Raw genomic sequence first — 461,373 nt, 5'->3', positions numbered from 1 at the left:
GCGTCACCCTGCACCACCCGCACGGACAGATCTATTGCTACCCCTACGTAACACCGCGCACCCAGCGCGTGATCGCATCCGTCGAACACTACGGTCCGAGCTTGTTCGCCGACATTCTCGCCAGCGAACAGGCCGGCGACCGAGTGATTCTGCGCGGCGAACATTGGACGGCGTTCGTTCCGTTCGCGGCCCGCTGGCCCATCGAAGTGCACATGCTGCCGCACCGCCAGGTGCCCGACTTCGCCGGCACCACCCTCGCCGAACGCGACGAACTTGCCGTGCTCTATCGCCGACTGCTGCGCGGAATCGACGAGATCTACGACACCCCGACGCCCTACATCGCCGCCTGGCACCAGGCTCCCACTGGCACGCATCGTGACGACATCCGTTTGATGCTGCAGGTGACCAGCCCGCGTCGCGCCGCCGACAAACTCAAGTTCCTCGCCGGATCCGAGGCCGCCATGGGTGCCTGGATCGGCGACGTCGCCCCCGAGCAGGCTGCCGCCTCGATTCGGGATGCCGTGGCCCGCGCCGCAGAAAAGGACACCGAATAGCCATGCCCGCCTCTCTCTCCGCAGCCGTTCACGCCGGCTTCGTGCGCACCTTTGCCCACCCGCCGACCGGGCTCTGGTCGGCACCGGGCCGCGTCAACCTGATCGGCGAACACACCGACTACAACGACGGTTTCGTGTTTCCGTTCGCCATCAATCGCAGCACACTGATTGGGCTCAGCCTGCGCGACGACCGTCTGATGCGCGTCGCCAGTTCGTTCTCGGCCGAGGTCGTGGAGATCTCACTCGATGAGGTGCGGCCCGAGAACCTGCATGGCTGGTCGGCCTACCCGCTCGGCGTCGCCTGGGCGCTCGGCCAGTTCGGAGCCGAACTGGGTGAGGTGCGCGGCTTCGAGATCTACATCGACTCCGATGTTCCGATTGGCGCCGGCCTGTCGTCGTCGGCCGCGATCGAATGCGCCGTGGCCGTGGCGCTCAACGACGTCTGGTTGCTCGGCTTTGACCGGCGCGCCCTGGCCAAGGTCGGCCAGCTCGCCGAAAACCGCGCCGTCGGGGCGCCGACCGGCATCATGGATCAGTCGGCATCCTTGCTTGGCCAAGCGGATGCCGGGGTCTTCCTCGACTGCCGCAGCCTCGAATCCGACGTCATCCCCCTCGGCTTCGACAACGCCGGGCTCGAGCTTCTCATCATCGATACGAAGGTGAGCCACGCGCACGCCACCGGCGGTTACGCCGCACGGCGTGCGTCCTGCGAGGCCGGGGCTACTGCGCTCGGCGCCGATTCCCTCCGCGACATCACCATGCACGACCTCCCGCGCGCAGAGTCGCTGCTCGACGACGAAACCTTCCGCCGGGTGCGGCACATTGTGACCGAGAACCAGCGCGTGCTCGACACCGTACGCACGCTGCGCGAACACGGGCCCCAGTCGATCGGCGCTCTGCTCGACGCCTCACACGTTTCGATGCGCGACGACTTCGAAATTTCGGTGGCCGAGCTCGATCTTGCCGTTGAGACCGCTCGCGCCGCGGGTGCAATCGGCGCACGGATGACCGGCGGCGGTTTCGGCGGGGCGGCCATCGCCCTTACTCCGCACGCGCTGATTCCCGTCGTCGAGGCGGCGGTACTCGCCGCGTTCGCTGCCCAAGGATTCACGACACCGGAACTGTTTGTGGTGCGAGCGGCCGACGGAGCGCGTCGGGTGGAGTAGTCGCCCTCGCTCGCCCCGTTTGCGTCGTCCCCTCGCGCGCTATCCCCCCGCGCGCTATCCCCCGCGAGAGTGCAGTTGTTGTTGTTATGAGCGCGTTGAAGCACCGACAACTGCACTCTCGTGGGACGAAGCGGGACGACGCGAGACCAAGCGAGACGCGGCTCGAGTCTGTTAGGGCACGACCGCGGTCGACTCTCCGCCCGTTATGCGTAGGAGTTCGTCGTACGTCGTCGGGAACACCGTGTGCGCGTGACCGGCCGCGGCCCACACCGTTTCGTAGTCGGCCAGCGCCAGATCGACGAGCGTGCGCACAGGGGACGGATGCCCGACCGGGGCGACCCCGCCGATCACCTGGCCCGTGGCTAGCTTCACGACCTCTTTCGACGCCCGACCGATCGTGCCGCCGAGTTGCGCGCCGAGCCACGCGGTGTCGACGCGATGGGCGCCCGAGGTGAGCACCAGAAGGGGCTCACCGTCGAGAGTGAAAATCAACGAATTCGCGATGGCCCCGATCGGAATACCAAGGGCCTCTGCCGCGGCCTGCGCACTGGGCGTTGCGTCATCGAACCAGCGAATCTCAGGGTCAATGCCGAAGGCCAGCAGCGCCTCTCGCACGCGATCCACGGCCGGATGTTCTGTGTTCACCATTCAGAAAGCTTAGGAGTGCTCCCGCGCCTCTGTCAGCCCCAGCCTCCCGGCTCTGTTTCTGTGCCCCAACTCCGCTCACCGTACCCCGGCCGCACAGAGACGCGTGGGTAGGCTAACGACATGACTGTTGACTCTTCCGCCCGACTGATCACCCTACCGAATCTGACCGCCCCGGTCGTCGCCGAGACCGCGTTTGTCGCCGCCGGTGCCGTTCTCGTTGGCCAGGTCAGCCTGGGCGATCAGGCCAGCGTCTGGTACAACGCTGTGGTGCGCGCCGAGGCCGAGCCCATCGTGATTGGCGCCGGCTCCAATCTGCAAGACAACGTGTCATGTCACGTCGACGGCGGGTTTCCGTTGACCCTCGGCCGCAACGTGTCGGTCGGACACGGTGCGGTGCTGCACGGCTGCACCATCGGCGACGATGTGTTGGTCGGGATGTCGGCGACGATCATGAACGGAGCCGTCATCGGTACAGGGTCACTTGTTGCGGCAGGCGCGCTCGTGTTGGAGGGAACCGTCGTTCCCCCCGGCTCGCTTGTTGCCGGGGTGCCCGCGAAGGTGCGCCGCGAGTTGACCGACGACGAGATCGCCGGCATCCGTCACAATGCGACGGCGTATTTGGCGCATTCGGCGTTGCACGCCCACGCCGCTGTCTGATTAGGCCGTGAGCGCGCGCTCGGCCGCCTTCACCACATTGCTCAGCAGCATGGCGCGCGTCATCGGGCCGACCCCGCCCGGGTTTGGCGAGAGGTAGCCCGCAACGGATGCGACGGCCGGGTCGACATCGCCAGTCAGCTTTCCTTTGCCGGTCTCCTCATCCTGCACGCGGGTGATGCCCACGTCGAGCACGGCGGCGCCGGGCTTGATCCAGTCGGGCTTGATCAGGTGTGCGACACCGACCGCGGCCACGACGATGTCGGCCCGGCGCACCTCGGCAGCCAGGTCGACGGTGCGGGAGTGCGTGAGTGTCACCGTGGCATCCAAGCCCTTGCGGGTGAAGAGCAGTCCCAGGGGGCGCCCGACGGTCAGCCCACGCCCGACAACGGTGACATGCTGTCCGCTGATCGGCACGTTGTAGCGCTGCAGCATCTCCACGATGCCGGCCGGGGTGCAGGGCAGCGGAGAGTGTAACTCACCCTCGATACCCAGCACCAGACGGCCCAGGTTCGTCGGGTGCAGGCCGTCGGCATCCTTTGCCGGGTCGATCGCCTCAAGCGCGGCGTGCTCGTCGAGGCCCTTCGGTAGCGGCAGCTGCACGATGTAGCCCGTGACGGCCGGGTTGGCGTTGAGCTCGGCGATCGCGGCCAGCACGTCGGCGTTCGTCGCCGTCGCGGGCAGGTCGACACGGATCGACTCGATGCCCACCTCGGCGCAGTCGCGATGTTTGCCCGCAACGTAGGAGCGGGATCCCGGATCGTCGCCGACCAGAAGGGTACCCAGCCCGGGGGTGATTCCCTGGGCCTTCAGCGCGGTGATGCGTACAGCGAGCTCGTTCTTGACCGCTGTCGCCGTTGCGACGCCGTCGAGGGTGATTGCCGTCATGAGAAGTCCATCCTGTTGATGCCACGAATTCATGGTCGCGTCCGGGGCCCGGCGCCCCGCCTCGCCCGTGAGCGCACAGACCCTCGCGAGAGTGCAGTTGTTGTTGCCTCAGCGAGCGCTAAGCAACAACAACTGCACTCTCGCGGGGGGCGAGGGAAGCGAGGGGGGGGGACGGGACGGGAGGGGAGGGGAGGGCGGGCGGGCGGGGAGGGGAATTACTGGTGCAGACCGGTGTAGAGCGGGAATGCGTCGGTGAGAACCTTGACGCGCGCACGAAGCGCCTGGACGTCGGCACCCGGCTTGAGCGCCTCGGCGATGACGTCAGAGACCTCGGTGAACTCGGCATCGTCAAAGCCACGGGTGGCCAGTGCCGGAGTGCCGATGCGAAGACCCGAGGTGACCATCGGCGGGCGCGGGTCGAACGGAACCGAGTTGCGGTTCACGGTGATGCCCACCTCGTGCAGGGCATCCTCGGCCTGCTGGCCGTTGATCTCTGAGTGACGCAGGTCGGCGAGCACCAGGTGCACGTCGGTGCCACCGGTGAGCACGTCGATGCCGTGCGCCTTCGAGTCGTCGGCGGTCAGACGCGAGGCCAGGATGCTGGCACCGCGCAGGGTGCGCTCCTGGCGGTTCTTGAATTCTTCGGTTCCGGCGAGCTTGAACGCGGTGGCCTTGGCCGCGATCACGTGCATCAAAGGCCCGCCCTGCTGGCCGGGGAATACGTTGGAGTTGAGCTTCTTCGCCAGCTGCATGTCGCGCGACAGAATGAAGCCCGAGCGCGGACCGGCGAGGGTCTTGTGCACGGTGCTCGAGACGACGTCGGCGTAGGGCACCGGCGACGGGTGCAGGCCGGCCGCCACGAGTCCGGCGAAGTGAGCCATGTCGACCCAGAGCTTTGCGCCGACCTCATCGGCGATCGCGCGGAAAGCCGCGAAGTCGAGCTGACGCGGGTAGGCCGACCAACCGGCGATGATGACCTGCGGCTTGTGCTCAAGCGCCTTGTCGCGCACGACATCCATGTCGACGCGGAACGTTTCGGGGTCAACGCCGTAAGCGACCGGGTTGTAGAGCTTGCCCGAGAAATTGAGCTTCATCCCATGGGTGAGGTGCCCGCCGTGTGCGAGTTCAAGACCCAGGATCGTGTCGCCGGGTGTGGCGATCGCCGAGAGCACGGCCGCGTTCGCCGTGGCACCGGAGTGCGGCTGAACGTTGGCGTACTCAGCGCCGAACAGCGCCTTGGCCCGGTCGATGGCGAGCTGCTCGGCCACGTCGACGTATTCGCAGCCGCCGTAGTAGCGGCGTCCCGGGTAGCCCTCGGCGTACTTGTTCGTGAGTACCGAGCCCTGCGACTGCAGCACGGCGCGCGGAACAAAGTTTTCGCTGGCGATCATCTCGAGGTAGTCGCGCTGGCGACCGAGTTCCTGCTCGAGAACGGCGGCAATCTCGGGGTCGACGACCTCGAGGGGCTCGTTGAAAGTGTTCGTTGGTTGCGTGGACACGGAGGTCTCCTTAGACATTCGAAATGGATGTCGTGGCCCAGGCGCGCGGCCACTAACCGTGTCAGTCGCTCCCCGATGGTGACCCATCTTCGTGCTACGCCAGTTGCGACGAGTCGAGCCTATCAGCCACACGACTCCGACCATTCTCACCCGGGCGCCAGCACAGCCAGAGCACGGCACCCTCTCAGCGGCGCCGCGGCCCCATTTCATCGGCGATGAGCAGGTCGGTGCGCAGATGTTGGGTGTCATAGGCGGCCCGGGCCACCAGGTGCGCGGTCATCGGTGCAGTCAGCGCCTGAAAGCCAATTATCGCGACCACCATCGTCAGCGTGCCGACGCTGAAGTTGTTCACCGCAACATCCGCACAAATTGCCATCAATCCGAAGATCTGCGGCTTCGTCGCCGCGTGCAACCGCGTGAGCAGGTCGGGAAAACGCACCAGGCCGATTCCGGCCGAGAAGCAGAGGAGCGCCCCGGCCAGCACCAGAACCGCAGTCGTCACGTCACGCACGATGTCGCTCATGCGCTGTCCTGACGGGGCAGAAAGCGCGCGACGGCCAACGAACCGAGCACCGCGAACAGGGCGAGCACCAGCAACACGGGAAGGGTGTCGGTGTGGTTGTTGAGCGCCATGTCGGCACCCAGCGCACAGATGACCGTCGAGACGAGCACATCTCCGGCGATCACCCGGTCCAGAACCGAGGGCCCGCGCACGATGCGGTAGACGGCGGCGAGCGCAGACATTCCGAACAGCACGGTCACGATGATGGCGACGATTCCCAGGGGTGCGCTCATGATTGCTCTCTCATGGTTGATCTCCTCGTCTCTCCCCGGCTCGCCAGTGCTCTCCGGCTCGTGGCGTCTCCCGGAGTCGTTTCAGATCTTCGCGAGAGCCGAGCGCACGCACGATCCGTCCCTCGGTCGCCAGCACCGAGCGGCGAAACGTCTCGGACTCCTCGGAATCGTGCAGGTTCATCACATGCACATACAGCGTGGAGCTGGGCCGATCGACGTCAATCACGATTGAGCCGGGAACAATCGATGTCGACACGGCCACCCAGGTGAGGATGAGGTCGCTGCGGGTGGAGAGTTCGATCGCCAGAATCGCGTTGCTGGCTCGGTAGTGCGGCGCCAGCGCAAGCGCGGCGACCTCGACCGAGGCGCGCACGATGTCAACGAGCAATCGCCCGATATAGACCAGCAGATACCCGGGGTTCAGCCGACCGCTCATCTGGACGGCCGGCAGATAGAACACCCACGACACGAGGGCGGCGAACACCGCTCCGGTCAGCAGATTCAGCCACGAAAAGCTACCCCAGAGAAGCATCCAGAGCAGCACGAGCCCCAGAAACTGCGGCAGTTGATTGACCGCGTTAGTGAACCGCACCCGGGGCGTACTCATGGCGCTCCAGTGGGCAAGACAGCGTCGATATAGCTGAGCGGATGCTCCACATCGACCGCTGCCCGCCCGGCCAGTTCGAAGAGCGGCCCGGCGAACAGCGTGAGTGCCACCGTTAGGGCAAGCATCGCGGTTGTCGCTCCGGTCATCAGAGGTGACACAGTCTTGGTGAGCACCGTTCCTTCATCATGCGGGTCCTCAACCATCGACTCGGGCGACGAACGCAGCTCGGCCTCTTCACTGCTGCGCCAGAAGGCCATGTTCCAGGCGCGCGCCAGCGCATAGAGCGTGAGCAGACTGGTCGCGGCTCCCCCGGCGATCAACAGGTAGGCCAGCGGGGACCCGGTGGCCACCCCGGCCTGGAACAGTGCCACCTTGCCCAGAAATCCAGAGAACGGAGGAATTCCACCCAAGTTCAAGGCTCCGATAAAGAACAGCACGGCCACGAATGGCGCGGCCTTCAGCAAACCGCCGAGCCTCGACAGTGACGTCGTACCGCCGACACGGTCGATCAGCCCCGCCACCAGGAACAGTGCGGTCTGAACCGAAATATGGTGCACGACGTAGAAGATCGTTGCGGTATACCCCAGCTGGGAGCCCAGCGCAATGCCGAAAAGCATGTATCCGATATGGCTGACCAGGGTGAACGAGAGCAACCGTTTGATGTCAGCTTGCGCGAGCGCTCCCAGGATGCCGACCAGGAGGGTCAGCAGGGCGGCGACCATGAGAACCTCGGTGAGTGCGCTGTCTGGAAACAGCAGGGTCTGGGTGCGGATGATGGCGTAAATGCCCACTTTGGTGAGTAGCCCCGCGAACACCGCTGTGACGGGCGCCGGCGCCGTCGGATACGAGTCAGGCAGCCAAAACGACAGCGGGAAGACCGCCGCCTTCACGCAGAACGCGAGCAGCAGCATCAGGTTGAGAATGAGTGCAACATCGGGCGGTAAGGCGGGGATGCGTTCGGCCAGTAACGCCATGTTCACGGTGCCCGTCGCTCCATAGAGCAGCGCGATGGCGCTGAGGAACAGCAGCGACGAGACCAGGCTCACCACGATGTATGTCACACCCGCTCGAATGCGGGCACCGGTTCCGCCGAGCGTAAGCAGCACGTAGCTGGCCGCCAGCAACATCTCGAACCCGACGTACAGGTTGAACAGGTCGCCGGCGATGAACGCGTCGAACACCCCTGCTGCCAACACCAGGTAGGTGGGGTGGAAAATTGACACCGGCGTCTCTCGGTCGCCGTCGATGATGCCCTGTCCCACGGCAAAGAGCAGCACACCCAGCAGCATGAGCGCCGAGATAAGCAGCATGATGGCCGAGAGCCGATCGACGACGAGCACGATTCCCCAGGGTGCAGACCAGCCGCCGACGTGCACCACAGCGGGCCCCTCACGATCGACGAGCACGAGCAGCACGGCACTGATCACGACGACGGCGCTGAGTGCAACGACACTCACCGCGATCTGCGGGCGGCGACGACGACCGAGCGCCAGGGCCAGGCCGGCCCCGAGCAGCGGGAGCATCACGACAAGAGGAACGAGTGCGTTCATCGACTGGACCCCCGCTCCCACGGATCCGATGTCGTACTGACATCGTCGGTCTCGCTCTCGCTGGCACCAAGCGCGGCTTGAATGGCGTCGTCGTCGTCCGACGACGAACGGAATGCCGCCTCGGTGGACTCGGTGGTCTCGTCGGCGTGCTCATCGGTGACCGTGTCGCCCTCGTCGCCGAGTTTGGCCAGCCACCAGGAACGATAGATCAGGGCCAGCAGCAGCGCCGTGATGCCAAAGTTGATCACAATCGCCGTGAGAATCAGCGCCTGCGGCAGGGGGTCGGCAATCGAGTCGACGGTGGTTCCGTCCGACAGGATCGGCGCGTTGCCAGGACGACCGCTCATGATGAAAAGGAGTAGGTTCGTGGCGTTGCCGACGAGCATGAAGCCGATCAGCACACGGGTGAGGCTCCGCTCCAACATCACATAGACGCCGGCTGCATACAGCACGGCCATCATCACGACCAGGGTCAGTGACGCGCTCATCGGCTCACCTCCCAGGTTTCTCGGCCGGCACCGGATGCCGTGACCTGGTCCGACGCGGCGCCTTCGCCAGGCTCGGTTCCGCCGGGTTCATCACCATCGTTGGCCTGCGCAACCTCGCTCTGTCGGTCGATCTCACTGCCCAGGCTGCGCAGGATGTCGAGCACCAGTCCGAGCACAACGAGGTAGACGCCGATGTCGAAAATGCTCGACGTGCCGAACGAGAGATACCCGAGCACCGGCACCTCCGCACTGAAGTATGCCGATTCGAGTGGGATACCGTCGAAGAACAGTGAGGCGATCGCGGTGCCGACGGCGAGGAAGATGCCGATGCCAAGAACGGTGCCGGGTTCGATCGGCGCGGCCTCGCCCAACTCATAGCGGCCACCGGCCAGGTAGCGGGCCACAAGCGCCAGCCCCGCGAGGAGTCCTCCGGCGAAGCCCCCGCCCGGCGCATTGTGGCCGGCAAAGAGGAGGTAGATCGACACAATGATCGCCGGGTGAAAAAGCAGTCGAACCAGTACTTCGATCAGAATCGAGCGGTTCTGGGCCGACAGCGTGTGCCCGGCCGCCAACCACGACTGCCGGGTCACCTCGGAACCCTCATTCGACACCGTGGGATCGTCGAGCACCCGGCGTCGGTTCACCCGGGTGCGCAGCAGGCGCGACTCTTTCAGTCGGGGCAGCGCTGCGGTACGGCCCGAGACGAAGAGCAGGCTGGCAACCCCGGTCGCGACCACGATGAGCACCGAAATCTCGCCCATGGTGTCCCAGGCCCGAATATCGACGAGCATGACGTTGACGATGTTGAGCCCGTGGCCCTCCTCCACTGACAGCCGGGCGAGTTCGGGCGTGAGGGACGGGGCCTGCCGGGCGCCGAGCGCAATCACGCCGATGGTGCCCATCACGGCCCCGACGCTCAGGCCGATAAGCGCTCGACGTTTTCGATGCAGCGGCCGAGTGTGTTCAGCGATACGCGGCGGCAGACGGCGCAACACCAGCACGAAGACCACGAGAGTGATCGTCTCGACGAGCGCCTGGGTGAGCGCGAGGTCGGGGGCGCCATGGAGAGCGAAGAGAGTCACGAGACCGTACCCAGTGACACCGGCCAACAGCACGGCCGTCATCCGTTGCCCAACGCGGGCGGCCATCACCGCGGCGATACCCATGATCAGTGCGATCACCACTTGAGCCGGGTAGTCCCAGAGCACGATCGCCTCCGGCCAGGAGCGGTTGACGGATGCAGCGAAGCCGAGCCCGAGCACAAAAACCACGAGAATCGTCGAAATGTACTGCGGAAGTCCGCCCTTCTGTACGGCGTGGGTGAGCCGGGCGGCACTCCGGTCGATCCCCCGCACCAGGCTGCCATAGCCGACGCCGGCGTCGACGGCGGGGGGCACGGAGTCCTGCCAGCGTGAGACGGCAGTGCGGAACCAGAACAGCACCAGTCCCCCCGCGAGAACAATCGCCGTGATGCCGAGGGCCGGCTCGAGACCGTGCCAGAGCGCCAGATGGTACTGGCCGCCACCCGGCAGGGTGTCGGCGTAGGAGGCGAGCGCCGGGTCGAGCCATCCGGCCAGCGGCCCGAGTACGACCGTCGCAAGCGCCAGAAGACCCGGGGCGATGAGGATGTCCCAACGGTCGGCGTGCAACGGCGTCTCGGCCACCTTCGACCTGCGGGCAAAGGCCCCCCAGAAGAACCGGGCGCTGTAGGCGACGGTGAGCACCGACCCGAGGCCGGTGCCGATCAGAGCGAACCAGGCCCAGCCGTTTCCGGACTGACCTGCCTCGATGAACGCCGTGAACACGGCCTCCTTGGCGACGAAACCGAACAACGGCGGCAGGCCCGCCATCGAGGCGACCACGACAAGCGTGATGCCCGCCAGCACCGGGGCACGACGGCCGATGCCCGAGAGCTTGCGCCAATCTCGGGTACCGGCTCGATGGTCGATGATGCCGACGACAAGAAACAATGCGGCCTTGTAGAGCGCGTGGGCGAGGAGGAGGGCGACCCCGGCGAGCGCGGCATCTCTCGTGCCAAAGCCGACGACGATCATCAGGAAGCCGAGTTGGCTGACGGTGCCGTAGGCGAGCACGAGCTTGAGATCGTATTGACGCAGTGAGCGCCACGCGCCGACGAGCATGGTCCAGACCCCGAGTGTGACCAGAACGGGCAGCCAGCCCGGGGTGTCGGCGAAGCCCGGGGCGAAGCGGGCGACGAGATAGATTCCGGCCTTCACCATGGCGGCCGCGTGCAGGTAGGCGCTCACCGGGGTAGGTGCGGCCATGGCCGCCGGGAGCCAAAAATGGAACGGGATGAGCGCCGACTTCGACAGGGCCCCGACCAGAATCAGCACAATGGCCCAGTCGGCGACGGTGCTCTGTGCCGGATGGGCCACAATCGCGGAGAGTGACGTGGTTCCAGATTCGCTCGAGATCATCACGACGCCGATGAGCATGACCAGACCACCGAAGGTCGTCACAAGCAGCGCCTGCAGAGCGGCGCCCCGGCTCTCCCGACGCTCGGTGTAATGCCCGATCAGCAGGTACGAGAGGATGCTTGTGACCTCCCAGAGCATGAACATCACGACGATATCGTCTGCGGTGACAAGGCCGTACATGGTGCCCGCGAAACCCAGCAGGCAGGCGGCAAAGCGGCCCAGGCTCGGCTCGTCGTCAGAGAAATAACGCGCGCAATAGAGCAGCACGAGCGCGCCGATCCCCGTCACCACGAGGGCGAGCAGCCAAGCGAGGGTGTCGACCCGGAACGAGAGGCTGATGCCCAGACTTGGCATCCACGGGATGCTCTCGGTGACGGCTCCGCCCGCGGTCACCGTTTCGGTTTGCGTCAGCGTGTAGGCGAAGGCCGCGGCCGGAAGCAGGGCGATCAGATAGAAAACCCGGGTCTTCAACCAGCGGGTGAGAAACGGGGTGAGAAACGAGAGAAGCAGGAAAGCAAGCAGGATTAGTACCATGCGGCCTCCCGGCTGAGTTCAGTCAGAGTGTAAAAGCATTCTACCGGGTGCCTTCGGCCTCGGCCCGAGCCGGAACTCAGTCAGAACTCCGCACTCGGCGCATCCGGGGCATCTTTGCCAGGCCCGATCCCCACGCTCACGGCAACCTCCGGATGGTTCAATTCAAACGCGGGGCGCTCGGAGCGGATGCGGGGAATCGACGTGAAATTGTGACGCGGCGGCGGGCACGACGTCGCCCACTCAAGCGATGAACCGTACCCCCACGGGTCGTTCACCGTGACATTCGGGGCTGTGCGCGCGGTGAGGTAGACGTTGAAGAAGAACGGAACCATCGACAAACCGAGAATCATGGCGCCGATCGAGGAGAGCTCGTTCATCCAGGTGAAGCCGTCTTCGGGCGAATAGGTCGCGTAGCGACGCGGCATACCGTTCACACCGAGCCAGTGCTGAATCAGGAATGTGGTGTGGAAGCCGATGAACAGCATCCAGAAATGCCACTTGCCCAGCCTTTCGTTGAGCATCTTTCCGGTCCATTTGGGCCACCAGAAGTAGAAGCCGCTGAACATGGCGAAGACGACGGTACCGAACACCACGTAGTGGAAGTGTGCCACCACGAAGTACGTGTCAGAGACGTGGAAGTCAAGCGGCGGCGAGGCCAGAATCACGCCGGTCAGACCGCCGAAGGTGAATGTGACCAAAAAACCGACCGCCCAGAGCATTGGCGTTTCAAAGGTCAGCGACCCCCGCCACATGGTGCCGATCCAATTGAAGATCTTCACTCCGGTGGGCACCGCGATGAGCATCGACATCAGCGAGAAGAACGGCAGCAGCACCGAACCGGTGACGAACATGTGGTGGGCCCAGACCGTCATCGACAGTGCGGCGATCGAAATGGTCGCATAGATCAGGGTCTTGTATCCGAAGACCGGTTTGCGACTGAACACCGGAAAGACTTCGGTGACGATACCGAAGAACGGCAACGCAATGATGTACACCTCGGGGTGGCCAAAAAACCAGAACAGGTGCTGCCAGAGAATGGCCCCGCCGGTAGCGGCGTCGTAGATATGCATGTTGAAGATGCGGTCGCCGGCAGCGGCGAGAAGCGCCGCAGCCAAAACCGGGAACGCCATCAGCACCATGATCGAGGTGATCATGACGTTCCAGGTGAAGATCGGCATGCGGAACATGGTCATGCCCGGTGCCCGCATCGTGATGACGGTTGTAATGATGTTCACGCCACCGAGGATCGTGCCGAAGCCGGAGAGTCCGAGACCCACCATCCAGAGATTTCCGCCGGCGCCCGGCGAGAAGGTGGTGCTGGCCAAGGGCTGGTAGGCGAACCAGCCGAAGGATGCCGCACCCTGCGGGGTGAGGAAGCCGGCCACGGCAATCAGGCTACCGAAGTTGAACAACCAGTAGGAGAAGGCGTTCAGCCGAGGGAAGGCCACATCGGGTGCGCCGATCTGCAGTGGCATGAGGGCGTTGGCAAACCCGAAGAACAACGGGGTGGCGAACATCAGAAGCATGATCGTGCCGTGCATGGTGAAGAGTTGGTTGTACTGCTCGGTCGTCTGAACCACCTTGAGGCCCGGCGCGAACAATTGCGCCCGCATCACGAGGGCCATCACGCCGCCGATGCAGAAGTACACGAAGGACGTGATCAGATACAGGTAGCCGATCACCTTGTGGTCGGTGGAGGTGACCCACCGCACCAGAATATTGCCCTTACGCTCAGCGCCCGACGACAATCGTGGCGAGTTGTCGATCGAGGGAGCCGATTGTTGTGTCGTCGTCATTGACTTCTCCGGATGCTCGGGGCGAGGCAGCGCTTGGCGTCACCGTACGCTCGTTGCCGCGTTCGCGAAACCCTGTGCGCACACCCGAATTCTTCGCTCGCCGGTGCGAGCGTGCGCTGTTCTGACCCTTTACACTCAAATATCAGCCCTGAAATGATTACTTTGCACCCGTAACGATCACAATCAATCGTTGAATGTGGTGGTGCGCGTGCACCTGGTGAGGAGCATCCGATGACCACGACCGCACTGCCGCTGGGTCCCGGGCAAGCCGTGCTCGCGATCGACGTGGGTGGAACCGACACCAAAGCGGCGCTGTTTGATTCGACGGGAACCATGCTCGGGCTCAGTCGCACACCGACTCCGCTCTGCGGCACAGGAACGGCCGACGCCGTGCTCCACCGGGTGCGCGAACTCCGGATGCAGTTCGCCACCGACTTTCCCGACGTGCCCCCGCACGCACTCGGGATGCTGGCGCCGGGTCTCGTCGATGATGATCGGGGAATCGGTGTACTCTCAGCCAATCTGCACTGGTCGAATATTCCCTTCACGCAACTCGCCCAGGACCTGCTGCGGCTGCCCACCACGTTCTCGCATGACGTGCGGGCGGCCGGCGAGGCCGAGTTCCGGCTGGGGGCCGGCCGCGGCTACCAGAACCTCGTCGTACTCGTCATCGGCACGGGCATTGCCGGTTCACTCTTCATCGACGGTCACGCCTACTCGGCCGGTGGCTTTGCCGGCGAGATCGGTCACGCCATCGTCGATCCGCTGGGCCCGGTCTGCGTCTGCGGCTCCCGAGGGTGCCTCGAGGCCATCGCGTCGGCCGGTGCCATCGCGCGGCGATACCACGATCGCACGGGAATCAAGCCCGATGGCGCACGCGATGTTCTTCTGCGTTCGCACAGCGGAGACCCGGATGCCGCCGCCGTCTGGAACGAAGCCCTGGATGCCCTCGCCGTGAGCATCGCGCAGCTCGCGGCAATTCTGGCGCCGGAAGCCATCGTCATCGGTGGCGGCCTCGCCCAGGCCGGTGACGCCCTCGTCGTGCCACTGCGTGAGCGCGTGGATGCCCTGCTCAGTTTTCATCGGCGCCCCGTGCTGTTGCCGGCGATGCTCGGTGAAAATGCCGGACTGCTCGGCGCCGCGCTGCGGGCGCGCGACCTGCTCGACGCGAAGCTCATCCGAACGGACGTTCACGCATGATCATCACCGTCACACCGAACCCGGCGCTAGACCTCACCTACACTCTCGACGAGGTACGTCTCGGCGATACCCACCGGGTCGCACCGGCCGCCGTGCGCGCAGGCGGCAAGGGCCTGAACGTCGCACGCGTCGTGCATCAGCAGGGCCAACCGGTTCTCGCGATCACACCCACGGGGGGTCCGTCCGGCCTCGAACTCACCGATGACCTCGTGCAGAGCCGCATTCCCCACCTGATGGTTCCGGTTCAGGCGACAACGCGACGCACCGTCGCCTTCGTTGACACCGGCCACAACCAAACCAGCATTTTCAACGAATTCGGCGAGAACCACACTCCGGCCGAATGGCAGGCGTTGACGGATGCCGTCGCATCCGCCCTGCCCAACGCCCACTGTCTGGTCATCTCCGGCAGCCTACCGAGCGGTGCCGACGCCGCGTTCATTCCCCACCTTGTCGCACTCGCCCATGCGCTCGCCGTTCCGACTGTCGTTGACACCTCGGGCCCGGCGCTGCTGGCCGCAGCAGCCGCCGGCGCCACGGTTCTGAAGCCGAACCGGCAGGAGTTGCAGGAGGCCACTGGCGAGGATGACCCCGTCGCGGCCGCCCACACGCTGGTGACGCTCGGCGCCCACCTGGTGCTCGTCTCGCTCGGCGAGAAGGGAATGCTGGCCGTTTCGGCCGACGATTCCCGCCCGTGGCGCGCGCGCCTCCCCGTCGCCTTGACTGGCAACCCGACGGGGGCCGGCGATGCGGCCGTTGCCGCGGCCGCGGTGCAGCTGGCCACCGCGAGGCAGGCCGATCAGCGCCTCGGGCTCCCGGTCGGGGGCCGTCCGGTCGAGCGCCACCGAATTGATGCCGAAGCCGTGTTGCGCACCGCCACGGCGTGGTCGGCGGCCGCCGTTCTCATGCCGCTCGCCGGCGAAATCTCCGCCGAACACCCGTCGCTGGCTGCCCAGCTGATCGTCGACCGTCTGGCCCCCTCCATGCCGGCCGCAGCCGAAGCATCCGACGCCGCCCCCAGCACCACTCACACCACATTGGAGAACCGATGACGCTCACCCCCACGCGCACCCTCATGCAGGCAGCCGCCGCAGCCGGAACCGGCCTCGGCGCCTTCAACGTCATCCACCTCGAAACCGCCGAGGCCCTCGTCGCCGGCGCCGAGCGCGCGAATCTGCCGGTGATCCTGCAGATCTCCGAGAACTGCGCGCGCTATCACGGAGCCCTGGCCCCGATCGCGTTGGCCACTCTCGAGCTGGCGCGGGCGGCATCCGTGCCCGTTGCCGTTCATCTTGATCACGCCGAAGACGAGCAGCTCGCCATCGAAGCCGTCGATCTCGGTTTCGGCTCGGTCATGTACGACGGCGCACACCTGCCCTACGCCGAAAATGTTGCGGCGACGGTGCGCGTCACCGCCTACGCCCATTCGGCCGGGGTGTTCGTCGAAGCCGAACTCGGCAAGGTCGGCGGGAAGGATGGCGCCCACGCTCCCGGCGTGCGTACCGACCCCGCCGAGGCCGTCTCGTTCGTGACGGCGACCGGGGTCGACGCTCTGGCCGTCGCCGTCGGGTCGTCCCATGCGATGACCGAGCGCGTCGCGGCCGTCGACCTGGAGCTGATCGGTCAGCTCCACGCGGCGCTGCCGGTGCCCCTCGTGCTGCACGGTTCGTCGGGTGTCGCCGACACGCACCTGGTGGCCGCGATCAGGGCCGGCATGACCAAGATCAACGTCTCGACACACCTCAACGGGTTCTTCACCGCGGCCATCCGCGACTACCTGGCCGCACACCCGACCGTTGTCGACTCCCGCAAATATCTGGCAGCCGGACGCGAGGCCGTCGCCGCCGAAGCCGCCCGGTTGCTCACCCTGTTCGCTCTGCTCGACGTCGCGGCGGATCAGCGGTGAACCGCTCGGAGCGCCTCGCCGCGGTTCTTGCAATGATCGCCGAGACCGGTCAGATCGAGGTCGAAGACATCATCAGCACACTTCACGTCTCGGCGGCCACGGCACGCCGTGACCTCGACACGTTGGCCGAGCAGCAGCTGCTCACCCGCACCCGGGGCGGCGCGACGGGGCAATCGGTCGCCTACGATCTGCCTCTGCGCTATAAACGAGAGCAGAACGCGCCACAGAAGCAGCAGATCGCTCTCGCTGCGAGCGCCCTCGTCGAGCGCGGCGCAGTGATCGGGCTGTGTGGCGGAACCACGAGCACGTCGATCGCCTCGGTGCTCTGCGCCCGCGCCGACATCATGGCGGCCTCGCCGAATCCGAATCTCACGGTTGTCACGAACGCCATCAACATCGCGGCCCAGCTGGCGATGCGCCCCCAGATCAAGACCGTCGTCACCGGCGGCGTCGTGCATCCGCGCTCCTACGAACTCGTCGGCCCGTACAGTGATGTGGTGCTCGAAAAGATCACCCTCGACATCGCGTTCATCGGCGTGAACGGCGTCGACCCGCTGGTGGGAGCGACGGTGCATGATGAGCAGGAGGCCGCAGTCAATCTGCTCATGGCCAGCCGCGCGAGCCGCGCCATCGTCGTCGCTGACTCGACCAAGATTGGTGTCACGGCGTTCGCGCGCATTGGCGGACCGACGCTCTTCAGTACCCTGATCACCGATCAGGGCATCACTCCCGAACAACTCGCAGCGTTCAACGACAACGGAACAACGGTGATCATCGCCTCATGAATGCCATCGACACGCTCATTCACTCGGCCCGGCTGGTCTCGGGCGGCCGCACCCTCACCGACGCCTTCGTGGCGTTCTCCGGCGATCGCGTCGCGATGGTCGGCACGGGCAGCGAGACCGACTGGTCGACGCTGCGCACCGCCGAGACCACGGTCATCGACGCCGCCGGCCGCTGGCTCACCCCGGGCTTCATCGATATTCACTGCCACGGCGCAGGCGGCGTCGCCTTCGATGCGGGGGCCGACGCCATCCGCACCGCCCTCGCCGTGCATCACCAGCACGGTTCAACGCGCGTCGTGCTCTCGCTCGTCACGGCCAGCATCGATGATCTCGAGTCGCAGCTGAGCGTGATCGCCGACGAAGCAGACCTGAACCCGCTCATTCTCGGTGCCCATCTCGAGGGCCCCTTCATCGATGACACCTACCGTGGAGCCCACGACCCGACGCTGCTTCGCACCCCGGATGCCGCTCCAATCGCGCGACTGATCCAGGCCGGCCGCGGGCACATCGTGCAGGTGACCCTCGCCCCCGAGCTACCCGGCGCACCGGCGGCCATCCAGGCGCTGACCGAAGCCGGCATCGCCGTGGCCGTCGGCCATAGCTCCACCGACTACGACACCGCACTCGGCGCCTTCGCATCAGGGGCCACGATTCTGACGCATGCCTTCAACGGCATGCGCGGAATCCACCATCGCGCTCCGGGCCCCGTCGCGGCGGCCACCCACACGAGCGCGGTCACCCTTGAGATCATCAACGACGGCGTTCACGTGCATCCCGAAGTCGTTCGCCTCGCTTTTGCCGGGGCGCCCGGGCGCATCGCCCTGATCACCGATGCGATGGCGGCGACGGGCTCGTCCGACGGTTCGTACATGCTCGGCACGCTCGCCGTCACGGTGACGGATGGCGTTGCCCGGCTGAGCGACGGCGGCTCGATCGCGGGCTCGACGCTCACCCTCGATGGGGCATTGCGACGTGCGGTCGTCGAGGTGGGACTCTCAATCGAGGAGGCCGTCACGGCCCTCACCGAGACGCCGGCGCGCGCCATCGGGCGTGCTCACGACCTCGGCAGACTCGATCTCGGCTATGCCGCGGACGCGGTGTTATTGAATGACGACTTCGAGGTCGAGGCGGTCTTCGGAGCCGGCATCCGTTTGTACTAAACCCTCTCGGCCAGCGCGCGTCGACGAATCACGCGGTTACTCACGAGGATGAGCAGCAGTGCGGCGACGAGGATGCCCACGTTGACAATCGGCAAAGCGATAACGCCGGCCGGGCGGACCAGAAGCGCGCCGAGCAGGGCGCCCGAGCCAATGCCCACGTTGAAGCCCGTGGTGTACATCGCGCTGCCCACGTCACGGAACTGCAGCGATGCGGTGTGCAGCAGGGTGGTCTGCAGCAGCGGCGGGATCACACCGAAAGCGATTCCCCAGAGCGCGAAGGCGACGAAGGCCACCACGACGTTCTCAGGAAACATCACCAACACTGTGACGCTCACGATGCAGGCCCCGACTCCCGCGACAAGACCACTCTGCGGGCGAGACCCGAATATCGTGCCCACGAGCACGAGGCTCACCGCCCCGGCAACGCCGAAAACGAACAGGTAGGGGGCGACGCCGGCGGTACCCACGTTCATTTCGTCGGTCAGGAACGGCACGATGTAGGTATAGAACGTGTAGTGGCCGACCATGATCAGTGCGGTGATACTGCAGATCAAAATAACGGGCGAGACCGTGGGGTCGCCGCGCAGCCCGGTCGGCTTCGTGAGCGCGGCACCCGCACCATCGGCTGTCGGACGCACATGGTTGACCCGAGGGAGAAACAGCCAGACCAGAAGCGCGCCCACCAGCATGAGTCCGGCCAAGACGATAAAGGAGAGACGCCAGCCGAGGACCTGGCCGGCCGCGGTCCCGAGTGGCACCCCGAAGACAAAGGCCAGTGTTCCGCCGGCGACCGTGATCGACACGGCCCGGCCGATCTGCGCCTTCGGCACCAGGTAGCTGGCATAGGCGCCGACGACCGCCCAGAACAGGCCGTGCGCCAGCCCGCCGATCACCCGTGAGACGACGGCGAACTCATAGCTCGGAGCAAACGCCGACATCACGTTGCTGAGTGCGAAGGCGAAGAGCACCGCCACGACGAGGCCGTGCCGGGAGAACCGACGGGTCAGGTGTGTCAGCGGCGCGGAACTGATCACGACCGTGAACGCGAACCAGCTGACCAGCAGGCCGATCTGTGATTCGGTCACCCCGAAGTCACTGCTCATTTCGGGAAGCAAACCGGTCGGCAGCATTTCGGAGCTGATCGCCAGAAACACCGTGGACGACAAGATGAGCAGCGCGAGCCACGGGAAGGCAGTCGCGACGGGTGCTGAGGGAAGGGTGGTCTGGGACATGGCGGAAACTCACTCACGACGGCTGTTTTGGCCATCTCGCGCACAGGCGGGCTCAAAACTCCTGCGCGCAGCGTGCGCGCCCGGGGCCGTGCGGACTGGGCACGACCGGGGCAAGCCTAGCCGATGCCCGGTCGGTCGTGGTGCGAGCTCTGGCCGCTAACCTAGTGAGATGAACAGTTCTCTGCCGGCATCCGCTCACAATCACTGGGTGATCACCCTGGTCTGCGCCGACCAGCCCGGAATCGTGCACGCCGTCAGCGGAGCGATCGTCTCGGCGCACGGAAATATCACCGAGAGTCAGCAGTTCTCGAGCGCCGATACCGGCCGATTCTTCATTCGTCTGCAGGTGGAATCACCCACCGATCGCGCCACGCTGCAAGCCGCCTTGGCCCCCGTGATCGCGCGCTACGACATGCATTCCACCATCGATATCGTCGGACGGCCGCTGCGCACTCTGGTGCTCGCCTCGACTGCCGGGCACTGCGTCAACGATCTGCTCTTCCGTCAGCGCGCCGGGCAGCTCGCCGTTGACATCCCCCTCGTTCTCAGTAACCACGGCACCCTGCGCGACCTGGTGGGCTTCTACAGCGTTCCGTTCGAATCCCTGCCCATCACGGATGCCGCGAGCAAGACCGCCTTCGAATCTCGCGTGATCGAGGCCGTCGACGAACACGACATCGAGCTGGTCGTGCTGGCGCGCTACATGCAGATCCTCTCCCCCGAACTCTGCGCTCGCCTCGAAGGCCGGGCCATCAACATCCACCACTCATTCCTGCCCGGTTTCAAGGGTGCAAACCCCTACCGCCAGGCGCATGCCCGCGGGGTGAAGCTCATTGGCGCAACCGCGCACTTCGTCACGAGCGACCTCGACGAAGGCCCGATCATCGAGCAGAACGTCGTGCGCGTTGACCATTCCCGCAGCGCGAACGAACTCGTCGCGATCGGACAGGACGAAGAGAGCCGCACCCTCAGCCAGGCCGTGAAGTGGTTCGCTGAGAATCGAGTGCTGCAGGACGGTGTGCGCACCATCATCTTCAAGTAGTTTCTGCCCCGCGGTGCGCCACAGCGCTGCCCGGTGCGCGACGCGGCGGCGGGTCGGTAAGCTTGACGAGTGACCGACGCACCTGCCCAGACCCAGATCAGCCCCAACGAAATCCTGCGGTTCGTGCTCGAACTCTTCACCTTCGTCAGCCTCGGAATCTGGGGTTTCGCCACGTGGCCACTGCCCTGGCCCGGCGTCTTGATCGGCATCGGCGCACCCGCACTCGCACTCCTGCTCTGGGCACTATTCCGTTCTCCCAAGGCCGTCATCAGAATTGACCCGTTCGGCAAGGCCCTCGTCGAAATCTGTGTCATGGGCTCCGCGGTGTTCGCCTGGTTCGCCCTGGGCCAGCCGATTGTCGCGATCGTCTTCGCGGTTGTCGCCACACTCAGCGGCATCATCGCCGGGCGCAAGGAACTCAGCTAGCTAGGCTCCCGGAAAGGGTTCGCCGTAATTCGAGCCGATTTCGTTCAGCACGCGCAACTGCTCATCGCTGAGCGTGACGACGCTTCCATTGCCGAGCTCTCGCTCCAGTTCGGGCTCACCTGGCGTAAGTGCCGGTGATCCCGGCAGCGGCGGACTGCTCGAGTGCACGGCGTCGACCAGCGACGTGATCTGCTCTGCATAGGCGCCCGGGTGCCGTTCTCCTGGCACGTTGAGGGCGATGAACAGATGTCCGAGATGCTGCGGCTCCGAGGCGTCGCCATAGAGCGCAGAGACGAATGGACTGGTCTTGGCACCCGACAGGGCCAAAATGCCGTCGATCATGAACGCCAGTCCGAAGCCCTTGGGCCCGCCGCTTGGCAGCAGTGCTCCCTCGAGGCCCTGTTGCGGATTCGTCGTGGATTGTCCCTGTGCGTCAACGGCCCAGCCCAGAGGGATGCTCGAACCTTCTTGCGCGGCGACGACGAGTTTTCCATAACTCGCCTCGGTTGTCGCCATGTCAAGTTGTGGCCGAGCCGGTGCGGGAAGCGGAAGCGCAATCGAGAGCGGGTTCGTACCAAGCACCGGCATTCCGCCGAACGGTGCGCACATCACCGCATCGGTGTTGCACGCCGCAATGCCAACGAAGCCGCCCTCGGCCATCATGTCGGTGTAGAAACCCGTCGCCCCAAAATGGTTGGCATCACGCACGAGCACACACCCGATTCCGTACTTCCGCGCGCGTTCCATCGCCTGCTCGACCGCGGCGACGGCTGACGAAGCGCCCGGCCCGTTGTCGGCGGTCATAACCGCCATCGCACCCGAATCCTCGACCAGATGAACGTCAGGGTTCGAGTTGATGCCGCCGGCCTTGATACGCTCCAGGTAGGTCGCCAGACGGATGAATCCGTGGCTGATCACCCCGCGCCGTTCGGCATATGACAGATTTGCCGCAACGATCTGTGCCGCTTCGCCACGCAGTCCGGCGTTGCTCAAAATCGCTGCCGCCCACTGCTCGACGGAGCGGGAGTCTCGCGCGCTCACGCGTACACCGTGCCCGGCAGGCTGCCATCCATAATGTATCCGCCATCGATATCGAGAGTTGTTCCGGTGCAGTAGCTCGAGTCCGGCGAGGCGAAGAAACAGATCCCCGCGGCGATCTCACTCGCATCACCAATACGCCCCATCGGCACACGCTGGGCGATCGCCCTCTGAATTTCTTTGGTGTAAATCGGGGTCGTCATTTCACTCCACGTTGCACCGGGGCGCACACAGTTCACACGGATACCGGCGGATGCCCATTCCGATGCGAACGTGCGGGACATGGCTTCGATGCCGCCCTTGGCCGCGGTATACGCGCTCGCGTTCGGTTCGCTGATCACAGCGTGAATCGACGAGACATTGACGATCGATCCCGGAAGTTTCGCCGCAATCAGCAGTCGAGCGACAGCCTGGGAGAACGTGAAGACGCTGCGCAGGTTGGTCGAGATCACGGCATCGAACAGCTCGAGCGGCGTCTCGGCGGCCGAGGCCAAGCGAAGAACGGAGGCGTTGTTTACGAGTACCTGAGGGGTACCCATCTCGGCGGCGATCTGTGCGATCACTGCGGTTGCCGCGTCGGAGGAACACACATCCGCTCGGTACGCGTTCGCCGTGCATCCGCTCTCACCCAGACTCGCGGCGAGCTCATCGATGCTCTCCTGGTTGATGTCAATGAGCGCCAGTTTGGCACCTTCGTTGGCGAGGCGCGTTGCCGTAGCCCGGCCGATTCCTGCGCCAGCTCCCGTGACAACCGCGGTGATTCCATCAAATCTCATGCTGTGTGCTCCTTCTCTTTCTGGCGCAGAACGACACGACCTCGTGTGTCCAGGCCCTGCGGGATCTGATCGAGCGATGTCAGCTCGGCCGAAAGTGTGAACTCTGCGCTGAGTCTGCCGTGGGGCGCCAGCTCGCGGGCCGTGCCTGCGACAATATGCTCGGCAAGCGCGCGTGAGGGAGAGGCAACATGCGGCTCCACCGCGACGATGTGATGCTGGCCCCACCATGGAAAGTCTCCGACACCCCGACATTCCTGCCAGATCCACAATTCGGGGAACTGCTCGACGGGCCAGCCCATCGAAACGGTGAGCCCTGACGATTCGTTGCGAAGTGTGTACCAGCCTTGGTCCGGCTGCGCATAGAGCAGATCAGTGGTTCCCGCATCGTTGGCGTTCAACGTGAGCGTGCTCACGCCCTCCACCGAGCCGCCGCCCACGACCTCACCGGGAGCGAATGATTGGTTCTCCGAGAACTTATCTGGGTGGGAAACCGCGCACGCGAACGGCGCATAAAGCACGGATGGCTCTGCCGTCACTGCCCTCGAGAAGGCCGGGTGCATCGCCCAGGTGTACGGCAACGCGCGAGCAGAGAGATTGACGATCTCACTGCGGATGCGCAACGTCGGCTCCCCCGGAACGAGTGAGATCGTTCGCTCCATGCGCACCGGATACCGTGTGAGGTCTGTCATGCAGACGAGGCGATCGCTTCCGTATCGGTGCTCTCTTCTCACCGACCAAGCCAACTGGCAGGCCTCGCCATGAAAGGGAAGCGTTACGCCCATCACAACCGAGGAGTCCGCAGTGTTCGGGAAGAGCTCCTGCATGCCACCGCGATAGGTGTCGTAGAACGAATCGGCGAACATCGGAAGTGGCGCCGTGCCGGATCGCGCCGACGTGCGTGGGTCTCGCCAGAGCAGTTCCTCGCCACTTTCCCTGTGCATGAGCGAGACGAGGTCTGCGCCCTGGTTCGGGTCGATTTCGATGCTCAGAAACTCGTTTGTGAGGGTGAAGGAGACATCGTCGTTCTTAGACATGCGCCTCTCCCCCCGATGAAATGACTGAGGGCGTTTCATCCCTCAAGTACTCGTTGACGTAGGTGATGTGCTCGGTCATCGCCTGACGAGCGGCGACCGCATTCCCCTCCATGATCGCGTCGTAAACGGCGCGGTGCTGAGCATCGGAATGATCGATTGCACGCGGCAGCTTTGTACCGAACATCATGCTTCGAGTGATGGGCTCTCGCACCGCGTCAACCAGCACGCTAAAGACTGTGTGGTCGGCCAGCCGGGCGATCTCCCTGTGATAGCCCAGGTCGGCTGCCACGTGAGCGGCCGGGTCGTCGTGAGCGTCGAGGAGTCGTTCCAGCCACTGGGTCAATGCAGCTCCGTCGCCGACTCGTTCTGCGGCGCGCGCGGCAAGTTCCGGTTCAATCAGAATTCGAACGTCACCCAGCTCGGTCAGGGTCACATGCCGCAACTGCAGAAGCAGCTGTAGTGACGCCTTTAACGGGTCGGGCGAGGGCTCAGCCACCATAGTTCCCTTGCCCGGTCGCGCCACGACGAGTCCCTTTTGTCCCAGAATTCCAAGAGCCTCACGCAGCGCGTTGCGACTCACATTCAGCATTGCGGCGAGCTCACGTTCCGACGGCAGGGTGTCGCCGGGCTTCAGGCTGTGATCCAGGATCAGACTTTCGATGCGTGCCACCACAGCATCCGTCGCACGCACGTGGTGCACCTGTTCAAACATTGACATTGACTACTCCAGACGCGTTCGACTGAGGCTCTGGATAGTGCAGGGCAAAACCAGGTACGTCGACTGTCATCCGAGAGACATGCCACCGACCCAGGCTTGCAATGAAGAGGCTCGACATTGATTCTCCACCGAACGCGACATTAGTAGGGGCCGAGATCGCGGTTCCCTTGGGGTCGTCGGCGAAGATCACGAGCTCGCCAGTCGGGTCGAGCCGGTAGAGGCGGTCTGGCCGGTAGCACGCGATGTAGAGGCGACCTGCGGTGTCGAACGCGATGCCGTCTGGAACCGTGCCCGGCATCATCACGACAGTTTCGGGCTCGCCAGCCGAACCGTTGGACTGGATCGGGATCCGCGTCACACCGGGAAGTGTCGACTCGACGACGTAGAGAAATGCACCATCGGGAGAGTGCGCGATTCCGTTCGTGAACGAAGCGGCGCCCTCTGACCACACCTCCACTGCTCCATCAGGGCTACGTCGGTAGATGCAGCCCTGAGATTCGCCCCAGACACCAGAATCCGAGATGTAGAGCTCACCCGTGGCCCCGAATGCCAGAGAGTTTGGCAGTCGCATCGGCCGTTCCGGTGTACCGGTGCACAGCGTCTCGACATCACCGGATGGACTCATCCGCAATACGGCCTTGGCCTTGGTGTCGCAGGCGTAGACGTTACCGTCCCGGTCGAGCGCGATGCCGAGGATGAAGCCGTCGGTCGATCCGACGATCGTTGGACTGCGCGTTTCGACGTCGATTCGATAAATTTGACCTGCCTCTCCACCGGCGTAAACGAAGCCGTCGAGTCCATAGGCTACGCACTCCGGGTGATCGAGATCATCCGCAATGACATCAATCATCGGGTCGCTCCAACCGTGCTGGAATCGAGTGCGCCAACTGTGACGTCAGGCGTGGGGCGTGACGGTGGCGATGGAGGCGTTTTGCCCGTCTTCGGCCGAACGTCACTACTTCGGCTTGCGAACCTGTCGAGCACGACGGCGACGATGAGCGCGCTGCCCTTGGCTACGTACTGCCAGAACGGCTCCACGCCGACCAGGTTCAACCCGTTGCTCAGGAATCCGACGATGAGAGCACCCAGCACAGTTCCGCTGATGCGGCCCGACCCTCCGGCCAGGCTAGTACCACCGAGGATGACGGCGACGATGACATCGAATTCGAAGCCGACCCCGATGTTCGGGTCACCAGTGCCGAGTCGCGAGCTCAGCACGATGGCGCCGACACCTGCGGAGAGTCCTGCCATCAGATAGAGCAGGAATAGGACCCGCCCGACCCGCACACCGGCGAGGCGTGCCGTCTCCTCATTGCCTCCGATTGCATAGACGTGGCGGCCGAACACCGTGCGGTTCAGCAGCCAGCTGAAGAAGATGACCGCGGCGATGGCGATCAGTACCGGCGACGGCAAGCCGAAGAGTGAGGAGGTGCCGATCGTGCTCCATGCGGCCGGCAGCCCGACCAGGATCGCGCTGGGCGTGATCAGATAGGCCAGGCCGCGAGCGATGTTGAGCGTTCCCAAAGTGGCGATGATCGGGGTTACCTTGAGCCCAACGACGATCACACCGTTCAGCGCACCGATTGCAGCTCCGAGCGCCAACGCCGCCAGATAAGAGAGGAGCAGATTAGCTCCGTTCGAGGCCAATGCTGCAGCAAGAACACCACAGGCGGCCAGGGTGCTGCCGACAGAGAGGTCGAGACCGCGCGCGATCATGACGAGTGTCACGGCACATCCGACAGTGATCACTGCGGCGCTGGACCGCGTGACGTTCTGAATGTTCTCGATGGTCAGGAATCTATCGCTCATCAAGGAAAAGACCACGACGAGTGTCGCCAGAATAGCCAGAGTCGCGATTGTGGGATTCTGTCGCTGCTTCACGAGCCAGCGCATGAGCCACCGGGAGTTCACTTTCATATCACTGCCTTCTCGTGCGCCATGGCGAGCGCAACAATTGCTTCTTCGGTAGGTTCGTTGCTGAGCGTCCCGGCGGGTTCACCCTCGCGCATAACCAGGATGCGATTTGAGAGCCCGATGACCTCGAGCAAGTCGGACGAGACGACGATGACGGCGAGCCCCGCCCGAGCCAGTTCGTCGATCAGTCGGTACATCTCGGCCTTAGCACCGACGTCGATGCCCCGGGTTGGTTCGTCGAGCAGAAGAACCTTGGGTTTCATGGCGAGCCAACGTGCCACAACGACTTTCTGCTGGTTTCCGCCAGACAATAGGCCGATGTGCTGGGCGAGTGAGGGCGTCTTGATCCGAAGTTCTTCAACGAACTGTTGCGCCAGCAACGCTGACTTCTTTCTCCATCCACGCCCGCTGGCCCGACCGGCCCAAGTGAGCGTGAGGTTCTCTTCGACGGAGCGGAGCGCGACAATTCCTTCGCTGCGGCGGTCAGCGGGAACCATTGCGATACCGCTATTGATCGCCTGTTGACAGCTCGGCCAGACCCGTTCGGCACCGTCAAGCCTGATGGTGCCGGTCGTGACCTTATCGAGGCCGAAGAGAGCACGCAACACTTCGGTACGGCCAGAACCGACAAGCCCGGCAATGCCCAGGACCTCACCCGATCTGACACTGAGCGAAATGTTTCGCACCTCGCGCGTGCTCACAGACTTCGCCTCAAGGATCATGTTGCCGACCTCACGGTCCTTCGGTGGGAAGATTTGGGTGACGTCACGACCCACCATCGCCCGCACCATAATCGCACTGTCGATGTCGTCGCCTTCCAGAGTGCCAACAATCGTGCCGTCTTTGAAGACAGTGACCCGGTCTGCCACATCGATCACTTCTTGAAGACGGTGGGTCACAAACACCACTGCTTTACCGACAGAGCGCAGCATGCGCATGACATCGAACAACCGCTTCACTTCGTCGCTGTCGAGGGTGGCGGAGGTTTCGTCAAGAAAGATGACTCGCGCCTCGAGGTTCAAGGCACGTGCAATCATGACCGCTTGCTTTTCTGCGGTGGAAAGCGTTCCGACGAGGCGAGCGGGGTCGAGTCCTTCGAACCCAATTTGGTCGAGTAGCTCGGTGGCCCGCTGGTTTGTCACATGCTTTCTGACCTCGGGCCCGCGCCGCAATTCATGTCCGAGCATGATGTTGTCTGCGATGGAGAGCCCGTCGACGACGCTGAGTTCCTGCAGAATGAAGCTCAGACCGGCGTTCATCGCGTCCCCGGGTTTCGAGATAGTGACGGGCCTGCCCTCGACAAGAATCTCTCCGGAGTCGGGAGCGTGAGCTCCCGCCAGGATCTTGATAAGTGTCGACTTGCCCGCGCCGTTCTCGCCAATCCAACAGTGGATCTCCCCAGGCCGCACGCTGACGCTCACGTCAACCAGTGCTTTGACGCCAGGGAACGATTTGGTAATTCCTACTACGTCGAAAGCCGCGGGCATCCGCCCTGACAGAGCGGTACGTTCTGCCAGGGAGGAGCCAGTGACTAATTGGGGTACTGTTCCGTGAGCCATTTGGTGATGCCATCATCTGAAGGGTTGATCGCCGGGTAGCCGACGACAACTTGGGTGTCCGGCTTTGCCTTTCCTTCCACTGCCGCAGAGAGAAGGTTGAATGCCGCGTACGCGAAGTCGCGCGGTGGGTAGCCGGACTCTGCCTTGTACGGCGAAGCCGGGTCCTTCATCGATTCGAGTGCCGGCCGTGAGCCGTCGACTGCGGCCAATACTCCCCAATCTGCGGAGTATTTGTTGGCCGTTTTGAGCGCGGCAACGGTGCCGAGCGACGAGTCATCGTTGATTCCGAAGATGACGTTGATGTCAGGGTTTCCCTGAATCAGGTCGCTTGCGGCGGGGTTCGCCTTGTCGATGACGCCTCCGCCATCCACAGCCTGAACGACCTTGGCCGTCGGGATCTGAGAGAGGAAGCCAGTCAGGAAGCCGTTCTTTCGGTCTTCGACCTGCGGGAGCTTGGGCAAGTCGACAATTCCGATGTTTGCGGCACGGTCAGGGAACTTGGCTGCGAAGTAGGCCCCGGCGTTGCAACCGACGATTTGGCTGCCGGTGTAGTCGTCTGCGAAGACACGCGGCGCTGCGACAACGCGCGGCTGCACGTTGTAGGTGACAACCGGAATTCCCGCATCGATGAACTTCTGCACCTGGGGCACCGACGCGTCGCTGTCCTGCGGGGCGAACGCGACCGCATCAGGCTTGTCGGCGACAATGTCATCGACGAGCTGCTGAACCGTACCGGAATCGAACTTTCCGTCGTAGATCTTGACCTCGAACTTGTACTTCTCGCCCAGGGCCTTCCAATGTTCTGACACGGCCAGAAAGAATGGCTGCCCGAGACCCATCACAGACACTGCAACGCGCTTTCCCGTGAGGGCAGACGTCTCAGGAAGGGTCAGCCAGTCGCCCGGCTCCGATTCGTAACCCGTGAAGCCAGCCACCGTCGTGGGAATGTCGGCGACGGCTGCCGGGTCCTTCGGCGTGCAGACATCCGGGCTGAAAACGCTGGCAGCTGTGACATCAGTGATGGTGCCGGTTTCCGCCGCCGGTTGGGCCGACGGAGTCGAGCAGCCGGCGAGCAAGAAGATTGAACAGGCTGCGGTCGTCGAGGCTGCGAGTCCCATCCGCCGTGTTCGCGATCGCTGTGAAGTGCAGAACATGATCCTCCAATTCGTCGCATCGGAGGTGTTCCCCGACGCTGGGGCGTTTAGACCTGTGGACCGGTGGCCCGGTGGTCCTACCACGAGCAACCTATCTGACCACTAGGCTGACCGTCAAGCACTCCGTGAACTTTCGGCCACGGTCACCCCTGATTGCTGGGCCCGGAGGGGAACACGAGCGGAGGTGCGACCCCGTCCGTCGGTTGTCAGGCCTGAACCGACGAGGCCATAATCAAATTTCCGACCGAGCGCAGAGAGAGACTGATCACAATCAACCACTCGACCGCCCCCTCGCCTCACTTCAGTGAGCGGTCGATCGACCGTCTCGCCCACGCTCACGACGCGTCGCACTATCTGTTGGTCCCGCAGGCCGTTGCGACACCTAGCACCATCGCCGAGATCGCCGAGTTGTATCGACAGAGCCATACGCGCGGCATCCCCCTCACCTTCCGTTCCGGCGGCACCAGCCTGAGCGGACAGGCGGTGACCGAAGGCATCCTTGTCGACACTCGTCACCATTTCCGCTCCCTCGAGGTTCTGGATGCCGGTGCCCGCGTGCGCGTACAGCCCGGCATGACCGTGCGCCAGGTCAACGCGCGACTCGCTCGGTTCGGCCGCAAGCTCGGCCCGGACCCGGCGAGCGAGATTGCCTGCACCATCGGTGGCGTCGTCGCCAACAACTCGAGTGGCATGGCCTGCGGCACCGCGCAGAACAGCTACCAGACCGTCGAATCGATGGTGGTCGTGCTGCCGAGCGGCACCATCATCGACACCGGCGAGACGGATGCCGACGAGCGCCTGCGCCAGCTCGAGCCCGCCCTGTACGCGGGCCTGGCCCGACTGCGAGACCGGGTGCGGTGCAATCCGGCATCCGTCGCGTCGATTCAACGGCAGTTCTCGATGAAGAACACCATGGGCTACGGCGTGAATTCGTTCCTTGACTTCGAACGCCCCCTCGACATTGTGACGCACCTGATGATCGGCAGCGAGGGCACCCTCGGCTTCGTAGCCGAGGTCACGTTTCGCACGGTCCCGCTGCTCGCCCAGGTTGCGACCGGTCTCGCGCTTTTCCCGAGCCTCAATGCGGCCACCGCAGCGCTGCCGGCGCTCGTGGCTGCGGGGCTCGGCACCATCGAGCTGATGGATGCCACATCGCTGCGCGTCGCACAGACTCAGCCGGACAGCACTCCCGAGCTCGCCGCCCTGGCGATCGACGGGCACGCCGCGCTGCTGCTCGAGTATCTCGCCGAGAACGCAGACGACCTCGCCCGGCAACGTGCGGCAGGCGACGCGACGCTCACGGCACTCGATCTCGTCACCCCGCTCAGCCTCACCAGCAACTCCAGCGAACGGGCCAACCTTTGGCACATCCGCAAGGGCCTTTACACGACCGTCGCCGGGGCACGCCCGTCGGGAACCACCGCGCTGCTGGAAGACGTTGTCGTTCCCGTCCCCCGGCTACTTGACACCTGCGAGAGCCTGATCTCACTCTTCGACGCACATAACTATGAGGAAAGCGTGATTTTCGGGCATGCGAAGGATGGCAACATCCATTTCATGCTCAACGAGCATTTCGATGAGTCAGCCTCGCTGGCCCGCTATGAGCGGTTCACCGCCGAGATGGTCGACCTCGTGCTCGGGCAGGGTGGCTCGCTCAAGGCAGAGCATGGCACCGGTCGCATCATGGCTCCGTTCGTGCGCCGCCAGTACGGCGACGAGCTGTACGCGGTGATGAAAGAAATCAAGGCGCTCTTCGACCCGAAAGGTCTGCTGAATCCCGGCGTAGTACTCTCCGATGAGCCGGACTCCTACCTGGCCAATCTCAAACTCGCGCCGACCGTCGAAGAAGAGGTCGACCGCTGTGTCGAATGCGGCTACTGCGAACCGGTCTGTCCCTCGAAAGACATCACGATGACACCTCGGCAACGTATCGTCATTCGGCGCGAGATGAAGACCGCCGAGACCGCGGGTGATACGAAGCTCCTCGCCGAGTTGCGTCGCGATTACGAGTACGACGGCATCAACACCTGTGCCGTCGACGGGATGTGCCAGGTCGCCTGCCCGGTGAACATCAACACGGGCGACCTGGTGCGTCGGCTGCGCGCCGAAAACACGTCAGCACTCGAGCAGACGGCTTGGCTGGGTGCGGCCACGAGTTGGGGCACCATGACGCAGCTCGGCGGTCTCGCACTGACCGTCGCAGACACGATGCCGGCCCCTCTCGTCACTGCGGTGACGAAAGTCGGTCGCGCCCTACTCGGCGCCGACACCGTTCCGCTCTATGACGGCGCGCTACCGGGCGGCGGGGCGAAACGCCGCCCGCGGGCCGCGACAGACCCGGTCGCCGTCTACTTCACCGCCTGCATCGGGACGATGTTCGGTCCAGCTGCGGATGGCGCTGGAGTGGCCGACGCCTTTTTGACGCTGTGTGATCGCGCCGGGGTGAGCGTGATGGTTCCCGACGGCATCGACTCGTTCTGCTGCGGCACTCCCTGGAAGTCCAAGGGCAATACGCGCGGCTACGATCGCATGACCGAGGCGGTGCTCCCCGCGCTCCTGACGGTCAGCCGCGGCGGAGAGCTGCCCATCGTCTGCGATGCGGCATCCTGCACCGAAGGACTCGAGACGATGCAGGCGAATGCGCGGGCGGCAGGTGGCGACTTCGCGGCACTGCGGTTCGTCGATGCTGTGGAATTCGTCGGCGAGTACGTGATCGACCGTCTCACGGTGACCGCGCCGATCGCCTCACTGGCCCTGCACCACACCTGCTCGTCAACTCAGCTCGGTATCAACGACACGATGACGTCGATTGCGAAGCGAATCAGCCCCGACGTGCATGTACCAGTGGAATGGAGTTGCTGCGCCTTCGCGGGCGACCGCGGGTTGCTGCATCCGGAGTTGACCGCGTCGGCAACGGCCCGGGAGGCCGCCGAGGTCACCGAACGCAGCTACGCGGCATATGCCTCGGCAAACCGCACCTGCGAACTCGGGATGAGTCGCGCCACAGGTCAGGAGTACAGCCACGTGCTCGAGCTCGTCGAGCAGGCCACTCGCCCGTAGCGCTGCAGGCTCCCCGACTCGTCTAGTCCGCCGGAGCGGCCGTGGGGCTCAGCGCTGCGCGGGGAACACCACCGGGCATCCGTAGTGCATAGAGCGAGGTCGCGACGAAGAACACCGCACCGAGCGCGAAGGCCGCGGGGAACGACGCCACGTCGAGCAGTACGCCTGCCGCGAGCGGGCCCACAATCGCTCCGACGTCGGAAAACATGGAGAAGACCGCGACGGGGCGCCCGCTGCGCGAACCGGCGGCATCGCCCACCGCTGCGGCCGGCGCCGTGCCCATGAATGCGGATGCAACGCCATAGACGCAGAGCAATCCGGTCAAGATGTAGATATCGGGTGCGAAGGGAACCGCGACGATGATGATGGCAGCCACGGCATAGGAGCCGATGATCGCCTGCTTACGTCCGACAGTGTCGATGAACCGGGCGGCCGGCGCCAGCGCCAGGGTTTGAGCAACAGCAGCGACCGCGAAGGCGATGCCGGTCCATGCGGTCCGGCCGTTCAGCACTTCGACGATCAGTATCGGGATGAGCGCATTGCGCACGCCGAACGAGGTCCAACCCTGCGCGAAGTTCGCCAGGCAGGCGGCTCTGTACCGCGGGTCGGTGAGCACCTGCTGGAACGGAATGGCGGGCGTCGCGGCGTGCGGCAGCGTTGCGCCTCCGCGTTGCGGACGGCGCAGCATCGCCAGGCCGATCACGCCCGCCACAGCCAGCGTGCCGGCGTAGAAGAAGAAGGGAGCGGTCAACGAGATCGTGGCCAGCAGCCCACCGATGGCCGGCCCGGCCATTCCACCGAGCAGGAAGCCGCCCTGGTAGAAGCCGATTGCACGGGCACGCAACGTCGGCGAGGTCGAACCGAGCAGCAATGTCATTGCCGAGACTGTGAACATGGCCGACCCGATTCCGCCGACTCCGCGCAGAATCAGAAGCTGCGGGTAGTTGGCGGCCAGCCCGACCAGTCCGCTCGACACGGCGACAATGCCGATGCCAGCGGCCAACACCAAACGCTCGCCAGCCCAGTCGATCATGCGCCCACAGAACGGACTGGCGACAAGGCGCATGAGAGCGAACGCCGAGAGAACCGCACCGACTTCGAGATAGCCCACGTTGAAGCTGCGCACGAAGACCGGCAGCACCGGCACGACGACGCCGAATCCGACCATCACGAAGAACGAGATGATGCCCAGCACGTAGACATCGCGGGGCAAGCGCTCCCGTGCGTTGGTCGACAGACCATTCGACAACCCCGTCGACCCCTTGTTCTCGCCGGGTCGGCGTGTTGCGGTGCCGGTGCGGCGAAAAATGTTCATCACCCTAGGCTAAACGCTCCGACCAACAGCACATTCCCCACGCGAGTGAGCAGTTGTTGTTGCCTCAGCGAAGCTGAGCCAACAACAACTGCTCACTCGCGGGTTGGCACCGCGGGTTGACCGACAGAGTCCAGACCGACACAGTCCAGACCGACAGAGTCCGGACGGGCAGCGACTCCGGACAGAGCGACTTCTGACAGAGCGGGCTAGATGCCCTGCCAGGTCGGCTTGTGCGCCCAGGCATGCGTGTAGTAGTCGAGGTTCTTCAGCTTGCTCGCGGCAGCGGCGTCAACGATGACCGTGACATGCGGATGCAACTGAATCGCCGAACCGGGCTGGCTGGCTGTCATCGGGCCTTCGACGGCAGCCGCGATGGCCTCGGCCTTCCCCTCGCCGAACGCGAGCAAAACCAGGTGACGGGCTCGCGCAATTGTGCCGAGGCCCTGCGTGATGCAGTGCATCGGAACGTCATCGGGCGAGTCGAAGAAGCGGGCGTTGTCTTCCCGGGTCTTCTCGGTCAGGGTCTTCACGCGGGTCAGCGAACCGAACGAGGAACCCGGTTCGTTGAAGCCGAGGTGGCCCGTGCGTCCGATGCCGAGAATCTGTACGTCGACTCCTCCGGCTTCAAGAATGGCAATCTCATATTCCAGACCCGCCGTCTCGATGGTCTCAAGATCGCCGTTGGGAACGTGAACGTTCTCGGGCGTCAGCCCCAAGGGTTCGACAACCTCGCGGGTGATGACAGCGCGGTAGCTCTCGGCATGTCCGGCGGGCAGACCGACGTACTCGTCGAGGGCAAAGCCGCGCACCCGGCTGACGTCAAGCGGCTTCTCGGCGAACGAGGCCGCTAGGGCCTGGTAGACAGGAATCGGCGTCGAACCGGTGGCGAGACCCAGCACCGCATCCGGAGTGCGTTCGATCAGAGCCCGAATCGACTCTGCAACGAGCCGACCTGCGGCGGCCTCATTCTCGACAACTACAACCTCAGCCATTGGCTTCTCCAAGTCCTGCGGAACCGATCACCGCTGATTGAATCTTACCCGAATCAATCACAAAGGATCAGCGCGCGAGGCGCTCGAGAAGGGCACGTCCGACGAGACGGGAGGCCCCGAAAGTCGCAATGTCGGCGTAAGCACGGTCATCGGCGGGCCAGCCCATGTCGATCACCAGCACCTGACGTCCCTCAGCACGCAGGCGGTCGATGATCTCGCGGGCGAATGGATACCGATGGTTTGCCTTGCCGATGACGACCACCGGCATCCTTGCGGCGAGGACCAGTTCGGTGCTCTCGCCCTCCGTGACTGTGACGGTCGGCTGCGCGTTCCAGAACATGCCGAGCGGCGAGGTCGGGTGTGCTGCGACCTCGGCACAGGGGCCCCAGGGCGCATCCCCGACAGCGATGTTGTTGACCGTTTCGAGTCGAACCACAGAGAACGCCGGATGCGCCGCGGCCAGCCAGGTGTGGGCGTTGATGCTCAGGTCGAATGAGTCGATGACCCGACTTGTGTCAAAGCAGGGCTCGTCGATGAGCTGGGCATATTCCGTAATCGGAATGCTCTCGAAATCCTGTGTCGTTTCAGCCGCGAACTGACGCACACGCTGGGCCGCATCGGCCAAGCGGTCCTTCGAAAGCACACCATCATCAACCGCTGCGCGCACCGCGGCCTCGATGGCGTCCAACTGTTCGGCGGTGTTCTCGGTTCCGATGCAGAGCAAATCGCAGCCGGCGGCCAGCGCCGCCGCGGCCGCAGCCGGAATGCCGCGCTCTCCGCTGGCACCGATCATGTCGAGCGCATCGCTCACAATCACCCCGTCGAAGCCTAGTTCGGCACGGAGGAGGCCGCCCAGAATCTGTCGCGAGAACGTCGTCGGGTTCACGGCGTCAATCTGCGGCAACAGAATGTGGCTCGTCATGATTGTTTTCGAGCCCGCTTCGATGGCCGCACGGAACGGAAGAAGTTCGCGCTCCCGCAGCATCTCGAGAGACACGTCGACGATCGGCAGGGCGAGATGCGAGTCCAGTGCCGTGTCGCCATGACCCGGAAAATGCTTCGGGCTCGCGGCGATCCCCGTGCCTTGAAGTCCGCGCACCCATGCGGCAGAATGCGCCGCGACCCGTTCGGGGTCGGTGCCGAAGCTGCGCACGCCGATGACGGGGTTGTCCGCGTTCGAGTTGATGTCGACATCCGGCGCGAAGGTGAGAGTGCAGCCGGTCTTACGCAGCTCCCAACCGACCATGCGGCCCACCTCTTCGGTGTAGCTCAGATCGTTCAACCGACCGAGAATCGCGTTGCCCGGGTAGGGCGAACCCGAGGAATAGTGAAGGCGGGTGACGTCGCCGCCCTCCTCGTCGATCGCGATGACGGCCAGCGGGTTCGCCTCACGAATTGCGGCTGTCAGTTCGCGTAGCTGTGTGGCTGAGGCGATGTTCTGTCCGAAAATGCAGACCGCACCGAGGCCGTCGCGGAGGCGCTCGGCCAGCCACTCCGGCAACGTCGTGCCGAGGAAGCCCGGCATGAGCGTCGTGACGATCTGGCGATGCACCGTATCGGTCTCTGCTGAATTGTGCGCCAGGGTCAACCCTTGACCGCCCCACTGACCAGCCCGCTGGTCATACGCCCCTGAACGAAGAGGAAGAAGATGATGACAGGAACAGCAACAAGCGTCGATGCGGCCATGACCTGGCCCCAGTCGGTCGCACGGCTGGCACTGGCCTGGATGAATCCGCGCAACCACAACGGCAAGGTCTGACTCGACCCGTCCTGCAAGATCACGAGGGCAACGGTGAACTCGTTCCAGGCCTGCAAAAATGCGTAGACGCCGGATGCCACGAGCCCCGGCGCGAGCAGGGGGAAGGTAATGCGCATGAACGCTTGCGTGCGACTCAATCCGTCGATCATTGCCGCCTCTTCGAGGTCGGCCGGTACGCCGGCGACGAAGCCGCGCAGCATCCAGATTGTGAACGGCACGACCGCCGCGATGTAAATGATGCTCACGCCGACGATCGAGTTGAGCAGATTCAGGCTGCCCATCAACTTGTACTGGGCGATGAAGAGTCCTTCAGCTGGCAGCATCTGGATCAGCAAAACGGCCAGCACGAACGCCTTGCGACCCCGAAAGCGGAAGCGGCTGATCGCCAGCGCCCCGAAGAAGGCGAAAATCAGGCAGAACGTCACGGTGATCAGTGCGATGGCCGTGCTGATTCCGAGCGCCGGCAGAAATGTTCCACCCCGGAAGACCGCCACAAAATTGTCGAATGACCCGCCGAACGGCAGCCAGGTCGGGGTGGTCTTCTGCAACACCACGTTGGGCAGCAACGACGAGTTGAGCATCCAGTACACCGGGAACACCCAGATCACCGAGACGATGACACCCACCACACCGAGCGCGATGCGGCTCGGCTTGAAGCGACGGTTGCCGCTGCGGGTTGATGTCACGCGCGGTGACACAGCAACGGCAGGCGCTTGGATCGGCGCGGCCACCAGCGTGGCCTGCGATTCGGTCAGTTCCGAGGTCATGACTCGTCCTCCTTGAGCATGTTACGCACGTAAGCCCAGCTCAGCGCAACGGTGAGAATCAACACGAAGACCGAGACGGCACTGGCCATGGCGAAGTCGCTCGAGCCCACGCCGAGTTGGTAGATGTAGGTGCCGAGCAGGTTGGTTTCGGATGCGATCGAGCCGGCATCCTGCAGCAGCCTGATCTGGGTGAACACGCGCAGATCCCAAATCACCTGCAACAGCATGATGATGGCCAGCACGGGTTTGATGATGGGCACGATGATGTACCGGAGGCGCTGCGCGGGGGTGGCACCGTCCATCTGGGCGGCTTCGAGAACCTCGGCCCCGACCTGGCTGAGCCCGGCGTAGATCGAGAAGGCCACGAACGGCACGCTCATCCAGACGACGATGATCATGGCGATGAAAAAGAACGAGAGCGGATCTGCCAGCCAGTTGTGGTTCTGAAAGTCGAAGCCGAGGCCGACCAGAACGTTGTTGAGTACGCCGCGGCGCCAGTCGATGAGCCAGTTCCAGACGGTCATCGCTGCAACGACAGGCATGGCCCAGGCCAGAAGCAGCGAGATCTGAATCGTGATGCGTACTCCGGCGTTGACGGCATTCATCAGCAGGGCCAGCAGGGTGCCGACGACCATGGTGACGGCAGCGGTGACCAGGCAGAAGGCAAGCGACCGGGCGACGACAGTCCACATGTAGGGGTCTTGAAAGAGTGTGATGTAGTTCTGGAACCAGACAAATTCGGCGGGCTGGCCGAACTGTTGGGCCAGACCGAACTTCTGCATCGACGTGACGAACTGCCAGATGAGCGGATAGCCCAGGGCGAGCACGAGAATGGCAATCGCGGGCAAGATCAGTAGGTAGGGCGCTGGCTTCCACCGTTTGCGTCGCCGCGCGACGCTGATTGGAGCTTTCCGGTCAAGCACGGAGTCATGCGTGGTCACGGTCTGCCCTCCTTTCATAGTGCGGCCGAATACGGGTGTTTTCGGCAGTGTGGCCGAGCGAGACGAGAGTTTCCGCCTCGCCCGGCCACACGGATGACGAGTGTTACTTGCCGTTCAACATCGGAGTGATCTTCTTGTCGTACTCCGCTGCGAGGGCCGCGAGATCGGTCGAGTCCTTGATCTTGCTGAAGAACTCTTCGAGCACGAGCGAGCCCTCAACGGTGGCCCAGCCCGGAGCTGCGGGGGTCAGCTTCGAGTTCGAGGCGGATTCGATAAGTGCCTTCGCAAATTGGTCGTCGCCGAGCGAGTTGACGTAGTCACTGTTTGCCGGGCCGAGGCCGTTCTTGCCGAGCATGTTCTGGTAGTCCTCGGAGAAGATGATCTTCATGAGCGACTTGGCCAGGGCCGGGTTCTTACTCTTCGCGGAGATACCGATGTTGGACCCACCGGCAAAGACCGGTGCGGGCTTGCCATCGTTGCCAGGCAGCGCAAAGACTCGGTTCTTGGTGTCATCCCAGGTACGCGTGGCCTTGCCTTCAGCGTCGGTGCCGAGCGTGCCGATCGACCAGTGAGCCCAGGTCGGGGCCATGATCGATGCAGCGGCCAGCGAGGTGGAGGAGGTCACAGCGCCGTCGGCATCCTTGATCTCATCGCTGTCGTTGAGGTAGATGTACTGGTTGCTGTCCTTGGCATCGTTCGGTGCGTTGGAGGCGCTCTTGTACAGTTCCTGCAGCTGAGCGAGGCCCTTCTGCGTGTTGTCGGAGGCGAGAGTGGACGTCCACGTGCCGTCCTTCACTGTCGCAAGCTCTCCGCCGTTGGCGAAGATCCAGGAGATGCCGTTGCGCCAGTCCTGGCCGCCCAGGTAGAAGCCGGAAAAGCCCGGGATCGCCAGGGGGTTGGTCTGCGAGATCGTGGCGACGGCTGCGTTGAACTCGTCCAGCGTCTTCGGCTGTTCGACACCGGCCGCGGTCCAGACATCCGAACGAGTGAAGACGGCGCGCGAACCGAAGTAGTACGGCAGCGTGTAATTCGCATCGCCCACCGTGCCGGCGTCGACGAACGACTGCAGCAGCTTCTCGCCGCCGAGCTCGTCGTACATGTCGGTGATGTCGAGGAACGCACCGACGTTGGTGAACGTCGGTGATTGGGTGTTGCCCATCTCGGTGACGTCGGGGGTGTTGTTCGCATCGGGCAGCGAGGTCGTCAGCTTGGTGACGAGGTCTCCCCAGTCCTGCTGCTGAATGTTCAGCTTTGCGCCGGTTTCCTTGTTGAATTCGGACTTCAAGTAGTCGCGCAGCGCGTCGGGGGTGTCACCGCCGGCGAGCCAGAGGGTGATGGTCTTTCCCGAGTTGTCGGCGCCGGCAGCATCGCCGGCCTCCGCGTTCGAGGAGCAGCCGGCGAGCACGAGAGCAGATGCTGTCGCCAAAGCTGCGAGGGAAGCGAGCTTTCTCTTCATGAGAGGTTCCTTTCGTGGATTGCCGATGTGCGCGGGTGCCACATCGATGGAGCGGTGGTGCAGGGGAACGCTGTGATTACGAGACCCCGAGTTGGCCAGAAAGCACCAAGGCGGCCGCGCCGCGCAGAACGATGTCCTGCCCGTGCGTGGTCATCCGAAGAGCGAGATCGCCGTGGAATTCGGCCATTGTTCGGCTTCGGAGTGTCTCGAGGGTCGCCTGTGAGAGCGTGCCGTCGAGAAGTTCTGGGGGGCCGGCGAGCACGATCTCCAGGAGATTGAGTGCGGCCACGATGGGCGCGAGCACGATGCCGAGTCGGCGGCCTGCTTCGGTTCGGATCTGCTCTTTGGCGATTTCGGCTGCCGCCGGAGTCAGATCCCGGTCGGCCTGCGCGAGTGCCGCGGTGAGGCGCGGGACGGCCAGCCAGGCTTCCAGGCAGCCGTGCTTTCCGCAGGCACATTCGGGACCATCATCGGTACCGACCACGACATGGCCGATCTCCCCGGCGGCGAATCGGTCGCCCAGAATCGTTCGGCCGCCCACAAGCAGCCCGGCCCCCACGCCGTTGCCCACGGTGATGAGCAGCAGGTCGCGGTCGGCTCCACCGAAACTGTGCTCGGCAAGCACTGCGGCGTTTGCGTCGTTGACGACGATGACGGGCAGGCCGGATGCGTCGTGCAGGAGTTGCTGCAACGGCACGCCCTGCCAGCCCAGGTTCGGGGCGGTCTGCACGACGCCGTGACGGTCGACGATGCCGGGCGACCCGACTCCAATGCCGAGAATAGGGGCGCCGGCGAGGGCGATGAGTCGGGCCAGCAGTTGCGACACTGCCTCGAGAGCGGCGTCACCGCGAGCACCGGCCCGATCGAGTTCGGCGCGCTGCCGCACGTCGCCGTCGAGACTGAGCACCGCCCCGCGCAGCACAGCGTAGTCAGAGAGGTCGAGCGAGATGATCTCAAAGGCCGACCTGTCGATATCGACAAGCATGGCCGGCTTGCCGGGGCGTGACTCTTCGCGCTGTCCGAGCTCGATCACGACACCTTCGACGATCAGCTCGGCGACAAGGTCAGAAATGGTGACCCGGGTGAGACCGGTCACACGGGCGAGGTCGGCACGGCTCTGTATTCCAGCGCGGTAAAGCGTCTGTAAAACCAGTGCACGGTTGTGGCCGCGGGCGTGCTCGGGAAGCACCTTCGCTCTGGTGCGAAGGGCGCGATCGTCGCCGATCCGCTGAGCTCCCGTAGCCGTCATGTTTGTTAGTAAATCTTACGAACTAACTAAATGCAAGCCAATCCACCGAATATGTCAGGGTTCTTTACTAAGTTGTGACCTCAGGCACGCTGAACCGAAGCACTGTCCGCCGTGACGGAACGCGCGGATCGGGACCCGCCGGCCGGCGTCAGCCAACGGCGACGTCAGGCGTTCCCGCGCGCGTCGGCGCAGGCACCCGCTGAACATGGGCATCCCGGCGCCCGCCGATGGCACGCAACGCGTTCAGGATGGCCGCGAGGTCCACGACCTCCTGCAGCAGGGCCCCGGCCGTCGCCGGGATGAAACCGAACGCTGCGACCAGCATGAGCCCCACGCTCAGCGCAATGCCAAGCCAGATGCTCTGCAGCGCCACGCGCACGGTGTCGTGACCAATCGCCACCGCGCGGGCGGTGCGTGAAATGTCGTCGACGAGAATGACGACATCCGCCGACTCACTGGCGGCCGTTGACCCCTTTGCTCCCATCGCGATTCCGACGTCGGCGACGGCCAGAACCGGAGCGTCGTTGACCCCGTCACCCACCATGATCACGGGGCGCTCGGCGATGCCGCGCACGAGGTCGACCTTGTCGCCGGGCAGGCAATCGGCGTGCACCTCGGTCACGCCGAGCGCATCGGCCACCTGGTCGGCCGTCGTCTGGGCGTCACCAGTGAGAATGAGGTTTCGTTTCACCCCGAGCGCGGCCAAGGCCGCAATCGTGGCCTTCGCGTTGGAGCGCACCGAGTCCCGCGCAATAATGCTGCCAGCGAAACGTCCGTCGATCGCAATGTAGATCGCCAACTCTCCGCCGACGAGTTCGGCGGCGGCCGCCTCCGGCGCATGCGAGGCGATGAACGACAGCTTGCCGACCGCAACCTCGCGGGTGCCGAACCGCGCGAGCACTCCGAAGGTGGCGACTTCGCTGGCCGAGTCGGCGGCCACCAGGTTCAGGCCGGCGTCTCGTGCGGCACGCATCACGGATGCCGCGAGCACGTGCGAGGAATATTGCTCGGCCGATGCGGCGAGCGCCAGAACTTCGTCGGCGCCAAACGGGGGCGCCGGGTTGACCGCGCTGATGGCGGGCGTTCCGGTGGTCAGGGTTCCGGTTTTGTCGAACACGACCGTGCGCGCCCGCGCCAGCGTCTCGAGCACTCCCCCGCCCTTCACGATCACGCCGTTGCGGGCGGCCCGGCTCATTCCACCGAGGAAGGCCACCGGGGCCGCGATCAGCAACGGGCAGGGCGTGGCGAGCACCAGCACCTCGGCGAAGCGCACCGGATTCCCGCTCACCAGCCAGGCCACCCCGGCGATCAGCAGCGAGACGATCGTGAACGGAACCGCGTAGCGATCGGCCAGACGCACCACGGGCGCCTTGCTCGCGGATGCCTCGGTGACGAGCGCCACGATGCGCTGGTACTGGCTGTTCTTTGCCGTAGCCGTGGCCCGCACGGTGACAGCGGCTGAGCCGTTGATGGCCCCGCTCATCACCGCATCGCCGGCCTGCTTGGTCACCGGGATACTCTCGCCCGTCAGCGACGACTCATCGAATGAGGCCTCCGGCGAGACCAGCGCGCCGTCAACGGGCACGATCTCTGCAGGGCGCACGAGCAGCAGATCCCCGATCATGACGGACGTCGCGGCAATGTCTTCGGCGTTGTCGCCGGCATCCGCTAAGCGATGTGCGATCTGCGGTGCGCGCGTGAGGAGGGCGTTGAGTTCGCGCGTGGCCCGGTTGGCCGCGAAGTCCTCGAGCGCCTCACCCCCGGTGAGCATGAGCACGATCAGAATGCTCGCCACATATTCGCCCACGACCACGGTTGCCACGATGGCTGTGATCGCCAGGATATCGATGCCCCAGTTGCCACTGCGCAGGTCTTTGACCATGCCCACCAGCTGTACCGCTGCAATCACGAGCGCGTAACCGCCGAACAGCCAGCCGACCTGCGTCGTCGCACCGGAGGTCCAGAGCACCAGACCGACCACAGCCACGACGAGGGTCGCGGTCACGAATGGGTATCGGCGCAGGAGCGAGGGAACGGATGGCATACCCATATTCTTCTCGCGCGGCATCCGTTCCACCAGCAAGGACAGGCTCCCCTACCCGCAGTTGCGGAGCCGGCCGGGTGGTCGCGGAGCGAGTGTCAGCGAGTGTGTCGAGTGTCTCGACACCCCGCTGAACTCGCCCCGCAGCTGCGTCACCGAATGGTGGGCGCCGCCGAGTGCCCGTGCGGTTTGGGCTTCTTCACGGTCAGCTTCTGAACCGCACTCACCGAGCTGGCAACCGTAGCAGTGCCGGCAAAGCTCGCCTGCACGGTGTAGCTACCCGCGCTCAGTCGAGGCAGGCGCAGCTCGCCCTGACCGCGCCGATCGAGCGTGACGGTAAATGTCGCGGGCCCGCTGCTCGCGCTCGTCACCGTCACCGTGATTGCCTGGCCGGAAACCCGGCCACTTGAGTCGAGTTCGACCCTGACCCTGACCCGATCTGACGTGGTCACTGTGTGACTGCGCAGATCGAGATCGAGCTTCGAGCCATATTTCACCATGACACGCGCAGAGGCTGCGGTCGCCGTTGGAACGCCCGCCTTCTTCGCCGTGACGACAACGCCCAGTGAGTGACCGCGGTCCTTCTTCATCACCGTGTAGTACCGGCCGGTCGAGTGACGAATGTTCACGCCATCGCGCTGCCATTGGTAGCTGAAGCTCAGCCCGGCGGTGTCCCACTCTCCCGGCTGGGCGGTGAGCCGCATGCCGACCTTCGCCGTTCCCGTGATCGACGGGGCGACGGTGTTCAGCGGCGCCTGCGCCGGCCCCGACGCCACACCGACCGCCGTGCTGAGCCCGGTGTCGCCGTAGTGAACGAGACCCAGATAGTCGGTCTCGGGAGCGAGGCCGCTCCATGAGGCCGTGTAACTGATCGGCACGCCCTGCACTGCCGGCAGCGGGTTGGGAGCGACGGCGAATGAGCCGACTCCACCAGTGGCCGGAACTGCGAACGTCGTCATGTCGAACGCGGTCGACCCGCTGAAGACCTCAACCAGCATCAGGTAGAACCCGGCATCCGGTGTGGGCAGGTCGACCCGCTCATCCGCTGAACTCGTCGCCGACTGCCAGCCGGCTACCGGCTGCCCGCCGTCACCATCCAACAGGTAGACCGTGAGGTCGAGATCGGCGGTGTCGTCGACGGAGTTCAGATCGAAGCGGGCAAGCTCGGTGCCCGCCGGCACCTCCACCTGGTAGCTGAACTGATCACCGCTCGCTCCCGATCCACTGTGCGGATCAGCGGGGTCTGCGGCGTTCGGCTGGCGAACGCCCGGAGCGAGCCCGACCGCACCGAGCGGGATGTCCCCGCTCGCCCCCGCCGTCACGCTCACGTCGACCGAGCCGCGGGTTCCCGTTCCGGCCACGGACTGCGGTGCCACCAGGGTGACCGGCTGCACCGCGACCGGGCTGTGCACCCGCGTGCCGTCACCGAACCAGTCGATCGAGCCGGTACTGAAGGCGTCGAGCGCGGCATCCGTTCTGCTGAACGTCACCGCGTAGCTGGCAGACTCACCGGCGGCGCCGAAGCTCAGCGTCGAGGGGACCACGGCGACGTCAATACCGGGCAGCCCGGTGACCTGTGCGCTGAAGTCGCCGGCTCGCGTCGCCGTCACCGTGCGGGTGATCGTCTCGGGCGCCGTCAGCGCGCCGACGGCGATCGAAGCGAGGTTGAGATTGCTCGGGTCGATCGGCGGCACACCGACGTCGTAGCCGATGCCGGCGATGAACGACCACCAGTCATCCGGACCGTTCAGATAGAGCAGGCCTGGTTCGAAGTAGCGAGTCGGATCGACGTGTCCTGCACCCTGCGCAAAGGGATCGGTCACCAACTCTCCGGACCCATCGACGGTGTCATACGCCGTCGTCATCATCGCCGACTTCACCTCTGCGGGAGAGGCGTTCGGCCGCTCCCCGAGGTAAAGCGCGGCAAGCCCGGCAATGTGGGGCGAGGCCATCGACGTTCCCGAGAGGAATTGGAAGGTCGGTGGAGCCCCTTCAGCATTGGCCCCATCGGCGAGGATCGCCACACCCGGTGCGGCAATGTCAGGCTTGAGGATGTCGCTGCCATCGGCCAACACCGGGCCGCGCGAGCTGAACCCGGCGACCTGCGGTGTCGGCGGTTCGTAGCTGGTGCTGTTGCCCGGGGTGAACGTGACTGTCGCGCCCGGCTCCGCCGCGTAGGCGAAGGTCGCATCCCAGTACATCGAGTCGAGGTGCACGGTCGGCACGGAATGATCGTCGGTGTCGATGGAACCCGGCGTCTTGTTGACGAGGAGCATCCCGATGCCGCCGGCCCGTTTGACCTCGGCGGACTTCGCCACCCTGTCGTAGACACCGCGCTGGCAGAACACGATCTTTCCAGCGGTGAGGGTTGGGTCGAGCGAGCCGGGTGCGCACAGCAGTGCGTCGACGGCGGCGGGCGCTGCGAGCAGATCTGCCCGGGCGAGCGGCCCCGTCAGCGGCGGAACTCCCGGCGTGATGTCGACCGTGATCGACGCGCCGGCATAGGCCATCCCGTTGCCGAGTGTGGCCGTCGCCTCATAACTCGGGATGGTGCTGGCCGCGACCGTGGTGATCCAGGGCGACGCGTTGTCAAGCGTCGAGGCGTCCGGGCCGGAGTTACCGGCGGCTGCCGCGACAAAGATGCCAGCACTCGCGGCACCCAGGAATGCGATATCCGTCGGCGATACCGTCGTCGTCGCCGAGCCGCCGCCGATCGAGAAGTTCAGCACGTCAACACCGTCGGCGACCGACTGGTCGATGGCCGCGAGCATGTCCGAGGTCGCGCAGCCGTCGTCGTCGGCACTCGCCGCATCCGGGCCCGACCAGCACACCTTGTATGCGGCGACCTTGGCGGCCGGTGCGACTCCGGAGATGAGACCGAAGTCACGGCCTGCGACGGATGCTGCGACGTCATGGTTACCCACGGCCGTGCTGGCCGTGTGCGAACCATGGCCGTCGCCGTCACGCGGCGAGACATATTCTCCGACGCTGGCGTCGCCGATCTGATCCAGCCCGAAGCCGCTCACGTAGTAGCGTGCGCCGATCAGTTTGGTGTTGCACGCGGCGGCAGTGAACTGCTCGCCCGTGACGCACTCGCCCGTGAAGGTTCCCCCGTCAGACTTGGCGAAGGTGATGGTTGTGCCGTTCAAATACGGGTCGCTTCCCGCCGTGGTGCCCAGCGGTTTTCCGGTGAACGACGGGTTCTCCGGGGCGATCCCGGTGTCGAGCACGCCGACCACGATGCCGTTGCCCGCCGCCTGCGGCCCACCGATACCAGCCCACACTCCGTCGTAGCCGGTCAGGCCGAGGAAGTCCACGGATGGCACTGCAGTCACGTGCTTGAGTTCGTCACGGGTCAGGGCGATGACCCCCTTGAGGGCGGAGAGCTCAACGGCCTGCCTGGTGCTGAGCTCTGCCGCGAACGCGTTGATCGCCAATGTGTAGGAGTAGTCGATGTCGGCCCCCACCTCGGCGGCGACCTGCTCCTGCCTCTCGGTGAGGAAGTCCGAATAACTCTGAGCATTCTTGCTCTGCGCATTTAGCCGCTCGCCAACATCCGGCTGCGTGGGCGCAAACCCGGTGACGCCGCCGTCGTAGGTGGCGACCGCGGCATCGGCCAACTGAACGATGTAACGGCCGGCCTCGAATCCGGTCACGGGCGGGCTGATCACACCGCCCAGCGAGCCGGCCGGAGCGGGAGCCGCGGTGGCAGCTGCTCCACCGAGCACGGTCGCGGCTGCAACCGCGGCAATCGTGAGGAGGGCTGCAACGCTGCGGCCGGTGTGAGTGAAGGATGTTCGCGCTGGGTGCTCGCCTCGTTGCGAACGGGTCCAGGGTTGGTTCAGCACGTGATTGTCCTCTCCGAAGGTGGAGCCAGAGCAACTACCCCCCAGTTGAGGGACAGTGGCACTGAAGTTAGCGGAGAATACCCTCCCCGCGGAAGGGGGTTGGTAATTTTGGCCAGCGAGGCACTGTACGCGTCAGTGCAGACATGCACGCATGCACTCATGCAGCTGTGCCTGCACGCACAAGGCCCCGATCGAAACGATCGGGGCCTTGTCTGCGGGGGCGCGTTACAGCGAGGCGATGGCCTCGGACAGCGTTGCCGACGGACGCATGACCGCGTTGGTCTTGGCCTCGTCGACCTTGTAGTAGCCGCCGATGTCCACGGGAGAGCCTTGGGGGGCGATCAGCTCCGCGACGATCTTCTGCTCATTGTCGCGCAGAGTCACGGCGAGGGGACCGAACGCGGCAGCGAGCTCGGCGTCATCCGTCTGCTTCGCCAGCTCCTCGGCCCAATACCGCGCAAGGAAGTAGTGCGAGCCACGGTTGTCGATGGTGCCCAGGGCGCGGCCGGGCGACTTGTTCTCAAGCAGGAAGGTGCCGGTGGCGCGGTCAAGGGTTGCGCCGAGAACGCGGGCCTTGGCGTTGTCGTTGACGTCGGCGAAGTGCTCGAAGCTCGCGGCCAGTGCGAGGAACTCGCCGAGGCTGTCCCAACGCAGGTAGTTCTCCTCCACCAACTGCTGCACATGCTTCGGAGCTGAGCCGCCGGCGCCCGTCTCGAAGAGTCCGCCTCCGTTGAGCAGGGGGACGACCGACAGCATCTTGGCGCTCGTGCCGAGTTCCAGGATCGGAAACAGGTCGGTGTTGTAGTCGCGCAACACGTTGCCGGTCACCGAGATGGTGTCCTCGCCGCGGCGAATCCGTTCGACCGACAGCGTGGTGGCCTCAGCGGGTGCGAGCACCCGAATGTCGAGGCCGGACGTGTCGTACTCGGGCAGGTACGCGTTGATCTTCGCGATGAGGTTCGCATCGTGCGCGCGGTGCTCGTCAAGCCAGAACACGGTGAGGGTTCCGGTCGCGCGGGCGCGGTTGACAGCGAGTTTCACCCAGTCACGGATCGCAACGTCTTTGGTCTGGCAGGCCCGCCAGATGTCGCCCGCCTGAACCTCGTGCTCAATGAGGGTTTCGCCCGCCGCGTTCACGACGCGGACGGTACCCGCCTCAGCGATCTCGAACGTCTTGTCATGGGAGCCGTATTCCTCGGCCTTCTGCGCCATGAGGCCGACGTTCGGGACGGATCCCATCGTGGTGGGGTCGTAGGCTCCGTGGGCGCGGCAATCCTCGATCACAGCCTGGTAAATTCCGGCGTAGCTGGAGTCCGGGATGACCGCAATGGTGTCGTGCTCGCCGCCGTCGGCGCCCCACATGCGGCCCGAGGTGCGGATCATGGCCGGCATCGACGCATCGACGATGACGTCGCTCGGCACGTGCAGGTTGGTAATGCCCTTGTCCGAGTTGACCATCGCGAGGCGCGGGCCGTCTTTCAGACCTTGCTCGAATGCGGCGCGAATCTCGGCGCCGTTGTCCAACGCGCCCAGTCCGTCGAGGATGCCGCCGAGGCCGTTGTTGGGGTTGAGGCCAGCCTCACTGAGCTCTGCGCCGTACTTCTCGAAGACGGCGGGGAAGAATGCGCGCACCACGTGGCCGAAGATGATCGGGTCGGAGACCTTCATCATCGTGGCCTTCAGGTGCACCGAGAACAGCACGTCCTCGTCCTTGGCGCGTTTGATCGCCTGGGCAAGGAACTCGTGCAGCTTCGCGACGTTCAAGAACGTCGCGTCGACGACCTCGCCCGCCAGTACCTTCACACCGGGGTGCAGGGTGGTCACGCCGCCGGCCGCGTTCACCAACTCGATGCGCAGAACGTCGTCGGCAGCGAGAACGACCGACTTCTCGTTCGCGAAGAAGTCATCGTGGCCCATGGTGGCGACGTTGGTCTTCGAATCGGCGGCCCAGGCCCCCATGCGGTGCGGGTACTTACGGGCGTACTCCTTGACCGAGTGGGGCGCGCGGCGGTCCGAGTTGCCCTCGCGGAGTACCGGGTTCACAGCGGAGCCCTTGAGCTTGTCATAACGAGCGCGGACATCCTTCTCGGCATCCGTCTGCGGGGCGTCGGGGTGATCAGGCAAGTCGTAACCTGCGGCCTGCAGTTCGGCGATTGCGGCCTTCAACTGCGGCACTGACGCGGACACGTTCGGCAGCTTGATGATGTTCGCTTCGGGCCGGGTGGCCAAGGCCCCCAGCTCGGCGAGCGCGTCACCGATCCGTTGCTCGTCGGTCAGGTTCTCGGGAAATGCGGCAATGATGCGGCCAGCGAGGGAGATGTCCCGTGTTTCGATGTCGACGCCCGCAGCCCCCGCGAAGGCGCTGATGATGGGAAAGAACGAGTGAGTGGCCAGCATCGGCGCCTCGTCGGTGTACGTGTAGATGATGGTGGGCATCGTGGGGCAGCTCCTTGGCGTTGCGTGCGACGAACTTGTCTTGATATCAAGATACAGGGCGAGGCTGGAAGGGGGAAAGTGAACGTCGTGCTGCGCGCACTGAGTCCGTTTGGAACGAGACGGATGGCGGCGGCTTCATGACCGTTTACGCCGGTCCGCCGGAAACCCGACTACCCAGTCGATCTGTCGCAGGTTACCCTGTTCTCATGAGTGAGCTGAGACTGGAAGAACTTTCCGCAGATAACATCGTTGCGGCCAATAGCCTGAGCCTGAAGCCCGGCCAGGAGCAATTCATTGCCCCCGTCTCTTACTCGGTTGCGGCATCCACGATCAATCCGGCCACCGCCTGGCAGCGGGTCGTGCTGATGGGCGACCATGTCGTCGGCTTCATCCACGGCAATTTCGACCCTGACGGCGAGAACGAAGAATTTCGCGCCTGCATCTGGCGCATCAACGTCGACGCCGAGGCTCAGGGGCAGGGCGTCGGCAAGTTCGCCGCCCACGCTCTGGCAGAGGAAGCCCGCCGTCGTGGCTTCGAGCGCATCACCGCAATTTGGGAAGCCGGCGAGGATGGACCAGAAGCCTTCTTCCACCGCATCGGCTTCACAGATGTCGACGAGACACAGTACGGCGAAACCATCGGCGCGTTGCAGCTGTAGGCCGGCTTGCCCCGGCGCATGGCTTCAGACGGCTCGTTCGTCACGGATGTTCTCGATCTCGTCTCCGAGATCCCATCCGGTCGAGTGATGACGTACGGCTCGGTCGCTGCGGCCTTCGGCTCACGCGGCGCGCGCCTCGTCGGTCAGATCATGGCTCGCTACGGAGCGGATGTTCCGTGGTGGCGGGTCATTCGCGCCGGCGGGCATCCCCCGGTCGGCCATGAGGAACAGGCGCTCGAGCACTACCGGATCGAGTCGACACCCCTGCTTTCGTCGACCAGCGAAGCCGGTTACCGGATCGATTGGCCGATCGCCCGCTGGAGCCCGGGCGACGCGTGACGGCTGGCTATCGGCGCGCACGAACCGCCGATGGCGAGAACCGCCGAACGCAACACACCGCATCTCGCACCACACCGCCGATCGCACCACACCGCCGATCGAGCGTGTCGAGATCACGCGACCACATCTCGAGACCGGCCCACCTGGTCTCGACAAGCTCGACCAACGGGAGCGCTCGACCAACGGGAGCGCGCGACCCACGGGAGCGCTCGACCCACGGGATGGCGCGACCCACCGAGCGGGTCGACCGTTGCCGCCGTACCGGAGCTACTTCACCGGCACGAAGTTGCACGCCAGATCGATGAGGAGGCGGGTGCCGAACCCCGTTGCGCCCTTCGAGCGCCACAGGTCATCGCTGTCGGACTGCATGGTGCTGGCGATATCGAAATGCACCCATGGGGTCTCGCCCACGAAATCGGCCAGGAACAGCGCCGCGAGCGTCGCTCCGGCGTACTTGCCGCCCATGTTCGACATGTCGGCCACGTCGGAGTTCAACTGGTCGCGGTATCGACGCTCCAGTGGCAGCTGCCAGATCGACTCGTCGGTGGCCTCCGAAGCGCTCATTGCCTGAAGGATCAGCTCCTGGTTGTTCCCGAGCACGGCGGCGGTGCGCTGGCCGAACGCCATCAGCGCCGCGCCGGTGAGCGTTGCGATATCGACGATGGCGTCTGGCGACTCCTCGCCCGCGAGCACGATTCCGTCCGAGAGCACGAGGCGACCCTCGGCATCCGTGTTCTTTACCTCAACGGTCGTGCCGCCACGAATTGTGAGCACATCGCCTAGCTTCATCGCCGAGCCGGACGGCATATTGTCCGTACACATCAGGAACGCGGTGACAGCGTTCGGGCAGTCAAGCGCGCGAAGGGCGATCATGGTTGCCAGAACGGCCCCGGCGCCGGCCATATCCATCTTCATGGCGAGGTGCATGGGGTCTGACGGCTTGAGGCTGATTCCGCCCGAGTCGTACATGATGCCCTTGCCGACGAGTGCGAGGTGCGCTGGAGCAGGAGACGACGCCTCGGCGGGCGTGTACACGATCTTGATCATGCGCGGTTCTTCGATGCTGCCGGCGTTGACCCCCAGCAGCCCGCCCAAGCCCAGCTCAGTGATCTGCTTTTTGTCGAAGATCTCGACTGCAAGGCCAGCGGCAGCACCCAGGCGCGCCGCCACATCCCCGAAGTCGGTCGCGGTGAGATGGCTGGGCGGGGTGTTTGCAAGGTCACGTGCGAGGTTCGCCGACTGCGCCAGAATCTCACCGGTGCGGATGCCAGCGGCCACGTCGGCCACCTGGCCGTCGGGAACGATGAGCTCGAGTGAAGTCAGCGCACTGTGCTTGCTGGTGGGCTTCAGTTCGGCATACCGGTAGCGAGCCAGGAGCACGCCCTCGGTGATCAGCTGTCCGAGACGATCGGGGGCCAGAGCGAACTCCTCGCCCGGGATCAGCCCGATGTCGGGAGCCCGTCGAGCGGCGCGAGCGAAGGCGGCAGCCGCGTCACGCAGCGTCGCCGCATTCTGCTCATCGGCTTTTCCTGCTCCGACAGCGATCAGCTCCGGCCCGCTGGGCTGCGGCAGGATCAGAGTCTGTCCGACAGCGCCGTCGAAGCCGGCCCGCGTGAGAGCGTCACGGTCAACCCCGAGTCCGTTCGGGACGACACCCGTCGTGCCGACGAAGTAGCCGAGGGCTCCGAGAGTCGCCCCCGGCTGCGTTGCAGCGGTCACCGTGGTGCTTCCGGCCGCATCCAGTGACGGCGTGGCGCTGAACGCGGAGGGGATGAGTTTATAGTCGCTGGGAGTCATGATCGGCGTTCCTTAGCCTTCGGTGGTACTTTGCGGTTGCGTGAAGCAGTACTGTCGTTCGCCACCGGTTCTAGGCGTGCGCCGGTGGGGCCGTGGAGGCTCTGACGATGAGTTCGGGGCGCAGAGTCGGCAGAATCCGCGGTTCACGTTTCTCGATCAGGTCGATCACCTGAATCGCCGTGGCGCGTCCCACCTCTTCGAACGGCTGTCGCACCGTCGTCAGAGCAGGCGTGGCATACGCGGCGAGCGCAATATCATCAACGCTGACCACCGAGACGTCATCCGGCACCGTGCGACCGGCTTCATGGAGCGCCCGGATCACGCCGAAGGCCATCTCGTCGCTCGACACGAAGACCGCGGTCACGTCGGGGATTGCCGCGATCGTCCGCCCGGCCCGGTAACCCGACTCGGGCGACCAGTCACCGGGAATGACCGGGGGCGGTGTGATGCCACGTTCCCGAAGCACCGCCTCCCACTCGTCACGGCGCAAACTCGACTCCTGCCAGAACTCGTCGCCCGAGACGTGCCAGACGGTGCGATGGCCAAGATCGAGCAGATGCTCGGTGGCGGCACGAGCGATGGCCCGCTGATCGATGAGCGCGCCGGTGCCGTCGCCATCGGTCTGTCGGTGCCCGACCGTGGGCGTGCGTTCCGTGCGCGTGCCGAGCGCTTCGGAGAGGAACCCGACCGGCGCGAGGATCACGATGCCCTCCGCGCCCTGCCGTTCCAACCGGTCAAAAGCCGCGACGAACGCCGCCGGGCCTGCGTGCTGGGTGACCCCCGCGGATGTCACCGCATACCCTTCATCGGCGGCGACCGCCTCGACACCAAGCACAATCGCACTCGTCGAATACTGGGCCGAGGAGATGGTGATCACGCCGATGGTGCGGCTGCGACCCGACGCGAGCGAAGCCGCGGCCGCGTGCACCCGGTATCCAACGGCCTCCACCGCGGCGAGCACGCGCTGCGCGGTCTCTGGGCGCACATTGGGGTGCCCCGAAACGACGCGGGACACCGTCTGCGTCGACACCCCGGCGGCTCGGGCAACATCAACTTGATTCGGTGCCCGATCTGGGTCAGAACGACGTGGCATGGCCCCAGTGTAGTGAGCGTTCACAGCACTGTCTCGAAAAGACCACACCATGGCATCCATTTTTGAGATAATGTGAACGCAAACATTTTTGCTTTGGGCAGTAATTGCCCCCAAAACAATAGGGAGGCCGCGGATGGCCGCGACCGACACTCACGTCTTAGTCGATTCAGCACCAGCGCTCACATATTGCGACAGCGTCCTTCTGCGTCGGGGGCAGCCGCACCGGATGCTCGCTGGCGCGCTGCACTACTTCCGTGTTCATCCCGATCTGTGGGAAGACCGACTGCGCCGTCTCGCCGCCATGGGGGCCAACACAGTCGACACCTATATTGCCTGGAATTTCCACGAGCAGACCGAGGGGGATCCCCGCTTTGACGGCTGGCGCGATGTCGAACGGTTCATCCGGCTCGCCGGCGAGATCGGCCTGGATGTCTACGTACGACCGAGCCCCTATATCTGCGCCGAATGGTCGAATGGCGGGCTTCCCGCCTGGCTGACCGCGCGCACCCGCGCTCCCCGCACGAGCGAACCGATCTACCGCCAGGCCGTTGAGACCTGGTATGCCGAGTTGCTCCCCCGGCTGGCCGCGCTCCAGGCATCCCACGGCGGCCCGATCGTGGCCGTGCAGATTGAGAATGAGTACGGCTCGTTCGGTTCCGATCAGGCGCACCTCGTGCACCAGCGGGACCTTCTTCGGCAGCACGGCATCGTCGAATTACTGACGACCGCCGACGGCATCACCGCGGAGATGCACGCGCATGGTTCGGTGGAGGGCGCTTTGCCCAGCTTCACCTTTGGAACCGGCGTTGCCGAGGCGGCGCGGCTGCTGCCCGAGGCCACCCCCTTCCTCTGCAGTGAGCTGTGGGGCGGATGGTTCGACCACTGGGGCGAACGCCACCACGTGCGCAGCCGCGAGAGCATGATCAGCACCGTCGACGAGCTTCTGGCCGCGGGCGGATCCGCAAGCATCTACATGGCGCACGGCGGCACCAATTTCGGGCTCTGGAACGGTGCGAACTGGGACGGCGTGCTTCAGCCGACGGTGACGAGTTACGACTCGGACGCCCCCATCGCTGAAGACGGGCGGGTCGGTACGAAATTCGAAGCGCTGCGCGCGGCCTTCGCTCCATTCCACGACGGCCCCCTGCCCGAGCTTCCGCCCGCGCCCCGTTTCCAGAAACCGCAGACCGTGCCGCTCCGCGCCGAAGCCTCGCTTATCGAGGCGGTGAATGCTCTCCCTGCTGGGGAGCCGCGCCCCCATCCCGCGACCTTTGAAGAGCTCGGGATCGCCGAGGGTCTCGTGGCTTATCAGACGAGCGCTGTCGTGCATGGCGAGACGGTTCTGACGGTGCAGGGCCTCCATGACCGCGCCACGGTGTACCTCGGTGACGAACGAGTCGCCATCCTCACACGCGACGGCGAGACCAGTACGGTGCTCCCCCCTGCCGACGGCCCCGTTGTGATCACGATCATCGTCGAGAACCTCGGCCGCATCAACTACGGCTCCAAGCTCGGTGAGCACAAGGGCATTCTGGACGGCGTCCTCCTCGGACGCCGCTACGCCCATGGCTGGACCCACCGGGTCCTGCCGCTTCAGGATCTGCACCCGACCGGTACGCCCGGAGTCGATGGCTACGCCTCTGCCGTCATCGATGTCACGGAGCCGGCCGATGCGTGGCTGGCGTTTCCCGGCGGAGTGAAGGCGCTGGTCTGGGTGAACGACTTCCTGCTCGGTCGGTACTGGAACGTCGGCCCTCAGGTCACTCTCTACGCGCCGTCACCACTCTGGCGCGCGGGGCAGAACGAGGTGCGCGTGCTCGACCTCGAACACCTCGGAACGACGATTGAGGTGCGCGATCAGGCCGAACTCGGCGCCGTCGAAGAGTTCATCGGGTCCTGACCGAGAAGCACGACGTGGGGCCCGCGGCACATGCCGCGGGCCCCACTGTTGTACGGCGTCCCCGTTGCTGCCGGTCAGCCCTTGACCGCTCCCGCTGCCAAGCCCGAACGCAAGAAGCGCTGCAGGCTGAAGAACAAAATGATCAGCGGGATCACGCCGAGAAGTGCCCCCAACATCACTGCGCCCTTGTCGGGCGAAAAATAGCTGATCATGCCGAACAGCCCGAGCGTCACGGGTTTGAGCTCCGGCGTGGAAACCATCAGCAACGGCAACAGGAAGTTGTTCCACGTTGCGACGAAGATGAACAAGAAGATGGTGACCATCGCCGGCGCCAGCAATCGCAAAACAATGGTGAAGAAGATCCGCACCTCACCCGCGCCGTCGATGCGTGCCGCCTCCAGTAACTCAGTGGGCACCGCATCCTGGGCGTAAACAATGCCGAGGAAGACCCCGAACGGGGACACCGCCGAGGGAATGATGATCGCCCACGGCGTGTCGACGAGGCCCAGAGCGTGAAACTCCAGATAGAGCGGCACCGTCAGCAGCGCGACGGGGAGCAGCAATCCGGCCATGATGACGCCGATCGCGACCGTCTTGCCGGGAAAGGCAAACTTGGCGATTGCGTAGCCCGCCATCACCGCAAAGAGTGTGCCGATCATACCGGCGCTCAGGGAATAGAAGATCGAGTTGCCGACCCACTGCCAGAACATTCCTTGCGTCCAGGCCATGAGGCTCTCGTAGTTCGCCGACAGGTTCCACTCGGCGAACCAGAATCCGAACGTCGAGGTGAGGTCGCGATTACTCTTCGTCGAGGCGATCATGAGCCAGAAGACAGGCGCCACGAAGTACAGTGTCGCCACGATGAGCACGGCGATTCCAATCATGCGCCCGACGGGACCCGGCAATGCCGACGTGGGAGGCCGCTCTGCCGCCGATTCTCGTGCCCGACGCTTCGAGGCCGCAATCACAGTACTGATACTCATGCTTTGTCTCCCTTCCGGCGCTGCAGCACGGCGTAAATGGCCGCAAGAAGTCCGGCAATGACCGCCATCAACAGCGAGTATGCCGAAGCCGGGCCGGTGCCCGAGGGTGAGACGGCTCCCATCATCGAGTTGTAGGTCAGCATCATCGGCGTATATTCCTTGCCCATCCAGGGGTTCGCCCCCTCCATGATCATCGGCTCGTTGAACAGCTGGATTGTTCCGATGATCGACAGCAACACGGCAAGCAGCGCAGCTCCGCGCACGAGCGGAATCTTGATCCGCGTCGCGATCTGCCACGCCGAGGCGCCGTCGAGACGAGCCGCTTCGAACAGATCCCTCGGAATTGTCTGCAGCGCGGCCAGGAAGATGAGCATGTTGTACCCGGTGTAGGTCCAGGTGGTCATATTCGCCATAGACAGCAGCACGGTACCCGGCGCCATCAGATTGGTGCCCTCGGGCAGATACTGCATGAAGGGCGAGACTTCGGGGGTGTATAGGTAGAGCCACATCATCGCGGCGATGACGCCGGGGATCGCAAACGGCAGAAAGAACGCGAGACGAAATCCACCCGGGCGACGCACGATGAACGAATCGAGCAGGAGAGCGAGCCCGAGTGCCGCAATGATCATCACCGGAACTTGGAACATTCCGTACAGCATGACCCGTCCCATTCCTGTCCAGAACGGGGCGCTGCCGATCGCGAGCGCGAAGTTGTCGAATCCGACGAAGGTATCGACCAGCCCACCGCCACCATAGAGGCCGTCGCCGCTCGGAAGCTGCGCGAACATCGACGAGTAGATCGAGACGACGATCGGCACGAGAAAGACGATGATGAACAACACGGCGAACGGAGCCATGAACATCCAACCGGTGAGAGCCTGCTGGCGGGCACCGCGCGTACGCTTCACACCGTCTCGCCTCGGAGGGCTGCCGGGCTCGCCCCGGTTCGGTGCGGACGGCGCGTTTTCTTCCGCTCGGTCGGCGGACGCGAGGCGGTCCTCAGTGGAAATGGTCATGCGGTGGTCGTCTCCTTCAACATCGTCTTCGACCTGCGGACCGGCGGATCACACGGTTCGCGTGTGATCCGCCGGACCGGCGTTCAAGCCGCCATGCGCCCTACGGTGCGACCGGAAGACCGAAGTCTTTCAATGTCGCGACGGCGGTCGTCTGTGCCGTCGTGAAAATGTCGGCGACACGTGCGCTGCCGTCAGCCACGCCGGCTGCGGTCTCGTTCATCTTGGTCAGCGAGGCGAAGCCCGGTGCATAGACGAAGTCTGGGTTCAGGTGCGAGGAGGCGGTGGCCAGCTCCGCGAGAACATCCTGACCGCCGAACTGACGCAGCATCTTCTCGCTCGTGGCCGGGGTGCCGTTCGCGGCGACAACCAGCCCCTGTGAGGCGAGGTCATCAATCTGAGTGTTGAACCATCCGGTGAACTCCATCGCCTCGGCCGGGTGCGCGCAGCCCTTCATAACGGCGACGCCGGACCCTCCATCAGGACCGGTCATAGCACCGGCGCCGAAGTCGGGCAGCTGGGCGACACGCCACTGGCCCTCGGCCGGCGTGCCGTCGAGGGAGTCGAGCAGGAAGCCGGCCTCCCACGCTGCGCCGACGTGCCCAATCAGGCTTCCGTTGTCCAGCGCCTGGGTGAATGCCTCACCCCAGCGCTCGGTGACCAGCGTCTGCTTGGTGTCGACCAGATTCTGCCAGAACGCAGAAACCTTCGCACTGCCGGCTCCTTCGGCCTTCACTGTCCAGCCGGCGTCGGTCGCTCCGAACCAGCTGTCGCCAGCCGCAGCAGACTGCGCTGACAGCCAGGAGAGAGCCTCATCCGGAGTGAACGCGGTCACATATTTACCCGTTGCGGCGGCGGTAGCGGCATCGCTGCTCAACTCGTCGATCGTCGTGGGAACCGGAAGGCCAAGCTTCTCGAATTCGGTTGCGTTGTAGTAGTAGACGAGGGGGCCGGTGTCCTGAGGGAGGCCCACGACGGCGTCGCCGACGCTCATCATCGCGTAGGCCCCGCTCGAGAAGTCGGACGAGTACTTCGCGGCCTCATCGGCCACGTCTTCGAGAAGTCCCTTGACGAACATCTGCGGCACCTCGGCGTAGCTGAGCTGTGCGAGGCAGTCGGCTTTTCCGGCCTTGACGTCGGTTTCGAGCTTCAGGATCATGTCCGTCGCTGCCCCGTCGAACTTCGTCGCCTTCACCTGGATGCTGGGGTTCTCCGCGTTCCAGCGCTTGACGATCTCATTCACCGGAGTCATACCTTTGCCGTCCGGCAGACGGTGCAGGTAGCTGATCGTGATGGGGTTGCTGTCGGTGGCGGCATCCGAGCTGGCGGCTGCGTTGCAACCAGCGAGCCCGAAGACCGAAATCGCCGCCACGGCCGCGACAGCGGCGGATCGGACGAAACGAGTGCTGTGTGTCATGTATCGCTCTCCTTTGAGGTGATCCCGGCCCCGCGGTGCACGAGGCAGACCCATCGGACGGCGCGCCGCATTCGCGCGCACTTCGCCAATGTGAATCAGATGAATGTTTGCGTTCACAATACTCTAATGTCGCGTAAATTCAAACGTCGAGCAGAATCTTTGGTTACAAATGTACAGCGCGAACACCTTCATGTTCGGGGCCCTGAGCAACTCTGGATGGGGGCCTGAATCGCGTATTATCGTGAGCCACCCTGCAGAATGGAGAATCCGTGACCGGCATCGTTCCAGCCCCCGCCGCACTCACATTTCTTGAGCACGTGGCCCCGTATCGACTGGCCCCGCCCACGCGCATCGTGGCACCGGGAGAGGCTCACCCAATCGGGCTGCTGCTTGCCACCGAGCTACGCGTGGCCACAGGTTTCGACATCCCTGTGGTGCACGGCGACGCCGGCGCGGCCGATATTTCTTTGGTCCTGAACGACGGCTTCTACGCGGTCGAACAGACGAGTGTCGAGTCCTACACTCTCGAGGTCTCGCACGCCGGCGTGATCATCGAAGCACGCGCCACGGCCGGTCTGTATCGCGGCACAAGATCACTGCGCCAGCTGCTTCCGGCACGGATCGGCGACGACGATCACGGCCGCGCATTTGGCGACGATGACGACCACGGGGGCGCATCCGGTGACGACGACGGCCTCGCATTCGGCGGCTGGGTCGCACCGGCCGTCTCGGTCAGTGACGCGCCGCGCTTCGACTATCGCGGTGCCATGCTCGACGTCGTACGACACTTCTTTCCCGTCGAGGATGTGCTGCGCTTCATCGATGCCCTTGCGCTGCTGAAGATCAACGTGCTGCACCTGCATCTCACCGACGACCAGGGCTGGCGCATTCAGATCGACTCCTGGCCCGAACTGACTGGCATCGGCGCTTCGACGGCAGTCGGCGGCGCGCGCGGCGGCTTCTACTCGAAGAGTGACTACCGCCGGATCGTCGATTACGCCGCCGAACGCTTTCTCACGATCGTCCCGGAGATCGACCTTCCCGGCCACACCAACGCGGCGCTCAGCGCGTATGCCGAACTCAACCATGATGGGGTCGCCCGCTCACCATATGAGGGTGTTGAGGTCGGCTTCTCCTCCCTGAGCGCCGCCCCCGAGCGGGCGGAAGCCACCGACCAATTCCTCGAGGATGTGCTGCGGGAGGTCGCAGAACTGACCCCGGGCCCGTGGTTGCACATCGGCGGCGATGAATCTCTCTCCACGTCGAAGGCCGACTACCGCGCTCTCGTCGAACGCATCACGACCACGGCTGCCTCGATGGGCAAGACCGTCATCGGCTGGCACGAGATCGGCGCGTCACCCTCATTACCCGCCGACACAATCGCCCAGTATTGGAGCTATCTCGAGCCACAGGGCGATGCGGCAAGCCTCACCCGCTCGGTCGTCGAGCAGGGCGGTCAGGTCATCATGTCGCCGGCCGACGTGGCATATCTCGATATCCAGCACGTCGGAAGCCAGCCGACCCCGCACGGATATCCGCTCGGACTCGACTGGGCGAACGGACCCACCTCGCTCGACGACGCGTTGGCTTGGGAGCCGACCGAGATCGTGCCCGGCATCGCCGAAGCGCAGATCCTCGGCGTGGAAGCACCACTGTGGACGGAAACGGCCTGCACCATCTCCGATGTCGAGTTCCTTGCCTTTCCACGGATCGCGGCAATCGCCGAAATTGGCTGGTCCCCGTTGCCCGGCGCCGAGGGACGCGACCGTGACGGGTTCGTGGCGCGCCTCTCGGGGCTGGGTGCCCACTGGGATGCCGCGGGCACTGTGTATTGTGCCGTCGACGGTGTTCCCTGGCACACAGACCTGGCGGCGACGACGTAGCCGTCGCCATCCTGCGCACCGGCGAGCCCCGCACCGCGCGCACACATCCCGCTGATCGAGCCCACACCGTTGATCGACCCCGCACCTTTCCGCTGATCGAGCTCGTCGAGATCCCGTGAGCCAACCTCGAGACCGCACCCCGTCCGTTGATCGAGCCTGTCGAGATCCCGTAAGCCATCCTCGAGACCGGGGGCCGGGGTCTCGACATGCTCGACCGACGGTTCCGTGATCGACGCGTACCCCTTCCGTCGCTCGACCCCCTCCGCTGATCCAGCCCACGCCGTTGATCGAGCCTGTCGAGATCCCGCGAGCCATCCTCGAGACCGTGGACCGTGGTCTCGACAAGCTCGACCCACGGGTCACTGACCGACCTCGCATCCCTTCCGCTGATCCAGCCCACGCCGCTGATCGAGCTCGTCGAGATCCCGTAAGCCACCCTCAAGACCATGGCCGAAGTCTCGACCGGATCAAGTTCTCGATCCCTCCACAGACACGAGTTCGAGAACTTATGCACCGCTACTGAGAAAAGCTCGTAATCATGTTCGTTCTTTGGGAGAATAGAGCTATGTCAATCACCTCCCCACCCCCCGTCTCCGCCCCGGAGCCGACACCCGCCTCGGGTGCGTCGGCACCGACCGCGGCCGCGGTGCTGGCGGCGGTCGAACAGGCCCGCTCGGTTCTGGCGGTGCTCGGAACCGTCAGCCCCGACCGGTTCACCGACGACGACCTCCTCGGTGTGCTCGGTGCGTTCGAAGGCGTGGGCCGGCTCGTCGATGCCGGACGGGTGGCTGTGGCGGCGACGGTCGAGGAACGCTCCGGCCGGTGGCTGGGCCGGGACTCCCTCGCGGCGAAGCGGGGCTGTACCAGTGGCATCGACCTGATCACCCGGGTCACCCGCATTTCCGGCCGGGAAGCGAAACGGCGCAGCGCCCTCGGCCTGCGAATGCAGGACACGCAACACGTCGGAACGATCATCCCCGCACTGTTCCCCACGGTCGGCGCCGCGGTCGCCGACGGCTCACTGGGGGTGGATGCGGCGGAGGTGATCATGTCCGGTCTGGCCGAGATCTCCCCGCGCGTCGCCCCCGATGATCTTGCGGCCGCGGAACGCGCTCTGGTGTCTGCGGCGACGGGCACGATCACGGCCGAGAATGAGGGTGAGCCGGGCGCGGGCTTTGCGTTCTCGGCCGACTCACTGCGGGTGCAGATGTTGCAGTGGCAGGCGGCGCTGGACCCCGACGGGGTGGCACCGAATGAGGTCGAGGTTGAGGCGACGAGCACGATCAGTTTCGGCCGCTTCAAAGACGGAATCTACCCGGTGCGAGGCGGGGTGACTCCTGATCTCTACGGAATCATGAACCTCACCTTCGACGCCTTCATTGCCGCCTGCAAGACTCCCGCGTTTCCCACGGCCGCAGAGCAAGCCCGCGACCAGGCCCGCGACGACCGCTCCGAGCTACACGGACAAGACCTGAACGACGACCACAACCTGAGCGACGAGCACGGCCGCGACTGGCACGACGAGCACGACGAGCGCGAGCGCGACCACGACCACGACCACGACCACGACCGTGACCACGACGACCACGACCACGACCACGACCACGACCACGACGACCACGACCATGACCATGACCACGACGACCACGGTCAGGGTCCAGCCTCAGCCGAGGCTCCTCTTCCCGGGTCGCCCGGGCACGAGTTCGATGACGTCGACACCCGCACCGCCGGTGAGAAGCGGGCCGATATTCTGCGCGGCATGTTCACCCAGCTGGCTCAGGCCGATAACACTCCCAGCATTGGTGGCGCACCGCCGACCGTGGTGGTGCATGTGAACGTGAACGATATTGAAGCCGGTCGCGGTGTCGGCTGGATCGACGGCGTCGACGCCCCCATCTCGCTTCGCACGGTGGACCAGATGATGTGTGCCGGAGGCACCCAAACGGTTCTGTTCGGTCCGAACGGTGAGGTTCTCACGCTGACCGATCCGCAACGACTGTTCAACCGTGCCCAACGCCGGGCGATCCTCGCCCGCGACGGCGGCTGCGGCGTTCCCGGCTGCGATGCCCCCACACAGTGGCTCGAGTTTCATCACGTGATCCCCTGGAGCAAAGGCGGCGTCACCGAAGTCGACAATGGTGTGGCGTTGTGTTGGCGACATCATCACACCATCGAAACCTCCGGCTGGGAGATCCTCATGGTCAACGGCCGCCCCCAAGTCAAAGCCCCGGCCTGGATCGACCCGAGCCGCACCTGGCGCGACGCCAACCGCCACCGCACCGACACCCACCGCCGCGGTTGACTCACACCGCCGCGACTGACTCGCGCCGAGACGGAGCCGTCACGCTTCCTGAGGCGCGGGCGACTGCGCATCCGCTCAGCTAGACCAGCGAGTCCCGCCAGGCCGCATGCAGCTGGGCGAAGCGGCCAGATCCCGAGATGAGCTCATCGGGGGTGCCATCCTCGATGATCGTGCCCTGCTCCATCACGAGAACCCGGTCAGCGATTGCCACCGTCGACAAGCGGTGCGCGATGATCACTGCCGTGCGGTCGGCGAGCAGAGTCTGCAACGCCTCCTGCACCAGACGCTCACTCGGAATATCGAGCGACGACGTCGCCTCATCCAGAATGAGGACAGCCGGGTCGGCGAGGAACGCACGCGCGAACGAAATAAGCTGACGTTGACCGGCCGAGACCCGCCCACCCCGCTTATTCACGTCGGTGTCGTAGCCGTTCGGCAACCCCTCAATGAAATCATGCGCACCGACGGCCGTCGCGGCACGGCGAATCTCGTCTCTCGTCGCCTCCGGCTTACCAATCGCGATGTTCTCGGCAACTGACCCGCTGAACAGGTACGCCTCCTGCGTCACCATGACGATGGCTCGGCGCAAATCCTTCGGGTGCAGATCACGCAGGTCAACGCCGTCGAGTTGCACGCTGCCCTGCGTCGGGTCGTAGAACCGCGAGATCAGCTTGGCCAGTGTCGACTTGCCCGCACCGGTCGAGCCGACCAGAGCGATCGTCTGCCCGGCCGGCAGGTCAAGCGTGAAGTGCGGCAAAATCACGCGATCGGCGGTGTACGCGAACTGCACGTCGTCGAAGCGCACGGCGCCTGTGGCCTTCCAGAGATCGACGGGCTTCACCGGATCCGACACACCCGGTCGTTCCTCGAGGACACCCGAGATCTTTTCGAGGGCTGCCGCAGCCGATTGGTAGGAGTTGTAGAACATCGCCATCTCCTCCATCGGGTCGAAGAATCGACGCGTGTAAAGCAGCGCAGCCAACAGCGCACCGATGGCCAGGTGGCCTTCGACGACACGGAATCCGCCGACCAGCAGCACGATGGCTACCGTGACGTTACCGATCAGAACGAGCCCAGGATCGAAGATTCCGAACAGTTGGATCACCCGCCCGTTGACATCACGGTAGTCCTCAACCAGTGAGCCGAACTCCTTCTCGTTGCGTTTCTCTTTGCGAAACGCCTTCACCGCACGGATACCGGTCATGGTCTCGACAAAGTGCACGATCAGGCGCGCCGAGGCCACCCGCGAGGTACGGAACAACGTCTGCGAGCGCACCTGGAACCAGCGGGTGAGGATTGCGAGTGGAATGAGTGAGGCAAACAACACGAGCCCGCTCAGGCCGTCGAGGCTGAACAGTGCGATGGCGGTAAACACCATGTAAAGCACGCCTTGCAGCAGCTGGTTGATGCCCGAGTCGAGCAACTCGCGAATCGCGTCGAGGTCGCTGGTCTGGCGCGAGATGATGCGTCCGGAGGTATACGACTCGTGAAATTCTAGGCTCAGCTTCTGGGTGTGCAGAAAGATGCGCTTGCGCAGGTCGATCAGAATCGCTTGGCTGATGCGCGCAGACATGACCGTGTACCAGGCGATCAGGAGCGCACCGATCACGCCCGTGACCAGATAGATCCCGCCTGTTGCGGCGAGTGGTATCCAGTTCTGCTTCATCAAGGCGGGCAGGCCGTTGTCGATCCCGAATGCGATCAACGCGGGGCCGGCCACCTGAGCGGCCGTGGAGACGACGACCACGAGCATGGCCAGAGTGACCTTGCCGCGCATCGGATGCAGCAGCGAACCGAGTAGGCGCAGTGAACGCGCACGAATCTGACGGCTTTCTTGTTTGGTGAAGTCGTTGCGTTCTTCACCCTGTACGCCGGTCACACTCATCGTGCATCCTCCTCTCGAATCGATTCTCTTCGTTCTTCGTCTGCCAGGCTGGAAATGACGAAGCTGTAGTGCTCGCTGGTGCGAAGCAGGTCGGAGTGCGTGCCGACAGCGGTGATCCTGCCGTTCTCAAGCAACGCCACCCGGTCGGCCAGCATGACCGTCGAGGGGCGATGGGCCACAATAAGGGCCGTTGTCGAAGCCAGTACGGTGCGCAGCGCCGCCTCGACGAGCGCCTCGGTGTCGACGTCGAGTGCCGACAGCGGATCGTCGAGCACCAGCACGGCTGGCTTGGCCGCAACGGCGCGGGCCAGGGCGAGCCGCTGACGCTGGCCACCCGACAGGCTCATGCCCTCTTCGCCCACTTTGGTATCGACGCCCTCGGGCAGGTCATGGACGAATCCGGCCTGCGCGATGCGCAGTGCCTCTTCGAGCGCCGCATCCGCCTCAGCCGAGGGCTCGGCGAACTCGGCTCGTCCGAGCAGCACATTGTCGCGCACCGATGCCGAGAACAATGTGGCGTCTTCGAAAGCCATCGCGAGGTGTCGCCGCAACTCCTCACGACTGAGGTCCCGCACGTCGACGCCGTCAAGCAATACCCGGCCGCCAGTCACGTCGTAGAGACGGGTGGTCAGCGCGGTCAGGGTGGACTTACCCGAACCGGTCAGGCCCACCAGCGCCATGGTCTCGCCCGGTTCGAGCACCAGGTCGACTCCGTTGAGTAGGTCGTCGAAGCGTTCCGGTGAGTCACCGTAGCGAAAGTGCACGTTCTCGAAGCTCAGGCGTCCCACGGGGGCGGCGATCGAAACCGGTATTTTCGGGTCGGTGATATCGTTCGGCGCATCGAGAATATCGAAGAACCGGTCGGTGGCCGTGCGGGTATCGAAGGTCATCGACAGTAGGAACCCGATTGACTCGACCGGAAAACGCAACACGGTGGCCGTGGCGAAGAACGCGACAAGTTCGCCGACGCTCAGCTGGCCCTGACTGGACAGCCAGACGCCCGCTACCAAGCAGAGTGCGAAGGCAACATCCGGAACCAGCAACAGCCACAGCCAGATACCGGCAATCGCTCGCGCTTTCTCGATCTCGGTGCCCCGCAGGCCTTCTGCCTGCGACGCGAAGTTCTTCATTGCGTGACCGCCGCGACCGAAAGCCTTCAGCACACGGATGCCGTGCACTGACTCTTCGACGGCCGTCGCGAGGTCGCCGGCCTGATCCTGGCTCCGGCGTGCGATCACCGAGTATTTCTCTTCGAAGATATAGCCGTAGATCCAGATCGGAATGGAGCAGACCAGGAAGATGACGCCGAGCAGCCAATTCATCACCACGAGAATGATGAAACCCACAATGATGGTCAGGAAGTTGACCACGAGCAGCACCAGGCCGAATGAGATCCAGCGGCGAATGAGATTGAGGTCGCTCACCGCGCGCGACAACAGCTGGCCGCTCGGCCACCGGTCGTGGAAAGTGACCGGTAAATCTTGCAGCCGGGCGTACAACCCGTTGCGCATGCGGGCCTCGATGTGCGTGCCGGGGTTCAGCACGAACCAGCGCCGCAGCGCGATCATGATGGCTTCTACGACGCCGAGGCCGAGCACGATCCACACCGCTGGCCAGATCTGGCTGGGGTCCTTCTGCGCGAGCGGGCCGTCGACCAACCAGGCGAGCACCTGCGGAATAGCCAGGGCGACCAGGCTGGCAAGCAGCGCCGACACCATGCCGAGATACAGACGCGGCATGGCAGGTTTGGCGTAGGGGTAGAGACGCAGCAGTGTCTGGAAGGTATTCTTCCGCGGCGCAGACGCTTCAGGTTGAGGTGGATGTTCTGGCGTGATGAGTGAGGTCAAGAGTGATTCCTGGATTGGTGATGCGGTTTCACGAAAGGTGCCGCCGGGCCCAGCGAGATTGGTCTCTCGTGCTGCTCTGCCCCGCGCGGACGTGGCACCCGCGGGGCGGTAGACGATCGACGAGGCCGACGTCGAGTGGCACGTCGGTACAGGTGGAGAAGACGGATGCCGGTGCCGGACACGTTCGCGGGGAACGGTCTACTCCGGAGCAACTGCAGCCTCACGGCTGCGCGCGGTGAGTGCTCTGCGGTTAGACCGAGCGGGGCGAAAACGACGAAACCGGCGGGTGGGCGCGGAACGCAATGCCGAAGGCAGCGCCATTGTTCGCACCGGATGCGATCGTAAGCTGGGCTGTCTTCATCATGCTGGCCTCCTGGGCGCGTCTATTCTCGTCTTGGACCGCCCGGTTCAGGCAGCCTTTTAGCCTAGGGCTGCAGCGACTCGAGCGCAAGACCACTACGCACCAAAAAGGCCCATGCCCGCTCGAATGATCACACTCGAACGGGCACAGGCCCATGAAACCCACGAGATCAATGGAAGAAGTGGCGTTCCCCGGTGAAATACATCGTGACACCGGCAGCGGTGGCCGCCGCGATGACTTCCTCATCGCGCACCGAACCGCCGGGTTGCACGACGGCGGTGATACCCGCATCCAGCAGTACCTGTAGACCGTCGGCGAACGGGAAGAACGCGTCGGATGCGGCGACGGATCCGGCGGCACGCTCACCCGCACGGTTCACGGCGAGGTGGCAGGAGTCGACTCGGTTGACCTGCCCCATGCCGACCCCGACGGATGCCCCATCGTGCGCCAGCAAAATGGCGTTTGACTTCACGGCGCGGCAGGCCTTCCACGCGAACTCAAGGTCGGCGCGGGTGGCCTCGTCGGCCTCGTCGCCCGCAACACACTGCCAGGTCGACGAGTCGAACTCGTCAAACGCGTCGGTCTCCTGCACGAGCAGACCACCGGAGATCTGACGCAATTCCATCGAGCTGCGACGGTAGTCCTCCGGCAGTTCGAGCAGGCGGATGTTCTTCTTCGCACTCAGCAGCTCGAACGCGTCTGCCTCGAAACCCGGGGCGACGAGCACCTCGGTGAAGATCTGGCTGACGGCCTCGGCCATAGCGAGGGTGACGATGCGATTGGCCGCGATCACGCCGCCAAACGCCGACACGGGGTCGCAGTCGTGGGCGCGGCGATGAGCGGATGCGATGGCATCCGTCGCCGTCGGAGTGGCAACTGCGATGCCGCACGGGTTAGCGTGCTTGATGATGGCCACGGCCGGCTCGTCGAAGTCGAATGCGGCGCGCACTGCGGCATCCGCGTCGACATAGTTGTTGTACGACATCTCTTTGCCGTGCAGCACGGACGCCTGCGCGATGCCGGCTCCGCCTTCACCGAGGTAAAGAGCGGCGGCCTGGTGCGAGTTTTCGCCGTAACGCAGCACGCTGCCGCGGTGCGTTTCGATCACGAGGGTGTCGGGGAACGCCATCTCGGCTTCGAGGTCGCTGTCGGCAGCGCTTCCCAGGATGGCGTCGAACTGGTCGAGGATCTCGGCGCCCAGCTCGGCGTCGTCGCCGGCCCACTGGTCGTAGACATTCTCGGTGAACCACGCGGACACCGACAGGTCATAGTGGGCGGTGTGCTCGAACGCGAGCGAGGCCAGTTTCTGGCGGGTGCGCAGTGTGGTGCCCCCGGCCTGAATGGAGTCGATGATCTCGTCATAGTCCTCGGGGTCCACCACGATGGCCACGTTGGCGTGGTTCTTCGCGGATGCACGCACGAGGGCCGGTCCGCCGATGTCGATCTGTTCGATCACATCGGCCGGCGCGGCGCCGGATTCGACGGTCTCGACGAACGGGTAGAGGTTGACCACAACGAGTTCGAACGCGGCGATGCCGAGGTCACGCAGCTGGTCTTCGTGCGCCTCGAGACGCAGGTCGGCGAGGATGCCGGCGTGCACGGCGGGGTGCAGGGTCTTGACCCGTCCGTCGAGCGACTCGGGAAAGCCGGTCACGGTGGAGACGTCGGTGACCTCGTGGCCGGCCGCACGAATTGTCGCCGCCGTCGAGCCGGTCGAGACGATTTCGACGCCGGCGGCGGCGAGGGCATTCGCCAACTCGGTCAGCCCTGTTTTGTCGCTGACCGAGATCAGCGCGCGCGTGATCGGGACGACGTCCCTCTCGCGATACAGGCTCTGGGCGTTAGTGTGACCGCTCATGCGTTTGATAGCTCCTTGAGATCGACGTGTCCGTTGGCAATGTCGAGCACTGCCTGCACGAGCAGACGGCGTTCGACGGGTTTGATGCGGTCGTGCAGGGTGGTTTCGGTGTCGCCGGGCAACACCGGAATCCGTTCTTGCGCGATGATCGGTCCGGCATCGACACCGTTGTCGACAACGATCAGGCTGGCACCGGTCTGGGTCGCACCGGCGGCGAGGGCGTCGCGCACCCCGTGCGCTCCGGGAAACTCGGGCAGGTAGGCCGGATGCGTGTTGATCAGGTGCGGCGAGAGTGCCTCGACGACGCGCGACGGCACCAACCGCATCAGCCCGCTGAGCACTACGAGGTCGGGCTGCCACTGCTGGATCTGGGCGAGCAACTCGTCGCCCCAGGCATCCCGATCGGGAAACGACGAGTAGGGCACTGTGAAGGTGGGGATGCCGAATTCTTCGCCGAGCGCGAGCCCATCCGCGTCTCGGTCGGCACCGATGGCCACCACCCGCGCGGGGAATTCGGCGTCTTCAGACGCTTCGAGGAGTGCGCGCAGGTTCGACCCTCCGCCAGAGATGAGGACGACCAGTGACAGCACCCTCTGAGCCTACCGCTTCGAGCATTCGGCCACGATCGTCGGGGTGAGCCTCGCGCCACGCCATCCGTGAATTGCCGCAGATCGTCCCTTCGATGCGCCGTATGGGGCAGTCTGCGGCAACTCGCGCGGTCGGCCTTACGCGCTTCGGTCGGGTCTGCGGATGCCGGCGCACATGCCGAGGCAGGCTGCAATCCCGATTTCAACGGCCGCAAGAACGCCCACCACGAGCGGGTTCGGGCCGACCTCGACGAGACGCCCCGGCCCGAATGAACCGGCCGAAGCCCACATCGCCAGGCCGAGAAGCACTCCCGCGACCACTCCGGTTCCGACGCCGGTGTAGAGGGCCGTCGACAGCGACGGCACGGGCAGCCCGAGGCGGTCTGAGCGTCGGCGCACGAGCCGGGCTGCGAGGAATCCGATGAGCACCGGCATCAGGAGGCCGAGGAATCCGAACGCGAGTGTTCCGTGCGGCAACGCGCCGAAGATCGGCAGCCCGGGAATGACACCGAGCGATGTGCCGAGGGGGGACACCGAGCTGCCCGCGCCGATCGCGAAACCGGGGCCGACGAACCACGAGACAACCCACAGCACCAGGTTCGGAAGAATCGCCAGCTGTGCGAGTGTCAATGTGACGCCGCCCATGATTCCCGCCTGCAACGCCTCGTAGAGCCCGATCACCGTTGCGAAGTTCGCGAACACGAGCACGGTGAGGGTGACGGCGGCGACGCCGATCAACAGGGTTGTTGCCGCGATGCCACCGCGCACGGCCTCTGCGGCCCCCGACCGCCACACCAGGGGCAGTGCACGGTAGCGTTCACGCACGACGTTCGGCACCCCCAGCAACGGACCTGTCGGCAGGCCGCTGCCGGCGCGCGACGACGTATCAGTGGCGCCAACGCCTCGGCCGAACAGTCCCGTCGCGCCGAGGAGGACTCCTGCGGCATAAATCAGTGTCGGCAGCACGATGCCCTGCACGAGCGACGGCGTCACAACGGCGCTGACCGCGGACAACGTGATCAACGTGGCGAAGACCGCGTAGCTCAGCGTGGCCGCCAGTACTCCCACGAGCGGGTGCGGGGTCTCGATCGCACGGATGCCGGTTCGCACGCCCAGCGCCACGGCCAGGACGGTGAACCCAAGTAGCGCGATGGTGAGGCCGAATGGTGCCTCGGCCCCGGGCAAGCCGAGTGGGGCGCTGAGTACGGCGGGGAGCGTGACGCTCAGATCGACTCCATTGCCGAGCAGCCACACATTTGCGGCCGCCTGCCAGAACATGCTCCAGTCGACGGCGAGTTCGAAATGCGTCGCCCAGAGAATCGTCAGCGGGACGAGCGCGATCCCCACGCCGATGGCGACGACGATCAGCGCCTCGAGCGCGGCGAGCAGGGCTGTCGTTGTGCGGTTCATTCGGCTTTCGAGCTTACCTGCAGCTGCGTCATCCGTCGGCTCCCCCGCCGTGAGTGCCGCCGTGAGTCCCGCCGTGAGTGCCGCCGTGAGTCCCGCCGTACGCCCGCCCTCTGCACCGCCGCACACCGCTTCGGTCGACCATTCTGCGCATCCTGTGCCCGGAGGGCAGCGCTGACGGCAGCAGCGCCGGTTAAAATGTGCTCCTACTTTTTCTTACGGTACGGCGCCCTCGCCAAAGCGATGACGGCCGAGAGCCCGAGGACGACACCGACGATCACCCACACGATGAGCGCTGTTTCAAATATTTCTTGCATGGCCTCAGTATCGACCCCGTTCCGGCCGCTGTCATCAGGCAGTTTCGAATGCACGACGTGCACGCAGACGGGCCCACCAGATTGAATCCGATGGGCCCGTGATTAATGCATCGTTACAGTGCGGCGAGAACCTCACGCAGCAGAGTAGCGGTCTCGCTTGGCGTCTTGCCAACCTTGACTCCGGCGGCCTCAAGGGCCTCCTTCTTGCCCTGTGCGGTGCCTGCTCCGTCGGAGACGATGGCCCCGGCGTGGCCCATGGTCTTTCCTTCGGGCGCGGTGAAGCCGGCCACGTAGCCGACGACCGGCTTGGTGACGTGCGCCTTGATGTAGGCAGCGGCGTTCTCTTCGGCGTCGCCACCGATCTCGCCGATCATGACGATGGCGAGGGTTTCGGGGTCGTTCTCAAACGCCTCGAGAGCGTCGATGTGCGTGGTGCCGATGATGGGGTCGCCACCGATGCCGATCGCGGTCGAGAAGCCGAGGTCGCGCAGTTCGTACATCATCTGGTAGGTCAGGGTGCCCGACTTCGAGACGAGTCCGACCGGGCCCTTACCGGTGATGGTCGCCGGCGTGATGCCGACGAGCGCCTCACCGGGCGTGATGATGCCGGGGCAGTTCGGGCCGATGATGCGGGTCTTGTTGCCCTTGGCCTTGTTGTAGGCCCAGAACTCAGCCGAGTCCTGAACCGGAACGCCCTCGGTGATGATGACGAGCAGCGGGATCTCGGCGTCGATGGCCTCGATCACTGCGTCTTTGGTGAATGCCGGCGGAACGAACGCGATGGAGACATCCGCGCCGGTCTTTTCCATCGCCTCGGCGACGGTTCCGTAGACGGGCAGCTCCACGTCGCCGTGCACGACAGTGGTGCCAGCCTTGCGAGCGTTGACGCCACCGACGACCTGGGTACCGGCCTTCAGCATGAGGGCGGTGTGCTTGGTACCCTCACCGCCGGTGATGCCCTGCACGATGACCTTGGAGTCCTTGTTGAGGAAGATTGACATATATTTTTTCCTTGTTCCTTGATCTCGACAGGCTCGATCAGCGGGCGGCGTTGGCGAGTTCGGCGGCCTTGTCGGCACCCTCGTCCATGGTGGCCGCCAGAGTGACAAGCGGGTGGTTCGCCTCGGCGAGGATGCGACGGCCTTCTTCGACGTTGTTGCCGTCGAGGCGCACAACGAGGGGCTTGTTTGCCGCAGCGCCGAGCTCGGCAAGAGCGCCGACGATGCCGTGGGCAACAGCGTCACAGGCGGTGATGCCACCGAAAACGTTGACGAAGACGCTCTTGACCTGTGGGTCGCCGAGGATGACGTCGAGACCGGCGGCCATGACCTCAGCGGATGCTCCGCCGCCGATGTCGAGGAAGTTGGCCGGCTTCACGCCACCGTGATTCTCACCGGCGTACGCAACGACATCCAGTGTCGACATGACGAGGCCTGCGCCGTTTCCGATGACACCCACTTCACCGTCGAGCTTGACGTAGTTGAGGTCGTTCTCTTTGGCCTTGGCCTCGAGCGGGTCTGCAGCAGCAGCGTCTTCGAGAGCGGCGTGCTTCGGGTGACGGAAGCCGGCGTTCTCGTCGAGCGTGACCTTGCCGTCGAGGGCGATGATGTCGCCTTCTTCGGTGAGAACGAGCGGGTTGACCTCGACGAGCGTCGCGTCTTCACCCGTGTAGACGTTGTAGAGCTGCACGAAGACGGGGGCAACCTTCTCGATCAGCTCGGCCGGGAACTTCGCGGCAACCGCGATCTCGCGGGCCTTGTCCAGGTCAATTCCAGCGTTCGGGTCGACTGCCACGCGGGCAAGAGCTTCAGGCTTCTCGACGGCGAGAACCTCGATCTCGACGCCACCTTCGTAGCTGGCGAGCGAGAGGTAGGAGCGGTTGGAGCGGTCGAGCATCACCGAGAAGTAGAACTCCTGCGCGATGCGGGCGCCACCGGCGACCATCACGCGGTTGACGGTGTGACCCTTGATGTCGAGACCGAGAATGGCGCGGCCTGCGGCCTCTGCGTCATCCGGAGTCTTGGCAACTTTGACTCCGCCGGCCTTGCCGCGGCCGCCGACCTTGACCTGGGCCTTCACGACCACAACACCGCCGAGCTTCTCGGCAGCTGCACGCACCTCCTCGGGGGTGTCCGCGATGATGCCCGGAAGAACCGGGACACCATACTCTTCAAACAGGTCTCTGGCCTGGTATTCGTAAAGATCCACGCTGCTGTTCCAATCCGCGTCTGAGCGTTCGTGCATGGTGAGTGGGAGGGCACAGGCCGTCTCGGCGAAAAATAGCTTGACGTCAAGAGACACTGGCCGCAGTAAAACTCTACCTCCTGAGTGAGAGGGCAGGATGTCAATAGGCTGGAGTCATGAGCTCCCATCGATCAGCCACAGCCTCCGTCATCGTCTCTGGCGCACTCGACCTTGTGCTCGTTGTGGCCTTCGTGCTCATCGGACGAGCCAGCCACAACGAAGGCCTGGCCGGCGTCGTGACCACGGCGTGGCCGTTTCTGGTCGCTCTCACGCTCGGCTGGGTCGCACTGCGCGCCTGGCGACACCCGCGCCAGATCCTCGGGACGGGCATCGGCATCTGGCTCATCACTGTCGCGGGCGGGCTGATCCTTCGCCTCGTCGCGGGTCAGGGTGTTCAGCTGAGTTTCGCCATTGTGACGACCCTCGTTCTCGGCGTATTTCTGCTTGGCTGGCGTGCGATCTGGCTGCTTATTCAACGTCGACGACGAGCCTAATTCGTACCTCGGCACCCCGGGCAACGATTCGTCAGTCGGTACTTCGCTGATTCGTCTCGTCGCGCTCAAACTCCGCGTCGCCGCTCGTGGAGATCACGGTGATGGCCTGCGTTGTGATCAGGCTCGAGGCGAGGGCGTGGGCACGCCACTCGTCGTCATGCCGGTCGTTGATGTCGCTCATAAACCCGACGCTACCCCCGGATCAGGTGGAGGTCCAGACGAGTTCAGGGCTCGAATTCGTCGAGTTCTTCGACGATTCGATCGTCGGCATCGATACCGCGTTCCGGTTCACCGACGACGGCTTCTTCCACATCCGGAATCTCATCGACGTCATCGATTTCACGCTCTTCGTCACGTCCCTTTCGAGTGGGATCCGGCGGCTGCGGCCACAGTCCCTCGGGGTCACTTGGCATCGTCGTCGCCTCCGTGGTCTGGAAAGAATCGCTGTTCGCACGCCACGCTACGCTCGTCGCCCTGCCGCAACAAGCGGCATGGTCCAGCGGGTGAGCAGCACGATCAGAATCGCGACGCCGCCGCCGAGAGCGGTCTCGACGACCCGGTCGACCAGCAAGGTTTGCACCGGCACGGGCGAGGCAAGATGCGCAACGGCCAGGGCAAGCGGTGTGATGAAGAGCAGAGCCGCGCCATAGTGTCGGCTGACGAGGATCTCGGCGCCAAACTGGCCGACGGCGATGATCGTGATCAGCACCGCGACGGATGGTCCGGGCAACAGCAGCAGGCCCGTCACGACGACGCCGAGCGCCGTGCCGATGATGCGATGAATCGCCCGCGCCGTCGAATGCGTCGCGCCCGGAGGCGGCATCACCGCCACCACACTGACCACCGCCCAATACGGATGGCCAATGCCCACCAGGATGGCCAGCCCTCCGGCGATCAGTACGCCCACGAGGTTTTGCACGATGGCCAGCCACACCCGGCCGTCACGCACAGCGGCCACTCGCACGCGCGGGTGACGCGGCAGCGGCTTGAACAACCCGGCCGGTGCGTCAGCCGCGGCCTTCCGGATGAACCATCCCGACATGGTGAGCGCGAACGCGAACGCGGTGGCGATCACGGCCACAATCATTCGGGGCAGCACCTCGCTACTGGGCGTCGGCGCTTGGGAACACACCGTGTAGGCGAAAACAAAGAAGATCGCTGTGGCCGGGAACAATCCGAAAACCGCGGAGAGGAGCATGCCTGCAGTGATGACGACCAACAGCCCGACGGCCAGCACTGGCAGCGAGGCACCGGCAGCGGCCATACTCACACCCAGAGCGATGCTCACCAGCAGACCACAGGCGGCGACGCCCACCGTGCGCACCCGGGTGCGGTAGGGCTCGGCACGCCCGTATAGCGCCGTCATCGCGCCGAACGAAGCGCAGGCCGCCCAGTCGATGCGCCCGAGCGCCACGAGCACGATCAACGGCACGGCGGTTGCGAGTGCCGCGCGGGTGGCCACCTCGAAGTCGAGCCGGCGCAGGTTCTTCGCCCACTCCGCCAGCGACTCCGGCCGACTCGGCGGGTGGACGTCACCCGGCGCGGCCGACATTAGATCTTCTCGATCGGCGCAACCTTGATCAGCAGCTTCTTGGCACCCGAGGTGTCGAACTGCACATGCGCGATGCGCTTGGTTCCCTCTCCGGTGACTTGATTCACTCGGCCGTCACCGAAATCGACGTGGCGGATGCGGTCGCCCGCCTCGAGCGTCAAGTCACCGTTGTCGCGAACCTGCGCCGTAATGCGGTTCGCCCATTCGGTCTTCGGCTTGGGTGCCGGCGGCAGCCCGGGTGGGATGTCGGTCCGGTTGCCGCCGCCTCGTGCATTGAAGCCGCCGCCGTAACCGTCACGGCGGGCATTCAGGGCGCGCGGCTGGGTTCCACCGCGGGAGTTCGCCATGCCCGGCGACTGCTTCCACTCGATCAACTCGGCCGGAATTTCTTGCAGGTAGCGGCTCGGCATTGCCACGTTCACGTCGCCGAACTGCGCGCGGGTCATCGCGAGTGAGAGGTAGAGCCGTTTCTTCGCCCTCGTAATTCCCACGTAGAACAGGCGGCGTTCCTCGGCCGGGCCGCCCGGTTCGCCCGCCGACATCTGGTGGGGCAACAAACCTTCTTCGACACCGGTGAGAAACACGGCGTCGTATTCGAGGCCCTTCGCGGTGTGCAGCGTCATGAGCGACACCGTTCCCGACTCGTCGTCGAGATCGTCGGCTGCGGCGACGAGAGACACCTGAGTAAGAAAGTCGACCAATCCCCCGTCGGGGTTCTCACGGTTGAAGTCTTTCGTCTGGGCAATGAACTCTTCGATGTTCTCGGCCCGCGCCTCGTCTTGCGGGTCGCGACTGTTGCGCAGGCCCGTGAGAAGACCGCTCTGTTCGAGAACGAAGGTCAGCACCTCGGAGACGTTGGCCACACCAGCCGGGTTTTCAGGGTCGAGCTTCAACGCGGCCTCATCGAGCAAGCTGGCGAACTGCAGAATCGACCCCGTGACCTTCGGCCCGAGGCCGAGCGCGGTGGCATCGCGCATGGCCTGGCGGTAGGAGATCTCGTTCGCTTCGGCAAAACTGAGAAGGGCGGTCTCGGTGGTGGGGCCGATGCCGCGCTTGGGGGTGTTCAGGATGCGCCGCAACGCCAGTTCATCGGCCGGGTTTGCGACCGCGATCAGGTAGGCCAGGGCGTCTTTGATCTCGGCGCGCTCGTAGAACTTGGTACCGCCGACGACGCGGTAGGGCACTGCCGCCCGCACCAAGATCTCTTCGAGCGCTCGAGTCTGCGCGTTGGTGCGATAGAACACGGCCATGTCGCGGTAGGCCGTACCGGTGGCATGCAGTGCCTCGATCTCGTCGGCGACGAACTGGGCCTCATCATGACCCGAGTAGGCGGTGTAGCCGACGATCTTCTCGCCGGGGCCGTCGGCGCTCCAGAGCTTCTTGTCTTTACGATCGAAGTTGTGACTGATCACGGCGTTCGCGGCCGAGAGGATGTTCTGCGTCGAGCGGTAATTCTGCTCGAGCAGCACCACCTTCGCGCCGGGAAAGTCACGCTCGAACTCACTGATGTTACGAATGTCGGCGCCACGGAAGGCGTAGATGGACTGATCAGAGTCGCCCACCACGGTGAGCGAAGCCCCGGGAATCGCACCCGTCGCATCCTGCAGGTTGCGCACGTGCAGGCCTTGGGCCTCCATGTCTTCGGCGAGCGCCGCGGTGACCGGGCGCGTGAGCTCACGGATGAGGGAGTATTGGGCGTGGTTGGTGTCTTGGTATTCGTCGACCAGAATGTGCCGGAACTGGCGCCGGTAGCGCGCTGCGACGTCGGGGAAAGCCCGAAACAGGTAGACCGTTTCGCCGATCAGGTCGTCGAAGTCGAGGGCACTGGCATCGCGCAGTCGACGCGTGTACTGCCGGAAGATCTCGACGAACATGACCTCTTGCGGGTCGCTCATGTTGGCGTTGCGGGCGTACGAGTCGGCGTCGGCCAGTTCGTTTTTGAGCTTCGAGATCTTGGCCGAGGCGTTGGCGGGTGTGAAGCCCAGGGAGTCCGCGTCGAGCCCCTTGATGATGCGCTTCAGGGTGACCCTGGTGTCTGACGAGTCGTAGATGCTGAAGTTGGCACCCAGGCCGGCCTTCTCTGCCTCACGCCGCAGAATGCGCACACACGAGGAATGGAAGGTCGAGATCCACATACCGTTCGCGCCCTGCCCCAAAAGGGCCTGCACACGCTCACGCATCTCGGCCGCGGCCTTGTTGGTGAAGGTGATCGCAAGAATCTGACTCGGCCACGCCTCGCGGCTGTCGATCAAGCTGGCGACGCGGCGGGTGAGCACGCTGGTCTTACCGGAGCCGGCACCAGCGATGATCAGCAACGCTGGGCCACGGTACTCCACGGCGATGCGCTGTTGCGGATTCAGACCGTCGAGCAGGGAGGCATCGTCGCCGAGAAGCTGTCCGGAGGAATCAAGGATGATGGGCACAGCTGAGGCCTGATTCGTGGGCGGGGAATCGGGGTCGAAGAGTGTCGTCATTTGGTCCCAATTCTAGGCGGTGCCGCTGACACACGGCTCGGAGTCCGCGCACGTGCCGCCCTCGGCACGAATCCAGGCTCAGAGGCCGTCGCGCACCGCGAGCGCCAGGTCGGGGTGATCGGCGAATACCCCGTCGATGCCGGTTCGCATGATCAAGCCGAACTCGCTCTGCCAGGCGCCGAACTCGGCTGCCACCGTGCTTGAGCGAAACGACTTCGCCAGAAACTTGTTCTCGGGCCGCAGCGTCCAACAGTAGATCTCAAGCCCCGCGGCGTGGGCGCTGTCGACGAGTTCGGAGGCACCGATCACTGCTCCCGCGGCATCCGTCTCGACAATCAACGCTTTGTCGACGCTGATCCCGTCGACCTGCCCGGCCAGCCCGTAGAGACCGGCTTCGGTCAGTGTGTCGGCGTAGCTCGCGGCGGCGCTGCCGTGCTGCGCTACCTGGTCATAAGGCTTGCCACTCGCCTCGATGAGGTAGACCCGTTTGCCATAGATGCCGCGGGAATAGACCTGTTTGAGAACGCTTTGTTCGAAGCTCTCAATCACCAGTCGGCCGTCGCCCTCGTTCCAGCCGGCCTCATTCACCTCGGCTGCAAAGAGTTCGTCAAGCGGCAGCCCGATCGATTCAAAGTACGTGGGATGTTTGATCTCGGCGACCATTCCGAGCGGACGTACGGCGTCAACGGCGGCTTCGTCGATGATCTCGAAGAGGTCTCGCAGGCGAATAATCGGATAGTCTCCGTCGAAACTGGCGCTCGATTTGCGAAGACCGGGTAGGCGTTCGCGGGCACGCAACGTCGAGAGTTCGGCCCAGGTGAAGTCTTCCGTGAACCAGCCGGTCAGTTCGGCACCGTCGATGCGCTTCGTCGTGCGCCGCTCCTTGAACTCCGCGTGATCTGCGACGTCAGTCGTGCCCGAGATCTCGTTTTCGTGTCGGATGACAAGCACACCGTCCCGTGTTGCGACGACGTCGGGTTCGACGGCATCCGCGCCCAACGCAAACGCGAGTTCGTAGGCTGCGCGCGTGTGTTCCGGACGATATCCGCACGCGCCACGGTGCCCGATGATGAGCGGATGCGACGGTGCATGCTTGGTCATTCCCCCAGGGTAGTCGTGAGCCTGCCACAATCGGTGCTGTGAGTCTCTGGATCGAACCAACACGCAACTGCGCTCTGCGCTGGGGGCGGTACCTCCCCCGCACTGTTCTCGGCCTCGCTGCCATCGTGCTGGGAGTAGCGATCACGACACTCACCAGCACGTTCAACCTCTGGTTTCTGCTGATCGGTCCGATCCTGCAGGCGATGGGTTGGCTCGTGCTTCCCGGCGCGCTCTGGCGCCGGCTTCTCGTCGTGGTGCCGTGCATGATTTCAGGATTGGTGCCGGTTGCCGGCACCGACTTCATGGGCGCGTTTGCCGTTCTGCTGACGGCATGGCTGTTCGTGCGGCAGCGGCCACCGACGGCGTATCTCACCGTGCTCTTTCCCATCGCCGCCAGCGTGTGGATCAAAGCGGCGATGCACGGCAACGCCGCAACAGCCCCGGCAGTGCTGATCTGCACGGCCGTCGTCGTGGCATCCGCGTGGCTAGCTCGCCGGATCTCGCGCCACCGCGGGCTACGCGCATCGGATGCCGTCTCCGCGGAGGAACGGCATTCGGCGGATCCTCAGCAAACCTGAACGTCCTCTCAGATAGATTGGAGTCTGTGTCGGTTATCGGCACGACTCCGTCCCCCAGTTGAATGAGAGCCTGACACCATGGCAACGTCCAACCCCGCGTTTTCGCGCAACCCGGCGTTCAACGCCCCCGGCGCCTTGGCCACGACCAAGACGCTTTCCGAAGACGACCTGCAGCAGATGTACAACGCCCCGTCGGCGGGCGCGCAGGACACCGACCGGATGACCTACGAAGACACCATCGCGAAGACCGCGCTGTGCTTCGCCGTGCTGGTCGTTGCCGCCGTCGTCGGCTGGATGCTGACCCCGGCCGTGCCCGCACTGCCCATGATCGGCGCCATCGTCGGACTGGTACTCGGCCTGGTCAACACGTTCAAGAAGGAGCCGTCGCCGGGCCTGATCGTTGGTTACGCCGCCGCTGAGGGCCTCTTCGTCGGTGGGATCTCCTTTATCTTCGAGCAGATGTGGGGCGGCGTCGTCGTGCAGGCCGTTCTGGCCACGCTCGTCGTTGTCGGTGTGACCCTGGCGCTGTTCAAGAGTGGCAAGATCCGTGCGTCGAAGAAGGCCACGAAGGTCTTCCTCATCGCCATGGTCGGTTACCTGGTCTTCTCGCTGATCAACGTCGGAATGATGGTCTTCGGCGGCACGTCCGGTGCGTTCGGAATGCGCAGCCAAGACATTCCCGGCACCAGCATTCCATTCGGTGTCGTCATCGGTTTGCTCGCCGTCGTGATGGCCGCGTACTCGCTCGTTTTGGACTTCGACTTCATCCAGCGCGGCGTCACCAACCGCGCCCCGCGCAAGTTCGCGTGGAGCGGTGCCTTCGGCATCATGGTGACCGTCGTCTGGCTTTACGTCGAGCTGCTGCGTCTGTTCGCCATTCTGCGCGACTAACGCTCACCCGATTCACTTAGAAGGGCCGGCTCCGTTGGAGCCGGCCCTTCTGCGTCACGCTCGGAGCGATTCGGGTTCTGCAATCGAAAAGAGCTCGGCCGGAGTCGCCTGCGGGCTTCACAGATAAGGGTGAGCGACGGCAGCGCCGACAGGAGGCGCACGCTGAGCGCGGCGTCTGATCCGCACGATATCGCCCGTGTCGGGTGCACGCGGCACGATGGCTGGAAGGCACGTGTGCCACGACGAACTGGTCGACGCCGTCAATGAGCAACTACCGAAAGCGAAACGTCACTCTGCCTCTGGTCGTACGATCCTGGCCACACCTCTCGTTCCCGCGGCGTCTCTCTTGCTTCCACCGTCGTCGCCGGCCACGGCCTCACCATCTCCGGAACCGACTTCACCCCGGGCTGCCAAGTGCGCTTCGAACTCCACTCCGACCCCGTCGTGCTCGGCACCGCGACCGCCAACGCTGCGGGTTCAGTGAACTTCCAGGCGACCATCCCCGCGAACACCCCGGCCGACAACCTGGTCCAGCGCATCCTGGAGACGCACAACCGCGTCCCTGGAGTTCGGGCAGCCTGCACTGAGCAGAACAGACGCTTTCATCTCTCACGTCTCGCACCCCGTGGGAAGGCGCGAAAAAGGGCCGGGCCCGGTGTGCGAGTGAATCCCACTACTGCACACCGAGCCTGGCCCTGTTGTCGTTGTGACGGCGAAGCAAAAAACTTACTGCCCGCCCGAACGACCTACTCCCATTCGATGGTTCCCGGCGGCTTCGACGTGACGTCGAGCACGACGCGGTTGACCCCGTCGACCTCGTTCGTGATGCGGTTCGAGATCTTCGCGAGCACGTCGTACGGCAGGCGGGTCCAATCGGCGGTCATGGCGTCTTCCGACGAGACCGGGCGCAGCACGATCGGGTGGCCGTAGGTGCGGCCGTCGCCCTGCACGCCCACCGAACGCACGTCGGCGAGCAGCACGACCGGGCACTGCCAGATCTCGCGGTCCAGCCCGGCGGCGGTCAGCTCGGCGCGAGCGATCGCATCCGCCTTGCGCAGCAGGTCGAGACGTTCCTGCGTGACCTCGCCGACGATACGGATGCCGAGTCCGGGGCCAGGGAACGGCTGGCGCTGCACGATGACGTCGGGCAGACCCAGCTCGGAACCGATCGCACGCACCTCATCCTTGAACAGGGTGCGCAGCGGCTCGACGAGCTCGAACTGCAGGTCTTCGGGCAGTCCACCGACGTTGTGGTGGCTCTTGATGTTCGCGGTGCCGCTTCCGCCGCCGGACTCGACGACATCCGGGTAAAGCGTGCCCTGCACGAGGAACCGGATCGGGTCGCCGTCGGTGGCTGCGGCTTCGGCGACGAGGTCGGCCTGAGCCTGCTCGAACGAACGAATGAACTCGCGGCCGATGATCTTGCGCTTGGTCTCAGGGTCGCTGACTCCGGCGAGGGCGTTGATGAACTGCTCACGGGCGTCGATCGTGACCAGGCGCACGCCGGTGGCGGCGACATAGTCTTCTTCAACCTGGCGACGCTCATCCTGACGCAGCAGACCGTGGTCGACGAAGACGCAGACCAGCTGGTCGCCGACGGCCTTGTGCACGATCGCTGCGGCGACGGCGGAGTCGACTCCACCGGACAGACCACAGATGACCTTGCCGGTGCCGACCTGCTCGCGAATGCGGGCGACCTGCTCGGCGATCACGTTGCCGCTGTTCCAGTCGGCGGGGATGCCGGCGGCGCGGTGCAGGAAGTTCTCGAGCACGTGCTGGCCGTGCTCGGAGTGCTTCACCTCGGGGTGCCACTGCACGCCGTAGAGCCTGCGCTCGTCGTTGGCGAACGCGGCGACCGGGGTCGATTCGGTCGAGGCGAGAACGGTGAAGCCCTCCGGCGCCTTCGAGACCGAGTCGCCGTGGCTCATCCACACGGTCTGCTCGGCCGGCTGGCCGGCGAGCAACGCGTTGCTGTCGTCGGTCACGGTGACCGGAGTCGCGCCATACTCACGGGCGCCGGTCTCGGAGACCTCGCCGCCGAGGGCGGTGGCCATCACCTGGAAGCCATAGCAAATACCCAGCACCGGAATGCCGAGATCGAAAATCGCGGCGTCGAAGCTCGGCGCACCCTCGGCGTAGACGCTCGACGGCCCGCCCGATAGCACGAGGCCGATCGGGTTCTTCGCCTGCACCTCCGCCGCGGTGATCGTGTGAGCCACGATCTCCGAGTAGACGGATGCCTCGCGCACGCGCCGTGCGATCAACTGCGCGTACTGCGCGCCGAAGTCGACGACGAGCACAGGACGGGCGATGGTTTGTTCGGTCACGCTCACGCGCGGGCCTCCTGCACGGTTTCGATGGTTGCGGAGCCCTCACGGGCAGCCAGGAAAGCCTTCACCTGCCGGGCGACGCGCACCTCGACGAAGAAGGAAAGTGTGGGCACGACGCCGCCGAGTGCGATGAGCACGAAGCGCCAGAACGGCCAGCGCATCATGCTCCACAGACGGAAGTCGGCGAAAAGGTACAGCACATAGAACCAACCGTGCGCGATCAGGATGCCCGTGCTCAGGTTCACCGCGGTCACGGTGCCGCTCGGAACGAGGGCGAGGAAGCCGAAGGCGCCGCCCAATTCAATCTCATACCCGAAGATGAACTTAAGAATCACTTCCGCGCAGAGCAGCAGCAAGAAAACACCAGTGATGACGGATGCCACCTGGTAGAGCCGGAGTGCACCGGGGATCCTGGGAATATCGGCGGGCTTAGGTGCAAGTGGCATAGGCCAAGTCTACGTGGCTATTTCTGGGTGATCGCCTCGTTCGCGGCGGCCACCGCGGCGAGTTCGGCCAACTCTTCTTCACGCTCGACGGCATCTTTCACCAACCGGAACCAGAGGAATACGGCGAACCCGGCGAAGACGGCCCACTCCAGGGCGTAGAACACGTTGAGCCAGTTGAGTTCGACCTCGTCGACCGGAGCGGGCGCATCGATGACGGCGAGGCCGGGTGCGGCCAGTTCGTCGACGATGAATCCGAAATACACAGGCTGCTCGTTGAAACCAGGCCACAGATTAATGAGTGCAGCGGGGGCGACAGTGGTCATCTCGTGCGGATCGTGGCCGTCGGCGGGCACAACGGGAGCCTCGGCCTCAACGAACCGCCCAGCCAGCTCGATCTGCACTGCCGCGTGGACCTGCAACTCTTTCTCCGCGGCCTGGGCCGCCTTCAGCGTCGGAGCCCAGCCGCGGGCGACAGCGATGCTCGCACCAGCCGAGTCGACGAAGTGACTGACCACCCAGAAACCGCTCTCACCGGCGTTCAGCCGCTTCGCGATGATCTGCTCGTCGCCGGACACGTACGAACCAGTCAGTGTCACCTTGTGGCCGTTCGCCACGGACTGCGGCGGCCCGTCGGGTTGCACAAGGTCAGCCAGGGGCACCGCGGTCTCGGTGGTGCGCTCGACGACGGTGCCCGAGGCGATCGCACGATCGAGCTGCCATTGTCCCAGGAGCGCGAATCCGGCGGCGATGGCCAGGCAGAGCAGAAGCGCGGCAACCCAGCGGGGGCGCACCATCATACGAATCACGAATAGTCCCCTTGGTGCTCGCCCTGATCCGTCTGACGCGGTGGGCGGTTGTCGGTAATGAAGTCGATCATAGGATCAACCGGCTGGGTGTTGGCTCGGTCGGCTGCGGCATCCGTGGCATGCGCAGTGTCGACGACGCGCGTAACCGCACGATCGATGTCGTCACGCGATCCGGCACGCTGCCCGGCCGTCGCGGCCTCGACCAGGGCGATCTCCTCCTCGAGCATCGGGTTGCGCAGCGCCGCGCGGCGGGGCGGAGTGCGTTTCTTGCCGCGCAGGGCGCCGCCGATCCGCTCGGAGTTCGAGGCGAACAGTGGACCGAGCACGGCCATCGTGAGCACATACAGACCGGCGAACGGTTGCAGACGGTGATCGAGGCCGGCGCCGATCGACAGGGTTGCCAGAATCAGCGTGAATTCGCCGCGATTCACGAGGATGCCGGCCGCATTCATGCCCTCGACGATACCCATCTGATTGAGCCTCGCCAGAAGCATGCCCGAGACCAGGTTGAGTACGAATGTCATCACCACGGCGATCACCACGACGAGGATGACGGAACCGAACTCCGCCACGTTGAGAGCCAGCCCGAAGTTCAAGAAGAAGAACGCGGCGAACACATCGCGCAGTGGAACAGCCACTCGCTCGATCTTGGCCCGATACGTGCTCGCGCCGAGAACCACACCGATCAGGAACGCGCCGATCGCATCCGTCACACCGATGATTTCGCCGATACCGGCAAAGAGCACGGCCAGGCCGAAGAACAGAATCGTAAACAGTTCGTCATCTTTCGTGCGCACCAGACGCGAGACGACTTTGCCGCCCCACCGGGCGAGCGAGAACATGACGATGAGAAAGAGGAAGGCGATGCCGAGTTGCAGCACAATCGGCCACACCTCGGTCTTACCGCTCAGCACAACCGAGACGATGGCGAGGTAGATGGCGATAAAGATGTCGCCGACCACCGTCACGCCGAGAATCATGGGCGTCTCTTTGTTGGCGAGGCGGCGCAGCTCGATCAGCAGCTTGGTGATGATCGCGCTCGACGAGGTGCCGGTCATGCCGGCAATGACGAGCGCCTCACGGGTGCCCCAGCCGACCATCATGCCGAAGGCGAAGCCCAGGCCCATGTTGATCAACACATAGGAGCCGCCCGAGATCAGCAACTTGCCGGCGTTGTCGAAGAACTCTTCTTGGTCGAACTCAAGCCCCAGACTGAACAGAAGCAGAATCAGCCCGAAGACGGCGATCAGCTCGATGTCACCCGAGTGGAAATCGAGCGGGAACCATCCCGAATGCGGGCTCGCGAGAAGACCAACGACCATATAAACCGGAATCGATGGCAAGCCGATGAGCTTGGCCAGTCGCCCCAGAACGTAGGCAACGACCAGCAGCAGGCCGAGGGTCAGAAGATCTTCGCCGACCGACATGCGTTAGGTTCCGGGCGGAGCGTCGACGGCTTTCGGCTTCACAGCGCCTGTGCGGAAGAAGGCGAAGGCTTTCGCCACCTTTTCCGGCGAGCCGGCGACCACGAGGGTGTCGCCGGGAAAAACCTTAAAGTCGGCAGCGGGGGCCGGGTTGGCGGATTCGCCGCGCACAACGGCCACCACGGTGAGGCCCGCGATGCCGCGATCGGCCGGGTTCCCCAGCGACTGGCCTGCAATGTGGTCGTCGTAATCGACGGTGAACCAGTCGATCGAGAGTCCGGGAATCTGATCGAGCGCGGTCAGCGACTCGGTGATCTGCGTGCCGCCGAGCAACTCGGCCAGCGTGTGCGCTTCGTCCTCGCTCAGTCTCAGGGAAACCTTGGCCGCATCGGGGCCGCCCTCTTCGTCGGCGAAGGTGATCAGATCGCTGTGGCCAGAGCGGTGCGCGATCACTCCAACCTTGCCGCCATCATCTGTCACGAAGGTGTGCAGCACACCAACACCGGGGAGTTTGACCCGCCGAACATCGACCATTGGTATGACTCCTGGGGGTTGAGGGGACGTCTTTCCAGTCTATCCGAGGCCGACCGGGCGGTTGCCCCGCGCATCCGCTCACCGACCGGGTTTGCCCCACGCACCTCCGCGAGAGGTCGGTCGCACGCCGGGCGAAAGCCTCCACACCGGCACACTCTGACTCTCACGGCACTCGTGCTGGGCGCGTTCTTACTCTCTGTAGCGGCCTGATTCTGGCGGAAATACATGAGTGGCCTGGGCGCAGGTACTTTTCGCTGCGAAAATGAACCCATGACTGGAACACTGCACATCACCGGCGACGACCGCGCCGACGAACTGCTCTCCTCGAACCCACTCGCACTGCTGATCGGCATGCTCCTCGACCAGCAGGTCGCGATGGAGACCGCGTTCGCCGGCCCGCTCAAGATCGCCGACCGCCTGGGCGCGTTCGACGCCGAAACAATCGCGGCCGCACAACCCGACGACGTCACAGAATTGTTTCGAATCTCCCCGGCCGTGCACCGCTACCCGGCGAATATGGCGGGCCGCACCCAGGCGCTTTGCCAGGCGATCGTCGACGACTGGAACGGCGACGCGGCGGCGATCTGGACCCGGGAAGAGCCGAACGGCCCGGAGGTGCTCGCACGGTTGAAGGCGCTGCCCGGCTTTGGTGAGCAGAAGGCGAAGATCTTTCTGGCCTTGCTCGGCAAGCAGTACGGCTTCACCGGTGAGAACTGGCGGCAGGCGGCAGGTAACTACGGCGAAGACGGATGCTTCCGATCGGTCGCCGACATCGTCTCCCCCGATTCGTTGGCGCGCGTGCGCGAAACCAAGAAAGCCGCCAAGGCTGCCGCGAAGGCGAAGCCGTAGGCCGAGTTCCCCACACGAACGAAGAACCGGGCCCATCAGTGCGATGGGCCCGGTCCGGGAATTCACGAGTGCCGTGGGAGGGTGTTAACTCGCGGTCTCGACCCGCCTGCGGCGGCGCACGATCAGGTTGAGCAGACCTGCCCCGACCCCAACGAGCACCAGCAGTCCGGCCAGTTCGAGCAGCGCAGCACCGCGTATCCCAGTGTCGGCCAGCCCCAACGCCGTGAGAATCTGTGTGGCCACGGTGGCGGGGATCACGGTGTGCACCAGCCGGTCGCTGTCGGCCCGCTCGAACCCGGCATTACCGAGGTAGCGCGCCGTGATCTCATGCTCTCCGAGTGTCAAAGAGGCGGTGCGAAACTCTGCCGTCCAGGACGAGACCGCAGCGTGTGCAGAGCCGAGGGTCGCTGCCAGGGCGACCGGGTCGCCGACGGGTTTTCCGTCTGCGAAGAACTGCACGCGTCCGGTCGGCGCGCCCTCTGAGGCGCCGCGGGGAACGACTACTGCAGTGAAGGCGACCTCAGCGCCCACCAGGCTCGTCGCCGGCGCAGCGAGTGAGATCGTTGCGGTCGCCACGCTCACGGCGTGCTCAATCGGTTCTGACTCGGCCGCTTCGAACGAGTCGTCGCCGGCATAGTGAGCGCGCAGAACATGGGCACCCACACCGAGGGCGGATGGCACGGTGAGTGTGGCCTGTGTGCCCGCGGCATTGAGCGTGCTGGTGCCGATGACCGTTCCATCGGCAAAGAACGTCACCGTTCCGCGGGGGGTGCCGCGTCCCGGCGCGACGACGCCGAGTGCCGCAGTGAGGCCGAGGTGCTCACCGAACACGGTGTGCGGTGCCGCGCTGCTGAGCTCGAGCGTGGTGACCGCACGGGTCACGACGAGTGGCTCGCCCTCCCCCGTCGATCCGGAGAACTGCGCGTCGCCGGCGAACTCGGCGACAACGGTGTGCTGACCGACGGCACTCGTGCTGAGCACGACGGATGCGACGCCATCCACCAGCGCGCCGGTGCCGACCTCCACCGAACCGACCAGAAATCGGATGTCTCCGGTCGGAGTTCCAGCACCGGGCTCGACGACCGTCAGGCGTGCGGTCAGGGTGACCGTCTCACCGAACGTGGCCGGGTTCACGTCACTTTCGACGCTGATGACCGTGGCCGCCCGCATGACCTCATGATCAAGTGCCGAGGCCGACGAACCAGAATAGTTTCCGTCGGCCACGAAGGTTGCGACGATGCGGTGCTGGCCGACCGCGAGGCCGTGCACACTGAGAGCGGCAGACCCGTTCGCGGTGGGCACCTCGACGGCGTCGCCTCCGTCGATTGCGAAAGCGACAGATCCGGTCGGCGTTCCTCCGCCGGGTGCCGTCACGGCGACATCCGCCGTGAAGGTCACGTCCTGTCCGCTCACGCTCGAGAACACGTCGCTCGTCAGTGCGACGGTCGTGGCCGCGGCGGTGACCGCGTGCACACATTCCATCGAGCCCGAGCCGACGAACCGAGCGTCACCGTCGAAGACAGCGGTCAGCAGGTGGCTTCCCACTGGGAGTTCCGACAGCGTGGTCGTCGCACTGCCGTCGACGACAGCCTGCGAGTCCACCAGGATGCCTCCCGCATAGAAGTGGACGATCCCCGTCGGTTCGCCGGCGCCGGGCGCGCTCGCGGCGACATCCGCCGTGAAGGTAGCGGCCTGGCCGTAGACCGTCGTCGATGCGTCACTGGTCAGTGTCGTCGTCGTCGGGCACGGGGCGACGAGGTGGTCGAGTGGCTGCGACATGGAACCGACGAAGGTGGTCCCACCGTTGTAGACAGCGGTCACGAGATTGCTGCCGACCTCGAGGTCTGCGCCCGACCACGAGGCTTCACCGTCGGTCAGAGTCCCGATGCCGACGCTGGCCCCGTTGATAAAGAATTCAACGGTGCCGGTCGGCAGGCCGACAGCAGGTGCCGTGGCGCTCACCCCCGCTGTGAAGCTGACCGATTCCCCCCACACCGTCGATACCGCGGTTGCAGTGAGATCGACCGTACTCTGCCCCTTCTCAATCGTGAGATCGGTGGGGAGCGACGCGGATGCTTCGAACTCGGAGCTGCCGACGTAGACGGCGAGCACCCGAAGGCCTGCCGGTGCTGCGGGGGTGAACTCGATCGTTGCCTGCCCGCTCGCATCGAGTTCGGCCTCGCCGATCGGCGTACCACTCTCGGTCTGCAGTCTCACGGTGCCGCTCGGTGCACCCGCGGCCGGTGCGACCGGGCTCACGGTGATCGTGGCGGTGATCGGCTCCCCGAAGACCGCGGTCGTCTGGCTCGCCAACGTCGTTTGGGTGGGACCCTGTGCGATGTCAACGGTGAGCGTCTGCGCTGAGTCATGGAATCGCAGATCATCGGCGGTGAACCGCGCCGTCAGTGTGTATGACCCCACGGCGAAAAGTCGGGCCGGAAATGTCGCGACGCCGTCGATCACGGGGGCTGTCTCGACAAGACCGCCGGATGCCGTGTACAACGCGACCGATCCGGTCGGCGTCTCCGCCGGCAGAGCGGAGGAACTCACCTGAGCGGTGAAGCCGATCGGGTCGCCGACCACGGTCGAGGGCTTCGATGCACTGAACGAGAGCTGAGTATCGAACGACGGCGAGTAGGTGAGAGTGACCCGTCCGCCGCCACCGGCGAGCGCGGAACCAATCACGCCGTCGCCACTCGCGAAGGAATCGCCGCCCCCACCACCACCGCCACCGCTCCCGCCCACACGACCGGCAGTCCCGCCATTACCGCCGTGGCGGTATCCTGCACCACCGCCGCCGGCGCCGCCGCCGGCCGAAGCGCCACCTGCTGAGCCACCCGCACTGCCGGCCCCCGAGCTTTGCCCGCTCGCGTTTCCGCCTGCGCCCTTGCCTGCACAAGTCCCCGTTGCGTTCGCACCGGCGAGGCCAGCGGGACCGCCCTGACCCGCGCTGCAGTTGAGCCAGATTCCGCCGCGTCCGGCCCCGCCACCACCACCGGCAGCGACCAGGATGGCCGTGCCGTCGTTGCGCGTGATGGCGCTGGAGCCACCGCCGCCCGCTCCCGCTCTGGTCAGTGAATTGATCGGGTCGCCTTTGCCGCCTGCACCGCCCGCGGTGTAGCCGGAGCCGCCGGCGCCCGGCGAGTTGCGGCCTCCAACAGCGCCACCGACCGTCGAACCCCACAGGCGCAGCGACTCACCCGGAGTCACGGCGAACGTGCCAGCGACGAGCGCCCCCGCGCCACCGCGGCCGTCGTCCGTCATCGGCCACGTGGTTCCCGGAAAGTTGACCTCCGAGTCGCCGCTTCCGCCTGACGCACCGGTGACCGTCGCCGTGATGCGCGTGACTCCGGCCGGCACCGTCCACACGGTGACGGCGGGGCTCGTGAATGCGATCGTGGTGTCTGCCGCACTCGCCGCGTCAGGGCCGACCAGAACGCCCAGCGCGGTCAGGCCAGTCGTGGTCAGCGCGAGGGCCGCGAGGGCGGCGAAGGCACGCAGGCGAAACCCTGCAGGTGCGTGGTGACCCAGACGGATGTGATCCGGGGCCGGCTGAAGAGGCGTGAGCGCAGCACGAACTGCCATTGGATTCGAGTTCCTTTTCGGTGGGCGTCGGCAGCCGCATGCCCGGGGAAAAGGGCAGATTCTTGGGTACGAAGAAGCGGTCTCGAGTACGAAGACCAGCGGCTGGATGCCCCCGTCCACACTGTGGCTCTTCGGCGGGCACGAGAACTCACGCTACGAGCGCCCTGTCGGCCCAGTAAGGAGAAGCGGAAAAAACCGTTACTTTCTAACGGGTACGCAAACGGGTCAGTTCAGGCGGCTATGCGCCACCGACCATCGAACGCAATTGTCGGCGCGAGACCAGTCCCAGCTTCGACATCACATTGCGCATGTGAAAGTTGATGGTCGTAACCGAGAGAAACAGCGTTTCGGCGATCTCACGGTTGGTGTGGCCGCGCGACGCATGATGGGCGATCTGCCGCTCCCGCTCGGTGAGCGTGTCGAACGGGTCGATGGGTACGGCGTCGTCGGTACCGCCGGCGAGCCTGATCAGCCGCACGGCCCGCTCAAGGTCGGGGGCCGCGCCCAGCTGGGTGAACGTCGCTGCGGCCAGCTGCAGCTGCTCGAGCGCCTCCGCATCCCGGCCAACCGCAAGCAAAAGTCGTCCATAGTCGAAACGAACTCGGGCGAGAGGGAACGGATACGACACGGCAGCCGGCTCACAGAGTGCCCGCTGGTAGAGCTCGTGCGCGGTCTTGTGATGCCCGGCAGCGTCTTCGACGCGAGCGTTCAGCCAGGTGATCGATCCGTGGAACGGTTGCCATTTGCCGGCCGCCAGTGCGCTGATCTCGGCCAGAGCCTGACGCGCCTCACCGACGCGGCCAAGCCCTGCGAGCGCCTCCACTCGGTACGTCAGCCAGCCGCGCGTGGTGGATTCCAGTGCGCGAAGGCTCGGTGCCGAGCAGATTCGGAGCACGTCTTCGGGGTCTCCCAGCGCTCGCGCCAGTTCGGCCTGCGCGATCACGGCCATCGCGGACTCATAGGTCTCGTGCGGGCTCACCCGAGACCGCTCGCCGGCTTCGACAAGCGCGAGAACGGCGGCTTTCTCACCGCGTGAAGCACGCACCAATGACGCCACGGCGTATGTCACCGGGCGAATCGAGAAGGCGGTCTCGTCCCACACGTGACTGAGCGCCGTGTCCGCCGTGGCCAACGAGCCCTCCCAATCACCCAGGAGATACTGCGCGTGCGCACGGATCACCGGCACGTGCCCTGCCGTCCAGGCGTGCGGATACCGTGCGAGCACCGAGCGGGCCGCCAGCATATCGGAAAGGGTTCCGGGGACGTCGCCGGTTTGCATTCGGATGCCCGAGCGCGTCACGAGGGCGTCGACGAGCTCCGGTGATGCCGCGGCCTTCTCGATCAAACCGCTCAGTTCTGCAAAAGCCGCACTCAGCTCGGCGGAGGAGCCGGTGCGGGAGGCGCCCGTGATCGCCCAGCCGAGCAGACGCATGTGCTGGCTATCGGCATTGAACATCCAGCGCAACCGGGGGTCGACAGCCTCGGCATCCGTCGTCCTCACGTCATTCACCCGGCGTCGACCGACGGCCACCTGCTCGAGAATCGGCGCCATGTCCCCGGTCGTCAATTGAAATTGCGGGATCTGCCCGGCGATATAGGCCCGCACGATGCGACCCTCGGCAGAATCGTTCTCCGGAGCCGAGCCGTCGTAGTCCTTTGCTTCGACGAGGGCGCGGTCGAGCCTCCCCGACACCGCGAGCGTCTCGACCCGGACGGCCGCAGCGACCGGCCCGTTCGGAAGTGCCTCAATCTGGGGCAGCAGGTCGAGCACATTCTGATGCCGACGAAAGCGGAGTGCGAGCAGAACCAGATCGAGCAACGCGTCGTCGTACTCGGGCCCCGGCGGAAGGAGATCCAGCACGATCCGCAACGTGCGGATCGCCTCGTCGGCCTCCGCGACGCTCTGCGACGACTGTGCCAGCATTCGCACCGCGGCGAGCAGTGGGCCGTCGGCTTCCGTGGCTGCGCACAAACTGTGCCGCAATCCTGCCCGACCGGGCAGCACGGTCCCCGCCGCCCGGTGGATGTGCCGAGTGAGAGCCGGGTCGAGGCTCTGCTCAATCGAGTGCGTGAGAAGGTCGTGTCGTGGCCGCAGCCAGAGGTCACCTTGCCAGGAATATACCTCGATGAGGCCGGCTTCCCGGGCTGCATCGAGGTCGACTTCACGGCGTAGCGCGGCCGCAACCTGCCGGATCGCGGCCACCGGCACCGGGCTGCGGAGGATGGCGGCGATTTCGGCCAGGTTTTGGGCCGGCCGGGAGGCCGATTCGAGTAACCGAGCAAACGGGTTGCGGGCGGCGGCGACCAGCGGAATAGGCATTTCCCACAGAGACGTCGTCTCGTGCGCTGTCGCTCCGATCACATCCAACGCTGCGGTCAGCAAGGCTGGGGATCCCCCCGTCGCTTCCCTGAGCTGCTGGGCGCTCCGCATCGAAATGCCGCGTCCGAGAGCCCGACCGGCGAAGGTCTGTACGCTCTGGGCCGCCAGGGGCTCAATCGCCAGAGCAAGATGGCGCTCACCAGTGGCCGCCAATTCGGTGAGCAACTGCACAAACGCGTTCTGCCGGGCGCTCGGCCGGGTCGCAACGACCGCCACGAAACGGCCGTCGAGCATCCGGTTTGCTGCAAACCGCAACGCCCGCGCCGACGCCGGATCCAACCACTGCGCATCGTCGACTGTGAGAAGCACGGGAAGGCGCGAGCGGTCGAACTCGTCGAGGAGCCGTCCGCCAATCTGCCGCGGGTGGGCGACGGCATCCACGGGCACGAACGCCGTCCGTTTCGAGCTCACGAATCGAAGGATGCGTTCCACGGCCGCGAACGGCTGATCCGCCTCATAGGGGTCGGCCGTGACGTTCACGATCTTCCAGCGTTTATCCGTCGGCTCGATCGTGCGCAAAAATGTGGTTTTGCCCATGCCGGATAGCCCGGTCACCAGGATGGTGCCGCCCTTCGCCGCGGCGAGCACCTCGCGCGCTTGTCGCACAAGCGAGGTTCGCTCGGGCAGATCGGCGGGCTGACGCAGACTCACAGAAACTCCACGCCGTGCTCAAGAAATAGTCCCTCGGCCCGGTACGCCGATCGCGTGAAGTGCTATCTGTGGGGCTACGGCACGCCCACGAAACTCTTCGTACTCACCAGCATTGCAGGCGGTCGTCACCGAAACGCCGAGAACCCGCTTTTCACCCCTGAACTGGGTGTCTTTCCCGCTGTTAGGACGACGAGACGATGTCGGGAGCCTCCAGCCGTACCCGGTCGGCCGATTCGTCGTCGGGCTGCTCCTGCGAGGCTCGCTCGGCCGCAACCCGCTTCAGGTACACCGCGACCTCGTGTTCTTCGGTGTCGGCGTCCCAGCCGAGGGCCTGAGCCATCAGTCGGGCGGCGACCGGCGCGGCTGACGCACCACGGTCCCAAGCTTCGATCGAGATCCGGGTGCGGCGAGCGAGCACATCGTCGAGGTGCAACGCCCCCTCATGGGTTGCCGCATAGACGATTTCTGCTTCGATGTAGTCGTCGGCACCGGGCAGCGGATGCGCCAGGGCGGGGTTGTCGCGAATGAGGTCAAGCAGTTCGTCGGTGAGAGTGCCATACCGGTTCAGGAGATGCTCGACCCGGGCAGTGTGCAGCCCGAACGCCTTTGCGATCTTGCCGCGCTTGTTCCACGCTGCCTGATACCCCTCCGCGCCGAGCAGCGGGATGTTCTGCGTCGTCGAGGCCGGTATACGCCCGTCGAGCGCGTCGACTGCCGCATCAATGGCATCCTTGGCCATCACACGGTAGGTGGTCCACTTGCCACCGGCGATCACCACGAGACCCGGCACGGAATGCCCGACAAGGTGCTCGCGGGACAACTTCGAGGTTTGGTCCGATTCACCGGCGAGCAGCGGACGCAACCCGGCGTAGACGCCTTCGACGTCTTCGCGGGTCAGCGGCACGCTCAGCACCGAGTTCACATGTTCGAGCAGATAGTCGATGTCGGCAGCAGTGGCGGCCGGATGCGCCTTGTCCAGGTGCCAATCGGTGTCTGTGGTGCCGATCAGCCAGTGCCGACCCCACGGAATCACGAACAGCACACTTTTCTCGGTGCGCAGCAGCAGTCCCATCGCCGACTGGAACCTGTCGCGCGGCACCACCAGGTGAATGCCCTTGGACGCCCGCACCTTGAAGGTGCCGCGTTCCCCCACCATGCGCTGAGTGTCATCGGTCCACACTCCGGTCGCGTTTACGACCTGCTTCGCCCGCACCTCGAACCGTTCGCCGGTTTGCAGGTCGTGGGCGTGGACGCCGACGACCCTCTCCCCCACCTTGATGAAACCTTCGACACGCACCCGGCTCGCCACGTGGGCACCATAGAACGACGCGGTGCGCACGAGTGACGCCACGTAGCGCGCATCGTCGACCTGGGCGTCGTAGTACGTGATGCCGCCGACCAGTGCGCCATCCGCAATGCTCGGCATCAGCTTCTTCACCTGAGACTTCGACAGGTGGCGGTGGTGCGGCACGCCCGGCGGCATGCCGCCACTGTACGAAAAGATGTCGTAGAGCAGCATTCCGGCGCCCACATAGAACCGCTCGGTGACGCGCTTCTTCAGCGGGTACAGAAAACGCACGGGCTTGACCAGATGTGGTGCGATGCGTTGCAACAGCAGACCGCGTTCGATCAACGCCTCACGCACGAGACGAAAGTCGAGCTGTTCCAGATAACGGATTCCGCCGTGCACGAGCTTCGACGAGCGGCTCGACGTGCCGGAAGCCCAGTCACGCGCCTCAAGCAAGCCGACACTCAGCCCGCGTGTGACCGCATCCATCGCGCTGCCGGCACCAACGATGCCGCCACCGACGACCAAGATGTCAAGCTCTTTTTCCTTGAGCCGGGCGAGCGCGGCCTCGCGCTCCTCCGGCCCCAGTTTCGTGGAACGTGTCACAGAGTTGCTCGTGGCCATGTGCGGACTCCCATCCAAACGGCAAGACGCTTAACTCGACGCTAGTTCACCGGGTACGGCGCGACAACCACTTCGACTCGCTGGAATTCCTTCAGGTCGGAATATCCGGTGGTCGCCATCGAGCGGCGCAGCGCACCGACGAGGTTCGCGGTGCCGTCGGCAACGGGTGCCGGTCCGTAGAGAATCTCTTCGAGCGGCGCCACGGTGCCAACCTCGACACGCTTGCCGCGCGGAAGCTGGGAGTGGTGCGCTTCGGCGCCCCAGTGGAATCCGCCACCGGGAGCATCCGTCGACCGAGCCAAGGTCGAGCCCAGCATGACGGCGTCGGCTCCACAGGCGATGGCCTTGACGATGTCGCCCGAGGTGCCGAGACCGCCGTCGGCGATGACGTGCACATAACGGCCGCCGGATTCGTCCATGTAGTCGCGGCGAGCGCCGGCGACATCGGCAACGGCCGTCGCCATCGGCGCGTGGATGCCGAGGGTTGCGCGCGTGGTCGAAGCCGCGCCGCCACCGAAGCCGACCAGCACGCCGGCTGCTCCGGTGCGCATGAGGTGCAGGGCCGCCGTGTAGGTGGCCGCACCCCCGACGATAACGGGCACGTCGAGTTCGTAGATGAACTTTTTCAGGTTCAGCGGCTCTTGGTTCTGCGAGACGTGCTCGGCCGAGACCGTGGTGCCCCGAATGACGAAGAGGTCGACGCCGGCGGCGACAACAGTTTCGTACAATTCCTGGGTGCGCTGCGGCGAGAGTGCTGCGGCAACGGTGACGCCGGCGGCACGGATCTCGGCCAAACGCTCGGAGATCAACTCAGGTTTGATCGGGGCGGAGTAGATCTCCTGCATCCGTGCCGTCGCCTTGTCGGCGGGGAGGGTGCGAATCTCGGCAAGCATCGGCTCGGGGTTCTCGTAGCGGGTCCAGAGGCCCTCGAGGTCGAGCACCCCCACGCCGCCGAGCTGGCCCATCATGATCGCCGTGGTCGGCGAGACGACGGAGTCCATCGGTGCAGCCAGAATCGGGATGTCGAATTGGTAGGCGTCAATCGACCAACTGACCGAGACGTCCTCCGGGTCGCGCGTGCGACGGCTCGGAACGATCGCGATGTCGTCAAAGGCGTAAACGCGACGAGCGCGCTTGGAACGGCCGATTTCAATCTCCATACTCACCTGCCCAGTCTAGGCGGTGCGGTTCGGCCGGGCTTCGTTCTGCCAACCGGCCCTCGACGCGCGGCGTCCCATGGGGCAGCATGGGCAGATGGATGTCATCGCCGATCCCCTTGCTCTGCTGCGCCAACGCACCAGCATGAAATGGCGGACCTATCCCGAGGATGTGCTACCGCTTTTCGTCGCCGAGATGGATTATCCGCTCGCGGCCTCAGTTCGCGCGGCCGTGACTGCGGCGATCGAACGCAACGACACTGGTTATGTGGCACCCGTCAACGATTTTGCTGAGGCACTCGCCGGTTTCACACTGCGCCGCTGGGGCTGGCGAATCGACCCGGAACACGTTTCCACGACGACGGATGTGAGCGTTGCGATCGTCGAATCGCTGCGGCAGCTGATCCGGCCGGGTGACGAAGTGGTGATCAACCCGCCGATCTATCCACCCTTTTTCGACCTCATTCCCGAGGCGGGTGGTCTGGTCCGCGAGGTGCCGCTGGTGCACAGCGAGGTCGGCTGGACTCTTGACCTTGAGGGCCTCGAAGTCGCCTTCGCCGCTGGAGCGCGCGCGTATCTGCTCTGCAACCCGCACAATCCGCTCGGGCATCCGCACAGCGTCGAAGACCTGAGCGCCGTCGCCGAGTTGGCCGCCCGGTACGGCGTCACGGTCATCAGTGATGAGGTACATGGCCCGTTGACGCATAGCGACGGCATCTTCACGCCGTTCTTGTCGGTGTCTGAGGCGGCTCGGGAACACGGAATCTGTGTCACGTCGGCGAGCAAAGCCTGGAATCTGGCCGGGCTGAAATGCGCGGCATTCGTCACGGCGTCGGACCGGATGCACGAGATCGTGGCCGCCCTGCCGCAAGAAGTGAATTGGCGCACCAGCCAGTTTGGCTTGATCGCCGGCAGTGCCGCCTTCAGCGACGGCGACGCATGGCTCGACGGCGCGCTTGCGGCAGTGCAGTCGAACCGTCGGCTGCTCACCGAGTTGCTCGACGCGCAACTGCCGGGGGTCCGCTACGAGCAGCCGACGGCCAGCTATCTGGCCTGGCTGGACTTTCGCGCGCTGGGCTGGGGGACCGACCCCGCCGCGGTGGCGCTCGAGCGAGCGAAGGTTGCGTTGAGCTCAGGTCCCATGTTCGGCAGGCCCGGCACGGGCTTCGCCCGGCTGAACTTCGCCTGCTCTCCGGCGGTGCTCGCCGAGGCGGTCTCGCGCTTGGCTGCGGTCGGCTGAGCCGCCCACCGTCCCCGCGCCCAAAGACCGACTCACCCGATCTCGACACGCTCGATCAACGACACGGGTGCGACCCCACGACACGGGCGCGACCGCGACACGGGCGCGCACCACCCCGCTGGTCGAGCCTGTCGAGACCCCCGCCGGCCGACCCGCCCAACGCACCGCCCCGCCCCGCCCAAAGACCGACTCACCAGATCTCGACACGCTCGATCAACGACACGGGCGCGACCCCACGACACGGGCGCGACCGCGACACGGGCGCGCACCACCCCGCTGGTCGAGCCTGTCGAGACCCCCGCCGGCCGACCCGCCCAACGCACACCGCCCAGAGGCCGACTCAGCAGATCTCGACACGCTCGATCAACGACACGGGCGCGACCCTCGACACGGGCGCGACCTCGACACGGGCGCGCACCACCCCGCTGGTCGAGCCTGTCGAGACCCCCGCCGGCCGACCCGCGCAACGCACACCGCCCAGAGGCCGACTCAGCAGATCTCGACACGCTCGATCAACGACACGGGCGCGACCCCACGACACGGGCGCGACCCAACGACACGGGCGCGACCCACGATACGGGCGCGACCCCACGACACGGGTGCGACCTGCGATCGCGAAGGGGCCGCGCTGATGCGCGGCCCCTTCGGGAAGTACAACCGATCTTGCTTAAGAGCGACGGTAGTTTGGCGCCTCCATGACGATCTGCACGTCGTGCGGGTGCGACTCCTTGAGGCCAGCCGGCGTAATCCGCACGAACTGACCCTTCTGCTTGAGCTCCTCGATGGTGCGTGCGCCCACGTAGAACATCGACTGGCGCAGCCCACCGATCAGCTGGTACGCCACTGCGGCGACGGGACCGCGGTAGGGAACCTGGCCTTCGATGCCTTCGGGGATGAGTTTTTCATCGCTCGGCACATCCGACTGAAAATAGCGGTCCTTCGAGTACGACGTCTTCGAGCCCCGAGTCTGCAGAGCGCCAAGCGAACCCATTCCACGGTAGGCCTTGAACTGCTTGCCACCCACGAAGACAAGCTCTCCGGGACTCTCATCGGTGCCGGCCAGCAGCCCGCCGAGCATCACCGTGTCAGCGCCGGCGACAAGCGCCTTGGCGATGTCGCCCGAATACTGAAGCCCTCCATCGGCGATGACCGGGATGCCGGCTTCACGCGCAGCGAGCGATGCCTGATAGACGGCGGTGATCTGAGGTACGCCCACACCAGCGACGATGCGGGTGGTGCAGATGGAGCCCGGGCCTACACCGACCTTGATGGCATCGGCTCCCGCGTCGATCAGGGCCTGTGCGCCCGAGCGCGTGGCTACGTTACCGCCGATCACGTCGATGCCACGAAAGGCAGGGTCAGCCTTGAGCTTGCGGATGATGTCGAGCACGCCCGCGCTGTCGCCGTTGGCGGTGTCGACGACCAGCACGTCAACGCCGGCCTCCACAAGTCGCGTCGCGCGCTGCCAGGCATCACCAAAGAAGCCGATGGCTGCACCGACACGCAGTCGTCCGGCATCGTCCTTCGTGGCGTTCGGGAACTCCTCCGACTTATCGAAGTCCTTCACGGTGATCAGTCCGGTCAGCTTGCCCGCGTCATCGATGAGCGGCAGCTTCTCGATCTTGTGCGTGGCGAAGATCGCCACGGCGTCCTGCGGCGCCATTCCGACTTTGCCGGTGATCAGCGGCGACGTCGTCATGACCTCGCGCACCGTCGTGGTGTGCTTCTTCGTTTCCGACACGAAGCGCATGTCGCGGTTGGTGATGATTCCCACCAGCACGCCCTTGGCGTCGATGACCGGCAGACCACTGACGCGGAACTGACCGCACAGCGCGTCGACCTCCGCCACCGTGGCATCCGGCGTGGTGGTCACCGGGTTGGTGATCATGCCGGATTCGCTGCGCTTGACGAGGTCGACCTGCTCGGCCTGGTCGTCGATAGACAGGTTGCGATGCAGGATGCCGAGGCCGCCCTCGCGTGCCATGGCGATGGCCATGCGCGTCTCGGTGACGGTATCCATCGCGCTCGAGAGCAGCGGGGTGGCCACGTTGATACGCCGGGTGAGGCGTGACGTGGTCACGGCCTCACTCGGAATGACATCAGTGTGGCCCGGAAGAAGTAGGACGTCGTCGTATGTGAGCCCGGTGAAACCGAACGGATCTGGCTGATCCATGTCACCCCTTTGCAGATGTGGATAGTGAGAAAAGTAGACAGGGAACGATCGTTGGTCCCGATTCCTCAATGTTAAGCGAGATTCCACGTCGCGCATGCCCACAGCCCCATCTGCCTAGCCGACCCCCAGGTACGCCTCCTTAATAGCCGGGTTCGCCAGCAGTTCTTTGCCGGTTCCCTGATGTGTGATCGCTCCGGTTTCCAACACGAAACCGCGGTTCGCGCGGGCCAGCGCCTGGTTGGCGTTCTGTTCGACGAGTAGAACCGTGGTGCCCTGGGCGTTGATTTCAGTGATGATCTTGAAAATCTGCTTGATGAATTGCGGGGCCAAACCCATCGAGGGTTCGTCGAGAAGCAGCAGGCGTGGCGCGCTCATCAGTGCGCGCCCAATCGCGAGCATTTGTTGCTCACCACCCGACATCGTGCCGCCCAACTGGGTCTTCCGTTCGGCCAAACGGGGAAAGAGGTCGAATACTCGATCGAAATCCGCCGCCATGCCCGAGCGGTCGGCGCGACCGAACGCCCCCATGTCGAGGTTCTCCATCACCGTCATTCCGGGAAAGATTCCGCGTCCTTCCGGTGATTGCGAAATTCCTTTCACCACACGGAGGTGTGCTTTGACCTTGGTGATGTCCTCGCCGTCGAAGGTGATGGATCCGTGCGACGGGTTCAGCAGACCGGAGATGGTCTTCATCGTCGTCGATTTGCCCGCGCCGTTGGCCCCAATCAAACTGACGATCTCGCCTTCCTCGACCGTGAACGACATGTCGTGGATCGCCTGGATGCGACCGTAGTGCACGCTGACATCCTTGAGCTCAAGCAACGTCATCTTCAGGCTCCCCCAAGTAGGCGGCGACGACTCGCGGGTCGTTCCGGATGTCGACGGGAATTCCGTCTGCCAGCTTGCGACCGAATTCCAAAACCACGATGCGGTCCGTCACACCCATCACGAGTCTCATGTCGTGTTCGATCAGCAACACCGTGTAACCGTCGGCTCTGATCTGGCGGATAAGCACCATCAGATCTTCCTTCTCAGCGGGGTTGAATCCGGCGGCCGGTTCGTCGAGGCACAGCACCTTGGGGTCGGTCGCCAAAGCCCTGGCGATCTCCAAACGTCGCTGAGAGCCGTAGGGAAGGTGCCGGGAGAGAACTCCGGCCTGGTCGGCAATGCCGACGAATTCCAGCAGCGCCATGCCACGTTCAACCGATGTCTTCTCTTCGCGAGTGTGACGGGGCAAGCGAAGCAGCGCGCCGACGACACTCGTCTTATGCCGCGCATCCAAGCCGACGACAACGTTCTCCAACGCCGTCATCTCGCCGAACAGCCGAATGTTCTGAAACGTTCTCGCCAGACCACGTCGGGTGATGCGGTGCTGCTTGACCCCCTTGAGGGAGACCCCCTCCAGTACGACGTCTCCGCTGGTCGGCTTGTAGACACCGGTCATCGCGTTGAAGCAGGTCGTCTTTCCCGCACCGTTCGGACCGATCAAGCCGAGGATCTCGCCGCGTTTGATGTTGAATGACACGTCGTCAAGTGCGACAAGACCACCGAACTTCACCGTGAGGTTCTTGATCTCCATGATGTTGTCGCCCACCTCGACCGCAATTTCCCGTTCGGGTGCCACCGCCTCAACGACGTCGTTCGAAACGTCGAAAGCGGGAGGCACCGGGGCGTCAGCTGGCACAGCGCTCATGCCGTCGCTCCTTCCTCTGTATCGGATGTGGGGGGAACTTCAGGGGGCGCCGACGTTCTCTTTTTTGCAACCCGATTGTAGGCGTTCCGCCCGTAGGCCAGCAGCCGTTGACGGGCCGGGATGAGCCCCTGGGATCGGAAAATCATGATGACCACGAGCGCGAGGCCGAAGATGAAGTACTTGTACTCGGCAATCGCGATGAAACGCAGCGGGATATACGCAACGATGGCCCCTCCCAGCAGGGCGCCGACCTTATTGCCGGCCCCACCCATGACGACGGCGGCCACAAACAGAATGGAGGTCTGCACATCGAACTTCGCGTTGCTGACGAAGCCGACTTGTCCCGCGAAGAGGGCACCGGAGAGGCCGCCGACGGCAGCGCCGATCGCAAAGGCCCACACCTTGTATTTGAAGGTGGGCACTCCCATGATCTCGGCCGCGTCTTCGTCCTCACGGATGGCGACCCACGAGCGGCCGACCCGGCTTCGCTCCAGGTTCCCGACGAAGATCAGCACGATGATGATGATCGTCAGCGTCAGCCAGTACCACGGCGTCCCACTGGAGTTTGAGAAGATCTGCTGACCATCGGCCGTCACACCCGGCGGCCGGCCGACATTCTGAAAGCCGACCTGCCCCTTCAAAGCCGGGATGATGGTGGCCAGGATTCGCACGATCTCACCAAAGCCCAGGGTCACAATGGCCAGGTAGTCGCCGCGCAGTCGGAGGGTCGGCACGCCGAGGACTACGCCGAAGAACATGGTCACGGCCATCGCAACAGGGATGGTCCAGAGGTACGGGATATGCAGGAACGGAGAATCGGGGCTCGTGAGCATCGCCGCCACGTACGAACCGACGGCGAAGAAGGCCACATAGCCGAGATCGAGAAGTCCGGCGTAACCGATCACCACGTTCAGTCCGACGGCGATCAGCGCAAAGCTGGCCATGCTGAAGCAGGCCAGAGGCCAGTCGGTGCCCGGTTCAGTCGTGAGCAGCGGGATATTCACCACCGGCAGCAGGTACGCCAGCGCGACGACGATGAGAAGCCACAGCCATTGCACTTGCCGAGGCAGCCTGTTCCACCGGTCACGCAGCGGCTGGGTCCAGCCGGCCTTCCGCGTGGTCCGCGATTCCTGGTCGATCGATTCCTTCTGTGATTCGGCGGTCGGCAGGATCTTCGGGCCGTCTGTCATGCTCATGCTTTGCTCCGTCCGAGCGACGTACCAAGAACTCCAGTCGGCTTGATCAGAAGCACAAGCACGAGCACGACAAAGGCGATGACGTCCGTCCACTGCGAGTTACCGAGCAGAATCTGACCGTAATTTCCGATCAGGCCGAGCAGGAAGCCGCCGACAAGAGCGCCGCGCACGTTACCGATGCCACCAAGCACGGCCGCCGCAAACGCCTTGATGCCCAGCACGAAGCCACCGTTGTACTGCACACCGGAGGGGATCTGCATCACGTAGAAAAGGGCGCCGACACCGGCGACGACTCCACCAATCAGGAACGTGATCACGATGATCCGCTGCTTGTTCACGCCCATCAGCGTTGCAACGTCCGGATTCTGTGCCACGGCGCGGATGCCCCGCCCCGTACGGGAGCGGCTGATGAACTGGTCGACCAGGATCATCGTGGCCAGGGCCGCGACAACGATGATGATCTGCTGGCTATTGACGATGGTGCCGAAGACATCGAACACCGGGGTCGGAACGAACATCGTGACAGCCGGCTCAGGGTTGGCGCCGCGCACGATGAAGATCCCACCTTGAATCGCGAAGGATGCGCCGATCGCGGTGATCAAAAAGACGAGCCGGGGCGCATTGCGTCTTCGCAACGGTCGATACGCGACCCGCTCGACCACATAGGCGGTGCCGGCGGCCGCCAGCATCCCCGCGGTTAACGCCAGAAGAAGGTCAAGAATGATCATTCCCAGCGGCAGGGTGGGCGGGTTGGGCCCGAAGCCAAGTGTCACCAGCACCGCCACGACTCCGTAGCAGCCCATGATGAAGACTTCCGAATGGGCGAAGTTGATCAGGTTCAAGACGCCGTAGACGAGGGTATAACCCACCGCCACCAAACCGTAGATCGCACCGAAGGTGAGACCGTCAAAGGTGGCACTCCAGAAATTTTGAATCAATGACGGGATGTCGAACGAGATCCAGCCGTTGTCGAGAACAGGGTGAAGAAGTAGATCGAGCATTCAGGTATCCGCATCGTGAGCGCCTGGGACGTCGTCGTCTCAGGGGAAAAACTTGCGATGGATCAGAAGTGCCGCAGAGCATGGCATTGGCCACGACTCTGCGGCACTCACACGCAAAACGCTATCCGATGACTCCAATCGGAACGATCTTTGCGTTCTGCACCTTGTAGCCGTACACCGCGGGTATTGCGAGCTCACCCGTGGAGTTCCACTTGTAGTGCTTGCTCAGACCATCAGCGTCATAGTTCTTGACCCAGTTCAGCAGGTCTGGACGGGTGGCGTTGCCCTTGCCGATGCCCGAGAGAAGTACCGTTGCCGCGTCATAACCTTCGATGGAGTAGGTTCCGGGCTCCATGCTGAAAGCATCCTTGTACGCCTTCTCAAAGGTCGGAATCAACTCGCCCGGAATGCATGGGCAGGTGAAGTAGGCATTTTCAGATGCGTCACCGGCGAGTTTGATGAACTGGTCATCTTTCACGCCGTCGGGGCCGACGAATGTTCCGGTGTACCCCTTGGCCACCAGCTGCTGATCGAACGGAGCACCCTCGGCGTAGTAACCCGAGTAGTACACCGCATCAGGCTTGGCGTTCAGGATCTTCGAGATCGTTGCCGAGAAGTCCTTCTGGCCGGTGATCACCTTGTCGGTTCCCACGAGGGCAGAACCCAGTGCTTCAGTCGTCGTCGCGCCAAGGCCGATGCCGTAGTCCGAATCATCCTGAACCAGGTAAACCGTTTTGGCTTCCAGCGGGCCGGTCATGAACTTGGCCGCGGCCGGTCCCTGCACAGCATCATTGCCGAGTCCACGGAAAAAGGTCGTCCAGCCGTTCTTCGTCAGATCGGGGTTGGTGGCGGACGGGGTGATGTGCACCAGTCCCGCCTGCTCGAAGATGTTGCCGGTAGCCTTCGACTCGCCCGAGAAGGGGAGGCCGACGACGCCGATGATGTCCGCTTCGTTCACCGCCTGCGTGACGGGGCCGGTTGCCTTGTTCGGGTCACCCTCGGTATCGAACTTCTTGAAAGCGACCTGGCAGCCGGGATTGGCTGCGTTCTGCTGATCGACGGCTAACTGCACACCGTTGAAAATATTGATACCGAGCTGCGCGTTGGCACCGGTTTCGGCGCCGATGTAGGCGAGGGTGAGTCCGCCCGGGCAGGTGGCTTTTCCATCACCCGCTGGAAGCACTGCGTTCGGCGGGGTTTCGATCGACGTGAGGGCGGGCAAATCCACCCGCGCGCTGGAGGGCGTGGAACTCGTCCCGCCTGTCGATGCTTGGTTGACACAACCGGCCAACATCAGGCTGGCTGCTGCTGCTAGGGCAAAGCTGGTAAGGACTTTCTTTCGTAACATCTGATTCTGCCTCTCGACCTGAATACGCTACGGTCCGCGACATTGCGGGCCCTTTTACCTCGACGGTGTGACTGAGCATACAAGCACGAGAGTTTTTCTCAGGTACAAATTTGTCGCCGTTTTGATAACGATCGGCTCACCGGCTCTGCGGCATAGCTCAACGCGGTCCCTGTTCACGGTGTTGTGCATGAATCCCCCGCGGCTCACGAGCGTTCCGACGTCGGGCCGCTCAGATGAGTTCGAGCACCGCTCGACGGTGGCGTCGCGCTCCGACGACACCATCCACCATGAGAATGAGCAGCGCGAGCCAGACGAGTGAGAAGCCTGCCCATCGCTCGGCTGACATCGGCTCATGAAGAATCAAAACGCCGACGAAGAACTGAATTATCGGCCCGAGGTACTGAATGAAGCCCATGTAGATCAGGGGCAGCCGCCGTGATGCAGCGGCGAAGAACAACAGGGGAACGGCGGTCACCACACCGGCGGCCAGGAGCAATGCGGTGTGCCAGCCGCCAGCAGAGCCGATCGTGAGTCCCGCAGTTGCACCGACGATCACGAGTTGCACGATGGCGATCGGCATCAGCCACAGTGTCTCCATGGTGAGCCCGGCGACTGCGTCGACCGTCGTGCCGACCCGCTTTTTGATATATCCGTAGAGCCCGAACGAAAAGGCGAGTATCAGTGCGATCCACGGCACGCTGCCAGCACTGATTGCCAGAACGAGCACTGCGACAAGGCTCACCGCCACCGCAATCCACTGCGTCAGGCGCAGTCGTTCACGGAGGAAGAAGACGCCGAGAAAAACGGTCACAATGGGATTGATGAAGTAGCCGAGCGAAGCCTCGACGACCTGACCGCTGAAGGTCCCGTAGACGTAGGTCTGCCAGTTGATGTAGATGAGCACGCCCGCCACAGCCATGGTGATCGAAATCCGCGGACGCGCCATCAGCCGGAAGAAGGCGGTGAACTTGCGGGTGACGGCGAGCAGCAGCACACAGAACACCAGCGAGAAGACGATGCGCCACGCCACGACCTCAAAGGCGCCTGCCGGGGCGAGCGCGAGGAAGAATAACGGAAGAAAGCCCCAGATTGTGTATGAGGCGAGCGCATAGATCAGACCCGAACGGCTGGTGGCGGTGGCCTTCGAGGCCACTGGCTCTTCAACGGGGATGCGTGATTCGCTGGAAATTGACACGTCTCGATTCTACGTCTGTATACAATATGCACAACTCGAGGTCGGCCGTGGGACAGCAAAAGACCCGGGCGGCAGGAGCCACCCGGGTCTTGTGTGAATGCTGATACTTAGCGAACGACGACAGCCAGGACGTCGCGAGCCGACAGGACGAGCAGGTCGTCACCGCCGAACTTGACCTCGGTTCCGCCGTACTTGGAGTAGATCACCTTGTCGCCAACAGCGATGTCGAGCGGAACGCGGTTGCCGTTGTCGTCGATGCGGCCGGGGCCGACGGCGATAACTTCGCCTTCCTGGGGCTTCTCTTTGGCGGAGTCAGGAATGACAAGACCTGAAGCAGTTGTCTGCTCGGCGTCGACCTGCTTGATGACGATGCGATCCTCGAGCGGCTTGATGGAGACCGACACGGTTGACCTCTTTCTTGTTTCTTGACAAAGATTCGGTTAGCAGACTCACAGCGAGAGTGCTAAGACCGAGTTTAGGGCGATTCTGGCACTCACGCAACGTGAGTGCCAGAGACGCGACACTGCCGAGTCGCAACTTCTCACCGCGAACAACCTGACTCGCTTGGTAAGTTGGCACGATGGATCGCTCTGAGCTCGTCGAGCTGCTGTCGCCCGAGGGGCTGCGTCTTCTCGACTCACTCCCCCCCTACGAACCGGCGTCCGACGTCGTAAAAATGGTCAGTGATCTGCGCAAAGCGGGCCACGCACCCGGCCTGGTCTCTGCCGTACTCAGCCAATCAAAACTGCGGGCGAAAGCGGTGCCCAAGTTCGGCGAGTTCGCCAGCCGCATGCTTTTCACCGAAGCCGGTCTCGAGCAGGCCACCCGGTTGAAGGTCGCCGCACTGCACGCCGGCCGTTTCGCGGCAGCCGGCCTGACGCGCGTCGCCGACCTCGGGTCGGGCATCGGCGGGGATGCTCTGGCACTGGCGGCAATGGACCTGATCGTCACCGCCGTTGACGCCGACGAGGTGACCGCCGCCATCGCGAGCTTCAATCTGGCACCGTTCCCTGCGGCAACCGTGGTGCACAGCGACGCCGAATCGTTCGACCTCTCTGAGTGTGATGCAGCCTGGCTCGACCCCGCCCGGCGCACCAGCGGGCACAGCAACACCTCGCGGCTGAACCCCGAGGACTACTCCCCCTCGCTCAACTTCGTGTTCGACCTCGCGAAGCGACTTCCGATTGGCGTCAAGCTCGGTCCGGGGCATGACCGTGACCAGATCCCGGCCGAGGCAGAGGCCCAATGGATCTCGGTCAATGGGGCCCTGGTGGAGATGGGTCTGTGGTTCGGCGTTCTGGCACGCGACGGCATCCGTCGGGCAGCACTCGTGCTGCGTCCGGAAGGGCCCGCCGAGCTCACCGCGGCTGCCGACAGTGAGGATGCCGCGGTGGTTCCCCTTGGCGAGTATCTTTACGAGCCCGATGGGGCCGTCATCCGAGCCCGGCTGATCGGCGACCTCGCCCGCAGCCTGGACGCCGGGATGCTGAGTGAGGGCATCGCCTACCTGACCGCGGAAACCGTGCAGCACACACCCTTCGCCACGGCTTTCCGTGTTCTCGACGTTCTGCCGTTCGACGAGAAGAAGCTGCGTCTTGCGCTTGCGGAGCGCGGGATCGGCACGCTCGAGATCAAGAAGCGCGGCGTTGACATTGACCCGGCAACGTTGCGCACTCGGCTGAAGCTCAAGGGCACGACCTCGGCGACGCTGATACTCACCCGTGCCGCAGGCCATCGGGTGGCGCTTCTCGTCGAGCGCGTGTGAACCCTCACACGGTGAGTGCGGACATGCCCTTCGAAACGACGGCAATCCACAGACCCGTGAACGCTAGACCGATGAGCCCCGTAGCGACGCCGTACCCCCAACGCGGCCGGGCCAGCGGCTCGCGGTTGCGTGCGAGAAGCCCCAACATCACGGCGATGAATGCCAATGGTCCCCCCCAGACTCCAAACAGTCCAAGCAACAGCCCGAGGGTTCCACACACGAGCGCGGCGATCGAGAAGGCGCGGGGCGCGGGGCGCAACCGAGCGTTTTCTGAGGCGTAGACGTACGGAACCCATTCCGTGGGCGCCGTCACCGTCGAGTCGTACTCGATTTGTCCGGTGATTGGAGCGGGATCGCGCGTGAGATCGAACTGAAAAGATCCATTCGATTCTGTTTGCTCGCCACGCGTATCAGTCATGGCCACCCCTTTGCACAATCCCCGTCTTCACCGTTCGGCAGCCAGCGGTCGGCATCACGTCAGTATATATATCCCGACGAACCGAAGCCTGTGGCCAGAAGTATCACCCACACCAGGATGCTGCCGAGCGCAAGAACTATTCCGACGAAGCCGGTGATGAGACCGGTCAGCCAGAACGCCTTGGCCGACGGCTCTTTCGACTTGCTCAGGAATCCGAGAATGACGGCAGCAGCCGGAATGAAGAGGCCGAGAATGCCCCCGACGATCGGGATGAACCCAACGATCGGAAATCCGATCAGACCGATGATTCCGGCGATCAACGAAATGATTCCCAGAACCGGCTGTTTCACGGCCGGCCCCGGGGCAGAGAAGGAATATGCCGGGACCCCCGGCGGTGGCGCATACTGCGAGGGTGCATACTGCTGCGGCGGTGCTGCCGGAGGCGGCGCACCATATTGCGGTGGCGATCCTGAAGGCGGAGGCGTCATCGCGACGGAAACCGGTGCCGCCAGGTTCGGGACTTCAGGGAAATCCGGAACCTGCGGCACATCGGGGACCTGTGGCACATCGGGCACCTCGGGCACCGGTGGCACATTGGGCGTGTTTGGATCACTCATGAGAGTTCATTCCTTTCACATGCCATTTTTCGACACTAGTACGTGCTGGAGTAGCTCCCCGCGGCGATCATCCCGATGATAAAGAGCGCCCCCACAAGGATCGAGACGGCCAGCGACACATAGCCAATGACGACTCCAGCGATCGCGAGACCGCGCCCGTTCTCGCCGGTGCGCTTGATCTGGCTGAGTGCAATGTGCCCGGTAATGATGGCGACGAGGTTGAAGAAAAACGCAGAGACCAGCGAGATGATCGCGAGCACGTTATACGTCGATCCAGCGGGGGCCGCAGGAACAGGCTGAGCGTAACCCGGCTGCATGGTCGGTGCGGCGCCATAGGCCGGTGCGCCCGGGGCCGGCTGTGCGTTGTAAGCCGGCGGTGCAGCATACGTCGGGGTAGCCGGCTGTGCGCCATACGTCGGGGCAGCCGACGGAGCAGCATCTGCTGGAGCGGCCGACGGCGCCTCAGACGTCGGAGCGTCGGAAATCGGAGGTGTGGTGGGCGGCACAGCGGATGCGGCGTCGTTCGGCAGGGTGGGGTCGGTCATGCGAGGGACTCCTTCTCGTCAGGGCGGCGTCGTGCAGGTGGTCTCGGTTCGACACCACCACGTCTCCCAACGCTACTCCCCCGCACGCCAAACGGCGCAACCCGCCCCGGAACGCGAGTGCGCGTCAGGCCTGAATCTCCGATACCGGGAGGGTGGAATCCGCACCGAATTCCAGGTTCGACGGCGCATGCCCGGCCATGATCAGCTGGGCGCCGAGTGCGGCGATCATCGCCCCGTTATCGGTGCAGAGCGACAGAGGTGGGATGCGTAGGTCAATCCCCGCAGCACTGGTGCGCTCCGCAGCAACCTCGCGGAGCCGCGCATTAGCGATGACACCCCCACCAAGCAGCAGTCGCGGCACGTCGTAGTCCGTGCAGGCCGCAACAGCTTTCGTGAGCAACACATCGACCACGGCCTCCCGGAAGCTCGCCGCGACATCCGCGATGGGAACGTCATCACCGGCATCCTGACGCGCCTCGACCCAGCGCGCCACCGCCGTCTTCAATCCCGAGAATGAGAAGTCGTAGCGGTGCTTGGCCATGTCTTTGGGCAGGCTGAGCCCGCGGGGAAACCGGATGGCCTTCGGGTTTCCCACTGCCGCCACACGGTCGATCTGCGGGCCGCCGGGATACGGCAGGCCGAGCACTCGGGCAACTTTGTCGAACGCTTCCCCCGCGGCATCGTCGATCGTCTCGCCGAGTAGTTCGACGTCGGAGACGAGATCTCGCACCAGCAGAAGCGCCGTGTGCCCGCCGGACACCAGCAGCGCGATCGTCGGGTATTCGAGGGACGTGGCCCCGGCATCCGATTCCGGATTCTGCAGCAGATCGGCGCCGACGTGCCCGACCAGGTGATTGACGGCATAGATGGGCTTGCCGAGCGACACCGCGAGTGCCTTGGCCGCGCCAACACCCACCATCAACGCGCCGGCCAGGCCCGGTCCGTTCGTCACGGCGATGGCGTCGATGTCGTCGAGACGGATGCCGGCCTCGGCCACGGCCGCCTCGATCGACGGGATGATCTCCTCGAGATGGGCGCGGGCGGCGACCTCCGGAACGACGCCGCCGTAGCGGGCATGCTGATCCATCGACGAGGCAATCGTGTTCGAAAGCAGCGTGGTACCACGCACGATTCCGATCCCGGTCTCGTCGCACGACGTCTCGATACCGAGGACGAGCGGGTTGACCCGGTTCATAGGGATTCCTTTGGGTTTACCAGGGGGAGAGCGTCGGCGAGTGCCGCGTGCGGCGGCACGATCGTCAACCGCATCACGACAGCGTCGACGTTATCGGGCTGATAGTAGCCGCGTCGCACGCCGAGTTCGTCGAAGCCGAGGCGTGTGTACAGGCGTTGCGCCGATGGATTGTCGGCACGCACCTCGAGAAAGATCTCGCGAGCGCCCCGTTTGTAGCCTTCGGCGATCAGGGCCTGCATAAGCGTGCGGCCGAGCCCCTTGCCGCGCGCGGATTCGGTGACCCCGATGGTCTGGATATCGCCCTGGTTCGCCCCGCGCGGCGCGAGCAGCCCGGCGTACGCCTCGATGCGTTCGGGTTCGTCGGGCGGAAAAGCGACCAGGTAATAGCAGGCCGGATCGGCGATGTCCCGGGCCATCATGGCCGGCGACCAGGCATCATTCTCGAACAGCGCGGTCTCAAGCACCATGATGGCGTCGACGTCGTCGACGTGGGCGCGGCGCAGCTGCCAGGCCACTAGCTCACTCGCTTCGGGCCGGCCGACAGCGTGACGTCGGGGGAACGCAGGTAAAGCGGCTCATCGGCGGCGAACGCGCGCCCAGCGGCCCAGCTGAGTTCGGCGACCATGCCGAGGTCTCCGGCAGAGACGACGGGCTCGTCGACGCGGAACATTCCGGCATGCGGCCAGTCGGCTTCGAGCAGTTCAGCGGGCTTGGCGAGACCCGGGTCGCCGATGCGCACGGGCAGGCCCACGGCATCCGCCCCGCTGTACGCGGACCAATAGACCTCGCGGCGACGGGCATCGGTGACGACGAGCAACGCACCAGTGTGCCCGGCGCGGTAGCGGCCGTAGGCGATCGCGTCGTGGCTCACGAGGGGAATGAACGGCTTGCCCGCCCCGAGCGCGAAGACGCGGGCCGCGGCGATGCCCACGCGTAGACCGGTGAACGGGCCGGGGCCCATTCCGCCAGCCACGGCCGAGAGCTCGGCAACCGTGACGCTCGCCTCTGCAAGGCATTCGGCGATCAACGTGCCGATCACCTCGGCATGACGCATGGTGTCGGCGACGCCGCGTTCGGCAAGAACTCCGCGCTCGCGGTCGACGACGGCGACACTCGTTCCGGCGGAGGTATCAATGGCAAGAAGCACGGGTTCAGCCTATTCGCTTGGGTGCCGGGCGAGTTCGAACGCGGGCGCGGCTGGCCAGCGGGGGCCGTGAGCCGTGATCGTCACAGTGCGGGGTTCATCGACGTCGTGCACCTCGATGACACCCGCGGATTCCGCTGCCGAGGCATCCGCTGCCGAGGCATCCGCATCGGGGCTGGCCTGCGATGCCCCGAGCGGTCGCACGATCTCAATGTCGAGCCAGGAATCCGTCACACCGTCCAGCATCCCCCTGCCCCACTCGATCACGACGATGGAGTGCACAAAGTCGATGTCGAGGTCGTCGAGTTCGACGGGCGTCGACAGCCGGTACGCGTCGACGTGCACAAGCGGGGGTCCCCCGACGACACTCGGATGAGTGCGGGCGAGCACGAACGTGGGGCTGGTCACAGACCCGCGCACGCCCAGCCCCTCCCCGAGACCTCGAGTCAGAGTGGTCTTTCCGGCGCCGAGCGGGCCGGTCAGCACGATCAGATCGCCGGCACGCAGCTGCTCGGCAAGGCGCATGCCAAAGTCGTGCATCCCGTCGGCATCGGCAATGGTGATCTGCATTGCTAAGCGCCGCCTGTGTAGACCCGGGGCACGCGGTTGCCGATGCGAGTGACGATGTCGTAGTTGACGGTGCTGGCGGCGTCCGCCCAGTCGACCGCGCCGGGCTCGCCCAGCTCTGGATCGCCGAACAGCACGATATCGTCTCCGACCGCGACGGCGGCGTTGCCGACGTTCACGACGAACTGATCCATCGCGATGCGACCAACAACCGGATAGTCCGCCGTGCCGATCCGCACGCTCGCCCGGCCCGAGGCCTGCCGCGGCACACCGTCGGCATAGCCGAGAGGCACCAGGGCGAGAGTCGTCTCTTCTGGGCTGCGCCAGGTGTAGTCGTAGGAGACGCCGGCCCCGGCTGGAACGCGGCGTACGGCGGCGATCTGTCCGCGCAGCGTCATAGCCGGCCTGAGCCCCAGGTCACGCGAACTCGCGTCGTCGAAGGGCGACAGACCGTAGATGCCGATGCCGAGCCGCACCATCGAATGCCTCGTCGCAGCGCAGCGCAGTGCTCCGGCCGTCGATGCCAGATGCGCCAGGGTCGGATTCAAGCCGGCCGCAATTGCCTGGGCAAGCCCCCGCTCGAACAGTGCGTTCGCCCGAGAGTCGTCGTCGGGCGACGTATTTGAGAGGTGGCTCATAATGCCACGCACCCGCACCTGCCCCGAGCGCTCCAGCTCCGCAGCGAGCGCGAACACCGCCGCCCAGTCGGACTCATGCACACCGTTACGGCTGAGACCGGTCTCGAGCTTCAGCTGAATCTGTGCGGTGCGTCCGAGCGCAGCGGCGGACTCGGCGACCTGGTGCAGCTGCGCAGTCGACGACAGCCCGAGGTCGACGTCGGCTGCGATGGCCGCCGTGAAGTCGGCATCCGGGCCGTGCAGCCAGGCCAGTACCGGGGCGCTGATGCCGGCCTGGCGCAATTCCAGCGCCTCGGCGATATCGGCGACGCCCAACCAATCGACGCCCGCAGCCAGGGCTGTGGCAGCCACTCGCACCGCGCCGTGGCCATACGCGTTGGCCTTCACAACCGCCATAGTGTGCGGGGTGCCGATCACATCGCGAAGATGACGGATGTTGGCCGTCACGGCATCGAGGTCGATCACTGCGGCGCGAAATTCGTTCATGCGTTGCCCTCCGCGACGACGAACGCGCAGGCGACCCCGGCATCATGCGTCATCGACAGGTGCAGGCTGGTGATTCCACGGGCTGTAATCGATGCGAGGGCGCCGCCGTGCAGCACGAACTCCGGGTTCCCCTCCGCGTCCGGCACGATCTCCATCTCATGCCAGGTCACGCCCACGCTCCCGCCGAGTGCTTTGATCAGGGCTTCCTTAGCCGCGAAGCGAGCCGCGAGGGAATGCGCCGGAAGATTCCGTTCGCTCTCAGCGAACAGGCGCGGTATCAGGCGCGGAGTGCGTTCGATCTGGCGGGCGAATCGGGCCAGATCGACGATGTCCACGCCGATTCCCTTGATCATCGAGTGCTCCGAGCTGGCTCTACTCGACCGTCACGGACTTCGCGAGGTTGCGGGGCTGATCGACGTCGAGACCCTTCGCGATCGAGAGCTCCATCGCGAAGATCTGCAGCGGAATCACCGCCAGCAGCGGCTCGAAGAGCGGTGCGGCGAGCGGGATGTGAATCACAGTGTCTGCAAAGGGCAGCACGGCGGCGTCACCCAACTCGGCGATCGCGATGATCCGAGCGCCGCGCGCACGAATCTCCTGAATGTTCGAGATGACCTTGGGGTGCAGATGGGCCGAGCCACGCGGACTCGGTACGACGACGAAGACGGGCTGACCCGGCTCGATGAGAGCGATCGGACCGTGCTTGAGCTCGCCGGCGGCGAATCCCTCCGCGTGAATGTAGGCGAGTTCCTTGAGCTTGAGCGCCCCCTCGAGCGCGATCGGGAATCCCACGTGGCGGCCGAGGAACAACACCGCACGGGTGTCGCTCATCCAGGTGGCCAGCTGCTTGATGGCGGGCGCCTCGCCCAGCACGATCTGGATTTTCTCCGGAATCGCCTGCAGTTGCGCCGCCTGCGCCCTCAGTTCAGCCTGAGTCAGGCTGCCACGCACGCGGGCCAGGTGCAGCGCAAAGAGATAGAGAGCTGTGATTTGCGCGACGAACGCCTTCGTTGACGCGACCGCGACCTCGGGGCCGGCGTGCGTGTAGATCACGGCATCCGATTCGCGGGGAATCGTCGCACCCTGCGTGTTGCAGATCGAGATCGCCTTGGTGCCCTCGGCCATGGCGTACTTGACAGCCATCAGGGTGTCCATGGTTTCGCCGGATTGACTGATCGAGACCACGAGCGTGTCAGCGGTGAGAACGGGCTCACGGTAGCGGAACTCGTGACTGAGCTCCACATCGACCGGCACGCGCGCCCACTTCTCGATCGCATATTTGGCTACAGCGCCGGCGTAGGACGCCGTGCCACAGGCCACGATCACGATGCGGCCGACACCGGCCAAAATGTCATCACCGAACGCGGTCAGCTCGGGAACCGTCACGACACCATCGGTGATGCGTCCGCGCAGGGTGTTGGCGACGGCGTCCGGCTGCTCGGAGACTTCCTTGGCCATGAAGCTCGACCAGCCGCCCTTGTCGGATGCGGAGGCGTCCCAGGCGACCTCGAACGCCTCGACCTCGACTGGCTCACCGGCAAAGTCGGTAACGGTCACAGCATCGGCGCTGATCGTGACGATTTGATCCTGACCAATCGCCACGGCGCGTCGGGTGTACTCGACGAATGCGGCAACATCCGAGCCCAAAAAGTTCTCACCGTCGCCCAGCCCGATCACGAGTGGGGAGTTGCGGCGGGCGCCGACGACGACGCCCGGCTGGTCTTGGTGCACAGCGAGCAAGGTGAAGGCACCGTCGAGGCGGCCGACGATGGCGCGGAATGCCTCGCTGAGGTCACCCGTGCGCTGGTATTCACGCCCGAGCAGCACGGCGGCGACCTCGGTGTCGGTCTCGCTTTCAAACGTGAAGCCCTCGGCGAGCAGCTCGTCGCGGAGCGGGGCGAAGTTCTCGATAATGCCGTTGTGAATGAGCGCGAGCTTGCCATTGTCGCCCAGGTGCGGGTGTGCGTTGACGTCGGTGGGGCCGCCATGGGTCGCCCAGCGCGTGTGCCCGATACCCGTGCTGCCGTTGTTGATGGGATGGTTCGCCAGCTCGGCGGTGAGCGCGGCGAGTTTTCCGGATCGCTTAGCAGTGGCTAGGTGACCGTCCGAGTCGATCACGGCAATCCCCGCCGAATCATAGCCGCGGTACTCCAAACGACCGAGGCCGCCCATCAGTACCTCAATGCTCTTGCTCTCTCCGACATATCCCACGATTCCGCACATGGGGTCGATTTTAGTCGGACTAAGCTTGGGGGAATGTCCGAGCAGGGTGCGAGCACAGCAAACCACACTCACGCCACCCCTTTCGTTGAGCTCTCCCGCTCCGACTGGGCGGCTCTGTCGCCGACCACAAAACTGCCGCTCAAAGAAACCGAGTTGGTGCAGCTACGTGGCTTGGGCGAGCCGCTTGACCGCGAAGAGGTGACGGATGTCTACCTTCCGGTGAGCAGACTGCTCAACCTCTATGCGGCCGGGGCTCGCCAACTGCACCGCCAGACCAGTGACTTTCTGGGCGAACGGGCCCAGCGCACGCCGTTCGTGATCGGTGTCGCCGGCTCGGTCGCCGTCGGTAAGTCGACGATCGCCCGGCTGCTGCGCGAGCTGCTCGCTCGCTGGGAAGACACCCCGCGTGTGGAGCTGGTGACCACCGACGGATTTCTGTTCTCGAACGCAGAATTGACCCGGCGTGGACTCATGGAACGCAAGGGGTTTCCCGAGTCGTACGACCGCCGTGCGCTCCTGCGCTTCGTCAGCGCGGTGAAGAGTGGCGCCGCTGAGGTGCGCGCGCCGTTCTATTCCCATCTCAGCTATGACATCGTTCCGGATGCCCAAATCGTGGTGCGTCAGCCCGACATTCTCATTGTCGAGGGTTTGAACGTTCTGCAGCCCCCTCTCCAGGGTCACGGCCTCGCCGTGAGCGATCTGTTCGACTTCACTGTGTACGTCGATGCGCGAACGCCCGATATTGAGCGCTGGTACGAGGAACGCTTTCTCAAACTTCAACGGGGGGCGTTCGCCAACCCGAAATCATATTTTCACCGGTATTCCACGCTCAGCGAATCCGAGGCCCGTGCGAAAGCGATCGATATCTGGACGCGCATCAACGAGCCCAATCTGCTGCAGAACATCCGTCCGACGCGGTCGCGGGCCACGCTTGTGCTGCGCAAGGACTCGAACCACTCGGTGTCGAAGGTCTTGCTGCGGAAGGTCTGAGCAGACGTCGTCGCGTCTCACCTCCCGCGAGATCGGAGTCGTGGTCCTCATCACGCGCTGACAACGAGCACGACTCCGATCTCGCGGGAAGAAGTGCGTGCGTGTTGTCGGTACGGTCTGCCGCGTTAGAGCGCGAGGCGCTCGCGCACGACATCCGCCAGACGGTGCGCCAGACGGTCGGCCGTCGGCTGGTCAGCAGCCTCGACCATCACACGCACCATAGGCTCAGTTCCCGAGGGGCGCAGCAGCACGCGACCGGTGTCGCCCAGTTCCACCTCGGCGGCCACGACCGCCGCAGCAATGGCGGCGTCCGAGTGCAGAGCATGGTGGTCGACACCACGCACGTTCACGAGAATCTGCGGGTAAACGGTCATAACGGATGCCAGCTGCGCGAGCGACTTGCCGGTTCGTGCCATCTCGGCCACCAGATGCAAACCGGTGAGGATTCCGTCGCCCGTCGTGGCGAACTTGGTCATGATGACGTGCCCCGACTGCTCGCCGCCGAGGGAAAGTCCGTCGATGTTCAGCTCTTCGAGCACGTAACGGTCGCCGACTTTGGTCTCGATCATGCGGATGTCGTTGGCCGCCATGGCCTTACGCAGCCCGAGATTGCTCATCACCGTGGCAACGAGCGTGCGGTCCTTCAGCACACCACGTTCGGCCATCGAGACAGCCAGAATAGCCATAATCTGGTCGCCGTCGACGATCTTTCCGTCTTTGTCGACAGCCAAGCAGCGGTCCGCATCGCCGTCATGGGCGATTCCGACATCGGCACCGTGCTCCAGCACGGCCTTCGCCAGGTTGTCGAGGTGCGTCGAACCAACACCGTCGTTGATGTTCATTCCGTCGGGGTCCGCCCCGATCACCGTGACGCGGGCGCCGGCATCGGTGAACACCTGTGGCGAGATACCCGCCGCTGCACCGTGCGCGCAGTCAAGGACGACATGAATGCCGTCAAGGCGGTGCGGCAGGCTGCCGAGCAGGTGCACGACGTAGCGGTCTTCTGCGTCGGCGAAACGGCGGATGCGTCCGACATCGGCCCCGGTCGGGGTGAGCATCTCATCGTCGAGGTGCGCTTCGATGCGGCTTTCAACCTCATCGGGAAGCTTGGTGCCGCCGAAGGCAAAGATCTTGATGCCGTTGTCGGGGGCCGGGTTGTGCGAGGCGGAGATCATCACGCCGAAGTCTGCACCGATATCGGCGATGAGAAACGCGGCAGCGGGAGTCGGAATGACGCCGGCGTCGAGAACATCGACACCCGAACTTGCCAGTCCGGCTGCAACAGCGGCCGAAATAAATTCCCCCGAAATGCGGGGGTCCCGTGCGAGCACGGCCACCGGACGGCGGCCCTGCGCGCGGCGCTCTTCGGCGCGACGCCCCTGGGTGAGAACTACTGCACTTGCCTGAGCGAGGCCCAGGGCCAGGCCAACCGTGAGATCACGGTTGGCCAAGCCCCGAACACCGTCAGTACCAAAAAGTCGAGGCATGAGTGCCTGGAGTCGACCTTCTGATTAACGCTTGGAGAACTGAGGAGCCTTGCGGGCCTTCTTGAGACCAGCCTTCTTGCGCTCCTTGACGCGAGCGTCACGGCTGAGGAAGCCAGCCTTCTTCAGGATGGCGCGGTTGTTCTCTTCGTCAACCTGGTTGAGCGAACGAGCGATGCCGAGACGCAGCGCGCCGGCCTGGCCGGAGGGGCCACCGCCGCTGATGCGGGCAATCACGTCGTAGCTGCCCAGAAGGTCAAGTGCCTTGAACGGGTCGTTGATGAGCTGCTGGTGCAGCTTGTTGGGGAAGTAGTCCGCGAATTCGCGGCCGTTCACGGTGATGATGCCGGAGCCGGGAACGATGCGCACGCGGGCGATGGCCTGCTTGCGACGTCCGACGGCTGCGCCGGGAACGGTGAGGACGGCGCGGGGCGCCTTGGTTACAGCTTCAACGGGAGTCTCTGTCGAGTAGCTCTCCGGAGCCGCGTCAATCTGGTCTGCGATCTTCGCCACGATGGTGTGAATCCTTTTTCTTAGAGTCGAGAAGTCTGGGAGCCGACGCTACTGCGCGACCTGGCCGAGGGTGTACGGCTTGGGCTGCTGCGCAGAGTGCGGGTGCTCCGGGCCTGCGTAGACCTTGAGCTTGGCGAGCTGGGCGCGGCCGAGCGAGTTCTTCGGCAGCATGCCGCGAATTGCCTTCTCAACTGCACGCGTCGGGTGCTTCTCGAGCATCTCGGCGTAGTTCTGTGCCGACAGCCCGCCCGGGTAACCGGAGTGGCGGTAAGCGATCTTCAGCTCGAGCTTCTTGCCGGTCAGGGCAATCTTCTCGGCGTTGACGATGATGACGAAGTCTCCCATGTCCATGTGGGGAGAGAACGTTGCCTTGTGCTTTCCACGAAGGAGAACGGCGGCGTGGCTGGCGAGACGGCCAAGAACGATATCGGTGGCGTCAATGACGACCCAATCGTGCTGGACTTCACTTGCCTTGGGGGTGTAGGTGCGCGTCACTATAGTGCTGCTTTCTTATTCGAACGGAGGTGTTCGTGAATCCCGCTCCGGGTGTGTTCTTGACAAGAACACGGTCGATGGAGGGCTCACGTTCGCATGTCTGGCTGCAACGCACAGACACAAACGTCAATACTACTTCGCGTAGGCCCCTCTGCGCAATTCTGCGTCACCCCGCCCACCACCACGAGCGGATGCGGCTGCTCTATTCCTCGGGGAGCTCGCGTCGCGCTCTCGTCTCAACGGCGCGAATGGCCAACTCGGCATCCTCGGGGTATCCCACCTCGGTGAGGGTGAGCCCGTGGGCCTGCATCACCTTGAACTCGCTCGTGCGTGCGCGCTCGATCCGCAGGTTGACCAGACGGCTCCCCTCCAACTTGCCCTCACCGACCGCCACGCACGCGCCCACCAGGGCACGCACCATGCTGTGGCAGAACGCATCGGCCTTCAGCGAGGCGACCAGCACCCCGTCGGGGTCACGGCGCCAGCGGAAGTCCTGCAGCGTGCGGATCGTGGTCGCACCGGGGCGCGGCTTGCAATAGGTGGCGAAGTCGTGCAGCCCCACGAGGGTGGCGGCCGCGGCATCCATCGCCTCAAGATCGAGTGGGGCCGGATGCCACGTCGTGCGCATGCGCTGCAACGGATCGTGGCCGGCGAGTGTGTCGGCGATTCGATACTCGTAGCGACGCCACAGAGCGGAGAACCGCGCGTCGAACCCGGCCGGCGCGAGCGTCGCGGCCTTGAGCACGATTTCCGGCTGGGTCACCAAGATGCCGCTGACTCGGCGATAGACCTCGACCGGAAGCGGGGGCTTGGGTTTATTTCCGGTACCCCGTCGGGGCTGAATCAGCGCATGCGCCTGCTCGTCGGTGAGGTCAAAGTGGGCGACCTGTCCGCGCGCGTGCACACCGGCATCCGTTCGCCCGGCGACGACCAGGTCGGGAATGGGCTGGTGCCGACGCAGAATTGTCGCCAGCGCCGTCTCGATCTCCCCCTGCACCGTGCGTTCGCCCGGCTGCCGAGCCCAGCCGGCAAAGCTGGTGCCGTCATAGGCAATGTCGAGCCGGATCCTGTGCGTCGGGGCAGACTCAGCGGGCTCGGCGGCCCGAGGAACAGGATCAATCACGCATTCAGTGTATTCGGCGCCACGCACGCCATGCCGCTTTGCGTCCCTGCTCGACGGGGCGGCACCCGGGAAACGTGAGTTATCGTTGAAGACGGCCTCGGCCACTTCCCGCCATGACACAACTTGACTCCCCCGCGCCCAGCTTCTCGGGCACACCTGTCGGCGTTTCCGCGGAGGCCCCCCTACGCACTGCGTCGTCCCGGCTCGCCGGCCTCGACGGCCTTCGCGCGCTCGCGGTCACCGGCGTCCTCCTCTACCACTTCTTCCCGAACGCACTGCCCGGCGGCTTCATCGGTGTCGACGTCTTCTTCGTCATCAGCGGCTTCCTCATCACCGGACTACTCGTTTCTGAACGCGCGCGTTCCGGACGCATCTCGCTGCCGCAGTTCTGGCGCCGTCGGCTGCGCAGGCTGGTCCCTCCACTCATTCCGGTGCTGCTCGTCTGTTCCTCGGCAGCCTGGCTGATCGGCGGCGACCTCCTTGTCACGCTCGGTCGCCAGTTGGTCGGGGCACTCACATTCAGCTACAACTGGGTTTCAATCGCATCAAGCTCCAGCTATTTCAGTGCCGATGAGCCGGAGTTGTTTCGCAACCTGTGGTCGCTCGCCGTCGAAGAACAGTTCTACCTGGTCTGGCCGCTGCTTCTCGTCGCCCTTCTGCTGATCCGGCGACCCCGCATCCGTCTCACCCTTGTGCTGCTGCTCGCTGCGGCATCCGCCGTCTGGATGGGCATTCTGTTCGAGCCGGGCACTGACCCGACCCGGGTCTACTTCGGCTCTGACACGCACAGTTTCGGCCTTGCTATCGGTGCCGCACTCGCGTTGATACTTCAGCGCCCGGCCGACCCCACTGCCGAACTCCCTCGTCTGCGTCCCTGGCTGGGGCTCGGCGCGGTGATCGCCCTGGTCGGTTTGTCGATCTGGATGCCGTCTGAGAGCGCGTTCACCTATCGCGGCGGCCTCGCGATCGTCGCGCTGCTCACGGCTCTCGTGATCTGGGCCAGCGTGCGTCCCGGGCGCTTCGGAACTCGACTCGATAGCGCACCGCTTCGCTACCTGGGAACGCGCTCGTACTCGATCTACCTCTGGCACTGGCCCATACTGGTGCTGCTGCAGCTCGTGTGGCCCACGCACGGTGCAACGGAAGACCTTGCCCGGGTCATTCTGGTCGGCGTTCTGGCAGCCGTTGTCACCCTCCTGGCCGCTGAAGGCTCCTACCGCTGGGTTGAACAGCCGGTACGCCGGTTCGGCTTCCGCGGCGCTTTACGGCAGCTGGCTGCACGTCGGCATCTGTCGCGGGTCGACCGGCAGATCGTCATCGGAAGTCTCCTCGTCGCAGTTCTGTTCTGTGCCGGAACGGGCGCTGCCCTGCTGACCGCGCCGTCACTGACGAGCGCCCAAGCGGCGATCGCGCGCGGGGAAGCCGCGATGAAGGCGGCCGCAGCCAGCGCAGCCGAGGCTGCCCAGAGAGCAGACTCCGTCACCATTCCACTCCGCGCCCACGACGCCACGGTTCTTCCCGCCGGCGAGCGGATGACGGCCGTCGGCGACTCTGTCATGTTGGCATCCGCCCCCGAGTTGCAGGCAGCATTTCCCGGTATCGTGATCGACGCCGCGGTGTCGCGCGGCATGGGTGCGGCCCCCGACATCATCGACAGCCTCAAGCAGGCCGATCAGTTACGCCCGATCGTCGTGGTCGGACTCGGTACGAATGGCCCCATCGATTCGGACGATCTGGAGCGCATCCAGTCCACCATCGGTCCGACGCGCCAACTCATCGTCATCAATGCCTTCGCCGAGCGACACTGGACGCAGGGGGTCAACCAGACCCTCGCCGACTTCTCGGCGCACAGCCCCCGCATTGAACTCGCCGATTGGTCGACCGCGATCGCACCACACACGGATGTGCTCGCCGACGACAACATCCACCCCGGCCCGACCGGTGGTCGCATCTATGCGGACTGCATCGCGGAGGCCCTGCAGCGTCTCGAAAACCTTCCCCCGGCGCAGCAGCCGGGTCCGAATCGCCTCTTACTGCTCCCGTAACTCCAGTTCGCAGTATCACGGCAACGAGCCCTCCCCGACGCCCCGCGCGCCAAGCCAGCCGTAGGCGCCGCTTCGTGGGCTGGGGAGCGGCACCGGGCCTCCATGGGCGCAGCCCATGGAGCGGCGCCTACGGCACCCCCAAGACCAGCTCAGCCCACCCAACAGACAACAGCAAACACAAAAAAAGGGCCCGACCGAAGTCGGGCCCTTCTGCAATGAAACTGGTGTTACTTGGCTTCCTCAGCGTCAGCCTCGGCAACAACCTCGGCCTCGGCCGGAGCAGCGTCGGCTTCAACGGCCTCAGCCTCGGGAGCCTCAACGGGCTCCTCGACGACCTCGGCAGCAGGCTCGGCAACGGCAGCCTTGGCAGCCGTGGCCTTCGCCGACTTGACCTTCGGGGTCACGGGCTCGAGAACGAGCTCGATCTGAACCATCGAGGCGTTGTCGCCCTTACGGAAACCGAGCTTGGTGATGCGGGTGTAGCCGCCCTCACGCTCGGCGACCAGCGGTGCGATCTCGGTGAAGAGCTCGTGCACGACTGACTTGTCGCCGATCGTACGCATCACGCGACGACGTGCGTGCAGGTCGCCCTGCTTTGCAAACGTGATCAGTCGCTCGGCGACGGGACGCAGGCGCTTGGCCTTGGTCTCGGTCGTCTTGATCGACTTGTGCGTGATGAGGGCAGCTGCCAGGTTGGCAAGCATGAGGCGCTCGTGCGCCGGTCCACCGCCGAGGCGGGGTCCCTTAGTGGGTGTAGGCATTTTAGTCTTTCTCTAGTTTCAAAAATAGAAAGGCAGTCGGGCGACAGGCCTTAGACGGTCTCTTCGTCGTAGCCGCTGTAGAAGTGAGCGCCATCGAATCCAGGAACGGAGTCCTTGAGCGACAGTCCCAGCTCGACGAGCTTGTCCTTGACCTCATCCACCGACTTCTGACCGAAGTTGCGAATGTTCATGAGCTGCGTCTCCGACAGGGCGACGAGTTCACTGACGTTGTTGATGCCCTCGCGCTTGAGGCAGTTGTACGAACGTACCGACAGGTCGAGGTCTTCGATCGGAATCGACAGCTCACCCGGCAGCACGGCGTCAACCGGCGCCGGGCCGATTTCGATGCCTTCTGCAGCCGTGTTCAGCTCGCGGGCCAGACCGAACAGCTCGGTCAGGGTGCGACCAGCAGATGCGATGGCGTCGCGAGGCGTGATCGCCGACTTGGTCTCCACGTCAACGACCAGGCGGTCGAAGTCGGTGCGCTCACCGGCACGAGTTGCCTCGACACGGTAGGTCACCTTGAGCACGGGCGAGTAAATGGAGTCGACGGGAATCTGGCCGGCTTCTGCATACTCTGCACGGTTCTGGGTGGCCGACACGTAGCCACGGCCACGCTCGATGGTCAGTTCAAGTTCGAACTTGGCCTTGTCGTTGAGCGTTGCGATAACCAGCTCGGGGTTGTGCACCTCGACACCGGCCGGAGCCGAGATGTCAGCGGCGGTAACCTGGCCCGAACCCTGCTTGCGCAGGTACGCGGTGATCGGTTCGTCGTGCTCGCTCGAGACGACGAGTCCCTTGATGTTCAGGATGATCTCAGTGACATCTTCCTTGACACCCGGAACGGTGCTGAACTCGTGAAGCACGCCATCGATGCGGATGCTGGTGACAGCAGCGCCGGGGATCGACGAGAGCAGAGTGCGGCGAAGCGAGTTACCGAGGGTGTAGCCAAAGCCGGGTTCCAGGGGCTCGATCACGAAACGTGAACGGAACTCCGAGATGTTCTCTTCGGTAAGCGTTGGACGCTGTGCAATAAGCACTATTGATTCCTTTCGGCTAAGTGTCCGCTATATGACACTTCTGTAGCGAGGTTTTAAATTGTTGTCCAAGTGCGCTGTCTCGACCCGACGAAGGCCGAGACAGCGAACTTGTCGTGCTGAACGGGCAGGCTCCGAAGGGCCCGCCCGGTCAGCGAAAGGAATTAAACGCGACGACGCTTCGGCGGGCGGCAACCGTTGTGCGCCTGCGGGGTGACATCGTTGATCGAGCCGACCTCGAGGCCAGCGGCCTGAAGCGAACGGATCGCCGTCTCGCGACCGGAACCCGGTCCCTTGACGAAGACGTCAACCTTTTTCATGCCGTGCTCCTGCGCCTGGCGGGCGGCCGACTCGGCTGCCAGCTGTGCGGCGAACGGGGTCGACTTACGTGAACCCTTGAAGCCAACTCCACCTGACGATGCCCAGCTGATTACCGCACCCGTGGTGTCGGTGATCGAGACGATCGTGTTGTTGAAGGTGCTCTTGATGTGGGCCTGGCCCACAGCAATGTTCTTCTTTTCTTTCTTACGCGGCTTCCGTGCGGCCGACTTGGGTGCTGCCATGAATTTCTCCTGAATCCTAAGAGGGTGCTGCTAGGCCGAGGCCTAGCGCGCCTTCTTCTTGCCGGCTACGGTGCGCTTCGGGCCCTTGCGGGTGCGCGCGTTGGTCTTGGTGCGCTGTCCGCGAACGGGCAGGCCCTTGCGGTGACGAATACCTTCGTAGCTACCGATCTCGACCTTGCGGCGGATGTCAGCGGCGACCTCACGGCGGAGGTCACCCTCAACCTTGAAAGTACCTTCGACGTAGTCGCGCAGTGCGACCAGCTGGTCGTCGGTCAGATCCTTGACGCGGATGTTTCCGTCGATTTCAGTGTCGGCGAGGGTCTTGAGGGCCCTCGTACGGCCAACACCGTAAATGTAAGTGAGTGCAACTTCCACGCGCTTGTCGCGGGGAATGTCAACGCCTGCTAGACGTGCCATTTGGCTTCTCCTGTGAGTGAGTGGAGGTCTGTAGCAAATCCTGTGCACCGGCCTCCAACCGATGGTGTCTCCCGAAGGATCCCGGACTTGCTAGTTCTGTATTCAGTTGTAGGTGCGGATCCGATCAGACGACACACCGGTCACCCGGTGATCGAGGAGGTCGAAACCTAGCCCTGGCGCTGCTTGTGACGCGGGTTCTCGCAGATGACCATCACGTTGCCGTTGCGGCGGATGACCTTGCATTTGTCGCAGATCTTCTTAACGCTGGGGTTGACCTTCATGGTGATTCCTTATAAATCGCTGTCTTCGTACCCGCAGAATGCCGCGGGCCGTTACTTACAGCAGCCGATTGTACGAGCGAGCTCTACTTGTAGCGGTAGACGATCCGGCCGCGGGTCAGATCGTATGGGCTCAGCTCAACGATCACGCGGTCCTCGGGGAGGATGCGGATGTAGTGCTGACGCATCTTGCCCGAAATGTGGGCAAGGACTTTGTGGCCGTTGGTCAACTCAACGCGAAACATCGCATTGGGAAGAGCTTCGACTACTGCGCCTTCGATTTCGATGACACCGTCTTTTTTCGCCATTTACTCACTGTCGCTCAATATATTGGTTGCTGGTCATGCGTGGATGTGGCGAAAAGCGCAGACCGCGAGGGGCAAAGCAAGACACCAAGGATCAATCTTATGCTATGGATGCCGCTTAAGCCAACCCGGAGCCGAGACACACAGCCGCCGTCAGAAGGTGGATGCTGCGGCCGCGGTTGCCGCGCGCGCCGAAGCAGCCCCGTCTGCGGCCAACGCAATGGCAGCCAACTGTCTCGCTTGCTCGAGGGAGTAACCGGCCAAGCTGGAACGCACGTCGGCGAGGGCCGACGCCGACATCGACAGGCTCGTTGCCCCGAGCCCCACCAGCACGACGGCGAGAAGTGGGTCCGCTGCGGCCTCCCCGCAGACGCCAATGGGCTTTCCGAGTGCGGCGCCAGCCGCGCCGGTCGCCCCAACAAGCCGCAAGACAGCCGGATGCCACGGATCCTGATAGGAGGCAACCGAGCCCAGCATCCGATCGGCAGCCAAAGTGTATTGCGTGAGGTCGTTAGTACCGATCGAGGCGAAGTCCGCACAGGCCAGCACCCGGTCGGCCAAGAGCGCGACCGCCGGAATCTCGACCATGATGCCCGCGGTCTTCAGCCCGAGCGAGTGAGCGAGATCGACGAAGTATCGGGTCTCTTCGACCGTCGCCACCATGGGCGCCATGACCCACAGATCGGCGTCAGTCGCCGCATCCGCGTTGGCGAGCGCTGTGAGCTGATCCCGCAGGATCCCCTCAGCCGCGCGCAGGGAGCGCAAGCCACGCATTCCGAGCGCCGGATTCTCTTCGTCAGCGTCGTTGAGAAAGGCGAGCGGCTTGTCGGCGCCGGCGTCGAGCGCCCGCACGACGACCTTCTTGCCCGCAAACTCACGCAGCATCCGTTCGTACTCAACCTGCTGGGCGCCCACGGATGGCGCACTCGTCGCGTCAAGAAAAAGGAACTCGGTGCGAAATAGTCCAACGCCTTCCGCGCCGAGTGCAGCTGCCTTCGCCGCACCATCCGCATTGCCCAGATTGGCGAGAAGCGGGATATGGGTGCCATCGGAAAGCAGCCCGGGGCCGACTGGGGCGGCTGCGCGTGCAGCGCGTTCCGCGATCCGCGTCAGCGCGGCTGACTTCGCCTCGTCGGACGGCGTGGTGACGACGACGCTGCGTGCGGCATCGAGAATCACCTCATCGCCGTCGACCAATGACGTCGCGCCGGCCGCACCGACGATGGCGACGAGCGATTTCTCGCGCGCAAGAATCGCCGTGTGCGACGTCGGTCCCCCGCTGCTGGTGATGAGACCGAGCACCAGGTCGAGGTTGAGCAGTACGGTGTCGGCAGGCGCCAAATCACGCGCGACGAGGATGAAAGGTTCGCGCGATTCCGGAACGCCGGAGGGTGCTGCGCCGGCCAGATGTGCGATGACGCGCTGGGACAGATCATCGAGATCTGCTGCTCGTTCTGCCATGTAACCGCCGAGCCCGTGCAGCGTGTCGCGGAATGCGGCGAATGCCTCGAACGTGGCGCGCTCCGCAGTCTTCCCCCGGGAAAGTCTCGCGGTGATGTCCGCAACCAGCGCGGGATCCTCGGCCATCATGGCTTGCGCTTCGAGCACGTCCTGCGCCGCGCCGCCTGCGGCTTGGCCCCGCACCCCAAGCTCAGCGGCAACCGCACTCAGGGCTTGTGCGGCCCGCACCGATTCTTCCGCGGGCTGACGCAGACTCAGCCGGTCGGCGGGTTCCGGTTGCGGGTCAGGCATCCTCAGGATGCGTCCGACGGCCACACCCTGGCCAATCCCGATCCCCTGAATTTCCATCACGGTTCCTTTGTGAGTTGAACGCCCCTGCCCGCTGTCACCCTAGCGCGAAGCGTCGGAACGACCAGTGCGCCCTGTCCCCCGATTCGGTCAATAGCGCACTCTCAGGAATGACCTTTGACAGGACATCCGTGCGGCTCGTTAAGGAATCGGTACCGGAGTCACGCCGAGCGGCGCGAGCGCTGCCGCCCCGCCGTCAACGGCGGTCAGTACCCAAATTCCGTCCTTATGCACGGCGATGCTGTGCTCCCAGTGCGCGGCTGGAGCACCGTCAACGGTGGCAACGGTCCAGTCGTCGTCTCGCGTAAAGGTGTCGATCGATCCGGCCACCACCATCGGCTCAATTGCGACGACCAAACCTGGCTTCACATCGGGCCCCTTCGGGCGCACGCGGTAGTTGAACACAGGCGGGTCCTCATGCATCGAGCGACCAATACCGTGACCCACATAGTCGGTCAAAATTCCGTAGTCGCCCTGCGACTCCACATAGTCTTCAATCGCCTCGCCCACCTCGTTGAGGTGACGCGCGCGTGCCAGCCGTGCGATTCCGACCCAGAGGGACTGCTCGGTCACGTCCGAGAGCTTCTGTCGTTGCGCAACGATCGCCGCTCTCGCCGGATCTGTATCGGGAACCACCATGCTGAATGCGGCATCGCCGTTCCAACCGTCGATGATCGCACCGCTATCAATTGAAACCAGGTCGCCCGGCTCGAGTACACGCGAGTTCGGGATGCCGTGCACCACGTCATCATTCACCGACGCGCACACCGTGTGCCGGTACCCGGGCTCCAGCTTGAAGTTGGAGGCCCCGCCGCGCGCAATGATCGCGGCTTCGGCCGCCGCATCCACCTCGAGGGTGGTCACACCCGCACGGATCATCGCGCGAGCAGCATCGAGTGATGCAGCGGTCGCAAGACCGGGTGCCACCATCAAACGCAGCTGCGCCGGAGTCTTGTAGATCGACTTGCGAAGCATCGACATCAGTACCCTACTTCGTTCAGGCTGCCACGGTGATACCGTGCGCAGCCAGTGCGGCGCGAACCCGTTCGCTGACCTCGTCGACTGTTCCGAGACCGTCGACTGGGGCGACGAGCCCCCGGGCCTGATAGGCCGCAATCAGCGGTTCAGTCTGCTCCAGGTACACGTCTTGACGGTGACGAATCACGTCTTCCGTGTCATCCGCACGGCCCTGTTCGGCCGCACGCTTCAGCAGTCGTGCAACTACCTCGTCTTTGTCAGCAACCAGCTGCACGACGGCGTCGAGCTGTTTGCCGGCTTCACCGAGGATACGGTCAAGCTCGACGACCTGATCAGCCGTGCGCGGGTAGCCATCGAGCAGAAAGCCCTCGCGGGCATCGTCCTGCTGCAGGCGGTCCGCCACGATGGCGTTGGTCAGCGAGTCGGGAACGTATCCTCCGCCCGCGACGAGTTCCTGCACCTGCAGGCCAAGCGGTGTTCCAGCCTTGATATTGGCCCGGAAGATGTCGCCGGTCGAGATCGCCGGGATTCCGAGTGCGGCAGCAAGAATCTCGGCCTGAGTGCCTTTGCCGGCCCCGGGAGGGCCGACGATCAAAAGTCGGCTCATCGCAGAAGCCCTTCGTAGTGGCGCTGCTGCAGTTGCGAGTCAATCTGCTTGACCGTCTCGAGACCGACTCCGACGATGATCAGGATGCTGGCGCCACCGAACGGGAAGTTCTGGTCGGCACCGAGAATCGAGAACGCAACGAGCGGAATCAACGCGATCAGGCCGAGATAGAGCGAACCAGGGAGCGTGACGCGAGTCAGCACATAGTCCAGGTACTCAGCAGTCGGGCGTCCGGCACGGATGCCGGGGATGAATCCGCCGTACTTCTTCATGTTGTCTGCGACCTCTTCAGGGTTGAAGGTGATCGCGACATAGAAGTACGTGAAGCCGATAATGAGCAGGAAGTAGAACGCCATGTACAGCGGCTGGTCACCACCGGTCAGGTTGTTGGTGACCCAGACAACCCAGGCTGCGGGCTCCTTGCCGGCGGCCGGCTGGTTGAACTGCGCGATCAGTGCCGGCAGATAGAGAAGTGAGGAGGCGAAGATCACGGGAATCACGCCGGCCATATTGACCTTGATCGGAATGTAGGTGTTGTTGCCCCCGTAGGTGCGTCGCCCGACCATGCGCTTCGCATATTGAACAGGGATGCGCCGCTGTGACTGCTCGACGAAGACGACGGCAACGACGATCAGAATACCGATCACGAGGACGATGGCCAGAACGTCCCAGCCCTTCTGCGTACCAATGGCTCCGAGAGAGTTCGGGAAACGGGCGGCAATCGACGTGAAAATCAAGAGGGACATGCCGTTACCGATACCACGTTCGGTGATGAGCTCACCCATCCACATGATGACGCCGGTACCGGCGGTCATGGTGATCACCATCAGCATGATGGCGTACCAGGCGTCGTTGGTGATCAGCTGGGTGCACTCGGTGCTGCCGGAGGACCCGAACAGGGCACCGCTGCGGGCCACCGTGATCAGAGTCGTCGACTGCAGAATGCCAAGGGCGATCGTGAGGTAACGCGTGTACTGGGTCAGCGTGCTCTGACCAGACGCACCCTCTTTGTAGAGAGTGTCGAAGTGAGGGATGACCACACGCAGCAACTGGACGATGATCGATGCCGTGATGTACGGCATGATGCCCAGTGCGAAAACGGAGAGCTGCAGCAGTGCGCCACCGCTGAACAGGTTCACCAGCTCGTAGAGGCCACTGGTCCCCTGGTTGGCCGCGAGGCACTTCTGAACGTTACCGAAGTCCACGAATGGGGCAGGAATGAACGAGCCCAGACGGAACAGAGCAACGATACCCAGGGAAAAACCGATCTTGCGACGAAGATCGGGTGTGCGGAAGATCCGCGCAATGGCGCTAAACAAAAAAGGCCTCCAGATATTAAACGTAGGTCGAGCTTACCGGGGCCACGCCACCGAAATATTCGATAGGTGCCCCCGAGAAGCTCGACCAGCGTCTACGGACTTACTTGACTGAGCCACCTGCGGCGACGATCTTCTGCTCTGCTGAGCCGGAGACCTTGTCGACTGCAACGTTCAGCTTAACCGCAATGTCCCCGTTGCCGAGAACCTTGACCTTTTCGTTGTTACGAACGGCACCCTTTGCCACCAGGTCGGCAACGGTCACGTCGCCACCCTTCGGGTAGAGCTCGGCGAGCTTCTCCAGGTTGACAACCTGGTACTCAACGCGGAACGGGTTCTTGAACCCGCGCAGCTTCGGGGTGCGCATGTGCAGCGGCATCTGCCCACCCTCGAAGCCGATACGAACGGTGTAGCGGGCCTTGGTGCCCTTGGTGCCACGACCCGCGGTTTTACCCTTGGATCCTTCACCACGGCCAACGCGCTGCTTCGGCTTCTTCGAACCGGGAGCGGGGCGAAGGTGGTGCACCTTCAGCACGTGCTCGCGCTTCTCGGGAGCCTCGGCGACAGCAGCCTTCTTCGGGGCAGCGGCAGCCTTGGCAGCCGGAGCCTTCTTGGCGGCCGGAGCCTTCTTCTCTGCGGCGGGCTTGGTTGCCGTCTTCGCGACGGCTTCCTTCTCGTCAGCCATTAGTCAATCTCCTCGACCTTCACCAGGTGAGCAACCGTCTTGACGTAGCCACGGTTCTGCGAGTTGTCCTCGCGGATCGTGACGGCGCCAATGCGACGCAGACCCAGGCTGCGAAGCGTGTCGCGCTGGTTCTGCTTCTCACTAATTTTGGACTTGATCTGCGTAATCTTCAGCTGGGCCATTAGGCACCTGCCTTTGCTGTCGCGGCGGCTGCTGCTGCATCCGCGTCGGCACGCAGGAAGCGGGCCGGAGCCACGTCTTCATAGGGGAGGCCACGACGAGCTGCGACGGCGCGCGGCTCCTCGAGCTGGTGAAGAGCCTCGACCGTTGCGTGAACGATGTTGATGGTGTTCGACGAACCGAGCGACTTGCTCAGCACGTCGTGGATGCCTGCACACTCGAGTACGGCGCGAACCGGACCACCGGCGATAACACCGGTACCGGCAGCGGCCGGACGAAGCAGCACAACGCCGGCTGCAGCCTCACCCTGGACGGGGTGCGGGATGGTCAGGCCGATGCGCGGAACGCGGAAGAAGTTCTTCTTCGCTTCCTCGACACCCTTGGAGATAGCGGTCGGGACCTCGCGGGCCTTACCGTATCCGACGCCGACCAGGCCGTTGCCATCGCCGACGACGACGAGAGCGGTGAAGCTGAAGCGACGACCACCCTTGACGACCTTCGACACGCGGTTGATGGTGACAACGCGCTCCAGGAACTGGCTCTTCTCCGCGTCGCGGCTTCCGCGATCACGGTTCGGGTTGCGCTCACGACCGCCGCGGCGAGCCTCACGAGGCTCGTTCTGCGGGGGTGCGGTTGACGCAGCAGTCTCGACGGGTGCCTCTGCAGCCACCTCTTGCTCCTTGCTTGCTGTGTTAGCGGTTTCAGTGCTCACAGGTCCAACCCACCCTCTCGCGCGCCTTCGGCGACAGCAGCGACGCGACCCGCGTACTTGCTTCCACCGCGGTCGAATACGACCGCTTCAATTCCAGCAGCCTTTGCACGCTCGGCGACAAGTTCGCCGACCTTGCGGGCCTTGGCGGTCTTGTCACCATCGAAGGTGCGCAGACCGGTTTCGAGCGTGGACGCCGACACAAGGGTGAAACCCTTGCTGTCGTCGATGACCTGCACGAATACGTGACGGGCCGAGCGGTTGACGATCAGGCGCGGACGAACCGCGGTGCCCTCGATCTTCTTGCGCAGACGTGTGTGCCTACGACCGCGGGCAGCTGACTTGCTCTTACCTCTAGTTCCGAGACCCATGGTTACTTACCACTCTTTCCGGCCTTGCGGCGAACAATCTCGCCGGCGTAACGCACACCCTTGCCCTTGTAGGGCTCTGGCTTGCGAATCTTACGGATGTTGGCGGCTACTTCACCGACGGCCTGCTTGTCGATACCAGCGACCGTGAGCTTGGTGTTGCCATCAACGGTCAGGCTGATGCCTGCGGGCGGGTCGACGGTAACCGGGTGCGAGAAGCCGAGAGCGAACTCAACGGAGCTGCCCTTCTGCGTGACGCGGTAACCGGTACCAACGATTTCGAGGCCCTTGGTGTAGCCCTGGGTCACACCAATGATCTGGTTGTGGATCAGGGTACGGGTCAGGCCGTGAAGCGAACGCGATGAGCGCTCGTCGTCCGGACGGGTGACCAGAACCTGGGCATCCTCAATCTTGACCTCGATGGGCTTGGCGACGGTGAGCGTGAGCTCGCCCTTCGGGCCCTTGACGGAGACGAGCTGGCCGTCAGCCGATACGGTGACCCCGGCAGGGATCTCGATGGGCATTCTTCCAATACGTGACATTGTCGGCTACCACACGTAGGCGAGAACTTCTCCGCCTACGCCCTTCTTCTCTGCCTGGCGGTCGGTAAGCAGACCGCTGGAGGTGGACAGGATGGCAACGCCGAGGCCGCCGAGAACCGTGGGGATCTCGGTCGACTTTGCGTACACGCGCAGACCGGGCTTGGAAACCCGCTTGATGCCGACGATAGAACGTTCGCGGTTGGGACCGAACTTCAGGTTCAACGTGAGGGTCTGGCCGACCGTTGCGTCCTTGACGTCCCAGGCGGAGATGTATCCCTGAGCCTTGAGGATCTCAGCGATGTTCGCTTTGAGCTTGCTGTGCGGCATAGACACGGTGTCGTGGTACGCCGAGTTAGCGTTGCGCAGTCTGGTCAGCATGTCTGCGACCGGATCTGTCATTGTCATTATGTGGTGCCTTTCTCGCTTGGTTTCGTGCAGCCGTTACACGGCTGACGACCTTCGCGGTGGAGGGGCCGGACGGTTGTCCGGCCCCCGGGGGTGAAACTAGATCAAGCAGGGTAAAGCTAAGCAAAGCTACGTAAGCTTACTTGCTTTATTGACTACTTGTTGCCCGCGTTATCGGCGGCCTTGAACGGGAAGCCCAGTGCCTTGAGGAGCGCACGGCCGGCTTCGTCGTTCTTGGCGGTCGTCACAACGGTGATGTCCATTCCGCGAAGACGGTCGATGCGGTCCTGGTCGATCTCGTGGAACATAACCTGCTCGGTCAGACCGAAGGTGTAGTTTCCGCTTCCGTCGAACTGCTTGTCCGAGAGGCCGCGGAAGTCACGGATACGCGGAAGAGCAAGGCTCAGCAGGCGGTCGAGGAACTCCCACATGCGGTCGCCGCGCAGTGTGACGTGCGCGCCGATCGGCTGACCCTCACGCAGTTTGAACTGCGCGATGGACTTGCGGGCCTTGGTGACCTGCGGCTTCTGACCGGTGATCTTCACGAGGTCGGCAACGGCGCCATCAATGATCTTGCCGTCGCGTGCTGCCTCGCCGACACCCATGTTCACGACGATCTTGGTGAGCGTCGGGATCTGGTGCGGGTTGGTGAAGCCGAGTGCCTTGCCGAGTTCGGCAGCAATCTCTGCCTGGTACTTCGCCTTGAGGCGAGGCTGGATGGCCGCGGCGGGCGCGGTTCCAGCTGCATCCACTGCAGTGTCAGTCATTAGAGGTCCTTACCTGACTTCTTGGCGTAACGGATGCGGACCGTCTTGGAGACGCCGTCCTTCGTTACCTCTTCAATACGCACGCCAACCTTGGTCGGCTTCTTGGTCTCCGGGTCGACAATCGCAACGTTGGACACGTGGATCGGGGCTTCGAAGGTCTCGATGCCACCGGTCTTGGTGCCGCGCTGGGTCTGGCCGACGCGAACGTGCTTGGTCACGAAGTTGATGCCCTCGACGAGAACACGGTTCTTCTCAACCTGCACTTCGAGCACGCGCCCCTGCTTGCCACGGTCTCCGCCGCGAGCCTGGGTGCGGCCGGTGATGACCTGAACGAGGTCACCCTTCTTGATTCTGGCCATGACTTAGATAACCTCCGGTGCCAACGAGATGATCTTCATGAACTTCTTGTCGCGAAGCTCGCGACCGACCGGTCCGAAGATGCGGGTACCGCGGGGGTCACCGTCGTTCTTCAAAATCACTGCGGCGTTCTCATCGAACTTGATGTACGAACCGTCTGGACGACGGGTCTGCTTTTTGACGCGAACGATGACAGCCTTGACGACGTCACCCTTCTTGACGTTGCCGCCCGGGATAGCGTCCTTGACCGTGGCGACGATGATGTCACCGATACCGGCGTAGCGACGGCCTGAGCCACCGAGAACGCGGATGGTCAACAGTTCCTTGGCACCCGTGTTGTCGGCAACCTTGAGTCGTGATTCTTGCTGAAGCACTTTCTAACTCCTTCTTTCAAGCAAGCGCGAGGCTTACTTGGCCTTCTCGAGAATCTCGACCAGGCGCCAGCGCTTGGAGGCGCTGAGCGGACGGGTCTCACTGATCAGGACCAGGTCACCGATGCCGGCGGAGTTCGCCTCATCGTGAGCCTTCAGCTTGGACGTACGGCGGATAACCTTGCCGTACAACGGGTGCTTCACGCGGTCTTCAACCTCGACAACGATGGTCTTGTCCATCTTGTCGCTGGTCACGTATCCACGCAGCGTCTTGCGGTAACCGCGAACCAGAGCCTCAGCCTCGGCAGCGACGACCTTCTCGTCAGACTTCGCCATGACTAGGCCTCCTTCGTCTCGACGGCCTCGGCTGCGGCATCCTCAGTGGGAGCCTCAGCCTTGGCCTTCTTGGTCTTCTTCTCAGCCTTGGCCGGAGCCGAGGCCGGAGCAGCGACAGGCGTGGCACGAATGCCCAGCTCGCGCTCACGAATGATCGTGTAGATGCGAGCGATGTCGCGCTTGACCGCACGCAGGCGGCCGTGGCTCTCGAGCTGACCGGTGGCCGACTGGAAGCGCAGGTTGAACAGCTCTTCCTTGGCCTTCTTCAGCTCTTCGAGCAGTCGCTCATTTTCAAATGTGTCGAGCTCGTCAGTTGCGAGCTCCTTGGATCCGAGCGCCATTATGCGTCGCCCTCCTCGCGCTTGATGATGCGTGCCTTGAGAGGCAGCTTGTGAATTGCACGGGTGAGTGCTTCGCGGGCCAGCGTCTCAGAGACACCGGACACCTCGAACAGGACGCGACCCGGCTTGACGTTGGCGACCCACCACTCGACAGAACCCTTACCGGAACCCATGCGGGTTTCGGCCGGCTTCTTGGTGAGCGGACGGTCTGGGTAGATGTTGATCCACACCTTTCCGCCACGCTTGATGTGACGCGTCATGGCGATACGAGCGGACTCGATCTGACGGTTGGTCACGTAAGCGGGCGTCAGGGCCTGGATGCCGTACTCACCGAACGAAACAGTGGTACCACCGGTTGCGTGGCCGCTACGGCCCGGGTGGTGCTGCTTGCGGTGCTTTACCTTGCGTGGAATCAACATGGTTATGCCTCAACTCCTGCTGCAACCGGCGCCTGCTCGGCGCGAGGCGCACGGCGGGGACGGTCGTCACGACGCTCGGGGCGCGACGACTTTGCGTTCGCCTGCTCGCGAGCGAGTTCCTTGTTGGTGATGTCGCCCTTGTAGATCCAGACCTTCACGCCGATACGGCCGAAGGTGGTCTTGGCTTCATAGAAGCCGTAGTCGATGTTCGCGCGCAGGGTGTGCAGCGGCACACGGCCTTCGCGGTAGAACTCCGAACGGCTCATCTCAGCGCCGCCGAGACGGCCGGAGACCTGGATGCGAACACCCTTGGCGCCGGCACGCTGGGCGCCCTGCAGACCCTTACGCATCGCGCGGCGGAAAGCCACACGAGCGGAGAGCTGCTCGGCAATGCCCTGAGCGACAAGCTGAGCGTCAGCCTCGGGGTTCTTGACCTCGAGGATGTTCAGCTGGATCTGCTTCTTCGTGAGCTTCTCGAGGTCGGCACGGATGCGCTCGGCCTCGGCGCCACGGCGACCGATCACAATGCCCGGGCGGGCAGTGTGAATGTCAACGCGGACGCGGTCACGGGTGCGCTCGATCTCGATGCGCGAAACTCCCGCGCGGTCGAGGCTCGTGCTCAGCAGGCGACGGATCTGAACGTCTTCAGCGACGAAATCGCTGTAACGCTGACCCGGCTTCGTGCTGTCAGAGAACCAACGCGACACGTGGTCGGTCGTGATTCCCAGACGGAAGCCATAGGGGTTTACTTTCTGACCCATTACTTCGTACCCTCCTCAGGAGTGGCGAGCACAACCGTGATGTGGCTCGTGCGCTTCAAAATCTGGAATGCGCGGCCCTGTGCACGCGGCTGGAAACGCTTGAGGGTCGTGCCCTCATCAACGAATGCGCTGCTCACGTACAGGTCCTGCTCGTCCAGAAAGGTGTTCGAGGCATCTGCCTTGACTCGGGCGTTGGCCATGGCCGAAGCCACCAGCTTGTAGACCGGGTCGCTCGCACCCTGCGGGGCGAACTTCAGGATTGCCAGGGCCTCGATAGCCTGCTTGCCGCGAATCAAGTTGACGACGCGACGAGCCTTCTGGGGGGTAACGCGGATGTGACGCACACGTGCGATCGACTCCACCATTTCTTCTCCTCCTTTCGCCACCGCGTTAGCGGCGACGGCCCTTCTTGTCGTCCTTCACGTGTCCACGGAAAGTACGAGTCGGCGCGAATTCACCGAGCTTGTGTCCCACCATGGTTTCGGTGACGAACACCGGGATGTGCTTGCGACCGTCGTGCACGGCGATGGTGTGTCCCAGCATGGCGGGGATGATCATCGACCGGCGTGACCAGGTCTTGATTACGTTCTTGTTGTTGGCTTCGTTCGCCGTGACAACCTTGCGGAGCAGGTGGTCATCAACGAAGGGGCCCTTCTTGAGACTGCGTGGCATCGTCTACTCCTACTTACGCTTCTTGCCGACGGTACGGCGACGAACAATGAGCTTGTCGCTTTCCTTGTTGATGTGGCGGGTGCGCCCTTCCTTCTGGCCCCAAGGGGAGACAGGGTGACGTCCACCGGAAGTCTTACCTTCACCACCACCGTGCGGGTGGTCGACCGGGTTCATGGCGACACCACGTACGGTCGGGCGAACGCCCTTCCAACGCATACGGCCGGCCTTTCCCCAGTTGATGTTGGACTGCTCGGCGTTGCCGACCTCACCAATGGTTGCGCGGCAGCGAGCGTCGACGTTACGGATTTCTCCGGACGGCAGACGAAGCTGGGCGTAGGGGCCATCCTTGGCCACGAGGCGAACCGACGCACCGGCGGAGCGGGCCATCTTGGCGCCACCACCCGGACGCAGCTCGATCATGTGAATGACCGTACCGGTGGGGATGTTCTTCAACGGCAGGTTGTTACCGGGCTTGATGTCAGCACCGGGTCCCGACTCGACGATGTCGCCCTGGTTCAGCTTGTTCGGAGCAACGATGTAGCGCTTGGTGCCATCAACGAAGTGCAGCAGCGCGATGCGTGCCGTACGGTTCGGGTCGTACTCGATGTGAGCGACCTTGGCGTTGATGCCATCTTTGTCGTTGCGCTTGAAGTCGATCACACGGTACTGGCGCTTGTGGCCACCACCGATGTGACGAGTCGTGATGCGACCCTGGTTGTTACGACCACCGGTCTTGGACAGGGGACGAAGCAGCGACTTTTCCGGGGTCGAGCGGGTGATCTCTGCGAAGTCCGCAACAGATGAACCACGGCGACCCGGGGTCGTGGGCTTGTACTTACGAATAGCCATTTGTTATTCCTCTAATCCGAGCCGCGTTAGCCGACGGCCGTGAAGATGTCGATGGAACCAGACTTCAGCGTGACGATGGCACGCTTGGTGTCCTTGCGCTTGCCCATACCGAACTTGGTACGGCGAGTCTTCCCAACACGGTTGAGCGTGTTGATCGACGCGACCTCGACCTTGAAGATCTTCTCAATAGCGAGCTTGATCTCGGTCTTGTTCGAGCGCGGGTCCACGATGAAGGTGTACTTGCCCTGATCAATCAGGCCGTAGCTCTTCTCAGAGACGACCGGAGCGATGATGACGTCGCGGGGGTCCTTGTTGATAGCGGTAGCCATTATGCGGACACCTCTTCCTTCTTGGTCTTCGCCGACACGAACGCGTCAAACGCGCCCTTGGTGAAGACGATGTCGTCACTGACGAGCACGTCGTAGGCGTTCAGCTGGTCCCACGCAAGAACGTGGACGGTCGGAACGTTACGGATGCTACGCAGGGTGAGCTCGTCGGAGCGCTCGAGAACGACCAGCACGTGCTTGCTCGAGGCGATGCTGTTCAGCAGCGACAGGGCAACCTTGGTGTTGGGGGTCTCGCCCGTGAAGAGTGCCTCAACCACGTGAACGCGTCCACCGCGAGCGCGGTCGGACAGCGAGCCACGAAGAGCTGCGGCGATCATCTTCTTGGGGGTGCGCTGATCGTAGCTGCGCGGGGTCGGTCCGTGGACGATGCCACCACCGGTCATCTGAGGGGCGCGGATCGAGCCCTGACGAGCGCGACCGGTTCCCTTCTGCTTGAACGGCTTGCGACCGGCGCCGGAAACTTCGCCGCGGCCCTTGGTCTTGTGCGTACCCTGACGTGCGGCAGCGAGCTGCGCGACAACGACCTGGTGAATCAGCGGGATGTTGGTCTGAACGTCGAAGAGGTCTGCGGGCAGCTCAACGGAGCCAGCCTTCTTGCCCTTCGCGTCGACGATGTCGAGTGCAGTAGCCATGAACTACGCCCCCTTCACTGCGTTGCGAACGAATACGAGACGGCCCTTGGCGCCGGGAACGGCACCCTTGACCAGCAGGAGGCCCTTTTCGGCATCAACCGAGTGAACCTTGAGGTTCAGCACAGTGACGCGCTCGCCACCCATTCGACCAGCCATGCGCATGCCCTTGAAGACACGGCTCGGGGTCGAGGAAGCACCGATGGAACCGGGCTTACGGTGGTTGCGGTGTGAACCGTGCGAAGCGGAGACACCCTTGAAGTTGTGACGCTTCATGACACCGGCGAAGCCCTTACCCTTGCTCGTGCCCATGACGTCAACCTTGGTACCGGCTTCGAAAACACCGTCAACGGTGAGTTCCTGGCCCAGGGCGTAGTCAGCGGCATCCGCGGTGCGGAGTTCGGTGAGGTGACGGCGCGGCGTGACGCCGGCCTTGTCGAAGTGACCTGCGGCGGGCTTGTTCACCTTGCGCGGGTCAATGGCGCCAGAAGCGATCTGAACGGCGTTGTAGCCGTCGACCGCGGTGCTGCGAATCTGGGTGACGACGTTCGGCGCGATTTCGATGACGGTCACGGGAACAAGCTTGTTGTTCTCGTCCCACACCTGGGTCATGCCGAGCTTCTTGCCGAGCAGGCCCTTGGTGGTCTTAGTATCTGCGTGAGACATTCCGGCCCCCTTAGAGCTTGATCTCGATGTTGACGTCGGCCGGAAGGTCGAGACGCATAAGCGAGTCGACAGCCTTCGGCGTCGGGTCAATGATGTCGATCAGACGCTTGTGGGTGCGCATTTCAAAGTGCTCCCGGCTGTCCTTGTACTTGTGAGGCGAACGGATGACACACACCACGTTCTTCTCGGTCGGAAGCGGCACGGGGCCGACGACGGTTGCACCCGCACGGGTGACGGTGTCGACGATCTTGCGCGCCGAGGTGTCAATGACCTCGTGGTCATATGACTTAAGTCGAATGCGGATCTTTTGTCCCGCCATGTCGAACTCTCTCTCTGTCAAGGCGTCTTACCTCTCCTGGATTTGCCGGGAGCGGCATTGGACGCCGTCGTAGCACTACTGCTGTGGCACCACTGTTCTTCTGTCAATTTCGACTCGCGCAGAAAAACCATGCGAGCCGACACCAACTCTCAGCAGACATGGATAAACCACGCCGAGATGAGTGTTGGTTTTAGCTTCGTTCTGCTCCCCGCGGCCTAGCCCAGACTCCGTAAAGAGCGGCTATGCACTGCCTGGCAGTGATCTCGATGCTGCGCGAGGCGCTGCAGTCGAAAGTGTTGAACTAGAAGAGTCTGCCACAGAAATGGGTGCATTTGCAACCCGGGCGTGTCGCGCCGCCCGCCCCCGCGTCCATGACCGCGCACGCAGAAGTGGGGCCGCATTCGAGGGGTGTGAAAAAGAATATTGAAACATTTTTGGAAAGTCGCGTAATAGAACCCCCACCTTCACGTCTCTCCCTATGAAGGTGCTCACCACAGAGGAGCAACCACGAGTAAGAAGGAGATCATCATGGGACGCCGTTCGAAAGCAGAAGAGGCCAAGAACAAGGCTTTCAAGGCGTTGACCGCAGCGATCGTTGAAGAGGTATACGAGAAGCTCCCGTCGGTGATGACGGTTCGCGAACTTCAGATGACTGTCGGCACGAGCGCGAGCTATCTGCGAGCCTCCCTGGTCTCCGGACGAATCACGGGCATGCAGCGCGGATCTCGCTGGGAACTGCCGAAAGAAGCGAACGAAGACTTCATCAAGCGGGGACTCCTGAAGCGCATGAAGCAGCGCGCCGTGGCCCCGGTCGCACCTGCCGTTCCCGATGCGCGCGAATCCGCGCCGATCTATTCCTTCCCCACGACGCAATCGCCTTCGTCCTCCTCGACACCGCAATCCGGCCAGTTCAACAGCCACATGCTGTGCGCCGGTTGTGGAGCAGCTGCACTCGAAGCCTGACCCACCAGGTCGTCATGCCCGCACCTCTGCCCCGCAGACGCCGCCGGACACTTCACACCGGGTGAACTGCTCTAGTTGGGCCGAGCCGGTTGCGCCGGCATGAGCTCCGACAGCGTGCGTGCCCGCCGCCTCGGGGAGGACTATGACGCCACGATCGGGGCTCATGGTCCGTCCGATGAAGCCGACGAGCGCTACCTCGCCATCGATGAAGAGATCCTGCTGGATCTCGATGACCTCGATGCGACAGAGTTGAGCCGCCTTATGGCCGTCGTACGCGCATCCATCGAGCGCAGCTGCACGATTGAACCGAGCGTGGCCGGCGGCATCGCGTTGACCAAGACGGTGAACGGCGTGCCGCTGTAGCGAGCCGTCCCGGGTACAAAAAAGGGCCGGACCCGAAGGCCCGACCCTTTTCTCAGAGCGTTATTACTTGATGATCTTCGTCACCGTGCCGGCGCCGACGGTGCGGCCACCCTCACGGATTGCGTAGCCGAGGCCCTCTTCCATGGCGATCGGCTGGATCAGCACGACGGTCATGTCGGTGGTGTCGCCAGGCATAACCATCTCGGTGCCCTCGGGCAACGTGATGACGCCGGTGACGTCGGTGGTACGGAAGTAGAACTGCGGACGGTAGTTCGCGTAGAACGGGTTGTGACGGCCGCCTTCTTCCTTCGAGAGGATGTAGGCAGTGCCCTCGAAGTCGGTGTGCGGCGTAACCGAACCCGGCTTGACGACAACCTGGCCGCGCTCAACATCTTCACGCTTGATACCGCGAAGCAGCAGACCACAGTTCTCGCCGGCCCACGCCTCGTCGAGCTGCTTGTGGAACATCTCGATACCCGTGACCGTGGTCTTCTGCGTCGGGCGGATGCCGACGATCTCGACCTCGGAGTTGATGCCCAGGGTGCCACGCTCGGCGCGGCCCGTGACGACGGTTCCACGACCGGTGATCGTGAAGACGTCCTCGATCGGCATCAAGAACGGCTTGTCCTTGTCGCGGATGGGATCGGGGATGTGCTCGTCGGCAGCTTCCATCAGGTCGAGGATGGACTGGGTCCACTTCTCGTCGCCTTCGAGAGCCTTGAGGCCCGAAACACGAACGACGGGAGCGTTGTCGCCGTCGAAGCCCTGGCTGGAGAGGAGTTCGCGAACCTCGAGCTCAACGAGCTCAAGGATCTCTTCGTCATCGACCATGTCGGACTTGTTCAGCGCGACCATCAGGTACGGCACGCCGACCTGCTTGGCGAGCAGAACGTGCTCACGGGTCTGAGCCATCGGGCCGTCGGTAGCGGCAACCACGAGGATTGCGCCGTCCATCTGAGCAGCACCGGTGATCATGTTCTTGATGTAGTCAGCGTGGCCCGGGGCGTCTACGTGTGCGTAGTGGCGCTTCGGGGTCTCGTACTCGACGTGCGAGATGTTGATCGTGATACCACGCTGGCGCTCTTCGGGAGCGGAGTCGATCGTTGCGAAGTCGCGCTGAACGTTGGTGGCGGACGGGAACTTGTCGGCCAGGACCTTCGAGATCGCTGCAGTCAGCGTGGTCTTTCCGTGGTCAACGTGACCGATCGTTCCGATGTTTACGTGCGGCTTGTTCCGCTCGAACTTGGCCTTGGCCACTGTGGGTCCTCCTCAGGACTCGGATGATCCGCCGCTCGCCATGGCGAGCGGCGAATCCGCTGGATTTGTATTTATGTTACTCGGGCCAGGCGGCCTAAGCGATTTGGGCCAGAAGGCCCGTGGGGCTATTCGCCCTTGTTCTTTTGGATGATCTCGTCGGCAACAGCCTTCGGGACCTCCGCGTAGCTCTCGAATGTCATCGAGTACACGGCGCGTCCTGAAGTCTTGGACCTCAGGTCGCCGATGTAACCGAACATCTCCGACAGCGGAACGTGGGCGCGAATAACCTTCACACCGCTTGCGTCCTCCATGTCCTGGATCTGGCCACGGCGTGAGTTGAGGTCACCGATCACGTCACCCATGTATTCCATGGGGGTACGCACCTCGACGGCCATCAACGGTTCGAGCAGAACCGGGTGTGCTTTCCTGACGGCTTCCTTGAAACCCATCGATCCAGCAATCTTGAACGCCATCTCCGAAGAGTCGACGTCGTGGGCGGCACCGTCAAGCAAAATTGCCTTGACGCCGACCATGGGGTAACCCGCCAGCACACCGACGTGGAGGGCATCCTGGATGCCCGCGTCGACCGACGGGATGTACTCGCGGGGCACGCGGCCACCGGAGACCTTGTTCTCGAACTCGTAGCTCTTCTCGGGAGTGATCGCGAGAGGCTCGATTGCGATCTGAATCTTTGCGAACTGACCCGAACCACCGGTCTGCTTCTTGTGGGTGTAGTCGTGACGCTCGACGGCCTTCTTGATCGTCTCGCGGTACGCAACCTGGGGCTTGCCCACGTTTGCTTCCACGTTGAACTCACGCTTCATGCGGTCGACAAGGATGTCAAGGTGAAGCTCACCCATACCCTTGATGACCGTCTGACCGGTTTCCTGGTTCTGCTCGGTACGGAAGGTCGGGTCTTCTTCAGCGAGCTTCTGGATCGCGAGACCCAGCTTCTCCTGGTCGGCCTTCGTCTTCGGCTCGATGGCCACTTCGATGACGGGCTCAGGGAACGTCATCGATTCGAGGACGACCTGCTGGGCCGGGTCACACAGGGTGTCACCGGTGGTGGTGTCTTTCAAACCGATCACGGCGAAGATGTGGCCAGCGGTCACGAAATCGACGGGGTTTTCCTTGTTGGCGTGCATCTGGAAGATCTTCCCGATGCGCTCCTTCTTGCCCTTGGTCGAGTTGATGATCTGGGCACCGCTGTCGATGCGGCCCGAGTACACGCGAATGTAGGTCAGACGGCCGAAGAACGGGTGCACGGCAACCTTGAACGCGAGAGCAGCGAACGGCTCGTCGGCCTTCGGGTGCAGCATGACGACCTTCTCTTCGTCGCGAGCGTCGTGCGCCTCGATGGCGGGAACGTCAAGCGGCGTGGGGAGGTAGTCGACGACTGCATCCAGCATCGGCTGAACGCCGCGGTTTTTGAATGCAGAACCACAGAGAACCGGGTAGATCTGGCTGGCGACGGTCAGCTTGCGAATGGCGCCCTTGATCTCGGCGACAGTGAGTTCTTCGCCACCGAAGTACTTCTCCATGAGGGCGTCATCGGTCTCGGCAACGGTCTCGAGCAGCAGCTTGCGGTATTCCGCGGCCTTCTCGACGAGGTCGGCCGGGATCTCTTCGATGGCGTACTTGGCGCCCATCTCGACGTCACCCTTGGAGTCTCCACGCCAGGTCAGCGCGCGCATCTGAACGAGGTCGACAACGCCCTCGAACTCAGACTCTGCACCGATCGGCAGCTGGATGACCAGCGGCTTGGCGCCGAGGCGGTTGATGATGGTGTCGACGGTGAAGTAGAAGTCGGCGCCCAGCTTGTCCATCTTGTTGACGAAGCAGATGCGGGGAACGTCGTACTTGTCGGCCTGGCGCCAGACGGTCTCGGACTGGGGCTCAACGCCCTCCTTGCCGTCGAACACTGCAACGGCACCATCGAGAACGCGGAGCGAACGCTCCACCTCGACGGTGAAGTCAACGTGGCCGGGGGTGTCGATGATGTTGATCTGGTTGTTGTCCCAGAAACACGTGGTGGCAGCAGAGGTGATCGTGATGCCACGTTCCTGCTCCTGTGCCATCCAGTCCATCGTTGAGGCGCCATCGTGCGTCTCACCGATCTTGTGATTCACACCCGTGTAGAACAGGATGCGCTCAGTTGTGGTGGTCTTGCCGGCATCAATGTGGGCCATGATGCCGATGTTGCGGACCTTGCTCAGGTCGGTGAGCACGTCAAGTGCCACGGGTGTCCTCCGGAAGTTTTGGTAAGGCGGGGATCGAACAGGCAAGAAGAGCGTAACCGGCGGATGCTGAGCATCCGCCGACTACGCTCCGGCTCACTACCAGCGGTAGTGAGCGAAGGCCTTGTTCGCTTCGGCCATCTTGTGAGTGTCTTCACGACGCTTCACCGCGGCACCGAGGCCGTTGGACGCGTCGAGGATCTCGTTGGTGAGACGCTCGGTCATGGTCTTCTCGCGACGCGCTTTGGCGTAGCTGGTCAACCAGCGCAGCGCCAGGGTGTTGGCGCGGTGCGGCTTGACCTCAACCGGAACCTGGTAGGTGGAACCACCGACGCGGCGCGAACGCACCTCAAGGGTGGGACGCACGTTGTCGAGTGCCTTCTTCAGCGTGACAACTGCATCAGCACCGTTCTTGCTGGAAACGCCCTCGAGTGCGTCGTAAACGATGCGCTCGGCAAGACCCTTCTTGCCGTCGAGGAGGATCTTGTTGACGAGCTGGCTGACGATGGGAGCACCGTATACCGGGTCAGCGACAACGGGACGCTTGGGAGCTGGGCCTTTACGAGGCATTACTTCTTCTCCATCTTCGCGCCGTAGCGGCTGCGAGCCTGCTTGCGGTTCTTGACGGCCTGGGTGTCCAGTGCGCCGCGAACGATCTTGTAACGCACACCGGGAAGGTCCTTCACGCGACCGCCGCGGACGAGCACCATGGAGTGCTCCTGCAGGTTGTGTCCCTCACCGGGGATGTAGGCGGTGACCTCGGTACCGTTGGACAGCTTGACGCGGGCGACCTTACGGAGAGCCGAGTTCGGCTTCTTCGGGGTGGTGGTGTACACACGGGTGCATACGCCGCGCTGCTGCGGGTTGGCCTTCAGGGCGGGAGCCTTGGTCTTGGTGACCTTGGGGCTGCGGCCCTTCCTGACCAACTGCTGAATGGTTGGCACTAATTACTCCTTGTTTTTGCTGCACGGTGACAGCTCATTGATGGTTAGCATTCGAGAATGTTTTTTCAAACACCTGTTGCCAGGTCACTCGAGTTCATCTGGACCTTCCAGCCCTAACGGAACGGGTTCTGTGATTTGTGGAAGGTATGCCGTGGGGGCTGCTCGGAGAGCAAACCCTGCATATATGCGTTAACGGAGCTTGGGCGCCTCACTGCTACATGAGCAGCATGAGGGCACGGATCAAGCGCACGACAAATCGCACACCGGAAAATACTATCCCGAGCGTGCCCTACCGGTCAAGGTCGAGGTACCACTGGAGGATGGCAGTTTGCTGTGGATCCGGGCGTGCCCCCGCTGGTCAGTCCTGTCGCCCAATCCCCGGTCCCGCTGGTCGAGCCTGTCGACCCCAGTCCCCGATCCCCCGTCCCGCTGGTCGAGCCCAGTCCCCGGTCCCGCTGGTCGAGCCTGTCGAGACCCCGCGAGGCAACCTCGAGCCGCTGCTCGCCTGTGACGCGCCGTTATCGCCGAACCGGACTCGCCTGCCCGGCGAGCTGGTGCGCATCCAGTGCGAAGAGGTCGCGGGTACCCGCGATTGCTGCCCCCAGGAGGCCCGTGCACTGCGGCAACACCTGCTCGGCCCAGAACCGAGCCAACACCAGCTGGCTGTCCGCCAATGCGGTGTCGCCCGTTGCCGGAGCCGCCACCGCAGCCCGTGCCAGCAGCCACCCGCCGGTGCACAGTCCCCACATCCGCAGGTACGGCGTCGAGCCCGCGAGCACCGCGTTCGGGTCGGTCTGACCGGTGCGAAGCATCCACTCGGTGGCTTGCTCGAGGGCGTCGAACTGCCGACCGAGCTCCTCGCGGATCGTGTCGAACTCGGGACCAGCGCCGGCCAATTCCGCACTGATTTCGCGCATCGTTGCGAGGAGTTCCCGCACCGACGCTCCCCCGCGCACGCCGAGCTTTCGACCCACGAGGTCGGCAGCCTGGATGCCATTCGTGCCTTCGTAGATCGCGGCGATGCGTACGTCACGCAGGTGCTGAGCCGCGCCGGTCTCCTCGATGTAGCCCATACCGCCGTGCACTTGCAGAGCAAGCGAGGTGAGCTCATTGCCCAGGTCAGAACCGAACGACTTGCAGATCGGCGTCAGGATGCCGACGATCTCGTTTGCGCGGGCACGCGCGGCGGGATCGGGATCGTTGGTGCTGCGGTCGACATAACTCGCGTCGAGCAGCATCAGGTAGCGGAGCGCCGCGAGCGAGGACCGCTGTGTCAGCAGCATCCGTCGCACATCGGGGAACTCGATGATCGCCGAATCGACGCCAGTTGCGCCGATCGCGAGGCCCTGCCGCCGCTCTTGCGCGTAGGCGAGTGACTGCTGGTAGGCGCGTTCGGCGACCGCGAGGCCTTGCATTCCCACCGAAAGCCGGGCGCTGTTCATCATCACGAACATGATGCGCATACCCAAGTTTTCGCCGCCGAGGAGGTAGCCGGTGGCGTCCTCATAGGAGAGCACACAGGTGGGTGCACCGTGGATTCCCATCTTGTGTTCCAACGACAGGGTGTGCACCCCGTTGCGTTCGCCGAGCGATCCGTCATCGTTGACCAGAAACTTCGGAACGAGGAAACAGGAGATGCCCTTGGTTCCCGCCGGGGCACCCGGGGTGCGGGCGAGCACGAGGTGAACGATCTGCTCCGCCATGTCGTGATCGCCGAAGGTGATGAAGATCTTCTGTCCGGTGAGGGCATAACTGCCATCGGGGCGCGGCACGGCACGTGTGGTCAATGCGCCGACATCCGAACCTGCCTGCGGCTCGGTCAGGTTCATCGTGCCCGTCCACTCACCACTGACCATCCGGGGCAGATAGCGCTTTTTCTGGTCCTCGTCGCCGTAGTGCAGGAGCGCCTCAATCGCCCCCTGCGTCAAGAGTGGACAGAGTGCGAACGCCATGTTCGCCGAGGTCATCATTTCCTGGATGATCAGGCCAACGGTTCGGGGAAAACCTCCGCCACCAAATTCCTCGGGGAGCGGCACCGAGCCCCACCCCGCTTCAACGTACTGGTGATAGGCCTCTGTGAACCCGGTGGGCGTCATGACCGAGCCATCCGGCTGGCGGCGCGCACCCTCACTATCGCCGGACTGGTTTGTTGGGGCCACCACCTCGGCCATGAACTCACCGCATTGCTCGATCAGTTCGACCACGGTGTCGAGGTCGGCATGCTCAAATCCTGGAAGGTTGGCGATCTCCGGATAGCCCACAACGTGCTCAAGGGCGAACGCAATGTCGGCAATTGGCGGCTGGTATCGAATCATGCCGATAGCGTACCGGGCCAACCCGTGCGGCACAGGATTACTTTTTTCGGAGGGCTCGACAAACGGAAGTTGAACGGATGCGGGTTCGGTTACAGCGCAGGCACCGCGGTCGACCCCGCGCGCCAACCTCAACACGCAGCCACACGATCCCCGTCCCGTTGGTCGAGCCTGTCGAGACCCCGTAGGCCAACCTCAACACGCAGCCACTCGATCTCGACAGGCTCGATCCACGGGCGGCTCGATCCACGGGCGGCTCGATCCACGGGCGGCTCGATCAACGGGCGGCTCGAGCCGCCCGCGCGACGGCTAGCGCGGCCAGAGGGGTGAATCGAGGGCGCTGTCGAGATCCGCCAACAAGGCCTGCACCTGCGGTTCGACGTGCGCCGCAATTCCCGCCCTGATGCGCTCCCTCTGCTCGCCGAGTCGCACACAGATGCGCTGTCCGAGCGCATCGGCGAAGTCGTCGGCGAGCCTCAGTTCAACCCGGAGCGCTGCCTTCTCTTCGGTGCTGAGCGGTGTCGGCGGCAGCGGCCGGAGGGGCTCGGTGTCTTCGGGGAATGGTTCATCGTCATCCGTCGCCTCGGCCAACTCGCCGAACGTGAACAGATACGGGGAATCATCGGTGGGCAGGGGGTCGAGATCGAGCCCCCTATATTCCAGGTCGAGACCCTCGGTCGGTCGATACGTCGTACTGCGTCGGCGCTCGTCGTTGCGTCGCAACTCACGGCTGAGCAGCGGAAGATTAAGAGCGGTGTATTCGTCGACGGCCGCATCGATGAGGGCCTTCATTCGCATCGCCAGCGCATGCTGGACGGCGTGCGGAACATCGGTGGCCAGACCGGCCGTTGCCATGATCGGTGAGCCGAAACACTGACGGCACAGCCGGGAACGACCGCGGTGCGTTCCGGGGCGCCACCGTGGTAGCCAGCGCAGCCACGTATCGACCTCGTGGTCGACACGTGCTTCGATGGAACCGTCCATGAGGCCCAGGGTAGTCGCCCGCGTGAGCGCTGTCAGCATTCCGCCCGTGTTATTCGCCGCGGCGCTCCCACGGCCAGAGCGGACGCCCGTGCTCACCCACCCGGGCGGCAAGAATCCACGAGTAAACCAGCGTCACGATGACGGCCAGAATGCCGACGGCCAGCGCGAAAGGACTGACCAGCATCGACTCGGTGAAGGTCAGCACATCAAAGAGCGCACCTGTTCCGAGGGCGTAGAGCGCTGCACCGACAAGGATGAACACGGCGTAGGTCAAAACCCCGGTGAGAAAAGCGAACCCGACGGCGACGTATTGCTCGGCGGGCGGGCGGCCCACCCCCTCGATCAGAAGCATGACGAAGACCGTGATGACCGCGGCCCCCGACATGGTCGGACCGACGAGCGGACCGGCATCCGCCTGCTGAATCACGTCATTGTTGGTGGCGAGGCTGATAAGGCCGAGGGCTGCCACCACCAACGCAAGGTACAGAACCGTGGCGAACAGAGCAACGATCGTGGCGTACTTCTGTTCGTCGCGCATCGTTACTCTGCCCGTTTCACCGGCTCGATTCCCCTAAAGGGAGGTGGCGAGCTGGGGTCCTTCGGCGAGTAGACGGTCGTATTCCTGGCGTGCTTCGATGTTGCGGGCCGAGACCTTGCGCCCGCGCGCCGCAATCCACGCGCCGAACCAAATCGGAACCTCACGGGCGATGATGGCCGAGGCGATCGCTCCAGGGTTCAGCCACTGAGTGCCGATGAATTGGGCGGCCTCGCGCGGCGTGTAGTTCCAGGCGTTCACGGTGAGCAGCGCCCCGCCGATGTAGGAGAAGTAGACCACGACGGCCACGAGGAAGCCGAAGAACACATAGTTCCACCAGCCGCCGCGATTGACAATAGCGATAAGCAAGGAGAAAGCGATGAAGAAGAAGATCACCGGGATGTAAAAGACCGGGCGCACGACGAATCCGGAAAAGGCACTAACGGCCTGCTCAACGGTGCTGCTGGTGATGCCGACGATCAGGAACGCGACGACAGAGAACAGCGCAGCGTAAGCGACGGTCGCGAGAAGCGCGATCAGGATGCCGCCGCCACGGTTACCGGCCGGCGTTGGCGGGGTGGGGGCCTGCACGTAAATCGGGGTGGGGAGCTGGTCGGCCGTCCGTTGCGGCGCGACGGTCAGAGCGGGGGTATAGACCGCGGCCGGAGTGTCGATCACACGAGGGGCGACCAGCACCTCCCGACTGTCGATGGGGTCCGGCGCGTCGACATGGGCCGTGCTTTCACCCTCGACAGCACGACTCACCGGCGCCGGGCCTTCACGGTGGGCGGCGGATTCCTCCGGCACGACGGGCGCCTCACCCGCGGGGGGCTCGGCCATCGCCGGCACGAACGTTTCGTGCGCGACCGAACCGGCGGCAACCGGCGCGGGAAAGAGCGCATCGTTGAGATCGCTGGTGTCTGTCATGTCTTCAGGGCCGACTGGCGCGGGCGCAAAGACGCGGGGCTGCGGTTCGACCACAGGCTCTACGGTCTCGATCGCATCGGCCGCCGACGCGCGTGAATCCGCTTCGGCGGGAGTCGTGCTTTTGTCAGGTGTTGTCTCGCTCATACTGCACTCCTCGTGGCCGGGGCCCTGTTTGTTCAGTGCAACTGTACCAACGGCGTTCCCCAGATCAGCGGACATCCTGCGGGTTTCAGCGCGGGCCGACCGGAATCGACGCCGTGGGTTAGTTGCCGCTGGCCTCCGCCGTACCGGTCGCGGGCGGAGCGTCCGTTCCCGCCGAAACGTCGGTGGGCACTAGCACATAGATGAGGCCAGACACGGTCGCCGTGACCGACCCGGGGGTGGAGGTATCCGTTGCAGTGGTCAGGCCTGTGGCCATGAAAAGGCGTGTGCCGCTCTGCAGACCTTTGACGAAATTTAACACGGAGTCGTAACTACCGGAGACGTTGATTTGCACCGGAAGTGATGCAAAATTTGAGGCTGTGATCAGGGAGTTCGTGACCGGCGGCGCACCGGCCGCCGGCGCTGCGGGCACCGCATCCACGCCATCGATCGGTGCGGGGGCGGCCTCCGTTCCCGCGGCAACGGGGGCCTCGACGGGAACCACCGGCGTGTACGGCTGCGGGTCAGACATCGTGACACTGTCGAGCCGCACCAGCGCCGCACTGGTCATCGCATCAAGCTGCTCAAGGAACGCCGGAACCTCGGTGTCGGTCGGCACCGAGGCGTCGAGCGGGGCAAGTTCCTGTTTGAGAGTCTCAATATTCGCGAAGTCCTTCTTCAGCTTCTCGAGGCCGGCCGCGTGGGTCGCATTGGTCGCCTCCACCGTCGCGCGTTGCATCGTGGCGACCTGCGCCAAAGCAAGTTGCGGCTGCACGGCGAGAAACCACCCACCGACGACCAATGCGGCCATCAGCAGAATAGAGCCGATCGCCCACATTCGATTCTTGTCCATGGCTACTTCTCCGTAACGAAGCGCTGCGCGAACGCCGCTGAATTGACGTGCATCGTGATGCTGACGGTGTTGACGCCAGTTGTGGAATCGAGTGTGACCGAGGTGGGCAGAGCATCCGAGTAACCCGGAAGGGTCTTCAACGCGGCGAGCCACGTAGGTACGTCGGGCAGCACCATGCTTGTCGCGGTGAAACTGATCGTGGCGACACGCTCGCCCTGCAGCGGAGCCGTGGGCTGAGCAAAGATTGCCATCGGGGATGCGGTGTCGACGCTCACCGTGTCAATCGAGACGCTGCCGGGAAGCGTGGCCCTGACCTGCTCAAGGTAGGCCTTCCAGTCGATCTCCGTGGATGCTCCGACCTGCTGTGCCGCCTCGACCAGGGCGAGCTGGCTCTGCACGGTGCGGACTTCTGAATAGGTGGCCTGCTCCTGTAGAAGTTCAGCCGTGCGCGCCTGTTCGACGAGCAGCGCCTCCTGCGATTGCATCGCATAGACCGTCGCCGCGCCGGCACCGAGCAGCACGACCACCAGAACGCCGATCACCCCGACGCCGAGTCGGCGACCGACGAGCTGGGCTGTTCGTTCCTTCAGAATCTCGGGTGGAAGCAGGTCCACGCGCGGCTCGCCGCCGACCAGGAGGGTCACGGCGTTCGTGACGCGGCTCATGCTGCGCACCCCAGGGCCAGGCCAAAGGCCACGGCGAAATCCAAGCCACTGCCGCGAAGCTGCTCGGCATTGACACCGCGCGCCAAGCCAATCTCGGCGAACGGATCGCCCGCAACGACCTCGAGTCGTGTCATCTCGGCCAGCGCTTCGGGCAGCCCGACCAGCCGGGTTCCCCCGCCGCTCACCACAATGCGCTGAACCGGGTCAGTCGGGCGCGTATTGATCCAGTAATTGATGGTGTTCCGCAGACTGGTCAGCTGGTCGCTGGCCACCCGATAGATAATCTCCAGGGCCTTCTGCTCGGCAGGAGTGGAGATCGCAGCGGCCAATCCCAGCGCCCGCTTGGCGGATTCTGCAGTCTGGGGATCCGTCTCAAGCCCGGTCATGAGCTCGCGGGTGAGGTCGTCCCCACCCGTCGGAATGATGCGCACAAACTGAGGCACGCCGTTTTTGGCGATGACGACACTGGTCGTGCTCGCGCCCACATCGATGAGGGCGACGGTGCCCATCAGGCGCGGTCTGGCCAGCATCACACGGGTGAGCGCGAACGGAATCAGGTCGACGTCGACGGTGGTGAGACCGGCCAGTTGGGTGGCTTTCACGTTGCCGAGCACCGCTTCTTTCACCGCCGCAATAAGCAATCCGTTGACGACGGGCCCGTGCTCTCCCATCGACTCTGAGATCGGGTAGAAGTCGAGCAGCGCCTCCGCGACCGGAACCGGCAGCATCTCCTGCACCTCGAAGGGGAGCGACTCACGGATGCGTGCACGCGACATCTTGGGAACTGTCAGGTCACGAGCAAGCACACGCTGGTTGCCCATGCCGAGCACCACGTTCTTGGTCTTGAACCCGCCCTTGCTCCACAGCTCTTTGAGCGCGCTGGCGACAGTGTTGGGCTCGACGACCTCACCACTGGACACTGCTCCGGCGGGGAGCGCGACCTCAAAGTAGCGCTGCAGCGTTGGCTTGGCCTTCGCTGGATCGCGTACCTCCACCGCGCGCAGCGCGGCGCTGCCGATGTCTATTCCGACGACACTCGTTGCCATGGGCCTACTCCTTTGTTTCTGAACTGACAGTCCTCATGCGACGCCGAGGAGCGAGAGATAGGCGCTCCACAGGGAACCGCCGAAGAAGATGCCGACCCACGCGCCCGCCAGCATCCACGGGCCGAAGGGAATACCGCTCGTGCGGGTGGCCTTACGAGTCAGGAGCAGCCCGATCGAAAAGAGACCGCCGAGCACGAATGCAGCGAACGCACCGACGATGAGCTCGCCCCAGCCGAGAAAGCCAAGATAGAGGCCGAGGACACCGGCCAGCTTCACATCGCCGAACCCCATGCCACCCGGGTAGGCGAGCGCCATCAGCAGGTAGGCGAGCCCGAGCACGGCGAGCCCGATTCCGGCGCGAAGTAGCGCGTCGAGGTCACCGCCGAGCAGCCCGGCGGCACCGAGTAGCACGGCGCCGACGATGTAGCTCGGCAGCACGATGGCGTTCGGCAGACGCTTCACATCGAGGTCGATCACGGCCAGCGCGATGCTGATCGCCGCTAGATAGAGGAATGCGATGACGGTGAGGACGCCCGCGACGGTCCCGCTGGTCGAGCCGATCTCGCTGGTCGAGCCGAACCCGCTGGTCGAGCTTGTCGAGACCCCGCCAGCCACAAGACCCCACACGACAACCGCGAACGCGACCCCTGTACCGAGCTCGACCAACGGATATCGCACCGAAATCGCAGTGGCGCAGTTGCGGCATTTCCCTCGTAATAGCAGCCATGACACGACTGGGATGTTGTCGAACGGTTTGATCCCGCTGCCACACCGTGGGCAGGTGCTGGGCGGCGAGACGACCGACATTCCATTCGGCACCCGATAGACGACGACGTTCAGGAATGAGCCGACGAGCAGGCCGAAGACTCCCGCCGTCACCGTGAGAATCACCGACGCCTCATTCACCCCGGGAGGAATCATGGAACGGGATTTCCGTCCGCGGTGAAGGCCCGCGCGGTGTCAGCAACCAGAGTCGTTCCGTAGGTCGTCGATACGGGCGTGAGGAACTTGGGTGGGGCTGTCGTTTTCAACCGCCCATCGTAGTTGTACCGCTTCACGTAGCCGCCGTTTTGCGAGACGATGCCTCGATACTTTTGGGCGATCGCACCCGTCACCCGCAGTTCGCCACGCTTGGAACCCAGGTTGTAGTTCTGCACCATGAAGGTGTTGTCCACCGAGAGGATTGCCGCCTGGATCGTGCGGAAGCCATCCGTGAGCAGAGTTTTGTTGTTTTTGTCGACGGGGTTCCACACCCACACCGCATGGTTGCCGACGAGGCCCAGCATGTCCCGATCCACATCGGCGTACGTGAGTTCACCCGTGACATAGACGTAGTTGGCCGCCGCAACAGTTGCCCTCCCTTTCAACGCCCCCTGAATAAAGACATCGCCGTTCCGGCAGCCATACGCCGTTGTGGAAGGCGCCACCTCGAAGGTCGAACCCACTTTCGAGGGGTAGCCGATTCCGTTACCGACGACAGTGGTGTCAACCCCGGTGCAGCCGGTAAAGCCGGGGCTCGGCGGGGTCGACGCCCAGTAGTTCGGGTCGGCGCTACCCCCTGGCACAGCCTGCACGAAAATCAGGTTGTTATCGGGAACTTTGATCTTCTGCCCGGCCACCGAGCCGAGCCCGCCGGTGCCCGGAGTGCCGCACTCCGCCAGAATGACCCCCGCAGCGGGAGCCTGTTTCGCACCGGCCTGGGTGTAGAGGGTCCACGGCGAGCGCACGGTCATATAGCCATCGTTCGTGAACGTGATCTTGGTCGGCCCGGTGTAAAGACAGCCCGGGCGCGGAACATCCTGCGGCTGATCGACCTGCGTTTCCCGTCTCATGTCGGAGTTCGTCTTGGGGAAGGTCACCGACGAGTCGACGCTCGGGGGCCCGCCCGTGGGTGGCGTTCCCCATTTCTGACCGGTGCAGGTGGCCCCGCCGTTGCCACCGGTCGTCTTGGAATAGTGGGGATACGTGGGGTAGGCCGATGTGACGGTCATGGTGAAGGTTGCATCGCAGATGTGCATGACGTCATTGGAGTGCACCGGGCCGTTCAGAATGTCGCCTCCCGCGAACGTGATCTCGGTGCAGCCCGTGCGAAATCCGGTCACCTCCCAGGCGTATTTGGGGTCGATGCAGGTGGATTTTCCTGCGCCGTCGACAGTGAACTGGGGGTCCTGGATCTCATAGTCGGTGATGTACAGAAAATCGATGAACCCCCGCCCCTTCAGGTTCGCCACAACTGACCGTGTGGCCTCTCCGACCTTGCCGGTGGAGCGCACGCGGAGAACACCCGAATCTTGAAACCGTGAGTTGTCCACCTCGTAGCGGAACCACGCTGTGCCACCGCTTCCTTGCACACTCGCCCAGCCACCGGCCTTGTCGACATCGAAAGCGGGGTTCGGCGAGATGGGCGGTATGACCTTGCTCCCGGTCTTCACCGTCAGATCTGCCTTCTTGTTGCCGTATTGCCCGTACGAACTGTCGCCCGTGAGTCGGCTCTGATACTCGTCGACGCCCGCATAGGCCGCCGACAACGCCCCCGCCGAGTCCTGATCCTGCTTCGCCTTTTTCAACCCGCCAACAGAGAAGGTCATCGCCGTGACCATCACAATGAGAAGCACCACGCCGATGCCGAGCACCATGACCATGGCGAAGCCGCGCTCTGACTCTGTGCGGTGGAGTCGTTGTGAAAGCCAGATCATCAGGGTCCTGCCTTAAACGAGAGGTTCGGAAGTCGGATGGAATTGACAAGCGTGACCGGCTTGGCCGATGCCCCCTCAGCTGCCTGCACAACAAGCGTGACTTTGACCGACGCAATCGTGGCGAGTTGCGCCGCAGTGAAACCCGAACCGGGAATGGTGAGGAGTGCGCCTGTGGAGTCCAGGTAACTGAACACCGTTGCGGGTGCCGCAGGCGCGGTGATCTTTCCTGGCATCGTGCGGGTCGACGTCAACGGATTCGTTCCGTCGAAGATCCACAGCCCGGTTGCACCTGCCTTCGCCGACCAGCGCTTCTCGACGAGCAGCCGGGTCGCGGGATCAACGGCGAATTCAACCTTCACCGGCTGTGGACTCACCGCCGTGACGTCGACATAGGAATACAGAACGAGCTGCTCAGCTTTGGCTGTGACGAATGCCGGGGCGTCCGTGCCCCCCGCGACCGGGTTGGTTGCACCCGAGCGGATGACGCGACTCGTCTCATTCATGACGTTCGCCGCGGTTGAGGTGTTGATGGTTGCGGCGCTGCCCCGCGTCACCGAGCTCGAGGAGTTGACAAAGACTCCGACCACAATCGCACTGAGAATACCAACCAGCACCATGGTCACCAGCAGCTCGATCAGGCTGATTCCGCCGTCTGTGCCACGCGCCGCAATCGTGCGCCTGAGGGGAGCCTGCTGGGCTTCGGCGCGGCTCACGGCACACGCTTTCGGGGGTCGAGCGTCACAATGCCGGCGGTCAATTTCGAGGGCGACGTGACCGTCATGTTCGCCTGCGGGACCTTCTTCGCTGCGTTGGCGGTCGCACCGTAGTACAACTGCCACGAGCCGAAAGGCAAGGCAAGCGTGACGGGGGTTGCCGCCAAGACTGCGCCGAACGTATAGGTCATCGTGAGTTGCGCACAGCCGGGATCCGCGGTTCCCGCTGGGGCAGCCACCGATACAGCCGTGACGACTGTTTCTGTGCCGCTTCTGGCCACTGCCACGACGCCCATGGGCACCTGCGCCGTCGCTCCAACCGCTGGAACTATCGCTTGAGGAGCTTGTGCGGCGATGGGTAGCCCCGTCTCATCGGCGCCGGCCGGCCATTCCACGGGGTTCGGCGACAGGCATCCGGGTGTGACATCGTTCTTCGCCAAGTAGTTGCCCGCTACCGCGGCGTACCCATCGCGGAATGGGTACAGGCTGACGGATCGGCTGAGCGCCGCCGCCGGGGCGACCGAGTCGAGGGGAACGTCGGTCGAATGCAGAAGACTGGTGCTCATCTTGGTGGGGATCTTTACTCCGACTGCCGCGAATTCGCTCGCGTAGGCGAGATTCAGGGGAAGCAGTTTGTCCATCGTGAATTTGGCCGAGAGCGATGCTCCCGCCGCGATGGTGAGCGGTGTGCTCGGGGCCACTTTCTGCATGTTGTCGACATAGCCAGGCTTTTTCACCGTGATTGTGTACGCAGCCGGCGGAACCTTGAGTAGATAGCTGCAGCCCTGTGCGTCGGTCGCGCTGGGCGCCGGGGTGATCGATGGGCTGATGGTGATGGTGACGCCCTCGACGCCCTCACCAAGTTCGTTCGAGACCGACACCAGGATGACGCCCTGAGTCTCGTCGCTGATTCGAGACTTGGGAGCGAGCAGAGTATCGGCGCGCACGGGAGTGTCGCCACGCATTCCACTCCACCTCACGGTGACGTTGACACGCTTGTACTGGAGAGCCCCTTTTGCGGCTCCGCAGGCGACGTCTTGGGTGGGGTCTGAGACCCACTGGGTCGACCGGTGCACGGCGAACGTCTGACCGTTCACCGTGACGGGAGCAAGATCGGCGTCCAGAAGTGCGAACAGATCAGAGGCCGATCGGGCGGAATCGATCTCTTGAGCGGCGAGGTTCGCAGCGACCTCACGCGCACGCGAGTCGACGGTCTGCGTGAGCATGGTCATCAAGGAGAAGATCACACCGATGGAGAGGATCGCGAAGACCATCATCGCGACGATCACCTCGACGAGTGAGAGGCCGGCCTCACGGGCCGACGTGACATCCAGACGGGCTCTCGTGCTCTTCATGATTCACCTCCCTCTGACTTCGGGCGTTAGGGCGGTTGGCTACCGTGAAACTGGTGCGGTGGGGCACCGCGGTGCGGCGCCCCACCCGATCAGCGCGAACTTACGGAGTGTCAACTCCACAGACGGTCCCCTTGAGAACACCCTTATCAGTCACGTTGAATTTTGAGGCGCCTGAGCTCTTGCTCGTTCCAATAAGGCAGAAGGGGAACTTGGCGTCTACGGGCGTCGCTTCGACGATCGACACGGTGTTACTGCTGAGGGTCGCACCGTACTTGATGCCGACAGGGTCGGTAGCCCCACCACCGGTTCCCAGCAGTGCGGTGTACGCCTCCGCGTACGTCTTTCCGGAGTTGTCGGTCATGTAGCCCACGACCGCGATCTTCGCGTTCGCCAGGTCGGACTTGGTGCCGGAATCCTTCGCACTGTCCTGCACGCCCAGGTACACCGGGATGGCGATCGCAGCGAGGATGCCGATGATGATGACCACGACGAGAAGCTCGATCAGGGTGAAACCGGTGTCGTCGCCTTCCGTGAGGTTCTTGCGACGGGCGTTGAGGGCGTTGAGCGATTTCGTGAGCACTGTGTTTGTCCATTCAAGAGGTGAATCGGGACCAGCCTTCGGGGTCGAAGGAGTGCTCAGCCTATGTGGAGAAAACTCCCAGTGTCGCCCCGCGAACAGGGGTATATTTGAGAAAATCTCACCCCAGTCCGGGGGTAAAGGCTCATTTCTTGTCCCCCGTGCGGGCGCCGCGAATATCGCTTCTTCGGCGACGATCGCGGCGCGGTTGTGCTCACAAACGCGACTATTTGACCATGCTCGCAATGCTGAAAATCGGCATGTAGAGGGCAACGACCATGCCGCCAATCACAACGCCGAGGAATGCGATCATGAGCGGCTCGATCGCGGCCGTGAGCTGCTCCGTGGCCGACTGCACTTCTTGGTCATAGAAGTCAGCGATCTTGTCGAGCATCAGCTCAAGCGAACCGGCGTCTTCGCCGACCGCGATCATCTGTGTGACCATGGGTGGGAACACTGGCTGGGCCAACAGCGGCGCTGCGATCGATTGCCCCTGTCGCACCGACTCAGCGACCTCCACGAGCGCCTTCTCGATCACCCAGTTGCCCGAGGTCTCCCCCACGATCTTCAACGCGGTCAGAATCGGCACACCCGCGCCGATCATGTTCGAGAAGTTGCGGCTGAACCGAGCGACCGCGATCTTCTTCAGAAGCCGGCCGAAGACGGGAAGCTTGAGCATGAACGGGTCGACCGCGCCGCGCACCCGGTCGGTGTTCTTGTTCCCCCGCCACCACAGCCCGAACGCAATGCCGCCGACAAGCCCGAGCGGTACCACCCAGATCATTGAACGCGAGAGGTAGACCAGCAGCATGGTGGGCGCGGGCAGCCCCCCGCCCATGCCCGAGAACATCTCCTCGAAGATGGGCACGATGAAGATGAGCATGACGGCGACGGCGACCAGCGACATGACCAACACGATCACCGGGTACGTCATCGCCGACTTGATGGTGTCGCGCAGCTTCACCTCCTTCTCAAAGTTCGCGGCGATCGATTCCAACGCGCCGTCGAGAAAACCGCCAGCCTCACCGGCTCTGATCATGTTGACCATGATCGGCGGGAAGCTCTCGCTGTGTTTGCCGAACGCATCGGACACCGACGTGCCGGTCTCAACGTCGTCGCGTACGCGGGCAAGAACTTTCGCCAGCGTTTTATTCTCGGTCTGCTCGGCCAGAATATTGAGGGCGCGCAGCAGCGAGAGACCGGACCCGATCATTGTCGCCATCTGACGACTCATGATGGCGAGATCCTTCAGCCCAACGCCCGAGCTGAACCCCGGAATCGCGATCTCACGGTTCAGCCCCGTGCCCTCCGGCGCCTCGGCGATAGAAATCGGCGAGATTCCCATCGCGTGCAGGCGACTGGAGACGGCCCCCTCGCTCGGAGCATCCACACGCCCCTTGACAGTCTTGCCCTGCGCATTACGCCCGGTGTAGGCGTATGCCTGTGCCGTAGCCATTTAGCGCACCACTCCGGAGTACGAGTCGCCGAAGTCGATGTCAGTGGCCGCGAAGGCTTGCGCTGAAGCCTCGGTCGGCGATTCGATTCGGTTGATCAGGCGGGCGATGCCTTCGGCGTCATGCGCCTTCTCCTGCGCCGAGCGGCGGGTGATCTGACCGCTATTCACAAGGTCGGCCAAATGCTGGTCCATGGTGTGCATGCCCAGGGCGCCCCCGGCCTGCATCATCGAGGTGATCTGGTAGGTCTTGCCCTCACGGATGAGGTTGCCGATGGCCGGGGTCGTGACCAGCACCTCGGTTGCAACGACTCGGCCCCGGCCGTGGGCTTTCTTCACCAGGGTCTGGCAGATCACACCTTGGAGGGTGGCCGCGAGCTGGGCCCGCACCTGGCCCTGCTGGTGCGGCGGGAACACGTCGATCACTCGATCGATGGTCTGCGCGGCATCCTGCGTATGCAGCGTGGCGAAGACGAGGTGGCCGGTCTCGGCCGCCGTCAGCGCGACAGAGATCGTCTCGAGGTCTCGAAGCTCACCGATCAGGATGACGTCGGGGTCTTGCCGCAAAACGTGCTTGAGTGCCGCGGCGAAGCTGTGCGTGTCATGGCCGACTTCACGCTGGTTCACCAGCGCCATCTGGTGCTGGTGCAAGAACTCGATGGGATCTTCGACCGTGACGATGTGGTCGGCGCGGGTGCGGTTGACCAGGTCGATGAGGGCGGCCAGCGTGGTGGACTTACCTGAACCGGTGGGCCCAGTCACCAGCACCAGACCTCGGGGAAGCGTGGCAAACCGGCTGACGGATGCGGGAACCCCCAGGTCGGCCAGCGGCTTGATGTCACGCGGAATCAGGCGGAACGCTCCTCCCACCGATCCGCGTTGAAGATAGAAGTTGACGCGGAATCGCGCCCCACCCGCTGCGTAGGCGAAGTCAAGTTCATGTTCGCGTTCGAACCGAACGATCTGCTCGTCGCTCAGCAGGCTGTACAGGGCCGCCTCCACCCGCTCTCGTGACCACTTCTGCGCGCCGATGAGGGGCTGCAGCGCACCGTCAATGCGGAGGCTCGGCGGCGCACCGACGGTGACGTGCAGGTCGGATGCGTGTTGCAGCACCACTTCTTCGAGCGCGAAGAGCAATTCGGGGTCGGCCGGATTCACAGCGGCCAGCTCCTCCTCGGTCAGCGCGGCGTCATGTTCGACCGGCACGAACACCCGAGGCGCCTCGGCCTCGGGCACGAGCGGCGCCGCAGCGCGACGGCCGGAGGCAACCGTGCGACCGAGCGGCCGGTCAGTCTCCTCGCCGGCGCGTGATGGTCGGAGCACGGCTGCCGCCTGCGGTGGGAACTCTGAGGCGGCCTCGACCTGCACGGCGAACGCCACTGTTTCGACGGGTGGCTCGGTGAACGCGGGCGGCTCAACGTCGGTACTCTCGGCGAGTGAGGCACCTCCGGCAGGCTGGCGCAGGGCGGTCTGAGGAATTGGAATGAGGTACGGCGCGGGGTCCGGCGCATACGCCGGCGCGGCTGTGGGAGGCGCCAGCGGAGACACTGACGAAACGGCGGGCGGTGCCAGCTGAGTCACCGGCAAGCCGCTGGGCGGACCGGCCGGCCCCGCTGGGCTGCTCGGTGGGAAGACCGGGTTCGCCGTCGGCAGCGGCGTCGCGGACTGCTCTGCGAGCTCGGCCAGCAGGGACTCAAAAGTCGGCCGATCGGCGTCGGTTGGCGTCACCCGCGACGGCGCCCAGCCACCCAACCCGTCATCACTCCCGGATCCGTCCGCCGGCGTCATCGGAATCTCAAAAATCGGCTTGTCCATGCTCGTTCCCCTTTCACCATGCGGGCGTCTTTAGGCAACGACTCGCAAAATCTCTTCAATCGAGGTGAGGCCCATCTTGGCCTTCTCCCACCCGTCCTCCCGAAGGGTCACCATGCCCTCCGCCCGAGCGGTTCGGCCGATGTCCGCGCTCGAGGCGCGCGCAACAGCCAGACGCTCGATGTCTTCGGATACCGCCATCACTTCGTGAATGGCAATGCGCCCGCGGTAGCCGGTGTTCGAGCAACTCGCACAACCGGCGGGCTGGTAGATCACAGGCAACTCCAGCGTCGGATCGAAACCGAGGCGCAGCCGGATGAGGTCCTCGGCTGCGTACTGCACGGGCTGCTTGCAGCGGTCGCAGAGCCGACGCGCAAGCCGCTGGGCCACCACGCAGTCCAGTGCGCTCCCGACGAGGAATGGCTCGATTCCCATCTCGGTCAACCGCGTGATGGCGCTCGGCGCATCATTGGTGTGGAGCGTCGAAAGCACCAGGTGGCCGGTCAGTGAGGCCTCGATGGCGATCTGCGCCGTCTCGTGGTCTCGGATTTCTCCCAGCAGCACGACATCCGGATCGCTGCGCAAAATTGAGCGCAGCGCGCTCGCAAAGGTGAGGCCCGCCTTCGGATTCACCTGCACCTGGTTGATTCCCGTCATGCGGTACTCAACCGGGTCTTCGACCGTGATGACGTTGATTTCGGGTCGGGCAACGGCGTGCAGCGTCGTGTAGAGCGTCGTTGATTTACCGGACCCGGTCGGCCCGGTGACCAGGATCATGCCGTAGGGCTTCGTGTACGAGGCCTGATAGGTCTGGTAGTTGCGCTCGAGCAGGCTGAGATCACGCAGGCTCATGCTGGAACTCGAATTGTCGAGAATTCGCATGACCACTTTCTCGCCCCACACCGTCGGCAGGGTGGCGACGCGCAGATCGATCTGGCGACCGCCGTGGCTGACTGACATGCGGCCGTCCTGCGGTTTGCGACGCTCAGCGATGTCGATGTCGCTCATGATCTTGAGCCGAGAGATCACGCCGTTCTGGATACTCTTGGGCGCGGCCCTCATCTCGTGCAGAACGCCATCGATGCGATAGCGCACGCGCAGGCTGTGCTCGCCCGGTTCGATGTGAATATCGGAGGCCTTGTCGATGATTGCCTGGCTGACCAGAAGATTCACGAAGCGCACGATTGGTGCGTCGTCGTCACCAGGATCCGAGACGCCGAACGCGGTGACCTCGACCGGCGCGTTCTCCTCCTCCATTGTCGAGGTGAGTGAACTGAGTTCGTCGTCGGCTCGGTGATAGCGATCGATCGCCGCACGCAAATCCTCGCGTTCGGCGACGACGGGCTTGACGCTCATTCCGGCCGCTGCACGCACATCATCACCGGCAAAAACATTGCCAGGGTCGACCATGGCCAACACCAGGCGCCCACCTTCGAGAGCGATCGGCAGCACATCGTGGCGCTGGCAGACCGCGGCCGGAACCAGGGCGACTGCCAGCCGGTCGACGTCGTAGTCGAGGAGTTCGACGAACGGCAGGTTTGCTTGGGCGGCACGTGCCCGAGCGAATTGCACCTCGGTGATCACACCGCTGTCAACGAGCGCCCGAGCCGCACTCTCATCGGCCGGGTCACCGGCCATCATCGTGTCAAGATGTTCGATCGGAAGCAGGCCGTGCAGAATCAGAATTTCGGTCAGGGTAGCCACGTAAACCTCCCTCGGGCGGGGTTTCTGGGCGGAACCCGGGTCGCAGAAAGTACTCATTACCTTCTCCAGTCCGGGGATCGTCGGGACGAGCGCCCCATAGTATCCACCGGTAACTGCCGTTTACCATCCCCTCCAGTGGGGGTATACAAACGCAGACACCCCCGTTGAGGTGAGAAAATGTCACGACCTCCGGGGCCGACTTTTATGCACCGCGTGCCGTCTTCATTGGCAAGCAGCCCCCACTGCGTCCCCCAGGCGGCACCGAACCGCGCAGGTATTCTGCTGCTGTTTCCGCGAAAAAATATACAAAAGAGCCCCTACCCCCAGAACGAGTGGGGGTAGGGGCCAAGAACGGCCCTGTTCCCAGGGCCATGCGGTAGATCGAGGTCTAGCCGGCTGCGGCTTCGGGGGGCAACGGTACGCTGGCTCCGGGCAACGCGTAGATGAATCCCCTGATGGCAGCCTCCACCACATCCGGCGTGACGGGATCAATCGATGTCTCCAGGCCAGTGACCATGACCAGTCGGCCCTGCGTCTGCAAACCGTTGACGAAACTCAGAATCTGATCGTAACTTCCCCTGATGGTGACCTCCACGGCCAGCGAAGCCATACTGGTCGGGGTGATCAGCGGGTCGGTGACAGGCGGTGCCCCCACTTCGGACACGGCAGGAGTCGCGGGAGCGACCGCTTCGCCTGACGAGGAGCCGGCCTCAGCGCCCTCTGCATCCGGCGAAGTAGTGGGGACGGTCGACAGATAGGCTTCAGGCTGGTCCAGGGTGACCCCGGTCAACGTCACACCGTTGGCGGCCGCCAACGCATCTAGCTCGTTGAGGAAGCGAGGCGCCTCGACGAGCCGCGGCACCGAGACCATCAGTGTGTTCCGCTCTGCCTTCAGGGCGTCGATACCCTCAAAGTCTTTTTTGAGTTTCACCAAAGTGATCTCATGCTGCACGTTCTGATCAGAGGCGAAAGCCCGGTCTTCATTCGCCAGAGCCGTCGCGGCCAGCTGGGGCTGGACCCCAAAGCTCCAGCCCACCATCAGCACGACCACCATGATGACAACGGAGCCGAGTACCCAGATTCTGTTCGATTTCATGATCTATTCCTTGGGGGTTTCGAAACGCTGAGAAAAGGCGGCCTCATTGACGTGCATCGTGATGTTGACCGAATACACCGGAGCGCCCCCGTCAACCGATTCCAAAGAGACACTGCTCGGCAGGGCATCAGCGAAACCGGGCAACCCCTCCAGGCTGACCAGCCAGGCCGGGACGTCGGGGAACACACCACTGATCACACGGAATTCCAGCGTTGCGCTTCGTTCCCCCTGCAACGGCGTGGTGGGCTGAGCGTAGATTTCCAACGGGCTCGCGGACTCGACCTTGACGGTGTCGATGGCGACCGAACCGGGAAGCACTGCGCGCACCTGGTCGAGGTAGCTCTTCCAATTGATCTCGGTCGAGACGCCGACGCGCTGCGCAGCCGTCACCAACGCGATATCCCCCTGCACGGCGCGCACCTCCAGGAACTTGCCCTGCTCGGCCAGCAGAACGGTTGTGCGCTCCTGCTCAGCAGCCAGCATTCCCTCCGCGATCGCCGACAGCCCGAATGAGGCACCGGTCCCCACAACGGTTACCAGCACGACACCGACGACGAGCACACCGAGTTGGCGTCGTAACGCCATCGCCTTGCGGGCCAATCCCACCTCGGGCGGAAGCAGGTCGACGCGCGGATCGCCGCCGATTTCCAGCACATCAGATTTCTTCACTTTCGGCGTGTTCATGCGGTTCTCCCCAAAGCCAGTCCGAGTGCAACCGAATACGTCGGCACATGCGCCCGAAAATGTGTGGCATCAATCGATTTTGCGAGGGTGACGCTGAAGCTCGGATCGCCCGGCGTGACCTGCAACTGAGTCATCTCAGACAACGCCGTCGGGAGTCCTCGCAACTGCGCCCCTCCGCCACTCAACACAATCTGTTTGATGGGCTCGCCCGGCCGCGTATTCGCAAAGTAGTTCAGAGTGTTACGCAGGCTCGTGAGCTGCTCGCTGGTGACCTGATAGATGATCTCGACGGCCTGCTTCTCCTCGAGCGAGGCAACCTGGGCGGCCAAACCGAGCGTGCGCTTGATGCCCTCGGCGGCTGCGGAGGACGTCTCCAAACCGCCTCGCAATGCTGCCGTGACGTCGGCTCCCCCAGTGGGAATGATCCGCACAAACTGGGGCACCCCGTTCTGAGTGATCACGACGCTCGTGGTGTTCGCCCCGATGTCGATCAGTGCGACGAGCCCGCTGACACCAGCCCGAGAGATCAGGGCACGCGTCAGTGCGAACGGGACAAGGTCGACGTCAACCGTGTTGAGCCCCGCCAAATCCATGGCCTTCACGTTGGCGAGAACGGCATCTTTGACGGCTGCGATGAGAAGACCCTTGACGACCGGACCGTTCTCCCCCATCGCTTCAGACACCGGGTAGAAGTCGAGCAACGCGTCAGCCACCGGAAGGGGCAACATCTCCTGCACCACAAATGGCAAGGACTCGCGAATGTGCTTCAACGACATCTTCTGCACCGTCAGATCACGCGCGAGCACCCGCTGGTTGCCCATGCCGAGCACGACGTCTTTGCTTGTGAAGCCGCCCTGTGACCACAGTTGGGTCAGCGCCTTGGCCACCGTCTTCGGCTGCAACACCTCGCCACGACTCACCGCCCCGTCCGGAAGCGGCACCTCGAAGTAGCGGGCCAGCGTTGGCTTGGCTTTGGCGGGGCCGACGACTTCGACAGCGCGCACCGTGCTGCTGCCGATGTCTATCCCTACGACGCTCGATGCCATTGGTTATTCCTCTTTATCTTGATCACGAAACGAAAATTATGAGAGTCCGATGAGCGACAAGTAGCCGCTCCAGACCCACGCGCCGAAGAAAATTCCGAGCCAGGCGCCCACCAGCATCCACGGGCCAAAGGGAATGCCGCTCGTGCGGGCGGCACGTTTGGTCACGAGCAGCCCGACCGCGAAAAGCCCACCCAGAAGGAATGCGGCGAACGCGCCGACGGCCAGCTCACCCCAGCCGAGATAGCCCAGGTACAGGCCGAGCACACCGGCGAGCTTGACGTCGCCGAAGCCCATTCCGCCGGGGTAGAGCATGGCCATCAAAAAGTAGACCAACCAGAGAATCGCCAGCCCGGCGCATCCGCGCAGCACGGCCTCATAATCACCGCTCACAACGCTGGCCGTGCCGAGAAGCACGAGAGCCACGAGGTAGCTGGGCAGCACGATGACATTGGGTAGTCGCTGCACGTCGAGGTCGATGAGGGCCAGCGCGATGCTCACTCCGGCCAGGTAGAAGAACGCGACGAGCGTCAGCAGCGACGCGACAGTCTGGGCAAGTGTGGGCAGGTCACCCAACAGCATTCCGGTGCGCATAAGGATGTCCAGACGGACCCCCAACGGCTGAACCAGATCGGCTTGAACGGCCCACCACGTCACGACGGCGACAAACGCCAGCGCCGTTCCTGCCTCGACGAGCGGGTACCGGGCCGAGATCGGCGCGCTGCAGGTGCGGCATCTGCCGCGCAGCAGCAGCCAGGACATCACCGGCACATTGTCATACGACCTGATCTGGGCGTCGCAGCGCGGGCAGGAACTAGGCGGAGAAATAACCGAGAGGCCGCGTGGAACCCGATAGACGACAACGTTCAGGAATGAGCCGATCAGCAGACCGAGCACGGCGGGAATCGCAGCCAGGGCGATCATCCGGCTTCCTCTGAGAAGCCGCCGAACTTCGCGTCGACCACTTCGGCTGGAGCATTCCATTTCTGGGAGAGATCACCCGGAACGCACTTCGCCACGGTCAGCTTGGAAAAACGGACGGAGCTGCCGGCAAAAGCCGCAGGCTGATATCTCTCTCCGGTAACACCGTTCACGTCTGCAGTCAGGCAGAGTTTACCCGTGGCGCTATCTTTGAACACGAAACTGTCGGCATATCGGCCACTGTCTCCCACCCGCAGCCATTTCTGCGACGCGGTGTTGGTGCAGGACTTGAATGTCACGTATCCGGGCCTCGACGGCATGGTGAGGCACCATTTGGATCCTTTGTTCACCGTGATCGTCGTCAGGGCTGTTCGAGCCCCTGCGGTCGGCTCACTGTAGCTCCAGAGGTGATTCCACTCAATTTCGCTGCCGGGGATATTTTCAAGCTTCTGCTTGCACGGGTACGAGATCATGAAGGACGAGTCGATTTTACTCCCGGTCACATCGGCGCAGCGGCCGAACTCCAAGAAGTTCACGAGTTGGCCCGACTTGTAACTCGCGCTTCCAGCCCCCACTGAGACCTGTGGGTTGAAGCTCACGTCGTCGCCGTGCGTTGGGCACGCACGCGTCACGCGCAGGTTGTATTTGTTCAACGCGTCGTCCTTGAAACTGGCCAAGGTGAGGCAATAGTTGTCGACACCGGCAGCGGGGGTTTTGAGTCGCGGTCCCGACCATTTTTGACCACTACCCCAGCTCCACAACTGATTTCCAACCTCCGGAGAGTCGGCCGGTGCACACGGCTCGATCTTCGCCTCGAGCGGGTCGGTAGCCGTCGGGTCTGGCCCGACAAGGCACCTGCCCGGCTGGCCATCGTGGGTAGTCTGAGCCAGCTTCAGCTGGTGATCGGCGCCGTAGATCCAGTTCTGGTAGGGCTCCATTTCAGGCGTATTGCATGTCTGGCTGAACTTCACTTTGTTCACTGAGTCGAGCGGCGGAGTCTTCTGCGACGGATGAGCCGTCGACCAGGCCGTCCAGCAGAATGGGGTCCTTCTCTCGGCGGCCGTGCCGTTATTCAGCATCAACGTGGCGAAGATCTTTCCGCCCGGGATATTGAGGTTCTTCAGCCGGAACTGGTACGTACCCGAAACCGTGCGGCTGCCCTTCGGCCGGCCCGACACGGCGATGGCCGTGTCCTGCCCGGTCGACGTGATCAGCGCATACCGGGGTGTTTTCGACGTGCCCGAGGACGTGCACGGCAGCACAGCGGACGTCGGCACCGTCGGGTCCCCGTTGTAATAGCTGACTGCGACTCGGTACGACGCTCCGCTCGGATCGCCGGCGACATTGCCCGTGAGCGTGCAGGGCAGCCGTGTTCGATCGCCATAGGACTCACCCGCATACGTTTTGTCGACCGAGCGGATCACATTGAGCGCGTCTTGCAAGCCGGCTTGCGCCGAATAGATGGTGCGGGTGTTCCGTTGCGCGTTGGCTGCCGGCACCGACTGCGCGAGGATTGCGCTGAGCAGCACCAATGAGAGACCGCTGGCGAGCACCATGAAGAGCAGCGCTGTCAGTATTGCGACGCCCTGTTCCCCCTCGCACCCACGGGCACGAATTTCGCGGGTCGAGCGCCAGCGGTCCACAGTCATTCGGTTCATTTGATTTCTCCGGCCGAACACGCGGAATCGAGATCCGGCGCATCCGACGAACTGTTACGTGCAACGAAAGTCGTCGACATCTCTGCCCCCGCCTTGAGGTCGTCATTTCCAGCCTTGAGGGTGACCGTGAGCGACTGCATCGTTGGCCCGCCTTCGGCGATGGGCGTGAGCTCGAACGGGGACTTCCCGCCCGCGCGAGGGATCACCTGCGACATCTTGAGTGAGTAGGGCGGCATCGCTCCCGTGCGCTTTTCGGTCCAGGTTCGCGATTCCAGCAACGCAGACGTTGGAGAATAGCGCCATTGTGTACAGGTTGCCCCGCCGCCACTCGTGAGTCCGGGCGGCGTGCGATACGAGACGTAGTAGGCGCCGCTGGCCCCCTTCGTTGGGGGCAGAATGACGTCGGCGTACCGCACCTGGCGATCAAATGCGCCGAACACCGACAGCGCTTGATTAGAAGCCTCTGCGGTGAGTTGAGTGCGCGTGGTGCTCTGAGCCAGCGTCACCGTTGTGCTGAGAACCAGGGCAATGAAAATCAGAAAGATGGTCATCGAGACGACCATCTCGATCAGCGTCATCCCGCGCTCGAACTCGCTGACCGAATCGGGGGCCTTCTCGCTCGAACCCCGGGCCTTAACCATTGAGGTTCCAGTCGAGGTCGGGGCTCGCGTCAATCAAGCTCGTCGCCTGGTAGCTGCACGGCTTGGGACCGGCGCAGAGTGCCCCGGCCGACCATTTCACGACAACCATGACACGGTTCATCTCGGAGAATGTCGGCGGCGAACCGATCGATTTCGTACAGAAGTCGTTGCTGCCGACCGTGCGTTTGCAGGTGCCGATGAGAGTGTAAACGGTGTAGATCGTGCCGTTTCTGGTCACCGTCGTCTTGGGGGCGAGCAGCAACGGTTTGCTCGCCGAGGGGCTCCTGTCCCAGGCCATGAATGTCGCGTCGATGCCGCTGGCCTCGCCGTTCTCGTTCCACGACTGCGTCACTGCGGCCTCGGTACGGCCGTCGTACAACGCCACAGGACTTTCAGCGATCACGCGTTCCATCGCTTCGTTTGCGACGCTCACAGCGACCTCTTGACGCTGCTGTGCCTTGGAACTGGTCTCGCCGGTGATGCTCAGGCCGATCGCAGCTGTCGCGATCACGGCGATGAGGCTGATGGCGATCACAACCTCGATCAGGGTCATACCGGTGTCGTCGGCTCGTGCCGCTTGACTGGGCAGTCTGAACATCACAGCGTCTCCTATCGGGTGTCGGAGCGAAAAGACGGGACTGCGGGACGTTGCCGAGGCAACGCCCCGCATGGGCGGGCTCGAGTCGTGCTACTTCTTACCGACCCATTTCTGCAGGCCACCCAGTGAGCTGTCGTAGGTCTGGGTACCGTCGACGTTGCTGTTGACGCCCACAATTGTGTACTTGGTGTTGTCGACGATCGTCACGGTGACGGTATTTCCATCCGAGACCTTGATGTTCTCGGAACCACCGGCAACGCCACCGGTCATGGTGCCCTTTACGTTCTTCACCGCGATCTTGTCTCCGGGGAAGAGAGCGTAGGAACCGTTGTTGGTGGTGCCGTAGGTCTCCACGACGATGGCCGCGTTCTTCAGGTCGGAGCCGACCGAGGCCTGCCAAGCGCTCTGGCGCTGGTTCAGGAACACCGGAATGGCGATAGCGGCAAGAATGCCGATGATGATGACGACAACGAGGAGTTCGATCAGGGTGAAGCCCTTCTCGTTCTCGGACTTCGGGGCGAGGTTCTGACGGCGTTCTGACAGTGCGATGAGCGTTCGGGAGATCACGGTGTGTCCAATTCTTGGGAGGGTGCGGAATCGGTTCGGGTGCCGATCGGGATATAAAAACTCTATGAGGCGAAGCGGCCCCGGCGCGACCGAATTTAGGGGGCATTATTTGCCAAAACCCGCTGAATCAGCGGCAGAGCGCGGTGAGGCGCCCCCCGTTCGCGTGATCCGTCGTCGCCGCTGCGTCTACTGCACGACAGTCGAGATGCTGAAGATGGGCAAGTACAGCGCAATGACCATCCCCCCGATGACGACGCCGAGGAAGGCGATCATCAGCGGCTCAATGGCGGCGGTCAGCTGCTCGGTAGCGGCCTGCACCTCGTCGTCGTAGAAGTCGGCAATCTTGTTGAGCATGAGCTCGAGCGAACCGGCATCCTCGCCCACCGCAATCATCTGCGTCACCATCGGCGGGAAGGCCGGCTGGGCGAGCAACGGCTTCGAGATCGACTGGCCCTGACGCACAGAGTCGGACACCTCCGCGAGGGCGTTCTCGATCACCCAATTGCCCGAGGTCTCACCCACGATCTTCAGCGCCTGAAGAATGGGCACACCCGCGCCGATCATGTTCGAGAAGTTGCGGGCGAAGCGTGCCACCGCCACCTTCTGCAGCAGCGGCCCGAAGACCGGCAACTTCAGCATGATCGGGTCTTTGACCTTGCGCACCGCGAGAGTGTTCTTGTTCTTTTTCCACCACACGCCAAAGACGACGATCGCGACCAGCAGAATCGGCACCACGTAGGCCATAGATTCTGAGGCCACCACCAGCATCTGGGTCGGCAGCGGAAGCTCACTGCCCAGGCCGGCGAACATGCTCTCGAAGATCGGCACGATGAAGATCAGCATGACCATCACGGCCACCAACGACATCACCAGCACGATCACCGGATAGGTCAAGGCCGATTTGATGGTGTCGCGCAGCTTCACTTCCTTTTCGAAGTTGGCCGCGATCGATTCCAGGGCACCGTCAAGGAACCCGCCGATTTCGCCCGCGCGCACCATGTTGATCATGATCGGCGGAAATTCCTCTGGATGCCGCGCCAGGGCATCCGAGATCGAGGTGCCGGTCTCGACGTCGTCACGCACCTGCCGGAGGATCCGGGCCAGCACGGTATTCGTGGTCTGGTCGGCCAGAATGTTCAGGGTACGCAGCAGCGACAGGCCCGAGCCGATCATGGTCGCCATCTGACGGCTCATGATGGCGAGGTCTTTCAGATCGACGCCCTTCGTGAACCCGGGAATGTTGATTTCCCGGTTCAGCCCGGTGCCTTCAGCTTCGGCGGTGATCGAAATCGGAGACAGCCCCATGCCAGCGAGCCGCGCGGCGACGGCGGCCTCGTTGGATGCCTCCAGTTTGCCCTTGACAACTTTTCCCGCCGAGTTGCGGCCGGCGTACGCGTATTCCTGCGCGACAGCCATCAGCGCACCACCTGCGAGAACGAGTCACCGAAGTCGATTTCGCTGGCCGCCATCGCCCGGGCTGCAGCCTCGGTGGGCGACGCCGCCGTGTTGATCAGCGAGCTCAGTCCTTCGGGGTCACGCGCCTTGTCCTCGGCCGCACGACGCGTGATCTGACCGCGGTTGACCAGATCGGCGAGGCTCTGGTCGAGGGTGTGCATGCCCAGATCCCGTCCGGCCTGCATCATCGACGAAATTTGGAAGGTCTTGCCTTCACGGATGAGGTTGGCGATGGCCGGGGTCATCATCATCACCTCGGAAGCGACGACGCGACCTTGCCCACCGGACTTCTTGACCAGCGTCTGACAGACCACCCCCTGCAATGCCGCCGCCAATTGTGCCCGTACCTGCTCCTGCTGATGGGCCGGGAACACGTCGATGACGCGGTCGATGGTCTGCGGTGCATCCTGCGTGTGCAAGGTGGCGAACACCAGGTGCCCAGTCTCTGCTGCGGTCAGCGCCACCGAGATTGTCTCGAGGTCACGGAGCTCGCCGATGAGAATCACGTCCGGGTCCTGCCGCAGTACATGCTTGAGCGCTGACGCGAAACTGTGGGTATCGTGACCGACTTCACGCTGATTCACGAGCGCCATCTTGTGCTCATGCAAGAACTCGATCGGGTCTTCAACCGTGACAATGTGATCGGCCCGCGTGCGATTGACGAGGTCAATCAATGCCGCCAATGTCGTGGACTTCCCCGAGCCGGTCGGCCCGGTCACCAGCACGAGTCCGCGCGGCAGTCCGGCAAACTGCGCGACGGCATCGGGCATGCCGAGGTCTCTCAGCGGCCGGATCTCGCCGGGAATCAGGCGGAACACACCGCCGATCGAACCGCGTTGCAGGTAATAGTTGACGCGGAAACGCGCACCCCCCGTGGAAAAGGCGAAGTCCAGCTCATTCTCTGCCTCGAACCGTTCACGCTGCTCGTCGCTGAGCAGGCTGTACAGCGCGGGGGTGAGAGTGTCGCTCGTCCAGACTGCTTCGCCGCCGATGGTCTGCAGCGACCCATCGACACGGATCCGCGGAGGAGCGCCGACCGTGACATGCAGGTCTGAGGCGTTTCGCTCGATCACTTCTTCGAGAGCCGCAATCAGGTCGAGGTCGGCACGTCTGGCCGCACCCGGATCTTCCGCGTGCGGCGTGGTCTCGTCGTGCGACAGCGCCTCACCCTGCACCGCTTCGCGTTCCGCGGCCTCGGCCTCGGCCTCGGCCAGCGCAGCTGCTTTCGCCTCGGCCCGTGCCGCCGCGCGTGTTTCGTTTCTGCCGATGGTCGGAATCAGACGCGGCGAAGCGAACTGATCGGCACCCGGAGCAGCCACGGGCGGGAAGGCCATCGGGGCCACCTCGAACGCCGCTGGTCGCGGCTCGGGTGCTCCAACTGCATCCGCGTGCAGTTCCACGCGCGGCTCCAGAGGCGACTCCACGCGCAGCTGCACGCGCGGTTGCACAACAGGCGCCACGACAGGCTCCACGACAACGACCGGCGGGAAGATGATGGGTGAAATAGGTTCCGGCTCGACCGTGATCGGCACGACGGCACCCGGATCGGCGATCCGCATCACGGGCAGAGCGAGGGTTGGGGGATCGTGCGGGGCCGCGGGGGCAACGGATTCGACGGTTGCGCGAGCCGTACGGGTCTCAGCCGCATCCGCAGCCGCGACGGCCGCCTGGTAGGCGGCTTCGGCTGCAGCGACGCCCGACAGAACGCGCGGTGCAGTGCGGGGTGTGGCGCCGTCACGCTCAGGCGGCTGCAGCTGTTCCTGATATAGCGGCGTGGTCGCATCCGGGCGCGCTGTCGGCAGCGTCAGTCCCGGCTGGCTCGCCGGCAACGTGAGACCCGGCTTGCGTTCGAGCCCCGGCATCCGTCCGTTGAGTTCTGCCCCGTCGGTCATGACAGGAATCTCCAGTATCGGCTTGTCCATCGTGTCTCCCTGGTCATCGGTGGTTGGCATTATGACGCCACCCGGAAAATCTCTTCGATTGAGGTCAATCCCAGTTGGGCCTTGGCCCAGCCGTCGTCACGCAGGCCGATCATGCCCTGCTCACGCGCCACGCGGCCGATCTCCGTGCTCGAAGCCCGTCCGACGGCGAGACGCTCGATCTCTTCGGTGACGGTCATCACCTCGTGAATGGCGATCCGGCCGCGGTATCCCGTCTGGGAGCAGCTACTGCACCCATTCGGCTGGTAGATCGTTGGCGGGGCGCGGTGGGGAGCGAAGCTGAATCCCAAACGAGTCAGATAGTCATCGTCGATGACCGCCGGCTTTTTGCACCGTTCGCAGAGTCGGCGAGCGAGACGCTGCGCCACCACACAGTCGAGGGCGGACCCCACCAGAAATGGCTCAATGTCCATTTCAGTCAAGCGGGTGATCGCGCTCGGTGCATCGTTGGTGTGCAACGTCGACAGCACGAGGTGGCCGGTGAGCGACGCCTCGATGGCGATCTGGGCGGTCTCGTGGTCGCGGATCTCACCAAGCAGCACGACATCAGGGTCGCTTCGGAGGATGGATCGCAACGCGCTCGCGAACGTGAGGCCCGCCTTGGTGTTGACCTGAACCTGGTTGATCCCGGCCATGCGGTACTCGACCGGGTCTTCGACTGTGATCACATTGATCTCGGGCCGGGCGACCGCGCCGAGGGTCGTATAGAGAGTCGTCGACTTGCCCGAGCCAGTCGGGCCCGTGACCAAGATCATGCCATAGGGCTTGACGTAGGAGGCTTGGTAGGCGGCGAGGTTGTGATCCAACATGGCGAGATCGCGCACGTTCAGGCTGGTGTTCGTGTTGTCGAGAATTCGCATGACAACTTTTTCGCCCCAGACCGTGGGAAGGGTGGCGACACGCAGGTCAATCTTGCGGCCGCCGTGACTGACCGACATCCGCCCGTCTTGTGGTTTACGGCGCTCCGCAATGTCGATGTCACTCATGATCTTCAGACGAGAGATCACGCCGTTTTTGATGCTTCGCGGGGCGCTTTGCATCTCGTGCAAGACTCCGTCGATGCGGTAGCGCACGCGCAGATCGTTTTCACCGGGCTCGATGTGGATATCGGAGGCCTTGTCTTGAATCGCCTGACTCACCAGAAGATTCACAAAGCGCACGATGGGAGCGTCTTCATCGGTCGTATCGGCGTTGCCGAAGGTTGCCGCTTCGGCCGGTCCACTCTCTTCTTCGAGCGTGTTCGTGAGATTGTTCAGCTCATTGTCGGCTCGAAGATAGCGGCCGATCGCGGCCTGAAGGTCGGACCTCTCGGCCACGATCGGGTAGACGGGCATGGATGCCGCTGCGCGCACATCGTCGATGGCCAAGACGTTGCCCGCATCGACCATCGCGAGCAGCAGCCGACCATTGTCGATGCCGATCGGCAGCACTGTGTGCCTGCGGCAGATGGTGGCCGCGACCAGACCGACTGCGGCGGGGTCAACCGGGTAGTCCAGCAGCTCAACGAACGGCAGATTGGCTTGAACGGCCCGTGCCTGAGCGACTTGGGTCTCGGTCAGTACCTTCTGCTCGACGAGCGCGCGCACGACTGATTCGTCAGATTCCCCCGCGCGCAACGCGTCAACGTGCTCGATCGGAAGCGAGCCGTGCAGAATCAAAATGTCGGTCAGTGTGGCCAAAGTTTTCTCCCCCGACTCGGGTACGGGTCTCTCCCAGGATGGGCAAGCCAGGCCAACAGATTTGTAAGCGGAGGCCTGTATTTTCGGGACATTTCAACGCTATCGCCTTGAAATCAGGCCGCAAGCCGTACAACGACGGGACTCTACCCTCACCCGGGGGGCATCTTTTTCAGACACGCAAAAGTCGCCCCTCGAGCGGGGTACAAAGTGGCAAAACAGCCCTTTTCAGCCCCTCAGGCGCGTCGATGTCGCGGGGCCGAAGTCCCGCACGATGCGACCGCCCGGGTGCAGCGAATTTCGTCTCCGAGGGTCAGCACAACGGTCCGTGCGCGCGACGGTTCCGACCATCGTGCCCCGCCTACCTTTCGGTTGCCGGGCCCGCGCGTTGAACGGTCCTGATTACTAAGACCCTGACCCGCGCATACGTGCGGGCAACCGCACCCGCGCTACAGACCCCGGGCCCGCAGAGCGGCCTGCACCATTGGGTCTGGTGACTGACCGAGCCACTGCAACAGATCCGCGTAGGTGCTCGGGTTCCCCGCGAGAAGCGCCCAGTGGTCTGACCCCTCCGAGGCGATCGCGAAGAGGCGCTCGGCCGACGTAGTTGGGTCTGCCGCCTCGGCCGCAACACCGGTGAGCGGCTCGCTTGCAGGTGCCGGTACAGGTGCCGGCACCGGAGCAACGAATTGCGGCTGCACAGGTGCGGCAAAAACGGGCTGCACGGAATCCGCCGGCCCCACGCCGGCCGCGTCGAAGGCGGGAGCCTGCGGGGTCGGTGGTCGGTACCCTGCGGCCTGGTAGCCCTGCGCCGTTGCGTACTGCCCCTCGGCCGGCTGCACGCGCACGGGAGCGTACTGGCGGTAGTACTCTCGCACCGGCGCGGGAACAGTCAAGGCAAAGACCACAACGAGAGGGAGCCCGAATGCCAAGACCAGGGCCCACAGCAACGAGGCGGACAGACTCACAAGAGGGAAGAACGTGATGTTCCCCGAGCTGATGAAAACGTCATACACGTTCGAACCGTCACCGAACCTCAATTCCATCGAATTGAGCATCACGAAATAGACGATTCCAAGAACCATGATGGCTCCCGTGAGGCCGAGAACGAGCCACTGGCTCCCGGCTGGATTCGACCGGAGAAAGGTCCGGGCGATGACGGCGACGATGATCGCTCCCGTCACAACGACGATGCTTCCGATGGAGAGACCCGTCGTCGACGTACCGGTATCGCTCACGATCAGTGTGCTGATGACGAGAAGAAGAGTGAACCCTGCGGTGGCGAGTATCAACACGAACCCGGTCGAGGCGACAGCAAACCACCGCGTCAGAGGCGGTATGTGCTTCATGCTCACGCGCAGAGCCGGCGAGGTGGCGACTCCGAGCAGACCAGCCAACAGGATGACCGGGTACCCACCACCTCGCATGGTTCCGATCCCCTTCGTCGACAGGGAGAAACCGGTGAACGCGTCGATGACCACAACACCGACGGCGATCGACCCCAGCGCCACTGCAAGAGTGAGCCAGATCGCGCTGCCGCGGATGATGCCAATGAGCGGAATCAGCACGGCAGCAGCACCGAAAAGCACCGCGAGTACCGAACCGATGACCAGGAGGGGGCTCAATCTATTACCCGATACCGACAACAGTCCGAGCACGAGCGCTGCAAAAAAGCTGAGCCCCGCGACCACGGCGTAGCCGACGGTTATCCGCCGCCAGAGCTGTGCGACAGGGTGTGCTGCTGTCACACCCCCGATTTCGGCCTGACGCGGCTGAGCGGCGAGGAAGGCCCCGGCAAGTCCGAATGCCGCTGCGTAACCGAGCCCGGCCGGAGCGTTCGACTGCGTCGCATCGAGCACCATGTAGACCACGACGAGCAGCAGATACGGCAGGTTAGCCAGCAAACGGATGAGCCACACAGTCTGCGTTCCGACGGTCGGCGGAAAGACGCCGGCCCGTGCGAGGTAGGTGACGCTCAGCGAGAACACCGACACGAGGGTGATCAGGATGACCTCAATGCGGCCCGACGCCCCAACCTGCGCAAAGAACGACATGAAGTCTGAGCTCTGTAGCTTCCACGGCAATGCGAGGGAGATCAGCAGCAACAGCAGTGCACCGCCGTCACGGGCCCAGTCAGAAATCGGAACCCCCGCAAACGGGTTTGGTCGCGGCGCGTGCGGCACCTGCTGCGCGTACTGCGGCGTGCCGTACTGCTGCTGCTGCTGCTGCTGCTGCTGCTGCTGCTGCTGCTGCTCATACTGTGGCTGAGCGGAGTGTGGCTGCGGCTGTACGGGAGCCTGCTGGGCGTAGCCCGGCTGCCCAGCCGGTGGATACGTCGGCTGCTGTCCCTGCGGATTCAGCGGGTCGAAAGTCATGTCGATTCCAATCTGGTGAAGAAAAGGGACAGCCGGCTCCGGCGTCAATTACCGGCGAGTAGATCGTTCAGGCTGCCGTCTTTGCTCATGCCCGCCAGGTTCTCTGCGGCAATGGCTGCGATGTCGGATGCTGTGCGGAGCGGACTCACGAACCATCCGGAGCCTTCTTTCACGGCGATCAGGCGTATGTCGGAGGCCCCGAGCTTGTCAAGAACAGGAATGTCGTCAAGGCAGCCTCGGGAGTCGCTGTATCCGAAGTCAGCGACCGCACAGATGCCAGACAGGTCAACCTGCCACTGGCCGCTCCCGCTATTTCCGTACACCGAGAGGTTGTCCAGCTCGATTCGAGCAACACCGCCGCTTTCGACGGCGGAGACGTCGACATCACCGATGTCGACGGTTGTGGAACCATTAATTCCGGCTCCCCACGTCTCGCCGTAGAGGCTCACAAAGCGGCGTTCGGCCAGAGGAAGCGCTGCGGCAAGGCTCGTCGACCTGCCGGTTTGTACGAACTTCGCCACAGCCGTCGCCAACCCGCCGACGGCCTCCTCAGGCGTGGCATAGTTTTCAACCGCTGAAGCGGCAACGAGCTTTCCACGCTTCGCGTTGTCTCCGCGCTGTTGAAAGGCCATTTCACCGAGACTGAGCAGTGGGCTCACGTACCACGAGCCACCCTCGTTCACAGTGACGAGCGTGAAGTCACGTCCCAGTTCGTCGCTGACCTCTTTCGCCGTTAGCGAGTAGGGGAGCACCTCAGTCAAGTCGTCGGCAGCGCTGGCGCGCGTGCGTTCGAGCTCGAGGTCGATCGCGTCGCTGTCGTAGCCGAACGACTCGTATTGAGCCACGAGTTGGGGTCGAACTGCCTCGAACATCGTGTCGAGGAGCGCGTCGGCATCGGCGTCGACCCGCAGCTCTCCGGCTGTCAGCGCGACTGTGGCGATCCCCTCGGCGATCTCCTCGGTGTCGAATTCGAGGTCAGTCATCGACACCGACATGCTCTTCATCGCGCGCTCGAGCGTCTTCTGATAGTCGATCTGGGTGCCGTCTTCGTTCTCTGACTCGAGTGTGCCGAGCTTCTCAACGGCCGCTTTGAACGACCCGACCTCAGCGGGCGACAGCGAACCGTAGATGCTCAGCATGTCGAGCTCGGCTGCACCGTTCAGGAGCTTCGACACTGCAGCCTGCGGGCTCGAAGCGCCGCCTAGTTTTGAGAAGATGCCGGCGTATGCCCACGCACCGCCGCCTGCCAACAGAACGACAAGTGCGATTGCCCCGCCAATGATCCATGGTTTCGTGCGGCGGATGCCGGTGCCGGGCACGGCTCCACCAGTCGCTCCCGGCTGGCCGTAGGGCGAGGCCGGTCGGCCGAACGGATCCGGCTGCTGACCAGACTGCCACGCGGGTTGACCAAACGGGTCCCCCGCGTGCGCGACGGGCTGCGTGGGGGCAGCCGGCTCAACGCTCGCCGCTGCAGCTTCGAATGACACAACATCCGGCAGAGTGCCCACCGAACGCATCCATTCCAACAACCCGGGATAGCACGCTGGGTTGTCGGCGATCACCGGGTGCAGTTCGGGGTAGGCGGATGCCAGCTCTGCGAGCCGAACCTGCGCGGTCAGGGGGTGGGCGGCCTCAGAGTAGAACTGATGGTTCATGATGCTCACGGGTGTGGCTCCTCGGATCTAATACGGATGCTCGTGGGTTAGAGGGACGCAATCACGACGATCGCCAGGATCGCCGCCGCCGCGATGAGCACCGTGACTCCGATGATCACGCCGAGTGCGGCGAAGCTGCGACCGCGGGCACGTTGGGCGGAATTCGTTCTGATCTGCTCGGCTGAGGCGGGAAGCGTCACACGGGGGTCGCCGGCTCGCAGGTCGATGCGCGTCAGCGAGAGCTGCGGAGCCTGTTCCCGCACTCCGTAGCGTTCCGTTGCACCCACTGGCACGTCCGGCGTTCGCGACGCACCGGCGACCTGAACGGTTGGCTCCCCCGTGTGGGGGGACGGCGACCGGCGTGTGCTCAGCTGGGTGCGATCAGGCTCGTCGTGACGCGCAGAGAGCCGCGTCGCGTCGTCGTCGAGCGGGCCACGCTCGATAGATTCCGCTGAGCCCGGCCCCACGACACGCGTCGTACTCGCCGGATCGCGAGGCACGAGCACGGTATCGTCTTCGGCCGGCACGACGGATGCCGTGGGTGCTGCAGCACGTCCGAGAACCGTGTCATCGTCGTCTCGGACACGACGTCCGAGAACCGTGTCATCGTCGTCTTGGACACGACGCCCGAGAACCGTTTCATCGTCGTCTCGGACACCACGCCCGAGAACCGTTTCATCGTCGGAGTGCATATGGACGCCCCCGTCGACCCGGCACTTCGCGCGTGTCGTCTGTTCGCACGACGACGGTGTCATCGCTGACGTCGTCAAACTCGCACCCGTAACCGTCGGAGTCGAGGGCGGCATCGCGCGGTGACGACGCAGAGAGCACGTCGACGACAACGAGTGAGATGTTGTCGCGGCCACCCCGTTCGAGCGCCTGGCCAAGAAGCAAATCGGCAGTGTGCTGGGTGCTTCCACCGAGCGTCAGCCCAGCACGAATCGTTTCGTCGCTCAGTTCGCCGCTCAACCCGTCAGAACAGGCCAGAAGACGCTCGCCTGTCGTCACCGGGTACAGCCAATAGTCGGCGTCACTCTCCGGTGCGCCCACGGCGCGGGTGATCACATTGCGGCGTGGGTAGGTGGCCACATCCTCGGGCCTGAGCGCGCCGGCATCGACGAGTTCCTGAGCCACAGAGTGGTCGACGGTGAGCTGTACAAGCTCGGTTCCGAACAGCCGGTAAACCCGGGAGTCACCGATATTCATCACCAGCCAGCAGCTTCTGCCCTCGTGGCGCACAAGAGCGAAACCGGTGAGCGTGCTTCCGGCGCCCTTCTTGGTTCCGTCGGCAATGTCGCGTACTGCAGCATGCGCCCGATCGACCGCCGCAGCGATCTCAGCGGCGGTCACGTCGTCTCGGCCGACCAGGAGGCTGAACTCGGCGATGACCGCAGCGCTCGCCCGGTCGCCGGCCTCGTGCCCGCCCATACCATCAGCGACGATAAAGACGGGCGAGGCCGCCAAAAGCGAATCCTCGTTCGCCGCACGCTTGCGGCCAATGTCGGTGCGGAATCCGGCGGTGAGCGCCACCGTCGACAGGACACCGGTCACCTCGGCCTTGTGCGTCATTCTTAGCGCTCCAGGTAGATCCGCGCGGGCAGTTCACCCAGGATGAATTCCTCGGTCAGCACAGCAGTGGTGCCGGCCGCGAGCTCATTCTCGTTGCCTCCGTCGGCCTTCAGCATGACGCCGTTCGTGGAATGCAGATCCGTGATCGACCAGGCCCCATCGACGAGTTCGATGCGGGCGTGGGTCTTTGACACTGTCTTGCCCGCGTCCTTCACCGAAATAAGCTGCGCCTCGGGATGCGTGTCTCGCGACGGGTTGCGTCCGAGCAGAACGACGGCGTGTGTCAGCGTCACCTTTTGTCCCTCTTCGGTCTCAAAGATCCACGGCTTTGCACGACGAGCCGTGATGACGGTCTCGTCGAGTTCATCGGCATCGGCTGGGTCCTCCTGATCGAGGAACGGCGTGCGCCCGGTAATAATGGTCGGCCCATCGATGACGTCGGGCTCTCGGTGTGGCGCGGACGGAGCGACGACGATTCCGGGCACTTGGCTGATCGGGGGGGCCCACTCGTTCTGCGTTGTCGGCGGCGCAGCGGCTGCGGGCGGTGTCGGTGGCGCATAACCAAACGGAGCCGCAGGCGCAGCAGGCGCCGGCGGAACCGACGCAAACGGAGCAGCAGGCGCCGGAGGCGTAGGAGGCGCCGGCGGAGCCGACGCAAACGGAGCAGCAGGCGCCGGAGGAACCGACCCAAACGGAGCAGCAGGCGCCGGAGGAACCGACCCAAACGGAGCAGCAGGCGCCGGAGGAACCGACCCAAACGGAGCAGCAGGCGCCGGCGGAACCGACCCAAACGGAGCCGGCGGCAGCCCGAGAGTTGGCTGAGCCGATACTGCCGAGGGTCCGCCCCAGGTCACGGGCGGCACGCTGGGAACGAATCGCTCATCCTGAGCCAGTCCGGCGTGTGCCGAACCGTCGACCGGCTGGGCACTGCCGAAGCCGAGAATGCTCGACCAGACAGGGGGCAGAAAGACATAGAGCACGGTGAACCCGCCGCCTTTGCCGAATCTCCGGTTGATGTTGTTGACCGCAAGGATCAGCACCACAGCGCCCACGATGTGCACGACCGGCAGAAAGAGCGTAATCACCCACAGGGTCGAGTAACCACCGAGCTCGAGAAGCGTGATCGAGTTGACAATCGGCACCCAGCCCTTCCAGCGGGGCTGGCCGAACTTGTGAAAAACAGCAGCGAGTGATGCGCCGAGCAAGACATAGATGCCGACGCAGAACACCGCCGCCACAATGATGCCGACAGCGGCACCTGCAGTACTTGAATTATCCATTTTTAGCCGCGCGACCGACGGATGTCAGTCGCTCCCCCATTCCCGAGCTCAGCGCGCCGCGTGAGACGCGCACCGAATTTACCGTATATGAACTTATTGCTGTGCTGCGCACCGAGTGCGCGGGCAAACGAACGCAATGACAACGCAGCCTTCAACCGTCGTCGTTGCGTTGTCTCGCTGGCGAGAAGCGCCCGCTCAGATTCGACAAGTTTCCAAAAGCTGTCGCTGTCGGCCTGCTGCGGTGGCACGGGGCCGAATACTGCCTCGTCGGCAAGCGTAGCCAGGAGGCTACTGCCTGCACTGCCGTGCTGCGTTGCGAACTCGATGCGCGTCAGGCTTCCGGGCGCGGGCTGACCGTGGTCGACGGCCGAATCGACGTACTCTTCCCACCCTCCGGCGATACGCGCCGCGGCACTGTGTCCGCGCTTGCGCTCTCGTCGACGTTGAGCTTTCGCTCCCCAGATCGCCAGGAAGGGTGCCACGACGATGAGGATGCCCAAGAGCGCGATGCCCGCGATTTTGAGGATGTCGAGCAGCCAGCCGACATCGACGGCCTCAGTCCGGTCATCGTTCTTCTTCTCTTCGCCGCTCGTGGGGTTTGCTTCCGGCGGGGCCTGCTCCGTCGCCTCGTCCGGCAGAACCTGCGACGCGATCTTCGGGTCGCGCAGCTGGTTGTCGCTTGGAGCCAGGGGGTTTTCATGCTGGGGGGTCACATCGACCGACGTCCAGCTTCCATCCGAACCGGCGACCTCGACCCACGCCGTGAGGTTCTTCCCGGCGCAAACACCGTCTGAGCAGGCCGGAATCGACTGCGCATCGGCGTTCGTTGCGACCAGGGTGAACCCCAGAACCACTCGCGCCGGAAAACCGAGTTGGGCAGCGAGAAGTGCCGCAGCTACCGCGAACTGCTCGTCGTCACCGACCGCAGCAACAAGGGATTTGTTGTCGGTCGCCGTCGTCGAGTTCTGTTTCTCGAGTAGTGCGGTGAAGATGCTGTCAATGCGATCGATTGAGTGGCCAGAGAGCGAGGGCGCGAACGAGTAGTCGCTCAGGTCATCCGCCCAGCTTGCGGTCTCGGCCGGCGCGTCAAGCGCATGGCTGAGAAAGCCGCGCTCGCGCAGCCGGGTGATGAGCTCCGCCAGACCCGCGCCATCCGATCCGACCCGCTGGGCGCGCACCCAGTTGACCAGGCTTTCGGGAATGAGTGATTCGCCGATCACCCCGGTGCCTCCGGCGGGCGGGGTGACGGTGCTGAGCGCGGGCTCTGTCGCGGCCACGCGAGTGTCGAATCTGTAACTGTCGCCCGCGCGCAGTGAGCGAAGTTCGACACCGGCATCCGTGTTATCGCTGTAGTAGAACGCGTTCGTCAGTGCTTCACGGCGGGGACCGGTGAAATCGATGCGAGCGAGCGATCCGGCAAGCGGCAGCCAGACGCCGGAATACTGACCGGCCGTGATTGTGGCCGAGGCGACATCTCCCGCCGATGAATCAACGTCGCGCACGTTCGGCACCCGGGCAAACGCAGTCGACTGATCCGTGGTGCCCCCGACAGGGTCGATGACCCGGAAGATTTGTCCGTCATAGTTACTGAGCACCGCTAACCTCAGCCGGGTGAGGGTGGAGCTCGGCTTCGTGACGGTGAACAGTGTGCTGTCGTACAGGTCACCGACAAAATAGCTTCGGTACTGGCTGAGCGGGCTGACATATTCACGGATGGTCACCGACGGGTCGATGCTGGTGCGCAGGACATCGCGCTCGGCGGGGCGCACGGCCGACGCCGCCAGCGGGAGCGCGATGACCGTCGCCAGCAGGAGGGTGCCGGCGACCAACGCGCCACGCTTGACCCGTTCGAACGAGCCGACGGTGGCGTGACGCACTCCTGTGGCCCGGGTGGCATGGCGCAGTGCCGCGGTGCGGGCATAGTGCGAACGCCACACCAGAAATCCGATCGCCAGCAGAAGGGCGACGAGGCCGATCAGGCTTTCGCGGGGGGCCGGAATGTTCACCGGACCGAGTTGAATCGGAACACTGGTGCGGCTGGATCCGAAAGTCAGGCCGAACAGCTGAAAGATGAAGGTCAGGGGAATAGCCAGCAGGTACAGGCTGCGTGATCGCCAGGCCAGTGAGAGCGCCGCCGTTGTGACAGCCAGCACCAGGATGAACGCCGGCACGAGCATGGTCTGGTAGGTGCCCACCGGAATCGAGATTGTGACGAGCTCTTTCCAGCTCAGTGCCGTCGCACCGAGAAGCTTGAGAAAGCCTGACCCGAAAGCGGGAACGCTGGTGAGCGCGGTGGGAACCGCCAACGGAACACCCAACACCAGGTAGCTTCCGACGGTCACCATCAGCAGAGTGAACCACGACCATGATCGACTGAGGCCGACCGCGGCGACCGCTGTGCCCACGACCACCGCGCCACCGACGGTGATCAGGTAAAACGCGTCCTGATAGATCGGGAAGGCCGCCCAGATCCCGACACCGATCATTCCGAGCACGAACGCGGCATTCATCACCGTGAACACCACTCCCCGAAACTCGCCACCGGCACCCCGGTGAACGGCCCTGCTCTGCCGCGTCATCCGGCCCTCCGAGCGAGCAAGGAACGAAAGTCGTCGAGAACGCCGATGGTGAGCACACCCGTGCCCGACAGATCGCGGAATTTCGGTGCCGACGCAGGGTCACAGAGCACAGCGACGATCGAGACCGCGGCCGGGAATTTGAGGGTTAACGCGTGGAGCCGCGCCGAGGTCATCGTTGAACCGCAGATGACAAATGCAATCGAGATATCGGGGATGACCTGAGAGGCCAACGCACAGACGTCTTCCAATGGCATGGCGTTGCCGCTCGACGCAATCGCACTGAGATCGTCGAGAAAGGTGCGGGTCGAAAGGACGGTGAACGTGCGAATCGAACGAATCGAACCGCGTGCAAACTCGGGAATCTCATCGCTCGCGAAAGCGACCACGTCGCGTCCGTCTCGGATCGCGCGAATCCCCAGCGATCCGGCCGCGCTCACGGCCATCTCAAATTCTTCATCTGACGCGTATTCGTCGGCACGCAGGCTCAGGGCAATGGCGAGCCGGGAGCGGCGGCTTTCTTCGAATTGACGCACCATGAGCTTGCCCGTCTTCGCGGTCGACTTCCAGTGCACATTGCGCTGCCCATCGCCCGGCGCGTATTCGCGAATCGCGTGGAACGAAATGTCGGAGTCGACGATGTCGCTCGTCGGGTTTCCTTCAAGGTCACGCACGAAACCGGCGCTGGTACTCGGAATGGACACCGTCACGGGGTGCACGAACAGGCGGTGCACATCAGCCCAGGCAACTTCGCGCTTCAACACGCCGAGTGGGTCGGTACGCACGGTGGTAATCGGACCGACATCGATCACTCCGCGCTGGAAGGCGGGCACGGTCACGAAATCGTCGTGCACGGCTCCGGCACGCATAAGAGGCACATGAACATCGGTCAGCCCTTGGCCAATCGGCACGTCGATGCGCCCCGGCAGTTCGAGACGCTTGGAGATGTTTGTCACCCGCAGCGTTCCGGTCACCTCGCCTCCGGCCACCACACGGTCGACCGGCAGTGTGAAGTCAACGCTGTACGAGCGCCCGCCCATCAGGAACGGAAGCGCAATCAGCAGGAGTGCGGCCGCGACGAAACCCGCCACGATCAACTCAGCCCAGCCGAAGACGAGGCCGACCGGCAATAATGCGACGGCGGCAACGACCACCCATCCCGCGGGCGTGACGGTCTCGCGCACCCACTGCACGGTGGCCTTGGAGCGCACTCGCACGGCACGCCCGGCACGCACCCACCACACGACAGCACCAATCAGGGTGCCGGAACGGGTGGTCGAATAACGGGTATGCGTCTTCGTGGAGGTGCTGGTGGATGTCGAGGTGCGCGAGATCCGGGATTCGGTCTCGAAGCTCACATCAGATCGCTTCGGCTCGGCGGAACGATGTCGAGCAGGATCTGCCCAATGACGGCGCTGGCCGTGACGCCGTCGAACTCCGCCTCGGGGTCGAGCACGATGCGGTGCGCGAGCACCTGCTCGGCAAGTCCCTTCACATCATCCGGCGTGACATAGGTACGCCCCTGCGCTGCAGCCCAGGTCTTTGAGGCCTTCGTGAGCGCACGTGCTCCACGCACGCTGACGCCCATGCGCACCTGCCGGGCGGTGCGAGTGGCTTCGATGATTCGGGCAATGTAGTCGAAAAGCAGCGGGTTGACGAATACCGACCGGGCCAGGTCGCTCATTCCCACCAGCGCCTGAGGCGTGATCACGGGTGCCAGGTCGTGCTGAGTCTCACTGGTGCCTTCGAGAATGCGGATCGTGCTGGCCAAGTCGGGATAGCCGAGTGAGGTCTTCATCATGAAGCGATCGAGCTGCGCTTCGGGCAGACGATAGGTTCCGGCCTGCTCGATCGGGTTCTGGGTCGCGATAACGAGGAACGGCGAACCGGTGGAGCGCGTCACACCATCGACGGTGACCTTGCCCTCTTCCATGGCTTCGAGCAAAGCCGACTGTGTCTTGGGGCTGGCGCGGTTGATCTCGTCAGCGAGCACGACGTTGGCGAAGATGGGTCCGCTGTGAAACTCGAACTCGCCCTTCTTCTGGTCATACACCGTGATACCGGTCACGTCGCCCGGCAGGAGATCTGGGGTGAACTGGATGCGCGAGCTCACGCCCTGCACGCTCTGCGACATGGCGCGCGCGAGCGAGGTCTTACCCGTACCTGGGTAGTCCTCGAGCAGCAGGTGCCCCTCGCTGACCATGGCCGTGAACGCCAGCTCGACCACGTGACGCTTTCCCAGTACGACGCGCTCGACGTTGTCGACCATCGTGGCGAAAGTTGTGGCAAACCATGCGGACTGCTCTGGTGCGATTGTCATCGTTTCGGTGTCTCTCTCATTTTCACTGGTGGCACTCGATCTCACTCGGAGTCGAACCCGAATACGTCATTGTTCCGCCCAGGGCGACCGTCCAACTGACCTGGCGCACCTTTGTCGCGTTCGGTGGAACCTGATCGAATGGCGCTGTCGCCGCCACCCAGGCTTGGGCATTCGGGTCGGGGACAGTCGGCGCGGGGACCAGGTACTCAGCCGAAGCCACAGTGGTCACGGCCGCTCCCGTGCCCCGACCATCCACGGTGAATCCGAGCGATTCGCCCGGAACACAGCTCGTCAGCGCCACCGAGGTGACCTCCACCTGATAGGGCCGGCCCGGGTCTGCCGCGACAACGCTGGACTCCGGTCCGCAGCGTGCGGGCCTCAAGATCAAGCAGTACTGAACAGTGATGACAGGCGCTTCGCCCCAACCCTCATTACTCGTCACGAACTTTGTGGTGAACCGGCTGGGCGCAGCCGGCCCTGAGAAGGGCTGCACAAGGGTGAAGCTGCCGTTCGTCGTGCCGTCCGTGATGGAATAGGTGTAGTTGACCGGCGCGTCGGGTGCAGCCCAGGGCACGTCGCTCCCCAACACGGCTTCGGCCAGCCCAAATCCGTTTGAGTAACACACCTTGACGGTGTAATTCTCGTTTTTGACCAGGTCGCTGATCGTGGAGGTGTCCGATTGCTTCCCCCCCGAAATCATGACGTTTCCGCCTGACGCGTCGACTGAGCAGGTGGGCGCTCCCCCGTCACGGAAGGCGACGAACCTCATCGACGTCGGTCGTGTGGTCGAGTTCGCATTCGGCGCCGGTGCGGGAACCGTAATTGACGTTGTCGTGACCGTCAGCGATCCGGATCCCGGGGTGATCGAGGGCGAGCCGGAGGCATTCACGGAAATCGTCTCGGTCTTGTCAGTCGGTCCGGTTCCGGCCGGACGGGCAAAGGAACTGACCGGAATGATCGTGAGCGTCTGCGTACCAACTGGGAGCGTCAGATTCGACACGGTGGTGCCACTCCCCGCAGCCGACACCGCCACCTCGGTGCCGTTCACCAGGTAGGCGCGGGTCGCGGGGTCGGTGTTCGGAATCGACAGGTCGACGGCACCGGTCGTCGCGGTCGTGCGCGAATCGAAAGCCTCTTTCCAGCTGGCCTGCCCCATTCCGGGAACTCCATAAGACCAGGCGACGACGTTCACCGCTCCGAGCGAGGTACCCACCGCGTTACGGGCCCGCGCTTCGAACGTGTTCTGGGCACCGTTCTTCTGTCCGGTGAGGGGCTCACAGCGGCCCGACGCATCGCATGAGCCCACTTCACGCCCCTCACGCAGGAGGGTGAAACCCTGCAGGGCCGGGTAGGCACTCGCTGCGGCGCCGGGACTGACCGCGAGCGTGAGTGATCCATCGTCAAATGCGGTCTGGGTGACAGAACTCGGTGTGCCGGGGAAGCCCTGAAGGTCAAGGGTGACCGACCCATTGCGGTCGCCGGCGCTCGCACGTCCCTGAGCGTCGCTGACGACGAAACTTGTCTGGCATTTACCGCCGGCGGCGTCGACTGACCAGGTGGCCTTGACCTGGGACGAGCCCGCCACGCTGAAGCTGACGCCGGCACAGGTGCTCGCCGCCGACACCGAGGTGACGGTGAGCGGTGTGCCGGGGAAGAGGTTCACTTCACCGGCGGCACCAATGACGTCGATCACGCAGCTTGATCCGGCCGCCTGGGAACACTCACGCGCGACCGTTCCCCCCTTGGGCAGCTCACTCGGCGCGGGACCGACCTTGAGTGAGAGCGCGGCGGGCACGGCATTCGGATGGCTGGTCAATTTCACCGTTACGGTGTTGTCGCGACCCGGCGTCGCCGTGTCGATCGCTTTCACCGTGAGGGTTGAGCCGTCCACTGTCACCGTGAATTGATCGCCGCTGTAGTCGATGGCGTAGCGCAGCGTCGACAGGTTCGGCTTGCCGGGCCAGGTCACCATCTGGCCGAGATCGTAGCGCAGGGGCGGAGCGCCAGGGCTCTGTGTGAGGGAGGCCGCCCGCAGTTCCGGCTCCGGCTCGAGCGGCTCGATGATAATCGGAACCGGAAGTTGTGTGAAGTCCTCTTGGCCGGCCACGCGCACGGGAACCGTGCACGAGTCCGTCCATGGGGCGCCCTTGCCCGCGGTGTACGTGACGGTGGTTCCGCTTTCGATCCGGCACGTTGCCTCAGCTCGTTGACCGGATGCGCGCAGATCAGTGTTGCCGAGCTCCAGAGCCTCGCGGGCAGGAATCGAGACCAGATCGGCCATATCGAACGTGACCGAGGCGTCTTCCTTCACCTTTTGGGTTACGTTGCCCTGCTTCAAGGCCAGGATGATCTCGTTCTTGGCAGGAATACGCACAAACCCATAAGTCGTCACGTCGTCACCTTGAAAGTTTTTCCCGGTGAGCGAAAACGGCACCAGGAGCCCGGCGTCAGGAACTGGACCGCTGATCTTCCAGCCCGAGGCCGTTGCACCCTTCGCGTCTTTCCACAGCGCAAGCTTCAACCCGCTGACGTCTCCGGACGCCCACGAAACCTTGCCCGTCACGACGTCGATTCCGCTCGGGAAGGTACTGCGCTCTTCGAGCGTGAGTCGCGTGTCTTGCACGATCGGGAAGTCGGCGACCGACGCGCGAACAACTCGCATGACGATCAGCCCCAGGGCGATGTCACCCTGTTCGTTCGTGACCTCGTAGACAAAGGTCGTGGTGCCGGGTTCCTCGCCGGCGAGCAGAGTCACCTGCTTCGTGGTGACGCGGCCGATGTGTGTGGCCACGGCGTCAAACTCTGCGCTGGAGGGCGCGGCATCCGGACGCACACCCGTGAGCGTCAGCATTCCCCCGGCAGGGTCGATGTCGTTGGCGGCCGGATGCACGATGACCTGGTTGTCTGCCCCCGCCTGCACCTCGACGTAGTCGCTAAAGGTGATCGGGCTCGGATCTGACTGACGATCAAGGACACCGATGCGCACCAGCGCGGTTCCTGTCTCACCACTTGAATCGCGCACACGATACGCGAAGTCAACCGCGCCCTTGAAGCCCTTCACACTGCTGTACAGGATCGCGTCGCCCGTGGCCGACAGTGTCGCGGTGCCACTGGCTGGCTGCGTAAGCACCCGATCGAGAGCAACAGCGTCGCCGTCGGGATCGACACCGAAAGCATCGAAGGGCACGCGCACCGACTCACCCGACAGTACCCGGGCGGTCAGCGTGTGCGGGCGTGGCGCCCGGTTTTCGCCGGCCGGCAGCACCGTGACCGCAACTGTCGTGGAGTCGACAAGATCGGGCGACCCGGCAACGGAGATGGTGTAACGCAGCTCATACTGCCCGGCCGTCTGCGGAGCCAAATATCTCAGCGTCGACCCCGAGGCAAAGGCCAGGCCCTCGCCCGATTCGTTCTGCACAGATTGAGGGTTGAGCACCAGAACGTTACCGTCGGGCGCCACATCGTTATCGAGGATCGGAATGTCGATCTGGCTGCCCGCGCGCACCACGACGGTGTCGGCCACCGCGATCGGCGCTTGGGCAACAGGGGCAGCAAGCAGATAGATGGTGGCGATCCCGCTCACGGTGTACAGCGGATTTCCGGTTCCATCCGACACCGTGTACCCGACGACACCAAGCTTGCCCGGCTGCTCGTCTGCCGTGTTTCCGCGCACCCGCAGTTGACTCTGTCCCACGACGTCGACGTCGAGCGAGGCACCCGGGGCCGGCTCGGGCAAGGCTTCGCTGAGCAGGAGCACTCGGTTTGCCGGGTTCGAGATCGCAGTGAACACATCGACGCTCGTGTCGGCGCGCGGTCGCACAAACACGGTGACCGGGGCCGAGCTCAGGGCCGTAGCCTCGTCGGCGAGCACCTGAATGCGCACGAACGAGACGACCTCGCTGACGGCATCCGAAACGGTGTAGTCAACGCGGTAGTTCCCGGGAACCGTCGCGGTGAAGTCGATGGTTGAGCTTCCGCTGCTGACGCCGACGGTCGCGTCTGCCGCCGACGGGGTGGTAGCCGAGCCAATGCGGTAGGCCCCGGATGCGCCAGACAGGTGTTCGGCCGGGTCGATGGTGAGCTGCTCGCCGACCGCGGATTGCACGGCGAACGGCGTGGCGGTCAGCTGCGGAGTCGGCGTCACCGAAATCGGCAGTACTTTCTCGCTCGTCGCGCCGAAGACGTCGGACACGGTCACCAGAATCGTGACGGTCAGGGCTTCCTGCAGGGACGGATCCGGGTGCCGGAAGACCAGGGTCCCGGTCGGCGTGGACGTCACCGAACCCACGCCGGTCTGATTGACGACCGACGACACGAACAGCGGGTCACCGTCGGGGTCGACCCAGCCGGGAAGCACGGGAACGCTGACGGTGCCACCCGGTGCGACCTCCGGGGACGGCCAATCCTGAAGACAGCCCTCGACGCCACACCAGACCGGAGCGGAGTTCTCGGCGTCACCATGCACCGTGAGCGTCACCGTGGCCGGGGTCGAGTTCAGCCCGTCCTGACGGGTACCGTCGGTGACCGCATAGCTGAACGTCGCAGTTCCGCTGGCGCCGTCCGCGACCTGCACGGCCAGGGACTGCGCGTTGTCGGTCACGCTCAGCGTGCCGAACTCAGCGGGAAGCCCCGAGAGAGACTCCGGCACGATCGTCAGCACGTCGTCATTCGCATCGTGGTCGTTCAGAAGAGTCGGCAACGTGACCAGGGCGCCCGCCCGCACCCCAAACTGATCAGACTCGGCGACCGGAGCCTGCGGGTCGACGACCTGGGCGATCTCTTCGACCGTGTCGTCCTTCTTTTGCTGCTGCTCGAGACCAATGCCCCAGTCCTGCGAGCTTGGTACGAGCGCGCCGTCGGGAACCGTCCAGACCCAGCCACTCTGCGTGTCATTGAGAATCATCAGCTGACCGTTGTCTTGGAAGACAGGGGCAGGGTCTGTGCGGAGTGTGGCCCCGGCGAAGTCGAGTTGCGTCGTGCCATTCGCCGCGCTCCAGAGCGTGCCGGCGTCTCCGCTAGAGGGTATCCACGCAGCGAATTGGTCGGAGCCAAAGGACGTCGGCATGGCGGGAACCCCGAGCTGCACCCCCGCACTTCCCACCAGCCGTGTCGACTTCCCGTCCGAGAAAGTCACTTCAGTGAGACCGGTTTCGTCGGCGATACGCACGGATGCTGCCGCGTCGGAGGGCTTCTGCAGCTGATAGCCGGCGACCAGATCGACCGACTGCGAGGGCTTTCCGGCGAGCCACAGGGTGTCGCCGGTCTTATTGACCAACACCCACCTCGACCCGACGACGGAAAGCTGCAGCCCGGCATCCGTCGGCCCGGAAACAACCGGGTCTTCACCCTTCACAGCGAACGAGTCAAGATCAAAACGCAGCACGCTTTTCTCTGCGCTCGAGTAGCTGTACAGCATTCCGTCGGTGCCGAGGGCGATCACGTCTGAGGCATAGCGCCGGGGCTCCGAACCTTTCTCAACGTCGTCGTCGGCAAACGGGTCGACCTGCACCGGGGTCGCCGCAGCGCCCTCGACCAGTGGGGCGACGAACACCGACCCGGTGCTGGTGAGATAGCCGATGTGAGTGGCCGACGTGACGACTCCAATGGTGCCGGCCGGTGTATTGCCGAAGCCGGCGGCGTCATCGGCCAGGTCGATCGGCCGGGCCGGGTCGACGTCAACGACTTTTTCATTGTTCTGGGCAAGAAGCAGCGTGGCTGTGTCGGTTTGAACGAGTGTGCTCGGGCTGCGCACGGTCTTGATCGTGTCCAGCTCGCGCAGTTCTGTGTTCACCCGCGCATACCGGTTGCCCGATCCACTCTGCAGCGCCCAAATCGAGCTGCTGTTCAGAGGGGTCTGCTTCACATCGAAACCGGATGCGACAACAGCAGCCCCCGCGAAGAGTGCGACAGCTGCGGTGACTGCTGCGACCTTCAGCCACGTGGATCGCCGTGCGGATGCCGGTTGGCCCTGCGGGGCGCGTGCCCAAGGCTTGCGAGCCGACTGTGCCACTAGAGAACCCCCACCAGCGCGAGCACGCCCACCGTCGCCCCGACACCGACGACGAGACCGCCGGCCACCACAAGGGCCAGCCGCAGGCCGAAACCAGTCCGGCCTCGTTCGGCGTCAACATGGAAGGTGCCCTCGTGTGTTGACGCTCTCACGGCCGACGCTCCCGGGCGTCGTACCGACCGCGGTGACGCAACAGCAACCTCGGAGATGACGGGCCCCCGCACGGCTGAGTTGCCGAAATCGATCGGAGCGCCCGCGGCGGCCCATTCGTCGACGGCGACCTCCAGCGCGGTCGGCGAAATACCCATGTCGTATTGCACCCGTCGCACATTCTCCGCAAATTCAAGCAGGCTCGACTGGCGTGCGGCCGGGTCACGGCTCATCGCTCGGGCCAGAACCTGTTCCAGCGCCGGAGGCACGTCGGCCCGTCCGATCGGGGTGTACTTCGCCCGCACGATCCGCTGTCGAAGCTGCTGGCGCGAGCTACGCACACCGTCCGTCGTTTCGAACGGTGACCGGCCGGCGAGCAACGAATAGATCGTGGCTCCCAGCGCCCACACCTCGGTTTGCACGGTGCCTGTCGTCGTTTCCTGCACAACCTCGGGTGCGCTCCACGGCACGCTCATCGCAAAGAGCTCTTCCTGCTGCGTCGAGCGCAGTGACGTGGCGATACCGAAGTCGGCCAGGACGGGAGCGCCGAATGACGTATTGAGAATATTCGACGGCTTGATATCGCGGTGCAGAACGCCCGACCGGTGTGCGGTCTCGAGTGCGCAGGCGATCTTGACCGCGACGTTAAGCACGTCTACGACGGAGACCACCTCCCGACGGAAGACGTCGGAGTGCGAGCTCGGGCAGAATTCCATGACCAGATATGGTCGACCATCCGCCGAAATGCTGGCGTCGTACACCGTCAAAATCGAGGGGTGCGAACTGAGCCGAGCCATGACATCCGCTTCGGCATTGAACATGCGCAGAACGTCATTGTCGACGATGTCTTGCAGTAACACCTTCACCGCAACCGATCGCTTGGGCATGTTCTGCTCAAACAGAAAGACGTCGGCGAATCCGCCGGTCCCCAGCGGGCGGATGAACGTGTAACCGGCGAGCACGGGAGGCGCGGAAGGCAGTCGACTCGCCACTGTTTCCCCTCGTTGACGATCACTCGTTCGCAGCTCCCCTGGCGGCGAATCAATGCTGGTCAGTTTATCGGCGCATAACCCCTGATCCCAAACCCTGACGCGACTCTTCCCCCAATGGGGGACAACAAACCGCCCGCTGTTGCGCGCACTCCTAAATGGGGTACACACAAAAGCGGGCGGTACGTGAATTGAGCCGGTATCGCCGACTCACAGTCTCGTCAGGTTAGACGGCTGAGATGAGTGCGGGGCCGGCCGGAGCGGCCAACAGCACCTCGGTCATCAGGTCGCTGGCTTCGGCATCGGTGAGGGTCTGCGCAAGTGCCAGCTCCGACACCAGAATCTGACGGGCCTTCTCAAGCATGCGCTTCTCACCGGCGGACACGCCCTTATCCTGGTCGCGGCGCCACAGGTCACGCACGACCTCGCCGACACGGTAGACATCACCGCTGGCCATCTTCTCCTGGTTCGCCTTGTAGCGACGCGACCAGTTACCCGACTCTTCAACAAACTCGTCCTGCAAGACGCGGTAGACGGCCTGCACGCCCTCGGCGTCGATGACATCGCGCACGCCGACAAGTTCCATATTGTCGACGGGAATTTGAATGACGAGTTCGCTCATGTGCACGCTGAGCGTGAGGAACTTCTTGTCGACGCCCTTGATCGTGCGCTGGTCGATGCTTGTAATGGTGACGGCACCGTGGTGGGGGTAGACAAGTGTTTCGCCGACTTCGAGTTTCATGCGTAGTGCCTCTTTTTCTCTGCTGGTAATCCGGCGCGCGTACGTGTGCGGGCCGGGGTCATGCGCGGTGGAGCCGTTAACTTCGGGTGGACGTCACCCACGGCGGGAGTAAACCGACGAGTTGCTCCACAAGCTCGTCGTCTGAAACATCGATGTGCCCACGCAGCCACGCGTTGATCAGCGTGAGTGCGCCCCCGGCAATATAGGTCGTGACGAGTTCAAGATTCACGTTCGCCGGCGCCTGATCAGGAACGACGACCGATTGCAGCAGGCGCGTGGCGTAGGCCTCGACGATTTCGTCATAGGCCCCGCGCGCGGGCTGCAGTTCGAGCACGCTCGAGTACAGCGAAAAATGCTCAACCATGTGCGCGACCAAGCGGGTGTAACCCACCCGTGCTGCACTCGTTCCCACGATCAAATCTTCGCGGCGCTGCTGGTCTCCGGCCGACCCGATCTCGGCGAGCTGCGCTTTCAGGAGCTCTGCGGCCAACTCGTCGAGGCTCGCAAAATGCGCGTAGAACGAGCTTCTGCTCACGCCCGACACCCTCACGATGTCACCGACCGAGACGGATGCCGACTGCTCGGTCATCAAGTGGCGCATGGCCGAGAATATCGACTGACGCGTTCGCTCGGCACGCGGGTCAGGCGTTGCCTTCGACGACAGCCTTCCTCGCGAAGCATCGGAGGAGCGCACGGAAGTCATTAGATCAGTGTACCACTTCTCGGACGCATGTCCGAGAAGAATGTCAGTGCCGGTCAGAGAGACAAAAAAGAGGGCCCCGGCTCACGCCGGGACCCTCTTTATTCGAGCAACTACGCCGCCATACGAACTAGTTGTATGTGCCCGGCGTGAAGTCGTCCGAGCTGAAGCTGTCGAAGTCGACGAAGCTCAGGTCACCCTCGTTGAACGCTGCATCATCGGTGAAGATGCGGTTCGGGTAACGCTCAGCCTTGGCTTCTTCGGTTGCCTCGACGGTGACGTCGCGGTACCGCGGCAGACCGGTTCCGGCCGGGATCAACTTACCGATGATCACGTTCTCCTTGAGACCCATCAGCGGGTCGCTCTTGCCTTCCATGGCCGCCTGGGTCAGCACCCGGGTGGTCTCCTGGAAGGAAGCGGCGCTCAGCCAGGATTCGGTTGCCAGTGAAGCCTTGGTGATACCCATGACTTCCTGACGAGCCGAAGCCGTCTTCTTGCCCTCGGTCAACGCGGCGCGGTTGAGCTCGTTGTACTTCTGACGGTCAACCAGCTCACCCGGCAGCAGGCCCGTGTCGCCGTGTTCGACGACGGTGACCTTACGAAGCATCTGACGAACGATGACCTCGATGTGCTTGTCGTGAATCGGCACACCCTGTGAACGGTAGACATCCTGCACGCCACCAACGAGGTGCTTCTGCACTTCGCGGACACCCTTGACTCGAAGAACTTCCTTCGGGTCGACGGCGCCAACGATGACCTGCTGACCGAGCTCAACGTGCTGGCCATCCTCAACGAGGAGGGTCGAACGCTTGAGCACCGGGTAGGCAATCGCTTCGTCGCCGTTGTCGGGCGTCAAAATCACCTTGCGGCTGCGGTCGGTGTCTTCGATCGTGATGCGACCGGCGGCCTCGACGATGGGCGATGCACCCTTGGGGGTACGCGCTTCGAAGAGCTCCTGCACCCGGGGAAGACCCTGGGTGATGTCATCGGCGGATGCCGATCCACCGGTGTGGAAGGTACGCATCGTGAGCTGGGTTCCCGGCTCACCGATCGACTGTGCGGCGATGATGCCGACGGCCTCACCGATGTCGACGAGCAGACCGGTCGCGAGCGAGCGGCCATAGCAGACTGCACAGACACCGACGGCGGACTCACAGGTCAGAACCGAGCGCACCTTGATGTTCTCGACACCAGCCGTAACGAGCTGGTCGATGAGAACGTCGCCCACGTCGGATCCGGCGTCTGCGACGACCTCACCCTTCGCGTTGACCGCGGCTGCGGCCAGCGAGCGAGCGTACACGGCGTTCTCGACGTTGGGGTGGCGAACCAGCGTTCCCGCAGCGTCAACCGTTGCGATCGGCAGTTCAAGACCCTTGGTCGTGCCACAGTCGTCTTCGCGGATGATGACATCCTGCGAGACGTCAACGAGACGACGCGTCAAGTATCCCGAGTCTGCAGTACGCAGAGCCGTGTCGGCCAGACCCTTGCGAGCACCGTGAGTAGCAATGAAGTACTCGGCGACGGACAGGCCTTCGCGGTAGCTCGAGATGATCGGGCGAGGGATGATCTCACCCTTCGGGTTGTTCACCAGGCCTCGCATACCGGCGATGTTACGAACCTGCAGCCAGTTACCACGGGCACCAGAGGTGACCATGCGGTTGATGGTGTTGTCCTCAGGGAAGTTCGCCTGCATGGCCGTGGCGACGTCTTCGGTCGCCTTGGTCCAGATCTGGATGAGCTCCTGACGACGCTCGAGGTCGGTCGTGAGACCCTTCTCGAACTGCGACTGAACCTTGGCGGCCTGCTTCTCGTAGCCGGCAACGATCTGCGGCTTGTTCGGCGGGGTCAGGATGTCGCTGAGCGCAACGGTCACGCCGGAACGGGTTGCCCAGTAGAAACCGGCATCCTTAATGTTGTCGAGCGCAGCTGCAACCTCCACCTTCGGGTACCGCTCAGCGAGGTCGTTGACGATCGCCGAGAGGGTGCCCTTGTCGGCAACCTTCTCGAAGTACGGGTAGTCCGTCGGAAGCGTCTCGTTGAACAGCGCACGACCGAGGGTCGTGTTCACGAGGACCGTTCCCTCTGCCTTGCCGTTGACCAGCACGACGCCCTCGGGCTGCGTGCCCTCGGTGAAGTACTTGTCGGTGAGGCGGATGCGCACCTTGGCGTTCAGGTCGAGCGAGTGCTGGTCGAAAGCAAGAATCGCTTCCGCCACTGTGGAGAACGCACGGCCTTCGCCGACAACGCCTTCCTTGAGCGTGGTCAGGTGGTGCAGACCGATGATCATGTCCTGTGTGGGCAGGGTCACCGGGCGACCGTCAGACGGCTTCAGGATGTTGTTCGATGCGAGCATCAGGATGCGAGCCTCGGCCTGGGCCTCGACGGACAGCGGCAGGTGAACTGCCATCTGGTCACCGTCGAAGTCGGCGTTGAACGCAGCACAGACGAGCGGGTGCAGCTGGATGGCCTTACCCTCAACGAGCTGAGGCTCGAAGGCCTGGATGCCCAGGCGGTGCAGCGTTGGTGCACGGTTCAAAAGCACGGGGCGCTCGCGGATGATCTCTTCGAGCACGTCCCACACCTGCGGGCGGCTCCGCTCGACCATGCGCTTGGCGGCCTTGATGTTCTGAGCGTGGCTCAGGTCGATCAGGCGCTTGATCACGAACGGCTTGAAGAGCTCCAGCGCCATCTGCTTGGGCAGACCACACTGGTGCAGCTTCAGCTGCGGGCCGACGATGATGACCGAACGGCCCGAGTAGTCAACGCGCTTACCGAGCAGGTTCTGACGGAACCGACCCTGCTTACCCTTGAGCATGTCGCTCAGGGACTTCAGCGCGCGGTTTCCGGTGCCCGTGACGGGGCGACCACGACGACCGTTGTCGAACAGTGCGTCGACGGCCTCCTGCAGCATCCGCTTCTCGTTGTTCACGATGATCTCGGGAGCACCGAGGTCAAGGAGACGACGCAAGCGGTTGTTGCGGTTGATCACACGACGGTAGAGGTCGTTCAGGTCGCTCGTGGCGAAACGGCCACCGTCAAGCTGCACCATCGGGCGCAGTTCCGGCGGGATGACCGGCACGACATCGAGCACCATCGCGGCCGGCGAGTTGCCGGTCGTGATGAAGGCGTTGACGACGCGCAGACGCTTGATCGCACGGATCTTCTTCTGGCCCTTGCCCTCGGCGATCTGCAGGTGCAGGTTTTCGCTTTCGGTGACCAGGTCGAAGGCCTCGAGGCGCTTCTTGATGGCTTCGGCACCCATGTAGGCCTCGAAGTACATGCCGAAGCGGTCCTGCAGCTCGTGGAAGACGGAGTCTTCGGGCTTCAGGTCGCCGACCTTGAGAGTGCGGAAGTCTTCCCAGACGCGTTCGAGGTGAGCGATCTGCTCATCCATCGCCTTGCGGGTCTGAGTCATCTCCTTCTCGGCGGCATCCTTGGTGCGCTTCTTCTGGTCGCTCTTGGCGCCTTCGGCCTCCAGTGCTGCGAGGTCGGTTTCCAGGCGCGTCAGGCGGTCAGCGATGCGGGTGTCGCGCTGGCCCTCGAGGGTCTTGATCTCGAGGCGAAGCTCGTTCTCAAGGCCCGGCATGTCCTGGTGACGGCCGTCTTCGTCGACCTCGATGACCATGTAGGCCGCGAAGTAGATGACCTTCTCGAGGTCCTTCGGCGCCATGTCGAGCAGGTAGCCCAGGCGGGAAGGAACACCCTTGAAGTACCAGATGTGGGTGACGGGGGCAGCGAGTTCGATGTGGCCCATGCGCTCGCGGCGCACCGACGACTTCGTGACCTCGACACCACAGCGCTCACACACGATGCCCTTGAAGCGCACACGCTTGTACTTGCCGCAGGAGCACTCCCAGTCGCGGCTGGGTCCGAAGATCTGTTCACCGAACAGACCATCTTTCTCCGGCTTGAGGGTGCGGTAGTTGATGGTTTCGGGCTTCTTGACCTCACCGTGCGACCAACGACGGATGTCGTCGGCGGTAGCCAGGCCAATGCGAAGCTCGTCAAAAGTTGTTACGTCGAGCAATTTCTCTCCTTGGAAAGTTTTCGAGTCTCTTCAGCGGCCAGGTTTAGATGTCGTCGATCGACGACGACTCAAACCGGGTGGAAATGTTGATGCCGAGTTCCTCAGCAGCACGGAAGACTTCGTCATCCGTGTCGCGCAGGCTCACTGCGGTGCCATCGGCCGAGAGAACCTCGACGTTCAAGCAGAGCGACTGCATTTCCTTGATCAGAACCTTGAAGCTCTCCGGAATACCGGGCTCCTGAATGTTCTCGCCCTTGACGATCGCTTCATATACCTTGACGCGGCCGAGGATGTCATCCGACTTGATCGTGAGGAGTTCCTGGAGTGCGTATGCGGCGCCGTATGCTTCGAGCGCCCACACCTCCATCTCACCGAATCGCTGCCCACCGAACTGCGCCTTACCACCCAGCGGCTGCTGCGTGATCATGGAGTACGGTCCCGTCGAACGCGCGTGGATCTTGTCGTCGACGAGGTGGTGCAGCTTCAGGATGTACATGTAGCCGACCGAGATCGGACGCGGGTACGGCTCGCCGGAACGGCCGTCGAACAGCTGCGTCTTACCCGTGGAGTCGATCAGGCGGTCGCCGTCACGAGTCGGGATCGTCGAGTCGAGAAGACCGGCGATTTCCTCCTCGAGGGCACCGTCGAAGACCGGAGTCGCAACCTTGGTGTTCGGGGCGGCGCTGTGCGCGGCTTCGGGAAGACGGCCGGCCCACTTGGGCTTGCCCTCGACCTGCCAGCCCTGCTTGGCGATCCAGCCGAGGTGGGTTTCGAGCACCTGACCGAAGTTCATTCGACCCGGAATACCGAGCGGGTTCAGGATGATGTCAACCGGGGTTCCATCGGCGAGGAACGGCATGTCTTCGACAGGCAGAATCTTCGAGATGACACCCTTGTTGCCGTGACGGCCGGCGAGCTTGTCGCCCTCGGTGATCTTGCGCTTCTGAGCGATGAAGACCACAACGCGCTGGTTGACGCCCGAGCCGAGCTCGTCGTCGCCATCCTGCGAATCGAAGACCTTGACACCGATGATGGTGCCGCGCTCACCGTGGGGAACCTTCAGGCTCGTGTCGCGAACTTCGCGGCTCTTCTCGTTGAAGATCGCGCGGAGCAAACGCTCTTCAGCGGACAGCTCGGTCTCACCCTTGGGTGTGACCTTGCCGACGAGGATGTCGCCGGGGCGAACCTCTGCACCGATGCGGATGATGCCACGCTCGTCGAGGTCTGCAAGCAGATCCGGCGAAACGTTCGGCAGGTCGCGAGTGATCTCTTCCTTGCCGAGCTTGGTGTCGCGCGCGTCAACTTCGTACTCTTCGATGTGAATCGACGAGAGAACGTCGTCCTTCACCAGGTTCTGGCTCAGGATGATCGCGTCCTCGAAGTTGTGTCCTTCCCACGGCATGAATGCCACGAGGAGGTTCTTTCCGAGTGCGAGTTCACCGTTGTCGGTGGCGGGACCGTCGGCGATGACCTCGCCGGCTTCGATACGCTCACCGGCGTTGACAAGAACGCGGTGGTTGTAGCTGGTTCCCTGGTTGGAGCGGGCGAATTTGCGCAGGTAGTAGTCCTGCGTTCCACCCTCATCGAGCTGGATGGTGACGACGTCAGCCGAGACCTCCATGACGACACCGGACTTGTCGGCGGTGAGAACATCGCCGGCGTCGATAGCCGCGAAGCCCTCCATACCGGTACCGACCAACGGGGAGTCGCTCCGCAGAAGCGGAACGGCCTGACGCTGCATGTTGGCACCCATGAGTGCGCGGTTCGCGTCGTCGTGCTCGAGGAAGGGGATGAGCGAGGTCGCAACCGACACCATCTGGCGCGGCGAGACATCCATGTAGCCGATCTCGTCGTGCGGGAAGAGGTCGACCTCTCCGCCCTTCTTGCGAGCCAGAACGCGGTCTTCAGCGAAGCGCGCGTCCTTGGTCAGCGGGGCGTTGGCCTGCGCGACGATGTACTCGTCTTCTTCGCTGGCCGTGAGGTAGTCGATCGTCGCGGTGACGACGCCGTCGACAACGCGACGGTACGGCGTCTCGATGAATCCGAACGCGTTGATGCGTGCGAACGAGGCGAGCGAACCGATCAGACCGATGTTGGGGCCTTCAGGGGTTTCAATGGGGCACATGCGGCCGTAGTGCGAGGGGTGAACGTCTCGCACCTCGACGCCTGCGCGGTCACGGGACAGACCACCCGGGCCCAGCGCGGAGAGACGACGCTTGTGCGTCAGACCCGCGAGGGGGTTGTTCTGGTCCATGAACTGCGACAGCTGCGAGGTACCGAAGAACTCCTTGATCGCGGCGACGACGGGGCGCACGTTGATCAGGGTCTGCGGGGTGATCGCCTCGATGTCCTGCGTGGTCATGCGCTCGCGAACGACGCGCTCCATGCGGGACAAACCGGTGCGAACCTGGTTCTGAATGAGTTCACCAACGGCGCGGATACGACGGTTGCCGAAGTGGTCGATGTCGTCGACGTCGATACGGATATCGACGGCCTTGCCCTCACGGACGCCGGCAATCGTGGTCTGGTTGTCGTGCAGAGCAACCAGGTACTTGATCGTGGCCAGGATGTCCTGGAGCGTCAGCACGGAGTCGGTCAGCGGCGCCTCGAGGCCCAGCTTGCGGTTGATCTTGTAACGACCAACCTTGGCCAGGTCGTAGCGCTTGGAGTTGAAGAAGAAGTTGTCGAGCAGAGCGCGGGCAGCTTCAGCAGCAACCTGCTCGCCCGGACGGAGCTTACGGTAGATGTCCTTGAGGGCTTCTTCCTTGGTGAGGATGTTGTCCTTCTCAAGGGTGAGCTCGATGGACGCAAAGCCCTTGAACTCTTCAAGGATCTCTTCGCTGGTGAGGCCGAGGGCCTTCAGGAAGACCGTGACGGACTGCTTGCGCTTGCGGTCGATGCGCACGCCAACCTGGTCGCGCTTGTCGATCTCGAACTCAAGCCAGGCACCACGGCTCGGGATGACGCGAGCAGAGTAGATGTCCTTGTCAGACGTCTTCTCCTGCTGGCGGTCGAAGTAGACACCCGGCGAGCGCACGAGCTGCGAGACGACGACACGCTCGGTGCCGTTGATCACGAAGGTGCCCTTGGGGGTCATCAGCGGGAAGTCACCCATGAATACGGTCTGAGTCTTGATCTCACCGGTGAGGTGGTTCATGAACTCAGCGTTCACGTAGAGCGGTGCGGAGTAGGTCTTACCCTTTTCCTTGCACTCGTCAATGGTGTACTTCTCCGGCTCGAGCTCCGGGTTGGTGAAGGACAGCTGCATGGTTTCGCTGAGGTCTTCGATCGGGCTGATCTCTTCGAAGATCTCGTCGAGGCCGGTGCGCGTCGGCAGGTCTTGACGACCCTGAGCCTGCGCTTCGGTGACGCGCTGTTTCCAGGCGTCGTTCCCGACGAGCCAGTCAAAGCTCTCGGTCTGCAAAGCGAGCAGATCCGGAACAGTGAGAGTATCGGTGATCTTTGCGAACGAAAGACGCCCCGCAGAGCGGCCGTTCTTGGGTGAATTGGTGGTTGCGTTGCGCGCAGCAGCCAAGGAAATAACCTCCGTGGACCCCGTCAGGTCTAGTTACTGTTAGTAATGGAGTACTCCACAGACCCTCGGAAGTGTCACCAGAATAAACCGGTGAATTCTCATTGAAGATGTGCCGCAAGGTGGCTTGAGCACGCAAAGCCGACCGCAATATGAAGGCAGAGGTATGTCTGGGAGCGCAAGGATCAACTATATGCGCTCAAACAGGCCGTGTCCACTCTTTTCTTGACCTCGTCGAAATTCTCGGGTATAACCCAGGCTCGCGCGCACCGGTCGGCCGCCGTCGAGACCCCGCAAGCCAACCGACCGGCTGATCGAGCCTGTCGAGACCCCGCAAGCCACCCTCGAGAACCCCCACCCGCTGGTCGAGCCTGCCGAGACCCCGCAAGCGACCCTCGAGAACCGTGCCCCGAGATCTCGACACGCTCGATCAACGGGGCGGGACCCGATCACCGACAAACCGCTGGTCGAGCCTGTCGAGACCCCGCAAGCCAACCTCGAGAACCGTGCCCCGAGATCTCGACACGCTCGATCAACGGGCGAGGCCCGATCAACGGGCGAGGCCCGATCACCGGACTCCCCCGGATAGCGCAGACTGGAGGAATGAGCAGGAGCGAGCAGCAGCATCCGTCGATCACACTGAAGCTGAGTGGACACACGGCCGTCATCGAACCGGATCGATTCACTCCGGGCAGCTTTCAATTGGTCGTCGACGGCACACCGCAGTCGCACGTCAACATCGACAACCCGGGCGAGTTGTTCTTCGAATACATCCAGCGTATTGGGCATGTGATCGATCTGCTCGGCGAACCCGGCGAGCCCATCACCGCCGTGCACCTGGGCGCCGGCGCGCTCACCCTCCCCCGCTACGTCGAGGCGACCCGGCCCGGTTCCCGCCAGCAGGTCGTCGAGCTCGAAAGTGACCTGATCGATTTCGTGCGCGCCGAACTGCCCTGGGACAAACGAGCCCAGTTGCGCGTGCGCCACGGCGATGCGCGTGAGGTGCTTGGCAAGCTGCCTGCCGGGCTCCACGGTTCGGTCGATTTGGTGGTCGTCGACATTTTCTCCGGAGCCCGCACACCGGCCCACGTAACAAGCCGGGAGTTTTACGAACTGGCCGCGCCACTGTTGTCGCCGCGCGGCGTTCTGGTGGTCAATGTTGCCGACGGTCCGGGGCTCGCCTTCGCGCGCGGACAAGCTGCGACACTGTCCGCTGTGTTCGGGCACGTCATCGGGCTGGCCGAGACACAGGTACTCAAGGGGCGCCGGTTCGGGAACATCGTCTTCGTGGCAGCCCACACCCCGATTGATCTCGACTGGATTCCGCGACTGATGGCCGGTGGACCCCATCCGGCGAAGGCGATCGAAGGCACCGAGTTCGCGCAGTTCATGGCGAACGCCTCTGTCGCAACGGATGCCACGGCCACGCCGTCCCCCTTGCCGGGGCGCACGGTCTTTCAGATCGGCCGCTGAGCACCCGCTGAGAGCACCCCCGTTTGCGGGGGTTCTGTCCGTGGCGCGGGTTATCCTAAGACTCACCCGACAATCCCGCTGGCCCTCCCGCCAGCCTCAGCACTGGACTCATTCTGAGCATCATCATCGGCTACGACGCAACCACGCTCCGTGAACAAGCAGACCCCCAGGCTGCCCTCGAACGACTCGAGCAGCTCGGGGACCTGCGCAGCCTGTCGGCTCTCGACGAAAAGGTGACGCTGCTGCGCCTGATTGACCGCCTCGATGAGGCCGCATTGATCGCCAGCGAGTCCGTGCGTCTGTCACGTTTCACGGGCAGCCGCGAGCAACTCGCTGGCAGCCGCATCCGTCGAGCGCAGGTTTTGCAGTACCAGGGCAAACTTGACGAGGCCTACAGCGAACTCAGCCACTGCGTGCAAGAGGCCGAGACCCACGAATGGGTCGATCTGGCGACCCTCGCCCGTGAAAACCGGGGCAAGGTACTGTTCGACCAGGGCAATCTCGACGCGGCACTGGTCGACTTCACCGCCGCGGTTTTTCTGCGTGAGAAGTCGGGGGCCTCGGTCGATGAACTCGAGAGTTCATTGTTGGCCGTTGCGGTGATCGAGAAGTTCATCGCCGCCCGTCCGTTGACGCGCTGAACCGCCCCCTCGCCGCCATCGCCGATCCACGCCATGCTGGTTATGTCAGCTAGCCGGTTACGCCGTGAGGCGCTGAGCCAAGAGGTGAGGAGCCGTGTGAACACGCCAGCGCTCCGTCGCGTCGCTCGACTCTCGGCATCTGCCGCAGGCGTTGTCGTCTCGATGCTCGCGCTCAGCGGTTGCGTCGTCGCCCCTCCTCTGCCGCCCGTGCCGAGTGAACTGCCGGTGGTAACGGCTCCCGCCACGCCGATGCCGTCGACGTCACCCCTGTATGTGCCCGTGCATCCCGTCGGCGACCCGATCGCCCTGGCGCACTCCCTCAAGGCCCCCTGGTCAATCGTGCAGCTGCCCTCGGGCGGCACACTGATCAGCGAGCGCGACACCACCGTCGTGAGAGAAATGTTGGCCGATAAAACGGTGCGCCAGGCGGGGATCGTCGCCGCGGCCGACCCGGCCGGGGAGGGAGGGCTGCTCGGACTCGCCTTCCTGGCCGACGCGTCCGACGCCGCCGGTGGAACCGGCTGGGTGTACGCCTTCCTCACGTCGAGCACCGATAACCGCATCGAACGGATGCCGCTCCTGGGGAGCGCGGGCAGCTACGGCCTCGGCCCGCCCGAGGTCGTGCTCACCGGCATCCCGAAGGCCGCACACCACAACGGGGGCCGGATCGCCTTCGGTCCGGACGGCCTGCTTTACGCCACGACCGGTGATGCCGGCATCCTTTCCAACGCGCAGAACAAAGCATCGCTCGGAGGCAAGATTCTGCGCATGACTGCGACAGGTGGGGTTCCGTCCGGCAATCCGTTCGACACCCTGGTCTACTCCTACGGCCACCGCAATCCGCAGGGGATCGCCTGGGATGCAGCGGGCCAATTGTGGGCGAGTGAGTTCGGGCAGAACAAATGGGATGAGCTCAACCGCATCGTCGCCGGCGGTAATTACGGCTGGCCGACGGTCGAAGGAAAATCAGACGATTCAGATTTCATCAACCCGTTCGCGGAATGGCCGACCGACGTGGCCAGTCCGAGCGGCATCGCCATCGTCGGCGAGACACTCTTCCTGGCCAGCCTGAAAGGGGAACGCCTCCGGAGCGTCGATCTTTCCACAGGCACGACAACGGACTGGTTTGTGCACGGCTTCGGCCGCCTCCGCGACGTCGTGACCGGCCCGACTGGCACACTGTGGTTCGTGACAAACAACACTGACGGCCGCGGCCAACCCCGCCCCGGCGACGACCGCCTGCTCCAAGTGCAGGTGGCTCCCTAATGGCCGATCTGGAGCGGGTTCGCATCTGGGCGGATGCGCTCATCCGGTTGCACCTCGACCCCAGTTGGTCGTTTGGTTTCGACAACGCCAAGAAACGCGCCGGCCTCTGCAACTTCACCGACCGCAAGCTCACGGTGTCCCGCTACCTGGCGGCACGCTATGACGACGACGAAATTCACCAAATCCTGCTGCATGAGGTGGCCCACGCGCTGGCCGGCCCCCGTGCCGGGCACGGTCCGAAGTGGAGGAACCTGGCGAACTCGCTCGGCTACGAGGGCAAGCGCACCCACGACGGCGAGATCGCCGACGAATTGGCCCCGTGGGTGGGGGTGTGCCCCGCCGGTCACGCCCATTACCGGTACCGCCAGCCGACACGCCCGCTGGCGTGCGGGCTCTGCGGCCGATCATTCAATCGGGCGCATTTGATTACCTGGACACGGCGTGAGATCACCGCCGCGGTCCGGCGTCGAGCGGCGGCTTCGGCCGGACTGTAGGGGCGGCCTGCCGGAGCACGCGTCGTAACTTGATACATTGGTTACATGACCGTCGCCCCGCCTGAACCCGCTCGAACCTCACAGACGGGGCAGTGGTTCGATTCCGGCGACGGCCAGCGCTGGTGGTTCGACTCCGGCTCGATCGCCCTGGACTTCGCCTATTCCGGCGTGGTCGGCACGAGTGGCAGCCGGGAAACCTTCCACACCTCTGACGACCTCGCGATGTGGCTGAACGAGCGATTCTCCCCCGGTGTGCAGACGCAGGAACGTGATCTGATTGACGCCCTCGCCCTGCGCGAGGCCATCGCCCGGCTGGCCGTTGCCGCCGCAGGCGACCACGAAGCCGACGGCCAAGACATTGATATCGTGAACCTCTTTGCCGCCACCCCCGACATTCCGCCGGCCCTCAGCGGCGGTTCTCGTCAGGCCGGTCGCACCTCGCCGCGAGCGGGCCAGGCCCTGTCGACGCTCGCGCGCACGGCCGTCGACCTGTTCGGTCCGGGCACCGCTGGGCGCATCCGCTTCTGCTCGGCCGATGACTGCGCGATCCTTTATCTGGACAGCTCCCGCTCGGCGAACCGCCGCTGGTGCTCGATGCAGCGCTGCGGCAACCGGGCTAAAGTACGTGCGTTCCGTGAGCGCACCACGTCGGCCACGACGGGTCCCGTGACATCGGGTCGTCATGCGCAGGAGGGTTCCGTTTCAGTCTGACGCTCCGCGTAGACGTCTCGTGTCGGGCTGGGCTCAGGCCAGGAAGTGGAACTCCTCGGCCGCTGCGACCTCGGTCGAGCCATCGATCTGGCTCGCGCGTTGTATCTCGCTCTGCCGGCCTTGGCTGGCCAGTGCCATTCCGGTTTCGGAGGCGCTGATCAGGTGCCGTAGCGCACGCTGTAGGCCGACAAAACTGGCGGATGCCGCGGCCGCTTCCGGCGAGCAATGGTCGATTCCGAGGGTGGAGAGCGCGTCGATCACGGCGCCGGCGACGAAGAGATCCTCGACCGCGAAGCGCAGGGCCCCATCGGCTCGACGCTCCCCCGCCGCGATCACAACCACCGAGAAGCGGGCGCCCTTCTCGGCCTGACGGGCGAGCACCCACTCGGCAACGGCCGTGCGGTTGTTGAGCGTGGCCGGAAGGATCACCGCGGACTCGGCATCCGTGCGACCCGAGAGCCGACCCGAGAAGTGTGCGCCGTGCTCGGTCGTCGGCGGAAGCGCATCGGCGATGACGATCACGTCCGCCTCGGCGGCGAGTGCCTGAAACCCGGCGGTTCCCCAGTCGAATCGAACCTGGTAGGTCTGCTGAGGCTGTGCATCGTTCACGAGCCCAGAGTATCGGCTGCCGGGCCTCTCGTGCACCTGCACTCTCGAGGGTGGGCCGCAACGAACCCGCGGGCATCCGAAGAGCCGAAGAGATCAGTGCGCGTCGTAGCGGGCGAGGGCGTCGGCATCCGTCGCGAAGGTCATTGCGCGCCGTGCCGTGTCGAGTGCGGTCACCGGGTCGGCTTCGGCCTCGGCGAGGGACAGCTGCCGTTCTGCCTCGGCCAGCCGGGTGCGCGCCGGGGCACCCACCTGACCGGCTCGGGAGCCGATGTAGTCACGGGTGACCGAGATTTGGCTGCGTGCGGTGAGCAACGCACCTGTGAGGGCACCCCGCGCATTCTCGAGTCGCAACTGCCGATTGCGGGCAGCGGAGCGAGTCATGTCGAGGCCGTCCATCGCCTCCCGCAATCGCAGCAGGTCGGCGGCCGGATCGCTCAGGCGCGCTGGGTTCCGCAGCTCGGCCACCACACGGTCGGCCTGGGCGATCACCAGGTTCAGGGAGTCCCGCGCGTCGGATTCTTCGTGCCGGTCTCGCAAATCACGCGCCTCCGCGAGTTCGGCATCCGCCGCATCGAGGGCCGTCGCGAGTGTGGCAAACCCGATGTGCAGGTCATCCTCGCCGGTCTCAATCGCATCGAGCAGTTTTGTAGCGGTAAACATTCCACGCTCGGCGGCACTCATCTGCTCGCCCACCGGTTCGGACTGTGCACTGCCCAGTCGAGCGGATGCCGCCGCAGCAGCCTCCCGCGCCTCGGCCAGCGCGACGGCAGCCCGGCCGGCGTTGCTGCGCAGTGCGGCGAGCGCCGCGTCCGTGTAGGTGAGGGCGAGCCGATCGATGCTTGCGTGCCCGGATGCCATGCGGTCGGCGGCCCGCTCGACACGGCGTTGCAGCTGGGCGAGCAGAACCGGAGCCTCACGCTCGACGCCGCGGCGTGATTCAAAGCTGCGGGTCTGCCCGTTGAGACGTGTCGTCGCTTCGTCGGCCAAGGCGATGATCTGCTCGTTCCAGCGGCGGCGTTCGGCGTCGGTGTCGGGGAGCGCGTCGTCGAGCTTTTGCTGCAACGCGAACGCGTCGCGCAGCTGGCGGCGTGACGTGGTGAGAGCCTGCGCGAACTCGCGCGTGGCGTTCTCGCCGAATTGGGCGATCGCAAAGCCGAGTTCGTCGGCCGCAGACTGCACGAGATCGTCGGCACGCACCAGGCTGATCGCCGCTGCGCGGGCGCGGGCCGCGGCATCCGCTTGTTCAGCCTGTTCGATCGCTCTGCTGCGCCGGCGCAGAACCGAGACGAGCACGGCAATGCCCGCCACAACGAACGCGAGGACGATGAGCGAGGGAACCCACCACGCATCAACAGCCATTGCGCAAGTCTATCGAGCGGATGCGACACGCCCGCGCTGCCGAGCCGCGTTAGCGCTCGTCAGGCGATGGGCGCCGCATCTGCCGGCGGATCTCGTCGAAGTCGTGCCGGGAAATCTGAAGCAGGCCCCGGCGCAACTGCACGCCCCAGTCCGGGTTTCCGCGGCTCAAATCGAGAATAGGCAGCAGCGGCCGAATCGAGGTCGCGACCGCGTCGTGCTCATAGTCGACCCGGCGGCGCCATGGCAGGTAGTCGGACCCTGCGGGCTGCGGCACCGGACTATCTGCGATCCAGCCGATCGCGGTGAACTCCCGCAGCACCGCACCATCGACGTCTGTTCGGGGCGAGTAATAGACCAAACCGTCGGACTCGCGCATGCTGCCGAGCGTTTCACGGGAGCTCTGCTGCGCCTGAGTCATGCCCATCGCCACGCCACGACGCACGTTCGCGCGATGGACGACCCCGAGCCAATATCTAATTCCCACGTTTCAGTTGTACTGCATCCGCGCCTCACCCCAGACTGGGAGCATGCGCGTGCTCTTAAAAGAAATTCTTGATTGTTCCCCGGATGCCGCCTGGCGCGCCCTGCGCAGCCCGGCGGTTTTTCGCGAGGTCGGCTCGCCGCTGGTCAGCGTCACCTCGGAGCAGGCCAACGGGTTTCCGACGATCTGGGAGGAGGGTGCGCATCCGGTGGCGCTGCGTGCACTCGGCCTCATCCCACTCGGACGCCAAATGATCAGTTTGGGAGTCTCCACCCGGCACAACGGTGACGTGCGTATTCTGCGCGACTCCGGCCACGGCACCTCAGGCTCACTCGCGGCGCTTACCCGCTGGGACCACAGCATGGCGGTCTCGCCCGACCCAGCCGGCACCGGCAAGACCCTTTACCGCGACCAGCTGATCTTTGCGGCCGGACCCGCCACTCTCGCCCTCTGGCCCGGATTCTGGGTGTTCTGGCAGTGGCGGATGCGCCAGCTCTCGCGCCTCGCTCCCACCTGGCGCTTCGATCGGGGCGTTGACCTGGAACCCGCCACCGACTAGCACCTACGGGCTAACCTGAGCGCATGAGTTCTACACTTGGAGCCCTGCAGATCACCGATTGGCGCCGCCGCGTCTTCGGCCTGTATGCCGGGGTGCGACAGCTCAGCGCGCGCAATCCGTCCGCCGGGCATGAGCTCTGGCGTTCCGGGCGCGACGAACTGTTCGCGGGGCATCCGTCGTCACCGTTGCTCCCCGACGACAGGATGGCCTTCACCGGGCTGCCCGTCGCCGCCTACGACCCGGATTGGCGCTTCGAGGTCGAGGTACACCGTGCGCCGGAGCCGCTGCGCATCACCGTCGAGACGGGAACGGATGGCACTGTGCCGTTCGACCTGGTCGGCTCGGTGCGCGTGCCCTACCTGGGTTCCCTCGACGTGTGGCGACTGGCCGGGTACGCGGGCGGCCTGTTTCTGCCGGTGAAAGACGCCTTGGCCGGGCTGGCGGGCGGCACCTATGGCGGTGGTCGTTACCTGCTCGACACCGTCAAGGGCGCGGATCTCGGGGCCGGTCTCGACGACGATTCACTGATTCTCGACTTCAACTTCGCCTACAATCCCTCGTGCGCATACGACCCGATGTGGGCGTGCCCTCTGGCTCAGTCCGGCAACGTGATCGGCGTTCCGGTGCCGGTCGGTGAACTGCATCATGGCTCGACCGGCACTCGCTGATCGAGCCCGCACCTGCTGATCGAGCTCGCACCCGCAGATCGAGCTCGCACCCGCAGATCGAGCTCGCACCCGCAGATCGAACTCGTCGAGATCCCGCGACCACGCCCCGAGACCGCACCCACCCGGGGTCTCGACACGCTCGACCAACGGAACAACACCGACCCACCCGCTGATCGAGCCCACCCCCGCTGATCGAGCTCGTCGAGATCCCGCGACCACGCCCCGAGACCGCACCCACCCGGGGTCTCGACACGCTCGACCAACGGAACAACACCGACCCACCCGCTGATCGAGCCCACCCCCGCTGATCGAGCTCGCAACCGCAGATCGAGCTCGCACCCGCTGATCGAGCTCGTCGAGATCCCGCGACCACGCCCCGAGACTGGACACACCCGGGGTCTCGACACGCTCGACCAACGGAACTGGACACACCCGGGGTCTCGACACGCTCGACCAACGGAACAACACCGACCCACCCGGGGTCTCGACACGCTCGACCAACGGAACTGGACACACCCGGGGTCTCGACACGCTCGACCAACGGAACAACCGACACACCCGGGGTCTCGACACGCTCGACCAACGGAACTGGACACGCCCGGGGTCTCGACACGCTCGACCGGCGGAAGGACTCAGGCGGACGGAACGTCCACATGCACCTGGGTCAGGCGCTGCGTCGGACGCGTCATCGCCACATAGAGCGCCGCCGCACCGCGCGGGGACTCGGCGACGAGCGCAGCAGGGTCGGCCAGTACGACGGCATCGAATTCGAGGCCCTTCGACTCGTGAGTGGTGAGCACGGCGATGGGGCATTCGAGTCCGGCCTCGCCGGCTCCGACATCCGTTCCGAAGGTGGCGATCAGCCGCGCGAGCACTGCAGCCCGGGCCGCCCGCGAAACGATCACGGCGAGCGTGCCCGATGCGTCGATGCCCCGGTCGACCCTCACGGCCTCCGCGACGGCGAGCGGCAGTGCATCTGGGCTCCCGACCGTCACGTCACGAATCGGCCAGTCGCCCTCACGCACCGACTGGGCCGGGGTGATCGGCAGGCCATGTTCGCCGGCCACCCGCTCGGCCTCGCGGGCGATCTGCGCGGGAGTGCGGTAGTTCACGGTGAGCTCTTCGAGATCCCAGCGGCCGCGAAAGAATGGGTCGAGCGCCGAGCGCCAACTGCGCGAGGAGGCCGCCGAACTGGCCTGGGCGATGTCACCCACGATCGTGAACGAGCGCATGGGCGAACGGCGGACGAGTAGACGCCAGTGCATGGGCGAGAGTTCCTGGGCCTCATCGACGACGACATGGCCATAGGTCCAGGTACGGTCGGTCGCGGCGCGGTCAGCGGTCGTTACGCGCACGGGGGCCTCGGCAAAATTGTCGGCCAGCTGCTCAGCGCTGACCATGCCCTCGACACCGGCATTGCGGATGGCGTACTTCGCGTTTTCGATGTCATTCGCGCGCTGCAGGTCGCGTTCGCGCTGGCCGGCCTCTGGTGCGGCGGGTGGGCTGCCGAGGAGTTCGGCCGCCTCATCAAGCAGAGGGATGTCGGAGATCGTGAACGGTTCGGTTCGTGCCCGGTGCAGCAGCGCCCGCTTCTCGGGCGTCCAGCGCGGCGTCAACTCGGCCAGCCAGTCCGGGCGCGCGAACAGATCACCGATGAGCTTCTCGGCCGTCATCGGCAGCCAGGCCGTGTTCAACACGATCTTCGCGTCAGTGGACTCGCGGATGTCTTCGCGGAGTTGGGAGGCATCCGTGTCGTCAATGACGGCACCAGCCGTGCGCAACTGGTTCGCCAGTTGTGCGGCGAGCGCGTCGAGCGCCTGGTTGACGAACACCACCCGAGCCTCGTTGTGCGCCTTTCCGCTCTGCTGCGCGCGCTGAATGGCGCGGGCGATGAGGGCGGGGCTCACCCGAAGCACGTCGCCGTTCACGTCGATGTGCGCGGTGTCGGCCGGAACTCGCTGACGCGACTTCACGGCCCGGGCAATGAGATCGACCATCTCGAGCGAGCCCTTGAGCACGGCGGCGGCGGCGCTGTCGTCGTCGGTCGCCCGCACGCCGGGGAACAGCTCGCCGAGTGACTGCAGCACCACTCCGGTCTCACCGAGCGAAGGAAGCACGGTTTCGATGTAGCGCAGGAATGCGCCGGACGGCCCGACAATGAGCACACCGGCCGAGCCGAGCCGGTCACGGTGTGTGTACAGCAGGTAGGCGGCCCGGTGCAGCGCCACGGCGGTTTTGCCGGTGCCGGGACCGCCCTGCACGACGAGGGCGCCGCGCATTTCGGAACGGATGATGCGGTCCTGCTCCGCCTGGATGGTCGCCACGATGTCGTGCATCCGGCCCGTGCGATGCCCGGTGAGCGCGGCCATCAGGGCTCCCTCGCCCTGCACCTCAAGTGCGGCGCCGGGTTGGGCCAGCAGGTCTGCGTCGAAGACCTCATCGTCGAGGTGCGTCACCTCGCGGTCGCGCATCGTCACATGTCGCCGGGCCAGCACACCCTGCGGATTGGCTGCCGTGGCCTGGTAGAAGGCGGCGGCCTGCGGGGCGCGCCAGTCCAGCAGGAGGCTGCGCTGTTCCTCGTCGCGCAGGCCGAGACGCCCGATGTAACGGAAGGCGCTGTCGGCCTCGTCCTCGGCGGCCTTCGGCAGCTGCAGCCGTCCGAAGACCAAGCGGGCGTCGACATCGCGCAACTGCAGCAGGCGATCTTCATGCATGCGTGCGAGGGCGTCGCGCTCACTGCGCATCTGGTGGTTGCCACCGACCTTGCTGGAGCGCACGGCGTTCAGCCGACGGGCCTCCTCGTCGCGCAATCCATCGAGGCGGTCGTACAGGCGTGCAACCCGCGCACGCTCGCGGTCGAGTTCGTTATCCATTGCTCGACTCCCACGCAGCTAGCGACTATCGGTCAAAGAATTTTAGCGCGCTTGGTCGGAGTCGATTGACCGCATCCTTCTGCGGCGCCGTCGCACCCGTCGTTGCCTGTGTTCACGACACTCGGTGCGCGATCTGGCGCTCGGCGTCAGCCGACCACCGGCCGTTCCTGCTGAAACTTCACGAGCAGCTCGTTGATTTCTACCGGGTGGTTCTCGTGCGGTGGCCACGCGCCCGGAACGTCGAGCGTGACGAGCGCCGACTGCGCCGGGGGGTGCCCATGCCCGTCGAAGAGCGCGAGCTTCATGAGTCGATCAGCGAGAGTGCTGTTGCTCGGAACGTGGTACCACTCGAACCCGGCATAGCCCGGCGCGACAGCGAGCGGATCGAAGCCCCAGCGAGTGATCCGCGCCTGCGCCTCGTTCGGCACGGTCGGATCCATTCGCGCCGCACGCTGCTTGAACCGGCGCAGGACCACGAACATGACTGCCAGCCCGAGAAACAGCACCATCGGCACGGCTTGCACGACAATCGGCCCAGCTGGGTTCGGGTTAATGGCCTCGCAGTTAGCCTCATCGATGAGAAAGTTCGTGGGATCGGCCAGCACGTCCAGGCATTGCTCGTAGGTGAAGCCGGAACGGCTGGGTGCCGACTGCACGAGTGTGGCCGAGAAGACCTGAAACAGCAGTCCGAGCAGGAAGAAGACGCCGAACGTCAGGCTCACGAGTGAAGCGACCTTGAGACCAGTCTGCTTCAGGCGTGCAGGATGCTGCATGAAACGCCGTTTCTCGTCATTGGGAGTCTCCGCCTGCGCGCGTCCGATGGCCCGCGCCCACCCCTGCATCCATTCGGAATCACGATTGAGCAGGAACTGCCCGAGCCTGAATGCGGGCACCCGCCACGCCATGAATGCGGTCCCTTCTGCGGACTGCCGCCAGGCGGCAAACTGGTACCGCGTTGTTTGCTCCGCCGCTGCGTACTGACGCTCTGCCATTGCGTGGTTGAGCGCGAGCGTCTCCTCCGCTGCCCGCGCAGCGCGGGCCGACTGAAATGCCGAAACCGCTTGGAACCCTGCGCCGACCCACGCCCCGCTCGCCGCACTCTGAGCTGCACGAGCGGTGGCGGCATTGCTGTGGGCAGATTGGCCGGCAGAATTCGCTGCGCTCTTCGCGTCGCGCTCGATGTTGTGGAGAGAGTTCCTGGCATCTCGCATGTTGTTGACCATCGTGGTGTTCCTTCGTTTCTATCGTCCGACAGAGAGAGCAATGCAGTGGGTGACAGGCGCAATCAGGGCGGCACCGGGGATCGGCGGCGAAGCGAAGTCGATACGACTATCGGCCGGATGTGCGGGGTTGTTCAGAATCAGCAGCGGCAGGGTCCGCACGGCCCCGATCGAGGGAAGAGCAGAGTGGGACTGTCGTGAGCGATGATCGTCGAGCGAATCCAATCCGTCGGCGCATCGAGCGGAGCGACGCCCGTCGACTCAGCGGCTCTCGGCCAACTTCACGACGACCTCGTTCAGGCCGTCGAGCCCGGACGAGGCGGCAATCTTGCGGCCGATGCTCGCGCTCGCGACGCGGAAGCTGGGGGTGCCTCGTACGCGGCGCACGGCGTCGCCGATCGCACCCGGCGTCGGCTTGTTTGTACGCAGGTTCACGCCCACCCCGCTCCAGGCCACCCGAGCCGTCACCTCGACCTTGTCCTCGGTGGTGCCCGCCACCACGAGCGGAACCCCGTGCTCCATCGCATAGTGCACTCCGCCGTATCCCCCATTGGTGACCAACACATCGGTCAACGGCAGCAGCTTGTCGTAGGGCAGATACTCGGCCGCGCGCACATTAGCCGGCAACGGATGCGGCAACGTCGACACCGCACGCCCCCCGGTGCTCACCACCACGAGAGCATCCTCGGCACAGAGCCCGAGCATCGCCGGCGCGATCAGCTCGTCATAATTTTTGTTCGCGACGGTACCCTGCGTCACATGGATCACGGGGCGCGAACCGTCGAGCTCGTCCCACCAGTCCGGCAGGGCGCCCTCGGAGGGCACCGTGCGGGCGATCGGGCCGACAAAATGCACGGGCAGCGGTGTTGCGCGCCTCGGATACTCGAATTCCGCCACGGTGAACTGCACCACGGCATCCGCTTTCGATAGCCAGTTCATGAAAAAGCCGTCAAGGGGCTGGCCGCTCACCTCGGTGGCCAGCCGTGACGCCTCTTTCTGCACGGGGGCGAAGGCAACGTGCTCGGCGAACGACGACAGCAGCGCATTGCGAACACGCCCGACCGGGCCTTTCATCGGCGGCAGGCCAAACCCCATCGGTGCAGTATCGGGGCTGGGCAGGCCGAGCGGGATGATGCCCAGGCTCACGATGGCCGGTCGTCCGGGGCGGTCGACGAGTGCGGCCAGGCCGGTGAACATCGGTTCGCTCAAGATGACGTCGACCGACTCGGCCGCGATGGCCGCCTCGACGGCCCGCGCCTGGGCGGGCATCGGCTTCACGAAAATGGTCGTCATGTCATAACGGATGCCGTCGATGCCGCTGCGTCCGACTCGGCCCGGGAACGCGGCATCCAGGTCGGCGTCGTCGTAATCGGCCTCCTGCGGCAGCGGCAGGAACTCTGCGCCCGTGGCCTCCACTTTGCCCCGGTATTTCGCGCCCGTGAGAAAACGCACGCGATGACCGTGTGTGACCAGCGAGGTAGCGGCCGCGAGGAGCGGGGCGACGTGGCCGTGAACCGGGGTACAGCAGATGAGGAGGGATGCCATTAAAGAGTCTTTCTGAGCCTGCACCCGCTGGTGCGCCGGGAAAAGGGAGAAGCACTACAGGCTAGTGCTCCGACCGGCATGTGCTCTCGCGTCCCCCACCGAGGGGGCCTCCGTTGGCCTCCGTCATGGCCCAACGGCGCCCGGCCTCAGTGAAGTTTTACCTAGTCGACGACCGTGACGTCTTTCGAAAAAGCAACATAGTTGCTGAAGTCCGCGCCAACCCGGTCGAAAGCCGCCGGGTATGGGGTGGGGTAGCTCCAGGCCCGATCGGGCAGCAGGCTGTCGCCGTCCGTGACGGAGAAATACTGACATTCGCCCTTCCACGGGCACGTGTAGGGCGTCGGGCTCTTCACAAGCAGCCCAGCTTTCACACTCGCCGGAGGAAAATACCAGTTCCCCTCAATCGAGATCAGCTCCTCTTTCGGTGCTTCTGCAATGACGGTGTCGCCCAGAACTGCCTTCATGATTCCTCCAGTTGTCGTTGCCTGAAACAACGCGGGGCGACCGCTGCGCATTCCCCGATTGGCACCGATAGGCGCTCAATTTGACAGCATCCGCTAGACTTGAGGTACTTGCGAGTGCATAACTGCGCTCCCTGCGTCGTAGAACGCCCTCTTCTTATCGCACCAGCCCGCTTCGGCGGCTCGGAACGATTTCGGAATGAATCATTCTTACGGCGAACGGATGTGCCCTTCGGCACCTTCGCCATGTGAATCCTCTCTGGTTCCGAAATCCGCTGTGCGCGGGTCGGTTCGTAGGCAGGAATCTGATGCCTGAAAGGCACCACTTTGTCTGAAAAAACCTTTGGCGCGCTTGGCGTGCCAGCTCCCCTCGTCGCCGTACTGTCGGCGCAGGGACTCACCACCGCTTTCCCCATTCAGGTCGATACCCTTCCTGACACGTTGAACGGCCGCGACGTGCTCGGCCGCGGGAAGACCGGCTCGGGCAAGACCTTGGCCTTCTCGATTCCCATGGTCGCCCGTCTCGGCGGCACACTCGCCGGCGGCAAGCGTCGCCCGGGCCGTCCGCTCGGGCTCATCCTGGCGCCGACGCGCGAGCTGGCCACCCAGATCTCCGCCGCGCTCACCCCGATGGCCGAGGCCTACGGCCTCAACACGACCACCATCTTCGGTGGCGTCTCACAGAACCGTCAGGTTGCCGCGCTCAAGGCCGGCGTCGACATCGTCGTGGCCTGCCCCGGCCGCCTCGAAGACCTCATGAAGCAGGGCTTCGTCAACCTCGACTCGGTGGAGATCACCGTGCTCGACGAGGCCGACCACATGGCCGACCTGGGCTTCCTGCCCGTCGTCACGCGCATCCTCGACAAGACCCCCAGCAACGGCCAGCGCCTGCTGTTCTCGGCCACGCTCGACAACGGCGTGGACAAGATCGTGCGTCGCTTCCTGCACAACGAGGTTCTGCACTCCGTCGACGAGGCCACCAGCCACGTGTCGGCAATGACCCACCACGTCTTCGAGGTCGACGGCGTCGACGCGAAGAAGGACCTCGTTCAGGCACTCGCCTCGGGCAAGGGCCGCCGCATTCTGTTCATGCGCACCAAGCACCACGCGAAGAAGCTGGCCAAGCAGCTCACCGACTCGGGTATCCCGGCCGTCGACCTGCACGGCAACCTGTCGCAGGTCGCTCGTGACCGCAACCTCGCCGCCTTCTCGGCTGGCGATGTGCGCGTTCTCGTCGCCACGGATGTCGCGGCTCGCGGCGTGCACGTCGACGACATCGAACTCGTGATTCACGTTGACCCGCCGGCCGAGCACAAGGCCTACCTGCACCGCTCGGGCCGCACCGCTCGGGCCGGCAGCGCCGGTGACGTCGTCACCGTCATGCTTCCGATGCAGAAGAAAGACACCGAGCTGCTGCTGCGCAAGGCCGCCATCAAGGTGACCCCGCAGCGTGTGACCGCGACGTCCCCGGCCGTTGCCGCGCTCATCGGCGAGGTTGCCGCGTACGTCAAGCCGCTTCCGCGCCAGGAACAGCCGCAGCGCGGCCAGTCACAGGGTGGTCGCTCACAGGGCGCCAACGCCCAGCGCAAGCGCACCAACCGCGACGAACGCGACGGCGCCCAGGGTGGCCGTGGCGGGGAGTCACGCGGTGGTCGCACCGAGCGTGGCGGCGATAGCGTCGCTGCCGGCGGTGCACGCCGTGACCGCTCGGGTCGTCCCGCGGCCTCAGGTCGCAGCCACGCCCCGCAGGGTTCCGGTTCCAGCGCACAGGGCTCCGGTCGCTCCGGCGGGCAGGGTTCCTCGGGCCGCTCCGGCGGCCTGCAGGTGGGCAGCCTCGTGCGCGGGGCCGGTTCCACCGGTGGCGCCCGTCGTTCGGCGCCGCGTCGCGCGCAGGGCTAGTCCGCCGCGCACAACACGCACACTCAGCCAGAACGGGCCGGCCTTTCGAGGCCGGCCCGTTCTGCGTTTCTCGGCATCCGTACCGCGCCTGCAGAGTCGTGAGCGACCCGAAAAGTCGCCAGAAGACGGGGGACGATATCCGTCGATTTCGTATCGGCGTGCCGCTGGCCTAGTCTCGCTTCATGAGCACCGAAGTAGTTGTTCGACCGGTACGTGACGTCGACGCAGAAGCCCTTGGACGCGTACACGCAACCTGTTGGCATGAAACCTATGACCACCTGATCAGCGAAGCCACGCTGGCGAATCTGTCGCCGCGACGCATGGCCGAACTGTGGACACACTGGATGAGCCAGGGCGACGATTTTCGCCAGTTCGCGGCACTCGTCGACGGCGAGATCGTCGGGTTCTCGGGTTCCGGCCCGGCCCGCGATAACGAGGCGCCGCGCGCGCGCGAGCTGTACTTCATCTACCTGCTCGATGCCTATCACGGCACCGGAATCGGCCAGAAGCTCTTCGACGCCGCCTGTGGCGACGAACCCACCTACCTCTGGGTAGCCTCGGATAACCCGCGCGCCCACGGTTTCTACAAGCGCAACAGTTTCGCCCCCGATGGCGAGGAGCAGACGCAGCCGTTCCTTGGCGAGGAAATCCACGAGGTTCGACTCGTTCGCTAGTTGTTCTTCGTTTTTATCCCCCGATGACAGCGCGGGTGGGTACCAGGCAGACCACTTTCGAAACGCTTAGGCTGAGTGGATGACCACCATCCCCGTTATTCTCGACGTCGACACCGGCGTTGACGATGCCCTCGCCATCCTTTTCGCCGTCGCGCACCCCGAGATCGATGTGCTCGGTATTAGCTGCGTGGCCGGCAACGCCTCGCTCGAGCGTGTCGTGCAGAACACTCTGCGCATCTTGGATGTCGCAAACGCCCCCGACATTCCGGTTGCTGCCGGAGCCCGGCGCCCCCTGATCGAGCGCGCTCGCGACGCCTCCCACGTGCACGGCGAGGGCGGTTTGGGCACCCTGCGTCTGCCGCCGAGCGAGCGCACTGCTCTGCCGATCAGCTCTGTCGAGCTCATGCACCAGCTCATTCAGGACAGCGAGCGCCCCGTCACCCTGGTTGCGCTAGCCCCGCAGACGAACCTTGCTCTGCTGCTTCGTCAATACCCCGACATCACCAGCAAGATCGAGCGCATCGTCTTCATGGGCGGCTCGGCCAGCGTCGGCAACGCCACTGCCGTTGCCGAGTTCAACGTGTGGCACGATCCGGAAGCCGCCGCCATCGTGCTCGACTCCGGCGTTCCCACGTTCATGTACGGCCTTGACGTGTTCAATCAGGTTGCTGTCGCCGAAGAGGTCGCTGTCGCGTTGCTCGAGCACGAAACGACGCTCGGACGCACCGTCGGCTCGCTGCTGACGAACCGCGTCAACGCGGGCCCCGACTCCGCAACGGTGTACTCCGGCCTGATCGGTGACGCCGGCGCGGTCTGCGCACTTGTCGATCCGGGCGCATTACGCACCCAGATCCGTCCGGTGCGCGTCGAACTGGCCGGATACGGGCGTGGGCAGACCCTCGTCGACATGCGACAGACGGCCGGCGAAGATCTCATGCACGGACTCGCCGACGTCTGGGAGACCGCCGAGATCGCCCTCGACGTTGACGTGCCCCGCTACACGGCTCTGTTCTTGAAGACCCTCGGACTGGCGTAGGCCAGCACCAGCACAATCAGATCGGGTCGCGTGAGCGCCCGCCGCCCGCCGCCCGCCGCCCGCCGAGTTCAGCAGTTGCGGTCGAGTTCGTCCTGCGCATCCGGCAAACTCGACCGCGACAGAGAAAGTCGACGGATCGCGCGGTGCCGAGCGGGTCAGCGCAGCTGACCCACCGAGGCGAGAGCGGTGCGCAGCAACGCCCCGCGGCCGCCTTCCATCTCGGCCGAAACGGCATCGGATGCGGCCTCCTCCGGCGTCATCCAGGTGAGTTCGAGGGCATCCTGCCGCGGCTCACAGGTGCCCGTGACGGGCACGACGAAGGCCAGCGAGACGGCATGCTGGCGTTCGTCGGTGAAGGCGCTTACGCCCGGCATCGGAAAGTATTCGGCAACGGTGAACGGTAACGGGCTGGTCGGCAGCTGCGGAAATGCCATCGGTCCGAGATCTTTCTCGAGGTGCCGAAAGAGTGCCTCGCGCAGCGTCTCGCCATACATCACGCGACCCGAGACGAGCATCCGTGTCATTTCGCCCGTCTGGGTGGCACGCAACAACACGCCGACCTCGACAACCTGACCGAGCCCATCCACGCGCACCGGAACCGCTTCGACGTAGAGCAGCGGCAGCCGTCCGCGGACCTCGGCAAGCTCGACGTCGGTCAGCCAGCCGGGATTGGTGCTCGGCGGGGTGTCGTCGGGGTTCGGCGTCCAGTCGGGGTCGGGTGTGCGCACGCTCATGTGTTTATTCTCCACCCCTCATGGAAGGATTGACGCAGTCGACGCGGTACGGCTTCGCACGAAGCACACTCGACAGAGATTGAGGATGACGATGACGATGAACGACAGCAACCACACCCTCAGCATCGACCCGGGCGCCGTGCTCTGGTCGGCGGGTCCGGCCGACCGTGTGAACCGCCCGTTGCTCATCGTCATGCACGGCTACGGCTCCCACGAGGGCGACCTCTTCTCGCTCGCGCCGCACCTGCCGCTTGAACCCGTCATTGCGTCGCTCCGGGCGCCGCTGACGGTCGGGGATGGCGCCGCCTGGTTCCCATTCGCGAACCAGTCGGGCCGGCCCGAGACCGGGACCGTGGACGCCGCGGCCCGGGGAGTGCTGGAGTGGCTCGACGCGCTCCCCGAGCAGCCGACCTCGGTTGGTCTGCTCGGCTTTTCACAGGGCGGGGCAATGAGTCTGCAGCTGTTGCGTCATGCCCCGGAACGTTTCGCCTTCGCGGTGCAGCTCTCGGGCTTCGTGGCGGATGGCGCGGCCGACGCCGATGCGCGCCTCGCCGAGTCGCGGCCGCCGGTGTTCTGGGGGCGCGGAACCGCAGATCCGATCATTCCCGAGAGCGCCGTCAACCGCACCCAGGCCTGGCTGACCGCCCACTCAACACTCACCGAGCGCATTTATGAGGGTATGGCGCATTCAATCTCGCAGGCCGAGCTGGGCGACATCGCGACGTTCCTGCGCCAGCAGTACGCGGCGGCATCGGTCTGACAACGACGTGGTGCGAGGGCTTCATGGCTGGGGACAGGGCTGAAATGAGCGAGGCTGCCGAATTGCGGGCTGCCGCCTAGCGCACCGCGCGTGGCTTCGCTACGCGCCTCGGTGCGCTGCGCGCTGAGCGGCACCGCGAGCGGCACGCTCCTTCTTCTCGGCCTTTTCAGCCTTGGCGTCTTTCACGCGAATCTGATCGGCACGTACCTCGGCCTGGGTGGCACGTTCCGTGATGAGCCATGCGGGCGGAGCCTGCAGCAACTCCTTGATTTCGGCGGTCGTCAGCGGAGCATCAACGCCGGCGCGGGCCAAGCCAGAGATCGACACGCCGAGCTTGGCGGCGACGACCTGACGCGGGTGCGGGCCATCCGTGCGCAGAGTAGTGAGCCAGGCCGGCGGGTTCTCGGTGAATTCGGCGAGCTCCGTGCGGGTGATCACTGCGTTCTGGAACGTGTCGGGTGCTGCTTCGAGCAGAATCCCGAGCTTCTGTGCCGCCGTGGCGGACTTCATGGTCTGGGGCTTCTTCTCGGACGTCATAGGTCAAGCGTATAGCCTGGGAACACAGTGAAACTGTTTGAATGCCTGCCTCATACCCCGAACCGCACTGAGAAGAGAGGATGCCGGTGACCTTTTCAATCGCCTTCGTCGCCGGCGTTACGCCCACCAAGTGGACGCGAATCTGGGCCGAACGTTTTCCCGAGATCCCCCTTGAGGTGTTTCGAACCGACTCGGCCAACCCGACCGAGCAGGTCACAGTACTGCGAGACGAGCGCGCCGACGTGAGTCTTGTGCGTTTTCCGGTCGACACCACGGGCTTGGGCTTGATCAACCTGTACACCGAGATTCCAGTCGTTGTGGCCGCGAAAGACCATGCCATCGCCGCGGTCGATGAGAGCGGTTCCGTGCCGCTCGAGCTCCTCGCGGATGAGCACCTCTTGCAGGATCCCGACACGATTCCGGAATGGCGCGACATCGCCACCGAGGTCCGTGACGGCAGTCGGCGTGCGCTGCCGCGCATGCACGACCTCGACGATCTGATGGAGCAGGTCGCGGCCGGCGTCGGCATCGCGATCCTGCCGCATTCGCTGGCCCGTCTCCACAACCGCAAGGGCGTCATTTCCCGCCCGGTCGAAGGCGTCGTCGAGACCCAGATCGCGCTCGCCTGGCTCGCTGAGGCGAAAACACCGAACGTTGAGGAATTCATTGGCATCGTGCGCGGACGTAGCGCGGCAAGCTCACGCGGTGCGACGGTCGTCGTGCGTGGCGAGCCGGTGAAGAAGGAGAAAGCGACGGCGAAGGCCAAGGCCGCAGCCAAGCTGGCCCGCGAAGAGGCGGCTAAGAAGAAGCCGGCCCCGGCCAAAAAGAAGCCGGGCGCCATCCAGAACCGCACGCGAGCCTCGGCTGCCGCGCGCAACAAGCGGCGCGGCAGCCGCTAGCCGCCGGCCAGCGTTTAGTCGGTGTGCAAGACCGACAAAATATTGCCGGCCGGGTCGGTGAACCAGGCGATCGATGGGCCGGGATTGTCTCCCCCCGAGCGCGCGATCCCTTTCTCGTCCTGCCCAAAGCCGTCGTAGTGGATGAACTCCACACCCTTCGCTGTGAGCCCATCGACTGCGACATCGATATCGTCCACAACCAAGTTCACGATCGTGAACACGGCCGGTTGGTGATCGGGCTTCGGGTAGACGGTGACCATCGCTCCGCCGGGCAGCTCGAGCGAGAGGAGGCCCATCCCGGCATCCGTCACCGCCAAACCCAGGGTTTCGGCGTAGAACCCGCGCGCAGCGTCGATATCGGGCACCGAGAACCCGCTGAATCCGTGCGAAATCCCTAATTCGTGTGAAGCCATGATTTTCTCCTTATCGGTATCGCTCGGGTTAGCGCGAGCTGATTGATGCGAACTTCCTGATACACAGGGGCACGAACACGACAAGCATCACCGCGACACCGATCAGTACCGTGAGAATGGGGTTCTGCATGGTCCACACGTCGGGCACAGGTGCCGTGCCGAGATTTCCGAAGAGCTGCCGAGCCGCTTGAACGAGCGACGAGACCGGGTTCCATTCGGCGAAGATGCGTAGTGGGGTGGGTAATGTCGAGCTCGGCACGAACGCATTCGAGATGAAGGTCAGCGGAAACAGGATGAGGAACGACGCGTTGTTGATGACCTCGGGGCTGCGTACGCTCATGCCCAGCAGTGCCATCACCCAGCTGAACGCATAGCTGAACAGCAGCAACAATCCCACCCCTGCGAGGAACTCCGGAAACGACGAGTTCACCCTCCAGCCCACGAGCACCCCGGTCACCATCATGATCATCATTGACAGGGTGTTGAGCACCAGGTCGCTGTTCGTGCGTCCGATCAGCACCGCCGAGCCACTCATCGGCAGGCTGCGAAACCGGTCGATAATTCCCTCCTTGAGATCTTGCGCCATCGCGGCGCCCGAGAACGTCGAGCCGAACACAACGGTCTGAGCGAAGATGCCGGCCATCAGAAATTGCACATAGTCGGTGCCCTGAACCGAGATCGACCCGGCGTAGACCTGGCTGAACAAGAGCACGAACATGATCGGTTGAATCACGGCAAAGATCAGCAGTTCAGGCACCCGCTTGATCTTGATCAGGTTGCGTTTGGTCACCGTCCAGCCGTCAGAGGACCAGGTCAGGAGGGGGTTCGAAAGCCCAAGCGGGCGAGCGATACTCATCGCACGGCCTCCAGGCTGGCTTCATTCTCGTCGTCGTCGTCGCCTTCGCCGTCGGCCGGCTTTTCGGCATGTCGACCGGTGAGTTTCAAAAACACGTCGTCGAGCGTCGGCCGCCGCATGCCGGCGTCATGCAGACGGATGCCCACCTCACCCAGATCGGCCAGCACCCGTTGCAGCGCCACCGGCCCGTCGGTCACGGCCACCTCGAGAGTGCGGCCATCCTTCGACACGGCGGCCGTGGCGGCTCCGGACCGCCCCACAATCTCGCGGGCGGCCGGCCCGTCGTCCGCATCGACAAGCACCACGACAACCCGGTGCCCGCCGATCTGGGCTTTGAGTTCGTCGGAAGTGCCCTCGGCGATCACGATTCCATCGTCGATCACCGAGATGCTGTCCGCCAGTTGATCGGCCTCCTCGAGATACTGGGTCGTGAGCAGCACGCTGGTTCCCTCGGCGACAAGCTTCGTGATCACGTCCCACATTGCGAGGCGGCTGCGCGGGTCGAGCCCGGTGGTCGGCTCGTCGAGGAAGAGCACCTTGGGGTTCATCACCAGGGCGCCCGCCAGGTCGATGCGGCGCCGCATCCCCCCGGAGAATCCTTTGACGGGCCGGTTTCCAGCCTCCGTCAGCTCGAACAGTTCGATGAGTTCCTTGGCCCGCCGCCGAGCCAGGGTGCGGCCGAGGTGATACAGCCGCCCCACCATTTCAAGGTTCTCGAAGCCCGTGAGGTTCTCGTCGACCGCGGCGTATTGGCCGGACACCCCGATGATGCGGCGCACGGCTTTCGGATTTCGGGCCACGTCGATGCCGTCGACGATTGCCGTGCCGGAATCCGGCTGGATCAGGGTGGTCAGCACCTTGACGACTGTCGTTTTTCCGGCGCCGTTTGGGCCGAGCAGCGCCTGCACGCTTCCCTCGGGCACCGCGAGGCTCAGCCCGGCCAGGGCGTGCACGGGGCCGGTCTTGGAGCGGTAGGTCTTGGTGAGCTGAGTCGCCTCGATGATGGTCATGAACGAGCTCCTTGCCACGGGTGCTTTTCACACGGATGCTGCAGGCAGAACGGAATGTTCAATGGTATTCCGCGGCGCCCATCCCGGCCAGGGCGTTTCAGCAGACACTCGGCCTGCGCGCGGGCGCCCCGCGCCGCGCTGCCCCTCCTCCGCGCCAAAGTGGGGTACTCAAACGGTAAAAGCGCAGGGGTCCCTTCGCTAATCTGGACTTTTGTCTCACAGCCGTTTGGAGCCCACTCATGACTGTCACCGATACGATCGACCGCGCCGAAACCTCGTCCCGACGGATGCGTGATCGCATTGAACTGAGCATCGCCGTGCTACTGGGCATTGCGTCGATCGGTATCGCCTACGCCTCGTTCCAGGCGGCTCTCTACGACAGCCAGATGGCCGGCGCTTACCAGCGCGGCGGCAACCTCGCCACCGAGGCGGAGTCGCTCTATCTGGAGGGCAACCAGCAGTACGTGCAGGACGCCCAGCTCTGGAACCGCCTGACCGAGCTGGCCATCGCGTCCGAGAGTTCCGACCCGGTCGCGGCCGCCGACGCGCAGAACACGTATGACGTACTGAGCTTCCAGGCCGTCTCCGAGGATCTGGCCGGGGCCATCGAATGGGCCGCGGGCCAGAACGAGGCCGACGCATCCACGTATTACAGCCCGCTCGACAATGAGGACTACCAGACGGCACTTTTCGGCAGCTACCAGGAGATGAAGGCCGAATCGGTGACGGTGGTCTCCCAGGGTGATGACTTCAACAGCCTGAGTGACCGGCTCACGCTCTACACCGTGATGATGTCGATCTCGCTGTTCCTGCTCGGTATCGCCGCCGTCGTTCGCCAGACACGCATCCAGGTGATTCTCGGGTCGACCGGCGTTGTGATCTTCGGAGTGTCGATCACTCTCACTGCGTTCATTCCCTTCGTCGGGCTGTGAGCCGACCCAGGCGCGTGTTCGGCCTGCGACCGGTGGCCGCCACAAGCCTGCTGCTTGCGCTGACCCTCGGCACTCTGACCGGCTGCGAGGTCGCCGACTTCCTCGCCTGGGGGATGACCACCTATCCGGCCGAGCACTACGCGGTGATCATCGCGGACCACGGTGCTTCCTGGCCGGGCGTCGGCGGCGATGAATCCGCGGAGGAAGACACGCTCAGCCTCGCAGAGCTCGAGCCGGGTCATAGCTGGGACTATACGTCTCTGCAGTATCTGGTCGACACTCCCGATGCCGATGTCGACGACCTCGGTCGCGCCCTCATCGAGGGCTTTGAGGCCCAGGCACAGGATGAGCAGACGGATGCGGAGATCACTCTGTCTCTGGTCGACCTCACTCGCATGGCCGAGGTGGACGACGCACTCGCAACCTTCAGCACCACCCTGAGTTCTCGTATCCAGAGCATCGCCCCGGCGGTGGGCCGCTCTCGCGCCCAGACCATCAACGATGTTGTCGTCGCCAAGGTGGACGGGCCGGTGACGCGGGGCGCCACAGGCCTGTCGATCTATTTCCCACCCTCAGCCGACGCCTTCGACAGCGATTATGAGCAGCTGAGTGTCGCCACCTCCTGGCTTGATTTTCTGCATTCCTACTACACGCGCGGCCAGGAGACCTCGGCTGCGAGCGGTTCGTTCACGAGCGGTGCGACAGCCAGTTTCGACAGCGACGGCGTGACGGTCACCGCCCATTTCGACGCCGCAGCAGCCACGAGCATCACAGAAACGTTCATTCGATATGGACTGGTCGAGGGCGACGGTTCGATCACCTACCTGGGGCAGGAGACCGCCGAGCTGCCCGACGATTCAGGGCTGATCGAGGGGAGCTACGATCTCAGCTTTCTGACCATCAGCGACGGCGAAACGGAGATGAATGGATACCTGGATCTGGTCGTCGACTCGGATACTGGAGACCTGATCAGCGAGCTCTATTACAGCTACAACGCCCGCACCGGGAACTACGGCGCTCTGACGGCAGAGCCGGCCGGCATTATCGCTCCGGAACTGCTCACGGTACTCGCCGACGGAAGCGAGGAGTGGGCTGCCAGCGCCGACGATGGCCTGTGGGCCGACCTGCCGGCGCTCGGTTATGACTTTCCCCGGTTGCCCTCGGGAACGGTATTGCTCGTGGATCTGGTCGCCATCGACCTGGGCGGGAACCGCTCAGTCGCCTCAGTGCAGGTTGTGGTGCCGTGGGCAGAGGTGACGTTGGCAGAGGTGACGTGTGCAGACGGTGGGCCGGCTCGACGCGGGGTGGGCTCAGCGGGCTGACGATCAGGCCTCGACGAAGAGAAGCACGATCGATCCGACCGCCCCGCCACCTCCCAGGCCCAGCATGAGCCAGGTGAGCAGGCGCGCCGTCTTCTCGCCGTGGCCCGTGCGCTCGAACCGGATGCGCTCGGGCTGACCCGGGCGATAGTACACGCGCAGCCCCTCGACGTGCTGTAGTTCCTCGCGTTGCGATGGGGTCAGCGAGCATTCGTGCAGGCCGTCGCCCGACATCCAGCGCAGCACACCGCCCTTCTCCTCGACCACGATCGCATCGGTTTCGATCCAGCGTGCGCTGGCCGATCGGGTGATCAGCAGCGCGACCAGGCAGAGCCCTCCGACCACGAGGCCGATCCAGGTGAACAGCTCGGCCAGCAGTCCGAGAAAATCATGCGCAGAGTTCACAGGTCAATGCTAACGACACCCCGCGCCTCCGCCGCGCGCAGATCGACCAACGCCGACAGCCGAGGCCGTGGCCCCAGCTGCCGGCGTCATCGCCTCCGAACCTAGCCGAGGATGTCGGCGAGCGGCAGAAGCGGCAGGTCGAGCGCTGCGGCGACGTGGTCGTTCGTGACTCGGCCGTCATGGGTGCTGAGTCCCAACGCCAGCGCGGCGTCATCGGTCAGGGCCTGCTTCCAGCCCTTCTGGGCCAGTGCGATCACGTAGGGCAGTGTTGCGTTGGTCAGCGCACGCGTCGAGGTGGCCGGAACGGCGCCCGGCATGTTGGCGACGCAGTAATAGATGCTGTCGTGCACGGCGAAGATCGGGTCGTCGTGAGTCGTCGCGTGCGATCCCTCGAAGCATCCACCCTGGTCGATGGCGATGTCGACGAGAACCGAACCCGGCTTCATCGACGCGACCATTTCATCCGTGACGAGCTTGGGCGCCTTCGATCCGGGGATGAGCACCGACCCGATCACGAGGTCGGCATCACGCACCTGCTCGGCGATCTCGAAGTGGGTGGACGCACGGGTTTGGATCTCGCCGTTGAACCGGTTTTCGAGCTGACGCAGACGCGGCAGTGAGATGTCGATAATGGTGACGTCGGCCTGCATTCCCAGCGCATTGGCCGCGGCGTGCTCGCCGGCCACACCGCCGCCGATCACGACTACCTTGGCCTTCGGGGTTCCGGCAACGCCACCGAGCAGCATCCCCTTGCCCCCGGCCGCCTTCATCAGGTGGTACGCGCCGACCTGCACCGAGAGGCGCCCGGCGACCTCGCTCATGGGTGAAAGAAGCGGCAGGCTCCGGTCGGGAAGCTGCACGGTTTCGTAGGCGATCGAGGTCGTTCCGGCGTCGAGCAAGGCCTGCGTGCACGGGCGCGAGGCCGCGAGGTGCAGATAGGTGAAAAGCACCTGGTCGCGGCGCATCAGGCCGTATTCGGAGGCGATGGGCTCTTTCACCTTGAGCAGGAGCTCGGCGGCCGCCCACACTTCGGCGGCCGTGTCGAGAATCGTGGCTCCTGCACCCTCGTAGTCGGCGTCTGTGAAGCTGGAGCCGACGCCGGCTCCGCTCTGAATGAGCACCTCATGACCGCGGCGGGTCAGCTCGTTCGCACCAGCCGGGGTGATGGCCACCCGATTCTCATTGTTCTTGATCTCGGTGGGGATGCCGACCTTCATGTGCTGCTCCGTCTTCATTGTCGTCGCCGGTCATCACCGGTTCTCAGAAGTAATTTTGCTTTTACTTCGCTTGAATCCGACGACAACCGTGGAATCTACCGATTATACTCAATCCACCGCAAATTATGCGGTTTGCGCACGTTAACGAGTCAGGCAGGTGAAGAGAATTCACAACGCACAGAACCTCGATGACATCGACCTCATCCTGATCAATCAGCTCCAGGCTGACTCCCGCATGACCAACAGCCGACTGGCGCATGCGGCGGGAATCGCTGAATCAACCTGCGTCGTGCGAGTGCGGGCCTTGGTGAGCCGTGGAATCATTACTCGCTTCACCGCGCAAGTGAACCCGAAGGCACTCGGCTTGGGCTTGCAGGCCTTGATCAGCGTCAACATTCGTCCGGGCGCGCGAACCCAGATCCCCGCCTTCCGCGACGAGATCCGAGTGATGCCACATGTCCTGCAGGTGTTCTTTCTCGGCGGCGCCGAGGACTTCATCATTCATTTGATGGCGCGTGATTCCGACGACGTGCGCGACTTCGTGCTCGAGAACCTCTCGGCGAACCCGGCCGTGGCCTCGACCCGCACGAGCATGGTGTTCGAGCACCACTACAACGGCGCGCACGCCGATTGACGATCAGCTGGCCGCGGCGCGTAGCGCGGCCGCGTCAGCTCAGTACACCTCGTCGGCCAGTGGGTACAGGGTCACGCCCTGCACGACACGGTTTACGACGCCCGACGGGAACGGGTTGTCGGGCGTGTGGCCAAGTGCAACCGAGGTGTTCATGGCGATCAACTGGGCGACGAGCACGGCGGCGAGCGCCAGCAGAGCGTCATCGAGGTCGGCCGTGCCGGTGAGAGGAACCGCCGTGCCGGCGCTGGTCTCGGCGGTGGTGCCGTTCACGACGACGACACGGCTCGGGTCAAGGTTCCCCGTGAGCTCGGCGACGATGTCGAGGTCATATTGGCGCGTGTACGGGTCGTTTGAGAGGTAGACGATCACTGTCGTCTCGGCGTTGATCATCGACTTCGGGCCGTGTCGGAAGCCAAGCGGAGAATCGGAGATTGCCATGACCTCGCCGGCGGTCAGCTCGAGCATCTTCAACGCCGACTCGCGCGCGAGTCCCTGCAACGCTCCACTGCCGAGGTAGACGAGCCGGCCGGGTGCCGTCAATGCCAGCGAGCGGATCTCGTCGGCGCGCGCCCCGAGCAATTTCTCACCCGCGGCGACGAGGGCGTCGAGGTGCGCCGGCTCGACCTCACCGGCGAATGCGAGATAGGCCGTGAGCGTCATCGAGGTGAAACTCGACGTCATTGCGAAACTCTTGTCGTTGGATCCGTCGGGCATCTGCAGCACGAGAGCGTCATCGCGCGTCGCGCTCGTCGTGGCCAGGCGACCCGTGGGGTTGCACGTGATGACCAGGTGGCGCACGTTCGTGAGAACCTGGTCGGCCAGCTGGGTGGCCGCGAAGCTCTCGGGGCTATCGCCGGAACGAGCAAACGAGACGAGCACTGTCGGCACGTCGGGGGTGAAGTATTCGAGCGGATTCGACACGAGGTCGGTCGTGGCAATCGCCTCGACCGCACGTCCCAGTCGGCGCGTCAGCACCGGGGCGAGCACGGCTCCGGCGAACGCCGAGGTGCCGGCGCCGGTCAGAATGATGCGCGCGTGCGCGTCACCGAGAATCGGGGCGAGAAAGGCGTCGACCTCGCGGCGGAGCACGGCCAGGCTCGCGGCGACCTCCCGCCAGAGACGGGGCTGCTGGTGAATCTCACGGTCGGTGTGCACGACACCCAGAGCGTCGAGATCGATGTCCGACGTGAACGAACTAGTCACAGTGATTCCTAACGAGAGAGCACCGACGCGTGACGAGTGTCACGCTCACTCAGCCTGTCGAGAATAACTCGGCCCACTTCGGTATGTCAAAAGTATCATTCTGGTATGCTTCTGGTATGAATGCAGTTGTGACACCGCCGCGCGGACTGCTCAGCACCGATGCCCTCCCGCTCTACGGCCAAATCGCCGAGAAGCTGCATGCGGCCTTACGCATCGACGGCTGCTCGGTGGGCGACAAGCTCCCCTCCGAACGCACCCTGGCAGAGTCGTTCGGCGTCTCCCGCGTCACTCTGCGCGCGGCCTTGGGAGTGCTCGAATCCACCGGACTGATCGGTCCGTCACACTCACGGGGTTGGTTCGTCATGCAGGCGCTGGCGCCAAGCGAAGAAGAGCGCTCGAACACGGTGCGCGGTTTCGCCGACTACGCCCGCATCCGCAACCTCCGTACCCACGCCCGCGTGCTCGATGCGCGGGCGCGCCCCGCCACAATCGTCGAGGCCGAAACCCTTAGCGTTGCTCCGGGCACCGAACTGTTCGAGCTCCGTCGACTGCGCTACCTCGACGGCAACGTGGTGGTGCTCGAGCACAACCGTGTACCGCTCGCGCTTTGCCCTGCCCTCACTGTGACCGATTTCACCGAGGCATCGCTCTATGCCACCCTGCGCGCTGCGACCCCTCCGCAGATTCCTGGACGCGCGAGCTACTCGGTCGAGGCGCGGAACGCGACGGATGACGAGCGCGAGTTGCTCGAGATCTCCTCGCTCGTTCCGCTGCTGGTGGCTACGCAGGTCACTCTGGGGCAAAATGGTCAGCCGATCGAGTTCACCGTGCAGGCGTACCGGGGCGACCGGTACCTGTTTCAGGCGTCGATCACCGACTGAGTGCTCCCACCCGCTGGTCGAGCCCGTCGAGACCCCGCCAGGCCCGCACCCCGCACCCTCGATCTCGACACGCTCGATCAACGGATACAGGCCGACCAACGGAAACACGCTCCCACCGCTGGTCGAGCCCGTCGAGACCCCACCAGACCCGCACCCCGCACCCTCGATCTCGACACGCTCGATCAACGGATACAGGCCGACCAACGGAAACACGCTCCCACCGCTGGTCGAGCCCGTCGAGACCCCGCCAGGCCCGCACCCCGCACCCTCGATCTCGACACGCTCGATCAACGGATACAGGCCGACCAACGGATACAGGCCGACCAACGGAAACACGCTCCCCCGCTGGTCGAGCTCGTCGAGACCCCGCGAGCCGACCCTAAACGACCGACGAGAACCGAGCGCGGGCATCCGTTGGAGCGAGATGCTCCGCAGCGCGCGACTCTGCCTTGATGTGATCCAGCACCTGCTCTTCGAGCACACCGAACTCGGGCGAACGAATGAGCCCCTCGGTGCGGGGGCGCGGCAGGTCGATGGGGATGTCGGCCTTGATACGCCCCGGACGGTTCGTCATGACGAGCACACGGTCCGACAAAAACACAGCCTCGGCAATGTCATGGGTGATGAAGAGTACCGTCAGGTCGGACTGCTCCCAGATCGTCACGAGAAGCTCCTGCATGAGCCCCCGGGTGAGGGCATCGAGGGCGCCGAACGGCTCATCCATCAGCAGAATCGACGGCCGATACGAGAGCGAGCGGGCGATCGCCACGCGCTGCCGCATCCCACCGGAAAGCTCCGACGGGAACTTGTCTGCGAAGTCCATCAGCCCGACGGCCGACAGCATCTCGCGTGCCCGGTCGGTGCGCTCCGCCGCGCGGGTCGTGCCGGTCTCTTTAAGCACGAATTCGATGTTCTGCTGCGCGGTCAACCAGGGGAACAGGCTGTAATTCTGAAACACCATTCCGCGGTCGAGGCCCGGTTTCCTGATCGGCACTCCGTCGACGGATGCCGTTCCCTCGGTCGGCGCCAGCAGCCCGCCGACAACCGAGAGCAGCGTGCTCTTGCCGCAGCCCGAGGTGCCCACGATCGAGACGAACTGGTTTCGCTCGATCGTCAAGCTGGCATCCTGCACGGCCCACACCGCGTTGGTGCCGCCGCCGAAACGCACGCCGACATTTTCAAGGGTGATAGACATCCGTGGCCCTTACTTCGCGTAGGTGAACAGGAGGCGGCCGATCAGGCGCATGACCTGATCGGTGATGAGTCCGAGCAAGCCGAGCACCAGGATGTACCCGAAGATGAGCTCGGTGTCGAGAAAGCGCTGGGCAAGCGTGATTCGAAAGCCCAGCCCGGAGCTCGCGGTCAGCAGTTCGCCGAGAACCAGCCAGGTCCAACACCAGCCGAGCGCGAGCCGGAACGAGTCCCAGATGGTCGGCCACGACGCGCGCAGCACGATCCGCCAGAGAATGCGGCGCTCGGACATGCCGAAGGTGCGGCCGCTTTCGACGAATTCCTTCGGCGTGCGATGCACGTTGTCCATGATCATCAAAAGCAGGGCGAAGAAGGTTCCGATGAAGATCAGTACGAGCTTCTGCAACTCGCCGACACCCACCCAGACAACGGTCAACGGAACAAATGCCACCACCGGCATATACCGGATGAACTCGGTCAAGGGAACGAAGAGAGCTTCGAAGAAGCGGATGCGCCCCATCAGCAACCCAAGCGGCAACGCCAAAGCAGCCGACACCAGGAACGCACTCAGAATGCGCAGCACCGAGACACCGATGTCACCCATCAACTGGCCGTTGGCCACCTGCTCGGCAAGGCGGCCGGCCACGGCGGCCGGGCTGGGCAAGAAGATTGACTTGACCATTCCGGTCGAGGCGATCGCCCACCAGGCCAGGCCCACGAACACGAACATCGCAGTTGCGATGAGGGTATAGCGGCGCGCCGAGATCGCCCCATCGAGCCGGAACAGGGTGTTCGGGGTGCGTGTATCTGCCACGTCTGTGCTACTTAACGGCGGACTGGGCGAAGCTCATGTCGATCGCCTTCGAGAGGTCCGGCGTGGACGTGATCTGCCCGGTCGCCTTCAAAGCGTCGAGGATCATCGGTGCTGTCACGTTCGGGAAGACATCCGAGAACTGCTCGACGCTGTCGGCGGCGGTGTAGTAGCTCACGCCGTCGAACGCTGCGGTGAGATCCGCGAGCGGAGTGCCGAGGGCATCCGCGACGATCTGGCGACCCTTCTCCGGGTTCGCGGCCAGGTAAGCGACGCCGCGGTCCCAGGCCTTGACGACCGCAGTGACCACATCCGGATTCGCCTTGAGGAAACCAGAGTTCACCGCGAGAACGTCGCCGATGATTCCCGGGTTTTCGCCGGCAGTGTAGATGCTCGTGAGGCTGGAGTCGGCGGCAAGCGCTGCCGAGATGTGCGGTTCATACATCACCGCGGCGTCTGCCTGACCCGAGATCAGTGCGGCAGCGGACTGCTCAACCGGAATCTCGACCTGCGTGACGTCAGCCAGGGTCAGACCGCTCTGCTTGAGCGCGGTGTCGACCATGATCTCGTTGAATTCGCCGGTCTGGTAGGCGACCCGCTTGCCCTTCAGATCGGCCAACGAGTTGATTCCTGAGGTGGCCACCAGGGCGTCGGCGCCGGTGCTCACGTCTTGCAGCAGCACGACGGGCATGTCGAGCTTGTCGAAGTTCTTCAGCCAGTCGCTCGTCGCAAAGTTGGCGCCGTCGACGTCGCCGCTGAGCGCCGCCGCGCGGAAAGCGCTCGGGTCTTCAATGTTTACGAGGTCGAGTGCAACGCCTTCCTCGACGTCGAATCCCTGGTCCATCGCGATGTACCAGGGGCCGTAGCCGATCCAGGCATTGGTCGCGATCTTAAAGCTTGGGGCACCTTCGGAGCTCTCGGAACTCTCTGCGGAGCATCCGGTGAGCGTCAGCGCCAGTGCGGCTCCGATCGCGACGACGGCCAGGCCAAGTTTGCTTCTCATCGATCGGATTCCTTCGGAGCGGGTGTCGAGGCCGGTCGAGCCGGCTCAGCGTTGGGCGGAAGCTCACGCAGACTCACCGTCTCGCGCTGCGGCACAGGTGCTGCTGCGGAGGCGGTAGGAAAGCGAGGGTGGGGGTGGTGCGGCGGCGGTTCAGAAGCCGGCCTGCGAAGGCGCGTGCAATTGGAGGCCGCGTGCCCAGACTATCGAGGGGTCCACACTCGGCCAAAACCGCTGGCCGGCCGGCACCATCCGCCAGCTCTGTGCGACGGGCTTCAGGCCCGCGCAGTAACACTTGGTCATAAACGGATGCCACCGATTCCGCTCGCCGACTGGCCTCTGCGGTCGCGGCCCGGCACCCGCCCCGGGGGTCCCTGAATCGCCTGTAGTGTCAACGAGTCGGCTTCGCCGCGCGCTCCCAGCCCCCGCACAAGGACCAATCATGACCAACGCCCCGCAGGTATCCGTCTCGGCCCAGACGATCGTCGTCGATCTCGAGGGCACCACCAGCGCGGCCGGTTTCATCCTGGGCGACCTTTACGACTATGCGCGGCCACGCCTTGCGCCCTACCTCGCCGAGCATGCCGCCGAGGAGCTCACCATCGAGGCCCGCGCCCAGGTGGTCGCCGACGCCGGGCTGCCCGTCGACGCGACCGACGCGCAGATCGTCGCCGTGCTGCACGACTGGATGGCGAATGACGTTAAGGCCACCCCGCTCAAGACGCTGCAGGGACAGATCTGGGCCGACGGTTTTGCGCGAGGGGAGATCAGCTCGCACTTCTTCGACGATGCGATCCCGCAGTTGCGCGCCTGGCATGCGGCGGGACTCGGCCTCTCGGTATTCTCGTCCGGCTCGGTCGCCAGTCAGGTTCCCTGGTTCCGGCACTCCCCCGAAGGCGACCTCACCCCGCTCATCACCGCGTACTTCGACACGGTTTCGGCCGGCTCGAAGAAGGACCCGGCCTCGTACGACGCCATCGCCGAGGCACTCGGTGTTTCGGCCGGCGACATCGTCTTTCTCACCGACCACCCCGACGAAGTCACCGCAGCACGCGACGCCGGCTGGCAGGTCATCGCTCTCTCCCGGCCCGGCGAACCGTGGTTCGACGCCGACTTCGGCGACGTACCCACCGTCAGTTCCTTTTCCGACATCAAGATTGTGCAGGCTTTCGCATGACCCCGACCACATTTCAGGATGAGTTCGTCATCGAACACCAGTTCGCGCCCGACGGCATCACGGATGCGACGCTGACGCAGTCGGGAGCCCTGCTGGCCAGCGAGGCGGCCCGGTTCGCCAGCCTCGGTTGGATGCGCGGCACATCCGGCAACCTGTCGGTCACTCTGCAGCGCGACCCCCTGCGCCTGGCCGTCACCGGTTCGGGGCTCGACAAGGGTGAGCTGAACCCGCTCGACTTCGTGATCGTCGATGCCGACGGCGACCTCGCCCCGGGAATCGGTGGCTCCGACCACCGGCCGTCGGCCGAGGCTGGTCTGCACGCCCGCATAGCCCGCGTCACGGGGGCAGGGGCCGTCGTGCACGTGCACGCACTCGCCGCCGTCGTCGCCGCGGAGCACTGGCCGACCGGTGTCGAGCTGCGCGATCTCGAAATGCTGAAGGGCATCGGTCACGCAGCCCACGACGAAACAGTTGTGATCCCGGTCATTCCGAACGACCAGGACATGGTCGTTCTCGGCGACGCGTTCGAAGCCGCGTATGTGCGCCCTACAGCCGAGAACGCACAGGTTCCCGCCATCCTGGTCGGACGCCACGGCATGTACGCCTGGGGTGCCGACATGAACCAGGCCCGCTGGCACGCCGAGCTGATCGAGTGGTTGCTGCGTTTCAAGCTCGAGACTCGCTGAGCGGCATCCGCTGAATGCAGCCGCGTTGTGTGACTTTTCGTTACCGCGGTGGAGGTCCGTGCTGGAGTCACACCCTCAACGCCCCCTAACATTGCAGCTATGACACTCCTGACAATCTGGGACGAAACCGACACGACCACGCCCACCGTGCAGACCCGCGACACCGACACGATCGTCGAGGCGCTGACTCCGCTGGGCGTGCGTTTCAGCCGGTGGGAGCTCAAGGAGCTGTCGGCGAACCCCACCCAGGACGAAGTTCTTGAGGCGTACCGCACCGAAATCGACGCGGTCAACGCCGAGCACGGATACACCTTTGTCGACGTGGTCTTCATCGCACCCTCGGAGGACCCCTCCTACGCCGAAACCGCCGCCACTGCACGTCAGAAGTTTCTGAGCGAGCACCAGCATGACGACGATGAGGACCGCTTCTTCGCACGCGGCTCCGGCGTCTTCTACCTGCGCGTGGCCGGCAACGTCTACGCCGTGCTCTGCGAAGAGGGCGACGTGATTTCGGTGCCCGCGAACACCACGCACTGGTTCGACATGGGTACGCGCCCCGACTATGTCTCGGTGCGCTTCTTCCATGACGACGACGGCTGGATCGGCAACTTCACCGGCAGCGACATCGCCACGAAGTTCTCGACCTACGACGAACTCGCGGCGGTCACGGTCTAACCTCTTCGCCACCGTTCGCGAATTGCCACAAATGGCCCCTTGAATCCAATTCACGGGGCCATTTGCGGCTTCTCGTGACTGAATTCGCGAGGTGACACGGGTCGATCCGTTATTTCTTGACGGATGCGCGCCCAGTGTCGCCCAGGGATCCCACGACCACCGCACAACCGCTGGTCGAGCCTGTCGAGACCCCGCGAGCCAACCCAGATACGCCCTGACCGGATCTCGACACGCTCGATCAACGGGAGCGCACGACCAACGGGAGCGCTCGATCACCGGAAGCGCACGATCAACGCACAACCGCTGGTCGAGCCTGTCGAGACCCCGACAGCCGAGGCCCGGACCCGGCCACAACCGCAGGCCGGGCATCCAGATGAATGCCGGCCAGCATGCAGCGCACCGAGCCCCCCGCTAACTCAATTGTCGGCACATCGAGCGGCACGATCCGGCAGCTCCGTTCGATCACCGCCGTCTGTTCCGGCGTCAGGCTGCGCGCGGCCCGGCCTGATACCGCCAGGATGCGCCCGGTCGGCGTCGTCAATTCCATCGTGTTTCCGGCGAACTCCCGCACTTGCGCGGCCGTCAGTTCGATGACCACGCCACCGTGGCCACCCAGTCGTTCGAGCACCTCGCGCCGCCGAGCGGCCGAGCTGATCAGCTCGCTGCCGACGAGTGCAAAGTCGGTGCCGATGCACATCAGAACATTGGTGTGATAGATCGGCGTGCCGTATTCGTCAGCCGCATCGAAGGCCATCGGTTCGTAACCGAAGTTGGTGCAGAAGCGTTCGAGGGCGATCGGATCCGCTCGGTTCGACCGGCAGACGTAGGCGATGCGGCTCGCGTGATCGAGCACCATCGCGCCGGTGCCCTCAAGAAAGACGTTGTCGTGTTCGAGGCCGGAATAGTCGATGACGTCTTGCACCCGATAGTGGGATTTCAGAAACTCGACGATGTCGCTGCGCCGCTCGGTACGACGGTTCGGCGTAAACATGGGATACAACGCCACGTGCCCACCCGAATGGGTCGACAGCCAGTTGTTCGGAAAAACGCTGTCGGGTCGGCCCGGCAGGGTGTCCTCGAACACGTGCACGGTGACACCGGCGGCCTGCAACGCCCCAGCGGCTGCCGTCACCTCGGCGAGGGCCGCTGCCGCCACGGTACGCGACTCCTCGGCCTGCTCCCCCACCTGAAACGCATTGTCGGCGACCGTGTCGGGATTTGGGTAGAAGTGGTGCGGCCGAATCATGACGACGGCCGCTGGCGCCTGAACCGACATCGACGGTTAGCCGACGGGTGCGAGCGCGCCGACGAGGCCGAACAGATTCTTCGGGTCGTCGGGGTTGGCCACCAGGTCGATATCGACGTAGTAGTCGGTGCCGTCGATGGCGTCCCGCACGTAGCGCAGGGCCGAGAAGTCTTCGATTGCGAAACCGACCGAGTCGAAGATTGTGATCTGCGCGGCATCCGTGCGGCCGGCCGAACGCCCGGCGAGCACCTCCCAGAATTCGGTGACGGCAAAATCGGAGGCCTTCTGCTGGATCTCCCCCTCAATCCGAGTCTGCGGCGGGTATTCGACGAAGACCGTGCCCAGGTCGAGAATGGCCGGGTCGAGTTCAGTCTTGCCGGGGCAGTCACCGCCGATGGCGTTGATGTGCACGCCCGGGCGCACGAGGTCGGCGGTGAGGATCGTGGCCTGCGTCTTGTCGGCGGTGCAGGTGGTGATGATGTCGGCGCCGGCAACGGCATCCGCTGCGCTGGTGGCGATCGTCACGTCGATGCCGAGCGGGGTGACGTTGCGCAGGAACTTCGCCATGGCGTCGGGATCGGTGTCCCAGATGCGCACCGAACGGATGCCGAGGTTCGCCCGAAAGGCGAGCGCTTGGAACTCGGCCTGGCTACCCGCGCCGATGAGGGCGAGTGTCTCGGAGTCGGGCCGAGCGAGGGCCTTCGCAACCATGGCCGAGGTGGCTGCCGTGCGGAGGGCCGTGAGCACGGTCATCTCGGACAGGAAGGTGGGGTAGCCGTTGTGCACATCGGCCAGCACGCCGAACGCGGTGACGGTCTGGAAGCCGCGCGCGGGGTTTGACGGGTGGCCGTTGACATATTTGAAGCCGTAGGTTTCGTAGTCGCTCGTGGGCATGAGTTCGATCACACCGAACGGAGTGTGAGTGGCCACGCGGGGCACCTTGTCGAAGCGCTCCCAGCGCATGAAATCGCTTTCGAGATAGGCGACCATTTCGCGCATGATGCGCTCCGGGCCGAAATCGGCAACCCACCGCACCATATTGTGAACATCGACAAAACGTGTCATTGCAGACTTCCTCTTCCTCGCTCGACCAGGTTAGATCTCGGTGATATGCACGCACTATGCGCAATACCTGAGCGTTTCGTAATCTTTGTGAGCAGAATGTTCACCGCGACGATACATTGTGTATATGCCGACCCTGGATGAACTCGACCGTCGCCTTCTCGCCGCCCTCCGCGAGGACGGCCGAGCATCCGTCGCGAGCCTCGCGCGGACCCTCAACGTCGCACGCGCCACGGTGAACAGTCGACTCGACCGCCTGATGAGCTCGGGCACGGTCGTGGGATTCAGTGTGCGGGTGCGCGACGAACTCGATCCGCTCACGATCCGCGCGATCGCCCTGATCGAGGTCGAAGGCCGCACGACCGATCATGTGATTCGACAGCTCCGCGGATTCCCCGAGATCCACTCGCTGCACACCACGAATGGCGGCTGGGATCTGGTGGCCGAGCTCGCCACCGAGACGCTCGGTGAATTCGACGCCGTGCTGGGGCGCATCCGCATGATCGACGGCGTCGTGAATAGCGAGACGAGCCTGTTGCTGAGTTCGGTGCTGCGCTAGTCGACCGTTCGATCCGATGGCGCGGGGCACATCGCGGTCGCGTATGGTGTGCCACAGACCGGCCGATCGGCCGGCTGGAGCAGTCACGACGACACTCGCGGGAGAGCATCCTGTGAAAGAGGAGACATCATGGGTAACTTCGAAGGCAAGACCGCACTCGTCACCGGCGGTGGCTCCGGGCTCGGCGAAGCGATCAGCAAGGACCTCGCCGAGAACGGCGTCAAGGTCGTCGTCGTCGATCTGAACCTCGACGGAGCGAAGCGGGTCGTCGACGAAATCACCGCGGCGGGCGGCACGGCTGTTCCGTTCCAGGCCGACACCGCCATCGCCGACGAGTGCAAGAAGGCAGTCGACTTCGCCGTCGAGACCTACGGCGCCCTGAATTATGCCGTCAACAATGCCGGAATCGGCGGGGCGAGCGCGCCCGTCGGCGACCTTGACGTGACGGATTGGGACCGGGTCATTGCCATCAATCTGAGCGGCGTGCTCTACGGGATGCGCTATCAGATTCCGGCCATCCTCGCCGCGGGTGCCTCTGAAGGAGCGATCGTGAACATGGCCTCGATCCACGGAACCGTCGCTGCGCCCGGCAACGCCGCCTATACCGCGGCCAAGCATGGCGTCGTCGGCCTGACCAAAAATGCGGCGGCCGAATACGGCGCACAGGGCCTGCGCGTCAACGCGGTCGGACCCGGCTACATCGACACGCCCCTGCTCGCGGCCGCCCCCGCGGCTCTCCTCGACGGGCTCAAGGCCAAGCACCCGCTGGGACGCCTCGGACAGTCGAGCGAGGTTGCAAACCTCACGACCTTCTTGCTCTCCGACAAGGCCAGTTTTATGACCGGCTCGTACGTGCTCATTGACGGCGGCTACACGGCCGTCTAACTGCCGCGACGGCGAGCATCCGGCCGGGACGGGGTCAGTCCGGGAGGCACCCGGCCCTGCGCCGGGCACCCGCTTACAGGGTGCGCGATCATTCGATTTGGCCGCAACTGACACTCACGTGCCAGCCAAGCGTCTCATTCAGTCGAATCATCGTGGAATCAGGCAGTGCCCGACAGCTCACCACCGAAGCCGCGACCTGCGGTTTCCACTGCGGCCCGGCGGAGCGCCGGGTTGACTGCGGAACGAACTGCACGGCAAGCACCAACGCCAGCACCGTCAGCGTCGCGATACCGAAGCGCACGGATGCCGGAAAACGTGCGGCCCCCCACTCACCCGGGCGATGCTGATCGATCGAGTGAAGGCGGCGCCTTCGGCGGCGCGCTCTCGCGATCATGGCGTCAACGGCAATCGGCAGCAGGGCGCAGAGCATCATCGATGGCACGACCCCGTACCGCACGAGCCAGAGTGACGCCAGATCCTGCCGACTGAGGGTGGCATAGTCGTAGAAGCTATTCGGATTCAGCGCGATCGACACTGAATAGATCAGCACCGAGCCTGCGACCAGACCGGATGCCGCAATTCGTTGCATCCGCGAACCGAACCGGCCGATCACCACAGCGGCGACGAGGAACGGCAGGAACAGAGCCAGGCAGAGCGCCATTCCACCCCAGACCACGGCCGGTCCAACTGCGTTCTCGGGGATCCACACCGGCACGACCGAGTTGATGAAGTAGCCGAACACGACCGATGAAAGGCCCACCGCCGGGTTGCCGGTGTGCCCGCGCGGCCACCCGAGCGTGACCGCCAGCTGAATGCCGACGCCCAGCAAGTACCCCCCGCGTAGCCACCAGCGGATTCGGTCACGCGGATGCCACAGCAACAGCGGCAACAGAAACACGGCTTGCACTTCGGTGAGCGTCCCGAGCAGGGCGAAAACGCCCAACCCGATCGAGGTGAGCCGGGTGCGCGGCCGGTAGAGCAGCATCCAGAACAGGCTCCAGAGCACGATCGAGTGCAGGTTGGCCATGTTGCCGAGCACCTCGCGCGCTTCCAACGGCATGAGAACCGTGAGTGCGGAGATGGCCAGCCGTGCGGGCAACCACCGCACGACGGCGGCCGAGCAGACGAAGACGAGCCCCGCCATCACTCCCGCTGCGAGGCAGGCGAACGCGGTCATGGCCTCCGCATAGAAGGCAACCGGCACGAACGATACGGTCAGTGAAGCGGCGATGCGCGGAAGGGTGTGCAGGTAGCCCGCGTACGGAATGACCAGCGATTCGAGCGGGCCGTGGGTGAGCGCATCCTGCAGAAAATTGCGGCCGTCTTCGGCCCACAGCGTGTCTCGCACAGCGGGTGGCAACCGCAACCAGGCGGCGCCCGCCGCAAGGAGCGCGACCCCGGCCGCACCGGCCGCCGGGTGGGCGCTGAGCCAGGAACGAACGTGCGCCCATCCCTCGACAAGCCGTGTTCGGACCGTTCCCGAACGAGCGGGCCGGGGCGTTCCCGGCCGAAACTCTCCCGCGGCTGACTCAGCCATTCACCAAATCTATCCCGGGCCACTCGAAATGGGCCGAATCGTCCTGTGCCCCTGCTCAGGGAAGCGGAAACGCCGGCACCACCGGCACCGGAGAACCGCTACTCTTTCGGGGTGAACCTTGCACCCGTAGTCAATCCTTTTTCGTATCTTCAGCGAAACGCCGAGACCAATCCGTCGGGCGTCTTCTTCGAAACCGTCGATCAGAAGGTCCTCAACTCCGCCGCCTGCGTCTCGGCCCAGAAGATCGCGTACGAGTTTCGCCAGCTGGGAATGAAGCCGGGTGATCTGGTTGCGCTCGATCTGCCCGAGACCCTGAGCCTCATCTTCACCGAAGCCGTCTTTCACGAGGCCGCGGTGAGCACCGTGCTGCCTCGCGGGTACGAGTCCGACGGCTCTTTCCCCATCGAGTGGATCTTCAGCAGTGCGACTGTGGCGCCGGCCTCCCAGGGTGGTGCCCGCGTGGTCAGTGTCGATAACCAGTTCCTCCAGCGGGTGGAGCAGAACCCGCTCGGCATCCATCCTCGCGACTTCGAATCAGACCAGTGCGCGGCGAGGCTCGTCTTTTCGAGCGGAACGACCGGGCAGCCGCACGCGATCCCATTCTCTCTCGCGGTTCTGGAACATTTTTCGGTCTACGGCCTGGACACGTGGCTGGCGGGCGATCCGTTCCTGGCTCTGCTCCCGTCCGGCACTGCGCTGGGAATTGTCGCATTCTTTGTCAGCACCAAAGACGGCCGACCCTTCTGGTCTGTCGAGGCGGGCGATCCAGACAACATTATCCAGATCGCCGTGCGCAGCTCGGCCACCTCGATCAAAGCGTCGCCCGCTCAGATTGCAGGCCTCGTCAATGCACTCGAAGCGCGAAACCAGACCCTCCCCCATGTGAAAACGATCCAGATCGTCGGCACGGTCATGCCCCCGGAGCTGTCGGCTCGGATGCGTGCGGCGGCCGAAGGGTGCGAGATCCATAACCTCTACGGCTCGACAGAAGCGACCATCGCATTCCTGCGATCGTATGATTCGGATGACCCGTTCGATACCGGCCAGCCGTTCCCGCACTCTCGGGTGCAGATCGTCGACGACGACGACAATGAACTGCCGAGTGGGCAGATCGGGCGAATTCGCCATCACAACCCCTACATGATCCACGAATACCTGGGTGCCCCCGAGGCGACGCGCGCGGTGTTCAAGGACGAGTGGTTCTACCCCGGCGACCTCGGGCTGATCCGTCCTGACGGCGGTCTCACGCTCGCCGGGCGGGTATCCGAAGTGCTGAACGCGGGGGGCGTGAAGATCGACCCCACACAGTTGGACCTGTTCGCCGTTACACATCCCCAGGTCATCGACGCTGCAAGTTTTTCGTACGCCACCACGTCCGGAGTCTCGCAGATCGGAATAGCTCTGGTCACGGAAGACGGCCTCGATGTGCAGGCGCTGATTCGCGCTTTCGAGACCAAGTTCGGAAGCGCAGCACCCAAGCTCCTGGCGCGAATCGAGCAGATCCCCCGTAACGCCATGGGCAAACCGATGCGTCGCGCCCTCGCGGAGCAGCACACGGAGAGCTGAACGAATTTTCCGAGGCAGTTCTCGGAACACGCAAAAAGTGCCGCCCGAGAACCCTCGGGCGGCACTTCATCAGGTGAAGCTAGTTTGCTTTACGCGCACGTCGTGCGCGAAAGGCGAGCAGACTGATTCCCATTCCCAGCGCGGCAAGGCCGAGGGGGATGGTGACCGGGTCAACTTCGACTCCGGTGCTGGCCAATGTTCCAGCCCCGCTCGCCGCTCCGGGGGTAACAGCTGGCGTACCCGGGGTGACGTCCGGCGTTCCCGGGGTGACGTCCGGCGTTGTGACCGCGCTCCATGAGGCGTAGAACGTCGTCGACGCCGTGACCGGAGCAAAGAAGTCCGCCGGAATCGTCAACTCGGCATCCGAGAACCAGCCGTTGAAAACAAACCCCGCAGCAGTCGGATCAGCCGGCTTTGTCACTGTGCCACCCGCGACAATCGTCAGGGGATCGACAGCCGCGCCGTGCCCGTTGCCCACGAACGACACTGTCACGTCTTCAAGGGGAACCCAGCGGAGCACGATAAGTCCGCTCGCCCCCAGACGGAGCGCCGGATCGGACACTGCTCCGCCACCGGCACCACCGCCGCCGCTGTTGGGCGTCGGTGCGACCGGAATAGCCGTTGTTGCGCCGTCCACGAGAACACCGGCACCGCATGTCGCCGCGCCGACCGCGTTGAAGGAACCGCCTCCTCCACCACCGCCGTAGCAGTTCGTGTCGGTGCTGAACAGCGATCCGATCGGAGCGATGTCGGCCACAACCGTCCCGGCGCCACCGTTGATTGTGGTGCTAGCAGCACCCGCACCACCACCACCACCACCGATTGAGCCGATGGGTGAGTATCCAGCATTTCCTGTTCCGCTCATGGAGCCTATGCCGGGGGCGGCCTGCGCCAACGTCGCGCCTTGGGCTGCAGTACTCGCTTGGCCAGAGCCTCCAACGACGAAAGTGAGTGGGGCGTCGCTGCCGAAGCCAATCACCTTCACCTGCCCACCGCCACCACCCACACCGTAGTTCTGCGAGGAGTCCACGCCCGTTCCGCCACCGGCGACAAGCAACACTTCCAGCTGGCTCATCTGTGCGCTGGGATTGATAGAGATCGTTCCGGCCGTGACCCTCAACTCGCAGATATCACCGGCGAGGAGCGTCCCGCCCACATCGCATCCGACGGGCGCCGCGTTCGCGGGCGATCCGAGCGTGAACAGTGATGAGAAACCAATCACCGCCGCGGTCGCTACCAGCGTTGTGGTCTTTTTTACTGCACGTTGCATAAAACTCTTCCTCGAGGATTCTGTGGCGCGGGTGCCCCGCCGCGTAGTCCGGAATCGACGTACTCACGGGGAAATTTGCCAGCTCACGCAGAAGACTATCGCACGCGCGTCGCAGCTTTTAGCCGAAAACCCCCTGATCTGAGATGTTTTTTCTTCTCAGATCGAGGGGGTTTTTCCGAGCGATACAGCGGATTCGCTCGACTGTGCTAGCGGGCGAACGGTTCGGACGAGACGATCTGCACGCCCACCACCGAGCCGTTGGGTGCCGTGTAGGCGGCCTCGTCGCCGGGAAACTTGCCGACGATTGCCGCCCCAAGAGGCGATGAGGGCGAGTAAACGTCCAGGCTGATCGACGGGTCGGATGCGAGCAGTTCACGCGCGCCGATCAAGAAAGTCTGACTCGTTCCGTCGGCCTGAAAGCGAACGGTCACTTTCATGCCTGGCTCAACAAGCCCGTCGTCGGGCTTGGAGCCCACTTCCGCGCCGCGCAACAGTTGCTCGATCTCCCGAATACGGGAATCCGTGCGGTCTCCCGCGACCAGCCCACTGGAACGTGCCGCAGTCAGCTCGTCAAGCTCCTGCCGTAATCGACCCAAGACTTCGGGCGTCATCCACACGGTCTCATGAATATTCGACATCGCGACCTCCGCACTTTTCGCATTAAGATGAATCTCCCAGTCTAGCCCCTCGGTTGCGAGGTCGTCGCAACGTCACGACTGTGTGGCGGTGACGATCTGCGCTTTCGCGCTGGTGCGTCGTCCGCTGCCAGTTCGGATGCGCAGGTTCAGGCGGTCGGCCCACGCTCAAACCTGCGGGAACCGCGCTATCCTGCGCCCCACGGCAACACCTTCACCGCGGAGAAACGGTTCGGGTAGCGCTCAGGATGGGCCGGTCGGGCATGACACGCCCGACGCCATCCACACGTTTTGGCCTATAAGCCTATAAGCACCCCCTGACGGTCAAGGGGGAATCGGAAATCGAAAAACCCCCTAATCACCAATGGAACATTGGGTAATCAGGGGGTTTTCTGTGGCGGTACCGGTGGGATTTGAACCCTATTTCGACACCAATCGGCTCAATGAGGCCGCCCAGTTTCATCGGAATTTCAACGATTTTGGGCCATCTCGATTAGTTGCAAACACACTGAACTTCTTGAAGCGTGTCCAAAGTGTGTCCACGGCAGGCAAATGACTAGCTGACTCAGCCCTTTGCTCGTTGCAATGGGGCTCTTCGGGCGGCAAAGCCCAAACCCACGCGGAGAGGGCAAGCTCTCAACCCCAGCAGGCTGCGTCACCTCGAGGTTGCAGAGCATTTCCGGCCCGCACGGCGCCCTGCCTCGAGCCGCTGAGGGATTCCAAATATCGGCGAGGTTTGAGCGGCGTAAATGCGGGGCGGCACAATAGACGAGAGTTGAGATGACCTGTTCTACATCCCGCCATCGCTGCAAAGGGAGTGCAGCATGTCAACAGAGTTGGGGAATTGTGTTCAAGCCAAAACCAAATGCAGAATGCCCCCGCAATGGCAGGGGCATTCGCTAAGTAATTTAGATCTCAGGGGTGCACATAGTTACTCCTTCTCGACGTTGAGAATAGCAGAATTATCAGCGACCTCTACCTCATTATCCTTATTATCTTTTTCGGTTTCCGGAGAATCCTCAGACAAATCTTCTGTTGACGCGTCCGCTGACGCTTCTGCTTCCTCTGCCTCTCTCATGAACTTGTCATGAGCGCGCACTTCCGTCAGAAGCGGCCATGTGAGCCAAAACTGCAGGGAAAGCTGGTCGGTCGCGAGCAGCTGGCGGGCCATGACCACTGCGTCGTCAAGGTGATCGAGGAGGGCGAGTTTGGCCAGCTTGAAATCGCTGCCAAGAATGCTCGTCTCCCACTCGTCTACCTCCTTCCGCCATTTGTCGTCCTCATCCAGCTTCTTCCTTGCTATCCATGCATTCACCCTCACAACCAGCGCGGCGTATGGATCCTTGATTGGCTTCGGTGCCTGACATGCAGCGGCGTCGCGCACGGGGCGATATCGGCCATCTTGGAGAAGCCGGTAGAGCATGTTTGCGAAGCGGGACTCGATTGCATTGAGCTCGTCCGGTCCGCGCTGGTGCTTTCGAGCAGCGCCGACACAAACGGCAAAAGCCGCCACGCAAAGCAGGTCGGCCGCTTCCCGGAGGTATTCGGCCGTGACTATAACCCGGTCACCTACGGGTTGGATATCCTTCAATCCGACAAGCCGCTCGTGGTACTGCTTTGAGACGACGCCTCCGTTGTGCACGATCAGGTGCCTCCGCTGAAACACCTCACGGACTCGTACGTCTTGCACAATTCTTGTTGTCGCCACATTCATCGTCTCGTTGACGAACTTGATCCAGTCATCGTACGAGTCGCGCATAAGCGCATAAATTCTGGAGGCGAGCACTTCGTCTCGCAGGGAATCCAGCGAGTCGTATTGCGCGATCTCCTTCCATGTGAATGCCTTAGCGCTCTCATTGATCGTCTCGGGATATAGCGTGAAATAGTGTCGGGCGATTGACGCAATCATGACTTCGAAATCACCGACCAGAAGTGTTAGCAGCGAAGAATTCAAAACTTGCAACTTCGGCTGCTGCTGCTGCGCACGAGTCAACGACTCGAGGAAGCTCGATGGCGCGTGATCGTCTGGCAGGCTCGTCGCCGCTGCTTCAACTCCCTTCATGAAACTTTCGATTACCTCCGGCGTGATGCCTTCAAGCGTCTCGATTCCATCGAAATGCTCGGTCGCCCGAATAAAAGCCTCCACTTGGTCGGCAGTGGCATCGGGGTGGATACGCTGCACGTGCGCTAGGGCGAACCGCGTGGTGTTCGCTAGTTCTGTTTCCTGTTCGGACAAGTAGTGCCCCAGTTCCAGGATCGACTGCTGCGCCGTTAGGAACTCTTCTAGAGCCTGCATGAACTCGTTTTGCTCTGTGCGGTCACTGATAGTTAGAGTCGGCGACTCCGCTTCGTGCTGGGTCGAGCCCTCAGCACGCTCCGGAGATTGGACAAGGCTCGCCTGCGGAACCTCCCCCGGCATCTGATCTGCAAGACGCTCGTCGTCCAGTGATGCGTCGGCTTTCCCTTCCATCAGGGCTATTTCTCCCTTCAGGATGTTGACTTCCCGCGCGGGATCAACGGACGAGTCAACTTCGCCGCTCGTAGCGCCGGGAAGCGGGATCGGCCTGGACAACGACTCTTCCAACAGTGATTGAAGAGACTCGTCCTCGAGTTTGGCGACCATTAGAACCTCTCATATGCGTTGTGATGACTTGCCTATCCTGTCGGATCGGGTGGCCAAACCTCTGCCGAACGGAAGACACGCTCGAGCCGTTTACTTTCCCAGACCCGCGCGCACAGCGAGAGGCAGAACGCGAAGCGGTCAATGTAGAGGCAGGGGGGAGGGGTGGAGGCCCCCTGCCGGCTGAGTTTGGCCGCTGGCGGAGACGGTGCAACATGGGCGCGATCTGCGTGAGGTTGCGGCGGCGGATTGGTCGATGCGTGGGGATCTCTGGGACTGTCGGTGGCTGTCGGCCGGCGTTGTCCGTGGTGGTGCCAGGCTGCTCGGTGCGGGTAGGAGGCCCGGTGTCGAGCAGCCCGGCGGCGGAGGTGCCGGCGGCGACCCTGTGCCCGTCGAGGGCACGGTATCTACCGGCTGCGGGAACCCACCAAGGCCCGCACTCCGGTCGAGGGGCGTAGTACTACGCGGCAGCTTTGATCTTGATGATCGCCTCAGGCTGCACGAACCCGAATGCTGCGCGGAGAACGGCGCGCACTCCGGTCTGGTCTGTCGAGAAGTAGGCGGACTTGTCGACGACGACCGAGACATCGTTGCGGATCACGGAGAACACGCGGTCCTTGGGGATGCCCCAGGCGGTGCCGGCCACGACGGACGGCGATACGAGCAGCGGCACTCCAAGAATGTTGCGCTCGATGCCGTTTGTCGCACCGGTGCCGAACAGGGGCAGGCTCGAGCCGGTGCCGGTCTTGAGCTTTGCGAGTGCGGATGCTGTTGCCGGGTTCACGACGAAGGCTGACAGGCTCACCCCGAAATCTTCCGCCGCGGCGAGGGCATCGATGTATGCATCGAGGCCGGCGGCGGGGTCAGCGGCGATCGCGGTGACGGCCGCGGCAAGGTACTCGAGGCCGCCCGGCTGCAGGGTTGTGTTCGCGGGCTTGGTGCCGAAGAATGCGGCGTCGATCTTCCGGGCGATGTCACGGGAGAGGCCGCGGCCGATGACGTCCTGTGCTGCTGGGGAGGTGTCGGCGGCGAGCTCGTTGCTGATGACGGCGAGGCCGGCCAGTTTCCGTGGAATGACGACGACCTCGTCGCCGGCCGCTTCCGAAACAGTGATCTCGGCGTTCTCGGCAGTCCACGCGGCCGACGGGTCCGACGTGATTCGCGGGAACCGGAAGGTGCCGGCCTCGGTGTAAATCGGGGTCGACACGTTCAGGGCGAGCGAGTCACGCTCGAGCGGCTTGATGATGAGCGGGCCGGCCTCGGTCGTACCAAGGAAGGTTTTGAGGGTAGAAGAATTTGCCATGAGGGTGCTCCAGAGTGAGGCGAGGGAAGTGGTGTAGTCACGCGCGGCGCTGCCTGCGCGGTGTTCGCCCTCTGGGCTTTCTGCTTGCGGTTGGGGAGTCACTGACTCGACCCGGCCGGGCCCTCACATTGTACCAAGCTTTGTGGCAGAGCGGGGGCCCGGCGTCGTGCGGATTATGCGGCTACCTGAATGCGGCGGACCACGGTGAAGCGGCGGCGGGGCGGGGACTCGATGACCGTTGCCGGTCAAGCGCCTCCTTGGCAGGGTTGCTCGGCGGCACTTCAACGTTGCTCCTGGTGAGGTAGTCGCGCCCCTCGGTGCTCATCGCGATGAAATCGGCCAGGGCGATACGGTCGAGCGCCCCGGTCTCATCGAAGAACTGGCCCGGCTCCGCTTTGAGAACTTCCCAGAGGTCGGCCGCACGCTGCAGGGTTGCGGCGTGGCTGCCGTCACCTCGAAGGTCAACCTCGGGAAGCGCGATCAGGTTCTCGATGGCGTCGCGCTGCATGGCGGCAATCTGCGCCGCCTGAGTGCTGATTGTTGCCTCAGCGTCGCGCAGCTGGTGGCGGCGCGCTGCGGCCTCTGCCGCTGGACCGCGCCGCCGGGCGTCCGTGGCGTCGCTCTGCGCGTCTACGGGTGCTGCTGAGGCGCTGGTGGGCGCGGCGGGGGTCTGTGGCGGTGTCGCGGGCTGTGCGGATGCCGGCGGCGTTGTGCTGGTCGGTTCGGTCGTCGCTGCTTGCAGTGTGGTGGTCATTGCTGGTCTCCTACGGGTTGGTGTTGCTGGTTGTGGCGGTGCGCTGGTTCTTGCGGGGAAGGTCTTCGACCAGGGCGAAGGCTGCGGGGGTGTCGCCGGCGTGGAGTGCGTCGCGAATGTCGTGCAGCTGCATGAGGAACCGGTCACCGCGGGATTCATGGCGGCGTGACCAGTAGAGCCAGTACGCAGCGCGTTCGGGGGAGGTCATCTTCGCTACCCGGACGCGTCGCGGGAAGCCACGGGTGTTGGCGTCGACGGCTGCGAGGGCGTCACCTCGCAGAGAGTTCGACGGGCCAGGCTTTGGGCTACTGGTCAAAGCGTCGACGGCTTCGCGTTGCCACCCCTTGTCGAGAGGAATTGCATGCACTTCTGTCACCTATTTTCAATAGTTTGTAGTTTGGTCGTTTCCGCGCAACAGACTGGCGGCGTCGAGACGGCATCCGCCGCTCGGGGCAACGCAGCTCGGCTGCCGAGAGCAGTCGCCGCAATGGTTCAGCGACCCGTAGGCCGGCGCGGACACCCGAGCATGGTCAGCGGCAGCGGCTGCGCGATCTGCGCGCCGAGCCCAGACGTCGTGCACAATCCCGGCGCTGTCGTCATTGCTTGCGGTCCTTTCGACTATGCGGCTGCGATTTCGAGGGCGTCGCGTCGACAGGCGTCGCACGGTGCCGGGTAGTTGAGGTGCTTGGCGCATTCGCCGTATTTGTTCAGCGGCGCATATTCGGGGCGGCCTGTTCGAGCTGTCGCGCTCGTGGCCCCCGTCATCAGCACCTTGGACGTGGCAGCCTGCACGGCCGACGCCGGCACTCCCCCGATGGCATCGCCCTGTTTGGCCAAGTCAAGAGATCTTGAACGTGGTTCCTCGCTTGGTCCCTGTAGTGGTTCCTCAGTGGTTCCTTGGGCCCAACGTTTTGTTGGGCCTGAACCCAATGATTCGTTGGGTCTGGTGCCCCAATGATTCGCTGGGTCTGAGCCCCAACGTTTCGTTGGCTTCGGTCCTTCTGCGCCCGCCTTGGTCATGGCCGCCAGGCCCAACGAATCGTTGGGGCTGGATGATTCCGAACCAGGACTCGACGGGGTGAAGCTCACCGCGTTGAGAGTTAGGGCGAACTCGGCACGCTGACCGGTACGCCCGCGCTTGAGCTGGCGAATCGCGCCCGCCTCAAGCAATCCCTTCGTTGCACGCCTGACCGATTCGAATGCGCTTTCGCGCTCACGCGAGATCTCGAGAGCGTTCGGAGCATCCGGCGCGGGCGCGGCGGGCAAGCGTGCGCCCAAGCCGAATGCTGAGGTCTCACGGCTGCCGAAATATCGCGGCGGACTGTCGGTGTCCAAAGCAGTGTTGGCCATGAAAGCCAATAGACGAAACTCGTTCGGCTTCAAGGGATGCTCGACTGCGAAGACGAAAGCTCGCCCGACCAACTGTGAGCCCATCCGCAAGTCCTTTCATCGAGTCGATTGTGAATGTTGGCGCTCGCGGAGCGGGCCGCAGCTACGGCCATTCCGTCGGCGTCCGTTCAGCAGCGGCTGCGTGCTCAAGTAACGCAGTGGCGAGCTTGCGGGCATCATGGGGGGCCATGTGGGCCCGCTCACCCCCAACTTCGAGAGTCACGGCGGGCACTGACGGCGAGTTCATCGTTGTCGCGGTGACAACGACAGGCGCGACGCGGTAGGGAAGCCGCAGCTTGAACGTCACCGCTCTACGCACCGGCCGTGATGATGTAGCGGGCGCGGCCCACGCATCGGCGCGCACTATCGGCCCAGGTCAACGCATCCATCAGTACGCTTTCGGGGTGAAGTAGTCGGCCGCCGGGGCCGGTGACGTTGAGGCCGCCGGCGTTGAGGGCGTCGAGTCGGGTAGCTTCTGGGAGAGCGGAGAGGTCCCGAAGCTCGACAGGCTCCCTGAGCGGTCCGGCGTCGACCTCCGCCCTCGCACCCCCTTCAGCCGGACCGTTCGTGTACAGCGAAAGCTCAAGGTTGCGTCCCTGCACCGGCGGGAGGTTACGCACCCAATCGCGAGCGTTCTCACCAACCTCGCGTGTGGCGGGGCGCGCACCGCAGCCTTGAACATCGCGCTCAATCGTGGCGTTCGGATGGTTGTGCTTGGCGTCAAGTAGCGTGTTCACTGTCGTCGTTTCCTTTGATGTGGTTTCGGTCGATTTGCCGTCGATGCCCGGCCAGGCGTCGGCGGCATTCACAATTGCGGACATTGCTACACAGCTTCCGCGGCGGTCCCATAACGGGCGGTTGATTCAACGAATTCGATTACCTCGGACTCGACGTAGACGACCTTCCGCCCCAATTTGCGGTAGCGCGGGCCGGCGGAGAGGAACCGCCATTGTGCAAGTTGGCCCTTCGTCAACACCGGCACGAGCTCGCAAACCTGATCAGGCGATAGGTAACGCTCGCGTGCTGCTTCCACTCCGCCATCCGGCAGTGAAACTGAAATGCTCATATTGCGCCTCTCGGGTAGTGGCCATGTTTTTAAATTTCGCGGCCATGAGTCACGCTAGCATCATGTGGCCACGAAATAAAACATCTAGGCCATTGGGTGGTTAGAATCTTCCGTATGAGAGATGAGACGAATTCAACCAACGAGGGCGCAACCCGCGCGAGCCTCTCAGCGCCGGGCGTGATTCGTGAGGATGGGCTCTCAGATTTCGTACAGGTGGGGCCACTCAAACCGGACCTCTGGTTACCTCAGCTGCTACACGGGACCGTAGAGCTCCCCGACTTGCCAGGGATAGCCTTCGAGTTGGACCTGCTAACCCTCGACGCTCGAGAGGGGTATCGCCTTCACTCAATGACCATGCGCTCCGACGATCGCATTACGACTGCGCAGGTCCATAAGATTTCCCTTCCGAAGCTGCTGCACGCTCTCGCTGCCGCCGACCCATTCGTCGTCCTTGCGGCGCAGCGGGGAAGCGAAGAACGAAAGAAACGCGCCGAGCAGTCGACCGGCGGGGGCCTGCTCGACAGGCAATCTCTCGCCGCGGCAGCCGTAGGCCCAAACGGCCCAACAGAGGAAATGCTGATGTGGGTTGCACGGACGTTTGCATGGTGCAAAGCCGTTGGGGGCAATCCCGGTTTAGCTGTCCAGGAGACGCTGGGCCTACCTCAGCGAACCGCTACGAGGTGGATCGCGCGCGCCCGCGCGAACGGGCTGCTGGAGTAGCCACGATGGGAAGCATCGAGCCTTACTATCTCAAGGGCCCTACGACGGCAACGGGCAATCCTCGCAAAGAAGACCTCCGATACCGTGTGCGGTACCGGAAGCCGGACCATTCCCAGGGGGCAAAGCGCGGTTTCGTCCGGAAGAAGGACGCTGAGAACTTCCTGAATACGGTCGAGCATTCGAAGTCTCAGGGCGCGTATATCGACCCGGCCGACGCGCGGGCGACCGTCGCCACGCTTGGCGGTATCTGGCTCAAGTCACAGACCCATCTCAAGCCGTCGTCATTCCGGCCGGTTGAGATTGCATGGCGGTTGCATGTGCAGCCGAAGTGGGGGCCTTACGCCGTCGGTGACGTGCGGCACAGCGAGGTGCAGACGTGGGTTTCGACGCTGAGCAAAGACAAGGGCGCAACGACGGTGCTACGGGCATACGGAGCGCTCGCAGCAATCCTCGATGTAGCGGTGAAGGATCGGCGCATGCCGGTGAATCCCGCGCGCGGCGTCGATCTGCCGCGAAAGTCGGGCAAGGCGCGCGTATATCTCTCACACGACCAGGCGCAGCTATTGGCCGACAACTCGGGGAAGCATTCATCGCTGGTGCTGTTCTTGGCGTACACGGGTCTACGGTGGGGCGAGGCTACCGGCTTGCGCGTTCGAAGTCTCGATGCGCTGCGCCGGCGCGTGAACGTCACAGAGAATGCGGTGAGCGTCGGTGGCACGATTGTGGTTGGCACGCCGAAGTCCCACTCGAGCCGAAGCGTGCCATACCCAGCTTTCCTCTCCGAGCCGCTGGCGAGACTCTGCGAGGGCAAGTCACGCGATGCCTTACTGTTCGGGGGTGGACTCGATCATGTGCGGCTTCCGGATTCAAGACGCGGCTGGTTCGTAGCCGCGGTGAAGAAGTCCCAGGCCGCTGACAAGCACTTTGAGCGGGTGACTATCCATGACTTGCGGCACACGGCGGCAAGCCTGGCGATTAGTGCCGGCGCGAACGTCAAAGCCGTTCAACGGATGCTCGGCCACGCGTCGGCAGCCATGACTCTCGACACATATGCAGATCTCTTCGACGACGACCTTGACGCCGTAGCTATGGCACTCGATCACGCGAAGACGGCGTCGAATGTGTCCAGATAGTGTCCATTGGGCTGTTCCGTATAAGCAAAAACCCCCTGAGTCCCAGCAAATGCAAGGGATTCAGGGGGTTTTCTGTGGCGGTACCGGTGGGATTTGAACCCACGGTGGACTTTCACCCACACAACTTTTCGAGAGTTGCACCTTCGGCCGCTCGGACACGGTACCGTGGACGATTCTAGCCGAGAGACTAATCCCGACGCGAATTGAGCTCTCCCCGGCGTGCCGAATCCCACCACAGCGCGCAGCCCGTGGCATCGGAGCCAGGCAAAGCTCGACCAAGCGTTGTACTCTCTGCGAGTGACTTTCAAGAATTCCGGCCTCGCCACCCTCGTGGGCGCCGCCAGCCTGCTCACCGGCGCCGCCGCCCTTGGCGCCACTGCCACAATCGGATATCGCGGTTTCCGACACCGCATCGCCGCGAACGCCACGGTTCTCAACGAGACCCTCCCGATCAACTCGAAGTGGTGGCGTGATCACGCGAAAGAGAAGGGCGAGCTTCTCTACGTGGCCCTCGGCGACAGCGCCGCACAGGGCATCGGCGCGAGCGCCCCGCAGCGTGGCTATGTGGGAATCCTGGCCGATCACATCCGTCTGGCCACGGGCCGCACGGTACGCGTGATCAATTTGAGCGTGTCGGGTGCCACCGTCGAACTCGCCGTGCGCGACCAACTCCCGCGCCTGATGAAACTGCAGCCGGATCTCGTCACCGTGGCCATTGGTGCCAACGACATTGCCCAGTGGGATGCGGCGACCTTCGAGTCCGGCATTCGGCAGATCTTCGAAGCAGTGCCAGCGCACACGCTCGTCGCCGACCTCCCGTGCTTTCATTTTGCGTCAGCCGAGGCGAAGGTCGCCGTGGCGAATCGGCTCCTGCGCCAGATCGCCGACGAGTTCGCGCTCACCGTCGTTCCGCTGCATTCGACCACAAAACGACAGGGTCTCCGCAGCGCTCTGACGCAGTTCGCGAACGATATGTTCCACCCGAATGACCGCGGCTACCGGGTCTGGGCCGAGGCGTTCCTCCCCGATCTCAGTGCCGCCGTGTCCCGTCTTCCGTTGCCTTCGCACAGTGCCGAGCCTTCTCACAGTGCCGAGCCTTCTCACAGTGCGAAGCCTTCTCCACAGACGGATGCCTCGGCCGCCCGTGCACCGCAGACCGCCACACCACCGGGGAGTGTCAGCGGCCCGAGCTAGGCTCGCTGACATGGCAAAACCAGCATCTTCCTTCCGCTGCACCGAGTGCGGCTGGGCCACCGCGAAGTGGGCCGGCCGCTGTGGCGAATGCCAGCAGTGGGGCACCGTCGTCGAGACCGCCGAGAAGATCGGCCTGGCCAAATCAGTGCAGCCCACCGCTGTGGTCGGAGCGGGGGTTGCCCGTCCGATCACACACGTCGATACAACGGCGGTCGAACACTGGCCGAGCGGTATCAACGAGTTCGACCGAGTGCTGGGCGGCGGTATCGTGCCCGGCGCTGTGATCCTGCTCAGTGGAGAGCCCGGAGTCGGCAAATCCACCCTGCTGCTCGAAGTTGCTTCTAAGGCGGCAGCCTCCAAATCGCGCGTGCTCTATGTCAGTGCCGAAGAGTCTGTGAGCCAGGTGCGCCTGCGCGCCGAGCGCACGAACGCGTTACACCCCGAGCTCTTCCTGGCCGCCGAGACTGATCTGGGCACCATCCTGGGGCAGATCGACGCAGTCAAGCCCGACCTGCTCATCATCGACTCGGTACAGACCGTGTCAAGCGCCGCCTCCGACGGATTGGCCGGTCAGCCCAGCCAGGTGCGCGAGGTGGCCTCCACTCTCATTCGGGTGGCCAAAGACCGCGACCTGCCGATTTTGTTGGTCGGCCATGTCACCAAAGACGGTTCGATCGCGGGTCCCCGGCTGCTCGAACACATCGTCGACGTGGTCTGCCAGTTCGAAGGCGATCGCCAGACCGCCCTGCGTTTCGTGCGCGCCCTGAAGAACCGCTTCGGACCGACCGATGAGGTGGGCTGTTTCGAGATGACCGGAGACGGTATCGCCGAGGTGCCCGATCCCAGTGGGCTCTTCCTCAGCCGCGGAACGACGGCGGTCTCGGGAACGTGCGTCACCGTCGCCCTCGAGGGCCGACGGGCGATGCCCGTCGAGATTCAGGCGCTCGTCGTGGGCACGCAGGCCCCGAACCCGCGTCGGGTCACGAACGGAGTCGACCCGTCACGGGTCGCCATGGTGCTCGCGGTACTCGAAAAGCGCGTCGGAATACCGTTGGCCGGTCAAGACGTGTACGTGTCGACCGTGGGCGGCGTCAAGCTCACCGAACCAGCCGCCGACCTCGCCATCGCATTGGCCATCGCCTCAGCGGTGCGCGACACTCCCATCGCGCACAACGTCGCAGCCTTCGGCGAAATCAGCTTGGCCGGCGAGATCCGACCGGTTACGGCGGCGAAACAGCGCGCGGCAGAGGGAGCGCGACTGGGCTTCACCCACCGCATTGACGCGGCGAGCGGCCTGGTGCGTTCGGCCGTCGGGCTCGCGCTCTCCAGCGATCTTTCCAAGTGGGAGGCCGAACTCGACTCGGCCTTCTAACCTCGATCGCACTCGGGCTCCTGGCCCCGGTCGACGCGCTACTCGGTCGGAAGATCGGCGCCGGGCGCCGTGCCGAGCGCGGCGAGCAACTCGGCCGGGGTGGCCTGCAGCGGATGCGGCCCCGCGATATCGAAGAACACTGTGGTGATCTCGTCGACGTAACGAAGCAGAAAAGCGCGCAGCCAATCCGGGCTCTGCACGCCCACGAACGGCGGCAAGTTTTCGGGCTTGTTCTTCGCGTCGCTGAACAGCAGAAGGGCAACTTCTTGCGTGTTCGGATCGCGGTAGGTCCAAACCTGCCCCGAGTCGAGCGGGCGATCACGGTCGCCGGCGGCACTCAGTGGAACGATCGTGTTGCCGTGGCGCAATGCGAGTGCGATCGCGGCCATGTCTTGACGTTCCAGCGCCTGGGCCAACGCCTCAGCGTGGAATTCGATCGGAGGCTTCGCCGCCCGTTTGGTCTTCTTTCGCCCTGCCGCTGCCATAGCTCAAGCCTATCTTGGCTGGCCGAGACGTTAGTCGAGCAGGAACTGAGTGGGACTGGCCGACTCGATCCCATCGACGCTCACGCTCAGACGATACGACGCCCCTCCGGCCGGCGCGGCCTCACGGTCTGCGGCATCACAGGTGTCGGGTGACGAACGGATCCGCTGCCATTCCAGCGGCGTGCTTGTCTTCAGCGGCGTGTTGGGCTCGAGGGTGACCTCAGCGTCTGACGAGTCGGTCTGGCAGTCCGTCGACGTCCACCACACATCGGTGCCGCTCGTAATCGTGTACACCTGCTTCGACGTTCCTGCGTTGAGCGTGCAGGCCACCGGCCCAGTGTTCGTGACGCTCAGGGTGAGCTGCGGCAGCTGATCGACAGCGTAGCTGTCGAGATCCGTCAGGGCGTCGACCTGAACCTGCGCGGGGTCGCAGGCGCCGCCCGCCTTCGGAGGTGTGGCCGAGTCAGCCGCGGTATCCGTCGGCTGAGTGGCGGAGGCTGGCGCTCCCGCCGGTTTCGACGAATCGGAGCCGGGACGCACGATGATGAGCACGATGATGACAATCACGGCCAGAACCACGAGCCCCACGACCGCACGACGGCGTCGGTAGACCTTTTCGGATTGGGGACCGACAGGGTGCTTGATCGTCGACATGACTTCAGGCTAGCGAGGGCATCAGCATTGGCACGGCATTTGCTCGGTGGTTCGCCGAGCGGCCAAGCGGAAGAGGAATGATCCGGCAGGACTCCTGATCGGAATCCTGCCGGATCGTCTGTTCAGCGGATGCTCACGCCCCCGCGGTTGTATGTCCCTGCGCTATGACTCCTCGAGGCCCGCGCGACGGCGACGGATCAGGAAGATCCCACCGAGCAGAAGCATCAGCATGCCTCCGGCGATCAGCGGCATGATCTCGGCGCCGGTGTGAGCGAGGTCACCCGTTCCCGTTGCCGACGGGGTCGAACCGGTCGAACCCGGATCGGTTGTGCCGGTACCTGGGTTGGCACCCGGGTCGGTACCCGGGTTGGTGCCGGGGTCGGTCGCCGCAGCCCGTACCTCAACGCTCGTCCAGCCGATGACGTTGCCGTCAACATCCTGCACGACGATGCGGTGTGTTCCGGCCGGCAGGTCGGCGGGCAGGGTCGCGGTCACGGTACCTGTCGCACCGACTTTCAGCCATCCGCCCAGGTTGACCGGAATCGAGTGGACCCAGACTGAAACGAACTCCCCGGCGTGCTCGGCACCGACTGTGATGACGATCGGGCTGCCTGCCGCATACGAGGCCGCATCGGTCGTGATGAGGTCCTCCAGTGCGGCGAGGAGTGCTGCTTCGTCAGCAGGGGTCGGAGCAGTAGTGGGTGCCGTCGGGTCGACCGGCGTCGTCGCGTTGACGGTCAGGGCGACGCGCACAATCGTGCCGGTCTCCTTCGCCGTCAGCTCGAGAACGCTGTTCGCCTTCGCATCGTTCGGCACCGTGAATGTCACTGTCGACATACCGGATGCGTCGATCGTTGCTGTGCCCAGGCTCGCCGTGCTGCCCGACCAGAGCAGCGTGAACTCTGTGTTCTTCGGGGCGCCCAGCGAGGTGAGATTGACGTTCGACACCGTGAGCGTCACCGAGTCACCGCGGTTGACACCCGCTGTCGGCACACCGGTGACCGTCGCCTGGCGGGCAGCGAATGACGGCTTCAGCGGGCTCTGTGCAGTGATGTACGAGATCCACGCATCGCGGTCAACGAGACCCGAGTCACGAGTGTTCTTCCCGTTGTTGAACTCCCAGAAGTTGTCGCCACCGGTGAGCAGGAAGTTGAAGGATCCGATGCGGTAGTCGCGTGTCGGGTCGATCGGGGCGCCATTGATCCAGATGCTCGTGATGCGATCCCCCTCGGTGCGGCTCGCGTCGAACGTGTAGTTCACGTTGTCCGACAGCCCGAGCTGCAGGTAGGCGCGGCTCGGAACGTTTCCCTTGGCGTCTCGCTGCCACTGCTGCTCGAGAACGGTCTTGAACTGCGCCCCGGTGAGGGTCGTGGTCCAGAGGTTGTTCACGAACGGCAGCACGGCGTTGGCCGCCGCATAGGTGACAGTTCCATCGCTCTTGTAGAGCAATTCGGTGCGCATGCCCCCGGGGTTGACCATGCCAATTTCGGCACCACCCTTACTCGGGTCCGAGAGCGAAGCACGCAGCGAGTTCGCCACGAGCGTGCCCATTGCCGACGGTGCCGAGCGGTCCTCGGCACACGGTGACGTTCCTCCGGTGCAGGCACGCGAGATGTCAGCCGTGACTGAACCGATGACCTGGTTGCCGACCACTGCAGCCTCAGCGAGGGCCGCATCCGTGATGCGCTTGACCTCGGCGACCCGTGGATACGTCTCCACCAGCGAGGCATCGAGGGCCTTGCTTGCGGCAACGGTGGCGTCGCTGGCTGCTTTGATCTCGGCCGGTGTCGAGCCGCTGGGTGCGGTCGTCACTGGGGAGGCCAGACGCGTGACATTCTGCACCTTCACCGTGCTGGTCGCCTTCGTTGTCGTGTCATAGCGCAACACCACCTGGCCGACGTTCTCACCGTACTGGCCGGTCTGCAGCACCGGGCGAGTGACGCCGTCTGCCGCGCCCGGAACCTGTGCCTGCCAGGCGTACTTCTTGTGCGTGTGGCCAGTGAAGATAGCGTTCACGGCCGGGTCGGTCATGGTGACGATCCGGGCGAACACGCTGGTTCCGTCGGCGATCTCGTTCTCCAGCGTCGACGTGTCTCCGATGCCGTCACCTTCGTGATATTCAGCAATCAGAACATCTGCTTCACCGTTCGCCAGGTTGCCGTCGGTGAGCTGTTGTGCAACTCGGTTGACCGCCTCGACGGGGTCCCCGAAGCTCAGTTCTGCAACACCGGTCGGCGTGACGAGCGAGGGGGTGTCGGCGGTGACGGCACCGATGACGCCGACCTTCACACCGTCGATCTCGAAGATCTCGAACTCCTGCATTGCCGCGACCGTGGTGCCCTTCGTGTACACGTTGGCTCCCAGGTAGTCGAAGCTCGCCGCGGCCTTGATACGGGTCTTCAGGTCATTCCAGCCCTGGTCGAATTCGTGGTTGCCCACGGCCGAGGCCTTCATGCCGAGCGCGTTCAGCACGTCGATGGTCGGCTTGTCCTGCTGCGACGCGGATGCGAAGAGCGACGCTCCCACATTGTCACCGGCCGAGAGGAACAGTGTCGAGTCGTCGCCATACTGCGCACGCAGGCTTTCGACGGTGCCAGCGAACTTCACCGTGTTCTCATCGATCCGACCGTGGAAGTCGTTCAGGTTGAGAATGTTGATGTCGACGCCGGACGTGGGCTTCGTGGCGATGTCCAGGCCGAGGACCACGGGGTCGTGGTCGGACGCACGGTACGGGTTGGCTTCGTAGAAATTGGTGACGTTGCTGTTGAAACGGCTGTACTCGAGTGCGACGTTCTCAACCGAGTTGATGTTCCAGACGTCGACAGCATCATCGGCGACCGTCGCATCCGCTGCCGGAGAAGCGAACACGTGGTCGAGCGAACCGACCGAGCCATCGTAGGCATAGGTGTACTCGCCGCTCTTGTACTCCTGGCTGATGTACCCGGCGGCTTTGATGATCTCGATCGGGTCTTCCTGATCGTACGCGTTGAAGTCTCCGACCAGGAAGACCTTGTCGGTCTTCGCGGCCGTCTTCATGGCGCTGGCGAACCCAACGAGCGCCGTCGCCTGGCGCTTCCGTGACGGGTTCGATGCGCCTTGACCGTCGCCGAGGTCAGCCTCCGTGCCCGTTCCCGAGCCCTTCGACTTGAAGTGGTTGACGATCACCAGGAACGCGCTGGCCGGGTCTCCAACCAATTGGAAGGACTGGGCGAGCGGGCGGCGGGCATTGTCGAACGCGCTGTCGTCGGTCAGGATCGTCGAGTCGCCGACGGTCTGGACAGACGCCTTCTTGTAGATGAAGGCCGTGCGGATAACGTCCTCCGCGGTGGGGAGCGCGGCGGGCGAGGGCACGTAGTCCCACACCGAACCGCCGACTGCCTCATTCAACGCGTCAACGAGGGTACCGAGCGCATAGTCGCGGTTCTTGCCGAACTTGGCCGAGTTTTCGATTTCCTCCAGGCTGACGATGTCGGCACCAAGGGCATTGATGGCCGCAACACTCTTGGCCTGCTGACGCTTGAAACTCGCCTCGGTGGCTGCGCCGCGAGCGTCACAACCGGAGCTGACCGTGATCTTGTTTCCGTCGCGGTCGTTGTAGTACTGGCATTTCGGGATCGAATCACCCGTGGTCGCAAAGTAGTTCAGCACATTGAACGTGGCCAGGCGGATGTCGCCGCCCACGTCGCGCGGAGCCGGCGTGCGGGTGTTCTCGAAGCTGACCGGCTGAACCGTCGCGGCGTTGCCGGGAACGAGCTCAGTGGTCGGTTGCAGTGTCCAGCCACCGTTGCGGTAGTCGAGGATGACCGGCTTGGTGAACGTGACCGCGGCACCGACGCGCACTGGCGCGGTCGTCGAGAGGTACGGCACCGGCTTGCCGGTGTTGGCGGCGGCCAGGAAGTTCGTGGTCGCACCGTCGTCGAGAGTGATCAACCGGGCCGCGTTGTCGGCGATCGCCGCAATCTGGCCGGCGGAACCCGGACGGTGCAGCACCGTTGGGTTGACCAGTGGCGTGTCGCCGATCGCCAGACCGATGTCACCGTACTGGTTCGTCGAGTAGTTGTTGGTGACCGTGAAGGGTCCCTGGGGCGCGATCAGCATGCCCTCCAGCGATTCCCGCTCGACAGCGGAGGTCGAAATCGTCACGACGCTCGGCGTGGGAGCGACGACACCGGTCGAGTCGAGCTTTGTGATGTTATCCAGCGACGGCACACTGACCTGGGTCAGCCCGTAGAACTCGTCGACATAACCAGCAACCTCGACGTAGTCGCCGATTGCGACGGACGCCGTGCGGTCCGCCGTGTAGACGAAGACGGCATCCGACGCGGTGTGCGCAGCCAGGTCGAGTGCTCCGCCGGTTCCGGGCGTCTGCAGATAGAAGCCCTTGAAACCGCCGGTGGGATAGTTTGCGGTCACGACGCCGACGGTCTTCACGACCCTGCCGACGAGCGGGCTGGCCGTGCTGATCCCCTGAATCTGGGCGATCGGCGTGGTGTCGGCGGGCGCGGTGACCGGGTCGGGAACGACCGGCACCGGTGGCGCGGAAACCTCACCCAGCGAGTTGGTTGGAGTGGGAGCCGCCGTCGCGAAGTCGACGACGTTGCTGTCGGTATCGGCGCCCGCCGTTCGGTTCAGAGACAGCGAGACTGAAGCGAGAGGGGCGACAGCCGTCTCAAAGGTCAACGAGTTGCCGAAGCCGAGGACATCGATAATGGCGGGGTTGCCCAGCACAGATCCTGTTGGAGGGGTGGTGAGCTTCGCGGTCTGGTTTGCGAGGAAGAAGGTGCCGCCGCCGGCTGCCGCGTTCATTCCGGCAAGCGTGGCGTCTGGTCGTGTCAGAGGCGCACCCACGGCACCATTGGAGCCGCCCTGAATGAGATAGTGACCGCCGGCTGGGATTGTGCCCGTCAGCGGCAGAACGCTCGAGGGATCGCCGGCGCCTGCTGCAGCCCGGTACTGCAAAGACATACCCGTCAGAGCGACATCAGCACCCGTGGGGTTGTAAAGCTCAACAAATTTGTTGATGAAAGTCGCGCTGGCGGAGCCGCCGTTGACGTAGGCCTCGTTGATGATGATTCCGGTGCCGGCGACATGAGCCTGAGCCGGCAAAGCGACGATAGGGGCTAGAACCAGCCCCAGCCCAAGGAGGGCCGAGCAGGCAACCGTGAGGTGCCTTCGTGGATTGAGGGACATTGTTCTCCTGTGATTGACGATCGACATTGATGGCAATTTAGGGAGCCTATCCAGACCACTGGGGCTGATGGAATGAACACTCGAAGAACATGAGGGATCTGCACGTATGCGCATGAGGGTCTCTCAAATTCCTCCCCATGAGCGCGCCTCAATCGGCTATTCTGTGCCCCCTGTCCGCGGGGCAGCGCCGGCGCGCACCTGCGCAACGCACGAGTCGCTCTAGACGAGACGCTTGACCATGCGGGTGTTGCCGAGAGTGTTCGGCTTCACTCGGGCAAGATCAAGGAACTCTGCAACGCCTTCGTCGGGCGACCGAACCAGTTCGGCATAGACCGACGGATCGACCGTTTCGGTGCCCATGTCCACAAAGCCGTGGCGGCTGAAGAACGACACCTCAAAGGTCAGACAGAACAGCCGGCTCAGGCCGAGCTCACGGGCATCCACTTCAAGCCGATCGAGCAGCGTATGGCCCACGCCGCGGCCCAGCCACTCGCCGTCCACGGCGAGGGTACGCACCTCGGCCAGGTCTTCCCACATCACGTGGAGCGCGCCGCAGCCCACCAGACGGCCCTCGTCGTCCTCCGCAACCCGAAACTCTTGGACAGCCTCGTAGAAGACGACCATGTCCTTGCCCAGAAGAATGCGCTCTTGGACGAGCGGCTCCACGAGCGCCTTGATCGCGGGCACGTCGCTGGTCCGTGCGCGGCGAACCGAGAACCTCTGCTCGTTCATTCCCGTCCGCCTTTCTGTGCGTTCTGGCCCCGGTCCATGCCCGGGGCTCGTGAGCCTCCCAGTCTAGGATCTTCCCACTGTCCGCTGCGCCCCGCGCATAAGTCCTGCGGTCTCGGAGGGAGGCCTGGACGAACCCCGATATTCTGTGGCACCGCAGAGGCAACCTCACGATGTGCAGGAGTTATGAGTGGCAGTCGGCCGTGCCGGATGTCGGGGCAGCGCCTCGACCGAGGAAAGGCCCGGCGGATATCCGCCGGGCCTTTCCTCGTGGTACGTAGTTCCGGTGCTACTCGCCGGTGATGGCGAGGTCGGGCGTGACGGAACCGGTGCCGATGGCAGCCGAGGTGTTCACACCGATCGCGACGGGAATCTCACGCGAGGTCGTCGTGAAGACGAACTCGTTGTTGGCGAAGTCCACGTGCACGTGGTCGCCGGCGTTCAGCTCGCCGTGCAGGATCTTCTCGCTCAGACGGTCTTCGATCTCGTGCTGCACGGCACGACGCAGCGGCCGGGCACCGAGTGCGGGGTCGAAGCCGACGTCGATCAGACGTTCCTTCGCCGGCACGGTGAGCTCGACGGTCATGTCGCGGTCGAGCATGCGGTCGGACAAACGCTTGATGAACAGGTCCACGATCTGCAACAGTTCCGGCTTCGACAGCTGCGGGAAGACGATGATCTCGTCGACACGGTTGAGGAACTCGGGCTTGAAGTGCTTCTTCAGCTCTTCGTTCACCTTGCCGCGCATGCGGTCGTAGCTGGTCTGCGTGTCGCCCTCGATCTGGAAACCAACGGGACCCCCGCTGATGTCCTTCGTGCCGAGGTTCGTGGTCATGATGATGACCGTGTTCTTGAAGTCGACGACGCGACCCTGGCCATCCGTCAACCGGCCCTCTTCCAGAATCTGCAGGAGGGAGTTGAAGATGTCGGGGTGGGCCTTCTCGATCTCGTCGAAGAGCACCACGCTGAACGGCTTGCGGCGCACCTTCTCGGTGAGCTGACCGCCCTCTTCGAAGCCGACGAACCCGGGAGGGGCACCGAACAGACGCGACACGGTGTGCTTCTCGCCGTACTCGCTCATGTCGAGCGAGATCATGGCGGCCTCATCGTCAAAGAGGAACTCGGCGAGCGCCTTGGCCAGCTCGGTCTTTCCGACACCGGTCGGACCGGCGAACACAAACGAACCCGAGGGACGCTTGGGGTCTTTCAGACCAGCACGGGTGCGACGGATGGTGCGGGCGAGCGCCGAGATGGCCTCTTCCTGACCAATGACGCGCTGGTGCAGAGCCTTCTCCATGAAGACAAGACGCGAGGACTCTTCTTCCGTGAGCTTGAACACCGGGATGCCGGTGGCCTGGGCGAGCACCTCGGCGATCAGGCCTTCGTCGACCACCGCGGTGGTCTTGACGTCGCCCGACTTCCACTTCTTCTCGAGGCGCAGACGCTCTCCGAGGAGGTTCTTCTCCTCGTCGCGCAGGCTGGCTGCCTTCTCGAAGTCCTGGTCTTCGATCGCAGTCTCTTTGGCTGAACGCACGACTGCGATTTTCTCGTCGAATTCCCGCAGTTCGGGCGGGCTCGACAGGATCGACAGGCGCAGGCGGGCGCCGGCCTCGTCGATCAGATCGATGGCCTTGTCCGGCAGGAAGCGGTCGGAAACATAGCGGTCGGCCAGGTTCGCCGCCGCCACGAGGGCACCGTCGGTGATGGAGACCTTGTGGTGTGCTTCGTACCGGTCGCGCAGACCCTTGAGGATGTTGATGGTGTGCGGCAGCGACGGTTCGGCAACCTGGATCGACTGGAAGCGGCGCTCGAGCGCGGCATCCTTCTCGAAGTGCTTGCGGTACTCGTCGAGAGTGGTCGCACCGATGGTCTGCAGTTCGCCGCGGGCGAGCAGTGGCTTCAGAATGCTGGCCGCGTCGATAGCGCCCTCTGCGGCACCGGCACCGACGAGAGTGTGGATCTCGTCGATGAAGATGATGATGTCGCCACGGGCGCGGATCTCTTTCGTGACCTTCTTCAGCCGCTCCTCGAAATCACCGCGGTAGCGGCTCCCGGCAATGAGTGAACCGAGGTCGAGCGAGTAGAGCTGCTTGTCTTTCAGCGTCTCAGGTACGTCACCCTTGACAATCGCCTGGGCCAGGCCCTCGACGACGGCCGTCTTGCCAACGCCGGGCTCACCGATTAGAACGGGGTTGTTTTTGGAGCGACGCGAGAGGATCTGCATGACCCGCTCGATCTCTTTCTCGCGCCCGATGACGGGGTCGAGTTTGTTGTCGCGCGCCGCCTGGGTGAGGTTGCGGCCGAACTGGTCGAGGATCTGGCTGCCTGCCTGCGTGCCGGTCTGCTCGTTGGCACCGACCTGCACCTGCTCCTTACCCTGGTAGCCAGAGAGAAGCTGGATGACCTGCTGGCGCACCCGGTTGAGGTCTGCGCCGAGCTTCACGAGAACCTGGGCGGCAACGCCTTCACCCTCACGGATGAGGCCGAGCAAGATGTGCTCGGTGCCGATGTAGTTGTGGCCGAGCTGCAGCGCCTCGCGCAGGCTCAGCTCAAGCACCTTTTTGGCGCGCGGGGTAAACGGAATGTGGCCGGTCGGCTGCTGCTGACCCTGACCGATGATGTCCTGAACCTGCTCGCGCACGGCGTCGAGCGAGATGCCGAGGGACTCAAGCGCCTTCGCGGCGACACCCTCGCCCTCATGGATCAGGCCGAGCAGAATGTGCTCGGTACCGATGTAGTTGTGGTTGAGCATTTTGGCCTCTTCCTGGGCCAAAACGACGACGCGACGAGCTCGGTCGGTAAATCTCTCAAACATGTGATTGCTCCCTTGGTGCCAGGGCAGTGATGACACCGATACAAAGAGAGTAACCAGCCGAAGCTGAGATGCATGCCTCTGTTCGCCCAGAGCATGACGACGAGCGGCCGGTCGCGAGGTTCGCGACCGGCCCGATTGCTCGCTGGTGGTGTGACGAGCACCGTCGCCGTGAGCGATGCATGCCAGGCTGCTGGCAGCTTCGTGGCATTACTGAACGGCCGAGGTCAGCCGGGCCAGGTTGTCGAGGATTGTCGAGCGCAGCGGCTGCTTCATCCATTCGTCGAGCGTGAGCTCGCGACTGTCGGCCCGATAGCCGTCCTCGACCGCACGCAATTCCTGCACGAATGACGCGCCGCGCACCATCAGCGACACTTCCATGTTGAGGCTGAACGAGCGCATGTCCATGTTGCTCGAGCCGATCACCGCAACGTCGTCGTCGATCGTGAAGTGCTTGGCGTGCAAAATGTACGGCGCCTTGTACATGTAAATCTTCACGCCGGCGCGCAGCAACTGCTCGTAGTACGAGCGTTGCGCGTGGTAGACGAGTGCCTGGTCGCCGATCTCCGACACAAACAGCTCCACGTGGATGCCGCGCTGCGTCGCCGTGGTGATGGCGTAGAGAATCGACTCATCCGGCACAAAATACGGGCTCGTGATGATGATGCGTTCCTGCGCGTAATAGAGCAACGCCAGAAACAGGCGCAGATTGTTCTCGCCCGTGAACCCCGGACCGCTCGGCACGACCTGGCAATCCAGCGCATCCGGCACACGCCTCTGCGTCACCTCCACGAGGTCGCGGGTGAGCAGTTCCTGCGTCTCGCTGTACCAATCGGTGAGGAAGATTGCGTCGAGCCCGGCGACAATCGGCCCCTCGAGCCGCGTCATCAGGTCTTTCCATTTGAGCCCGCGACGGATGTTCGACCGCTCGTTGTATGTGCGGTCGATCACGTTCTGTGAACCCATGTACCCGACCGAACCGTCGACGATCAAAAGCTTGCGGTGGTTGCGCAGATCCGGACGCTGCCATTTTCCCTTGAACGGCTGCAAGGGCAGCATGAGCTCCCAGCGCACGCCGGCGGCGGTGAGTCGTTGTTTCGTTCGGCGGTAGCCGGGCTTGCGCATCGACTGGATGTGATCCATCAGCACGAGAACCGTCACGCCGCGTGCCACCGCGCGTTCGAGGGCATCGAAGAACGGCGCGGTCGTCGCGTCGAGCGACAGAATGTAGAACTCGACGTGCACGTAGCGCTCGGCGCGGTCGATGTCGTCGACCATCGCCTGGAACGTTCCGTTGTAATCCCCGAGCAGCGTGGCCGTGTTGTCACCGATGAGTGGCATCGCGCCCAGGTTGCGGTTGAGTTCGACGACGGAGGCCAACCATGGCGGCCACGGCTCATCGAGGCGCACCCGCTCCATGCCCTGAGTGCTGTCAAGGATGAACTTGTTGATCTCCGCCTGCATGGCCAAGCGCTTCTTCGGAAGCGTGCGATACCCGATCAGCAGAAAGAGCAAGACCCCCAGGTAGGGAATGAAGAAAATCGCCAGCAGCCAGGCCATGCCCGACGTAGGACGCCGGTTGCGCGGAACAACGATCACGGCAACGACACGAATGACGAAGTCGATGACCAGGGCGACCAGAACGGTGACGGTCGCGATATCCATGCCCCCCATGAGTGCCTAGGCGACCGGTTTGTCCAGCCCGAGACGGGCTCGTTCTTCGGTTTCGATCTGGGTATAGACCCTGCGCTCGTTACGGTCGGCGTGGATGATCGAGCGCATGATCAGCCAGAAGATCAGTCCCACCAGAACGGTTGGCGCGAGTGACCACAGCGCATTTACCCAAAAGTTATCCATAGCACTCCTAGGATACGCGTAAAGTTGCTGGCGCGTCGGCGAGAGAGCTGCCGTTCCGGCGTGCGGCGCAACGAACTAATGTAGACGATTGGGGGAGGGACGTCTTCCAGCGCCAGAATTGAGTACGGCGAATCTGTGAGGAGTGTCAGTGAGCATCGCGACCCGCGACCTAGGTAATTTCGACCGGCAGAGGGGCAAGGCGGATCCCCATTACTTTGAGGCATTAGGCCTCGTCCCGGCGTCCGGACTGCGCCGTAGCCTTGCATTCGCGATTGATGGCGGCATTTGGGGCGCGATTGCGGTCGTTGGTGCACTTTCGCTCGGCTCATTGTGGGCAGAGCATGGACCGCAGCTCTTCGACACCAACGCAGCGTCTCAGTTTGTGTTGACGTTGTTCGTTGTGACGCAGGCCATACTCCTGGTCTATGGCCTGGTACAGCTCATTTTGAGTGGCAGAATTGGGCGCACCGTCGGCAAAGCAATCGTCGGGCTTCGAGTAGTGAAGGCCGAGTCACTCGGTCGGCCGGGCTTCTTTCGAGTCGTCGGGCGTAGCGCTCTAATCGGAGTTTCCGCCGTGTTCTTGCCAATTCTTGGGCCGGCCCTTTTCCTGCTTTCGCCGCTGTGGGACGCTCAACGTTTGGGAAAAGGCTGGCACGATCAGATTGTCGGGTGCTGGGTGCTCGACGTACGAAGAGGGTTAGACCCATTTGATGCGAAAGCAATGCGACTTGCACGCAAAGCGGCTGCTTTCGAATCGATCGAGCCATCAGTCGAACTTCCAGATCTGGCCAGCAATGCCGACGAGGGTGGCAATTTTGCGTTTTTTCCATCAGCCCGCTCACGCTCCGGTGTAATTGCGCTTCACGGTAGTACTGCGGCCTCTGAGGGGCTTTTTGTGCCTGCGGCACCGTCGCTGCAGTCGCAGCCGCCTTCTTCCGAATTAAAACTGACGCAGTTCGAGCGACGTTACCTGCACGCAGCTTCTGGAGGCCGTTTCGCAACATCTCAAGCTGGTTGACCGCTCGGGGGGCCGCCCGTACGGCAACACCCGCCCCCGGGTGGATCGTCAACCCATTTAAGGCCATTTCTGCAGGTAGTCCGGACGCCGTGCGACTAGCTCGCTTCTTGCGCGACGCAGGAAAGGGGGTCGATGACGTTGTCCTCCGATTCGAGAAGGCCGACCTGAGGGAACTCAAGATTTGGCTGGCTGAGCAAGTCCAACTCGCCACTCCGACGGCATCGCTAACGGCGAAACAAATTGCCCTGTGGGCGACCGGAACTGCAACTACGTGGGGCTCGAACGCGCAAGTATTGCCGAAATTTGGCTGATGCGGTCGCCGCACATCGACCAGCATCGCGAAAATATACGATACATGTGCACTGTAGGCTGGTGGGGCGATGCTAGAGACTGATCCATTCTTTTCCCCGGACCCACCGACGCGTCAGTACATGATCGGTCGAACCGTTTTCATGGTGGGTGCCCTTGGCATGCTCACCCTTGTCTTGCTCTATGGCGTGGCTTTTGTCGTCGGGGGCGGAAGGATTGGCTGGGCCGGAACACTCGAGTGGAGTGACGGAGTGCCGTGGCCCATGATGGCTATTCGGGCTTGGGTTATTATTCCTCTGTGTTGGATCGCCGCGGCCGGGTCTCTCCTCTTGGTACCCGCAGCGCGCTGGCCGCAAGCGCTTGATTTTATGTTCCTCATCGCGGTGACGTTGGTGCTATTCGGGATGATGACACTCATCTTTGCGAAAGTGTATCCAGAATCGGGCGGGACGTTTTTCGATTCGATTCAGCACGCAACGGGCATTCACTGGACATCGATTGCCCTCGCGCCACAGGCAATTTCGCTAGTTGCGCTTGGGATTCGACTTTCGATTCTGTTGCCGCAATACAATGCCGCAATTCGAGAGCAGAACGAGAACCTGCGTCGTATGCGCGAAAATCTTCGCAAACCCTTCTAATCAAGTCGCTGCCGATGAATTTGCACGACACCCTCCATCGAAAGGCGGAAGCGTGAGTGTTCCGAACCCAGATACGTTTCGACTGCTGCTGCCTCCGGGATGGTCTCAGCATTCGGTAACGGACGGCGGTCGGTTGGCGCTGACCCGAAGCATACGGAAGCGTTTTCAGCACGTGAGTCGGCCTGATATCGAGGCCCATGTAACAGTGCTCGTGAATAGGCAGTGGTCGGCCCTTCAAACGATGGGGGCTGTCACGGTCTATCTCCCCAACGAGACTGCGGAAACCGCGATGCCGATGAGCATTGCCGCGGTGCCGTTTTCCGCTCGGGCAGACCGCACCCTCGACGCAGAGGTGAGAGAGCGTGCCGGGAGCGATCTCATCGCGCTCGAACTGCCGCACGGTTGGGTATACCGCTGGACTGAGTCGAAGTCTGGCGTGCAAGGCGAAGAAGAAGTGTCTGCGCGCACGATCTCACACGTCTATCCGGTGCCTGGCAAGGCACCCAAGCGTGGCATGTTGTTTGTGACAAGTGTGTTGCACCTTGATTCCGAGCAGAGTGCTGAGATGCTGTCGAGTCTCACTCTGCTCTCTGATGCGATTGCGGAGACATTCCGATGGAAATAGAGCAGCTTGGGTTCAGCGTGGATGCCGACCCTCAACTGTGGATTCCGGTGCCGCTTGAGTATCCATATGCGGAGTGGCCCGATGTGCACGCGTGGGCTCATGCGATCACGGTCGGCGTGCTTGAAGGCATTGAAGGAGTCACGACCGAGGTTGAGGGCCAGTTCCTGCAGCTGGCTCACGCGATTGCCGATTCGGAGGCGTTGCTCCCTGACCCGCAGGCGCGTTTTTGGTACTTTCCGGTCTTCGGCGGACCCATGCATCTGTGTCATCTCTATGCGTCACCGATCGAGATGCTCGACGGGCTGAGCCTGGTGGAGTCTGCAGCCGGTGGGGCCGACGAGCAGGCACCGCAGCGAGTGGAAGAGCAGCAGATCCCCGGATTCTCTCAGTCGTGGTGCATCACGCTGCTCGATGAGCTTCCTCCCGCGCTTCGTGATCTGGAACTTTCCGCAGGAGATCCGGAGGTGGGCGGCGCGGATGGCTCAATCGAGAGATCGTTGGAGACAGGGATTGCGTTCGGCAGCATTCGGTTTATTGGTGAGCAATCTGGAATCGTATTGATGCTTGAAGCATCTGGCACCAACATTGAAGGACTTGCTGGGATGAAAGACGATCTCGCGGCGCTCTTCGGTACGATCCGTGTCGATGGCAGCGTGGCATGAGGGGATAAGGCGAGAACCTCCGGTATCGATATGGGTTACCACACTCATTCCGATCCACGGAGGTTCCCGGGAGCCTGTTTTTGCTACGGCAACCGCGGCTCTACGTGGTCAGCAGACCGATCACGCCCGAGAGCACCAGGTACGCGCCGACACCGCCCATGATCACCCAGAGCACGATGCGATTCCTCGACGGGCCGTTCTTGTCACCTTTGTCGCCCGACTTCTTCGGGTTGAGTTCGTCCTTCGGCAGAAAACTCATGGCTACTTCACCAACGGGAAAAGGATGGTCTCGCGAATGCCGAGGCCCGAAAGGCTCATCAGCAGGCGATCGATGCCCATGCCCATTCCGCCCGACGGCGGCATGCCGTACTCGAGCGCTCGCAAGAACTCTTCGTCAAGTCGCATGGCTTCTGGATCTCCTCCTGCGGCCAGGCTGGCCTGCTCGATGAATCGCTCCCGCTGAATGACCGGGTCTACGAGCTCAGAGTAGCCGGTGGCCAGTTCGAAGCCGCGCACGTAGAGGTCCCACTTCTCGACGACGCCCGGAATCGACCGGTGGCCGCGCACAAGCGGGCTGGTGTCGACCGGGAAGTCCATAACGAAGGTGGGCTTGAGCAAGCCCCCCTTGACGAAGTGCTCCCAGAGCTCTTCGACATACTTGCCGTGAATCGGGTGGTCGATCTCGATGCCTTCGCGGTCGGCAAGAACCTTCAACTCGGCGAGCGGCGTCTGGGGCGTGAAGGCAGTGCCGGCGGCCGCGTTCAGGCTGTCGTACATGCTGATTCGATCCCACTCACCGCCGAGGTCGAACTCGGTTCCGTCGGCCCAGGTCACGACATGCCCGCCAGAAATTGCTTCTGCCGCATTCTGAATCAGCTTCTGAGTGAGGTCGGCGATCGAGTTGTAGTCTCCGTAGGCCTCATAAGCCTCGAGCATCGCGAACTCGGGAGAGTGCGTGGAGTCTGCACCCTCGTTGCGAAAGTTGCGGTTGATCTCATAGACCCGGTCGATGCCGCCGACGACCGCACGCTTCAGAAAGAGTTCCGGTGCGATGCGCAGGAATAGCTCGGTGTCGAAGGCGTTGCTGTGCGTGGTGAACGGGCGAGCGGATGCCCCGCCATGCATGGTCTGCAACATGGGCGTTTCGATCTCAAGAAAGTCGAGATCGGTGAACGTCTTGCGCAGGCTGGCGACGGTCTTCGAGCGGTTGACGACGTTGCGGCGGGCCTGCTCGCGGGCGATCAGGTCGAGGTAGCGGCTCCGCACGCGAGTCTCTTCGCTGAGTTCGCTGTGGAGGTTCGGCAGGGGCAGCAGGGCCTTGGTCGCAATCTGCCACTCGGCGACCAGGATCGACAATTCGCCGCGACGCGACGAGATGACCTCACCCGAGACGAAGAGGTGGTCGCCGAGGTCGACGAGATCTTTCCAGTCCGCGAGCGATTCCTCGCCGACGGCGTCCAGCGACACCATGGCTTGGATGCGGCTGCCATCACCGGCCTGCAGGCTGGCAAAGCAGAGCTTTCCGGTGTTGCGCAGGTGCACCACACGACCGGCGAGGCCGACGGTAACGCCGGTGACAGCATCCGTTTCAAGGTCGGAAAAGCGGGCGCGCACGGCGGGAATGGTGTCGGTGACGGGAACGGACACCGGGTAGGCGCCACCGCCCAGCGTCGAGGCGGCCTGGTTCAGGCGGTCCCGCTTGGCGAGGCGCACAGCCTTCTGCTCGTTCATCTCGGCGGCGGTGTAGCCATCGGTGAGGTCGTCCGCGGCGGCGGCGGCATCCGCGGCACCGGCGGTGGCACCGGCCGCACCGGCCGGCTTCGTGGCGTTCTCGGCGACGTTCTCGGCGGCGGCCTTGGCGGCGGCCTTCTTCGCCGCCTTGGCGGCAGACTTCGCGGCGACCAGTGCTGCGACTTCGGCCGAAACGGCGACTGCTCTGTTGTTCTCGGTCATGCGGTTCTCCGTCGCGTGGTTACGTTCAGCGGGCGGCGCCCGATCCGAAACCCGTAGTGGTATCTAGCTGAGGTCAAGGGGGACGTTGTCGATGAGCCTGGTTGTACCCACGATCGCGGCGACCAACATTCTGGCCGGGCCGCGATAGTCGGGCTCAACCGGCAGAAAGGTCTGCGGATGCACGACAACGAGATACTCAAGCTTAACAAGTGACTGGGCCTCGATCGTCCCGCGGGCGGCCGCGACGGCCTCCGACACCTCGGCGAAGGAACGACCGGATGCGGCGCGCAGCCCCGCCGAGATCGAGCCGGCGGCGTCGCGCTCGGCCGCGCTGAGAAATTGGTTGCGGCTCGACAGGGCAAGCCCGGTGTGCTCGCGAACGATGGGTACGACCTCGACGACGACCGGAAGATTGAGATCGGCCACCATCTGGCTGATCAAAAAGACCTGCTGTGCGTCTTTCTGACCAAACACAGCCACATCGCAGCCGACGATATTGAAGAGTTTGGCGACGACGGTCAACATGCCGTCGAAGTGCCCCGGGCGTGCGGCACCCTCGTAGAGGGCGCTGACGTCGCCCGCGGTGACTCGGGTGGCGCTCGCTCCGTTCGGGTACATCTCGGCGGGCGTCGGGGCGAAGACGAACGGCACCTGCAGCGTGGCGAGGGCTGCCACATCTGTGTGCAGGGTGCGTGGGTAGCTGTCGAGGTCTTCGCCGGAGCCGAACTGCAAAGGATTGACGAAGATCGACACGACGACAATGTCGCCGAGCTCGCGCGCCCGCTCGACGAGCGAGAGATGCCCATCGTGCAGCGCGCCCATTGTGGGAACCAGCACCACCCGGGGCGTGCGCCCGTCGGCGGCCAGCGTCGCCTTCGCCTGCGTCAGCCGCTCGCGCAGCTCATCGATGCGTGCGATCACAACGGGCACGGATGTCGGTGCGTACGCGGGTGGCTGTGTCATCGGTCCTCCGGGTGGGGCGGGTCATTCGAGTCGCCCCCATCAAGTTCATCAAGTTCATCAAGTTCATCAAACGCGGCACGCGAACGCAGTGTGCGCAGATCCGGCCCGGTACGCGCCAGAGCGTTCTCAACCGTCGAGCGCACGAGCGGTGCGATGTAGGCCCCGGACTGGTCAATCCCGATACCGTCAAGCAGCCGCGTGGCCTGCTCGACGATCGAGCGCGAGAACGCGGTGGCTGTCTCAATGGCCTCCGCATAATCGGCCCGATCCCCCTCGGCCACGATCACCGGTTCCCCGCCCATTTCCACGACGAGCGCCTGGCCGATCGGCAGAACCGGCGAGGGTGCCGTGACCGCGAAATAGCTGTCGGCGAGGCGGGCCAGGTCGATACTCGTACCCGTGAATGCCAGGGCCGGGTGGATGGCCAACGGAATCGCCCCTGCCGCTTGCGCCGGCGCGAGAACTGCTGTTCCAAACCGGGCAGAGGTGTGCACGACCAGTTGCCCGGCCTGCCACGTGCCAGTCGCGGCCAGTCCGGCGACCAGGCCCGGCAGCTCGGCATCCGGAACCGCGATGATGACGAGCTCACTGCGCTCGACGACCTCGGGCACAGTCAGCACCGGCACATCGGGCAGGATGGCGTCGGCGCGGTCGCGGCTTTCCTTTGAGATCGCGGCGATGCCGACGAGGGCGTGGCCGGCTCCGGCCAACGCCGCCCCGAGGATCGGGCCGACGCGTCCGGCGCCGATGATGCCGACGCCGAGGCGTCCGGGCCGGGGTGTCATCAGAGGTCTCCGTTCGGTTGGTTCCACTGGTGGCTGGTGTCGGAGCGGGCCGACGAGATCGCGCCGGCTGCGACGCCCTGGAACAGTCTGCGGGCTTCGTCGACGTCGACAACGCCGAGCGAGGCGAAGACGGGGCCTGCCACCGTGTGTAGGCGGGCCGACGCCAGCCGCAGCATCCGTCGCATCGGCCCCTGGGCGATTCCAACGCTTTGCAGGCGCGCCAACGGCACGAGCACCAGCTCACGGGAGACCACACCACGGCGCACGAGGACGACACCGCTGTCGATCTGGTAGCCCGTGCGGCGCCAGGAGAACGGGCGCAGCCAGGCTGCGCGTCGCGGGGCAGTGCGGAAACCGTCCGATGAATCGTCGCCCCTACCGACTAGGCCTGCCCGCACGAGAGCCGCGTGTCGCTCACTGTCAAAGCTGGGCAGGATGAGCCGGAGCACCTGCGCCACATCGGCCAGATTGCCCACCGGCAGCGTCGTGGTATTGGCCTGACCGGCGGCACCCGAACTCGACGAATGCCCGGCCTTATTGATGCGCACCTGCCACCAGCCGAAGCCACGCCAGAGAAGCGGCTGAACCACACTGATGGCATGAATGCGGCCGGGCGGAAGCGTTTCGTTGGTGGTCGAAAACAGCCCAAAGCCCACGCGCACGCCATCGGGAGTTCCGGCGATGCTGTAGCGCAGCGACTTCGTGAAGCGAGAAAAGTAGTATCCGACGGTTCCGATCAAACCGGGCAGCACGACCAGCATCAGCCAGCCGCTGACGCCCAGGCTAACGCTGACGAGGAGCGCGGCGAGGGACAGCAGCAGAAACACCGTGAAACCGCTGAACACGATCGAGCCGAGCAGACGACCCACCGGAATCTTCACCACGGATGCGGGCGGCACGGCATCCGCGTCGAATTCGGGGGCGAGAAACTCGTGTACCCGGGCGGCGGCGAATTCGCCGACCGCCGTCGACACCGGGGCCCGTGTTTCGGCCGGCAGCTGCTCGCCGGGTGTGACTTGGGCGCCGGGTGCAACCGGAGCACCGGTATCAGAGCGACGCTCCGCGTCGATCCGCACGCCCGAGGCCAGGCGCAGGATGTCGCGACGCAGACCATCTGCAAGCGACGAACCCAGGTAGGACAGCTGCACATTCGCATCCTGCCCCGCGACACTCACCTCCAGTTTGGCGGCGCCGAACAAGCGAGGAATGAGCGGACGCACGATGTTGACGCCCTGAATGCGGTCAAGTCGCGCCTGTCGATGGCTCCGAAAGATGAGTCCACTGCGCACCTCGACAGAATCACCGCTGACCCGAAAGGTGTGCATCCGCCAGATCAGGTAAAACACTACAAGGATGACGACCAGCACCAGCGCGACTCCGGCCAGCGCCCACCCGACGGCTCCCCGCTGCACAATCTCGTCGAGCGGGTCGCCGCTGTAACTCGGCACCTGAAAGAAGACGTCAACGAGCCTCTCGCGCAGGTTCGCAACGATGAAACCCAGAATCGCGAAGACGAAGATCCCGCCGCGCAGAAGTGGGCTGGCCGGATGCAGCCGATGCCACTGGCCGTCGGCCAGCGTCGACGCGTCCAACGTCGGCGTGGTGGCAGGCACGCTCATAGTCCGGACCGGCGGCTCTCGGCCAGTTCAACGAGACGATCACGCAGCGCCTCAGCGTCCTTCTCGTTCAGGCCGGGGATCGAGACCCCGCTGGTCGCGGCGGCCGTGACGAATTTGAGGTCCGCCAAGCCGAGCCAACGTGCGACCGGGCCACGCGTGATGTCGACGAGTTGCATGCGTCCGTACGGCACCGCGACAAACCGCTGGAACATGATTCCGCGACGAAACAGCAGGTCGTCCTGCCGCAGCTGATAGCCGATCGAGCGCACGCGCCGGGGCAGAACGATGAGGGTGATCAGGGTGACGACGGCAACGATTATCCCGCCGTACAACGCCCACTCTTGATCGTTCATCCACCACAAAAAGGCGGCAATCGCGCATCCGATGAGCCCAAAAATCACGGTGCTGACCACTTCGACCACAACATAGCGCGGGGCAACCCGTCGCCATTCGCCCACGTTGACGCCCGCACCCTCGGTGTTTTCGGCTGCCCCGGGCTCAAGGTCCAGCCGCCGTGTCGCGCCCGTTTCAGCCACGTGAGGCACCTGATTCCTGTCGTTCATCGTCGGACGGGGGAAGCATGCAGAAGTATTCGGCGACGAGTCCGCCAGCCAAGAGAATCGCTGCGCCCAGCGCCATGCCGATCGCCAGCCAGACCGTCGTGGCCGGGGGAACCACGGTACGCGTGACGAGGTGCAGCCCAATTCCGAGCCCCGCACCGAACAGAAGCGCACCGGCGAAGCTCGACGCCTTGGCCAACACGGCCACGCGCATTGCGACAAAGGGGTTGACCTGACGGCGGGCTTCGCCGACCTGACGCGTGCGTGTCGATTGCCGCACCGGCCAGGCCAACAGCAGCAGCACGACAGCCACTGCGACGAGGGTGATCGGCAACGACAGTGGGGGGACGATGTTCGGATTGCCGGTGGCTGCCGCGGCAACCTCCAGCAGGTATCCAACCACGAGCCCGAGCAGGCCGAGCGCGATCAACGGCGTCGGATGTGAGCGCTTCATCGTTGCCCCTCCGCACTGCCTACCGGATGCCCCGCCTGGGCATCCGTCTGGGCATCCGTCTGGGCCTCCGCCCGTCGCACGGTGACGTCGAGCCCGGCCACCAGGTCGGCGATCCGGCCTGCTCCGGGAAGCACGGCGTGCGCGTCGAGGGCGAGCCACGGCACGAGAACGAAGTCCCGTTCGGCGGCGCGCGGGTGAGGCAGGGTGAGTCGCGGGTCGTCACGGTGCTGCTGCCCGAAAACAATCAGGTCGATGTCGAGCGTGCGATCGCCCCACCGTTCGACGCGCACGCGCCCGTTGTCATGCTCGATGCGATTGACGGCGTCGAGCAGTTCGTCGGCGCTCCCCTCATACCGCAGGGTCACGACGCCGTTCAGGTAGAGCGGAGCGTCGACGTCGACCCCGTCGAGCTTCACGGCGTCAGATTCATAAAACGGTGAGGCCACGACCTGCGATGCGCCGTCGAGGCTCGCGATCGCGGCCACGGCGGCAGCCAACGTTGCGGCACGATCACCCAGGTTGCTGCCGAGCGCGAGTACCGCATCCGTGCCCCCGTGAGAGGTCTTGCCGGCAGCCGGGTGCACCGTCACAGCCAGGTCGGCCCGGGTGCGTTCGATCTGCACCGAGACGTCGAGAAATGGCACCGGTATCGGAGCCTCCGGCTTGTGCACTGTCACGCGCACGCGTTCGACGGCCTCGAAGCCGAGGGCGACACCGGCGACTCGTTCGGCCACCGTTTCGATCAGGTCGACCGGGTTGTGCGCCACGGCATCGGTGACCGCGATCGCCAACTCCCCGTAGTGCACGGTGCGCGCCAGGTCGTCGCCCGATGCGGCACGGCGCAGGTCGAGCCAGACCGTGACGTCAATGATGAAGTCTTGGCCGTTCTGCCGCTCGAAGTCGAAAACGCCATGGTGCGCGTTCACACGCAGCCCGGTCAGGGTGATCGAGTCGGTCCTCATGCTTCTATTCTGGCCGAGCGCAGCTGCCCGAGCACATTCAATGCCGTGCGGCTCGCCGCCACGTCATGCACGCGCACGGCCCAAGCCCCCGCCTGTGCCGTCAGAACGCTGAGCACGGCGGTCGGCAAGTCGCGCGCGGTGAATGGGGCGTCGGCCCGCAAAACCTCTGCGAGGAACCGTTTGCGCGACACCCCGACGAGCACCGGAAAGCCGAGCGCGGTCACGGAGTCGAGGTGAGCGAGCAGCGACCAATTGTGTTCCGTGCGTTTCGCGAACCCGAATCCCGGATCAAGAATGATCCGTTCGGGGTCCACGCCAGCCGCAGTCAGAGCATCGACGCGTTGTGAGAGTTCCGCGGTCACCTCGGCCACGACGTCGTCGTAGGTGGCCAGGTCATCCATCTGCTGAGCGTGCCCGCGCCAGTGCATCGCGACGTAGTCGAGCCCTGTTTCGGCGGCAACGGCTGCCATCAGCGGGTCGGCGAGACCGCCTGACACGTCGTTGATGAGGCGGGCCCCCGCCGCAGCCGCGGCCAACGCCGTCGACGCATTCAGCGTGTCCACGCTCACCCGAAGACCCTGCCGAGCCAGCTCGGTGATCACCGGGAGGATGCGAGATTGTTCGTCGGCCGGCGTCACACGCCCGGCGCCCGGACGGGTGGACTCACCGCCCACATCGATCAGGTCGGCGCCGTCGGCGTGAAGCGCGAGACCGTGTTCGATGGCGGCATCCGTGTCGGTCCAACGCCCGCCGTCGCTAAAGGAGTCGGGGGTGACGTTCAGCACCCCCATGATGAGAGTCACGCGGCGGAACCGATCAGGTTCATGATCTCCGCCCGAGCTATCGGGTCGGACAGCTCACCCCGGGAGGCCATGGTCACGGTCGAGCTCGCGGTCTGGCGCGGGCCTCGGGTCGACACACACCCGTGCACGGCGTCGAGAACGACGAGCACACCCCGTGGTGCCAGACCGGATTGAAGGGCATCGGCGACCTCTTCGGTCAGCCGCTCCTGCAGCTGAGGACGGGCGGCCAGCGTGTCGAGCACGGCGGGCAACCGTCCAAGCCCGACGACGTGCTCTCCCGGCAGATACGCGAGGTGCGCGGTGCCCACGAACGGCAGCAGATGGTGTTCACAGACCGAACGGAACGACAGATTGCGCAACAGCACGAGCTCACCGGTGCGCTCGCCAACCGGAACTGTGTCGCTCAACAGCGCCACCGGGTCATGCCCCAGACCGCCGAAGAACTCACCGTAGGCGTCGGCGACCCGCCGCGGTGTCGCCCGCAGACCGTCCCGATCGGCGTCTTCACCGATCGCGGCCAAGATCTCGGCAACGGCAGCTTCGATGCGTGCCCTGTCGACTGCCATGGCGCCCTAGGCTGTCGCGGGGCGCGGGGCGCGTGCGGGTTCGCGCTTGGGCTTGGCGTCGCCGCTGGAGACTCCCCCGTCGACAGCACCTTCGTCAACGGGCGCCTTGGCAACGGGCATCGCGATCGGCGGCAGATCAGAGACCGGACGCTTGTCGCTTGAGAGCCACTGCGGGCGCGGCGTGAGCTTCACAACATCGGTGAAGATCGCAGCCAGGGCGTGCTGGTCGAGCGTCTCGTGTTCGAGCAACTCGGCGGCCAGATTGTCGAGAATCGCACGGTTGCTGTTAAGCACCGCGTACGCCTCGTCGTGGGCGTTCTCAAGCAGTTCGCGCACCTCGGCGTCAACGCTCTCTGCCAGACGCTCCGAGTAGTCACGCTGATGACCCATGTCACGGCCGAGGAACATTTCTCCGGATGCCTGCCCGAGCTTGAGCGGTCCGACGGCCGCACTCATCCCGAACTCGGTGACCATCTTGCGAGCCGTCGAGGTGGCCTTCTCGATGTCGTTAGAGGCGCCGGTGGTCGGGTCGTGGAAGATGATCTCCTCGGCGACACGGCCACCCATGGCGTACGCCAACTGGTCGAGCAGTTCGTTGCGGGACACCGAGTAGCGGTCTTCCAAGGGCATGACCATGGTGTAGCCGAGGGCTCGGCCACGCGGCAGGATGGTGATCTTGGTGACCGGGTCGGTGTTATTCATGGCCGTGGCGACGAGGGCGTGACCACCCTCGTGGTAGGCCGTGATGAGCTTCTCTTTGTCGCTCATGATGCGGGTACGACGCTGCGGACCGGCCATCACGCGGTCGACGGCCTCGTCGAGGGCACGGTTGTCGATCAGTTGCGCGTTCGACCGAGCGGTGAGCAGCGCGGCCTCATTGAGCACGTTCGCCAGGTCGGCACCCGTGAAACCGGGGGTCTTTCGCGCGAGAACTTCGAGGTCGACGCCCTGTGCCATGGGCTTTCCCTTGGCGTGCACCTCAAGGATGTGCTTGCGGCCCAGCATGTCGGGTGCGTCTACGCCGATCTGACGGTCGAATCGTCCCGGGCGCAGCAACGCTGGGTCGAGGATGTCGGGTCGGTTTGTCGCGGCGATCAGAATGACGTTCGCCTTCACATCGAAGCCGTCCATCTCGACCAGCAACTGGTTAAGGGTCTGCTCGCGCTCGTCGTGCCCGCCACCCATGCCGGCTCCACGGTGGCGACCGACGGCGTCGATCTCGTCGATGAAGATGATGGCCGGAGCGTTTTCTTTCGCCTGCTGGAACAGGTCGCGCACACGGCTGGCGCCGACACCGACGAACATCTCGACGAAGTCAGAACCTGAAATTGAGTAGAACGGCACACCCGCCTCGCCGGCGACAGCGCGGGCGAGAAGTGTCTTACCGGTTCCGGGAGGGCCGTAGAGCAGTACGCCCTTCGGGATGCGTGCGCCGACGGCCTGGAAACGGGCCGGCTCTTTCAAAAAGTCTTTGATCTCGTGAAGTTCTTCGATTGCCTCGTCGGCACCGGCGACGTCCCCAAATGTGACCTGCGGTGTCTCTTTCGAGACCAGCTTGGCCTTGGACTTGCCGAACTGCATGACCTTATTGCCGCCGCCCTGCATGCCCGAGAGCATCAGCCAGAAGAAGACACCGATGAGAAGCACCGGAAGCAGGATGCCGAGCAGGGAGAGGAACCAGTTGCCCTGCGGAACGACGTCGTTGTAGCCGTCCTTCGGATTCGCCGCGTTAACGGCCGCCACAACCTCGGCGCCGCGGGGCGCGATGTAGTAGAACTGCACCTCGGTGCCCAAGTCGCCCGACGCTTTGGTGAGTGTGAGGTCAACCCGCTGGTCGGTGTCGGTGATCGTCGCTTCAGCGACTTTTCCGTCTTTCAGAAACTCCAGACCCTGCTGGGTAGAGATCTCTTTGAACCCGGACATGGTGAGCAGGCTCGATCCCACCCAGACGGCGATGATCGCCAAAACGATGTAGAGGAAGGGGCCGCGAAGAAGCTTCTTGACGTTCATGGTGCTCACAGGCTACAGCCCCCGCGCTGGGCGGACGCCGTATGTTCGCCGTGAGGGGAACAAATAGTGCGGCGCCGTGAGGGGAACGTGTTGTTCCCCTCCGCGAGGTTTACGAGTAGACGTGCGGCGCGAGAATTCCAACCGAGCGCAGGTTCCGGTACTTCTCGGCATAGTCGAGGCCGTAGCCCACGACGAACTGGTTCGGAATGTCGAAACCGACGTATTTGACGTCGATCTCGACGCGTGCGGCGTCCGGCTTGCGCAGCAAGGCGCAGATTTCAACTGAAGCCGGGCCACGCGACTTCAGGTTTGCAAGCAGCCAGGAGAGGGTCAAACCCGAATCAATGATGTCTTCGACGATCAGCACGTGACGGCCGCTGAGGTCGGTGTCGAGGTCTTTCAGGATGCGCACCACACCGCTGGACGCGGTACCGGAACCGTACGAGCTAACGGCCATCCAGTCCATGTTGATCGGCATGGTCAGCTCACGGGCCAGGTCGGCCATCACCATGACGGCACCCTTCAGAACACCGACCAGCAGAACGTCCTTGTCGGCGTAGTCCTTCTCGATCTGCCGGCTCATCTCTGCGAGTCGCTGATGAATCTGCGCCTCTTCGATCAGAATTTCGGTGAGATCGCCATCAATGTCGCGAGGTTCCATGGGAAGGAAGAGGTCCTTTGCTCGGTGAAGTTCCGGGTGCCGAAAAAACCAGCATTCCGTCCTGACGCTCAACTCTAACCCCTGGCAGGTCGAGCGTTCCCTGACCGTGCCAGTCGGTCACCAAGCGCAGCACGGCCAATGTGTGTACCCGCGCCAGCGACACGCCGAACTCGCTCTCGACCACGTAGCGCACGATCCGTTGGCGCAGCGCCGGCGGATTCGCGGCCAGGCTGCGCACCGACACCGCGATGCCGGCCTCGGCTGGTTCGCAGATCTCCTCAATCATCTCGAGAACCATCGCGTCGAGCGCTGACGCATCCTCACGCAGTTGTTCGGCGGTGCGGGCGAGCGCCTCGGCGATGCCCGGCCCGATCTCCCCTTCCAGCGTCGGTAGCACGCTCGTGCGCACTCGCACTCGGGCGAACCGCTGATCGAAATTGTGCGGGTCATCCCACGGGGTCACACCGGCGTCCTCACAGAATTGACGGGTCGTCTCCCGCCGGATTCCGAGCAGCGGGCGCAGCAGCATCCCGGTGACCGGGGCCATGCCGTGCAGACTCGTGGCCCCCGACCCGCGGGCCAGCCCGAGCAACACCGATTCGGCCTGGTCATCAAGCGTGTGGCCCAGGAGCACGTGGGTTGCTCCCGTCTCAGCGCGGGCGGCCTCGAGGGCCGCGTACCGGGCCGTGCGTGCGGCAGCCTCTGGTCCGTTCCCGGCTCCAGCCGCCACCACATCCACCCGACTCACCAGCACGGGAGCCAGACCCAGCGCGCGCGCCTGCTCGGCCGCCCGCGCGGCCACCTCGGCGGAGCCGGCCTGCAGGGCATGGTCGACGATCACGGCCCCCGCACGCAGACCCAGGCGCGGCGCCTCGAAGGCCGTTGCCGCGGCGAGGGCCAGCGAATCCGCTCCCCCGCTAAGACCGACGAGCACCAAGCCATCCGCAGTCTCCTGTTGCGGCCGATCGGTCAACAGTTCACGCACAGCGCGACGCACGTCGGCGATGGCTGGGGTCAGCCGCGGACGGCGTTCAGAGTGCATCCAGTAACGTTATCCCCAGACTTCGATGGCATCGCGCGGTCTCACCACCCCGCGTCTCCCGCCGTCGAACACGCAGACGTTGAAACAGTTGAATCGTAAGGAGAATTGGCCATGGCCGAATACGACGCAGTCATTGAAATCCCGCGGGGCAGCCGCAACAAGTACGAGGTAGACCACAAGACCGGGCGTGTGTTCCTCGACCGCGTGCTGTACACCAGCTTCGTCTACCCCACCGACTACGGCTACTTCGAGAACACCCTGGGCCTCGACGGCGACCCCGTCGACGTGCTCGTGCTGCTCGACTACCCGCTGTTCCCCGGCGTGGGAGTCAAGGTGCGGCCGGTCGCCGTCTTCAACATGACAGATGACGGTGGCTCAGACGCCAAGGTCATCGCGGTTCCCGCCGGTGACCCGCGCTGGAACCACGTTCAGGACGTCGACTCGATTCCGGAATACACCCGCAAAGAGATCGAGCACTTCTTCGAGCACTACAAAGACCTCGAGCCCGGCAAGTGGGTCAAGACCGAGGGCTGGGGCGACGCCGCTGAGGCCGACCAGATCATTCGCGACGGCATCACCAAGCTGGCCGAAGAAGGCCACTAACCGCCTGAGCACGGCACGCCGGCGCATCCGTGCGTGGCGAGATACCGCAAACGGCCCCATGGATCAGATCCATGGGGCCGTTTGCGGTAACTCGCGTCGCTCTACGACGGCGCGTGAGCACGGATGCTCGGCTTTAGCCGGTCGGGCGACCCACGTAGGGTGCCACGTCGTCCCAGCCCCAGATGCTGTGAATGCGCACCTGTTTACCCACGTCGGGGGCTTCGAGAATCTGGCCACCACCCACGTAGAGCGCCACGTGGTAGTAGTCCCCGTTGCCGCCCCAGAACACCAGATCGCCGACCTGGGCTTGACTGAATGGCACTAGGCGTTGCGCATTGGCCATGGTTCGGTATTGGTTGGTGGCCGAGTGACTGCCGATGTAGACCCCGGCTTCGCCATAGGCCGCCCGCGTCAAACCGGAGCAGTCCCACACGTTGGGGCCGGCGCCGCCCAGTTGGTACCAATCGCCGATCTGCGCGCGAGCAAACGCCATCGCGGTGTCGACCGCGCTGGCATTCGGCGGCGCAACGGTTCCACCACCGCCGCCACCGGTGTTGCCGCCGCCGTTGCCGCCGCCGGAGGGCGGTGTCGGTGTGCCCGGCGTGGGTGGTTTGACGGTGGGCGGGGTGACCGTGGGCGGAGTCCCCGCGGGCGGAGTCCCCGGCGGAGGCGGAGTGACCGGGGGCGGATTGAAATTGTCTTCGGCGTCTTGACCTTCGCGGTAGGCCCGCTCGGCATCTGCCGTGGAGTCCTTGAGCACGGCGAGCTGTTCATACAGCTCGTTCGACTTCTTCTGCTCGTTGTCATAGGCAGCGCTGGCCTTCTGCGCGGCCGCACTGGCAGCGTCGAAGGTCAACTTCGACTCCGCAACGAGCCTGGTGCGTTCCTCGGCAGCGGATTTGGCCTGCTCGCCGAGCGAAGTGGCCGCGTTCTTGTCGCGCACGGCGGTCTCGTAAATCGTGGCGGACTGCTCGCTGAGCTTGCTGGCCGTGCCGAGTTGCTGCAACAGATCGTCGGCCGACCCGCCGTCAAGGAACAACTTGACCGAAAGGTCTTGAGCTCCGCTCCGCGCCAAATGGGCCGCAATCAGCCCTGCGCGCATCTTCGACGTGTCGGCAGAGGCCTGCGCAGCCTTCGCGTCGGCCTTGAGCGCAGCTTCTCGTGCGATTGCGGCGTCAAGCTTGTCGAGTGTGACCCGGTAGGCCTCCGCAGCTTTCTGTGACGTCTTCGAGCTGGCAGCTGCGGCATCCTGCAACGACGTCAGAAGTCCGGAGATCGACTCGATCTGAGCGCGCTTCGAGGCCTCGTTCTGCTTGGCCTTTTGCACCTCGTCCCAGGTCGGATAGTTTGTGTCAGCGTAGGCGGCCGGGGCCGCGATTCCCGACGTGGCGGCTACCGCACCAACGGCGACCGCCGCGAAGAGGGTGGCTGGTTTCACCCGGGACAGCGGTCTGGTCTTGTTGTTAGCCAAGGGGAGCTCCCATCGATGCCATGAACGGTTGCGCGTTGACGCGTTCGCCCCACAGGCGAACTTCGAAGTGTAGATGGCAGCCGTCGGAGGCGCCAGTCGTGCCCGAACTAGCAATATTCTGCCCGACCGAGACCTGTTGACCAACATTCACGAAGATTCCACCATCACGGATGTGTGCGTAGCCGGTCTTGACTCCGCCACCGTGGTCGATCAGCACGAAGTTGCCGTAGGTGCCGTACCAGCCGGCATATTCGACGGTGCCGTCGTGTGCGGCATAGATGGATGCGTAGCACCCGGTGCCGATGTCGGTTCCGTAATGTGTTCCACCGCTGCATCCGTCATTGCCGCAGATCACCGGGCGGGGTCCGAAGACGTCGGTGATGCGACCGCTCCCGGGCACGGCCCAGCCCTGGGAGCTGATGTACCCACCGCCGAGACCTGGACCGGCGGAGCCACCGCCGCCGCCGGCGTTTTCGGCTTCCTTGCGCAGACGTTCGCGCTCGACGACACCGGCCTCGTAATCGGCCGTCGTTGTCGCTTGGGCGTCTTGCATGAATTTGAGTTGCTGATCGAGCTCAACGCTCTTGGCCTGGGACTCGGTGAGTGCGGCATCCGCGGCATCCGATGCCGCCTGAGCCTTGACCATGGCGGCCTCGGCGGCAATCCTCAGGGTCTCGCGCTCCGCCTGGGCGACGTGGGCCTGATCTCCGAGGGCCTGAGCCGTGTTGGTGGCGGTTTGCGCCTGTGCGTAGATTTCAGAGCTGCGTTCGACGAGCTTGCTCATGCTGCCCAGCTTGGCCAGAAGCTCGTCGGCACCCTTGCCAGAGCCCGCTTCATCCAGAATCAAGTTGACGCTGAGATCGGTTCCGCCGCTGCGATAAAGCTGCGCCGCGAGTTGCCCCGCCTGCCGGGTCGCGGTCTCTGCTTCTTGCTTACTCGCATCCGCTTGATCCTTCAGGTCCGTTGCGCGGCGGGCTGCCTCATCGAACTTGTCCTGCGCGGCTTGCAGTTCAGCGACGCGTGCATTGGCTTCCGCTGCGGTACGGTCAACTTCAGCTTTCAGACTCACCAACAGGGTCTGAATCGCAGACACCTGGGCCTGTGCGGAGGCCGTGTTGGCTTTGGCGTTCTGCAGATCGTCCCAACTGGGATAGGTCGCCGCCTGGGCCGAACCCGATGGGGCCAGGCTGAGCGAGAGGACGAGTGCCAGCGTCAAGGAAATCGACGCGACCGCCCCGCCGAGGCGCTTCATTGTGCGGCGACGCGTGGACGGCACTCCCCGTCGACCTGTGCTTCCACGGCCGAACATGGCTAATGTGCGTTTCATAACTCCCCGATCGGGCACTCGTAACTCCTTTTTGCCGCTGGGGCCAGGGCACACAGCAACACTCCGGGCCTGACGCACCCGGGGTCCCTGCCGAATCTAACCTGCACGCGGTCAGAAGCCGTGACCATTTGCCGAGGGTCGTCAGATCCACGTCCGGCACGGGTATCCCGCCAGGCGGCGCCCCACCGACACCGCGACACGCCCGGTGAATACGATTTGGGCATTCCACTGATCTCTGCGTATGCTTATGCGTCGGAAGTCATGCACGTTATGACCTCTCGGCCCCATCGTTTAGCGGCCTAGGACGGCGCCCTTTCACGGCGTTAACACGGGTTCGAATCCCGTTGGGGTCACGCAATTGAATACGCAGTATAGAAAATGTAGTAGGCTTCAAAGGCAGTAAAAGCACCATGTAAAAAGTTCAACAAACTAAATGTAGACTCGTCTACATCGAGGCCCTGTAGCGCAGTTGGTTAGCGTGCCGCCCTGTCACGGCGGAGGTCGCGGGTTCAAGTCCCGTCAGGGTCGCAAAGGCTAGAAGCCCTTCTGAGAGGAAGGGCTTTTGCCTTAGAAAGCGGCTTCTCGAAGTAGTTTTCTGGCTCTGTAGCTCAGTTGGTAGAGCGTTCGACTGAAAATCGAAAGGTCACCGGATCGATGCCGGTCGGAGCCACTGCCCTTCACGAGGCTTCTACTCGTGAGGGGCTTTTTTGCACCCAGCAACGACCGAGGGCCCGATCCGGCTCGACCCTCGTGAACGGCCCATCCTGAGCGCTTCCAGACGCCTTCCCCGGCGGTGAAGTTGCTGTTGTCAGCAGTTCGGTTCGTGCGGGGCGCGTTCACTGGGACTCGATCACGACCCCCGGCACCTATACCCCCCAATTAGGGTACTGCGCCTGACCCCCGATGCGGGGTAGGGTCACCTCATGGACACCTGAGATTCTTTCAGGTTCTTCATGACCGTGAGGCACGCGGCCCCCTAGACCGTGTGCCTGACACAACCCGATACATAACCTGTTAACCCGAATTGCAGGGAATGGCCAGTGAACACATCCTCGATGTGTCGACAGCTTTGTCGACTCTTCATGCAAAAAAGACCCTTCGTTGACGCTCCGTCTGCGGCGGTGATCTCCTCATGACTGATCCCCAGCAGGGGCTTCCCCGCAGCGCGCCGTTCAGGCCGCCGTCGCCGCCGAATCTGCGGCTCATTCCCGCACCGGCGGCCACCACCGATGCACGTGCTGTGTTCTTGCCTCCCGTCGACGCGCAATCGTCGGGCTTGGCGTGGGCGAGGCGCTACCGCACGCGATTGAAGATCACCGACATCAGCATCATTGTTGCGGCGGTGGGTTGCGCATTCCTCGTGCGTTTTGGCGTCTCAGACCCCAGCGCTCCATTCGGCGCATTCCATCCCGACTACTGGTCGATCTCCGCGATTATCATCATCGCGTGGATCATCGCCCTCGGCGCTTTCCACTCCCGCGACTCCCGTGTTGTCGGAGTCGGCCCCGCCGAGTACCGAACCGTGATGAACGCGAGTGCGCTCACCTTCGGCACCCTCGCGATTCTCTTCCTGATCCTTCAAATCGACATTGCTCGCGGCTTTTTTTTGCTTGCGCTTCCGCTCGGTGTGCTCGGACTTCTGCTCGACCGCTGGCTTTGGCGCAAGTGGCTGCTTCATCAGCGGCTGTTCGGTCACTACTTGGCCCGCGCGATCGTCGTCGGTAACCGAGAAGACGTTGAATACGTCGTCGCCCAAATCGACAACAAGTCTGGGGCCGCCTACTTCGTCGTCGGTGCCGCACTCGATGACAGTCGCGATGGCCACGTGACCGTCGGCAGCCACTGCGTTCCCATCGTCGCCGACTTCGCTCACGTGGCAGAGGCCGCCGCGAATCTCGGCGTAGACACCGTGATCGTCGCCGGCCAGCCCCAAGGCGGCAGCAGCTTCATCCGCAACCTCGGTTGGGAACTCGAATCCACCTCGGCTGACCTTGTTCTGTCCAGCAGGTTGACGGATGTCGCCGGCCCACGAATCCACTTTCGCCCCGTCGATGGCCTCCCTCTTATTCACGTCGAGATTCCCCGCTTCGAGGGTGCCAAGCATGTGCTGAAGCGTCTTCTTGACGTCGTGGCCACGGGATGCGCCTTGGTGCTCCTGATGCCACTCCTGCTCGTCATTGGCATCCTGATCAAACTTGATAGCTCCGGCTCGATCCTCTTCCGGCAAGAACGGTGCGGGCGCGGTGGACGGACATTCCGCATGGTCAAGTTCCGCTCGATGGTGACCACTGCCGAAGACGATCTCGCTGGCCTGCTCGACCAGAACGAAGCGTCCGGGGTGCTGTTCAAACTGCGCAATGATCCCCGCATCACCCGTGTGGGACGAGTGTTGCGCAAGTATTCGTTGGACGAGCTCCCCCAGCTCTGGAACATCTTCGTCGGAGACATGAGCGTTGTCGGTCCACGGCCGCCCTTGCCCGATGAGGTGAAAGGCTACGAAACCCATGTTCATCGTCGCCTGTACATCAAACCAGGTCTGACCGGAATGTGGCAGGTCAACGGACGCTCAAACCTGAGCTGGGAAGACAGCGTTCGGCTCGACCTCTACTACGTCGAAAACTGGTCGCTGGCCGGGGACCTCATGATCATCTGGCGTACGGTCAAAACCGTCATCCACCCGGACGGGGCCTACTGATGGTCGCCCCAAGAGGCTCCGACGTGCGAGTCGGTTATGCGGCAGGGGCGTTCGACCTCTTTCATGTCGGCCACCTCAACCTGCTGCGTCACGCCCGCAGCGAGTGCGACTACCTCATCGCCGGCGTCGTTTCCGACGAGATGCTGCGCCTGGTGAAGGGAACGGACCCCGTCGTGCCGCTCGCCGAACGACTCGAAATCGTTCAGCATGTCGACTTCGTCGACGAGGCGATCGCCGAGGTCGTTCCCGACAAGCTCGACACCTGGCGCACCGTGCAGTTCGACATTTTCTTCAAGGGTGACGACTGGCGCGGTACCGCCAAAGGCATCCGTCTGGAAACGGAATTCGCGCGGGTCGGAGTCGACGTCGTCTACTTTCCGTACACCGTGAGCACCTCCAGCACCCGGCTGCGCCGAGCGCTCAGCGCCCTCGACCGGCGCGAGTCGGCAGAAGGCAAACACACCGACACTATTTCACGCCGAGCAGCACACCGGGAGCACTCATGAAGGCACCGCAACCACCGCACGACGGCTCTCGCCCGCCGCGGCGCACGAAGCGGATCGTGATCGCTGCGTCAGTCATTGCCGTCGTTGTCGCCGCCAGTGGGCTGGCAGTCGTGGGTGCGCTCAACTCGGGGAATGCGAGCGGCGCGTCCGACGGCGCGAGTGAATCGTCAACGCCGACCCCGAAACCGGCCCCACCGTTGGCGATTCCCACGCAAACTCCGGCGCCGCTCGGCGATGCGGAGGCGTCAGAAAAGACAGCCAATGCCGCAGTGACCGATCTCGTTCAGGCCAACAACGAGATCCTGCAACGTGCCGATGGCGGCACGGACGGCCTCGACTCGATCGCCGCCGGGTTCGTCTGGGGTGAGATGCAAGCCCTGGCAACGCAGCGCCAACAGGAAGGCCTCAAGCAGATCGGGGATGCAAAGATCACCAGGACCACCGTGAGTTCCGTCGATCTGAGCGCGTCACCGCCCACCATCGTTTTCGACGTCTGCATCGATACCTCAAGCATCGACGTGGTCGACCAGAACGGCGAGTCGCTCAAGGACCAGCTCTACTCCTCATCGACGCCGACCCTCAATGTGTACGGCGCCCAATTCCTGGACGGGCTGTGGAAGCTCGTCACCCACGACATTCCGGCAACTCCCGACGGCGCCCCGTGCGCCCGATGAAAAGGAACGAACAATGAAACGAACCGCTCCACCCGAATCCGCTACCCCTCACATTTCGCGTTTCAGGCGGAGTGCATTGGTCTGGCTTGCCGCAGTTGCGATGGTCGCTCCGCTCCTGGCGGTGTCCGCACAGGCCGCGCCCGCGTCGGCTGCAACGCCGCTGCCTGACGGGCTCAGCTCGAGCACGGCAGCGGGTTCCTGCTGGGAGGTCAAACAGAATTATCCGGCCTCGGCCAGCGGCATTTATTGGCTGCTCACCCCGGCGTTACAGGCTCCGACCCAGTTCTATTGCGACCAGGCCACCAATGGCGGCGGCTGGGTGCTCATCGCTCGCGGACGCGAAGGGTGGAAGGGTCAGTACAACGGCTTGCGTTCCGCGGTCGCCTTGCGCACAGTTGTCGACGGAACCGGTGCATTCGCCACGGCCCAGCTTCCCGGCAAAACTGTCGATGCGCTCCTGAACGGGGGCAACGTCTCGGCACTCCCTGACGGAGTACGGCTGCGCCGGGCAACAAACCAGACCGGCACCACCTATCAGGAGGTGCGATTCACGATGCCGAAACGCACCCGCTGGGTCTGGACCTTCGGTGCTGAGCATCCGGTCGGCACCTACAGCTTCGACGGAGTGACCGGGTCAGGCGGGCAAACGAACAACTTCGGCTCGAACACTGGCCTCCGTCGCGTCGACGCGAGTGCTGCACAAGCTCAGGGCTATGTGGGCGGCTTCGCCTACGGGGCGACGATTACCGGCTACACCAGCGCAACGTCGTACCTGTGGTCAAATACCAACAACACGGGGAACGCCCGGCCCTTCACGCAGATGTACCTGCGTCCGCAGCTGAAGATCAGCACCATGACGTTCCCGGCCATTCCCGATGCCGGGGCGCCAGCGACCGCGCAGCGCGATCTACCCGAGAGCGATGCAACACGCACTGTCTGGGGAGTGGCAGGTCAGGGCAACGGCCTCGACGGGGAGCTCAACACCGAGGTGGCCGCGTTTGGCCAGGTCGGCAACACTGTCTACGTCGGCGGCAACTTCAAGTATGTGCAGCGCAGCCTGAACGCCACGGGAGCCGACCAGATTCAGCAGTCGTTCCTCGCCGGCTTCGACGCCACCACGGGCGAATTCGTCTCAAGCTTCCGACCGGTTCTGAATGGACAGGTGAAAGCCTTGGTCGGCCTGCCGGATGGCCGCCTGGCCGTCGGTGGGCAGTTCGGCATCGTGAATGGTGTCGCCCACCAGAGCTTCGTCGTGCTCGACCCGACGACCGGTGCGACGGCATCCGGCTGGCAAGTGGGAGTGGAAAACCGGGTTGCCGGTGGCCTTACCCAGGTGCGCGGCTTCTCGCTGCAAGGCAGCTGGCTCTACGTGTCGGGGGCGTTCACACACTGGACGCGTGCCGGCGGCGCAACCGCCAGCGCCTGGAACGGCGCCAGAATCAACGTGACAACTGGTGCGCCTGACACCAACTGGAACCCGTCGATGAACGGCACCAGCGTCGGAGTGGATGCCTCGGCATCCGGCGACCGCGCCTACTTCTCTGGCTACTTCCGTCAGAGCGGTCAGGTGCCAACGCTCAGTGCGACTGCCATCCAGTCAGCCGCCGGGGCTCCGGTGGTGCAACCGGTGTGGGCTCCGACGTTCAGCAAGAGCGGAAAGGATGCCGCCGGCAACGTCACCGGCAACATCTGGCAACTCGGCGTCGCCGAATCCGGCGGACGAGTCTGGCTCGGTGGCTCTGAACACAGCCTCTTCAGCTACGACAGAAGCACCTTCGCGCTCGAGACCGGAAACATCATGAAGAACGGCGGTGACTTCCAGGCTGTGAATGCCTCGGGCAACACCGTCTTCGGTGGCTGCCACTGCGGCGACTGGGCCTACTCGAACGCCTTCTCGTGGAGCAATGTCGGCTCGAACTGGACTCAGGCCGACAAGATGAACCTGCTCGGCGCGTGGGATTCGGCCAGTGGCTCCTATCTGCCCGAGTTCAGCCCCGTTCTTCAAGCTCGCAAGGGTTATGGATCATGGGCGATCTTCACGGACTCACGGGGAACCCTGTGGACCGGCGGCGACTTTCTGTATTCGGTTCGCGCCGGTGAAGTTAATCAGTGGTCGGGTGGTTTCATCCGGTTTGCTCCACGCGACGCTGTCGCGCCCAGCGCACCAGCACAGCTGACCGGGACTCCAACGAGCGCGACCACGGCGACACTGTCGTGGCCAGCGGCAACTGACGATCGCGGTTCGGTCTCCTATGAGGTGTTGCGAGAGAACAAAGTCGTGCAGGCGACGTCGGCGCTCACCCTCGAGGTTCCCGTCGAGGCCGCAGCCGTTCGCTACTTCGTACGGGCGGTGGATCCAGCCGGAAACCGGTCGGCCACCACTGCGGTCTACGTCGTGAACCCACCATCCGCCGACGCCCTCACCTTCGTTGATTCGGGTGCCTCTTGGAAGTGGCGTTTCGACTCGGCAACCTGGCCGACCAGTTGGAATGCGACCGCGTTCGATGACACAACCTGGGCTGCTGGATCGGCTGTGCTCGGCTTCGGTTCCACGGGTCTCGGCACCGACATCTCGACAGGGGCAGCAACGCCTCGGCCGCTGAGCGCACAGTTCCGCCGCAGCTTCTCGGTTGACAATCCGCTGACCGTCACCGACGGAAAGATCAGCGTCATCGCCAACGATGGAGTCGTGGTCTACGTCAATGGAACTGAAGTAGGCCGAGCCAACTTGCCCTCCGGCACGTTGACTCAGACCAGTATCGCCACGGCGGCGCCCCGCACGACGGCTGCGGCCGCCGCTCGTGTCGAGTTCGCGGTTCCCAGCGCGCTGCTCGTGGCCGGAAAGAATGTCGTCTCGGCGTCGACCTACGTGAACTACAGGGCGACCCCGGACGTCAGTTTCGACCTTCGGTTCACTGCAACTCGGGGCACCGCAGCCGCGGCCCCCGCCGAGCCAGTGGTCACGGCCAGCGCGGTCGACTCCACGTCGACACAGCTGTCTTGGTCGAACGATCCGGCGTCGACCGCCACGGAATATCGACTCTCACGTGACGGCGCCCCGCTCGCGGTGGTGGCCGCACCGGGAACGTCATATACCGACACCGGCCTCACCGCTTCGACAAGCTATGCCTACTCGGTGATCGCCGTTGACGGTTTTGGGCAGCAGTCAACGCCCGGAACGGTATCGGTCAGCACCCCCGCTCAACCGGTCGATCCGAACGTCGATCTGATCACCACCGGTGCGGACTGGCAGTGGCGCTTTGATTCGGCCCCCTGGCCTTCTGACTGGAACGCCCCGGCGTTCGACGACTCGGCCTGGGCTTCGGGTGCGGCGGTGCTGGGGTGGGGCACTGCAGGTCAGAGCACCGACATTTCAGTCGGAGCCCCGGCCAGCCGGCCCTTGAGCGCACAGTTCCGTCGCTCATTCGACGTCGCCGATCCGAGCGCGCTGCTCACCGCCCAGGTGAGCGTGATCGCCAACGACGGAGTCGTGGTCTACCTCAACGGAACCGAAATTGGGCGGGCGAACATGCCCGCCGGCCCGTTGACGCAGAACAGCTACGCAAACGCGGCACCACGGTCCACAGCCGCAGCCGCCAACCGCGCAGTCTTCACGGTGCCCGTGAGTCTGCTGGTCGCCGGCACCAACGTTGTGGCGGCATCCACTCATTCGAATTACAGAACCACTCCCGATGTGAGTTTCGACCTCACTCTCACGGGAACACACTAGGTCGAGTCGAAGGAGAACGGGCGTGAGCGCACATGGTCAGAGCCGCTACCGGTTCGCGCACGCCCGTTTGACGTCGGCCCAAAAGTCGGGCTCCGGTGTTCCCGCCTACCTCCGCTGGATCAACCGGAGGCTCGGCCGCCAGGCCGCCGCCTACGCCTACGTACTGGGCCTCACCCCGAACATCGTCACGGCGCTCAGCGCCCTGCTCTCCCTCGTGGCGCTGGCCATGATCGCATTCGCGCCCAGCACAGTCGGGGTCGCGATGGGTGCCACCGCCCTTCTCTTGGCAGGATACGCCTTGGACTCGGCGGATGGTCAGCTCGCCCGGCTGACCGGAACCGGTAGTCTCGCGGGCGAATGGCTCGACCACGTCGTCGACGCGGCTCGTCTGCCGCTGTTCCATCTGGCCGTCGCCGTGCATTTCTTCCGCGCCGGCGAGACCGAATGGGTTGTCATGGTCGCACTCGGCTTCGTCGTGCTCTCGTCGGTGTGGTTTTTCGCTCAGACCCTGGCCGACAAACTCCTCGTCGGCAGCGGCGTTCCTGCCCGAGAGCACCCTGCCGACTCCCCCGTCTGGGTCTCATTTCTCAAACTTCCTATCGACGTCGGATTCCTCTATTTGGGGGTGGCGCTTCTCGCGGCCAGAGATGCATTCCTGATCTTCTACCTCGGACTCTTTGCGGTGACGGTTCTGGTGGCTGCGCTCTCGCTCAGCCGAAAATACCGCGCACTGCACGCCGCCTCAGCTGCGGCCACGACGCCGTCACCGGTCTAGCCCATGACCGTGCACTGGCAACCCGGTCATCGAACCTGGTCCCCCCTGGCCGTCGAGCAGCCCCGCACCGCACCGGCTCTGCCTGCCTGGCCGGTGCTGGCGCTGCTCTGGGGGATGCCGGTGTGGTGGGCGCTGGGAATGTTGCCATTCAGCACCGCGCTGATGGCGGTTCCCATGGTCGCCTTTCTGCTGCGCGGCGGACGCGTCACCCTCGTTCCCGGTGCCCTGCCGTGGGTTGCCTTCGTCGTGTGGATGCTGCCGTGCGCGCTGATGTTGGACTCCATCGGGCAAATGGTGGGGTTCAGTGTGCGCTTCGCTCAGTTCGGATCTGTCGCTGTGATCTTGGTGTACGTCATCAACGCTCGGCAATCGCTGACCGTGCAGCGCGTGCTCTCCGGGCTCACCTTCACCTGGGTATTTGTGATTGTAGGCGGCTACCTCGGCATGCTGTGGCCCGAAATGACGCTGACGCACACGATCGGACAGTTCCTGCCGGGGTCAATGTTGCAGAACCAGTACGTAAGCGACCTGGTCTTTCCGCCGTTTTCAGAGGTGCAAACCCCCTACGGCGCCGCTGCCCCGTTCCTCCGACCATCCGCCCCCTTCGCCTACACGAACGGATGGGGTGCAGCCATCGCCATCCTCACCCCGGTTGCCGTCGCCTCGGCAATCGCACGACGCACCGCGCGGGCAACGATCTGGCTGATGGTCGGCATCGGGGCGGCAATTCCGCCGGCGATCGCGACCACGAACCGCGGCTTGTTCGTCGGCCTCATCGTTGCGGTCTCGTACGTTTTGATCAGGCTTCTCTTGCGGGGCAAGTGGATCCCCTTTCTCTGGGTGGGGGGTCTCGGAGCCGTGCTCACGATCATCTTCGCGCTCTCGGGCTTTATGAACGGCATCGTTGAGCGCCAGGAGACCGTCGACACCACCGAAGGACGCGGCATGCTCTATGAAGAGACGTTCACGCGCACCCTGCTCTCGCCCGTGCTCGGCTACGGCGCCCCTCGACCGTCGTATACGAGCGAGATCTCGGTCGGCACGCAGGGAATGATCTGGAATGCCATGTTCTGTTTCGGTTTCGTCGGCCTCGCCCTGTTCGCGATCTTTCTCGTCGGTGGCCTGCTGCGCACCTGGTCGGCCCCGAACGTCTCTGCCCTCTGGCTGCACTCGTCGATCGTGGCAGCCTGCGTCATGGCTGTCTTCTACGGGCTTGACCGGCACATGCTCACGATCTGTCTGGTTCTGGGAGTGATGTTGCGGGAGAGATACGCGGAACACTCGGTTTATTGGAACGCGAACCCCCAGCTGGAAGTCGATGCCCATGCCCACTGAACGACTGGCCCGTAGCGGTTCGCAGAGCCTGTTCGGCTCGGCCTTCGCAGCGTTCGCCGCCCTTGGCCTGACGGCCCTCGTGGGTAACGGACTCGGCGCCCACGGCACCGGTGTCTTCTTTCAAGCTGTCGGTATCTTTACGATTGCCAGCCAGGTGCTGCGCCTCGGCACCAACAGCAGCATCGTGAAGATGATTTCCGAGCAACGTGCCTTTGGTCGAGTGGGCGAAAGCTGGCGCACAGTCGTCATCGGACTCGTTCCTGTGATTCTGGTGGCGATCATCGCCGCGGTCGCGGTCGCCGTATTCGCCACTCCACTGGCCACGTGGTTGGGTTCCGGAGGCGAACGGTCCGAACTGGCCGAGTTGCTGCGCGACATGGCCCCCTTCATCGTTCTCGGGGCCGCGCTGGCCGTGTTGCAGACGACCGCACGCATGCTGCGCGGCGTGTGGACCTTCACCCTCTTACAGAGCATTCTGCAGCCGCTCAGTCGCCTATTCATGGTGCTCGTCGCCATTGTCTTCGCGTGGAACGCGCTTGACGCATTTCGTGCGTGGATGGCCGTGATCCCGTTCTGGGTGGTGATCACGATCGCGGTGCTGGCACGCCCTCTGGTCCTCGACTGGCGGCAGCGGCATCAGGCACAGGAATCCACTCGTGAGGCCGTTACCCGATTCTGGGCGTTCAGCAGCACTCGAGCCGTCGGTGGCGCTTTGGAAACCGCACTCGAGTGGTCCGATGTGCTGATCGTCGCCGCGTTGAGATCACCGACCGAGGCCGGCATCTACGCCGTCGCCACGCGCACGGTGCGCGCCGGCCAAGTAGTCGACCGGGCCATGCGTTTGGCGGTGAGCCCCACAATCTCCGAGATGCTCGCCCGATCCGAGCTGACCGCCGCACGCACCCTGCACACCTCGGTGACCCGAGCGATGATCCTCAGCAACTGGCCCTACTACTTGATTTTGGCCACGATGGGCCCGGCAGTATTGAGCATCTTCGGCCCTGAGTTTGCCGCCGGATCCATCGTGTTGGTGATTCTCGCCGGAGCGATGATGGTCTCGTCGAGTGCCGGAATGCTGCAGAGCATCTTGTTGCAAGGCGGTAGAAGTTCGTGGCAGATGTACAACAAGGCGGTCGCTTTCACGATCAGCGTGGGCGGCAACCTTCTCCTGGTGCCCGTTCTTGGCCTCTTCGGCGCTGCAATCACCTGGGCGGCGGGAATTCTTGTCGAAACAGCGATCGCATCCTGGCAGGTGCATCGACGCATGGGGGTTCACCTTCAACCGGGCAAGCTGGGACTCGCCATGCTTCTGCCGCTCGTTGTTTTCGGCGGAGGAGGCCTGACGATCAGGCTGGTCTTCGGCTCAACGTTCTCAGCGCTCATTCTGGGAGTGCTCATTCTCGGCATCATCTATCTGGCCCTGCTCTGGCTACTGCGCGAACGGCTCGGAATCATCAGCATCTGGCGCGAAATTCCAGTGCTGCGCCGCTTCGCCGCCAAACCACCGTCGGTGCCGGACGAAATCACGTCACTGTCGCCGGACGATTCCCGACGCTGACCGCCCGAGCCGACGCATCCGGGTGGCAAAGTTCAACCGCGCGGGAGGCTGGGCGAGCAGGGCACACAAGTTGGCAACGCCCGGTGTTGGATCGACCGCTCGTGCGTGCGTGTCGAGGGTTCCAGCGAGCACGGAGTCGAGGTGCTCCCAGAGCGCCTCCCGGGTGATCGCCCGCACAATGACGCCCAGTTCGGCCACCCGGTTTGTGAACAGCAGCTGATGGTCGTCGACGACCTCATCGTCGATGGGCACCCGGGGCACGACGATCGGGATGCGCGCCAATGCGCGCATGTCCATCACGCCGCCGGCGCCGCCCTGCAAAACGATGGCATCGGCTGCAGCGCACAGCGCCAGTAGTTCGGGGTAGGCCAGGATCGCATGGTTCTCGGCCCCAACCAATGGTCGGCTCGGCCCATGCTGCATAATCACCCGCACGCTCGGATGTGCGGCCACCCACGGCTCCATCCAGTCGACCAGTCGGTTGAACGGAAGATGGTAGGTGCCCGCACTGACCACGACCGTGTGTGGGCTCACAGGACCACCCCAATGTTCGAAGCATCCGGATAGACCGCTTGGAGACTGCTCCACTGCACCAGAAAGGTGTCGGCGAATGGATAGGCCAGCCGGCCGCTCAGCGACGGGGCCGCGATGCGATCGACAGGTTCAAGGAACACCGTCCTGGCACCCACCAACCGAGCCTGCAGGAAGAAGGGCACGGCGATCGCCGCACCGGTGCTGAACACCACGTCGGGCCTCACCTCACGCAGGACCCGCCGCGCCAGACGGAAGTTGCGCATCAGGTTCGGCAGGTTGCGCACCGTCGGATAGTGCGCCTCGACGACCGTCTCGCCGCCGAGGCGGGAGCGGGCATCTTCGGTGGGCAGGGTCACCCACGACCGTTCATGGGCTCCCCACCACGACTTCAAAGCCAGCGCCTGAGTGAGGTGCCCGCCCGACGAACAAACGATGAGCACGCGCACGGGTCAGATTCCTTTTCCGAACCGTTGCACGGTGCGCGCCACACGATCAGCAGTGGTCAGTCGAGCCGCGATCGCGAGCGCCAGGTAGGCCTTGACCTGCCGGGGGTCATGCCTCAGCGCTTTACGCGCCCACCTCGCCCCCTCGGCACGCTCGCCGCTGGCCGCCAACGCGAATGCGATCTGGGCTTCGATGCGAGCGATGGCTCGCGGGCTCGACGCGAAGTCCGGATGCTTCGCCAACAGATACTGCAATGCCTCGGCGTACACCGCCCACTGCCCGAAGAAGAATGATTGCCCCTGCCAGGTGACATCGACGAGGGCATGGTTGACCACCAGGACCGGTGTGATCGCCGCCGTGCGCAGCAGCAAATCATAGTCTTCGCCGTAGCTGCGCGGCAGCTCTTCGTCGACAAGACCCAGCTCGCCGAGCAGTGCCGACCGGCGAAAGACGAAGCTGCTGGAGTGCAAACCGGCCAGCCGATTGTGCAGCAGATCCCACCGGGTGACGACCTCGCTCGGAACCAGCCGTTCGTGAGTGCGTTCGCCGTCGTCGACGACCATCGCCGTACCGACGAGGATCGATTCCGGATGAGTGTCGAACGTCGGCATCTGCCGCTCCAACTTGTGGGGCAGCCACCGGTCGTCATCGTCGAGAAAGGCCACGAAACCGTGCTGAGCGGCCAAGATTCCAGTGTTGCGACCACCAGCCAATCCTCGGCTTCGCTCATTCAACACTCCCCGCACACTGCGGTTGGCGGGTATCACCACGTCGGGGAGCTCGAGTTGGCAGGCGTCGAACACCACGATGATCTCGATGTCACCGCTGTAGCTCTGATCGAGGATGCTCTGCACGGCGCGCTTCATCAGCTCGGGCCGGTTGTGCGTCGGCACAACCGCAGTGATTGACGGTGCGCTCATAATGCCTCCCATTCGGGAACAACATCAGGTCGCTGTGCGCCTCACCACTTCGCATCGAGAGGCTTCGCGACGTCGTCTTTGCAGTGTAGCCACCTCACGCCGTCGGATCACAGGTCCGAGAGCACCACACGCACCTTGCCTCTGTCATGACGGATCGTGTCGACGAGTTCGATTCTGACCGGCACGGTGTGGCCGACGATCGACGCGAGCTCGTCGGCAGCCCGCCCAATCAGTGCCGCAGAATCAGACGCGCTGCCCCGCACGCAGCGCAGGGTGATGCTCTGATCGGCATGCTGGTGAATTTGAAACTGCCGCACGGCATCAGGACGGGCATTGAACAGGCCGGTCAGCCCGCCCGAGATGAGCGCGCCACCCGGCAGCCTGAGAACATCGGAAATGCGCCCCTGAACCGGCGTGAGTCGGGCAAAGGGCAAACCGCAGCGGCAGTCCGCGGCGCTGAGCGACGAGCGGTCGCCGAGTCGGTAACGGATGAGTGGGAATACGGTGTTGCAGAGATCGGTGACGACAACGTCGCCGATCTCACCGAGAGCCGACGGGTCGCCCTGCTCATCGACAATCTCGACCAGGCGCAGATCGGCGAGAACGTGAAGGCCCTCGCGTTCACGGCACTCCGCCGCAATCCAGGGCACCTCCGCCGAGCGGTACTGGTCGTACACCGGCGCCCCCAGCGCATCTTCGATGACCCGCCGCTGCGAAGCCGTGGTGGGAGCCGCCGTGACCCCGATCGCCGTTGGCGGACTGAATGGGGTGCCTGACCGGGCAATGAAGGACGCAAACTCGTAGACACCGCCGACATATCCGTTGAGAAGTTTCGGTCGATGCGTGTTCCAGTCCGCGGCGAAGGCCGACATTGACACCTCGGTCAGTTCGCGGGCGTCAAGGAACAACGAGACCGTCGGCCACCATTCAACCCGCTCTTTCAACCGGGCCCCGGGCGTGCGGCGTTCTCGTTGAATGAACCCCTTGTTCGCCGACGCGTCGACGCCCCACCAGCGGTAGACCCGCCACCACATGGCGGCGACAGGAGCGCTGCGGTCATGGAAAAGCGTAAGGGGCTCGCCGGTACTGCCCCCGGTCGAAGAGGGCAACCGCTGCTTATCGGGGGTGCCCGTCACGGCAAACGCCTCACCGTGCTCCCGCAGATCGACTTTCTCCACGATCGGGAGCGACGAAAAGACGGCGGGGTCGGCGAGGTCGGCGCGGGTGATCCCCGCTGCCTCATATCGTGTGCGGTAAAAGTCGGTGTGATCGAAGGCGAACCGAGCAAGTGCCAGTGCGCGTTCCTGCTGCTGGGCGACGGTCTCGGTGGGACTGCGCAACTCTGCGGCACGCAGTCGCACATCGTCGGCGCGCAATCGGGGACGAAGCAGTGCGGCCTTCACCGCCAGCGAGGCACGAGCGAGCGGTGCACCCACACGCCACCTCGCATCCGAGTCTCAAAAATCTACCCGCATCCTAGCCTGCTTCTCAGCTAACATGATCCCAGGCTGCGCTGGCAGCCTGCTCCACGGGAATGTTGGAGGACGATGTGGTGAAAGTCGCAGTAATCGGCATCGGCAAGATGGGGTTGTCGCACCTGTCCATGGTGCGTGCACATCCCGATGTCGAGGTTGTCGCAGTCTGCGACTCGGTCGGCTACATTCTCGATGTGCTGGCGAAGTACACCGGCCTGGCGACCTTCACCGACGTGAGCCGCATGCTCGACGCCGTGGCGGTTGATGCCGTTCTGATTGCGACTCCCACGTCGTCGCATGTCGGACTCGTCCGCGAGGTGCTGGGCCGAGGCCTTCACGTTTTCTGCGAGAAGCCGCTGTCCCTCTCCGCTGCCGAGTCGGCTGAACTCGCGGACCTGGCCCGCAGCCGGGGCGTCGTGACCCAAGTGGGCTACCACAATCGATTTGTCGGCGCGTTTCAAGAGGTCAAACGTCTCATCGAATCCGGCACCATCGGACCGATCAGTCATGTGCTCGCCGAATCGTACGGACCTGTCGTGCTGCGTCCCAAGGGTGGCACCTGGCGCAGCAAACGCGACGCGGGCGGCGGCTGTCTCTATGACTACGCGGCGCATCCACTCGACTTGCTCACGTGGTATCTCGGTGAGCCTCTTTCGGCCGGCGGCACCGTGCTGGGAAGCATTTTTTCGGCGGAGACCGACGATGAGGTCTACAGCACCCTGCACTATCCCGGCCACGTCAGCGCACAGCTCTCGGTCAACTGGTCCGACGAGTCGCACCGCAAGATGACAACCAAGCTGACGTTCTGGGGACAGAACGGAAAGATCGTCGCCGATCGGCAAGAATGCCAGGTCTATCTGCGGGACACCGCAACGCTGCCGCCTGGCTATCGCTTCGGCTGGAACGTGCGCTACACGACCGAACTCACCCAACCGGTGTGGTTTTACCTGCGAGGGGAGGAGTACAGCGCCCAGCTCGACTACTTCATCCAGTCGATCGTGGCACCGGCCGAAGGAGCACCGGGTCGGCAGAACGACTTCACGAGTGCCGCAGCCACCGACCGCGTGATCGAGATGCTCACGCTCTCGGCGGTGACGAGCGAGGTCGAGGGCACCGTGGCCGCGCCTCCCCCCTCGAAGCCGGCTCGGTCCCTGTTTCGCCGAGCCAGCACTGTGTCGGCCCGTTAACCGCACGCCGAGTACACCCGCAGAATCGGAGAAGCCGTGGATCGCCTGCTGTTCGGAGACAACCAATTCTTCGGTGTGAACCATATGTCGGAGGAAAAAGCCCGGGCACAAGCCGTGCGCTTCCAGGACACCTCGGCGATCATCGACGTACTCGACCTTGCTTATGCCGAGGGCATCCGCACCTTCATGTGCACCACACACGAACGAATTGCCGAGGTCTGCGAGCACGTGCGTAGACACGAGGCGCGCTACCCGGAATTCACCTTCTACCCGTGCATGCCGTACGCCCACAAATACGCAAACGCTGTCACCGAATTCGGCATGCTCGGGGCTCTGCGACAGTTTCTGCCCAACGAAGGATTTCTGAATGCCGCAGTACGCGGTAGCCGGGCACTCGCGACCAAAGATATCGAGGGTGTCGTGACGCTTCTCGTCGACGCAGAGATGAAAATGTTCCACGGATTGTCGACGCCGGTGATCTTCCTGCAAAACGTCGTTGTCGATCTCCTCCTTGGCCTCGGCTTCGATGAAGCATTCGCGATCTTTGCGGCACATGTGCGAAAGCGCTACGGCGCGGAGCCGGGCTTCATCACGATGAACCTCCCGATGTTGCTTGATGCCCTCGACCGCGCCGGAATCGACAACCCGATCGTCTGCTCAAACTTCAACAAACTGGGCTTTCGGGTCTCCGGTGGCATTGACGCGTACCAGCGGGCATTCGCTGAACGCAGATTCCGCCCCATCGCTATGTCGGTGTTCGCGTCAGGTGCCATCGAACCGCGAGAAGCCCTCGAATGGATTCATGAGTTTCCCCGTGTGGAAGCCGTGGTCTTCGGCGCTTCCGGTGCCGGAAACATACGAAGCACCGCACGGCTGGTGCAAGAAATCTGGGGCGAACCGGTATCGGCCCGCGTGCTGTAGCACCGCGGGTCAGTTTCGGGTGCGGCCCCGGGGGTGGGGAACGATTCTGACGTCGGTGCTGGGGGAACCCGGATGCGTCTGCGCCCGGTTGGCCAGCGCAAGTTTGTGCTCGGGTTCGGAGCGTTGTGCTCGGATGCCCCGAACTCTGGCCCGAATCAGCGCGATGAACGCTCCGACAAAGACGCCGAGAAAGAGACCGGCGGCCATGAACACCGTCAGGCTGGGCTTCGTTGATCCCGACGGGGCGACGGCCGGGCTGACCAGCGATCCGGAGTAGAAAGTCGTCGACGTCAATGTCGCCTGACGCTCTTGCAATGTCTGAATTTGCAGCGAAAGCGTGTTGTAGTCGGGGCTGTTGAGCTGATACGCCGACATCTGCGTCGTCAGGTCGGCAATCCGAGCCGAGAGATTCTTCGCCGCGGCATCGACCACGCTTTGCGCGGTGGCAACCCGTTGTTCGCTATAGGCCTTGGCGATCGCATTTGCACCGGCCGCCGCACGATCAGGGGTCGTCGCGGTATAGGTGAACATCAACACTTGCGCCCCTTTGGGCACCGTCACCTCGATCGAGTCGGCGAGCTCATCGACAGCGACTCCCGGCAGCTGCTTCGCCGCCAGCGCCAGCACCTCGCCCGAGGTGGCCACGACCCGCTCCGTGTCCATGTTGACGTTCCCCGTGACACCACTCGCCTGGGTCGTCGCAATCGGTTCGACCGTCTGCAGCGCGACTGCCTCGTAGCGCTTCGGCCAGAGCACGTTTGCCCCATAGGCCGCGCCCAGAAAAAGAAGGATGACGATCAACAGAACGCGCCATTCACGAGCGATGCTGGTGTAGAGATCTTCCAGCGACCAAGTGTTCTTCACAGGCATCCCCCGTTGGGTCATTGGGGTTAGCATAAGTCGAAGTCAGTGCGTGGCGTTAGAATTCTGGTCGAAATGACATCAAACTGACGCAGCGACCAGCGCATTCTCAGCCTTTGGCCGCTCTTAGTCGGCTGCGAACAGGTCAGTCGCGGCGATGAGGGTGTCGAGGATTCCCGGCTCATCGAAGGCGTGACCGGCATCCGGAACCAGCGTGAAATCAGCTTCGGGCCAGGCTCGGTGCAGATCCCATGCCGTGAATGCCGGGGTGCACATGTCGTAACGCCCCTGCACGATGACCGACGGGATGTCTTTCAGCAGGTGCGCGTCGCGAATGAGCTGGTTTGGCTCAAACCAGCCCTTGTTCTGGAAGTAGTGATTTTCGATGCGCGCGAAGGCCACAGCGAACGACGGTTCGGTGAACTTCGTAATTGTGTCCGCCTGCTGAAGCAGCGTAATTGTTGACGACTCCCATGTCGACCAGGCGACACCCGCACGTTCCCGCACCTCTGCGTCAGGATCCTGTAAGAGCCGCCCATAGGCCTCAATCATGTGGCCGCGCTCCGCGAGGGGAACGGGTTCGACGAACTTCTCCCACAGGTCGGGGTAGATGGCTGCCGCACCGCCCTCGTAGAACCAGTCGAGTTCGATGGGGCGCAGCGTGAAGATGCCACGCAGAACGAGTTCGCTGACCCGCTCGGGGTGGGTCTCGGCATAGGCCAAACCGAGCGAGCTGCCCCACGACCCCCCGCAGACGAGCCAGGTATCAATACCGAGGTGCGCGCGCAGCGTCTCGATATCGGCGACGAGGTGCCAGGTGGTGTTCGTGCTGAGGTCGGCATCTGAAGCGCTCGCGTGCGGGGTGCTCTGGCCGCATCCGCGCTGGTCAAACAGGATGATGCGGTATTTCTCGGGGTCGAACACTCGACGTTGGTTGGCGCTTGAGCCGCCGCCGGGTCCGCCGTGCAGGTAGACCGCCGGCTTACCGGCGGGGTTGCCGGATGCCTCCCAATAGATGGATTGCCCGTCGCCGACGTCAAGCATTCCCGTTTCGTACGGTTCGATCTCGGGGTAGAACTCTCGCATGGTTCGAGCCTATTGCCCCGCAGCGCGATTGCCCCCCATTGTGGCGACGACAACTCCCCCTTTGCCGCCGTGCCAGGAGCCCTGACTGGACGGCGAGGGTACGGTCGATGTGAAAACTACGCGTCGCGACGCTTCAGCAGCACTGCGGCCGCGGTCAGACTCACGGCGACCCAGCCGAGCAGAATCAGCAGGTTCTGCCACCAGGCGAGGATCCCCACTGTCATCGTCAGACCGAACATGCCCATGCCGGCGTTGGAGATCAGGTACGGCAGCAGGTCGTGCGCCCAGTCGGCCGGAATCATTTGAAAGACGATCGGCAGCAGCAACAGCGCTCCGAGTGCTGCCGCGATACCGCCAGCGCCGCTACGCAGGACGGCCCCGATCCCAAGCGCGAACACTGACACGAGAGCCAAATAGAGCGCTGCTCCGAGCAGCGGCACGATCACCACAGGTTCGAAGAGGCTGGCGTGAAGTCCCTCCCTCGCCAGGATGGGTGAGGCAACCAGGAACGAGCTGATCGTCGCGACGGCTCCGACCACGAAGGTTGAGGCGAAGAGCACGACGACCTTTGCCCCGAGGGCGCCCACTCGGCGCGGCACCGCGGTGAGGGTCGACTTGATCATGCCGGTCGAGTACTCTCCGGTGATCATGAGCACGCCGAGCACCGCAACGACGAGCTGGCCGAAGTACACACCGAACGTCGAGGCTCGCACGAGGAAAATCGCCTGGTCAGCAGCCGGCAGCGAGCCGCCGGTCCCCTGCAGATCGAGTGCGAACGACATGATTCCGGCCATGCCGACCGAGATCAGGACCACGATCAGGAACGACCACGCGGTGGCCCGCACGGTGCGTAATTTGATCCACTCCGAGCGGACGATACCTGTCAGGCTGAGGCCGGAACCCGTCGCCACGAAGGTGGCGCGCGGCGAGACCGCGGCCGGTGAAGTGGGTAAGAATGTGGTGGTCATCGTGCGTTCTCCTGCACTGTGGATCCGCCCGTGCGGTACTCCACCTCGTTCTGGGTCAGGGTCATATAGGCCTCTTCGAGTGAGGCCGACAGCGGCGTGAGCTCGTGCAGCACGATGCCGGCGCGACTGGCCGCCTCCCCGATCTCGGCGGCTGAGGCCCCGACGATCTCGAGCACATCGTGGTCGACGTTCGTCACCGTCGTGTCCGGCCGGGCACACAAGCTCGCCAGCTGGGCGAGGTGAGGGCTGCGCACCCGAACCGTGCTGCGCGTGGCCGAGGCGATAATGTCGGCAACCGGCGCATCCGCAATCACGCGTCCGCGCCCGAGCACGATCAGGTGGTCGGCGGTCATCGCCATCTCGCTCATCAGATGCGACGAGAGCAAAACCGTTCGGCCCTCGGCGGCGAGCTGACGCATCAGGTGACGTACCCACTGCACGCCCTCGGGATCGAGACCGTTGACAGGCTCGTCGAGGATGAGCGTGGCCGGGTCGCCGAGAAGCGCGGCGGCGATGCCGAGGCGCTGGCCCATGCCGAGCGAGAAGCCGCCGACGCGCTTGCGGGCGACGGATTCAAGGCCGGTGAGCTCGATCACCTCGCGCACGCGGCTCGCGCCGATGCCGTGCGTGGCCCCCATGGCAAGCAGGTGATTGTAGGCGGAACGGCCGGTGTGCACGGCCTTGGCGTCGAGCAGTACGCCCACTTCGCGTAGCGGCGCCGAGTGCTCACGGTAGAGCCTGCCGTTGACGGTCACCCGACCGGCGCTGGGCCGGTCCAGGCCGACGATCATGCGCATGGTGGTCGACTTGCCGGCACCGTTCGGGCCGAGAAAGCCGGTTACCCGGCCAGGCTGCACGGTGAAGTCGACACCGTCGACCGCCGTCTTCGTTCCGTAGCGTTTCGTCAGGGACTGTGCCTGAATCATCCGTTGTCCTTTTATCTCGTAAACGTCGTGGTGGGGCCGAAGTTTTGAAGGGGCCCGCGCGGGCCTTCTCAATCCACCTCGAAGCCTGAGGTCGGCCCCACCACTGACGTTACGGAGAACGGATGCCGACGCGCATCAACCGGAAGGATGGCAGCACGCCTCGACCCGTGCTACCGGAGTATGACGTTTGCGCAGGGACGTCACGGGGAACGCGCGGCTACTTCTTCTTGTGGTGCGACTTCTCGTCAACGGGTGCCTCGCCCGACGCCCGCAGGTTGGCGTAGTAATCCCGAGCCTCGGCCTGACGCTCGGCCTCAATGCCCGAGGCGATCGGCGCACGCAGGTGCGCCTGCGAGTAGCCGAACGAGTCCACGAGGTCTTGCGCGTGCGGGCGCAAGCGGGCGATCAGCCGGTCAATGTACGACGTGATGGCCTGCGCACGTTGTGCCGACAGACGCCCGTTAATCAGGTACCAGGCGAGATTCTTCTCGATCAGGCCAAGCCCGAACAGGTCTCGCAGCCAGGTGAGAACCTGGGCGGTGCCGGCATCCGTCGTGGCGTCAACCGCCCGGCTGAATGCCTCCCACTGCAACAACTCGCCGTGCGCGCGGGCCGCCTCGATCAGCTGGTTCTGCTGCGAGTTGAACAGGGCGGCAGCCTGCTTCTTCGGCAGTTTGCTGGCTGGGCGCAATACCGTCGCGGCCGCGGCGATCATGCCCTCGACGCGGCCGGTGAGCAGCTCGCGCTGCACAGTGATGTCACGGAGCGCTCCGATCGACCGTGCGGTCGAGCCGAGATCGGCCACATTCTGCGTGAGCCGATGCAGCCCGCTGCCGTTGTAGGCGCGGTCCGTCGCCTGCTTGAAGACGTACCGGGCGAGCGCACCCGGGTCAGCCTTCGCGAACTGTTTGCTGTAATCAGTGAGCAGCCGCTTGGCGACGAGCTGTAGCAGCACGTTGTTGTCGCCTTCGAATGTGGCGTAGACGTCGAGGTCGGCGCGCAGCCCCACGAAACGGTTCTCAGCGATGAAGCCGGCTCCACCACAGGCTTCGCGAGCCTCCTGCAGAGTGTCGAGAGCATGCCAGGTTGAGAGCGGCTTGAGCGCAGCGGCGAGGGTCTCGAGGTCTTGACGGTCGGCATCCGTGTCGGCCTTGCCGCTGAAGACGGCGTCGAACTTGACCAGGAACTCGTCGTGCGCAAAATTTGCCGCATAGGTCGTAGCCAGGCGAGGGATGAGGCGGCGCTGATGGCGCTGGTAATCGAGAATGACCTCCTCATCGGTATCGCTGCCCGCCGTGAACTGGCGTCGCTGACCGCCATAGGTGATCGCGATCGTGAGGGCGAGAGCGGATGCTGCGACGGCGGCTCCATCGAGCGATACGCGGCCCTGCACCAACGTGCCGAGCATGGTGAAGAAGCGACGTCCGGGGCTTGCAATCGGGCTCGAATAGGTGCCGTCTTCCGCGACGTCTCCGTAGCGGTTCAGCAGATTTTCACGCGGGATACGCACGTTATCGAAGTGCAGTCGCCCGTTGTCGATACCGTTCAGACCGCCCTTGAGGCCGTCATCCTCACCGCCGATGCCGGGCAGAAAAGCACCGGTCGCGTCGCGCAACTGAACGTAGAACGCGTGAACGCCATGGTTCACTCCCTGTGTGATCAGCTGGGCGAAGACCACGGCCGCGATGCCGTCTCTCGCTGCGTTACCGAGATATTCTTTCCAGGCCGCACGGAACGGAGTGTGCACGACGAACTCTTCGGTCTCGACGTCGTAGGTCGCCGTGGTTCCGATGCTGGCAACATCCGAGCCGTGACCGATTTCGGTCATCGCGAACGCGCCCGGAACCGCGAGGCTCATGATGTCGGGCAGGTACGCGTCGTGGTGCTTCTTCGTGCCGAGGTGCAGCACGGCGGCCCCGAACAGACCCCATTGAACGCCGCCCTTGATTTGCATGCTCGGGTCGGCGATAACGAGTTCCTCGAAGCCGGCGATGTTGCCACCGTGGTCGTCGTGGCCACCGAGATAGGTCGGGAAGGCACGGTGCACGTGGCCGTTGGCGGCGAGAACCTTGAGCTGCTCGAAGACCCGCGCACGGTGGTCTTCCATCGAGAGACCTTCGATGCGTTGCATGTCGGGGCGTGCCGTGAGTTCCCGGGCGGCCAAGCGCACGTCTGCCCACGTGCCGAGGAGGGCACGGCTGAGAGATTCGACATTGACGTGGGGAGCCGTGGGGTCGCCGGCGACCTTGATCGGCCCGGTGTTGACGCTCGGATCGAGGGCGGCTGCACCTGACGAACCGGATTTGGATGCAGCGGCATCCGTGGTGTTCGGCTTCGGCGAACGGGGTGTTGGGCGCTGGGCGGTGTCAACCATCGTTGGTCCTCTTCTCTCACGCTGGCTGTGGTCTCATAACGTTAGGTCTGTGCCTGACGCGCCGGAAATGCTGCGTGAGAGGCCGACAAAGAAGCATGCCGGGCGCGGCATTCGTTCTGTAGGTTTCCTCCATTCAGGCGCGCAAGCCGCGTAGATTACCTCCAGAGTTCCGCCCCTCGCGGGGCCAGCCCAGCCGTGGACGAATCCGTCGCGCAGGGTAGCCCGGCAGGCGCAGGCTCCAGCGTGCGCACACCGCGAGAAGGTGCGCGAAGCCTCGGAGCAATTGTCGGACGGTGCCGGTAGCCTCACTTCATGACCCGATATGTGGCACTTTTGCGTGGCGTGAACGTGGGCGGCATCACCATGAAGATGGCGGATGTCGCAGCACTTTTCACGGGGCTCGGCCTCGAAAACGTGAAGACCGTGTTGGCCAGTGGCAACGTGCTGTTCGACTCAGCAAGTACCCCGCCACACCTGAAGCCGCGAATCGAGAACGCGCTTCGCGAGCGGTTCGGTTACGAGGCCTGGGTTCACGTGCTCGACATCGACACGATCCACCGCATCATCAAGGATTTTCCGTTTGAGGCTGAGCGGGAGGGTTGGCATCCGTATGTGATCTTCACACTTGACCACGCGCTGGCCACCGAATTGTTGGGGTGGCAAGGAACGCTCGATGCGAATCTCGAGAGCATTAGGCCGGGCGAGGGCGTGATCTATTGGACGGTCGAACGTGGAAACACACTCGGCAGCGTCTTCGCGAAAGAGACCGCTCGTGCCAAGCACAAGGCGACCACGACGACCCGCAATCTGCGCACCCTGCGGAAGCTGGTGCGGTGATGGCCGTGGAACGCGACATCATCTATTTCGCTGACGAGAACGATTGGTCGGGCTGGCTCGCAGTAAACGGCACCGACTCCCCCGGGGTGCAGATCGCCATTGCCCGAAAGGGCAGCGCGTTGCCGAGCGTGACATATGCGGAAGCTGTCGAAACGGCGCTCTGCTTCGGTTGGATCGACGGGCGGCGCACGGGACTCGACGAGACCCATTATCTGCAGCTGTTCACGCCGCGCAGAACCCGAAGCATCTGGTCACAGATCAATACCGAGCGGGCGACGACCTTGATCAAGTCGGGCCGCATGATGCCGGCCGGGCTGGCAGAGGTTGAGCGTGCGAAGGCCGATGGGCGTTGGCAGGCCGCGTATGCACCCGCATCCACCATTCAGGTGCCCGACGACTTGACCGTTGCCCTCGCCGCTGCACCCGAGGCAACCGCCGTGTTTGAGAACCTCGACAGCACCAACCGCTACGCCATTCTCTTCCGAATCGCGAACGTGAAGCGGGCTGAGACACGGGCGCGAAAGATCGCCGAGTACGTCGGAATGCTCGGCCGCGGTGAAACCATCTATCCACGAAAGCCGTAAACCGGCGGACGAAACGGGGTCTCGACAGGCTCGACCAACGGGACGGGGGGTTGCAGGGTCTCGACAGGCTCGACCAACGGGACGGGGGGTTGCGGGGTCTCGACAGGCTCGACCAACGGGACGGGGGGGTGCAGGGTCTCGACAGGCTCGACCAACGGGACCGCTCGACCAACGGGACGGAGGGACGCGCGGGAAGGGCGACGCGCGGGCGCTGTTACTGCGCCGGAACGAACGCCCCCGCCGCCACGACGTCAATGACCTTCTGCCCGTACGACTCGAGTTTCTTCGCGCCGATTCCCGAGATTCCGTCGAGATCGGCCAGTGTCTCTGGCTGAGCCTGAGCGACGGCAATCAACGTTGCGTCGCCGAAGACGATGTAGGCCGGAACGCCCTGCTCGCGCGACTCCGCCGAGCGCCACATGCGGAGCGCTTCGAAAAGTTCTTCCTGCGCCGGCGACAGATCGGCTGCTGCGGCCTTTGACCGACCCGCGGTCTTGGCCGCACGGGCGGGCCGTTCTGCGCGTTCGGGTTCGTGGCGCAACTCCACGGTGCGACGCCCGCCGAGAACCTCGGCCGCAGCATCCGTCGGCACCAGAATGCCGTATTCGCCCTGCGTCGCGAGGAACCCCTGCGCCAGCAGCTGGCGCACAACGCCACGCCACTGCTGATCGCTCAGGTCGGCGCCGATCGACCAGGTCGACAGCTGGTCGTGCCCGTGCTGGGTGACGCGTGGCGTGACCTTGCCCCGCAAGATGTCGACGAGGTGGCCGGCGCCGAAACGCTGGTTGCGTTCGCGAGCCAGGCGCACAATTGTGGAGAGGAGCTTCTGTGCCGGTACGGTGCCGTCCCACGCCTCGGGCGGGGTGAGACAGGTGTCGCAGTTGCCGCAGGGTTCGCTCGTCTGACCGAAGTAGCGCAGCAGATTGACCCGGCGACAGTGCACGGTCTCGCAGAGCGCGAGCATGGCATCGAGGTGCGCCGAGAGCTTGCGGCGGTGGGCGAGGTCGCCGGGCGATTCGTCGATCATACGGCGCTGTTGCACGACGTCTTGCAGGCCGTAGGTGAGCCACGCTGTCGACGGCAGGCCATCGCGGCCGGCACGACCGGTCTCTTGGTAGTACCCCTCGACGCTCTTTGGCAAGTCAATGTGGGCAACGAAGCGCACGTCGGGCTTATCGATGCCCATACCGAATGCGATCGTGGCGACAATGATCACGCCATCTTCGCGCAAAAAACGGGCCTGGTTGCGGGCGCGCACGCGCGCGTCGAGGCCGGCGTGGTAGGGCAGGGCATTGAGGCCGCTGGCTTGCAGGAATTCGGCCGTGGCCTCGACCGACTTTCGGCTGAGCGCGTAGACAATCCCCGCGTCATCCGGATGCTCGGTCTTGATGAAACTGAGTAGCTGCTTGCGTGGCTCGGCTTTAGTGACGATGCGGTACTGGATGTTCGGGCGATCGAAGCTGGCGACGAAGTGCTCGGCCGACTCAAGCTGTAGTCGGGACGTGATTTCCTTGTGTGTGGCATCAGTCGCGGTCGCGGTGAGCGCGATGCGCGGCACGTCGGGCCAGCGGTCGGCGAGCTCGGAGAGAGCCAGGTAGTCGGGGCGGAAGTCATGACCCCATTGCGACACACAGTGGGCCTCGTCGATGGCGAAGAGCGCGATCTTTCCACGTGCGAGGAACTGTTTGGTGCCTTCGGACGAGAGTCGCTCCGGCGCGACGTAGAGCAGGTCGAGGTTACCGGAGAGGTAGTCGCGTTCGACCGCACCGCGGGTGAGAGCGTCCTGGCTCGAGTTGAGGAACGCTGCGCGCACGCCAACCGCGGTGAGCGCATCGACCTGATCCTGCATGAGTGCGATCAGCGGGGAGACGACGACGCCGGTTCCCTCGCGCACCAGCGACGGAATCTGGTAACAGAGGCTCTTGCCGCCGCCGGTGGGCATGAGCACGACCGCATCGCCGCCGCCGATGAGCTGGTCGATGATCGCGGCCTGTTCGCCCCGGAATGAGTCGTAGCCGAAGACTGTGTGTAGCGCTTCGGCGGCGGTGGCGAACTTCGCCGATGCCGGTCGAATCGGAGCCGGGTTGGGCCGGGTCCGTGGTGCAGAACCGGATGCCGCGCCGGTAAATCCGGCACCAGAAGACGCCGCATAGTCATATTCCGAGGGGGGCGGCGGAGCGTCGTATTCTTCGGGCGGCGGGCCGAACTGCTCGAAGAAATCGACGTCATCGGGTGCCGAAACGTCGTCAGGGTGCCACGGCGTTTCAGGGTTCGAAGTCATTGCCCAACTCTACCCGCGGTCCCTGATGCTCTTCGTGGGCGGCAACGACGGCATCGGCTGCGGTGAACGCCTGGCCCGGTGCACCGACAAAGTTTTTCGACACGCCGAAAAGGGCCGCCCCCGGGCGCTCGACGCAGTAATAGTGATCGTCACGAGTGATCAATGCAAAAAAAATGAAAATAATTCTCGTTTTGGCGTGCGTGTGGCCAGAGTTCGCCGGATCGGCACAGTAGTTTTGCAGAAATGCTCGCGTACCGTGGCTTCCCTCTTGCCTGAAAACCATTGGGCCGAGCGACGGACATTCCATACGTAACGTTAGGCAGTAGTGCGCACCAAAATTCTTACCCCCATGCTCATAGTCGGCGCCCTCGTCGGCGCCGTTCTCATTCCCACCGCGGCGGCGACCGCTGCGCCATCCCCCCGGGCCACCGCACCGAAGGCTGCAGCTTCTGCCGCGACCAACAGCACGACCACTCTTATTGGCTTTGGCAGTGCTGACTGGTCCTACTTCCGTGGCACGTCGGCACCCGCCGCAACCTGGACGTCCTCGAAAGTGGCCGGCTGGGCCGCCGGCAAAGCGCCCCTCGGCTTCGGCACCAACGCTGGGCCGCTCGGCACGACACTGAAGAACAGCTTCGCGACGAAGCCTCTCGCCAGTTATTTCCAGAAGAGTTTCACTCTCCCGGAGGTGCCGGCCGCTGGAGTTGCGCTCACCACCTGGGCCGATGACGGAGTCATTGTCTACGTGAACGGAAAGGAAGTCGTTCGCAAGAATCTTCCCACCGGCACGATCAAAGACACCAGCTATGCGACTGCTGCCCCGCAGAGCACGGCAGCTCAGGCTGCCAAAGTGACGGCGACGATTCCTGCGTCAGCGCTCAAGGCCGGCTCCAATCTCATCTCTGTACAGGTGCAGTCCAACTGGCGGAACACCCCTAATTCGACGTTTGACGCGCAACTTACAATGGTTCGCTCCACTGCGGCCGTTCCCACCCCCACACCGACCACCCCGGCCGCGCCCACGCCCACGCCGAAGCCCACGTCCACACCGACGGCAACGCCGGCTCCGACTCCGACGAAAGTTCCGGTGGCTCCGGCTCCCGAACAGCCCGAGTCCTCGACGGGAAACATCCCCGGCTGGGGAGCGCCGAGTTGGCGTGACGAGTTCGACTATGTCGATCCGACGTCGAAGAAGCCAGCCATCGACCCCACCAAATGGAACGTGCGTGACCGCAGCGACCTGGGGCTCCTGTTCGACGCAGCCGTACCCAGCAAAGACCAGGTCTCTGTTGACGCCAACGGCGTTGCTCACCTGAAGGCCACCTGGCTCGACACCCCCGTCATCCGTCCGGCGAACCAGACCGGACCGACCGAGCTCTGGCACAAGACCGCGTACATGGACCAGCGTTCACTGCGTCCCGGCGATGTGTCGAAGGGTCAGCAGTACGGACGCTGGGAGATGAAGGCCAAGGTTCCGACCGGCCCGAAGACCTACGGCGCCCTCGCCGCATTCTGGCTGCGCAACTCGCAGTCCGGTGAGATCGACATGATGGAGGCCTGGGGCTACAACGATAAGGCAGCCCCGGGTGGCCAGCGCATCAACACCGCCACCACCACTGTGCACACCCAAACCTCCGGTGCCGGGAACGAGAAGTACATCTGGCACCACTCTGACTTCGGGGCCCCCACTCCGATCTGGGATGGGTTCCACACCTTCGCCTTCGAGCTCACGCCGAGTTACGCCTCGATCATCATCGATGGCAAGAAGATCATGACCACGACGCCGGCGGCGAGCCCGAATCTCTGGAACGCGAAGTACTTCGGTTCGCCCCTGCACATGCGTTTGAACCTGCACGTCGGACCGTCGGAAAAGTACTGGGGACTGCCTGACCCGGCCCACAAGGACTGGACGCAGAACCTCGACTTCCAGGTCGATTACGTGCGCACCTGGGCCTACCAGGGCTAGGTCGTCTTCGCCCGATCGAAACGGCGCCATCCGGATGTTCCGGATGGCGCCGTTCTGCGCTCTGGGGCGAAAGCCGCGCTTATCCGAAGGTGAACGAGTAGGCGGTGAGGCCGGGTGACAGCGTCACGGTGAGGGTACCGGACCCGACGTCCTTGGTCGAGAGCAACGGATACGCGTTCGGCGTCCCTGTCACGTCGAACGTCTTTGTGACGCCACCGGTCGTGTAGCTCACCGTCCCCGTTCCAGAAAGCACCATCATCACGTCGCGCGCCGAGTAGTTCAGGACTACCTGGGCCGCGGCATCCGTCGGCGTGATCGATTGCGTGCCGAGGGTCCATTTGCCGTCCAGTGCGAATGAGTTCTTCGGCAGCTTCGACGGCACCGTGAACGCCGTTGTCAGCGTCGAGTACTTCTCGCTGCCGCCGTAGTTCACCTGCTTCGTCGTGCCCAGAAAAGTCTCGGGTGTCGTGGCCTCGGTCGGGGTGGCGTCCGCAACTTCGGTGGCCGGCGGCAGCTTCACGCTCGGGTTCGCTTGCACCAGCAGTTCACGGATGAGCTTCTCAGTGCTCGAATAGTTTCCCTCTCCAAACTGGATGTTGCGCACGGTGCCTGACGTGTCGATCAGGTAGTGAGCCGGCCAGTACTGGTTGCGATAGTTCGTCCAGGTGGCGAGGTTGTTATCCAGCGCCACCGGGTAGGTGATGCCGAAATCCTTGGCACCGGCCATGACATTGGCGGGAACCTTCTCAAACGCATATTCGGGCGCGTGCACTCCGATGATCTCGAGGCCGAGGTTCTTGTAGGCCTTGTTCCAGGCCACCAGGTGCGGAATCGACCGCTGGCAGTTGATGCAGGAGTACGCCCAGAAATCGACGAGCACGACTTTGCCGCTCTCCTGAGCGAGAGAGATCGGGGCATCGTTCGGAGTGTTGAACCATTGCTGGATGCCCGCCAGAGGAGGCGCAATTCCGCAACTCTCCAACTCGGTGGCACCCGGGGTGCACTTCGAGAGATTCTTGTTCTCGTCGGTCACGAGACCACCGAGATCGAGGGCCTGGGTGACCTGCTTCGAGTTGCTGAATTGATTCTGAAGCGAGCTCGTGTAGTCGGGAATGAGCGCTTGCAACGCGGCCGGAACGTTGTAGACCAGGCCGATCGCCAGGGCGATCATGACGATGCCACCGGTGATGCGGATGCCGCGCTGGTGCTGACGAAATGCCTTGACCCGTTCGGCCACGCGACGACCGGCCAGCGCGAAGACCAGCAGCGGAATTGCGGCACCAAAGGCGAACGTGACGGTGAGCACCACGGTTTCAGGGCCGATCTTGCCGGTTGATCCGGCGACCGTGATAGCAGCGAGCACGGGACCGGCGCACGGAACGTAGACCGCACCGAGCGCGAGTCCAAGCAGGAACCCGCCGCGCTCGGTGCCGACGTTGCGCTGCGGGATCCAGGAGAACGGCTTCTCGAGGATGGCCTCGAACTTCGGGATGATCAAGCCGATACCGATGAGGATAAGCACGATCAGACCGGCCCAACGCAGCACATCCTGCGGCAGGTGCAGCAAGGTCAGAATGAGCGAGCCGACGAGCGTGAAGATGCTGAAGCTCACCACCAGCCCGCCGATCACCAGGAAGGGCCGCCATCGTGATGGTGCCGGCGGCGGCGGCGCATCGGCCGCGACGTCAGTGGTGTTTCTGGCGCCTTGGACTCCCCCCGAAAAGAAGATGACGGGCAGTACGGGCAAGATGCACGGTGATATTCCGGTGATCAATCCACCGAAGAATCCGATGAGGGCTAGTGAGAGCACGGTCTCCTCCAAAGTCTGTCGAAGGGGATTCGGGGCGGATGCCGTTTGGGATTGGGCAGTGCCCGAACTCGCAGCAGCGAAAGTGGGCACATGAATATTGGGCAAAAGAATTTCGGACAAACTCCAAACCGCATCAGCGGGGGCTCCGAATGAGTTGTGAAGGCCGCACAGCAGCAGGCTTTCGGCCAACCGGCCACTTCATCAAAGGAGAACTTTCATGCAACTCTTCACACGCAAGGCTTTGACCGGTCTCTCCATCGCCGCGATCGCCACCATTGCTCTCGCGGGCTGTTCGATGGGTACCAGTGGTTCAACAGCCACCTCGAGCTCACCGTCGATGTCGAGCAGTGAACCGGCAATGACGGCCGACCCGGCCGCCGACCTCGTCGGTTCCGGCTGTGCCGCCTACGCGAAAGAGGTTCCGAGCGGTGCCGGTTCGATCACCGGCATGTCGTCCGACCCCGTCGCCGTCGCGGCATCCAACAACCCGCTGCTGACAACCCTTGTGGCCGCCGTGTCCGGCAAGCTCAACCCGGATGTCAACCTGGTTAGCACCCTCAACGGCAGTGAATTCACCGTCTTCGCTCCCGTCGACACGGCGTTCGCCAAGATCGATGCCGCCACCATCGACACGCTGAAGACGCCGGCTGGTGCTGCAACGCTGACCAAGATCCTCACCTACCACGTGGTTCCCGGTCAGATCGCCCCTGACGCCATCGATGGCACCCACACCACCGTCGAAGGTGGAACCCTGACCGTCACCGGCAGCGGCGACAACATCATGGTCAACGGCGCCAGCGTGATCTGTGGTGGAGTTCACACCGCCAACGCGACCGTGTACCTGATCGACAGCGTGCTGATGCCGCCGACGAACTAATCGCATCTTCTCAACCGAAAGAGCCCGTCACCGTGAGGTGACGGGCTCTTCGCGTCTGTTTCTCAGAGTGCTCAGCTGCGTTCGTAGCGCACGAAACGGTACTCGAGTCCGGTGCGCGACACATGCCACCCGTCCGCGGGGTCGACAACGGATGCCGTCCAGCTCGCGTCGATCGCGGGGGCGAACGTGTCGCCGTCGAAGGCTGCCCTGATCTCGGTGACCTCGAGCCGGTCGGCCACGTCACGGGCCAGGGCGTAGATCTGGGCGCCACCGATGACCCACGCAGGCTGCTCGCCGACGATGGCGAGGGCATCCGTCAGCGAATGCACCACGTCGACGCCGTCCGCGGCCCAGTCGGCCTGACGGGTGATCACGATGTTGCTCCGGCCCGGCAACGGACGGAAGCGTGGCGGCAGGGAATCCCAGGTCTTGCGGCCCATAATCACGGCGGCATCGAGGGTGACCTGCTTGAAATGAGCGAGATCTTCGGGCACATGCCAGGGCATCACGCCATCTTTGCCGATGACTCCGCCGTCGGCTTCGGCCCAGATCAGGCCGATCTGCGGCTGGCTCATACGGCAACCGCGCCACGGATGGCGGGGTGGTGCTGGTAGTTTTCGACGACGAGATCGTCGAAGTCGTAGTCGAAGATGCTCGCCCGCTCGGTCTCGATGCGCAGCTGCGGGTACGGGTATGGCGCGCGGCTGAGCTGCTCGGTGACCTGGTCGACGTGGTTGTCGTAGATGTGGCAGTCGCCGCCGGTCCAGACGAACTCGCCCACCTCGAGCCCGGTCTGCGCCGCGACCAGATGCGTGAGTAGGGCATAACTCGCGATGTTAAAGGGAACACCGAGGAACAGATCGGCGCTGCGCTGGTAGAGCTGGCAGCTGAGTTTGCCGTCGGCAACATAGAACTGGAACAGCGCGTGGCAGGGCGGCAGCGCCATATTAGGCACGTCAGCGGGGTTCCAGGCTGACACGATCAGGCGGCGGGAATCGGGTGTGTTCTTGATTGCCTGGATGACGTCGGAGATCTGATCGATCTGATCGCCGTTCGGGGTCGGCCAGGAGCGCCACTGCACACCGTAGACCGGGCCCAGCTCGCCGTCGGCATCCGCCCATTCGTCCCAGATCTTCACGCCGCGCTCCTGCAACCAGCGCACATTCGAGTCGCCGCGCAGGAACCAGAGCAGCTCGTAGGCAATCGATTTGAAATGCACCCGTTTGGTGGTGATGAGCGGGAAGCCCTCGGCCAGGTCAAACCGGATCTGACGGCCGAAGACACTGCGCGTGCCCGTGCCGGTGCGGTCAGTCTTGTGGGTGCCGTGAGCCAGGGTGTCGCGGAGGAGATCTTCGTAGGGGGTCGCTATCGTCACTGTCACTCTGCAATCGTATCTGCCGAGGTGTGGCGGGCCTGGAGGCGAGACCGGAGTTGTGGTCGTTCTCAGCTCGTGAGAAGAGCCACGACTCCGATCTCGCGAGGGTTTTTAGTTGGGATGTTTCGGCTTGCGGCGGCCCAGCACCAGCAGGGTGACGAGCGTGGCCACGATCACCGCGGCCACCGCCCCCCCGATCCACAGCACATCGGAGAGCATGCCGTCGTTCGAGCCGGATGCGCCGGGGGCGGCGGCATCCGTTGGCGGAGCCTGGGTGCTGCCCGCGTTCACCCCCGCGCAGTTCTGCGGAGTCGGCGAGCCCGCAGCCCGCGTCTGGGCGGCGTCGGGCTGCCAGGTGAACGTGAAGTCGCCCGAGATGGTGTGGCCGTCGGCGGAGACGACCTGCCAGACCACCGTGTAGTCGCCCGGCTCCCCGAGCTGCGCCTCGGTTTCGAGCGTCGGCCCGAAAACCGTGGCACAACCGTCGCCGTAATAAAGCGGTGGGGCGGCCCCGGCCGGCCCCGAGATCTGCATTCCCGTGCTCTGCGGGAAGTTCTCGAGGCTGTCGCTCGTCGTCACCGAGATCAGCGTGGGCTGAGCGGTCACAACCGCTCCCGCGGCGGGCACGGTGCCGATCACTGAGTTATGCGCCAGCGCAGGCGCCGCGTTCAGAGTGAGGAGTGCCGCGATGAGTCCTGCACCCAACGCAGCGACCCCAACGCGGGAGATGATGCGAAAGCCGCTCATCTGTGCAGCCTACGCCGACGTCTTGCGGCGGGCGGTAACAGCGAGAACCACTCCGACCACACCGACGACGAGTCCACCGATACCGAGCACACGTGCAACCACATCATCGGATGCTCCGCTCGCGTCATGCTCGCCGGCTACCTCGGTCTCATCCGCGGCCTCGGCCTCATCGCCGTGACCATGGGCATCCGCCACTGCAGCGCTCACCGCGATCGCCGGAGCCGGGTGGTCCGGCTCAGAACCGTCGGCCTTGGCCGACTCATTCCACAGGGTCTCGCCCACCTCGCAACTCTGCAGGAGCGGGAACTCCAGGGTCGTACCGGCGGCGTCGGCCGGCAGCTGCAGACTGAGCGCAAACGTATCGCGCAGGCCGTCGGCGAGCGGGGTCTTGGCGGTGTAAACGATCTGGCCGATACGAGTGGTGATCGAGTTACCGTGTCCGTCTTCGATTGGCTTCGCACGTTCGACTGCAACCTTGCTGACATCCCAGCCCTGGTTGACGGTGGGTGTGACGCTCGCGATGCTCTCGGGGATGTCGATGGCGATTGCCGTGGTGGCCGAGCCGTCGCATCCGTGCGGCAGCGCGAAGGTGAGCACCGTATACGAACCGGCCGAGGCCGACGACGGGTCGATCGACACGTGCGCGCTGGCCGAGAGCGGTACGGCGACGGCGAGCAGGGCGCCGGCGGCGAGGGCGGACGAGGCGATAACTGTCTTGGTGAGTTTCATGAGATTCCTTGCGTGGGGTGCACCGAGGCCGACCGAATGCGGCAGCGCGCAGGCCGAGCCTGGACGCGAATGGGTGCGAGAGAAGAGTGGGGTCTGACTGCGTGAGGTGCCCGACGATGTGCGTCAGGTCGCGCTGAGCACGGGTGGCCCCCGGTGCCGCATCGCGGAGAGCACGATCGTGAGGTCACGCGGAGTCACGATGCTAGCCGTCGATGCGACTCTGCGACGAATGGCAGGCACTGCGACACCGGAATAGACTCCCGCGAGGGCTCCGAACAGTGAACGGATGCCGAGGCGCACACTTGAAAACAGGCTCTCCAATGCGGCCGCACCGTGGCGCAACGCCACGACCGTGACGACCGCGGCGAGAGCATGGGCGATCCACATTCCCGTCGAGTCATGCGCGCCGGCATGCGCGAGCGGGCCGGACGCGCTTTCGCCGAGTGCACTGATAATGCCGATCGGACCGTGCTGATGCAGGCCCAGAACCGGATTGGTCGCGGGGGCATCGGCGAGCACGAGCGCCCCGCCGGGCGCACCGAACGAGAACAGTCCATGAAAGATCAGCTGGCTGATGAATACCGAGACGGTCACCCGCCAGAGCGAGAGTGTGCGACCAGAGAGCCCGATGCAGACGATTCCGGCGAAGGCGAGTGACAACACCACGGCAAGCGGGGCGGGTGCCCCGCCACCAGCAACGGTGTGCGAGAGCGCGGCGACGAAGGTGGAGAATCCGGCAACGACCCATCCGCGGGCGATGCGCGCCCAGCGTGTGGCCATAGTGATCTCCTGCCCGGTCTCGTTCTACTCTATCCGAGCCTGGGGTGGGCCCGAATTCGGTGGGCCGCATCCATCGTCTGCTGTCGGGACGACACGATACCCCACGTCGCACACGCGCTCATGGTCCGAATCAGCGGACACGACAGGGCCACGATCGCCCGGAACAGGAACAGGAGTCCTGGACTCATCGCAGTGCCAGCCTCGTAAGCTGAGATTCTTATGCTGACCGCAGCCTTGGGTCTCTCCGGAGCCCTCATTTTTGGTTCCGCTGACTTTCTCGGCGGGCTCGCTGCCCAGCGCATCAGCGCGATTCTGGCCACCGCGCTCTCCGCGGCGGGCGGACTGCTCCTACTGCTTATCGCGCTCCCCCTGACCGGCGGGGCCTGGTCGCCGGCGGCTGTGCTCTGGGCCGGGCTCTCGGGTATCACCGGTGCCCTGGCCATCTCGCTGCTCTACGCCTGCCTCGCAATCGGGCCGATGAGCATCCTGTCGCCCTTGACCGCCGTTGTCTCGGCCATTGTTCCCATGACGGTTGGGCTCATCGGGGGCGATCGATTCGCGCCCATCGGTTATGGGGCGCTCGGGCTGGCCCTCATCGCGGTCGTACTGGTGGGTTTTGTGCCGGAGAAGGGTGCCGTGCGTCCCACGCCCCGAGCGATCCTGATGGCCACCACCTCAGGTGCGATGATCGGCACCTTCATAATTCTGATCGATCAGACCCCGACCGACAGCGGCGTGGTTCCCCTGGTCATCAACCGTGTCGTTACAGCGACGATCATGTTCAGCGTCGTCGGGATACGTGCTCTTGTCACGGCGCGAACGAGAGCTCATCGGCGTGAGAGCGTCTCATGGGGGGCGTCTGGCGCAAAGAATGCACGAACGGATGCCCCAACAGAATTGGCCGCGCACGCTGAACTCGATCGTCGAAACCGTTCCCTCGGACTGCGTCTCGCTCTGGCCTGTGGCGCCGTGGATGCGACGGCGAACATTCTGCTGTTGCTCGGCATCCGGTCAGGCGATCTCAGCGTCATGAGCGTTCTCATCGCGCTCTACCCGGCCGGCACCATCCTGCTTGCTGCCGTGGTGCTGCGGGAGCGCATCGCCCCGGTGCAGTGGCTTGGCCTCGTTCTGGCGCTCGTGGCCGCCGGCGGGCTGGCGCTCGCCTCGTAACCGAAAACCAAAAACCAAAACGAAAACCGCGGGGCGCCTTTCGGCGCCCCGCGGTACATGTGTCACACGCTCTCTCTGCCCCAAACCCGAATTGGGGCAGGAAGTGCGTGGGTATGTCGCATAACGACACACCTGCAACACTCTGAGCGTAGAGGGCGCGCCCTGAAACACGCCAGCAACACGCGGAAAATTTCTGGTGGATTTTTGACTCTACACCGGGCATTTTCATGAAACACGCAGACCTTGTCACCCAAACAGGGCACCCACTTTTTAAGGGGTGCCCTGTTTGGCTGTGACGCTTTAAAGGCTTGCGAGGGCCACAACTGCTGCGTCGCCCGGACGAGCCGTTGCGTAGCTGGCGTCGATCTCGGCGCGACCGAGCAGCTCGTCCATGCGGCGCTGGCGCTGCTTCGGAATGAGCGTGACAACGGTACCGGTCTTGCCCGCGCGGCCGGTGCGGCCGGCACGGTGCAGGTAGGTCTTGTACTCGTCGGGGGCATCAGCCTGAATGACCAGGTCGATGTCGTCGACGTGGATGCCGCGAGCCGCGACATCCGTTGCCACCAACACGTTGACGCGACCACTGGTGAGCAGCGCGAGGTTCCGCGTGCGGCGCGACTGGTTCAGGTCACCGTGCAGGCTGGTAGCCCGGATGCCGGCGTCTTCGAGCTGGTCGGCGAGCTGCTCAGCGTAGGCACGGGTGCGGCTGAAGATCAGCGTCTTGCCCTTGCGGTCAGCGAGCTGCTCGATGATGGCGCTCTTGTCGCGGTGCTCGACGACCAGAACCTGGTGGTCGATGGTCGAGGACGCCTGGTCTTCACCGGCAACCTCGTGCACTGACGGGTTGGTGAGGTACTGGTTGACCAGCGTGGCCACACCCTTGTCGAGGGTTGCCGAGAAGAGGAGCTTCTGGCCGCCCTTTTTGGTGCGATCCAGGATGCGCTGCACAGGCTCGAGGAAGCCCAGGTCGCACATGTGGTCGGCCTCGTCGAGCACCGTGATGCTGATCTGGCTGAGGTCGAGCTTGCCCTGATCGATGAGGTCTTCGATGCGACCCGGGGTGCCGATGATGATGTCGACGCCGCGGTGCAGGGCGCTCACCTGGTGGTACTGCGGCACTCCGCCGTAGATCTGGGTCGTGAAGAGGCCGACGCTCCGGGCGATCGGCTGCACGGTGCGGTCGATCTGCAGCGCGAGCTCACGGGTCGGGGCGAGGATCAGTGCGCGGGGCTTGCGGCCCTGCTGGCGGTTCTTTCCACCGTCGTTCTCCATCAGCTTCTCAACGAGAGGAGCACCGAAAGCAATGGTCTTGCCGGAGCCGGTACGGCCGCGGCCGAGCACGTCGCGACCGGCGAGCACGTCGGGGATGGTTGCGGCCTGGATCGGGAACGGGCTGGCTGCACCGAGCAGTCCGAGCTCGCGCACGATGTTGCCACCGAGGCCGAGCTCGGCAAAGGTGACGCCGACGACATCGGAGGCCGTGGTGGCCTGGGCTTCGAGACGTTCCAGGACCACGTCTTCCTCGGCCGTGAAGCGGGGCTTATCGTCGCGGCTCGGGTAGAACTTGCTGTCGCCGCTGCTGCTCATGCTGGGACGATCGCTGGTGAACTCGCGACGCGGGGCGCGGTCGTTGTTGTAGGCGGGACGCTCGGTGCGGGCACCGCGGTCGCCACGGTCGCTGCCGTAGGACGGGCGGTCGCTGCGCTCGGTGCGAGCCGGACGGTCACCGTACGACGGACGGTCACTACTGGTGCGAGCCGGACGGTCATTGTTGTAAGCCGGACGGTCAGTGCGCGGGGCACGGTCACCGTACGACGGACGGTCGTTGTTGTAGGCGGGACGCTCGGTGCGGGCACCGCGGTCGCCACGGTCGCTGCCGTAAGACGGGCGGGCGCTGCGCTCGGTGCGAGCCGGACGGTCACCGTACGACGGACGGTCACTACTGGTGCGAGCCGGACGGTCATTGTTGTAAGCCGGACGGTCAGTGCGCGGGGCACGGTCACCGTACGACGGACGGTCGTTGTTGTACGCGGGACGCTCACCACGGGCCGGACGGTCATTGTTGTAAGCCGGACGGTCAGTGCGCGGGGCACGGTCACCGTACGACGGACGGTCGTTGTTGTACGCGGGACGCTCACCACGGGCCGGACGGTCACCGTAGGAGGGCCGGTCGCTGCCGTAGGACGGGCGGTCGGTTCGGGCCGGCCGGTCGCCATACGAGGGACGCTCGCCGCGTGCCGGACGGTCGTTGTTGTACGCGGGACGATCGGTACGCGGGGCACGGTCGTTATACGAGGGACGCTCGGTGCGGCCACCGGATGCGGGGCGCTCTGAGCGGTCATTGCCGTAGGCCGGGCGATCGCCGGCGGGGCGACTGGTCGAACGAGCGGCACGCTCGTCGGCGTTCCAACGCTGCTTCTTGGGCGCACCCTCGTCAGCACGGAATCCGCGGTGACCGGGGCTCTTGCTGCCCGTCTTGGGTCCACCCTTGCGGGGACCACCTGTGTAGTTCGGATCGAAATTCTTGGGGGCGCGGCCAGCGGCCGGCTTCTTATTCTGAGCCATAGCGGTGTTTCTGGGTTGTGTTGAGTACATGGCAAACGACGCCGAGATACGGCGCAACCTGAGAACCCGGGCAGTCAATGGCCGGGACCGTTTCACATACAGTGATTATCACCAGCGGATTACTGGTAAACCGGCCCACCTGACTTACAAACCCATCCGCACACACAATAACGCGCGGTGTCAAGAGCCGACTTGTCTACGCTACCGGATGCTGCCTGAGAAATCACCGTGGATCGCTATGCGAATGTCAGTCGCGGCGGTGGGTGTCGGTGCGGTGGCGGTTGGCGTCACGCCAGGTGCGGCTCGGATCGATCCAGGCCGGGGCCTTCACGCGGGGCCGACCGTTGACCATGAGGATCTCCCAGCCGGAGGTTTCGATGGTGTGATGATGTCGCCAACACAGCGCCACACCATTGTCGACCTCGGTGACGCCGCCTTTGCTCCAGGGGATCACGTGATGAAACTCGAGCCACTGTGTGGGGGCGTCGCAGCCGGGAACGCCGCAGCCGCCGTCGCGGGCGAGGATCGCCCGGCGTTGGGCACGGTTGAACAGTCGTTGCGGATCGGTCAGGGTGAGAACCTCACCGTTCTGACCGAACAGAACCGTTTGGGTGCCTCCGGCACACATCATCTGATCCACCGTGCGAAGCGAGATGGGGGCGTCGACGCCGTCGATCCAGCCGACACCGCGCCCGGCTTCAATATCGTTCACGTTCACATGCACCACCACGGTCGGCGGTGCACCACCAATGCTGGGAGTGTTATCGGCCTGGGCCAGCTGGGTGAACATGCCGCGCAGAATATCGGCCCGCTTCTCACCGGCCGTGCGGGTGTCGACGTCATCGAACTCATGCCCGGCCGACCCGGGAAGAGGCACCTCAGCTGAGGCTGCACCCTGGCCGTGGTCGTCATGGTCATGGTCGTGGAGGTGCTCGTCGTATACGTCGTGTCCGTCGGGACCGTCGTGACCGTCGTGACCGTCGTGAGAATCGAGCTCGGCTTGGTCGTCGCGTGCCTGGTCGCGGGCCTGGTCGCGGGCTTGTTCGGCGGCGGTGGGGAACGCGGGGGTTTTGCGGGCGGCAATGAACGCGTCGAAGGTGAGGTTCATGATTCCGTACAGATCGGGAGTCACCCCGCCCCGCACCGGGTAGATTCCGTCTTTGAAGCGGCCGAAACTGATCGTGCTCGTCGCCTCACCCTCGACCTCATTCGGTGCCACCCCGTCGGGGTCCAGCGCCGCCTGCCACTGCAACATCTGCACCCGCATCGAGTCCGCCGAGAATGCGAAGCCCGCGCCCGGCTCACCCTCATTCTCGGCCGTGATCGTGCCCGTCGCCGCAGACACCAACGCGCGTTCCGCAGCCGCAAGATCATCGGGGGCAACACGCGGGGAGATCTCGGCCAGACCGGACATGATCACCTCCGCCGCATCCACCCCCAGCAAGCCCGAAGCGACCGCGGCACCGACCGTGGGGAACAGTGCGGGGATGATCGTGCCGACGTGCTGCGTGTCCCGCATTCGCAGACCGAGCGCGCTACGGCGTTTCGCTTCACGGCCGGAAATGCGGGTGACCCGGGTGATCAGGTCGATGCCACTCGTGCAGCCCCGCTTCGCCGCCAGGGAGTCACGGCCAAGCCACCGGCCGGAGCGTTCCTCGACCGTCGCCGCCACAACCACCCGGCCGGCATCGACGAGCCGGCCGACGCCTTCGAACGCACCGAGCACACCGAGTAGGTCGTCGTCAGTGAACGCCTCGGGGCTGACGGTGCCGAGAACCGCCAGAGAAGAGCGGGCCTGTTCGACCGCCGCCAGCACCATGGCCGCGGTCGGTGCCGACGCACCCGAGGCGGGTGTCGGCTCCGGGGCGGAGACGGGGGGTGGGGAGGTGATTGACATAGCTCTATTCTCCCAAAGAACGAACATAATTACGAGCTTTTCTCAGTATTGGTGCATAACTTCTCGAAGCTATATCTGTGGAGGGATCGAGAACTAGTAGCCGGTCGAGATCCCGGCCAAGGCCTCGAGGGTGGCTCACAGGATCTCGACAGGCTCGATCAGCGGGGCGGGCTCGATCAACGGTGTGGGCTCGATCAACGGAAGGGTGCGAAGTCAACTGCCGACCGTGGGTCGAGCTTGTCGAGACCTCGGTCCCCCAGTTTCGAGGTTGGCTGACGGGATCTCGACACGCTCGATGAGCGGAAGGGACCGAGCGACGAGAGGGGTGCGGGTCGGTCGCCGAAGCGTCGGTCGACCTTGTCGAGACCTCGCGCCGCGTCTCGAGGTTGGCTCACGGGATCTCGACGAGCTCGATCAGCGGGAGGGGGTCGATCAACGGGAGGGGGTCGAGCGACGAGAGGGGGTCGAGCGACGAGAGGGGTGCAGGTCGATCACCGAACCGTCGGTCGAGCGTGTCGAGACCACGCGCCGCGTCTCGAGGTGGGCTTACGGGATCTCGACGAGCTCGATCAACGGAAGCGTGCGGACTCGATCGCCGAAGCGTCGGTCGAGCGTGTCGAGACCACGCGCCGCGTCTCGAGGTGGGCTCACGGGATCTCGACAGGCTCGATCAACGGGAGGGGGGTCGATCAACGGGAGGGGGCTCGATCAACGGGAGGGGGTCGATCAACGGGAGGGGGTCGATCAACGGAGGGGGGTCGATCGGCGGGAGGGGAATCCGCCTCGCGTTGACCACAACAGTGCAGCATCGGGACCGATTCGCCACGCAGCCCCCCGCCCCCTATCCTCGATTCACCCGCACTGTTGCGAACCCTGGAGCGAATGTGTCTTCTCGACGTCGATCTGTTGGATACGGCTTTCGCCGCATCCGGCCTCTGGCGATCATCGGCGCGATCAGTCTTGCTCTTGCCAGCACGGCCCTACTTTCTGGATTTCAGGCCGAACCGGCCGATTGGCTGAGCGACAGTTCTTCCCCGACGGTGAGTGAACGCGTGACACCAGAGTTCGTGGGCATCCGTACTTTCTCGCCGCCACGCAAGATCACCGTCGTGCCCAATATTGCTTTTGCGCCTGGCATCACTGAGCCGGATGGCACGCCCCTGGCCCTCGACGTCTGCCTGCCGCCCGGCACGGACGGCGTGCAAAACACGCCCGGAACGGACGGCGTGCACGACACTGACAACGACGCCGCACTCCCCGCTCTGCGACCCGCCGTCGTCTCGATTCATGGCGGGAGCTGGTCTCGCGGCGACAAGGCCAATAGCGACTGGCGTCAGGTGTGCGTGTGGTTGGCCTCCGAGGGGTTCGTCGCCGTGTCGGTGAACTACCGCCTCGCCCCCGCAGACCCGTTCCCGGCCGCGATCGACGACGTGAGCCGTGCGGTCAGCTGGCTCCGGGAACCGGCGAATGCTGAACGATTCAACATCGACCCCGAGCGCATCGGCGCTTTCGGCGGTTCAGCCGGCGGCAACCTCGCGGCTCTGCTCGGCGCACGCGGAACCGGATCGCTCACCGAGGGGTCACGAGTGGCCGCAGTCGTGGTTCTTTCTGCACCGCTTGACCTGAGGGAGTCCGTGATCGCCGCCGGTGAAACACAGGCGATGCTGCCGGAGACCGGTTCCCCGTTCGCTCAGACACCGGGTGTGACCCCGGCCGGAGACCTGCGACGCATCACCCTGCGCTACCTCGGCTGCCAGACTCTCGGCGACTGCCCCGCAGCAGCGGAAGCCTCGGCGCCCGGCGCACTCGATTCCAGTGATCCACCGTTCTTCATCGCGAATTCACGCGCCGAGTTCACCCCGCTCGTGCAGGCCCAGCTGGTGTCCGCGGCGCTCCGCCGGGAAGGCGTCGCCCACGAGTTCGTCGAGGTACCGGGCGCGCTGCACTCGATCGGTATCCTCGACGCAGACGTGCGGATGCGCGTGGCCGCATTCCTGCACGACACCCTCGGCGACTAGGCTCCTCCCCGCATCCGTCTGGGATCGCAGACACGAGCAGGCGCGGAGCGCTGGTCTGAGCTCCTCGAGTGGTGTCGAATCGAAGCATGACTTTCACCGCAGCATCCGCAAGCGCAGAACCCGCAAGCGCAGCACCCGTCACCGTGGGCACCGGCCCCGTCAGCTTCGTCGACGTCGTCGCCGTGGCTCGTCACGACGCCCCGATTTCGCTCGACCCCGGCGCCCTCGCCGGCGTTGCCGCGACCCGCCAGATCATCGACGGCCTCGCCAACGACGTTGATCCTCATTATGGAATCTCCACCGGATTCGGCGCCCTGGCGACCACCTTCATCACGACCGACCGTCGCGCCCAGTTGCAGGCCAGCCTGGTGCGCTCGCACGCCGCGGGCAGCGGCGCCGAGGTCGAGCGCGAAGTCGTGCGCGCGCTCATGCTGCTGCGCCTGTCGACCCTGATGACCGGTCGCACCGGCGTGCGCCCGGTGACTGCTGAGACCTACGCAGCCGTGCTCAACGCGGGCATCACCCCTATCGTGCGCGAATTCGGTTCGCTCGGCTGTTCGGGAGACCTCGCCCCGCTCGCGCACTGTGCCCTGGCGATCATGGGCGAGGGCGAGGTGCGGGATGCCGCCGGCACCGCGATGAACGCGGCTGAGGCTCTGGCTGCGGCCGGCATCACCCCCGTGGTTCTGGCCGAGAAGGAAGGGCTCGCGCTCATCAACGGCACCGATGGGATGCTCGGCATGCTCGTGCTTGCCCTCGACGACCTCGCCACCCTGCTCGCAACCGCAGACATCGCCGCCGCGATGAGCGTCGAGGCACTCCTCGGCACCAATGCGGTCTTCGCCGACGACCTGCAGGCGCTGCGCCCGCAGCTCGGCCAGGCCGACAGCGCCTCGAATCTGCGCGCGCTCCTGATCGATTCCCCCCTCGTCGCCAGTCATGCCGGCCCCGAAGACACCACCGTGCAGGACGCCTACTCGCTGCGCTGCTCGCCGCAGGTGCACGGTGCTGCCCGCGACACCGCCGGCCATGCCGCACTCATTGCGGGTCGGGAGCTTTCGAGTGCGGTCGACAACCCAGTCGTCACGCTCGACGGCCGCGTCGAATCCAACGGGAACTTCCACGGCGCGCCTGTCGCCTACGTGCTCGACTTCCTGGCCATTGCGACAGCGGACGTCGCGAGCATGAGCGAGCGTCGCACCGACCGGCACCTCGATGTGTCGCGTAACAAGGGACTGCCGCCGTTCCTGGCGCACGAGGTCGGCGTCGATTCCGGACTCATGATCGCGCAGTACACGGCTGCCGGGATTGTGTCAGAGATGAAGCGGCTGGCGGTGCCGGCATCCGTCGATTCGATTCCGTCGTCGGCCATGCAGGAAGACCACGTGTCGATGGGCTGGTCTGCGGCTCGCAAGCTGCGCAGGTCGATCGACGGACTCGGCCGGGTTCTCGCGATTGAGATCATGACCGCAGCGCGCTCGCTGGACCTGCGAGCTCCGCTCGTACCGGGCCCGGCAACGGGGGCCGTGCGCGACCTCGTGCGCACCGTGGCTGACGGCCCCGGCCATGACCGCTTTCTCTCGCCCGAGATCGAGGGTGTTGTCGGCCTGGTGCAGACCGGTTCGGTGAAGCAGGCTGCGGTGTCGGTGGTCGGCCCGCTGCTCTAGCGCAGTTCCGTCAGAGCGGTGGGTCGGCGAAGATCGTGACCTCGGCCACCGGCACCGATAGCCACACCGCCAGGCCGGTCCGCAGCCCGAGTTCGGCGACACGGGCGGCGGAGAGTTCGGCCGCAACACCCGAATCGTCGACGGTCCGCACTCGGATGCCGCCCGAGGATGGTTCGAGCGCCGAGATGATGGCGCTCCATCGGTTCAGCAGATCGTCGACTACCGGTTCGGCGAATCCCACGCTGACGGCCACGCTGACGGAGACGGAGACGGCCGACGGTGGGAAGACGGCCGACGCCGGCCCCGGTCCCTGCCACACAGCGGCGTGACCAGCGCGCCCGGCGTGACCTCGCAGGATCCGTCCGTCAGGCAACCGAATACCGTCGAAACCAGCATCGAAACCAGCGTCGCCCGCGACCCTGACTCGGGTCCCGCGCACCAGGTTGAGACCCGCCAGCGCGGCAATAAACTGAGTGCGCGGCGCCCCGAGCACCTGCGCCGTCGGCCCCTCGTCGATGATGCGCCCGTCGTGCAGGATGGCGGCCCGATCGGCGAGCACGAGGGCGTCGAGCACATCGTGGGTGACGATAATCGCCGGTGTGCCGCTGCGCGTGAGTTGCTCCCGCAGGAGCTGGCGAATCGCGACGGCGTTCTGCACGTCCAACGCCGCCATCGGCTCATCCAAAAGAAGCACTCGGGGTCGGGCGGCCAGTGCGCGAGCGATCGCCACCCGTTGCTGCTGGCCGCCGGAGAGCTGCGCAGGCTTTCGGTCCTCGAAGCCTGAAAGCCCGACCGCGTCGAGCCAACCGCGTGCGTCGGACAGCGCCGAGCGGCGGCTCATGCCCTGCGCCTGCTGCCCGAATGCAACGTTGTCCACCGCGCTGAGGTGTGGAAAGAGAAGCGGCTCCTGCCCGAGCAGACCGATGCCCCGCCGCGCAGGCGGAACGCAGAGACTCGCTCTCTCGGTACGGCTGGTCATCAGGCGGCCCGACACGGTGACCGCTCCGGATTCCGGAACAAGGAGGCCAGCCACTGCTGCCAAGAGGGTCGTTTTGCCCGAGCCGTTCGGGCCGAGCACGGCCAGCACCTCGCCCGCGGCCACCCGCACCGCGGCGTTCAGAATGAAGTCGCCCCGTCTGACCCTCAGGCGGGCGTCGAGCACGGTGTTCATTTCGGCTCCGCGCGCTGAACGCGCGGAATGCGCAGAACCAGCAGGATCACGATCGCCACCGCAACCAGCAGCAGTGAGAGGGCAATTGCCGAATCCTGGCTCACCCCGGCGCCGTTGAATGCGGTGTATATCGCAAGCGGCATGGTGCGCGTGGCGCCCGCCGCGTTGCCGGCGAACAGCGCGGTCGCGCCGAACTCACCCAGCGCCCGGGCAAAACAAAGCACGGTGCCGGCGACCAGGCCCGGCCACACCAGTGGCAGCGTGATGCGCCGGAACACCGTCCAGCGGCTCGCGCCGAGGGTCGCCGCCACGGACTCGAACCGGGTACCGGTGCTGCGAAGCGCGCCCTCCACGGCGATCACCAGAAACGGCAGCGCCACGAAAGACTGTGCGATCACGACGGCGGCGGTGGTGAACGGGATTCGCACACCCCACGCCACGTCCAGATACTGTCCGACCACGCCGTTGCGCCCGAGCAAGTAAAGCAGGGCGATGCCGCCCACCATGGGCGGCAAGACCAAGGGCAGGGTCGTCACAGCCCGGAGCAGTCCGGCCACCCGCGGCCGACTGCGCGCGATGACGAGGGCCAGCGGAACTCCCACGATCACACAGATGATGGTCGCGGCCGCGCCCGTACGCAGCGACAGCAGCAGGGCATCGACGGCATCCGCAGACGTGATGGCGGCCGGCACCGTCGCCCAGTCAACCCGGAGGAGCAGGCCGAGGATCGGCAGCGTCAACAGCGCCAGCCCGATGAGGGCCGGCAGGTACAGCAGGCGCGGGACGGTACCCGCCCGGCGCGTGTCAGCCCAGCGCGTATCAGCCCGATTCCCAGGCCGGAGATCCGGCCCGGTTCGACTCCGCGGACCATGCCCGAGGCGACTCATCGCGGCCCGAAGCCGCGCTCGGCGAGGATCCGTTGCCCCTCGGCCGAGCGCACCAGCTCGATGAACCGAGCGGCTGCCGTCGGATTCGCGGCAGCGGCCGGCGATCCGATCAGGTAGTGGTTGACCGCCGCATCCGCCCCCTCAAACGGGATGCCCTCAATGCGGCCCTCCGCCGCCTGCACGTCCGTCGTGTAGACCAGCCCAGCATCTGCTTCGCCGAGTTCGACCTTGGTGACAACGGCCTTCACGTTCTGTTCCTCGCTGGCTGGCGTCACCGTCACCCCAGCTGCTTTCAACACGGCCACGGATGCCGCGCCACACGGCACCGCCGGCGCACACAGCACCACGACGAGCCGGGCGGAACCGAGGTCGGACAGTGTCGTCAGACCGAGAGGATTGCCCGGACGCACCGCGATCTGCAGCGTGTTCGACGCGAACGGGAGCGCGGGGCCGTTCAGGGCCCCGGCGTCAACAACCCGGCTCATCGTCGCCTCATCGGCCGACGCGAATACGTCGGCGCTGGCCCCCTCGACCAGCTGGGTCGCCAGGGTGGACGAACCGTCGTAGACGGCCTTCACGGAGATCTTCGGATTCTGCTGCATGAACAACTCGCTCAGGGCGTCGAAGGATTCGGTGAGCGAGGCGGCAGCGAACACCGTGAGGTCTCCGCTGAGAACCGCACCCGGGGTTCCGGTCGCGGCCTGCTCGTGTGTTGCGGCCGTGTCGGCGGAGCTCGTGGAGCAGGCGGCCAAAAGCGGGATCACGGCCACGGCAGTCAGCGACGCAATCGTCAGTGCCGCGAAAGCGAGAAAGCGGTTCGGCGCCATGGCCCGAATGTTAGCACCGCGAAACTCGGCGCGACCAGCTACCGTGAGCACCATGCCCCTGCCTCCGCTGGTCCCCCCAGCCGCGCCGCTCACTGCTGATCAGGCGCGCCGCTACTCCCGCCAACTCCTGCTCCCCCAGATCGGCGAGCTGGGTCAGCGCCGCCTGCTCGCCGCGCGGGTCTGTGTGATCGGTGCCGGCGGGCTTGGCGCACCGGCGTTGCTCTACCTCGCGGCCGCCGGCGTCGGCACGCTGGGAATCGTCGACGACGATGTCGTGGAGACGAGCAACCTGCAGCGCCAGGTGATCCACGGTGAGAGCGACGTCGGCCGGCCCAAGGTGGCCAGTGCGGCCGCGTCGATCGGGCGGCTGGCGGCATCCGTTCGGGTGATCAGCCATCCGGAACGGCTGACGAGTGAGAACGCCCACACGATTCTGGGCGGCTACGATCTGGTGCTCGACGGCAGCGACAATTTCGCCACCCGGTATCTAGTCGCCGACACCTGTGCCGAGCTGGGGCTGCCGCTGGTCTGGGCGTCGATTCTGCGTTTCGACGCCCAGGTTTCGGTGTTCTGGAGCACGCCGCCCGCCGAAAGCGGCATCGCCGGCGTGCAGTTGCGCGACCTGTTTGCGATGCAACCGACGGATGCCGGGGCTGAGTCCTGCGAAACCGCCGGCGTGCTCGGCGCCCTCTGCGGCCAGGTCGGAAGCATCATGGCCGGCGAGGCGATCAAACTCATCACCGGAGCCGGGACTCCTCTGCTCGGACGGGTGCTCGTGCTCGATGCGCTGACCGCGCGCTGGACTGAGGTGCCGTTGCGGCCGAGCCAGGTCGACGCCGCGCGGCGCCACCCGATCACACCGGCCCGCCCGCCCGCGTCGGCAGCATCCTGCAGTGCACCCTCTGCGCCGACGCCGACGGCTAAACTGTCGGTCGAGCTGTCGGTCGAGCTGCTCGAGCGGCGTTTGGCCGCCCGAGAACACGGCAGCGACGATTTTCTGCTGATCGACGTGCGGGAGCCGGACGAGCACGCGCGGGGCACCATCGACGGCTCGGTGCTGCTGCCGCTCGCCGATATCCTGACCGAATCCGGACGCAGCGTTCTTCTGCGGCACAGACCGGTGATCGTCTACTGCCTGCACGAGGGCCGCGCCCGCCAGGCCGCGCGGGCATTGATGGTCGACGGGTTTGATAGCGTCTGCGTGTTAGAGGGTGGCTACGCGAACTGGTCCGAGCATCGGCCCCCCACAGCACCGGGGGTGGCCGAGTGACTGCTCTGCCCGAGACTCTGCAAGAGACTCCGCCGAGCCTCAGCGTCGAGGAGTATCGCGCGCTGGTTCTCGCCGATCTGCGCGCCCTGCCCGCTGAGCGCGTCGAGCTCGCCGCCGCCCGTGGCCGCACGCTCGCCGAACCGGTCACGGCGCGCACCGCCATCCCGCCGTTTCACAATTCCTCGATGGACGGTTACGCCGTTCGCCGGTTCGACCTGCGCGGGGCCGGGGCGCGCCACCCGGTGACGCTGCCGGTTGTCGCCGATCTGCCCGCCGGTATCACCGCCACCCCGACCCTCGTCCCGGGCACCGTCGCCCGAATCATGACCGGTGCGCCCCTCCCTCCGGGGGCGGATGCGGTCGTCCCGCTCGAGCAGACCGACCGTGCACCCGAGCGGGTCACCATTTTTGCCGAGCCCGAGCCGGGAGCCTTCATCCGCCTGGCCGGCAGTGATCTCTCGGCCGGCGACCTCGTTCTGGCCGCGGGCGTCACGCTTCGGGAGCGGCATTTGGCCGCCGCGGCGAGCGCGGGGCAGCACGAGCTCCCGGTGCACCGCCGCCCCCGAATTGCAGTGATCTCGACCGGCAGTGAGCTGGTCCAACCCGGCCGCCCGCTGCTGTCCGGTCAGATTCCCGACTCAAACTCGCAGCTGTTGGCAGCCGCCGTCGAGCAAGCCGGAGGCATCGCGCTTGCCGTGGGAATCGTGCCCGATGACGACGACCTGCTGCGTGCGACGCTCACCGACTACGCGGGCCAGGTCGATGCTTTTCTGCTCTCCGGTGGTGTCAGCGTGGGCGCCTATGACGTGGTCAAGGCGGTGCTCGCACCGCTCGGGGTGCGATTCGGGCCGGTGCGCATGCAACCGGGCAAACCACAAGGTTTCGGCCATTGGGCCGGCGGCCTCCCGATCTTCGCCCTGCCCGGGAATCCGGTCAGTGCCCTGGTCTCGTTCGAGGTGTTCGTGCGGCCGGCCCTCCGCACGCTTCTGGGATGCCGCGAAATTGATCGGCCGATCATCCGAGCCGTCGCCGCCGAGGGCTGGCTTTGCCCGCCCAACCGCCGCCAGTACATTCCGGTCACGCTGCTGTCGGGGGCGCCGAACACAGGCATGACGCGCGGCACTGCGACGGATGCCGAGGGCGGCATCCGGGTGCGCCCCGCCTCCCGCGGTGGCTCGGGTTCGCATCTCGTGGCGAGCCTCGCTGCGGCCGACGGATTCGCGATCGTCGACGAATCCGTCGAAGAAATCCACCCGGGCGACCCTGTCGATGTCATGCTGTTGGAATCATGACCAGCCAACCGTTCACTCACCTCGACTCGGCCGGGCAGGCGCGCATGGTCGACGTCACGGGCAAGACCCCGAGCATCCGTCAGGCCACGGCGACCGGCTTCGTGCGGTGTGCGCCCGACGTTATCGCAGCCCTCCGCACCGGGTCCGTGCCCAAGGGCGACGTGCTCGCCGTCGCCCGCATCGCCGGGATTCAGGCGGCGAAGCGCACCGCCGAGTTGCTGCCGCTGGCCCACGTGATCGGCGTGCATGGTGCCGCCGTCGACCTGACCGTCCTCGACGAGGGCGTGCGCGTCGACGCGACGGTGCGCACCGCAGACCGCACCGGGGTCGAAATGGAGGCGATGACCGCCGTCGCCGTGGCCGCGTTGGCGATCGTCGACATGGTGAAGGGTCTCGACCGCACAGTCGAAATCGAGGGCATCCGAATCACCGCGAAGTCGGGCGGTCGGTCCGGCGACTGGGTGCGGCCCGCGCCGACGGCCGAATCGGGCCGATCGTGACCCGCGTGCGATACTTCGCCGGGGCGGCCGAGGCGACCGGAACCGAGAGCGAACACCTTGACGTATCGACTCTGGCCGACCTCCGCCTGATGATTCTCGAGCGTCACGGCAGTGCGTTCGAGCGGGTGCTCGGCCGCTGCTCCCTGCTGCTCAATGGCACGCTCACCGAGGATCCCGGGACTGCGCTGAGTGAGGGCGATACTGTCGACGTGCTTCCGCCGTTCGCCGGCGGCTGAGTCACCGCAGCGCTCCGTGCCTCCCCAGGGTGTGCCTCGGATTACGCCTCTGCTGATGCCTCTGCTGACGCCACAGCTTCGGCCTCCGGGAGGCCCACCCAGGTGTGGGCGCCGTCGGCACGCGACTGTCGTTTCCAGATCGGCAGGTCAGACTTGATCGCTTCGACGAGTGCGCGGCAGGTGTCGAAGGCCGCCGCGCGGTGGGCGCTGGCCACGCAGACGACGAGGGCACAATCCCCCACCCTCAGGTGCCCGATGCGGTGGCTGGCCGCGATGCGCACCTCGTGGCCGGCGTCGGCCGAGCCGCGCGCCACCCGGTCCACGATGTCGGCAAGAATGCGCGGCGCATCCGGATGTGCCGAGTAGTCGAGCGCAACGACCTCGCCGACCACATCGGGGTCGTGATCACGCACCTGACCGATGAACGTGGCCACCGCACCGAACGCGGCCGAATCGACCGCAGCGAGATGCGCCGCCAGATCCAGTGGCGTGGGGCAGATCTCGACCAGAGCCTCAATCACGCGTGGTCACCGCCGTCGAGCTGGTCCAGGATGTGCGGCACGAGCGGCAGCACGACGTCGAGGCCCTCGGCGACGCCTGCACGCGAGCCGGGCAAATTCACCACGAGCGCCTGCGTGGCGTCCGGTCCGCTCCCGGCGAGGCCGACGAGACCACGGGAGAGCACGGCGAGGGGCGTATGCCGCGCGCCCTCGCGTCGCAGCGCCTCGGCGATCCCGGGCAGTTCACGCGTCAGGAGGGGGCGGGTGCCCTCCGGAGTCAGATCTCGAGGGGAGATGCCGGTGCCGCCGGTCGTGATGATGAGTCGGGCTCCCTCCCCGAGTGCGAAGCGGATAGCCTCGGCAACCGGGGCCTCGCCGTCGGGCACGACCACGGCGTCGGCAACCCGGTAGCCGTTCTCGCGCAGGGTGGTCACCGCCCCCGGTCCCGACGTGTCGGCACGCTGCCCGCCGGCGCTGCGGTCGGACACCGTGATTACCGCGGCACGCACGAGGTCAGGCACAGCGTCGGCCTCAGCGCGAGCCGACTGCGGGATAGGAGACTGCTCCGTCATGATCCCTACCGTAGCGACCCTGCCGCAGCGGCGTCAGCCGCCAGCCCAGCAGACATCGGCCGTCGGCCCCGCACAAAGCGCCCTCCGGCCCACACCATGCCGGCGCAGACGACGAGCCAGGCCAAGCCGGCCACCCAGATTCCGACCTCACCAATCGAGACCAGCAGCGGCAGTTGTGCGACTGCGCCGAAGTGCATGCTCGCCACCGAGTACATGCCGAGAGGGAAGACGATGCTCCAGAGACCCGAGCTGTAACGCACCGGCTCGCGGTGCACACCGTGACGCCAGACACCGAAAATGACCAGAAGTGGAATCCACCACACCCCAAACGCCCAAAGCACGTAGGTCAGGCCGGAGACCACCGGGGAGGTGACGTGCATGACCGGAAGATCCTGCGGCATCCGAAGAATGCGTGACCCGGCGAGAACCGTGATCGCGGTGGCTCCCATGTAGATCCAGTACGACGGGTTGAAGTTTCCGGGTGCGCTCGGCACCGTCAGCAGTCTCAAGGTGACCAGGGTTGCGAGCATGAGATACAGCATCACGCCGATGCCCCACAACGCCACGGCGAGCGCGGCGAGCTCGGGACTGCGCGTGTGGGCCCCGAGAGCTGCCGATGCGGTAGCCAGCGACTGGGTGCCCACGACCCAGAGGAACCAACTTCCGTCGATGTCGGCGGCCACCGGTCCGGTGCGCGGTCGCAGCATGAGGTTGGCGGGAACCCCGTAGGTGAGTAGCAGCCAGATCGGCACGCTGAGAATCCCCAGCACGATCGTGGCCGTCGGCGCTTCGGGAGAATAGAGACGGATGCCGACCACGTCGATCGCCGCGACGATCGTGAAGAAACCGAAGGCGCGTTTCGGGTCGCGTGCGTCGAGCATCACGTCGCGGCGAAAGACGATGAACCGCGCCAGCATGAGCGCTGCCAGCACGAGCAGTCCGCCGATGGCGATCCCTAGCAGCAGAAGCGACAGGATGCTCTGGCCGATCGCAGCGAATCCGGTTGAGATGATGCCGGTGGCCATCACGAAGGCAAACGAGCCCGGGGGAAGCCGTTGGATCGCTGCGCGCCACATACCGGTGAGCTTATGCCCTGGTGGAGGTCGAGGTTCCGGAGCCGGCAGTTCTCCGCGGTTGGAGCCCACCCGTTGGTCGACCCACCCCGTTGGTCGAGCCAACCCCGCTGGTCGAGCCCACCCCGCTGGTCGAGCCAACCCCGCTGGTCGAGCTTGTCGAGACCCCGTGAGCACACCCCCGAACGCGCATTGCGTATGAGGGTCGACTCGAGTGATCTCGACAAGCTCGATCAGCGATGGGGCCCCGCCGATCGACCCCACCCCGCTGGTCGAGCCCACCCCGCTGGTCGAGCCAACCCCGCTGGTCGAGCTTGTCGAGACCCCGTGAGCACACCCCCGAACGCGCATTGCGTACGAGGGTCGACTCGAGTGATCTCGACAAGCTCGATCAGCGATGGGGCCCCGCCGATCGACCAACCCCGCTGGTCGAGCCCACCCGCTGGTCGAGCCCACCCGCTGGTCGAGCCAACCCCGCTGGTCGAGCTTGTCGAGACCCCGTGAGCACACCCCCGAACGCGCATTGCGTATGAGGGTCGACTCGAGTGATCTCGACAAGCTCGATCAGCGATGGGGCCCCGCCGATCGACCAACCCCGCTGGTCGAGCCCACCCCGCTGGTCGAGCCAACCCCGCTGGTCGAGCTTGTCGAGACCCCGTGAGCACACCCCCGAACGCGCATTGCGTACGAGGGTCGACTCGAGTGATCTCGACAAGCTCGATCAGCGATGGGGCCCCGCCGATCGACCCCACCCCGCTGGTCGAGCCCACCCGCTGGTCGAGCCAACCCCGCTGGTCGAGCTTGTCGAGACCCCGTGAGCACACCCCCGAACGCGCATTGCGTATGAGGGTCGACTCGAGTGATCTCGACAAGCTCGATCAGCGACGGGGCCCCGCCGATCGACCAACCCCTTTGGTCGAGCCAACCCCGCTGGTCGAGCTTGTCGAGACCCAGCGAGCACACCCCCGAACGCGCATTGCGAACGAGGGTCGACTCCAGTGATCTCGACAAGCTCGATCAGCGACGGGGTTCCGCTGGTCGACCCCACCCGCTGGTCGAGCACCCTTCTGATCAGGACACGCAGCAGTCTCAGCCGCCGATGTACGACATTTCGATCCTCCTCGATCCGGCATCCGACCCGGCGCTCACCCCACTGCTGCGCCAGGTAGTCTGCGCGCTACGCAGGTCGGAGTATCGGTCGTTGCGCACCAGCCAGAGGTTGCGGAAGAAGTCTGAAACCTCAGCATCCGAGCAGCCGTTCCGCAGCAGCAACCGGAGGTCGTGCCCGGTGGTGGCGAACAGGCAGGTGAACAACCTGCCCTCCGTCGAGATGCGCACCCGAGTACAGCTCTGGCAGAAGCTCTGGGTGACACTGGAAATCACGCCGATCTCGCCGTCGCCGTCGCGGTATCGCCAGCGCACCGATGTCTCACCGCTGTAGTTGGGGGCGAGTTCTTCAAGCGGCAGCTCTGCGTCAATGCGGCGAAGCACCTCGCGAGAGGGCACGACCTCGTCGACCTGCCATCCGTTGGTGGAGCCGACGTCCATGTACTCAATGAATCGCAGAATGTGCGGTGTGCCCTTGAAATGGCGGGCCATCGCCAAGATGTCGTGATCGTTGTAGCCGCGTTTGACCACCATGTTGATCTTCACCGGTAATCCGGCGGCTGCGGCCACGTCGATGCCGCGCAGCACTTTCGCCACCGGGAAGTCGACGTCGTTCATCGCCTGGAACGTGGCGTCGTCGAGAGAATCCAACGACACCGTGAGCCGCGTGAGACCCGCCTCTTTCAACGCCTGCGCCTTGTGCGCGAGGGCCGAGCCGTTCGTGGTCATCGCGAGGTCGAGCGGGCGACCATCGCGGGTGACGAGTCGGGCCAGCCGGGCGATGAGCTCTTCGATCCCAACCCGCAGCAGTGGCTCTCCGCCGGTGAGACGGATCTTCTCGACGCCGTTGTCGGCGGCAATCCGAACGAGCCTCTCGATCTCTTCGAATGTGAGAAGCGACGACTTCGGAAGGAACTCAAAACCCCGGCCGAAGACTTCTTTCGGCATGCAATAGACGCACCGAAAATTACACCGGTCTGTGACCGAGATGCGCAGGTCACGCAACGGTCGCCCCCGAGCATCGAGCACCGCCCCCGGCTCAGATTGACTGTCGATAGCCGAAGAACTCATGGTCATTGTTGTATCCACCCAAGCCGCCGCCCACCTCTGAGAAATGTTCGACGAATTCGATGCCCTTGATCCATTTCACGAGCTTGAACCCGAGTTGCACCTCATTGCGCAAACGCAAGGGAGCGCCGTGCCCGAACGACAGGGTGTCGTCGTTCATGTCATAGGCGAGCATCGTCAACTCGTAGCTCATCTGCTCAATCGGCTGCGCGTCGTAGTAGATACCGCCATCCGGGCCGACCGCGAACGAATAGAAGATCACCCACTTCGCCTCGGGAGCGGGCTTGACGAGGTCGACGATGCTCTGCATCGACACCCCGCCCCACTTCGCCACTCCGGACCAGCCCTGGATGCAGAAATGCTGCGTGATCTGCTCATGATGGGGAAGGGCGCGCAGCTGCTCCAGGCTGAGTTCCACCGGGTTCTCGACCAGACCGTTCACGCGCAGCGTGTAGTCCGCGAACGTGCCGGCCTCCAACTGCTTGTATTCCTCGGTCTCGGGGTACTTGCCGTTGTGCCAGAAGTACGGCGAGATGTCCTTTTCGGTGTACTGACCAGGCTTGGAATCGATGTGCTCAAACAGCTTCTGCGCCCCACCGATCAACGCAAATCCCACCTTCTGCACCACGCGGGGGTGGCGGTAGGTGAACGGTGTCGCAGCCACCCACGCCACGATCACGACCACCATCGATGCCGCGAAGATCCAGAAACCGACCCAGCTGTCGTCGTTTCGCGACGCATACATGTGATTGAGGTTGCGCAGAGCACCGGTGGTCAGCACCAGTGTGACGTGCACGACGATGAACATCACGAACCAGCAGAGCACGAAGAAGTGCAACGACCGGGCCACCTGAATGCTGAACAGCGAGCTGATTGCACGGAACCGCGTCGACAGGGCCGGCGACATGCCGAGTCCGGTGATCAGCGCCGCCGGGGCTGCGATGAAGACCGTGACGAAGTAGGCGATCAGTTGCAGGCTGTTGTAGTTCACCCAGCCCGACTCGACCGGCCAGTCGAGCGAGAGGTATTGAATGGCGACCGACACTGCGTTCGGGATGACATCCCAATTCAGCGGGACCAGCCGCATCCACTGGCCGGTTGAAAAGATGAGGATGTAGAACACAATGCCGTTCAGCAGCCAGAGGGTGTCCACGCCCAAATGCCACCACCGAGCGAGGCCAATGGAATGCCGCCGTCCCGGCAGACCGACCCCATTGGGAAGGGTGATTGAGTCCTGCTTGGCGGTGTACAACGGGTCGGGCGGAACCGGCTTCTGGATGCGGAACCAGTCTTTTCCGGGCGTGGAGTGCCTGGTCCAGTAGAGGCGGGGGTGATCGGCGAGGATCGTCACCCCGGAGCGGATGATGAAGGTCATCAGGAACAGATTGAAGAAGTGCTGCCAGCCGAGCCAGGCAGGAAAGCCTATTGGCGCGTCATCCGGTAGTTTCGAGGCACCCGGGAACTGCCGCATGAAATCCTGCACGACCGGGAGGTCGCGGATGCCCTTGGCCACCGCAATGGCGACGATCATCAGAAGCAGACCGATCGGAATCAGCCAGAGCAGGTTGAACCATTTGCTTCGTCCGATCCGTACCCGCGGTGCAACACCGTATTGCGCGGGCACGTGACCGGCCCAGTCCTCGTCGACGGCAGTGTAATGCGTGCGGTCCAGCTCGTTTCGGAAGCTGACCCTCGAATCGGGTCCAACGTCGGCGGCGGGAACATTCTCGTGCGGGTCGTCCGAAGGAGTCTCCATGGCTCGGATACTAGCAACGCGCAGAGCACCCGGCCAGCATCTTTTGAGGGATGCCGCCGAACCGTATCTTTGACAGACGCCGCAGCACGCTCCCCGCCACTCAGACCACGATGCGCAGTGGCTCCTCGAGGATGCCAGTGAGATCACGCAGGAACGCCGCAGCAGTAGCACCGTCAAGCACCCGGTGATCGACCGTGAGCGTCATGGCGAGCTTCGGCACCGTGACGAGCACGCCGTCTCGCACCTCCGGCTGCGCCCGCGCGGCACCGACGGCGAGGATCGCCGCTTCAGGCGGGTTGATCACGGCCGTGAACTGGTCGACGCCGAACATGCCCAGGTTGCTGATCGTGAACGTTCCTCCGCTGAATTCGTTCGGCTTCAGGGAACCGGCCCGTGCACGTTCGGCCAGCGCTCGCGCCTCGGCGGCGATCTCGGCGAGCCCCTTACGGTCGGCGTCGACGATCACGGGCACGATTAGCCCGTCGTCGAGCGACACCGCCACACCGATATTGACCCGGTGGTGCCGGCGGATCGTGTTCTCACCCCACGATGCGTTCACCTCCGGGTGAGCGCGCAGTGCGACCGCGCAGGCTCGCACGAGTAGGTCGTTGACGCTGATCTTGATGCCGGCAGATTCCAGCCGCTCGTTGATCTCCGCGCGCAGAGCGAGGAGCCGTTCGACATTGACAACGCTGGTCAGGAAGAAATGCGGCACCGCCTGACTCTCGGTGAGCCGACGGGCCGTGACGCGACGGATGTTGCTCAGCGGCATGTCGACATCGTCCGTCGGGGCGTGGTCTGCCGTGCTCGCGGTGGCACGGGCCGAGGAGGAGGTGCTCGACGTGCTCGACGTGCTCGACGTGCTCAATGGGAAGGGAGTGTTTGATGGGGTGGGAGTGCTCGGCGTGCCAGCCGTGCCGCGCGCTTCAGCCGCATCAGCGACGGCGTGCTCGACGTCGGCGCGGACGATGCGACCGCCGGGGCCCGAGCCGGTGATCGACAGAAGGTCGATGCCATGTTCGTGGGCGATTCGTCTGGCCAATGGAGAGGTGCGCAGCCCCTGTGCTGTTTCGTGGCTCGGACGGGCCGAGGGAGGTGCCGGCTCGCCCGGTTCGGACTCGGCAGGAGAGGACTCCGTGTCAAGAACCGCCTTTTCGACCGGCCCTGCTGCATCCGTGGGCTGCACCCCGCTACCGCCCCCGCTGCCATCACCGATGACGGCCACCGGTGCTCCAATTGGAACGAGCGTGCCCTCGGCGACGAGATGCTTCTCCAACACACCGTCGTCGAAAGCCTCGAGATCCATGGTCGCCTTGTCGGTCTCGATTTCGGCGAGCACGTCACCCTTATGAATCTCGTCGCCCTCCTGTTTGAGCCAGCGGCTCAGTTCGCCTTCCTCCATGGTGTCGGAGAGGCGTGGCATCACAACCTCGGGCATGTGAACTCCTATCCAGCAAACCGAGTGGCGTCGAGAACGTCGTGGATGACTCGGGTCAGCGTGGCAGCGTCAGGCAGGGCTGCACGTTCAAGCGGCTTGGCGTACGGCAGCGGCACCTCAGCCGCAGCGACCCGGCGCACCGGCGCATCCAAGTAGTCGAACGCCCCCTCGCCGATCGTGGCGGAGATCTCGGCACCAATTCCGTAGGTCAGCCAGTCATCTTCGAACACCACCGCGCGACTCGTTTTTCGCACTGACGCACAGATCGTTTCGCGGTCGAGCGGGCGAAGACTGCGCAGGTCGACGACCTCAATCGAGATCCCCTCGGCCTCGAACTGCCGGGCGACCTCGAGTGCGGTGACGGTGGCGCGGGAATATGTGACGACGGTGAGGTCGGTGCCTTCCTTGACGACGGCTGCCCTGCCGATCTCGGCGACCTGCTCGCCATCCGGTACCTCACCCTTGGTGTTGTAGAGGGCCAGGTTTTCGAGGAAGATGACCGGGTCATCGTCACGGATCGCGGCGGTCAAGAGTGCCTTGGCATCGGCCGGTGTCGACGGCGCCACAACCTTGAGGCCCGGGATGTGGGCGTACCAGACCTCGAGGTTCTGCGAGTGCGTCGCCGCGAGCTGCTGCCCGCCACCGCCGGGGGTGCGGATCACCATCGGCACTGAGATCTGGCCGCCGAACATGCTGTGGAACTTCGCGGCGTTATTCACGATCTGATCGATCGCCAGCAGACTGAAATTGATGGTCATGATCTCGACGACCGGACGCATCCCGAGCATCGCTGCACCGATCGCCGCGCCGACGAATCCCTCCTCCGCGATCGGGGTGTCCCGCACCCGGTCAGGGCCGAACTCGGCGAGCAGCCCCGCGGTGATCTTGTAGGACCCCTCGAAGATTCCGATCTCTTCGCCGATCAGAAACACGTTCGTGTCTCGGGCCAGTTCCGCCTGCAGGGTGTCGCGCAGGGCCTGTCGATAGGTGATCACCGTCATGACGCCTCCATCAGCGGATCCCCCGGCAACGCGTGCGGCGCGTTGGCCACCGGGGTGGCGTACGCGAAGTCGAACAACTGATCGGGTGTCGAATCCGGGCTCGCGTCGGCGAACGCGACCGCCTTGCTGACGATGGCTGCGGCATCCGTTTCGATCTGTAGTGCCGCGGCCTCATCGAGAGCGCCGGAGCCAATCAGCCGAGCACGGAATGCGGGCACCGGGTCGGCCTCCTTCGCCTGCTCGTTGTCTTCCGCCGAACGGTAGCGGGCCGGGTCGACGACAGAATGGCCTTTCAGCCGAAAGGTCATCACCTCGAGTAGCCCGGGCTTTCGTTCGGTGCGTGCCCGCTCGAGCGCGGTTCGAGCAGCGTCCCGCACGGCAACGACGTCGTCGCCGTCCACGCGCACCCCGGGGATTCGATAGGAGCAGCCGCGTGTGTAGAGTTCAGGCTCGGCCGCGGCCATTTCAACGGTCGTGCCCATGCCCAGTCGGTTGTTGATGATGACGTAGACGATGGGCAGATCCCAGATTCCGGCCAGATTCAATGACTCGTGGAAGGCCCCGATGTTGGTGGTGCCGTCGCCGAGCAGGCACATCACGACCTCCGCGTCGGGGCCCGGCTTCTGGCGCAGGCTGAGCGCGAGCGCGGCGCCCGTGGCCGGTGGCATTTGGGCGCCGACGATGGCGTAGCCGCCGAGCATCCGCAGCTTCGTGCTGAACAGGTGCATCGATCCGCCACGGCCGCCCGAGACGCCCGTGCTCTTGCCGAACAGCTCGGCCATCACCCGTTTGGGCTCCATCCCCCGGCCGATCGCATAGCCGTGGTCCCGGTAGTTGGTGAACAGGTAGTCGCGTGTCTGCAGCGCGTGCGAGAGGCCGACCACTGCGGCTTCCTCACCGAGGTTCAGGTGGCAATACCCACCGATTTTCGCCTTGGCGTACATTTCGGCCGCGGTGAGCTCGAACGCCCGCACCAGCGCCATCTCACGGTAATAGCCGACCAGCACCTCGTCGGGCACTACGTCTTGCGCTGCGTCTTGCGCTGCATCGGGCACGGCGTCTGGCGCCGTGCTCGGCTGTGCGTCTACTTCAGCCGGTCGATGCGCTCTCGCGGAATGGGGCTTTTCTGCCATGGGGTCTCCGCTCCTGTTGCCGAGATTCTCTGGCCACCATACGTCCGGAGTCGAGCGTTCACCAGGGACGAAGACACACCGAACGCTATCGCTGCGAATGCGAGCCGTTCGGCTCAGTCGAGGCCGGTTCGACCACGGATACGCCGCGACAGTTCCGTGGCCACCTCAGAGATTTGTGCGGCCAGCTCGGGCCACGTCGCTTCTGGCACATTCCCGCGCGGGAATGTGATGGCGATTCCCGCGGCGGGCCACCCCACGTGGTCGCGCACCGAGACTGCAACCGAGGCGAAGTCGGCGGTCACCTCGCCATCCTCGGTCGCATATCCGTCATGCCGTACCCGGTTCAAAATCGTCTTGAGCTCGGAATAGCTGTGCGGCGGACGCCCGTTCCGATCGACGAACGCCTCGGCGTCGGGGTACAGCGCCCGGAGCTGGGCTGGCGGCAGCGTGGCCAGAAGTGCGCGCCCGCTGGCGGTGAGGTGTCCGGGCAGGCGGATGCCGACATCCGTCACCAGGCGCGGCCGTCGCGGAGCGCGTTCCTCGGCGATGTAAAGCACATCGCGGCCGTGCAACACGGCGAGGTGGCCGGATTCGCCGAGCCTGTCAACGAGGCCGGCCAACAGGGGCCGACCGATTCGGCTGAGCGGTTCTTGACGGGAGAACCCCGTGCTGAGCTCGAACGCGGCCAGGCCGAGGCCGTACCGTCTCTCTTCGGGAAGATGCAACACGAAACCACGCTCGGTCAACACCGTCAGCAGGTGGTAGACGCTCGAACGCGGCAGCCCAAGCGCCGTGGCGATCGACGACGCCGGCACCGGACCGCGCTGGGTAGCCAGGTGGGACAGGATTCGCAGCGTGTTGTCTGCCGCGGGAACCTTCGATGCAGCCATGATGCCCCTCGTCGTGCGGATTACAGCGTGAGTTGCGGTGCGGATTACGGCGCGACGTGCAGCGCGCCGTGCAGTACGGATGCCTGCACTCAGTGCGGTACGCATGCCCGAGCGCAGTGTCTCCGCAGTGCAGCGCGTTGCAACCCGTTGCGACCCGTCTGGGATTACAGATAGAGCGAGTTTAGTCGAGGCGGCGCGAGCGCTATTCAACTCCTTGTGCGGGCCTTTGGCAGCATGGCATACTGACCGAATTGCCGACCCATACGGGCCGACCATCGTTTATCCACCCGAGGATTGCGAAGCATTGATCTCGCTGAAGAACATTGCACGGTCACAGCGTTCCCCCCTCATGAGGCAGGAACCCCGACGTGGTGTGCCGGTCGCCAGTCTGATCCTGGCGGCTCTTCTGGTGTGTGGAGCGCCGAGCGTGGTCTACGCGGATGAGGCCACCCCCACAGCGGTGACGACTCCGCCATCGAGCATTGACCCTGCGACCGCTGGGCCCGCAACTCCCGAACCCGCGACCCCCGGTGCTACAACTCCCGAACCGGTGACCCCCGAACCCGTGCCGAGCGAGACCTCTCCCCCGACCCCCACACCCATTCCGACACCGACACCGACACCGACACCACCACCGACGCCGAGTCCAGCGCCGACAGCCACTCCGACCCCGACTCCGATTCCGACTCCAACAGTCACTCCGCCCCCGGCCACCACTCCCCCACCAACGGCGGCCCCACCGGCTGTGACTCAGCAGCCAGATGCTGCAGCAGCACGCGCCGCCGCAGAGCGCGCAGCCTCAGCACGCGCCGCCGCAGAGCGCGCAGCCTCAGCACGTGCCGCCGCAGAGCGCGCAGCCTCAGGTGCAACCGCCGCGACGCGCGCGCGCTCAGCAGCCCTCGAATCCGCTCTGCGCTCTGTCGCCGACGCACAGTCAGCCCTCGACGCGGCGACTCTCGAGTTCGATTCGGTCAGCGCCGACCTCGCATCCGCTCAGGCCAGAGCCGCACAGCTTCATGCGCGTGCTGACACCGCAGCGAACTCGGCGGACTCCGCTCAGAAGGCAATCAGCGCGCTCGTGCGCAGTCTGGCTCAGCAGCAGTCCGGCGCCGCTGCTGCCGACGTGCTGCTCGGCACACACGCGGACACCTCACTTCTTGACCAGCTCGGCTCTCTCGACCGACTCGACAGCCTGGCCAGCAACCTCGAATCGGTGCGCACACACGCCGCTGACGAGGGCAAGCGTGCCGAACGTCTACGCCAACAGGCGACGGATGCCGACGCCGTCGCCGCCGCGATCCAGGTCGAGCCCGCTCGAATCGCGATGAATGCGGCCCGCGATGCCCTCGCCACGGCGACCGCTCGGCTCACGGTACTTCGAGCGAGTAGCACCGCCAGCTTTGAGATCACCGGACTCGTGAGCTTGTTCAGCTCACACGACACCGGCCAGCTCAGCGTCCAAGGATGGGCGCTGCCGGTTGCCGGCACCGTCACCGACGGATTCGGTCCGCGGCCGACTCTGCCGCTGCCGGGCGTGAGCGCATTCCACAGCGGCACCGATATCGCGGCCGCGTGTGGCACCCCGGTGCACGCCGCCACAGCCGGCGTCGTCGAAGTCGCCGGCCCCAACGGAACCCTCGGCAACTGGATTCTTCTCGGCCACGGCTCGGGCGTCGAAACCGGCTACGGTCACCTCGGTGCGACGACGATCCTGGTCCGCGTGGGTGAGAGCGTGAGTGCCGGTCAGGTGATCGCCGCAGTCGGTGACACGGGGGCATCCACCGGGTGCCATCTTCATTTCGAGGTGCGCATCGACAGCACCCGCATTGACCCGGTGCCGTTCCTGACCCAACGCGGCATCGTTCTCGGCCAAGGCTGAGCGGGCTAGCTGAGCGAGCTAGCTGGGCGAGCTGACCGGGGCGCGCGGGCTGACTGGGGCGCGCACCGCAGCATCCGTCTGAACGACGGCGCGGACTTACGCCAGGAACGCCAGCCGGATTCCGAGCGTGATCATCGTGACGGCGATCAGCGCATCGAGGATGCGCCAGGCCACACGCCGCGAGAAGAGCGGCCCGAGCAAACGCGCTCCGAAGCCGAGCGCTGCGAACCAGACGATGCTGGCTGCGACGGCACCAATCCCGAACAGCCAACGCCCGTCGGGCCCGTGCGAGTTGGCGATCGAACCGAGCAGCAGCACGGTGTCGAGATAGACATGTGGATTGAGCCAGGTCAGTGCAAGCACCGTGAGAATCGCGGTGCCAAGCGAGGTGCGCTCCCCATTCGGCGTCACCTGGAGAGTACCGGTGGCACACGCTCGCCGCGCGGCGAGCACGCCGTAGCCGACGAGAAATGCTGCCCCGGCAATCCGCACGACGGTGAGCGCGACCGGAAAGCTCTCGATCACGAAGCCGATGCCCGAGATGCCGAGCAGAATCAGCACGGCATCCGACAGCGCGCAGATCAGCACTATGGGCAGAACGTGTTCCCGACGGATGCCTTGGCGCAGCACAAACGCATTCTGCGCGCCGATTGCCACAATCAGCGACAGGCCGAGGCCGAATCCCGCGAGCAGGAGGGGCAGAGCGAGAGTCAGAGCATTCACAATCGACGACTCTACGGCGCGGGCAACCACTGTTCCAGCTCATCTTTCTGATGCATCATTAGGGTAGCTAATGACCCACCCGCCTCATAGGCGCCTCCTCAGCGTCCCGATCCGAAAGCCCGCCGCCTCCATGATGGATCTCCAACTCGATCAGCTCCGGGCCCTCCTGGCCGTCGTCGACAGGGGCACTTTCGATGCGGCGGCACGGCAACTGCAGGTGACACCGTCAGCGATCAGCCAGCGCATCAAGGCTCTGGAATTGGCCGTGGGCCGAGTTCTGCTGCAACGGGTCAAGCCGGTTCGACCCACTGCATCGGGCGAAGTCGTGCTGCGCCTGGCCCGCCAGTTCGCTCTGCTCGAGAATGACGCCCTGACCATGCTCGAACCCGAGGTGGGCGAGGCAGCATCCGCCTCCGAACGCTTCATCAGCATTCCGCTCGTGATCAATTCGGATTCGCTGGCGACCTGGGCTCTGCCTGCCCTCGCGCGCGTGCCTGCCGCGCACCGCATCAGCTTCGACATCTTTCGTGAGGATCAAGACCACTCGACCGCGCGACTGCGCGACGGCACAGTGATGGCGGCAATCACGTCGGCGTCCGAGCCGGTGCAAGGCTGCATCGTGCGGCCGCTCGGCGCGATGCGGTATCGGCCGATGGCGAGCCCCGAGTTTGTCGCCACGTGGTTCAGCGATGGGCCGACCGTTGCCAGCCTCGCGGTGGCGCCCGTGGTGATCTATGACCGCACCGACGATCTGCAAGATCGCTATCTGCGGCAACGCACGCGGACCCTGCTGCATCCGCCCCAACATTTTGTGCCCGCGTCGTCAGAGTTCGCGACGGCGGTGCAGCTCGGACTGGGCTGGGGCATGCTGCCGGACGCTCAGAGCCAAACGGCCGAGGCCTCGGGGGCGCTCGTCGAGATCGATCCCGGCGAATTTATCGACGTCGCACTGTATTGGCAGCAGTGGAAACTGCATTCCCCCACGCTGTCGGCGGTGGCCGACGCGATCGGGGCAGCGGCGGCGGCACAGTTGCGCTGACGGATGCCGCGGCCTCCGATATCTGCGCCCATCCTCCGCCGCGGCATCCGCCCCTGCCCCCCGCACTGTCCCCGGATTCGGAAAATGGCCAGTTTTGCGGCGTGTCGCGCGCCGACACGCCGGGAATCTCGCGGCGATCCGAATCCGGGGACAAGACTGCGGGCGTACGCTCACGGATGCCGAGTGCAGGGTGCGCAGGGTGCGCAGGTTGCGCGGGTTGCGCGGGTTGCGCAGCGCACAGCATCCGCGTATCTGGGATACCGGACAGTTCTGCCGTCGCACCCGTTGTTCTGCGGCAGAGCGTGGTGTGCAATCACTGTATGACTCCTTTCGACTCAAGCCGGGCCCGCCCCGTTCGCGCCGCGCGAGGCACGACGCTCACCGCGAAAAGCTGGCAGACCGAAGGCCCGCTGCGCATGCTCATGAACAACCTCGACCCCGACGTGGCCGAGCACCCCGATGACCTCGTCGTCTACGGCGGAACCGGCCGCGCCGCCCGCAGCTGGGATGCCTACGACGCCATCGTGCGCACCTTGACCACGCTCGAAAAGGATGAGACCTTGCTGGTGCAGTCCGGCAAGCCGGTCGGCGTCTTCCGCACGCACGAGTGGGCGCCGCGTGTGCTCATCGCCAATTCGAACCTCGTCGGCGACTGGGCGAACTGGCCCGAGTTTCGCCGACTCGAGGCACTCGGACTCACCATGTACGGCCAGATGACGGCTGGCTCCTGGATCTACATCGGCACCCAGGGCATCCTGCAGGGCACCTACGAAACCTTCGCGGCCGTCGCCAACAAACTGGCCGAACGTCGCGGCGAGGCCCCCACCCCGGGCGGTGCAACACTGGCCGGAACCCTGACCCTCACCGGTGGCGCCGGTGGAATGGGCGGCGCTCAGCCGCTCGCCGTCACCATGAACGAGGGCGTCGTGCTCATTGTCGACGTCGACGAGACGCGCCTGCAGCGCCGAGTCGACCGCGGCTACCTCGACGAAATGACCACCTACCTCGACGACGCCCTCGCCCGCGTGCTCGCCGCCAAGGCCGCGCGCATCCCACTCTCGGTCGGCCTGGTCGGCAATGCCGCAACGGTGTTCCCCGAGTTATTGGCCCGCACGATTGCGATCGATATCGTCACTGACCAGACCAGCGCGCACGACCCGCTCGCCTACCTGCCTGAGGGCGTCACCGTCGCCGAGTGGCACGAGCTCTCTGCCGCAGACCCGGTCGCCTTCACCGAGCGCGCTCGCGCCTCGATGGCCAAGCAGGTTCAGGCCATGGTCGAGTTCCAGGATGCCGGTGCGGAAGTCTTCGACTACGGCAACTCGATCCGAGCCGAGGCCGAACTGGGCGGTTACGACCGCGCATTCGACTTTCCCGGTTTCGTGCCCGCCTACATCCGTCCGCTCTTCGCCGAGGGCAAGGGGCCGTTTCGCTGGGCCGCACTCTCGGGCGACCCGGCCGACATCGCCGCGACCGACAAAGCCATCCTCGAGCTGTTCCCGCACGATGAGCACCTGCGCCGCTGGATCACCGCCGCCCACGAGAAGGTTCAGTTCGAAGGCCTGCCCGCACGCATCTGCTGGCTCGGCTACAAGGAACGCCACATCGCCGGACTCAAATTCAATGAGATGGTTGCTTCCGGTGAACTGAGCGCCCCGCTGGCCATCGGCCGCGATCACCTCGACTCCGGCTCGGTCGCCTCGCCGTACCGCGAGACCGAATCGATGGCCGATGGTTCGGATGCGATCGCCGACTGGCCGCTGCTGAATGCGCTGCTCAACACCGCGTCGGGCGCCACCTGGGTATCGATCCACCACGGTGGCGGGGTCGGCATTGGCCGCAGCATCCACGCCGGTCAGGTTATCGTTGCCGATGGAACACCGCTGGCCGCCGAGAAGATCGAGCGCGTGCTCACCAACGACCCGGGCACCGGGGTGATGCGACACGTCGACGCCGGCTATGAGCGTGCCGCCGAGGTCGCCCGCGAACGCGGACTCCGCGTGCCGATGTGGGAAGGCGACACCCCGGCATGACAACCGAACTGGTCACCAACATCGGGCAGTTGATCACCAACTCTCCGGGCGTCGATACTCGGCCGGGATCCGAACGGCTCGGCATCCTGACCGATGCCGCAATTCTGATCGAGGATGGCCAGATCGCCTGGCTGGGGGCGGCTTCAGCCGCTCCGGCTCACGCACTCGCCGCAGACACGGTCACCGACGCGGTGGGCGCTTGCATCATTCCCGGCTTCGTCGACAGCCACAGTCACATCATCTTCGGCGGCGACCGATCGGCCGAGTTCGAGGCGCGCATGTCAGGGCAGAAGTATTCCGCCGGCGGCATTCGCTCAACGGTGGCCGCCACCCGAGCCGCCAGCGACGAGGAGTTGCGGGCCCGCACACGCGGATTCCTGGGCGAAATGCTCGCTCAAGGCACGACGACCGTCGAGATCAAGAGCGGTTACGGGCTGTCCCTCGCCGATGAAGCCCGGCTCGTGCGCCTGGCGGCCGAGGTGACCTCCGAGGTCACATTCCTCGGAGCGCATGTGGTTCCTGCCGAGTTTTCGGGTCGCGCCGACGAGTACGTCGACCTCGTGGTCGGCGACATGCTGGATGCCTGCTCGCCGCACGCCCGCTGGATCGACGTGTTCTGTGAGACCGGCGCGTTCACGCCCGTGCAAAGCCGGCGCATCCTCGTGGCCGGCGCCGCGCGCGGACTCGGCGTACGCGTGCATGCCAGTCAGCTCGGCCCGGGCGACGGAGTGATGCTGGCCGTCGAACTCGATGCCGCGAGCGTCGACCACTGCACGTACCTGACCGAGGACGACGTGCAGGCCCTGGCCGGCTCGAACACCGTGGCGACGCTGCTGCCCGGCGTCGAGTTCTCGACCCGGCAGCCATACCCGAGTGCCCGGCGCCTCATCGACGCCGGTGCCACCGTCGCCCTGGCGAGCGACTGCAACCCGGGTTCGTCGTTCACCTCGTCACTGCCCTTCTGCATCGCGGTCGCCGTGCGCGACATGGGGATGACGCCGGCCGAGGCCGTGTGGGCGGCGACCGCCGGCGGTGCCGCGGCTCTACGGCGCACGGATGTCGGGCGTGTCATCGTCGGGGCGCGCGCCGACCTCGCCCAACTCACCGCCGACTCGTATCTGCACCTGGCCTACCGCCCGGGGGTTCCGCTCATTCGGCGGGTCTGGAAAGACGGCGTAGCGGTGAGCGTCTCGGCCTGACCGGGCCGCACACGAACCGGCAGCATTACGACCCCTGTGAAGGAAAGGACGCCGAAAACATCGATTATCTTGCCTAATTGTTAAGAATCGCGATTTCTTCGTTCCGACTGCGCGCGCTGAGCGAAGCGACGTTTGCCTGAGCCAGTAGTGTTTCGCTGTGCAAAGGAGCCGAAATTGAGAATAGGAATTGTCACTGAGTCGTCCCCGGGGGAGACCCGGGTCGCCGGTACTCCGTCGACCGTGAGCCAGCTGGTGAAGCTGGGCTATGAGGTTGTCGTCGAGGCTGGCGCGGGTGAGTGGGCGAGTTTTCGGGATGCCGATTACGTCGCCGCTGGAGTCGCCATCGTCGACAAGACGCAAGCTTGGAACGCCGACGTTGTGCTGAAACTGAACGCGCCGAATGATGCTGAACTCGCGCAACTCACAAGCGGCGCCACCGTCATCAGCTGGCTGAGCCCCGGGCTGAACCCCGATTTGGTTGAACGCCTGACTCAGTACCCGATTACGGCACTCGCTGTCGACGCGGTGCCGCGCATTTCACGCGCACAGTCCATGGACGTGCTTTCGTCGACGGCGAACATCGCCGGCTACCGTGCCGTCGTCGAGGCGGCAAACGCGTTCGGCCGGTTCTTCACCGGCCAGATCACCGCCGCAGGCAAGGTTCCGCCGGCGAAGGTTCTCATCGCCGGCGCCGGTGTGGCCGGCCTCGCTGCCATCGGCGCGGCATCCGCGCTCGGCGCCATCGTGCGCGCAACCGACCCTCGGCCCGAAGTCGCCGACCAGGTGAAGTCGATCGGTGGTACCTACCTCGCCGTGGAAATCGCCGACCAGGGTGTCTCGAGCGACGGCTACGCGAAGGCCACCAGCGAGGACTACAACCGCCGAGCCGCCGAGCTCTACTCGGAGCAGGCACGCGACGTCGACATCATCATCACGACCGCGAACATTCCCGGTCGCGCCGCGCCCAAGCTGATCACCGCGGCGGATGTCGCCTCGATGCGCTCGGGTTCGGTCATCGTCGACCTCGCCGCAGCAAACGGCGGCAACGTCGAAGGCACCGTGCCGGGCGAGAAGATCGTCACTGCCAACGGCGTCACGATCATCGGCTACACCGACCTCGCCCGCCGGCTTCCCGCGCAGGCCTCGCAGCTGTTCGGCCAGAACCTGGTCAACCTGCTGAAGCTGCTCACCCCGGGCAAGGACGGCGTGCTCGTGCTCGACCAGACCGACATCGTGCAGCGCTCGATCATCGTCGTGCAGAACGGCGAGAAGCTCTGGCCGCCGCCGCCCGTGCAGGTCTCCGCCGCGCCAGCGGCTGCCGCATCCGCTGCCCCGATCAGCCCTGCGGCTGCGAAGAAGGGCCTCGGCACCGGATCCCGCCTGGCCCTCACCGCCGTGGGCGTGGCCGCGCTGTTCCTGCTGGTCGCGATCGCCCCCGACCCGCTGCCGCGGCACATCACCGTGCTGACGTTGTCGATCGTGATTGGTTTCTACGTCATCGGCAAGGTGAACCACGCCCTGCACACTCCGCTGATGTCGATCACCAACGCCATCAGCGGCATCATCGTCGTCGGCGCCATGCTGCAACTGGCCGGCGTTGACCCTGTCACCCGCACTCTCTCGTTCGTGGCCGTGCTGCTGGCGAGCATCAACATCTTCGGCGGTTTCGCCGTGACCCGGCGCATGCTGCGCATGTTCTCGAAGGGCAACTCATGATCGCCGCCATCGCTACCGCTGCCTATTTGGTCGCGGCGCTCCTCTTCATTCTGAGCCTCGGTGGGCTCTCCAAGCACGAGTCCTCTCAGGGGGGCCTCTGGTACGGAATGACAGGGATGGCGCTCGCGCTCGTCTCGACCCTCGTGCTCATGCTCGACATCGCGGATAGTCTGGCGATCGCCCTGCTGCTCGTCGCCGTCGCAATTGGCGGGGCCATCGGACTCTGGCGTGCCGCGCAGGTCGAGATGACCGGGATGCCGCAATTCATCGCCCTGCTGCACTCTTTCGTGGGTCTCGCCGCCGTGCTGATCGGCTGGAACGGCTGGCTGGAGCACGGCGACATCGCGCCGGCCCTCGAAGGAATTCACCGCGGCGAGGTGTTCGTCGGCGTCTTCATCGGCGGTGTCACCTTCACCGGGTCGATCGTCGCGTTCCTGAAGCTGTCGGCGCGGATGAAGTCCGCGCCACTGGTGCTGCCTGGCCGGAACGTGCTGAACCTCGGCGCGCTGGTGCTGTTCGCCGCGCTCACCGCCTGGTTCGTCATCGCCCCGGACCTCGCACTACTGATCGCGGTCACCGCGCTCGCCCTGCTGCTCGGCTGGCACCTGGTCGCTTCCATCGGCGGCGGCGACATGCCGGTCGTGGTCTCGATGTTGAACAGCTACTCCGGCTGGGCTGCCGCAGCCAGCGGATTCCTGCTGGGCAACGACCTGCTGATCATCACCGGCGCGCTCGTGGGCTCCTCGGGCGCCTACCTGTCCTTCATCATGTGCAAGGCCATGAACCGCTCGTTCATCTCGGTGATCGCCGGTGGCTTCGGTGCCGTGGTGGCCACGAAGAGCGACGAGGTCGAGGGGGAGCATCGCGAGATCGGGGCGCACGAGACCGCCGAGTTGCTGGCCAACGCCACGTCAGTGATCATCACGCCGGGCTTCGGCATGGCCGTCGCCCAGGCTCAGTACCCGGTCGCCGAGCTGGCGAAGCTGCTGCGTGCGCGTGGGGTCGAGGTGCGCTTCGGCATCCACCCGGTCGCCGGTCGACTGCCCGGACACATGAACGTGCTGTTGGCCGAAGCCAAGGTGCCCTACGACATCGTGCTTGAGATGGATGAGGTGAACGATGACTTCGCCAGCACGTCGGTGGTGCTCGTGATCGGTGCCAATGACACCGTGAACCCGGCCGCGGCCGAGGACCCGACCAGCCCGATCGCCGGCATGCCGGTGCTCAAGGTGTGGGAGGCCGAGGAGGTCATCGTGTTCAAGCGTTCAATGGCAGCCGGTTACGCCGGTGTGCAGAACCCCCTGTTCTTCCGTGAGAACACCCGCATGCTGTTCGGCGATGCGAAGGATCGCGTCGACGAGATCGTGCGTGCGCTGGCGCTGGTCAAGCGCTAAAGCGCCGCTCTGGCCGTGAGGTGGCGCAGATGACCCTTCCGCGGGCCTGCGAAGGGTCATCTGCGATACCTCAGGAAAGGATGACTGCCGGATGGCGCGAGGAGCGCCGGCCACGGTCGGGCGCGCCGACGAAGGGCAGTCGCGCCGATCAGGGGCGGTCGAGCAGTCCCGCGGCCACCTCGAGCACACAGAGCGCGGCCAGGCGCACGGTGCGCCCATCCGCGGCATCCGCCGTCGCGTCGATCTCAGCGAGGTCGACCGAAACGACGCGGGGGTCGGCACCGGCCGCGCGGGCGGCGGTGCGCAGCTCGAAGGCCGAGATTCCACCGGGCACCGAGGCCGGGCATCCGGGGGCCACCGAACGGTCACAGACGTCAACGTCAAGGTCAACGTGGATCGGCCCGCCGGCCGCGCCGGCGATCTCGAGGGCCTCTGCGACGACATCCGTCATCGGCCGCCGATGCAGTTCATCGCGGTGCACGACCGTGATACCGAAGTCGAGGGCGCGCTGTGCGTAGTCACGCGAGTTCACGAAGTCGGCGATGCCAATCTGCACGATGCGGCGACCGTCGAGACCGGCTTCAACCAGCCGACGAACGGGCGAGCCGTTTGAGACTCCGTCGCGCAGATCGTAGTGGGCATCGAGGGTGATCAGTCCGGCGGTTTGCACGTGCACCCCCCAGCTGCCGAGTGCTGCCGCAACCGTGAGGGAATTATCGCCGCCGAGGGCCACGACGACGCGTGACCGAGCGGATGCCGCGGCCACTGCGGCGATCGCACGCCTTTCGCCGGCGGGGCTGTCGGGGTCAGTCACGTCGCCGAAGTCGGCCAACACGAGCTCATCGAGCGTGCGCGGTGCGGGACGACCGCCGCGGTCGGGCATCAGCGCCGGACTGTATTTACGCAATGCGGCCCGAATTGCCGACGGGGTCTCTCCGGCACGCGTGGCCGAGAGTGAGGTGCGCCAGGCCGGGATCCCGATCAGGGCGAGGTCGATCGCCTGGTCGGCGGCCAGAGACTCTGCTGCAGGCCAGTCTCCTGCGCGGGGCCAGAGGGCGTCATGAGGCAGTGTTGCAACGGTCATAGGCCGACCCTAGCAACCGGCTGATCGGCCCGATCTGCCCCGGTAGGTCAATCTGTCTCGGATACCGGACGGCCAGCCGCAGCGAATAACGGCTCTCCCGCCAGTTGTCAGAGCCACGGGCTACAGTGAGTCCATGCCCCGTGTCGTGCTGGTTACCGGAGCCACCGGATATATCGGTGGCCGCCTTGTTCCGCGGCTGCTCGAAGCCGGATTCCAGGTGCGGATTCTCGTGCGCACACCTGAGAAGCTGCGCGATGTTCCGTGGCGGGACCGGGTGCAGGTCTTTCAAGGCGACCTCACCGATCGCGCGTCGCTCGATCCCGCCTTCGACGGCGTCGAGATCCTCTATTACCTCGTGCACTCGATGGGCGGTGCGGCCGGCCGCGGGGCCACCTTCGAACGCATCGAGCAGCTCTCGGCCCAGAACGTGGCCCAAGCGGCTCGGCAGGCCAATCTGCAGCGCATCATCTATCTGGGTGGGTTGCATCCCGAAACCGACCGTCTCAGCCGGCATCTGCGCTCGCGCACCGAAGTCGGCAACATCCTGCTCCACTCCGGCGTGCCAACCATCGCCTTCCAGGCCGGCGTCGTAATCGGTTCCGGCTCGACCTCGTTTGAGATGATCCGGCATCTCACCGAGGTGCTGCCGTATATGCCAGCACCGCAGTGGGTGCGCAACTGGGTGCAACCGATCGCGATTACCGATGTGCTCTACTACCTCACCGAGGCCACCGAGCTGCCCTCAGACCTCAACCGCACCTTCGACATCGGCGGTCCCGACGTCTGGCGCTACGGGCAGATGATGAATGGGTACGCGGTCGAGGCGGGACTGCGCCAGCGCGCGATCGCAGCACTTCCCGTGCTGACGCCCTGGCTCGCCTCGCAATGGGTGAACCTGGTCACCCCCATCCCTCGACGGATCGCCGTTCCGATCATCGAGTCGTTGCAGAACGATTGCGTTGCCTCCGAACACGACATCGACCAATACATCCCAGCGCCGCCCGGCGGTTTGACCAGCTACCGGCACGCGGTCCGCCTGGCCCTGGCGAAGATGCGTGATGGCGAAGTCGAGACGAGCTGGGTCGACGGCTCGGTGCGGGGCGCCCCGAGCGACCCTCTGCCGAGCGACCCGGATTGGGCCGGCCACCTGGTCTACATCGACTTCAAGACGCGGCTGACGCCCGCCTCGTCGGATCAACTCTGGTCGGTGATCGAAGGCATCGGCGGTGAGAACGGCTGGTACTCGTTCCCGCTCGCGTGGGCGGTGCGTGGGTGGATGGACAAGCTCGTCGGCGGGGTGGGTTTGCGCCGCGGGCGTCGGCATCCGGCACAGCTCAATACCGGCGACGCACTCGACTTTTGGCGGGTCGAACACCTCGAACGTGGCACGATGCTGCGCCTCCGCGCCGAGATGTTGGTGCCCGGACGCGCCTGGCTTGAAATGTCGAGTACTCCCACGCCAGGGGGCGGCTCGCGCTACACCCAGCGCGCAATCTTCTTTCCGGCCGGGCTCGGCGGTCGCTTGTACTGGTGGGCAATCCTGCCGTTCCACGGCATCATTTTCAACGGCATGGCCAACCGCATCGTCGCGGCTGCGGTGCTCGCACGCGCAGACGACCGACCCGACTGATCGGCCGCCGAGCGGTGAGGAACGTTCCGGCTTCGAACGCTCCGGCTACGAACGCTCCAGAGTCGCCGCGCTGTCCACCGCGCTTGCCGCCGTACTGTCCCCCGCGTCGGCGTACGCTTCCGCCGTCGTGGCACGCTTCACGGCCCGGCGCTCGGCCGCTCCCTCGACGAGGTAGTAGAGCACGGGCAACACCACGAGTGTCATCACCGTCGACGAGACCAGTCCGCCGATCACCACGAGGGCGAGCGGCTGCGAGATGAACCCGCCATGTCCGGTGAGGCCGACAGCCATCGGCAGCAGCGCAAAGATTGTCGCCAATGCGGTCATCAGAATCGGGCGCAGTCGGCGCGAGGCACCGTGAACGAGCGCATCCGGCACGCTCATCCCGCGTCGGCGGTACTGATTGACCAGGTCGACGAGCACGATGGCGTTCGTCACGACGATGCCGATCAGCATGAGCACACCAATCAGTGAGGCCACACCGAGCGGGATGCCCGTGATCACCTGCAGCGCGATCGCACCGGTTGCCGCGAACGGCACCGAGACGAGCAGCAACAGCGGCTGGCGCAACGAACGGAACGTCGCAACCATGACGATGTAGACGATCAGGATGGCCACAAGCATTGCGATGCCGAGCTGCTGGAACGCCTCAGCCTGATCGGCCGAGACGCCGCCGAGGCTCGCCACCGCACCCGAGGGCAGCTTGGTCTCGGTGATCACGGTCGTCAGATCGGCGGTTGCCGCTCCCAGGTCGTCACCGGCCGGCATCGCCGAGACGGTTGCCGTGCGCAGACCCTTCGCCGTCGTGATCGTCGACGGCCCGTCCACCTCAGAGACGCTGGCCAGAGTGTCGAGCGCAACGGTTCCTGCCGCGGTCGGAATCGGCAGCGCGGCGAGCTCGGCCGCGGTGGTGGGCGGGGCAGCCGAGTGCAGGTAGACCGACAGGCTCTTCTCCTCGATGACGATCGAACCGATCACGCTCGGCTGCATCGCCTGAGACACCAGCGTGCCGAGGGCAAGCTCGCTCAGACCAGCGGATGCCGCGGCGTCACGATCGACGACAATCGCGAGGTACGGACGCGAGGCAGCCAAGTTGCTGGAGCTCTCACTGACCGAGCTGAGCTTCGATACCCGGGCCAGAATGGCATCTGATGCGGTCTGCAGGTCGGCGCTCGACGGCGCTGTGATGTCGACGTTGATGGTCGAGGATCCGCCGAAGCCGCTCGAGGCACCGATCGAGATCTCACCGGCATCCGCGATCTGTGCCAGCGAGGTGCGCGCGGACTGCTGCACATCGTCGGAATGTGCGGAATCCGCGGTCGTGATCGAGTAGTTCACCGTGCTGGACGAGGCGCCGCCGCCCCTGAAGGCAGCGGCCACGCTGCTGCCTCCGATCGAGACCTGCACAATATCAACGCCGTCGATGCCGCGCAGGGTCTTTTCGACCTGCTCCGAGGCGGTGTCGAGCGCGGCCAGGCTCGTGCCCACGGGCAGCGTCTGGCTCACACTGAAGGTGTTCTGGCCGGTCGATCCCAGAAAGTTGACCTTCATCAACGGCACCAGGGCGACGGTGCCACCGAGCACCAGCACCGAGAGCAGCAGGGTGGCGACGGCATGCTTGAGCGTCCACCGGATGACCGGCAGATACCCCTTCTGCAATCGGCTCGGGTGCTCAAGTTCGTCCGGTTCGGTCACGGCGGTCTCTGCACGACGCGAGCGGCGGGAGCCCCCCTCGTCGCTCGCCAGGGGCGCTGCCACGATCGCAGCGGCGCCGGGGCGAGCGGATGCCGCCAGCCCGGCTTCGGGGATTCCTGTGGGGATGCCCGTGGGGATGCCCGCTCCGACCAGTTCGCGGCCGTCGTCGGCGTCAGGCGCCGTCGAATCAGTCGAGAGAGCCGCATCCGTCGCCGTCGCAGACTTCGCCGCCGCGCTCGCGGCTTTCGCGGCTGCCTTGGCTTCCGCCTTCTCGGTGGTGGCCGCAACCTTGGCCGCAACCTTCGCTGCATCGGGCGCGCGCAGAAACCAGTAGGCCAGAACCGGCACGATGGTCAGCGCGACGAGCAGCGAGGCGAGCAGCGCGATGGTGATGGTGAGCGCAAACGGCCGAAACAGCTCACCCGTCGAGCCGGCGACGAACGAGATCGGCAGGAACACGGCCACGGTGGTGATCGTCGAGGCGGTGATCGCTCCGGCGACTTCACGCACGGCCCCGATAATGGTGTCGGCCCGGTCGACCCCGGCAACCAGGTGCCGCTTGATGTTTTCGATCACGACGATCGAGTCGTCGACGACCCGGCCGATCGCGATTGTCAGCGCACCGAGCGTGAGGATGTTCAGCGAGTAGCCCACGCTCTGCAAGCCGATGAAGGTGATCAGCACCGAGGTTGGAATCGAGATCGCCGTGACAAGGGTCGCGCGCACCGAGAGCAGGAAGACCAGAATCACGAGCACTGCGAAGATCAGTCCCAGAAAGCCCTCCTGGGTGAGCGAGTCGATGGACTGCTGAATGAACGGCGCCTGGTCGAAGACGATTGTGAAGGTCGCTCCGGACACTGCCGCTTCGAGGCTCGGCAACAGCGCCCGCACCTCTTTCGACACCTCGACCGTGTTGGCCGCGGGGACCTTGGTGACTGAGATCGTGAGGGCCGGCTTGCCATTGACCCGCGAGATGCTCGTCGCCGGGTTCTCGGCCAGCGCGACGGCGGCGACATCGCCGAGGGTCGTGACGGCCGGCGAGCCGGGCTGACCGGCCGGGCCTACCTGGCCTGCTGGGCCAGGAATGCTCGAGAGGAGCGGCAGAGCACCGAGGTCGTCGACCGAAGTGAGTTTCGTGCCGAGTTGCACCGACAGGGTGCTGTCACCCTCGGTCACGGAGCCGGCGGGAATGAACGCGCCATTCTGTTGCAGAGCGCTGCGGATCGATTGAGCCGACAGCCCCCGCTCGGCCAACGCGGCGTCATCCGGGGTAATGCTCACGCGCTGGCCGACGTCGCCGACGAGGGCGGCGTCGCGCACTCCGGTGACATGGCGGATGTCGCCAAGCACGCTGCGCTTCAACTCGTCCGAGAGGGTGGTGGGGTCGCCGCCGGACACCGCGATCGACAGCACCGGAAAGTCATCGATGCTGCCGCTGAACACCTGCGGGTCGAGGGAATCGGGCAGCCGCGACTTGATGCGGTTGATGGCCTGACCGATCTTGGATTCGGCCTTGGCGAGATCGGTGCCGTAGCTGAACGTAGCGCTGACCATCGACATGTTGGTGCTGCTCGTCGTCGACGTCGACTCGAGGCCAGACACACCCTGAATGGCGGTTTCAATCGGCGTCGAGACGTCGTCGTTGACGACTTCGGGCGAGGCGCCGGGGTAGCTCGTCGAGATGACCAGCTGCGGGAGCTGGAGCGACGGAATCAGTTCCTGCTTCAGGCTCGTCAGTGCGAGGCTGCCGAAAACGGCCGCGACGATGGTGACGAGGGCGATGAGGGCCCGGTTCTTCATGCTCAATACGGCGAGAAAATACACTCGCTCAGTATCCCATCCCCTGGGATGGTAAGGGTCCCGGCATCCGCCCCCACCCTCTGACCCCTGACCCCTGACCCCTGACCCCTGCCTCCTCCGGACGTCTTCTCACCGCGAGAGTGCAGTTGTTGGGGTTATGAGCGGGTTGAGGCAACAACAACTGCACTCTCGCGGGGGATGTGAGGGTCTTTAGGGGAGCGGGGTCACCGGGGCACCGGGGCGCCGAGGCACCGTGGCGCCAGGCACCAGGGCACCAGGGCTAGACCACGTCGGCGAGGTAGCCCGTGTCGGGCACCGGATGCCGGCCGAGCGCGTCCCAGGCGTGCCCGAGCGCATCGACGGCACGGTCGAGCTCACTGACGCTGTAACAAAAGGGGATGCGCATGAACCGTTCAAAGGCGCCGTCGATGCCAAAGCGCGGACCGGCTGGAACGATCACACCGTGAGTGCGGGCCGAGAGGGCGAGCTGCGAGCTGACCGGGCTGCCGAGGTTGACCCAGGTGGTGACACCACCATCGACATGGGGCACCGTCCAATCGGGGAATCGGGCGGCCAGCCGTTCCTCGAGGTGGTCACGGGTGAGCCGCAGCGCGTCACACCGCTCGGCAAGAATCGCGGGCATCTGCGGCAGCAGTCGCGTGACAATCAGCTGCTCAAGAATGGGTGTACCGAGGTCATTCGCCGTGCGGGCTGCAACGAGCTTACGAATCAACGCAGGTTCGGCGCGAATCCAGCCCACACGGATACCGCCCCAGACGCTCTTACCCACCGAGCCGATCGACACCGCAGTGCCCGGTAGCGCCGGGTCGGCGTATGCCGCAAACGGCATGAACTCTCCAGGCCTGTCGATGTTGAACTCCGCCATGGTTTCGTCGGCGATCAGCACGGTGCCCTGTCGGGCGGCGGCGGCCAGCACGCGTTCCCTCTGATCGACCGGCATTGATTGTCCGGTCGGGTTGTGAAAGTCGGGCATGAGATAGCCGAGAACCGGGTTGCTGCGCTGGAGCGTCTGCACGAGTGCCGCTTCGTCCCAGCCGTGGGTCGCGGCCGCGGCATCCGCTTCGCCGGCTGACACACTCACCGGCATGAGTCGCGCACCTGCCGCGCGCAGAGCCTCGTAGGCGTGCGGGTAGGTGGGAGTTTCGATCACGGCGCGATCACCCCGGCTGAGCAGCACCCGCGCGAGCAACGCGATGGCATGCTGGGCGCCGATGGTGACCATGATCTGCTCAGGGCCGGTCGGCAGGCCGCGCACCGTGTAGCGGTCAGCAATCGCGGCGCGCAGCTCAGGCAGACCGATCGGGTCGAAACCGGAGTCATTGAGGTGCCGGGGCAGGTCGGCCGCCGCCGCGACAGCTGCCGCGGCGAGCGCGGGAATCGCCGGCATCGTCGCCTTGCTGAAATCCAGGATGCCGCTGCCGTCGTTCACCGTCAGACTGGGCGTGCCGCCGGGCAGCCGGGCCATGCTGCCCGAACCGCGCACGCTGACCAGGAATCCGGTCTCCCGCAACCGGCGGTAGGCCGCCGCGACGGTGGTGCGGCTGAGGCCAAGCCGTGCGCTCAGATCGCGTTCGGCGGGCAGTCGACTGTCGACCGGTATGCGTCCGTCAAGGGTGAGCAGACGGATGCGATCAGACAGCGCCAGGTAGGCACTCGCGCCGCCACGCCAGTCGCCAAGCAGGGCTTCCAGGCTGCGCGCACTCATCTGAACGTCACTCATGAGGCCACTTTAGGGAAATTGGCTACTTGATAACAGAGCCAATCTGCAATTGGATTGATTTTTATGACCCGCCGCCTCACGCAACTTCTGATTGGCCTCTTCCTTTACGGAATCGGCATCGCCCTGATCGTGCGTGGCGAGATCGGAGTCGCCCCCTGGGACGTTCTCACACAGGGGATCGACGCGCAGACCCACCTCGGCTTCGGCCTGATCACCGTGATCCTGAGCGGAGTGGTGCTGCTGTTCTGGATCCCGATTCGGCAAAAGCTCGGCGTGGGCACCGTGCTGAATGCGTTGCTCGTCGGGCCGAGCGCGAGCGTGGGCCTCTGGCTCATTCCAGCCGGACTCGACCTCTGGGTGCGCATCATTCTGTTTGCGGCCGGGCTGCTCGTGCTCGGCATCGCGACGGGACTCTACATCGGCGCACACTTCGGCCCCGGCCCGCGTGACGGCCTGATGACGGGCCTGCACCAGCTCACCGGCTGGAAGATCTGGATCGTGCGCACAAGCCTCGAGGCGATCGTGCTCTCGATCGGCTGGGTGCTCGGCGGCAACGTCGGCATCGGCACCGTACTCTTCGCGGTGCTCATCGGCCCGCTCTGCAACTGGAGCATCCCAGTCTTTGCGATGAGGCGCCCGGATGCCGTCGAGCCCGTTTCGCAGCCCACGACACCCACCTTATCCAGTCCGCGCACGTGACAAACCAGGCGAGGCGATGTTCCACATACGCCTTCGATGGGCCGGAGGTGGCTCGCGAGATTTCGAGGCTGTGCCCGCAGCGCTCGCTCCGCACCTCAATCAACGGGATGGGCGCCTGTGCATACAGAGCACGCGTAATCTCACGACTTTTTCCTCATAAACCAGCCTGTACTCCTTAGTTTGTATACATAAACGCGTGAAGTGACTAGTGTGGAAGCCATGCGCGCCAGCGATATTGCCTACGACCGTCTGCGGGATGACATCATCAACTGGCGCCTGCAACCCGGAACACCGCTCGCCGAGGTCGAGGTCTCGGCGCGGATCGGCGTCTCACGCACCCCGGTCCGCGAAGCCCTCTCCCGCCTCATCGCCGAGGGTCTCGTCTCGAACAACTCAGGCCGCACCGCGATCGTCACACCGGTCTCGCGAGAACACATCGAGCGCCTCTATGAGCTGCGCGAAGCCCTCGAAACTCAGGCGGCCCGACTCGCCGCTCGCCGCCGCGACCCCGCCCCGTTCGAAAACCTCAAGCGTGAGTTCCTGGCGGCATCCGTTGCCGCTGACACGCCCGACGGTGATGTCGACAACGCCACCTCGTACCGGCTGGCCGACCGCCTCGACGCGGTGATCGATGACGCGATGGACAACTCGTACCTGCGCGGCGCCCTCAAAGACATTCGCGGCCACCTCGCCCGGGCACGCCGGCACGCCCACGCGAACCCGCGTCGGCTCGACGCCGCCACCGCGGAGCATCTGCTGATCATCGACGCCATCCTGCGCCGAGACGAAGTACTGGCCGCGCAGGCCACCGCCGTGCACCTGCGTAACAGCCTCGACAACATCCTGGCGACGCTGCCCACTCTTTCCCCCACCGCCACCGAGGCCGAGGCCTCCCTCGAAAGGACACTTCATGATTGAGCACCCCGTACGCGTCTATAAGAGCGACGAGAACCTGGCCCGCGAAGACCAGCTCGCCTGGAAGATCGCCCAGGTCGCCGTCGACCCCGTCGAGGTCAGCGCCGAGGTCACCGACATGATCATCAACCGGGTCATCGACAATGCATCGGTTGCCGCCGCCTCACTCACCCGCCGCCCCGTCGTCTCGGCCCGCTCGCAGGCGCTTTCCCACCCGCGCTCGACCGGCGGCGCCGGCGCCAATGTCTTCGGCGAGGATGCTGCAACCCGGGTTTCCCCCGAATGGGCGGCTTGGGCCAATGGCGTGGCCGTGCGCGAGCTCGACTACCACGACACTTTCCTGGCGGCCGAGTATTCGCACCCGGGCGACAACATCCCGGCCATCGTCGCCGTGGCCCAGCATGTCGGCGCCGAGCGTGGCCTGACCGGCCGCGACCTCGTGCGCGGCATCGCCACCGGCTACGAGATCCAGGTCGATCTGGTGAAGGCGATCAGCCTGCACGCGCACAAGATCGATCACGTGGCCCACCTCGGCCCGTCGGCTGCGGCCGGCATCGGCACCCTGCTCGGCTTGCCGGCCGAAACCATCTTCCAGGCCGTCGGTCAGGCCCTGCACACCACGACCGCCACCCGTCAGTCCCGCAAGGGCGAGATCTCCAGCTGGAAGGCACACGCCCCGGCCTTCGCCGGCAAGATGGCCGTCGAGGCCGTCGACCGTGCGATGCGCGGCGAGACCAGCCCGACCCCCATCTATGAGGGCGAAGACGGCGTGATCGCCTGGCTGCTCGACGGTCCGACCGCCGCCTACACCGTGCCACTGCCCGCCGCCGGAGAGGCCAAGCGCGCCATTCTCGACACGTACACCAAGGAGCACTCGGCCGAGTATCAGGCCCAGGCGTGGATCGACCTGGCCCGCAAGCTGCACGCCGAGCATCCCGAAGCGACCGACCCGGCACACGTCGAATCCGTCGTGATTCACACCTCGCACCACACGCACTACGTGATCGGCTCGGGCGCAAACGACCCGCAGAAGTACGACCCGCAGGCCAGCCGCGAGACGCTCGACCACTCGATTCCATACATCTTCACCGTCGCGCTGCAGGACGGCAGCTGGCACCACGTCGACAGCTACGCCCCCGAGCGCGCCCAGCGCGCCGACACCGTGGCGCTCTGGCACAAGACCAGCACGGTCGAAGATGCCGAGTGGACCCGCCGCTACCACTCGCTCGATATTGCCGAAAAGGCATTCGGCGGCCGCGTCGTGATCACCTTGACTGACGGTTCGACGATCGTCGACGAGATTGCTGTGGCGGATGCGCACCCGCTGGGCGCCCGCCCGTTCGGTCGTGCGGAATACGTCGCGAAGTTCCGCGCCCTGGCCTCCGATGTACTCGAGCCGGCCGAAATCGAGCGCTTCCTTGCCCTGGCTGAGCGTCTGCCCGAGTTGACCGCCGACGAGATCGGCCAGCTCACCATCGTCGCGAAGCCCGGCCTGCTGGCCGCAACTCCGTTGCCGACCGGACTCTTCTAATGCTGTACGCAACGACGACGCCGAGCCAGAAGCGCCACGCTCTTCGGGCCGGCTTGGCCAGCGGCACAATTCAGCGCTACCCCGGTGCGTTCAACCCGCTCTCGGCCAAGCTGATCGAGGCCAAGGGATTCGAGGGCGTCTACATTTCGGGCGCCGTGCTCTCGGCCGACCTGGGTCTGCCCGACATCGGCCTGACCACGCTCACCGAGGTGGCCACGCGCGCTCAGCAGATCGCGCGCATGACGAACCTGCCCGCCATCGTCGACGCCGACACCGGTTTCGGCGAGCCGATGAACGTGGCACGCACGATTCAGACGCTCGAGGATGCCGGCCTGGCCGGCACCCACATCGAGGACCAGGTCAACCCCAAGCGTTGCGGGCACCTCGACGGCAAGCAGGTCGTCGACGAGGACACGGCGCTCAAGCGCATCCGTGCCGCCGTCGACGCCCGGCGCGATCCGGACTTTCTGATTATGGCGCGCACCGACATCCGTGCCACCCAGCCGGGAGCTGCGGGACTTCTCGCCGCGACCGACCGGGCCAAGAAACTCGTCGATGCCGGGGCCGATTCCATCTTCCCCGAGGCGATGGGCACCCTGGCGGAGTTTGAGGCCGTGCGTGCCGCCGTCGACGTGCCACTGCTCGCGAACATGACCGAGTTCGGCAAAAGCGACCTGTTCACCGTGAACCAGCTGCAGGACATCGGCATCAACATGGTCATCTGGCCCGTCTCGCTGCTGCGTCTGGCCATGGGCTCGGCCGTGCGCGGTCTCGACACCTTGACCGAGCACGGCAGCCTCACGCCGGTGCTCGGCGAGATGCAGCACCGGGCCGACCTGTACGAACTTCTCGACTACGAGTCGTACAACCACTTCGACACCAATGTCTTCAACTTCCAGGTTGAGCGCTAGAAACTAAGGAACTCCACATGAGCGAGACGTCTGAAATTCGCAAAGGCCTCACCGGGGTCGTCGTCGACTACACCGCAATCTCGCGGGTCAACCCCGAGACAAACTCACTGCTGTACCGCGGCTACCCGGTGCCCGAGCTCGCCGCGCACTGCTCATTCGAGCAGGTCGCCTATCTGCTCTGGCACGGCGAACTGCCGACAGCTTCCGAACTGAGCGACTTCCAGGCTGCCGAGCGGGCCCGCCGGGCACTGGCCCCGGCGGTCAAGGCCGTGATCGACCTGATTCCGTTGACGGCGCATCCGATGGATGTCGTGCGCACCGCCGTGAGCCTAATCGGGGCGAGTGACCCGGATGCCGAGAACAGCAGTCGCGCGTCGAACCTGGACGCCTCGCTGAACCTGCTCGCGCAGCTTCCGGCCATCGTCGCCTACGACCAGCGCCGTCGTCGCGGGCAGGATTTGATTCCGCCGCGTGACGACCTCGACTACTCGGAGAACTTCCTCTACATGGCGTTTGGCGAGGTGCCGGCGCCGGCCGTGGTCGACGCGTTCCGGGTGTCGATGGTGCTCTACGCCGAGCACTCCTTCAACGCCTCAACCTTCACCGCTCGGGTGATCACGTCGACACTGTCCGATCTGTACTCGGCCGTGACCGGCGCGATCGGTGCCCTCAAGGGGCCGCTGCACGGCGGAGCAAACGAGGCAGTCATGCACATCTTCGAGGAAATCGGCGAGGCGGAGCGGGCCGAGGAATGGCTCGAAACCGCGCTGACCGAGAAGCGCAAGATCATGGGGTTCGGTCACCGTGTCTATAAGTCAGGCGACTCGCGGGTGCCGACGATGAAGGCCTCGCTCGACACTCTGATCGAGCACTATGACCGGCACGACCTCCTCGCCCTCTACGACACGCTCGAGACGGCGATGACCGAGCGCAAACGCATCCTGCCGAACCTCGACTACCCGTCGGGACCGGCCTATCACCTGATGGGTTTCGACACGGCCGCGTTCACTCCCCTGTTTGTGGCCAGTCGAATCACCGGCTGGACCGCGCACATCATGGAGCAGCTCGAATCGAACGCGCTGATTCGCCCATTGAGTGCCTACAACGGTGAGGACGAGCGGCACTTGACTGCGTCGTCCCCAGCCTGAATCTGACCCGCAAGCAGAAGGAACAGAACTGTGACAGAAGCACGGATCGTCATCGTCGATGGAGCCCGCACCCCAGTCGGGCGGTATGGCGGCAGCCTCAAATCGGTTCCCGCCCACGAGCTCGGGGCGATCGCCGCGCGCGCAGCCCTTCAGCGGAGCAGCATCGGCGCGGAAGAGATCGATGAGGTCATCATGGGCTGCATCGGTCAGGTCGGGCCGGATGCCTACAATGCCCGTCGGGTCGCGATCGCAGCCGGCTTTCCGGTGCAGACCCCGGCCTTCACCGTGAACCGCCTGTGCGGCAGCGGGCTGCAAGCCATCTGGTCCGGCGCCCAGCAGTTGCGGTGGGGTGGAGCAGAAGCGATCCTCGCCGGTGGCAACGAGTCCATGTCACGCATGCCATTTCTCGACTTCAACGCGCGCGACAATGGCCGTCTCGGCGATCGAACCCTCGTCGACGGAACCGTGGCGATGTTGACCGATCCGTTCAGCGGTCAGCACATGGGCGTGACAGCCGAGAACGTCGCCGCAACCTACGGCGTCTCTCGGGACGAACAGGATCGGTTCGCCGCGGAGAGCCAGCGTCGGGCGGGCACGCCCGAGGCTCTGGCGGCCTTCGCCGACGAGATCACGCCGGTCGAGATCGCGGGCCGTCACCCGGTGACGGTCACTCTCGATGAGCATCCTCGCCCCGAGACGACGTTCGAGAGCCTTGCGGCCCTTCGACCTGCGTTCCGTGGGGACGGCAGCGTGACGGCCGGCAATTCATCGGGCATCAACGATGGCGCAGCGGCGGTCGTGTTGATGGGTGAGGAACGTGTGCGCGAGCGTGGCCTCGGCGGCCTCGCGACACTCGAGTACGTCAGCACAGCGGCACTGGAACCCGAGCTGATGGGGTACGCGCCGACACTTGCCCTGCGCAAACTCTTCGCCGAAACCGGCCTGACGCCCGACGACATCGACACGGTCGAACTCAATGAGGCCTTCGCCTCGCAGGCCGTCGCCGTGATCCGTGACGCCGGCCTGGATCCGGAGCGCACTAATCCGTATGGCGGCGCGATCGCACTCGGCCACCCGGTCGGCGCAACCGGCGCGATCCTGTTGCTTCGCGCCGCAAAGGATCTGCAGCGCCGCAACCTCGACTATGGCATCGTCACGATGTGCATCGGAGGCGGCCAGGCCCTCGCCGCGCTGATCAAGCGGTTCGACGCATGAGCCGCGTGAGTGAGACCGTCGCGATCGAGACCGTCGCGATCGTCGGCAGTGGCGCGATGGGTCGCGGCATCGCCGAATCCTGTCTGCGCGGCGGAGTGAGCGTCATCCTGCATGACGCGAACCCCGTTGCGCTCGAGGCTGCGAGCACGACCATCGCAGCCGCCCTCCAGCGGGCGGTCGCAAAGGAGCAGCTCAGCGCGGCCGCCGCGACCACGGCTCACGCGCGGTTGATCACCTCCACGTCGCTCGAGGGCATCGCCGGTGCCGACCTCGTGATCGAGGCCGTTCCCGAACGGTTGGATCTGAAACTTGAGGTGCTTCAGAGCATCGAAGCCGTCGTCTCTGCTGCGACGGTCATCGCAAGCAACACCTCCTCGATTCCGATCACCCGACTGTCGGTCCCATTCGCTGATCCATCACGCTTTCTCGGCTTGCACTTCTTCAATCCCGCCTCGAAAATGCCTCTGGTCGAGGTGATCTCGACGCTTGAGACGGCTGTCGGCGTCCGCGACACCCTGGATCGTTTCGTTCGCGATCGGCTCGGCAAGACGCCACTTCTGGTCACGGACCGCCCCGGTTTTGTGGTCAACGCCCTGCTCATCCCGTTTCTTCTGTCGGCCGCACGGATGTTGGACAGCGGTTACGCCAGCGCCGAAGCCATCGATGAGGGCATGCGGCTGGGCTGCGGGCATCCGATGGGGCCGTTGAGACTGTCGGACCTCGTCGGCTTGGATGTCATCTGCGAGGCCGCCGACGCCCTCTACGGCGAGACGAAGGATGCCGCCGTGATCGTGCCGAACAATCTGCGACGCCTTCTCGAACGCGGCCACCTCGGGCAGAAGTCCGGACGAGGTTTTTACAGCTACGCCTAGGCCAGGGTCGCTGCAATCGCGACGAGTTGGTCTTCTTGGCCGCCGACGAGCCGTCGGCGGCCCGCTTCACGCAGGATGTCCGCACCGGAGACCCCGTACTGCTCGGCGATCCGCTGAGCATGCTTGAGGAAGCTGGAGTAGACGCCGGCGTAACCGATGGTGATGGCCATGCGGTCGAGTCGACATTCATCGTCCATGAGCGGACGAACCACGTCTTCTGCCACATCAAGCATGAGGCTCGGGTCGATGCCCGTGCGATAGCCCAACCGCTCCGCGACCACCGCGAGGACTTCGGTGGGAGTATTGCCCGCGCCGGCGCCGAGCCGCCTGGTGGATCCATCGATCTGAACGGCACCTGCCCGCACCGCGAGAATCGAGTTTGCGACGGCGACACCCAAGTTTTCATGGCCGTGAAAGCCAACCTGAGCGTCCGTCCCCAACTCGGCAACGAGTGCAGCAACACGATCTGACACCTCGTTCAGGATCAAGGCACCCGCCGAGTCCACGACATAGACACACTGACATCCCGCATCCGCCATGATTCGACCTTGCCGGGCAATTTCTTCCGGTCCCTGGGAGTGCGACATCATCAAGAAGCCGACCGTCTCGAGTCCACGCTCACGTGCAAGCCCGAAGTGTTGCACCGCGATGTCGGCCTCGGTCACGTGGGTGGCGATTCGACAGACTTGCGCGCCGCGGTCTGCAGCGGCCCGAATGTCGTCTTTGACTCCCAGGCCCGGCAGCATCAAGAACGCGATCTTTGCCGACTTCGCGGTTTCCACCGCGACACTGATGAGTTCCAATTCGCTCGTATGGCTGAAGCCGTAGTTGAACGATGAGCCTCCCAACCCGTCTCCGTGACTGACCTCAATGACCGGAACGCCGGCGCCATCCAGGCCAGCCACGATGTCGCGCACCTGGCCAGGGGTGAAACGATGCTGCATGGCGTGCGAGCCATCCCGCAACGTCGAATCGGTGACTCGGAAGTCCAGCTCTGCGTTGAACATGCTAATTTTTCCCTTCATTGCGGCGAATAGCACGCCCGATTCCTTCACCCACGCGCGTCGCTGCGGCTGTCATGATGTCAAGATTCCCGGCATACGGCGGGAGAAAGTCGCCGGCTCCCGTTACTTCAAGGAACGTCATGACACAGGCAGGGGAACCCGTCGATGGATCAGCATCGCGGAACTGAGGCTCTGTTCGAAGGCGGTAACCGGGCACATATTCCGCCACTCGGTCCACCATCGCCCGAATGGCGTCGGCAATCGCGTGTCGGTCGGCATCGTCAGAAATGGCGCAGAAGACAGTGTCCTGCATCATCATCGGTGGCTCGGCCGGGTTCATGATGATGATTGCTTTTCCGGTCGCAGCGCCACCCACCGATTGGATGGCCTGCGAAGTCGTCAGTGTGAACTCGTCGATATTGGCACGGGTGCCGGGCCCCGCCGACGGAGAGGCGATGCTGGCGACGATCTCCGCGTACGCCACGGGGGTGACCTGTGCGACTGCGGCGACGATGGGAATCGTCGCTTGCCCCCCGCAGGTGATCAGGTTCACGTTCTCGGCGTTCTCATGGTGCTCGATGTTGAGTGAAGGCACAACGGCAGGACCCACCGCCGCCGGGGTGAGATCAACGGCACGGATCCCGAGCGCAGCGTACTTCGGCGCGTTCTCCCGGTGGGCGTACGCCGAGGTGGCTTCAAAGACGATCTCAGGAAGCTCGTTCTGAGCAAGAAGCCACTCGACGCCGCCGGACGATGCGATCAGTCCTTCATCACGTGCGCGCTGAAGTCCTTCGCTCTGCGGGTCGATGCCGATCATCCAGCGTGGTTCGACCACGTCTGATCGGAGAAGCTTGTACATCAGGTCGGTCCCGATATTGCCGGATCCAACGATCGCGGCTGTCACTTTTTTCATTACTCTCCTCTACGTCTTCTAGTCGAACGTCACGACGACGTCGCCAAGACCCGTGAATCGTGCTTCTGCCCGATCGCCCGGAACCACGTCGATGGCTCGTGTACATGACCCGGAGAGCACCACATGGCCGGGTTCCAGTGCGACACCGAAGCCGGCGAGGGTGCGGGCAAGCCATGCAACGGAACGAGCAGGGTGGCCGAGTACAGCGCTCGTTGACCCGGCAGCAACCTCCTGGCCGTTGATCACGAGGCGCGCATCGATATCATCGAGGGACCACTCCAACGGCGAAATACGGGTGTCTCCCAGGATGACTGCCGCAGATGAGGCATTATCGGCGATGGTGTCGATCAGGTGAATGTTCCAGTTCTCGATGCGGCTGTCGATCAGCTCGATGCACGGCACGACATACGCTGTCGCCGAGAGAACGTCTGCTTCCGTGCAATCGGCGGACAACGCCTCTGCTAACACGAATGCCAACTCCACTTCAATGCGTGGCTGAATGTAGGAGCCCAGCGACACGGCGCGTGTCGAGTCGAGCAGCATCGTGTCCATTAGGTGCCCGAAGTCAGGCTCATCCACTCCCATCATCTCTTGCATGACCGGTGAGGTGAGACCCAATTTGTGTCCGATGATCCGCGAGCCCGACGCAACGTCGAGCTGAATGTTCAAGGTTTGGATCGCATACGCGTCGGCCAGGGACAAGCCAGGAAACGTGCTGCTCAGACGAGCGATGGGTTCCCGGTTCGCCGCAGCCTGTCGTAGGGCGCGTGCTGCCTCTGTTCTCGTCGCTGAATTCACCATGTTCTCATCGTTTCGCACCGTCACTCCTCGACCGCTCCGGCATCCCACTCATCGAGACAGCATTCTGGCCATTCATCCCAACCGGGGCGCAGAGGCGATCGCCCGGGAGATTTCGGCGGCCGCCCACATGATCCGATGCTTCATCGCGTCAACATCGACGTGCTGCCTTGGCCCGCTGACCGAAATCGCCGCGATCGCATTGCCCGCCTCGAGGATCGGAGCCGCCCCGCAGGCCATTCCCGGCATCGACTCGCCCAGCTCCGTCGCGTATCCGGTTCCGCGGATTCTCGCCATCTCGGCCTCGAATTCCTCCTCCGACGAAATTGTCGAGGTGGTCCGCGGTGCAAGCCCGCCGGCCAGGTATTCTTCGACGACTGGCCTGGGCGAATAGGCCAGGAGCGCTTTGCCAACCCCCGTGCAGTGTGCCGGTAGTCGACCACCAACTCGAGACGGCATCTGGTTCGCCAGCGCCCCACCGACCTTCTCGAGATATACGACATCCCGTTCATCGAGAATTGCCAGATGCACGACGTGGCCCGTCGACGAGCAGAGCTCCTGCATGAGTGGCCGTGACGCAGAGCTGACCCGGTTGCGATGAGCGACGAGACTGCCGATCTCAAACATTCGCAAGCCCAGCCGATAGTCCGTATCAAGACGCTCCAACCATCGTGCCTCGACGAGTTGCTGCAGAATGCGATGAACTGATGAGCGCGGCAGACCCGAGCGCGCGGCGACCTGACCGAGGCTGAGCAAGGCCGCCGACCGTTCGAAGACCCGCAGGATGAGAACGGTTCGTTCGACCATGGTCGTCGATGCGAGGGAGCCGGCGGGTTCGTGCGGCGTGGTTGTCATCGTTTCCCTTCTCCCGGTGTCTCGGCGAAGTGGCACGCAACGGAATGGTGCGGTTCCATCTCGCGAAGCTGCGGTTCTTCCTCCGCACAGACCTGCTGTGCAAGCGGACACCGTGTGCGAAAGCGGCAGCCTGACGGAACATTGCTCGGTGACGGCGGGTCACCGATGATCGCGGGTTCCGGGGTGGCAGCACCGGGCATCGCCACCGGCACCGAGTCGATCAAGGCACGGGTGTACGGATGCAGGGGACTCGCGAACAGTTCCGCCGACGGCCCGACCTCGCACACCTTTCCGAGATACATCACCATGACCCGATCCGAAATATTTCGCACGACGGCCAGGTCGTGCGCGATAAAGAGGATCGACAAGTCCATCCGCTCTTTGAGTTCTTCGAGCAGGTTGAGAACGGTGGCTCGCAACGAGACGTCCAGCGAGGAGATGGGCTCATCGCAGATGAGCACGCGCGCACCCGCCACGAGAGCCCTCGCGATCGCCACACGTTGACATTGCCCACCCGACAGCTGTCCGGGGCGTCGATCACCAGCGACGTCGGGGTCGAGTCCAACCGCGCGGAGCATCTCGTCGACGGTAACCTTGCGCTCGTCCTTCGTGCCGATACGCCATACCCCGAGTGGTTCGCCCACGAGTTGGCGGACGGTGCGCAGGGGGTGCAAGGACGCAATCGGATCTTGAAAAACCATCTGCAGATCGAGGCGGATTCGACGCAGCTCCTGCCCGCGCAGGCCGGTCAATTCTTGCCCGTTGTATGCGACGGTTCCGGCCGATGGCGGGGGCATCTGCATGAGTGCTCGAGCCAGCGAGGACTTGCCGCAGCCGGACTCACCGACGACGCCCAGGGTCTCACCTCGCGCTAAATCCAGATCGACTCCAGCCACAGCGTGTAACCCGTTGCGACCGTATCGAACGTGCACGTCACGCACCTGAAGGATGGGCGTGCTCATGATTCACCTCGCGTGTGGACTGCGTCTCTGGGCATCAACGGAAAATGACAGCGGATGCGATGTTCTGGATTGTCATCGGCTTCCCGAAGTTCGGGAGCCTCGACGGTGCAGCGCGCCTGCACTCGGACGCAGCGTGGCGCGAACCGACAGCCCGAGATCGGTTCGGACAGGTCAGGTGGGCCACCCGGTATCGCTGCCAAGGTCAGATGGATCGGGCCGTCCATCGGGGGAACTGCGTTCAGCAGTGCGCGCGTGTAGGGCATCAGAGGGGTGGCAAAGAGATCCCGCGTTGGCGCCTCCTCCACGATCTGGCCCGCGTACATCACCACCACTCTGTCGGTGCGGGAGGCAACGACTGAGAGATCGTGCGTAACCAAAATGAGCCCCATCTTCCTCGCCCGCCGCTCCCTATCAAGCAGATCCAAGATCTGGCGTTGCACGGTGACGTCCAACGCGGTGGTCGGTTCATCGGCAATGAGCACATCGGGGTCACCGCTCAGAGCGATTGCGATCATGACCCGTTGCCGCATTCCGCCAGACATCTGGTGCGGGTAGACGGCGAGTCGAGCGGCCGGATCTGCAATGCCGACCTCGCGCAAAATCTGCTCGGCCTGCACTCGAGCCTCGGAAGTGGTCGTTCCGCTTCTATGCCGGCGAATGGTTTCGACGATTTGGGTACCGACTCGACGGACAGGGTTCAACGACGAGAGCGGATCTTGCAGCACAATCCCGATGCGTCGACCCCAGATGCCTCGGAGCTGTTTCTGGGTCAGCGACAGCAGGTCGACACCGCCCAAAACAGCCCGCCCTGAGGTACTGACCCCGTCGGAGCCGGCGTTGAGACCCATCATGGTGCGCGTAAGAACGGATTTCCCCGAACCAGATTCACCGACCAAACCAACTGCTTCTCCGGGCATGACGTGAAAATCAACCTGCTCCACCGCACACAACTCACCACGTTCCGTCGAGAATCGGGTCGTGATGTCAGTGGCGACCATCGACTGCCCCGGGGGCATCGGCCTGTTCTTGGTCATCGCGCCTGCCTCTTCCGTTCGTATCCGTCACCCAAAACGTTCATCGCCATGACAGTGAAAATCAGCATGAGTGCTGGAAAGACCACCACATGAGGCGCTTGCTGCAGTACCGGCCGACCCGAGGCAATCATGCTGCCCCAGCTCGCGGCCGGCGGCGGCACGCCGTACCCCAGAAAGCTGAGCGATCCCTCGGCCATCATCACAATTGCGGCAACGACCAGACTGTAGACGAGCATGGGACCGGCGATCATCGGCAGCACGTCGCCGATAATCACGCGCGGGTGGCGTGCACCGATGCTTCGAGCTGCGCTCACGAAGTCCCGACGCGCCAGCGTCAATGTGTGCGCCCGAGCCATCCGAATGAAGGCCGGCATGGTTCCAACAGCCAGTCCAACAACCAGTGCCTCCACCGACGCGCCGCGCACGGCGACCACGGTCATGATCAAAATCAGCACGGGGAAGGCGAGAACGGTGTCGGTCAGCACGCCGACGACGGTGTCGATTCTGCCCCGGAAGTAGCCGGCGAGCACGCCCAGGGTCGTTCCGACGATGAGCCCGAGGCAAATCGTCGACCCTGCAATGGTCAGCGACACTCGGGCACCGTGCAGCGAGCGAGACAGGATATCGCGACCGAGTTCATCGGTGCCGAGGAGGTGGCTGAGGCTCGGGCTCGCGAGATAGGCGCTGTAGTCCGGCGTATCCGCCGCCGGGATAGGGAGAAGATCAACCAGAACTGCCAGGCTGACGATCAGCGCCAACCACCCGATCGAGAGCCACTGACCGAGGGGCAGTGTGGTTCGGGCAACGGCCCGTGATCTAAGCGACTGCATGTCGTACTCTCGGGTCGATGATCGCGTAGGACAGATCCGTGAGTGCATTGACGATGACATACGTCAGCGCAATCACGCACACGACACCTTGTACCGTGACGAAGTCGGAATTGTTGACGGATTCCACCAGCAGCCGCCCAATGCCGGGGATGCCGAAGAGGCTCTCGATCACGACAACGCTGCCCAGCAGCCGAGCAGTGTTGAGACCGGCAAGAGTGACCAACGACAGCGACGACGGTCGCAACGCTTGGCGAAACAGGATATTGGGAATCGTCATACCCTTGGCTTTTGCGGCGAGCATGAAATCTTCGTCGAAGGTTCGTGACATATCCGCCCGCAATATGCGCGAGTAGGTCCCCGCGGGTTCGGCAGCAACGGCCAGCGCCGGAAGTGCGAGGCTGATGAGGTTCAGGCCCAGGCCCGCCGCCAGGGGGACGAAACCGGTCGCCGGAAACCAGCCGAGGACCATTGCGCCCCCGAGAATCAGCATCAGGGCGATCACAAATTCTGGCGTCGAGATCATCAGAACCGACGTCGGCGTCGCGATACGACCAACGGTCGAGCGTGGTCGATATGCCGCCCAGACAGCCATCGGTACGGCCATAATCAGGGCAATGATCTGCGCCAGGACCATGAGTTCGAGTGACACTGGCAGCCGCTGCGCGATGGCTTCACCGACGGGCTGAGTGGTGCGGAACGAGACCCCAAGATCGCCCTGCAGCACGTGAGAGGCCCATAGAAAGTAGCGCGCAATGACAGGCTGGTCGAGATTCAACTTCTGTCGAACCAATTCCACCTGCTCGGGCGTCGCATTCTCCCCCGCGATCACCACCGCCGGATCGCCGGGAAGAAACTCCAGCATCACCGACACCAGGAAAGTGACAAGGATCAGCACCACGAACAGGTGCAGCGCCCTCAATCCAAAACGTTTCATCGCTCATCCATCGTTGGTTGCAGCCGGGGTGGGGCGGCCTGCGCCGCCCCACCCCGTCGGTCACTCGGTGACTATTTGAGGGTGACCTCAGATGCGTAGAACACCATTCCGCCGAGATATCCCGGCCCGAGGTCGACGGTGTTTCGCGTGGTCATATACATCGGCAGAGGGCTCAACCAGATCGCCAATGCCTGGTCGTTGATCTGAGACTGCATGTCGCGCAGTCCCTGGTTTCGCTCATCAATTGTTGGCGCATTGACGCCGATGTTCAAAGCGTCCTGGAATGGCGCGCTGTCCTGCTTGATGACGTTGCGGGCGCTGCTGCTGAAGACGGTGTACCCCAACGGATAGAAGGAGTCGAAGGGTGTCATCTGCCACATTCCAAGCTGGAAGTCTCCGCTGTAGAGCGCCGGAATATGCTCGCTGGGACTGACCGAGCGAATCGTCGATGCCAGGCCGATGGATTTCAGCACCTGGTCGACGTACTCGGAGTATGTCGTCATCAGGCTGTTGGTCAGAATTTCGATGGCCGGGCTGTTTCCATCGGCGACGTAGTCGGCAATCAGCTTGCTGGCCCGCGTCACGTCAGTTTTCACGCTGCTGGGTTCACACTGCGCTGTATCCACGCCGAACGGAATGCACCCGCGCTCTCCGTTCCAGAGGTCCGCCGTTCCATACATCACGCTGTTGGTGTTCTTCGGGTCGAACGCGATCTGGATTGCTTCGCGGACACGCTGGTCGTTCAGCGGTGCAGCACTCATGTTCGGTAGTAACGCGATGGCGCCACGAACTCCTTGCGTGTTGATCGTGAGGTCCTTGTTCTGGCTCACCGCACCGAAGTTGCCCATGATCACACCGGCTTGAATTTGCCCTGTGACCAGTGCGTTCTCGCGGGATTGAGGGTCTGGAAGCACCCGATAGGTCAAGGTCTCGAACTGCGGTTTATCGCCCCAGTAATTGGGATTGCGCGTCATGGTGACGTGGTCGTCGACGACCCACTCCTGAACGATGAACGGGCCGGCACCCACCGGAGAACGATTGAATGCTTCGGCATCAGCGGCAAGCGCGGTCGGGGATCCGATCAGGCCCACAGCACCGGAAGCGGTGAACAGGTACGGAAAGGAATAGTTTGGCTGAGACAGGGTGAATACGACAGTTGTCGCGTCCGGCGCGGTCATCGTGGTGAGGTTTGCGAGCAAGAACTTGCTAGACGAGGGGCTGTCCTTCGCCCGGTGGCGCTCAACGTTAAAGATCACTGCTTCGGCATCGAACGGGGTCCCATCCGTGAAAGTCACGCCGTCCCTGAGCGTCATGGTCCAGGTCGCACCGTCGTCGGACTCCATGCCGCTGGCCAGAAACGGGATCACATCGCCGTCGGTTCCCACGCGCAACAGCGTGTCGAAGACGGGTACGAGTCGTTCTCCGTTGGCGGAAGCCGAGAGGGGGTTGAGCGGGTCAAAGCCATCATGCTCGTAGAGTGATCCGACGACGAGCTCTGTCGCGGCCGTCGTGCCGACTTCGTCGGGGGCGGCATCCTCCGCAACAGCCGAACAGGCCGACAAGATCAGCACAATCGGCAGCGCAGAGGCTGGCAACCACCAGCCACGTCTTTTCTGGGTGAACATCATTGTTCTCTCTCTCGGTTGGGTAACGCTGGGCAGGGCTTGGAAATTAGCGGGTAAAGAATTCCGTTACGACTCGCTCGAAATCACGTTTGCGCTCGATTTGGGCCCAGTGGCCACAGCGCGAGAACGTGTGCAACTCCACGTCAGGCAGCCTTCTATTGGCGAAATGCGCTTGATCGAAAGGAAGCATCCGATCGTCGCGGCCCCAGATCATCAGGGTCGGCATGGGAATCTGTTCGGCTCTCGACCAGAGTGGCTGGTGCGCCGCGGTGAAGGCTGGCTCGAAGACCGAGGCAAAAATCGCCCGTGAACGCTCAATCGCGCCATCAGCCAAGGCGTTTGCCATTCGCTCATCGATGAGCTCCTCGGTAATGGTGGCCGGGTCAGAAACCATCGTCGTGACCCAGGCGACCATGCGTTCACGTGTCGGATCGTCGAGGAACTCGAACAATCGCAAGGCCCCCTCGCTCGGGTCAGTACCGAACACACTCACTGCGAGCCCACCGGGTCCCATCAGAGCCAGTCGTCGCACACGAGACGGCTCCATCGCGGCCAGTTCTGCGGCGACGGACCCACCCATCGAATTACCGATGATCAGGCAGGAATCAATACCCAGCTCGTGCATGAACTGCGCAACTAAGCGCGCAGCAAAACGGGGATACACATCGTTGATCTCTGGCAGATCTGTCCGCCCGAACCCGGGGAGATCCGGCATGATGACACGGAAATTCTCGGCGAAGACCGGAAGGTTGTGTTGAAAATTCGACCACGCGCTCACGCCAGGGCCGGAGCCATGAAGCATCAGGAGCGGCTCGCCCTGACCCGCCTCATGGTAGGAGAAGGTGATGTCGCCCACCTGCAATTCTTTGCGGGTGGCCTCGTAGTTCGCACTCGTCATCGCGTGCCTTTCTTCGCTGTTCTGGTCAGTGTGACCCAGCAGATCACCGGGAACGCGGGTGGTTCCCGCTCAGCGGGACAGTTCTCCGCCTCGCGGCCAGCGTTGCCGTCCGTCGGCATCACCCGTTCGCAGTCATTCCCACCCCTCAATGCTGGAACAATACCAAACAAATGCTTGGTATATTCGCTTCATGACCGTCGACGCTGACAACGCACGCCCCGCACCGAGGGCACTCTTCACACCTTTGACGCTTCGGGGCATCACCCTGAATAATCGTGCGGGCGTCTCGCCCATGTGCACCTATGGCGCCCGGGACGGCCTGGTCAGCGACTTCCACCTGGTCCATCTGGGGCGTTTTGCTTTCGGCGGCGCGGGCCTCGTCATTGTCGAAGCGACCGCCATTGAGCCGCGGGGCCGCATCTCCCACCATGACCTCGGGCTCTGGGACGACGCGCAGCTCGACGGTATGCGTCGGCTCGCCACCTTCCTCAGCGCGCACGGTGCGGTGCCCGGCATCCAGCTCGCCCACGCCGGGCGCCGGGCCTCGGTGCGCGAACCCTGGTTCGCGGGCGCACCACTTGACGCATCGGATGCCGCGGCCGGCTGGGCCCCCTGGCCGGTCGTCGGACCGTCGGCGATCCCGGCCGGGCCGGACTGGCCACTTCCACACGCACTCGACGCGCATGAGATCGCCGATTCGGTCGCCGCCTGGGCCGCGGCCGCGACCCGCGCGGCCGCGGCGGGGTTCCGCTTCGTCGAACTCCACGGCGCACACGGCTATCTGCTGCATTCCTTTCTCTCGCCAGTCTCGAATGTGCGCGACGACGACTATGGCGGCGACGCCCTGCGCCGAATGCGCTACCCCCTCGAGGTGATCAGGGCCGTCCGGGCCGCCCTCCCCGACGACGTGGTGCTCTCGTATCGGGTCTCGGCGGTCGACGGGATTCTCGATGGCGGCCTGGGCCTCGACGACGTCGCCGAGTTCGCGCGGCACGCGGTCGCGGCGGGAGTCGACGTCATCGACACCTCCTCGGGCGGCATCAGCGCCGATCGGTCAACCGACACACGGGTGCGTCGTGGGTTTGCCTTCCACGCCGACTTCGCGCGTGAGCTCAAGGCACGCACCGGAGCGATCGTCGCCTGCGTCGGCTTCATCGTCGATCCGGAACAGGCCAGCCGCCTCATCGAAGACGGCGATGCCGACATCGTGTTACTCGGCCGAGAGATGCTGGACGACCCGAACTGGGTGCATCACGCCCGTCGCAGCCACGCCGATGACGAATTCGACCACTGGGAGCCGCGCTATGGCAGTGCACTCGGACCGCGGCTCGGCGCGCTGCGTCGCCTCGCCGACGCCGGAGAGACTCCGCTGACGCGTTTCGAGCAGCCCGCCCGACTCTGAAGGCAGGGGGGCCGAGCACCGATCGTGCCCGGCTCCCCGCGCTCGCACCTGCGGCCTCCCCCGCAGACGGCGTTCAGAGCATGAGGAGTTCGCGCGCTGACTCGCCCCCCGCCAGAAGGCTGTTGACCCGGTCGGCCACACGCCAGCCCGCATCGGTGCGGACGAAGTTCCACCGATTGGCGCTCACCCGCACCGCCGCCCAGGCTTCGCCGTGGCACGCGAGCACGATGGAGTGGTTGACCGCGACGGCCGTGTCCCCGTCGATCGTGAGCCGGGGCGCGCTGAGCACATGGGCGCATCCGGCTGCCATCAGCTCGCGGTGGGACTGCAGCTCGACCAACCCGGCGATGTCGGGGTGCTCGAGAGTCGTCGTGCCGAAGGAGTAGGTTCCCCCCTCGGCCCAGAGCGCCCCGATCGCGTCGCCGTTGCCGGAATCCGCGTAGGGTCCGTAGCTGGCGATCAGATCGAGAATGCTGGCCCGATCTTCAAGTGCTCGCAGCCGGTCCTCGAGGCCGCTCACCAGTCCTGCCAGGGGATAATCGTGCGCATGGACGACGAGAACAGCACGTCGCCGGCCTCCTGGGGCGCATCGGGGTGCGCAGCGGTCTCATTCTCGACCCGCCGGATCGCCTCACCGGTCTCGACCGGGTCGCCGTCGAGATAGAGCAGACGAATGCGCAGCCCGCCGGGCTGCTCGGTCCGCGAGCCGTCGAAGGGCAGCGTCGTGTGCTGCTGGGAGTGGCTGAATGAAAACGTCCAGGCCCCGGCCACTCCGGGAACCGCCACCAACGCAGGAATGAGCCGGGCGTCTTCCCAGCCGAAGCACCGGTGAGTTTCGGCCCCATGCGCCTCGGGATAGCGGGTGAGGGTGACGTGAATCCCCCGGTTCGGACGGTACGGAAGCACATCGGGATCCACCAGCACTCGGGGAGCCGAATACCCCTTCACCGGGCGAAAGAAGGCCAGAAGGGTGCGCTCGACGCCGGGGATGATCGGCCCACGGCCCCACTGGAAGGAGGCCTCGCCGAGGCGGTCCCACGCTGCGACGCTCTCGGCGACGGGCGAACGGAACCAATACATCGCCACGTAGTCGGTTCCGGCAAATTCACCGCCCGGCTCGGCCAAGCCGGTTGTGGCCGCGCGAGCCCACCGGTCCCCCCAGGCCACGCCGGGCAGAGCCAGGTTCTCGGGCCGGTGGTCAAGCTGGTGCCAGCGGTTGTACGCGTCGTGCTGGGCGGCATCGGCGAGTTCTACGAATGAAAAAAAGGCAAGGTCGGTAAGCATCGGACTCCTCTGTCTAGCGCTTGGTTGGTTAGGCTACCAGACCGGTGCACAGTATCGAGGCCGACATCGAGGCGGCAGTCAGCGCGGCCAGGCGGCCGAGGCACCCCGCGCGGCGAACCGCTGCTGCAGCAGCACGGCCACCACAATGATCAGGCCCTTCGCCACCGCCTGCACCGAGGTGTCGAGGTTGTTCTGCGTGAACACATTGGTCAGGGTGCTGAAGATCAGCACGCCCAGCACGGTTCCAACGATGGTGCCGCGTCCGCCGATCAACAACGTTCCACCGACCACCACCGCGGCGATGGCATCGAGCTCGTACAGCCCACCGTGAGTGGACGTCCCGGCAGTGGTGCGTCCGAGCATCATCACCGCAGAGATGCCAGCGGTCAAACCGCACAGGGCGTAGACAAAGACGAGGTGACGCTTGACCCGAATCCCGGCCAAGCGGGACGCCTCCCGGTTACCGCCGATCGCGACCGTGCGTCGACCGAATGTGGTGCGGTTGAGCAGGAACCAGCCGGCGGCGGCCACGACCACGAAGATCCAGATCAAGATCGGGATGCCGAACAGGTCGGACCTCATAGCGTTGAGAAACTCCCTGTTGATCACGATCTGCGTTTTGCGGCCGGAGATCAGCTCGGCCAAGCCCTTTGCGGCGACCAGCATCGCCAGCGTCGCCATGAATGCCACAACATTGCCGTAGGCGATCACGACCCCGTTCACGAGCCCGACCCCCACTCCAACGGCGAGCGCAATCACGACCATGAGCAGCCAGGAACTGTTCGTCGCAGCGAGTTGCACGGCCGACAGACTGGCGACCACGGTCGCCAAGCCCATCACGGACCCTACCGAGAGATCGATTCCCCCCGCCGTGATGACAAACGTCATGCCGATGCTGATCACGCCGATGATCGAGGCGAAGCGGATGATCGTGACGAAGTTGTCGATCGTGGCGAAGCGATCTCCTGCGGTCAGGGCGCCGATCACGATCAGCAGAGCGAGCGCGATGACCAGCCCGAGGTTGCGACCGACCGAGCCACCGAGCATCCGTTTGGTGGTGCCACTCCGCGCCTCCGAAACGACGTGCTCGGTGTCGTCTCCGCGCACCGGGGGCTGGACGGCGATTGTGCTGCTCTGCTCACTCACGCGGCGGTTCCTTTCATGACCAGATCGAGCACGGCGTGCTCGTCAATGTCGGTGGCGGGTGAGGTGGCGAGAACGGCACCTTCTCCGATGACAAGAACTCGATCGGCGAGACCGAGCACTTCTTCGATTTCGCTCGAGACCACGATGATGGCGGTCCCGACTGCGGAAAGCCGGCGGATTAACGCGTAGATCTCGGCGCGAGCCCCGACGTCGACACCGCGGGTCGGTTCGTCGAGCAGGAGAACGCGGGTGCCGTGCACCAGCCAACGGGCCAAGAGGATCTTCTGCTGATTGCCGCCCGACAGGGTGCGCGTCGACCGGTCGGGATCGGCCGGTCGTAGCTCGAGTGCGTCGATTTGCTCGGCGGCCACCGCGCGTTCACGGCGCTCCTGGAGAATACCGAACCGGGCAAAGCGCGCAAACGATGACAGTGTGACGTTCTTGAAGATCGGCTCGTCGAGAATAAGTCCCTGGCTCTTGCGTTCCTCCGGGGAGAACCCGATCCCCGCATCGACGGCGGCCCTGACCGAACCGGGACGCAGGGCCCGTCCGCCTACGCTCACGCGACCGGAGGTCGGCTTGCGCGCACCGTAGATGGTCTCCAAAATTTCGGAACGACCCGACCCGACAAGTCCGGCCAGACCAACGATCTCTCCCGCGCGCACAGTGAAGCTGACGTCGCTGAACTGGCCGCGTAGGCCCAGGCTGTCGACGTCGATCACGACTGCGGCATCCGTCGAAACGGCACCCGCAGCGGGGAACACGTTGGCCAGATCGCGTCCCGTCATCAGCTTGATCAGTTCGGGCGTCGAGGTCTCGGCGACGTTGAGTCCCCCCGCCATGCTGCGGCCGTCTTTGATCACGGTAATCCGATCACCGATCTGACGGATTTCTTCCAAGCGGTGCGAGATATAGACGACGGCAATCCCCTGCGCTGTCAGCTCTCGCACGACTCGGAAGAGGTTCTTGACTTCTTCGGAGTCGAGCACGGCGCTCGGCTCATCCATGATGATGAGACGGATGTCATGGGACAGCGCTCGGGCCATGCTCACGATCTGCTTGTTGGCCGCCGACAGTCGGCTCACCTCAGTGCTTGGCGAGATCGAGCCGTGGCCGAGCCGCGTCAGCAGCTCACTCGCCACCCGATTCGATTCTGCGACGTGAAGCACTCCGCCGGTTGCCTTCTCATGGCCGAGGAAGATGTTCTCCGCAATGGTCAGCCCGTCCACGACATCCAGTTCTTGGTACATCGTGGCGATGCCGAGGGTGAGTGCGGCGACGGGATCAGTGATGGCGGTCGGTTCGCCCGCCCAGCGGATCTCCCCAGAATCGGGCTGGTGCACCCCCGACAGCGTTTTGATCAGAGTTGATTTGCCGGCTCCGTTTTGACCGAGCACGCAGTGCACCTCACCGGCACGTACGGTCAGGTCAACCCCCCGGAGAGCGTGAACTCCCGCGAAGCTCTTCGTGATCCCCCGCACGGAGAGCAGCGGCACCGGATGGTCGTCGTTGATCATGAATCGAAGATAACACACATATGTCGATTGACGACATTAAGTCGTCGAATCTGTGATGACTTCTGCTATGGTTTGTTCCGTCAGCGTGGACAGGCCGGCGAGGAGGGGATCCTCGAGCAGTTGCCGCACTCCCTTTCGCTGGCGCTACCCCGCGAATCACTTACAGGAGGAACAACATGCTCGCTTCACGCACCAAGCGTCAGCGGATGCTTTACGCAGTCGGCGCGTCACTGGCCGCCGTCGGCCTCATGGCCGGCTGCAGCGCCGAAACCGGCGCGTCTAACACCGAGCCCACCAACGCGTCGGTTGAGGGTAATTCCGCAACCGGCGACACCATCACCATCGGTTTCTCCGGCCCCGCCGCCGACCACGGCTGGCTCGGCGCCATCAACTCCGCGGCCCTGGCCGAAGCGAAAAAATACCCCGATGTCGACCTCAAGGTCGCCGAAGGCACCAACGATGCCAACCTGCAGATCAGTCAGGTTGAAGGCTTCATCAACGACAAGGTGGACGCCATCGTGCTGCTCCCGACCGATGGAGCGGCTCTCACCGAGGTGGCCTTGCAGGCCATGGCGGCGGGCATCCCGGTGATCAACGTCGATCGCGAGTTCTCGAGCACCTTCGCCGCACGTGTCACAATCCTGGGGGACAACTACGGCATGGGCGTCAGCGCCGGGTCATTCGTCTGCGACCAGGTCGGCGACAACCCCAACGCCATCGTCGCCGAGATCGCCGGCATCGATTCACTTCCGCTCACTCAGGACCGCAGCAAGGGCTTCTCCGACGCGCTGAAGGACTGCGGACTCGTCGTGTCAAACCGAGTCGCCGCCGACTTCACCGTGCAGGGCGGCGAGGCATCCACCTCGCAGCTACTGGCCGCCGCACCGAAGATCGACGCGTTGTGGAACCACGATGACGATCAGGGTATCGGCGTTCTCGCCGCCATCGACGCAGCCGGACGCGACGAGTTCATCATGGTCGGTGGTGCCGGATCGGCCAACGCCATGCGCGAGATCCAGAACCCTGCGAGCGTCATGAAGGCGACGGTCATCTACCCGTCGACGCAAGCCGCCGACGGCATCCGGCTCGCCCGCCTGCTTGTGCAGGGCAAGGCGATGAGCGACCTGGTCGAGGTGGAGATTCCGAGCCGCATCGTGTTGAACGCTCCGGTCGTCACGAGCGACAACGTCGACCGGTTCTTACCTACCGCGTTCGAATCCTAAGACGAGGCTGGGGTCCGTGAGCGGTCACGGACCCCGGTTTCCCCGAGAATTTCTGCGCATCATGAAAGAGGAAACGTTGTCGAAGAACACCCCCCGCTTCAGAATTGCCCTGGTGGGACACGGCTTCATGGGGGCTGCGCACTCCCAGGGCTGGCGGGTGGCACCGCGGTTCTTCGATTTGCCGGTCCACCCCGAGATGGCCCTCCTTATCGGCCGCGACCCCGACCGCGCCGCCGCCGCGGCACGCCGGTGGGGCTGGGCAGAATCAGGCACCAGCTGGCGTGACGCCATCGCCCGAGATGACATCGATGTGATCGACATCGTCACCCCCGGAGACTCGCACGTAGAGATCGCCATTGCCGCGCTCGACGCCGGCAAACACGTTCTCTGCGAAAAGCCGCTCGCAAACAGTGCCGAGGAGGCTGCAGCGATGGCGGATGCAGCGGCTCGAGCGGCCACGCGTGGCATCTATGCCATGGTCGGCTTCACCTACCGCCGGGTACCCGCCGCCACTTTTGCTCGCGACCTCGTCGCATCCGGTCGGATCGGCGAGGTGCGCCAGGTGCGCGCCGCCTACCTGCAAGATTGGCTGGTCGACCCTCAAACGCCCCTGGCGTGGCGCCTGCAGAAGCACCTCGCCGGCTCGGGGGCCCTCGGAGACATCGGTGCCCACGCCATCGATCTTGCCCAGTTCATCACGGGTCAACAGCTCACCGGCGTCAGCGGAGTCATGGAGACTTTCGTGCCTCGCCGCCCGCTCCTCGGCGAAACGTCGGGCCTCTCCGGCACAGCTCGCACGACGGGCACCGCCGGCGCCGAATTCGGTGAGGTCACAGTTGACGATGTGGCACTCTTCACCGGCCGATTCACTGGCGGGGCCCTCGGCTCCTTTGAAGCCACACGGATGTCGACGGGACGCAAGAATGCGCTGCGTATCGAAGTCGCCGGCTCGACCGGCGCACTCTCCTTCGACCTCGAGGAGCTGAATTCGCTCGAGTACTACGACTCGAACGCTCCCGAGACACTGCGCGGATTCACCAAGATCCTTGTGACCGCGCCGAGCCATCCGTACCTGTCGGCCTGGTGGCCGGCGGGACACACCCTCGGCTACGAGCACGGTTTCACACATCAGGCGAAAGACTTCGTCGAGGGAATCATCACCGAAACGCAGCCAGAGCCCTCATTCGCCGCGGGCCTCCAGGTGCAGCGCGTGCTGGATGCGGTCGAACGCAGTGCCAACGCAGACAGCATCTGGACCTCCACCTCTGCACTCTGATCCACCCCGCTCGCCCGACAAAGGAGTCACCCATGAGTCGCCCTGTCACCCTGTTCACCGGCCAATGGGCCGACCTCCCCTTCGACGAGGTCGCGCGCCTCGCCTCCGGCTGGGGCTATGACGGCCTGGAGATCGCTTGCTGGGGCGACCACCTCGATCCGTGGCGCTGGAACGACGAGAAGTATGTCGACGACAAGCTGGCCATCCTCGCGAAATACAACCTGTCGGTCTACGCCATTTCCAACCATCTCAAGGGCCAGGCCGTCTGTGACGACCCCATCGACCAGCGGCACCGGGACATCCTGCCCGATGTGGTCTGGGGTGACGGCGATCCCGAGGGCGTGCGCCAGCGTGCGGCCGAGGAGATGAAGCACACGGCCCGGCTCGCCGCCAAACTCGGCGTGAAGACCGTCGTCGGCTTTACCGGTTCATCGATTTGGAAGTACGTGGCCATGTTTCCGCCGGTCGCGCAGGAGGCCATCGATGCCGGCTACCACGACTTCGCCGACCGCTGGAACCCCATCCTCGACGTCTTTGACGAGGTCGGCGTGCGCTTCGCGCACGAAGTGCACCCGAGTGAGATCGCCTATGACTATTGGACGACCGTACGCACCCTCGAAGCGATCGGCCACCGGGAGGCGTTCGGCCTCAACTGGGACCCGAGCCACTTTGTCTGGCAAGACCTCGATCCGGTCGGCTTTCTCTGGGACTTCAAGGAGCGGATCTACCACGTCGACTGCAAAGACACCAAGAAGCGCATGGTCAATGGCCGGAACGGACGTCTCGGTTCCCACCTCGCCTGGGCCGACCCGCGTCGCGGCTGGGACTTCGTCTCAACCGGACACGGCGACGTGCCCTGGGAAGACAGCTTCAGAATGCTCAACTCGATTGGCTACGACGGCCCGCTCTCGGTGGAGTGGGAAGACGCGGGAATGGACCGACTGATCGGCGCCCCCGAAGCGCTCGAGTTCGTGCGCCGACTGGCATTCGACCAGCCGGATGCCGCGTTCGATGCGGCGTTCAGTAGTCGGTGACTCTATTTTTTCTCGGCTGCAGACTCGAGCAACTCAAGCACCATCGCATCGACCCGGGCCGGCGACAGCGCGTGGTGAATGGCCAACATGCTCGCCCCCAGAACCGCAGCATTAGCGCCGGCCGTCGACGGAACAATCTGCAGATGCTGGGTCGCCAGCGGCATTGAGCGGGTGTAGACCACCTCTCGCATGCCGGCGATCAGTTGTTCCCCGGCGCGGGCCATCGACCCACCGATCACGATCACGGAGGGGTTGATCAGGCTGACACAAGCCGTCAGCACCTCGCCCATGTCCCGCCCAGCCTGCCGAACGGCCTGAATCGCCTCGAGATTACCGAGCTTCACGAGCTCGACCACATCGTGGCTGCTGGCCGCGTCTAGACCGCGTTCTCGCAGTGCTGCCGCGATCGCGGGCCCGGAGGCCAGCGCCTCCAAGCAGCCTCGGTTTCCGCAGTGGCACGGAACGTCAACGCCGCGCGCCACCTGCACGTGCCCAATGTCACCCGCGATCCCTTGGGCGCCACGCTGCAGCATCCCGCCGGAGATGACCCCGGCGCCGATACCGGTCGCGACCTTCACAAAAATGAGATGGTCGACCTCTGGCCAGGCCGTCTCTCGTTCACCGAGCGCCATGATGTTCACGTCATTGTCGACCAATACCGGAACGTCGAAGTGCGCTTGCAACCAGCCCGGCACATCGAAACGATCCCAGCCGGGCATGATCGGCGGATTGATCGGCCGGCCCGTGCTGTATTCGACCGGCCCGGGAAGTCCGATGCCGATCGCGAGCAGGTCACCCAGGTTTCGCCCGGCCTTTCGGACCAGGGCGTCGCCGGCCTCGATCACCCAGTTGAGAACCGGCTTTGGACCGAGAGAGACCTCAATCTCGGCGACTTCCTCATGCAGCGGGCGCCCGGTCAAGTCGCTCACCGCGATTCGCGCATGGGAGGCCCCGATATCGACGCCCAGCACCACCTTGGTTCCGGTGGCCAAAGCGACCTGGGACGACGGGCGCCCGCCCGTCGACGGCGCATCGGCAGCGGGACCCACCAGACCGAGTTGCGTCAGGGAATCCATTCGCAGTGCGACCGTCGAGCGGGCGAGCCCGGTGAGGTGCGCCAGCTCGGTGCGGGTACGCGGTTTTCCGTCTCGTAGAATCTGGAAAAGGTCGCTCGCGCCGGCTGACCCCAGGGCATTCTCGCGACTTATGTCGATCATCATGCAATTCAATCACAACAGTCGACTAAACGATGACCGCCGTGCTCATATCTCCGCTCGGGGCGGAGTCCCGCCGGCGGCTCCTCCGGCGCGCGGTCGCGGTGAACGGGGCTGCCGTGCACGTGCCAGAAAGAGCCACAGCAGGGCGAGGCCCAGAGCAACGGCCCCGGCGACAACCCAGAGCCACGTCGTCAGGCCCGGCGCCTCGGGCTCTGCGTCCGCACCTGATGTCGACTCGCGTGGTGCCGTCAGCTCGGTGACCGTCATCTCGGCTGTGGTCGAGACAGCACTCGGCACGGTGGTCGTGACAGTCACCGTCCAGTCGCCAGTCGGGATGAACGGCTCGGCGGTGACCCACACTCCCTCGCCTTCCGGCGACGACACCAGCGCCACCGGACCCACCGTGCGCCCGTCTGTCGATGTGGCCGTCGCGACCGGGTCCATGATCTCGTTCACCACATGATCGTCCTCGCCATAATGACCCAACACGGTCAGCCCGCCCGCGCCATCCGATGAAACAGAAAGTTCGTAGGGGCCACCGTGAGCGCTGGCGGGGGTCGCACTGAGAACCAGCCCAACCGCGAGAATGAATGCTGCAACGAGCACGCCGAGGCGGGGCGCTCGTCTGGTGATGGCTGACATGGTGAAGGCCTTTCGATCAGGGTCCTCCCCGGGGCCGACTCGGCCCCGGGGAGAAGCCAGTTTCTGCGCTATTCAGTTATTGCCGGGAACGTTCAGCTCGTGGAGGCACCCGCGCGGCGATGCTTTGAGATCACCACCCCGACGAGTCCGGCGAACAACAGAATGAGCGCGAGCGGAATCAGGCTCTGCCAGCCCTCGGCGCCGGTTTCGGCGAGCGAGCCGGTCGCCGACCCCCCGGCTCCGTTTCCGGATCCGGGGCCATTCCCGGGCCCGTTCCCGCCGCCGTCGCCGGGGCCCGGACCGACCGGAACCGCCGAGACTGTGATCTCCACACTGGAGGCCACGACTGCACCGTTGATCAGCGCTCGGAGGTGGTGTGTGCCCGGACTTACCGTCGCGGGTACCTGAATTGTGCGCGCGAAGCCGCCCTGCTCATTCACCGTAACGGTGGTGACCAGCTGCGGATCCGAGTAGAACCAGATCTCAACGTCGTCTCCGGCCGTGAAGCCGGTGCCGTTCACTCTCACGAGTCCGCCGACGACGAGAGTGGTGTCGTCGACAACAAGCGCTGGGGTGGCCGGCACAGCAGGAGCAGCATCGACCGCGAGCACTCCGGTGTCACCGACGTTGCCAGCGGCGTCGACGCCGCGGTAACTCACCGTCATCGCGGCATCGCTGGCGCTGAAGCCGCCCGAATACACGCGCCATGAGGCGTCGGCCGCATCCGTCGAGAGTCGGTATTCGATGCGAGCAATCGAGCTCGTCTCGTCAGCCGCTTCCAGAGTGATGACCCGTGCATCAGAGAGGGCCGCGGTCGCGGTCGGAACGACAGAGTCGATCTTCACGTCAAACCGCTTCGGCTCCGACCGGTTATCCTCAGAATCCTTCGCACGCAGCCACACTGAATTGGGGCCCTCGGACGAGAGAGTAACGGTGCCGGTCAGCGTCGTGAACACGCTGCCGTCGGTCGAGTATTCAACCGTGACGACCCCATCAACCGTCGACGTTCCCGTCGCCGAGACATCGACTGAGTTCGTATACCACCCGTTCGCACCATTCGGCGTGGCGGGTGACAGCGTGCCCGTCACGGTCAGAACAGTCGCTTCCGGCTCGCCCACTGAAGCAACCTGGAGCGTGGACTCAGACGAGAGGTTGCCCGCCGCATCCTGCGCTCGGTAGGTCACCGTCTGTGCGTTGGCCGTGAGCGGAATCACAGCCGAGTACGCAATCCAGTCGCCTCCATCAGTGCGGTACTCGATCGAAGCCACACCGCTCGTCGCATCCGTCGCCGTGATGGCTACGGTGCGCAACGTTGCGTCGCTCGGATCAACCGTCAGGGTTGCCACCGGCACCGGAGCCAACCTGTCGATCTTGAACGACACCATCTGCGGGTCGGTCGTGGCCCCCTGCGCCGAGGCACGGTACGCGATGGAGTGATCGCCATCGGTCTGAACGATCACCGGGGAGGTGTATTCGAACCAGTTGGCAGCACCATCAAGCTTGTACTCGCGATAGACGGTACCGGTGCCGCCCTCAGCAGCGACAGTCAACGACACAGCGTTCGTGTACCAACCGTTCGTGCCCGTCGGCGCACCAGGCGAGAGAACGCCCGACACGCGAAGGGGAGCGGCGATCACCCGGAAGTGATCGAACTTCGCCGTTGTCGCCTTCGTCTGCTCTGCACCGAGTGCGAACAGACCGACCGAAGCGGCGTTCAAGCCCGAGTTGACGACCGGCGCGTCGAGCACGCTCCAGGTCACGCCGTCTTCACTGAACGAACCAGTGAAGACGGAACCGACCTTGCTCAACCGCAACCAGTAAGTGCCGCCCGTGACCGCCGCCTGCGGCTGCGGCTGCGCAATGACGCCGCCACTCTCGCTGCGCAGTTCGATCACGCGCGTCAGTGCAGCTCCGCCGTTGTTCGACGCCATCGTGGTGAGCTTGACGTAGTTGTCCTCATTCCCATAGAGGATGAGGCCACCCTGGTGATACTTCCGGTCAAACGTTGATGCGTCCACCTTGGTCTCGACAGTCCAGTCCGGTGAAGGCTGCGGCTGCACGACGATGTTCGGCACTGTTGAATTCGAAGCCTCGTAGATATCCGTCGGCGTCGTGTCAATGGCGAGCTGCCCGTCGGCAACGCGGTAGCCCGCGCGGTCTTCGTTCAGCACCGTCCACCGGCATGCGTCGAGGCCAGTGCCGTCGAACTCGTCATTCGGCACCGCCGAACCGGCGGTGTCGTCGGGCGTGATGGTAAACCAGTCGAACTCAGCGTTGATCACGGCAGGCTTCGAACCGGTTCCGGCTGCAGCGAAGAGACCGATTTTGGGGTTTGTGATGCCCGCCAGCTGCTTTGTCTCGGGCATAGCGGTGAAGGCGACACCGTCTTCCGAGTATGCGGCAGTGAGGTTGGTGCCGTCACTTGTCAGACGCAGGTACGCCGTGTCCGGGAAGTCCGGGCTCAGCCTGCCCGTGTTCGAGGCGATACCTTCGTTCGAGTTGCCGGCCTCTTCCCGGATGTACTGGAAGTAGCGCTCGTTCGGTGACTCACCCGCCGCGTTTCTGGCAATGATCACCATCTTTGCGTAGTTGTCATCGTCCCCATAAATCATCAGGCCGGCCTGCTGATAGCCCGCCCGCAGGGGTACGGCGACTTTGGTCGTGGCTTCCCACGCTCCGGCTGGCAGGTCCTGCAACACGATATTTTTGGCCCCGGCGTTGGCAGCTCCGTTGATGTCGGTCTTCGAGACGGGAATCACCAGGTTTCCATCTTTCACGACCAGAGTCTGGTCCCGACGGATGATGGTGTCCCAGCGATCCTCATCAAGAGTCGTGCCCGTGAAGTCGTCCGAACGACCAGCGAAACACCGGGCCGGACCGCCATCGATGACGGTGATTGTCTGCTTCTTCTCCGCGTACGCGCCACGCTCGTCGGTAGCACGAACGGTCAACAGGTAGGTGCCCGGTTCGGTGTAGACGAGTTCGTTGCTGGCCGCGCCGACAATGAAGCCGTCCCCCGTGCCCTGATTCCAGGTGGTGACAATTTTTGCAGAATCACCGTCAGGGTCATGTGAAACCGACGTTGCCACCACCGTGAGGGGTGCACCACCCGAGACCTTGTCGTAGGTCACGGCGAGGTCGGGGCGCACGTTGTCGGTGACGCCCCTGCCGTTGATCGTGAGCCAGTTCACGTTGATCCCACCGCTGAGCAGCACGAAGAACAGGCCGCCTGAGCCGGTCGGTGCATTCGAGGGAATATCGAGCGGGAAGTCACCGTACCTCTGCCAGTCGCCGGTGTTCGGCACCGTGACCTGGCCGAGTTCAGTGCCGGTTGGAGATCCCCACCGAACGGAGAGTTTCGCACCGGCCGCATTCCCTGAGGCCGCGCGCAGGCTGATCGAGTCGACGTTCTTGAGGCTCACTGGCTCGTGTGCCCACCAGTCGTTCGGCTCGACGTAGCCAATGTTGCTGCCACCGCCCTGCACATCGGACGTGCTCTCGACCCGCACTCCGTCATCGCCGGAGCCCGTGCCTCCGATGCGACCGGTTGAGGTGAAGAACTCCGACTGCACGCGCTTCGGCTGCAGCACGCCCAGGGCGTAACCGGTCAGCGGAATGCCGGCCGCCCCGCCGTCATCCGTGTAGCGCGCGTCGATCACCCAGAAGATGTTCGCTTCGGCGCCATGACCATCGTCGCGACTGGTCTGGAGCACGCCCTCGCAGCCCTGAAGGGCTTCCATCGGGTGCGCGTGGGCATCGTGGCCGAGGGCCGGATGCACTGAAACGTTTGCGCAGTCGAATGCGCCGTCGGGGTCGTTCACCGTGACCGAGTAGGCAACCTGATCACCCCACTCAAAGAATCCTCCGTTATCGGGAAAATCGATCGAGACCGAGGGCACCTCGTTGCCGACCACGACAACCACATTGGCGACGGAAATCTGCCCGTCGTCCTCATCGGTGACCGTCAGCTGGGCGGTGTACTGCCCGTTATCCGCGTAGACGTGAGTCGGATTCGCCTCGGTGACAGCCGGGCTCCCGTCGCCGAAACTCCACTCCAGCGTGATCCTGTTGCTTGTCGGGTGGCGCGTTCCTTCAGAACTGAATTTGACGGTGAGCGGAGCTGGACCATTTGTCACATCGGCGGTTGCATGAGCGATCGGCGCCGGGTTTCCACCGTTGTAATTGATTTTGTAGATTCCCGAGTCGGCATTGTTTCCGCCGAAACCCGAACCCCAGTCGATGGCATAGAGCGAACCATCCGGGCCGAAGTCAAAGTCCATCATGCGGTTGAAGCCAGCGGCTGGATCGAAGATGCCGGGCAGAGCTCGGTTGACCTTGAAGATCGTGCTAGATGTGGCTTCGTCAAGTTGGAACGAGTACATCTTGCCCTGGTTCCATTCACCGAACAGAACCTTGCCGTCCCAGTATTCGGGCCACTTCACGTCAGAGTCGAGATTCTCGTCGTAGTGATAAATCGGCCCGCCCATGGGTGCGCCACTGACGCCGATCTCGGTATAGATCGGCGTCGCGCCATTCTCGGTCCACCAGTCGGCGTCGACCATCGGCGGCAGGTTCGTCAGCCCCGTGTTGTTCGGGCTGGTGTTCACGAGCGCCTGGGGATTGAATTTCGGTCCGGAAACTTCGTTGGCGAAGTTGTAGTCGTTGAAGCACTTGATTCCCGCGCAGTACGGCCACCCGTAGTTGCCGGGCTCTTTGATGATGTTCCACTCCACGGTTCCGCCCGGGCCGCGAGAACTGCTCGCGCTGCCCGCGTCGGGGCCAAAGTCGGCAACGAAGAGTGCATTGGTCTTCTCATCGATGCCGATACGGAAGGGATTGCGGAAGCCCATGGCGTAGATCTCGGGCTTCGTCTTATCGGTGCTGTCGGCCGCTTCGTCGAACAAGTTGCCGGCCGGCACGGTGTAGCTGCCGTCCTCGTGCGGCGTGATGCGCAGCACCTTGCCCCGGAGATCATTGGTGTTGGCCGACGTGCGCTGGGCGTCGAAGTCGGAGCGCCCCGGGCGCTCATCGATGGGAGTGAAACCGCTCGACTCGAACGGGTTGGAGTTGTCGCCGGTGACCAGAATGAGGTTGCCCTCGGCGTCGAACACCATGTCTCCGCCGACATGACAGCAGTTATCGCGTTGCACGGGCACCCGAAGAATTGATTTCTCTGTCGAGGGCACGATGGATTTCGTCGCGGGGTCGTAGCTGAACCGCGAGAGCTTGTTGTGCGGTCCGTAGGACTCGACGTTCGCCGGCGACCAATAGACGTACACCCAGTTGTTCGTCGCAAAATCAGGGTCGAGAACCAGTCCTTGTAAGCCATCTTCGTTCGCCGTGAAGACGTTCAGGGTGAGCGCCGTCGACGTGGTGGTGGTCGTGCTGTCGATCCGCATGACACGTCCGTCACGCTCCGCGTAGAACACGTCACCGTTCGGAGCGACATCGAGCATCATCGGGTTGCTTGTGTTGTCGTCCAACGCGACCATGTCGAAGCTGCCCTCGTCGGTGGCGGAACAGTCTGCTGCCAGATCGCCTGAGGCCGTTCGGATGCCGCCGAGCAGGTGCTCGAGGAATTGCGGGTCGGCATAGTTTTCATCGACGTGACCTCCACCGGTGTACCACGACCGACCGCCGTCATAGTTCTGGCACCAGGCGATGGGGTGATCAACGCCCATGGTTCCCCCCGAGTAGCTCTTCTCGTCGACGCTCGCCAAGACATGCACGCTGGTGCGCGGGTTTTCTCGGTAGGCGTACCACTCGTCATAGCGGTCCCAGGTCTGGTCGAGGAAAGCCGTCGAGGGGTGCGCCCGGTCTTCGACTTTGATCGTTGCGTTCTGATTGGCTGGATGGTTTGAGAACTGAGCCCCGACCAGGTCGGCGTACCAGGGCCAGTCATACTCCGTGTCGGCTGCCGCGTGAATGCCGGCGTAGCCTCCGCCGCCTTCAATGTAGTGCTCGAACGCGGCTTGTTGGGTCGCGTCGAGAACGTCGCCGGTCGTCGATAGCCAGATGACGACATCGTATTGGGCGAGATTGGCCTCGGTGAATGCGGTCGCGTCTTCAGTGGAATCAACGTCGAAGCCGTTGTCGACCCCCAGCTGCTTGATTGCCGCGGTCCCTGCCTCGATCGACGTATGGCGGAAGCCGGCGGTCTTCGAGAAGACGAGAGCCTTAAAGGCGGGAGTCACCTCCGGGGCTGCCAGCGGGGCAATCTGATGAGTTGAGGCAGCCGAGAGTGCCGCGGCCGCGGGGGAGGTCCCCGCTACCGCGGGCGTCGCGGCGAATGCACCGGTAGCGACCATGCCGAGGGCTGCTGCGGTCGCGATCAATCGCGTCCTCCAGTGCCGAGAGTGTTGGACAGCAGTGTTCAACGTCTGTGCTCCTTGGATACGGTGCGCCGAGCCGACGCAAGCCGGAATTGCCTGGATAAATTGACACGTTTCATATATGGACGCATCGGCAGGATTGCCGCGACAGCCCTCCTCAATGCTGAGCAGAATCGATCTGAGGGATCGGTTGATCGTATGGCGAGTTCCGTGTGTCGTCAAGCAAAACTTGCGTTGAAGACCACCATAAGCTGACTTGCGGAAGCAATAAGGCGGCGTTGAGACGGGCTGCGTGAGCGGACTGGGTCCGTTTGGCAGCCACGAATACCCCTTCCCCACCCGCCCCCTTGCGCCGGCGCAAGACGCGATATATCGTGAAATCAACACAACGCGATATATCGCGTTATTCAGATTTCAGGATCGTGATGTCGGCATCCACGGATGCCCCGCCAAGGAGAACGCAATGACACTCGAAAAATGGCTGGTCGCCCCCGGCCACAGCAAGATCATTGATGTTGCGCTGGTGCGCCAGCTCAAGGTCAGCCTGATCGCCGGCAAGGTCGACGTCATCGGCCACGATGAACCCGGCGCCCGGGTCGAGGTGCACAGTGTCAGCGGCAAAGACCTCAAGATCCAAATGGATGGCGACACTCTCGAGATCGATCACCCCCAATTGCGCTGGGACAACTTCATCGAAGTGTTCAGCTCGTTCCGCGGCAGCGCCCAGGCCGACGTAAGCATCATGGTGCCGCGGGATGTCGCGCTGAAATTCGGCGTGGTCTCGGCCGACGCCCTCATCTCGGGCCTCGCCAACGACGCCCGTCTCAGCACCGTCTCGGGGGACGTGACGGTCGACGGCTGCACGGGTGGGCTCGAACTCAACGGCGTAAATGGCGAGTTCTCGGTGCGCAACCACACCGGAACCGTCTCGGCGCACACCGTGTCGGGCGAGATCACCGCGAGTGGAAGCATCCGTCGGTTCAGCGTCGACGGCGTCGCCGGCAACGTCTTTCTCGACGTCACGGGAGTGCCAGACCGCATCAGCACCAACACGGTCAGTGGAAATCTCACCGTGCGGCTCGCCGCCGAGGTAGCCGCGCGTTACCGCATCAACACGGTATCCGGCACGATCCAGCTCGACGACCGCACCATTCGCGGCACGCTCGGCAAGGGGTACACCGGCACCGACGGCGACCTGTCGGGCTCGTGGCTCGAACTGAATGCCAACTCGGTCTCCGGTGACATCTCGGTCGTGCGTCGCGCCTCAGAAACGAGCACGGAGGCGTCGGCATGACTCCCCCGGTCTTCTCCCACGGCAGCCTGCGTCTCTACCTGCTCAGCCTTCTCGCCGAGCAGCCCCGACACGGCTACGAGCTGATCCAGGCACTGAGCGAACGATTCGGCGGCACCTACAGCCCGAGCGCCGGCACGATCTACCCCCGACTGGCCAAACTCGAAGAAGACGGACTCGTCACGAAGACGTCAGACGGCCGCAAGACCGTCTACTCCATCACGGAGGCCGGCCGCGCCGAACTGGCGACCCGCCAGGGCGAGCTTGATGCAATCGAGAACGAGGTCACCGATTCGGTGCGTCGCCTCGCCGACGAGGTGCGTTCGGGGGTGAACGCGGCCATGAAGAGCTTGCGGGCCGATCTCGCTTCGGCTGCCCGGCAAGCCGCTTCCGAGTCGAAGCAGCACGGCACTGAGTCGAAGCAGCACGCCGATTCCACCCGTGCCCTGCGCGAAGCCGAGATGGTTCTCACCGAGTTCCGCCAGCAGTTGCGCGCCGATCTGCGCACGGCGGCCGCTCGGTCGCAGGTGCCGCTCGACACCGTGTCCGAGTTGCGCCGCCGTCTCGCCGATGTGCGGGCCGACATCCTGGCGTCGCTCACCTGAGCACGCATGCAATGACCTGCGGCCAGAACGGCACAGAGGGCCCACTTCTCGCTAGTGTCGTGAGAGCAGAATCATCGGCCTGGAGTGATCGACAGTACTAAGTGGAGGCACCGTGTTGAAGTTGGGTTTGAAGGCATCGGCTGAGCAGTTCGCGCCGCGTGAACTCGTTGAGCTGGGGGTGATGGCCGAGGAACACGGCTTCGACAGCGTCACGGTCAGCGACCACTTTCAACCCTGGCGCCACGTCGGCGGGCATGCGCCGTTCTCGATCGCCTGGATGACCGCCGTGGGTGAGCGCACCTCGCGCATTCAGATCGGCACCTCGGTCATGACGCCGACCTTCCGCTACAACCCAGCCGTCATCGCGCAGGCGTTCGCCACGATGGGCTGCCTCTACCCGGGGCGCATCATGCTCGGGGTCGGCACGGGTGAGGCCCTCAACGAGATCGCCACGGGCTTCCAGGGCGAATGGCCCGAGTTCAAGGAGCGGTTTGCGCGCCTGCGCGAGTCCGTCGACCTCATGCGTGAACTCTGGTCGCGGGACCGCGTCGACTTCGACGGCGAGTACTACACGACCAACGGCGCATCGATCTACGACCGCCCCGACGATGGAATCCCCGTCTATATCGCCGCCGGCGGCCCCTTCGTTGCCCGGTATGCCGGACGAAGCGGCGACGGCTTCATCTGCACGTCGGGCAAGGGAATGGAGCTGTATACCGAGAAGCTTCTTCCGGCCGTGGCCGAAGGCGCGGAGCAGGCGGGGCGCAATCTGGCCGACATCGACCGCATGATTGAAATCAAGATCTCCTACGACACCGACCCCGCGCTCGCGCTTGAGAACACCCGATTCTGGGCCCCGCTGTCGTTGACCGCCGAACAGAAACACTCGATCGAAGATCCGATCGAGATGGAGGCAGCAGCCGATGCCCTGCCGATCGAGCAGGTCGCCAAGCGGTGGATCGTGGCGTCAGACCCTGAGGACGCCGTCGCTCAGGTCGCGCAGTACATTGACGCGGGCCTCAACCACCTGGTCTTCCACTCCCCCGGTCACGACCAAAAGCGTTTCCTCGACCTCTTCGAGCGCGACCTCGCGCCGCGCCTGCGCGCGCTCGGCTAGCGGCTGCGAATGCGTTGATCGAGCGAATGCGTTGATCGAGCTTGTCGAGATCTCGTGGCCAGGTCTCGACAAGCTCGACCAACGACGACCAACGACGGCGGGCTCGACCCGCGATGCGGCTACTCGAGACCGAGTGCCGCCCGGCGCTCGGCGGCCTGCTCTGCTGAAGGGTGGTAGATCTGGGTGCGCTCCCCCGAGCGATCGATCTCGTGCAGCGACATGAGTTCGCCACACATCGGGCAAACCGACTGAGCTTGGGCGGCGGCCACCGCTGCCTCCGGTTCGTCCGTGTACGGCCCGAGCGGTGGGGGCCCGATCCACGGGAACAGGGTGCGGTTGAGCCAGGCGGTCATGCGGCCATGCGGACGCCCGGCATCCGGTGTCGGTATAGTTCGTGCCATAACCATTAGTGTACTAAGCTTTTCGACAGGTGCGAGACACGCACGGCTTGCATGGATCGGACAGACCTTGACTGCGGAGACGCCCAATCTGCTCCAGCTCGAAGAGCAGGTCTGCTTCGCCCTGGCCATCGCCTCACGGAGCGTGAACGCCATCTACCGCCCCATTCTCGAGCCGTACGGCCTCACGCATCCGCAATACCTCGTGATGCTCGCCCTCTGGGAACACAGCCCGCGCTCGATCAAAGACCTCGGGAGCGCCATTCAGCTGGAACCAGGCACCCTGTCGCCACTCGTGAAACGTCTCGAAGCGGCCGGCCTCGTTCGCCGCGCCCGAAGCAGCATTGACGAACGGATGCTCGACATCTCGCTGACCGAAACGGGCGTCGCCCTGCGTGCCGAAGCCGAGAGCATTCCGCCGCGAATCATCGACCAGCTCGGCCTGAGTCTCGACGAATTGGCCCTGCTGCGCAGCGCACTGTGGCGAGTCATCGACGCCGCTCAGAGCGCGGCAGGGGAACGGATTCCCGGCTCCGCGACAGCACTTTCATAACGCTTCATCTGTCATTGCCCCGTTCGGCTTGACTGGGGGTGTAGGGAGAGTAGTGTCGTCCCTCGTGACAAATCAGGTCGATCCCCCGCCGATAGAAAGTCGATCTCCTAAGCGGTGGATCATCGGCGACCCCCTCCCGAGCGAACATCTGGAGGGTCAACTTCTCAGCAAGCGGCTTGCGCTGCCCATTTTCGCGAGTGATGCGCTGTCGAGCGTTGCCTACGCGCCACAGGAGCTCCTGCTCATTCTGACGCTCGGCGGGCTGGCTTTTCTCAGCTTCGCGCCGTGGATTGCCGCCGCGGTCGTCGTGCTCATGCTCACCGTCGTACTGTCGTACCGGCAGCTGGTCAAGGCCTACCCGTCAGGCGGTGGCGACTACGAAGTCGCCTCGAAGAACCTGGGCGAAAAGGCCGGCTTGATCGTCGCATCCGCCCTGCTCGTCGACTATGTGATGACCGTCGTGGTCTCGGTCGCGAGCGGTGTTGACAACATCATCTCCGCATTCCCCGTGTTGGCCTCACTGCGGGTGGAACTCGCGGTCTTCTTCGTGATCGCGTTGGCCGCAGCGAACCTGCGCGGTGTGCGCGAAGCGAGCACGGCGTTCGCCATCCCCACCTATCTCTTCATCGCCAGCGCAATGCTCCTCGTGATCGTCGGCGTGGTGCGCATCGCTCTCGGCGATCCCCCGGTTGCCGAATCCGCCGCATTCACAGTGCAGGGTCAGAGTCTCGCGCAGTCGGCGTTCATCTTGCTTTTGCTGCGTTCGTTCGCGAGCGGATGCAGCGCCCTGACCGGTGTCGAGGCGATCGCCAACGGTGTTCCCGCGTTCAAGCGGCCCAAGATTGCCAATGCGCAAAAGACTCTGGTGCTGATGGGCAGCATCGCGATCGTGCTCTTCATCGGGCTCATCACGCTCGCGCTCGTCGCGAAGGTGCATTACGTCGAGAACCCCTGTGACCTGATCGGCTGGACGGAGTGCGCATCCTCTCCCCAACGCAGCCTGATCGCCCAGCTCGCTGCGGCCACTTTTGGCAACAACACGATCCTGTTCTACGTGCTGCAGGCGGCCACGGCGGCGGTGCTGCTGCTGGCGGCCAACACCGCGTTCAACGGGTTCCCCCTGCTCGGCTCGGTTCTGGCAAAGGACTCCTACGCACCCAAGTCGCTCAGCACCCGTGGCGACCGTCTGATCTATTCCAACGGCGTGCTGCTGCTGGCTTTTGCCGCCAGCGCCATCCTGATCGTCTACCAGGCCAACCTGACGCTGCTGATCCAGCTGTACATCATCGGCGTCTTTGTATCGTTTACGCTCGGCCAGACCGGCATGGTGCGGCATTGGCTCACGCTTCTGAAAACGAATCCGCCGAACCGTGGCGCGATCATTCGCAGTCTCTCCATCAACGGCTTCGGTGCGATTCTCACCGGCGTCGTGCTCATCGTCGTCACGATCACCAAGTTCACGCACGGAGCCTGGCTCGTCTTCCTTCTCATGCCGATCCTGTTCCTGCTCATGTTGGGCGTGAACCGCTACTACCGTGACGTGGCCACCGAAATTCAAGTCGATCCGGTGACCACGTTCGGCGCGAATGGTGACCACGCCATCGTTCTCGTCGGCAAGATGCAGAAGCCCGTTTTGAAGGCGCTCGATTACGCGATTGCCGCGCGCCACGATTCGCTCGAGGCCATCCATGTGTCGATCGACGATGACGAGACCAAACAGCTCAAGCACGACTGGATCGCGCAGAACATTCAGGTGCGCTTGCGCATCGTGCAGTCGCCGTACCGCGACATCAGCTGGCCGCTGATCAACTACGTCAAGGAGCATCGCGCCGCCCACGGCTCCGAGGTGATCACGGTGTACACGCCCATCTATATCGTCGGGCACTGGTGGGAGAACCTGCTGCACAACCACAAGGCCCGGCGCATTCGTCAGAAGCTGATGCTCGTGCACGGAGTCACGATTGCGCTCGTTCCGTGGCTGCTTGACTCGTCGGAACTGATCTACGGGCGTCGATCACGGCCGATTCCCGGGGAATCGCGGCGCGGCGAGCCCGTGCGTCCGCGTCCCATCCAACGCAAGCCACTCACACCGGCGGCCAAGGCAGCCGAGGCGGCCGCAGCTGCAGCCGCCAAGAAGAACCCGGCACTGATCGGTGGCCCACCCCCGCGGTCCCGCCCGGCGGCGTCCCGCAGGCGCAAACGGAAGTAGGGGCCGCGGGACTCACGGGACCGCTCAACCCCACCGCCGATCGACCTCGTCGAGATCACGCACGCCCACCTCCGGACTGAGTCGCAGGGTCTCGACACGCTCGACCAACGGTAGCGACAGGGTCTCGACAGGCTCGACCAACGGGGCTGCTCGAACGCCCGGGACCGCCCGACCCCACCGCCGATCGAGCTCGTCGAGATCACGCACGCCCACCCCCGGACTGAGTCGCAGGGTCTCGACACGCTCGACCAACGGTGACGACGAGGTCTCGACAGGCTCGACCAACGGGGCCGCTCGAACGCCCGGGACCGCTCGACCCCACCGCCGATCGAGCTCGTCGAGATCACGCACGCCCACCTCCGGACTGAGTCGCAGGGTCTCGACAGGCTCGACCAACGGGGTCGGGGTCGCTCGACCAACGGGGCAGCTCGACCAGCGGGAACGGGGACTGCCGACCAACGGGGCTGCTAGAGCAACGCCATGACCTGACGGGCAATCATGCGGCCCGCCCGATTTGCGCCGACGGTACTGGCCTGCGGTCCATAACCGGCCAAAAAGATGCGCGGGTCGGTCCAGGATGCCCCGGCACCGACCGTCAGTCCGCCGGCCTTCTCACGCAGCTTGAGTGGAGCCAGGTGCCGCAATTCCGCGCGAAAACCCGAGGCCCAGATGATCGTGTCGACGGCGGTGAAACTGCCGTCATCCCACCGCACGCCGTCAGGCTCGATCGCCGCAAACATCGGCCGGGCCACGAGAAGCCCCCGCTCGATTCCCGCTGAGATCCGTCGGCTGACCGGCACTCCGGTGCCGCTGACGATGCTCGGCAAGGCCCGTCCGCTGCGCGCCGCCTCATCTTGCGCCGCCACGGCGGCCGATGCCCCCTCCAGGTCGAGTTCTTCGCCGTGCACCCAGTCGATCGGGCGCCGGGCCGCCCACACGAGTTCAGCCGCGACACCCTCGAGCTCGAGCAGAAATCCGATGGCCGAGGTTCCGCCGCCGACCACCAGAACCCGTTGACCCCTGAACTCTTCCGCCGAGCTGAACCCCGCGGTGTGCACCTGCCGCCCCGCAAAGGTATGCGCTCCCGGGTAGTAGGGAATGAACGGAGCACCCCAGGTTCCGGTGGCGTTGACCAGCAGCTGGGCGACGGTTTCGCGTTCCTCGGCAGGCTCCCCGGCCCGACCAGGTCGGCTCGATGTCACGACGAGGTCTGCGCTGCGGTTGAACACGCGCAACACGGTCTCAGGCCGATGCACATTCAATTCGAAGTGTTCTTCATACCGGCTGTAGTAATCGGCGACGATGTCACGGGCCGCCCGGGCGCGGTCTGCTGTCGCGAAGCTCAGCCCCAGTTCGGCCAGACCCGGGAGGTCGTTCACCCGGTGAGCGGTGCCAAGCCGCAGGGATTCCCACCGATGTTGCCAGGCGCCGCCGGCATCCGGCCCGCGGTCAAGAATGACGAAATCGCGGCCCGCAACCAACTCGAACCGGCGCAAATAGTAAGCAACAGAGAGTCCGGCCTGTCCGGCACCGATGATGACAACGGGCACGGTTTCGCTACTCGTCACCGTTTCGCCTCCTGTATTTTCGATCGGGAACCGCAGCGGCAGCGCGCGCGGCCCATCATGCTAAACTAGCGGTTAGTTTTCATACAATCCGTTCGGTAAATCCCAAGTGGCTTTGGCAGACTTGGCCTGGCATCGTAAGGGGGTCTCGCATGGGGCGCGGCCGTCAAAAAGCAAAGCACACCAAGGTGGCTCGCGAGCTGAAGTATTTCAGCCCGGACACCAACTACAACGCGCTCGAGCGCGAACTCACCGGGCATCCTGCCGCTGACCCGCGGCTCGACGAAGATCTGGCCAAATGGCCGGAGTATGAGCCGACCGAGTCCTCGGACTACGTCGACCACTACGCTCCTGAAGACGAGCAAAAGCGCGCCTGACCGGCGACGATCACCATTCACGCCGAGTATCGCTGCTCACACAGCGGCGCTCGGCGTTATTGGTGATTCTGGGTGCCCGCGCTTTCTCTCCGGCACGGATGCCGCGGTGCCAGTGGCCCGCGGCATCCGTCTGAGTGCGGTGAGCTCCGACTGGGTTCCGTGAGTTCCGGCTGCGTTCGATTAGCTCAGGTAAGAACCGGTGAGGCGCACCGCGCCGCCGTTGACGCCCTTGGCGCCCTGCTCGAACCCGGCAAAGTCGCGGGTCTCGGTCGACACACGGCCGGCGACCCAGGACGGGATGCCGTCGGCCTCAAGCCGCGCGATCACGGCGGGGGCGGCATCCGCGGCGACCACGGCGAACATGCCGATGCCGAGATTCCAGGTGCCTTCCGAGCTTTCCAGCGTCGACCCGGCCATGTCGCTGAGCACGCGGAAGACACCGGGCGGCGACCAGGTGGAACGCTCGACCTCTACCCAGGAGCCAAGCGGCAGCACGCGAGCCAGGTTGGCAGCGATGCCACCGCCGGTCACGTGGCTGAGCGAGTGCACCGCACCGGCCAGGCTCGGATCGGTGAGGATGCCAAGCAGCGGTGCCGTGTAGAGGCGGGTGGGCACGAGCAGCGCTTCGCCGACGTTGCCGCCGAGTTCCGCCGACGTGTCGGTGAAGGCAATACCGCGCTGGGCCAGAATGTGGCGCACGAGCGAGTAGCCGTTGGAGTGCAGGCCCGACGAAGCCATTGCGATGACGACATCACCGTGCCGCACGCGCTCGGCGCCGAGCACCTGTTCGGCCTCGACCACGCCGGTGGCCGCACCGGCCACGTCATAGTCGTCGGGGCCGAGCAGCCCCGGGTGTTCCGCGGTCTCTCCGCCGACGAGGGCGGTGCCTGTGGCTGCACAGGCCGTGGCGATGCCGGCCACGATCGAGGCGATGCGCTCGGGAACGACTTTGCCACAGGCGATGTAATCAGTCATGAACAGCGGGCGAGCGCCCACCACGATGATGTCGTCGACGACCATGCCGACCAGATCTTGGCCGATGGTGTCGTGCTTGTCGATGGCTTGGGCGATTGCGACCTTTGTGCCGACGCCGTCGGTGGAGGTCGCCAGCAAGGGACGCTTGAACGCAGTCAGGAACGACACGTCGTAGAGGCCGGCGAAACCGCCGAAGCCGCCCTGCACCTCGGGTCCGTGTGTGCGGCTGACCGCCGCCTTCATCAATTCGACGGCGAGGTCACCGGCCGTGGTGTCGACTCCGGCTGCGGCGTATGAAGCGTTGCTCATTCTTGTCTTCCTGGGTCTCCGAGGGGAAGCGATACGGGATGCGCGGCATCCGTTCGCTCGGGGGCTGCAGTTGGCTCCGACTCGAGCGTGGATTCGAACTCGGCGTCGGGGCCGGGGTCGCATCCGTTCGATGCCGGTTGACGTTCGAGGAGGTTCTTGCCGAGGTGCTGCGAGTCGGGCAGCGGAATCGGGTACACACCCGTGAAGCAGGCGGTGCACAGGCGCTCGCGCGGCTGGTGGGTCGAGGCGATCATGCCGTCTTCGGAGAGGTACCCGAGAGAATCGGCACCGATCGACTGGCGCACCTCGTCGACGCCGAGGCCGGTGGCGATTAGTTCGGCGCGGGTGGCGAAGTCGATCCCGTAAAAACAGGGCCAGGTGATGGGCGGGCTCGAGATCCGCACGTGCACCTCGGCGGCGCCGGCCTCACGCAACATGCTGACGAGGGCGCGCTGCGTGTTGCCGCGCACAATCGAGTCGTCGACGACGATCAGACGCTTGCCCTTGATGACCTCTTTGAGCGGGTTCAGCTTGAGCTTGATGCCGCGCTGGCGAATGGTCTGCGAGGGCTGAATGAACGTACGTCCGACGTAGGAGTTCTTGACCAGGCCCTGTCCGAAAGGGATCCCGGAGGCCTGCGCGTAACCGATCGCCGCTGGCGTTCCCGACTCGGGGGTCGGAATGACGAGATCGGCTTCGACCGGATGCTCGGCGGCGAGCTTGCGGCCCATCTCGACGCGGGCTTCGTGCACGCCTCGTCCGGCAATGGTGGTGTCTGGCCGGGCCAGATAGACGTATTCGAACACGCAACCCTTGGGGTCGGGCTGAGCGAAACGCTGGGTGCGCAGGCCATCCTCGTCGATCGTGACGAGCTCACCCGGTTCGACCTCGCGCACGAAGCTCGCGCCGACGATGTCGAGGGCGGCGGTTTCGGAGGCGACGACCCAGCCCCGGTCCAGGCGGCCGAGAACGAGTGGGCGCACGCCCTGGGGATCGCGGGCGGCATAGAGCGTGGTCTCGTCCATGAAGACGAGGCAGAAGGCGCCGCGCAGGCGCGGCAGCACCTCAAGGGCCGTCTGTTCGAGCGTGTGCGCGGTGTCACCGGTGAGCAACGCAGTGACCACGGCGGTATCGGTGGTGTTGCCACGGCGCAACTCACCGTCGGCCTCGGGGTACCGGTCGTGCACGAGTTGCATCAGCTCGGCCGTGTTGGTGAGGTTGCCGTTGTGGCCGAGCGCAACAGTTCCGTTCGCGGTGCTCCCGAGCGTCGGCTGCGCATTCTGCCAGCTCGACGACCCTGTCGTGGAGTAGCGCGTGTGGCCCACGGCGATGTGGCCGAGCAGAGTGCTGAGCGCGGCCTCATTGAAGACCTGCGACACCAGGCCCATGTCTTTGTAGATGAGGATCTTGCTGCCATCGCTCGTGGCGATTCCGGCAGATTCCTGTCCGCGGTGCTGCAGTGCGTAGAGACCGAAGTAGCTGAGCTTGGCTACCTCCTCGCCCGGAGCCCAGACGCCGAAAACGCCGCAGGCATCCTGGGGCCCCTTCTCCCCGTGCAGAAGATCATGACTGAGAAGTCCATCGCCACCGGGCACGCCGCAGCCCCTTTACTCTGAATTTTCGTTGGACGAGTGGGTGCCTGTGACGACATCCGTAGCCGAGTCGGCCGGTGATTCTTTCGCGGCCAGTCTATCGACGCCGACGGTGCGCGATCGAATGAGACGGTCGATGACCAGCGCGACGAGTGAACCAATGGCCACACCGAATGCGACACCAGCCAGAAGCAGGAAACCGAAGACCTGGGCCTTGCCGAAGTCGGGGTTGTCGGGGAAAGCCACCGTGAGAATGAGGGCGAGGACCGCGCCGAGGATGGCGCCCAGAATCATGAAGTTGACGTAGCGCGGGGAACGGTGCACCACCACTGTGGTGTGGGAGATCACCGTTTCGTCGGCGGATTGCGCCGAATTCACTGGCTGATCGGGACGGTCGGTCGGTGCTGGCTGTTCTGCAGAACTCACTCCTCTATTGTCGCATGCGTGCACGCGAGGATTCTCGCAATCCTTAACGCGCGAGATCGGAGTCGTTGTCGTTATGAGGCATTCATAACGACAACAACTCCGATCTCGCGTGAGTGTGAGCCGTACTAGTTCGAAGCGACCGCGCGTGACGCAACCGCGCGACGGCGCAGCAACACCAGGAGCACGAGCACGACGGCGAGCAGTACGCCGATGACCGCCCAGAGAATCCACGACATCGGGCTGGTCGACGACGCCGGGTCGACCGCAGTTGTTCCGGCCTTCGCCTCGACCTGCATGTCGCTCGTCGGAACAGCGAGCGCCTGTGCACAGGCGGAATCCAGCTCAAACGTCGCCGAGACCGGGTCGAACTCCTCGCCAGCGGGGTAGGTTCCGAATGCTGCGACACCGGCATCTGTCAGCGTCGTCGGCACAGCCGTGAGCGTGACGGTCTGGGTCGATTCGGTGCCTGCACCATCGGCGATCATCGGCGGTGCTGCCGCCAGGTCGAGCTGCACGAAGCGCACGTCGGCGGCGTTCACTGCCTCACCCATCTGGGTGTTGCCCGTCACATCGAACACGAGGTAGGCGGTCGCCGCATCGACGAACTCGATGCGCGGGTTGGCGATCTTCGTGTCAAGAATGCCCTCATGGCCGGTGAAACGGATGTCGCCGACGAAGCTGACGAGACCAGTCTCGGCTTGTGCGTCGTAGGTTCCGGTTCCGCCGGTCCAGGAGAAGGCACCGTTGGCGTAGGTCGTTCCGGCACCGAGCTCCCAGTCGCCATTCGCAATGGCGCTTGTCAGGTAGCTGCGGAAGCCTTCCTTGAAGCCCCAGTCCAGGGTGGCGGCCGAGACCGTGCACCCGGCGGCGGCCGAAACGGCCGGCTGTTCGACGGCGGGCTTGGGTCCGACGAAGGACGCCGTCGACACGGTTCCCGTCGAACCGGCCGGGGCGGCTCCGTTGGCGCCGATCGTGAAGCTCAGCGGCGAAAGCGCCGCCCCGGCGCTGTAGAAGCCGTTGAAGGCGGTCGCGCCGGCTGCGGTCACGGTGACCGCGGCATCCGTCACGGTGAATGCGCCGTCGCGCAGCGCGCCATTGCCGGCAATGTCGACACGACCGAGGTCGGTGCGGCTGCCGTTGACCGAGACGACCAAGGTGGCCGCTGCCGGTGAATCGATGCGCACCGTGGGGTTCGCGAAGGTGAGGTCGAGCACGCCACCGTGACCGGTGAACCGCACTGCTCCCGCGTAGTTTCCCTCGCCCGTCTGCGCTGCAGCGTTGTAGCTGCCGCCGGACTGACCGAACCGGTAGGCCTCGTCACCGGAGGTGGCTCCGCCCGAGACCGAGATGCTGCCGTGAGCGATAGTACCGGTGATGTAGTTGCGGAAGGCCGAACTGACGCCCCATGTGAGCGACCCGCTCTGCAGCTGCGGCTGGTTGCCGCCGTTACCCGTGGTCGGAGTCGTCGGCGGGACCGGCATGGGATCGGGCTTCGGGGTTGGGTCAGGCTTCGGGGTCGGGTCGGGCTTGACGCTCGGGGCACCGACGGTGAGGTCCATCGAGTCGAGCACGGTGCCGGCCGGGTAGAAGCCGTCCATGGCCGCGGACCCGGCGGCCGTCAGGACGACCTTGGCGTTCTCGAGGCGGAAGACGTTGGTCGTTGCTGTTGCCGCGGCGCGAAGCACCTGGCTCTTCGGAGTGAGGTCGATCGTGGCGTACTCGACGGACACTCCGTTGATGAAGACGATGAGGGTGGCCTTCGTAGCGGAGTCGAAACGAATCATCGGGTTCGCAAACGAGAGGTCAAGAGCACCGTCATGGCCGATGAATCGCATGGTCCCCGAGTAGAGCGCGGCGCCGGTGCCGGTTGACGGGTCGAACGTTCCACCGGACTGCGCGAAGCTGAAACTGCCGTTTACGGCGGTTGCACTGCCGGAGACGACGATGCGGCCGTGCGCAATCGGCCCAGTGACATAGTCACGGAACGACTTGCTCACACCCCAGTTGAGCGAACCGGTTTCGGCGACCGGGGGATTCGGGTCGGAAGCCGCAAACGCGATCGGAGTCATAGTCTCGAAACCGGCGTACTTCGCACCACCACCGGAATACGTGTAAATGCCGTAGTTACCCGTCGCCGGCTCCTTATCGAAGCCCTTCTTCACGGTCATCGTGATCGCGAAGCTACCATCAGCCTTCAACTCGATCGACCGCCCCGCCATGCCGGGAAGCGTCATACTCTCGGCCGGAACAGCCCACTTCGTGTTGGCCGCATCCGTCGCCCGCGCCGCACCATCCGCCTCAACCGACGGCTGCCAGACATCCGCGAACTTACCAAACGCCACATACGTCCCAGCGAACGCACCCTGCAACGGCGGACGAGTACCATCCGTGGCCGGAGCCGACGGCACGAACCCGGCACCAGTGACCGTGATCGTCTCGCCCGCAGCATTCAAACCCGTCGACTTCGTCACCGACACCGTCGGAACCGGAGCAGGAGCCGCAAACGCGATCGGAGTCATAGTCTCGAAACCGGCGTACTTCGCACCACCACCGGAATACGTGTAAATGCCGTAGTTACCCGTCGCCGGCTCCTTATCGAAGCCCTTCTTCACGGTCATCGTGATCGCGAAGCTACCATCAGCCTTCAACTCGATCGACCGCCCCGCCATGCCGGGAAGCGTCATACTCTCGGCCGGAACAGCCCACTTCGTGTTGGCCGCATCCGTCGCCCGCGCCGCACCATCCGCCTCAACCGACGGCTGCCAGACATCCGCGAACTTACCAAACGCCACATACGTCCCAGCGAACGCACCCTGCAACGGCGGACGAGTACCATCCGTGGCCGGAGCCGACGGCACGAACCCGGCACCAGTGACCGTGATCGTCTCGCCCGCAGCATTCAAACCCGTCGACTTCGTCACCGACACCGTCGGAACCGGAGCAGGAGCCGCAAACGCGATCGGAGTCATAGTCTCGAAACCGGCGTACTTCGCACCACCACCGGAATACGTGTAAATGCCGTAGTTACCCGTCGCCGGCTCCTTATCGAAGCCCTTCTTCACGGTCATCGTGATCGCGAAGCTACCATCAGCCTTCAACTCGATCGACCGCCCCGCCATGCCGGGAAGCGTCATACTCTCGGCCGGAACAGCCCACTTCGTGTTGGCCGCATCCGTCGCCCGCGCCGCACCATCCGCCTCAACCGACGGCTGCCAGACATCCGCGAACTTACCAAACGCCACATACGTCCCAGCGAACGCACCCTGCAACGGCGGACGAGTACCATCCGTGGCCGGAGCCGACGGCACGAACCCGGCACCAGTGACCGTGATCGTCTCGCCCGCAGCATTCAAACCCGTCGACTTCGTCACCGACACCGTCGGAACCGGAGCAGGAGCCGCCGTCGGTTCAGCCGTCGGTTCAGCCGTCGGTTCAGCCGTCGGTTCATCCGTCGGTTCAGGATCAGGCGCGGCCGCGAACGTCACCGTCGTGGCGGTGTTCATGCTTGGATCGCTGAGACCGGCGCCGTGCGCGCGCGAGGTATAGAAGGCGTAGCCGCCGTCCTGTGATGCAGGAACCGTCATCGTCTGGGAGAACGTGCCATCCGCCGCCGGCACGATCACTGCCGTTTCGCCGATCAGCGAAGCGGACCCAGCGTAGAAGCCGGCCAGTCCGACGGGGCCGAGAGACAGATAGATTCCCGGTGCGGGCACAGCGAAGCCGCTACCGGTGACTGTGACGGTGCCGCCCCCCGCGGGAACCTCGGTCACCGTCACGGCGGGACCGCCCACCGGTTCATCGGCGAGCGCCGGCATCGCGGTGACAACAGACGCACCACCGACCAGAAGCGAGACGACCACTGTCGCCAGAAGTGTTCGGAACCGGCTTGCCGGCGGGGAGGCGTGAATCATGGAACGAGAACTCCAGACGTGGTGATCTGTGCACACGCCGCCGGGCGCGCCAACGGAACGAATTCCGACGATGAGCGAGGATGAGCGACGAGCGCAGTGTGAGAACCAGAGGGGGGGAAACTTCACCCGCTTAGGTGAGGCTAAGCTAACCGTAGAGGGCGCGTGAAGATGCTGTCAAGCTGAGGATAGGCTATCCTAAATAATTGTGCCCCTCTCTCCCTCGCGCCGTCGCCTGACCAGCGCCATCCTTGCCCTCGTCGTCGTCTCTTCCGCCGCCGGCTGCGCGGCGACAACCGACCCGGTGACCGGCGCTACGGCCACCCCTGACACCGCCGCGGCGCAGTGCCCCGGAGCCGACGTTCCACTCACCGAACTCGTCGCCGCCGCCTCGCCCGCCACCCTGACCGGCGAATCGACGGCCTGCCTGTCGTCGCAGGCCATCGAGCCCATCGCCGGCACCCCGACGCCCGCCCTCCCCGTGACGGTCACCGACAATGACGGCCTGACGGTCACCGTGACGAACGCCGACCGCATCATCGCCGTCGACCGCTCCGGCACCCTCGCCGCAACGGTCTTCGCCCTCGGCCTCGGCGACCGCGTGATCGCCAGGGACAGCTCCACCGAGTTTCCCGGCGCTGCCGATCTGCCGTTGATCACCCAAAACGGCCATGAGCTGGCCGCCGAAGCGGTGATCGCCCTTGCCCCCACAGTGATCCTGACCGACCGCACCGTCGGCTCCCGCGACGTGCTCGCCCAGCTGCGTGAGGTCGGGATTCCGATCGTCGTCGTCACGGCCGACCGCAGCCTCAGCGACAACGCGGTTCTCATCGGCCAGGTCGCCACCGCGCTTGGCGTTCCAGCCGCGGGCACCGCACTCACCGAGCGACTGACCAGCGAGACGGATGCGACAATCGCGTCGATCGCCGCTCTCGCCCCACAGAACCCCGCGGATCGCCCGCGTATCCTGTTCCTCTATATGCGCGGAGCGTCAAGCATTTACTACATCTTCGGTGCCGAATCCGGAGCCGATTCACTGATCGACAGTCTCGGCGGCATCGACGTGGCGTCGGAGTTTGGCTGGCAGGGCATGAAGCCCTTGACGGCGGAAGCCCTCGTCGCTACGGCACCCGACGTGCTGCTCGTGATGACGAACGGTCTCAAATCGGTGGGCGGGGTCGACGGCCTGCTCGACACCATTCCGGCGTTGCAGGCCACCCCCGCTGGGCAGCACCGACGCATCGTCGATATGCGTGACGACGCGATTCTCGCGTTCGGTCCGCGCACCTCCGAAGTGCTCGATTCGTTGGCCCGCGCGATTTACGCGCCGGATGCGTCGTGACGCTCGATCGCACAGCTGCGGCCTCCGCCACCCGCCGCGCCCTCCTCTTCACCGGCCTCAGCGTCGCACTGGTCCTGATGGTGCTCGTCTCGGCCGGCAGCGGTCAGGTCGCGATCACCCCCGGCGGCGTGCTCGCCTCGATCGGCCGCGCGCTTGGCTTCGACTCCGGCGGCGGCGCTGACACGGCGATGACCGACGCCACACTCTGGACAATCCGTTTTCCCCGCATTGTGATGGCGCTGCTGATCGGTGCGGCCCTCGCCTCGGCGGGCACACTCATGCAGGCGATCTTCGGCAACCCGCTGGCCGAACCGAGCGTTGTCGGTGTCTCGTCAGGAGCCGCGCTCGGGGCCTCCCTCAGCATCGTGCTCGGCTGGACGTTCCTCGGCGAATGGACGATCGCCGTCACCGCCTTCGCCGCCGGTCTCATCACCACCCTGGTGATCTATCTCTCGAGCCGCTCGAACGGCCGCACCGAGATCGTCACGCTCGTACTCACCGGCATCGCCGTGAATGCCGTCGCCGGCGCCGGGCTCGCCCTACTCACCTTTCTCGGCGACACCAGCGCCCGCGAACAGATCATTTTCTGGCAGCTGGGCAGTTTGAACGGATCCCGCTGGGAACAGGTCGGCGTGGTGCTGCCGCTCATCGTCGTCGGCCTCATCGTCGCCTTTTTGCTGGCCCGCACCCTCGACCTCTTCGCCCTCGGCGAGCGCAGCGCGCGCCACCTCGGCGTCAACGTCGAGCTCGTGCGCATCATCATCATCGTCGTCGTCGCCCTGCTGGTCTGCGCGGCCGTCTCGTTCGCGGGCATCATCGGCTTCGTCGGTTTGGTGGTGCCGCACCTCATGCGCATGATCATCGGCCCGGCCCACCTGCCGCTGCTCACAGCGAGCGCGATCGGTGGCGCCCTGCTGCTCGTCACCGCCGACCTGGTCGCTCGCACCGCCGTGCCGATGGCCGATCTGCCGATCGGAATGCTCACCTCGCTCGTGGGCGGTCCGTTCTTCTTCTGGCTGCTGCGACGCACCCGCCGCCGCGAAGGAGGGTGGGCCTGATGCACACCGCACACGCGCTGACCCCCCACGCGGATGCCGTGCCAACGCACGAACCCGCCATCTGCACGACCGGCGTCTGCGTCGACATCGACTCTCAGCGCATCCTCGACGAGGTCGACTTCGTCGCTCAGCCGGGCGAGGTGCACGCACTGATCGGCCCGAACGGCGCCGGCAAGTCGACGCTGCTCGCCGTGATTGCAGGCGACCAGGCCACCACAGCCGGTGCCGTGCGGATCGCCGGCCGCCCCTTGGCGGAGTGGCAGTTGCGCGCGCTGGCCCGTGAACGTGCGGTGCTGTTGCAGGACCACTCAGTGTTCTTCCCGTTCACGGTGCGTCAGGTCGTCGAAATGGGCCGGGCACCCTGGGCGCGCACGGCCCAGGAAGACGAGGATGACGCCGCCGTCGCCGCTGCACTCACGGCCACCGACATCGAGCATCTGGCAGAACGCCGACTGCCGACTCTGTCCGGCGGCGAGCGCGCTCGGGCCGCATTCGCCCGGGTGCTTGCGCAGCGCACCGGCATCCTGCTGCTCGACGAACCGACGGCGGCCCTCGACCTCGGCCATCAGGAAGCCGTGCTGCAGCTCGCCCGCGAGCGGGCCAGGGCCGGCGACGCTGTCGTGGTCGTCCTTCACGATCTGTCACTGGCGGCGGCCTGGTCCGACCGGATCACGCTGCTCGAGCGGGGGCGCGTCGTGGCCAGCGGTACCCCCGGCGACGTGCTCACGGCCGAGCGCGTCAGCGCCGTCTATCGGCATCCGGTCGAAGTGATCCGGCATCCGCTCACCGACGTGCCAATCATTCTGCCGGTGCGCCAGCTCGGCTGATACCGATGCCTCACCGCACTGCCGGCCTGGCAGACTAGTCGAATGACTACAATCGCCGTGCTGGGCAGTGCAAATATGGACCTCGTCGTGCAGATGGCCCGCCTCCCGCTGCCGGGTGAAACCATCTTCGGCTCGAGCTTCACGACAGTTCCCGGCGGCAAGGGCCTGAACCAGGCCGTGGCGGCCGCCCGAATGGGTGGCACCGTCGATTTTCTCGGCGCCGTCGGCACCAACGCCTACGGCCGCGATCTGCACACGTTGATGACTGCGGAGGGAATGCGTACCACCGGCCTCGCGCTCGTTGATGCCCCCACCGGCACCGCCCACATCTCGGTCGTCGGCTCGGGTGAGAACTCGATCGTCGTCGTTTCGGGCGCCAACGCCTGCGTGACCGCACTCACCGACGTGCAGCACGCCACCATCGAGAGTTCCGCATTCCTGGTGATGCAGTGCGAACTGCCACTGAGCGCGCTCGTCGAGGGCATCGCCGTCGCCCGAGCAGCCGGTGTTTTCACCGTGCTCACACCGGCTCCGGTGATGCCGTTTCCGGAGGGATTTCTTGCGTCGGTCGACCTCATCGTGCCGAACCAGATCGAAGCGTCTGAACTGACCGGAGAGAGCGATCCGGTGCGCGCCGCCGAGGTGCTCAGCGCCGACCAGACCTGGGCGATCGTTACCCTGGGCGCAGAAGGCGCGGTGATCGCGCACGACGGTGTCGTGCTCGGACTCGCCCCGGCCCGTCCGGTGAAGGCCGTCGACACGACCGCCGCCGGCGACACCTTCGTGGGTGCGCTCGTGGCCCGATTGGCTGCACTGCGCGGCGCCGGTTCGACGGATGCGGCAGCTGCGTCGGGCTCGAGCTCGGGCTCGGCCGCTGCCTCGGGCTCGGCCGCTGCCTCGGGCTCGGCCGCTGCCTCGGGCTCGGCCGCTGGCTCGGGCTCGAGCTCGGCCGACGCCGCGGCATCCGCTCGCAGCACCATCAGCGAATCCGACATGATCGAGGCCGTGCGCTGGGCGACCGTCGCATCGTCGATCGCGGTCACGCGCGCCGGCGCGACCAGCTCGATGCCGACGCTGGCCGAGGTCGCGGCGATTCTGGCGTAAGTCGCGCAGTACGACAACGCCGCGCGCAGGTTGTGGTGCTGCGCGCACGCTAGACCATGCGCCCAGCGCCACAACCTGCGCGGCACATCCGGTCAACAACAGGGCGAACGTGGCACCGAGTGCTGGGCACACGGGCTACCGTGCGCCTGCGGCCATACCCTGCGCCGAGTGCACCGGGCCTGCTCGGACTAGCCGGGGCGCAGTCAGACGATCGGCACGTGCCCGGTCAGGTCGGCGCGCTGACCCGACGCGTGAATGGCCCCGGTGGCGAGGCCGTCAACCCAACTCAATCCGCCGGTGGCGAGCGCCAGCCAGGTAGCGGCATCCATTTCGACGACGTTCGGCGGGGTGCCGCGGGTGTGCCGCGGGCCCTCGATGCACTGCACGGCGCCGAATGGTGGCACGCGCACCTCGAGCGTGTTGCCCTCGGCCTGCTCGGCGAGCAATTGAAGCGTGTAGCGCACGGCCAGCGCACGCACATCGCGGCTCGATGTGGCGCCCGCAGCGGCATCCGTCTGCCACTGGCGCACGGCGGCGAGCCCGGCCGCGTCCTCAATTCGAGCCCTACCCATGCTTCTATCCTCCCATCCACCCGCCGCCCGACGCCGCCCGACGGCGCCCAGACAGCGCGCGAGTTGCCGGAGATCGCCCCGTGGCGGCGCTTCATGTGGCGATGTGTGGCAATTCGTGGGCGCGGGCAGTGGCGCCGAGCCCGTCCGGTAACCTGAGACTGTGAAAATTCTGGTCCTCGGCTCCGGTGCTCGCGAGCACGCAATCGTCACCGCTCTGCTCCGCGAAGAGCCGCGCCACGAGATCGTTGCGGCACCCGGCAACGCCGGAATTGCCGCGGATGTTCCGTGCGTCGCCCTCGATGCGAATGACCCGGACGCCGTCACCAACTTCGCGATCGCCGACAACGTCGATCTCGTGGTCGTTGGGCCGGAGGCTCCCCTCGTCGCCGGCGTCGCCGACGCACTGCGCAGTCGAGGCATCCCCGTCTTCGGACCGGGCCAGGCCGCAGCCGCCCTCGAAGGCAGCAAGACGTTCGCCAAGCGCATCATGGATGCGGCCGGGGTTCCCACTGGTCGCGCCGTGCGCGCCGGCTCCCTCGCCGAGGCAGAAGCGGCCCTCGACGCGTTCGGCGCCCCTTACGTGGTCAAGGCCGACGGACTGGCCGCGGGCAAGGGTGTGCTCGTCACGAGCGACCGCGACGCCGCGATCGCCCACTCCACGTACTGGCTGCAGCACGGCAGCGTGCTGATCGAAGAGTTCCTCGACGGAGCGGAGGTGTCCCTCTTCCTGCTCAGCGACGGCCACACCGTGCTGCCGCTCTCGCCCGCGCAGGATTACAAGCGCCTCGCCGACGGCGATGCCGGCCCGAACACCGGCGGCATGGGTGCCTACTCCCCGCTGCCCTGGCTCGACCGGCGCTTTGGGAGCGAACAGGCTTTCGTGGACGAGGTCATCGCCACCGTCGCCCTCCCCACCGTGCGCCAGCTCGCCGCCGAAGGCACCCCGTTCATCGGGCTGCTGTATTGCGGACTGATTCTGACGGATGCCGGCATCCGCGTCATCGAATTCAACGCCCGATTCGGCGACCCCGAGACCCAGGTCGTGCTGCCGCGCCTGATCACGCCACTGTCTGGCCTGCTGCTCGCCGCGGCATCCGGCGAGCTCTCCTCGGTACCGCGCCCCGAATTCTCGACCGATGTCGCAGTCACCGTGGTTCTCGCCAGTGAGAACTACCCCGAGACTCCGATCACCGGTCGTGCGATCACGGGCCTGGCTGCCGCCCTCGCGGTACCCGGCGTCACGATCGCACACGCCGCGACCCGTCTCGAGGGCGACACCTTCATCGCCACCGGTGGCCGGGTGCTGAGCGTCGTCGCGGTCGGGAGTGACTTCACGGATGCGCGCGCTCGCGCCTACGACGCGATCGACACGATCACGCTGGAGGGCGCCCAGTTCCGCACCGACATCGCGGCTCGCGTCGCGCAGTAGGCACCGGCGCCACGCGCCAGAGCGCTGAGGCGCCGCTGCCACTCCCGTGCGTGCGCAGGCGCCCCGCGGTGCGGGAGAATGGTGACGTGACCCACGAGACCCCGCCGCCCGCATCCGTCGCCGTCGATCTGCCCGGATGGACCCATTCCTACTCGGGCAAGGTCCGTGACCTGTACGTGCCCGATGCGCCGAGCTCGGCCGCCGCGGCCAAACTTTCGGCTCTGGATCGGGTTCTTGTCGTCGCCAGCGACCGTGTGAGTGCGTTCGACCACGTGCTCGAGCCGGGAATCCCGGGCAAGGGCGAACTGCTCACGACCCTGAGCCTGTGGTGGTTCGACCGTCTGGCCGACGTGCCCAACCATCTCGTGGCCGACCATGTCATGAGCAAAGACGCCGGCACCGAACACACCGTGGGCCTGATTCCCGCCGCCGTTGCCGGCCGCGCCATGCTCTGCAAGCGCCTGGCGATGTTCCCGATTGAATGTGTCGTGCGTGGCTATCTCACCGGTTCCGGCTGGAAGGAATACCAGGTCTCGCAGACCGTCTGCGGCATCCCGCTGCCGGCCGGCCTCACGAACGGTGACCGTCTGCCTGAGCCGCTCTACACCCCGGCGTGGAAGGCCCCCTTGGGCGAACACGACGAGAACATTTCGTTTGAGCGCACCGTCGAGCTCGTCGGAGCGGATGTCGCGGCCGCCCTCCGCGACGCGTCACTGTCGATCTTCCGCGCGGCCTCTGCCATCGCTGAATCGGCCGGCGTCATCCTCGCCGACACGAAGTTTGAGTTCGGCACCGATCCCGAAACTGGCGTGATCACCCTCGGCGACGAGGTTCTCACAAGCGACTCGAGCCGCTACTGGGATGCCGCGGCCTGGCAGAACGGCACCACCCCCGAAGCCCGGATGGCCAGCTTCGACAAACAGATCGTGCGCGACTGGCTCGCCGCGAACTGGGACCAGACCGGCACCCCGCCCCTGCTGCCGACTCACATTGTGAAGCAGACCGCGGCGCGCTACCGCGAGCTGCTGGAGCGCCTCACCGAGTGACTCTGAATGACGGCAGATCCGGTTGAGTGTCACCGGGGGCGCGTAGTGTGCAGCCTATGCGAGTGAAGATGTGCAGCATCCATGTGGACGACCCATTGACGGCGTTTGAGTTCTACACGAACACCTTGGGCTTCGAGGAGCTCATGGTCATGCCCGAATACCAGCTGTACGTTGTCCAGTCCCGCGAAGACCCCCTGCTCGGACTCTTATTGGAACCGAGCGACAATTCGGTGGCCGAGGCCTATAAGAAGGGCCTACGCAAGCTCGGCGTCCCCGCGATTGTGTTCGGTACTGCCGATGTGCAGGCCGAGTTTGAACGGCTTCGCGCGCTGAACGTGCATTTCGAGCAAGAGCCGTCAACGGATGCGTCGGGCACGACCGCGATCTTCGACGACAGCTGCGGCAATCTGATCCAACTGCACCAGGACTGATCGGAATACGCAGCGCGCTGCCCCTGTTTGACTCACCATGAACACGTCCACGCGCGAATTATTGGCCCCCGAGACCGGTATGGGCGCTGTCACCGTGCGCGTGGGCAACCTTGACGCGATGATCGCCTACTACCGCGACGCCGTCACGCTCGAACTGCAGAGTCACGACGGTCCCGTCGCCGTGCTCGGCCGCGGCACGACACCGATCGTGATTTTGCAGCATGCTCCGCAACTGGCGGCGCCCGAGCCGCGCGCCGCCGGCCTGTTCCACACCGCGATTCTCTTTGACACTCAGGCACAACTCGCGGCAGCCGTCTACTCGGTCGCCACGAAGCACCCGGGAACCTTCACCGGCAGCGCTGATCATCTGGTCAGCGAGGCCTTCTACTTCACCGACCCCGAAGGCAATGGGATCGAGCTCTATTGGGACCGTGACCGCACGGCCTGGAGCTGGGCTCACGGCCAGGTCGAGATGTCCACCCTCGCCCTCGACCCGAACGAGTTCATCCGCGCCCATCTGACCGACGAAGCACTCGCCAATCCCTCGCTCGGCAATGCCATCGTCGGTCATGTGCATCTCTCGGTGGGCGATGTGGCGAGCGCCCGTTCGTTCTACGTTGACGCGCTCGGCTTCGAATCCACAGCCGAACTTGGCGGCTCGGCCCTGTTCGTCTCGGCTGGCGGCTACCACCACCACATGGCCATGAACACCTGGAACAGCGCCGGCTCCGGCAGGCGCCGCCTCGCCCTCGGACTCGGCCAGGTCGACATCATCGTGCCCGGCGCAGACGATCTCGGAGCACTGAACGAGCGGATGACGCACCACGGCATCAGCACCCGTGACGACGGGCAGACTCTCAGCTTCGATGACCCGTGGGCGAACCTGATTCGCGTGCGGACCGCGTAGGGCGAGCATCCGCCCGACGGTGACGGCTCAGCGGTCGGGTTGAACGATTCGACCCGAGTCCCACGGCACGGCCCAGCCGAGCTCCTCGAAGAGTCGGGACAGCACGTGCGCGGTGAACCCCCAAATGAGCCGATCCCCGACGGTGAACGCGGGCATCCGGTAGACGCCGCCGTGAACGGTGATCGACCGATTCGCCGGGTCGAGCAGGTCTGCGACGGGCACCCGGAACACCTCGATGGTCTCGGCATGGTCGACGGCAACCACCTCCGACGGGCGCGTCCACCAGGCCAGCACGGGCGTCACCAGGTGGTTGCTCGCGGTCAGGGACAGTTCGGGAAGGGCCCCCAACGTGTCAACACCGGACGGGTCCACGCCCGTCTCTTCGATGGCCTCCCGCAGGGCGCCGGCGGTAGCGTCGGCGTCGGCAGCCTCGAGCCTGCCGCCGGGGAATCCGATCTGCCCCGGGTGGCTTCCGAGCGTCTCGGCACGGCGCACGAGCAGCACATCGAGGTCCCGTGGCACCCGGGCGGTCGGTGAGCTGGCGCGCTCACCCCGATCGGCTCTCGTCGCGGGCACCGAATCGAGCACGCCGAAGAGCACAAGCACTGCGGCCGGCCGGCCCCGCGTCGAGTCGGGCAGGTTTCGCGTCAGATCGTTGCTCCAACTGAGTCCGCGGGCGCAGAGTTGCTCGAGGTCGGCTCGGGGGTCGTTCGGGGCTGGACGCATGACCCCAGCCTACGAAGGTTCCGCGAGGGGTGACACTCGTCGCAGTGCGGATCTACTGTGCGCCGCCGGTGCGCGAGGCCCGTCGCTTCGCGGCCCGGCTCAGTCCGTGTACCGACGCCTGGAACTCGTTGATGTTCAGTGGCCGACCGGGCAGCTTCGGGCGTTCGCCGCCGGCAACCCGCAGACCATCAAGCACGATCGAGAGTTGCCGTCGCCACTGGCCACCGTACGGTGTGCCCAGGGTGCCGAGCGAGCCGACGATCGTCACCAGCATGGCCACGTCAACGGCAGTGACGTCGCCGCGCAGATCGCCGTCACGCTTCGCCTGGGCGACGAGCGAGTTGATGAAGTTCTCAAAGGTTCCCGGTGGCCGATAGTTCGGGTCGATCACGGCGATCCGACGCAGAATCGGCGGCAGCGACGGGTCGGCCACAAGCCACTCCGCAACCCTTTCGGCATAGACGACGACGCCGTCCCAGGCGGTCGGCGCGGCGGCGATCTCGGCACGGACCGTCGCCAATTCGTCGAGCGCGACCTCATACAGCGTCTTCACCAGGTCGTCACGGCTGGGAAAGTTGCGATACAGCGTGGCTACACCGACCCCGGCGCGACGGGCGATCTCTTCGAGCGACGCATCCACACCGTTTTCGGCGATCATCGCACGAGCCTCGACGATGAGCCGCTCGCGATTCTGCCGGGCGTCCCGTCGACGGGGCAACGCCGAATCCTCGGTGGCGCGCGCAGAAGTTGTCATAACCTCAAGTCTAGGACTCCTGCCAAACTGGGGGGAGGAGAGTTGCCTCCTCCGATAACGCCCGAACGGAGTTGCCGTGCCCGTTGAGAAGAACACCCGCGAGTTCGATCCGAATATTGTGACAGATTTTCGAGACCGAATGAGCTACAGCTCGTATCTCGATCTTGACACTCTGCTGCGTGCCCAGCGCCCGGTGAGCACGCCCCCGCACCACGACGAACTCCTGTTCATCATCCAGCATCAAACGTCAGAACTCTGGCTCAAATTGATGCTTCACGAGCTGCGCGCGGCCAGCGCTGCGCTGCGAGCCGACCAGCTCGCCCCCGCACTCAAGGGCATCGCGCGGGTCAAGCACATCCAGCGCACACTCACCGAACAGTGGTCGGTGCTGGCCACCCTCACCCCGTCGGAGTATGCCGAATTCCGCGGTTTTCTCGGCAATTCCTCGGGCTTCCAGTCGTACCAGTACCGCGCCGTCGAGTTCGCTCTCGGAAACAAGAACCGCCGCATGTTGAGTGTGTTTGAGAGCGATCCGGATGCCCTGGCTCTGCTCACCGACGTCTATGAAGCGCCGAGCATTTACGACGAGTTCCTGCGCTATCTGCATCGCGCCGGCTATCCGATTCCGATCGATGTGGTGCAGCGCGACGTCACAGAGGCCTGGGTGCTGCACCCCGAGCTTGTACCGACGTTCGTCTCGATTTATCAGGATGCCTCGGCCAATTGGGCCGCCTACGAAGCCTGTGAAGAGTTGGTCGACCTCGAGGACAACTTTCAACTCTGGCGTTTTCGCCATCTGAAGACCGTGCAGCGCATCATCGGCATGAAGACGGGAACGGGCGGCTCCAGTGGCGCCGCATTTCTGCAGAAGGCCCTCGAACTCACCTTTTTCCCCGAACTCTTTGCGGTGCGCACCGAAATCGGCTCATGACCCATACCGTTCTGCCCGGCTTCCAAGACGCCCATGTGCATCTGGCGTTGTTCGACGCCACCGCGCTGAGGTCTGCGGGCATTGCGCGAGTCGTCGACCTCGGCGGCTGGCTCCCCGACACGGGCCGCCCTGAGCGCATCATCGACATCGACATTGAGATCGACTGTGCCGGCCAGTTCCTCACCGCCCCGGGCGGCTACCCAAGCCGACAGTCCTGGACTCCGCCGAGCAGCGTCTGCGCGGTTTCGACGCCGACGGATGCCGCCGCTGCCGTCGACCGGCAGGTCGCGGCCGGCGCATCCGTGATCAAAGTCACGCTGAACTCACTCGCCGGTCCCGTCTTGTCCACCGACGTGCTCGACGCGATCCTCGCCCGCGCCCACGCCCACGGGCTACCCGTTGTCGCCCACACCGAGGGCAGCGGCCAGGCGACACGTGCGTTCGCCGCCGGCGTCGACGTGCTCGCCCACGCCCCGTTCAGCGAGCGCCTCTCCGACGTCGAACTCGCGGCGATGGCCGGCTCAATCACCTGGATCAGCACCCTCGACATTCATGGCTGGGGTGAGTACGGCCCCGAATTCGAGCGTGCTGTCGACAATGTGCGCCGATTCCACGCGCGGGGCGGCCGGGTGCTGTACGGCACCGACCTGGGGAATGGCCCGCTGCCCGTCGGCCTGAATCACCGTGAAATCGAGGCGCTGATGACAGCCGGCTTCTCCGCCGATGATGTGCTCCGCGCGCTCACCGGCCGGTTGGCCCACGCACACGGGAGCGTTTCGACCAGGCCCGTGGCCGAGACAGGTTCGGTCACGCTCATTCCCGGTTCGCAGCCGCACGACCGCCGCGCATTTGTCGACTGGCTGTGCACCGCACGCGCCGTAACCCCCGCCGAACTGGAGGCACTTCGATGACCACTGGCAGTCCCCTCTCCCCCTCAACTTCCGCTTCCGAAGCACCGCACCGGGACCCGCACCTGGATTTTGCCCGACGCATGGATCGGATCGACGGCCTCGCCCACTACCGGAGCCGCTTCCTCGGCCTCGATGACGTGCCGACGCGAAACGACAGCACCGCTGCCGACGCAGACCCCGATACCGACACCGTCACGGGCACGGGCACGGCACCGGCCACTGCCGCCTCCGTCGTCTATCTCGATGGCAATTCCCTCGGTCGACCCACCCGCGCCAGCGCCACACGCATCGCCGATTTCATCGAACATACCTGGGGCGCACGACTCATCCGCGGCTGGGATGAGCAGTGGATGGAGCTCCCCCTGACGATCGGCGACGACCTGGCCGCCGCCGCACTCGGCGCCGCAGCCGGCCAGACGTTCATCGGTGACTCGACGACCGTCGTGCTGTACAAACTGGCGCGCGCCGCGGTCGACGCGCAGCCCGGCCGCACCACCCTCGTGCTCGACACCGACAACTTTCCGACCGACCGCTACATTCTCGAGGGCATCGCCGCCGAGCGTGGGCTGACCCTGCGCTGGATCGAAGCCGACACCACCGCCGGCGTCACTGCGGAGCAGGTCGCCCACGCCGTCGACGAGAACACCGCGCTTCTGCTGCTCAGCCACGTCGCCTACCGGTCGGGTTTCGTGGCCGACCTGGCCGCGATCACCCGCATCGCCCACGACGCCGGCGCACTCGTGCTCTGGGATCTCTCCCACTCGGTCGGTTCGGTGCCCGTCGAGCTCGACGCCGCCGGTGTCGACCTCGCCGCCGGCTGCACCTACAAGTATCTGAACGGCGGCCCGGGATCCCCCGCGTTCGGCTACGTTCGTGCCGACCTGCAGGAACGGCTCGCCCAGCCTATTCAGGGCTGGATGGGCACCACCGACATCTTTCTGATGGGCCCGGGGTACCAGCCGGCCACGGGCATCCGTCGGTTCATGAGCGGCACCCCTGCGATCCTCGGAATGTTGGCCATGCAGGACACCATCGGCATGATCGCTGAGGCCGGCATCGATCGGATCAGGGCAAAATCGGTCGCGTTGACCGACTTCACGATCGCACTCGCCGACGAATGGCTGGCGCCGTGGGGCGTCACCGTCGCGTCGCCCCGTGAGGCCGGCCGTCGCGGCGGACATGTCACACTCAACCATCCGGCGATGCGCGAGGTCACGGCTCTGCTCTGGCAGCAGAATGTGATTCCCGACTTTCGCGCGCCGGAAGGCCTGCGCATCGGCCTCTCCCCTCTGTCGACCAGCTTCGTTGAAACCTACGAGGGCATGCGTGCCGTGCGCGAGACACTGCGCGGCATCCTGCTGAAGCAGTCGGGCCTCGCGCCACAGCAGTGATCGCGAGACCAGCGTCAGGGTGCGTTCGGCGGCACCGATCCGGCCTGAAATGCGTCGTGCGCGATGCGAATATGACGTGCGGCATTCGACAGCGACACGGAATAGTGGCCGGGCAGAAGCGCATCGATGTTCAGCCCGTCGAGCACCGCGAGCGTGTTCGCGTAGGCGGGAATGTCAACGTCGTGCAGATTCTGCAGTGAGATTCGCCCGCGAGTGAAGACGCAATCGCCCGAGAACAGAATCCGTGCCGAGCCCGGACCGGGCGCATTATCCTGCAGCAGAAAACAGAGGTGTCCGCGCGCGTGGCCCGGTGCGGCAATGACACGGATGCTGCGCCCCCCGAACCCCCTCGTTTCGCCCCCTGCAAGCGGCAGTACCGGGGCAGCACCGCCGTACGCGTAGTCCGCGGGGTACGCGCCGCTGGCCTTGCCCCGGTCGAGGCTGATGCCCTGCAGATCGCCACGCGACACCCACTCGGCCGCGGCAGCGCCCGCGTAGGCCGTCAGGGTGGGAAAGGCGGCGAGCAGGTCGGCCGTGCCCCCCGAATGGTCGGCATGGCCGTGCGTGAGCAGCAGCGTTCCCGGCTGAGTCAGGTCGAGCCCCCGCGCGGCAGCAACCGAGCGGATGCTCGCGACGATGCGCGCCGAATCGTTGCCGCTGCCCGCGTCGATGACGGCCCAGCCCGTGGTGCCTTCGATGAGATAGACATGGCAGTCAAGCGCATCGCTCAGGTCGAAACCCGCCGCGCCGCTGCCCACCAGATGCACCCCGGGACGCAGCGTGATCGCGCTCATGCGGACCGTCGCCGCCCCACCAGCGCGCCCCGCACTCGGTCGAGCACCCGAAACGGCAATAACCCGTAGTGGTAGAAGTCAACCGAATCGGCTCCGGCAGCCTGTGCCACCGCCGCCTTCGCCGCCAGGTTGGCCTCGTCAGAACAGTCCGGGTTGCCCGGCCGCAACAGCACCCGCAGCATCCGTGCGTCGTCTGCCGCATCGCCCGTCGCCTCGGCTGACACCTCGTCTTCCGCATCGTCTGCCGTATCGAGCACCGCTCGATACCGGGCCGTCTCGTCCGCCACCCGCTCGGCGTCCTGCGCGTAGGCGAGAATCCCCACCCCGGAGTGCGCGGCAATGGCAGGAATGTCGATACCGAGTTGCCACCCCTCGTCGAGCCCCGACGCTGGGCCCGGCAGCCCGTCGCCGTAGCCCTGCATCGCACCCATCAGGTCGAGAAAGGTCAACCGTACGCCGCGCGCAGCGAGTGCTGCGGCCACCTCCGCGACCAGGCTGGTCACCGTGGCCGACCGCGCGAGCGCAAAGTTGTGCAGTTCGATTCCGCCCGCTTCAGCGAGCAGCTGTGGCGTCAGTGCGGTGTCGCCGAGCCGCGCCTCGATGCCGTCGAACGGGCGCTCAACCAATCGAACGGCACTCGTGCGTGCTGCGGAGACGTCGACCCCGACATCCGTCGCCGCCTTGACGCAGTAGCCGCAAAAGCACAGCCCGAGCAAAAACTGCTCGAGCGCTCCCAACCCGACGAAGTCGCGCTCATGGTGATAGCCGTGGCCGAAGGCGCCGAAATGCAACGATTCAGCGATCACTTCCCTCACTCCGAGACCGGCCACGGCGAGCGCCAATTCGACGCAGTACTCGCGCACGCGGGGGTTGGCGGGGCAGAGATCGGCCGGGGCCGCCCGGTCGCCGAAACAGCTGAGCTGGGTGGTCTCCGGATGCCGCAGCCCGAGCTCCTCGTTGTGCAGGAACACGGCCCACCCCACGACGCCGACCCCGTGCGCCGCCGCACCGCCGAGCGTCGCGGGTCCGAAGTCGGCATCGTGCTGCAGCACGGCCGGCACCAAGCCACTGCCGGTGAACGCGTCGGCGGCGGGCACAAAGCTCACGCCGTCGCGCCGCACCGTCACCCGGCGCGGGCCATGCGGAGTGACGTCCCGCGCCGCGTGATAGGCGAACGAGACGGCCAGCTCGGTGCAGCCCCACTCGGCGGCACGACGCGCGACAGTGTCGACGCCCTCACCCAGAAGATCTTCGACAGAAGCAAAAAGTGCGCTCATGGGGTTCCTAAAAGTAGCAGGTGAACAGGTCGACGATGCGGTCGTCTGCATCCAGCACGGGCACGACGCGCCACTTATCGAACGCCGTACACGGATGCGAAATACCGAAGCAGACGAGGTCGCCAGGGCGCAGCTCGAGGCCCGAGTTCAGGCGCAGGTAGCCGTGCTGATCGTCCATTCCCGGAACCTCGGCGCGGCCCCGAATCGGCTCAAGCTCGGTCGAACCCGCGCGGCGCAGCGCGAGCGGGATCGGCATCCCCTCGTCGTAGGGCGCATCACGTTTGCCCATCCCCACGATCGCCAGCCCGGGTTCTGGGGCCGAAATCACCTGCGCCCAGATCTCGAGTGCGGCCTCGAGGTGGCCCTCCTCGGGAATGCGGTTGAATCCGGTCTTGCCCACGTAGACGCCGTCGTCATGGCTGGCATACGCGCCGCTGCGCAGAATCAGCTGCAGCCCGTGTTCCGTCGCCCACGAGCCCGCGAGCTCCGAGGCGACGAGGTCGAAGTAGGCGCTGCCGCCGGCTGTCACGACCATGCGCCCGCTCACCAGCCCGGCCCGGGCGATTCCGTCGACGACGGCGCGCACCTCGGTGAAGTAGCCGCGCACGGCATCCGTGGTCTTCAAGCCGCCTTCATAACTCGAGACGCCGGCCAAACGGATCTCGGGGGTCGCGGCCACGACGTGGGCCAGCGCGAGCGCTGCGTCGGCGCCACGTACGCCGGTGCGTCCCCCGGTCCAGCCGAGGTCGACGAGCACCGAGAGGCCGTCGGCAAGCAGAGGGTGCCGCGCGCCGGCTTCCGCGATGACGCGCACACCCTCAGCGGAGTCGACCAGGCAGAGAAATTCTCGAGACGAGTCTTCGATGAGCAGCTGGGCAATCGCGTCGAGGGCGACCGGGTCGAGGATCTCGTTGGCGAGCAACACCCGCGTCACGCCGTGTCCCCAGGCGACCCGCACCTGCTGCGCCGTCGCCAGAGTGATACCCCAGGCCCCCGCGTCGAGCTGCCGGTGGAAGAGTGCGGGCGCCATGCTGGTCTTGCCGTGCGGCGCGAAGTCGAGGCCGTGCCGACGGCAGAACGCCGCGAGGGTCTCGACATTGGCGGCGAGCGCCGCCTCACGCACGATCATGGCGGGCCAGGTGAGGCTGCCGTCGAACAGCGAATGCCCGGCGGCCAGATAGTCGTCGACCGTTTCTTCGGTGAGACCGGGCCAGATGGCCTTCTCGTGCCAGTCGATGTGCGGGGTGCTGGTCATGATTCCTCGTTGTTCTCGTGAGCTGTGCCGTCGTGCGCCGTGCTGTCGTGCGCCGTGCTGTCATTGTCGGCACCGGGGGCGAGTGCGGCGATGGTGGCCAGCACCAGGTCGACGGCCAGTCGCACCTCGCCGAGATCGACGGACTCGTCGATCGTGTGCGCATCGGCGATGTCTCCGGGGCCGAAGACGACGGCGGGAATGCCGACGCGGGCTATCTTGCTCGCATCCGTGCCGAAGGGCATGCCGCTCGGCTCCGCGGCGAGACCGGCGGTGCGCAGGGCGCTCCGAAGGGCCGTCACGATTGTGGCATCCAGTGGGGTGTCGAGGGAATAGTCAACGGTGAACGGTGGGTCGATTGTGACACGGCCAGGAAGCTCGCGATCGAGCTCCGCGCGCAGCTCATCGAGCACGGTCTCGGGCTCTTCCCCGGGCACGGTTCTGCGATCCACGTCGAGTTCACAGCTGCCGGGCACCACGTTGGGCCCCTCACCGGACGCGATGCGGGTGACGGTTCTGCTGCCCGTTCCCAGCAGCGGATGCCGCGGGGCCAGCGGCTGCACCGATTCAATGCGCTGCACCACGGTCGCCGCGAGACCGATCGCGTTCATCGCGTCAGCTGGGCGTGAACTGTGGCCGGAGACCCCGCTGATGCGCACGGTCGCTCGCACGCAGCCGGTGTGCGCGATGCCGGGAACCAAGCTCGTGGGTTCGCCGACGATGGCCCCGACAAAATCGGTGTCGCCCGCGGCCGCGAGAAAGGCCAGAACACCACGGTAGGCGTGCTCCTCGTCGGCGACGGCGGCGAGCACGACGGTCACGGGCGGGGGGCACGATGAAGCGGCCAGCCGGGCGAGGGCGACCATGAATGCGGCGAGCGAGGCCTTCGCGTCTGCGGAACCGCGGCCGTACAGCCGATCGTTCGCCACGCGGGGCAGAAACGGCTGCGTCATTCCGTCGACCTCGACGGTGTCGAGATGCGTTTCCAGCAGCACGGCCCGCTCGCTCGCCCCGGCGACAGAGGCGACGACGTTGGGCCGACCGGGCAGCGCCTCCTGCAACGCCGCGGTCACCCCGCGCGCGCTCAACCAGTCGACGACGTACTCGGCGAGCGCCTGCTCACCGGGCCGGTCGGCGCAGGGCGCCTCGTCTCGGGGAGTCACACTCGAAATCGTGACGAGCTCGGCCAGCACCAGGTCGATCGCCGTCTCGGAGTGAACCGAGGCCACGGCATCCGCGTGGGGCGTCATCGTTTTGATTCGCGGGAGTAGAACAGCAGCAGCACCAGGATGAGAGCGCCGAGTGCGACGCGGCGCCACGCCTCCGAGAAGTCCCAGGCGCTGAGCAACGACGTGAGCAGCGTGAGCAGCAACGCACCCGAGACGGTGCCGAGCAGGTGGCCGCGACCGCCCAGGATGGAGGTTCCCCCGAGCACCACCGCGGCGATTGAGAGCAACTGATAGGGGCTGCCCATGGTGAGCGAGCTGGTTCCGGTGAAGCCGAGCAAGACGAGCCCCGAGACGCCCGCGAGAACGGCGCAGGCGGTGTACATGGTCAGGGTGGTTGCTCGCATCGGCACGCCGGCCGCCCGGGAAGCCGTCGCGCTGCTGCCCGCGGCGAAGGCGTAGCGGCCCATTCCCGACCCGTGCAGCAGCCAGAGAGTGAGTGCGGCGAAAGCCAACCAGACCAGGAACGCCCACGGAATGCCGGCGATGGAATCGTTGGCAATCACGCGAAGAAGCGGAATATCGGCCGAGCGGGGGCTGCCGTTCGTGTAGATCAGCAGCACACCGGTGAGGATCGTACCGCTCGCGAGAGTCATCACGATCGGTGGGATGCCCAGAAAGATGACCCCGGCGCCGTTGAAGGTTCCGACCACCGCGCAGGCGATCAGCGCGACGATCACGCCGGCGACCGGCCCGCCCGCCTCGGCGATCTGGGCACAGACGACAGCGGAGAGCGCGACGACACCCGAGACCGAGAGGTCGATGCCGCCCATGATGATCACGAGGGTCTGACCGAGCGCGATGATCCCGAGGAACGCCGCCGTCTGCAGCAGATACTGGGTCGTGGCCGGCGCGCCGAACGAGGGCGAGACGAGCACGGCGATCAGCCAGAGTGCAGCGAGAGCGATGAACGACAGCACGGCACGGCTGCCGAGCGCGGAACGCACGCCGACGCTGAGACCTGACCGCGCTGCCGGGCGAGGCCCGTCGTCGTGGGGGTCGCTGCCGTGGGGAGCGCCGCCGCCGGGAGCGCTGGCACCGAGCCGGGCGGCATCCGGGGTGAGTGTGCTGGTTTCAGACATCTAGACCGCCTGCTTTCCACGGGTGAGGACGTACTTGGAGGCGAAGGCGATGATGAGAACGCCACCCTGCACCACGAGCTGGTAAAACGGCGAGACGCCGATGAAGAGCAACAGAATCGGCAGGATCGCCACGACGAGTGCGCCCATGACGACCCCACGCATCCGCCCGATTCCGCCCAAAAAGCTCACGCCGCCCAGAATCGACGCGGCGATCGTGTTGAGCGTGTACGGCACGCCCAGGTTAGCGTCGCCGGTTCCCGTCTGAATCGTCAACGCGATGCCCGCGATACCGGTGAACAGTCCGCTGAGCCCGTAGGCCCACAGTGTGACCGAACGAACCCGGATCCCGCTGGCGAACGCGCCGTGCTCATTGCCCCCGACCGCATAGATCGAGAGACCAAAACGCGACCGCGCGATGTACTTCCACAGAGCGAGCACGATGATGAGCGCGACGACGCCGAGGGCCAGGCCGTTCCAACCCTTGTTGTACGCGCGGATCAGGTCTGCGGGAATCAGTCCGCCGGGCTGCGGAAGAATCACAAGCGTCACCCCGGACCAGAGGAATGAGGCGGCGAGCGTGACGATGATCGGAGGGAGCCGGGCGAATGCGACAAGCGCCCCGTTCAACAACCCGACCAACATTCCGACCGAGAGCGCGATCAGAATCGCGCCGACCACGCCGACTCCGGTGCCCGCGAGAACCGCGAAGATCGACATGACGAGCGAGAGCACGGCACCGATCGACAGGTCGATACCGCCCGTGAGCATCACGATTGCCTGCGCCATCGACGCGATGATCAGCGGCAAGAACTGGGCCGACAGCATGATGATCGATTTGCCGGTGAACAGGCTCTGGTCGTAGAGGGCGTAGAGCGAGAGCAGCACCAACAGAAGCAGGCTGATGCCGACGAGTTCGGCGCTGCGTTGGAAGATCACGTCTGTCACGCGTCGAAGCAGCCCGACGGGCGCCGCGGCCGACCCGGTCTGGGCCGAAGGCGCAGGCTTCGTGGCGAGGTCAAGCGACATCGGGTTCACTCTCCTTGACGATGACGGAGGCATGCACAAGCGCTTCCTCGGTGATTTTTTCGCCTTGCAGCCGCTCGACGATGCGGCCCTCGTACATGACGGCGATCTCATCGCAGAGACCGATGAGTTCAAGCGTGTCGCCCGAGGTGACGAGAATCGCCAGGCCGTCATCTGCGAACTGACGCAACAGCCGGTAGATCTCGCGCTTGGTGCCGACGTCGATACCGCGGGTGGGTTCGGCCAGCAGCAAGACACGGGGTTCGGTGGGCAGCCATTTGGCGAGCGCAACCTTCTGCTGGTTTCCGCCCGAGAGACGGCGCACCTCCTGCGTCGGGCGAGCCTTGATCTGCAGCTTCGCGATCATCTCGGCGACCAGGTCGCGGCCGGCACGGCGGTTGACGGTGCCCAGGCGGCGCAGCGGCGCGAGGAGCGGAATATTGGGCAGCTGCAGGTTGGCGGCGACCGACAATCCCACGTCGACGCCCTCGACCTTGCGGTCCTCCGGCACGTAGATGATGCGGTTGCTGATGGCGTGGCGGGGGGCCGAGATGGTGACGGGCTTGCCGTCGAACTCGATCTGGCCGGTATGCGCGGCGAGTCCGAAGAGGGCACGCAGAACCTCACTCTGTCCCTGGCCCTGCAGCCCGCCCAGACCCGTGATGGTGCCGGGGCGCAGTTCGAAGCTGACCCCGTGCACGGCACGGGGAACGCTCAGGTCGCGAACCCGAAGGAGCGGCGCGACGCCGGCCGCGGCATCCGCTGATTTGGGGGGAAAGATGGCGGAGAGAGCGCGACCGAGCATGAGCTGAACGATGTCATCTTCTGTGGTCTCGGCACGCGCGCGCGTGGCGACGTAGGCGCCGTCCTTCAACACCGTGAGCCTGTCGCAGATGGCGAAGAGTTCGCTCATGCGGTGCGTCACGATGACCACGGCGCCACCCTCGGCGCAGAGCCGCCGAACGACACGGAAGACGTTCTCGACCTGGCTGTCATCCAGCGCGGACGTGACCTCGTCGAGGATCAGCAGCGTCGGCTTCGAGACGAGGGCCTTAGCCAGTTCGAGCAGCTGCATTTCGCCCAGCGTGAGCGTGGCGACGGTGTCGGCGGGCGAGACGGTGAGACCGACCTCGTCGAGAAACGGCTGGGCCGCCTTCTCGAGGCTGCGCTGGGTGGCCACGCCCCGACGCACGGGCCAGTTGCCCAGGAACACGTTTTCGGCCACGGTCTGGTGCGGGTTGAGGCTCAGCTCTTGGTGCACCGCACCGATACCGACCAGTCGGGCCTGCTTGGGCGACCAGGTGGTTGCGATCTGCCGACCGTCATAGTGGATCGTTCCGGAGCTCGGCGCGGTCATACCGGTGATAAGCGAGAGAATTGTGCTCTTTCCCGCACCGTTCTCGCCCACGAGGCCGAGCACCTCGCCGCGTTTGATGTCAAGGCTCACCTCGTGCAGCACCTCGATGCCCACGTAGCTCTTTGAGACCGCATCGGTGCGCAGCAGCGGTTCGGTTCTCGGTTCTTCGGCCACCATGTGCGGCTCCTTTGCTCGTCGGCCAAGGCCGATACGGTGACGGTGAAACGGAAAGGCGAAGGGGCGCCAGGCAGAAACTGCCTGGCGCCCACAGCGACGCCCTAGAGGCCGAGCAACGCCTTGATGTCTGCGTCACTGAACTCGTTGATCGGGTACGAGTCGTCCGGCTCACCGGTCTTCACGAACTCGGTCAGGTTATCGTTGGTGATCTCGGGCAGCGGAATCTCGATCCACTTCGGGATGTCCTTGCCCTGCTTGATCGCGACGGCGGCACGCAACGCGACGGCGCTCATCCAGTTGGGCTGAGCGGTCGACATCGACGAGAAGCCGTTGGGAATGTTGTCGCTCCACGCCTTAAGGAATCCGTTGTAGTTCTCACCGGTGATCGGGATCATCGGGGCGTCACGCTTGATGAGCGTCTGCAGTGCGGCCAGGCCGAGTGCACCGCCCTGGGCGAAGACACCGTCGATGTCCGGGTTTGCAGCGTAGGCGGATGCGAATGCCTGCGCGGCCGGCGCGATGTTGTACTCGCTGTTGAGGGTCGTCACGATTTTGATGTCGGGGTTCTTGTCGAACACCGCCTTGGCTCCCGCCCAACGGTCTTCGCTCACTGCAACACCGGCGGGGCCGTTGAAGGCAATGATGTCTCCCTTGCCATCGAGTTCGTCCACGAGCCACTGGGCGAGCATGCCACCCCACTTGCCCTGATCGGTGCCCACCTTGGTGACCTTGTCGCTCGTGACGAGCGAGTCGAAGTTGACCACGGTGATGCCCTCCTCGATGGCATCTTCCATGACCGGGTTCAGCGCGGTCGAGGAGCCGGCATCGACGAGGATGATGTCGTACTTCTGCTGAATCATGGTGCGGATCTGGGCGATCTGCTGCGAGGTGTCGCCATTGGCGTTGAGCGTCTCGATCGAAGCGACGATGCCCTGGTCCTTCAGACGGCCGGCTTCCTCGTTGAGGAGCTTTTCGGTCTGCTGCATCCAGGACGGGCTGAGGTAGATGGTCGACCAGCCGACCTTGAGGTTCTCGGCGACGCCGGCCGTGGCCGGGCCGTCTGCCTCCGCTGACGCATCGGCGCTACAGGCACCGAGAGTGAGGACGATTGCTGCTGCCGCGCCGATGGCGAGGGTCTTGCGAACACGTGAAAACATGCTTCTCCTTTGGAGCTTGCCTAAGAGGGGGATTGGTTGTGCAACGCTCGCGCTGCGCGGTGCAGTGCGAAGTGATGGAGCTCTCTACGAGCGGGGTTCAGAACCCCCGTTCGCTCTGCGTTGTGCGATGAGGTGTGCAAGAAGATCGACCTGGGCGGGATCGGCAAGCGCGGAGCCGACCGCCACCATCGAAACGCCCGCGTCAAGGAAGGCCGCCGCGTTGGACGCGTCCATTCCTCCGGTCGCCACAAACTTCACCTGCGGGAACGGTCCGCGCAGTGTCGTGAACCAGGTGGCGCCGAGCACGCTGGCGGGGAACGCCTTGACCCAGGTACAGCCCAGGGCAAGGGCCCGCTGAATTTCGGATGCCGTTGCGACGCCGGGCAGGTGGGGAAGATTGATCCGGGCCGACTCTGCCACGACGGCCTCGTCCAGGCCTGGTGAGACGGTGAAGCCGACACCGGCAGCGCGGCTCGCCTCCAGTTGTTCGAGGGAGATGACGGTGCCGGACCCGACGACTTTGCCTCGCTCGCGGCCGGCAGCGACCACGGCACGCAGTGTGGGCAGGGCGTCACTGGTCTGGATGGGCACCTCGACCAGTTCGATGCCGAGGTCCCAGGCCCGGTGTGCCAGCGTGGTCGCGTGTGTGGGGGTCATGTTTCGGAAGATCGCCATGACGGGCGAACCGGCGAACAGGGTGTCGGTGGTGATGCTCACAGTGCGATTCCTTCGCTGACGAGGAGCGGCGAGGTTCGGTCGGGGGACACTGCGTCGACCCGCGGGCGGGTCAGGTGCAGGTCACGCCAGCTCCGCTCGTCGAGACGGGCCAGTGCCAGGAGCTCCGCGCGGGGCGGAAGCTGAGGCGTATCGCCGAGGCTTCTCAGAACGTGCGCGGCCATGACGTGGCCGAGGCGCAGGCAGCTCACCGGGTCCTCGTCGTCGAGCCAGGCAGAGAGGAAGCCCGCCGCGAACGCATCGCCGGCACCGATCGGCTCGACCACCTCGACGCGCAGTGCCGGAACGAAGTAGCTCTCGCTGCCGATGAAGCTCGTCGCTCCGATGTCGGAATCCTTGACGACCAGGAGCGGCGCATCCGCAAACAGCTCGCGAATCGCCTCGGCGGTCGCGGTGCCCCACAACGTCTCGGCTTCGTCGCGGCCCACGATCACGATGTCGGCTCCCCGAGCGAGCTCGAGCATGCGCGGGGCGGCGACCTCGGCAGACCAGAGCTGCGCGCGATGGTTGACATCGAAGCTGATCACGGTGTCGCCGCGCTCCCGGGTGAGCAGCAGCTCCCCCATCGCCGCGTCACAGCTGGGCGAGAGTGCCGGGGTGATTCCGGAGAGATGGCAGAGACGACGCGTCGACAACTCGAGGCCTGCAAAGTCGGCCAGGCTCAGCTGCGCCGCCGCCGAATCTGAACGATAGTAGTAGACCGAGCTCTCGCCGCTCGACCAATCCTTGAAGTAGATACCCGTACCATGGTCGGGATCGACGATCACGCGACGGGTGTCGACCCCGCGGTTGCCAAGGGACGACCGGATGCGTTCACCGAAGGGGTCGTCGCCGAGGCGACTGAACCACTCGACGTGGTGACCGAGATGCGCGATGCCCGTTGCGACGTTGGACTCGGCACCCGCGACGTAGAGGCGGGCGACGGCGCTCTCGCTCAGGCTGCCTTCGTCTGCACCGAGCATGACCATGGTCTCGCCCAGGCAGAGCGCGGCAGCGGTCGCGCTGTCACGCGCGCCGCTCGCCGGGGGCGAGCTCAGCGGTGGCATGGTCTGCATCGATCCTTCTCTCACAGCGTGCACTCAGTGCAGGGAGTGCGCTCCGGTGTTAGCCTCCGGCGCGTGTTGCATTATTTGCAACATGCGTTGCACGTTTCGTGGTGCAGCCCCACACTAGGGAGCCGAGAGCGAGAATGTCAAACCCAATTTGCAACATCCGCATAGACCGTTGCATATGTTGCACTGATAGCGACATTCCACTCGGTTTCCTCGAGTTGCACATGCTGCACTTCATTGTGCATATAGAGTGCTCGTATGTCGCAGACCATCAAGCGGGCCACTGAAATCATCGAGTTCATTTCCGAGTCGCCGCGCACGCTGGCCGAGATGGCCGCGCATTTCGAGGTTCACCGCTCGACGGTGTTTCGTCAGCTGCAGACCCTCGAACAGGCCGGCTTTCTCGTGCACCGGCCCGACGGCAGCTACCACATCGGACACCGCATGATCGCGATCGGGCAGGAAGCCCTCGACAAGATCGACCTGCGCCGCATCGCACATGACGAACTGCGCGAGCTGCAAAAGCGCGTGGGCAGCACGATTCACCTGGCCCAGTTGATCGACAACAGCGTCGTCTACGTCGACAAAATCGAAGACACCGCCGGGGTACGCATGTACTCGCGCATCGGCCGCTCGGTGCTGCCCCACTGCACCGGCGTCGGCAAGTCCATCCTGTCGATGCTGCCGGCCTCGCGCCGTGACGACATTCTCGCCGGAACCGACTGGACCGCACACACCCCCAATACCTTGACCACGCGGGAGGCTCTCGACGCTGAGGTGGACGAGATCGCCCGCACCGGATGGGGCGTCGATGACGGCGAGTTCGAGGATTTCATGAACTGCATCGCTGCCCCGGTGAGCGACTCAACCGGCACCATCCTGGGGGCGATTTCGATCAGTTCGATCCGAGTGGTCAACGATCTGGACGCCCTCAAGACACTCGTTCCCGCGCTTCTCGCCACAGCCCACCGCGTTTCCCAGCAGCTCGGCTAGCGTTCCGCGCACCCGTCATCACCTACCCCGCCACAACCGACAGGACACACATGCCCAAGCAGGCCATCCTTATTCCCAACGCGCCAACCCCGGCCGGCCCCTACAGCCACGGCGTCGTCGCCAACGGCTTCCTCTACACGGCCGGCTTCGGCCCGCAGGATCCCGCAACCGGCGAGGTCGTCGCGGGCGGCGTCGCCGAGCAGACCGCCCAGGTGCTGCGTAACATCGAGGCCGTCGTGACCGCGGCCGGCGCAACGATGGACGATGTGGTGAAAACCACGGCTCACCTCCAGCACCTCAAGCGCGATTTCGCCGCTTACAACGCGGCATACGCCGCGGTTTTCAGCGAGCCGTACCCGGTGCGCACCACCGTCGGCAGCGAGTTGTACGACATCCTCGTCGAGATCGATGTGGTCGTCGCTCTTCCCGCCGAATAGGCTCGGCCCGGATTCGTCGGGCCCGCCCGCCCCGCGCTCGCGCGCTCGGCGACGGGTCCGGCCGCCTGTAGAATAGGGCCATCCCACCCTCGAGCCCTGCGGAGTGCGCCATGCCGACCATCGTTGTTGAAGTTATGCCCAAGGCCGAACTGCTCGACCCGCAGGGCAAGGCCGTCGCCGGCGCCCTGGGTCGCCTCGGCAAATCCCAGTTCACCGGCGTGCGCGTCGGCAAACGTTTTGAGATCACCATCGACGGGCCGGCGGATGCCGCGGCTCTCGCCGATATTGCGCAGTTGGCCGACACCGTGCTGTCGAACTCTGTCATCGAAGATGTCGTCGGCATTCACGTCGTTGGCACCGCGGAGGCCGTGAACTAATGCGCATCGGCGTCGTCACCTTTCCCGGGTCGCTGGACGACCGCGATGCACAGCGCGCAATCCGCCTCGCCGGGGCCGAGCCTGTTGCACTGTGGCACGGCGACCACGACCTGCACGGCGTTGATGCGCTCGTGCTTCCCGGTGGATTCAGCTACGGCGATTACCTGCGCTGCGGCGCCATCGCAAGCCTGTCGCCGATCATGACCGAGGTCATCGACGCGGCGAACAAGGGTATGCCCGTGCTGGGAATCTGCAACGGCTTCCAGATGCTGGCCGAGGCACACCTGGTCGAGGGCGGCCTGATCCGTAACGACCACGGCGCTTTCATCTGCCGCGACCAGAAGCTGCGCGTCGAGAACAACACGACGGCGTGGACGAGCGACTTCGAAGCCGGAGCCGAGATCACCATCCCGTTGAAGAACGGTGAGGGTGGTTTCATCGCCTCCGCCGAGACCCTCGCCCGCCTCGAAGGCGAAGGCCAGGTCGTCTTCCGCTACCTCGACGTCAACCCCAACGGTTCGCTCAACGACATCGCCGGCGTCGCGAACGCGCGCGGCAACGTCGTCGGTCTGATGCCACACCCCGAGCACGCGGTGGAGCCGGGCTTTGGCCCTGACACCGCAGAGGCCATGCGCTCAGGCGTTGACGGCCTGGCGTTCTTCACCTCGGTGATTCAGCGCACGCTCATCGGCGCGTAGCACCACCCGGCCCACCATTCGAGTGCGGCCAGATCGCCGGTTTGGCTCGTCCGGACCAGCGATCTGGCCGCACTCGTTTGTGCTCAGCCGCAGGTGGTCGTGCGGTTGCTTGGCAGCCCGACGGCCACGGTGCCCGAGCCGACGAGGGTTGTGGTTCCATTCGACTGAACACGAGTCACGACAATCGTGTATCGGCCGGGCGAGAAGCTAGCGACGGGCATGTTGTCACGACCGAGCTGAACCGTCGTGTACCAGTCGCTCGCGTTTGTGCTGATGGCGACACCGTTCGCCGTCACCTGATATGTCGTCGCGTTGCTCTGGCCGACCGGCTTCGGGAAGGCGAGGGACGCATTCCAGCCGTCGGAGGTGCAGGCCAGCTGCACTGCACCGCTCGGCGGGGTGGCCGCCTGCGCCATGATCAAGCCGGTCGAGTTCAGTGAGAACGTCTGGGCCGGGTTGGTGCTGGCGCACGGCTGCTGTTGCAGCGCCGATCCATAGGACGATGAACCGTCGGTGGACAGGCACAGCCCGCTTCCGAGGTTGACGAACTGGTAGAGCCCGTTCGCCAACTTGACGGGCTTCCACTGTTGCGCGGGCGATCCGGCGGCAGCGGTCTGCAGCTGAACGCGGGCGGCGACGCTCGTCGCCGGGGCTGCAACGCCCCAGACCAGCGACGACGCGGCGAGGCCGTTCGAAACGGTGGTGTATCCGTTCGCAGTCGTAGTGAAGAGCCACGATTCGTTGGCCGTGCCGAGTTGACCGCACGAGGGGACTTGGAAGATGTCTGAGCCGTTGGCGGGATTCGACGGGGTCGCGCTGACACAGGCCTTGCTCTTCGTGTTCACGAGCTGGTACCACGTGCCCGTGTCAACGGGCACGACAGCGTCGGTGAAGGTCTGCACGAAGGAACTGCTCGTCGTGCTCGTCCAGCCCCCGCTCGTTGTGGTGGCCGTCAGCGTGACCGAAACCGAGCTTCCGCTGCTGACGGCGCTCGCCGAGGTGAGAGTCGTGCGCAGACACAGCACCGCGGATGCCTGTGCTGGCAGCGTTCCGGTCACGGCCGGCATCACGGCCAGCGTGCCGGAGACGGCCGACGTCGGGGTGGCCGCGGCGGTGCACGCTGCCTCGTTCGCCACCGGCCAGGCGATGAGCGCAATGTTTCGAGCGAGCGCGGCAGACGAGCCGCTGCCGAGTGTCAGCGCCGTGCGATAGTCGCCCGCCACCGTACCGGTGTTGGCGAGGGTGAGGCTCCCCGTCGTAGACAGCGCGCTGCCGGTGAAGGTCGTGGTGAGCGATGAGGTGGCGTTCGCGGTCGTGGCGAGGGATCCCGCTGCGATCGTGCTGGCGTCAACCCGCATCGACGCGGTCCAGGAGGCCAACGTTTCTCCGCCACCGAGCAGGAGTCCGACCACGACGGCACCGGCACCTGCGATGGCGATGACGGCCTTGGTGAGCCTGTTCATGATCCCCCCTCGGCGGTGTGTCGGCAACGATCAACCCTACAGGCAGCATCGGCCGGTTTCGAGTTCAACCTGCACCCTGCCCGTCTTTGCGCGCCCAACGATCGCTATGAGAGGCTGACCGGATGATTCACTCCGGCACTCATCGCTCGCCTCTCGTCCGCGCGACCTGCGTTGCCGCGCTGGCCGTCCTCCTCGGACTCTCCGCCTGCGCCGCCGACCCGGCCCCGGCACCTGCCGCTTCGACCCCGTCCTCGCCACCGGCTGCGAGCACCTCGGCGCCAGCCGCGCCCCCCGTCCCGACCCCGACCTCGAGCTTCACGCTCGGCCCCGGAGGCAGCTGCGATCCGCGCCAACTGTCGCTGTCACTTGAGCAACGTGGAATGGACAGCGGAATGGGCCACTTTTATTGGAACCTGGTCTTCACGAACTCGTCAAACGAACCGTGCAGCCTCGACGGCATCCCCTCCGTCGTCATGGCGGCCGCGTCAACCGGCGCCCCCCTCGGAAACGCGGCAGACCCCGCCGCCGCGCCGGGTGCCGGAAGCGTGCCCCTTGCGCCCGGCGCCTCGGCGTATAGCCTGCTGAGTTTTACCGCCGGCGGAGTGTACTTGTGCACGGCTCCGGTCGACGCGCTGCTGGTCACCGCGCCGAATTCCGACGCCGTTCCGGCCGTGGTGCCGGCACCAAACCCGATCGAGGGCTGCGACGACACCGAGCACACACTGTTCACCGTTGGCTCCCTCCTCGCGGTACCCGTCACGTTCTGATTTTCAGCACGATCGCGGCGACAGGCCCCATACTGTGCAGAACAGAACTGCAGCGTGTGTACCGCTCAATCAAAGGAGATTGCTCGTGTTCCTCAGCCCCTTCCCTGACGTCGACATCCCCTCTCTCAGTATTTACGACTACCTCTTCACAGGGCTGGCCGAGGACGACCTCGATCGAGTAGCCGTCATCGACGGCTCCAGTGGGGCGAGCATGACCTATCGCACTCTGATCGACCAGATCAATCGGGTCGCCGGCGCACTGGCTGCACGAGGGGTTGGACCGGGCACCGTCGTCGGGCTGCTCTGCCCGAATATTCCGGCCTTCACGAGCGTGTTTCACGGCATCCTGCGCACAGGCGCCACCGTGACGACCATCAACTCCCTCTACACCGCCGACGACATTGAGAATCAGCTCACCGATTCGGGGGCGACCTGGCTCTTCACCCTCTCGCCGCTGTACCCTGCGGCTCACGAGGCGGCCGTGGCCGTGGGCCTCGACGACGCACATATGTTCGTGCTCGACGGCGCCGGCGGTCATCTCTCGCTCGCCGATCTGCTGGGGGAGGATGCTCCGGCGCCCGTGGTCGAGATCGACCCAGCCACGCATATCGCCGTGCTCCCTTACTCATCGGGCACCACCGCGCGGCCGAAGGGCGTCATGCTCAGCCACCGCAATCTCGTCGCCAACGTCGAGCAAGCCCGCGGCCTTCTCACTGTCGTCGCCGATGACAGGCTGCTGGCCGTTCTGCCGTTCTTTCACATCTACGGCATGACCGTGCTGCTGAATCTCGCGTTCAAGCAGCGCTCCGCGCTCGTGACGATGCCCCGGTTCGACCTGACCGAATTTCTGCGCATCATGCAGGACCATGCCTGCAGTTATGTTTTCATTGCGCCCCCCATCGCGGTGGCGCTGGCGAAACATCCGCTCGTCGACGCGTTCGACCTCTCGAGCGTGCACACCATTCTGTCGGGCGCGGCACCGCTCGATGGCGCGTTGTCGGATGCCGTCGCCGCGCGTCTGGGATGCCGCATGCTGCAGGGTTACGGCATGACCGAGGCGAGCCCCGTCACGCAACTCATTCCACAGAACGCACTCGACGTCTCCCCCGATTCAGTCGGCTACACGATTCCCAATATGCAGTGCAAACTCATCTCCACCGCGACCGGCGCCGAGATCGACCTGCCGGCCGAGGGCATGAGCGAGCCCGGCGAACTGCTCGTGCGCGGACCGAACGTCATGCTCGGCTACCTGGGTAATGAGCAGGCGACGCACGAGGCGATCGATGCGGAGGGCTTTCTGCACACGGGCGACATCGCGACGGTAAGTGCGGAGGGCGTGGTGAAGATCGTCGACCGCAGCAAAGAACTCATCAAGTACAAGGGCTACCAGATTCCGCCCGCCGAACTCGAGGCGCTGCTCTTGACCCACCCGGCGGTGGCGGATGCCGCGGTGATTGGCGTTCTGGACGACGACGGCCAAGAGATTCCCAAGGCATTCCTTGTGGTGACGGTCAGCGGCGCGGTCACCGCCGAGGAGATCATGGCCTATGTGGCCGAGCACGTCTCGCCGCACAAGAAGGTGCGCCGGGTCGAGTTCATTGACGTGATCCCGAAATCGAGCTCGGGCAAGATTTTGCGAAAGGACCTGCGCGCCCGCGAAACCGCCTAACCCGGTTTCGCGGCGCACGTCGCGCCCTTCGCCCCCCGCCCGCGCCCGCGCCCCTCGCTGGTCGAGCCTGTCGAGACCCCGCACCCCACCCCCTCGAACCCCCGCCCCCGCTGGTCGAGCCTGTCGAAACCCCGCAACCCACCCCCTCGAACCCCCGCCCCCGCTGGTCGAGCCTGTCGAAACCCCGCAACCCACCCCCTCGAACTCGACGGTTCAAACTTTCGACCGATGCTAGCCCGGCCTGCGCCTGCGAAGATTGGTTAGTTCCCTTACCGATCCCTTTTCTCTGGAGTGATGCCCCTGTGTCTCCGCGTCTGTTCTACCGCACCGTCGCTATCGCCGAGGCGGTGACCTGGACCCTGTTGATCACTGGCATGCTCCTCAAATACGTCGGGAACGCCGGTGGCCTGCCCGTGCTGATCGCGGGCTCAATCCACGGTTTCGTCTTCATCACGTATGCACTCACCGCAGTGCTCGTCGGCGTCAACCAGCGCTGGAGTGTCAAGCGCATCGTCTTCGCGGTGTTCACGGCAATCGTGCCGTACGCAACGATTCCGTTCGACATCTGGCTCGACCGCAACCGTCAGCTTGAGGGAGTCTGGCGCAAGACCGCGACAGATGACCCGCGCGACCACACCTGGGTCTCGAAACTGTTGCGCTGGTTCCTGAACCACCCGGCGATTCTGATCGCCCTTTTCGTCGTCGGCATCATCGTCATCATGTCGGTGTTCCTGATCGTGGGCCCTCCCGGCGGCTGGAAGTAAGCATCCGCTGACCCCACCGCACCGGTGCCATCGCACCGTTGCCCCTCGTCGACAGCTCGCGAGAGTGCAGTTGTTGGTGCCTCAATCACATTGAGGACCCAACAACTGCACTCTCGCGTTCTTTAACGTCCGAGGGTCACATTCGCCGCCTTGGGGAGCTAGGTCCCTACCCCGCGGGTTGATGGCTCCGTAATCTCGGTTTAGTGCACACCATTACTGGGGGGACTTATCGCGCATCTGGCGGTCTTCGCGGAGGGCGCGGGGCTGCCCGGATGCCGCTGGCCCGCCGTCGCGCGACCAACTTGTCAGGGCACCACACTCATTGCCGCGTCGGCGAACCCGGGATCTCCCGGCCGCCGCGCACGGCTCACACTTTTCGCCCGGCCTGGGACGAAACGATCAACACTGGGAGTTATTGATATGCGCAACATTGTTCTGACCGGCGTCGCGGCGGCTGCTGCATTGACACTGGTCTCGGGCGGTCCGGCGTCCGCTGCGCCAACGGACACCACCACCACGACCACCACGCACAGCGTTACCGCGGCATCCGTTGCCGCGGTGAACCCGGACCTCAACCCGTTTGCCGGCGGGTTGGGCGAAACGAACACATATGCGGGTTCCATCGCGCCCGCTGGGGCGATCACATTTCCGTACGTGGTGTCGGACGGGGATTGGCAGGATACGGATGTCGACCCCTACGACAACAGCTACGTCGACAACCTGTTCTCGCTCCCGGCTGCACCAACGAATTGCACGCGCACGGTCTCAAGCTTCAGCTATTCGTACGACCTCAGAGCGGTTAACTCCTGGGCCTATGACGGAGTGGCGACCTACAGCGCGCTCTTCTCCGGCGCTGATGCGGATGCGGCGCCGCTGAGTGACGCGAGTGCCTCGACCGACGGAATCGGATGGCTCGAATTCCCCGAGGATTACCCCGGTTTGGTCTTCCACGGACTCACCTCACCGTACCCGGAGGTCATGCCGCTGGTCGGCAGCATCACGATGGAGTACCCGGCGCCGGTGGCGGCCGAAACCGCCCGCGGCTACGTCGCCTTCGGATATCCCGCCGTCTCTGCGTGGACGCTGACGGATGCCTCGTTCGTGGTGAATGACACCTGCACCAGTGCGGTTGATGTCCCGCCGGTCGCCGATCCTCCGGCCGTGAACGAGCCCGTCGTGCCTGCCGCGCCTGGCGCGGCCCCGGCGCCGCAGCTGGCAGAGACCGGTGCAGAAGCCGGAGTCATCGGTGGCGTTGCCACGCTCCTGCTCGGCATCGGTGCCACCAGCCTGCTGTTGGCCCGTCGTCGGGTGAACAGCTAAGTGTCGACGCTGAGCAGTCGGGTACTGACCGTCTGCTCAGCGCAGCCCGAGCAACGCCGGCAGGTCGGCGATGCTCGTGATGACCGCGTCGGCACCGGCATCCTCGAGGGCGTCCTCGTCGTGGGCCCCGCTCAACACCCCGACGACGAGTCCGGCACCGGCATTGACGCCCGAGAGCATGTCGCTCGCGGTGTCACCCACGACGACCATCGAGCGCACGCTGGTCGCCCCAGTGCGCAGCAACGCGGCCAACGGCAGGTCGGGGAAGGGGCGTCCCCGGCCGGCCTCGGCGGGCGACAGCGTCACGTCGGCGATCTCCTGCCAGCCCAGAGCGTCGAGGATGGCGCACTGCGTGGCGCGGGAGAACCCGGTGACCAGAGCCACCTTCACGCCCATCCCACGCAGCTCGCGCATGACCTCTTCGGCGCCCGGAATGGCCTCGACGCCGACCGTTGCGACGAGCTCCGAATAGGCCTGCTCGAATGCTTCGTTGGCGCGCACCGCGGCATCCTCGTCGCCGGTCAACGCCCGGAACACCTCGATTTTCGACTGTCCCATCGTGTCGCGCACATAGTCGAGCGCCTCGGCCCGCTTCTCGGCGGTGTCGGTCAGGCCGGTGCGGTCGGCCGCGAGTGCGAAGGCCTTCTCGACCAGCCCGTCGTCCTTCACCGTCGTGCCGGCCATGTCGAAGACGACAAGTTCGACGTCGATGGCCTCACCTTCGTCTTCGATCTCGAGGTCAATCTCGGCCTGCTGTGCGGTGACGATTCCATCAAAAGTGGTCATGATCTGCCTTTCGGGTGTGTGACGGGGTCGAGCGAAAACTGGTGTCGGTCGAAAATTCGGCGGAATCGAAGACTGCGGCGCTCACCCGTTCGGCAAGCCCCAGTCCGCAGGTCATGCCAATGCCGGTAGTCGCGGCCACGAGGCGCACGCCCGGCTCGGGTTCGTCGATCAGAAAATCGTTGGTGGCCGACGCATAGACGCCCTGCCACCGCTCCAGCACGCGCGGCCGGGCGATGCCGAAGAGCTCGGCCGTGATCCGCAGCAGCGCGTCGAAGCCCGCCTCATCCTGAAACGGCGTGATCGCCTCGCCACGGTAGTGGGTGTCCCCCACGATCAACGTCCCATCGGGCAACTGGGTGTACATCTGATTGAGGTCGAGTGCCGCCAGCTCAGGGTGTTCCCGGTGCAGCCGATCGCGTGGGGCGGATGCCGCGGGCGTGACCCCGAAAGCACCATAACGCGGCAGAGACCAGCCAGTCAGAAGCGGCGCGGCCAGCGGCATCCGCAGCTGCGCGTCGACGCGCAGCATGTCGAGTCCGCAGCGGCGGATGCCGCCGCGCTCGGCAACCTCGGGGTAGAGCTGATCGATGTCATGATTGACCGCCACGATGACCGTGCCGACGTCGAAGCCGCCACGCGTGGTCTCGATTCGGCCGGTGCGCACCCGGGTGACCGCTGTGCGGTACTGAAACTCGACGCCGCGGCCGGCCAGATAGCCGACGAGAGCCGCGGCCGCCTCACGCGGGTTCGCCTGCATGTCGTAGGGGAGGAAAGCCCCGCCCACCGTGCTGCCGAATGCCACCGGAACGCGCGCCTCTGCCTCGGCGGCGCTCAGCAGCTCGACCTCGGCCCGCTCGCCCAGGGTGCGCTCGGTGCGGGCTGCGGCGAGGTCGTTCAGCACCTGCAGTTCATCCAGATGGCGAGCGACGACGAACGTACCCGATTCACGCAACCAAATGCCGGAGTCCCGGGCCAGGCGTAACCAGACCTCGCGCGAGGCCAGGGCGAGTTCGCGGGCCAGTCCGGCCTGGGCGGTGAAACAGAGGTGACCGAAGTTGCGTATCGACGCTCCGTTGATCTCGGCAGACCTGTCAAAAACGATCACGCGCAGGCCACGGCGACTCGCCGCGAGCGCATGGCCGAGACCGACGATGCCGGAGCCGACGATCGCCACGTCGTAGTTTTCGACGGCGCGGTTCGGTGCGGCGCGGTTCGGTGCGGCGCCGTTCGGTGCGGCGTGGTTCGCTACGGCACTCAACGGAACACCCGGCGCATCCAGATGGCCAGCCCTTCCACGCTTAGAACGGTCACGAGGATCATCAGCACGATGGCCATCACCAGGTCATACTTCGAGCCCTGCCCGGCGTTCAGCAGATAATAACCCACTCCCCCACCGCCGACGAGGCCGAGAATCGTTGCCGCCCGAACATTCGTGTCGAGCATGTAGAAACCATGTGCGATCAGCGCCTTCATTCCCTGCGGAAGTGTCGCCGAGGCGTACACCTGCGTGCGGGATGCTCCGGTTGCGATCAGCGCTCGCTCGGGCCCCGCCTTCACCTCCTCGAACGAATCGGCCACGAGCTTTCCGAGCAACCCGATGCCGCCGAAGGCGAGGGCGATGGTTCCGGCCTGCATGCCGAGGCCCGTGATGACGATGAGCACAATCGCGAGGATGATCTCGGGGATTCCCCGGATGATCACCAACAGCAGGCGCATCGACGCGTGAACCGTGCGGCTCGGCGCCACGTTCCGGGCGGCCAGCGAACCGATCACGAGCGAGAAGACCAGGGTGAGCAGCGTCGCGGCGAGCGCGATGGCGATGGTCTGCCCCATCGCCCCGATCATGATGGACGCGGAGTAGCTTCCAAAACTCGGCGGCCAGAATGAGCCGGCGATCCGAGGGATGTAACCCCAGACCGTCACAAAGTCACCCCAGTGAATGTTGCAGACGAGCACACCGGCCACGATAACCGCGACCGCGACCCCGCCCCAGACGGTGTTCGTGACGCGCCGAACGTTCCACGGGCGGCGGAGCATCGCGGCGAGGTCGCTGGGCCTCGCGGGGTCGGAGGCTGTGACGATGGTGTCGGCGGCAGCGTTGGCAGTGCCGGTGGCCTTATTCGCGCGTTGTCGGCTGACGCGTGCGCCGCGGCGGTTCAGTGCGCGCAGCATCCGGTCGCCGAGGCCCCGCCCGGTGGGCTGCCTGCCGAGCATTGTCTGGCGCAGCACACTCGAGATGACCTCCATGAGCACGCAGAGCGCGAAGATGACGAGCGCGACGCCGAGGCCGAGCGAATAGTTCAGCGATTTGAACGCGTGCGACATCTCCTGGCCGAGGCCGACAACGCCCACATATCCGAGGATGACCGACCCTCGCAGGTTGATGTCGTTACGGTGCAGCACCGTCGCCAGCCACGACGGCAGCACCTGCGGAAGCACGCCCCCGGTGAATTCCTGCAGCCGCGACCCACCGACCGCGCGGATCGCCAAGCGCGGCCCCTCGTCGATCTGCTCGATGGCATCCGCGAACATCTTCGAGATCATGCCGATCGAGTGGATGCCGATGGCCAGAATTCCGGGCAGTGATCCGAGAGAGAACATCAGCACGAACACCATGGCCAGCACCACATCGGGCACCGCGCGGGTGACGACGCCGAAGAATCGGCCTGCCGCTCGCCAGCCGGACCCCGGCGTGGTGTTAGACGCCGAGAGGATGGCGATCGGCACCGAGAGCACGGCGGCCAACAGCGTCCCGGTGAGCACGAGCCCCACCGTCAACGCGGTCAGGTAGAGCAGTTTTCCCGGCTCGGGGAAGCTCAGCGGGCCGATTCGGTCGAAAAAGCGGCCGGCGTTCGCGGCGCTCTCCACCATTTGAGGGATCGAAATCTTGGTCGCGCCGAGCGAAACGGCAGCGGCGGCAAGCAGGGCGACGATGGTGAGTCCCGCGGCGACCCGCTCCGGCGAGATACGGCGGCGGGGCAGCCGGTGAAGCAGGCCAGCCGCGATGCCGGGCGCAAGAACACTCATCGCAGCGACGACCCCGTGGCGAAAACGGCGCCGATTTCCGCCACGAGGTCTGGGTCGATCTCGGCCGATTGCAACTCGGCCGGCTTCAGCTCGGCCGGCTTCAGCTCGGCATGAATCGCTTCGAGTTCGACTGTCGTGGTGGCAACCCGGCCGTAGATCTCCATCACCTCGGCCTTCGACAGGTTTGTCGTGGGGGTGTCGAGCACGACCTGACCGTGTCGGAGGCCCACGATACGGTCTCCCCATGAGAGCGCGAGATCCACCTGGTGCAGGCTGCAGACAACCGTGAGGTTCGACTCTGCGGCGATCTGCCTGATCAGCGCCATCACCTGTGCGCTCGACTCGGGGTCGAGCGAGGCAACGGGTTCGTCGGCGAGCAGAATCTCGGGGTCTTGCATCAGAGCCCGGGCGATGGCCACGCGCTGTTGTTGTCCACCCGAAAGCGTGTCGGCGCGCTGATAGGAGCGTTCCAGCAAACCCACCCGATCGAGGTGGCCGAGAGCGGCAAGTTTGAGCGCCGACGAGTAGCTCCAGAGCCCGAGTCTCGGGCCGCGGAGGCGTCCGAGTGCGCCGGTCAGCACGTTTTCGAGCACCGTGAGCGAGGGCACGAGTTCGAACTGTTGAAAGACGAACCCGACCCGACCGCGCAATGCGCGAAGGCGCCGTCCCGTGAGGGACGACACCTCCTCGCCGAGCACGGTGACCGACCCGTTCGTAGGCACCTCGAGTCCGTCGAGGTGCCGCAACAGGGTCGACTTACCGGAACCGGACAGGCCGAGCAACACCACGATCTCACCGGCGTCCACCGTGAGGCTCGCGCCTGCCAGTGCGGTGGTTTCACCGAAGGTCTTGGTGACATGCGTCACGTCGATGATCGGGTTGCTGCTCATGATCTCTCCACTTTCACGGTCACGCTGTCAACGCGGGGTACTGCAGGGGACTAGCTCTGGCACTGAGCCGCGTTGGTCTTGGCGCAGATGTCGCGAATGGTGTCGTAATAAGCGTCGTCGACCGGTTCCGTGGCGAAGAAGACGCTGCGGAAGGCATCCGTGTCGGCGCTTGTGATGCCGGCCGTGATGATCTGGTCGATGGTGACCTGGCCGAGCACGTCGGTGAGCTGCGTCTGCAGCTCGGCGGGCAGCGTAGTCGACATCACGATCGGGGCGCCGGGCACCTTGGTTTCGGCGATGACCTTCACCGTGTCGCTCTTGGCGACCTCGCTGTCTTCGGCGAAGCCGGCGTCGCACTCCTTGCCGTCGCCGACCTTCTGCACGCTGACGTCGTGCTTGCCCGCGAACACCGGGGTGATGTCCTGCTCCGGATCGATGCCCGTGGCGAGCAGGTTGTAACTCGGGAAGAGGTAACCCGAGGTCGACGACGGGTCAACGAAGCAGACCTTCTTGCCCTTCATGTCGGCGATGCTGGCGATGCTGCTGCCCACCGGCACGATGGCCTGTGAGAAGTAGCCGGGTTCCTCGCCCTCTGCGGTGACGATCGACGAGATCGGTGTGAGCTTCGCGCCATTGTTGGTCGCCGTTACATATGTGAAGCCCGAGAAGGAGGCGACGTCGATCTTGCCGGCGATCGATGCTTCGATCAATGCCGCGTAGTCGGTGGACTCGTGGTACTCCACGGTCTTGCCCGTTTGCTGTTCGATGTAGTCCATCAGCGGCTGATAGTTGGTCTCGGTGTCAACCGAGTCCGGCACGACACCGAAGACGAGTGTGTTCGAATCCACGGCGAAACTGCCGGTGGCTCCGTCTCCGGCGGCGGCCGAGCTTGACTCCGCGCTTGCGGCGCACGATGCCAAACCGGCGGTGAGGAGCATCGCCGCCCCGGCGGCGAGCACTGTCGTAATGCTGAGCTTCATAGGATGCCTTTCACGCTGCGGTAAACAAGGGAACGACTGCTGTGTTCGCTTGGCAACGCTAGGCAGAGCGCACCAACCTCAGCCGACTCCCCGGTTACCGGCGCGTGAACGTTGGCGATGTCAGTCAGGCGTGCGCTTGGCCTGACCGGCTGGTTGGGCTAGCTGTACTCGGATGTCGATCCGGCCGCCGTTGACTCTCGACGCGGACCCCGAGAGTTCTAGATCTGAACCGGAGCCCAGCCGGCATCCGTCATCGGCTCAGCCGGTCGAGACGGGTTGAGCGCAGACTCGGGCCAGAACAGGCGCAGAATGCTGTCGGGCAGATCGTACCGGCGCTCCTGTCGTGGGTCGTCGAAGGTGTCGTTCTCGGCGTCGAGCGCCAAGACATCGTCATGCAGGTGCTCCATGGTGAGATCGAGTCGGCTCGCGGTTTCTGCCGCATCGCGGAGTTTGTCGAGTAACGCCTGCGGAACCGCGCCGTCGTACTTGTAGTAGATCTTGTGCTCCAGGCTCGCCCAGAAGTCCATCGCGATAGTGCGGATCTGCACCTCCACCTTCACCAGGTGTGTGGTGGCCGAGAGAAAAACCGGCACTTCCACGATCATGTGCAGGCTTTGGTACCCGTTCGCCTTGGGCGCTTTGATGTAGTCGCGCACCTCGACGACGCTCACGTCATGCTGGGCGGCCAGCATCTCATAGACGCGATAGGTGTCAGAAATGAAACTGCACGTGATCCGGATGCCGGCGATGTCATGCAGCCGAGCGGCAAGGTCGTCGATCGACTCCGTTGCCCCCTTGCGCACGGCCTTCTTCAGAATGCTCTCCGGGCTCTTCAACCGAGATTCGACATGCTCGATCGGCGTGTAGGCGTGGAGGTGGGCGAATTCTTCCTTGAGAATGTTGATTTTCGTCATCATCTCGTCGATGCCGAACTTGTAACGGAGCATAAGCCCTTCAAATTCCTGACGTACCCTGACGAGTTCTTCAAGATCCGGGGGAACATGGCTGTCGGCGCTTTCGTGCATGAGTTAACCCTTCCATCGCAAGCTGTCCTTTCCCTTATAACCAATCACCCACCGGGTCCGCCGCCCCTTCCCCGCCGGCTCCGCCTCCGCCTCCGCCTCCGCGAGAGTGCAGTTGTTGTTGCTTCGGCGCGCGCGAGGCAACAACAACTGCACTCTCGCGCGGGGTGAGGGTCGAGATCGGGCCCGGCCGTGCGGCATCCGTCTGGCGGTAGAATGTCAAGTGCATTCCCGCCACTTTCAAGGAGCCATGCCGCGTGACCGTAGCCGTCCGACCCGCAGCCGACACCGTATCCAACGCGATCGCCACGCCTGAGAAAGAGCAGCCGTACGATGCTCTCGGCCTCAAGTCCGACGAGTACGCGATGATCCGCGAAATTCTGGGCCGCCGCCCCACGAGCGGCGAACTCGCCATGTACTCGGTGATGTGGAGCGAGCACTGCTCCTACAAGAGCTCGAAGAACTATCTGCGCCAATTCGGCCAGAAGGTCACTCCGGCCATGAAGAAGAACCTGATGGTCGGCATGGGCGAGAACGCCGGCGTTCTCGACGTGGGCGAGGGCTGGGCCGTCACCTTCAAGATCGAAAGCCACAACCACCCCTCTTACATTGAGCCGTTCCAGGGCGCCGCAACCGGCGTCGGCGGCATCGTGCGCGACATTATCTCGATGGGCGCCCGTCCGGTCGCGGTGATGGATGCCCTGCGCTTCGGCGCCATCGACCATCCCGACACCGCACGCGTCGTACACGGCGTCGTCGCCGGCATCTCGGCGTACGGCAACTGTCTCGGCCTGCCCAACATCGGCGGCGAGACGGTCTTCGACTCGGTCTACCAGGCCAACCCCCTCGTCAACGCCCTCTCGGTGGGCGTACTGCGCCACGAAGATCTGCACCTGGCCAACGCCACGGGTGCCGGCAACAAGGTCGTTCTCTTCGGTGCGCGCACGGGCGGCGACGGTATCGGCGGCGCCTCCATTCTGGCCTCCGACACCTTCAGTGATGGTGGCCCGACCAAGCGTCCGGCCGTGCAGGTCGGCGACCCGTTCGCCGAAAAGGTGCTGATCGAGTGCTGTCTCGAGCTTTACCGCGAGAAGCTCGTCGAGGGCATTCAAGACCTCGGTGCCGCCGGCATCTCCTGCGCAACGAGCGAGCTGGCCTCCAACGGCGACGGCGGCATGTTCATCGAACTTGAAAAGGTGCTGCTGCGCGACCCCACGCTCACCGCCGAAGAGATCCTGATGTCCGAAAGCCAGGAGCGCATGATGGCCATCGTGACGCCCGAGAAGCTTGACGGCTTCCTCGCCGTGACCGACAAGTGGGACGTCGAGACCAGTGTGCTCGGTGAGGTCACTGACTCCGGCCGCCTGATCATCAACTGGCACGGCGAAGAGATCGTCAACGTCGACCCGCGCACCGTCGCCGTCGACGGGCCAGTTTACGACCGTCCGGTCGCCTACCCCACCTGGATCGACGCGCTGCAGGCCGACTCGGCATCCGCTCTTCCCCGCGCCACCGACGCCGAGACTCTGCGCGAGCAGTTCCTTGCCCTGCTCGGCTCACCGAACCTGGCCGACCCGAGTTGGATCACCGACCAGTACGACCACTATGTGATGGGCAACACGGCGCTGTCGTTCCCCGACGACGGCGGCATGATTCGCATCGACGAAGAGTCGGGTCTCGGCTTCGCCGTCGCGACAGATGCCAACGGTCGCTACTGCCAGCTCGACCCGTACCGCGGTGCGCAGTTGGCCCTGGCCGAGGCCTACCGCAACGTCGCAGCGACCGGCGCCGTGCCCGTCGGCATCAGCGACTGCCTGAACTTCGGTTCACCCGAGAACCCCGAGGTCATGTGGCAGTTCAGCCAGACCGTCGAGGGTCTCTCCGACGGATGCCTCGCGCTTGAGATCCCCGTCACGGGCGGTAACGTCTCCTTCTACAACCAGACCGGTGACGTGCCGATCCACCCGACGCCGGTGATCGCCGTGCTCGGCGTGATCGACGACGTCGCACGGCGCGTGCCGAGTGGCTGGCAGGACGACGGACACAACATCTACCTGCTCGGCATCACGCGCGAAGAGCTCGACGGATCGGCCTGGGCCGGCGTCGTGCACGACCACCTCGGTGGCCGTCCGCCGGTGGTCGACCTCGCGGGTGAGGCCACGCTGGCCGGCCTGTTGCATTCGGCCAGCCAGGGTTCGCTCATCGACAGCGCGCACGACCTCAGCGAGGGCGGCCTGGCCCAGACCCTCGCCGAATCGGTGATGCGCTTCGGCGTTGGCGCCCGCGTCTGGCTCGGCGACATCTGTGAGCGCGACGGTATCGACGCGGCGACCGCCCTCTTCTCGGAGTCGGCCGGCCGGGTCATCGTGTCGGTGCCGCGTGAAGACGACGTGAAGTTCCTCGGCCTCTGCGAAGGACGCAACTACCCGGTGCTGCGCATCGGAGTCACGGATGCCACGGCGCCGGGCCTCGAGATCCAGGACCAGTTCACGATCACTCTCGATGACCTGCGCGCCCGTCACCGCGGCACGCTGCCGGCGCACTTCGGCCCGACGGTCGGCGCCTAACGGCCCGTCCGCATCCCCATGGATGGCCGCTCACCGTTGGGTGGGCGGCCATTTCACTTTCCCGCGCGGGCGCCGCCGCCGCACCCGGCTTATCAGGAG

405 protein-coding genes, 4 tRNA genes and 1 riboswitch (2 of these 410 running past the window's edge) are annotated in these 461,373 nt (G+C 64.6%); of the genes, 124 read left to right on the top strand and 285 right to left on the bottom strand.

Annotation, left to right across the window (positions count from 1 at the left end; translation table 11 throughout):
- Nucleotides 1-554: the final stretch of a galactose-1-phosphate uridylyltransferase gene (galT, locus tag HNR05_RS17200; protein ID WP_179580332.1), read on the top strand. Its footprint begins 598 nt before the window's first position; the window shows 554 of its 1,152 coding nt (coding positions 599-1,152); its start codon lies beyond the left edge, outside the window; the stop codon is at nucleotides 552-554.
- A 2-nt stretch (nucleotides 555-556) separates the two neighbouring features.
- Complete coding sequence (gene galK / locus HNR05_RS17195) at nucleotides 557-1,720, top strand: galactokinase (protein WP_179580330.1); 1,164 nt, start codon at nucleotides 557-559, stop codon at nucleotides 1,718-1,720.
- 171 nt (nucleotides 1,721-1,891) lie between these two features.
- Here galK and HNR05_RS17190 read toward each other — a convergent pair whose 3' ends face one another.
- A complete protein-coding gene (locus tag HNR05_RS17190) occupies nucleotides 1,892-2,368 on the bottom strand; it encodes a YbaK/EbsC family protein (RefSeq protein WP_179580329.1) in 477 nt (158 codons plus the stop codon).
- Nucleotides 2,369-2,488: 120 nt separating this feature from the next.
- On the opposite strand from HNR05_RS17190, the gene HNR05_RS17185 reads away from it, so the two are divergent.
- Complete coding sequence (locus HNR05_RS17185) at nucleotides 2,489-3,025, top strand: gamma carbonic anhydrase family protein (protein ID WP_179580327.1); 537 nt, start codon at nucleotides 2,489-2,491, stop codon at nucleotides 3,023-3,025.
- On the opposite strand, the gene HNR05_RS17180 is transcribed toward HNR05_RS17185, so the two are convergent.
- The 9 genes from HNR05_RS17180 to ctaD form a co-directional block, all read right to left on the bottom strand.
- Nucleotides 3,026-3,910, bottom strand: coding sequence for a bifunctional methylenetetrahydrofolate dehydrogenase/methenyltetrahydrofolate cyclohydrolase (locus HNR05_RS17180; protein ID WP_179580325.1), 885 nt, complete (start codon nucleotides 3,908-3,910; stop codon nucleotides 3,026-3,028). It abuts the gene before it with no gap.
- Nucleotides 3,911-4,125: 215 nt separating this feature from the next.
- Nucleotides 4,126-5,427 (bottom strand): serine hydroxymethyltransferase, encoded by a 1,302-nt coding sequence (gene glyA, locus HNR05_RS17175; protein ID WP_179580323.1) that lies wholly within the window; start codon nucleotides 5,425-5,427, stop codon nucleotides 4,126-4,128.
- 10 nt (nucleotides 5,428-5,437) lie between these two features.
- Nucleotides 5,438-5,526: riboswitch (ZMP/ZTP riboswitch) on the bottom strand.
- Nucleotides 5,527-5,593: 67 nt separating this feature from the next.
- On the bottom strand, nucleotides 5,594-5,932 hold the full coding sequence (gene mnhG / locus HNR05_RS17170) for a monovalent cation/H(+) antiporter subunit G (RefSeq protein WP_179580321.1): 339 nt from the start codon (nucleotides 5,930-5,932) through the stop codon (nucleotides 5,594-5,596).
- On the bottom strand, nucleotides 5,929-6,204 hold the full coding sequence (locus tag HNR05_RS17165) for an MrpF/PhaF family protein (RefSeq protein WP_179580319.1): 276 nt from the start codon (nucleotides 6,202-6,204) through the stop codon (nucleotides 5,929-5,931). The genes mnhG and HNR05_RS17165 overlap by 4 nt, the downstream gene beginning before the upstream one ends.
- A 10-nt stretch (nucleotides 6,205-6,214) precedes the next feature.
- Nucleotides 6,215-6,811 carry a Na+/H+ antiporter subunit E gene (locus tag HNR05_RS17160; RefSeq protein ID WP_179580317.1) on the bottom strand — a complete coding sequence of 199 codons (597 nt, stop codon included), beginning with the start codon at nucleotides 6,809-6,811 and terminating at the stop codon, nucleotides 6,215-6,217.
- Entirely contained in the window at nucleotides 6,808-8,361 is a 1,554-nt protein-coding gene (locus HNR05_RS17155; protein WP_179580315.1) for a Na+/H+ antiporter subunit D, read from the bottom strand. Before HNR05_RS17155 ends, HNR05_RS17160 begins: the two co-directional genes overlap by 4 nt.
- Nucleotides 8,358-8,849 (bottom strand): Na(+)/H(+) antiporter subunit C, encoded by a 492-nt coding sequence (locus tag HNR05_RS17150; RefSeq protein ID WP_179580313.1) that lies wholly within the window; start codon nucleotides 8,847-8,849, stop codon nucleotides 8,358-8,360. The genes HNR05_RS17155 and HNR05_RS17150 overlap by 4 nt, the downstream gene beginning before the upstream one ends.
- On the bottom strand, nucleotides 8,846-11,821 hold the full coding sequence (locus HNR05_RS17145; protein WP_179580311.1) for a Na+/H+ antiporter subunit A: 2,976 nt from the start codon (nucleotides 11,819-11,821) through the stop codon (nucleotides 8,846-8,848). Before HNR05_RS17145 ends, HNR05_RS17150 begins: the two co-directional genes overlap by 4 nt.
- 80 nt (nucleotides 11,822-11,901) lie before the next feature.
- Entirely contained in the window at nucleotides 11,902-13,617 is a 1,716-nt protein-coding gene (ctaD, locus tag HNR05_RS17140) for an aa3-type cytochrome oxidase subunit I (RefSeq protein ID WP_179580309.1), read from the bottom strand.
- Between the two features lie 231 nt (nucleotides 13,618-13,848).
- Here ctaD and HNR05_RS17135 point away from each other — a divergent pair, with 231 nt between their 5' ends.
- The 5 genes from HNR05_RS17135 to nagA are packed head-to-tail and all read left to right on the top strand — an operon-like array spanning nucleotide 13,849 to nucleotide 18,665.
- A complete protein-coding gene (locus HNR05_RS17135; protein ID WP_179580307.1) occupies nucleotides 13,849-14,817 on the top strand; it encodes an ROK family protein in 969 nt (322 codons plus the stop codon).
- Entirely contained in the window at nucleotides 14,814-15,866 is a 1,053-nt protein-coding gene (locus HNR05_RS17130) for a 1-phosphofructokinase family hexose kinase (RefSeq protein WP_179580305.1), read from the top strand. Before HNR05_RS17135 ends, HNR05_RS17130 begins: the two co-directional genes overlap by 4 nt.
- Nucleotides 15,863-16,720 (top strand): class II fructose-bisphosphate aldolase, encoded by an 858-nt coding sequence (locus tag HNR05_RS17125; protein WP_179580303.1) that lies wholly within the window; start codon nucleotides 15,863-15,865, stop codon nucleotides 16,718-16,720. Before HNR05_RS17130 ends, HNR05_RS17125 begins: the two co-directional genes overlap by 4 nt.
- Nucleotides 16,717-17,505 carry a DeoR family transcriptional regulator gene (locus tag HNR05_RS17120; protein ID WP_179580301.1) on the top strand — a complete coding sequence of 263 codons (789 nt, stop codon included), beginning with the start codon at nucleotides 16,717-16,719 and terminating at the stop codon, nucleotides 17,503-17,505. Before HNR05_RS17125 ends, HNR05_RS17120 begins: the two co-directional genes overlap by 4 nt.
- Nucleotides 17,502-18,665: an N-acetylglucosamine-6-phosphate deacetylase gene (gene nagA, locus HNR05_RS17115; RefSeq protein ID WP_179580299.1), complete on the top strand. Its 1,164-nt coding sequence runs from the start codon at nucleotides 17,502-17,504 to the stop codon at nucleotides 18,663-18,665. The genes HNR05_RS17120 and nagA overlap by 4 nt, the downstream gene beginning before the upstream one ends.
- Here nagA and HNR05_RS17110 read toward each other — a convergent pair.
- Entirely contained in the window at nucleotides 18,662-19,897 is a 1,236-nt protein-coding gene (locus tag HNR05_RS17110) for an MFS transporter (RefSeq protein WP_179580297.1), read from the bottom strand. The genes nagA and HNR05_RS17110 overlap by 4 nt on opposite strands.
- 169 nt (nucleotides 19,898-20,066) lie before the next feature.
- On the opposite strand from HNR05_RS17110, the gene purU reads away from it, so the two are divergent.
- Both purU and HNR05_RS17100 read left to right on the top strand, forming a co-directional pair.
- Entirely contained in the window at nucleotides 20,067-20,939 is an 873-nt protein-coding gene (purU, locus tag HNR05_RS17105) for a formyltetrahydrofolate deformylase (protein ID WP_179580295.1), read from the top strand.
- A gap of 69 nt (nucleotides 20,940-21,008) precedes the next feature.
- On the top strand, nucleotides 21,009-21,365 hold the full coding sequence (locus HNR05_RS17100) for a DUF2568 domain-containing protein (protein ID WP_179580294.1): 357 nt from the start codon (nucleotides 21,009-21,011) through the stop codon (nucleotides 21,363-21,365).
- On the opposite strand, the gene HNR05_RS17095 is transcribed toward HNR05_RS17100, so the two are convergent.
- From HNR05_RS17095 to HNR05_RS17060, 8 genes are read right to left on the bottom strand one after another with little or no spacing between them, the layout of a single operon-like run.
- A complete protein-coding gene (locus HNR05_RS17095) occupies nucleotides 21,366-22,406 on the bottom strand; it encodes an Ldh family oxidoreductase (RefSeq protein WP_179580292.1) in 1,041 nt (346 codons plus the stop codon).
- Nucleotides 22,403-23,179 carry an SDR family NAD(P)-dependent oxidoreductase gene (locus tag HNR05_RS17090; protein WP_179580290.1) on the bottom strand — a complete coding sequence of 259 codons (777 nt, stop codon included), beginning with the start codon at nucleotides 23,177-23,179 and terminating at the stop codon, nucleotides 22,403-22,405. The genes HNR05_RS17095 and HNR05_RS17090 overlap by 4 nt, the downstream gene beginning before the upstream one ends.
- Nucleotides 23,176-24,213 carry a DUF4432 family protein gene (locus HNR05_RS17085; protein WP_179580288.1) on the bottom strand — a complete coding sequence of 346 codons (1,038 nt, stop codon included), beginning with the start codon at nucleotides 24,211-24,213 and terminating at the stop codon, nucleotides 23,176-23,178. The genes HNR05_RS17090 and HNR05_RS17085 overlap by 4 nt, the downstream gene beginning before the upstream one ends.
- Nucleotides 24,206-24,931 (bottom strand): FadR/GntR family transcriptional regulator, encoded by a 726-nt coding sequence (locus HNR05_RS17080; RefSeq protein WP_179580286.1) that lies wholly within the window; start codon nucleotides 24,929-24,931, stop codon nucleotides 24,206-24,208. Before HNR05_RS17080 ends, HNR05_RS17085 begins: the two co-directional genes overlap by 8 nt.
- On the bottom strand, nucleotides 24,918-25,781 hold the full coding sequence (locus HNR05_RS17075; RefSeq protein ID WP_179580284.1) for an SMP-30/gluconolactonase/LRE family protein: 864 nt from the start codon (nucleotides 25,779-25,781) through the stop codon (nucleotides 24,918-24,920). The genes HNR05_RS17080 and HNR05_RS17075 overlap by 14 nt, the downstream gene beginning before the upstream one ends.
- Nucleotides 25,778-26,848 (bottom strand): ABC transporter permease, encoded by a 1,071-nt coding sequence (locus HNR05_RS17070; RefSeq protein ID WP_179580282.1) that lies wholly within the window; start codon nucleotides 26,846-26,848, stop codon nucleotides 25,778-25,780. Before HNR05_RS17070 ends, HNR05_RS17075 begins: the two co-directional genes overlap by 4 nt.
- Nucleotides 26,845-28,332 (bottom strand): sugar ABC transporter ATP-binding protein, encoded by a 1,488-nt coding sequence (locus HNR05_RS17065; RefSeq protein ID WP_179580280.1) that lies wholly within the window; start codon nucleotides 28,330-28,332, stop codon nucleotides 26,845-26,847. Before HNR05_RS17065 ends, HNR05_RS17070 begins: the two co-directional genes overlap by 4 nt.
- 44 nt (nucleotides 28,333-28,376) lie before the next feature.
- Entirely contained in the window at nucleotides 28,377-29,522 is a 1,146-nt protein-coding gene (locus HNR05_RS17060; protein ID WP_179580278.1) for a sugar ABC transporter substrate-binding protein, read from the bottom strand.
- 390 nt (nucleotides 29,523-29,912) lie between these two features.
- On the opposite strand from HNR05_RS17060, the gene HNR05_RS17055 reads away from it, so the two are divergent.
- Nucleotides 29,913-32,618: an FAD-binding and (Fe-S)-binding domain-containing protein gene (locus HNR05_RS17055; protein WP_179581143.1), complete on the top strand. Its 2,706-nt coding sequence runs from the start codon at nucleotides 29,913-29,915 to the stop codon at nucleotides 32,616-32,618.
- A 22-nt stretch (nucleotides 32,619-32,640) separates the two neighbouring features.
- Here HNR05_RS17055 and HNR05_RS17050 read toward each other — a convergent pair whose 3' ends face one another.
- The 10 genes from HNR05_RS17050 to HNR05_RS17005 all read right to left on the bottom strand — a co-directional run bounded on the left by HNR05_RS17050 (nucleotide 32,641) and on the right by HNR05_RS17005 (nucleotide 49,422).
- Nucleotides 32,641-33,933 carry an MFS transporter gene (locus tag HNR05_RS17050; protein WP_179580276.1) on the bottom strand — a complete coding sequence of 431 codons (1,293 nt, stop codon included), beginning with the start codon at nucleotides 33,931-33,933 and terminating at the stop codon, nucleotides 32,641-32,643.
- A 206-nt stretch (nucleotides 33,934-34,139) separates the two neighbouring features.
- Nucleotides 34,140-34,925 (bottom strand): glucosamine-6-phosphate deaminase, encoded by a 786-nt coding sequence (locus HNR05_RS17045; RefSeq protein WP_179580275.1) that lies wholly within the window; start codon nucleotides 34,923-34,925, stop codon nucleotides 34,140-34,142.
- 67 nt (nucleotides 34,926-34,992) lie between these two features.
- Entirely contained in the window at nucleotides 34,993-36,477 is a 1,485-nt protein-coding gene (nagZ, locus tag HNR05_RS17040; RefSeq protein WP_343062666.1) for a beta-N-acetylhexosaminidase, read from the bottom strand.
- A 32-nt stretch (nucleotides 36,478-36,509) separates the two neighbouring features.
- The gene (locus tag HNR05_RS17035) at nucleotides 36,510-37,451 is read right to left on the bottom strand and encodes a carbohydrate ABC transporter permease (protein ID WP_179580273.1); all 942 of its coding nucleotides are present in this window, start codon (nucleotides 37,449-37,451) and stop codon (nucleotides 36,510-36,512) included.
- Nucleotides 37,448-38,392, bottom strand: a complete 945-nt coding sequence (locus HNR05_RS17030; RefSeq protein WP_343062665.1) for a carbohydrate ABC transporter permease — start codon at nucleotides 38,390-38,392, stop codon at nucleotides 37,448-37,450. Before HNR05_RS17030 ends, HNR05_RS17035 begins: the two co-directional genes overlap by 4 nt.
- A 103-nt stretch (nucleotides 38,393-38,495) precedes the next feature.
- Nucleotides 38,496-39,848 (bottom strand): extracellular solute-binding protein, encoded by a 1,353-nt coding sequence (locus HNR05_RS17025; RefSeq protein WP_179580269.1) that lies wholly within the window; start codon nucleotides 39,846-39,848, stop codon nucleotides 38,496-38,498.
- Nucleotides 39,849-39,924: 76 nt separating this feature from the next.
- Nucleotides 39,925-41,097, bottom strand: coding sequence for an ROK family transcriptional regulator (locus tag HNR05_RS17020; protein ID WP_179580267.1), 1,173 nt, complete (start codon nucleotides 41,095-41,097; stop codon nucleotides 39,925-39,927).
- Nucleotides 41,098-41,245: 148 nt separating this feature from the next.
- Entirely contained in the window at nucleotides 41,246-43,141 is a 1,896-nt protein-coding gene (locus HNR05_RS17015; RefSeq protein WP_179580265.1) for a heavy metal translocating P-type ATPase, read from the bottom strand.
- Nucleotides 43,142-43,290: 149 nt separating this feature from the next.
- Nucleotides 43,291-46,986 carry a S8 family serine peptidase gene (locus tag HNR05_RS17010; RefSeq protein ID WP_343062664.1) on the bottom strand — a complete coding sequence of 1,232 codons (3,696 nt, stop codon included), beginning with the start codon at nucleotides 46,984-46,986 and terminating at the stop codon, nucleotides 43,291-43,293.
- A gap of 225 nt (nucleotides 46,987-47,211) precedes the next feature.
- Nucleotides 47,212-49,422 (bottom strand): NADP-dependent isocitrate dehydrogenase, encoded by a 2,211-nt coding sequence (locus tag HNR05_RS17005; protein ID WP_179580263.1) that lies wholly within the window; start codon nucleotides 49,420-49,422, stop codon nucleotides 47,212-47,214.
- Between the two features lie 206 nt (nucleotides 49,423-49,628).
- On the opposite strand from HNR05_RS17005, the gene HNR05_RS17000 reads away from it, so the two are divergent.
- Together HNR05_RS17000 and HNR05_RS16995 are read left to right on the top strand one after the other, a co-directional pair.
- A complete protein-coding gene (locus HNR05_RS17000; RefSeq protein WP_179580261.1) occupies nucleotides 49,629-50,081 on the top strand; it encodes a GNAT family N-acetyltransferase in 453 nt (150 codons plus the stop codon).
- 18 nt (nucleotides 50,082-50,099) lie between these two features.
- On the top strand, nucleotides 50,100-50,420 hold the full coding sequence (locus HNR05_RS16995; protein WP_179580259.1) for an MGMT family protein: 321 nt from the start codon (nucleotides 50,100-50,102) through the stop codon (nucleotides 50,418-50,420).
- Between the two features lie 267 nt (nucleotides 50,421-50,687).
- Here the strand turns inward: HNR05_RS16995 and HNR05_RS16990 are convergent, their stop codons facing one another.
- A complete protein-coding gene (locus HNR05_RS16990) occupies nucleotides 50,688-52,217 on the bottom strand; it encodes a leucyl aminopeptidase (RefSeq protein WP_179580257.1) in 1,530 nt (509 codons plus the stop codon).
- 70 nt (nucleotides 52,218-52,287) lie between these two features.
- Nucleotides 52,288-53,310 carry a LacI family DNA-binding transcriptional regulator gene (locus HNR05_RS16985; protein WP_179580255.1) on the bottom strand — a complete coding sequence of 341 codons (1,023 nt, stop codon included), beginning with the start codon at nucleotides 53,308-53,310 and terminating at the stop codon, nucleotides 52,288-52,290.
- A gap of 133 nt (nucleotides 53,311-53,443) precedes the next feature.
- Here HNR05_RS16985 and HNR05_RS16980 point away from each other — a divergent pair, with 133 nt between their 5' ends.
- Nucleotides 53,444-55,210: a beta-galactosidase gene (locus HNR05_RS16980; protein WP_179580253.1), complete on the top strand. Its 1,767-nt coding sequence runs from the start codon at nucleotides 53,444-53,446 to the stop codon at nucleotides 55,208-55,210.
- A gap of 74 nt (nucleotides 55,211-55,284) precedes the next feature.
- Here HNR05_RS16980 and HNR05_RS16975 read toward each other — a convergent pair whose 3' ends face one another.
- The 3 genes from HNR05_RS16975 to HNR05_RS16965 form a co-directional block, all read right to left on the bottom strand.
- Entirely contained in the window at nucleotides 55,285-56,193 is a 909-nt protein-coding gene (locus HNR05_RS16975; protein ID WP_179580251.1) for a carbohydrate ABC transporter permease, read from the bottom strand.
- Nucleotides 56,190-57,209 (bottom strand): carbohydrate ABC transporter permease, encoded by a 1,020-nt coding sequence (locus tag HNR05_RS16970; RefSeq protein WP_179580249.1) that lies wholly within the window; start codon nucleotides 57,207-57,209, stop codon nucleotides 56,190-56,192. The genes HNR05_RS16975 and HNR05_RS16970 overlap by 4 nt, the downstream gene beginning before the upstream one ends.
- A gap of 100 nt (nucleotides 57,210-57,309) precedes the next feature.
- Nucleotides 57,310-58,623, bottom strand: coding sequence for an ABC transporter substrate-binding protein (locus HNR05_RS16965; RefSeq protein WP_179580247.1), 1,314 nt, complete (start codon nucleotides 58,621-58,623; stop codon nucleotides 57,310-57,312).
- Nucleotides 58,624-58,892: 269 nt separating this feature from the next.
- Here HNR05_RS16965 and HNR05_RS16960 point away from each other — a divergent pair, with 269 nt between their 5' ends.
- Both HNR05_RS16960 and HNR05_RS16955 read left to right on the top strand, forming a co-directional pair.
- Nucleotides 58,893-60,506 (top strand): beta-N-acetylhexosaminidase, encoded by a 1,614-nt coding sequence (locus HNR05_RS16960; protein WP_343062663.1) that lies wholly within the window; start codon nucleotides 58,893-58,895, stop codon nucleotides 60,504-60,506.
- Between the two features lie 565 nt (nucleotides 60,507-61,071).
- Nucleotides 61,072-62,808 carry an HNH endonuclease signature motif containing protein gene (locus HNR05_RS16955; RefSeq protein WP_179580238.1) on the top strand — a complete coding sequence of 579 codons (1,737 nt, stop codon included), beginning with the start codon at nucleotides 61,072-61,074 and terminating at the stop codon, nucleotides 62,806-62,808.
- 79 nt (nucleotides 62,809-62,887) lie between these two features.
- Here the strand turns inward: HNR05_RS16955 and HNR05_RS16950 are convergent, their stop codons facing one another.
- From HNR05_RS16950 to sucC, 7 genes are all read right to left on the bottom strand, one after another.
- Complete coding sequence (locus HNR05_RS16950; RefSeq protein WP_179580236.1) at nucleotides 62,888-64,693, bottom strand: ABC transporter ATP-binding protein; 1,806 nt, start codon at nucleotides 64,691-64,693, stop codon at nucleotides 62,888-62,890.
- Nucleotides 64,690-66,432: an ABC transporter ATP-binding protein gene (locus HNR05_RS16945; protein WP_179581135.1), complete on the bottom strand. Its 1,743-nt coding sequence runs from the start codon at nucleotides 66,430-66,432 to the stop codon at nucleotides 64,690-64,692. Before HNR05_RS16945 ends, HNR05_RS16950 begins: the two co-directional genes overlap by 4 nt.
- A gap of 638 nt (nucleotides 66,433-67,070) precedes the next feature.
- A complete protein-coding gene (gene purH / locus HNR05_RS16940; protein WP_179580234.1) occupies nucleotides 67,071-68,759 on the bottom strand; it encodes a bifunctional phosphoribosylaminoimidazolecarboxamide formyltransferase/IMP cyclohydrolase in 1,689 nt (562 codons plus the stop codon).
- Nucleotides 68,756-69,349, bottom strand: a complete 594-nt coding sequence (gene purN / locus HNR05_RS16935; protein WP_179580232.1) for a phosphoribosylglycinamide formyltransferase — start codon at nucleotides 69,347-69,349, stop codon at nucleotides 68,756-68,758. Before purN ends, purH begins: the two co-directional genes overlap by 4 nt.
- Before the next feature lie 135 nt (nucleotides 69,350-69,484).
- Nucleotides 69,485-70,882, bottom strand: a complete 1,398-nt coding sequence (locus HNR05_RS16930) for a cell division protein PerM (RefSeq protein ID WP_343062661.1) — start codon at nucleotides 70,880-70,882, stop codon at nucleotides 69,485-69,487.
- A gap of 301 nt (nucleotides 70,883-71,183) precedes the next feature.
- Nucleotides 71,184-72,071 carry a succinate--CoA ligase subunit alpha gene (gene sucD, locus HNR05_RS16925; protein ID WP_179580230.1) on the bottom strand — a complete coding sequence of 296 codons (888 nt, stop codon included), beginning with the start codon at nucleotides 72,069-72,071 and terminating at the stop codon, nucleotides 71,184-71,186.
- A gap of 37 nt (nucleotides 72,072-72,108) precedes the next feature.
- Nucleotides 72,109-73,278 (bottom strand): ADP-forming succinate--CoA ligase subunit beta, encoded by a 1,170-nt coding sequence (gene sucC / locus HNR05_RS16920; protein WP_179581131.1) that lies wholly within the window; start codon nucleotides 73,276-73,278, stop codon nucleotides 72,109-72,111.
- Nucleotides 73,279-73,430: 152 nt separating this feature from the next.
- On the opposite strand from sucC, the gene HNR05_RS16915 reads away from it, so the two are divergent.
- Nucleotides 73,431-73,808, top strand: coding sequence for a DUF3054 domain-containing protein (locus tag HNR05_RS16915; RefSeq protein ID WP_179580228.1), 378 nt, complete (start codon nucleotides 73,431-73,433; stop codon nucleotides 73,806-73,808).
- 31 nt (nucleotides 73,809-73,839) lie between these two features.
- Here HNR05_RS16915 and HNR05_RS16910 read toward each other — a convergent pair whose 3' ends face one another.
- The 5 genes from HNR05_RS16910 to HNR05_RS16890 all read right to left on the bottom strand — a co-directional run bounded on the left by HNR05_RS16910 (nucleotide 73,840) and on the right by HNR05_RS16890 (nucleotide 78,935).
- Nucleotides 73,840-73,989 (bottom strand): hypothetical protein, encoded by a 150-nt coding sequence (locus HNR05_RS16910; protein ID WP_179580226.1) that lies wholly within the window; start codon nucleotides 73,987-73,989, stop codon nucleotides 73,840-73,842.
- Nucleotides 73,990-74,032: 43 nt separating this feature from the next.
- On the bottom strand, nucleotides 74,033-74,221 hold the full coding sequence (locus tag HNR05_RS16905) for a hypothetical protein (protein ID WP_179580224.1): 189 nt from the start codon (nucleotides 74,219-74,221) through the stop codon (nucleotides 74,033-74,035).
- A 47-nt stretch (nucleotides 74,222-74,268) separates the two neighbouring features.
- Complete coding sequence (locus HNR05_RS16900) at nucleotides 74,269-75,360, bottom strand: FUSC family protein (RefSeq protein WP_179580222.1); 1,092 nt, start codon at nucleotides 75,358-75,360, stop codon at nucleotides 74,269-74,271.
- A complete protein-coding gene (locus HNR05_RS16895; protein WP_179580220.1) occupies nucleotides 75,360-77,834 on the bottom strand; it encodes an ATP-dependent helicase in 2,475 nt (824 codons plus the stop codon). The genes HNR05_RS16900 and HNR05_RS16895 overlap by 1 nt, the downstream gene beginning before the upstream one ends.
- A gap of 78 nt (nucleotides 77,835-77,912) precedes the next feature.
- Complete coding sequence (locus HNR05_RS16890; protein WP_179580218.1) at nucleotides 77,913-78,935, bottom strand: glycerophosphodiester phosphodiesterase family protein; 1,023 nt, start codon at nucleotides 78,933-78,935, stop codon at nucleotides 77,913-77,915.
- 38 nt (nucleotides 78,936-78,973) lie between these two features.
- Here HNR05_RS16890 and HNR05_RS16885 point away from each other — a divergent pair, with 38 nt between their 5' ends.
- Together HNR05_RS16885 and HNR05_RS16880 are read left to right on the top strand one after the other, a co-directional pair.
- Nucleotides 78,974-79,513 (top strand): hypothetical protein, encoded by a 540-nt coding sequence (locus HNR05_RS16885; protein WP_179580216.1) that lies wholly within the window; start codon nucleotides 78,974-78,976, stop codon nucleotides 79,511-79,513.
- Between the two features lie 78 nt (nucleotides 79,514-79,591).
- Nucleotides 79,592-80,404, top strand: coding sequence for a Bax inhibitor-1/YccA family protein (locus HNR05_RS16880; protein WP_179580215.1), 813 nt, complete (start codon nucleotides 79,592-79,594; stop codon nucleotides 80,402-80,404).
- A 746-nt stretch (nucleotides 80,405-81,150) separates the two neighbouring features.
- Here the strand turns inward: HNR05_RS16880 and guaA are convergent.
- The 5 genes from guaA to HNR05_RS16855 are packed head-to-tail and all read right to left on the bottom strand — an operon-like array spanning nucleotide 81,151 to nucleotide 85,944.
- Nucleotides 81,151-82,731 carry a glutamine-hydrolyzing GMP synthase gene (guaA, locus tag HNR05_RS16875; protein WP_179581129.1) on the bottom strand — a complete coding sequence of 527 codons (1,581 nt, stop codon included), beginning with the start codon at nucleotides 82,729-82,731 and terminating at the stop codon, nucleotides 81,151-81,153.
- A 2-nt stretch (nucleotides 82,732-82,733) separates the two neighbouring features.
- Complete coding sequence (locus HNR05_RS16870; protein ID WP_179580213.1) at nucleotides 82,734-83,180, bottom strand: DUF3817 domain-containing protein; 447 nt, start codon at nucleotides 83,178-83,180, stop codon at nucleotides 82,734-82,736.
- Nucleotides 83,181-83,197: 17 nt separating this feature from the next.
- Complete coding sequence (locus HNR05_RS16865) at nucleotides 83,198-83,977, bottom strand: SURF1 family protein (RefSeq protein ID WP_246318724.1); 780 nt, start codon at nucleotides 83,975-83,977, stop codon at nucleotides 83,198-83,200.
- A gap of 5 nt (nucleotides 83,978-83,982) precedes the next feature.
- Nucleotides 83,983-85,413: a cation:proton antiporter gene (locus HNR05_RS16860; RefSeq protein WP_179580209.1), complete on the bottom strand. Its 1,431-nt coding sequence runs from the start codon at nucleotides 85,411-85,413 to the stop codon at nucleotides 83,983-83,985.
- Between the two features lie 3 nt (nucleotides 85,414-85,416).
- Nucleotides 85,417-85,944, bottom strand: a complete 528-nt coding sequence (locus tag HNR05_RS16855) for a cation:proton antiporter regulatory subunit (RefSeq protein ID WP_179580207.1) — start codon at nucleotides 85,942-85,944, stop codon at nucleotides 85,417-85,419.
- A gap of 270 nt (nucleotides 85,945-86,214) precedes the next feature.
- Between HNR05_RS16855 and HNR05_RS16850 the strand changes: the two genes are divergently transcribed.
- On the top strand, nucleotides 86,215-86,793 hold the full coding sequence (locus HNR05_RS16850; protein ID WP_179580205.1) for an HhH-GPD-type base excision DNA repair protein: 579 nt from the start codon (nucleotides 86,215-86,217) through the stop codon (nucleotides 86,791-86,793).
- A gap of 84 nt (nucleotides 86,794-86,877) precedes the next feature.
- Here the strand turns inward: HNR05_RS16850 and HNR05_RS16845 are convergent, their stop codons facing one another.
- From HNR05_RS16845 to HNR05_RS16830, 4 genes are all read right to left on the bottom strand, one after another.
- Nucleotides 86,878-90,378: an Ig-like domain-containing protein gene (locus tag HNR05_RS16845; RefSeq protein ID WP_179580203.1), complete on the bottom strand. Its 3,501-nt coding sequence runs from the start codon at nucleotides 90,376-90,378 to the stop codon at nucleotides 86,878-86,880.
- A 238-nt stretch (nucleotides 90,379-90,616) separates the two neighbouring features.
- The gene (locus tag HNR05_RS16840) at nucleotides 90,617-93,409 is read right to left on the bottom strand and encodes a LuxR C-terminal-related transcriptional regulator (RefSeq protein WP_179580201.1); all 2,793 of its coding nucleotides are present in this window, start codon (nucleotides 93,407-93,409) and stop codon (nucleotides 90,617-90,619) included.
- Between the two features lie 181 nt (nucleotides 93,410-93,590).
- On the bottom strand, nucleotides 93,591-95,321 hold the full coding sequence (locus HNR05_RS16835; RefSeq protein WP_179580199.1) for a glycerol-3-phosphate dehydrogenase/oxidase: 1,731 nt from the start codon (nucleotides 95,319-95,321) through the stop codon (nucleotides 93,591-93,593).
- Nucleotides 95,322-95,362: 41 nt separating this feature from the next.
- Complete coding sequence (locus HNR05_RS16830; RefSeq protein ID WP_179581127.1) at nucleotides 95,363-96,481, bottom strand: GuaB3 family IMP dehydrogenase-related protein; 1,119 nt, start codon at nucleotides 96,479-96,481, stop codon at nucleotides 95,363-95,365.
- Nucleotides 96,482-96,575: 94 nt separating this feature from the next.
- Here HNR05_RS16830 and HNR05_RS16825 point away from each other — a divergent pair, with 94 nt between their 5' ends.
- Entirely contained in the window at nucleotides 96,576-97,718 is a 1,143-nt protein-coding gene (locus HNR05_RS16825; RefSeq protein WP_179580197.1) for a MalY/PatB family protein, read from the top strand.
- Between the two features lie 667 nt (nucleotides 97,719-98,385).
- Here HNR05_RS16825 and guaB read toward each other — a convergent pair.
- The 8 genes from guaB to groES form a co-directional block, all read right to left on the bottom strand.
- Nucleotides 98,386-99,891 carry an IMP dehydrogenase gene (gene guaB, locus HNR05_RS16820; protein WP_179580189.1) on the bottom strand — a complete coding sequence of 502 codons (1,506 nt, stop codon included), beginning with the start codon at nucleotides 99,889-99,891 and terminating at the stop codon, nucleotides 98,386-98,388.
- Nucleotides 99,892-100,005: 114 nt separating this feature from the next.
- Entirely contained in the window at nucleotides 100,006-100,719 is a 714-nt protein-coding gene (locus HNR05_RS16815) for an ABC transporter ATP-binding protein (RefSeq protein ID WP_179580185.1), read from the bottom strand.
- A complete protein-coding gene (locus tag HNR05_RS16810) occupies nucleotides 100,706-101,584 on the bottom strand; it encodes an ABC transporter ATP-binding protein (protein WP_179580182.1) in 879 nt (292 codons plus the stop codon). Before HNR05_RS16810 ends, HNR05_RS16815 begins: the two co-directional genes overlap by 14 nt.
- A complete protein-coding gene (locus HNR05_RS16805; RefSeq protein WP_179580177.1) occupies nucleotides 101,581-102,780 on the bottom strand; it encodes a branched-chain amino acid ABC transporter permease in 1,200 nt (399 codons plus the stop codon). The genes HNR05_RS16810 and HNR05_RS16805 overlap by 4 nt, the downstream gene beginning before the upstream one ends.
- Nucleotides 102,777-103,781, bottom strand: a complete 1,005-nt coding sequence (locus tag HNR05_RS16800) for a branched-chain amino acid ABC transporter permease (RefSeq protein WP_179580176.1) — start codon at nucleotides 103,779-103,781, stop codon at nucleotides 102,777-102,779. Before HNR05_RS16800 ends, HNR05_RS16805 begins: the two co-directional genes overlap by 4 nt.
- A gap of 121 nt (nucleotides 103,782-103,902) precedes the next feature.
- A complete protein-coding gene (locus HNR05_RS16795) occupies nucleotides 103,903-105,009 on the bottom strand; it encodes a branched-chain amino acid ABC transporter substrate-binding protein (RefSeq protein WP_343062660.1) in 1,107 nt (368 codons plus the stop codon).
- A gap of 349 nt (nucleotides 105,010-105,358) precedes the next feature.
- A complete protein-coding gene (gene rarD, locus HNR05_RS16790; protein WP_343062659.1) occupies nucleotides 105,359-106,324 on the bottom strand; it encodes an EamA family transporter RarD in 966 nt (321 codons plus the stop codon).
- Nucleotides 106,325-106,431: 107 nt separating this feature from the next.
- Nucleotides 106,432-106,728 carry a co-chaperone GroES gene (gene groES, locus HNR05_RS16785; protein ID WP_179580174.1) on the bottom strand — a complete coding sequence of 99 codons (297 nt, stop codon included), beginning with the start codon at nucleotides 106,726-106,728 and terminating at the stop codon, nucleotides 106,432-106,434.
- Between the two features lie 176 nt (nucleotides 106,729-106,904).
- On the opposite strand from groES, the gene HNR05_RS16780 reads away from it, so the two are divergent.
- Entirely contained in the window at nucleotides 106,905-108,089 is a 1,185-nt protein-coding gene (locus tag HNR05_RS16780) for a class I SAM-dependent methyltransferase (protein WP_179580173.1), read from the top strand.
- Nucleotides 108,090-108,093: 4 nt separating this feature from the next.
- On the opposite strand, the gene HNR05_RS16775 is transcribed toward HNR05_RS16780, so the two are convergent.
- The 10 genes from HNR05_RS16775 to glmS all read right to left on the bottom strand — a co-directional run bounded on the left by HNR05_RS16775 (nucleotide 108,094) and on the right by glmS (nucleotide 115,922).
- Complete coding sequence (locus HNR05_RS16775; RefSeq protein ID WP_179580172.1) at nucleotides 108,094-108,507, bottom strand: hypothetical protein; 414 nt, start codon at nucleotides 108,505-108,507, stop codon at nucleotides 108,094-108,096.
- Between the two features lie 59 nt (nucleotides 108,508-108,566).
- Complete coding sequence (locus HNR05_RS16770; RefSeq protein WP_179580171.1) at nucleotides 108,567-109,124, bottom strand: hypothetical protein; 558 nt, start codon at nucleotides 109,122-109,124, stop codon at nucleotides 108,567-108,569.
- A 35-nt stretch (nucleotides 109,125-109,159) separates the two neighbouring features.
- A complete protein-coding gene (locus tag HNR05_RS16765; protein WP_179580170.1) occupies nucleotides 109,160-109,669 on the bottom strand; it encodes a DUF4190 domain-containing protein in 510 nt (169 codons plus the stop codon).
- 124 nt (nucleotides 109,670-109,793) lie between these two features.
- Nucleotides 109,794-110,864: a tRNA (adenosine(37)-N6)-threonylcarbamoyltransferase complex transferase subunit TsaD gene (tsaD, locus tag HNR05_RS16760; RefSeq protein WP_179580169.1), complete on the bottom strand. Its 1,071-nt coding sequence runs from the start codon at nucleotides 110,862-110,864 to the stop codon at nucleotides 109,794-109,796.
- Nucleotides 110,861-111,379, bottom strand: a complete 519-nt coding sequence (gene rimI / locus HNR05_RS16755; protein ID WP_343062658.1) for a ribosomal protein S18-alanine N-acetyltransferase — start codon at nucleotides 111,377-111,379, stop codon at nucleotides 110,861-110,863. The genes tsaD and rimI overlap by 4 nt, the downstream gene beginning before the upstream one ends.
- The gene (gene tsaB, locus HNR05_RS16750) at nucleotides 111,379-112,011 is read right to left on the bottom strand and encodes a tRNA (adenosine(37)-N6)-threonylcarbamoyltransferase complex dimerization subunit type 1 TsaB (protein ID WP_179580168.1); all 633 of its coding nucleotides are present in this window, start codon (nucleotides 112,009-112,011) and stop codon (nucleotides 111,379-111,381) included. The genes rimI and tsaB overlap by 1 nt, the downstream gene beginning before the upstream one ends.
- Nucleotides 112,012-112,020: 9 nt before the next feature.
- Complete coding sequence (tsaE, locus tag HNR05_RS16745) at nucleotides 112,021-112,578, bottom strand: tRNA (adenosine(37)-N6)-threonylcarbamoyltransferase complex ATPase subunit type 1 TsaE (protein WP_179580167.1); 558 nt, start codon at nucleotides 112,576-112,578, stop codon at nucleotides 112,021-112,023.
- 2 nt (nucleotides 112,579-112,580) lie between these two features.
- Nucleotides 112,581-113,699 carry an alanine racemase gene (gene alr / locus HNR05_RS16740; RefSeq protein WP_179580166.1) on the bottom strand — a complete coding sequence of 373 codons (1,119 nt, stop codon included), beginning with the start codon at nucleotides 113,697-113,699 and terminating at the stop codon, nucleotides 112,581-112,583.
- Nucleotides 113,696-114,052, bottom strand: a complete 357-nt coding sequence (locus HNR05_RS16735; protein ID WP_179580165.1) for a holo-ACP synthase — start codon at nucleotides 114,050-114,052, stop codon at nucleotides 113,696-113,698. The genes alr and HNR05_RS16735 overlap by 4 nt, the downstream gene beginning before the upstream one ends.
- A 19-nt stretch (nucleotides 114,053-114,071) precedes the next feature.
- On the bottom strand, nucleotides 114,072-115,922 hold the full coding sequence (gene glmS, locus HNR05_RS16730) for a glutamine--fructose-6-phosphate transaminase (isomerizing) (RefSeq protein ID WP_179580164.1): 1,851 nt from the start codon (nucleotides 115,920-115,922) through the stop codon (nucleotides 114,072-114,074).
- A 33-nt stretch (nucleotides 115,923-115,955) separates the two neighbouring features.
- Here glmS and coaA point away from each other — a divergent pair, with 33 nt between their 5' ends.
- Entirely contained in the window at nucleotides 115,956-116,912 is a 957-nt protein-coding gene (gene coaA, locus HNR05_RS16725; protein WP_179580163.1) for a type I pantothenate kinase, read from the top strand.
- Nucleotides 116,913-117,037: 125 nt separating this feature from the next.
- Here the strand turns inward: coaA and glmM are convergent, their stop codons facing one another.
- The 4 genes from glmM to truA form a co-directional block, all read right to left on the bottom strand.
- Nucleotides 117,038-118,399, bottom strand: a complete 1,362-nt coding sequence (glmM, locus tag HNR05_RS16720) for a phosphoglucosamine mutase (protein ID WP_179580162.1) — start codon at nucleotides 118,397-118,399, stop codon at nucleotides 117,038-117,040.
- Between the two features lie 24 nt (nucleotides 118,400-118,423).
- Nucleotides 118,424-118,909, bottom strand: a complete 486-nt coding sequence (rpsI, locus tag HNR05_RS16715; RefSeq protein ID WP_179580161.1) for a 30S ribosomal protein S9 — start codon at nucleotides 118,907-118,909, stop codon at nucleotides 118,424-118,426.
- A 48-nt stretch (nucleotides 118,910-118,957) separates the two neighbouring features.
- Nucleotides 118,958-119,404, bottom strand: coding sequence for a 50S ribosomal protein L13 (rplM, locus tag HNR05_RS16710; protein ID WP_179580160.1), 447 nt, complete (start codon nucleotides 119,402-119,404; stop codon nucleotides 118,958-118,960).
- A 202-nt stretch (nucleotides 119,405-119,606) separates the two neighbouring features.
- Nucleotides 119,607-120,527 carry a tRNA pseudouridine(38-40) synthase TruA gene (gene truA, locus HNR05_RS16705; RefSeq protein WP_343062657.1) on the bottom strand — a complete coding sequence of 307 codons (921 nt, stop codon included), beginning with the start codon at nucleotides 120,525-120,527 and terminating at the stop codon, nucleotides 119,607-119,609.
- A gap of 113 nt (nucleotides 120,528-120,640) precedes the next feature.
- Here truA and HNR05_RS16700 point away from each other — a divergent pair, with 113 nt between their 5' ends.
- Nucleotides 120,641-122,572: an acyltransferase family protein gene (locus HNR05_RS16700; RefSeq protein ID WP_179580159.1), complete on the top strand. Its 1,932-nt coding sequence runs from the start codon at nucleotides 120,641-120,643 to the stop codon at nucleotides 122,570-122,572.
- A 227-nt stretch (nucleotides 122,573-122,799) separates the two neighbouring features.
- Here the strand turns inward: HNR05_RS16700 and rplQ are convergent, their stop codons facing one another.
- The 30 genes from rplQ to rpsJ all read right to left on the bottom strand — a co-directional run bounded on the left by rplQ (nucleotide 122,800) and on the right by rpsJ (nucleotide 140,366).
- Nucleotides 122,800-123,333, bottom strand: coding sequence for a 50S ribosomal protein L17 (rplQ, locus tag HNR05_RS16695; RefSeq protein ID WP_179580158.1), 534 nt, complete (start codon nucleotides 123,331-123,333; stop codon nucleotides 122,800-122,802).
- A gap of 50 nt (nucleotides 123,334-123,383) precedes the next feature.
- Nucleotides 123,384-124,373: a DNA-directed RNA polymerase subunit alpha gene (locus HNR05_RS16690; RefSeq protein ID WP_179580157.1), complete on the bottom strand. Its 990-nt coding sequence runs from the start codon at nucleotides 124,371-124,373 to the stop codon at nucleotides 123,384-123,386.
- Between the two features lie 161 nt (nucleotides 124,374-124,534).
- Nucleotides 124,535-124,933, bottom strand: a complete 399-nt coding sequence (gene rpsK, locus HNR05_RS16685) for a 30S ribosomal protein S11 (protein ID WP_018191944.1) — start codon at nucleotides 124,931-124,933, stop codon at nucleotides 124,535-124,537.
- A 42-nt stretch (nucleotides 124,934-124,975) separates the two neighbouring features.
- Complete coding sequence (rpsM, locus tag HNR05_RS16680) at nucleotides 124,976-125,350, bottom strand: 30S ribosomal protein S13 (protein ID WP_179580156.1); 375 nt, start codon at nucleotides 125,348-125,350, stop codon at nucleotides 124,976-124,978.
- Nucleotides 125,351-125,517: 167 nt separating this feature from the next.
- Complete coding sequence (gene rpmJ, locus HNR05_RS16675) at nucleotides 125,518-125,631, bottom strand: 50S ribosomal protein L36 (protein ID WP_022883251.1); 114 nt, start codon at nucleotides 125,629-125,631, stop codon at nucleotides 125,518-125,520.
- 83 nt (nucleotides 125,632-125,714) lie between these two features.
- Nucleotides 125,715-125,936: a translation initiation factor IF-1 gene (gene infA, locus HNR05_RS16670; RefSeq protein WP_022883252.1), complete on the bottom strand. Its 222-nt coding sequence runs from the start codon at nucleotides 125,934-125,936 to the stop codon at nucleotides 125,715-125,717.
- 150 nt (nucleotides 125,937-126,086) lie between these two features.
- Nucleotides 126,087-127,742: a phosphoenolpyruvate--protein phosphotransferase gene (gene ptsP / locus HNR05_RS16665; RefSeq protein ID WP_179580155.1), complete on the bottom strand. Its 1,656-nt coding sequence runs from the start codon at nucleotides 127,740-127,742 to the stop codon at nucleotides 126,087-126,089.
- A gap of 141 nt (nucleotides 127,743-127,883) precedes the next feature.
- Nucleotides 127,884-128,723 (bottom strand): type I methionyl aminopeptidase, encoded by an 840-nt coding sequence (gene map / locus HNR05_RS16660; protein ID WP_179580154.1) that lies wholly within the window; start codon nucleotides 128,721-128,723, stop codon nucleotides 127,884-127,886.
- 16 nt (nucleotides 128,724-128,739) lie between these two features.
- Complete coding sequence (locus tag HNR05_RS16655; protein ID WP_179580153.1) at nucleotides 128,740-129,327, bottom strand: adenylate kinase; 588 nt, start codon at nucleotides 129,325-129,327, stop codon at nucleotides 128,740-128,742.
- On the bottom strand, nucleotides 129,324-130,646 hold the full coding sequence (gene secY / locus HNR05_RS16650; protein ID WP_179580152.1) for a preprotein translocase subunit SecY: 1,323 nt from the start codon (nucleotides 130,644-130,646) through the stop codon (nucleotides 129,324-129,326). Before secY ends, HNR05_RS16655 begins: the two co-directional genes overlap by 4 nt.
- A 100-nt stretch (nucleotides 130,647-130,746) precedes the next feature.
- Nucleotides 130,747-131,328 (bottom strand): 50S ribosomal protein L15, encoded by a 582-nt coding sequence (gene rplO / locus HNR05_RS16645; protein WP_179580151.1) that lies wholly within the window; start codon nucleotides 131,326-131,328, stop codon nucleotides 130,747-130,749.
- Nucleotides 131,328-131,510, bottom strand: coding sequence for a 50S ribosomal protein L30 (gene rpmD / locus HNR05_RS16640; protein WP_179580150.1), 183 nt, complete (start codon nucleotides 131,508-131,510; stop codon nucleotides 131,328-131,330). The genes rplO and rpmD overlap by 1 nt, the downstream gene beginning before the upstream one ends.
- Nucleotides 131,510-132,178 (bottom strand): 30S ribosomal protein S5, encoded by a 669-nt coding sequence (rpsE, locus tag HNR05_RS16635; protein WP_179580149.1) that lies wholly within the window; start codon nucleotides 132,176-132,178, stop codon nucleotides 131,510-131,512. The genes rpmD and rpsE overlap by 1 nt, the downstream gene beginning before the upstream one ends.
- A gap of 38 nt (nucleotides 132,179-132,216) precedes the next feature.
- A complete protein-coding gene (gene rplR, locus HNR05_RS16630) occupies nucleotides 132,217-132,588 on the bottom strand; it encodes a 50S ribosomal protein L18 (protein WP_179580148.1) in 372 nt (123 codons plus the stop codon).
- Between the two features lie 2 nt (nucleotides 132,589-132,590).
- Complete coding sequence (gene rplF, locus HNR05_RS16625) at nucleotides 132,591-133,127, bottom strand: 50S ribosomal protein L6 (RefSeq protein ID WP_179580147.1); 537 nt, start codon at nucleotides 133,125-133,127, stop codon at nucleotides 132,591-132,593.
- A 6-nt stretch (nucleotides 133,128-133,133) separates the two neighbouring features.
- Complete coding sequence (rpsH, locus tag HNR05_RS16620) at nucleotides 133,134-133,532, bottom strand: 30S ribosomal protein S8 (RefSeq protein ID WP_179580146.1); 399 nt, start codon at nucleotides 133,530-133,532, stop codon at nucleotides 133,134-133,136.
- Between the two features lie 155 nt (nucleotides 133,533-133,687).
- On the bottom strand, nucleotides 133,688-134,299 hold the full coding sequence (rplE, locus tag HNR05_RS16615) for a 50S ribosomal protein L5 (RefSeq protein ID WP_179580145.1): 612 nt from the start codon (nucleotides 134,297-134,299) through the stop codon (nucleotides 133,688-133,690).
- Complete coding sequence (gene rplX / locus HNR05_RS16610) at nucleotides 134,299-134,658, bottom strand: 50S ribosomal protein L24 (protein ID WP_179580144.1); 360 nt, start codon at nucleotides 134,656-134,658, stop codon at nucleotides 134,299-134,301. The genes rplE and rplX overlap by 1 nt, the downstream gene beginning before the upstream one ends.
- 3 nt (nucleotides 134,659-134,661) lie before the next feature.
- Entirely contained in the window at nucleotides 134,662-135,030 is a 369-nt protein-coding gene (gene rplN / locus HNR05_RS16605) for a 50S ribosomal protein L14 (protein WP_179580143.1), read from the bottom strand.
- A gap of 33 nt (nucleotides 135,031-135,063) precedes the next feature.
- Nucleotides 135,064-135,363 (bottom strand): 30S ribosomal protein S17, encoded by a 300-nt coding sequence (rpsQ, locus tag HNR05_RS16600; protein WP_179580142.1) that lies wholly within the window; start codon nucleotides 135,361-135,363, stop codon nucleotides 135,064-135,066.
- A gap of 2 nt (nucleotides 135,364-135,365) precedes the next feature.
- Nucleotides 135,366-135,704, bottom strand: coding sequence for a 50S ribosomal protein L29 (gene rpmC / locus HNR05_RS16595; RefSeq protein WP_179580141.1), 339 nt, complete (start codon nucleotides 135,702-135,704; stop codon nucleotides 135,366-135,368).
- Nucleotides 135,704-136,123: a 50S ribosomal protein L16 gene (gene rplP, locus HNR05_RS16590; protein ID WP_179580140.1), complete on the bottom strand. Its 420-nt coding sequence runs from the start codon at nucleotides 136,121-136,123 to the stop codon at nucleotides 135,704-135,706. The genes rpmC and rplP overlap by 1 nt, the downstream gene beginning before the upstream one ends.
- Before the next feature lie 2 nt (nucleotides 136,124-136,125).
- Complete coding sequence (gene rpsC / locus HNR05_RS16585) at nucleotides 136,126-136,884, bottom strand: 30S ribosomal protein S3 (RefSeq protein ID WP_179580139.1); 759 nt, start codon at nucleotides 136,882-136,884, stop codon at nucleotides 136,126-136,128.
- Nucleotides 136,884-137,249 (bottom strand): 50S ribosomal protein L22, encoded by a 366-nt coding sequence (gene rplV / locus HNR05_RS16580; RefSeq protein ID WP_179580138.1) that lies wholly within the window; start codon nucleotides 137,247-137,249, stop codon nucleotides 136,884-136,886. Before rplV ends, rpsC begins: the two co-directional genes overlap by 1 nt.
- A 25-nt stretch (nucleotides 137,250-137,274) precedes the next feature.
- Nucleotides 137,275-137,556, bottom strand: a complete 282-nt coding sequence (rpsS, locus tag HNR05_RS16575) for a 30S ribosomal protein S19 (RefSeq protein WP_064296700.1) — start codon at nucleotides 137,554-137,556, stop codon at nucleotides 137,275-137,277.
- A gap of 9 nt (nucleotides 137,557-137,565) precedes the next feature.
- Entirely contained in the window at nucleotides 137,566-138,405 is an 840-nt protein-coding gene (gene rplB, locus HNR05_RS16570; protein WP_179580137.1) for a 50S ribosomal protein L2, read from the bottom strand.
- A gap of 26 nt (nucleotides 138,406-138,431) precedes the next feature.
- The gene (gene rplW / locus HNR05_RS16565) at nucleotides 138,432-138,734 is read right to left on the bottom strand and encodes a 50S ribosomal protein L23 (RefSeq protein WP_179580136.1); all 303 of its coding nucleotides are present in this window, start codon (nucleotides 138,732-138,734) and stop codon (nucleotides 138,432-138,434) included.
- On the bottom strand, nucleotides 138,734-139,384 hold the full coding sequence (rplD, locus tag HNR05_RS16560) for a 50S ribosomal protein L4 (protein ID WP_179580135.1): 651 nt from the start codon (nucleotides 139,382-139,384) through the stop codon (nucleotides 138,734-138,736). The genes rplW and rplD overlap by 1 nt, the downstream gene beginning before the upstream one ends.
- A gap of 3 nt (nucleotides 139,385-139,387) precedes the next feature.
- Nucleotides 139,388-140,047, bottom strand: a complete 660-nt coding sequence (rplC, locus tag HNR05_RS16555; RefSeq protein WP_179580134.1) for a 50S ribosomal protein L3 — start codon at nucleotides 140,045-140,047, stop codon at nucleotides 139,388-139,390.
- A 10-nt stretch (nucleotides 140,048-140,057) separates the two neighbouring features.
- The gene (gene rpsJ / locus HNR05_RS16550) at nucleotides 140,058-140,366 is read right to left on the bottom strand and encodes a 30S ribosomal protein S10 (protein WP_005050520.1); all 309 of its coding nucleotides are present in this window, start codon (nucleotides 140,364-140,366) and stop codon (nucleotides 140,058-140,060) included.
- Between the two features lie 528 nt (nucleotides 140,367-140,894).
- On the opposite strand from rpsJ, the gene HNR05_RS16545 reads away from it, so the two are divergent.
- Both HNR05_RS16545 and HNR05_RS16540 read left to right on the top strand, forming a co-directional pair.
- A complete protein-coding gene (locus HNR05_RS16545) occupies nucleotides 140,895-141,329 on the top strand; it encodes a hypothetical protein (RefSeq protein WP_179580133.1) in 435 nt (144 codons plus the stop codon).
- A gap of 99 nt (nucleotides 141,330-141,428) precedes the next feature.
- Nucleotides 141,429-141,692: a hypothetical protein gene (locus HNR05_RS16540; RefSeq protein ID WP_179580132.1), complete on the top strand. Its 264-nt coding sequence runs from the start codon at nucleotides 141,429-141,431 to the stop codon at nucleotides 141,690-141,692.
- 63 nt (nucleotides 141,693-141,755) lie between these two features.
- On the opposite strand, the gene tuf is transcribed toward HNR05_RS16540, so the two are convergent.
- From tuf to rpoB, 44 genes are all read right to left on the bottom strand, one after another.
- Nucleotides 141,756-142,949, bottom strand: a complete 1,194-nt coding sequence (gene tuf, locus HNR05_RS16535; protein ID WP_179580131.1) for an elongation factor Tu — start codon at nucleotides 142,947-142,949, stop codon at nucleotides 141,756-141,758.
- 125 nt (nucleotides 142,950-143,074) lie between these two features.
- Nucleotides 143,075-145,189 (bottom strand): elongation factor G, encoded by a 2,115-nt coding sequence (gene fusA / locus HNR05_RS16530; RefSeq protein ID WP_179580130.1) that lies wholly within the window; start codon nucleotides 145,187-145,189, stop codon nucleotides 143,075-143,077.
- A 96-nt stretch (nucleotides 145,190-145,285) separates the two neighbouring features.
- A complete protein-coding gene (rpsG, locus tag HNR05_RS16525; protein WP_179580129.1) occupies nucleotides 145,286-145,756 on the bottom strand; it encodes a 30S ribosomal protein S7 in 471 nt (156 codons plus the stop codon).
- Nucleotides 145,756-146,130, bottom strand: a complete 375-nt coding sequence (gene rpsL, locus HNR05_RS16520) for a 30S ribosomal protein S12 (protein ID WP_055787040.1) — start codon at nucleotides 146,128-146,130, stop codon at nucleotides 145,756-145,758. Before rpsL ends, rpsG begins: the two co-directional genes overlap by 1 nt.
- Nucleotides 146,131-146,648: 518 nt before the next feature.
- Nucleotides 146,649-148,445, bottom strand: a complete 1,797-nt coding sequence (locus tag HNR05_RS16515) for an acyl-CoA dehydrogenase family protein (protein ID WP_179580128.1) — start codon at nucleotides 148,443-148,445, stop codon at nucleotides 146,649-146,651.
- Between the two features lie 306 nt (nucleotides 148,446-148,751).
- Complete coding sequence (locus HNR05_RS16510) at nucleotides 148,752-149,426, bottom strand: spermidine/putrescine ABC transporter substrate-binding protein (protein WP_179580127.1); 675 nt, start codon at nucleotides 149,424-149,426, stop codon at nucleotides 148,752-148,754.
- A gap of 49 nt (nucleotides 149,427-149,475) precedes the next feature.
- Complete coding sequence (locus HNR05_RS16505; protein ID WP_179580126.1) at nucleotides 149,476-149,964, bottom strand: DUF6121 family protein; 489 nt, start codon at nucleotides 149,962-149,964, stop codon at nucleotides 149,476-149,478.
- 33 nt (nucleotides 149,965-149,997) lie between these two features.
- Entirely contained in the window at nucleotides 149,998-151,032 is a 1,035-nt protein-coding gene (locus HNR05_RS16500) for a hypothetical protein (protein ID WP_179580125.1), read from the bottom strand.
- Between the two features lie 118 nt (nucleotides 151,033-151,150).
- A complete protein-coding gene (locus HNR05_RS16495; protein ID WP_179580124.1) occupies nucleotides 151,151-151,882 on the bottom strand; it encodes a type IV pilus inner membrane component PilO in 732 nt (243 codons plus the stop codon).
- A gap of 2 nt (nucleotides 151,883-151,884) precedes the next feature.
- Complete coding sequence (locus tag HNR05_RS16490) at nucleotides 151,885-152,547, bottom strand: hypothetical protein (RefSeq protein WP_179580123.1); 663 nt, start codon at nucleotides 152,545-152,547, stop codon at nucleotides 151,885-151,887.
- Nucleotides 152,544-153,593, bottom strand: a complete 1,050-nt coding sequence (gene pilM, locus HNR05_RS16485; RefSeq protein ID WP_179580122.1) for a type IV pilus assembly protein PilM — start codon at nucleotides 153,591-153,593, stop codon at nucleotides 152,544-152,546. Before pilM (HNR05_RS16485) ends, HNR05_RS16490 begins: the two co-directional genes overlap by 4 nt.
- Before the next feature lie 33 nt (nucleotides 153,594-153,626).
- A complete protein-coding gene (locus HNR05_RS16480; protein WP_179580121.1) occupies nucleotides 153,627-154,514 on the bottom strand; it encodes a prepilin peptidase in 888 nt (295 codons plus the stop codon).
- Nucleotides 154,511-156,289 (bottom strand): hypothetical protein, encoded by a 1,779-nt coding sequence (locus HNR05_RS16475; protein ID WP_179580120.1) that lies wholly within the window; start codon nucleotides 156,287-156,289, stop codon nucleotides 154,511-154,513. Before HNR05_RS16475 ends, HNR05_RS16480 begins: the two co-directional genes overlap by 4 nt.
- On the bottom strand, nucleotides 156,289-157,002 hold the full coding sequence (locus HNR05_RS16470; protein WP_179580119.1) for a type II secretion system protein: 714 nt from the start codon (nucleotides 157,000-157,002) through the stop codon (nucleotides 156,289-156,291). The genes HNR05_RS16475 and HNR05_RS16470 overlap by 1 nt, the downstream gene beginning before the upstream one ends.
- Nucleotides 156,999-158,357: a prepilin-type N-terminal cleavage/methylation domain-containing protein gene (locus HNR05_RS16465; protein WP_179580118.1), complete on the bottom strand. Its 1,359-nt coding sequence runs from the start codon at nucleotides 158,355-158,357 to the stop codon at nucleotides 156,999-157,001. Before HNR05_RS16465 ends, HNR05_RS16470 begins: the two co-directional genes overlap by 4 nt.
- Nucleotides 158,358-158,457: 100 nt before the next feature.
- Entirely contained in the window at nucleotides 158,458-158,937 is a 480-nt protein-coding gene (locus tag HNR05_RS17845; protein WP_343062653.1) for a type II secretion system protein, read from the bottom strand.
- Between the two features lie 223 nt (nucleotides 158,938-159,160).
- A complete protein-coding gene (locus HNR05_RS16455; RefSeq protein WP_179580117.1) occupies nucleotides 159,161-160,390 on the bottom strand; it encodes a type II secretion system F family protein in 1,230 nt (409 codons plus the stop codon).
- A complete protein-coding gene (locus HNR05_RS17840; protein WP_281369835.1) occupies nucleotides 160,391-162,202 on the bottom strand; it encodes a PilT/PilU family type 4a pilus ATPase in 1,812 nt (603 codons plus the stop codon).
- Between the two features lie 30 nt (nucleotides 162,203-162,232).
- A complete protein-coding gene (locus HNR05_RS16445; protein WP_343062652.1) occupies nucleotides 162,233-163,903 on the bottom strand; it encodes a GspE/PulE family protein in 1,671 nt (556 codons plus the stop codon).
- Nucleotides 163,904-164,291: 388 nt separating this feature from the next.
- Nucleotides 164,292-164,999, bottom strand: coding sequence for a hypothetical protein (locus tag HNR05_RS16440; RefSeq protein ID WP_179580116.1), 708 nt, complete (start codon nucleotides 164,997-164,999; stop codon nucleotides 164,292-164,294).
- Between the two features lie 3 nt (nucleotides 165,000-165,002).
- Nucleotides 165,003-165,683, bottom strand: coding sequence for a hypothetical protein (locus HNR05_RS16435; RefSeq protein WP_179580115.1), 681 nt, complete (start codon nucleotides 165,681-165,683; stop codon nucleotides 165,003-165,005).
- Entirely contained in the window at nucleotides 165,680-166,729 is a 1,050-nt protein-coding gene (pilM, locus tag HNR05_RS16430) for a type IV pilus assembly protein PilM (protein WP_179580114.1), read from the bottom strand. Before pilM (HNR05_RS16430) ends, HNR05_RS16435 begins: the two co-directional genes overlap by 4 nt.
- 36 nt (nucleotides 166,730-166,765) lie before the next feature.
- The gene (locus HNR05_RS16425) at nucleotides 166,766-167,650 is read right to left on the bottom strand and encodes a prepilin peptidase (RefSeq protein ID WP_179580113.1); all 885 of its coding nucleotides are present in this window, start codon (nucleotides 167,648-167,650) and stop codon (nucleotides 166,766-166,768) included.
- Nucleotides 167,647-169,305, bottom strand: coding sequence for an RICIN domain-containing protein (locus HNR05_RS16420; RefSeq protein WP_179580112.1), 1,659 nt, complete (start codon nucleotides 169,303-169,305; stop codon nucleotides 167,647-167,649). The genes HNR05_RS16425 and HNR05_RS16420 overlap by 4 nt, the downstream gene beginning before the upstream one ends.
- Nucleotides 169,302-169,946, bottom strand: coding sequence for a PulJ/GspJ family protein (locus tag HNR05_RS16415; protein WP_179580111.1), 645 nt, complete (start codon nucleotides 169,944-169,946; stop codon nucleotides 169,302-169,304). The genes HNR05_RS16420 and HNR05_RS16415 overlap by 4 nt, the downstream gene beginning before the upstream one ends.
- Nucleotides 169,939-170,544, bottom strand: a complete 606-nt coding sequence (locus HNR05_RS16410; protein ID WP_246318716.1) for a type IV pilus modification PilV family protein — start codon at nucleotides 170,542-170,544, stop codon at nucleotides 169,939-169,941. The genes HNR05_RS16415 and HNR05_RS16410 overlap by 8 nt, the downstream gene beginning before the upstream one ends.
- A 90-nt stretch (nucleotides 170,545-170,634) precedes the next feature.
- Nucleotides 170,635-171,111 (bottom strand): type IV pilin protein, encoded by a 477-nt coding sequence (locus tag HNR05_RS17835; protein WP_343062651.1) that lies wholly within the window; start codon nucleotides 171,109-171,111, stop codon nucleotides 170,635-170,637.
- Between the two features lie 186 nt (nucleotides 171,112-171,297).
- Nucleotides 171,298-172,527, bottom strand: a complete 1,230-nt coding sequence (locus HNR05_RS16400; protein ID WP_179580109.1) for a type II secretion system F family protein — start codon at nucleotides 172,525-172,527, stop codon at nucleotides 171,298-171,300.
- Nucleotides 172,527-174,518, bottom strand: coding sequence for a type IV pilus twitching motility protein PilT (locus HNR05_RS17830; RefSeq protein WP_281369834.1), 1,992 nt, complete (start codon nucleotides 174,516-174,518; stop codon nucleotides 172,527-172,529). Before HNR05_RS17830 ends, HNR05_RS16400 begins: the two co-directional genes overlap by 1 nt.
- Entirely contained in the window at nucleotides 174,518-176,185 is a 1,668-nt protein-coding gene (locus tag HNR05_RS16390) for a GspE/PulE family protein (RefSeq protein WP_179580108.1), read from the bottom strand. The genes HNR05_RS17830 and HNR05_RS16390 overlap by 1 nt, the downstream gene beginning before the upstream one ends.
- A 446-nt stretch (nucleotides 176,186-176,631) precedes the next feature.
- Nucleotides 176,632-178,557, bottom strand: coding sequence for a DUF7937 domain-containing protein (locus tag HNR05_RS16385; RefSeq protein ID WP_179580107.1), 1,926 nt, complete (start codon nucleotides 178,555-178,557; stop codon nucleotides 176,632-176,634).
- Nucleotides 178,558-178,601: 44 nt separating this feature from the next.
- Nucleotides 178,602-180,212, bottom strand: coding sequence for a variant leucine-rich repeat-containing protein (locus HNR05_RS16380; protein ID WP_460578311.1), 1,611 nt, complete (start codon nucleotides 180,210-180,212; stop codon nucleotides 178,602-178,604).
- Nucleotides 180,213-180,259: 47 nt separating this feature from the next.
- A complete protein-coding gene (locus HNR05_RS16375) occupies nucleotides 180,260-180,904 on the bottom strand; it encodes a hypothetical protein (RefSeq protein WP_179580105.1) in 645 nt (214 codons plus the stop codon).
- On the bottom strand, nucleotides 180,888-181,781 hold the full coding sequence (locus tag HNR05_RS16370) for a PP2C family protein-serine/threonine phosphatase (RefSeq protein WP_179580104.1): 894 nt from the start codon (nucleotides 181,779-181,781) through the stop codon (nucleotides 180,888-180,890). The genes HNR05_RS16375 and HNR05_RS16370 overlap by 17 nt, the downstream gene beginning before the upstream one ends.
- A 2-nt stretch (nucleotides 181,782-181,783) precedes the next feature.
- Entirely contained in the window at nucleotides 181,784-183,061 is a 1,278-nt protein-coding gene (locus HNR05_RS16365; protein ID WP_179580103.1) for a DUF5684 domain-containing protein, read from the bottom strand.
- 2 nt (nucleotides 183,062-183,063) lie between these two features.
- Nucleotides 183,064-185,640: a TgpA N-terminal domain-containing protein gene (locus HNR05_RS16360; RefSeq protein WP_179580102.1), complete on the bottom strand. Its 2,577-nt coding sequence runs from the start codon at nucleotides 185,638-185,640 to the stop codon at nucleotides 183,064-183,066.
- Nucleotides 185,637-186,995 (bottom strand): DUF58 domain-containing protein, encoded by a 1,359-nt coding sequence (locus HNR05_RS18010; RefSeq protein ID WP_179580101.1) that lies wholly within the window; start codon nucleotides 186,993-186,995, stop codon nucleotides 185,637-185,639. Before HNR05_RS18010 ends, HNR05_RS16360 begins: the two co-directional genes overlap by 4 nt.
- Complete coding sequence (locus tag HNR05_RS16350; protein ID WP_179580100.1) at nucleotides 186,992-187,957, bottom strand: AAA family ATPase; 966 nt, start codon at nucleotides 187,955-187,957, stop codon at nucleotides 186,992-186,994. The genes HNR05_RS18010 and HNR05_RS16350 overlap by 4 nt, the downstream gene beginning before the upstream one ends.
- A gap of 22 nt (nucleotides 187,958-187,979) precedes the next feature.
- A complete protein-coding gene (locus HNR05_RS16345; protein WP_179580099.1) occupies nucleotides 187,980-193,967 on the bottom strand; it encodes an Ig-like domain-containing protein in 5,988 nt (1,995 codons plus the stop codon).
- Entirely contained in the window at nucleotides 193,967-195,109 is a 1,143-nt protein-coding gene (locus HNR05_RS16340; RefSeq protein WP_179580098.1) for a protein kinase domain-containing protein, read from the bottom strand. Before HNR05_RS16340 ends, HNR05_RS16345 begins: the two co-directional genes overlap by 1 nt.
- 223 nt (nucleotides 195,110-195,332) lie before the next feature.
- Nucleotides 195,333-195,848 carry a CarD family transcriptional regulator gene (locus HNR05_RS16335; protein ID WP_179580097.1) on the bottom strand — a complete coding sequence of 172 codons (516 nt, stop codon included), beginning with the start codon at nucleotides 195,846-195,848 and terminating at the stop codon, nucleotides 195,333-195,335.
- 76 nt (nucleotides 195,849-195,924) lie between these two features.
- Nucleotides 195,925-196,449, bottom strand: coding sequence for a TetR/AcrR family transcriptional regulator (locus HNR05_RS16330; RefSeq protein ID WP_218868925.1), 525 nt, complete (start codon nucleotides 196,447-196,449; stop codon nucleotides 195,925-195,927).
- Nucleotides 196,450-196,678: 229 nt separating this feature from the next.
- Nucleotides 196,679-200,575: a DNA-directed RNA polymerase subunit beta' gene (locus HNR05_RS16325; RefSeq protein ID WP_179580095.1), complete on the bottom strand. Its 3,897-nt coding sequence runs from the start codon at nucleotides 200,573-200,575 to the stop codon at nucleotides 196,679-196,681.
- A 43-nt stretch (nucleotides 200,576-200,618) separates the two neighbouring features.
- Nucleotides 200,619-204,110 carry a DNA-directed RNA polymerase subunit beta gene (rpoB, locus tag HNR05_RS16320; RefSeq protein WP_179580094.1) on the bottom strand — a complete coding sequence of 1,164 codons (3,492 nt, stop codon included), beginning with the start codon at nucleotides 204,108-204,110 and terminating at the stop codon, nucleotides 200,619-200,621.
- Nucleotides 204,111-204,710: 600 nt separating this feature from the next.
- Here rpoB and HNR05_RS16315 point away from each other — a divergent pair.
- From HNR05_RS16315 to HNR05_RS16295, 5 genes are all read left to right on the top strand, one after another.
- Nucleotides 204,711-205,580, top strand: a complete 870-nt coding sequence (locus HNR05_RS16315; RefSeq protein ID WP_179580093.1) for a spermidine synthase — start codon at nucleotides 204,711-204,713, stop codon at nucleotides 205,578-205,580.
- 233 nt (nucleotides 205,581-205,813) lie between these two features.
- The gene (locus tag HNR05_RS16310) at nucleotides 205,814-206,221 is read left to right on the top strand and encodes a hypothetical protein (protein ID WP_343062649.1); all 408 of its coding nucleotides are present in this window, start codon (nucleotides 205,814-205,816) and stop codon (nucleotides 206,219-206,221) included.
- 96 nt (nucleotides 206,222-206,317) lie between these two features.
- Nucleotides 206,318-207,487 (top strand): PQQ-dependent sugar dehydrogenase, encoded by a 1,170-nt coding sequence (locus HNR05_RS16305; protein ID WP_343062648.1) that lies wholly within the window; start codon nucleotides 206,318-206,320, stop codon nucleotides 207,485-207,487.
- Nucleotides 207,487-207,981, top strand: a complete 495-nt coding sequence (locus HNR05_RS16300; RefSeq protein WP_179580091.1) for a SprT-like domain-containing protein — start codon at nucleotides 207,487-207,489, stop codon at nucleotides 207,979-207,981. Before HNR05_RS16305 ends, HNR05_RS16300 begins: the two co-directional genes overlap by 1 nt.
- Before the next feature lie 45 nt (nucleotides 207,982-208,026).
- On the top strand, nucleotides 208,027-208,692 hold the full coding sequence (locus HNR05_RS16295; protein WP_179580090.1) for a CGNR zinc finger domain-containing protein: 666 nt from the start codon (nucleotides 208,027-208,029) through the stop codon (nucleotides 208,690-208,692).
- 33 nt (nucleotides 208,693-208,725) lie between these two features.
- Here the strand turns inward: HNR05_RS16295 and HNR05_RS17680 are convergent, their stop codons facing one another.
- The 3 genes from HNR05_RS17680 to HNR05_RS16280 all read right to left on the bottom strand — a co-directional run bounded on the left by HNR05_RS17680 (nucleotide 208,726) and on the right by HNR05_RS16280 (nucleotide 211,144).
- A complete protein-coding gene (locus HNR05_RS17680; protein WP_179580089.1) occupies nucleotides 208,726-209,301 on the bottom strand; it encodes a 2-phosphosulfolactate phosphatase in 576 nt (191 codons plus the stop codon).
- 93 nt (nucleotides 209,302-209,394) lie between these two features.
- Nucleotides 209,395-210,660, bottom strand: coding sequence for a hypothetical protein (locus HNR05_RS16285; protein ID WP_179580088.1), 1,266 nt, complete (start codon nucleotides 210,658-210,660; stop codon nucleotides 209,395-209,397).
- 49 nt (nucleotides 210,661-210,709) lie between these two features.
- Nucleotides 210,710-211,144, bottom strand: a complete 435-nt coding sequence (locus HNR05_RS16280; protein WP_343062646.1) for an EVE domain-containing protein — start codon at nucleotides 211,142-211,144, stop codon at nucleotides 210,710-210,712.
- A gap of 43 nt (nucleotides 211,145-211,187) precedes the next feature.
- On the opposite strand from HNR05_RS16280, the gene HNR05_RS16275 reads away from it, so the two are divergent.
- On the top strand, nucleotides 211,188-211,700 hold the full coding sequence (locus HNR05_RS16275) for a hypothetical protein (RefSeq protein WP_179580087.1): 513 nt from the start codon (nucleotides 211,188-211,190) through the stop codon (nucleotides 211,698-211,700).
- A 23-nt stretch (nucleotides 211,701-211,723) separates the two neighbouring features.
- Complete coding sequence (locus HNR05_RS16270; protein ID WP_179580086.1) at nucleotides 211,724-212,368, top strand: DUF1684 domain-containing protein; 645 nt, start codon at nucleotides 211,724-211,726, stop codon at nucleotides 212,366-212,368.
- Between the two features lie 632 nt (nucleotides 212,369-213,000).
- On the opposite strand, the gene HNR05_RS16265 is transcribed toward HNR05_RS16270, so the two are convergent.
- From HNR05_RS16265 to HNR05_RS16250, 4 genes are all read right to left on the bottom strand, one after another.
- Nucleotides 213,001-215,241 carry a HelD family protein gene (locus tag HNR05_RS16265; protein ID WP_179580085.1) on the bottom strand — a complete coding sequence of 747 codons (2,241 nt, stop codon included), beginning with the start codon at nucleotides 215,239-215,241 and terminating at the stop codon, nucleotides 213,001-213,003.
- Between the two features lie 146 nt (nucleotides 215,242-215,387).
- Nucleotides 215,388-216,464, bottom strand: a complete 1,077-nt coding sequence (locus HNR05_RS16260; RefSeq protein ID WP_179580084.1) for a hypothetical protein — start codon at nucleotides 216,462-216,464, stop codon at nucleotides 215,388-215,390.
- A 258-nt stretch (nucleotides 216,465-216,722) separates the two neighbouring features.
- Entirely contained in the window at nucleotides 216,723-218,006 is a 1,284-nt protein-coding gene (locus tag HNR05_RS16255; protein WP_179580083.1) for a glycosyltransferase, read from the bottom strand.
- Nucleotides 218,007-218,167: 161 nt separating this feature from the next.
- Entirely contained in the window at nucleotides 218,168-218,470 is a 303-nt protein-coding gene (locus HNR05_RS16250; protein ID WP_179580082.1) for a DUF427 domain-containing protein, read from the bottom strand.
- 324 nt (nucleotides 218,471-218,794) lie between these two features.
- On the opposite strand from HNR05_RS16250, the gene HNR05_RS16245 reads away from it, so the two are divergent.
- From HNR05_RS16245 to HNR05_RS16235, 3 genes are all read left to right on the top strand, one after another.
- Nucleotides 218,795-220,366, top strand: coding sequence for a DEAD/DEAH box helicase (locus HNR05_RS16245; RefSeq protein WP_179580081.1), 1,572 nt, complete (start codon nucleotides 218,795-218,797; stop codon nucleotides 220,364-220,366).
- A 182-nt stretch (nucleotides 220,367-220,548) separates the two neighbouring features.
- Complete coding sequence (locus tag HNR05_RS16240) at nucleotides 220,549-221,040, top strand: GNAT family N-acetyltransferase (RefSeq protein ID WP_179580080.1); 492 nt, start codon at nucleotides 220,549-220,551, stop codon at nucleotides 221,038-221,040.
- Nucleotides 221,041-221,119: 79 nt separating this feature from the next.
- Entirely contained in the window at nucleotides 221,120-222,076 is a 957-nt protein-coding gene (locus HNR05_RS16235) for a nucleoside hydrolase (RefSeq protein WP_179580079.1), read from the top strand.
- Nucleotides 222,077-222,231: 155 nt separating this feature from the next.
- Here HNR05_RS16235 and HNR05_RS16230 read toward each other — a convergent pair whose 3' ends face one another.
- On the bottom strand, nucleotides 222,232-222,810 hold the full coding sequence (locus HNR05_RS16230) for an NUDIX hydrolase family protein (protein WP_179580078.1): 579 nt from the start codon (nucleotides 222,808-222,810) through the stop codon (nucleotides 222,232-222,234).
- Between the two features lie 91 nt (nucleotides 222,811-222,901).
- Between HNR05_RS16230 and HNR05_RS16225 the strand changes: the two genes are divergently transcribed.
- Nucleotides 222,902-223,570, top strand: a complete 669-nt coding sequence (locus HNR05_RS16225) for an alpha/beta hydrolase (RefSeq protein WP_246318426.1) — start codon at nucleotides 222,902-222,904, stop codon at nucleotides 223,568-223,570.
- 99 nt (nucleotides 223,571-223,669) lie between these two features.
- Here HNR05_RS16225 and HNR05_RS16220 read toward each other — a convergent pair whose 3' ends face one another.
- Nucleotides 223,670-224,107, bottom strand: coding sequence for a DUF5997 family protein (locus HNR05_RS16220; protein ID WP_179580077.1), 438 nt, complete (start codon nucleotides 224,105-224,107; stop codon nucleotides 223,670-223,672).
- Nucleotides 224,108-224,193: 86 nt separating this feature from the next.
- On the opposite strand from HNR05_RS16220, the gene HNR05_RS16215 reads away from it, so the two are divergent.
- Nucleotides 224,194-225,006: a LysR substrate-binding domain-containing protein gene (locus HNR05_RS16215; RefSeq protein ID WP_179580076.1), complete on the top strand. Its 813-nt coding sequence runs from the start codon at nucleotides 224,194-224,196 to the stop codon at nucleotides 225,004-225,006.
- 14 nt (nucleotides 225,007-225,020) lie between these two features.
- On the opposite strand, the gene HNR05_RS16210 is transcribed toward HNR05_RS16215, so the two are convergent.
- From HNR05_RS16210 to HNR05_RS16200, 3 genes are read right to left on the bottom strand one after another with little or no spacing between them, the layout of a single operon-like run.
- Nucleotides 225,021-225,419, bottom strand: a complete 399-nt coding sequence (locus HNR05_RS16210) for a VOC family protein (protein WP_179580075.1) — start codon at nucleotides 225,417-225,419, stop codon at nucleotides 225,021-225,023.
- A gap of 28 nt (nucleotides 225,420-225,447) precedes the next feature.
- Nucleotides 225,448-226,275, bottom strand: coding sequence for an ABC transporter permease (locus HNR05_RS16205; protein ID WP_179580074.1), 828 nt, complete (start codon nucleotides 226,273-226,275; stop codon nucleotides 225,448-225,450).
- Complete coding sequence (locus HNR05_RS16200; protein WP_179580073.1) at nucleotides 226,272-227,285, bottom strand: ATP-binding cassette domain-containing protein; 1,014 nt, start codon at nucleotides 227,283-227,285, stop codon at nucleotides 226,272-226,274. The genes HNR05_RS16205 and HNR05_RS16200 overlap by 4 nt, the downstream gene beginning before the upstream one ends.
- 239 nt (nucleotides 227,286-227,524) lie before the next feature.
- Here HNR05_RS16200 and HNR05_RS16195 point away from each other — a divergent pair, with 239 nt between their 5' ends.
- Together HNR05_RS16195 and HNR05_RS16190 are read left to right on the top strand one after the other, a co-directional pair.
- Nucleotides 227,525-228,217: a hypothetical protein gene (locus tag HNR05_RS16195; protein WP_179580072.1), complete on the top strand. Its 693-nt coding sequence runs from the start codon at nucleotides 227,525-227,527 to the stop codon at nucleotides 228,215-228,217.
- The gene (locus HNR05_RS16190; RefSeq protein WP_179580071.1) at nucleotides 228,214-229,539 is read left to right on the top strand and encodes a clostripain-related cysteine peptidase; all 1,326 of its coding nucleotides are present in this window, start codon (nucleotides 228,214-228,216) and stop codon (nucleotides 229,537-229,539) included. The genes HNR05_RS16195 and HNR05_RS16190 overlap by 4 nt, the downstream gene beginning before the upstream one ends.
- A 3-nt stretch (nucleotides 229,540-229,542) precedes the next feature.
- Here the strand turns inward: HNR05_RS16190 and HNR05_RS16185 are convergent, their stop codons facing one another.
- Together HNR05_RS16185 and ald are read right to left on the bottom strand one after the other, a co-directional pair.
- Nucleotides 229,543-229,941 (bottom strand): hypothetical protein, encoded by a 399-nt coding sequence (locus tag HNR05_RS16185; protein WP_179580070.1) that lies wholly within the window; start codon nucleotides 229,939-229,941, stop codon nucleotides 229,543-229,545.
- A gap of 101 nt (nucleotides 229,942-230,042) precedes the next feature.
- On the bottom strand, nucleotides 230,043-231,158 hold the full coding sequence (gene ald / locus HNR05_RS16180) for an alanine dehydrogenase (RefSeq protein WP_179581107.1): 1,116 nt from the start codon (nucleotides 231,156-231,158) through the stop codon (nucleotides 230,043-230,045).
- 157 nt (nucleotides 231,159-231,315) lie between these two features.
- Between ald and HNR05_RS16175 the strand changes: the two genes are divergently transcribed.
- The gene (locus tag HNR05_RS16175; RefSeq protein WP_343062643.1) at nucleotides 231,316-231,792 is read left to right on the top strand and encodes an Lrp/AsnC family transcriptional regulator; all 477 of its coding nucleotides are present in this window, start codon (nucleotides 231,316-231,318) and stop codon (nucleotides 231,790-231,792) included.
- A 39-nt stretch (nucleotides 231,793-231,831) separates the two neighbouring features.
- On the opposite strand, the gene HNR05_RS16170 is transcribed toward HNR05_RS16175, so the two are convergent.
- Nucleotides 231,832-232,995: an SIS domain-containing protein gene (locus tag HNR05_RS16170; protein ID WP_179580069.1), complete on the bottom strand. Its 1,164-nt coding sequence runs from the start codon at nucleotides 232,993-232,995 to the stop codon at nucleotides 231,832-231,834.
- A gap of 116 nt (nucleotides 232,996-233,111) precedes the next feature.
- Between HNR05_RS16170 and HNR05_RS16165 the strand changes: the two genes are divergently transcribed.
- The gene (locus HNR05_RS16165) at nucleotides 233,112-233,876 is read left to right on the top strand and encodes a GntR family transcriptional regulator (RefSeq protein ID WP_179580068.1); all 765 of its coding nucleotides are present in this window, start codon (nucleotides 233,112-233,114) and stop codon (nucleotides 233,874-233,876) included.
- Nucleotides 233,877-234,255: 379 nt separating this feature from the next.
- On the opposite strand, the gene HNR05_RS16160 is transcribed toward HNR05_RS16165, so the two are convergent.
- From HNR05_RS16160 to HNR05_RS16150, 3 genes are read right to left on the bottom strand one after another with little or no spacing between them, the layout of a single operon-like run.
- The gene (locus tag HNR05_RS16160) at nucleotides 234,256-235,071 is read right to left on the bottom strand and encodes an ABC transporter ATP-binding protein (protein WP_179580067.1); all 816 of its coding nucleotides are present in this window, start codon (nucleotides 235,069-235,071) and stop codon (nucleotides 234,256-234,258) included.
- Between the two features lie 9 nt (nucleotides 235,072-235,080).
- Nucleotides 235,081-235,881, bottom strand: a complete 801-nt coding sequence (locus HNR05_RS17675) for an ABC transporter permease subunit (protein ID WP_218868923.1) — start codon at nucleotides 235,879-235,881, stop codon at nucleotides 235,081-235,083.
- A gap of 7 nt (nucleotides 235,882-235,888) precedes the next feature.
- On the bottom strand, nucleotides 235,889-236,881 hold the full coding sequence (locus tag HNR05_RS16150) for an ABC transporter substrate-binding protein (protein WP_179580066.1): 993 nt from the start codon (nucleotides 236,879-236,881) through the stop codon (nucleotides 235,889-235,891).
- Between the two features lie 439 nt (nucleotides 236,882-237,320).
- On the opposite strand from HNR05_RS16150, the gene mtnC reads away from it, so the two are divergent.
- The 3 genes from mtnC (at nucleotide 237,321) to HNR05_RS16135 (ending at nucleotide 239,416) form a co-directional block, all read left to right on the top strand.
- The gene (mtnC, locus tag HNR05_RS16145) at nucleotides 237,321-238,055 is read left to right on the top strand and encodes an acireductone synthase (RefSeq protein ID WP_179580065.1); all 735 of its coding nucleotides are present in this window, start codon (nucleotides 237,321-237,323) and stop codon (nucleotides 238,053-238,055) included.
- The gene (mtnB, locus tag HNR05_RS16140; protein WP_179580064.1) at nucleotides 238,052-238,741 is read left to right on the top strand and encodes a methylthioribulose 1-phosphate dehydratase; all 690 of its coding nucleotides are present in this window, start codon (nucleotides 238,052-238,054) and stop codon (nucleotides 238,739-238,741) included. The genes mtnC and mtnB overlap by 4 nt, the downstream gene beginning before the upstream one ends.
- A 99-nt stretch (nucleotides 238,742-238,840) precedes the next feature.
- Nucleotides 238,841-239,416, top strand: a complete 576-nt coding sequence (locus HNR05_RS16135) for a 1,2-dihydroxy-3-keto-5-methylthiopentene dioxygenase (RefSeq protein ID WP_179580063.1) — start codon at nucleotides 238,841-238,843, stop codon at nucleotides 239,414-239,416.
- Between the two features lie 289 nt (nucleotides 239,417-239,705).
- On the opposite strand, the gene ctlX is transcribed toward HNR05_RS16135, so the two are convergent.
- Nucleotides 239,706-240,692 (bottom strand): citrulline utilization hydrolase CtlX, encoded by a 987-nt coding sequence (gene ctlX / locus HNR05_RS16130; protein ID WP_179580062.1) that lies wholly within the window; start codon nucleotides 240,690-240,692, stop codon nucleotides 239,706-239,708.
- A 6-nt stretch (nucleotides 240,693-240,698) separates the two neighbouring features.
- Nucleotides 240,699-241,727: an ornithine cyclodeaminase gene (gene ocd, locus HNR05_RS16125; protein WP_179580061.1), complete on the bottom strand. Its 1,029-nt coding sequence runs from the start codon at nucleotides 241,725-241,727 to the stop codon at nucleotides 240,699-240,701.
- A gap of 124 nt (nucleotides 241,728-241,851) precedes the next feature.
- Between ocd and HNR05_RS16120 the strand changes: the two genes are divergently transcribed.
- The gene (locus HNR05_RS16120) at nucleotides 241,852-242,283 is read left to right on the top strand and encodes an Lrp/AsnC family transcriptional regulator (protein ID WP_179580060.1); all 432 of its coding nucleotides are present in this window, start codon (nucleotides 241,852-241,854) and stop codon (nucleotides 242,281-242,283) included.
- 129 nt (nucleotides 242,284-242,412) lie between these two features.
- Nucleotides 242,413-243,168: an SDR family NAD(P)-dependent oxidoreductase gene (locus HNR05_RS16115; protein ID WP_179580059.1), complete on the top strand. Its 756-nt coding sequence runs from the start codon at nucleotides 242,413-242,415 to the stop codon at nucleotides 243,166-243,168.
- A gap of 88 nt (nucleotides 243,169-243,256) precedes the next feature.
- Here the strand turns inward: HNR05_RS16115 and HNR05_RS16110 are convergent, their stop codons facing one another.
- Nucleotides 243,257-244,705, bottom strand: a complete 1,449-nt coding sequence (locus tag HNR05_RS16110) for a hypothetical protein (protein WP_179580058.1) — start codon at nucleotides 244,703-244,705, stop codon at nucleotides 243,257-243,259.
- Between the two features lie 111 nt (nucleotides 244,706-244,816).
- Between HNR05_RS16110 and HNR05_RS16105 the strand changes: the two genes are divergently transcribed.
- On the top strand, nucleotides 244,817-246,271 hold the full coding sequence (locus HNR05_RS16105) for an AMP-binding protein (RefSeq protein ID WP_179580057.1): 1,455 nt from the start codon (nucleotides 244,817-244,819) through the stop codon (nucleotides 246,269-246,271).
- Between the two features lie 79 nt (nucleotides 246,272-246,350).
- Here the strand turns inward: HNR05_RS16105 and HNR05_RS16100 are convergent, their stop codons facing one another.
- From HNR05_RS16100 to HNR05_RS16060, 9 genes are all read right to left on the bottom strand, one after another.
- Nucleotides 246,351-247,541, bottom strand: coding sequence for an InlB B-repeat-containing protein (locus HNR05_RS16100; RefSeq protein WP_179580056.1), 1,191 nt, complete (start codon nucleotides 247,539-247,541; stop codon nucleotides 246,351-246,353).
- A gap of 206 nt (nucleotides 247,542-247,747) precedes the next feature.
- Nucleotides 247,748-248,179, bottom strand: coding sequence for a GreA/GreB family elongation factor (locus HNR05_RS16095; RefSeq protein ID WP_179580055.1), 432 nt, complete (start codon nucleotides 248,177-248,179; stop codon nucleotides 247,748-247,750).
- A 928-nt stretch (nucleotides 248,180-249,107) separates the two neighbouring features.
- Nucleotides 249,108-250,799 carry a hypothetical protein gene (locus tag HNR05_RS16090; RefSeq protein ID WP_179580054.1) on the bottom strand — a complete coding sequence of 564 codons (1,692 nt, stop codon included), beginning with the start codon at nucleotides 250,797-250,799 and terminating at the stop codon, nucleotides 249,108-249,110.
- 457 nt (nucleotides 250,800-251,256) lie between these two features.
- Nucleotides 251,257-252,099, bottom strand: a complete 843-nt coding sequence (locus HNR05_RS16085; RefSeq protein WP_179580053.1) for a phage major capsid protein — start codon at nucleotides 252,097-252,099, stop codon at nucleotides 251,257-251,259.
- Nucleotides 252,100-252,280: 181 nt separating this feature from the next.
- Complete coding sequence (locus HNR05_RS16080; protein WP_179580052.1) at nucleotides 252,281-252,853, bottom strand: hypothetical protein; 573 nt, start codon at nucleotides 252,851-252,853, stop codon at nucleotides 252,281-252,283.
- A gap of 10 nt (nucleotides 252,854-252,863) precedes the next feature.
- Nucleotides 252,864-253,229 (bottom strand): hypothetical protein, encoded by a 366-nt coding sequence (locus HNR05_RS16075; RefSeq protein ID WP_179580051.1) that lies wholly within the window; start codon nucleotides 253,227-253,229, stop codon nucleotides 252,864-252,866.
- Between the two features lie 242 nt (nucleotides 253,230-253,471).
- Nucleotides 253,472-253,690: a hypothetical protein gene (locus HNR05_RS16070; RefSeq protein WP_179580050.1), complete on the bottom strand. Its 219-nt coding sequence runs from the start codon at nucleotides 253,688-253,690 to the stop codon at nucleotides 253,472-253,474.
- 863 nt (nucleotides 253,691-254,553) lie between these two features.
- Entirely contained in the window at nucleotides 254,554-255,063 is a 510-nt protein-coding gene (locus tag HNR05_RS16065) for a hypothetical protein (protein WP_179580049.1), read from the bottom strand.
- 2 nt (nucleotides 255,064-255,065) lie between these two features.
- Nucleotides 255,066-255,308 (bottom strand): helix-turn-helix transcriptional regulator, encoded by a 243-nt coding sequence (locus HNR05_RS16060; RefSeq protein ID WP_179580048.1) that lies wholly within the window; start codon nucleotides 255,306-255,308, stop codon nucleotides 255,066-255,068.
- 114 nt (nucleotides 255,309-255,422) lie between these two features.
- Between HNR05_RS16060 and HNR05_RS16055 the strand changes: the two genes are divergently transcribed.
- Together HNR05_RS16055 and HNR05_RS16050 are read left to right on the top strand one after the other, a co-directional pair.
- Nucleotides 255,423-256,028, top strand: coding sequence for a hypothetical protein (locus HNR05_RS16055; RefSeq protein WP_179580047.1), 606 nt, complete (start codon nucleotides 255,423-255,425; stop codon nucleotides 256,026-256,028).
- Nucleotides 256,029-256,033: 5 nt separating this feature from the next.
- Nucleotides 256,034-257,161, top strand: a complete 1,128-nt coding sequence (locus HNR05_RS16050; protein WP_179580046.1) for a tyrosine-type recombinase/integrase — start codon at nucleotides 256,034-256,036, stop codon at nucleotides 257,159-257,161.
- A gap of 75 nt (nucleotides 257,162-257,236) precedes the next feature.
- On the opposite strand, the gene HNR05_RS16045 is transcribed toward HNR05_RS16050, so the two are convergent.
- Nucleotides 257,237-257,326 (bottom strand) — tRNA-Ser (locus HNR05_RS16045).
- A gap of 132 nt (nucleotides 257,327-257,458) precedes the next feature.
- Between HNR05_RS16045 and HNR05_RS16040 the strand changes: the two genes are divergently transcribed.
- Together HNR05_RS16040 and radA are read left to right on the top strand one after the other, a co-directional pair.
- A complete protein-coding gene (locus HNR05_RS16040; RefSeq protein ID WP_343062641.1) occupies nucleotides 257,459-258,355 on the top strand; it encodes an SGNH/GDSL hydrolase family protein in 897 nt (298 codons plus the stop codon).
- 10 nt (nucleotides 258,356-258,365) lie between these two features.
- On the top strand, nucleotides 258,366-259,727 hold the full coding sequence (gene radA / locus HNR05_RS16035) for a DNA repair protein RadA (protein ID WP_179580045.1): 1,362 nt from the start codon (nucleotides 258,366-258,368) through the stop codon (nucleotides 259,725-259,727).
- Between the two features lie 38 nt (nucleotides 259,728-259,765).
- Here the strand turns inward: radA and HNR05_RS16030 are convergent, their stop codons facing one another.
- The 7 genes from HNR05_RS16030 to HNR05_RS16000 all read right to left on the bottom strand — a co-directional run bounded on the left by HNR05_RS16030 (nucleotide 259,766) and on the right by HNR05_RS16000 (nucleotide 271,454).
- Complete coding sequence (locus tag HNR05_RS16030) at nucleotides 259,766-260,212, bottom strand: dehydrogenase (RefSeq protein ID WP_179580044.1); 447 nt, start codon at nucleotides 260,210-260,212, stop codon at nucleotides 259,766-259,768.
- Nucleotides 260,213-260,242: 30 nt separating this feature from the next.
- Nucleotides 260,243-260,866 (bottom strand): hypothetical protein, encoded by a 624-nt coding sequence (locus HNR05_RS16025; RefSeq protein ID WP_179580043.1) that lies wholly within the window; start codon nucleotides 260,864-260,866, stop codon nucleotides 260,243-260,245.
- Nucleotides 260,867-261,028: 162 nt separating this feature from the next.
- Nucleotides 261,029-266,056, bottom strand: a complete 5,028-nt coding sequence (locus HNR05_RS16020; RefSeq protein ID WP_179580042.1) for an ExeM/NucH family extracellular endonuclease — start codon at nucleotides 266,054-266,056, stop codon at nucleotides 261,029-261,031.
- A gap of 219 nt (nucleotides 266,057-266,275) precedes the next feature.
- Nucleotides 266,276-266,788, bottom strand: coding sequence for an amino-acid N-acetyltransferase (locus HNR05_RS16015; protein WP_179580041.1), 513 nt, complete (start codon nucleotides 266,786-266,788; stop codon nucleotides 266,276-266,278).
- A gap of 286 nt (nucleotides 266,789-267,074) precedes the next feature.
- Nucleotides 267,075-269,600, bottom strand: coding sequence for an ATP-dependent Clp protease ATP-binding subunit (locus HNR05_RS16010; RefSeq protein WP_179580040.1), 2,526 nt, complete (start codon nucleotides 269,598-269,600; stop codon nucleotides 267,075-267,077).
- A 207-nt stretch (nucleotides 269,601-269,807) separates the two neighbouring features.
- Entirely contained in the window at nucleotides 269,808-271,262 is a 1,455-nt protein-coding gene (gene cls / locus HNR05_RS16005; RefSeq protein WP_218868922.1) for a cardiolipin synthase, read from the bottom strand.
- A 15-nt stretch (nucleotides 271,263-271,277) separates the two neighbouring features.
- Complete coding sequence (locus HNR05_RS16000; protein WP_179580038.1) at nucleotides 271,278-271,454, bottom strand: hypothetical protein; 177 nt, start codon at nucleotides 271,452-271,454, stop codon at nucleotides 271,278-271,280.
- Between the two features lie 148 nt (nucleotides 271,455-271,602).
- Here HNR05_RS16000 and HNR05_RS15995 point away from each other — a divergent pair, with 148 nt between their 5' ends.
- From HNR05_RS15995 to HNR05_RS15980, 4 genes are all read left to right on the top strand, one after another.
- On the top strand, nucleotides 271,603-272,472 hold the full coding sequence (locus HNR05_RS15995; RefSeq protein WP_179580037.1) for an RDD family protein: 870 nt from the start codon (nucleotides 271,603-271,605) through the stop codon (nucleotides 272,470-272,472).
- Between the two features lie 431 nt (nucleotides 272,473-272,903).
- The gene (locus HNR05_RS15990) at nucleotides 272,904-273,419 is read left to right on the top strand and encodes a hypothetical protein (protein WP_179580036.1); all 516 of its coding nucleotides are present in this window, start codon (nucleotides 272,904-272,906) and stop codon (nucleotides 273,417-273,419) included.
- A 241-nt stretch (nucleotides 273,420-273,660) separates the two neighbouring features.
- Nucleotides 273,661-274,044: a hypothetical protein gene (locus HNR05_RS15985; RefSeq protein ID WP_179580035.1), complete on the top strand. Its 384-nt coding sequence runs from the start codon at nucleotides 273,661-273,663 to the stop codon at nucleotides 274,042-274,044.
- Nucleotides 274,035-274,706, top strand: coding sequence for a hypothetical protein (locus tag HNR05_RS15980; protein WP_179580034.1), 672 nt, complete (start codon nucleotides 274,035-274,037; stop codon nucleotides 274,704-274,706). Before HNR05_RS15985 ends, HNR05_RS15980 begins: the two co-directional genes overlap by 10 nt.
- Nucleotides 274,707-274,806: 100 nt before the next feature.
- Here the strand turns inward: HNR05_RS15980 and HNR05_RS15975 are convergent, their stop codons facing one another.
- The 13 genes from HNR05_RS15975 to tilS form a co-directional block, all read right to left on the bottom strand.
- A complete protein-coding gene (locus tag HNR05_RS15975) occupies nucleotides 274,807-274,965 on the bottom strand; it encodes a hypothetical protein (RefSeq protein ID WP_179577144.1) in 159 nt (52 codons plus the stop codon).
- A gap of 2 nt (nucleotides 274,966-274,967) precedes the next feature.
- Nucleotides 274,968-276,437 (bottom strand): lysine--tRNA ligase, encoded by a 1,470-nt coding sequence (gene lysS / locus HNR05_RS15970; RefSeq protein ID WP_179581101.1) that lies wholly within the window; start codon nucleotides 276,435-276,437, stop codon nucleotides 274,968-274,970.
- Nucleotides 276,438-276,722: 285 nt separating this feature from the next.
- Nucleotides 276,723-277,622 carry a pantoate--beta-alanine ligase gene (gene panC, locus HNR05_RS15965; RefSeq protein WP_179580033.1) on the bottom strand — a complete coding sequence of 300 codons (900 nt, stop codon included), beginning with the start codon at nucleotides 277,620-277,622 and terminating at the stop codon, nucleotides 276,723-276,725.
- A complete protein-coding gene (locus HNR05_RS15960; protein ID WP_179580032.1) occupies nucleotides 277,619-278,407 on the bottom strand; it encodes a Rossmann-like and DUF2520 domain-containing protein in 789 nt (262 codons plus the stop codon). The genes panC and HNR05_RS15960 overlap by 4 nt, the downstream gene beginning before the upstream one ends.
- On the bottom strand, nucleotides 278,407-280,026 hold the full coding sequence (locus HNR05_RS15955; RefSeq protein WP_179580031.1) for a PH domain-containing protein: 1,620 nt from the start codon (nucleotides 280,024-280,026) through the stop codon (nucleotides 278,407-278,409). Before HNR05_RS15955 ends, HNR05_RS15960 begins: the two co-directional genes overlap by 1 nt.
- Nucleotides 280,023-280,562: a PH domain-containing protein gene (locus tag HNR05_RS15950; RefSeq protein WP_343062640.1), complete on the bottom strand. Its 540-nt coding sequence runs from the start codon at nucleotides 280,560-280,562 to the stop codon at nucleotides 280,023-280,025. The genes HNR05_RS15955 and HNR05_RS15950 overlap by 4 nt, the downstream gene beginning before the upstream one ends.
- The gene (locus HNR05_RS15945; RefSeq protein WP_179580029.1) at nucleotides 280,555-281,040 is read right to left on the bottom strand and encodes a DUF3180 domain-containing protein; all 486 of its coding nucleotides are present in this window, start codon (nucleotides 281,038-281,040) and stop codon (nucleotides 280,555-280,557) included. Before HNR05_RS15945 ends, HNR05_RS15950 begins: the two co-directional genes overlap by 8 nt.
- Nucleotides 281,037-282,002: a dihydroneopterin aldolase gene (folB, locus tag HNR05_RS15940; RefSeq protein WP_179580028.1), complete on the bottom strand. Its 966-nt coding sequence runs from the start codon at nucleotides 282,000-282,002 to the stop codon at nucleotides 281,037-281,039. The genes HNR05_RS15945 and folB overlap by 4 nt, the downstream gene beginning before the upstream one ends.
- A complete protein-coding gene (folP, locus tag HNR05_RS15935; RefSeq protein WP_343062639.1) occupies nucleotides 281,999-282,805 on the bottom strand; it encodes a dihydropteroate synthase in 807 nt (268 codons plus the stop codon). The genes folB and folP overlap by 4 nt, the downstream gene beginning before the upstream one ends.
- On the bottom strand, nucleotides 282,802-283,371 hold the full coding sequence (gene folE / locus HNR05_RS15930; protein ID WP_179580027.1) for a GTP cyclohydrolase I: 570 nt from the start codon (nucleotides 283,369-283,371) through the stop codon (nucleotides 282,802-282,804). Before folE ends, folP begins: the two co-directional genes overlap by 4 nt.
- 6 nt (nucleotides 283,372-283,377) lie before the next feature.
- The gene (gene ftsH / locus HNR05_RS15925) at nucleotides 283,378-285,381 is read right to left on the bottom strand and encodes an ATP-dependent zinc metalloprotease FtsH (RefSeq protein ID WP_179580026.1); all 2,004 of its coding nucleotides are present in this window, start codon (nucleotides 285,379-285,381) and stop codon (nucleotides 283,378-283,380) included.
- Between the two features lie 109 nt (nucleotides 285,382-285,490).
- The gene (gene hpt / locus HNR05_RS15920) at nucleotides 285,491-286,042 is read right to left on the bottom strand and encodes a hypoxanthine phosphoribosyltransferase (RefSeq protein WP_179580025.1); all 552 of its coding nucleotides are present in this window, start codon (nucleotides 286,040-286,042) and stop codon (nucleotides 285,491-285,493) included.
- Entirely contained in the window at nucleotides 286,023-287,084 is a 1,062-nt protein-coding gene (gene tilS, locus HNR05_RS15915; RefSeq protein ID WP_179580024.1) for a tRNA lysidine(34) synthetase TilS, read from the bottom strand. The genes hpt and tilS overlap by 20 nt, the downstream gene beginning before the upstream one ends.
- A gap of 111 nt (nucleotides 287,085-287,195) precedes the next feature.
- On the opposite strand from tilS, the gene HNR05_RS15910 reads away from it, so the two are divergent.
- On the top strand, nucleotides 287,196-287,687 hold the full coding sequence (locus tag HNR05_RS15910; protein ID WP_179580023.1) for an inorganic diphosphatase: 492 nt from the start codon (nucleotides 287,196-287,198) through the stop codon (nucleotides 287,685-287,687).
- Between the two features lie 133 nt (nucleotides 287,688-287,820).
- On the opposite strand, the gene HNR05_RS15905 is transcribed toward HNR05_RS15910, so the two are convergent.
- Together HNR05_RS15905 and HNR05_RS15900 are read right to left on the bottom strand one after the other, a co-directional pair.
- Nucleotides 287,821-289,158, bottom strand: coding sequence for a C40 family peptidase (locus tag HNR05_RS15905; RefSeq protein WP_179580022.1), 1,338 nt, complete (start codon nucleotides 289,156-289,158; stop codon nucleotides 287,821-287,823).
- Nucleotides 289,151-290,485, bottom strand: coding sequence for a M23 family metallopeptidase (locus HNR05_RS15900; protein ID WP_179580021.1), 1,335 nt, complete (start codon nucleotides 290,483-290,485; stop codon nucleotides 289,151-289,153). The genes HNR05_RS15905 and HNR05_RS15900 overlap by 8 nt, the downstream gene beginning before the upstream one ends.
- A 280-nt stretch (nucleotides 290,486-290,765) precedes the next feature.
- Here HNR05_RS15900 and HNR05_RS15895 point away from each other — a divergent pair.
- The 10 genes from HNR05_RS15895 (at nucleotide 290,766) to HNR05_RS15850 (ending at nucleotide 301,758) form a co-directional block, all read left to right on the top strand.
- Nucleotides 290,766-290,838: transfer RNA gene (locus HNR05_RS15895), tRNA-Glu, on the top strand.
- A 101-nt stretch (nucleotides 290,839-290,939) separates the two neighbouring features.
- A tRNA-Asp gene (locus tag HNR05_RS15890) sits at nucleotides 290,940-291,013 on the top strand.
- Between the two features lie 69 nt (nucleotides 291,014-291,082).
- Nucleotides 291,083-291,155 (top strand) — tRNA-Phe (locus HNR05_RS15885).
- Nucleotides 291,156-291,617: 462 nt separating this feature from the next.
- Nucleotides 291,618-293,180: a sugar transferase gene (locus tag HNR05_RS15880; protein ID WP_179580020.1), complete on the top strand. Its 1,563-nt coding sequence runs from the start codon at nucleotides 291,618-291,620 to the stop codon at nucleotides 293,178-293,180.
- 23 nt (nucleotides 293,181-293,203) lie between these two features.
- On the top strand, nucleotides 293,204-293,686 hold the full coding sequence (locus HNR05_RS15875; RefSeq protein ID WP_343062638.1) for an FAD synthase family protein: 483 nt from the start codon (nucleotides 293,204-293,206) through the stop codon (nucleotides 293,684-293,686).
- Complete coding sequence (locus HNR05_RS15870; RefSeq protein ID WP_179580018.1) at nucleotides 293,683-294,360, top strand: hypothetical protein; 678 nt, start codon at nucleotides 293,683-293,685, stop codon at nucleotides 294,358-294,360. Before HNR05_RS15875 ends, HNR05_RS15870 begins: the two co-directional genes overlap by 4 nt.
- A gap of 13 nt (nucleotides 294,361-294,373) precedes the next feature.
- Nucleotides 294,374-298,090, top strand: a complete 3,717-nt coding sequence (locus tag HNR05_RS15865; RefSeq protein WP_179580017.1) for a fibrinogen-like YCDxxxxGGGW domain-containing protein — start codon at nucleotides 294,374-294,376, stop codon at nucleotides 298,088-298,090.
- A 22-nt stretch (nucleotides 298,091-298,112) separates the two neighbouring features.
- On the top strand, nucleotides 298,113-298,865 hold the full coding sequence (locus HNR05_RS15860) for a CDP-alcohol phosphatidyltransferase family protein (protein WP_179580016.1): 753 nt from the start codon (nucleotides 298,113-298,115) through the stop codon (nucleotides 298,863-298,865).
- A gap of 9 nt (nucleotides 298,866-298,874) precedes the next feature.
- A complete protein-coding gene (locus HNR05_RS15855) occupies nucleotides 298,875-300,200 on the top strand; it encodes an O-antigen ligase family protein (protein WP_179580015.1) in 1,326 nt (441 codons plus the stop codon).
- Nucleotides 300,190-301,758 (top strand): lipopolysaccharide biosynthesis protein, encoded by a 1,569-nt coding sequence (locus tag HNR05_RS15850; protein WP_179580014.1) that lies wholly within the window; start codon nucleotides 300,190-300,192, stop codon nucleotides 301,756-301,758. The genes HNR05_RS15855 and HNR05_RS15850 overlap by 11 nt, the downstream gene beginning before the upstream one ends.
- Here the strand turns inward: HNR05_RS15850 and HNR05_RS15845 are convergent.
- The 4 genes from HNR05_RS15845 to HNR05_RS15830 form a co-directional block, all read right to left on the bottom strand.
- Nucleotides 301,729-302,292 (bottom strand): glycosyltransferase, encoded by a 564-nt coding sequence (locus HNR05_RS15845; protein WP_179580013.1) that lies wholly within the window; start codon nucleotides 302,290-302,292, stop codon nucleotides 301,729-301,731. The two genes, HNR05_RS15850 and HNR05_RS15845, sit on opposite strands and share 30 nt — an antisense overlap.
- On the bottom strand, nucleotides 302,289-302,738 hold the full coding sequence (gene pssD / locus HNR05_RS15840; protein ID WP_179580012.1) for a PssD/Cps14F family polysaccharide biosynthesis glycosyltransferase: 450 nt from the start codon (nucleotides 302,736-302,738) through the stop codon (nucleotides 302,289-302,291). The genes HNR05_RS15845 and pssD overlap by 4 nt, the downstream gene beginning before the upstream one ends.
- A gap of 3 nt (nucleotides 302,739-302,741) precedes the next feature.
- Complete coding sequence (locus tag HNR05_RS15835; protein ID WP_179580011.1) at nucleotides 302,742-303,656, bottom strand: glycosyltransferase family 2 protein; 915 nt, start codon at nucleotides 303,654-303,656, stop codon at nucleotides 302,742-302,744.
- Nucleotides 303,657-303,763: 107 nt separating this feature from the next.
- A complete protein-coding gene (locus HNR05_RS15830; protein ID WP_179580010.1) occupies nucleotides 303,764-305,092 on the bottom strand; it encodes a phenylacetate--CoA ligase family protein in 1,329 nt (442 codons plus the stop codon).
- A 116-nt stretch (nucleotides 305,093-305,208) separates the two neighbouring features.
- Between HNR05_RS15830 and HNR05_RS15825 the strand changes: the two genes are divergently transcribed.
- Together HNR05_RS15825 and HNR05_RS15820 are read left to right on the top strand one after the other, a co-directional pair.
- Nucleotides 305,209-306,318 (top strand): Gfo/Idh/MocA family oxidoreductase, encoded by a 1,110-nt coding sequence (locus tag HNR05_RS15825; protein WP_218868920.1) that lies wholly within the window; start codon nucleotides 305,209-305,211, stop codon nucleotides 306,316-306,318.
- Nucleotides 306,319-306,354: 36 nt separating this feature from the next.
- Complete coding sequence (locus tag HNR05_RS15820) at nucleotides 306,355-307,239, top strand: hypothetical protein (RefSeq protein ID WP_343062637.1); 885 nt, start codon at nucleotides 306,355-306,357, stop codon at nucleotides 307,237-307,239.
- 9 nt (nucleotides 307,240-307,248) lie between these two features.
- Here HNR05_RS15820 and HNR05_RS15815 read toward each other — a convergent pair whose 3' ends face one another.
- The 5 genes from HNR05_RS15815 to HNR05_RS15795 form a co-directional block, all read right to left on the bottom strand.
- A complete protein-coding gene (locus HNR05_RS15815; RefSeq protein WP_179580008.1) occupies nucleotides 307,249-308,103 on the bottom strand; it encodes a YveK family protein in 855 nt (284 codons plus the stop codon).
- Between the two features lie 123 nt (nucleotides 308,104-308,226).
- Entirely contained in the window at nucleotides 308,227-309,186 is a 960-nt protein-coding gene (gene pip / locus HNR05_RS15810; protein ID WP_179580007.1) for a prolyl aminopeptidase, read from the bottom strand.
- Nucleotides 309,187-309,302: 116 nt separating this feature from the next.
- Entirely contained in the window at nucleotides 309,303-310,154 is an 852-nt protein-coding gene (locus HNR05_RS15805) for an ABC transporter permease subunit (protein WP_179580006.1), read from the bottom strand.
- The gene (locus HNR05_RS15800) at nucleotides 310,151-311,080 is read right to left on the bottom strand and encodes an ABC transporter ATP-binding protein (protein ID WP_179580005.1); all 930 of its coding nucleotides are present in this window, start codon (nucleotides 311,078-311,080) and stop codon (nucleotides 310,151-310,153) included. The genes HNR05_RS15805 and HNR05_RS15800 overlap by 4 nt, the downstream gene beginning before the upstream one ends.
- Before the next feature lie 217 nt (nucleotides 311,081-311,297).
- Entirely contained in the window at nucleotides 311,298-313,454 is a 2,157-nt protein-coding gene (locus HNR05_RS15795; protein WP_179580004.1) for an acyl-CoA dehydrogenase family protein, read from the bottom strand.
- A 312-nt stretch (nucleotides 313,455-313,766) separates the two neighbouring features.
- Between HNR05_RS15795 and HNR05_RS15790 the strand changes: the two genes are divergently transcribed.
- The gene (locus HNR05_RS15790) at nucleotides 313,767-314,291 is read left to right on the top strand and encodes a DUF1697 domain-containing protein (protein ID WP_179580003.1); all 525 of its coding nucleotides are present in this window, start codon (nucleotides 313,767-313,769) and stop codon (nucleotides 314,289-314,291) included.
- A complete protein-coding gene (locus HNR05_RS15785; protein ID WP_179580002.1) occupies nucleotides 314,291-314,875 on the top strand; it encodes a YdeI/OmpD-associated family protein in 585 nt (194 codons plus the stop codon). Before HNR05_RS15790 ends, HNR05_RS15785 begins: the two co-directional genes overlap by 1 nt.
- 214 nt (nucleotides 314,876-315,089) lie before the next feature.
- Here HNR05_RS15785 and recQ read toward each other — a convergent pair whose 3' ends face one another.
- A complete protein-coding gene (gene recQ / locus HNR05_RS15780) occupies nucleotides 315,090-317,156 on the bottom strand; it encodes a DNA helicase RecQ (protein WP_179580001.1) in 2,067 nt (688 codons plus the stop codon).
- Nucleotides 317,140-317,463: a hypothetical protein gene (locus HNR05_RS15775; RefSeq protein ID WP_179580000.1), complete on the bottom strand. Its 324-nt coding sequence runs from the start codon at nucleotides 317,461-317,463 to the stop codon at nucleotides 317,140-317,142. Before HNR05_RS15775 ends, recQ begins: the two co-directional genes overlap by 17 nt.
- Nucleotides 317,464-317,505: 42 nt before the next feature.
- Between HNR05_RS15775 and HNR05_RS15770 the strand changes: the two genes are divergently transcribed.
- Nucleotides 317,506-319,122 (top strand): glycoside hydrolase family 16 protein, encoded by a 1,617-nt coding sequence (locus HNR05_RS15770; protein WP_179579999.1) that lies wholly within the window; start codon nucleotides 317,506-317,508, stop codon nucleotides 319,120-319,122.
- 79 nt (nucleotides 319,123-319,201) lie between these two features.
- Here the strand turns inward: HNR05_RS15770 and HNR05_RS15765 are convergent, their stop codons facing one another.
- Entirely contained in the window at nucleotides 319,202-320,932 is a 1,731-nt protein-coding gene (locus tag HNR05_RS15765; protein ID WP_179579998.1) for a cytochrome c biogenesis protein CcdA, read from the bottom strand.
- Between the two features lie 217 nt (nucleotides 320,933-321,149).
- Between HNR05_RS15765 and HNR05_RS15760 the strand changes: the two genes are divergently transcribed.
- On the top strand, nucleotides 321,150-321,809 hold the full coding sequence (locus HNR05_RS15760) for a fasciclin domain-containing protein (protein ID WP_179579997.1): 660 nt from the start codon (nucleotides 321,150-321,152) through the stop codon (nucleotides 321,807-321,809).
- A gap of 71 nt (nucleotides 321,810-321,880) precedes the next feature.
- Here the strand turns inward: HNR05_RS15760 and HNR05_RS15755 are convergent, their stop codons facing one another.
- From HNR05_RS15755 to HNR05_RS15735, 5 genes are all read right to left on the bottom strand, one after another.
- Nucleotides 321,881-322,384, bottom strand: a complete 504-nt coding sequence (locus HNR05_RS15755) for a dihydrofolate reductase (RefSeq protein WP_179579996.1) — start codon at nucleotides 322,382-322,384, stop codon at nucleotides 321,881-321,883.
- Complete coding sequence (locus HNR05_RS15750) at nucleotides 322,381-323,190, bottom strand: thymidylate synthase (RefSeq protein WP_179579995.1); 810 nt, start codon at nucleotides 323,188-323,190, stop codon at nucleotides 322,381-322,383. The genes HNR05_RS15755 and HNR05_RS15750 overlap by 4 nt, the downstream gene beginning before the upstream one ends.
- A 105-nt stretch (nucleotides 323,191-323,295) precedes the next feature.
- Nucleotides 323,296-323,931, bottom strand: coding sequence for a copper resistance CopC family protein (locus tag HNR05_RS15745; protein ID WP_179579994.1), 636 nt, complete (start codon nucleotides 323,929-323,931; stop codon nucleotides 323,296-323,298).
- A 9-nt stretch (nucleotides 323,932-323,940) separates the two neighbouring features.
- Entirely contained in the window at nucleotides 323,941-324,660 is a 720-nt protein-coding gene (locus tag HNR05_RS15740) for a YcnI family copper-binding membrane protein (RefSeq protein WP_179579993.1), read from the bottom strand.
- Nucleotides 324,661-324,783: 123 nt separating this feature from the next.
- Nucleotides 324,784-325,440 carry a hypothetical protein gene (locus HNR05_RS15735; protein ID WP_179579992.1) on the bottom strand — a complete coding sequence of 219 codons (657 nt, stop codon included), beginning with the start codon at nucleotides 325,438-325,440 and terminating at the stop codon, nucleotides 324,784-324,786.
- A gap of 219 nt (nucleotides 325,441-325,659) precedes the next feature.
- Here HNR05_RS15735 and HNR05_RS15730 point away from each other — a divergent pair, with 219 nt between their 5' ends.
- On the top strand, nucleotides 325,660-326,610 hold the full coding sequence (locus HNR05_RS15730) for an EamA family transporter (protein WP_179579991.1): 951 nt from the start codon (nucleotides 325,660-325,662) through the stop codon (nucleotides 326,608-326,610).
- Between the two features lie 300 nt (nucleotides 326,611-326,910).
- Here the strand turns inward: HNR05_RS15730 and HNR05_RS15725 are convergent, their stop codons facing one another.
- Together HNR05_RS15725 and HNR05_RS15720 are read right to left on the bottom strand one after the other, a co-directional pair.
- On the bottom strand, nucleotides 326,911-329,175 hold the full coding sequence (locus HNR05_RS15725; protein WP_179579990.1) for a DEAD/DEAH box helicase: 2,265 nt from the start codon (nucleotides 329,173-329,175) through the stop codon (nucleotides 326,911-326,913).
- A 247-nt stretch (nucleotides 329,176-329,422) separates the two neighbouring features.
- Nucleotides 329,423-331,072: an HNH endonuclease signature motif containing protein gene (locus HNR05_RS15720; protein ID WP_179579989.1), complete on the bottom strand. Its 1,650-nt coding sequence runs from the start codon at nucleotides 331,070-331,072 to the stop codon at nucleotides 329,423-329,425.
- Between the two features lie 884 nt (nucleotides 331,073-331,956).
- Here HNR05_RS15720 and HNR05_RS15715 point away from each other — a divergent pair.
- Together HNR05_RS15715 and hutH are read left to right on the top strand one after the other, a co-directional pair.
- Complete coding sequence (locus tag HNR05_RS15715; protein WP_179579988.1) at nucleotides 331,957-333,090, top strand: alpha/beta hydrolase fold domain-containing protein; 1,134 nt, start codon at nucleotides 331,957-331,959, stop codon at nucleotides 333,088-333,090.
- A gap of 86 nt (nucleotides 333,091-333,176) precedes the next feature.
- Nucleotides 333,177-334,757 carry a histidine ammonia-lyase gene (gene hutH, locus HNR05_RS15710; protein WP_179579987.1) on the top strand — a complete coding sequence of 527 codons (1,581 nt, stop codon included), beginning with the start codon at nucleotides 333,177-333,179 and terminating at the stop codon, nucleotides 334,755-334,757.
- Nucleotides 334,758-334,767: 10 nt separating this feature from the next.
- Here the strand turns inward: hutH and HNR05_RS15705 are convergent, their stop codons facing one another.
- The 3 genes from HNR05_RS15705 to modA form a co-directional block, all read right to left on the bottom strand.
- The gene (locus tag HNR05_RS15705; RefSeq protein WP_179579986.1) at nucleotides 334,768-335,928 is read right to left on the bottom strand and encodes an ABC transporter ATP-binding protein; all 1,161 of its coding nucleotides are present in this window, start codon (nucleotides 335,926-335,928) and stop codon (nucleotides 334,768-334,770) included.
- The gene (locus HNR05_RS15700) at nucleotides 335,925-336,668 is read right to left on the bottom strand and encodes an ABC transporter permease (protein ID WP_425485093.1); all 744 of its coding nucleotides are present in this window, start codon (nucleotides 336,666-336,668) and stop codon (nucleotides 335,925-335,927) included. Before HNR05_RS15700 ends, HNR05_RS15705 begins: the two co-directional genes overlap by 4 nt.
- A 143-nt stretch (nucleotides 336,669-336,811) precedes the next feature.
- Nucleotides 336,812-337,696: a molybdate ABC transporter substrate-binding protein gene (modA, locus tag HNR05_RS15695; protein WP_246318424.1), complete on the bottom strand. Its 885-nt coding sequence runs from the start codon at nucleotides 337,694-337,696 to the stop codon at nucleotides 336,812-336,814.
- Between modA and HNR05_RS15690 the strand changes: the two genes are divergently transcribed.
- Genes HNR05_RS15690 through HNR05_RS15675 form a run of 4 tightly spaced genes read left to right on the top strand, consistent with a single transcriptional unit; the run spans nucleotide 337,695 to nucleotide 340,940 of the window.
- Nucleotides 337,695-338,912 (top strand): ThiF family adenylyltransferase, encoded by a 1,218-nt coding sequence (locus HNR05_RS15690; RefSeq protein ID WP_179579984.1) that lies wholly within the window; start codon nucleotides 337,695-337,697, stop codon nucleotides 338,910-338,912. The two genes, modA and HNR05_RS15690, sit on opposite strands and share 2 nt — an antisense overlap.
- On the top strand, nucleotides 338,909-340,204 hold the full coding sequence (locus HNR05_RS15685) for a molybdopterin molybdotransferase MoeA (RefSeq protein WP_343062636.1): 1,296 nt from the start codon (nucleotides 338,909-338,911) through the stop codon (nucleotides 340,202-340,204). Before HNR05_RS15690 ends, HNR05_RS15685 begins: the two co-directional genes overlap by 4 nt.
- On the top strand, nucleotides 340,201-340,704 hold the full coding sequence (moaC, locus tag HNR05_RS15680) for a cyclic pyranopterin monophosphate synthase MoaC (protein WP_179579983.1): 504 nt from the start codon (nucleotides 340,201-340,203) through the stop codon (nucleotides 340,702-340,704). Before HNR05_RS15685 ends, moaC begins: the two co-directional genes overlap by 4 nt.
- Nucleotides 340,701-340,940 carry a MoaD/ThiS family protein gene (locus HNR05_RS15675; protein WP_179579982.1) on the top strand — a complete coding sequence of 80 codons (240 nt, stop codon included), beginning with the start codon at nucleotides 340,701-340,703 and terminating at the stop codon, nucleotides 340,938-340,940. Before moaC ends, HNR05_RS15675 begins: the two co-directional genes overlap by 4 nt.
- A gap of 41 nt (nucleotides 340,941-340,981) precedes the next feature.
- Here HNR05_RS15675 and HNR05_RS15670 read toward each other — a convergent pair whose 3' ends face one another.
- The 10 genes from HNR05_RS15670 to HNR05_RS15625 form a co-directional block, all read right to left on the bottom strand.
- On the bottom strand, nucleotides 340,982-341,461 hold the full coding sequence (locus tag HNR05_RS15670) for a molybdenum cofactor biosynthesis protein MoaE (RefSeq protein WP_343062635.1): 480 nt from the start codon (nucleotides 341,459-341,461) through the stop codon (nucleotides 340,982-340,984).
- Entirely contained in the window at nucleotides 341,458-342,012 is a 555-nt protein-coding gene (locus HNR05_RS15665) for a MogA/MoaB family molybdenum cofactor biosynthesis protein (protein ID WP_179579981.1), read from the bottom strand. The genes HNR05_RS15670 and HNR05_RS15665 overlap by 4 nt, the downstream gene beginning before the upstream one ends.
- Nucleotides 342,013-342,017: 5 nt before the next feature.
- Nucleotides 342,018-343,088, bottom strand: a complete 1,071-nt coding sequence (locus HNR05_RS15660) for a tellurite resistance/C4-dicarboxylate transporter family protein (RefSeq protein ID WP_179579980.1) — start codon at nucleotides 343,086-343,088, stop codon at nucleotides 342,018-342,020.
- Between the two features lie 1,086 nt (nucleotides 343,089-344,174).
- Nucleotides 344,175-345,263, bottom strand: a complete 1,089-nt coding sequence (gene moaA / locus HNR05_RS15655; protein WP_179579979.1) for a GTP 3',8-cyclase MoaA — start codon at nucleotides 345,261-345,263, stop codon at nucleotides 344,175-344,177.
- Nucleotides 345,232-347,016 carry a molybdopterin-dependent oxidoreductase gene (locus HNR05_RS15650; protein ID WP_179579978.1) on the bottom strand — a complete coding sequence of 595 codons (1,785 nt, stop codon included), beginning with the start codon at nucleotides 347,014-347,016 and terminating at the stop codon, nucleotides 345,232-345,234. Before HNR05_RS15650 ends, moaA begins: the two co-directional genes overlap by 32 nt.
- Before the next feature lie 100 nt (nucleotides 347,017-347,116).
- Nucleotides 347,117-348,454: a dihydrolipoamide acetyltransferase family protein gene (locus tag HNR05_RS15645; protein ID WP_179579977.1), complete on the bottom strand. Its 1,338-nt coding sequence runs from the start codon at nucleotides 348,452-348,454 to the stop codon at nucleotides 347,117-347,119.
- 8 nt (nucleotides 348,455-348,462) lie between these two features.
- Nucleotides 348,463-349,455: an alpha-ketoacid dehydrogenase subunit beta gene (locus HNR05_RS15640; protein WP_179579976.1), complete on the bottom strand. Its 993-nt coding sequence runs from the start codon at nucleotides 349,453-349,455 to the stop codon at nucleotides 348,463-348,465.
- Nucleotides 349,452-350,588: a thiamine pyrophosphate-dependent enzyme gene (locus tag HNR05_RS15635; RefSeq protein ID WP_179579975.1), complete on the bottom strand. Its 1,137-nt coding sequence runs from the start codon at nucleotides 350,586-350,588 to the stop codon at nucleotides 349,452-349,454. Before HNR05_RS15635 ends, HNR05_RS15640 begins: the two co-directional genes overlap by 4 nt.
- Before the next feature lie 113 nt (nucleotides 350,589-350,701).
- Nucleotides 350,702-351,478, bottom strand: a complete 777-nt coding sequence (locus HNR05_RS15630) for an IclR family transcriptional regulator (protein WP_179579974.1) — start codon at nucleotides 351,476-351,478, stop codon at nucleotides 350,702-350,704.
- Between the two features lie 432 nt (nucleotides 351,479-351,910).
- Entirely contained in the window at nucleotides 351,911-352,177 is a 267-nt protein-coding gene (locus tag HNR05_RS15625) for a hypothetical protein (protein WP_179579973.1), read from the bottom strand.
- A 46-nt stretch (nucleotides 352,178-352,223) separates the two neighbouring features.
- On the opposite strand from HNR05_RS15625, the gene HNR05_RS18005 reads away from it, so the two are divergent.
- A complete protein-coding gene (locus HNR05_RS18005; RefSeq protein ID WP_179579972.1) occupies nucleotides 352,224-353,357 on the top strand; it encodes a peptidoglycan DD-metalloendopeptidase family protein in 1,134 nt (377 codons plus the stop codon).
- Between the two features lie 96 nt (nucleotides 353,358-353,453).
- Here the strand turns inward: HNR05_RS18005 and HNR05_RS15615 are convergent, their stop codons facing one another.
- A complete protein-coding gene (locus tag HNR05_RS15615; RefSeq protein ID WP_179581093.1) occupies nucleotides 353,454-354,071 on the bottom strand; it encodes a LysE/ArgO family amino acid transporter in 618 nt (205 codons plus the stop codon).
- 139 nt (nucleotides 354,072-354,210) lie between these two features.
- Between HNR05_RS15615 and HNR05_RS15610 the strand changes: the two genes are divergently transcribed.
- The 5 genes from HNR05_RS15610 (at nucleotide 354,211) to pntB (ending at nucleotide 361,461) form a co-directional block, all read left to right on the top strand.
- Nucleotides 354,211-355,119, top strand: coding sequence for a LysR family transcriptional regulator ArgP (locus tag HNR05_RS15610; protein ID WP_218868919.1), 909 nt, complete (start codon nucleotides 354,211-354,213; stop codon nucleotides 355,117-355,119).
- Between the two features lie 320 nt (nucleotides 355,120-355,439).
- The gene (gene hutU / locus HNR05_RS15605; protein ID WP_179579971.1) at nucleotides 355,440-357,152 is read left to right on the top strand and encodes a urocanate hydratase; all 1,713 of its coding nucleotides are present in this window, start codon (nucleotides 355,440-355,442) and stop codon (nucleotides 357,150-357,152) included.
- A complete protein-coding gene (gene hutI, locus HNR05_RS15600; RefSeq protein ID WP_179579970.1) occupies nucleotides 357,149-358,351 on the top strand; it encodes an imidazolonepropionase in 1,203 nt (400 codons plus the stop codon). Before hutU ends, hutI begins: the two co-directional genes overlap by 4 nt.
- A gap of 174 nt (nucleotides 358,352-358,525) precedes the next feature.
- A complete protein-coding gene (locus HNR05_RS15595; RefSeq protein WP_179579969.1) occupies nucleotides 358,526-360,067 on the top strand; it encodes a Re/Si-specific NAD(P)(+) transhydrogenase subunit alpha in 1,542 nt (513 codons plus the stop codon).
- Nucleotides 360,064-361,461, top strand: a complete 1,398-nt coding sequence (gene pntB, locus HNR05_RS15590; RefSeq protein WP_179579968.1) for a Re/Si-specific NAD(P)(+) transhydrogenase subunit beta — start codon at nucleotides 360,064-360,066, stop codon at nucleotides 361,459-361,461. Before HNR05_RS15595 ends, pntB begins: the two co-directional genes overlap by 4 nt.
- Before the next feature lie 148 nt (nucleotides 361,462-361,609).
- Here pntB and HNR05_RS15585 read toward each other — a convergent pair whose 3' ends face one another.
- On the bottom strand, nucleotides 361,610-362,545 hold the full coding sequence (locus HNR05_RS15585; protein WP_179579967.1) for an arginase family protein: 936 nt from the start codon (nucleotides 362,543-362,545) through the stop codon (nucleotides 361,610-361,612).
- 133 nt (nucleotides 362,546-362,678) lie between these two features.
- Here HNR05_RS15585 and HNR05_RS15580 point away from each other — a divergent pair, with 133 nt between their 5' ends.
- Nucleotides 362,679-364,175, top strand: a complete 1,497-nt coding sequence (locus HNR05_RS15580) for an SDR family oxidoreductase (protein WP_179579966.1) — start codon at nucleotides 362,679-362,681, stop codon at nucleotides 364,173-364,175.
- A gap of 45 nt (nucleotides 364,176-364,220) precedes the next feature.
- On the opposite strand, the gene HNR05_RS15575 is transcribed toward HNR05_RS15580, so the two are convergent.
- Both HNR05_RS15575 and yczR read right to left on the bottom strand, forming a co-directional pair.
- Nucleotides 364,221-367,694, bottom strand: a complete 3,474-nt coding sequence (locus tag HNR05_RS15575; protein ID WP_179579965.1) for an efflux RND transporter permease subunit — start codon at nucleotides 367,692-367,694, stop codon at nucleotides 364,221-364,223.
- Nucleotides 367,695-367,950: 256 nt separating this feature from the next.
- Nucleotides 367,951-369,411, bottom strand: a complete 1,461-nt coding sequence (gene yczR, locus HNR05_RS15570) for a MocR-like transcription factor YczR (RefSeq protein ID WP_179579964.1) — start codon at nucleotides 369,409-369,411, stop codon at nucleotides 367,951-367,953.
- A gap of 63 nt (nucleotides 369,412-369,474) precedes the next feature.
- Between yczR and yczE the strand changes: the two genes are divergently transcribed.
- From yczE to HNR05_RS15535, 7 genes are all read left to right on the top strand, one after another.
- Complete coding sequence (yczE, locus tag HNR05_RS15565) at nucleotides 369,475-370,110, top strand: membrane protein YczE (protein ID WP_179579963.1); 636 nt, start codon at nucleotides 369,475-369,477, stop codon at nucleotides 370,108-370,110.
- Between the two features lie 201 nt (nucleotides 370,111-370,311).
- On the top strand, nucleotides 370,312-371,028 hold the full coding sequence (locus HNR05_RS15560; protein ID WP_343062631.1) for a GntR family transcriptional regulator: 717 nt from the start codon (nucleotides 370,312-370,314) through the stop codon (nucleotides 371,026-371,028).
- Nucleotides 371,021-372,556, top strand: a complete 1,536-nt coding sequence (locus HNR05_RS15555; RefSeq protein WP_179579962.1) for an MmgE/PrpD family protein — start codon at nucleotides 371,021-371,023, stop codon at nucleotides 372,554-372,556. The genes HNR05_RS15560 and HNR05_RS15555 overlap by 8 nt, the downstream gene beginning before the upstream one ends.
- On the top strand, nucleotides 372,556-373,467 hold the full coding sequence (gene prpB / locus HNR05_RS15550; protein ID WP_179579961.1) for a methylisocitrate lyase: 912 nt from the start codon (nucleotides 372,556-372,558) through the stop codon (nucleotides 373,465-373,467). Before HNR05_RS15555 ends, prpB begins: the two co-directional genes overlap by 1 nt.
- Nucleotides 373,468-373,484: 17 nt before the next feature.
- Entirely contained in the window at nucleotides 373,485-374,615 is a 1,131-nt protein-coding gene (locus tag HNR05_RS15545; RefSeq protein WP_179579960.1) for a bifunctional 2-methylcitrate synthase/citrate synthase, read from the top strand.
- Nucleotides 374,616-374,645: 30 nt separating this feature from the next.
- Nucleotides 374,646-375,830, top strand: a complete 1,185-nt coding sequence (locus HNR05_RS15540; protein ID WP_179579959.1) for an acetyl-CoA C-acyltransferase — start codon at nucleotides 374,646-374,648, stop codon at nucleotides 375,828-375,830.
- Entirely contained in the window at nucleotides 375,827-376,702 is an 876-nt protein-coding gene (locus HNR05_RS15535) for a 3-hydroxyacyl-CoA dehydrogenase family protein (RefSeq protein WP_179579958.1), read from the top strand. Before HNR05_RS15540 ends, HNR05_RS15535 begins: the two co-directional genes overlap by 4 nt.
- Here the strand turns inward: HNR05_RS15535 and dmpG are convergent.
- The 10 genes from dmpG to HNR05_RS15485 all read right to left on the bottom strand — a co-directional run bounded on the left by dmpG (nucleotide 376,699) and on the right by HNR05_RS15485 (nucleotide 386,513).
- A complete protein-coding gene (dmpG, locus tag HNR05_RS15530) occupies nucleotides 376,699-377,727 on the bottom strand; it encodes a 4-hydroxy-2-oxovalerate aldolase (protein ID WP_246318423.1) in 1,029 nt (342 codons plus the stop codon). The genes HNR05_RS15535 and dmpG overlap by 4 nt on opposite strands.
- Nucleotides 377,711-378,619: an acetaldehyde dehydrogenase (acetylating) gene (locus HNR05_RS15525; protein ID WP_179579957.1), complete on the bottom strand. Its 909-nt coding sequence runs from the start codon at nucleotides 378,617-378,619 to the stop codon at nucleotides 377,711-377,713. The genes dmpG and HNR05_RS15525 overlap by 17 nt, the downstream gene beginning before the upstream one ends.
- Nucleotides 378,620-378,637: 18 nt before the next feature.
- Nucleotides 378,638-379,420 carry a 2-keto-4-pentenoate hydratase gene (locus HNR05_RS15520; protein WP_179581086.1) on the bottom strand — a complete coding sequence of 261 codons (783 nt, stop codon included), beginning with the start codon at nucleotides 379,418-379,420 and terminating at the stop codon, nucleotides 378,638-378,640.
- A 72-nt stretch (nucleotides 379,421-379,492) separates the two neighbouring features.
- The gene (locus HNR05_RS15515) at nucleotides 379,493-380,272 is read right to left on the bottom strand and encodes an IclR family transcriptional regulator (protein ID WP_179579956.1); all 780 of its coding nucleotides are present in this window, start codon (nucleotides 380,270-380,272) and stop codon (nucleotides 379,493-379,495) included.
- Entirely contained in the window at nucleotides 380,269-381,234 is a 966-nt protein-coding gene (locus tag HNR05_RS15510) for an ABC transporter ATP-binding protein (protein ID WP_179579955.1), read from the bottom strand. The genes HNR05_RS15515 and HNR05_RS15510 overlap by 4 nt, the downstream gene beginning before the upstream one ends.
- On the bottom strand, nucleotides 381,231-382,268 hold the full coding sequence (locus HNR05_RS15505; protein WP_218868918.1) for an ABC transporter ATP-binding protein: 1,038 nt from the start codon (nucleotides 382,266-382,268) through the stop codon (nucleotides 381,231-381,233). The genes HNR05_RS15510 and HNR05_RS15505 overlap by 4 nt, the downstream gene beginning before the upstream one ends.
- A complete protein-coding gene (locus tag HNR05_RS15500) occupies nucleotides 382,265-383,098 on the bottom strand; it encodes an ABC transporter permease (protein WP_179579954.1) in 834 nt (277 codons plus the stop codon). The genes HNR05_RS15505 and HNR05_RS15500 overlap by 4 nt, the downstream gene beginning before the upstream one ends.
- Nucleotides 383,085-384,032 (bottom strand): ABC transporter permease, encoded by a 948-nt coding sequence (locus HNR05_RS15495; RefSeq protein ID WP_179579953.1) that lies wholly within the window; start codon nucleotides 384,030-384,032, stop codon nucleotides 383,085-383,087. The genes HNR05_RS15500 and HNR05_RS15495 overlap by 14 nt, the downstream gene beginning before the upstream one ends.
- A gap of 71 nt (nucleotides 384,033-384,103) precedes the next feature.
- Nucleotides 384,104-385,660: an ABC transporter substrate-binding protein gene (locus HNR05_RS15490; RefSeq protein ID WP_179579952.1), complete on the bottom strand. Its 1,557-nt coding sequence runs from the start codon at nucleotides 385,658-385,660 to the stop codon at nucleotides 384,104-384,106.
- Between the two features lie 43 nt (nucleotides 385,661-385,703).
- Nucleotides 385,704-386,513 carry an alpha/beta fold hydrolase gene (locus HNR05_RS15485; protein ID WP_218868917.1) on the bottom strand — a complete coding sequence of 270 codons (810 nt, stop codon included), beginning with the start codon at nucleotides 386,511-386,513 and terminating at the stop codon, nucleotides 385,704-385,706.
- A 232-nt stretch (nucleotides 386,514-386,745) separates the two neighbouring features.
- Between HNR05_RS15485 and HNR05_RS15480 the strand changes: the two genes are divergently transcribed.
- Nucleotides 386,746-387,957 carry an NADH:flavin oxidoreductase/NADH oxidase gene (locus tag HNR05_RS15480; protein ID WP_179579950.1) on the top strand — a complete coding sequence of 404 codons (1,212 nt, stop codon included), beginning with the start codon at nucleotides 386,746-386,748 and terminating at the stop codon, nucleotides 387,955-387,957.
- 73 nt (nucleotides 387,958-388,030) lie between these two features.
- Here the strand turns inward: HNR05_RS15480 and HNR05_RS15475 are convergent, their stop codons facing one another.
- The 4 genes from HNR05_RS15475 to HNR05_RS15460 all read right to left on the bottom strand — a co-directional run bounded on the left by HNR05_RS15475 (nucleotide 388,031) and on the right by HNR05_RS15460 (nucleotide 391,904).
- The gene (locus tag HNR05_RS15475; protein ID WP_218868916.1) at nucleotides 388,031-388,477 is read right to left on the bottom strand and encodes a nuclear transport factor 2 family protein; all 447 of its coding nucleotides are present in this window, start codon (nucleotides 388,475-388,477) and stop codon (nucleotides 388,031-388,033) included.
- The gene (locus HNR05_RS15470; protein WP_179579949.1) at nucleotides 388,474-389,241 is read right to left on the bottom strand and encodes a hypothetical protein; all 768 of its coding nucleotides are present in this window, start codon (nucleotides 389,239-389,241) and stop codon (nucleotides 388,474-388,476) included. The genes HNR05_RS15475 and HNR05_RS15470 overlap by 4 nt, the downstream gene beginning before the upstream one ends.
- A gap of 78 nt (nucleotides 389,242-389,319) precedes the next feature.
- Nucleotides 389,320-390,387, bottom strand: coding sequence for an ABC transporter permease (locus tag HNR05_RS15465; protein ID WP_425485091.1), 1,068 nt, complete (start codon nucleotides 390,385-390,387; stop codon nucleotides 389,320-389,322).
- Nucleotides 390,384-391,904 carry a sugar ABC transporter ATP-binding protein gene (locus HNR05_RS15460; protein WP_179579948.1) on the bottom strand — a complete coding sequence of 507 codons (1,521 nt, stop codon included), beginning with the start codon at nucleotides 391,902-391,904 and terminating at the stop codon, nucleotides 390,384-390,386. The genes HNR05_RS15465 and HNR05_RS15460 overlap by 4 nt, the downstream gene beginning before the upstream one ends.
- A gap of 176 nt (nucleotides 391,905-392,080) precedes the next feature.
- Between HNR05_RS15460 and HNR05_RS15455 the strand changes: the two genes are divergently transcribed.
- The 3 genes from HNR05_RS15455 (at nucleotide 392,081) to HNR05_RS15445 (ending at nucleotide 395,437) form a co-directional block, all read left to right on the top strand.
- Nucleotides 392,081-393,127: a substrate-binding domain-containing protein gene (locus HNR05_RS15455; RefSeq protein ID WP_179579947.1), complete on the top strand. Its 1,047-nt coding sequence runs from the start codon at nucleotides 392,081-392,083 to the stop codon at nucleotides 393,125-393,127.
- Nucleotides 393,128-393,188: 61 nt separating this feature from the next.
- Nucleotides 393,189-394,403, top strand: coding sequence for a Gfo/Idh/MocA family protein (locus HNR05_RS15450; RefSeq protein WP_179579946.1), 1,215 nt, complete (start codon nucleotides 393,189-393,191; stop codon nucleotides 394,401-394,403).
- A 32-nt stretch (nucleotides 394,404-394,435) separates the two neighbouring features.
- Nucleotides 394,436-395,437 carry a sugar phosphate isomerase/epimerase family protein gene (locus HNR05_RS15445; protein ID WP_179579945.1) on the top strand — a complete coding sequence of 334 codons (1,002 nt, stop codon included), beginning with the start codon at nucleotides 394,436-394,438 and terminating at the stop codon, nucleotides 395,435-395,437.
- Nucleotides 395,438-395,439: 2 nt separating this feature from the next.
- Here HNR05_RS15445 and HNR05_RS15440 read toward each other — a convergent pair whose 3' ends face one another.
- The 3 genes from HNR05_RS15440 to HNR05_RS15430 form a co-directional block, all read right to left on the bottom strand.
- Complete coding sequence (locus tag HNR05_RS15440; RefSeq protein WP_179581071.1) at nucleotides 395,440-396,654, bottom strand: ROK family transcriptional regulator; 1,215 nt, start codon at nucleotides 396,652-396,654, stop codon at nucleotides 395,440-395,442.
- Between the two features lie 45 nt (nucleotides 396,655-396,699).
- Nucleotides 396,700-397,296: a hypothetical protein gene (locus HNR05_RS15435; protein WP_179579944.1), complete on the bottom strand. Its 597-nt coding sequence runs from the start codon at nucleotides 397,294-397,296 to the stop codon at nucleotides 396,700-396,702.
- Nucleotides 397,297-397,388: 92 nt separating this feature from the next.
- The gene (locus tag HNR05_RS15430; protein WP_246318422.1) at nucleotides 397,389-403,631 is read right to left on the bottom strand and encodes a ThuA domain-containing protein; all 6,243 of its coding nucleotides are present in this window, start codon (nucleotides 403,629-403,631) and stop codon (nucleotides 397,389-397,391) included.
- A 460-nt stretch (nucleotides 403,632-404,091) separates the two neighbouring features.
- Here HNR05_RS15430 and HNR05_RS15425 point away from each other — a divergent pair, with 460 nt between their 5' ends.
- The 3 genes from HNR05_RS15425 to fgd all read left to right on the top strand — a co-directional run bounded on the left by HNR05_RS15425 (nucleotide 404,092) and on the right by fgd (nucleotide 406,641).
- Entirely contained in the window at nucleotides 404,092-404,922 is an 831-nt protein-coding gene (locus HNR05_RS15425) for a DUF4097 family beta strand repeat-containing protein (RefSeq protein WP_179579943.1), read from the top strand.
- On the top strand, nucleotides 404,919-405,524 hold the full coding sequence (locus tag HNR05_RS15420) for a PadR family transcriptional regulator (RefSeq protein WP_179579942.1): 606 nt from the start codon (nucleotides 404,919-404,921) through the stop codon (nucleotides 405,522-405,524). Before HNR05_RS15425 ends, HNR05_RS15420 begins: the two co-directional genes overlap by 4 nt.
- A 112-nt stretch (nucleotides 405,525-405,636) precedes the next feature.
- The gene (fgd, locus tag HNR05_RS15415) at nucleotides 405,637-406,641 is read left to right on the top strand and encodes a glucose-6-phosphate dehydrogenase (coenzyme-F420) (protein WP_179579941.1); all 1,005 of its coding nucleotides are present in this window, start codon (nucleotides 405,637-405,639) and stop codon (nucleotides 406,639-406,641) included.
- Nucleotides 406,642-406,760: 119 nt separating this feature from the next.
- On the opposite strand, the gene HNR05_RS15410 is transcribed toward fgd, so the two are convergent.
- The gene (locus HNR05_RS15410) at nucleotides 406,761-407,042 is read right to left on the bottom strand and encodes a hypothetical protein (RefSeq protein ID WP_179577143.1); all 282 of its coding nucleotides are present in this window, start codon (nucleotides 407,040-407,042) and stop codon (nucleotides 406,761-406,763) included.
- A 67-nt stretch (nucleotides 407,043-407,109) separates the two neighbouring features.
- On the opposite strand from HNR05_RS15410, the gene HNR05_RS15405 reads away from it, so the two are divergent.
- Nucleotides 407,110-407,592, top strand: a complete 483-nt coding sequence (locus tag HNR05_RS15405) for a MarR family winged helix-turn-helix transcriptional regulator (RefSeq protein ID WP_246318421.1) — start codon at nucleotides 407,110-407,112, stop codon at nucleotides 407,590-407,592.
- A 64-nt stretch (nucleotides 407,593-407,656) separates the two neighbouring features.
- Complete coding sequence (locus tag HNR05_RS15400; RefSeq protein WP_343062628.1) at nucleotides 407,657-409,801, top strand: APC family permease; 2,145 nt, start codon at nucleotides 407,657-407,659, stop codon at nucleotides 409,799-409,801.
- Between the two features lie 24 nt (nucleotides 409,802-409,825).
- On the opposite strand, the gene HNR05_RS15395 is transcribed toward HNR05_RS15400, so the two are convergent.
- Together HNR05_RS15395 and HNR05_RS15390 are read right to left on the bottom strand one after the other, a co-directional pair.
- Nucleotides 409,826-410,152 carry a hypothetical protein gene (locus HNR05_RS15395; RefSeq protein WP_179579939.1) on the bottom strand — a complete coding sequence of 109 codons (327 nt, stop codon included), beginning with the start codon at nucleotides 410,150-410,152 and terminating at the stop codon, nucleotides 409,826-409,828.
- A gap of 116 nt (nucleotides 410,153-410,268) precedes the next feature.
- Nucleotides 410,269-411,369 carry an FAD-dependent oxidoreductase gene (locus HNR05_RS15390; RefSeq protein ID WP_343062627.1) on the bottom strand — a complete coding sequence of 367 codons (1,101 nt, stop codon included), beginning with the start codon at nucleotides 411,367-411,369 and terminating at the stop codon, nucleotides 410,269-410,271.
- A gap of 149 nt (nucleotides 411,370-411,518) precedes the next feature.
- Between HNR05_RS15390 and HNR05_RS15385 the strand changes: the two genes are divergently transcribed.
- Nucleotides 411,519-411,743, top strand: a complete 225-nt coding sequence (locus HNR05_RS15385) for a DUF3073 domain-containing protein (RefSeq protein WP_179579938.1) — start codon at nucleotides 411,519-411,521, stop codon at nucleotides 411,741-411,743.
- 180 nt (nucleotides 411,744-411,923) lie between these two features.
- Here the strand turns inward: HNR05_RS15385 and purM are convergent, their stop codons facing one another.
- The 4 genes from purM to HNR05_RS15365 form a co-directional block, all read right to left on the bottom strand.
- Entirely contained in the window at nucleotides 411,924-413,027 is a 1,104-nt protein-coding gene (gene purM, locus HNR05_RS15380; RefSeq protein ID WP_179579937.1) for a phosphoribosylformylglycinamidine cyclo-ligase, read from the bottom strand.
- On the bottom strand, nucleotides 413,024-414,622 hold the full coding sequence (purF, locus tag HNR05_RS15375) for an amidophosphoribosyltransferase (RefSeq protein ID WP_343062626.1): 1,599 nt from the start codon (nucleotides 414,620-414,622) through the stop codon (nucleotides 413,024-413,026). The genes purM and purF overlap by 4 nt, the downstream gene beginning before the upstream one ends.
- A gap of 12 nt (nucleotides 414,623-414,634) precedes the next feature.
- Nucleotides 414,635-415,045 carry a hypothetical protein gene (locus HNR05_RS15370; protein ID WP_179579936.1) on the bottom strand — a complete coding sequence of 137 codons (411 nt, stop codon included), beginning with the start codon at nucleotides 415,043-415,045 and terminating at the stop codon, nucleotides 414,635-414,637.
- 125 nt (nucleotides 415,046-415,170) lie between these two features.
- Nucleotides 415,171-418,956: an HtaA domain-containing protein gene (locus HNR05_RS15365; protein WP_179579935.1), complete on the bottom strand. Its 3,786-nt coding sequence runs from the start codon at nucleotides 418,954-418,956 to the stop codon at nucleotides 415,171-415,173.
- Between the two features lie 205 nt (nucleotides 418,957-419,161).
- Between HNR05_RS15365 and HNR05_RS15360 the strand changes: the two genes are divergently transcribed.
- From HNR05_RS15360 to HNR05_RS15345, 4 genes are read left to right on the top strand one after another with little or no spacing between them, the layout of a single operon-like run.
- Nucleotides 419,162-420,295: an ABC transporter substrate-binding protein gene (locus HNR05_RS15360; protein ID WP_179579934.1), complete on the top strand. Its 1,134-nt coding sequence runs from the start codon at nucleotides 419,162-419,164 to the stop codon at nucleotides 420,293-420,295.
- Nucleotides 420,292-421,353, top strand: a complete 1,062-nt coding sequence (locus HNR05_RS15355; protein ID WP_343062625.1) for a FecCD family ABC transporter permease — start codon at nucleotides 420,292-420,294, stop codon at nucleotides 421,351-421,353. The genes HNR05_RS15360 and HNR05_RS15355 overlap by 4 nt, the downstream gene beginning before the upstream one ends.
- Nucleotides 421,353-422,180 (top strand): heme ABC transporter ATP-binding protein, encoded by an 828-nt coding sequence (locus HNR05_RS15350; protein WP_179579933.1) that lies wholly within the window; start codon nucleotides 421,353-421,355, stop codon nucleotides 422,178-422,180. Before HNR05_RS15355 ends, HNR05_RS15350 begins: the two co-directional genes overlap by 1 nt.
- Nucleotides 422,181-422,222: 42 nt before the next feature.
- A complete protein-coding gene (locus HNR05_RS15345; RefSeq protein ID WP_179579932.1) occupies nucleotides 422,223-423,284 on the top strand; it encodes a ribokinase in 1,062 nt (353 codons plus the stop codon).
- Nucleotides 423,285-423,487: 203 nt separating this feature from the next.
- Here the strand turns inward: HNR05_RS15345 and HNR05_RS15340 are convergent, their stop codons facing one another.
- Nucleotides 423,488-423,856: a sterol carrier family protein gene (locus HNR05_RS15340; protein ID WP_179579931.1), complete on the bottom strand. Its 369-nt coding sequence runs from the start codon at nucleotides 423,854-423,856 to the stop codon at nucleotides 423,488-423,490.
- 160 nt (nucleotides 423,857-424,016) lie between these two features.
- On the opposite strand from HNR05_RS15340, the gene purD reads away from it, so the two are divergent.
- The 4 genes from purD to HNR05_RS15320 all read left to right on the top strand — a co-directional run bounded on the left by purD (nucleotide 424,017) and on the right by HNR05_RS15320 (nucleotide 427,669).
- Complete coding sequence (gene purD / locus HNR05_RS15335) at nucleotides 424,017-425,285, top strand: phosphoribosylamine--glycine ligase (RefSeq protein ID WP_179579930.1); 1,269 nt, start codon at nucleotides 424,017-424,019, stop codon at nucleotides 425,283-425,285.
- 86 nt (nucleotides 425,286-425,371) lie between these two features.
- The gene (locus HNR05_RS15330) at nucleotides 425,372-426,331 is read left to right on the top strand and encodes a phosphoribosylaminoimidazolesuccinocarboxamide synthase (protein ID WP_179579929.1); all 960 of its coding nucleotides are present in this window, start codon (nucleotides 425,372-425,374) and stop codon (nucleotides 426,329-426,331) included.
- Between the two features lie 56 nt (nucleotides 426,332-426,387).
- Nucleotides 426,388-426,762, top strand: coding sequence for a VOC family protein (locus HNR05_RS15325; protein WP_179579928.1), 375 nt, complete (start codon nucleotides 426,388-426,390; stop codon nucleotides 426,760-426,762).
- A 37-nt stretch (nucleotides 426,763-426,799) separates the two neighbouring features.
- Nucleotides 426,800-427,669, top strand: a complete 870-nt coding sequence (locus tag HNR05_RS15320; RefSeq protein ID WP_179579927.1) for a VOC family protein — start codon at nucleotides 426,800-426,802, stop codon at nucleotides 427,667-427,669.
- Nucleotides 427,670-427,696: 27 nt separating this feature from the next.
- Here HNR05_RS15320 and HNR05_RS15315 read toward each other — a convergent pair whose 3' ends face one another.
- Together HNR05_RS15315 and HNR05_RS15310 are read right to left on the bottom strand one after the other, a co-directional pair.
- Nucleotides 427,697-428,395, bottom strand: a complete 699-nt coding sequence (locus HNR05_RS15315) for an NUDIX hydrolase (RefSeq protein WP_179579926.1) — start codon at nucleotides 428,393-428,395, stop codon at nucleotides 427,697-427,699.
- Nucleotides 428,396-428,447: 52 nt separating this feature from the next.
- A complete protein-coding gene (locus HNR05_RS15310; protein WP_179579925.1) occupies nucleotides 428,448-429,149 on the bottom strand; it encodes a TetR/AcrR family transcriptional regulator in 702 nt (233 codons plus the stop codon).
- 76 nt (nucleotides 429,150-429,225) lie between these two features.
- Here HNR05_RS15310 and kynA point away from each other — a divergent pair, with 76 nt between their 5' ends.
- The 3 genes from kynA to HNR05_RS15295 are packed head-to-tail and all read left to right on the top strand — an operon-like array spanning nucleotide 429,226 to nucleotide 432,382.
- Complete coding sequence (gene kynA / locus HNR05_RS15305; RefSeq protein WP_179579924.1) at nucleotides 429,226-430,080, top strand: tryptophan 2,3-dioxygenase; 855 nt, start codon at nucleotides 429,226-429,228, stop codon at nucleotides 430,078-430,080.
- Complete coding sequence (locus HNR05_RS15300; RefSeq protein WP_179579923.1) at nucleotides 430,077-430,991, top strand: amidohydrolase family protein; 915 nt, start codon at nucleotides 430,077-430,079, stop codon at nucleotides 430,989-430,991. The genes kynA and HNR05_RS15300 overlap by 4 nt, the downstream gene beginning before the upstream one ends.
- Nucleotides 430,988-432,382 (top strand): kynureninase, encoded by a 1,395-nt coding sequence (locus HNR05_RS15295; protein ID WP_425485090.1) that lies wholly within the window; start codon nucleotides 430,988-430,990, stop codon nucleotides 432,380-432,382. The genes HNR05_RS15300 and HNR05_RS15295 overlap by 4 nt, the downstream gene beginning before the upstream one ends.
- A 14-nt stretch (nucleotides 432,383-432,396) precedes the next feature.
- On the opposite strand, the gene HNR05_RS15290 is transcribed toward HNR05_RS15295, so the two are convergent.
- The 10 genes from HNR05_RS15290 to HNR05_RS15245 form a co-directional block, all read right to left on the bottom strand.
- A complete protein-coding gene (locus HNR05_RS15290) occupies nucleotides 432,397-433,176 on the bottom strand; it encodes an MBL fold metallo-hydrolase (protein ID WP_179579922.1) in 780 nt (259 codons plus the stop codon).
- The gene (locus HNR05_RS15285) at nucleotides 433,173-434,453 is read right to left on the bottom strand and encodes a hypothetical protein (protein WP_179579921.1); all 1,281 of its coding nucleotides are present in this window, start codon (nucleotides 434,451-434,453) and stop codon (nucleotides 433,173-433,175) included. The genes HNR05_RS15290 and HNR05_RS15285 overlap by 4 nt, the downstream gene beginning before the upstream one ends.
- Before the next feature lie 7 nt (nucleotides 434,454-434,460).
- A complete protein-coding gene (locus HNR05_RS15280; protein WP_179579920.1) occupies nucleotides 434,461-435,708 on the bottom strand; it encodes a type III PLP-dependent enzyme domain-containing protein in 1,248 nt (415 codons plus the stop codon).
- The gene (locus tag HNR05_RS15275) at nucleotides 435,705-436,955 is read right to left on the bottom strand and encodes a M20 family metallopeptidase (protein ID WP_179579919.1); all 1,251 of its coding nucleotides are present in this window, start codon (nucleotides 436,953-436,955) and stop codon (nucleotides 435,705-435,707) included. The genes HNR05_RS15280 and HNR05_RS15275 overlap by 4 nt, the downstream gene beginning before the upstream one ends.
- Nucleotides 436,952-438,013, bottom strand: a complete 1,062-nt coding sequence (locus HNR05_RS15270; RefSeq protein WP_179579918.1) for an ABC transporter permease — start codon at nucleotides 438,011-438,013, stop codon at nucleotides 436,952-436,954. Before HNR05_RS15270 ends, HNR05_RS15275 begins: the two co-directional genes overlap by 4 nt.
- A complete protein-coding gene (locus HNR05_RS15265) occupies nucleotides 438,014-439,039 on the bottom strand; it encodes an ABC transporter permease (RefSeq protein WP_179579917.1) in 1,026 nt (341 codons plus the stop codon). It abuts the gene before it with no gap.
- A complete protein-coding gene (locus HNR05_RS15260) occupies nucleotides 439,029-440,570 on the bottom strand; it encodes a sugar ABC transporter ATP-binding protein (protein WP_179579916.1) in 1,542 nt (513 codons plus the stop codon). Before HNR05_RS15260 ends, HNR05_RS15265 begins: the two co-directional genes overlap by 11 nt.
- A 101-nt stretch (nucleotides 440,571-440,671) precedes the next feature.
- Nucleotides 440,672-441,727: an ABC transporter substrate-binding protein gene (locus tag HNR05_RS15255; RefSeq protein ID WP_179579915.1), complete on the bottom strand. Its 1,056-nt coding sequence runs from the start codon at nucleotides 441,725-441,727 to the stop codon at nucleotides 440,672-440,674.
- An 84-nt stretch (nucleotides 441,728-441,811) separates the two neighbouring features.
- The gene (locus HNR05_RS15250) at nucleotides 441,812-442,444 is read right to left on the bottom strand and encodes a bifunctional 4-hydroxy-2-oxoglutarate aldolase/2-dehydro-3-deoxy-phosphogluconate aldolase (RefSeq protein WP_343062624.1); all 633 of its coding nucleotides are present in this window, start codon (nucleotides 442,442-442,444) and stop codon (nucleotides 441,812-441,814) included.
- Nucleotides 442,441-443,517, bottom strand: a complete 1,077-nt coding sequence (locus HNR05_RS15245) for a sugar kinase (RefSeq protein WP_218868914.1) — start codon at nucleotides 443,515-443,517, stop codon at nucleotides 442,441-442,443. Before HNR05_RS15245 ends, HNR05_RS15250 begins: the two co-directional genes overlap by 4 nt.
- A gap of 255 nt (nucleotides 443,518-443,772) precedes the next feature.
- Here HNR05_RS15245 and HNR05_RS15240 point away from each other — a divergent pair, with 255 nt between their 5' ends.
- From HNR05_RS15240 to purQ, 4 genes are all read left to right on the top strand, one after another.
- A complete protein-coding gene (locus tag HNR05_RS15240; RefSeq protein WP_179579914.1) occupies nucleotides 443,773-444,507 on the top strand; it encodes an IclR family transcriptional regulator in 735 nt (244 codons plus the stop codon).
- Nucleotides 444,508-444,557: 50 nt separating this feature from the next.
- A complete protein-coding gene (locus HNR05_RS15235; RefSeq protein ID WP_179579913.1) occupies nucleotides 444,558-444,944 on the top strand; it encodes a RidA family protein in 387 nt (128 codons plus the stop codon).
- A gap of 110 nt (nucleotides 444,945-445,054) precedes the next feature.
- A complete protein-coding gene (gene purS, locus HNR05_RS15230) occupies nucleotides 445,055-445,321 on the top strand; it encodes a phosphoribosylformylglycinamidine synthase subunit PurS (RefSeq protein WP_179579912.1) in 267 nt (88 codons plus the stop codon).
- A complete protein-coding gene (gene purQ, locus HNR05_RS15225) occupies nucleotides 445,321-446,019 on the top strand; it encodes a phosphoribosylformylglycinamidine synthase subunit PurQ (protein WP_179579911.1) in 699 nt (232 codons plus the stop codon). Before purS ends, purQ begins: the two co-directional genes overlap by 1 nt.
- Nucleotides 446,020-446,102: 83 nt before the next feature.
- Here the strand turns inward: purQ and HNR05_RS15220 are convergent, their stop codons facing one another.
- Nucleotides 446,103-447,482 (bottom strand): RICIN domain-containing protein, encoded by a 1,380-nt coding sequence (locus HNR05_RS15220; protein WP_179579910.1) that lies wholly within the window; start codon nucleotides 447,480-447,482, stop codon nucleotides 446,103-446,105.
- Nucleotides 447,483-447,604: 122 nt separating this feature from the next.
- Here HNR05_RS15220 and HNR05_RS17825 point away from each other — a divergent pair, with 122 nt between their 5' ends.
- From HNR05_RS17825 to HNR05_RS15200, 4 genes are all read left to right on the top strand, one after another.
- Nucleotides 447,605-448,249: a DUF4232 domain-containing protein gene (locus HNR05_RS17825; protein ID WP_179579909.1), complete on the top strand. Its 645-nt coding sequence runs from the start codon at nucleotides 447,605-447,607 to the stop codon at nucleotides 448,247-448,249.
- Nucleotides 448,250-448,334: 85 nt separating this feature from the next.
- Nucleotides 448,335-449,918: an AMP-binding protein gene (locus HNR05_RS15210; protein WP_179579908.1), complete on the top strand. Its 1,584-nt coding sequence runs from the start codon at nucleotides 448,335-448,337 to the stop codon at nucleotides 449,916-449,918.
- Nucleotides 449,919-450,220: 302 nt separating this feature from the next.
- Entirely contained in the window at nucleotides 450,221-450,682 is a 462-nt protein-coding gene (locus HNR05_RS15205) for a DUF3817 domain-containing protein (RefSeq protein WP_179579907.1), read from the top strand.
- 420 nt (nucleotides 450,683-451,102) lie between these two features.
- Nucleotides 451,103-452,002, top strand: coding sequence for a hypothetical protein (locus HNR05_RS15200; RefSeq protein WP_179579906.1), 900 nt, complete (start codon nucleotides 451,103-451,105; stop codon nucleotides 452,000-452,002).
- A gap of 36 nt (nucleotides 452,003-452,038) precedes the next feature.
- On the opposite strand, the gene HNR05_RS15195 is transcribed toward HNR05_RS15200, so the two are convergent.
- The 6 genes from HNR05_RS15195 to HNR05_RS15170 all read right to left on the bottom strand — a co-directional run bounded on the left by HNR05_RS15195 (nucleotide 452,039) and on the right by HNR05_RS15170 (nucleotide 458,710).
- Entirely contained in the window at nucleotides 452,039-452,788 is a 750-nt protein-coding gene (locus HNR05_RS15195; protein WP_179579905.1) for a phosphonatase-like hydrolase, read from the bottom strand.
- Nucleotides 452,775-454,046 (bottom strand): TIGR03364 family FAD-dependent oxidoreductase, encoded by a 1,272-nt coding sequence (locus HNR05_RS15190; RefSeq protein WP_218868912.1) that lies wholly within the window; start codon nucleotides 454,044-454,046, stop codon nucleotides 452,775-452,777. The genes HNR05_RS15195 and HNR05_RS15190 overlap by 14 nt, the downstream gene beginning before the upstream one ends.
- Entirely contained in the window at nucleotides 454,043-455,815 is a 1,773-nt protein-coding gene (locus HNR05_RS15185) for a PhnE/PtxC family ABC transporter permease (RefSeq protein WP_179579904.1), read from the bottom strand. Before HNR05_RS15185 ends, HNR05_RS15190 begins: the two co-directional genes overlap by 4 nt.
- On the bottom strand, nucleotides 455,812-456,705 hold the full coding sequence (phnC, locus tag HNR05_RS15180) for a phosphonate ABC transporter ATP-binding protein (RefSeq protein WP_179579903.1): 894 nt from the start codon (nucleotides 456,703-456,705) through the stop codon (nucleotides 455,812-455,814). Before phnC ends, HNR05_RS15185 begins: the two co-directional genes overlap by 4 nt.
- Before the next feature lie 50 nt (nucleotides 456,706-456,755).
- Nucleotides 456,756-457,685 carry a phosphate/phosphite/phosphonate ABC transporter substrate-binding protein gene (locus tag HNR05_RS15175; RefSeq protein ID WP_179579902.1) on the bottom strand — a complete coding sequence of 310 codons (930 nt, stop codon included), beginning with the start codon at nucleotides 457,683-457,685 and terminating at the stop codon, nucleotides 456,756-456,758.
- A gap of 218 nt (nucleotides 457,686-457,903) precedes the next feature.
- On the bottom strand, nucleotides 457,904-458,710 hold the full coding sequence (locus HNR05_RS15170) for a GTP pyrophosphokinase (RefSeq protein WP_179579901.1): 807 nt from the start codon (nucleotides 458,708-458,710) through the stop codon (nucleotides 457,904-457,906).
- A gap of 254 nt (nucleotides 458,711-458,964) precedes the next feature.
- Here HNR05_RS15170 and purL point away from each other — a divergent pair, with 254 nt between their 5' ends.
- Entirely contained in the window at nucleotides 458,965-461,274 is a 2,310-nt protein-coding gene (gene purL / locus HNR05_RS15165; protein WP_179579900.1) for a phosphoribosylformylglycinamidine synthase subunit PurL, read from the top strand.
- A gap of 92 nt (nucleotides 461,275-461,366) precedes the next feature.
- Here purL and HNR05_RS15160 read toward each other — a convergent pair whose 3' ends face one another.
- Nucleotides 461,367-461,373 carry the 3' end of an N-acyl-D-amino-acid deacylase family protein gene (locus HNR05_RS15160; RefSeq protein ID WP_179579899.1) on the bottom strand. Its footprint extends 1,583 nt past the window's final position, so 7 of the gene's 1,590 nt are visible here — the last part of the coding sequence; its start codon lies beyond the right edge, outside the window — the gene reads right to left on this strand; its stop codon occupies nucleotides 461,367-461,369.

The organism is Leifsonia psychrotolerans (genome assembly GCF_013410665.1).
Taxonomy (GTDB): domain Bacteria; phylum Actinomycetota; class Actinomycetes; order Actinomycetales; family Microbacteriaceae; genus Cryobacterium; species Cryobacterium psychrotolerans_A.
The sequence above is the reverse complement of the archived record's forward strand: the minus strand, read 5'-3'. Positions and strand labels throughout refer to the sequence as shown.

Excerpts from the sequence above, each read along its gene's own strand:
- galK (WP_179580330.1), top strand. The coding sequence starts at position 557 with ATGCCCGCCTCTCTCTCCGCAGCCGTTCACGCCGGCTTCGTGCGCACC.
- HNR05_RS17190 (WP_179580329.1), bottom strand. The coding sequence starts at position 2,368 with ATGGTGAACACAGAACATCCGGCCGTGGATCGCGTGCGAGAGGCGCTG.
- HNR05_RS17185 (WP_179580327.1), top strand. The coding sequence starts at position 2,489 with ATGACTGTTGACTCTTCCGCCCGACTGATCACCCTACCGAATCTGACC.
- HNR05_RS17180 (WP_179580325.1), bottom strand. The coding sequence starts at position 3,910 with ATGACGGCAATCACCCTCGACGGCGTCGCAACGGCGACAGCGGTCAAG.
- glyA (WP_179580323.1), bottom strand. The coding sequence starts at position 5,427 with ATGTCTAAGGAGACCTCCGTGTCCACGCAACCAACGAACACTTTCAAC.
- mnhG (WP_179580321.1), bottom strand. The coding sequence starts at position 5,932 with ATGAGCGACATCGTGCGTGACGTGACGACTGCGGTTCTGGTGCTGGCC.
- HNR05_RS17165 (WP_179580319.1), bottom strand. The coding sequence starts at position 6,204 with ATGAGCGCACCCCTGGGAATCGTCGCCATCATCGTGACCGTGCTGTTC.
- HNR05_RS17160 (WP_179580317.1), bottom strand. The coding sequence starts at position 6,811 with ATGAGTACGCCCCGGGTGCGGTTCACTAACGCGGTCAATCAACTGCCG.
- HNR05_RS17155 (WP_179580315.1), bottom strand. The coding sequence starts at position 8,361 with ATGAACGCACTCGTTCCTCTTGTCGTGATGCTCCCGCTGCTCGGGGCC.
- HNR05_RS17150 (WP_179580313.1), bottom strand. The coding sequence starts at position 8,849 with ATGAGCGCGTCACTGACCCTGGTCGTGATGATGGCCGTGCTGTATGCA.
- HNR05_RS17145 (WP_179580311.1), bottom strand. The coding sequence starts at position 11,821 with ATGGTACTAATCCTGCTTGCTTTCCTGCTTCTCTCGTTTCTCACCCCG.
- ctaD (WP_179580309.1), bottom strand. The coding sequence starts at position 13,617 with ATGACGACGACACAACAATCGGCTCCCTCGATCGACAACTCGCCACGA.
- HNR05_RS17135 (WP_179580307.1), top strand. The coding sequence starts at position 13,849 with ATGACCACGACCGCACTGCCGCTGGGTCCCGGGCAAGCCGTGCTCGCG.
- HNR05_RS17130 (WP_179580305.1), top strand. The coding sequence starts at position 14,814 with ATGATCATCACCGTCACACCGAACCCGGCGCTAGACCTCACCTACACT.
- HNR05_RS17125 (WP_179580303.1), top strand. The coding sequence starts at position 15,863 with ATGACGCTCACCCCCACGCGCACCCTCATGCAGGCAGCCGCCGCAGCC.
- nagA (WP_179580299.1), top strand. The coding sequence starts at position 17,502 with ATGAATGCCATCGACACGCTCATTCACTCGGCCCGGCTGGTCTCGGGC.
- HNR05_RS17110 (WP_179580297.1), bottom strand. The coding sequence starts at position 19,897 with ATGTCCCAGACCACCCTTCCCTCAGCACCCGTCGCGACTGCCTTCCCG.
- purU (WP_179580295.1), top strand. The coding sequence starts at position 20,067 with ATGAACAGTTCTCTGCCGGCATCCGCTCACAATCACTGGGTGATCACC.
- HNR05_RS17090 (WP_179580290.1), bottom strand. The coding sequence starts at position 23,179 with ATGAGATTTGATGGAATCACCGCGGTTGTCACGGGAGCTGGCGCAGGA.
- HNR05_RS17085 (WP_179580288.1), bottom strand. The coding sequence starts at position 24,213 with ATGTCTAAGAACGACGATGTCTCCTTCACCCTCACAAACGAGTTTCTG.
- HNR05_RS17080 (WP_179580286.1), bottom strand. The coding sequence starts at position 24,931 with ATGTCAATGTTTGAACAGGTGCACCACGTGCGTGCGACGGATGCTGTG.
- HNR05_RS17075 (WP_179580284.1), bottom strand. The coding sequence starts at position 25,781 with ATGATTGATGTCATTGCGGATGATCTCGATCACCCGGAGTGCGTAGCC.
- HNR05_RS17070 (WP_179580282.1), bottom strand. The coding sequence starts at position 26,848 with ATGAAAGTGAACTCCCGGTGGCTCATGCGCTGGCTCGTGAAGCAGCGA.
- HNR05_RS17065 (WP_179580280.1), bottom strand. The coding sequence starts at position 28,332 with ATGCCCGCGGCTTTCGACGTAGTAGGAATTACCAAATCGTTCCCTGGC.
- HNR05_RS17060 (WP_179580278.1), bottom strand. The coding sequence starts at position 29,522 with ATGGGACTCGCAGCCTCGACGACCGCAGCCTGTTCAATCTTCTTGCTC.
- HNR05_RS17050 (WP_179580276.1), bottom strand. The coding sequence starts at position 33,933 with ATGAACATTTTTCGCCGCACCGGCACCGCAACACGCCGACCCGGCGAG.
- HNR05_RS17045 (WP_179580275.1), bottom strand. The coding sequence starts at position 34,925 with ATGGCTGAGGTTGTAGTTGTCGAGAATGAGGCCGCCGCAGGTCGGCTC.
- HNR05_RS17035 (WP_179580273.1), bottom strand. The coding sequence starts at position 37,451 with ATGACCTCGGAACTGACCGAATCGCAGGCCACGCTGGTGGCCGCGCCG.
- HNR05_RS17025 (WP_179580269.1), bottom strand. The coding sequence starts at position 39,848 with ATGAAGAGAAAGCTCGCTTCCCTCGCAGCTTTGGCGACAGCATCTGCT.
- HNR05_RS17020 (WP_179580267.1), bottom strand. The coding sequence starts at position 41,097 with ATGACGGCTACGGGAGCTCAGCGGATCGGCGACGATCGCGCCCTTCGC.
- HNR05_RS17015 (WP_179580265.1), bottom strand. The coding sequence starts at position 43,141 with ATGCCATCCGTTCCCTCGCTCCTGCGCCGATACCCATTCGTGACCGCG.
- HNR05_RS17005 (WP_179580263.1), bottom strand. The coding sequence starts at position 49,422 with ATGCCCACCATCATCTACACGTACACCGACGAGGCGCCGATGCTGGCC.
- HNR05_RS17000 (WP_179580261.1), top strand. The coding sequence starts at position 49,629 with ATGAGTGAGCTGAGACTGGAAGAACTTTCCGCAGATAACATCGTTGCG.
- HNR05_RS16995 (WP_179580259.1), top strand. The coding sequence starts at position 50,100 with ATGGCTTCAGACGGCTCGTTCGTCACGGATGTTCTCGATCTCGTCTCC.
- HNR05_RS16990 (WP_179580257.1), bottom strand. The coding sequence starts at position 52,217 with ATGACTCCCAGCGACTATAAACTCATCCCCTCCGCGTTCAGCGCCACG.
- HNR05_RS16985 (WP_179580255.1), bottom strand. The coding sequence starts at position 53,310 with ATGCCACGTCGTTCTGACCCAGATCGGGCACCGAATCAAGTTGATGTT.
- HNR05_RS16980 (WP_179580253.1), top strand. The coding sequence starts at position 53,444 with ATGGCCGCGACCGACACTCACGTCTTAGTCGATTCAGCACCAGCGCTC.
- HNR05_RS16975 (WP_179580251.1), bottom strand. The coding sequence starts at position 56,193 with ATGAGTATCAGTACTGTGATTGCGGCCTCGAAGCGTCGGGCACGAGAA.
- HNR05_RS16970 (WP_179580249.1), bottom strand. The coding sequence starts at position 57,209 with ATGACCATTTCCACTGAGGACCGCCTCGCGTCCGCCGACCGAGCGGAA.
- HNR05_RS16965 (WP_179580247.1), bottom strand. The coding sequence starts at position 58,623 with ATGACACACAGCACTCGTTTCGTCCGATCCGCCGCTGTCGCGGCCGTG.
- HNR05_RS16955 (WP_179580238.1), top strand. The coding sequence starts at position 61,072 with ATGTCAATCACCTCCCCACCCCCCGTCTCCGCCCCGGAGCCGACACCC.
- HNR05_RS16950 (WP_179580236.1), bottom strand. The coding sequence starts at position 64,693 with ATGAGTGTGACCGGCGTACAGGGTGAAGAACGCAACGACTTCACCAAA.
- HNR05_RS16945 (WP_179581135.1), bottom strand. The coding sequence starts at position 66,432 with ATGCCGCGTCTGTATCTCGGCATGGTGTCGGCGCTGCTTGCCAGCCTG.
- purH (WP_179580234.1), bottom strand. The coding sequence starts at position 68,759 with ATGAGCGGTCACACTAACGCCCAGAGCCTGTATCGCGAGAGGGACGTC.
- sucD (WP_179580230.1), bottom strand. The coding sequence starts at position 72,071 with ATGTCAATCTTCCTCAACAAGGACTCCAAGGTCATCGTGCAGGGCATC.
- HNR05_RS16915 (WP_179580228.1), top strand. The coding sequence starts at position 73,431 with ATGAGCTCCCATCGATCAGCCACAGCCTCCGTCATCGTCTCTGGCGCA.
- HNR05_RS16910 (WP_179580226.1), bottom strand. The coding sequence starts at position 73,989 with ATGAGCGACATCAACGACCGGCATGACGACGAGTGGCGTGCCCACGCC.
- HNR05_RS16905 (WP_179580224.1), bottom strand. The coding sequence starts at position 74,221 with ATGCCAAGTGACCCCGAGGGACTGTGGCCGCAGCCGCCGGATCCCACT.
- HNR05_RS16900 (WP_179580222.1), bottom strand. The coding sequence starts at position 75,360 with ATGTCGGCCGCGCCGGGTGACGTCCACCCGCCGAGTCGGCCGGAGTCG.
- HNR05_RS16895 (WP_179580220.1), bottom strand. The coding sequence starts at position 77,834 with ATGACGACACTCTTCGACCCCGATTCCCCGCCCACGAATCAGGCCTCA.
- HNR05_RS16890 (WP_179580218.1), bottom strand. The coding sequence starts at position 78,935 with ATGACCAAGCATGCACCGTCGCATCCGCTCATCATCGGGCACCGTGGC.
- HNR05_RS16880 (WP_179580215.1), top strand. The coding sequence starts at position 79,592 with ATGGCAACGTCCAACCCCGCGTTTTCGCGCAACCCGGCGTTCAACGCC.
- HNR05_RS16870 (WP_179580213.1), bottom strand. The coding sequence starts at position 83,180 with ATGCCACTTGCACCTAAGCCCGCCGATATTCCCAGGATCCCCGGTGCA.
- HNR05_RS16865 (WP_246318724.1), bottom strand. The coding sequence starts at position 83,977 with ATGATGGTGCGCCCCCGCTGGGTTGCCGCGCTTCTGCTCTGCCTGGCC.
- HNR05_RS16860 (WP_179580209.1), bottom strand. The coding sequence starts at position 85,413 with ATGTCGGTCGGCGAAGATCTTCTGACCCTCGGCCTGCTGCTGGTCGTT.
- HNR05_RS16855 (WP_179580207.1), bottom strand. The coding sequence starts at position 85,944 with ATGGTCGATGTTCGGCGGGTCAAACTCCCCGGTGTTGGTGTGCTGCAC.
- HNR05_RS16850 (WP_179580205.1), top strand. The coding sequence starts at position 86,215 with ATGACTGGAACACTGCACATCACCGGCGACGACCGCGCCGACGAACTG.
- HNR05_RS16845 (WP_179580203.1), bottom strand. The coding sequence starts at position 90,378 with ATGGCAGTTCGTGCTGCGCTCACGCCTCTTCAGCCGGCCCCGGATCAC.
- HNR05_RS16835 (WP_179580199.1), bottom strand. The coding sequence starts at position 95,321 with ATGGCCACGAGCAACTCTGTGACACGTTCCACGAAACTGGGGCCGGAG.
- HNR05_RS16830 (WP_179581127.1), bottom strand. The coding sequence starts at position 96,481 with ATGGAGATTGAAATCGGCCGTTCCAAGCGCGCTCGTCGCGTTTACGCC.
- HNR05_RS16825 (WP_179580197.1), top strand. The coding sequence starts at position 96,576 with ATGGATGTCATCGCCGATCCCCTTGCTCTGCTGCGCCAACGCACCAGC.
- guaB (WP_179580189.1), bottom strand. The coding sequence starts at position 99,891 with ATGGATCAGCCAGATCCGTTCGGTTTCACCGGGCTCACATACGACGAC.
- HNR05_RS16815 (WP_179580185.1), bottom strand. The coding sequence starts at position 100,719 with ATGACGTTGCTTGAGCTCAAGGATGTCAGCGTGCACTACGGTCGCATC.
- HNR05_RS16810 (WP_179580182.1), bottom strand. The coding sequence starts at position 101,584 with ATGAGCGCTGTGCCAGCTGACGCCCCGGTGCCTCCCGCTTTCGACGTT.
- HNR05_RS16805 (WP_179580177.1), bottom strand. The coding sequence starts at position 102,780 with ATGAGCATGACAGACGGCCCGAAGATCCTGCCGACCGCCGAATCACAG.
- HNR05_RS16800 (WP_179580176.1), bottom strand. The coding sequence starts at position 103,781 with ATGCTCGATCTACTTCTTCACCCTGTTCTCGACAACGGCTGGATCTCG.
- HNR05_RS16780 (WP_179580173.1), top strand. The coding sequence starts at position 106,905 with ATGGATCGCTCTGAGCTCGTCGAGCTGCTGTCGCCCGAGGGGCTGCGT.
- HNR05_RS16775 (WP_179580172.1), bottom strand. The coding sequence starts at position 108,507 with ATGACTGATACGCGTGGCGAGCAAACAGAATCGAATGGATCTTTTCAG.
- HNR05_RS16770 (WP_179580171.1), bottom strand. The coding sequence starts at position 109,124 with ATGAGTGATCCAAACACGCCCAATGTGCCACCGGTGCCCGAGGTGCCC.
- HNR05_RS16765 (WP_179580170.1), bottom strand. The coding sequence starts at position 109,669 with ATGACCGACCCCACCCTGCCGAACGACGCCGCATCCGCTGTGCCGCCC.
- tsaD (WP_179580169.1), bottom strand. The coding sequence starts at position 110,864 with ATGAACCGGGTCAACCCGCTCGTCCTCGGTATCGAGACGTCGTGCGAC.
- tsaE (WP_179580167.1), bottom strand. The coding sequence starts at position 112,578 with ATGCAGATCACCATTGCCGATGCCGACGGGATGCACGACTTTGGCATG.
- alr (WP_179580166.1), bottom strand. The coding sequence starts at position 113,699 with ATGAACGAATTTCGCGCCGCAGTGATCGACCTCGATGCCGTGACGGCC.
- HNR05_RS16735 (WP_179580165.1), bottom strand. The coding sequence starts at position 114,052 with ATGATCAAGGGAATCGGCGTGGACATCGTCGATCTGGCCCGATTCGCC.
- glmS (WP_179580164.1), bottom strand. The coding sequence starts at position 115,922 with ATGTGCGGAATCGTGGGATATGTCGGAGAGAGCAAGAGCATTGAGGTA.
- coaA (WP_179580163.1), top strand. The coding sequence starts at position 115,956 with ATGTCCGAGCAGGGTGCGAGCACAGCAAACCACACTCACGCCACCCCT.
- glmM (WP_179580162.1), bottom strand. The coding sequence starts at position 118,399 with ATGCCTCGACTTTTTGGTACTGACGGTGTTCGGGGCTTGGCCAACCGT.
- HNR05_RS16700 (WP_179580159.1), top strand. The coding sequence starts at position 120,641 with ATGACACAACTTGACTCCCCCGCGCCCAGCTTCTCGGGCACACCTGTC.
- rplQ (WP_179580158.1), bottom strand. The coding sequence starts at position 123,333 with ATGCCTACACCCACTAAGGGACCCCGCCTCGGCGGTGGACCGGCGCAC.
- rpsK (WP_018191944.1), bottom strand. The coding sequence starts at position 124,933 with ATGGCAGCACCCAAGTCGGCCGCACGGAAGCCGCGTAAGAAAGAAAAG.
- rpsM (WP_179580156.1), bottom strand. The coding sequence starts at position 125,350 with ATGGCACGTCTAGCAGGCGTTGACATTCCCCGCGACAAGCGCGTGGAA.
- rpmJ (WP_022883251.1), bottom strand. The coding sequence starts at position 125,631 with ATGAAGGTCAACCCCAGCGTTAAGAAGATCTGCGACAAATGCAAGGTC.
- infA (WP_022883252.1), bottom strand. The coding sequence starts at position 125,936 with ATGGCGAAAAAAGACGGTGTCATCGAAATCGAAGGCGCAGTAGTCGAA.
- ptsP (WP_179580155.1), bottom strand. The coding sequence starts at position 127,742 with ATGGAAATTCAGGGGATCGGGATTGGCCAGGGTGTGGCCGTCGGACGC.
- map (WP_179580154.1), bottom strand. The coding sequence starts at position 128,723 with ATGTCGATGCTTCGCAAGTCGATCTACAAGACTCCGGCGCAGCTGCGT.
- HNR05_RS16655 (WP_179580153.1), bottom strand. The coding sequence starts at position 129,327 with ATGAGCCGACTTTTGATCGTCGGCCCTCCCGGGGCCGGCAAAGGCACT.
- rplO (WP_179580151.1), bottom strand. The coding sequence starts at position 131,328 with ATGGCTGACGAGAAGGAAGCCGTCGCGAAGACGGCAACCAAGCCCGCC.
- rpmD (WP_179580150.1), bottom strand. The coding sequence starts at position 131,510 with ATGGCCCAGCTGAAGATTACGCAGATCAAGTCCAAAATTAGTGAGAAG.
- rplR (WP_179580148.1), bottom strand. The coding sequence starts at position 132,588 with ATGGGTCTCGGAACTAGAGGTAAGAGCAAGTCAGCTGCCCGCGGTCGT.
- rplF (WP_179580147.1), bottom strand. The coding sequence starts at position 133,127 with ATGTCACGTATTGGAAGAATGCCCATCGAGATCCCTGCCGGGGTCACC.
- rpsH (WP_179580146.1), bottom strand. The coding sequence starts at position 133,532 with ATGACAATGACAGATCCGGTCGCAGACATGCTGACCAGACTGCGCAAC.
- rplE (WP_179580145.1), bottom strand. The coding sequence starts at position 134,299 with ATGACTGACACTGCAGTGGATGCAGCTGGAACCGCGCCCGCCGCGGCC.
- rplX (WP_179580144.1), bottom strand. The coding sequence starts at position 134,658 with ATGGCCAGAATCAAGAAGGGTGACCTCGTTCAGGTCATCACCGGCCGC.
- rpsQ (WP_179580142.1), bottom strand. The coding sequence starts at position 135,363 with ATGGCGAAGTCTGACGAGAAGGTCGTCGCTGCCGAGGCTGAGGCTCTG.
- rpmC (WP_179580141.1), bottom strand. The coding sequence starts at position 135,704 with ATGGCGCTCGGATCCAAGGAGCTCGCAACTGACGAGCTCGACACATTT.
- rplP (WP_179580140.1), bottom strand. The coding sequence starts at position 136,123 with ATGTTGATTCCACGCAAGGTAAAGCACCGCAAGCAGCACCACCCGGGC.
- rpsC (WP_179580139.1), bottom strand. The coding sequence starts at position 136,884 with ATGGGTCAGAAAGTAAACCCCTATGGCTTCCGTCTGGGAATCACGACC.
- rplV (WP_179580138.1), bottom strand. The coding sequence starts at position 137,249 with ATGGTGGAGTCGATCGCACGTGTGCGTCACATCCGCGTTACCCCCCAG.
- rpsS (WP_064296700.1), bottom strand. The coding sequence starts at position 137,556 with ATGCCACGCAGTCTCAAGAAGGGCCCCTTCGTTGATGACCACCTGCTC.
- rplB (WP_179580137.1), bottom strand. The coding sequence starts at position 138,405 with ATGGCTATTCGTAAGTACAAGCCCACGACCCCGGGTCGCCGTGGTTCA.
- rplW (WP_179580136.1), bottom strand. The coding sequence starts at position 138,734 with ATGGCTACCGCTATCAACAAGGACCCCCGCGACGTCATCATCGCTCCG.
- rplD (WP_179580135.1), bottom strand. The coding sequence starts at position 139,384 with ATGGCTACTGCACTCGACATCGTCGACGCGAAGGGCAAGAAGGCTGGC.
- rplC (WP_179580134.1), bottom strand. The coding sequence starts at position 140,047 with ATGTCTCACGCAGATACTAAGACCACCAAGGGCCTGCTCGGCAAGAAG.
- rpsJ (WP_005050520.1), bottom strand. The coding sequence starts at position 140,366 with ATGGCGGGACAAAAGATCCGCATTCGACTTAAGTCATATGACCACGAG.
- HNR05_RS16545 (WP_179580133.1), top strand. The coding sequence starts at position 140,895 with ATGGGACGCCGTTCGAAAGCAGAAGAGGCCAAGAACAAGGCTTTCAAG.
- HNR05_RS16540 (WP_179580132.1), top strand. The coding sequence starts at position 141,429 with ATGAGCTCCGACAGCGTGCGTGCCCGCCGCCTCGGGGAGGACTATGAC.
- rpsG (WP_179580129.1), bottom strand. The coding sequence starts at position 145,756 with ATGCCTCGTAAAGGCCCAGCTCCCAAGCGTCCCGTTGTCGCTGACCCG.
- HNR05_RS16515 (WP_179580128.1), bottom strand. The coding sequence starts at position 148,445 with ATGATTCGATACCAGCCGCCAATTGCCGACATTGCGTTCGCCCTTGAG.
- HNR05_RS16510 (WP_179580127.1), bottom strand. The coding sequence starts at position 149,426 with ATGGACGGTTCCATCGAAGCACGTGTCGACCACGAGGTCGATACGTGG.
- HNR05_RS16505 (WP_179580126.1), bottom strand. The coding sequence starts at position 149,964 with ATGCGCGACGAACAGAAGTACGCCACGATCGTTGCTCTGTTCGCCACG.
- HNR05_RS16500 (WP_179580125.1), bottom strand. The coding sequence starts at position 151,032 with ATGAGCGAGACAACACCTGACAAAAGCACGACTCCCGCCGAAGCGGAT.
- HNR05_RS16495 (WP_179580124.1), bottom strand. The coding sequence starts at position 151,882 with ATGGACAAGAATCGAATGTGGGCGATCGGCTCTATTCTGCTGATGGCC.
- HNR05_RS16490 (WP_179580123.1), bottom strand. The coding sequence starts at position 152,547 with ATGAGCCGCGTCACGAACGCCGTGACCCTCCTGGTCGGCGGCGAGCCG.
- pilM (WP_179580122.1), bottom strand. The coding sequence starts at position 153,593 with ATGGCAACGAGTGTCGTCGGAATAGACATCGGCAGCGCCGCGCTGCGC.
- HNR05_RS16480 (WP_179580121.1), bottom strand. The coding sequence starts at position 154,514 with ATGATTCCTCCCGGGGTGAATGAGGCGTCGGTGATTCTCACGGTGACG.
- HNR05_RS16475 (WP_179580120.1), bottom strand. The coding sequence starts at position 156,289 with ATGATCTGGCTTTCACAACGACTCCACCGCACAGAGTCAGAGCGCGGC.
- HNR05_RS16465 (WP_179580118.1), bottom strand. The coding sequence starts at position 158,357 with ATGAAGAGCACGAGAGCCCGTCTGGATGTCACGTCGGCCCGTGAGGCC.
- HNR05_RS16455 (WP_179580117.1), bottom strand. The coding sequence starts at position 160,390 with ATGGCTACGGCACAGGCATACGCCTACACCGGGCGTAATGCGCAGGGC.
- HNR05_RS17840 (WP_281369835.1), bottom strand. The coding sequence starts at position 162,202 with ATGGACAAGCCGATTTTTGAGATTCCGATGACGCCGGCGGACGGATCC.
- HNR05_RS16440 (WP_179580116.1), bottom strand. The coding sequence starts at position 164,999 with ATGAAATCGAACAGAATCTGGGTACTCGGCTCCGTTGTCATCATGGTG.
- HNR05_RS16435 (WP_179580115.1), bottom strand. The coding sequence starts at position 165,683 with ATGAACACGCCGAAAGTGAAGAAATCTGATGTGCTGGAAATCGGCGGC.
- pilM (WP_179580114.1), bottom strand. The coding sequence starts at position 166,729 with ATGGCATCGAGCGTCGTAGGGATAGACATCGGCAGCAGCACGGTGCGC.
- HNR05_RS16425 (WP_179580113.1), bottom strand. The coding sequence starts at position 167,650 with ATGATCGCCCTGGCTGCGATTCCCGCCGTGCTCGGTCTGCTGATCGGC.
- HNR05_RS16420 (WP_179580112.1), bottom strand. The coding sequence starts at position 169,305 with ATGAACCGAATGACTGTGGACCGCTGGCGCTCGACCCGCGAAATTCGT.
- HNR05_RS16415 (WP_179580111.1), bottom strand. The coding sequence starts at position 169,946 with ATGGTTAAGGCCCGGGGTTCGAGCGAGAAGGCCCCCGATTCGGTCAGC.
- HNR05_RS16410 (WP_246318716.1), bottom strand. The coding sequence starts at position 170,544 with ATGTTCAGACTGCCCAGTCAAGCGGCACGAGCCGACGACACCGGTATG.
- HNR05_RS16400 (WP_179580109.1), bottom strand. The coding sequence starts at position 172,527 with ATGGCTGTCGCGCAGGAATACGCGTACGCCGGCCGCAACTCGGCGGGA.
- HNR05_RS17830 (WP_281369834.1), bottom strand. The coding sequence starts at position 174,518 with ATGCCAACCACCGATGACCAGGGAGACACGATGGACAAGCCGATACTG.
- HNR05_RS16385 (WP_179580107.1), bottom strand. The coding sequence starts at position 178,557 with ATGACTTTCGACCCGCTGAATCCGCAGGGACAGCAGCCGACGTATCCA.
- HNR05_RS16380 (WP_460578311.1), bottom strand. The coding sequence starts at position 180,212 with ATGAACCATCAGTTCTACTCTGAGGCCGCCCACCCCCTGACCGCGCAG.
- HNR05_RS16375 (WP_179580105.1), bottom strand. The coding sequence starts at position 180,904 with ATGCACTCCGACGATGAAACGGTTCTCGGGCGTGGTGTCCGAGACGAC.
- HNR05_RS16370 (WP_179580104.1), bottom strand. The coding sequence starts at position 181,781 with ATGACGCACAAGGCCGAGGTGACCGGTGTCCTGTCGACGGTGGCGCTC.
- HNR05_RS16365 (WP_179580103.1), bottom strand. The coding sequence starts at position 183,061 with ATGGATAATTCAAGTACTGCAGGTGCCGCTGTCGGCATCATTGTGGCG.
- HNR05_RS16360 (WP_179580102.1), bottom strand. The coding sequence starts at position 185,640 with ATGACGCGGCAGAGCAGGGCCGTTCACCGGGGTGCCGGTGGCGAGTTT.
- HNR05_RS16350 (WP_179580100.1), bottom strand. The coding sequence starts at position 187,957 with ATGACAATCGCACCAGAGCAGTCCGCATGGTTTGCCACAACTTTCGCC.
- HNR05_RS16335 (WP_179580097.1), bottom strand. The coding sequence starts at position 195,848 with ATGAAACTCGAAGTCGGCGAAACACTTGTCTACCCCCACCACGGTGCC.
- HNR05_RS16330 (WP_218868925.1), bottom strand. The coding sequence starts at position 196,449 with ATGCGCCACTTGATGACCGAGCAGTCGGCATCCGTCTCGGTCGGTGAC.
- HNR05_RS16315 (WP_179580093.1), top strand. The coding sequence starts at position 204,711 with ATGAGCAGGAGCGAGCAGCAGCATCCGTCGATCACACTGAAGCTGAGT.
- HNR05_RS16300 (WP_179580091.1), top strand. The coding sequence starts at position 207,487 with ATGGCCGATCTGGAGCGGGTTCGCATCTGGGCGGATGCGCTCATCCGG.
- HNR05_RS16295 (WP_179580090.1), top strand. The coding sequence starts at position 208,027 with ATGACCGTCGCCCCGCCTGAACCCGCTCGAACCTCACAGACGGGGCAG.
- HNR05_RS16285 (WP_179580088.1), bottom strand. The coding sequence starts at position 210,660 with ATGGCTGTTGATGCGTGGTGGGTTCCCTCGCTCATCGTCCTCGCGTTC.
- HNR05_RS16275 (WP_179580087.1), top strand. The coding sequence starts at position 211,188 with ATGCGCGTGCTCTTAAAAGAAATTCTTGATTGTTCCCCGGATGCCGCC.
- HNR05_RS16270 (WP_179580086.1), top strand. The coding sequence starts at position 211,724 with ATGAGTTCTACACTTGGAGCCCTGCAGATCACCGATTGGCGCCGCCGC.
- HNR05_RS16265 (WP_179580085.1), bottom strand. The coding sequence starts at position 215,241 with ATGGATAACGAACTCGACCGCGAGCGTGCGCGGGTTGCACGCCTGTAC.
- HNR05_RS16260 (WP_179580084.1), bottom strand. The coding sequence starts at position 216,464 with ATGGTCAACAACATGCGAGATGCCAGGAACTCTCTCCACAACATCGAG.
- HNR05_RS16255 (WP_179580083.1), bottom strand. The coding sequence starts at position 218,006 with ATGGCATCCCTCCTCATCTGCTGTACCCCGGTTCACGGCCACGTCGCC.
- HNR05_RS16250 (WP_179580082.1), bottom strand. The coding sequence starts at position 218,470 with ATGAAGGCAGTTCTGGGCGACACCGTCATTGCAGAAGCACCGAAAGAG.
- HNR05_RS16240 (WP_179580080.1), top strand. The coding sequence starts at position 220,549 with ATGAGCACCGAAGTAGTTGTTCGACCGGTACGTGACGTCGACGCAGAA.
- HNR05_RS16235 (WP_179580079.1), top strand. The coding sequence starts at position 221,120 with ATGACCACCATCCCCGTTATTCTCGACGTCGACACCGGCGTTGACGAT.
- HNR05_RS16230 (WP_179580078.1), bottom strand. The coding sequence starts at position 222,810 with ATGAGCGTGCGCACACCCGACCCCGACTGGACGCCGAACCCCGACGAC.
- HNR05_RS16225 (WP_246318426.1), top strand. The coding sequence starts at position 222,902 with ATGACGATGAACGACAGCAACCACACCCTCAGCATCGACCCGGGCGCC.
- HNR05_RS16220 (WP_179580077.1), bottom strand. The coding sequence starts at position 224,107 with ATGACGTCCGAGAAGAAGCCCCAGACCATGAAGTCCGCCACGGCGGCA.
- HNR05_RS16210 (WP_179580075.1), bottom strand. The coding sequence starts at position 225,419 with ATGGCTTCACACGAATTAGGGATTTCGCACGGATTCAGCGGGTTCTCG.
- HNR05_RS16205 (WP_179580074.1), bottom strand. The coding sequence starts at position 226,275 with ATGAGTATCGCTCGCCCGCTTGGGCTTTCGAACCCCCTCCTGACCTGG.
- HNR05_RS16200 (WP_179580073.1), bottom strand. The coding sequence starts at position 227,285 with ATGACCATCATCGAGGCGACTCAGCTCACCAAGACCTACCGCTCCAAG.
- HNR05_RS16195 (WP_179580072.1), top strand. The coding sequence starts at position 227,525 with ATGACTGTCACCGATACGATCGACCGCGCCGAAACCTCGTCCCGACGG.
- ald (WP_179581107.1), bottom strand. The coding sequence starts at position 231,158 with ATGAAGGTCGGCATCCCCACCGAGATCAAGAACAATGAGAATCGGGTG.
- HNR05_RS16165 (WP_179580068.1), top strand. The coding sequence starts at position 233,112 with ATGAATGCAGTTGTGACACCGCCGCGCGGACTGCTCAGCACCGATGCC.
- HNR05_RS16160 (WP_179580067.1), bottom strand. The coding sequence starts at position 235,071 with ATGTCTATCACCCTTGAAAATGTCGGCGTGCGTTTCGGCGGCGGCACC.
- HNR05_RS16150 (WP_179580066.1), bottom strand. The coding sequence starts at position 236,881 with ATGAGAAGCAAACTTGGCCTGGCCGTCGTCGCGATCGGAGCCGCACTG.
- mtnC (WP_179580065.1), top strand. The coding sequence starts at position 237,321 with ATGACCAACGCCCCGCAGGTATCCGTCTCGGCCCAGACGATCGTCGTC.
- mtnB (WP_179580064.1), top strand. The coding sequence starts at position 238,052 with ATGACCCCGACCACATTTCAGGATGAGTTCGTCATCGAACACCAGTTC.
- HNR05_RS16135 (WP_179580063.1), top strand. The coding sequence starts at position 238,841 with ATGACACTCCTGACAATCTGGGACGAAACCGACACGACCACGCCCACC.
- ctlX (WP_179580062.1), bottom strand. The coding sequence starts at position 240,692 with ATGTCGGTTCAGGCGCCAGCGGCCGTCGTCATGATTCGGCCGCACCAC.
- ocd (WP_179580061.1), bottom strand. The coding sequence starts at position 241,727 with ATGACACGTTTTGTCGATGTTCACAATATGGTGCGGTGGGTTGCCGAT.
- HNR05_RS16120 (WP_179580060.1), top strand. The coding sequence starts at position 241,852 with ATGCCGACCCTGGATGAACTCGACCGTCGCCTTCTCGCCGCCCTCCGC.
- HNR05_RS16115 (WP_179580059.1), top strand. The coding sequence starts at position 242,413 with ATGGGTAACTTCGAAGGCAAGACCGCACTCGTCACCGGCGGTGGCTCC.
- HNR05_RS16110 (WP_179580058.1), bottom strand. The coding sequence starts at position 244,705 with ATGGCTGAGTCAGCCGCGGGAGAGTTTCGGCCGGGAACGCCCCGGCCC.
- HNR05_RS16100 (WP_179580056.1), bottom strand. The coding sequence starts at position 247,541 with ATGCAACGTGCAGTAAAAAAGACCACAACGCTGGTAGCGACCGCGGCG.
- HNR05_RS16095 (WP_179580055.1), bottom strand. The coding sequence starts at position 248,179 with ATGTCGAATATTCATGAGACCGTGTGGATGACGCCCGAAGTCTTGGGT.
- HNR05_RS16090 (WP_179580054.1), bottom strand. The coding sequence starts at position 250,799 with ATGGTCGCCAAACTCGAGGACGAGTCTCTTCAATCACTGTTGGAAGAG.
- HNR05_RS16085 (WP_179580053.1), bottom strand. The coding sequence starts at position 252,099 with ATGGCAAATTCTTCTACCCTCAAAACCTTCCTTGGTACGACCGAGGCC.
- HNR05_RS16080 (WP_179580052.1), bottom strand. The coding sequence starts at position 252,853 with ATGACCACCACACTGCAAGCAGCGACGACCGAACCGACCAGCACAACG.
- HNR05_RS16065 (WP_179580049.1), bottom strand. The coding sequence starts at position 255,063 with ATGTCCGCAATTGTGAATGCCGCCGACGCCTGGCCGGGCATCGACGGC.
- HNR05_RS16060 (WP_179580048.1), bottom strand. The coding sequence starts at position 255,308 with ATGAGCATTTCAGTTTCACTGCCGGATGGCGGAGTGGAAGCAGCACGC.
- HNR05_RS16055 (WP_179580047.1), top strand. The coding sequence starts at position 255,423 with ATGAGAGATGAGACGAATTCAACCAACGAGGGCGCAACCCGCGCGAGC.
- HNR05_RS16050 (WP_179580046.1), top strand. The coding sequence starts at position 256,034 with ATGGGAAGCATCGAGCCTTACTATCTCAAGGGCCCTACGACGGCAACG.
- radA (WP_179580045.1), top strand. The coding sequence starts at position 258,366 with ATGGCAAAACCAGCATCTTCCTTCCGCTGCACCGAGTGCGGCTGGGCC.
- HNR05_RS16030 (WP_179580044.1), bottom strand. The coding sequence starts at position 260,212 with ATGGCAGCGGCAGGGCGAAAGAAGACCAAACGGGCGGCGAAGCCTCCG.
- HNR05_RS16025 (WP_179580043.1), bottom strand. The coding sequence starts at position 260,866 with ATGTCGACGATCAAGCACCCTGTCGGTCCCCAATCCGAAAAGGTCTAC.
- HNR05_RS16020 (WP_179580042.1), bottom strand. The coding sequence starts at position 266,056 with ATGTCCCTCAATCCACGAAGGCACCTCACGGTTGCCTGCTCGGCCCTC.
- HNR05_RS16015 (WP_179580041.1), bottom strand. The coding sequence starts at position 266,788 with ATGAACGAGCAGAGGTTCTCGGTTCGCCGCGCACGGACCAGCGACGTG.
- HNR05_RS16010 (WP_179580040.1), bottom strand. The coding sequence starts at position 269,600 with ATGTTTGAGAGATTTACCGACCGAGCTCGTCGCGTCGTCGTTTTGGCC.
- cls (WP_218868922.1), bottom strand. The coding sequence starts at position 271,262 with ATGGATATCGCGACCGTCACCGTTCTGGTCGCCCTGGTCATCGACTTC.
- HNR05_RS16000 (WP_179580038.1), bottom strand. The coding sequence starts at position 271,454 with ATGGATAACTTTTGGGTAAATGCGCTGTGGTCACTCGCGCCAACCGTT.
- HNR05_RS15990 (WP_179580036.1), top strand. The coding sequence starts at position 272,904 with ATGATCGGTCGAACCGTTTTCATGGTGGGTGCCCTTGGCATGCTCACC.
- HNR05_RS15985 (WP_179580035.1), top strand. The coding sequence starts at position 273,661 with ATGGGGGCTGTCACGGTCTATCTCCCCAACGAGACTGCGGAAACCGCG.
- HNR05_RS15980 (WP_179580034.1), top strand. The coding sequence starts at position 274,035 with ATGGAAATAGAGCAGCTTGGGTTCAGCGTGGATGCCGACCCTCAACTG.
- HNR05_RS15975 (WP_179577144.1), bottom strand. The coding sequence starts at position 274,965 with ATGAGTTTTCTGCCGAAGGACGAACTCAACCCGAAGAAGTCGGGCGAC.
- lysS (WP_179581101.1), bottom strand. The coding sequence starts at position 276,437 with ATGAACGAGCAGAAGGCTGTGCGCCTCGCCAAGCGGGACCGCCTGAAC.
- panC (WP_179580033.1), bottom strand. The coding sequence starts at position 277,622 with ATGACACAGCCACCCGCGTACGCACCGACATCCGTGCCCGTTGTGATC.
- HNR05_RS15960 (WP_179580032.1), bottom strand. The coding sequence starts at position 278,407 with ATGACACCCCGGCCCGGACGCCTCGGCGTCGGCATCATCGGCGCCGGA.
- HNR05_RS15955 (WP_179580031.1), bottom strand. The coding sequence starts at position 280,026 with ATGAGCGTGCCTGCCACCACGCCGACGTTGGACGCGTCGACGCTGGCC.
- HNR05_RS15945 (WP_179580029.1), bottom strand. The coding sequence starts at position 281,040 with ATGAAGCGCTCACATCCGACGCCGTTGATCGCGCTCGGCCTGCTCGGG.
- folB (WP_179580028.1), bottom strand. The coding sequence starts at position 282,002 with ATGAGGACCGACTCGATCACCCTGACCGGGCTGCGTGTGAACGCGCAC.
- folE (WP_179580027.1), bottom strand. The coding sequence starts at position 283,371 with ATGGCAGTCGACAGGGCACGCATCGAAGCTGCCGTTGCCGAGATCTTG.
- ftsH (WP_179580026.1), bottom strand. The coding sequence starts at position 285,381 with ATGAACGTCAAGAAGCTTCTTCGCGGCCCCTTCCTCTACATCGTTTTG.
- hpt (WP_179580025.1), bottom strand. The coding sequence starts at position 286,042 with ATGGAACCTCGCGACATTGATGGCGATCTCACCGAAATTCTGATCGAA.
- tilS (WP_179580024.1), bottom strand. The coding sequence starts at position 287,084 with ATGCACTCTGAACGCCGTCCGCGGCTGACCCCAGCCATCGCCGACGTG.
- HNR05_RS15910 (WP_179580023.1), top strand. The coding sequence starts at position 287,196 with ATGGCCGAATACGACGCAGTCATTGAAATCCCGCGGGGCAGCCGCAAC.
- HNR05_RS15900 (WP_179580021.1), bottom strand. The coding sequence starts at position 290,485 with ATGAAACGCACATTAGCCATGTTCGGCCGTGGAAGCACAGGTCGACGG.
- HNR05_RS15880 (WP_179580020.1), top strand. The coding sequence starts at position 291,618 with ATGACTGATCCCCAGCAGGGGCTTCCCCGCAGCGCGCCGTTCAGGCCG.
- HNR05_RS15870 (WP_179580018.1), top strand. The coding sequence starts at position 293,683 with ATGAAGGCACCGCAACCACCGCACGACGGCTCTCGCCCGCCGCGGCGC.
- HNR05_RS15865 (WP_179580017.1), top strand. The coding sequence starts at position 294,374 with ATGAAACGAACCGCTCCACCCGAATCCGCTACCCCTCACATTTCGCGT.
- HNR05_RS15850 (WP_179580014.1), top strand. The coding sequence starts at position 300,190 with ATGCCCACTGAACGACTGGCCCGTAGCGGTTCGCAGAGCCTGTTCGGC.
- HNR05_RS15835 (WP_179580011.1), bottom strand. The coding sequence starts at position 303,656 with ATGAGCGCACCGTCAATCACTGCGGTTGTGCCGACGCACAACCGGCCC.
- pip (WP_179580007.1), bottom strand. The coding sequence starts at position 309,186 with ATGCGAGAGTTCTACCCCGAGATCGAACCGTACGAAACGGGAATGCTT.
- HNR05_RS15805 (WP_179580006.1), bottom strand. The coding sequence starts at position 310,154 with ATGACCACCACATTCTTACCCACTTCACCGGCCGCGGTCTCGCCGCGC.
- HNR05_RS15800 (WP_179580005.1), bottom strand. The coding sequence starts at position 311,080 with ATGATTCAGGCACAGTCCCTGACGAAACGCTACGGAACGAAGACGGCG.
- HNR05_RS15795 (WP_179580004.1), bottom strand. The coding sequence starts at position 313,454 with ATGGTTGACACCGCCCAGCGCCCAACACCCCGTTCGCCGAAGCCGAAC.
- HNR05_RS15790 (WP_179580003.1), top strand. The coding sequence starts at position 313,767 with ATGACCCGATATGTGGCACTTTTGCGTGGCGTGAACGTGGGCGGCATC.
- HNR05_RS15785 (WP_179580002.1), top strand. The coding sequence starts at position 314,291 with ATGGCCGTGGAACGCGACATCATCTATTTCGCTGACGAGAACGATTGG.
- recQ (WP_179580001.1), bottom strand. The coding sequence starts at position 317,156 with ATGACTTCGAACCCTGAAACGCCGTGGCACCCTGACGACGTTTCGGCA.
- HNR05_RS15775 (WP_179580000.1), bottom strand. The coding sequence starts at position 317,463 with ATGGAATGTCCGTCGCTCGGCCCAATGGTTTTCAGGCAAGAGGGAAGC.
- HNR05_RS15770 (WP_179579999.1), top strand. The coding sequence starts at position 317,506 with ATGCTCATAGTCGGCGCCCTCGTCGGCGCCGTTCTCATTCCCACCGCG.
- HNR05_RS15760 (WP_179579997.1), top strand. The coding sequence starts at position 321,150 with ATGCAACTCTTCACACGCAAGGCTTTGACCGGTCTCTCCATCGCCGCG.
- HNR05_RS15755 (WP_179579996.1), bottom strand. The coding sequence starts at position 322,384 with ATGAGCCAGCCGCAGATCGGCCTGATCTGGGCCGAAGCCGACGGCGGA.
- HNR05_RS15745 (WP_179579994.1), bottom strand. The coding sequence starts at position 323,931 with ATGAGCGGCTTTCGCATCATCTCCCGCGTTGGGGTCGCTGCGTTGGGT.
- HNR05_RS15740 (WP_179579993.1), bottom strand. The coding sequence starts at position 324,660 with ATGAAACTCACCAAGACAGTTATCGCCTCGTCCGCCCTCGCCGCCGGC.
- HNR05_RS15735 (WP_179579992.1), bottom strand. The coding sequence starts at position 325,440 with ATGGCCACACGCTGGGCGCGCATCGCCCGCGGATGGGTCGTTGCCGGA.
- HNR05_RS15730 (WP_179579991.1), top strand. The coding sequence starts at position 325,660 with ATGCTGACCGCAGCCTTGGGTCTCTCCGGAGCCCTCATTTTTGGTTCC.
- HNR05_RS15725 (WP_179579990.1), bottom strand. The coding sequence starts at position 329,175 with ATGGCTCAGAATAAGAAGCCGGCCGCTGGCCGCGCCCCCAAGAATTTC.
- HNR05_RS15720 (WP_179579989.1), bottom strand. The coding sequence starts at position 331,072 with ATGTCAATCACCTCCCCACCCCCCGTCTCCGCCCCGGAGCCGACACCC.
- hutH (WP_179579987.1), top strand. The coding sequence starts at position 333,177 with ATGACTTTCACCGCAGCATCCGCAAGCGCAGAACCCGCAAGCGCAGCA.
- HNR05_RS15705 (WP_179579986.1), bottom strand. The coding sequence starts at position 335,928 with ATGAACACCGTGCTCGACGCCCGCCTGAGGGTCAGACGGGGCGACTTC.
- HNR05_RS15690 (WP_179579984.1), top strand. The coding sequence starts at position 337,695 with ATGCCCCTGCCTCCGCTGGTCCCCCCAGCCGCGCCGCTCACTGCTGAT.
- modA (WP_246318424.1), bottom strand. The coding sequence starts at position 337,696 with ATGGTGCTCACGGTAGCTGGTCGCGCCGAGTTTCGCGGTGCTAACATT.
- moaC (WP_179579983.1), top strand. The coding sequence starts at position 340,201 with ATGACCAGCCAACCGTTCACTCACCTCGACTCGGCCGGGCAGGCGCGC.
- HNR05_RS15665 (WP_179579981.1), bottom strand. The coding sequence starts at position 342,012 with ATGACGGAGCAGTCTCCTATCCCGCAGTCGGCTCGCGCTGAGGCCGAC.
- HNR05_RS15660 (WP_179579980.1), bottom strand. The coding sequence starts at position 343,088 with ATGTGGCGCGCAGCGATCCAACGGCTTCCCCCGGGCTCGTTTGCCTTC.
- moaA (WP_179579979.1), bottom strand. The coding sequence starts at position 345,263 with ATGAGTTCTTCGGCTATCGACAGTCAATCTGAGCCGGGGGCGGTGCTC.
- HNR05_RS15650 (WP_179579978.1), bottom strand. The coding sequence starts at position 347,016 with ATGGAGACTCCTTCGGACGACCCGCACGAGAATGTTCCCGCCGCCGAC.
- HNR05_RS15645 (WP_179579977.1), bottom strand. The coding sequence starts at position 348,454 with ATGCCCGAGGTTGTGATGCCACGCCTCTCCGACACCATGGAGGAAGGC.
- HNR05_RS15640 (WP_179579976.1), bottom strand. The coding sequence starts at position 349,455 with ATGACGGTGATCACCTATCGACAGGCCCTGCGCGACACCCTGCAGGCG.
- HNR05_RS15635 (WP_179579975.1), bottom strand. The coding sequence starts at position 350,588 with ATGGCAGAAAAGCCCCATTCCGCGAGAGCGCATCGACCGGCTGAAGTA.
- HNR05_RS15630 (WP_179579974.1), bottom strand. The coding sequence starts at position 351,478 with ATGGCTGCATCGAAGGTTCCCGCGGCAGACAACACGCTGCGAATCCTG.
- HNR05_RS15610 (WP_218868919.1), top strand. The coding sequence starts at position 354,211 with ATGATGGATCTCCAACTCGATCAGCTCCGGGCCCTCCTGGCCGTCGTC.
- hutU (WP_179579971.1), top strand. The coding sequence starts at position 355,440 with ATGACTCCTTTCGACTCAAGCCGGGCCCGCCCCGTTCGCGCCGCGCGA.
- hutI (WP_179579970.1), top strand. The coding sequence starts at position 357,149 with ATGACAACCGAACTGGTCACCAACATCGGGCAGTTGATCACCAACTCT.
- pntB (WP_179579968.1), top strand. The coding sequence starts at position 360,064 with ATGATCGCCGCCATCGCTACCGCTGCCTATTTGGTCGCGGCGCTCCTC.
- HNR05_RS15585 (WP_179579967.1), bottom strand. The coding sequence starts at position 362,545 with ATGACCGTTGCAACACTGCCTCATGACGCCCTCTGGCCCCGCGCAGGA.
- HNR05_RS15580 (WP_179579966.1), top strand. The coding sequence starts at position 362,679 with ATGCCCCGTGTCGTGCTGGTTACCGGAGCCACCGGATATATCGGTGGC.
- yczR (WP_179579964.1), bottom strand. The coding sequence starts at position 369,411 with ATGAGTGACGTTCAGATGAGTGCGCGCAGCCTGGAAGCCCTGCTTGGC.
- yczE (WP_179579963.1), top strand. The coding sequence starts at position 369,475 with ATGACCCGCCGCCTCACGCAACTTCTGATTGGCCTCTTCCTTTACGGA.
- HNR05_RS15555 (WP_179579962.1), top strand. The coding sequence starts at position 371,021 with ATGATTGAGCACCCCGTACGCGTCTATAAGAGCGACGAGAACCTGGCC.
- prpB (WP_179579961.1), top strand. The coding sequence starts at position 372,556 with ATGCTGTACGCAACGACGACGCCGAGCCAGAAGCGCCACGCTCTTCGG.
- HNR05_RS15545 (WP_179579960.1), top strand. The coding sequence starts at position 373,485 with ATGAGCGAGACGTCTGAAATTCGCAAAGGCCTCACCGGGGTCGTCGTC.
- HNR05_RS15535 (WP_179579958.1), top strand. The coding sequence starts at position 375,827 with ATGAGCCGCGTGAGTGAGACCGTCGCGATCGAGACCGTCGCGATCGTC.
- dmpG (WP_246318423.1), bottom strand. The coding sequence starts at position 377,727 with ATGAAGGGAAAAATTAGCATGTTCAACGCAGAGCTGGACTTCCGAGTC.
- HNR05_RS15525 (WP_179579957.1), bottom strand. The coding sequence starts at position 378,619 with ATGAAAAAAGTGACAGCCGCGATCGTTGGATCCGGCAATATCGGGACC.
- HNR05_RS15520 (WP_179581086.1), bottom strand. The coding sequence starts at position 379,420 with ATGGTGAATTCAGCGACGAGAACAGAGGCAGCACGCGCCCTACGACAG.
- HNR05_RS15515 (WP_179579956.1), bottom strand. The coding sequence starts at position 380,272 with ATGACAACCACGCCGCACGAACCCGCCGGCTCCCTCGCATCGACGACC.
- HNR05_RS15510 (WP_179579955.1), bottom strand. The coding sequence starts at position 381,234 with ATGAGCACGCCCATCCTTCAGGTGCGTGACGTGCACGTTCGATACGGT.
- HNR05_RS15505 (WP_218868918.1), bottom strand. The coding sequence starts at position 382,268 with ATGACCAAGAACAGGCCGATGCCCCCGGGGCAGTCGATGGTCGCCACT.
- HNR05_RS15500 (WP_179579954.1), bottom strand. The coding sequence starts at position 383,098 with ATGCAGTCGCTTAGATCACGGGCCGTTGCCCGAACCACACTGCCCCTC.
- HNR05_RS15495 (WP_179579953.1), bottom strand. The coding sequence starts at position 384,032 with ATGAAACGTTTTGGATTGAGGGCGCTGCACCTGTTCGTGGTGCTGATC.
- HNR05_RS15490 (WP_179579952.1), bottom strand. The coding sequence starts at position 385,660 with ATGATGTTCACCCAGAAAAGACGTGGCTGGTGGTTGCCAGCCTCTGCG.
- HNR05_RS15480 (WP_179579950.1), top strand. The coding sequence starts at position 386,746 with ATGACCGTCGACGCTGACAACGCACGCCCCGCACCGAGGGCACTCTTC.
- HNR05_RS15470 (WP_179579949.1), bottom strand. The coding sequence starts at position 389,241 with ATGCTTACCGACCTTGCCTTTTTTTCATTCGTAGAACTCGCCGATGCC.
- HNR05_RS15460 (WP_179579948.1), bottom strand. The coding sequence starts at position 391,904 with ATGATCAACGACGACCATCCGGTGCCGCTGCTCTCCGTGCGGGGGATC.
- HNR05_RS15455 (WP_179579947.1), top strand. The coding sequence starts at position 392,081 with ATGCTCGCTTCACGCACCAAGCGTCAGCGGATGCTTTACGCAGTCGGC.
- HNR05_RS15450 (WP_179579946.1), top strand. The coding sequence starts at position 393,189 with ATGAAAGAGGAAACGTTGTCGAAGAACACCCCCCGCTTCAGAATTGCC.
- HNR05_RS15445 (WP_179579945.1), top strand. The coding sequence starts at position 394,436 with ATGAGTCGCCCTGTCACCCTGTTCACCGGCCAATGGGCCGACCTCCCC.
- HNR05_RS15440 (WP_179581071.1), bottom strand. The coding sequence starts at position 396,654 with ATGATCGACATAAGTCGCGAGAATGCCCTGGGGTCAGCCGGCGCGAGC.
- HNR05_RS15435 (WP_179579944.1), bottom strand. The coding sequence starts at position 397,296 with ATGTCAGCCATCACCAGACGAGCGCCCCGCCTCGGCGTGCTCGTTGCA.
- HNR05_RS15425 (WP_179579943.1), top strand. The coding sequence starts at position 404,092 with ATGACACTCGAAAAATGGCTGGTCGCCCCCGGCCACAGCAAGATCATT.
- HNR05_RS15420 (WP_179579942.1), top strand. The coding sequence starts at position 404,919 with ATGACTCCCCCGGTCTTCTCCCACGGCAGCCTGCGTCTCTACCTGCTC.
- HNR05_RS15410 (WP_179577143.1), bottom strand. The coding sequence starts at position 407,042 with ATGGCACGAACTATACCGACACCGGATGCCGGGCGTCCGCATGGCCGC.
- HNR05_RS15385 (WP_179579938.1), top strand. The coding sequence starts at position 411,519 with ATGGGGCGCGGCCGTCAAAAAGCAAAGCACACCAAGGTGGCTCGCGAG.
- purM (WP_179579937.1), bottom strand. The coding sequence starts at position 413,027 with ATGAGCAACGCTTCATACGCCGCAGCCGGAGTCGACACCACGGCCGGT.
- HNR05_RS15365 (WP_179579935.1), bottom strand. The coding sequence starts at position 418,956 with ATGATTCACGCCTCCCCGCCGGCAAGCCGGTTCCGAACACTTCTGGCG.
- HNR05_RS15350 (WP_179579933.1), top strand. The coding sequence starts at position 421,353 with ATGCACACCGCACACGCGCTGACCCCCCACGCGGATGCCGTGCCAACG.
- HNR05_RS15345 (WP_179579932.1), top strand. The coding sequence starts at position 422,223 with ATGACTACAATCGCCGTGCTGGGCAGTGCAAATATGGACCTCGTCGTG.
- HNR05_RS15340 (WP_179579931.1), bottom strand. The coding sequence starts at position 423,856 with ATGGGTAGGGCTCGAATTGAGGACGCGGCCGGGCTCGCCGCCGTGCGC.
- HNR05_RS15325 (WP_179579928.1), top strand. The coding sequence starts at position 426,388 with ATGCGAGTGAAGATGTGCAGCATCCATGTGGACGACCCATTGACGGCG.
- HNR05_RS15320 (WP_179579927.1), top strand. The coding sequence starts at position 426,800 with ATGAACACGTCCACGCGCGAATTATTGGCCCCCGAGACCGGTATGGGC.
- HNR05_RS15315 (WP_179579926.1), bottom strand. The coding sequence starts at position 428,395 with ATGCGTCCAGCCCCGAACGACCCCCGAGCCGACCTCGAGCAACTCTGC.
- HNR05_RS15310 (WP_179579925.1), bottom strand. The coding sequence starts at position 429,149 with ATGACAACTTCTGCGCGCGCCACCGAGGATTCGGCGTTGCCCCGTCGA.
- HNR05_RS15300 (WP_179579923.1), top strand. The coding sequence starts at position 430,077 with ATGACCCATACCGTTCTGCCCGGCTTCCAAGACGCCCATGTGCATCTG.
- HNR05_RS15295 (WP_425485090.1), top strand. The coding sequence starts at position 430,988 with ATGACCACTGGCAGTCCCCTCTCCCCCTCAACTTCCGCTTCCGAAGCA.
- HNR05_RS15290 (WP_179579922.1), bottom strand. The coding sequence starts at position 433,176 with ATGAGCGCGATCACGCTGCGTCCCGGGGTGCATCTGGTGGGCAGCGGC.
- HNR05_RS15285 (WP_179579921.1), bottom strand. The coding sequence starts at position 434,453 with ATGAGCGCACTTTTTGCTTCTGTCGAAGATCTTCTGGGTGAGGGCGTC.
- HNR05_RS15280 (WP_179579920.1), bottom strand. The coding sequence starts at position 435,708 with ATGACCAGCACCCCGCACATCGACTGGCACGAGAAGGCCATCTGGCCC.
- HNR05_RS15275 (WP_179579919.1), bottom strand. The coding sequence starts at position 436,955 with ATGACGCCCCACGCGGATGCCGTGGCCTCGGTTCACTCCGAGACGGCG.
- HNR05_RS15270 (WP_179579918.1), bottom strand. The coding sequence starts at position 438,013 with ATGTCTGAAACCAGCACACTCACCCCGGATGCCGCCCGGCTCGGTGCC.
- HNR05_RS15265 (WP_179579917.1), bottom strand. The coding sequence starts at position 439,039 with ATGTCGCTTGACCTCGCCACGAAGCCTGCGCCTTCGGCCCAGACCGGG.
- HNR05_RS15260 (WP_179579916.1), bottom strand. The coding sequence starts at position 440,570 with ATGGTGGCCGAAGAACCGAGAACCGAACCGCTGCTGCGCACCGATGCG.
- HNR05_RS15255 (WP_179579915.1), bottom strand. The coding sequence starts at position 441,727 with ATGTTTTCACGTGTTCGCAAGACCCTCGCCATCGGCGCGGCAGCAGCA.
- HNR05_RS15245 (WP_218868914.1), bottom strand. The coding sequence starts at position 443,517 with ATGCAGACCATGCCACCGCTGAGCTCGCCCCCGGCGAGCGGCGCGCGT.
- HNR05_RS15240 (WP_179579914.1), top strand. The coding sequence starts at position 443,773 with ATGTCGCAGACCATCAAGCGGGCCACTGAAATCATCGAGTTCATTTCC.
- HNR05_RS15235 (WP_179579913.1), top strand. The coding sequence starts at position 444,558 with ATGCCCAAGCAGGCCATCCTTATTCCCAACGCGCCAACCCCGGCCGGC.
- purS (WP_179579912.1), top strand. The coding sequence starts at position 445,055 with ATGCCGACCATCGTTGTTGAAGTTATGCCCAAGGCCGAACTGCTCGAC.
- purQ (WP_179579911.1), top strand. The coding sequence starts at position 445,321 with ATGCGCATCGGCGTCGTCACCTTTCCCGGGTCGCTGGACGACCGCGAT.
- HNR05_RS15220 (WP_179579910.1), bottom strand. The coding sequence starts at position 447,482 with ATGAACAGGCTCACCAAGGCCGTCATCGCCATCGCAGGTGCCGGTGCC.
- HNR05_RS17825 (WP_179579909.1), top strand. The coding sequence starts at position 447,605 with ATGATTCACTCCGGCACTCATCGCTCGCCTCTCGTCCGCGCGACCTGC.
- HNR05_RS15200 (WP_179579906.1), top strand. The coding sequence starts at position 451,103 with ATGCGCAACATTGTTCTGACCGGCGTCGCGGCGGCTGCTGCATTGACA.
- HNR05_RS15195 (WP_179579905.1), bottom strand. The coding sequence starts at position 452,788 with ATGACCACTTTTGATGGAATCGTCACCGCACAGCAGGCCGAGATTGAC.
- HNR05_RS15185 (WP_179579904.1), bottom strand. The coding sequence starts at position 455,815 with ATGAGTGTTCTTGCGCCCGGCATCGCGGCTGGCCTGCTTCACCGGCTG.
- phnC (WP_179579903.1), bottom strand. The coding sequence starts at position 456,705 with ATGAGCAGCAACCCGATCATCGACGTGACGCATGTCACCAAGACCTTC.
- HNR05_RS15175 (WP_179579902.1), bottom strand. The coding sequence starts at position 457,685 with ATGAAGCTCAGCATTACGACAGTGCTCGCCGCCGGGGCGGCGATGCTC.
- HNR05_RS15170 (WP_179579901.1), bottom strand. The coding sequence starts at position 458,710 with ATGCACGAAAGCGCCGACAGCCATGTTCCCCCGGATCTTGAAGAACTC.